At 37.5% G+C, this 448,211-nt stretch carries 450 protein-coding genes, 2 tRNA genes, 1 other RNA gene, 7 pseudogenes, 2 riboswitches and 7 other annotated features (1 of these 469 running past the window's edge); of the genes and pseudogenes, 125 read left to right on the forward strand and 335 right to left on the reverse strand.

The window, feature by feature from the left end:
- From dnaG to gpr, 32 genes are all read right to left on the reverse strand, one after another.
- A protein-coding gene (gene dnaG, locus ACHABU_RS01310) for a DNA primase (RefSeq protein ID WP_435761462.1) crosses the window boundary here: on the reverse strand, window positions 1-98 show its start. The gene continues 1,723 nt to the left of window position 1, outside the view; only the first 98 of its 1,821 coding nucleotides appear in the window; its start codon is at window positions 96-98; its stop codon lies off the left edge, out of view.
- A gap of 458 nt (window positions 99-556) precedes the next feature.
- Window positions 557-1,369, reverse strand: a complete 813-nt coding sequence (locus tag ACHABU_RS01315) for a pyruvate, water dikinase regulatory protein (protein ID WP_435761464.1) — start codon at window positions 1,367-1,369, stop codon at window positions 557-559.
- Between the two features lie 28 nt (window positions 1,370-1,397).
- On the reverse strand, window positions 1,398-2,027 hold the full coding sequence (locus ACHABU_RS01320) for a helix-turn-helix transcriptional regulator (RefSeq protein ID WP_435761466.1): 630 nt from the start codon (window positions 2,025-2,027) through the stop codon (window positions 1,398-1,400).
- An 87-nt stretch (window positions 2,028-2,114) separates the two neighbouring features.
- Entirely contained in the window at window positions 2,115-4,202 is a 2,088-nt protein-coding gene (gene glyS / locus ACHABU_RS01325) for a glycine--tRNA ligase subunit beta (protein ID WP_435761468.1), read from the reverse strand.
- Window positions 4,203-5,081, reverse strand: coding sequence for a glycine--tRNA ligase subunit alpha (gene glyQ, locus ACHABU_RS01330; protein ID WP_435761470.1), 879 nt, complete (start codon window positions 5,079-5,081; stop codon window positions 4,203-4,205). It abuts the gene before it with no gap.
- A gap of 305 nt (window positions 5,082-5,386) precedes the next feature.
- The gene (gene recO, locus ACHABU_RS01335) at window positions 5,387-6,130 is read right to left on the reverse strand and encodes a DNA repair protein RecO (protein WP_435761472.1); all 744 of its coding nucleotides are present in this window, start codon (window positions 6,128-6,130) and stop codon (window positions 5,387-5,389) included.
- Between the two features lie 45 nt (window positions 6,131-6,175).
- Window positions 6,176-6,322 (reverse strand): YqzL family protein, encoded by a 147-nt coding sequence (locus tag ACHABU_RS01340; RefSeq protein WP_435761474.1) that lies wholly within the window; start codon window positions 6,320-6,322, stop codon window positions 6,176-6,178.
- 97 nt (window positions 6,323-6,419) lie between these two features.
- Window positions 6,420-7,328, reverse strand: coding sequence for a GTPase Era (gene era, locus ACHABU_RS01345; RefSeq protein ID WP_435761476.1), 909 nt, complete (start codon window positions 7,326-7,328; stop codon window positions 6,420-6,422).
- 196 nt (window positions 7,329-7,524) lie between these two features.
- The gene (locus ACHABU_RS01350) at window positions 7,525-7,890 is read right to left on the reverse strand and encodes a diacylglycerol kinase family protein (RefSeq protein WP_435761478.1); all 366 of its coding nucleotides are present in this window, start codon (window positions 7,888-7,890) and stop codon (window positions 7,525-7,527) included.
- Entirely contained in the window at window positions 7,880-8,344 is a 465-nt protein-coding gene (gene ybeY, locus ACHABU_RS01355; protein ID WP_435761480.1) for an rRNA maturation RNase YbeY, read from the reverse strand. The genes ACHABU_RS01350 and ybeY overlap by 11 nt, the downstream gene beginning before the upstream one ends.
- On the reverse strand, window positions 8,345-10,477 hold the full coding sequence (locus ACHABU_RS01360; RefSeq protein WP_435761482.1) for an HD family phosphohydrolase: 2,133 nt from the start codon (window positions 10,475-10,477) through the stop codon (window positions 8,345-8,347).
- Between the two features lie 84 nt (window positions 10,478-10,561).
- Complete coding sequence (locus tag ACHABU_RS01365; protein ID WP_435761484.1) at window positions 10,562-11,521, reverse strand: PhoH family protein; 960 nt, start codon at window positions 11,519-11,521, stop codon at window positions 10,562-10,564.
- A 2-nt stretch (window positions 11,522-11,523) separates the two neighbouring features.
- Window positions 11,524-12,744, reverse strand: a complete 1,221-nt coding sequence (gene yqfD / locus ACHABU_RS01370) for a sporulation protein YqfD (RefSeq protein WP_435761486.1) — start codon at window positions 12,742-12,744, stop codon at window positions 11,524-11,526.
- A 22-nt stretch (window positions 12,745-12,766) separates the two neighbouring features.
- Window positions 12,767-13,048 carry a sporulation protein YqfC gene (yqfC, locus tag ACHABU_RS01375; RefSeq protein ID WP_435761488.1) on the reverse strand — a complete coding sequence of 94 codons (282 nt, stop codon included), beginning with the start codon at window positions 13,046-13,048 and terminating at the stop codon, window positions 12,767-12,769.
- A gap of 244 nt (window positions 13,049-13,292) precedes the next feature.
- A complete protein-coding gene (locus ACHABU_RS01380) occupies window positions 13,293-13,796 on the reverse strand; it encodes a hypothetical protein (RefSeq protein ID WP_435761490.1) in 504 nt (167 codons plus the stop codon).
- 30 nt (window positions 13,797-13,826) lie between these two features.
- Window positions 13,827-14,819, reverse strand: a complete 993-nt coding sequence (gene floA / locus ACHABU_RS01385; protein ID WP_435761492.1) for a flotillin-like protein FloA — start codon at window positions 14,817-14,819, stop codon at window positions 13,827-13,829.
- 18 nt (window positions 14,820-14,837) lie between these two features.
- Window positions 14,838-16,184 (reverse strand): NfeD family protein, encoded by a 1,347-nt coding sequence (locus ACHABU_RS01390; protein ID WP_435762330.1) that lies wholly within the window; start codon window positions 16,182-16,184, stop codon window positions 14,838-14,840.
- 213 nt (window positions 16,185-16,397) lie between these two features.
- Window positions 16,398-16,844: a GatB/YqeY domain-containing protein gene (locus ACHABU_RS01395; RefSeq protein ID WP_435761494.1), complete on the reverse strand. Its 447-nt coding sequence runs from the start codon at window positions 16,842-16,844 to the stop codon at window positions 16,398-16,400.
- A 15-nt stretch (window positions 16,845-16,859) separates the two neighbouring features.
- On the reverse strand, window positions 16,860-17,036 hold the full coding sequence (gene rpsU, locus ACHABU_RS01400; RefSeq protein ID WP_089062410.1) for a 30S ribosomal protein S21: 177 nt from the start codon (window positions 17,034-17,036) through the stop codon (window positions 16,860-16,862).
- Window positions 17,037-17,185: 149 nt separating this feature from the next.
- Window positions 17,186-17,857, reverse strand: coding sequence for a deoxyribose-phosphate aldolase (gene deoC, locus ACHABU_RS01405; RefSeq protein ID WP_435761497.1), 672 nt, complete (start codon window positions 17,855-17,857; stop codon window positions 17,186-17,188).
- Between the two features lie 30 nt (window positions 17,858-17,887).
- Window positions 17,888-19,237, reverse strand: a complete 1,350-nt coding sequence (gene mtaB / locus ACHABU_RS01410) for a tRNA (N(6)-L-threonylcarbamoyladenosine(37)-C(2))-methylthiotransferase MtaB (RefSeq protein WP_435761499.1) — start codon at window positions 19,235-19,237, stop codon at window positions 17,888-17,890.
- Window positions 19,225-19,995, reverse strand: coding sequence for a 16S rRNA (uracil(1498)-N(3))-methyltransferase (locus ACHABU_RS01415; RefSeq protein ID WP_435761501.1), 771 nt, complete (start codon window positions 19,993-19,995; stop codon window positions 19,225-19,227). Before ACHABU_RS01415 ends, mtaB begins: the two co-directional genes overlap by 13 nt.
- A 14-nt stretch (window positions 19,996-20,009) precedes the next feature.
- Window positions 20,010-20,969, reverse strand: coding sequence for a 50S ribosomal protein L11 methyltransferase (gene prmA, locus ACHABU_RS01420; RefSeq protein WP_435761503.1), 960 nt, complete (start codon window positions 20,967-20,969; stop codon window positions 20,010-20,012).
- Window positions 20,970-21,029: 60 nt separating this feature from the next.
- A complete protein-coding gene (gene dnaJ / locus ACHABU_RS01425; protein ID WP_435761505.1) occupies window positions 21,030-22,151 on the reverse strand; it encodes a molecular chaperone DnaJ in 1,122 nt (373 codons plus the stop codon).
- A 148-nt stretch (window positions 22,152-22,299) separates the two neighbouring features.
- Entirely contained in the window at window positions 22,300-24,132 is a 1,833-nt protein-coding gene (gene dnaK, locus ACHABU_RS01430) for a molecular chaperone DnaK (protein WP_435761507.1), read from the reverse strand.
- A 32-nt stretch (window positions 24,133-24,164) separates the two neighbouring features.
- The gene (grpE, locus tag ACHABU_RS01435) at window positions 24,165-24,755 is read right to left on the reverse strand and encodes a nucleotide exchange factor GrpE (protein ID WP_435761509.1); all 591 of its coding nucleotides are present in this window, start codon (window positions 24,753-24,755) and stop codon (window positions 24,165-24,167) included.
- A 92-nt stretch (window positions 24,756-24,847) separates the two neighbouring features.
- Window positions 24,848-25,879 carry a heat-inducible transcriptional repressor HrcA gene (hrcA, locus tag ACHABU_RS01440; RefSeq protein WP_435761511.1) on the reverse strand — a complete coding sequence of 344 codons (1,032 nt, stop codon included), beginning with the start codon at window positions 25,877-25,879 and terminating at the stop codon, window positions 24,848-24,850.
- Window positions 25,880-25,969: 90 nt separating this feature from the next.
- A complete protein-coding gene (gene hemW / locus ACHABU_RS01445) occupies window positions 25,970-27,145 on the reverse strand; it encodes a radical SAM family heme chaperone HemW (RefSeq protein ID WP_435761513.1) in 1,176 nt (391 codons plus the stop codon).
- Window positions 27,146-27,229: 84 nt separating this feature from the next.
- Window positions 27,230-29,038, reverse strand: a complete 1,809-nt coding sequence (gene lepA, locus ACHABU_RS01450) for a translation elongation factor 4 (protein ID WP_435761515.1) — start codon at window positions 29,036-29,038, stop codon at window positions 27,230-27,232.
- Window positions 29,039-29,207: 169 nt separating this feature from the next.
- Window positions 29,208-29,504: a hypothetical protein gene (locus ACHABU_RS01455; protein WP_435761517.1), complete on the reverse strand. Its 297-nt coding sequence runs from the start codon at window positions 29,502-29,504 to the stop codon at window positions 29,208-29,210.
- Window positions 29,505-29,518: 14 nt separating this feature from the next.
- Entirely contained in the window at window positions 29,519-30,673 is a 1,155-nt protein-coding gene (spoIIP, locus tag ACHABU_RS01460) for a stage II sporulation protein P (RefSeq protein ID WP_435761519.1), read from the reverse strand.
- A 116-nt stretch (window positions 30,674-30,789) separates the two neighbouring features.
- Window positions 30,790-31,890 (reverse strand): GPR endopeptidase, encoded by a 1,101-nt coding sequence (gene gpr, locus ACHABU_RS01465; RefSeq protein WP_435761521.1) that lies wholly within the window; start codon window positions 31,888-31,890, stop codon window positions 30,790-30,792.
- A gap of 226 nt (window positions 31,891-32,116) precedes the next feature.
- Here gpr and rpsT point away from each other — a divergent pair, with 226 nt between their 5' ends.
- Window positions 32,117-32,377, forward strand: a complete 261-nt coding sequence (gene rpsT / locus ACHABU_RS01470; protein WP_435761523.1) for a 30S ribosomal protein S20 — start codon at window positions 32,117-32,119, stop codon at window positions 32,375-32,377.
- Between the two features lie 49 nt (window positions 32,378-32,426).
- Here rpsT and holA read toward each other — a convergent pair whose 3' ends face one another.
- Complete coding sequence (gene holA, locus ACHABU_RS01475) at window positions 32,427-33,443, reverse strand: DNA polymerase III subunit delta (protein WP_435761525.1); 1,017 nt, start codon at window positions 33,441-33,443, stop codon at window positions 32,427-32,429.
- 321 nt (window positions 33,444-33,764) lie between these two features.
- Between holA and ACHABU_RS01480 the strand changes: the two genes are divergently transcribed.
- Window positions 33,765-33,899, forward strand: coding sequence for a YqzM family protein (locus tag ACHABU_RS01480; RefSeq protein ID WP_435761526.1), 135 nt, complete (start codon window positions 33,765-33,767; stop codon window positions 33,897-33,899).
- A gap of 123 nt (window positions 33,900-34,022) precedes the next feature.
- Here the strand turns inward: ACHABU_RS01480 and ACHABU_RS01485 are convergent, their stop codons facing one another.
- From ACHABU_RS01485 to ACHABU_RS01535, 11 genes are all read right to left on the reverse strand, one after another.
- Window positions 34,023-36,311 (reverse strand): DNA internalization-related competence protein ComEC/Rec2, encoded by a 2,289-nt coding sequence (locus tag ACHABU_RS01485; RefSeq protein ID WP_435761528.1) that lies wholly within the window; start codon window positions 36,309-36,311, stop codon window positions 34,023-34,025.
- A gap of 8 nt (window positions 36,312-36,319) precedes the next feature.
- The gene (locus ACHABU_RS01490) at window positions 36,320-36,910 is read right to left on the reverse strand and encodes a ComE operon protein 2 (RefSeq protein ID WP_435761530.1); all 591 of its coding nucleotides are present in this window, start codon (window positions 36,908-36,910) and stop codon (window positions 36,320-36,322) included.
- An 84-nt stretch (window positions 36,911-36,994) separates the two neighbouring features.
- Window positions 36,995-37,585 (reverse strand): helix-hairpin-helix domain-containing protein, encoded by a 591-nt coding sequence (locus ACHABU_RS01495; protein ID WP_435761532.1) that lies wholly within the window; start codon window positions 37,583-37,585, stop codon window positions 36,995-36,997.
- 120 nt (window positions 37,586-37,705) lie between these two features.
- Window positions 37,706-38,458, reverse strand: coding sequence for a class I SAM-dependent DNA methyltransferase (locus ACHABU_RS01500; RefSeq protein ID WP_435761534.1), 753 nt, complete (start codon window positions 38,456-38,458; stop codon window positions 37,706-37,708).
- Between the two features lie 3 nt (window positions 38,459-38,461).
- Window positions 38,462-38,818 (reverse strand): ribosome silencing factor, encoded by a 357-nt coding sequence (rsfS, locus tag ACHABU_RS01505; protein WP_435761536.1) that lies wholly within the window; start codon window positions 38,816-38,818, stop codon window positions 38,462-38,464.
- Between the two features lie 4 nt (window positions 38,819-38,822).
- Window positions 38,823-39,395, reverse strand: a complete 573-nt coding sequence (gene yqeK / locus ACHABU_RS01510; protein ID WP_435761538.1) for a bis(5'-nucleosyl)-tetraphosphatase (symmetrical) YqeK — start codon at window positions 39,393-39,395, stop codon at window positions 38,823-38,825.
- A complete protein-coding gene (locus ACHABU_RS01515) occupies window positions 39,385-39,951 on the reverse strand; it encodes a nicotinate-nucleotide adenylyltransferase (RefSeq protein WP_435761540.1) in 567 nt (188 codons plus the stop codon). Before ACHABU_RS01515 ends, yqeK begins: the two co-directional genes overlap by 11 nt.
- A gap of 57 nt (window positions 39,952-40,008) precedes the next feature.
- Window positions 40,009-40,302 (reverse strand): ribosome assembly RNA-binding protein YhbY, encoded by a 294-nt coding sequence (yhbY, locus tag ACHABU_RS01520; protein ID WP_435761542.1) that lies wholly within the window; start codon window positions 40,300-40,302, stop codon window positions 40,009-40,011.
- Window position 40,303: 1 nt separating this feature from the next.
- Complete coding sequence (aroE, locus tag ACHABU_RS01525) at window positions 40,304-41,149, reverse strand: shikimate dehydrogenase (protein ID WP_435761544.1); 846 nt, start codon at window positions 41,147-41,149, stop codon at window positions 40,304-40,306.
- A gap of 11 nt (window positions 41,150-41,160) precedes the next feature.
- Window positions 41,161-42,261, reverse strand: coding sequence for a ribosome biogenesis GTPase YqeH (gene yqeH / locus ACHABU_RS01530; RefSeq protein WP_435761546.1), 1,101 nt, complete (start codon window positions 42,259-42,261; stop codon window positions 41,161-41,163).
- A 2-nt stretch (window positions 42,262-42,263) separates the two neighbouring features.
- A complete protein-coding gene (locus ACHABU_RS01535; protein ID WP_435761548.1) occupies window positions 42,264-42,779 on the reverse strand; it encodes a YqeG family HAD IIIA-type phosphatase in 516 nt (171 codons plus the stop codon).
- A 396-nt stretch (window positions 42,780-43,175) separates the two neighbouring features.
- Here ACHABU_RS01535 and ACHABU_RS01540 point away from each other — a divergent pair, with 396 nt between their 5' ends.
- The 9 genes from ACHABU_RS01540 (at window position 43,176) to sigK (ending at window position 51,420) form a co-directional block, all read left to right on the forward strand.
- On the forward strand, window positions 43,176-43,322 hold the full coding sequence (locus ACHABU_RS01540; protein ID WP_379495221.1) for a sporulation histidine kinase inhibitor Sda: 147 nt from the start codon (window positions 43,176-43,178) through the stop codon (window positions 43,320-43,322).
- Between the two features lie 331 nt (window positions 43,323-43,653).
- Entirely contained in the window at window positions 43,654-45,975 is a 2,322-nt protein-coding gene (locus ACHABU_RS01545; RefSeq protein ID WP_435761550.1) for a Na+/H+ antiporter subunit A, read from the forward strand.
- The gene (locus ACHABU_RS01550) at window positions 45,976-46,314 is read left to right on the forward strand and encodes a Na(+)/H(+) antiporter subunit C (RefSeq protein WP_435761552.1); all 339 of its coding nucleotides are present in this window, start codon (window positions 45,976-45,978) and stop codon (window positions 46,312-46,314) included.
- The gene (locus ACHABU_RS01555) at window positions 46,307-47,788 is read left to right on the forward strand and encodes a Na+/H+ antiporter subunit D (protein WP_435761554.1); all 1,482 of its coding nucleotides are present in this window, start codon (window positions 46,307-46,309) and stop codon (window positions 47,786-47,788) included. The genes ACHABU_RS01550 and ACHABU_RS01555 overlap by 8 nt, the downstream gene beginning before the upstream one ends.
- A gap of 6 nt (window positions 47,789-47,794) precedes the next feature.
- On the forward strand, window positions 47,795-48,271 hold the full coding sequence (locus tag ACHABU_RS01560) for a Na+/H+ antiporter subunit E (RefSeq protein WP_435761556.1): 477 nt from the start codon (window positions 47,795-47,797) through the stop codon (window positions 48,269-48,271).
- Window positions 48,268-48,573 carry a monovalent cation/H+ antiporter complex subunit F gene (locus ACHABU_RS01565; RefSeq protein ID WP_435761558.1) on the forward strand — a complete coding sequence of 102 codons (306 nt, stop codon included), beginning with the start codon at window positions 48,268-48,270 and terminating at the stop codon, window positions 48,571-48,573. The genes ACHABU_RS01560 and ACHABU_RS01565 overlap by 4 nt, the downstream gene beginning before the upstream one ends.
- Window positions 48,560-48,952: a monovalent cation/H(+) antiporter subunit G gene (gene mnhG / locus ACHABU_RS01570; protein ID WP_435761560.1), complete on the forward strand. Its 393-nt coding sequence runs from the start codon at window positions 48,560-48,562 to the stop codon at window positions 48,950-48,952. Before ACHABU_RS01565 ends, mnhG begins: the two co-directional genes overlap by 14 nt.
- Window positions 48,953-49,093: 141 nt before the next feature.
- Window positions 49,094-50,572 carry a UDP-N-acetylmuramoyl-L-alanyl-D-glutamate--2,6-diaminopimelate ligase gene (locus ACHABU_RS01575; RefSeq protein ID WP_435762332.1) on the forward strand — a complete coding sequence of 493 codons (1,479 nt, stop codon included), beginning with the start codon at window positions 49,094-49,096 and terminating at the stop codon, window positions 50,570-50,572.
- A 143-nt stretch (window positions 50,573-50,715) separates the two neighbouring features.
- The gene (sigK, locus tag ACHABU_RS01580) at window positions 50,716-51,420 is read left to right on the forward strand and encodes an RNA polymerase sporulation sigma factor SigK (protein WP_435761562.1); all 705 of its coding nucleotides are present in this window, start codon (window positions 50,716-50,718) and stop codon (window positions 51,418-51,420) included.
- 42 nt (window positions 51,421-51,462) lie between these two features.
- Here sigK and mtnN read toward each other — a convergent pair whose 3' ends face one another.
- The 17 genes from mtnN to cymR form a co-directional block, all read right to left on the reverse strand.
- Window positions 51,463-52,149 (reverse strand): 5'-methylthioadenosine/S-adenosylhomocysteine nucleosidase, encoded by a 687-nt coding sequence (gene mtnN, locus ACHABU_RS01585; RefSeq protein WP_435761564.1) that lies wholly within the window; start codon window positions 52,147-52,149, stop codon window positions 51,463-51,465.
- Window positions 52,150-52,183: 34 nt separating this feature from the next.
- Window positions 52,184-52,870, reverse strand: a complete 687-nt coding sequence (locus ACHABU_RS01590; protein WP_435761566.1) for a YrrS family protein — start codon at window positions 52,868-52,870, stop codon at window positions 52,184-52,186.
- A gap of 119 nt (window positions 52,871-52,989) precedes the next feature.
- Entirely contained in the window at window positions 52,990-53,466 is a 477-nt protein-coding gene (gene greA / locus ACHABU_RS01595) for a transcription elongation factor GreA (protein ID WP_435761568.1), read from the reverse strand.
- A 127-nt stretch (window positions 53,467-53,593) separates the two neighbouring features.
- Complete coding sequence (udk, locus tag ACHABU_RS01600) at window positions 53,594-54,229, reverse strand: uridine kinase (RefSeq protein WP_435761570.1); 636 nt, start codon at window positions 54,227-54,229, stop codon at window positions 53,594-53,596.
- Between the two features lie 17 nt (window positions 54,230-54,246).
- Complete coding sequence (locus tag ACHABU_RS01605) at window positions 54,247-54,891, reverse strand: O-methyltransferase (RefSeq protein ID WP_435761572.1); 645 nt, start codon at window positions 54,889-54,891, stop codon at window positions 54,247-54,249.
- A gap of 74 nt (window positions 54,892-54,965) precedes the next feature.
- On the reverse strand, window positions 54,966-56,084 hold the full coding sequence (gene mltG / locus ACHABU_RS01610) for an endolytic transglycosylase MltG (protein WP_435761574.1): 1,119 nt from the start codon (window positions 56,082-56,084) through the stop codon (window positions 54,966-54,968).
- A 194-nt stretch (window positions 56,085-56,278) separates the two neighbouring features.
- Window positions 56,279-56,560, reverse strand: coding sequence for a DUF1292 domain-containing protein (locus tag ACHABU_RS01615; RefSeq protein ID WP_435761576.1), 282 nt, complete (start codon window positions 56,558-56,560; stop codon window positions 56,279-56,281).
- Window positions 56,561-56,572: 12 nt separating this feature from the next.
- The gene (ruvX, locus tag ACHABU_RS01620) at window positions 56,573-56,986 is read right to left on the reverse strand and encodes a Holliday junction resolvase RuvX (protein ID WP_435761578.1); all 414 of its coding nucleotides are present in this window, start codon (window positions 56,984-56,986) and stop codon (window positions 56,573-56,575) included.
- A complete protein-coding gene (locus ACHABU_RS01625) occupies window positions 56,983-57,252 on the reverse strand; it encodes an IreB family regulatory phosphoprotein (RefSeq protein ID WP_379495188.1) in 270 nt (89 codons plus the stop codon). Before ACHABU_RS01625 ends, ruvX begins: the two co-directional genes overlap by 4 nt.
- Window positions 57,253-57,350: 98 nt before the next feature.
- The gene (gene alaS, locus ACHABU_RS01630; protein ID WP_435761581.1) at window positions 57,351-59,990 is read right to left on the reverse strand and encodes an alanine--tRNA ligase; all 2,640 of its coding nucleotides are present in this window, start codon (window positions 59,988-59,990) and stop codon (window positions 57,351-57,353) included.
- 51 nt (window positions 59,991-60,041) lie between these two features.
- Window positions 60,042-60,251 (reverse strand) — a binding site (T-box leader).
- 42 nt (window positions 60,252-60,293) lie between these two features.
- Window positions 60,294-61,361, reverse strand: coding sequence for an AI-2E family transporter (locus ACHABU_RS01635; protein WP_435761583.1), 1,068 nt, complete (start codon window positions 61,359-61,361; stop codon window positions 60,294-60,296).
- Between the two features lie 53 nt (window positions 61,362-61,414).
- A complete protein-coding gene (locus ACHABU_RS01640) occupies window positions 61,415-61,603 on the reverse strand; it encodes a hypothetical protein (protein ID WP_249871009.1) in 189 nt (62 codons plus the stop codon).
- Between the two features lie 65 nt (window positions 61,604-61,668).
- Entirely contained in the window at window positions 61,669-63,990 is a 2,322-nt protein-coding gene (gene recD2 / locus ACHABU_RS01645) for an SF1B family DNA helicase RecD2 (protein WP_435761585.1), read from the reverse strand.
- Window positions 63,991-64,016: 26 nt separating this feature from the next.
- Complete coding sequence (locus tag ACHABU_RS01650; protein ID WP_435761587.1) at window positions 64,017-64,679, reverse strand: tetratricopeptide repeat protein; 663 nt, start codon at window positions 64,677-64,679, stop codon at window positions 64,017-64,019.
- A gap of 15 nt (window positions 64,680-64,694) precedes the next feature.
- Window positions 64,695-65,807: a tRNA 2-thiouridine(34) synthase MnmA gene (gene mnmA / locus ACHABU_RS01655; RefSeq protein ID WP_435761589.1), complete on the reverse strand. Its 1,113-nt coding sequence runs from the start codon at window positions 65,805-65,807 to the stop codon at window positions 64,695-64,697.
- A 15-nt stretch (window positions 65,808-65,822) separates the two neighbouring features.
- A complete protein-coding gene (locus ACHABU_RS01660) occupies window positions 65,823-66,962 on the reverse strand; it encodes a cysteine desulfurase family protein (protein ID WP_435761591.1) in 1,140 nt (379 codons plus the stop codon).
- A gap of 30 nt (window positions 66,963-66,992) precedes the next feature.
- Window positions 66,993-67,412, reverse strand: a complete 420-nt coding sequence (cymR, locus tag ACHABU_RS01665; protein ID WP_435761593.1) for a cysteine metabolism transcriptional regulator CymR — start codon at window positions 67,410-67,412, stop codon at window positions 66,993-66,995.
- Window positions 67,413-67,551: 139 nt separating this feature from the next.
- Between cymR and ACHABU_RS01670 the strand changes: the two genes are divergently transcribed.
- Together ACHABU_RS01670 and ACHABU_RS01675 are read left to right on the forward strand one after the other, a co-directional pair.
- The gene (locus ACHABU_RS01670; RefSeq protein WP_435761595.1) at window positions 67,552-68,829 is read left to right on the forward strand and encodes a replication-associated recombination protein A; all 1,278 of its coding nucleotides are present in this window, start codon (window positions 67,552-67,554) and stop codon (window positions 68,827-68,829) included.
- Window positions 68,830-68,968: 139 nt separating this feature from the next.
- A complete protein-coding gene (locus ACHABU_RS01675; RefSeq protein ID WP_435761597.1) occupies window positions 68,969-69,637 on the forward strand; it encodes an RsfA family transcriptional regulator in 669 nt (222 codons plus the stop codon).
- Window positions 69,638-69,741: 104 nt separating this feature from the next.
- On the opposite strand, the gene ssrS is transcribed toward ACHABU_RS01675, so the two are convergent.
- The 4 genes from ssrS to ACHABU_RS01695 form a co-directional block, all read right to left on the reverse strand.
- A non-coding RNA gene (gene ssrS / locus ACHABU_RS01680) (6S RNA) lies at window positions 69,742-69,937 on the reverse strand.
- A gap of 73 nt (window positions 69,938-70,010) precedes the next feature.
- Window positions 70,011-71,786 carry an aspartate--tRNA ligase gene (aspS, locus tag ACHABU_RS01685; protein ID WP_435761599.1) on the reverse strand — a complete coding sequence of 592 codons (1,776 nt, stop codon included), beginning with the start codon at window positions 71,784-71,786 and terminating at the stop codon, window positions 70,011-70,013.
- Entirely contained in the window at window positions 71,779-73,071 is a 1,293-nt protein-coding gene (gene hisS / locus ACHABU_RS01690; protein ID WP_435761601.1) for a histidine--tRNA ligase, read from the reverse strand. The genes aspS and hisS overlap by 8 nt, the downstream gene beginning before the upstream one ends.
- A gap of 61 nt (window positions 73,072-73,132) precedes the next feature.
- Window positions 73,133-73,352, reverse strand: a binding site (T-box leader).
- 50 nt (window positions 73,353-73,402) lie between these two features.
- Window positions 73,403-73,576, reverse strand: a complete 174-nt coding sequence (locus ACHABU_RS01695) for a hypothetical protein (RefSeq protein WP_435762360.1) — start codon at window positions 73,574-73,576, stop codon at window positions 73,403-73,405.
- A gap of 277 nt (window positions 73,577-73,853) precedes the next feature.
- Here ACHABU_RS01695 and ACHABU_RS01700 point away from each other — a divergent pair, with 277 nt between their 5' ends.
- Window positions 73,854-74,921, forward strand: coding sequence for an N-acetylmuramoyl-L-alanine amidase (locus ACHABU_RS01700; RefSeq protein ID WP_435761603.1), 1,068 nt, complete (start codon window positions 73,854-73,856; stop codon window positions 74,919-74,921).
- A 61-nt stretch (window positions 74,922-74,982) separates the two neighbouring features.
- Here the strand turns inward: ACHABU_RS01700 and dtd are convergent, their stop codons facing one another.
- The 7 genes from dtd to ACHABU_RS01735 all read right to left on the reverse strand — a co-directional run bounded on the left by dtd (window position 74,983) and on the right by ACHABU_RS01735 (window position 83,908).
- Window positions 74,983-75,429, reverse strand: a complete 447-nt coding sequence (gene dtd / locus ACHABU_RS01705; protein WP_435761605.1) for a D-aminoacyl-tRNA deacylase — start codon at window positions 75,427-75,429, stop codon at window positions 74,983-74,985.
- A 116-nt stretch (window positions 75,430-75,545) separates the two neighbouring features.
- Window positions 75,546-77,750: a RelA/SpoT family protein gene (locus ACHABU_RS01710; protein ID WP_435762334.1), complete on the reverse strand. Its 2,205-nt coding sequence runs from the start codon at window positions 77,748-77,750 to the stop codon at window positions 75,546-75,548.
- Window positions 77,751-77,963: 213 nt separating this feature from the next.
- Entirely contained in the window at window positions 77,964-78,476 is a 513-nt protein-coding gene (locus ACHABU_RS01715; RefSeq protein ID WP_379495173.1) for an adenine phosphoribosyltransferase, read from the reverse strand.
- Window positions 78,466-80,784, reverse strand: coding sequence for a single-stranded-DNA-specific exonuclease RecJ (recJ, locus tag ACHABU_RS01720; protein ID WP_435761607.1), 2,319 nt, complete (start codon window positions 80,782-80,784; stop codon window positions 78,466-78,468). Before recJ ends, ACHABU_RS01715 begins: the two co-directional genes overlap by 11 nt.
- A gap of 56 nt (window positions 80,785-80,840) precedes the next feature.
- Window positions 80,841-81,176: a LapA family protein gene (locus ACHABU_RS01725; protein WP_435761609.1), complete on the reverse strand. Its 336-nt coding sequence runs from the start codon at window positions 81,174-81,176 to the stop codon at window positions 80,841-80,843.
- Window positions 81,177-81,299: 123 nt separating this feature from the next.
- Entirely contained in the window at window positions 81,300-83,561 is a 2,262-nt protein-coding gene (secDF, locus tag ACHABU_RS01730) for a protein translocase subunit SecDF (RefSeq protein ID WP_435761611.1), read from the reverse strand.
- Window positions 83,562-83,614: 53 nt separating this feature from the next.
- Entirely contained in the window at window positions 83,615-83,908 is a 294-nt protein-coding gene (locus ACHABU_RS01735; protein WP_435761613.1) for a post-transcriptional regulator, read from the reverse strand.
- A gap of 113 nt (window positions 83,909-84,021) precedes the next feature.
- Between ACHABU_RS01735 and spoVB the strand changes: the two genes are divergently transcribed.
- Complete coding sequence (gene spoVB, locus ACHABU_RS01740; RefSeq protein ID WP_435761615.1) at window positions 84,022-85,572, forward strand: stage V sporulation protein B; 1,551 nt, start codon at window positions 84,022-84,024, stop codon at window positions 85,570-85,572.
- Window positions 85,573-85,599: 27 nt separating this feature from the next.
- Here the strand turns inward: spoVB and ACHABU_RS01745 are convergent, their stop codons facing one another.
- On the reverse strand, window positions 85,600-86,898 hold the full coding sequence (locus ACHABU_RS01745) for an ArsB/NhaD family transporter (protein WP_435761617.1): 1,299 nt from the start codon (window positions 86,896-86,898) through the stop codon (window positions 85,600-85,602).
- 128 nt (window positions 86,899-87,026) lie between these two features.
- Here ACHABU_RS01745 and ACHABU_RS01750 point away from each other — a divergent pair, with 128 nt between their 5' ends.
- Entirely contained in the window at window positions 87,027-87,407 is a 381-nt protein-coding gene (locus ACHABU_RS01750) for a TIGR04086 family membrane protein (RefSeq protein ID WP_435761619.1), read from the forward strand.
- 171 nt (window positions 87,408-87,578) lie between these two features.
- Here the strand turns inward: ACHABU_RS01750 and yajC are convergent, their stop codons facing one another.
- The 26 genes from yajC to ACHABU_RS01880 form a co-directional block, all read right to left on the reverse strand.
- Window positions 87,579-87,839: a preprotein translocase subunit YajC gene (yajC, locus tag ACHABU_RS01755; protein ID WP_435761621.1), complete on the reverse strand. Its 261-nt coding sequence runs from the start codon at window positions 87,837-87,839 to the stop codon at window positions 87,579-87,581.
- A 29-nt stretch (window positions 87,840-87,868) separates the two neighbouring features.
- Entirely contained in the window at window positions 87,869-89,008 is a 1,140-nt protein-coding gene (tgt, locus tag ACHABU_RS01760; protein WP_435761623.1) for a tRNA guanosine(34) transglycosylase Tgt, read from the reverse strand.
- A 15-nt stretch (window positions 89,009-89,023) separates the two neighbouring features.
- Window positions 89,024-90,052, reverse strand: coding sequence for a tRNA preQ1(34) S-adenosylmethionine ribosyltransferase-isomerase QueA (queA, locus tag ACHABU_RS01765; protein WP_435761625.1), 1,029 nt, complete (start codon window positions 90,050-90,052; stop codon window positions 89,024-89,026).
- 24 nt (window positions 90,053-90,076) lie between these two features.
- A complete protein-coding gene (locus tag ACHABU_RS01770) occupies window positions 90,077-90,271 on the reverse strand; it encodes a DUF2905 family protein (protein WP_435761627.1) in 195 nt (64 codons plus the stop codon).
- A gap of 5 nt (window positions 90,272-90,276) precedes the next feature.
- Window positions 90,277-91,278 (reverse strand): Holliday junction branch migration DNA helicase RuvB, encoded by a 1,002-nt coding sequence (gene ruvB, locus ACHABU_RS01775; RefSeq protein ID WP_435761629.1) that lies wholly within the window; start codon window positions 91,276-91,278, stop codon window positions 90,277-90,279.
- A 16-nt stretch (window positions 91,279-91,294) separates the two neighbouring features.
- Window positions 91,295-91,903, reverse strand: coding sequence for a Holliday junction branch migration protein RuvA (gene ruvA, locus ACHABU_RS01780; RefSeq protein ID WP_435761631.1), 609 nt, complete (start codon window positions 91,901-91,903; stop codon window positions 91,295-91,297).
- 88 nt (window positions 91,904-91,991) lie between these two features.
- Window positions 91,992-92,723, reverse strand: coding sequence for a YebC/PmpR family DNA-binding transcriptional regulator (locus ACHABU_RS01785; RefSeq protein ID WP_435761633.1), 732 nt, complete (start codon window positions 92,721-92,723; stop codon window positions 91,992-91,994).
- 87 nt (window positions 92,724-92,810) lie between these two features.
- Window positions 92,811-93,365 carry a YhcN/YlaJ family sporulation lipoprotein gene (locus ACHABU_RS01790; RefSeq protein WP_435761635.1) on the reverse strand — a complete coding sequence of 185 codons (555 nt, stop codon included), beginning with the start codon at window positions 93,363-93,365 and terminating at the stop codon, window positions 92,811-92,813.
- A gap of 68 nt (window positions 93,366-93,433) precedes the next feature.
- Window positions 93,434-94,174 (reverse strand): NAD(+) synthase, encoded by a 741-nt coding sequence (gene nadE / locus ACHABU_RS01795; protein ID WP_435761637.1) that lies wholly within the window; start codon window positions 94,172-94,174, stop codon window positions 93,434-93,436.
- Window positions 94,175-94,319: 145 nt separating this feature from the next.
- Entirely contained in the window at window positions 94,320-95,300 is a 981-nt protein-coding gene (safA, locus tag ACHABU_RS01800; RefSeq protein WP_435761639.1) for a SafA/ExsA family spore coat assembly protein, read from the reverse strand.
- Window positions 95,301-95,544: 244 nt separating this feature from the next.
- Window positions 95,545-96,396, reverse strand: a complete 852-nt coding sequence (gene pheA, locus ACHABU_RS01805; protein WP_435761641.1) for a prephenate dehydratase — start codon at window positions 96,394-96,396, stop codon at window positions 95,545-95,547.
- A gap of 37 nt (window positions 96,397-96,433) precedes the next feature.
- Window positions 96,434-97,714, reverse strand: a complete 1,281-nt coding sequence (gene obgE / locus ACHABU_RS01810) for a GTPase ObgE (protein ID WP_435761643.1) — start codon at window positions 97,712-97,714, stop codon at window positions 96,434-96,436.
- A gap of 13 nt (window positions 97,715-97,727) precedes the next feature.
- Entirely contained in the window at window positions 97,728-98,261 is a 534-nt protein-coding gene (locus ACHABU_RS01815) for a Spo0B domain-containing protein (protein ID WP_435761645.1), read from the reverse strand.
- 216 nt (window positions 98,262-98,477) lie between these two features.
- Window positions 98,478-98,768, reverse strand: a complete 291-nt coding sequence (rpmA, locus tag ACHABU_RS01820) for a 50S ribosomal protein L27 (protein ID WP_379495152.1) — start codon at window positions 98,766-98,768, stop codon at window positions 98,478-98,480.
- Between the two features lie 13 nt (window positions 98,769-98,781).
- A complete protein-coding gene (locus tag ACHABU_RS01825) occupies window positions 98,782-99,111 on the reverse strand; it encodes a ribosomal-processing cysteine protease Prp (RefSeq protein ID WP_435761647.1) in 330 nt (109 codons plus the stop codon).
- Between the two features lie 12 nt (window positions 99,112-99,123).
- The gene (gene rplU / locus ACHABU_RS01830) at window positions 99,124-99,432 is read right to left on the reverse strand and encodes a 50S ribosomal protein L21 (RefSeq protein ID WP_435761649.1); all 309 of its coding nucleotides are present in this window, start codon (window positions 99,430-99,432) and stop codon (window positions 99,124-99,126) included.
- Between the two features lie 13 nt (window positions 99,433-99,445).
- Window positions 99,446-99,516 (reverse strand) — a sequence feature (ribosomal protein L21 leader region).
- 60 nt (window positions 99,517-99,576) lie between these two features.
- Window positions 99,577-100,437 carry a site-2 protease family protein gene (locus ACHABU_RS01835; protein ID WP_435761651.1) on the reverse strand — a complete coding sequence of 287 codons (861 nt, stop codon included), beginning with the start codon at window positions 100,435-100,437 and terminating at the stop codon, window positions 99,577-99,579.
- Window positions 100,424-101,188 (reverse strand): peptidoglycan DD-metalloendopeptidase family protein, encoded by a 765-nt coding sequence (locus tag ACHABU_RS01840; RefSeq protein ID WP_435761653.1) that lies wholly within the window; start codon window positions 101,186-101,188, stop codon window positions 100,424-100,426. Before ACHABU_RS01840 ends, ACHABU_RS01835 begins: the two co-directional genes overlap by 14 nt.
- A 147-nt stretch (window positions 101,189-101,335) precedes the next feature.
- On the reverse strand, window positions 101,336-102,136 hold the full coding sequence (gene minD / locus ACHABU_RS01845; RefSeq protein ID WP_435761655.1) for a septum site-determining protein MinD: 801 nt from the start codon (window positions 102,134-102,136) through the stop codon (window positions 101,336-101,338).
- Entirely contained in the window at window positions 102,129-102,815 is a 687-nt protein-coding gene (gene minC / locus ACHABU_RS01850) for a septum site-determining protein MinC (protein WP_435761657.1), read from the reverse strand. The genes minD and minC overlap by 8 nt, the downstream gene beginning before the upstream one ends.
- A 62-nt stretch (window positions 102,816-102,877) precedes the next feature.
- Window positions 102,878-103,417 (reverse strand): rod shape-determining protein MreD, encoded by a 540-nt coding sequence (gene mreD, locus ACHABU_RS01855; RefSeq protein WP_435761659.1) that lies wholly within the window; start codon window positions 103,415-103,417, stop codon window positions 102,878-102,880.
- Window positions 103,417-104,295: a rod shape-determining protein MreC gene (mreC, locus tag ACHABU_RS01860; RefSeq protein ID WP_435761661.1), complete on the reverse strand. Its 879-nt coding sequence runs from the start codon at window positions 104,293-104,295 to the stop codon at window positions 103,417-103,419. The genes mreD and mreC overlap by 1 nt, the downstream gene beginning before the upstream one ends.
- 19 nt (window positions 104,296-104,314) lie before the next feature.
- Complete coding sequence (locus tag ACHABU_RS01865) at window positions 104,315-105,352, reverse strand: rod shape-determining protein (protein WP_435761663.1); 1,038 nt, start codon at window positions 105,350-105,352, stop codon at window positions 104,315-104,317.
- A gap of 228 nt (window positions 105,353-105,580) precedes the next feature.
- Entirely contained in the window at window positions 105,581-106,270 is a 690-nt protein-coding gene (gene radC, locus ACHABU_RS01870; protein WP_435761665.1) for a RadC family protein, read from the reverse strand.
- A 200-nt stretch (window positions 106,271-106,470) separates the two neighbouring features.
- On the reverse strand, window positions 106,471-107,337 hold the full coding sequence (locus ACHABU_RS01875) for a hypothetical protein (protein ID WP_435761667.1): 867 nt from the start codon (window positions 107,335-107,337) through the stop codon (window positions 106,471-106,473).
- A gap of 121 nt (window positions 107,338-107,458) precedes the next feature.
- Window positions 107,459-108,727 carry a bifunctional folylpolyglutamate synthase/dihydrofolate synthase gene (locus ACHABU_RS01880; protein ID WP_435761669.1) on the reverse strand — a complete coding sequence of 423 codons (1,269 nt, stop codon included), beginning with the start codon at window positions 108,725-108,727 and terminating at the stop codon, window positions 107,459-107,461.
- A 59-nt stretch (window positions 108,728-108,786) separates the two neighbouring features.
- On the opposite strand from ACHABU_RS01880, the gene ACHABU_RS01885 reads away from it, so the two are divergent.
- Together ACHABU_RS01885 and ACHABU_RS01890 are read left to right on the forward strand one after the other, a co-directional pair.
- Complete coding sequence (locus ACHABU_RS01885; RefSeq protein ID WP_435761671.1) at window positions 108,787-109,677, forward strand: ATP-grasp domain-containing protein; 891 nt, start codon at window positions 108,787-108,789, stop codon at window positions 109,675-109,677.
- Window positions 109,674-110,525 carry an ATP-grasp domain-containing protein gene (locus ACHABU_RS01890; RefSeq protein ID WP_435761673.1) on the forward strand — a complete coding sequence of 284 codons (852 nt, stop codon included), beginning with the start codon at window positions 109,674-109,676 and terminating at the stop codon, window positions 110,523-110,525. Before ACHABU_RS01885 ends, ACHABU_RS01890 begins: the two co-directional genes overlap by 4 nt.
- A gap of 54 nt (window positions 110,526-110,579) precedes the next feature.
- Here ACHABU_RS01890 and ACHABU_RS01895 read toward each other — a convergent pair whose 3' ends face one another.
- Window positions 110,580-113,225 carry a valine--tRNA ligase gene (locus ACHABU_RS01895; protein WP_435761675.1) on the reverse strand — a complete coding sequence of 882 codons (2,646 nt, stop codon included), beginning with the start codon at window positions 113,223-113,225 and terminating at the stop codon, window positions 110,580-110,582.
- A 50-nt stretch (window positions 113,226-113,275) separates the two neighbouring features.
- Window positions 113,276-113,503 (reverse strand) — a binding site (T-box leader).
- A 161-nt stretch (window positions 113,504-113,664) separates the two neighbouring features.
- Here ACHABU_RS01895 and ACHABU_RS01900 point away from each other — a divergent pair.
- Window positions 113,665-113,853, forward strand: a complete 189-nt coding sequence (locus ACHABU_RS01900; protein ID WP_435761677.1) for a hypothetical protein — start codon at window positions 113,665-113,667, stop codon at window positions 113,851-113,853.
- On the opposite strand, the gene ysxE is transcribed toward ACHABU_RS01900, so the two are convergent.
- The 8 genes from ysxE to hemA all read right to left on the reverse strand — a co-directional run bounded on the left by ysxE (window position 113,850) and on the right by hemA (window position 122,424).
- Window positions 113,850-114,857 carry a spore coat protein YsxE gene (gene ysxE, locus ACHABU_RS01905; protein ID WP_435761679.1) on the reverse strand — a complete coding sequence of 336 codons (1,008 nt, stop codon included), beginning with the start codon at window positions 114,855-114,857 and terminating at the stop codon, window positions 113,850-113,852. The genes ACHABU_RS01900 and ysxE overlap by 4 nt on opposite strands.
- A 68-nt stretch (window positions 114,858-114,925) precedes the next feature.
- A complete protein-coding gene (gene spoVID / locus ACHABU_RS01910; protein WP_435761681.1) occupies window positions 114,926-116,014 on the reverse strand; it encodes a stage VI sporulation protein D in 1,089 nt (362 codons plus the stop codon).
- Between the two features lie 206 nt (window positions 116,015-116,220).
- A complete protein-coding gene (gene hemL / locus ACHABU_RS01915; RefSeq protein WP_435761683.1) occupies window positions 116,221-117,510 on the reverse strand; it encodes a glutamate-1-semialdehyde 2,1-aminomutase in 1,290 nt (429 codons plus the stop codon).
- Between the two features lie 13 nt (window positions 117,511-117,523).
- The gene (hemB, locus tag ACHABU_RS01920) at window positions 117,524-118,510 is read right to left on the reverse strand and encodes a porphobilinogen synthase (protein ID WP_435761685.1); all 987 of its coding nucleotides are present in this window, start codon (window positions 118,508-118,510) and stop codon (window positions 117,524-117,526) included.
- A 1-nt stretch (window position 118,511) separates the two neighbouring features.
- Window positions 118,512-119,273 (reverse strand): uroporphyrinogen-III synthase, encoded by a 762-nt coding sequence (locus ACHABU_RS01925; RefSeq protein ID WP_435761687.1) that lies wholly within the window; start codon window positions 119,271-119,273, stop codon window positions 118,512-118,514.
- Entirely contained in the window at window positions 119,273-120,202 is a 930-nt protein-coding gene (gene hemC / locus ACHABU_RS01930) for a hydroxymethylbilane synthase (RefSeq protein ID WP_435761689.1), read from the reverse strand. Before hemC ends, ACHABU_RS01925 begins: the two co-directional genes overlap by 1 nt.
- A gap of 11 nt (window positions 120,203-120,213) precedes the next feature.
- Entirely contained in the window at window positions 120,214-121,032 is an 819-nt protein-coding gene (locus ACHABU_RS01935; protein WP_435761691.1) for a cytochrome C assembly family protein, read from the reverse strand.
- A gap of 18 nt (window positions 121,033-121,050) precedes the next feature.
- Window positions 121,051-122,424, reverse strand: a complete 1,374-nt coding sequence (hemA, locus tag ACHABU_RS01940) for a glutamyl-tRNA reductase (RefSeq protein WP_435761693.1) — start codon at window positions 122,422-122,424, stop codon at window positions 121,051-121,053.
- 224 nt (window positions 122,425-122,648) lie between these two features.
- On the opposite strand from hemA, the gene ACHABU_RS01945 reads away from it, so the two are divergent.
- A complete protein-coding gene (locus ACHABU_RS01945; RefSeq protein WP_435761695.1) occupies window positions 122,649-123,128 on the forward strand; it encodes a LiaI-LiaF-like domain-containing protein in 480 nt (159 codons plus the stop codon).
- A gap of 46 nt (window positions 123,129-123,174) precedes the next feature.
- Here ACHABU_RS01945 and yihA read toward each other — a convergent pair whose 3' ends face one another.
- The 13 genes from yihA to ACHABU_RS02010 all read right to left on the reverse strand — a co-directional run bounded on the left by yihA (window position 123,175) and on the right by ACHABU_RS02010 (window position 135,472).
- The gene (yihA, locus tag ACHABU_RS01950; protein WP_435761697.1) at window positions 123,175-123,762 is read right to left on the reverse strand and encodes a ribosome biogenesis GTP-binding protein YihA/YsxC; all 588 of its coding nucleotides are present in this window, start codon (window positions 123,760-123,762) and stop codon (window positions 123,175-123,177) included.
- On the reverse strand, window positions 123,743-126,079 hold the full coding sequence (gene lon / locus ACHABU_RS01955) for an endopeptidase La (RefSeq protein ID WP_435761699.1): 2,337 nt from the start codon (window positions 126,077-126,079) through the stop codon (window positions 123,743-123,745). The genes yihA and lon overlap by 20 nt, the downstream gene beginning before the upstream one ends.
- A gap of 223 nt (window positions 126,080-126,302) precedes the next feature.
- Window positions 126,303-127,580, reverse strand: a complete 1,278-nt coding sequence (clpX, locus tag ACHABU_RS01960) for an ATP-dependent protease ATP-binding subunit ClpX (protein ID WP_435761701.1) — start codon at window positions 127,578-127,580, stop codon at window positions 126,303-126,305.
- A 384-nt stretch (window positions 127,581-127,964) separates the two neighbouring features.
- Window positions 127,965-129,251, reverse strand: coding sequence for a trigger factor (tig, locus tag ACHABU_RS01965; RefSeq protein ID WP_435761703.1), 1,287 nt, complete (start codon window positions 129,249-129,251; stop codon window positions 127,965-127,967).
- 134 nt (window positions 129,252-129,385) lie between these two features.
- Window positions 129,386-130,366 carry a tetratricopeptide repeat protein gene (locus ACHABU_RS01970; protein WP_435761705.1) on the reverse strand — a complete coding sequence of 327 codons (981 nt, stop codon included), beginning with the start codon at window positions 130,364-130,366 and terminating at the stop codon, window positions 129,386-129,388.
- A gap of 201 nt (window positions 130,367-130,567) precedes the next feature.
- A tRNA-Arg gene (locus tag ACHABU_RS01975) sits at window positions 130,568-130,641 on the reverse strand.
- 7 nt (window positions 130,642-130,648) lie between these two features.
- Window positions 130,649-130,722 (reverse strand) — tRNA-Gly (locus tag ACHABU_RS01980).
- A 215-nt stretch (window positions 130,723-130,937) separates the two neighbouring features.
- The gene (locus tag ACHABU_RS01985) at window positions 130,938-131,447 is read right to left on the reverse strand and encodes a metallophosphoesterase family protein (protein WP_435761707.1); all 510 of its coding nucleotides are present in this window, start codon (window positions 131,445-131,447) and stop codon (window positions 130,938-130,940) included.
- A 30-nt stretch (window positions 131,448-131,477) separates the two neighbouring features.
- The gene (locus ACHABU_RS01990) at window positions 131,478-132,071 is read right to left on the reverse strand and encodes an XTP/dITP diphosphatase (protein WP_435761709.1); all 594 of its coding nucleotides are present in this window, start codon (window positions 132,069-132,071) and stop codon (window positions 131,478-131,480) included.
- Between the two features lie 14 nt (window positions 132,072-132,085).
- Entirely contained in the window at window positions 132,086-132,838 is a 753-nt protein-coding gene (gene rph, locus ACHABU_RS01995; RefSeq protein WP_435761711.1) for a ribonuclease PH, read from the reverse strand.
- Window positions 132,839-133,012: 174 nt separating this feature from the next.
- Entirely contained in the window at window positions 133,013-134,080 is a 1,068-nt protein-coding gene (locus ACHABU_RS02000) for a GerMN domain-containing protein (RefSeq protein ID WP_435761713.1), read from the reverse strand.
- A 93-nt stretch (window positions 134,081-134,173) separates the two neighbouring features.
- Window positions 134,174-134,998 carry a glutamate racemase gene (gene racE, locus ACHABU_RS02005; protein WP_435761715.1) on the reverse strand — a complete coding sequence of 275 codons (825 nt, stop codon included), beginning with the start codon at window positions 134,996-134,998 and terminating at the stop codon, window positions 134,174-134,176.
- A 21-nt stretch (window positions 134,999-135,019) separates the two neighbouring features.
- The gene (locus ACHABU_RS02010; RefSeq protein ID WP_435761717.1) at window positions 135,020-135,472 is read right to left on the reverse strand and encodes a MarR family winged helix-turn-helix transcriptional regulator; all 453 of its coding nucleotides are present in this window, start codon (window positions 135,470-135,472) and stop codon (window positions 135,020-135,022) included.
- A gap of 295 nt (window positions 135,473-135,767) precedes the next feature.
- Between ACHABU_RS02010 and ACHABU_RS02015 the strand changes: the two genes are divergently transcribed.
- On the forward strand, window positions 135,768-135,992 hold the full coding sequence (locus ACHABU_RS02015) for a helix-turn-helix domain-containing protein (protein ID WP_010651078.1): 225 nt from the start codon (window positions 135,768-135,770) through the stop codon (window positions 135,990-135,992).
- A gap of 190 nt (window positions 135,993-136,182) precedes the next feature.
- On the opposite strand, the gene ACHABU_RS02020 is transcribed toward ACHABU_RS02015, so the two are convergent.
- The 4 genes from ACHABU_RS02020 to ACHABU_RS02035 all read right to left on the reverse strand — a co-directional run bounded on the left by ACHABU_RS02020 (window position 136,183) and on the right by ACHABU_RS02035 (window position 139,876).
- A complete protein-coding gene (locus tag ACHABU_RS02020; RefSeq protein WP_435761722.1) occupies window positions 136,183-136,623 on the reverse strand; it encodes an acyl-CoA thioesterase in 441 nt (146 codons plus the stop codon).
- Between the two features lie 71 nt (window positions 136,624-136,694).
- Window positions 136,695-137,459 (reverse strand): succinate dehydrogenase iron-sulfur subunit, encoded by a 765-nt coding sequence (gene sdhB, locus ACHABU_RS02025; RefSeq protein WP_435761724.1) that lies wholly within the window; start codon window positions 137,457-137,459, stop codon window positions 136,695-136,697.
- Window positions 137,460-137,476: 17 nt separating this feature from the next.
- Window positions 137,477-139,228: a succinate dehydrogenase flavoprotein subunit gene (gene sdhA / locus ACHABU_RS02030; RefSeq protein ID WP_435761726.1), complete on the reverse strand. Its 1,752-nt coding sequence runs from the start codon at window positions 139,226-139,228 to the stop codon at window positions 137,477-137,479.
- Window positions 139,229-139,255: 27 nt separating this feature from the next.
- Entirely contained in the window at window positions 139,256-139,876 is a 621-nt protein-coding gene (locus ACHABU_RS02035; RefSeq protein ID WP_435761728.1) for a succinate dehydrogenase cytochrome b558 subunit, read from the reverse strand.
- 326 nt (window positions 139,877-140,202) lie between these two features.
- Here ACHABU_RS02035 and ACHABU_RS02040 point away from each other — a divergent pair, with 326 nt between their 5' ends.
- Entirely contained in the window at window positions 140,203-140,643 is a 441-nt protein-coding gene (locus ACHABU_RS02040) for a DUF2507 domain-containing protein (protein WP_435761730.1), read from the forward strand.
- An 87-nt stretch (window positions 140,644-140,730) separates the two neighbouring features.
- Here the strand turns inward: ACHABU_RS02040 and uvrC are convergent, their stop codons facing one another.
- The 12 genes from uvrC to zapA all read right to left on the reverse strand — a co-directional run bounded on the left by uvrC (window position 140,731) and on the right by zapA (window position 153,856).
- On the reverse strand, window positions 140,731-142,509 hold the full coding sequence (gene uvrC / locus ACHABU_RS02045; protein ID WP_435761732.1) for an excinuclease ABC subunit UvrC: 1,779 nt from the start codon (window positions 142,507-142,509) through the stop codon (window positions 140,731-140,733).
- 121 nt (window positions 142,510-142,630) lie between these two features.
- Window positions 142,631-142,945, reverse strand: a complete 315-nt coding sequence (gene trxA, locus ACHABU_RS02050; RefSeq protein WP_435761734.1) for a thioredoxin — start codon at window positions 142,943-142,945, stop codon at window positions 142,631-142,633.
- A 144-nt stretch (window positions 142,946-143,089) separates the two neighbouring features.
- Window positions 143,090-144,061 carry an electron transfer flavoprotein subunit alpha/FixB family protein gene (locus ACHABU_RS02055; protein WP_435761736.1) on the reverse strand — a complete coding sequence of 324 codons (972 nt, stop codon included), beginning with the start codon at window positions 144,059-144,061 and terminating at the stop codon, window positions 143,090-143,092.
- Between the two features lie 27 nt (window positions 144,062-144,088).
- Window positions 144,089-144,862: an electron transfer flavoprotein subunit beta/FixA family protein gene (locus tag ACHABU_RS02060; RefSeq protein WP_435761738.1), complete on the reverse strand. Its 774-nt coding sequence runs from the start codon at window positions 144,860-144,862 to the stop codon at window positions 144,089-144,091.
- Window positions 144,863-144,888: 26 nt separating this feature from the next.
- A complete protein-coding gene (locus ACHABU_RS02065; protein WP_435761740.1) occupies window positions 144,889-145,662 on the reverse strand; it encodes an enoyl-CoA hydratase in 774 nt (257 codons plus the stop codon).
- A 39-nt stretch (window positions 145,663-145,701) separates the two neighbouring features.
- Window positions 145,702-146,289 (reverse strand): TetR/AcrR family transcriptional regulator, encoded by a 588-nt coding sequence (locus ACHABU_RS02070; RefSeq protein ID WP_435761742.1) that lies wholly within the window; start codon window positions 146,287-146,289, stop codon window positions 145,702-145,704.
- Between the two features lie 132 nt (window positions 146,290-146,421).
- On the reverse strand, window positions 146,422-148,122 hold the full coding sequence (locus ACHABU_RS02075) for a long-chain-fatty-acid--CoA ligase (RefSeq protein ID WP_435761744.1): 1,701 nt from the start codon (window positions 148,120-148,122) through the stop codon (window positions 146,422-146,424).
- A 189-nt stretch (window positions 148,123-148,311) separates the two neighbouring features.
- A complete protein-coding gene (locus ACHABU_RS02080; protein ID WP_435761746.1) occupies window positions 148,312-148,719 on the reverse strand; it encodes a DUF350 domain-containing protein in 408 nt (135 codons plus the stop codon).
- A 90-nt stretch (window positions 148,720-148,809) separates the two neighbouring features.
- Window positions 148,810-151,155: an endonuclease MutS2 gene (locus ACHABU_RS02085; protein WP_435761748.1), complete on the reverse strand. Its 2,346-nt coding sequence runs from the start codon at window positions 151,153-151,155 to the stop codon at window positions 148,810-148,812.
- 42 nt (window positions 151,156-151,197) lie between these two features.
- Window positions 151,198-152,916, reverse strand: a complete 1,719-nt coding sequence (gene polX / locus ACHABU_RS02090; protein ID WP_435761750.1) for a DNA polymerase/3'-5' exonuclease PolX — start codon at window positions 152,914-152,916, stop codon at window positions 151,198-151,200.
- A 115-nt stretch (window positions 152,917-153,031) separates the two neighbouring features.
- Window positions 153,032-153,589 (reverse strand): CvpA family protein, encoded by a 558-nt coding sequence (locus ACHABU_RS02095; protein WP_435761752.1) that lies wholly within the window; start codon window positions 153,587-153,589, stop codon window positions 153,032-153,034.
- 3 nt (window positions 153,590-153,592) lie between these two features.
- Window positions 153,593-153,856, reverse strand: a complete 264-nt coding sequence (gene zapA / locus ACHABU_RS02100) for a cell division protein ZapA (protein ID WP_435761754.1) — start codon at window positions 153,854-153,856, stop codon at window positions 153,593-153,595.
- A gap of 213 nt (window positions 153,857-154,069) precedes the next feature.
- Between zapA and ACHABU_RS02105 the strand changes: the two genes are divergently transcribed.
- Window positions 154,070-154,762 (forward strand): uracil-DNA glycosylase, encoded by a 693-nt coding sequence (locus ACHABU_RS02105; protein ID WP_435761756.1) that lies wholly within the window; start codon window positions 154,070-154,072, stop codon window positions 154,760-154,762.
- Between the two features lie 177 nt (window positions 154,763-154,939).
- On the opposite strand, the gene pheT is transcribed toward ACHABU_RS02105, so the two are convergent.
- The 3 genes from pheT to ACHABU_RS02120 all read right to left on the reverse strand — a co-directional run bounded on the left by pheT (window position 154,940) and on the right by ACHABU_RS02120 (window position 159,702).
- Entirely contained in the window at window positions 154,940-157,372 is a 2,433-nt protein-coding gene (gene pheT, locus ACHABU_RS02110; RefSeq protein WP_435761758.1) for a phenylalanine--tRNA ligase subunit beta, read from the reverse strand.
- 26 nt (window positions 157,373-157,398) lie between these two features.
- Entirely contained in the window at window positions 157,399-158,433 is a 1,035-nt protein-coding gene (pheS, locus tag ACHABU_RS02115) for a phenylalanine--tRNA ligase subunit alpha (RefSeq protein WP_435761760.1), read from the reverse strand.
- A gap of 531 nt (window positions 158,434-158,964) precedes the next feature.
- Entirely contained in the window at window positions 158,965-159,702 is a 738-nt protein-coding gene (locus ACHABU_RS02120) for a TrmH family RNA methyltransferase (RefSeq protein WP_435761762.1), read from the reverse strand.
- A 98-nt stretch (window positions 159,703-159,800) separates the two neighbouring features.
- On the opposite strand from ACHABU_RS02120, the gene sspI reads away from it, so the two are divergent.
- The 6 genes from sspI to ACHABU_RS02150 all read left to right on the forward strand — a co-directional run bounded on the left by sspI (window position 159,801) and on the right by ACHABU_RS02150 (window position 165,572).
- Window positions 159,801-160,013 carry a small acid-soluble spore protein SspI gene (gene sspI, locus ACHABU_RS02125; RefSeq protein WP_435761764.1) on the forward strand — a complete coding sequence of 71 codons (213 nt, stop codon included), beginning with the start codon at window positions 159,801-159,803 and terminating at the stop codon, window positions 160,011-160,013.
- A gap of 196 nt (window positions 160,014-160,209) precedes the next feature.
- Entirely contained in the window at window positions 160,210-161,796 is a 1,587-nt protein-coding gene (locus ACHABU_RS02130; protein ID WP_435761766.1) for a hypothetical protein, read from the forward strand.
- A gap of 54 nt (window positions 161,797-161,850) precedes the next feature.
- Window positions 161,851-163,074: an ABC transporter permease gene (locus ACHABU_RS02135; protein ID WP_435761768.1), complete on the forward strand. Its 1,224-nt coding sequence runs from the start codon at window positions 161,851-161,853 to the stop codon at window positions 163,072-163,074.
- Window positions 163,071-164,204 carry an ABC transporter permease gene (locus tag ACHABU_RS02140; protein WP_435761770.1) on the forward strand — a complete coding sequence of 378 codons (1,134 nt, stop codon included), beginning with the start codon at window positions 163,071-163,073 and terminating at the stop codon, window positions 164,202-164,204. Before ACHABU_RS02135 ends, ACHABU_RS02140 begins: the two co-directional genes overlap by 4 nt.
- Window positions 164,197-164,868 (forward strand): ABC transporter ATP-binding protein, encoded by a 672-nt coding sequence (locus tag ACHABU_RS02145; protein WP_435761772.1) that lies wholly within the window; start codon window positions 164,197-164,199, stop codon window positions 164,866-164,868. Before ACHABU_RS02140 ends, ACHABU_RS02145 begins: the two co-directional genes overlap by 8 nt.
- A gap of 62 nt (window positions 164,869-164,930) precedes the next feature.
- The gene (locus ACHABU_RS02150) at window positions 164,931-165,572 is read left to right on the forward strand and encodes a lytic transglycosylase domain-containing protein (RefSeq protein ID WP_435761774.1); all 642 of its coding nucleotides are present in this window, start codon (window positions 164,931-164,933) and stop codon (window positions 165,570-165,572) included.
- A 224-nt stretch (window positions 165,573-165,796) separates the two neighbouring features.
- Here ACHABU_RS02150 and ACHABU_RS02155 read toward each other — a convergent pair whose 3' ends face one another.
- The 3 genes from ACHABU_RS02155 to ACHABU_RS02165 form a co-directional block, all read right to left on the reverse strand.
- Window positions 165,797-166,774, reverse strand: coding sequence for a ring-cleaving dioxygenase (locus ACHABU_RS02155; RefSeq protein ID WP_435761776.1), 978 nt, complete (start codon window positions 166,772-166,774; stop codon window positions 165,797-165,799).
- 166 nt (window positions 166,775-166,940) lie between these two features.
- Window positions 166,941-168,026 carry a M42 family metallopeptidase gene (locus ACHABU_RS02160; RefSeq protein ID WP_435761779.1) on the reverse strand — a complete coding sequence of 362 codons (1,086 nt, stop codon included), beginning with the start codon at window positions 168,024-168,026 and terminating at the stop codon, window positions 166,941-166,943.
- A gap of 65 nt (window positions 168,027-168,091) precedes the next feature.
- A complete protein-coding gene (locus ACHABU_RS02165) occupies window positions 168,092-168,577 on the reverse strand; it encodes a dUTP diphosphatase (protein WP_435761781.1) in 486 nt (161 codons plus the stop codon).
- Window positions 168,578-168,698: 121 nt separating this feature from the next.
- On the opposite strand from ACHABU_RS02165, the gene ACHABU_RS02170 reads away from it, so the two are divergent.
- A complete protein-coding gene (locus ACHABU_RS02170) occupies window positions 168,699-169,091 on the forward strand; it encodes a sigma-w pathway protein ysdB (RefSeq protein ID WP_435761783.1) in 393 nt (130 codons plus the stop codon).
- 21 nt (window positions 169,092-169,112) lie between these two features.
- Here the strand turns inward: ACHABU_RS02170 and ACHABU_RS02175 are convergent, their stop codons facing one another.
- The 20 genes from ACHABU_RS02175 to citZ form a co-directional block, all read right to left on the reverse strand.
- Window positions 169,113-169,712, reverse strand: a complete 600-nt coding sequence (locus ACHABU_RS02175) for a TVP38/TMEM64 family protein (RefSeq protein ID WP_435761785.1) — start codon at window positions 169,710-169,712, stop codon at window positions 169,113-169,115.
- Between the two features lie 89 nt (window positions 169,713-169,801).
- Window positions 169,802-170,080, reverse strand: a complete 279-nt coding sequence (locus tag ACHABU_RS02180) for a DUF1294 domain-containing protein (protein ID WP_435761788.1) — start codon at window positions 170,078-170,080, stop codon at window positions 169,802-169,804.
- Between the two features lie 135 nt (window positions 170,081-170,215).
- Complete coding sequence (gene rplT, locus ACHABU_RS02185) at window positions 170,216-170,572, reverse strand: 50S ribosomal protein L20 (protein WP_435761790.1); 357 nt, start codon at window positions 170,570-170,572, stop codon at window positions 170,216-170,218.
- A gap of 68 nt (window positions 170,573-170,640) precedes the next feature.
- Entirely contained in the window at window positions 170,641-170,835 is a 195-nt protein-coding gene (gene rpmI / locus ACHABU_RS02190; protein WP_435761792.1) for a 50S ribosomal protein L35, read from the reverse strand.
- A 43-nt stretch (window positions 170,836-170,878) separates the two neighbouring features.
- Window positions 170,879-171,385, reverse strand: coding sequence for a translation initiation factor IF-3 (gene infC / locus ACHABU_RS02195; protein ID WP_379495082.1), 507 nt, complete (start codon window positions 171,383-171,385; stop codon window positions 170,879-170,881).
- A gap of 68 nt (window positions 171,386-171,453) precedes the next feature.
- Window positions 171,454-171,579 (reverse strand) — a sequence feature (ribosomal protein L20 leader region).
- 197 nt (window positions 171,580-171,776) lie between these two features.
- Window positions 171,777-173,723 carry a threonine--tRNA ligase gene (gene thrS / locus ACHABU_RS02200; RefSeq protein ID WP_435761795.1) on the reverse strand — a complete coding sequence of 649 codons (1,947 nt, stop codon included), beginning with the start codon at window positions 173,721-173,723 and terminating at the stop codon, window positions 171,777-171,779.
- 60 nt (window positions 173,724-173,783) lie between these two features.
- Window positions 173,784-174,007: a binding site (T-box leader), on the reverse strand.
- A gap of 75 nt (window positions 174,008-174,082) precedes the next feature.
- Window positions 174,083-174,931: a putative sporulation protein YtxC gene (gene ytxC / locus ACHABU_RS02205; RefSeq protein WP_435762336.1), complete on the reverse strand. Its 849-nt coding sequence runs from the start codon at window positions 174,929-174,931 to the stop codon at window positions 174,083-174,085.
- Between the two features lie 282 nt (window positions 174,932-175,213).
- Entirely contained in the window at window positions 175,214-176,140 is a 927-nt protein-coding gene (dnaI, locus tag ACHABU_RS02210; protein ID WP_435761797.1) for a primosomal protein DnaI, read from the reverse strand.
- Between the two features lie 26 nt (window positions 176,141-176,166).
- On the reverse strand, window positions 176,167-177,498 hold the full coding sequence (locus ACHABU_RS02215; RefSeq protein ID WP_435761799.1) for a replication initiation and membrane attachment family protein: 1,332 nt from the start codon (window positions 177,496-177,498) through the stop codon (window positions 176,167-176,169).
- Window positions 177,499-177,529: 31 nt separating this feature from the next.
- The gene (gene nrdR / locus ACHABU_RS02220; protein WP_435762338.1) at window positions 177,530-177,997 is read right to left on the reverse strand and encodes a transcriptional regulator NrdR; all 468 of its coding nucleotides are present in this window, start codon (window positions 177,995-177,997) and stop codon (window positions 177,530-177,532) included.
- A gap of 33 nt (window positions 177,998-178,030) precedes the next feature.
- The gene (locus ACHABU_RS02225; RefSeq protein WP_435761801.1) at window positions 178,031-178,489 is read right to left on the reverse strand and encodes a cytosolic protein; all 459 of its coding nucleotides are present in this window, start codon (window positions 178,487-178,489) and stop codon (window positions 178,031-178,033) included.
- Between the two features lie 78 nt (window positions 178,490-178,567).
- Window positions 178,568-179,599, reverse strand: coding sequence for a glyceraldehyde-3-phosphate dehydrogenase (locus tag ACHABU_RS02230; RefSeq protein ID WP_435761803.1), 1,032 nt, complete (start codon window positions 179,597-179,599; stop codon window positions 178,568-178,570).
- Window positions 179,600-179,793: 194 nt separating this feature from the next.
- A complete protein-coding gene (gene coaE, locus ACHABU_RS02235) occupies window positions 179,794-180,393 on the reverse strand; it encodes a dephospho-CoA kinase (protein ID WP_435761805.1) in 600 nt (199 codons plus the stop codon).
- 15 nt (window positions 180,394-180,408) lie between these two features.
- Window positions 180,409-181,236, reverse strand: a complete 828-nt coding sequence (gene mutM, locus ACHABU_RS02240; protein ID WP_435761807.1) for a DNA-formamidopyrimidine glycosylase — start codon at window positions 181,234-181,236, stop codon at window positions 180,409-180,411.
- 14 nt (window positions 181,237-181,250) lie between these two features.
- Window positions 181,251-183,890: a DNA polymerase I gene (gene polA, locus ACHABU_RS02245; RefSeq protein WP_435761809.1), complete on the reverse strand. Its 2,640-nt coding sequence runs from the start codon at window positions 183,888-183,890 to the stop codon at window positions 181,251-181,253.
- A 148-nt stretch (window positions 183,891-184,038) separates the two neighbouring features.
- Window positions 184,039-185,403 (reverse strand): two-component system histidine kinase PnpS, encoded by a 1,365-nt coding sequence (gene pnpS / locus ACHABU_RS02250; protein ID WP_435761811.1) that lies wholly within the window; start codon window positions 185,401-185,403, stop codon window positions 184,039-184,041.
- Window positions 185,403-186,095: a response regulator transcription factor gene (locus ACHABU_RS02255; protein ID WP_435761813.1), complete on the reverse strand. Its 693-nt coding sequence runs from the start codon at window positions 186,093-186,095 to the stop codon at window positions 185,403-185,405. The genes pnpS and ACHABU_RS02255 overlap by 1 nt, the downstream gene beginning before the upstream one ends.
- 209 nt (window positions 186,096-186,304) lie before the next feature.
- A complete protein-coding gene (mdh, locus tag ACHABU_RS02260; protein ID WP_435761816.1) occupies window positions 186,305-187,243 on the reverse strand; it encodes a malate dehydrogenase in 939 nt (312 codons plus the stop codon).
- 117 nt (window positions 187,244-187,360) lie between these two features.
- A complete protein-coding gene (icd, locus tag ACHABU_RS02265) occupies window positions 187,361-188,674 on the reverse strand; it encodes an NADP-dependent isocitrate dehydrogenase (RefSeq protein ID WP_435762340.1) in 1,314 nt (437 codons plus the stop codon).
- A 31-nt stretch (window positions 188,675-188,705) separates the two neighbouring features.
- Window positions 188,706-189,827 (reverse strand): citrate synthase, encoded by a 1,122-nt coding sequence (gene citZ / locus ACHABU_RS02270; protein ID WP_435761818.1) that lies wholly within the window; start codon window positions 189,825-189,827, stop codon window positions 188,706-188,708.
- 405 nt (window positions 189,828-190,232) lie between these two features.
- On the opposite strand from citZ, the gene ytvI reads away from it, so the two are divergent.
- The gene (gene ytvI, locus ACHABU_RS02275; RefSeq protein ID WP_435761821.1) at window positions 190,233-191,339 is read left to right on the forward strand and encodes a sporulation integral membrane protein YtvI; all 1,107 of its coding nucleotides are present in this window, start codon (window positions 190,233-190,235) and stop codon (window positions 191,337-191,339) included.
- Window positions 191,340-191,344: 5 nt separating this feature from the next.
- On the opposite strand, the gene ACHABU_RS02280 is transcribed toward ytvI, so the two are convergent.
- From ACHABU_RS02280 to dnaE, 8 genes are all read right to left on the reverse strand, one after another.
- Window positions 191,345-191,731 carry an FxsA family protein gene (locus ACHABU_RS02280; RefSeq protein WP_435761823.1) on the reverse strand — a complete coding sequence of 129 codons (387 nt, stop codon included), beginning with the start codon at window positions 191,729-191,731 and terminating at the stop codon, window positions 191,345-191,347.
- A gap of 100 nt (window positions 191,732-191,831) precedes the next feature.
- Window positions 191,832-193,592 carry a pyruvate kinase gene (gene pyk, locus ACHABU_RS02285; protein ID WP_435761826.1) on the reverse strand — a complete coding sequence of 587 codons (1,761 nt, stop codon included), beginning with the start codon at window positions 193,590-193,592 and terminating at the stop codon, window positions 191,832-191,834.
- Between the two features lie 91 nt (window positions 193,593-193,683).
- Complete coding sequence (pfkA, locus tag ACHABU_RS02290) at window positions 193,684-194,643, reverse strand: 6-phosphofructokinase (protein ID WP_435761829.1); 960 nt, start codon at window positions 194,641-194,643, stop codon at window positions 193,684-193,686.
- A 180-nt stretch (window positions 194,644-194,823) separates the two neighbouring features.
- Window positions 194,824-195,780 (reverse strand): acetyl-CoA carboxylase carboxyl transferase subunit alpha, encoded by a 957-nt coding sequence (gene accA, locus ACHABU_RS02295; protein ID WP_435761832.1) that lies wholly within the window; start codon window positions 195,778-195,780, stop codon window positions 194,824-194,826.
- On the reverse strand, window positions 195,777-196,637 hold the full coding sequence (gene accD, locus ACHABU_RS02300) for an acetyl-CoA carboxylase, carboxyltransferase subunit beta (protein ID WP_435761834.1): 861 nt from the start codon (window positions 196,635-196,637) through the stop codon (window positions 195,777-195,779). Before accD ends, accA begins: the two co-directional genes overlap by 4 nt.
- Window positions 196,638-196,773: 136 nt before the next feature.
- Window positions 196,774-197,379 (reverse strand): FadR/GntR family transcriptional regulator, encoded by a 606-nt coding sequence (locus ACHABU_RS02305; RefSeq protein ID WP_435761837.1) that lies wholly within the window; start codon window positions 197,377-197,379, stop codon window positions 196,774-196,776.
- Between the two features lie 75 nt (window positions 197,380-197,454).
- Window positions 197,455-198,690 (reverse strand): NAD(P)-dependent malic enzyme, encoded by a 1,236-nt coding sequence (locus ACHABU_RS02310; protein WP_435761839.1) that lies wholly within the window; start codon window positions 198,688-198,690, stop codon window positions 197,455-197,457.
- A 259-nt stretch (window positions 198,691-198,949) separates the two neighbouring features.
- Window positions 198,950-202,312, reverse strand: a complete 3,363-nt coding sequence (gene dnaE, locus ACHABU_RS02315) for a DNA polymerase III subunit alpha (protein ID WP_435761841.1) — start codon at window positions 202,310-202,312, stop codon at window positions 198,950-198,952.
- Window positions 202,313-202,478: 166 nt separating this feature from the next.
- Between dnaE and ACHABU_RS02320 the strand changes: the two genes are divergently transcribed.
- The 3 genes from ACHABU_RS02320 (at window position 202,479) to ACHABU_RS02330 (ending at window position 203,632) form a co-directional block, all read left to right on the forward strand.
- Window positions 202,479-202,811, forward strand: a complete 333-nt coding sequence (locus ACHABU_RS02320; RefSeq protein ID WP_435761843.1) for a YtrH family sporulation protein — start codon at window positions 202,479-202,481, stop codon at window positions 202,809-202,811.
- The gene (gene ytrI / locus ACHABU_RS02325; protein WP_435761845.1) at window positions 202,811-203,314 is read left to right on the forward strand and encodes a sporulation membrane protein YtrI; all 504 of its coding nucleotides are present in this window, start codon (window positions 202,811-202,813) and stop codon (window positions 203,312-203,314) included. Before ACHABU_RS02320 ends, ytrI begins: the two co-directional genes overlap by 1 nt.
- 120 nt (window positions 203,315-203,434) lie before the next feature.
- Window positions 203,435-203,632: a hypothetical protein gene (locus ACHABU_RS02330; RefSeq protein ID WP_435761847.1), complete on the forward strand. Its 198-nt coding sequence runs from the start codon at window positions 203,435-203,437 to the stop codon at window positions 203,630-203,632.
- A gap of 43 nt (window positions 203,633-203,675) precedes the next feature.
- On the opposite strand, the gene ACHABU_RS02335 is transcribed toward ACHABU_RS02330, so the two are convergent.
- Entirely contained in the window at window positions 203,676-204,623 is a 948-nt protein-coding gene (locus ACHABU_RS02335; RefSeq protein WP_435761848.1) for a DHH family phosphoesterase, read from the reverse strand.
- A gap of 147 nt (window positions 204,624-204,770) precedes the next feature.
- Between ACHABU_RS02335 and ACHABU_RS02340 the strand changes: the two genes are divergently transcribed.
- Window positions 204,771-205,067, forward strand: a complete 297-nt coding sequence (locus tag ACHABU_RS02340; RefSeq protein WP_435761850.1) for a YtpI family protein — start codon at window positions 204,771-204,773, stop codon at window positions 205,065-205,067.
- A 583-nt stretch (window positions 205,068-205,650) separates the two neighbouring features.
- On the opposite strand, the gene ACHABU_RS02345 is transcribed toward ACHABU_RS02340, so the two are convergent.
- The 12 genes from ACHABU_RS02345 to ACHABU_RS02400 form a co-directional block, all read right to left on the reverse strand.
- Window positions 205,651-206,958 carry a DRTGG domain-containing protein gene (locus ACHABU_RS02345; protein ID WP_435761852.1) on the reverse strand — a complete coding sequence of 436 codons (1,308 nt, stop codon included), beginning with the start codon at window positions 206,956-206,958 and terminating at the stop codon, window positions 205,651-205,653.
- Window positions 206,959-207,028: 70 nt separating this feature from the next.
- Complete coding sequence (locus ACHABU_RS02350; RefSeq protein WP_435761854.1) at window positions 207,029-207,256, reverse strand: hypothetical protein; 228 nt, start codon at window positions 207,254-207,256, stop codon at window positions 207,029-207,031.
- A gap of 89 nt (window positions 207,257-207,345) precedes the next feature.
- The gene (locus ACHABU_RS02355; RefSeq protein ID WP_435761856.1) at window positions 207,346-207,882 is read right to left on the reverse strand and encodes a hypothetical protein; all 537 of its coding nucleotides are present in this window, start codon (window positions 207,880-207,882) and stop codon (window positions 207,346-207,348) included.
- Window positions 207,875-208,417: a hypothetical protein gene (locus tag ACHABU_RS02360; protein ID WP_435761857.1), complete on the reverse strand. Its 543-nt coding sequence runs from the start codon at window positions 208,415-208,417 to the stop codon at window positions 207,875-207,877. Before ACHABU_RS02360 ends, ACHABU_RS02355 begins: the two co-directional genes overlap by 8 nt.
- 12 nt (window positions 208,418-208,429) lie before the next feature.
- A complete protein-coding gene (gene pilM / locus ACHABU_RS02365) occupies window positions 208,430-209,335 on the reverse strand; it encodes a type IV pilus biogenesis protein PilM (protein ID WP_435761859.1) in 906 nt (301 codons plus the stop codon).
- A gap of 12 nt (window positions 209,336-209,347) precedes the next feature.
- Complete coding sequence (locus tag ACHABU_RS02370; protein ID WP_435761861.1) at window positions 209,348-210,103, reverse strand: prepilin peptidase; 756 nt, start codon at window positions 210,101-210,103, stop codon at window positions 209,348-209,350.
- A gap of 144 nt (window positions 210,104-210,247) precedes the next feature.
- A complete protein-coding gene (locus tag ACHABU_RS02375) occupies window positions 210,248-210,607 on the reverse strand; it encodes a type II secretion system protein (protein ID WP_435761863.1) in 360 nt (119 codons plus the stop codon).
- A gap of 35 nt (window positions 210,608-210,642) precedes the next feature.
- Window positions 210,643-210,726, reverse strand: a riboswitch (cyclic di-GMP riboswitch).
- Window positions 210,727-210,800: 74 nt separating this feature from the next.
- The gene (locus ACHABU_RS02380; RefSeq protein WP_435761865.1) at window positions 210,801-211,997 is read right to left on the reverse strand and encodes a type II secretion system F family protein; all 1,197 of its coding nucleotides are present in this window, start codon (window positions 211,995-211,997) and stop codon (window positions 210,801-210,803) included.
- Between the two features lie 3 nt (window positions 211,998-212,000).
- The gene (locus ACHABU_RS02385; protein WP_435761867.1) at window positions 212,001-213,041 is read right to left on the reverse strand and encodes a type IV pilus twitching motility protein PilT; all 1,041 of its coding nucleotides are present in this window, start codon (window positions 213,039-213,041) and stop codon (window positions 212,001-212,003) included.
- A gap of 11 nt (window positions 213,042-213,052) precedes the next feature.
- On the reverse strand, window positions 213,053-214,675 hold the full coding sequence (locus ACHABU_RS02390) for a GspE/PulE family protein (protein ID WP_435761869.1): 1,623 nt from the start codon (window positions 214,673-214,675) through the stop codon (window positions 213,053-213,055).
- Window positions 214,672-215,148 (reverse strand): hypothetical protein, encoded by a 477-nt coding sequence (locus ACHABU_RS02395; protein ID WP_435761871.1) that lies wholly within the window; start codon window positions 215,146-215,148, stop codon window positions 214,672-214,674. The genes ACHABU_RS02390 and ACHABU_RS02395 overlap by 4 nt, the downstream gene beginning before the upstream one ends.
- The gene (locus ACHABU_RS02400; RefSeq protein WP_435761873.1) at window positions 215,145-215,564 is read right to left on the reverse strand and encodes a type II secretion system protein; all 420 of its coding nucleotides are present in this window, start codon (window positions 215,562-215,564) and stop codon (window positions 215,145-215,147) included. Before ACHABU_RS02400 ends, ACHABU_RS02395 begins: the two co-directional genes overlap by 4 nt.
- A gap of 61 nt (window positions 215,565-215,625) precedes the next feature.
- Here ACHABU_RS02400 and ACHABU_RS02405 point away from each other — a divergent pair, with 61 nt between their 5' ends.
- Complete coding sequence (locus ACHABU_RS02405; protein WP_435761875.1) at window positions 215,626-216,450, forward strand: prepilin-type N-terminal cleavage/methylation domain-containing protein; 825 nt, start codon at window positions 215,626-215,628, stop codon at window positions 216,448-216,450.
- Window positions 216,451-216,495: 45 nt separating this feature from the next.
- Here ACHABU_RS02405 and ACHABU_RS02410 read toward each other — a convergent pair whose 3' ends face one another.
- The 8 genes from ACHABU_RS02410 to ACHABU_RS02445 form a co-directional block, all read right to left on the reverse strand.
- The gene (locus ACHABU_RS02410; RefSeq protein ID WP_435761877.1) at window positions 216,496-217,176 is read right to left on the reverse strand and encodes a metal-dependent hydrolase; all 681 of its coding nucleotides are present in this window, start codon (window positions 217,174-217,176) and stop codon (window positions 216,496-216,498) included.
- A 117-nt stretch (window positions 217,177-217,293) separates the two neighbouring features.
- Window positions 217,294-218,847 carry a polyamine aminopropyltransferase gene (locus ACHABU_RS02415; RefSeq protein ID WP_435761879.1) on the reverse strand — a complete coding sequence of 518 codons (1,554 nt, stop codon included), beginning with the start codon at window positions 218,845-218,847 and terminating at the stop codon, window positions 217,294-217,296.
- Between the two features lie 75 nt (window positions 218,848-218,922).
- Window positions 218,923-219,318: a DUF350 domain-containing protein gene (locus ACHABU_RS02420; RefSeq protein WP_435761881.1), complete on the reverse strand. Its 396-nt coding sequence runs from the start codon at window positions 219,316-219,318 to the stop codon at window positions 218,923-218,925.
- Window positions 219,319-219,332: 14 nt separating this feature from the next.
- Window positions 219,333-219,998, reverse strand: coding sequence for a DUF4247 domain-containing protein (locus ACHABU_RS02425; RefSeq protein ID WP_435761883.1), 666 nt, complete (start codon window positions 219,996-219,998; stop codon window positions 219,333-219,335).
- A 68-nt stretch (window positions 219,999-220,066) separates the two neighbouring features.
- Window positions 220,067-220,732, reverse strand: coding sequence for a PspA/IM30 family protein (locus ACHABU_RS02430; protein WP_435761885.1), 666 nt, complete (start codon window positions 220,730-220,732; stop codon window positions 220,067-220,069).
- Between the two features lie 31 nt (window positions 220,733-220,763).
- Window positions 220,764-221,276 (reverse strand): DUF4178 domain-containing protein, encoded by a 513-nt coding sequence (locus ACHABU_RS02435; protein WP_435761887.1) that lies wholly within the window; start codon window positions 221,274-221,276, stop codon window positions 220,764-220,766.
- Between the two features lie 475 nt (window positions 221,277-221,751).
- Complete coding sequence (ald, locus tag ACHABU_RS02440; RefSeq protein ID WP_435761889.1) at window positions 221,752-222,870, reverse strand: alanine dehydrogenase; 1,119 nt, start codon at window positions 222,868-222,870, stop codon at window positions 221,752-221,754.
- 153 nt (window positions 222,871-223,023) lie between these two features.
- Window positions 223,024-223,179 (reverse strand): hypothetical protein, encoded by a 156-nt coding sequence (locus ACHABU_RS02445; RefSeq protein ID WP_435762362.1) that lies wholly within the window; start codon window positions 223,177-223,179, stop codon window positions 223,024-223,026.
- Window positions 223,180-223,304: 125 nt separating this feature from the next.
- Between ACHABU_RS02445 and ACHABU_RS02450 the strand changes: the two genes are divergently transcribed.
- Window positions 223,305-223,733, forward strand: coding sequence for a universal stress protein (locus ACHABU_RS02450; protein ID WP_435761891.1), 429 nt, complete (start codon window positions 223,305-223,307; stop codon window positions 223,731-223,733).
- Between the two features lie 45 nt (window positions 223,734-223,778).
- Here ACHABU_RS02450 and ACHABU_RS02455 read toward each other — a convergent pair whose 3' ends face one another.
- From ACHABU_RS02455 to ACHABU_RS02475, 5 genes are all read right to left on the reverse strand, one after another.
- The gene (locus ACHABU_RS02455) at window positions 223,779-224,963 is read right to left on the reverse strand and encodes an acetate kinase (RefSeq protein ID WP_435761893.1); all 1,185 of its coding nucleotides are present in this window, start codon (window positions 224,961-224,963) and stop codon (window positions 223,779-223,781) included.
- Window positions 224,964-224,981: 18 nt separating this feature from the next.
- A complete protein-coding gene (locus ACHABU_RS02460) occupies window positions 224,982-225,965 on the reverse strand; it encodes a class I SAM-dependent methyltransferase (RefSeq protein WP_435761895.1) in 984 nt (327 codons plus the stop codon).
- A gap of 177 nt (window positions 225,966-226,142) precedes the next feature.
- On the reverse strand, window positions 226,143-226,643 hold the full coding sequence (tpx, locus tag ACHABU_RS02465; RefSeq protein ID WP_435761897.1) for a thiol peroxidase: 501 nt from the start codon (window positions 226,641-226,643) through the stop codon (window positions 226,143-226,145).
- 148 nt (window positions 226,644-226,791) lie between these two features.
- Complete coding sequence (ytfJ, locus tag ACHABU_RS02470; RefSeq protein WP_435761899.1) at window positions 226,792-227,247, reverse strand: GerW family sporulation protein; 456 nt, start codon at window positions 227,245-227,247, stop codon at window positions 226,792-226,794.
- A complete protein-coding gene (locus ACHABU_RS02475) occupies window positions 227,225-227,827 on the reverse strand; it encodes a DUF2953 domain-containing protein (protein WP_435761901.1) in 603 nt (200 codons plus the stop codon). Before ACHABU_RS02475 ends, ytfJ begins: the two co-directional genes overlap by 23 nt.
- A gap of 145 nt (window positions 227,828-227,972) precedes the next feature.
- On the opposite strand from ACHABU_RS02475, the gene ACHABU_RS02480 reads away from it, so the two are divergent.
- Window positions 227,973-228,773 carry an NAD kinase gene (locus ACHABU_RS02480; protein WP_435761903.1) on the forward strand — a complete coding sequence of 267 codons (801 nt, stop codon included), beginning with the start codon at window positions 227,973-227,975 and terminating at the stop codon, window positions 228,771-228,773.
- A gap of 232 nt (window positions 228,774-229,005) precedes the next feature.
- Here the strand turns inward: ACHABU_RS02480 and ACHABU_RS02485 are convergent, their stop codons facing one another.
- The 5 genes from ACHABU_RS02485 to refZ form a co-directional block, all read right to left on the reverse strand.
- On the reverse strand, window positions 229,006-229,206 hold the full coding sequence (locus tag ACHABU_RS02485) for a small, acid-soluble spore protein, alpha/beta type (RefSeq protein ID WP_379495026.1): 201 nt from the start codon (window positions 229,204-229,206) through the stop codon (window positions 229,006-229,008).
- Window positions 229,207-229,302: 96 nt separating this feature from the next.
- Window positions 229,303-230,505, reverse strand: coding sequence for a tRNA uracil 4-sulfurtransferase ThiI (gene thiI, locus ACHABU_RS02490; protein WP_435761905.1), 1,203 nt, complete (start codon window positions 230,503-230,505; stop codon window positions 229,303-229,305).
- 6 nt (window positions 230,506-230,511) lie between these two features.
- Entirely contained in the window at window positions 230,512-231,651 is a 1,140-nt protein-coding gene (locus ACHABU_RS02495) for a cysteine desulfurase family protein (protein ID WP_435761907.1), read from the reverse strand.
- Window positions 231,652-231,742: 91 nt separating this feature from the next.
- Window positions 231,743-233,437, reverse strand: coding sequence for a septation ring formation regulator EzrA (gene ezrA, locus ACHABU_RS02500; protein ID WP_435761909.1), 1,695 nt, complete (start codon window positions 233,435-233,437; stop codon window positions 231,743-231,745).
- Window positions 233,438-233,607: 170 nt separating this feature from the next.
- Window positions 233,608-234,276 carry a forespore capture DNA-binding protein RefZ gene (gene refZ / locus ACHABU_RS02505; RefSeq protein ID WP_435761911.1) on the reverse strand — a complete coding sequence of 223 codons (669 nt, stop codon included), beginning with the start codon at window positions 234,274-234,276 and terminating at the stop codon, window positions 233,608-233,610.
- Between the two features lie 127 nt (window positions 234,277-234,403).
- On the opposite strand from refZ, the gene ACHABU_RS02510 reads away from it, so the two are divergent.
- Window positions 234,404-234,886, forward strand: coding sequence for a GAF domain-containing protein (locus tag ACHABU_RS02510; protein WP_435761913.1), 483 nt, complete (start codon window positions 234,404-234,406; stop codon window positions 234,884-234,886).
- Between the two features lie 41 nt (window positions 234,887-234,927).
- Here the strand turns inward: ACHABU_RS02510 and ACHABU_RS02515 are convergent, their stop codons facing one another.
- Window positions 234,928-236,736, reverse strand: coding sequence for a sensor domain-containing diguanylate cyclase (locus ACHABU_RS02515; RefSeq protein ID WP_435761915.1), 1,809 nt, complete (start codon window positions 236,734-236,736; stop codon window positions 234,928-234,930).
- A gap of 403 nt (window positions 236,737-237,139) precedes the next feature.
- On the opposite strand from ACHABU_RS02515, the gene rpsD reads away from it, so the two are divergent.
- On the forward strand, window positions 237,140-237,742 hold the full coding sequence (rpsD, locus tag ACHABU_RS02520; RefSeq protein WP_435761918.1) for a 30S ribosomal protein S4: 603 nt from the start codon (window positions 237,140-237,142) through the stop codon (window positions 237,740-237,742).
- Between the two features lie 204 nt (window positions 237,743-237,946).
- Here rpsD and tyrS read toward each other — a convergent pair whose 3' ends face one another.
- Entirely contained in the window at window positions 237,947-239,218 is a 1,272-nt protein-coding gene (gene tyrS, locus ACHABU_RS02525; RefSeq protein WP_435761920.1) for a tyrosine--tRNA ligase, read from the reverse strand.
- Window positions 239,219-239,273: 55 nt separating this feature from the next.
- Window positions 239,274-239,493: a binding site (T-box leader), on the reverse strand.
- Window positions 239,494-239,608: 115 nt separating this feature from the next.
- Here tyrS and ACHABU_RS02530 point away from each other — a divergent pair.
- The 4 genes from ACHABU_RS02530 to ACHABU_RS02545 all read left to right on the forward strand — a co-directional run bounded on the left by ACHABU_RS02530 (window position 239,609) and on the right by ACHABU_RS02545 (window position 245,289).
- On the forward strand, window positions 239,609-242,635 hold the full coding sequence (locus ACHABU_RS02530; protein ID WP_435761922.1) for a transglycosylase domain-containing protein: 3,027 nt from the start codon (window positions 239,609-239,611) through the stop codon (window positions 242,633-242,635).
- A 194-nt stretch (window positions 242,636-242,829) separates the two neighbouring features.
- A complete protein-coding gene (locus tag ACHABU_RS02535) occupies window positions 242,830-243,483 on the forward strand; it encodes a GNAT family N-acetyltransferase (protein WP_435761924.1) in 654 nt (217 codons plus the stop codon).
- Between the two features lies 1 nt (window position 243,484).
- Entirely contained in the window at window positions 243,485-244,135 is a 651-nt protein-coding gene (locus tag ACHABU_RS02540; RefSeq protein ID WP_435761926.1) for an acetoin utilization AcuB family protein, read from the forward strand.
- Window positions 244,132-245,289, forward strand: coding sequence for an acetoin utilization protein AcuC (locus ACHABU_RS02545; protein WP_435761928.1), 1,158 nt, complete (start codon window positions 244,132-244,134; stop codon window positions 245,287-245,289). Before ACHABU_RS02540 ends, ACHABU_RS02545 begins: the two co-directional genes overlap by 4 nt.
- Window positions 245,290-245,312: 23 nt before the next feature.
- Here ACHABU_RS02545 and motS read toward each other — a convergent pair whose 3' ends face one another.
- The 13 genes from motS to ACHABU_RS02610 form a co-directional block, all read right to left on the reverse strand.
- Window positions 245,313-246,098 carry a flagellar motor protein MotS gene (gene motS, locus ACHABU_RS02550; RefSeq protein WP_435761930.1) on the reverse strand — a complete coding sequence of 262 codons (786 nt, stop codon included), beginning with the start codon at window positions 246,096-246,098 and terminating at the stop codon, window positions 245,313-245,315.
- Entirely contained in the window at window positions 246,088-246,912 is an 825-nt protein-coding gene (gene motP, locus ACHABU_RS02555; protein ID WP_435761932.1) for a flagellar motor protein MotP, read from the reverse strand. The genes motS and motP overlap by 11 nt, the downstream gene beginning before the upstream one ends.
- 132 nt (window positions 246,913-247,044) lie before the next feature.
- Window positions 247,045-248,046, reverse strand: a complete 1,002-nt coding sequence (ccpA, locus tag ACHABU_RS02560) for a catabolite control protein A (protein WP_435761934.1) — start codon at window positions 248,044-248,046, stop codon at window positions 247,045-247,047.
- A 226-nt stretch (window positions 248,047-248,272) separates the two neighbouring features.
- Window positions 248,273-249,346, reverse strand: coding sequence for a bifunctional 3-deoxy-7-phosphoheptulonate synthase/chorismate mutase (locus tag ACHABU_RS02565; protein WP_435761936.1), 1,074 nt, complete (start codon window positions 249,344-249,346; stop codon window positions 248,273-248,275).
- Between the two features lie 650 nt (window positions 249,347-249,996).
- The gene (locus ACHABU_RS02570; RefSeq protein WP_435761938.1) at window positions 249,997-250,578 is read right to left on the reverse strand and encodes a YtxH domain-containing protein; all 582 of its coding nucleotides are present in this window, start codon (window positions 250,576-250,578) and stop codon (window positions 249,997-249,999) included.
- A 27-nt stretch (window positions 250,579-250,605) separates the two neighbouring features.
- Window positions 250,606-251,013 carry a DUF948 domain-containing protein gene (locus tag ACHABU_RS02575; protein ID WP_435761940.1) on the reverse strand — a complete coding sequence of 136 codons (408 nt, stop codon included), beginning with the start codon at window positions 251,011-251,013 and terminating at the stop codon, window positions 250,606-250,608.
- 775 nt (window positions 251,014-251,788) lie between these two features.
- A complete protein-coding gene (gene murC, locus ACHABU_RS02580) occupies window positions 251,789-253,099 on the reverse strand; it encodes a UDP-N-acetylmuramate--L-alanine ligase (RefSeq protein ID WP_435761942.1) in 1,311 nt (436 codons plus the stop codon).
- A 167-nt stretch (window positions 253,100-253,266) separates the two neighbouring features.
- Window positions 253,267-254,382: a nicotinate phosphoribosyltransferase gene (locus ACHABU_RS02585; protein ID WP_435761944.1), complete on the reverse strand. Its 1,116-nt coding sequence runs from the start codon at window positions 254,380-254,382 to the stop codon at window positions 253,267-253,269.
- A gap of 70 nt (window positions 254,383-254,452) precedes the next feature.
- Window positions 254,453-256,915, reverse strand: coding sequence for a DNA translocase FtsK (locus tag ACHABU_RS02590; RefSeq protein WP_435761946.1), 2,463 nt, complete (start codon window positions 256,913-256,915; stop codon window positions 254,453-254,455).
- Window positions 256,916-257,059: 144 nt separating this feature from the next.
- On the reverse strand, window positions 257,060-257,662 hold the full coding sequence (ytpR, locus tag ACHABU_RS02595) for a YtpR family tRNA-binding protein (RefSeq protein ID WP_435761948.1): 603 nt from the start codon (window positions 257,660-257,662) through the stop codon (window positions 257,060-257,062).
- Window positions 257,663-257,675: 13 nt separating this feature from the next.
- Complete coding sequence (locus ACHABU_RS02600) at window positions 257,676-258,485, reverse strand: DUF1444 domain-containing protein (protein ID WP_435761949.1); 810 nt, start codon at window positions 258,483-258,485, stop codon at window positions 257,676-257,678.
- 26 nt (window positions 258,486-258,511) lie between these two features.
- Complete coding sequence (locus ACHABU_RS02605) at window positions 258,512-258,877, reverse strand: thioredoxin family protein (protein WP_435762342.1); 366 nt, start codon at window positions 258,875-258,877, stop codon at window positions 258,512-258,514.
- Window positions 258,878-258,945: 68 nt separating this feature from the next.
- On the reverse strand, window positions 258,946-259,458 hold the full coding sequence (locus ACHABU_RS02610; protein WP_435761951.1) for an LptM family lipoprotein: 513 nt from the start codon (window positions 259,456-259,458) through the stop codon (window positions 258,946-258,948).
- 160 nt (window positions 259,459-259,618) lie between these two features.
- Between ACHABU_RS02610 and ACHABU_RS02615 the strand changes: the two genes are divergently transcribed.
- On the forward strand, window positions 259,619-260,059 hold the full coding sequence (locus ACHABU_RS02615; protein ID WP_435761953.1) for a YtoQ family protein: 441 nt from the start codon (window positions 259,619-259,621) through the stop codon (window positions 260,057-260,059).
- Window positions 260,060-260,106: 47 nt separating this feature from the next.
- Here the strand turns inward: ACHABU_RS02615 and ACHABU_RS02620 are convergent, their stop codons facing one another.
- Window positions 260,107-260,613: a DUF84 family protein gene (locus tag ACHABU_RS02620; protein WP_435762344.1), complete on the reverse strand. Its 507-nt coding sequence runs from the start codon at window positions 260,611-260,613 to the stop codon at window positions 260,107-260,109.
- 49 nt (window positions 260,614-260,662) lie between these two features.
- The gene (locus ACHABU_RS02625) at window positions 260,663-261,727 is read right to left on the reverse strand and encodes a M42 family metallopeptidase (RefSeq protein ID WP_435761955.1); all 1,065 of its coding nucleotides are present in this window, start codon (window positions 261,725-261,727) and stop codon (window positions 260,663-260,665) included.
- 157 nt (window positions 261,728-261,884) lie between these two features.
- Between ACHABU_RS02625 and ACHABU_RS02630 the strand changes: the two genes are divergently transcribed.
- A complete protein-coding gene (locus ACHABU_RS02630) occupies window positions 261,885-262,199 on the forward strand; it encodes a PepSY domain-containing protein (RefSeq protein WP_435761957.1) in 315 nt (104 codons plus the stop codon).
- A 92-nt stretch (window positions 262,200-262,291) separates the two neighbouring features.
- Here ACHABU_RS02630 and ACHABU_RS02635 read toward each other — a convergent pair whose 3' ends face one another.
- Window positions 262,292-263,149, reverse strand: a complete 858-nt coding sequence (locus tag ACHABU_RS02635) for a YtnP family quorum-quenching lactonase (protein ID WP_435761959.1) — start codon at window positions 263,147-263,149, stop codon at window positions 262,292-262,294.
- A gap of 197 nt (window positions 263,150-263,346) precedes the next feature.
- On the opposite strand from ACHABU_RS02635, the gene ACHABU_RS02640 reads away from it, so the two are divergent.
- The 6 genes from ACHABU_RS02640 (at window position 263,347) to ACHABU_RS02665 (ending at window position 267,764) form a co-directional block, all read left to right on the forward strand.
- Window positions 263,347-263,481, forward strand: coding sequence for a BA3454 family stress response protein (locus ACHABU_RS02640; protein ID WP_435761961.1), 135 nt, complete (start codon window positions 263,347-263,349; stop codon window positions 263,479-263,481).
- 404 nt (window positions 263,482-263,885) lie between these two features.
- Window positions 263,886-264,068 (forward strand): hypothetical protein, encoded by a 183-nt coding sequence (locus ACHABU_RS02645; protein ID WP_435761963.1) that lies wholly within the window; start codon window positions 263,886-263,888, stop codon window positions 264,066-264,068.
- A 2-nt stretch (window positions 264,069-264,070) separates the two neighbouring features.
- Entirely contained in the window at window positions 264,071-265,540 is a 1,470-nt protein-coding gene (locus tag ACHABU_RS02650; protein ID WP_435761965.1) for a sodium:solute symporter family protein, read from the forward strand.
- A gap of 121 nt (window positions 265,541-265,661) precedes the next feature.
- Window positions 265,662-266,111 (forward strand): YndM family protein, encoded by a 450-nt coding sequence (locus ACHABU_RS02655; RefSeq protein WP_435761967.1) that lies wholly within the window; start codon window positions 265,662-265,664, stop codon window positions 266,109-266,111.
- 194 nt (window positions 266,112-266,305) lie between these two features.
- Window positions 266,306-266,518, forward strand: a complete 213-nt coding sequence (locus ACHABU_RS02660) for a hypothetical protein (protein ID WP_435761969.1) — start codon at window positions 266,306-266,308, stop codon at window positions 266,516-266,518.
- 112 nt (window positions 266,519-266,630) lie between these two features.
- Complete coding sequence (locus ACHABU_RS02665) at window positions 266,631-267,764, forward strand: zinc-dependent alcohol dehydrogenase (RefSeq protein WP_435761971.1); 1,134 nt, start codon at window positions 266,631-266,633, stop codon at window positions 267,762-267,764.
- 73 nt (window positions 267,765-267,837) lie between these two features.
- Here the strand turns inward: ACHABU_RS02665 and ACHABU_RS02670 are convergent, their stop codons facing one another.
- The 3 genes from ACHABU_RS02670 to ACHABU_RS02680 are packed head-to-tail and all read right to left on the reverse strand — an operon-like array spanning window position 267,838 to window position 269,262.
- Window positions 267,838-268,026 (reverse strand): hypothetical protein, encoded by a 189-nt coding sequence (locus ACHABU_RS02670; protein ID WP_435761973.1) that lies wholly within the window; start codon window positions 268,024-268,026, stop codon window positions 267,838-267,840.
- A gap of 59 nt (window positions 268,027-268,085) precedes the next feature.
- Complete coding sequence (locus ACHABU_RS02675) at window positions 268,086-268,970, reverse strand: manganese catalase family protein (protein WP_435762346.1); 885 nt, start codon at window positions 268,968-268,970, stop codon at window positions 268,086-268,088.
- A 49-nt stretch (window positions 268,971-269,019) separates the two neighbouring features.
- Entirely contained in the window at window positions 269,020-269,262 is a 243-nt protein-coding gene (locus ACHABU_RS02680; RefSeq protein WP_379494988.1) for a DUF2642 domain-containing protein, read from the reverse strand.
- A 369-nt stretch (window positions 269,263-269,631) separates the two neighbouring features.
- On the opposite strand from ACHABU_RS02680, the gene ACHABU_RS02685 reads away from it, so the two are divergent.
- Window positions 269,632-270,021 carry a hypothetical protein gene (locus tag ACHABU_RS02685; protein WP_435761975.1) on the forward strand — a complete coding sequence of 130 codons (390 nt, stop codon included), beginning with the start codon at window positions 269,632-269,634 and terminating at the stop codon, window positions 270,019-270,021.
- 138 nt (window positions 270,022-270,159) lie between these two features.
- On the forward strand, window positions 270,160-270,357 hold the full coding sequence (locus ACHABU_RS02690; RefSeq protein ID WP_435761977.1) for a hypothetical protein: 198 nt from the start codon (window positions 270,160-270,162) through the stop codon (window positions 270,355-270,357).
- A gap of 79 nt (window positions 270,358-270,436) precedes the next feature.
- On the opposite strand, the gene ybaK is transcribed toward ACHABU_RS02690, so the two are convergent.
- Window positions 270,437-270,925, reverse strand: coding sequence for a Cys-tRNA(Pro) deacylase (gene ybaK, locus ACHABU_RS02695; RefSeq protein WP_435761979.1), 489 nt, complete (start codon window positions 270,923-270,925; stop codon window positions 270,437-270,439).
- A 143-nt stretch (window positions 270,926-271,068) separates the two neighbouring features.
- Between ybaK and ACHABU_RS02700 the strand changes: the two genes are divergently transcribed.
- Window positions 271,069-272,535: a potassium/proton antiporter gene (locus ACHABU_RS02700; RefSeq protein WP_435761981.1), complete on the forward strand. Its 1,467-nt coding sequence runs from the start codon at window positions 271,069-271,071 to the stop codon at window positions 272,533-272,535.
- 326 nt (window positions 272,536-272,861) lie between these two features.
- On the opposite strand, the gene ACHABU_RS02705 is transcribed toward ACHABU_RS02700, so the two are convergent.
- Window positions 272,862-273,914, reverse strand: coding sequence for an FUSC family protein (locus ACHABU_RS02705; protein WP_435761983.1), 1,053 nt, complete (start codon window positions 273,912-273,914; stop codon window positions 272,862-272,864).
- A gap of 323 nt (window positions 273,915-274,237) precedes the next feature.
- The gene (locus ACHABU_RS02710; RefSeq protein ID WP_435761985.1) at window positions 274,238-275,629 is read right to left on the reverse strand and encodes an NAD-dependent succinate-semialdehyde dehydrogenase; all 1,392 of its coding nucleotides are present in this window, start codon (window positions 275,627-275,629) and stop codon (window positions 274,238-274,240) included.
- Between the two features lie 205 nt (window positions 275,630-275,834).
- Between ACHABU_RS02710 and ACHABU_RS02715 the strand changes: the two genes are divergently transcribed.
- Entirely contained in the window at window positions 275,835-277,220 is a 1,386-nt protein-coding gene (locus ACHABU_RS02715) for a class II fumarate hydratase (RefSeq protein WP_435761987.1), read from the forward strand.
- A gap of 56 nt (window positions 277,221-277,276) precedes the next feature.
- A complete protein-coding gene (locus tag ACHABU_RS02720; RefSeq protein WP_435762348.1) occupies window positions 277,277-277,660 on the forward strand; it encodes a hypothetical protein in 384 nt (127 codons plus the stop codon).
- A gap of 115 nt (window positions 277,661-277,775) precedes the next feature.
- Here the strand turns inward: ACHABU_RS02720 and ACHABU_RS02725 are convergent, their stop codons facing one another.
- The 5 genes from ACHABU_RS02725 to ACHABU_RS02745 form a co-directional block, all read right to left on the reverse strand.
- On the reverse strand, window positions 277,776-278,954 hold the full coding sequence (locus ACHABU_RS02725) for a hydroxymethylglutaryl-CoA synthase (protein ID WP_435761989.1): 1,179 nt from the start codon (window positions 278,952-278,954) through the stop codon (window positions 277,776-277,778).
- 308 nt (window positions 278,955-279,262) lie between these two features.
- Window positions 279,263-279,919 (reverse strand): ribonuclease H family protein, encoded by a 657-nt coding sequence (locus ACHABU_RS02730; RefSeq protein ID WP_435761991.1) that lies wholly within the window; start codon window positions 279,917-279,919, stop codon window positions 279,263-279,265.
- 102 nt (window positions 279,920-280,021) lie between these two features.
- Window positions 280,022-283,114, reverse strand: a complete 3,093-nt coding sequence (locus tag ACHABU_RS02735; RefSeq protein ID WP_435761993.1) for an AAA family ATPase — start codon at window positions 283,112-283,114, stop codon at window positions 280,022-280,024.
- Window positions 283,115-283,142: 28 nt separating this feature from the next.
- On the reverse strand, window positions 283,143-284,333 hold the full coding sequence (locus ACHABU_RS02740; protein ID WP_435761995.1) for an exonuclease SbcCD subunit D: 1,191 nt from the start codon (window positions 284,331-284,333) through the stop codon (window positions 283,143-283,145).
- A 174-nt stretch (window positions 284,334-284,507) separates the two neighbouring features.
- On the reverse strand, window positions 284,508-285,725 hold the full coding sequence (locus tag ACHABU_RS02745) for an EAL-associated domain-containing protein (protein ID WP_435761997.1): 1,218 nt from the start codon (window positions 285,723-285,725) through the stop codon (window positions 284,508-284,510).
- A 191-nt stretch (window positions 285,726-285,916) separates the two neighbouring features.
- On the opposite strand from ACHABU_RS02745, the gene ACHABU_RS02750 reads away from it, so the two are divergent.
- The 5 genes from ACHABU_RS02750 to qoxD all read left to right on the forward strand — a co-directional run bounded on the left by ACHABU_RS02750 (window position 285,917) and on the right by qoxD (window position 290,393).
- Complete coding sequence (locus ACHABU_RS02750) at window positions 285,917-286,330, forward strand: CHRD domain-containing protein (protein WP_435761999.1); 414 nt, start codon at window positions 285,917-285,919, stop codon at window positions 286,328-286,330.
- Between the two features lie 243 nt (window positions 286,331-286,573).
- Complete coding sequence (qoxA, locus tag ACHABU_RS02755) at window positions 286,574-287,509, forward strand: cytochrome aa3 quinol oxidase subunit II (RefSeq protein WP_435762001.1); 936 nt, start codon at window positions 286,574-286,576, stop codon at window positions 287,507-287,509.
- Between the two features lie 55 nt (window positions 287,510-287,564).
- Complete coding sequence (gene qoxB / locus ACHABU_RS02760; RefSeq protein WP_435762003.1) at window positions 287,565-289,514, forward strand: cytochrome aa3 quinol oxidase subunit I; 1,950 nt, start codon at window positions 287,565-287,567, stop codon at window positions 289,512-289,514.
- Window positions 289,511-290,107 (forward strand): cytochrome aa3 quinol oxidase subunit III, encoded by a 597-nt coding sequence (qoxC, locus tag ACHABU_RS02765; protein ID WP_435762005.1) that lies wholly within the window; start codon window positions 289,511-289,513, stop codon window positions 290,105-290,107. The genes qoxB and qoxC overlap by 4 nt, the downstream gene beginning before the upstream one ends.
- 1 nt (window position 290,108) lies before the next feature.
- Window positions 290,109-290,393: a cytochrome aa3 quinol oxidase subunit IV gene (gene qoxD / locus ACHABU_RS02770; RefSeq protein ID WP_435762007.1), complete on the forward strand. Its 285-nt coding sequence runs from the start codon at window positions 290,109-290,111 to the stop codon at window positions 290,391-290,393.
- A 174-nt stretch (window positions 290,394-290,567) separates the two neighbouring features.
- On the opposite strand, the gene ACHABU_RS02775 is transcribed toward qoxD, so the two are convergent.
- Window positions 290,568-290,801 (reverse strand): hypothetical protein, encoded by a 234-nt coding sequence (locus ACHABU_RS02775; RefSeq protein ID WP_435762009.1) that lies wholly within the window; start codon window positions 290,799-290,801, stop codon window positions 290,568-290,570.
- A gap of 302 nt (window positions 290,802-291,103) precedes the next feature.
- Here ACHABU_RS02775 and ACHABU_RS02780 point away from each other — a divergent pair, with 302 nt between their 5' ends.
- Window positions 291,104-291,226: an aspartyl-phosphate phosphatase Spo0E family protein gene (locus ACHABU_RS02780; RefSeq protein WP_435762350.1), complete on the forward strand. Its 123-nt coding sequence runs from the start codon at window positions 291,104-291,106 to the stop codon at window positions 291,224-291,226.
- Between the two features lie 185 nt (window positions 291,227-291,411).
- Here ACHABU_RS02780 and ACHABU_RS02785 read toward each other — a convergent pair whose 3' ends face one another.
- Both ACHABU_RS02785 and ACHABU_RS02790 read right to left on the reverse strand, forming a co-directional pair.
- The gene (locus tag ACHABU_RS02785; RefSeq protein ID WP_435762011.1) at window positions 291,412-291,585 is read right to left on the reverse strand and encodes a hypothetical protein; all 174 of its coding nucleotides are present in this window, start codon (window positions 291,583-291,585) and stop codon (window positions 291,412-291,414) included.
- A gap of 88 nt (window positions 291,586-291,673) precedes the next feature.
- Window positions 291,674-292,528: a DegV family protein gene (locus ACHABU_RS02790; RefSeq protein ID WP_435762013.1), complete on the reverse strand. Its 855-nt coding sequence runs from the start codon at window positions 292,526-292,528 to the stop codon at window positions 291,674-291,676.
- Between the two features lie 220 nt (window positions 292,529-292,748).
- Between ACHABU_RS02790 and ACHABU_RS02795 the strand changes: the two genes are divergently transcribed.
- Entirely contained in the window at window positions 292,749-293,180 is a 432-nt protein-coding gene (locus ACHABU_RS02795) for a S1 domain-containing RNA-binding protein (protein WP_379494964.1), read from the forward strand.
- 251 nt (window positions 293,181-293,431) lie between these two features.
- On the opposite strand, the gene ACHABU_RS02800 is transcribed toward ACHABU_RS02795, so the two are convergent.
- The 10 genes from ACHABU_RS02800 to ACHABU_RS02845 form a co-directional block, all read right to left on the reverse strand.
- Window positions 293,432-294,199 carry an STAS domain-containing protein gene (locus ACHABU_RS02800; RefSeq protein ID WP_435762015.1) on the reverse strand — a complete coding sequence of 256 codons (768 nt, stop codon included), beginning with the start codon at window positions 294,197-294,199 and terminating at the stop codon, window positions 293,432-293,434.
- A gap of 257 nt (window positions 294,200-294,456) precedes the next feature.
- Window positions 294,457-295,272 carry an STAS domain-containing protein gene (locus ACHABU_RS02805; RefSeq protein WP_435762017.1) on the reverse strand — a complete coding sequence of 272 codons (816 nt, stop codon included), beginning with the start codon at window positions 295,270-295,272 and terminating at the stop codon, window positions 294,457-294,459.
- 216 nt (window positions 295,273-295,488) lie between these two features.
- Window positions 295,489-296,397 (reverse strand): oligopeptide ABC transporter permease, encoded by a 909-nt coding sequence (opp4C, locus tag ACHABU_RS02810; RefSeq protein WP_435762019.1) that lies wholly within the window; start codon window positions 296,395-296,397, stop codon window positions 295,489-295,491.
- 11 nt (window positions 296,398-296,408) lie between these two features.
- Window positions 296,409-297,377: an ABC transporter permease gene (locus ACHABU_RS02815; protein WP_435762021.1), complete on the reverse strand. Its 969-nt coding sequence runs from the start codon at window positions 297,375-297,377 to the stop codon at window positions 296,409-296,411.
- Window positions 297,378-297,466: 89 nt separating this feature from the next.
- Window positions 297,467-299,296 carry a peptide-binding protein gene (locus ACHABU_RS02820; RefSeq protein ID WP_435762023.1) on the reverse strand — a complete coding sequence of 610 codons (1,830 nt, stop codon included), beginning with the start codon at window positions 299,294-299,296 and terminating at the stop codon, window positions 297,467-297,469.
- Window positions 299,297-299,397: 101 nt separating this feature from the next.
- Window positions 299,398-300,405, reverse strand: a complete 1,008-nt coding sequence (locus ACHABU_RS02825; RefSeq protein WP_435762025.1) for an ABC transporter ATP-binding protein — start codon at window positions 300,403-300,405, stop codon at window positions 299,398-299,400.
- On the reverse strand, window positions 300,371-301,390 hold the full coding sequence (locus ACHABU_RS02830; RefSeq protein ID WP_435762027.1) for an ABC transporter ATP-binding protein: 1,020 nt from the start codon (window positions 301,388-301,390) through the stop codon (window positions 300,371-300,373). The genes ACHABU_RS02825 and ACHABU_RS02830 overlap by 35 nt, the downstream gene beginning before the upstream one ends.
- Before the next feature lie 224 nt (window positions 301,391-301,614).
- Window positions 301,615-302,619, reverse strand: coding sequence for an NAD-dependent epimerase (locus ACHABU_RS02835; protein ID WP_435762352.1), 1,005 nt, complete (start codon window positions 302,617-302,619; stop codon window positions 301,615-301,617).
- A 30-nt stretch (window positions 302,620-302,649) separates the two neighbouring features.
- A complete protein-coding gene (locus ACHABU_RS02840) occupies window positions 302,650-303,702 on the reverse strand; it encodes a glucose-1-phosphate thymidylyltransferase (protein ID WP_435762029.1) in 1,053 nt (350 codons plus the stop codon).
- A 27-nt stretch (window positions 303,703-303,729) separates the two neighbouring features.
- Window positions 303,730-305,022, reverse strand: coding sequence for a UDP-glucose dehydrogenase family protein (locus ACHABU_RS02845; RefSeq protein WP_435762031.1), 1,293 nt, complete (start codon window positions 305,020-305,022; stop codon window positions 303,730-303,732).
- A 209-nt stretch (window positions 305,023-305,231) separates the two neighbouring features.
- On the opposite strand from ACHABU_RS02845, the gene ACHABU_RS02850 reads away from it, so the two are divergent.
- Window positions 305,232-306,335, forward strand: a complete 1,104-nt coding sequence (locus tag ACHABU_RS02850) for a CotS family spore coat protein (protein ID WP_435762033.1) — start codon at window positions 305,232-305,234, stop codon at window positions 306,333-306,335.
- On the forward strand, window positions 306,332-307,801 hold the full coding sequence (locus ACHABU_RS02855) for a glycosyltransferase family 4 protein (RefSeq protein WP_435762035.1): 1,470 nt from the start codon (window positions 306,332-306,334) through the stop codon (window positions 307,799-307,801). The genes ACHABU_RS02850 and ACHABU_RS02855 overlap by 4 nt, the downstream gene beginning before the upstream one ends.
- A 154-nt stretch (window positions 307,802-307,955) precedes the next feature.
- Here ACHABU_RS02855 and speB read toward each other — a convergent pair whose 3' ends face one another.
- From speB to ACHABU_RS02890, 7 genes are all read right to left on the reverse strand, one after another.
- Window positions 307,956-308,816 (reverse strand): agmatinase, encoded by an 861-nt coding sequence (gene speB, locus ACHABU_RS02860; protein WP_435762037.1) that lies wholly within the window; start codon window positions 308,814-308,816, stop codon window positions 307,956-307,958.
- Window positions 308,813-309,661: a polyamine aminopropyltransferase gene (speE, locus tag ACHABU_RS02865; RefSeq protein ID WP_435762039.1), complete on the reverse strand. Its 849-nt coding sequence runs from the start codon at window positions 309,659-309,661 to the stop codon at window positions 308,813-308,815. The genes speB and speE overlap by 4 nt, the downstream gene beginning before the upstream one ends.
- Window positions 309,661-310,089 carry an adenosylmethionine decarboxylase gene (gene speD, locus ACHABU_RS02870; protein ID WP_435762354.1) on the reverse strand — a complete coding sequence of 143 codons (429 nt, stop codon included), beginning with the start codon at window positions 310,087-310,089 and terminating at the stop codon, window positions 309,661-309,663. The genes speE and speD overlap by 1 nt, the downstream gene beginning before the upstream one ends.
- 13 nt (window positions 310,090-310,102) lie before the next feature.
- Complete coding sequence (locus ACHABU_RS02875; RefSeq protein ID WP_435762041.1) at window positions 310,103-311,602, reverse strand: aminotransferase class I/II-fold pyridoxal phosphate-dependent enzyme; 1,500 nt, start codon at window positions 311,600-311,602, stop codon at window positions 310,103-310,105.
- Window positions 311,599-311,754, reverse strand: a complete 156-nt coding sequence (locus ACHABU_RS02880) for a hypothetical protein (RefSeq protein WP_435762043.1) — start codon at window positions 311,752-311,754, stop codon at window positions 311,599-311,601. Before ACHABU_RS02880 ends, ACHABU_RS02875 begins: the two co-directional genes overlap by 4 nt.
- Window positions 311,748-312,005, reverse strand: coding sequence for an S-adenosylmethionine synthetase N-terminal domain-containing protein (locus tag ACHABU_RS02885; RefSeq protein WP_435762045.1), 258 nt, complete (start codon window positions 312,003-312,005; stop codon window positions 311,748-311,750). The genes ACHABU_RS02880 and ACHABU_RS02885 overlap by 7 nt, the downstream gene beginning before the upstream one ends.
- A 93-nt stretch (window positions 312,006-312,098) precedes the next feature.
- Window positions 312,099-312,220: riboswitch (SAM riboswitch) on the reverse strand.
- 160 nt (window positions 312,221-312,380) lie between these two features.
- Window positions 312,381-313,835, reverse strand: coding sequence for a potassium/proton antiporter (locus ACHABU_RS02890; protein ID WP_435762047.1), 1,455 nt, complete (start codon window positions 313,833-313,835; stop codon window positions 312,381-312,383).
- Between the two features lie 186 nt (window positions 313,836-314,021).
- On the opposite strand from ACHABU_RS02890, the pseudogene ACHABU_RS02895 reads away from it, so the two are divergent.
- Window positions 314,022-314,132, forward strand: a pseudogene (locus ACHABU_RS02895) (multicopper oxidase domain-containing protein); the annotation flags it as partial.
- A gap of 52 nt (window positions 314,133-314,184) precedes the next feature.
- Here the strand turns inward: ACHABU_RS02895 and ACHABU_RS02900 are convergent.
- Together ACHABU_RS02900 and trhA are read right to left on the reverse strand one after the other, a co-directional pair.
- Window positions 314,185-314,862 (reverse strand): serine/threonine protein kinase, encoded by a 678-nt coding sequence (locus tag ACHABU_RS02900; RefSeq protein WP_435762049.1) that lies wholly within the window; start codon window positions 314,860-314,862, stop codon window positions 314,185-314,187.
- 142 nt (window positions 314,863-315,004) lie between these two features.
- Window positions 315,005-315,646, reverse strand: coding sequence for a PAQR family membrane homeostasis protein TrhA (gene trhA / locus ACHABU_RS02905; RefSeq protein WP_435762051.1), 642 nt, complete (start codon window positions 315,644-315,646; stop codon window positions 315,005-315,007).
- 266 nt (window positions 315,647-315,912) lie between these two features.
- On the opposite strand from trhA, the gene ACHABU_RS02910 reads away from it, so the two are divergent.
- Window positions 315,913-316,386: a DinB family protein gene (locus tag ACHABU_RS02910; RefSeq protein WP_435762053.1), complete on the forward strand. Its 474-nt coding sequence runs from the start codon at window positions 315,913-315,915 to the stop codon at window positions 316,384-316,386.
- Window positions 316,387-316,456: 70 nt separating this feature from the next.
- Here the strand turns inward: ACHABU_RS02910 and ACHABU_RS02915 are convergent, their stop codons facing one another.
- Window positions 316,457-317,368: an AEC family transporter gene (locus tag ACHABU_RS02915; protein WP_435762055.1), complete on the reverse strand. Its 912-nt coding sequence runs from the start codon at window positions 317,366-317,368 to the stop codon at window positions 316,457-316,459.
- Between the two features lie 336 nt (window positions 317,369-317,704).
- Between ACHABU_RS02915 and ACHABU_RS02920 the strand changes: the two genes are divergently transcribed.
- Window positions 317,705-318,208, forward strand: a complete 504-nt coding sequence (locus ACHABU_RS02920; RefSeq protein ID WP_435762056.1) for an Lrp/AsnC family transcriptional regulator — start codon at window positions 317,705-317,707, stop codon at window positions 318,206-318,208.
- Window positions 318,205-319,410, forward strand: coding sequence for an aminotransferase (locus ACHABU_RS02925; RefSeq protein ID WP_435762058.1), 1,206 nt, complete (start codon window positions 318,205-318,207; stop codon window positions 319,408-319,410). The genes ACHABU_RS02920 and ACHABU_RS02925 overlap by 4 nt, the downstream gene beginning before the upstream one ends.
- A gap of 54 nt (window positions 319,411-319,464) precedes the next feature.
- Here the strand turns inward: ACHABU_RS02925 and ACHABU_RS02930 are convergent, their stop codons facing one another.
- Window positions 319,465-320,106 (reverse strand): TVP38/TMEM64 family protein, encoded by a 642-nt coding sequence (locus ACHABU_RS02930; RefSeq protein ID WP_435762060.1) that lies wholly within the window; start codon window positions 320,104-320,106, stop codon window positions 319,465-319,467.
- A 145-nt stretch (window positions 320,107-320,251) separates the two neighbouring features.
- On the reverse strand, window positions 320,252-321,271 hold the full coding sequence (locus tag ACHABU_RS02935) for a multicopper oxidase domain-containing protein (protein ID WP_435762062.1): 1,020 nt from the start codon (window positions 321,269-321,271) through the stop codon (window positions 320,252-320,254).
- 311 nt (window positions 321,272-321,582) lie between these two features.
- Here ACHABU_RS02935 and ACHABU_RS02940 point away from each other — a divergent pair, with 311 nt between their 5' ends.
- From ACHABU_RS02940 to ACHABU_RS02955, 4 genes are all read left to right on the forward strand, one after another.
- Entirely contained in the window at window positions 321,583-322,158 is a 576-nt protein-coding gene (locus ACHABU_RS02940) for a biotin transporter BioY (protein ID WP_435762064.1), read from the forward strand.
- A 291-nt stretch (window positions 322,159-322,449) separates the two neighbouring features.
- Entirely contained in the window at window positions 322,450-323,097 is a 648-nt protein-coding gene (locus ACHABU_RS02945) for a TetR/AcrR family transcriptional regulator (protein ID WP_435762066.1), read from the forward strand.
- On the forward strand, window positions 323,075-323,749 hold the full coding sequence (locus ACHABU_RS02950; RefSeq protein WP_435762068.1) for an MBL fold metallo-hydrolase: 675 nt from the start codon (window positions 323,075-323,077) through the stop codon (window positions 323,747-323,749). Before ACHABU_RS02945 ends, ACHABU_RS02950 begins: the two co-directional genes overlap by 23 nt.
- 53 nt (window positions 323,750-323,802) lie before the next feature.
- Entirely contained in the window at window positions 323,803-324,033 is a 231-nt protein-coding gene (locus tag ACHABU_RS02955) for a YrdB family protein (protein WP_435762356.1), read from the forward strand.
- Window positions 324,034-324,167: 134 nt separating this feature from the next.
- Here ACHABU_RS02955 and ACHABU_RS02960 read toward each other — a convergent pair whose 3' ends face one another.
- Together ACHABU_RS02960 and ACHABU_RS02965 are read right to left on the reverse strand one after the other, a co-directional pair.
- Entirely contained in the window at window positions 324,168-324,422 is a 255-nt protein-coding gene (locus ACHABU_RS02960) for a MerR family transcriptional regulator (RefSeq protein WP_435762070.1), read from the reverse strand.
- Window positions 324,423-324,683: 261 nt separating this feature from the next.
- Window positions 324,684-324,839: a DUF1540 domain-containing protein gene (locus ACHABU_RS02965; protein WP_379494937.1), complete on the reverse strand. Its 156-nt coding sequence runs from the start codon at window positions 324,837-324,839 to the stop codon at window positions 324,684-324,686.
- A gap of 171 nt (window positions 324,840-325,010) precedes the next feature.
- Between ACHABU_RS02965 and ACHABU_RS02970 the strand changes: the two genes are divergently transcribed.
- Entirely contained in the window at window positions 325,011-325,235 is a 225-nt protein-coding gene (locus tag ACHABU_RS02970) for a hypothetical protein (RefSeq protein ID WP_435762072.1), read from the forward strand.
- Between the two features lie 105 nt (window positions 325,236-325,340).
- Here ACHABU_RS02970 and ACHABU_RS02975 read toward each other — a convergent pair whose 3' ends face one another.
- From ACHABU_RS02975 to ACHABU_RS02985, 3 genes are all read right to left on the reverse strand, one after another.
- The gene (locus ACHABU_RS02975) at window positions 325,341-326,216 is read right to left on the reverse strand and encodes a LysM peptidoglycan-binding domain-containing protein (RefSeq protein WP_435762074.1); all 876 of its coding nucleotides are present in this window, start codon (window positions 326,214-326,216) and stop codon (window positions 325,341-325,343) included.
- Window positions 326,217-326,325: 109 nt separating this feature from the next.
- Window positions 326,326-326,550, reverse strand: a complete 225-nt coding sequence (locus ACHABU_RS02980) for a hypothetical protein (RefSeq protein ID WP_435762076.1) — start codon at window positions 326,548-326,550, stop codon at window positions 326,326-326,328.
- Between the two features lie 51 nt (window positions 326,551-326,601).
- Window positions 326,602-327,363, reverse strand: coding sequence for an alpha/beta hydrolase (locus ACHABU_RS02985; protein WP_435762077.1), 762 nt, complete (start codon window positions 327,361-327,363; stop codon window positions 326,602-326,604).
- Window positions 327,364-327,596: 233 nt separating this feature from the next.
- Here ACHABU_RS02985 and ACHABU_RS02990 point away from each other — a divergent pair, with 233 nt between their 5' ends.
- Both ACHABU_RS02990 and ACHABU_RS02995 read left to right on the forward strand, forming a co-directional pair.
- A complete protein-coding gene (locus tag ACHABU_RS02990; protein ID WP_435762079.1) occupies window positions 327,597-328,808 on the forward strand; it encodes an MFS transporter in 1,212 nt (403 codons plus the stop codon).
- 528 nt (window positions 328,809-329,336) lie between these two features.
- Window positions 329,337-329,474: a hypothetical protein gene (locus tag ACHABU_RS02995; RefSeq protein WP_435762081.1), complete on the forward strand. Its 138-nt coding sequence runs from the start codon at window positions 329,337-329,339 to the stop codon at window positions 329,472-329,474.
- A gap of 79 nt (window positions 329,475-329,553) precedes the next feature.
- Here the strand turns inward: ACHABU_RS02995 and ACHABU_RS03000 are convergent, their stop codons facing one another.
- On the reverse strand, window positions 329,554-329,847 hold the full coding sequence (locus tag ACHABU_RS03000; RefSeq protein WP_435762082.1) for a hypothetical protein: 294 nt from the start codon (window positions 329,845-329,847) through the stop codon (window positions 329,554-329,556).
- 106 nt (window positions 329,848-329,953) lie between these two features.
- Window positions 329,954-331,429 (reverse strand): protein adenylyltransferase SelO, encoded by a 1,476-nt coding sequence (locus tag ACHABU_RS03005; protein ID WP_435762084.1) that lies wholly within the window; start codon window positions 331,427-331,429, stop codon window positions 329,954-329,956.
- Window positions 331,430-331,755: 326 nt separating this feature from the next.
- Between ACHABU_RS03005 and ACHABU_RS03010 the strand changes: the two genes are divergently transcribed.
- Both ACHABU_RS03010 and ACHABU_RS03015 read left to right on the forward strand, forming a co-directional pair.
- Complete coding sequence (locus ACHABU_RS03010; RefSeq protein ID WP_435762086.1) at window positions 331,756-332,145, forward strand: RDD family protein; 390 nt, start codon at window positions 331,756-331,758, stop codon at window positions 332,143-332,145.
- Between the two features lie 38 nt (window positions 332,146-332,183).
- Window positions 332,184-332,576, forward strand: coding sequence for a hypothetical protein (locus ACHABU_RS03015; protein WP_435762088.1), 393 nt, complete (start codon window positions 332,184-332,186; stop codon window positions 332,574-332,576).
- A gap of 82 nt (window positions 332,577-332,658) precedes the next feature.
- Here ACHABU_RS03015 and ACHABU_RS03020 read toward each other — a convergent pair whose 3' ends face one another.
- The 4 genes from ACHABU_RS03020 to ACHABU_RS03035 form a co-directional block, all read right to left on the reverse strand.
- Window positions 332,659-333,501, reverse strand: a complete 843-nt coding sequence (locus tag ACHABU_RS03020; RefSeq protein WP_435762090.1) for an aldo/keto reductase — start codon at window positions 333,499-333,501, stop codon at window positions 332,659-332,661.
- Window positions 333,502-333,739: 238 nt separating this feature from the next.
- Window positions 333,740-334,333 carry a class I SAM-dependent methyltransferase gene (locus tag ACHABU_RS03025; RefSeq protein WP_435762092.1) on the reverse strand — a complete coding sequence of 198 codons (594 nt, stop codon included), beginning with the start codon at window positions 334,331-334,333 and terminating at the stop codon, window positions 333,740-333,742.
- Window positions 334,334-334,439: 106 nt separating this feature from the next.
- Window positions 334,440-335,243 carry a SurA N-terminal domain-containing protein gene (locus tag ACHABU_RS03030; RefSeq protein ID WP_435762094.1) on the reverse strand — a complete coding sequence of 268 codons (804 nt, stop codon included), beginning with the start codon at window positions 335,241-335,243 and terminating at the stop codon, window positions 334,440-334,442.
- An 83-nt stretch (window positions 335,244-335,326) separates the two neighbouring features.
- Window positions 335,327-335,881, reverse strand: coding sequence for a maltose acetyltransferase domain-containing protein (locus ACHABU_RS03035; protein ID WP_435762096.1), 555 nt, complete (start codon window positions 335,879-335,881; stop codon window positions 335,327-335,329).
- 155 nt (window positions 335,882-336,036) lie between these two features.
- Between ACHABU_RS03035 and ACHABU_RS03040 the strand changes: the two genes are divergently transcribed.
- Genes ACHABU_RS03040 through ACHABU_RS03050 form a run of 3 tightly spaced genes read left to right on the forward strand, consistent with a single transcriptional unit; the run spans window position 336,037 to window position 337,627 of the window.
- Window positions 336,037-336,393 carry a winged helix-turn-helix transcriptional regulator gene (locus ACHABU_RS03040; RefSeq protein ID WP_435762098.1) on the forward strand — a complete coding sequence of 119 codons (357 nt, stop codon included), beginning with the start codon at window positions 336,037-336,039 and terminating at the stop codon, window positions 336,391-336,393.
- A complete protein-coding gene (locus tag ACHABU_RS03045; protein ID WP_435762100.1) occupies window positions 336,380-337,300 on the forward strand; it encodes a DsbA family protein in 921 nt (306 codons plus the stop codon). The genes ACHABU_RS03040 and ACHABU_RS03045 overlap by 14 nt, the downstream gene beginning before the upstream one ends.
- Before the next feature lie 21 nt (window positions 337,301-337,321).
- Window positions 337,322-337,627: a monooxygenase gene (locus ACHABU_RS03050; protein WP_435762102.1), complete on the forward strand. Its 306-nt coding sequence runs from the start codon at window positions 337,322-337,324 to the stop codon at window positions 337,625-337,627.
- Window positions 337,628-337,891: 264 nt separating this feature from the next.
- Here ACHABU_RS03050 and ACHABU_RS03055 read toward each other — a convergent pair whose 3' ends face one another.
- The 12 genes and pseudogenes from ACHABU_RS03055 to ACHABU_RS03110 all read right to left on the reverse strand — a co-directional run bounded on the left by ACHABU_RS03055 (window position 337,892) and on the right by ACHABU_RS03110 (window position 348,843).
- On the reverse strand, window positions 337,892-339,529 hold the full coding sequence (locus ACHABU_RS03055; RefSeq protein ID WP_435762104.1) for an FAD-dependent oxidoreductase: 1,638 nt from the start codon (window positions 339,527-339,529) through the stop codon (window positions 337,892-337,894).
- A gap of 62 nt (window positions 339,530-339,591) precedes the next feature.
- A complete protein-coding gene (locus ACHABU_RS03060; protein ID WP_435762106.1) occupies window positions 339,592-339,873 on the reverse strand; it encodes a HesB/IscA family protein in 282 nt (93 codons plus the stop codon).
- A 30-nt stretch (window positions 339,874-339,903) separates the two neighbouring features.
- Complete coding sequence (arsA, locus tag ACHABU_RS03065; RefSeq protein WP_435762108.1) at window positions 339,904-341,667, reverse strand: arsenical pump-driving ATPase; 1,764 nt, start codon at window positions 341,665-341,667, stop codon at window positions 339,904-339,906.
- A gap of 15 nt (window positions 341,668-341,682) precedes the next feature.
- Window positions 341,683-342,039: an arsenite efflux transporter metallochaperone ArsD gene (gene arsD, locus ACHABU_RS03070; protein WP_435762110.1), complete on the reverse strand. Its 357-nt coding sequence runs from the start codon at window positions 342,037-342,039 to the stop codon at window positions 341,683-341,685.
- Window positions 342,040-342,069: 30 nt separating this feature from the next.
- Entirely contained in the window at window positions 342,070-342,414 is a 345-nt protein-coding gene (locus tag ACHABU_RS03075) for an ArsR/SmtB family transcription factor (RefSeq protein WP_435762112.1), read from the reverse strand.
- Between the two features lie 117 nt (window positions 342,415-342,531).
- On the reverse strand, window positions 342,532-343,098 hold the full coding sequence (locus tag ACHABU_RS03080) for a DUF6241 domain-containing protein (protein ID WP_435762114.1): 567 nt from the start codon (window positions 343,096-343,098) through the stop codon (window positions 342,532-342,534).
- A 100-nt stretch (window positions 343,099-343,198) separates the two neighbouring features.
- Entirely contained in the window at window positions 343,199-343,867 is a 669-nt protein-coding gene (locus ACHABU_RS03085; RefSeq protein WP_435762116.1) for a DUF6241 domain-containing protein, read from the reverse strand.
- Window positions 343,852-344,445: a sigma-70 family RNA polymerase sigma factor gene (locus ACHABU_RS03090; protein ID WP_435762118.1), complete on the reverse strand. Its 594-nt coding sequence runs from the start codon at window positions 344,443-344,445 to the stop codon at window positions 343,852-343,854. The genes ACHABU_RS03085 and ACHABU_RS03090 overlap by 16 nt, the downstream gene beginning before the upstream one ends.
- 495 nt (window positions 344,446-344,940) lie before the next feature.
- A complete protein-coding gene (locus ACHABU_RS03095; RefSeq protein WP_435762120.1) occupies window positions 344,941-345,828 on the reverse strand; it encodes a glycine betaine ABC transporter substrate-binding protein in 888 nt (295 codons plus the stop codon).
- 1 nt (window position 345,829) lies between these two features.
- Window positions 345,830-346,483, reverse strand: a complete 654-nt coding sequence (locus ACHABU_RS03100; RefSeq protein ID WP_379494912.1) for an ABC transporter permease — start codon at window positions 346,481-346,483, stop codon at window positions 345,830-345,832.
- Window positions 346,476-347,612, reverse strand: a complete 1,137-nt coding sequence (locus tag ACHABU_RS03105; protein ID WP_435762122.1) for a betaine/proline/choline family ABC transporter ATP-binding protein — start codon at window positions 347,610-347,612, stop codon at window positions 346,476-346,478. The genes ACHABU_RS03100 and ACHABU_RS03105 overlap by 8 nt, the downstream gene beginning before the upstream one ends.
- Window positions 347,613-348,011: 399 nt before the next feature.
- Window positions 348,012-348,843: pseudogene (locus tag ACHABU_RS03110) on the reverse strand (manganese catalase family protein).
- 171 nt (window positions 348,844-349,014) lie between these two features.
- Here ACHABU_RS03110 and ACHABU_RS03115 point away from each other — a divergent pair.
- Complete coding sequence (locus tag ACHABU_RS03115; RefSeq protein WP_435762124.1) at window positions 349,015-349,710, forward strand: YetF domain-containing protein; 696 nt, start codon at window positions 349,015-349,017, stop codon at window positions 349,708-349,710.
- A 170-nt stretch (window positions 349,711-349,880) separates the two neighbouring features.
- On the opposite strand, the gene ACHABU_RS03120 is transcribed toward ACHABU_RS03115, so the two are convergent.
- The 5 genes from ACHABU_RS03120 to ACHABU_RS03140 form a co-directional block, all read right to left on the reverse strand.
- Window positions 349,881-351,347 (reverse strand): alkaline phosphatase family protein, encoded by a 1,467-nt coding sequence (locus ACHABU_RS03120; RefSeq protein ID WP_435762126.1) that lies wholly within the window; start codon window positions 351,345-351,347, stop codon window positions 349,881-349,883.
- Between the two features lie 198 nt (window positions 351,348-351,545).
- Window positions 351,546-352,478: an aldo/keto reductase gene (locus ACHABU_RS03125; RefSeq protein WP_435762128.1), complete on the reverse strand. Its 933-nt coding sequence runs from the start codon at window positions 352,476-352,478 to the stop codon at window positions 351,546-351,548.
- 344 nt (window positions 352,479-352,822) lie between these two features.
- Entirely contained in the window at window positions 352,823-354,316 is a 1,494-nt protein-coding gene (locus ACHABU_RS03130) for an MFS transporter (RefSeq protein ID WP_435762130.1), read from the reverse strand.
- A gap of 318 nt (window positions 354,317-354,634) precedes the next feature.
- Window positions 354,635-355,012: an enoyl-CoA hydratase gene (locus ACHABU_RS03135; protein WP_435762132.1), complete on the reverse strand. Its 378-nt coding sequence runs from the start codon at window positions 355,010-355,012 to the stop codon at window positions 354,635-354,637.
- Between the two features lie 178 nt (window positions 355,013-355,190).
- Window positions 355,191-355,625, reverse strand: a complete 435-nt coding sequence (locus ACHABU_RS03140; RefSeq protein WP_435762134.1) for a cell wall hydrolase — start codon at window positions 355,623-355,625, stop codon at window positions 355,191-355,193.
- A gap of 250 nt (window positions 355,626-355,875) precedes the next feature.
- On the opposite strand from ACHABU_RS03140, the gene ACHABU_RS03145 reads away from it, so the two are divergent.
- Both ACHABU_RS03145 and ACHABU_RS03150 read left to right on the forward strand, forming a co-directional pair.
- Entirely contained in the window at window positions 355,876-356,979 is a 1,104-nt protein-coding gene (locus ACHABU_RS03145) for a 5-methyltetrahydropteroyltriglutamate--homocysteine S-methyltransferase (protein WP_435762136.1), read from the forward strand.
- 259 nt (window positions 356,980-357,238) lie between these two features.
- Window positions 357,239-358,087 (forward strand): protein-glutamine gamma-glutamyltransferase, encoded by an 849-nt coding sequence (locus ACHABU_RS03150; RefSeq protein WP_435762138.1) that lies wholly within the window; start codon window positions 357,239-357,241, stop codon window positions 358,085-358,087.
- A 470-nt stretch (window positions 358,088-358,557) separates the two neighbouring features.
- Here the strand turns inward: ACHABU_RS03150 and ACHABU_RS03155 are convergent, their stop codons facing one another.
- The 4 genes from ACHABU_RS03155 to ACHABU_RS03170 are packed head-to-tail and all read right to left on the reverse strand — an operon-like array spanning window position 358,558 to window position 362,041.
- Window positions 358,558-359,430 carry a metal ABC transporter permease gene (locus tag ACHABU_RS03155; protein WP_435762140.1) on the reverse strand — a complete coding sequence of 291 codons (873 nt, stop codon included), beginning with the start codon at window positions 359,428-359,430 and terminating at the stop codon, window positions 358,558-358,560.
- A complete protein-coding gene (locus tag ACHABU_RS03160) occupies window positions 359,427-360,347 on the reverse strand; it encodes a metal ABC transporter permease (RefSeq protein WP_435762142.1) in 921 nt (306 codons plus the stop codon). The genes ACHABU_RS03155 and ACHABU_RS03160 overlap by 4 nt, the downstream gene beginning before the upstream one ends.
- Complete coding sequence (locus tag ACHABU_RS03165) at window positions 360,325-361,086, reverse strand: metal ABC transporter ATP-binding protein (protein WP_435762144.1); 762 nt, start codon at window positions 361,084-361,086, stop codon at window positions 360,325-360,327. Before ACHABU_RS03165 ends, ACHABU_RS03160 begins: the two co-directional genes overlap by 23 nt.
- Before the next feature lies 1 nt (window position 361,087).
- Complete coding sequence (locus ACHABU_RS03170; RefSeq protein WP_435762146.1) at window positions 361,088-362,041, reverse strand: metal ABC transporter solute-binding protein, Zn/Mn family; 954 nt, start codon at window positions 362,039-362,041, stop codon at window positions 361,088-361,090.
- Between the two features lie 342 nt (window positions 362,042-362,383).
- On the opposite strand from ACHABU_RS03170, the pseudogene ACHABU_RS03175 reads away from it, so the two are divergent.
- The 3 genes and pseudogenes from ACHABU_RS03175 to ACHABU_RS03185 form a co-directional block, all read left to right on the forward strand.
- Window positions 362,384-362,902: pseudogene (locus ACHABU_RS03175) on the forward strand (IS4 family transposase); the annotation flags it as partial.
- A gap of 122 nt (window positions 362,903-363,024) precedes the next feature.
- Complete coding sequence (locus ACHABU_RS03180; RefSeq protein ID WP_435762148.1) at window positions 363,025-363,147, forward strand: YjcZ family sporulation protein; 123 nt, start codon at window positions 363,025-363,027, stop codon at window positions 363,145-363,147.
- Between the two features lie 41 nt (window positions 363,148-363,188).
- On the forward strand, window positions 363,189-363,356 hold the full coding sequence (locus ACHABU_RS03185) for a YjcZ family sporulation protein (RefSeq protein WP_435762150.1): 168 nt from the start codon (window positions 363,189-363,191) through the stop codon (window positions 363,354-363,356).
- Between the two features lie 335 nt (window positions 363,357-363,691).
- Here ACHABU_RS03185 and spx read toward each other — a convergent pair whose 3' ends face one another.
- Together spx and ACHABU_RS03195 are read right to left on the reverse strand one after the other, a co-directional pair.
- On the reverse strand, window positions 363,692-364,090 hold the full coding sequence (spx, locus tag ACHABU_RS03190; RefSeq protein ID WP_435762152.1) for a transcriptional regulator Spx: 399 nt from the start codon (window positions 364,088-364,090) through the stop codon (window positions 363,692-363,694).
- A gap of 4 nt (window positions 364,091-364,094) precedes the next feature.
- On the reverse strand, window positions 364,095-364,595 hold the full coding sequence (locus ACHABU_RS03195) for a CarD family transcriptional regulator (RefSeq protein WP_435762154.1): 501 nt from the start codon (window positions 364,593-364,595) through the stop codon (window positions 364,095-364,097).
- Between the two features lie 139 nt (window positions 364,596-364,734).
- On the opposite strand from ACHABU_RS03195, the gene ACHABU_RS03200 reads away from it, so the two are divergent.
- On the forward strand, window positions 364,735-365,166 hold the full coding sequence (locus ACHABU_RS03200) for a MarR family transcriptional regulator (protein WP_435762156.1): 432 nt from the start codon (window positions 364,735-364,737) through the stop codon (window positions 365,164-365,166).
- A 128-nt stretch (window positions 365,167-365,294) separates the two neighbouring features.
- On the opposite strand, the gene codY is transcribed toward ACHABU_RS03200, so the two are convergent.
- The 3 genes from codY to ACHABU_RS03215 all read right to left on the reverse strand — a co-directional run bounded on the left by codY (window position 365,295) and on the right by ACHABU_RS03215 (window position 367,019).
- A complete protein-coding gene (gene codY / locus ACHABU_RS03205) occupies window positions 365,295-366,071 on the reverse strand; it encodes a GTP-sensing pleiotropic transcriptional regulator CodY (protein ID WP_435762158.1) in 777 nt (258 codons plus the stop codon).
- Between the two features lie 399 nt (window positions 366,072-366,470).
- Window positions 366,471-366,833 (reverse strand): VOC family protein, encoded by a 363-nt coding sequence (locus ACHABU_RS03210; protein WP_435762160.1) that lies wholly within the window; start codon window positions 366,831-366,833, stop codon window positions 366,471-366,473.
- 27 nt (window positions 366,834-366,860) lie between these two features.
- Window positions 366,861-367,019: a hypothetical protein gene (locus tag ACHABU_RS03215; RefSeq protein ID WP_435762162.1), complete on the reverse strand. Its 159-nt coding sequence runs from the start codon at window positions 367,017-367,019 to the stop codon at window positions 366,861-366,863.
- A gap of 470 nt (window positions 367,020-367,489) precedes the next feature.
- Here ACHABU_RS03215 and ACHABU_RS03220 point away from each other — a divergent pair, with 470 nt between their 5' ends.
- Window positions 367,490-368,557, forward strand: coding sequence for an alpha/beta fold hydrolase (locus tag ACHABU_RS03220; RefSeq protein WP_435762164.1), 1,068 nt, complete (start codon window positions 367,490-367,492; stop codon window positions 368,555-368,557).
- 244 nt (window positions 368,558-368,801) lie between these two features.
- Here the strand turns inward: ACHABU_RS03220 and ACHABU_RS03225 are convergent, their stop codons facing one another.
- The 4 genes and pseudogenes from ACHABU_RS03225 to ACHABU_RS03240 form a co-directional block, all read right to left on the reverse strand.
- Complete coding sequence (locus ACHABU_RS03225) at window positions 368,802-369,788, reverse strand: acrylyl-CoA reductase family protein (RefSeq protein ID WP_435762166.1); 987 nt, start codon at window positions 369,786-369,788, stop codon at window positions 368,802-368,804.
- A 311-nt stretch (window positions 369,789-370,099) separates the two neighbouring features.
- Window positions 370,100-370,858, reverse strand: coding sequence for a glucose 1-dehydrogenase (locus tag ACHABU_RS03230; RefSeq protein WP_435762168.1), 759 nt, complete (start codon window positions 370,856-370,858; stop codon window positions 370,100-370,102).
- A 368-nt stretch (window positions 370,859-371,226) separates the two neighbouring features.
- Complete coding sequence (locus ACHABU_RS03235; protein WP_435762170.1) at window positions 371,227-371,436, reverse strand: hypothetical protein; 210 nt, start codon at window positions 371,434-371,436, stop codon at window positions 371,227-371,229.
- 182 nt (window positions 371,437-371,618) lie between these two features.
- A pseudogene (locus ACHABU_RS03240) lies at window positions 371,619-371,918 on the reverse strand (hypothetical protein); the annotation flags it as partial.
- A 294-nt stretch (window positions 371,919-372,212) separates the two neighbouring features.
- Between ACHABU_RS03240 and ACHABU_RS03245 the strand changes: the two are divergent.
- From ACHABU_RS03245 to phnE (ACHABU_RS03260), 4 genes are all read left to right on the forward strand, one after another.
- Window positions 372,213-373,325 (forward strand): phosphate/phosphite/phosphonate ABC transporter substrate-binding protein, encoded by a 1,113-nt coding sequence (locus ACHABU_RS03245; protein WP_435762172.1) that lies wholly within the window; start codon window positions 372,213-372,215, stop codon window positions 373,323-373,325.
- Window positions 373,326-373,417: 92 nt separating this feature from the next.
- Window positions 373,418-374,191 carry a phosphonate ABC transporter ATP-binding protein gene (gene phnC / locus ACHABU_RS03250; RefSeq protein WP_435762174.1) on the forward strand — a complete coding sequence of 258 codons (774 nt, stop codon included), beginning with the start codon at window positions 373,418-373,420 and terminating at the stop codon, window positions 374,189-374,191.
- Between the two features lie 5 nt (window positions 374,192-374,196).
- Window positions 374,197-375,012, forward strand: a complete 816-nt coding sequence (gene phnE, locus ACHABU_RS03255; protein ID WP_435762176.1) for a phosphonate ABC transporter, permease protein PhnE — start codon at window positions 374,197-374,199, stop codon at window positions 375,010-375,012.
- Between the two features lie 15 nt (window positions 375,013-375,027).
- On the forward strand, window positions 375,028-375,834 hold the full coding sequence (gene phnE, locus ACHABU_RS03260) for a phosphonate ABC transporter, permease protein PhnE (protein WP_435762178.1): 807 nt from the start codon (window positions 375,028-375,030) through the stop codon (window positions 375,832-375,834).
- 211 nt (window positions 375,835-376,045) lie between these two features.
- On the opposite strand, the gene ACHABU_RS03265 is transcribed toward phnE (ACHABU_RS03260), so the two are convergent.
- Window positions 376,046-376,363, reverse strand: coding sequence for an iron-sulfur cluster biosynthesis family protein (locus ACHABU_RS03265; protein ID WP_435762180.1), 318 nt, complete (start codon window positions 376,361-376,363; stop codon window positions 376,046-376,048).
- Between the two features lie 373 nt (window positions 376,364-376,736).
- Between ACHABU_RS03265 and ACHABU_RS03270 the strand changes: the two genes are divergently transcribed.
- Window positions 376,737-377,867 carry a CAP domain-containing protein gene (locus tag ACHABU_RS03270; protein WP_435762182.1) on the forward strand — a complete coding sequence of 377 codons (1,131 nt, stop codon included), beginning with the start codon at window positions 376,737-376,739 and terminating at the stop codon, window positions 377,865-377,867.
- 185 nt (window positions 377,868-378,052) lie between these two features.
- Entirely contained in the window at window positions 378,053-378,193 is a 141-nt protein-coding gene (locus tag ACHABU_RS03275; RefSeq protein WP_435762184.1) for a hypothetical protein, read from the forward strand.
- A gap of 150 nt (window positions 378,194-378,343) precedes the next feature.
- Here ACHABU_RS03275 and ACHABU_RS03280 read toward each other — a convergent pair whose 3' ends face one another.
- Complete coding sequence (locus ACHABU_RS03280) at window positions 378,344-380,014, reverse strand: ribonuclease J (protein ID WP_435762186.1); 1,671 nt, start codon at window positions 380,012-380,014, stop codon at window positions 378,344-378,346.
- A 271-nt stretch (window positions 380,015-380,285) separates the two neighbouring features.
- On the opposite strand from ACHABU_RS03280, the gene ACHABU_RS03285 reads away from it, so the two are divergent.
- The gene (locus ACHABU_RS03285; protein ID WP_435762188.1) at window positions 380,286-380,624 is read left to right on the forward strand and encodes a hypothetical protein; all 339 of its coding nucleotides are present in this window, start codon (window positions 380,286-380,288) and stop codon (window positions 380,622-380,624) included.
- A gap of 154 nt (window positions 380,625-380,778) precedes the next feature.
- Here the strand turns inward: ACHABU_RS03285 and ACHABU_RS03290 are convergent, their stop codons facing one another.
- The 7 genes and pseudogenes from ACHABU_RS03290 to ACHABU_RS03320 form a co-directional block, all read right to left on the reverse strand.
- Window positions 380,779-380,982 (reverse strand): hypothetical protein, encoded by a 204-nt coding sequence (locus ACHABU_RS03290; RefSeq protein ID WP_435762190.1) that lies wholly within the window; start codon window positions 380,980-380,982, stop codon window positions 380,779-380,781.
- A 104-nt stretch (window positions 380,983-381,086) separates the two neighbouring features.
- Window positions 381,087-381,662 (reverse strand): GNAT family N-acetyltransferase, encoded by a 576-nt coding sequence (locus ACHABU_RS03295; protein ID WP_435762192.1) that lies wholly within the window; start codon window positions 381,660-381,662, stop codon window positions 381,087-381,089.
- An 85-nt stretch (window positions 381,663-381,747) separates the two neighbouring features.
- On the reverse strand, window positions 381,748-382,581 hold the full coding sequence (locus tag ACHABU_RS03300; RefSeq protein ID WP_435762194.1) for a hypothetical protein: 834 nt from the start codon (window positions 382,579-382,581) through the stop codon (window positions 381,748-381,750).
- 167 nt (window positions 382,582-382,748) lie between these two features.
- Window positions 382,749-383,156, reverse strand: a complete 408-nt coding sequence (locus ACHABU_RS03305; RefSeq protein WP_435762196.1) for a hypothetical protein — start codon at window positions 383,154-383,156, stop codon at window positions 382,749-382,751.
- 624 nt (window positions 383,157-383,780) lie between these two features.
- Window positions 383,781-384,488, reverse strand: a complete 708-nt coding sequence (locus tag ACHABU_RS03310) for a DNA alkylation repair protein (RefSeq protein WP_435762198.1) — start codon at window positions 384,486-384,488, stop codon at window positions 383,781-383,783.
- A gap of 63 nt (window positions 384,489-384,551) precedes the next feature.
- Window positions 384,552-385,292, reverse strand: a complete 741-nt coding sequence (gene map / locus ACHABU_RS03315; RefSeq protein ID WP_435762200.1) for a type I methionyl aminopeptidase — start codon at window positions 385,290-385,292, stop codon at window positions 384,552-384,554.
- Window positions 385,293-385,986: 694 nt separating this feature from the next.
- A pseudogene (locus ACHABU_RS03320) lies at window positions 385,987-386,523 on the reverse strand (SulP family inorganic anion transporter); the annotation flags it as partial.
- 179 nt (window positions 386,524-386,702) lie between these two features.
- On the opposite strand from ACHABU_RS03320, the gene ACHABU_RS03325 reads away from it, so the two are divergent.
- The gene (locus tag ACHABU_RS03325) at window positions 386,703-386,885 is read left to right on the forward strand and encodes a helix-turn-helix domain-containing protein (RefSeq protein ID WP_435762202.1); all 183 of its coding nucleotides are present in this window, start codon (window positions 386,703-386,705) and stop codon (window positions 386,883-386,885) included.
- Window positions 386,886-387,102: 217 nt separating this feature from the next.
- Here ACHABU_RS03325 and ACHABU_RS03330 read toward each other — a convergent pair whose 3' ends face one another.
- Window positions 387,103-388,056, reverse strand: a complete 954-nt coding sequence (locus ACHABU_RS03330; protein WP_435762204.1) for a zinc-binding dehydrogenase — start codon at window positions 388,054-388,056, stop codon at window positions 387,103-387,105.
- Window positions 388,057-388,877: 821 nt separating this feature from the next.
- Between ACHABU_RS03330 and ACHABU_RS03335 the strand changes: the two genes are divergently transcribed.
- Window positions 388,878-389,306, forward strand: coding sequence for a HEAT repeat domain-containing protein (locus tag ACHABU_RS03335; protein WP_435762206.1), 429 nt, complete (start codon window positions 388,878-388,880; stop codon window positions 389,304-389,306).
- A gap of 128 nt (window positions 389,307-389,434) precedes the next feature.
- Here the strand turns inward: ACHABU_RS03335 and ACHABU_RS03340 are convergent, their stop codons facing one another.
- Entirely contained in the window at window positions 389,435-390,658 is a 1,224-nt protein-coding gene (locus tag ACHABU_RS03340; protein WP_435762208.1) for a dicarboxylate/amino acid:cation symporter, read from the reverse strand.
- Between the two features lie 433 nt (window positions 390,659-391,091).
- Here ACHABU_RS03340 and ACHABU_RS03345 point away from each other — a divergent pair, with 433 nt between their 5' ends.
- The 3 genes from ACHABU_RS03345 (at window position 391,092) to ACHABU_RS03355 (ending at window position 392,935) form a co-directional block, all read left to right on the forward strand.
- Window positions 391,092-391,295 (forward strand): hypothetical protein, encoded by a 204-nt coding sequence (locus ACHABU_RS03345; RefSeq protein ID WP_435762210.1) that lies wholly within the window; start codon window positions 391,092-391,094, stop codon window positions 391,293-391,295.
- A 323-nt stretch (window positions 391,296-391,618) separates the two neighbouring features.
- On the forward strand, window positions 391,619-392,272 hold the full coding sequence (locus ACHABU_RS03350) for a hypothetical protein (RefSeq protein WP_435762212.1): 654 nt from the start codon (window positions 391,619-391,621) through the stop codon (window positions 392,270-392,272).
- A gap of 369 nt (window positions 392,273-392,641) precedes the next feature.
- Window positions 392,642-392,935 carry a hypothetical protein gene (locus ACHABU_RS03355; protein ID WP_435762214.1) on the forward strand — a complete coding sequence of 98 codons (294 nt, stop codon included), beginning with the start codon at window positions 392,642-392,644 and terminating at the stop codon, window positions 392,933-392,935.
- A gap of 100 nt (window positions 392,936-393,035) precedes the next feature.
- Here ACHABU_RS03355 and ACHABU_RS03360 read toward each other — a convergent pair.
- From ACHABU_RS03360 to ACHABU_RS03370, 3 genes and pseudogenes are all read right to left on the reverse strand, one after another.
- A pseudogene (locus tag ACHABU_RS03360) lies at window positions 393,036-393,128 on the reverse strand (DNA alkylation repair protein); the annotation flags it as partial.
- A gap of 119 nt (window positions 393,129-393,247) precedes the next feature.
- Complete coding sequence (locus tag ACHABU_RS03365) at window positions 393,248-393,991, reverse strand: RQC-minor-1 family DNA-binding protein (protein WP_435762216.1); 744 nt, start codon at window positions 393,989-393,991, stop codon at window positions 393,248-393,250.
- The gene (locus tag ACHABU_RS03370) at window positions 393,972-394,193 is read right to left on the reverse strand and encodes a hypothetical protein (RefSeq protein WP_435762218.1); all 222 of its coding nucleotides are present in this window, start codon (window positions 394,191-394,193) and stop codon (window positions 393,972-393,974) included. The genes ACHABU_RS03365 and ACHABU_RS03370 overlap by 20 nt, the downstream gene beginning before the upstream one ends.
- A gap of 247 nt (window positions 394,194-394,440) precedes the next feature.
- On the opposite strand from ACHABU_RS03370, the gene ACHABU_RS03375 reads away from it, so the two are divergent.
- From ACHABU_RS03375 to ACHABU_RS03385, 3 genes are read left to right on the forward strand one after another with little or no spacing between them, the layout of a single operon-like run.
- Window positions 394,441-395,226 (forward strand): hypothetical protein, encoded by a 786-nt coding sequence (locus ACHABU_RS03375; RefSeq protein ID WP_435762220.1) that lies wholly within the window; start codon window positions 394,441-394,443, stop codon window positions 395,224-395,226.
- Window positions 395,227-395,229: 3 nt separating this feature from the next.
- Window positions 395,230-395,610, forward strand: a complete 381-nt coding sequence (locus ACHABU_RS03380; protein WP_435762222.1) for a GntR family transcriptional regulator — start codon at window positions 395,230-395,232, stop codon at window positions 395,608-395,610.
- Entirely contained in the window at window positions 395,607-396,311 is a 705-nt protein-coding gene (locus ACHABU_RS03385) for an ABC transporter ATP-binding protein (protein WP_435762224.1), read from the forward strand. Before ACHABU_RS03380 ends, ACHABU_RS03385 begins: the two co-directional genes overlap by 4 nt.
- A 137-nt stretch (window positions 396,312-396,448) precedes the next feature.
- Here the strand turns inward: ACHABU_RS03385 and ACHABU_RS03390 are convergent, their stop codons facing one another.
- The gene (locus tag ACHABU_RS03390) at window positions 396,449-397,621 is read right to left on the reverse strand and encodes a glycosyltransferase family 4 protein (protein ID WP_435762226.1); all 1,173 of its coding nucleotides are present in this window, start codon (window positions 397,619-397,621) and stop codon (window positions 396,449-396,451) included.
- 288 nt (window positions 397,622-397,909) lie between these two features.
- On the opposite strand from ACHABU_RS03390, the gene ACHABU_RS03395 reads away from it, so the two are divergent.
- Window positions 397,910-398,236: a nucleoside triphosphate pyrophosphohydrolase gene (locus tag ACHABU_RS03395; protein ID WP_435762228.1), complete on the forward strand. Its 327-nt coding sequence runs from the start codon at window positions 397,910-397,912 to the stop codon at window positions 398,234-398,236.
- 145 nt (window positions 398,237-398,381) lie between these two features.
- On the opposite strand, the gene ACHABU_RS03400 is transcribed toward ACHABU_RS03395, so the two are convergent.
- Window positions 398,382-400,289: a DUF2339 domain-containing protein gene (locus ACHABU_RS03400; protein WP_435762230.1), complete on the reverse strand. Its 1,908-nt coding sequence runs from the start codon at window positions 400,287-400,289 to the stop codon at window positions 398,382-398,384.
- 374 nt (window positions 400,290-400,663) lie between these two features.
- A complete protein-coding gene (locus ACHABU_RS03405) occupies window positions 400,664-401,299 on the reverse strand; it encodes a 2OG-Fe(II) oxygenase (protein ID WP_435762232.1) in 636 nt (211 codons plus the stop codon).
- Between the two features lie 411 nt (window positions 401,300-401,710).
- Here ACHABU_RS03405 and ACHABU_RS03410 point away from each other — a divergent pair, with 411 nt between their 5' ends.
- The gene (locus ACHABU_RS03410; RefSeq protein WP_435762234.1) at window positions 401,711-403,744 is read left to right on the forward strand and encodes a metallophosphoesterase; all 2,034 of its coding nucleotides are present in this window, start codon (window positions 401,711-401,713) and stop codon (window positions 403,742-403,744) included.
- Window positions 403,745-404,313: 569 nt separating this feature from the next.
- Here ACHABU_RS03410 and ACHABU_RS03415 read toward each other — a convergent pair.
- Window positions 404,314-404,463 carry a hypothetical protein gene (locus tag ACHABU_RS03415; protein WP_435762236.1) on the reverse strand — a complete coding sequence of 50 codons (150 nt, stop codon included), beginning with the start codon at window positions 404,461-404,463 and terminating at the stop codon, window positions 404,314-404,316.
- A gap of 350 nt (window positions 404,464-404,813) precedes the next feature.
- On the opposite strand from ACHABU_RS03415, the pseudogene ACHABU_RS03420 reads away from it, so the two are divergent.
- The 4 genes and pseudogenes from ACHABU_RS03420 to ACHABU_RS03435 all read left to right on the forward strand — a co-directional run.
- Window positions 404,814-405,485, forward strand: a pseudogene (locus ACHABU_RS03420) (fructose bisphosphate aldolase); the annotation flags it as partial.
- Window positions 405,486-405,591: 106 nt separating this feature from the next.
- Entirely contained in the window at window positions 405,592-405,804 is a 213-nt protein-coding gene (locus tag ACHABU_RS03425; protein WP_435762238.1) for an alkaline phosphatase PhoX, read from the forward strand.
- A gap of 74 nt (window positions 405,805-405,878) precedes the next feature.
- The gene (locus tag ACHABU_RS03430) at window positions 405,879-406,010 is read left to right on the forward strand and encodes a hypothetical protein (protein WP_435762240.1); all 132 of its coding nucleotides are present in this window, start codon (window positions 405,879-405,881) and stop codon (window positions 406,008-406,010) included.
- Between the two features lie 180 nt (window positions 406,011-406,190).
- Entirely contained in the window at window positions 406,191-406,283 is a 93-nt protein-coding gene (locus ACHABU_RS03435; RefSeq protein ID WP_435762242.1) for a YjcZ family sporulation protein, read from the forward strand.
- 235 nt (window positions 406,284-406,518) lie between these two features.
- Here the strand turns inward: ACHABU_RS03435 and ACHABU_RS03440 are convergent, their stop codons facing one another.
- Window positions 406,519-406,890, reverse strand: coding sequence for a hypothetical protein (locus ACHABU_RS03440; RefSeq protein WP_435762244.1), 372 nt, complete (start codon window positions 406,888-406,890; stop codon window positions 406,519-406,521).
- A gap of 279 nt (window positions 406,891-407,169) precedes the next feature.
- Here ACHABU_RS03440 and ACHABU_RS03445 point away from each other — a divergent pair, with 279 nt between their 5' ends.
- The 3 genes from ACHABU_RS03445 to ACHABU_RS03455 all read left to right on the forward strand — a co-directional run bounded on the left by ACHABU_RS03445 (window position 407,170) and on the right by ACHABU_RS03455 (window position 408,963).
- Entirely contained in the window at window positions 407,170-407,271 is a 102-nt protein-coding gene (locus ACHABU_RS03445) for a YjcZ family sporulation protein (RefSeq protein ID WP_435762246.1), read from the forward strand.
- 472 nt (window positions 407,272-407,743) lie between these two features.
- A complete protein-coding gene (locus ACHABU_RS03450) occupies window positions 407,744-407,923 on the forward strand; it encodes a hypothetical protein (protein ID WP_435762248.1) in 180 nt (59 codons plus the stop codon).
- A gap of 155 nt (window positions 407,924-408,078) precedes the next feature.
- Window positions 408,079-408,963: a fructose bisphosphate aldolase gene (locus tag ACHABU_RS03455; protein WP_435762250.1), complete on the forward strand. Its 885-nt coding sequence runs from the start codon at window positions 408,079-408,081 to the stop codon at window positions 408,961-408,963.
- 82 nt (window positions 408,964-409,045) lie between these two features.
- Here ACHABU_RS03455 and ACHABU_RS03460 read toward each other — a convergent pair whose 3' ends face one another.
- The 6 genes from ACHABU_RS03460 to ACHABU_RS03485 form a co-directional block, all read right to left on the reverse strand.
- Window positions 409,046-409,216, reverse strand: coding sequence for a hypothetical protein (locus tag ACHABU_RS03460; protein ID WP_379494846.1), 171 nt, complete (start codon window positions 409,214-409,216; stop codon window positions 409,046-409,048).
- 202 nt (window positions 409,217-409,418) lie between these two features.
- A complete protein-coding gene (locus tag ACHABU_RS03465) occupies window positions 409,419-409,553 on the reverse strand; it encodes a YvrJ family protein (RefSeq protein ID WP_435762252.1) in 135 nt (44 codons plus the stop codon).
- Between the two features lie 96 nt (window positions 409,554-409,649).
- Window positions 409,650-409,865, reverse strand: a complete 216-nt coding sequence (locus tag ACHABU_RS03470; RefSeq protein WP_435762254.1) for a DUF2922 domain-containing protein — start codon at window positions 409,863-409,865, stop codon at window positions 409,650-409,652.
- 36 nt (window positions 409,866-409,901) lie between these two features.
- Window positions 409,902-410,126 (reverse strand): DUF1659 domain-containing protein, encoded by a 225-nt coding sequence (locus ACHABU_RS03475; protein WP_435762256.1) that lies wholly within the window; start codon window positions 410,124-410,126, stop codon window positions 409,902-409,904.
- A 513-nt stretch (window positions 410,127-410,639) separates the two neighbouring features.
- Window positions 410,640-411,266 (reverse strand): hypothetical protein, encoded by a 627-nt coding sequence (locus tag ACHABU_RS03480; RefSeq protein ID WP_435762258.1) that lies wholly within the window; start codon window positions 411,264-411,266, stop codon window positions 410,640-410,642.
- Between the two features lie 551 nt (window positions 411,267-411,817).
- A complete protein-coding gene (locus ACHABU_RS03485; protein WP_435762260.1) occupies window positions 411,818-412,951 on the reverse strand; it encodes a Shedu immune nuclease family protein in 1,134 nt (377 codons plus the stop codon).
- Between the two features lie 586 nt (window positions 412,952-413,537).
- Here ACHABU_RS03485 and ACHABU_RS03490 point away from each other — a divergent pair.
- Both ACHABU_RS03490 and dcm read left to right on the forward strand, forming a co-directional pair.
- The gene (locus ACHABU_RS03490) at window positions 413,538-413,861 is read left to right on the forward strand and encodes a nucleoside triphosphate pyrophosphohydrolase (RefSeq protein WP_435762262.1); all 324 of its coding nucleotides are present in this window, start codon (window positions 413,538-413,540) and stop codon (window positions 413,859-413,861) included.
- Window positions 413,862-414,314: 453 nt separating this feature from the next.
- Complete coding sequence (gene dcm / locus ACHABU_RS03495) at window positions 414,315-415,571, forward strand: DNA (cytosine-5-)-methyltransferase (protein ID WP_435762264.1); 1,257 nt, start codon at window positions 414,315-414,317, stop codon at window positions 415,569-415,571.
- Window positions 415,572-415,815: 244 nt separating this feature from the next.
- Here the strand turns inward: dcm and ACHABU_RS03500 are convergent, their stop codons facing one another.
- Genes ACHABU_RS03500 through ACHABU_RS03515 form a run of 4 tightly spaced genes read right to left on the reverse strand, consistent with a single transcriptional unit; the run spans window position 415,816 to window position 423,452 of the window.
- On the reverse strand, window positions 415,816-418,368 hold the full coding sequence (locus ACHABU_RS03500; RefSeq protein WP_435762266.1) for an SNF2-related protein: 2,553 nt from the start codon (window positions 418,366-418,368) through the stop codon (window positions 415,816-415,818).
- The gene (locus ACHABU_RS03505; RefSeq protein ID WP_435762268.1) at window positions 418,361-419,572 is read right to left on the reverse strand and encodes a ParB/RepB/Spo0J family partition protein; all 1,212 of its coding nucleotides are present in this window, start codon (window positions 419,570-419,572) and stop codon (window positions 418,361-418,363) included. The genes ACHABU_RS03500 and ACHABU_RS03505 overlap by 8 nt, the downstream gene beginning before the upstream one ends.
- Complete coding sequence (locus tag ACHABU_RS03510) at window positions 419,572-421,971, reverse strand: hypothetical protein (protein ID WP_435762270.1); 2,400 nt, start codon at window positions 421,969-421,971, stop codon at window positions 419,572-419,574. The genes ACHABU_RS03505 and ACHABU_RS03510 overlap by 1 nt, the downstream gene beginning before the upstream one ends.
- Before the next feature lie 20 nt (window positions 421,972-421,991).
- Window positions 421,992-423,452: a MutH/Sau3AI family endonuclease gene (locus ACHABU_RS03515; protein WP_435762272.1), complete on the reverse strand. Its 1,461-nt coding sequence runs from the start codon at window positions 423,450-423,452 to the stop codon at window positions 421,992-421,994.
- A 1,263-nt stretch (window positions 423,453-424,715) separates the two neighbouring features.
- Between ACHABU_RS03515 and ACHABU_RS03520 the strand changes: the two genes are divergently transcribed.
- From ACHABU_RS03520 to ACHABU_RS03535, 4 genes are all read left to right on the forward strand, one after another.
- Window positions 424,716-424,850, forward strand: coding sequence for a hypothetical protein (locus ACHABU_RS03520; RefSeq protein WP_435762274.1), 135 nt, complete (start codon window positions 424,716-424,718; stop codon window positions 424,848-424,850).
- A gap of 29 nt (window positions 424,851-424,879) precedes the next feature.
- Entirely contained in the window at window positions 424,880-426,442 is a 1,563-nt protein-coding gene (locus ACHABU_RS03525; protein WP_435762276.1) for a sodium/proline symporter, read from the forward strand.
- Window positions 426,442-426,936 (forward strand): hypothetical protein, encoded by a 495-nt coding sequence (locus tag ACHABU_RS03530; RefSeq protein WP_435762278.1) that lies wholly within the window; start codon window positions 426,442-426,444, stop codon window positions 426,934-426,936. Before ACHABU_RS03525 ends, ACHABU_RS03530 begins: the two co-directional genes overlap by 1 nt.
- 89 nt (window positions 426,937-427,025) lie before the next feature.
- A complete protein-coding gene (locus ACHABU_RS03535) occupies window positions 427,026-428,534 on the forward strand; it encodes a CoA-acylating methylmalonate-semialdehyde dehydrogenase (RefSeq protein ID WP_435762280.1) in 1,509 nt (502 codons plus the stop codon).
- A 277-nt stretch (window positions 428,535-428,811) separates the two neighbouring features.
- Here ACHABU_RS03535 and ACHABU_RS03540 read toward each other — a convergent pair whose 3' ends face one another.
- Genes ACHABU_RS03540 through ACHABU_RS03550 form a run of 3 tightly spaced genes read right to left on the reverse strand, consistent with a single transcriptional unit; the run spans window position 428,812 to window position 432,831 of the window.
- Window positions 428,812-430,272 carry a CoA-acylating methylmalonate-semialdehyde dehydrogenase gene (locus ACHABU_RS03540; protein ID WP_435762282.1) on the reverse strand — a complete coding sequence of 487 codons (1,461 nt, stop codon included), beginning with the start codon at window positions 430,270-430,272 and terminating at the stop codon, window positions 428,812-428,814.
- Between the two features lie 37 nt (window positions 430,273-430,309).
- Complete coding sequence (gene ald / locus ACHABU_RS03545) at window positions 430,310-431,449, reverse strand: alanine dehydrogenase (RefSeq protein WP_435762284.1); 1,140 nt, start codon at window positions 431,447-431,449, stop codon at window positions 430,310-430,312.
- Window positions 431,450-431,478: 29 nt separating this feature from the next.
- Entirely contained in the window at window positions 431,479-432,831 is a 1,353-nt protein-coding gene (locus tag ACHABU_RS03550; protein WP_435762286.1) for an aspartate aminotransferase family protein, read from the reverse strand.
- Window positions 432,832-433,053: 222 nt separating this feature from the next.
- Here ACHABU_RS03550 and ACHABU_RS03555 point away from each other — a divergent pair, with 222 nt between their 5' ends.
- The 5 genes from ACHABU_RS03555 (at window position 433,054) to ACHABU_RS03575 (ending at window position 439,428) form a co-directional block, all read left to right on the forward strand.
- Complete coding sequence (locus ACHABU_RS03555; protein WP_435762288.1) at window positions 433,054-434,688, forward strand: PucR family transcriptional regulator; 1,635 nt, start codon at window positions 433,054-433,056, stop codon at window positions 434,686-434,688.
- Between the two features lie 313 nt (window positions 434,689-435,001).
- Window positions 435,002-435,220 (forward strand): hypothetical protein, encoded by a 219-nt coding sequence (locus ACHABU_RS03560; protein ID WP_435762290.1) that lies wholly within the window; start codon window positions 435,002-435,004, stop codon window positions 435,218-435,220.
- Window positions 435,220-436,719 (forward strand): sodium:solute symporter family protein, encoded by a 1,500-nt coding sequence (locus tag ACHABU_RS03565; protein WP_435762292.1) that lies wholly within the window; start codon window positions 435,220-435,222, stop codon window positions 436,717-436,719. The genes ACHABU_RS03560 and ACHABU_RS03565 overlap by 1 nt, the downstream gene beginning before the upstream one ends.
- 25 nt (window positions 436,720-436,744) lie before the next feature.
- The gene (locus tag ACHABU_RS03570) at window positions 436,745-438,367 is read left to right on the forward strand and encodes an amidohydrolase (protein ID WP_435762294.1); all 1,623 of its coding nucleotides are present in this window, start codon (window positions 436,745-436,747) and stop codon (window positions 438,365-438,367) included.
- The gene (locus ACHABU_RS03575; protein ID WP_435762296.1) at window positions 438,364-439,428 is read left to right on the forward strand and encodes a C45 family autoproteolytic acyltransferase/hydolase; all 1,065 of its coding nucleotides are present in this window, start codon (window positions 438,364-438,366) and stop codon (window positions 439,426-439,428) included. The genes ACHABU_RS03570 and ACHABU_RS03575 overlap by 4 nt, the downstream gene beginning before the upstream one ends.
- A 589-nt stretch (window positions 439,429-440,017) precedes the next feature.
- Here ACHABU_RS03575 and ACHABU_RS03580 read toward each other — a convergent pair.
- From ACHABU_RS03580 to ACHABU_RS03605, 6 genes are all read right to left on the reverse strand, one after another.
- Window positions 440,018-441,253 (reverse strand): Zn-dependent hydrolase, encoded by a 1,236-nt coding sequence (locus tag ACHABU_RS03580; RefSeq protein ID WP_435762298.1) that lies wholly within the window; start codon window positions 441,251-441,253, stop codon window positions 440,018-440,020.
- Between the two features lie 21 nt (window positions 441,254-441,274).
- On the reverse strand, window positions 441,275-441,496 hold the full coding sequence (locus ACHABU_RS03585; RefSeq protein WP_435762300.1) for a hypothetical protein: 222 nt from the start codon (window positions 441,494-441,496) through the stop codon (window positions 441,275-441,277).
- Window positions 441,497-441,546: 50 nt separating this feature from the next.
- A complete protein-coding gene (locus tag ACHABU_RS03590) occupies window positions 441,547-443,028 on the reverse strand; it encodes an NCS1 family transporter (protein WP_435762302.1) in 1,482 nt (493 codons plus the stop codon).
- Between the two features lie 71 nt (window positions 443,029-443,099).
- Entirely contained in the window at window positions 443,100-444,527 is a 1,428-nt protein-coding gene (gene hydA, locus ACHABU_RS03595) for a dihydropyrimidinase (protein ID WP_435762358.1), read from the reverse strand.
- Window positions 444,528-444,583: 56 nt separating this feature from the next.
- A complete protein-coding gene (gene preA / locus ACHABU_RS03600) occupies window positions 444,584-445,843 on the reverse strand; it encodes an NAD-dependent dihydropyrimidine dehydrogenase subunit PreA (RefSeq protein WP_435762304.1) in 1,260 nt (419 codons plus the stop codon).
- A 26-nt stretch (window positions 445,844-445,869) separates the two neighbouring features.
- Entirely contained in the window at window positions 445,870-447,246 is a 1,377-nt protein-coding gene (locus ACHABU_RS03605) for an NAD(P)-dependent oxidoreductase (RefSeq protein WP_435762306.1), read from the reverse strand.
- Window positions 447,247-448,211 lie beyond the last annotated feature (965 nt).

The raw sequence follows: 448,211 nt of genomic DNA on the forward strand, positions 1-448,211 counted from the left end.
TGTTTTTTTAACTGAACATACTCACCAATAATATCCACAATATTATTGGACTTTCTTATTTCTTCGATAACCTCTTCAGGTATTTGATTATTGGCCATATAATAACCACCATACTATACTAATATTCGTGACTAATTTGAAAAATCCTTCACGTTTCGACAAATTTTTCTCAAATCCCGAAAAAAATCACCCTCTGTACGTTCAGTCATTCTAAGAAGGCTATTGTTACTCCATATTTAGTTACCATTGTACCTCCAGCTGGTGAATTATAAACAAATGAATAAAGAAAGAAGGCATTTAATTGTTGCTATATGGTTTAATTCTACATAAACATGCAAGAATCCTTCTTTATTATGAATGTTTTATTTTTCAGAATAGCCACATATCCTATTTTTTACACATATATGAGGACACAAAAATTTATTATAATACATTTCTTATAATATTTCTAATTAAAGGCCTTGTTTTTCTGCAAAAGAAAACATTCTGCCCATATCAGTGCAGAACGTTTTTAATAATAAGCTTATTAAAGGATATGTTCACTTAGAATAAATTATTATATTTCTTTCTTTTGCATCATTCGCATAATCAGATTCGCGGTCTCTTCAACTGCTTTATTGGAAACATCAATGACCTCACAACCAATTCTATCTATAACCTTATTGAAATAATCAAGTTCCTGGTGAATCCTTTCCATGTTAGCATATGTTGCCTGGTCTCCAAGCCCAAGTGCTTTCAGTCTTTCTTTGCGGATACCATTTAATTTATCAGCCGTAATTCTTAACCCGATGCATTTAGAAGGGTCAACAACCATAAGTTCTTCCGGTGGCTCAACTTCGGGAACAATTGGTACATTGGCTACCTTAATTCGCTTATGTGCTAAGTATTGTGATAAAGGCGTTTTGGAAGTTCGGGAGACGCCAACTAAAATAATATCAGCCCTTGCAATACCACGTGGATCTCTTCCATCATCATATTTGACAGCAAATTCAATTGCTTCAATTTTCTTAAAATAATCCTCGTCCAATTTATGAATTAAACCAGCTTCCAGACGAGGTGTACTGTCGAAAACACGTTCCATGGCATCCATTGTTGGGCCCATGATATCTATCGCTTCTACATTCATCGTTTTTGATTGATCATTTAGGTACCTTCTCAGTTCAGGGTCAACGAGCGTGAAGCCAATCATACCTTTTTTTTCTCTCGCGATCTGAAGAAATTCGTCAATCGTTTCTTTATCTTCAACATATGGTACACGCTGAATCTTGTAATCACCATTAGTGAACTGACTTAATCCTGCTTTCACTACTAATTCGGCAGTTTCACCGACAGAGTCAGACAAGACATATACAATTGGTTGAGTATTCATTAATAAAACTCCTCTCCATCCCTAAAAGTTAAATCTGTTCGTCTGTTGTTAATTCTACCAGCAATTTTGTCATTGTTGTTTTTGTAATTCTACCCACGATTTCCAACCCTACATCCGTATCTTTAACAACCGGTAAGCCGTCGATTTGCTTTGTAATAAGTTTGTATGCAGCATCTATGAGTAAATCTTCTCTTCGGCATACTGTTATATTCGGCATTCGAGTCATTATGATATGAACGGGTACCGAACTTAAATCCTGTTGCCCAATACTTGCACGCAGTAAATCTTTTCTTGAAAGCACCCCAGTCAGACAGGATTTTTCGTCTACTACAAATAATGTCCCAACATCCTCCAGAAACATGGTTGATATGGCATCATAAACAGAGACACTTTCCTTTACCACAATGGGAACCTGCTGAAATTCATGTACCTTATATTTTCTAATTTGTTCCGTTAGTAATTCCGACCCGTTTTTCCCTGTGAAAAAATATCCGACTCGAGGTCTTGCATCCAGAAATCCTGACATTGTCAGGATAGCTAAATCCGGCCTTAGCGTAGCCCGTGTTAAATTTAATTGGTCAGCTATATGTTCACCGGTAATCGGACCGTTTCCTTTAACTATTTCGATAATCTGTTCTTGTCTTTTGGAAAGTTCCACCTTTTCACCACCAATATGTCATACTATTTTCATCAATTAATGTTAATTATATAGCAAAAGGGGAAATTATGTTACTCTAATCATTTTTTAGAATTGTTGTTTCCATTCAACCAGCCTTAAATCTGCAAATTCCTTGATTAACAGGGATATAGCCCGTATTAAAGCAAGACGATTGTTTCGAATTTGTTCATCATCTGCGATCACCATATTATTATCAAAGAACGTATGGATTGGTTCTGCCATTTTAGTTAAAGCAGCAAGAGCACTAGTTGCATCTTTATTCTGATTATAAGTGGAGAAATCATTTTTTATTTGATTATATTGATGAAACAATTCTTTCTCAGATTCTGTTACAAGGTGCTCAGGAACAATTGAATACTGTTTCTCTGCCTTATCAGATAGATTAAGAACACGGACCAAAGCCTCCTGGATCGATTTAAACGCCTCGTCGCTTCGTTTATCTGACAAAAGTTTTGCTTTGGAGATTGTATAATCAAATCTTCCAATTTCATTGTGAAGCACGGAATGAATAACATCCTGTTCCACTTTCCATTCTTTAAGCAGGAAGGAAGCGCGATGCTTGAAAAATTCATTTAGTTCTCCATCTACCTTTTCTTTGCTTTGTTGTTCAATATCTGTTTTTCGATAAATCGAAGTTACAATTTCAAGGATTTCTTCCAAAGAGATTTCCCATTTCCTGTTTTCCATGATGCGTAAGATACCAGTTGCTTGTCTGCGCAAACCATATGGGTCTTGTGAACCTGTTGGTGTTAATCCTACAGAAATGCACCCGACAATCGTATCCATTTTATCTGCAACACTTACAATGGCTCCTATAACTGTCTCCGGTAAATTTCCATTTGCTTGTTTTGGTAAATAATGTTCTCTAACCGCTTGTGCCACAATGGGATCTTCACCAAAATTAGCAGCGTATTTCTCCCCAATAACACCTTGAAGTTCCGTAAATTCGTTTACCATATTTGTCATTAAGTCGAACTTGCTTATTTCAGCAGCTCTTAATGCTTTATTCTTTTCCGTTTCACTTAATCCAATTAAATCAACAATATTTTCTGAAATCGTTGCGATTCGTTTAACTTTGTCACTGATCGTACCTAATTTTTCTTGAAACACAACTCGATTCAATTTTTCTTGGTAAAACGCAATCGATTGTTTCTGATCTTCTTCAAAGAAAAATTCTCCATCAGATAACCTTGCACGCAACACCTTTTCATTACCTCTTGCCACCGTTTCAAGCTTATGATCATTCCCATTTCTGACTCCTATAAAGTATGGCAGTAATTGATCTTTATTTGAAATGACCGGAAAGTAGCGTTGATGCTCTTTCATAGAAGTGATTAATACTTCTGAAGGTAATTTTAGGAACCTTTCTTCAAAGGAACCCATAAAGACAGTTGGGTATTCAACGAGATTTTTAACTTCCGCCAGTAAATCGGCATCCACAGGGATTTGGAAGTTATGTTTTTCTTCCAGTTCTTTGATCCCTTTTAATATTAAATCTTCACGTTCTTTGGAATTAACAACAACATAATTTGCAGCCATCGAAGATTCATAATCGGAAGGTAACTCTAAAGTGATTTCGCCTCCAAGAAAACGATGGCCATGTGTCTTATTACCTGTATGAACACGTGTTATTTCAAATGGAATGATTTCATTACCGTACAATGCTACAAGCCAACGAATTGGGCGTGCGTAGCGAAAAGTTTCTGATGCCCAGCGCATGTTTTTGCCAAATTGAATGGACTCTATAATATTTTTAAAATCTGGTAACAGTTGTAGTACAGGTTTACCCTCGATATGTTTCTTCACAAAGATATACTTCGTTCCTTTTACTTCTTTTGTAAATAAATCTTCTGTTGTCTTACCCTGACCTCTACTGAAACCAATAGCTGCTTTTGACCACTCACCATTTTCATCGTTGGCGATTTTAACCGCTGGACCTTTGGCTTCTTCTTCGATTGTCGTTTGGAATTCAGCCATATCTTTAATCAAAACGGCCAACCGTCTTGGTGTTGAAAATGATTTAATCGAATCATATGAAATTCTTAGGTCCTTCAACCAAGCAGTCGTTTTGTTTAATAGCTGATTTTCTGCATCATCAATAAATCTTGCAGGCAGCTCCTCCAGTCCAATTTCAAATAAAACATCTGTAGCCATTTATTTTTCCTCCTTTTGAAGCATTGGAAAACCTAGTTTCTCTCTTTCAGCAACGTAAGTCTTGGCAATACTTCTTGCCAAGTTCCGGATACGTGAAATATATCCTGTTCGTTCAGTCACTGAAATAACGCCTTTTGCATCAAGCAGATTGAATGTGTGTGAACATTTAAGTACATAGTCATAGGCGGGAAAAACAAGGCCTTTTTCCATTGTAGCTCTAGCTTCCTCTTCATACATGGAAAACAATTGGAAAAGCATGTCTGTATTCGATTCCTCAAATGTATATTTGGAATGTTCAAATTCAGGCTGATAAAATATATCTCTAACGGTAACTCCATTATTCCATTCCAGGTCAAATACGTTTTCTTTATCCTGAATATAAGAAGCAAGACGTTCAATACCATACGTGATTTCAACCGTCACTGGGCTCGCTTCTAATCCACCAATTTGCTGAAAGTAGGTAAATTGTGTAATTTCCATTCCATCCAACCAAACTTCCCAACCAAGACCCGCAGCACCAAGCGTAGGATTTTCCCAGTTATCTTCCACAAAACGAATATCATGTGAAAGCGGATCAATTCCTAATTTTTCTAAAGACTCCAAATATAGTTCCTGTATATTGTCAGGAGATGGTTTCATAATTACCTGGAACTGATGATGTTGATATAGACGATTTGGATTCTTGCCATAACGCCCATCAGCAGGTCTTCTGGAAGGTTCTACGTATGCAACATTCCAAGGCTCTGGTCCAAGACTCCGAAGTAATGTCATTGGTGACATCGTACCTGCTCCTTTTTCCGTATCATATGCCTGCATAAGTATACAATTTTCTTCAGACCAGTGTTTTTGAAGTGTTAAAATCATTTCCTGGATATTCATAAAATGCTCTCCTTCATAACTATTTTTTTAACAAAAATAAAAACCGTCCCTATGTCTATCTACAGATAGACATAGGGACGGTTTTTTACCGCGGTTCCACCCTACTTGCTCTCTTACAGAGCCACTTTATTACCGACTGCTCCCTGAGTTCCTTTCCCAGCATTCCACATATCCGGCTTCCACTATCCCAGACTCGCTTTAAATAGAAGTTTTACTGGTACTTTTCTCGATCCACACAGCTTATTATTTATTATTGAAATATGTAAAAAATGATACTGTATCAATTACATTCTGTCAATATAAAGCTATCTCAATTTATCCAGTTGGTCTAAAAACTTCCTTGATTTTAAATAAAAACCACCATATTGATCGTAATACGTATTCAATACTTGCCTGAGCAATTTTTTATTTTCAGGTTTGACAGATATGGAGCCAACACGTTCCAGTCCGACTGATGCAAAAACATGCAGCAATTTAGCCAATGAATTTGTTAATGAAATTGCCATTTCATCCAAATATCTGCATTTTGTACAAAGCATGCCACCTTCAGAGATTGAAAACGCAAATGGAACGTTCGAATTACCGCAATTGGTGCAACAATCTAGGGTTGGGGCAAATCCACCCTTTTCAAATAATTTCAGCTCATACATAATAATTGGAATATCCGCATCTTCATTTTTGGAAATCCACGTCATTGTTTGCTCGAATTGATCGAAAAGATATGGATCTGTAATTTTGGAATCAAGCAATTTGTCTGTCAGCTCCGTAATATAGGCAGCATAGGACGTTTTTACGATATTCTCCCTCACCGCACGAAAGGAATTGAGGATTTCACCCTGCTGTAATGTACTGAGACCAGTATTTAAATATACAAAAAACTGAGCGTAAATAAATGGCTGCGTTACAGCAGCCATTCTGCTTTTTGTTTTTTTTGCACCTCTTGCAAGTGCTGTGAATTTACCGATTTTCTTACTGAATATCGTTACAATCTTATGTGTTTCACCATAATCTTGTGTTTTTATAACAATTCCATCTATTTTTTCAAGCACAGTTTCACCTTTCTTCCCCATTCGAAGATGAACGCAGATTGACTCTTATAATTTCGTATCCAGTGATGCCATATTTTCAGTTTCAGCCTGTCCATACTCTTGTTTAGGTGCTGCATTTTCCAACTCTTTCATTAATAAATAGGTTTCAATGTTTCCTGTCTGACTAAAGATTTTCCATGTTAGGTCGACCACAAGAAACCCCACCTTTCTTTAATATTGTTTGAAAATGTAACTCACTAATTAGAGTGGCTCTTTAGCTGAATTTAATTAGTATAAAAAATTACCAACTCTAATATTCATCTTTGCGGAAACCGTATTCATGCAATTGACTTTCTCTATTTCGCCAATCTTTTTTTACTTTTATCCAGAGTTCCAAATATACTTTCGAGCCAAGTAATGCCTCGATATCCTTGCGGGCATTTCTGCCAATTTTTTTCAGCATCGTACCCTGTTTACCAATTAGAATCCCTTTTTGACTACTTCTCTCTGTAACGATTATTGCTTGAATTAAAATTTTATCCTCTTCTCTTTCTTCGATGTTTTCAATAACTACTGCAATGGAGTGCGGAATTTCTTCCTTTGTCAAATGTAATACTTTTTCCCTTATCAATTCCGAGATGACAAATCGTTCTGGATGATCTGTAACCTGATCAGCAGGATAATATTGAGGGCCTTCAGGTAAATGGCCTTTTAATACATCGACTAAATGATCCACATTATTGCCTTCGAGTGCTGAAATTGGGAAAATTTCTTCAAAATCACATTTGTCTTTATACTGTTCAATTAATTGGAATACCTCTTCAGGATTGATGAGATCAATTTTATTGATGATTAAATAGACTGGACTGTTCACCTTTTGCAGCAGATCAATGATATACTGATCGCCTCTTCCATAGCCTTCTTTTGCATTAATCATAAACAAAACAACATCCACTTCATTTAACGTATTTTCAGCAATGTTCACCATAAAATCACCTAGGCGGTGCTTCGGCTTATGAATTCCCGGTGTATCGATAAAAACCATCTGTGCATCATCGGTTGTTAATACACCTTGAATTTTATTTCTAGTTGTTTGCGCTTTATCGCTCATAATGGCAATTTTTTGCCCGATAACACGATTCATAAATGTTGACTTGCCAACATTTGGCCTTCCAATAATTGTAATAAATCCTGACTTGAAATTAGTATTTGTATTCATGTTGTTTCCTCCGAGACGTTTTCTTTTATTTTTATATTACTACAAATAATGCATGCTTTCACTAAATCGACAAAACCTTTAAAAAGAATATCTTTTCTTCTAAAGTACCACATAAAACAAAATTAAGACAAAATCAAGGAAATTTTTTAATATTTTCTTTTATTTGTGTATGACAAAAAGCCCTTTATAAAAGGGCTTAAAATATACTATCCATTTTAGGTAAGAAGATAATCAATGCAACGATAAACGCAATGACGGCCGTAATCAGAACGGCCCCTGCCGCAATGTCTTTGATTATTTTAGCAGACGGATGTATTTCCGGCTTCAGATAATCAATCATTTTTTCAATGGCGCTATTCGTTACTTCGGCCATCAGCACCAGACCAATCGTCAGTACGATAATTGCCCATTCGACATTGGAAAGTCGAAAAATAAATCCTGCTATAGTTGTCAATATCGTTGCGACTAAATGGATTCGGAAATTATGCTCGGTTTTAGCGATTTCCTTTATACCATTCCAGGCATAAGGAAATCCAATACTGCTTTTGCGTTTATCTTTCAATTCCAAACTCACCCAGAATTTCTTCTTGTCTTTTGAACATTTTTTCCTCATCTGGCTTATTCATATGATCATAGCCCAATAAATGAAGGAAGCCATGCACAGTAAGAAATGCCAGTTCTCTTTCATACGTATGTTCATATTCAATTGCCTGTTCTTTTGCTTTATCTACAGATATAACAATATCTCCAAGGATCATCGGTATGTCTTCACCGATAATGTCCATTTCTCCATCTACGGATTCCTGCATGGCAAAGGATATAACATCAGTAGGTGTATCTTTTTGTCTATAGTTGCGATTAAGCTCCTGAATTTCCTTGTTAGAAACAAAATTTACAGACATTTCTGCTTCGCTTACGATTCCTTCTTTTTCAGCAGCGAAATTAAGTAATCTTTGTATTAAATCAATGTTATCGGTAGGTACGGAATTCGTATTATCATGAAAATCAATATGCATTCAATTAGCCTCCTTCATTGGATATTGTATTCTTGAGTGAAAAATCCCTTTAAGAGATTCACAAATCGCAGTCTGAATAATATTTATCTCCTTTAATGTTAAAGGACTTTCATCCAATTGTCCATCAGAGACTTTGTCCTTTATAATTGAAGCCACGATTTCTTCAATTTTCTCTTTCGTTGGTTCCTTTAAAGACCGAACAGCAGCTTCTACGGAATCACAAATACAGATAATACCCGCTTCTTTTGTCTGTGGATTCGGTCCCGGATATCTGAAGTCTGACTCCTTCACATTCGCATCATTTTCTTTCTCTTTGTAAAAAAAGAATTGTAATAATGACGTAGCATGATGCTGCTTCGCAATATCGATAATTTCTTTAGGTAATTTATGCTTTTTCAACATTTCTGCTCCATCAAATGGATGGCGGATAATAATCTCCGCACTTTCTTTCGGATCAATAAAATCATGTGGATTTCTTATAGAAACTTGATTTTCGATAAAATAATGCGGCCGAACCGTTTTACCAATATCGTGATAATATGCTCCTACTCTGGCCAACAATCCATTAGCTCCGATTGCTTCACATGCTGTTTCACTTATATTTGCAACCATTACGGAATGATGATATGTTCCTGGAGCTTCCGTCAGAAGCTTTTTCATTAATGGTTGATTTGGATTTGAAAGTTGCAGCAATTTAATATCTGATAAGATACCAAGCACTGTTTCAAAGAAAGGGAGTAACCCAATCGTAAGCACGGTTGCCAAAAATGCTGAAACAAGACCAAAGCTTGAATGAATAAATAGATCGAACCAGGAATACTTTTCAAAAGAGAGAAATAGAAATAGTAATACAGTTAACATATTGACAATGGCAATTCCAATGCCACCTTTTAGAATTGCCAATCGATCTTTCATATTTATTAAGAAAATAATACCCGCCAGTTGTGAAATAAGAAAATAGATCCCCGCCTCCACATTTAATGCGCCAGCAATTTGATTATTAAAGATGACACTTCCCAAGATAGAATACAACGCAGCAAGGACGATTGCCAGTCTCTCGTTAATTAATATTTTAATAAGCAATACGCCCGTTGCAATTGGTGTAACGAAGAAAAGCTGATTGGATTGTGTCGTATATAAGCTGATAATTTTCATTAGCGTAACAACAATAATACTAGTTAGGAATACAGCAATAATTTTCCCGTAATTCCAGTCGTTCTCTTTCATCGTCTGATGCATTTCAAAACCTATTAAACTACAAATTAAGATGATAAGTATTGCAAGCCCTAGTAATGGAAAGATATTTCTCTCTTCATCCATTAAGCCCACGAGTTCAAGCTTTTCATAGATTTCATTCGTGATCGGCTGTCCCTCTCTCACAATAACCTCACCAGCTCGAATCACTACTGGATCAACGCCAGCCGCTGCCTCTTTTCGTGCTTCTGATGTCTTCTCATAGTCAAAGAAAGAGTTCTCTGTGACGGCAAAGTCAATAATCTCTGTCAATGGTTCCTTCATTGATTCACTTAAACTCGAAAATTGAATAATTTGTTTTATATTTGTTTCTGCTGTTTGCAGATTTTCTGTTCGAACGCCATTATTTAGTGTCTCTTTCAAAGATGTTAGAAATAAATCTTCCGCTTCCTCCAGCTCTTCCGGAGAAAACTTCAACAATTGAATAAGTGTGCTATCTCCTACAGAATTAGTGATTTCCTCTGATAAAATGTTTTTTAAATGCGTAACTTTCTCTTGATCCGTTTGCTGTTCAACATCGTCTGAAACCAAATCTGTTTCTGCAGGTTCTTCTTCTGATTTGGTAATAGCATCAAACAATTCTTCTATATAGCTAAGTTGTTCATTGGATACTTCACTGGAAATATCATATCGATCCTGGACAGATTGTACAGTTTCCCGCGTTTTTCGTTCTGTTTCCTTTTCATTTTCGATTGTAATTGGAGAACGAATCGTTGCGCTGGCATTGGTAAAACGGTCGATATCATAGGTTTCTGTATGTACATTGTTGAGTGTTATAAAAAAGAAGAAAACACCTAATAATAAAACTGGTAGCAAAATAAGAATCCATCCATGTTTTTTCTTTATCCATACAATGCTATTTTTTATTCGGTCAATCATTCGCATCACCCCACTGTAATAAACAGAATAAACAGTTATACAGAAATAAGACCCCTCTTACAGGGTCTTACTTTTTAAAGTCTTTTAATTATCCATTTCATATGCTGCAATGATACGTTGAACCAATGGATGTCGTACTACATCTGTTTGATTTAGATGATTAAATGATACTCCCTCAACTTTGTTGAGCAGCTGTTGTGCTACGTTCAATCCCGATTTAACACCTCTGGGAAGATCAACTTGAGTAATATCTCCGGTAATTACCATTTTTGAACCAAACCCGAGTCGTGTTAGAAACATTTTCATTTGTGCTGGTGTGGTATTTTGAGCTTCATCCAAAATGACAAATGCATCATCCAATGTTCTTCCCCGCATATAGGCTAGAGGTGCGATTTCAATCGTTTCTCGTTCAATAAGACGCAATGTATGTTCGACACCGAGAACATCATGTAAGGCATCGTACAATGGGCGTAAATACGGATCCACTTTCTCTTTAAGGTCTCCTGGAAGGAAACCAAGACTCTCCCCTGCTTCTACAGCTGGTCTTGTCAGGATAATTCGTTTCACCATGCCATTTTTCAAAGCATGAACTGCCATGACAACAGCTAGATATGTTTTTCCAGTACCTGCAGGGCCAATTCCAAAGACAAGGTCGTTCGATTTAATTGAACTAATGTAACTTTTTTGACCAAGTGTTTTTACGCGAATGGATTTTCCTTTAACATTTTTCGTTATTTCATCTTCAAAGAGTGCTTCCAACTGTTTAATTTTTCCTTTTTTTGCTAAGTCAACGGCATATACCACGTCTCTTTCAGAAATGGATTGCCCTTTTCGTATAACGTTTAATAACGTAAGAAGTATATCCTGTACAAGTGAAATAGCTTCATCAGTACCAGATACGCTAACTACTTCACCTCTGGTAACTATTGAAACATCCAGTTGTGTTTCAAGCTGTTTTAAATGTTTATCGTTTGTTCCGAATAATGCAAGCGCTTCATTCGTACTAGTTAAATGCAAGTCAATTTCGGTTAGGCTACCTGGCATAATCAATCTCCTTGAACTAATGGTACTTGCTTTACTATATTTTCTTCCACAGAAATATATAGGTTTAATTTAACTTTACCACGCTCTACAGATTCATGCAAAACTTTTTCTGACAATATTTTCGCATCAAGACCCAATTCCTGTTGAAGTTGAATGATTGCTTGTTCAATTCCCACTTCTATTGCTTCTTCTTTTGTTCTCTCCCCTTCAACAATCTCCTTTTCACTCAAAACTGTTTTTATGACGGAGAAAGGCAATTCCCATTTCAAAAAGTTAATTTTATTTTCTGTTACCTCACGATGTATCTCATTAAATGATGGTTCACCAAATCCCCATATTGGTAATTGGAAATCTCCGGTCTTTAGAAAGAATTTACTTTCTTTATCTCCTGTAAGTTGTTGATAATTATATTTAAGTGGAATCGTCAATGAAACCTCATACCAAGTATTTGCTAAAATTTCTCCTTCTGCTGCAATTGGTTCAATCGTTGATTCTTGTTCTTTTTCTTCCGAATCAGTGCTATCTGCAGGCTGCACATCGCCTGACACAAGAATATCTCCAAGTTCCACGTAATCATTTACGCGGACCATTGGTGTTCCTTTTGATACATACATTTTCGTAATAACGCCTTTTTTAGAAGCAACAAGATTTCTTGGTTGCTCGGGGTCTGCCTCTTGTACAATTATTTTTTCTACCCCTTCCAAATAGAAGGTTGTCCCTTTTTGATCCACACCAGCCCATAAAAGCTCAGGAATGTCTTGTATTAGTTTTTGTTGTATTTCGGTAGGGGTATCAAGAGAAAATAGCCATGCTCCCGGATGTACTCCATACGCCGTTAACTGCTTGTCTATTTTTTCTTCAATATCTTTCGGTACACCTTTAATTTTCACTTCCCAAATGATATTCGATAATACGAGAAAAAAGAGAATGCTGATGAGTAAACCAAATACTAATGGTTTCTTTTTCAAAAAACGATTCACTATAAACGGATAACCATTTCTTCGTGTAAATGTAACCTTATATATCGTTTTCCGTCGGATTTGTTTCATTTGTTTTATGTCTGAGAGACTTATGTCCCCCTCACATGATTCTTTATCCCTTTTTTTTACATTCCAGACGGGTACACCTTCACTAGCACATTTCTGAAAAAATAATTCTGGAGCAGTGCCCTTGACTAGAATGGTTACATATCCTGTAAATTTAGATCCTTTGCTAAACTTCATAGCATCCTCCTTTCCAATTGAATCAATCAATTAAAAATTTAACTTCTGCAATCGTACCTTCTAGCATGATTTCTTTAGGTAGCATCATTTTTAGCACGAAAGATGTGCCTATTATTTGGACATAGCCTTTATTTATTTTTAACTTCAATTCATTCTCAGAATAAGTTACCAACCCTTGATGATTCTCTATATAAAAATGAATATGCCCAATAATTGTAATTCTTGGCATCTCGAGAATTACATCAGAAGGAAGAGAGAAATGCTCAATTAATAAGGAACGAAAACGTTGTTGCCATTTGGCCAATGATGATCCCCCCTCACATAGATACTTATGAAGGAAATCGATATATAAGACCTGAATGAACTAATTTTATAAAGGTCTTCGTAATGGGTATTGCCCTTTTAATCATCGTAGCGTAGATATAAATTGCGAAGTAACTTCTATTTTTGGTGGGATGCGCATCTCGTTGTCCGATCTTATAGAAAGCAATCTATAAAAAAAGCCATTCAAGTAAAGGAATTAACCTTTACTTGAATGGCAATTAGGTCTATCTTATTCGATCTTGTAATACAGTCTTGTATGGTTTCTTTGCTCTTGGTGCTCCGAGGACTTCGGACATAATAACTCCGTTAATCAGCCCTTGCGCCCCAAGATTACCTTCAACCTGTTTTCTCATTCTTTCTTTCATTACGGTTGATTCTTTTGTTGGTTCGTTGAGATTACTCCCTTTTGAAGACTGGGCTGTAAGATCTTCGATGGTGTCCGATATAGCACCATACTTACTCGCCAATCTTTCCATTTGCACCTTCTGTTGTTCCTCAATAGATGCGGTTGAGACAGTAGGTTCTTTTGTTCTTTCTTTATAAACATTACGCTCAGCTCTTGGTTGTTCCCTTCTGACAGGTGGAGCATTTGGAATTCTACCAGACTTAGGAGGAACTGGTTTTTTCGTTTCCTTTTTCTTCTCTTCTGTATTATTATTTCTGAAAAAGCCTATAAGCCCTGAAATAATAATAATGACAATAAATAAATTATCAAAAATCCAGTCCATCAGATCCCTCCTCTATCAAAATGACTGTCATTATTTTTGATCGTCTTCTTTGCTGTCTTTACTTAATTTACCAATCGTATCGCGCATATCAGTATCTGCACCAATATTTTGGTAGTTCATATAATCCATTACACCCATTTTACCGGAGCGTAAAGCTTCTGCAAGAGCTAGAGGTACATCTGCCTCAGCTTCAACAACTTTAGCACGCATCTCTTGTACACGAGCAACCATTTCTTGTTCTTGTGCAACTGCCATTGCACGACGTTCTTCTGCTTTTGCCTGTGCAATATTCTTATCTGCTTCTGCTTGGTCCGTTTGCAAAATGGCACCAATGTTTTTACCGATATCAACGTCGGCAATATCAATGGATAATATTTCAAATGCAGTACCTGAGTCTAAACCTTTACTTAATACCGTTTGTGAAATTGAATCCGGATTTTCTAGAACCTTTGCATGCGTTTTGGAACTACCGATTGTACTTACGACACCTTCACCAACACGCGCAATAATCGTTTCTTCACCTGCACCACCGACAAGGCGATCTATATTCGCACGTACAGTGATTCTTGCCAATGCTTTCACTTCAATACCATCCATAGCAATACCTGCGATAAACGGTGTTTCAATAACTTTAGGGTTAACACTCATTTGAACTGCTTCCAATACATCACGGCCAGCTAAATCAATTGCTGCACCCCGTTCAAACGGGAGATCAATATTAGCACGATGAGCAGCAATCAATGCATTGACTACTCTATCCACATTACCACCTGCTAAGTAATGGCTCTCCAATTGATTTGTTTTCACGCTCAACCCAGCTTTATGAGCTTTAATAAGTGGATTAATTACTCTATTTGGTACTACTCGACGTAGTCGCATACCAATGAGTGTGAAAATACTTACTCTTACTCCAGCTGCTAAAGCACTAATCCATAGAGCTACTGGTACAAACGTAAACAATATTGCTAACGCAATTAAGATGACCGCAATGATAATAAGCGGCATAAGGTCTGTTATCGACATTAAAATTCCTCCAATTTATTATTTTTTTATTTCTCTTACAACCACACGAGCTCCTTCTACTTTAACCACTTTAATGATACTGTTTTTCTCAATAAAGCTGCCCTCAGATACAATGTCTATCCGTTCGTTTTCGAATAATCCAATGCCTGAAGGACGTAATGGGGTTACTGTCTCGCCTTCCAGACCAAGAAGTTCTAAACGATTCACAGAGGACACATATCCCAGCTCAGTCTTTGTACTATCTTTAAGAATAATATGGCGGAAAATTCCTTTATCCATACCAATTCTTCTAAAAAGAATGATTGCTGCAACCAACGTAACGAGAAAGGCAATACCAATACTCATAGACATATGTCCTATATCATAACCAGATAAAAATAGGGATCCAATAATTGCTCCTATACCGAGAAATCCCAGTATTCCTCCTGGAACAAATAACTCAGCTACAATTAATATAATACCAAGTAAAAGTAAAACGATCGCTTCCATGCCAGCAAGTCCCGCTACAATATGCCCGTAAAAGAATAATAGTAAGGATACAAGGCCCATGATCCCAGGTACTCCAAATCCAGGTGAGTATAATTCAACGATAAGTCCGAGACTGGCAACCGAGAGGAGAATAGGAATTACAACCGGATTGGTTAAGAACCGAGCTACTTCTTCAGCAATTGTAGATTCTGTTTCAACTATAGAAGCTTCTGATAAGCCTAGTTCAGCTATAAGTTCAACGCGATCATTAACTATCCCATCTGCATATCCGATTTCCAATGCATCAGAAGGCCCTATCGTTAAAAATTTACCCTCTGGTGCATCATATTCGGGAAGATCGATGCTACTGTCTGCCATGGCTGCAGCATATAACGGATCCCTACCTGTTGATTCAGCTGCGCTACGCATCTGCTCCAGCCACGCTGATTGAGCCTTTTCATCTGCGGCAGTACCATCGGAATTAATAACACCACTGGCTCCCATTGTTGCATGAGGGTTAAAGAAGATCGTATCGGAAAATAACGCGATATAAGATCCTGCAGATAGGGCTTCATTTACAATATAAGCTGTGGTTGGTATTTCCAGACTCTGTATCAGACCCCCTATTTGTCCAGCCGAATCAACTCTTCCACCAGGTGTATCGATCTCAAAAATGATGTGATCGGCACCAGCTTCAAGCGCTTCTGTTGTAGTTCGGGATAAAAACGCTTCCAATCCTCGTTCTACTTCTCGTTCTATTGGTATGATATAAACGGTATTTCCAGCACCTTCTCCCGATGCAGTACGCGTACCAAAAGTATCAGAGAACGTAAGAAATGTAAGGAAAATGACTGCAATCATCATTATGTATGTTGTACCCCGTTTACCCGACAAAATTATTCACCTCCCTCAGCTCCGTTACATACTTATACGAAAGAGATATGTAATTGGTTTCATAATTTTTAAAAGGACCCATGTCGTTATAATTCGATAGTATCATAATTACAACAAGAGTGGAACTGAGACCGCCGTTTCATATGAAATATTCAATTTTGATGGTGAAGATAATAAAGGACTCCTGCCGAGGTTGACTGGAGTCCTTTACTTCACTTATTGTAATTTCTGCTGTACTGCTTTTTTTATTTGAGAGCCATCTGCTTTGCCTTTTACTTTAGGCATTACAGCACCCATCACTTTACCCATATCTTTCATAGATGTAGCATTAACTTCCTGAATTGTTGTTACAATGATAGCTGATAGTTCGTCTTCAGATAACTGCTCCGGTAAATACTTTTGTAATATAACCAATTCGTTGTCAAGTTTCTCAACTAAGTCTTCACGTCCAGCAGCTTTAAATTCCTGGAGGGAATCTTTTCTCTGTTTAACTTCTCTGGATAGAATAGTTAATTCTTCGTCATCAGATAGAGTATCTTTACCAAGCTTAATCAATTCATTTTGTATGGAAGCTTTCACCATGCGAATAACGCTCAGGGCTTCTTTATCTTTGTTCTTCATCGCTTGTTTCATATCTTGATTTAGACGATCAAGTAAAGTCATACGCTTGCACCCTCTTTAGAATTTACGCTTTCTAGCAGCTTCAGATTTCTTCTTACGTTTAACACTAGGTTTTTCATAGTGTTCACGCTTGCGATATTCCTGTAGTGTGCCACTTTTTGACACACTGCGTTTAAAGCGACGAAGAGCATCCTCAATGGACTCGTTTTTACGAACGCGAGTTGTATTTGACATGCTAATTTCCCTCCCTCCGAAGCATAAAACAAATTTATACAGGCAAGTATTACCTTCTCATGCCTTGTTAAAGTATAATATATTCCTACATTCAGGTCAACGATTTTTTCATATTTATTGAATCTAATTTATTCTACTGTCAGAAGTGCTTAATAATCGGAGCTGCCTATATTGCCATTTACGATATCGATTCCTGCACTTGCACCGATTCTGGTTGCGCCTGCTTCAATCATAGCTTTTGTTGCTTCCAAATCTCTAACCCCTCCAGAAGCTTTTACACCGATATCTGGACCTACTATTTCACGCATTAACTTCACATCTTCCACAGTCGCACCGCCACCGGAAAATCCAGTCGACGTTTTTACAAAATCAGCACCTGCTTCTTTTGCCAGTTTGCAAGCCCGAATCTTTTCATCCTTATTTAGTAAAGATGTTTCGATTATTACTTTCGTCAAAGCTTTCCCTTTTGCTGCATCTACTACAGCTTGAATATCAGCTTGAACACGTTTATCATTTCCGGATTTAAGTTCACCAACATTAATTACCATGTCTACCTCTGTAGCACCGTCTTCGATAGCCTGTTTCGTTTCAAATACTTTCGTTGGAGTTGAAGTTGCACCTAAGGGAAAACCGATCACCGTACATACTTTTACAGATGTATCTTTCAAGTGCTCAAAGCAATAAGAAACCCAGTGCGGATTTACACAGACAGATGCAAAACGATATTCTTTTGCTTCATTCACAATTTGTGCAATTTTTTCTTTCGTTGTATCCGGTTTTAATTGGGTATGATCAATATACTTCGCCAATTCCTTACTCATAAAAATCTTCCTCTCTATTCAGAGCTAAAATTAATAAACTTTTTCACCAGAATGGGTTGCCTTATCCATAATCCGTACAAAAGTACCACTATTATATGGATATCCAGATTTGGTGATCTTTACACGTACAATTTTACCAATCATGTCTGGTGTTCCTTCAAATTGTACTTTCATATAATTATCCGTGTACCCGACGAGTAACTCAGGATGGCTCTCATCAACAATCCGTTCTTCCGGTATAACTTCGAGTACTTCATTTTCATATTGTGAAGCATATTCCTTCGCTAATTGGTCTGACAATGCAATTAAGCGGTGTACACGCTCATCCTTTATTTCATCTGCTACTTGATTTTCCATTCTGGCTGCGGGGGTTCCGGTTCTGCGGGAGAATGGAAAAACATGCAATTCGGAGTAACCAATTTTTTTTATAAAGTTGTATGTTTCCATGAACTCTTCCTCAGATTCACCAGGAAACCCTACTATAACATCCGAAGTAATTGCAAGACCGGGCAATGCTTGTCTAATCTTATTCACTTTTTCTTTATAAAAGCTTGTAGAGTATTTCCTTCGCATCCGTGCTAACACAGTGTCAGATCCGGCTTGCAGTGGGATATGCAAATGTCTTACGATTTTTTCCGACTGATCAAGAACATCAATAACCTCATCTGTAATCTGACTTGCTTCAATGGATGAAATTCGAATTCGCTCCAACCCTTCTACCTTTTCAAGTTCCCGTAAAAGCATTGCAAAATTAAAATCCTTTAGATCTTCTCCATAACCAGCAGTATGGATTCCGGTAAGAACGAGTTCTTTATATCCAGCCTCCACTAATTTTTGTGCTTGTTTAATTACATTCTCAGGGTCTCTGGAACGAAGCAAGCCACGTGACCAAGGTATAATACAGAATGTGCAGAAATTATTACAACCTTCCTGTATTTTCAACGAGGCACGTGTACGATCCGTGAAGACCGGTACATCCATTTCTTCAAAAATTCGATTTTTCATGATATTGGAAACGCCATTGATTGGTTCTTTTGTCTTTTGATGTTCTTCGATGTAGGTGAAAATATTTTTACGATCCTGTGTTCCTACGACGACATCGACACCCGGAATTTCCATGATTTCTCCTGGGGAAGTTTGTGCATAACAACCGGTAACGCATATGACGGCATCCGGATTTTTTCGGATTGCTCTTCGGATTACTTGTCTGCTTTTTTTATCACCCGAATTAGTCACGGTACATGTATTTATAACATACACATCTGAATGATGGTCAAATTTTACACGCTCATAACCTTCATCCATGAACATACGCCAAATACCTTCTGTCTCATAATGATTAACTTTACAGCCTAATGTATGAAATGCTACTGATGGCATTCATTACACCTCATTTCTTCAAAATGATAGGAAACACTTGCTAACACATATAATGCAGCAGTCTCTGTTCTCAAAATCCTTGGACCAAGGCGGACAGGGGAAAATTCATTCTCCTTAAGAAATTCGGATTCTTTTAGTGAGAATCCCCCCTCTGGCCCAATGCATACCAAAAGACTCTGATTGGGAAAAAGCTTATTTATTAGATTACCAAATGACTGGTGATTGACGACTTTTGCTTCTTCTTCATATGCAAAAACTTTAACATCATAGTTTTTACTTTTATCGATTAAGTCTTTCAACGACATCGATTTCTCTATAACCGGTACTTTGTTTCTGTGACTTTGCTCGCTGGCCTCTTTGACAATTTTCTCAAAACGTTTCATTTTTTTTGCGATTTTTTTATCATCCCACACAGCAACAGACCTTGCAGCCTGAAAAGGTATAAAAGAAGCTGCTCCTAATTCCGTACCTTTTTGCAATATAAGTTCAAATTTATCACCTTTTGGAATTCCTTGAGCGATGGTAACATGTATTGGAAGTTCTACTGTCTCATCTAGCCATTCTTCCACAACAGCACGTACGTTATTTTCAGCAATCTGTGAAATGCGACATAAAGCCGCTTGTCCTTGGTCATTATTGCAAATGATTTGGTCACCAATTGTATTCCTCATTACACGGATAATGTGATGAACATCCTCACCTGTAATAGTCACTTCATTATCGGTAAAATCAGAAGAAGAAATAAAATATCTCTGCAACACATGCACCCACTTTATTTATTAACTTGCGTTGATTCATTTTTTTTGGCAACAATGGATATCCAGTCTTCCATTTCATTTACAGCGACTATTTCAAAGCCCTGCTCTAGCAACTTGTCTTTTACGAGCTGCTTTTTATTTTGAATAATTCCAGAGGTGATAAATAATCCACCATCAACCAGATTATTCCATGCATCATCAACAAATCGTACAATAATTTCAGCCAGAATATTGGATACTATTACATCTGCCTTCATGTTTATATTGTTAAGCAGATTGTTTTGTTTAACAACAATTTGTTGATCTAGTTGATTTACTTTTGCATTTAACTTTGTACTGTCTACAGCTATTTCATCCAGGTCATAAGCGTAAACTTTCTTCGCACCAAGCTTAGATGCAGCTATACTAAGCACTCCAGATCCACAACCGACATCAATAACAACATCCTCTTTTGTTAAATACGCTTCAAGTGCCTGTATACTAAGTACTGTAGTAGGGTGTGTACCCGTACCGAAAGCCATCCCAGGATCCAGTTCGATAATGATTTCATCCGTGGATACAGGTGAGTACTCCTCCCATGTCGGAGTAATTGTTATCTTCTTTGATATTTTTACAGGCTTGTAATACTTTTTCCATGCCGTTGCCCATTCTTCTTCATTAATTTCACTTAATGATACTTGATTTGTTCCCAAATCGATATCATATATCAATAAATTAGTTATTGCCTGTTTGATTTCCTCAACCGTCTCACTTAAAAAGCTGTTTATCGGTAAATATGCTTTAATCCGAACCCCTTCTTCCGGATATTCATTCGGGTCTAAATCATAGATTTCACCAAAAACGTTTTCCCGAACTTTAACCAAGTCTAGCGGATCTTCAATGACAAGACCACTTGCCCCAGTTTCATGCAAAATATTAGAAATCGGTTCAATTGCTTCATTGGTGGTATGAATACTAATTTCTGACCATTTCATTACGAATCACCCATTCCATTGGTAACTTATTATGTAGAGGATATTGCATACACAATATCCTTATTCCCCTTTGAATGCTTTCTTGAACTTCTGGAAGATATTTCCATCTTGCTCATCAGTGGAATCATTTCCGCCAATTTCATTAAATTCTCGCAAGAGATCTTTTTGTCGATCCGTTAACTGTGTTGGTGTCATTATTTTCACTTTAATATGCTGATCACCCTGGCCACGACCACGAACATTCGGCACGCCTTTTCCTCTTATACGGAATGTTTTACCTGTCTGTGTCCCAGCAGGAATTTTAAGTTTTACCTTCCCATGAACGGTAGGAACTTCAACTTCATCTCCAAGAGCAGCTTGTGAAATCGTTAGTGGTAACTCGCAGAAAATATGATCCCCTTCACGAACAAAGAAATCATGCTGGCGAATTTGAATGAGAACAAACAAATCTCCAGAGGGGCCGCCATTTCTACCAGGTTCCCCTTTTGCAGAAACTCTAATTTGTTGCCCTTCGTCTATACCAGCTGGAATATTAATATGGATTTGTTTATTCCTTTTAACTTTTCCTGCACCACCACATGTATTACATTTCTCAGGGATAATTTTACCTGAACCATTACAATGATGACAGACTCTGCGGTTTACAACACGGCCAAATGGTGTGTTTTGCTCCTGGTTTAGCTGTCCAGAACCACTACAATGGGAACATGTTTCCACACTTGTTCCGGGTTTTGCACCAGACCCACTACATGTATCACACGATTCTTCTCTCGGGATATTAATATCGGTTTCTTTACCAAATATTGCTTCCTCGAAATCAAGAACCATCGTGTATTGTAAATCCGCCCCTTGCTGTGGTGCATTCGGATCTCTTGAGCGACCGCCGCCACCGAAAAACATATCGAATATATCGCCGAAACCACCACCGAAGTCTTGTGCACCTCCACCGAAACCTTGACCACCGGCTCCAGCATGGCCAAATTGATCATATTGTGCACGTTTTTGCTCATCACTTAATACTTCATATGCTTCTTTTGCTTCCTTAAATTTATCTTCTGCATCCGCTTCTTTATTTACATCCGGATGATATTTTCTCGCTAATTTCCTATATGACTTTTTTATTTCTTCTTTCGATGCACCTTTATCCACACCAAGGACATCATAATAATCTTGTTTACTCACTTCCATCACTCTCCCGACACGCTATAGCATAGGTTTTATCATATCATCAATTATTCATCAATAGCAACTATGATAGTTACCTTAAAAAAGTCAAAGCCAAGAGAATCCTGACTTTGACTTTTAGGGTATAGCATTTATTTTATTTCAATTATTTCTTATCTTTGTCGTCATCTACTTCAGAGTAGTCTGCATCCACGACGTCTTCAGCGCTACCGTTTTCTTCCTGACCTTCGCCAGCTTCTGCATCTTGTTGCATTTGCTCATACAATTTAACAGACAGTTGCTGTACTTGTTCCTGCAAAGCATCTTTCTTTTCCTTCATTTGTTCTAGATCATTGGCTTCCAAAGCAGCCTTTAGTTCTTCTTTTCCAGCTTCCGCTTTTTGTTTATCCTCTTCGGAAACTTTATCCCCAAGATCTTTAAGTGTTTTATCAGTTGTGAAGATTAGTTGGTCTGCTTCATTGCGTAATTCAACTTCTTCACGGCGTTTTTTGTCATCATCAGCATTTTCTTCGGCATCTTGAACCATTTTTTCTACTTCTTCATCAGATAGTCCTGAAGAAGATTTGATCGTGATGGATTGTTCTTTGTTTGTTCCAAGGTCTTTAGCACGTACGTTTACAATACCGTTAGCATCAATATCAAATGATACTTCAATTTGTGGAACGCCTCTTGGTGCTGGTGGAATATCAGTCAATTGGAAACGGCCAAGCGTTTTATTATCTGAAGCCATTTCACGTTCACCTTGCAACACATGGATATCAACAGCTGTTTGATTATCTGCTGCAGTTGAGAATACTTGTGAATGACTAGTTGGGATTGTTGTGTTACGTTCTATTAGTTTTGTAGATACAGAACCCATTGTTTCAATCCCTAGAGAAAGTGGAGTAACATCGAGTAATACAACGTCTTTTACATCCCCTTGTAATACGCCACCTTGAATTGCAGCACCTAGTGCTACTACTTCATCTGGGTTAACACCTTTGGATGGTTCCTGACCAAGTTCTTTTTTTATAGCTTCTTGAACTGCAGGGATACGCGTTGATCCACCAACAAGGATTACTTTGTTAATATCGCTTTTGGATAATCCAGCATCCTTTAAAGCTTTACGGGTTGGAACCATGGTACGTTCCACCAAATCAGAAGATAATTCATCAAATTTAGCACGGGTCATATTTATTTCCAAATGCAATGGTCCCGCTTCTCCAGCAGTGATAAACGGAAGAGAAATTTGTGTTTGGGAAACACCTGAAAGATCTTTTTTCGCTTTTTCGGCTGCATCTTTCAAACGTTGTGTTGCCATTTTGTCTTTGGAAAGATCAATTCCATTTTCTTTCTTAAACTCCTGAACCATATGATTAATGATTACTTCATCAAAGTCATCGCCACCAAGACGGTTATCACCAGATGTAGATACAACTTCAAACGTACCATCACCAATATCAAGAATCGATACATCGAAAGTACCGCCACCAAGATCATATACAAGAATTGTTTGATCTTGATCGTCTTTTTCAATACCATACGACAATGCTGCTGCAGTAGGTTCATTAATGATACGTTCTACTTCAAGTCCAGCAATTTTCCCAGCATCTTTTGTTGCCTGACGTTCTGCATCATTAAAATAAGCAGGTACAGTGATGACAGCTTTTTCAACCTTTTCACCAATATAATCTTCTGCATACGATTTGATATATTGAAGAATAATTGCAGAAATTTCCTGTGGTGTAAATTCCTTATCATCAATTTTAACTTTGTAATCTGTTCCCATATGACGTTTTATAGATTGAATCGTGTTAGGGTTTGTGATTGCCTGGCGCTTTCCTACTTCCCCAACTTGTCTTTCTCCATTTTTAAATGCAACAACTGATGGAGTTGTACGATTGCCTTCCGGATTAGGGATAACTACCGCTTCCCCACCTTCCATTACTGCCACACATGAGTTTGTTGTTCCTAAGTCAATACCAATAATTTTGCTCATAATTCAATTTCCTCCTTCAACTTCTGTTCCAATTATTTATTTACTTTTACCATGGCCGGACGAACCACTCTATCCTTAAGCATATATCCTCTTTGTAGTTCTTCTACCACCGTATTCGATTCCTTTTCATTGTCTTCAATTTGCATTACAGCATGGTGCAAGTTAGGATCGAATGATTTCCCAACGGTTTCTACAACCTCAACCCCCTGAGATTTTAATGCATCCTGGAGTTGGCGGTATACCATTGTAATACCTTCAAGTAGGCTTGAGTTAGCTTCTGTTACCTCTACCTGTAATGCTCTATCAAAATTATCGATAGCAGGTAGTAGGTCATTGATCAATTCCTGTGATTTATATTTACGGTCTGCTTCTTTCTCTTTTTGCGACCGTTTTTTAAAATTATCAAACTCAGCCTGAAGTCTAATTAATCGATTATAAACTTCATCTTTTTCCTCTTTTAATGCTTGGATTTCTGTATTCAACTCAAGTGTCTCGCTTTGTCCAGTATCTTCTGTTTCGTTTTCAGTTGAATCAATCACTTCTACTACTTCTTCTTCTTCTGTATGAAGATTCTCTTCAACAATTGGATCTTTCTCTTGTTCTTCCACTAGGTGCACCTCCATTATAAAAATTCCATGTAAAACCATATCATGAAAAGGTTTTTAAAGATACTACAATGCTTGACTGTTACGTAATACGTAGACATCCGCACCTCTTAGTCGTTATTTCTGTACCACATATACAGTGCATCCGTCATTTCAGTAGATAAACCTTTTATTAATGAAATAACCTTTTTGTATTCCATTCTAGTAGGACCAAGCAAGGCGATTGTTCCCATGTGGCCTCCCCCTAGATGATATGAAGCGGTAATCAAACTTAAATCTTTGATGGCGTCCACTTCATTTTCATTACCAATTGTAACCTCAATACCATTTTTGCTGTTTTTCAGCATACTGGCTATTTCGTCTTCTTTTTCCATCATTGAAAAGAAGGAACGGATTTTATCAACATCGTTAAATTCAGGCTGTAATAATATATTGGATTTTCCTCCAATGTATAATTTTACTGGATTATCATTTCCAAAAAATGCCTTTAAGTAGTCAAAGGATTTATCAAAGTCATCGATATACATTTTCATAAGATGAGCAATTTCTGTATTCAATACATCCTGCAGTTTAATAATTGGTACTCCATTAAGCCTATCGTTCATTATATTAACCATTTTTTCCAAATCAGAAGTATTAATTTTTTCCGGAATGGTAAAGGAACGATGTTCTACATGTCCTGTATTGGTCACCAGAATGGCTACCGCTGTATGATTGGAGAGCGGGAGAATCTGGATTTGCTTCAATGTTGTTTCAAACATCTCAGGGCCCAGAATAATCGATGTATAATTAGTTAGCTCTGATAATACTTCGGCAGACATTTGCACGATTTGTTCAAATTCAAAAAAGCCATCTTGAACAATATCTTTGATCATACTTACTTCGTTCTGGTTTGTACTCGGTCCAATTAAATGGTCAACATAATAACGATAGCCTTTTTCGGATGGGACTCTCCCAGAAGAAGTATGGGTTTTTTCCAGGAAACCCAATTCCTCCAAGTCTGCCATTTCGTTTCTTATTGTGGCAGCACTATACGGGAGGCTTTCTTTTTTGGACAGTGCCTGTGAACCGATTGGATGTGCAGAATCAACGAAATCATCAATTATGACTTGTAAAATTATAAGTTGCCTTTCTGTTAACATGATGATCACTCCTGTTAGCACTCTAGCTAATTGAGTGCTAATACTATAATTAAATTATCAAATCCATATTTCTTTGTCAAACAGAATGTCTCAAAGCTTAGTTGTTTTCACCAGTTGTTTATAGTTTTTGTCCAGTAGAAACTTTTCAAACACTCTATTTCCGAGAAGTAATCCCCGGTCTGTTAGCTTAATTGTAGTTTCATTCTCCTGGAGCAGACCGGTATGAATCAATTCATCAATCTCTTTCTCATATAACTCTTTTACTTTAAAACCAAACCTGTTTTGGAAATGAACTTTGTCAATTCCTTTAATTTTTCGGAGACCAAGAAACATTTCCTCTTCTATTCTTTCCTTCATGGAGATGTCATCTACCTTCAGTACTGGTCGTCCGTTTTCGAGCGCCTGTTTTACATAAGCTGGAAGTGGGCGAATATTTGTCATTCGCTCCCCCGGTAAATAACCATGAGCACCCGCACCAAATCCATAGTAATAATTATTGCTCCAATAGGTTAGATTATGCTTACTCTCAAAACCAGGCACAGCAAAATTACTAATTTCATATTGTTTAATACCCTTTGATTTCATCGTGGATTGCAGTATTTCGTACATAGTCACTTCGTCTTCTTCTGCAGGCCTATGGAGCTGTCCTTTTTTATGCTTCTGATAAAAAACGGTTTTCGGTTCAATTTGTAAAGCATAGGTGGAGTAATGGGGCAGTCCGAATGATAATGCGTCCTGCAATGACGTTCTGAATTGCTCCACAGACTGATGTGGCAGGGCATAAATCAAATCTAGACTTATATTGGAAAAATGATGTTTTTTTAAAAGATGCACCGTATCATAAACATCTTTTACCCGATGAACTCTACCTAGTTTCTCTAGCATCACATCATCCATAACCTGTACACCGAATGATATGCGGTTGATTCCATAGTGTTTTAATAGACGTGTTTTTTCTTCATCGATGTCTCCTGGATTGACTTCTATGGAAAATTCATCACAGCCTATAATATCAAATTTTTTATTCAGGAAACGAAGCAATGTTTTTAGCTGTTCCATATTTAAAGCTGTAGGTGTACCCCCGCCTATGTAAATAGTTTTCATTTTATGATTTGTACCTGGTAACGATACATTTATCTCTTGAATAAGTGCCTTTAAATACGCAGTTGCTGACTGCTCATTATAGAAGAATTTCACAAAATCACAGTAATGACAAATCTGTCTGCAAAAAGGTATGTGAATATATACCGATCGTATATCGTTCATCCATTTTCAACTCCAATGTAAAATACAAAAAGGAAAAACTATCCAGCAAAGTAGATGCATTCAAGTTCTTCCTTTTCCTCAAGATTAATCGTCACTCATTTCCAATACGGCCATAAACGCTTCCTGTGGCACTTCCACAGATCCAACCATCTTCATCCGTTTCTTACCTTCTTTTTGTTTTTCCAGTAATTTACGTTTTCGTGTAATGTCACCACCATATAGTTTAGCTGTAACATCTTTCCGCACTGCTTTAATGGTGGACCGGGCAACAATCTTATTCCCGATTGCAGCTTGAATTGGCACTTCAAATTGTTGTCTTGGAATAAGCTTCTTCAATTTATCGACAATCTGTTTTCCTCGATTAAAGGCAAAATCTGTATGAACAATAAATGATAATGCATCGATTGTTTCCGTATTTAAAAGAATATCCATTTTAACCAGTTTGGATGGCTGGTATCCGATTAGTTCATAATCAAATGAAGCATACCCTTTTGTCTGTGATTTCAATTGATCAAAGAAATCATAAACGATCTCAGACAATGGTATATGATAAATAACGTTTACGCGAATATCATCAAGATATTGCATATCCACGAAGTGACCGCGTTTCTTTTGAGAGATTTCCATTACTGCACCAACATAATCATTTGGTACCATAATAGTAGCTTCTACAAAAGGTTCACGGATTTCCTGCACAACTTGCGGATCAGGCATTTTGGATGGATTATCTACATTTATTACTTCACCGTTTGTTTGTTCCACTTCAAAGATTACGCTTGGTGCAGTAGTGATTAAGCCAATGTTGAATTCACGCTCAACTCTTTCCTGAATAATCTCCATATGCAATAATCCTAGAAAACCACATCGGAAACCAAATCCCAATGCCTGGGAAGTTTCTGGCTCGTATTGAAGCGAAGAATCGTTTAATTCAAGTCGTTCTAATGCTTCCCGTAAGTCATTATAGTCATCGGCATCTATCGGATATAATCCACAGAACACCATGGGGTTTAATTTACGATACCCTGGCAGTGCTTCATTTGCCTGTCTATTTGCAAGTGTTACCGTATCGCCAACACGAGAATCACCAACATCTTTCATCGATGCGGTAAGATAGCCTACGTCCCCGACGGTCAATTCCCCTTTTGACAATGGTTTCGGTGTGAATACCCCGACATCATTAACTTCAAATTCTTTTCCGGTAGCCATCATTTTTATCTTATCTCCGACCTTTACGGAGCCTTCCTTCACACAAACATATGCAATTACACCACGATAGGTATCATATAAAGAATCGAATATAAGAGCTTTTAACGGGGCTTCCGGATCGCCAGCTGGTTCTGGTACGACCTGTGTGATTCTCTCCAAGATTTCTTCTATTCCAATATTCGCTTTGGCTGAAGCTAAGATAGCATCTTCTCCATCGATTCCGAGAACTTCTTCCAGCTCTTTTTTCACTCGCTCCGGATCAGCACTAGGTAAATCGATTTTATTAATAACCGGTATGATTTCCAACTCGTTTTCCATGGCTAAATATACATTCGCCAAAGTCTGTGCTTCAATTCCCTGCGCTGCATCCACTACTAATATTGCACCCTCACATGCGGCAAGACTTCTGGAAACTTCATATGTAAAATCTACATGTCCGGGAGTATCAATTAAATGAAAGATAAACTCTTCGCCACTATTACTTGTGTATGCCAATTGAACAGCATTCAGTTTAATTGTAATTCCGCGTTCCCGTTCAAGATCCATTCCATCAAGAAGCTGTTCCTTCATTTCTCTTTTTGTAACTGTTTGTGTATTTTCTAAAATTCGATCAGCTAATGTTGATTTTCCGTGATCAATATGCGCTATAATCGAAAAATTACGTACTTTACGTTGTTTTTTCACCATTGCTGCTGTTCACTCCCACAGTCTCTCATCTATACAATCAGATAAAAGGTTCAAAATTTAAGGCGTCAATTACTAGGATTGATTATAGCAATAGCAGCAGTTATATTCAATCAATAAATATTATCATAGCCTTTATTCACGGTTCAACATGACAGTTCAAACGATGTTTTTAAAAGAATAGTTGAGCAATTTGATACATTAGTGTCATTAGAATCTCAAAGAAACCTTTTACTCCTGCTTCCAATACAGATGCTGTTTTTTGCGTGTTTTGAATCGATGAAGTCTCATTCAATCCCGGTTGGCTGCTCACCGGTACAGTTAATTTTTCTGCAACCGGAACGGGATTTTCCTGTATTTTGATTTCTTCATTCACTTCCATCACCGGGGGCGAATCTTGATTCATTCCAAATACGGTTCCTGATAAAAAAAATACTGCCAACAAGAGTAGAATAACAAATAATCGCATCCGTTAATTACCTCCTATGGATTAGCTTGTACAGCTTCTGCGTCCCAATAATATTCGCTGAAAATTTCTGCAAGTGCATCCGCAGAACGATAAAGTTCTTCCATGGTATTATCGACTCCACCAAATTCAATCAGTACGGCGTTCTCAGAAAGGTCCTGATTGAATATCCCATTTGTTTGGGCACCCTGTTTAGGTAACACACCTCGACTTAATCCTGGATACTTTTCATCAATTAAATAATGAAGGTCCGAAGCAAGCTTCAGATTCTTCTCGTGAGCGGAATGCTCAGCTCCAACGACAAACATTACTTTTGCAAAGGATTCCCCGTCTATTACTTTTGTCGTTTTATCTTTAGGAATAGCATCCCGATGGAGGTCAAACACAAATTGAATATCCTTATTAATTGCAAAAGCGTCTTCCACGATATCTCTTGAAGCATCATACGATTTGCCGTAATCCCATCCTTTATCATTCAGTAATTTCCCGATATCCGTATCGTCCACATAGGTACCAATACCTTTTCTCTCCAGTGATTCAGCGAGTCTTTCACTTACCTTTGTAATGTTCATTTCCGAATGATGTGCCAAATTTGGATCTGTTGTATCCGGTAAATATGGAAGAAATGACTCTCGATTATGCGTATTGTAAATAAATACGACATCACGCTCTCCTGTTGTCTGTTGGATATCTTCTAGTGGATCTTCGATTGGCTTTTCTTCATCCATAATTGCCTTGCGGTCTTTTAACACTTCCTCAAGTGGTGGATTCGATTCTATCGGAAGGTTCGTATAGTTTGTTCCTTCACCAGCTATAAGGATTTGGCTGTCATATATTGAAAAACCTGGGAGTTCATTTCCTAATAAGCTTCTAGGATCATTCGGTTTTAAGTTTGTCGCGATTTGGAGCAGAACCCCTGAGATTTCCGGTAATTGACGATCATCAGGAAAAGCTCCATTAAAGGACCTATTTTCCATTCCTAAAAGATTGTAGAATACAAATCCATCAATATCTCTAGTCCATTCCGTTATTAAGTTGGATGAAAAGCGATAAGCAGGTTGGACGGTTGTAAGTAACCCAATAAATAAAAACAAAAGTACAATGCTGAATAAATATAACCCGCCTCTTCTTGATAAAACCTGTACGTTGCTTTTAAGGTGTTTTTTATTCATAAAAATACATGATCCCACCTTTCTGCGTTCAACTCTTGTTTAAAATCTATGAGCCGAGCAGAGAAACTAGAACCATGTAAAGTAAAAAATAGAGCCTTTAATAGAGCTAAATAAAGTTACCTGGAATAGGAAGCAAAATTATTCACATCTACCTTTTCATGCAATGCAGCATTTACTCCATTTGCTATAAGATTTGCCATATCAATCATGAATCCATCCACTTCTTTTGGTGTAACCATCAAATTGTGTCCAATTGGTGTCAGAACTTCTGAAATCAGTTTCCTCTTTTCTTCGTCTGATAGCGATCCAACGATACCAAGAAAGGTTTCCCTTTTTTCTTTATCCGGAAGATCTGATTCGGTAAGCTTTTTATTTCCAAAAGACATTCCAGCTGGAGTTAATGATTTGGATGGTTTATCTTTCTCATTCCATTCCCTTCCAAAATGCTTCAAAATAAAGTCAATCGAATCACTTGCGATCGTTACTGCATCCACAACAGTAGGTACACCAATTGCCAAAACAGGCACCCCCAAAGTTTCCTTACTGATTTCTTTACGCTTATTGCCAACACCGGAACCAGGGTGAATGCCGGTATCTGAAAGTTGTATCGTTTCATTAATTCGTTCAATAGACCTGGATGCAAGTGCGTCTATTGCGATGATAAAATCAGGCTTATACTTTTCAGCGATTCCGAAAATAATATCACTTGTTTCTATACCTGTGACACCCATTACGCCTGGGGTTACTGCAGCAACCTGACGATATCCATCAGCAACGGTTTCCTGCTGTAATTTAAATAAGTGACTAGTAACAAGAACTTTTTCAATTGTCATTGGTCCTAGTGCATCTGGAGTAACATTCCAGTTTCCAAGCCCAACAATTAAACCTGTCCCACCTGCAGGAATATTATTACGCGCTATTAGATCTTCGAGTTCTTTGGCAAGTACCTTGGCAGCGGCTTCTTGTCTGGAGGTATCCTGTTTTTTTACGCCATCGGCATAGATTGTCACGTAAGACCCAGGCTTTTTCCCTATTGCTTCTGCTCCTTCTTCATCAATATCAACATAAGAAATCTTTATGTCATCTTCATTTCTTTCCTTGAAAGTTACTCCTTTTATTTCACTTTTTTTCTTCTCTTTTTTCGTTTCTGTATACATATCACGTGCTTCCACAGCTAGATCTGTTCGAACCTGAAATGCTTTATTTAAGTCTTCCATATGCATGTCTTCCCTTCATTTGGTTATCAATAATAGAATTGACAATTTACCCAAAAACATACTAAATGATCAAATGGATAACAATTCTATTGAAAATTCCGGCTACCTTTGGTAAAATACACTTTGTCCCACCTGAAAGTTGAATTAAAAATAACGGATAACTTTAAGAGGATAATTGAACATTATTAACTATTTAAATAACGTTCATTACTAGGAGGTGAAATACATGGCTAATATTAAATCAGCAATCAAACGTGTTGGTGTAAACGAAAAGAAACGTGTTGCTAACACTGCTCAAAAATCTGAAATGCGTTCACAAATCAAACGTGTTGAGACCCTAGTTGAAACTAATGACGTTGAAAATGCTAAAGTTGCCTTACAAACGACAACAAAGCATATTGACAAAGCAGTTCAAAAAGGTTTGATCCACAAAAACACAGGCGATCGTCAAAAATCCCGTCTTGCTAAGAAAGTAAGTTCTCTATAATAAAAAAAAAAACGATCCAATTTAACTGGGTCGTTTTTTTTATGGATTTTTATGAAGCTTGAATCAGATCATAGAGTAGGAGTTCAAATGCAAGTTCCTTTTCCATTCTCCCCTGTTTCATTACACTGTCAGCATCCGTGAGTTTACTAATAATATCCTCAAGTTTTCGAACAGTGAATTTTTTTTCGCGGCCTAGTGCTATTTTAATAACATATGGATGTCCTCCGATGCTCTTCTGCATCTGAAACTGACTATATCCTTTTTGTTTGAGCAGTTTCACTCGTAAAATGGTGCGAAATTGAAACGCGAGCAAGCCGATCATAGCAATCGGTTCTTCTTTCATCTTTTCCAAATCTTTATAAATAGAAATAGCTTTGTGTAAGTCACGATCGATCACAGCATCCACCAGCCTTAACGATGAACTGTTTGAATGGGATATAAGCTTTTCTGCAATTTCTTTCGTTATAGAACCATTTTCCCCAACATATAATGCAAGTTTCGTCAATTCATTCTCCAATAAGTGAAGGTTGGAAGATAATTCAGTTTCTAATATCTCATATACGTCATGATCAATTGTTATTCGAAGTTGCCCTGCCAGTGTGTCCATCCATTTTTTTAATTCCTGCTCTTTAACTGCATTACATACTGCAACGGTTGCTTGTTTCTTAAGAAGTTTACTTATTTTTTTACGTTCGTCGATTTTGTCATAAGCAGCAATAATTACTAATATAGAATATTCTGCAGGTGCTTCAAGGTATCTTTCTAAAGATACAGTATCATGTTCAAAAGACAGCTTGTCCGGTTTCGCTTTTAAAAATCCTGGATTGTTGGCGATTATTAGTTTCTTGTCGCCAAAGAATGGGTATGTCTCCGCATCTGCAATAACTTCCTGAATAGGTGTTTCCTCTAGATCGTATACAGAGAGATTATCTTCGTCTCCCGAAAGTACCTTTTTCATTAATTCTTTTTTAATATTCTGCAGAAAAAAGGATTCAGAACCGTACGCAAGGTATACTGAATCAATTTGGTTCTTTTTGATATTCTTCATTATTTCAATATAAGACATTCTCTTTTCACTCCAACTATGTATACGTCTAATGGTAAAGGGGAAAGCCGTGAATGGCAAGAAATATTTTGAAGGGGAGAAAATCTTCATGTTGATATGCTCCCCTCCTTCATCTATATAAACGCCTGATACGCAGCTCTAGAAACTGTATATCAAACGATATTTTTACTTGTCTTTAGCTTATGTCGACACAGCAAAAGTATAGATGTTAAGTCTTACTAAAAATGGAGATGAATAATATAATGATGTGGTATAATTTATAAAGTAGATTTTTTAAACAGTTTAATTTATACTAAGGTTAGACATTAGGAGGGGTATATTGTGAACGAATTTGAAAAAGATGTTCAGTATAAAGGTAACGATGTAGTCGATTCCATTAAAGGATTTGCTTTCTCATTTATTTTCTTCTTTTTAATTTTTGCTATTGGTGCCGTTATCAGCGTTATAGGCCAATAGAAGAATCTGAAATCATTTATTTATGGACTCTTCAGTAAAAGGGACTGGCTAATCAGTCTCTTTTTTTAATAGCTATAAATGTTCAAAATGCAACTGCTTTCAACTATCCTTTACATCTGTAGCTTATGGCAAATAGGTGTAAAATGTTCCTCCTTGCGCATTATAAATATATTGAACTGCTCCATTCTTGTCGGTCCGCAAAATCTCTATTTCTTCTTCCATCAGTGATTGAACAACCTCGACTGCAGGATGGCCATAGGAATTATTTTCTCCAACAGAAATAAGCGCAAACTGCGGATTAGTTGCTTGCAAAAATGACTTGTCCGTGGATGTATTACTTCCGTGATGTGCAACTTTTAAAACATCCACAGGTAAATTTGAATATGTTTCTACAATTTGTTTTTCCTCGTTTTTCCCTATATCCCCTGTAAATAACCAGTTTTTGCCACCTAATTGTGTATACAGAACAAGCGAGTTTTCATTTTTTGATAAACGATTATGTGAGGGTGCAATGATATGAAATTCCTGTCCACCCAGTAATAACGTATCATTTCGTTCAACCTGGACGATTTCAGTTAGTGAACTTCTTTTAGTTATTTCGTTTAATGTCACTTCATCAAAATAATTACTCACTATTAATTTCTCCACTTCCATATCTTTCATCAAGTAACGCGCACTACCTATATGATCTATATCTTCATGTGTGAGTATTAATGCATCCAGCTCCTTTATCCCTCTAGAATAAAAGTATGGTTTCAGAATCTGTTTATATACACTTTCTGTTTCTTTCATATCATCAAACGAGAACCTAGCTCCAGCATCAATCATTACTACGCCTTTACGGAATGGTAGTTCAATCAAAAATGCGTCACCTTGGCCAATGTCCAGCATGGTGATCACACCCAACGGTGAAAAATAGGGTTTTGCGGCAATAGCTACAATCAAGAAGCAGTAAAGAATTCCAGATAAAAACGAACTTTTCAATCTTTTACGCTGCAAATCATTCATAAAATTAAAAAATAATACAAAATATAATACTGTAGCAATCAATGGAAATCCGTCCATAAGCAGTGGAAAAGAAAATTTTCCGTCAATAAATTTAATAAAAGATATGACAAATTTGTGAATAAAAGTAAATGTCATGTCAAGCGGATGCAATAGAACACTTGGTAAGAAAGTGAATGGTAATAAGATATACATATAAGGAATTGCAAACACCGTAAAATAGGGGATTATGATTAGGTTGATGATAATGGATAGTGGTTGAAATATGGAGAAATAGGCAAGCTGGATTGGGATAATAGCCATTTGGGATACGAAGCTAATTTGGAGAACTTGCCAGAATGGGGATTTCACTTCGCTGATCCATTGTTTTGAAAGAAGAATTGCGAAAGTAACAATAAAAGATAATTGGAATCCAACATGATAGACAATATAGTTATCAAATAGGATTAAGACTAGAAAAACGATGCTAAGAACATCCGTATAACTAAATTTGAGTTTGTACCTATTCAAAAGAATAAAGATGACTACCATAACAGTTGCTCTCCAAACGGACGGCTCACCTCCAGCAAGTAATGCATAAACCGGCATTAAGAATACCATAAGCCACTGGGCATTTTCCTTTGTCATTACATTCAGTTTAATTAGGAAAAAATAACTTAGTGCAATAATGAGTCCAATATTGGATCCCGAAATAGCGATAATATGTGTTAAGCTCCATCGTTGAAAAATTTCTTCCGTTTCGTCATCTATATTCGAATCTTCCCCTAAGACAATTGCACTTAACCAGGATGCTGTAAAACCCGTTAACCTTTCATCCACGTGGGTTAGTAAATACTCTCGTACTTTATAAAACCGATGAATAAATGACGATCCTTGACACGATATCTCATCTAAAGACTGCATAACAACCTGATGCGTAATCCCTTTTGTCAATAAATAATGACGGTAGTCAAATTGTCCGGGATTCCTGCTTTGTGCTGGCAATTCCGCTGTTCCTTTTAACGTACATTGTGCTCCATGGTTTAAATGATTTACCATTGATTCGTCAATATTCTCATCTGGGAAATAAAGAACAAGTATGTTTGGTTCAGAATTGTTCTCTTTTAGAACGAATTCCAATCGCTCCTCTGTTTTTGTAACGGGTCCTGAAATCTTTCCTTTATAAAGCGTTTCTTCAGCAGGGAAATTATAATCTGTTGTCTCGTGGCTCTCTATCGAGGGTATGTAAAATGAGAAAAAGATAAAAGCGGTTAAGGAAACGATTATCGGCCATTTCCTTAACCGTTCATAAAAATATAAATAGAATATCCATAGTAAAAAAGCGAGAATAATCCAATCATTATTAAAATAAATTTTAATAATGGCTGCTCCGGCTGCTAACGCCGCAATATGCCAATAGCCTTTCAATTTTTCAATCACCTATTTCGAATAGTTTTATTTGTTTTGTTTTTTAAAAGTTTTCCTGCTTCTTTTTTCATATGCTGTACTTCCTGATCATTCTCTGTTATTGATTCCAGCTTAACAATCAGGTTATTAATCAGGGTATTTTTTTCCTGATAATTCGCGTCTACCGCAAGATAATCCAATTTAACTTTCTTTGTTTCTACCCCTGCTTCCTCAAACAGTTGAATGGCATATTCATGGTTATGATAATCCTCTGCATAATAAACCGTACTTATGCCACTTTGAATCAACTGCTTTGTACATTGCAGGCATGGGAAATGGGTCACGTATATATCCGCCTTATCGGTAGGTACTCCGAATTTTGCACATTGTAACAATGCATTTGCTTCTGCATGCACTGTACGAACACAGTGTCCTTCGATGACATAGCAACCTTCATCTGTACAGTGGATACTTCCGGATACACTACCATTATAACCGCCTGCAATAATTCGTTTATCTCGAACGATGGTAGCACCAACCATCAGTCTTGTACATGTACTTCTCAGTGCCAGTAAATGGCTCTGTGCCATGAAATATTGATCCCAGGATATTCTTTCCATCTGTTAAAACTCCTTTTCACGTTGTTACTACTAGTTTACATTTCCTGTCGAAACTTCGTCAATCTTCACTTCGAAACGTATGTACTAAGGAATTTGTATCTCTTCCTTCATATTCTCTAATGTCTTCTCACCAATCCCCGATACTTGAAGTAAATCTTCCAATGACTGAAAATTACCATTTTCCTCTCTGTATTGGATGATTGCCTGAGCTTTTGTAGGGCCAATTCCCGGAAGAGCTTCTATTTCAGCAGGTGTTGCATAATTAATTTTCACTTTCCCATTACCATTGGTTAAAGTTTCTCCAGCAGGCATATTTTCCTCAGTTGTTGGTACAATGATAATCATTTCATCTTGGACCTTTTGTGCAAGGTTAACCTGTGACTGATCTGCATCGGCAGTAAATCCCCCAGCCATTAAAATGACATCATTTATTCTCGAATCCAGTTTTATTTCATATACCCCTGGTTTTAAAACAGCACCTTTCACATCAATTATCGCCATATTACTATCCTGACTTGATTCAGATTTTTGCTCCAATAGGTTTTCTGATGATGTAACAGCATGAAGGTCCGTTGAAATATGCTCACTTTCTTTTTCCCTTGTAAAAATAAGGAATAGAAGAATCACTAACGAAGCAACTATAAAAAAAGAGGATTTTTTCAGGAGCTCGAACAATAGTAGACACCTCCCTCTCAAAATAAGATTCTGGAAATCGAACATAGAAGGTATTACATAATAGTTATTCGACATCATTTATGAAACTCCTGCACATAAGAAAAGATCGGGAAATATGAATTATCCCGATCTTTTTTCAGCTAAAAAGAAAATCCGCTCCGCATTTTCATCTATATAATTTTCTTTTAATGAAAAATCTGCATATACTTTTATATTTTCAAAGCCTGCATTTAATAAAAGTTTTTTATAAAAATCAACAGGGTAGGTTTTCTGATGGTGAAATTCATCAAATCTCATGTACTTCTCATCAACGCGCGAAAAAAATGTCAAGTCATGAAACATCTCACCACGCTCCTCCCCTTCCGTACAGAACCAGATATAGGAAGCATCTTCTGTCACATCTGCAAAAGTTTGATTGATGTATTGTTCTTCGACCTGATATAGAGAATGAACATCAAAGATAAAAAGACCACCAGCTCTTAATGAGTCGGCAATATTTTGAAATGTCTTATTCAAATTTTCAGGAGCGGTAATATAATTAATTACATCACAATAGCTAATTGCAGCATCATATTGACTTAGACCTTCAAGCGTAATTAAATCTTGATGTACCCACTGTATCGAATGATTTTTCATACTTGCTTTATGCTCTGCATACGTCAACATTTCTGTAGAGTAGTCTACTCCAGTCATATGATAGCCGGATTCAGCCAATCTGCTTGTTATCTCACCAGTACCACAACCAAGATCAGCTATTTTGGTAACCGTTTTACCCGAATCTTTAATTAGTTTTTCTGTAAAATTTATCCATTCCCCGTACGGTGCATTCAACATTAATTGATCGTACAGGTATGCCATTTGCTGGTATGCCATTTATTAACCTTCCTGTCCCAATTGCAATGGTACTCGGGCTGCGTCTCCCCATAATCTTTCCAAATTATAGTAGTGACGTTCATCTTTGTGGAAAATATGACAGACGATATCCCCAATATCAACCAATATCCAACGTGCTTGTTCAAAACCTTCAACTCTTCTAACATCTACTTCATTCTCATGCATGGATTCCTGAATGCCCCTTGCGATAGCCTGTACTTGTCGTTCTGTATTACCATGGCAAATTAAAAAATAATCAGCTACAAGTGAAACTTGATTCATATCCAATGCGACTATATCTTCGGCTCTTTTATCATCACAAGCTTCTGCAATTATTTCTACTAATTCTTTATTTTCCATATAATTAAACGCCTCCGTTAATTTGATTTGTTAAGTCATTATATGCATAAAAACTGTCCGGATAGACGGTTGCATTTTTTTTCATGAGATGGCTAATCGTATTTTTGGATGCCATCCAGCACGCTTTCGTTAAATCCTGTTGTGCCATTTCTCTAACTTCTTCGACTCCAGGAAATTTCCTTCCGGGTTCAATATAATCAGCAAGAAAAATTATTTTTTCCAATTTACTCATATTCGCTCTTCCTGTTGTATGGAAATGAATTGCATCCTGTATCTCTGTATCCACGATTCCATGTTCCCATTCAACCAACAGTGAGCCAACAGGTCCGTGCCACAATTCAGAATGGTATCCGAGAAGATCTTTCGGCAAAGATGATTTCTTTATCCAATGTTCCATTTCTCTTAATGGGCGATACTTCGCATAATCATGAAAAACTGCTGCAAGTTCTGCTTTAGAAACGGAACCATTATACACCCCCGCAAGATGTACAGCTGTCTCTGCAACACGAAGCGTGTGCCTGAATCTCGCCTCTGTTAAATGGGGTTTCACTTTTTCAATAGCTAATTCAATTTTCATATAAATTGTTCTCCTTGATATAGGAAATAACTGCATCAGGTACGATATAGTTAACAGATCTTTTGGACCTGAGCCATCTTCTCAACATAGAAGATGAAATATCAATCATTGGAATATCAACTTCCGTTACTGGGTATTTCGTCTTCAGCTGATAACCGGCACGCTTTACACCTATAAAGTTTACGAGTGAGAAAAGTTCGTCCACTTTGTACCAATTTGGTAAATATTCAACCATATCTGCACCAATAATAAAATAAAAATCTTTATCAGGAAACTTCTGTTTTAGAATCTTCATGGTGTCTAAAGTATATGATTTACCTGGACGTTCTATTTCAATTGTATTCACTTTAAAAAAAGAATTGCTGTCTGTCGCCAAACGCAACATATTTATTCGATCAGCTGCATTCGACTTTGCAGCATTTTTATGTGGTGGTGTGTAGGTAGGAATAAACCATACTTCCTGTAATTCCATAACCAGTCTGACCTCTTCCGCAATCAATAAATGACCTAAATGAGGTGGGTCAAACGTTCCACCCAATATTCCAATCCGCTCCATTATAAACCCCTCTTACTAACATTGATGGTTAACCACTGTTTCGATTGATCGTTTCTTTTATGAAGGCAGTTGCAGTTTTTTATTTTCCTTCGATTCCTTATATAACACGATATTACTCCCAATAATCTGTACAATATCCGATTTCGTACCTTCCGATAACTGCTTAGCTACTGTATCTTTGTCTTCCATACAGTTTTGAAGAATACTTACTTTGAGCAGCTCTCTTTTCTCTAAAGCTTCGGATATTTGTTCTACCATATTATCGTTCACACCCGTTTTTCCAACTTGAAAAATAGGCTTTAAATGATGCGCTTCAGATCTTAAGAATCCCTTTTGTTTACCTGTTAACATATTATCTTCCTTCCAATATATCTTTTAATTTTGTATCCATATCACCAATGTTTATTTTCTTATTCGTCCAAATCTCAAAAGCATATTGTCCTTGGTATAGTAGCATTGTATGTCCCTGATGAATCATCGCACCCTTCTTAGCAGAGTCTCTTAGAAATTTTGTGAGAACGGGCTGATAAACGATATCACTGACAATTGTATTTAAATTCATATCGTTTGACGAAATAATTGCATGCTCTTGATTGGGCTTCATCCCAACAGACGTTGTTTGTATAATCAATTCATAACTTGCTACGTTTTTCTCGGCTTCTTCCAATGAGAGTATTTTCGTACGTCTTGGTGAATTAGCACTCTCAATAATTCCCTCTGCACTGGCCTTTGTTCGATTCGCTATATCTATATTTGAAAATTCATACCTATCAAGCGCATAATAAATCGCTCTTGCCGCTCCCCCAGCTCCAATTACTAAGACACGATTCTCTTTATCATTGAAAAGATTCGGATATTTACTTTCCAATGAACGTACGTAACCGACCCCATCTGTATTATAACCAATCCATTTACCATTTTTATAAGCAACGGTATTTACGGCGCCCATTTTCCTTGCAGTGTCATCCAATATATCCAGAAATGGAATAATCGCCTGCTTATAAGGAACTGTAACATTAAAACCGTCAATTTGTTCATTTTTTAGCCGCTTTATATTTTCCTCAAAAGAGTCCTCCGGCTTAATTTCATGTATCTTGTATGTCCCCTGCAAATTAGATCTCTCAAGAAATTGTTCGTGAATCCAAGGAGAAAGGGAATGCGTTATCGGATAACCAATAAGTTTAAAACGATATCCCATAGGAATCCTCCTTATAATATTGAGTTGCGGATGGAGACCGCAACACCTTTTGGACTATGTGCTGTGACTGTTGTATTTTCACCTGATATACTTACCCAGCCTAGACCAGGAAATACAATATCTGTTTTTCCACCATTTAACTTAAATGTACTAGAGACTAGCTTTGGTAAATGTTCCATCGTTTTCTCATTTGGTGGAGAAAGAAGTTCCCCCACATGATTTTCATATAATTCATCAGCCTTATCCAACTTCGTGCGATGTATAGGCAACTCGTTTGAGAAATAGCAAACAAATGACTGCCTTTCCCCTTTTATAAAATCGATACGGGCTAAACCACCGAAATACAACGTCTGCTGGCTATTCAGCTGATATACTCTGGCTTTAATTTCTTTCTTCGGAGTAATAACTTTCAAGTCTTCTTCGGAAATGTAATGAGCCATTTGCTGCTTGTTCACAATTCCTGGAGTATCAATTACTGATGTATCTTCATCCAGTGGTATCTCAATAAAACCTAAAGTAGTACCAGGAAAATAGGAAGTGGTGATCACTTCACCTAATCCAGTCGATTGTTTAATCAATCGATTAATAAAAGTAGACTTTCCTACATTTGTTGTTCCCACGACATATACGTCTTTATTATCTCTGTCGGTTTCAATTTCATGGGTAAGTTCTTCAATTCCAGTTCCCTTCACGGAAGATATCAGGAAAACGTTTTTTACTTTAATGCCAGCTTGTTTTGCCTCAGATCGTAGCCATTGTTCCAATCTGTTACGATTTGTAGACTTAGGTAAAAGATCAAGTTTATTACCGACAAGTATAATCGGATTGTCTCCCGTAATTCTTGGAAGACTTTTAATCAAACTTCCGTTCACATCAAAAATATCAATAACATGTACAACAAGACCGTTTGCTTCCCTTATCGAACTAACCATTTGAAGAAAATCGTCATCCGTAATGGAAACGTCTTGTATCTCATTGTAATGTTTCAGTCGAAAACACCTCTTACACAATATGTTTTCTTTCTCCAGTGATGAAGAAGGTGTAAAACCCGCAGCTTCTGGATTTTCCGTCTGAATACGCACTCCGCAACCTTGGCAATATAAATTTTCCAAATCTATTCCTCCCAGCTTATCTTCCCTTTACGTCTAAAATAGTTCAAAATTCTACGTTCGATTTTTCGGTTAAACTTCGTTATTTTCCCATCTGTCTGAACGATGGGGACAACAAGAATGGTGTACAAATCAGCTAAATTCCCACCCAGCACATCGGTGAGCAATTGATCACCAATAACTACAACTTCCTCCTTCTTTAAACCCATTTCCTTAGCGACCGTTTTAAAAGCCTTACTCAAAGGTTTTCGAGCACTGAAAACAAATGGTGTCCCCAATGGTTCTGTAAAGACTTCCACACGCTCTTGATTATTGTTTGAAATGATCGTCACTTTTATATCATGATCCTTCATTAACTTAAACCATTGGATAACCTCCGGTGTAGCATCTTTAACATCCCAGGCTACGAGAGTATTGTCCAAGTCTGTGATAATCCCTTTAATGCCTCTGTTCTTTAATGTTACCGGTTGTATGTCGAACACACTCTTTACATGTTCGTTTGGCAAAAAATACGTTAACATTTATTACACCTCAATACCTTAAATTCGCATTATTTAATATACAATATCTCATTATAACCTAATCCTATAATAACTTACTACAGTTTTACAGTGAAAACCGTTAGTTGTCTATTTTTAAAACAAATTACATCTATATGTGTAAAAACATATCGAAATTACCGAATAATCAATAAAAATTGAAATAATCGTTCGACAAATTCTATGCTTTTTCGCATTGTGGATAACTTTATTAACATCGTAAAGGGTTTATAAATGGTATTTGCGTCTTAAATAAACATGCTTATACACAAGTTATCTACAAGGTGATGTAGATAACTTGTGTCTTGTCCTACCCATGTAAACATGTTAAGTTATTACTAACTTCAAGACAGAATAATTATTTAGGAGGGCTGTATTATGGAAAATTTATCAGATGAATTATTGCTGGAGTCCTATTATACAGCATGTGAATTAAGCTTAAGCCCTGATTTCATTTCTCTTTTTGAAGAAGAGATTCATAAAAGATCACTATCTCATAAAATTAAACAATCAAAATTTGGTTAAATCTATAAACATTCAATTCCCTCATTTTCATTATACTCCATATGCATGGTATTTGATTTGGAATCTATAAGCTTCGTACCCCCTATCTAATTCGATAGGGGTATTTTGTTTTATCGACCAAATTAATTGTGTTAAACTGTCTTTAAAGTATATTATTACATAGTAAAGAACTGGATTGATTGCTTAGCCACCCGTATTATATCAACGCAGTTCACTAGTTCCATCCAAGTAGTAACTCTTTAAATGAAGATCTACCCCGATCTCAGGATTAAAACCACTCGAAAAACATTTCAAAAAACACTTTTTTTCAGCTTAGGAGGAATACTATCAGATGATTTATGCAATTTTTGCCCCACTTCTTTTGGCAATATTTGTTCCAATGTTAAGTAAAATAAAAGATAGAATACATACTGGTATTTTTGTATTTTTCATTCCGTTTGTTATATTTTTATACTTTGTAAGATACATCGGCAATGACTTTCAACCAGTCAGGGAGACAGTTAACTGGATACCTTCCATGGGGATCAACTTTGATTTCTATCTTGACGGATTAAGTTTACTATTCGTACTGCTCATTAGTGGTATTGGTGCATTAGTAGTACTCTACTCTGTCTTCTATTTAAGTAAATCGGAAAAACTGGGGTCTTTCTACGTTTACTTACTTATGTTTATGGCAGCAATGTTTGGTGTTGTCTTATCCGATAATGTATTCGTACTTTATACATTTTGGGAATTAACATCTATTTCATCTTTCTTACTTATTGGTTTTTGGAATTTTAAAGAACGTTCTAGATACGGCGCACAAAAATCAATGCTTATAACCGTATTTGGCGGATTAAGTATGCTTGGTGGGTTTATCCTCTTAACAATCATTACCGGCACAACGAGTATTCAGGGAATGATTGAACAATTGGATGTCATTTTAAATAGTGAATATTTGTTTCTAATACTTGTGTTCATTTTACTGGGTGCTTTTACAAAATCGGCTCAGTTCCCTTTCCATATTTGGCTACCGGATGCAATGGAAGCACCAACACCAGTCAGTGCTTACCTGCACTCTGCCACAATGGTTAAGGCGGGGATCTATTTAGTAGCTAGATTTTCACCGATATTCTCCACCTACGAATGGTTCTTTATTATTGTAAGCCTAGTAGGAATCATTACATTGTTCTGGGGCTCCTATATGGCTGTAAGACAAACGGACTTAAAAGCAATTTTAGCTTTTTCGACAATCAGTCAGCTTGGTATGATTATGGCCATGCTTGGATTCGGTACAGAAGCTGCTGTATTTGCGGCTATGTTCCATATTTTAAACCATGCAACATTTAAAGGAAGTCTCTTTATGATTACGGGTATCATCGATCATGAAACAGGGACAAGAGATATTCGCAAACTCGGTGGTTTAATGACATTTATGCCGATGACAGCAACGCTTGCATTGTTTGGAACTTTCTCCATGGCAGGTGTACCATTACCATTCCTAAATGGGTTCTATAGTAAAGAATTGTTCTTTGAATCTGCACTTGGTTTGGATAGTGCCAATTTCCTTGGTCAGGTAATTCCTTACATTGCAGTGATTGCAAGTATCTTTACATTTGTTTATTCCATGTATTATTTCTTTGGCGTATTTACTGGGCCAAATCATGTTGAGAAATTACCTAAAAAGCCACATGAAGCACCATTTGGGATGTTGGTCTCTCCTATTATTCTGATCTTGGGAGTAATTTTGATCGGTCTCTTCCCTAATATGGTGAACGCTCCATTTATACAACATGCCGCAGAAGCGGTTAATAGTGGTGTGGAGTATCATGACGTATACTTTTGGCATGGATGGTCAAGTCCAGCCTTTATTATGTCTCTAATTGTTTTAGTTGTAGGTACTGTTCTATTCATTACCCGCAAAAAATGGGCTGGCGTTTATCGTATTCTCCCTGGAAAAAACAGTTTCAATAAAGTGTATGACGCTTTGATTGAAAAAGTTGACACATACTCTGCAGGGATAACTAACTTTTATATGACCGGCTCACTAAGAACGTATATGGTGCTAATCTTGGGGACAATGTTTATTGTTACCACTGCATTTATGCTGATAACAAACGGGTTTTCAATCCGTTTTGATGACGTCGCCGGTATATCTATTTTGGAAGTTTCCGTTGTAATTACAATTATTATTGGTGCAGTGGCAACCCTCTTTACTCGAAATAATCTTGCCGCAATCTTGGTTGTTGGAATTGTTGGGTATGGTATAGCTTTACTGTTTGCTATCTATCGTGCACCGGATATTGCTTTAACACAGCTCGTTGTAGAAACGATTTCGATTGCATTGTTCCTTCTTTGCTTCTATCACTTGCCTAAGATGAAGAAAAGAGAAGAAAGTGTTCGAACCAAAACAACAAATATTATTATTTCAGTCGGTTTTGGTTTGATGATGACTTTGATAGGTATCTCAGCTCATAGTACGAATTTGTTCGATTCAATATCTGATTATTTCCTAGAAACCTCTTACAAACTTGGTGGTGGCGATAATGTAGTTAACGTAATTCTAGTGGACATGCGTGGCTTGGATACATTATTTGAGATTGCAGTGTTAGGGATTGCAGCCCTGGCTATTATTGCCCTCATTAAATTTACAAGTAATAAGGAGGCGAAATAATTGGAAATCATTATTATAATACTTGCTGGTGTATTATTTACTACAGCAATCTATAATTTATTACAAAAACAATTGCTCCGAATAATTATAGGCACGATTTTATTATCACATGGGGCTCATCTATTCATTTTAACGATGGGGAAATTAAAACGCGGTCAGCCACCTGTACTGACCGATGGTGTTTCCGAGTATACCGATCCTTTACCACAGGCTTTAATTCTCACATCAATTGTTATTAGTTTCGGTATTACGGCTCTCTTACTGGTGTTGGCATACCGAACTTCACAGGAAAACAAGACAGATAATATGGAAGAGTTGAGGGGTAATTCAAATGAGTAATTTAGCAGTTTTACCAATAATTATACCTTTAATATCCGCGATAATCCTTATATTTTTCAATACAAAAGTAAAAGTTTCCCGGCTTTTAACAAAGCTTTTTTCTTTAATTGGACTTGGACTTTCCGGATATATTGCCTGGCAGGTTATCGAAAATGGGAGCATTATTCTGGAGACCGGTGACTGGATCGCACCGTACGGTATCATTCTCGTAGTAGATTCACTTGCAGCAGTTCTAGTATTTACAACTAATATAATTTCAGTTGCTGGAGCATTTTATGCGCCGCATGCTGGATTGGGAGAAAAAGAAAATTATTACTTTTACCCATTTTACTTTTTCTTGATTACTGGTGTATCTGGTGCTTTTATAACGGGTGACCTTTTTAACCTTTTTGTATTCTTTGAAGTTCTATTAATGGCTTCCTATGCATTAATTGTACTCGGTGGCGGGAAAGTTCAATTAAGAGAATCCGTCAAATATCTATTGATCAATTTATTTTCCTCTATGCTCTTTGTTACTGCTATTGCTTTCCTTTATGGAGTAGTTGGAACAGTTAATATGGCTCAAATTGCCCAACGTGTACAGGAAGTTGATCAACAAGGTATTTTAACTACCATTGGAATTTTGCTCTTTTTCGTATTTGCGACAAAAGCTGCAGTCTTCCCTCTTTACTACTGGTTGCCAAATTCTTACATTGTGCCTAATCCTCTCGTGTCTGCACTATTTGGTGCTCTATTAACCAAGGTCGGCGTTTATGCGTTAATAAGGGTTTTTACTTTGATATTCGTTCATGATATTGATTTAACACATGACATTTTCGTTTGGGTAGCTGGTCTTTCGATGATTTTTGGGGTTATAGGTGCTCTATCAACGAATAATATTAAATTAATTGTTGCTTATAATATCATTCCAGCTGTTGGTTATATTTTAATGGGAATTGGTATCTTTAATCAGGAAGCATTAAGTGGTTCGATCTATTATCTCATTCAGGACATGATTGTGAAGGCTGCACTATTCCTGCTTATTGGAATCATTGCTTATGTTGCTGGCACATCAGATTTGCGCAAGATGAACGGCTTGATCCATCACTACCCTATCCTTGGATGGCTCTTGTTTATATCGGCCTTCGTTCTAGCTGGTATTCCACCATTCAGTGGATTTATTGGAAAGGTATTATTATTGGAAGGTGCGTTTAGAAATGATCAGATTCTCCTCGCAATTATTGGATTGCTCACAAGTTTGCTTATCCTCTACTCGATCATTAAGATCTTTGTAAGAGGATTTTGGGGGGATAAACAAGCAATGGAAGGAATAGAAAAGAAACCGATTAAAGGGATGATTGCACCTGTTATCTTCCTGTTATCACTTACCGTAATAATCGGTGTGGGAGCAGAATTTTTCTATCCAATTGCAGATTCGATTGCAGCTTATTTGTTAGAACCAGAAATCTATATTGATTCTGTATTAAAGGAGTAATTGACGATGGCATTTCAGATAGTAATTAATTTAATTATTGCAGTTATGTGGATGTTCCTAAGTGAGTCCTATACAATGGCGAGTTTTATTACTGGTTTTCTGTTCGGTGTTCTTCTCTTATTGTTATTGAGGAGATTTCTCCCTGGTGGGTTTTATCTTACTAGGGTATTCAAGGCCATAAAACTGATATTGGTTTTTCTTAAGGAAATGGTGATGTCCAATATCGAAATGATTAAGTATATCTATTCACCCAGACCAATCAGAGAGCCTGGAATCTTCGAGTATCCCCTTGAATTAAAAACCGACTGGGAGATCACAATCTTATCAAGTTTAATATCACTTACACCAGGCACACTATCGATAGCAATTTCTGAAGATAAGTCGAAGTTATATATTCATGCGATGAATATAGAAAATGTAGATGACGAAATCCGCTCGATTAAAGAAAATTTTGAAAAAGGGATTATGGAGGTAACAAGATGACACAATTACTTCAGACAACAGAAAATCTACTTGAACTAACTGTACAGATTGGGTTTACAGGCATCTCGTTATCCTTGATTCTCCTCATGTATGTGATTATTATAGGACCGTATAATGTGGATCGTGCAGTAGCTTTAGATACAATAGGTATTAATTTGATGGCTGTTGCAGCCCTACTTTCTATTTTTCTTGTAACCGATAAGTTGAACGACATTGTATTATTAATTGGTATCCTTGCATTTCTTGGAACCGTCGCAATTGCAAAATATCTGGAAGCAGGTGTTATCATTGACAGAGATTGAAACATTATTTCACATTATTGTTAACATCCTTATAATTATATCGATCTTAATAGGAACTTTTTTCATCGTTTCTGCAGCCATTGGTGTTATTCGCTTTCCCGATATTTATACAAAGCTACATGCATCTACCAAAGCCTCCACTTTAGGAGTTATCGGAATTCTAATAGGTGCATTTTTATTCCTATATATTCAGAATTCAATAATTAGCGGAAAGCTACTATTGGCTATTGTATTCATTCTTCTTACTAATCCGGTGTCTGCCCACATGATTTCAAGAGCGGCTCACTTAAAGGGGATCAAACCGGTATTAAATAATCGGAAAGATGAGTATGCAGAAGCAATGAGTAAATTGGAGGCGTCAGAGTCAACAAAAAGGTGACACTATAAGTCACCTTTTTGTTTGGCTCATACCATAAGAAATAAGATTAAAAATATAAGATATAGGGAAATATGGATAACAATAGTGTGTATAAGCCATTTCGATTATAAAAAGTGTTTAGGATTGTGAGGACGATTAATGATGAATACATATGAATTATTATCCTGTTTAAAAATGAAACAAGTATACGGTGCGCTTCCCGAAAAAATAGATGGTTTGTGTGACGACTCGAGAAAAGCGATTAACAACTCTCTTTTCATATGTATCCGCGGTTATACAGTGGACGGGCATAACTATTATTCAGAAGCAGTAAAAAATGGGGCAACGCTAATTATTGCCGAGGAAAAATTAGATATACAATTAGATCATGTTGCGATGGTTGTTGTTGAGGATACGACAAAAGCATTAGCCTTACTCGCATGTAAATTTTACAACTACCCTTCCAGGCATCTTAATATTTTTGGTGTAACTGGAACAAATGGGAAAACAACCGTTACATCGCTCATCAACCATGTGTTAAAACGATCTGGTCAAAAAACTGCTTTATCTGGTACGAATGGTTCGGAGCTGGATAATGAATATAATAGCAGCCCAAATACGACATGTGATGCATTAACAAACCAACAAATGATGAATAGAGCAAGTGAGCTCGGTATAAAAAATATGGTCATGGAGGTCTCTTCACACGGTTTATCTCAAGGGAGACTTTGGGGAGTGGAATTTGATATTGTCGCCTTTACCAATCTGACCCAGGATCATTTGGATTATCATGACACGATGGAGGATTATGGTTATATTAAAGGAATGCTGTTTTCACAATTAGGCAATGACATGACCAAAGAAAAATATGTGATATTAAACAAAGATGATGCATGGTTTCAAACATACGCTTCTATGGCTCCTGTCGAAGTAATATCTTATGGAATTCACGCTGATGCCCATTTCAAAGCTGAAAATATTAACTCCCATGAGCATGGTAGTGATTTTACGCTCATTGCACCTGATGCAAAAATAGATATGCATATTCATTTATTGGGTGAATTTAATGTCTACAATGCACTTGCTGCAATCGCATCCCTATATGCAAAAGGAGACATTCCTTTAGAGAAAATTGTTGCGTATATTCAAGAAATGAACCCTGTTAGTGGTCGTATGGAGAAAATTGATATTGATTCTCCAATCAGCATATATCTTGACTATGCTCACACGCCTGATGCCATTGAAAATACAATTAAAACGGTATTACCTTTCAAAAAGAAAAAGCTGATTTTTGTTGCTGGAACTGGTGGAAACCGAGATGAATTAAAACGCCCATTAATGGGTGAAAAAGCCTCTGCAGCAGATTTCGTTATTCTTACAGTAAACGATCCACGTTTTGAGGACCCTGCAACAATCCTGTACGATATGGAAAAAGGAATGCGTCACAATAATTACGAAATGATTCCTGATCGTAAAGAAGCTATTCAACATGCGATCGACATTAGTGAACCTGGTGATATATTAATTATCGCCGGTAAAGGACAGGAAGATTATCAGATTATCGAAGACAAAAAATATCCGCATAGCGATATGAAAATTGCTATGGAAAGATGTAGTGCTAAGTATAATTTTAAAGTGTAATAAATATTCGTAAAACCTTTTATAAGATTATTATCATGGACAGACACTAATCAGCCCTAAGCTTCATAAAGATGTTATATAGGCAAAACCCCAAAGTACATCTTTCGTTTGAAGCAGAATACACACCTAGGAGGTGATTGTGTTTGTCCGGGATTCTATCTGTCCTCGCCCTTTTGGTTAAAGAAGCTCTCTTTTTCGTTTCCTATGTAAAAAATCATGCCTTCCCGCAGCCCCTACCCTCTGATGAAGAAGCGAAATACATTCAGGAAATGCAAAATGGCAGTGAAGTAGCCAGAAATAAGTTAATTGAACATAATTTACGACTTGTCGCACATATTGTTAAAAAGTTTGAGAATACTGGGGAAGATATGGAAGATTTAATATCAATAGGAACGATTGGCTTAATAAAAGGTGTTGAAAGTTTCTCTGCTGATAAAGGTACGAAATTGGCTACTTATGCTGCCCGATGCATTGAAAACGAAATACTGATGCATTTAAGAGCTCTTAAAAAGGTTAAAAAAGATGTATCACTCCATGATCCTATTGGGCAAGACAAGGAAGGAAATGAGATTAGCCTGATTGATATTCTCGAAGCTGAAAATGATAATGTAATCGAGTACATTCAATTAAACATGGAAATAGCAAAAATGCAAAAGTATTTTTCTGTTCTCGATAAACGGGAACGTGAGGTCATTGTATATCGTTATGGATTAAATGACTATAATGAAATGACGCAAAGAGAAATAGCCAAAAAACTTAATATATCTAGGAGTTACGTATCACGTATTGAAAAAAGAGCATTAATGAAAGTATTCCATGAGTATTATCGAAAAGAAAGACAGAATTAAAGCAGAAGCGCCTGAATGTAATGTTCAGCGCTTCTGCTTATTTTAGTCTTTAATCATATTCATTATTAATTGTGCAGCATTTTTGGCAGCTTTCTCAAGAAACTGATCAAAGGATATAGCTGACTTTTTACCTGCGATGTCAGATAATGCACGAATAATAACAAATGGCTTCTCATATTGATAGCATACTTGAGCAACTGCGGCAGCCTCCATTTCAGATGCTAGCATGCTTGGAAACTTTTCACGAACAAATGATACTCGTTCAGGATCCTCCATGAATGCGTCACCTGTTGCGATAATCCCTTTTTCATAGTTAATCTCCAGTTTGCTTATAGCAGATACTGCCTTTTCGATTAGCATTTTATCCGCCGTATACATTGCAGGATGACCAGGTATTTGTCCATATGCATAGTCAAAGGCAGTTACATCTACATCATGATGAACGACTTCGGTGGAAATAACTACATCCCCTACTTCCAATTTTTCTGCAAATCCCCCAGCTGATCCAGTATTGATGACATATGCAGGCGAAAAACGCTCATGCATAATCGTTGTTGCCATTGCAGCATTCACTTTACCAATTCCAGATTTCATAAGGACAATATCTTTATTATGAATTTTTCCTTCTACAAAGAGGCAACTAGCAACCTCTTTTTCTTTCCTATCCGTCATATTTTCTAATAACAATGCAATCTCTTCGTCCATTGCACCAATAATTCCGATTGTCATGATGTATCCTCCAGTTTACTATTTCTCGACAATTTTACTTTTTGTCATTTTCAATAAGAATTTCAACTTTGGTTGGTTGCCATCCTTCGTTATCTATCCATGATAGGAAAACACGATAGACCTCTGTTTCCACACTATCGGAAACCGTAGCAATTGCTTTTTGAGCGCCATTGTTTCCAACCCACCATACAACCATGTCATCCTCATTTAAGCCTGCCGCTATCGATGCAGCCTTTTTAATTTCAACTCGATCCTTCGAACCATCGTCAAAATTCAGTGTATGAGGTCCTTCTTGTTCTGTACCAATAGGTTCCCAGTTGCCTGTATAGGCTTCTTCAACATTATCATCGGATGGTTCTGCTGCTTCTGTTTCTGTATTGTCCTCTTCTTCATTTGCTTCATTGTCGTTTTCTTCTTCATCCGCTTCATTGTCTTCCGTTGATTCCTCATCTGTAGTCGCATCGTTATTGGTTGAATCATTTTCTGAATCCTCATTGGACTCCGCTTCATCTTCTTCTGTAATCAGAAAATCAGAGGAATTCCCTTCCTCATCAGTAGTTGAATCGTTTGCCGTTTCGTTATTACCGCCACCGAAAAACCATATACCCAGCAATAATATCAGTAGAAATGCTCCTACTAAAAGGAAAATAGAAATCGCCTTTGTATTCTTTCTACGTTTCTCAAATTTGTTAAAGCGTGAATTGTTTTCTGATTCGCTCACTCTATTCCCTCCTATCATCTATATTATAGTATCATATTATAGGTGATATGCCGATTCATATCCAACGTTATAAGCGCAAAAAAAGCGGGGACTTATCTCCCCACCTTTATTTTTTATAATTAATCAACTTTTACAATTCTTACCTGAATTTCTCCACCAGGAGTTGCAACAGCAACTTCTGTACCAATCTCATGTCCCAATAAGCTTTTCGCCATTGGTGAATCATTGGAAATTTTGCCTTCAAACGGGTCTGCTTCTGCACTTCCTACAATGGTGTAGGTTTCTTCTTCACCATTCGGTAATTCGGTAAATGTAACTGATTTTCCTAATGAAACAATATTTGGATTATCATTATCATTTTCAATAATGACAGCATTTCGGATCATTTTTTCAACTTGTGTGATTCGTTGTTCAACAAAAGCCTGATCATCTTTTGCAGCATCATATTCGGAATTCTCTGAAAGATCTCCAAAGTCACGTGCGACTTTTATACGTTCCACAACTTCTTGCCTTCTTTCAGTCTTTAGGTAATGCAATTCTTTCTCTAATTTTTCTTTCCCCTCTTGCGTCATATAATAACTTTTCTCTACAGCCATTAAAAACACTCCTTCTTTTCACTGTGCAAACAAAAATAAGCTTTAAAGCTTATGCGTTACATATTAAGAATATACTAATCATTACTATGGCAGATTTGCAATAGATTTTCAATATTTTTGACCGAAATTATTTATTTTGACTTCGTGATAAGATGTTCTCAATCTTTGTAGCCATAATGTCGATTGCTACATGATTCTGTCCACCTTCAGGAATAATTATATCTGCATAACGTTTTGTAGGTTCGATAAATTGCAGATGGGAAGGTCTAACGTTATTGATGTACTGATCAATAACTGAATCTAAATTACGTCCTCTCTCTTTAATATCTCTTAAAAGTCTACGAATGATCCTTAGATCTGCGTCCGTATCAACAAATACTTTAATATCCATCAATTCAACAAGTCTTGGGTCTTCAAGAATTAAAATACCTTCTACTATAATAACTTCTTTTGGTTCTACATGTATCACTTCATTTGATCTGGTATGAATTTTATAGTCATAAACAGGTTTTTCGACTGGTTTGTTATCAAGGAGTTGTTGAAGATGATAGATGAGTAAATCATTATCAAATGCCAACGGATGATCATAGTTTGTATTCAACCTTTCTTCAAGTGGAAGATGACTTTGATCTTTGTAATAATAGTCCTGTTCGATAACTAGTATTGTTTTATCTGTGAAACGTTGGCATATAGAGCGAGTTACAGAGGTTTTACCACTGCCGCTTCCTCCTGCTACACCAATAACTACCGGTTTGTCTTTCATAGATGTGTGAAGCTCCTTTATTCGCTTATTTTATAACTGACTGCTACGCCATCTCCTATAGGGATAATGGACGTATTAAAATTCGGATGATTCATCAGCATCTCGTTATAATCTCTTAATTTTTTAACCATTTTCGTATACCTTTTCGGAACATCTTCTGGATCTGCAACGTAACCTCTAAACAATACATTATCCGATAAAATTATTCCATTGTTATTCAACATCGGTTCGGCAAGTTCAAAAAATCGCTGATATTGACCTTTTGCAGCATCAATGAAGATGAAATCAAAGGTATGGCTTTGATTTGAAAGCTCCACAAGCTCTTCCAGTGCATCACCAAGTATTACTTCTATCTGTTTATCTTTCTTTAATTGATAAATATGGTTCATTGCCTGTTCATAACGGCGCTCATCCTTTTCTATCGTAACAATAGACGAACTTGGGTTCGCTTCCAGCATTCTTAATGCAGAATAGCCGATCGCTGCACCTACCTCCAAAATTTTTTCAGGTCTTTTCATATGAATCAATTGCATCACAAAATGAATACCAACTTTGTCCATAATTGGCACATGATCTGCTCGGGCTTGTGATTCCAGCTCATAAACCCATTGTTGTTGAACTGGTAGTGTTTCTGTTAGATAACGCATCAGCTTTTCACTCATTATTTTACCTCTTTATTTAAAGATATCTCTATAAAAACGGGAAATGTGAATAGTAATCCACATTTCCATGTTATTTAATTTAAATATTGATCTCTATTTTGCAAATGCTCGTCATGTGTTTCTGCATAATATATGTTTCCTTCCGAGTCATGAAGAAAATATAAATAGTCAGACTCTGCTGGCTCTAGCACAGCCTTCAACGAATTTTCAGCAAAATTCGATATTGGACCAATAGGAAGTGCCTCAATGTAGTATGTGTTATAAGGTGATTCAATCTCTAAATCATCGTAAGTCACCGTTTCATTGTGTTCACCTAGTGCATATAATACGGTTGGGTCTGTCTGCAACGGCATACCAGCGTCCAATCGATTATAAAAGACACGTGATATTTGCTGGCGCTGCTCCTCACTTGCTGTTTCCCTCTCAACGAGCGAAGCAAAAGTAATTGCTTCGTGCGTGGTGAAATCAATTTGTTCTAGGTCTGCTGCATAGTTGGAGTAGACTTTTTGTGTTTGTGTTAGCATCGCTTCAATAATTGATTCTATACTCGGTTCTTCCTTATAAAAGTCGTATGTAGATGCAAAAAGATAACCTTCTAATGGAGTTCTGATTTCTTGATTCAAGATCGCATCAGATAATAGATCAGGGTAACTTGCAATCAATTTCCCTACATAAGTTTCATCATTCACTTGTTCCAGGAATTCTCCTTTTGTGAACGCAAATGTTTCACTGAAAATATCTGCTATCTGATCAACTGTAAGTCCTTCAGGTATTGTCACAGTATGAATTGGTTCTATGTAAACTCGTCCATTTTTTAATGATTCAATGATTTCATCAAATGTTACTGCAGGTGTGAATGTATATTCTCCAGCTTGGAATTCAGACTCATTATTAAATTTAGTATAGAATCGGAAAATTCTTCCGTCTTTAATAATTCCATTTTCTTCAAGGATGTTAGCTATAGTTGAAGTTGAAGAACCGATAGGAACTTCTACGGTAATCTGCTCATCACTTTCTGAGTTTACTGGTTCAAGTGCTGATTTAACATACAAAAAACCTGATATTCCTCCAATGACCAATATTAGAATTAATGCGATAAGGATAATAGACACAATCTTTCTTACCGTACTGGCTTCCTTACTTCTGGCTACAAGATTGTCCTTAAAACTGCCAGTCTTTTTCTTCTTAGACATCCAGTATCCCCCCCTTCGTCCGCTATATTATACTAAAAAGATAGTTTTAATCCATAATATAGTGGATTATTAGAAAACTTGGCATTGGCAAGCTTTAAGGTGAATGCTTTAGATAGGAAAGTTTTATACTTTCTTATCTGCCAAACAAAAGCTGATGTCGAATTACTGACATCAGCCGCTATAATCTTAGATTCTTACGCTTCGTCTTCTTCGTCTGCCAATGTGTTTAACATTTCCTCAACCAGTTCCCATTCTTCATCCGATTCTATCGGAAAAAGCGTGAAATCCTCGTCTTCCTGTTCTTCGAAACGGAATGCATATACTTCCACTTCTTCTTCTTCTGCCTGTTCAGCTGGTACTACTGCAATGTATGATTGTTCTGTTTCATCAACATCAAAAGTGAACAAAACTTCAAATAGGTGCTCATCACCATTTTCATCAGGTATAATTATTCTTTCCTTTTCTTCCAAAGCCATTCGATCACTCCTCTATTTCTGATTTAAGTACCCTTGCAGTATCATAACCGCAGCTATTTTATCAATTACTTTCTTTCTTTTCTTTCTGCTCATATCTGCCTCAAGCAATACGCGTTCGGCTGCTACGGTAGAAAGACGTTCATCCCATAATTCAGTAGGTATTCCATGAACGTTCTCGATATGTTTGGCATATCTTTGGGATGCTTCTCCACGTTCTCCAATGGTTCCATTCATATTTTTCGGCAGCCCGACAATAGCTTTTCCAATCTCATGCGTTTCTATAATTGATTTTAATTCCTCATCAGCAGAATGAATTTCTAACTCATTCCATTTGATTGTAGTCAATCCTTGGGCGGTCCAGCCAAACGCATCACTGACCGCAACACCGATGGTTTTTGATCCAACATCTAATCCTACTATTTTCATTTATTCTCCTTGTTCTGCTCCAAATAAAATTTAACTAGTTCTTCAATCACTTCGTCTCGTTCTATTTTCCGGATCAAATTTCTGGCATCATTGTATCTCGGAATATACGCGGGGTCACCTGATAATAAATAACCCACAATCTGATTAATTGGATTATATCCTTTTTCCTGTAGTGATTCATGTACAGTCAATAGGATATCTTTAATATCCTGATCAAATGGTTCTTCTGAAAAGTTAAACTTCATCGTTTTATCAATTGAACTCACTGTGACACCTCGTTCCAAGTTTGCCTTCTAAAAATCATTTTAACATGTTTATTGGTATTATTATACTTTTTTATTGCTTTGTTTACAAACAGTTACGGTTATTTTACATTTTCTGTAATATAATTTTTTGCTGATTCAAGTGCTTCTTCTATCTTTGCAGGGTCTTTACCGCCAGCTTGTGCCATATCCGGACGGCCCCCACCACCGCCTCCACAAATTGTGGCAGCTTGTTTAATCAAGTTGCCAGCATGCAATCCTTTTTTATTCAAATCTTTGGATACTCCTGCTGCCAATTGTACTTTTCCATTATTCTCAGCTGCAAGTAAAACAATACCTGTAGTTAATTTTTGCTTCAGACCATCAACCATGTTTAGAAGCTGGTTCATATCTTTAACATTCACTTTCTGAGCCAGTAATGGTATATCCTGTACGTTTTCAACCTGGTCCAAAATAGATGAGGCTTCCAAATTAGATAATTTTGCACTTAATGATTCTGTTTCTTTTTGTAATGCTTTCAGTTCTTGTTGTAATCCCTCAATTCGCTCTGGAACTTGTTCATCACTGGATTTAACTAATTCCGCAGAGGAACTCAAAATAGAAAGCTTGTTATTCAAGAATTCATAGGCATATTTACTCGTAACAGCTTCAATTCTTCTTGTGCCTGCTCCAATGCCACTCTCTGAGACGATTTTAAATAATCCTATCTCGGATGTATTCGTAACGTGACAACCTCCACATAATTCCAGGCTATAGTCTCCTATTTGTACTACACGAACTACATCACCATATTTTTCACCGAATAATGCCATTGCACCCATTTCTTTTGCCTCATCCAAATTCTTATTTGCAATTGCTAATGATACAGATTCCCAAATTTTTTCGTTAACTATTTGTTCTACCTGTTTCAATTCATCACTGGACACTCCACTGAAATGGGAAAAGTCAAAGCGTAACCGTTCGGGTGTTACTAATGAACCAGCTTGATTAACATGTTTTCCTAAAACATCTTTAAGGGCCTGGTGAAGTAAATGTGTAGCCGTATGATTCTTGATAACAGAAGTTCGGAATTGGGAGTCAATAGCAGCCTTCACCGTATCGCCAGTACGTATCTCTCCTTCTTTTATCTGTACTCGATGAATATTTTGTCCTTTTGGAGACTTTTGAACATCCAACACATATGCGGAAGCCTTTTCCGTAAAGATCCAGCCATGATCCGCTACCTGTCCGCCACTTTCAGCATAAAATGGTGTTTTATTTAAAAATAGAAATACGTCATCATCTTGACTAGCAGAATCGATCACTTCTTTTCCACCGATAATGGTTTCCACCGTTGCATCCACAGCCATTTGGTCATATCCAATAAATTCACTTTTGACATTGATTTCACTTAAAATCGTGTCTTGAACCTGCATGGAATCGACTTTTTGCCTTGCACTTCTAGCACGTTCGCGTTGTTTATTCATTTCACGATTGTACCCTTCTTTATCAATGGTAAACCCCTGTTGTTCCACATATTCTGCAGTTAATTCCTTTGGAAATCCATACGTATCATAAAGACGGAATACTTCTTCTCCAGGGATGACGGTATTTCCGGCGACTTTTTCCTGATCCATAATTGCAGTCAAAATTTCCAGACCATCATTTAATGTTTCATGGAAGCGTTCCTCTTCCACTTTAATGATATTTATAATGAATTCGCGTTGTTTGAGTACTTCTGGGTAGAAATCCTTCATAATCTCTCCAACCGTATCCACAAGCTCAAACATAAATGGTTTTTCGATACCGATTTCTTTTGCAAATCGGACGGCTCTTCTCACTAATCTACGTAATACATACCCTCTACCTTCATTGGAAGGGACAGCCCCGTCACCTATTGCAAAGCTGACAGTTCTAATATGATCTGCAATCACTTTAAATGCGGTATCGCTAGATGGATCTTTTCCGTACGTCGTATTCGCTATTTCTTCTGTTTTGCGAATAATCGGCATAAATAAATCTGTTTCAAAATTGGTTGGTACTTCCTGAATAATTGATGTCAGGCGCTCAAGTCCCATCCCGGTATCAATATTTTTCTTTGGAAGTGGGGTATATGTGTCATCCGGATTATGATTAAACTGGGAAAATACAAGATTCCATACTTCCAGATAACGATTGTTTTCCCCACCTGGATATAGTTCTGGATCAGCTGGGTCATTTCCGTATTTTTCTCCGCGGTCGTAGAATATTTCCGTATTTGGTCCACTTGGGCCTTCTCCGATATCCCAGAAGTTTTCTTCCAGTCGAATAATGCGTTCTTTTGGCAATTTAATATCATTTAGCCACATGTCATATGCTTCATCATCTTCTGGATGAACCGTTACGGAAATAAGTTCCTTATCAAAACCAATCCATTTATCACTTGTCAGGAATTCCCATGCCCAGTCAATTGCCTCTTTCTTAAAGTATTCTCCAATTGAGAAGTTCCCAAGCATTTCGAAAAATGTATGATGACGTGCTGTAAAACCGACATTTTCAATATCATTGGTACGAATTGATTTTTGCGCATTTACAATCCGTGGATTCTCGGGTATAACGCGCCCATCAAAATATTTCTTTAATGTTGCTACGCCACTGTTAATCCACAATAATGTAGGATCTTCAATCGGAACAAGTGAGGCACTTGGTTCGACACGATGTCCCTTTTCCATAAAGAAGTCGATAAACATTTGTCTAATTTCTGCTGAACTTAACTGTTTCATCTAAATTCCTCCACATTCTTTAAAAATAAAAAAATCCCCTCTCTGCATTATTGCAGGGACGAGATATGTTCGCGGTACCACCCTAATTATGAATGAAAAAATCATTCATCACTTCATCATGTTAACGGTATGAGACCGACGGGGTTTAACCGTACTCCGGTTTAGCTTTCCATGGTACTGTGTTTGGAATTTCTCTCAGCCCTCGGAAATTCTTCTCTAAAAACCAGTAGATCATGTACTTATAACCATCAATGCGTTTAATTTATTATGTTAGCGATATTATATGAAACTTTAGCAGCATTGTCAATCATATGAACGTAACGCGATTAGTTGACCAATAATTACTTTGGTGATAGTAAGAACTGGAACAGCCAATATCATCCCCCACACTCCAAACAACTGACCACCGAGCAATAGTACAAAGATGATGGCAACGGGATGAATTTTCACACTCTTGCCCATTATATATGGTGACAACAGATTACCTTCAATAATCTGTATCACAAACAAAGCAAGAATAACTAAAAAAACTTTATTTCCAGCTGTCGTATAAGAAATTGTCACCGCTGGTATTGCACCAATGATTGGACCAAAATAGGGTATAATATTCGTTACCCCCATTACAATAGCCAGCAATAAGGCATATTTTATATTTAGCAGTTTAAACATGATTAGTGATGTGAGACCTACAAATAAGCTGATGATTAACTGACCGCGAATATAGCCACCTAAACCTTTATCAATCTCAAACAGCAAATTACTTGCATCATTCCTAAATTTTTTTGGAATAAATGTAATAAAGAAGGTTTTTATTTTCGCATAATCCTTAAGGAAGTAGAAAACAAGTACCGGTATTACCGTAATTATAATGATCATATCTATTATTTTAGCAAAGCCTGCTACAAGTTTAGAAATCAATTGATCCAATGATGTTTCCAAAGAGAGTATTACCTCATCTATTTTATCATGTACGGTCTCAGGTAAAAACGATGTATAGTTATATATCTGGTAAATTAAATTTTCATACATTGCTATAATTTCGGGAAGATTTTCATTTAAATCGCCCAGTTGATGGACAACTAATGGGTATCCCCGATAAAACAAATAGCCTGTTCCACCAAAGAAAATGAGATAGATCAACAGGATAGCCAACCCTCGATGAATATTCATGCGATCCAATTGATCAACTAATGGATGCAACAAATAGGCAATTAAAGCAGAAAGAACAAATGGAATCAACAGTTTACCGAGAAAGGAAAAAAAGGTACCGTAATATGGCATTGTTTTAAAAAATAAATAGGTAAATATAAATAATACGATACCAATGACTAACCAGTATAATACTGTAAAGCGTTTTTTATCCTCGAACATGAAAGACACTCCTCAGCAGATTGGTATTATACTCATTTTTTGCTGGGAGCTCTCTATGGAAGTTGGCGTTCTTCTTTTGTAAACAAATCGTCCAAAGAACTCAGACTTCCGTCAGATTCTATTTGATGAACCATTAGTTCTTTACCGGATACTGTCATTTCAATACAGCACGTCCAGCAAAAATAATCCTGTGTACCTATTTTGCCTATATCTTTTCCATTACAATTCGGACAACGCAGCATAATCAGATCCCCTTTTCGGATAATACGCTACTATGCTTGCCCGATTTATAACTTTATATACATAATTACATAAAATCATAAGGAGAGATCTCTTGTTCATCTGTTTCTTTCATTTCTGTGAGTGGAATCCCTTGAAGTCTTTCTGTTAACTGTTCTTTCAATGAAGTAAATCGTTTATTTGTGTCTTTCATTTGTATTCCTCGTAAAAATGCCTGTTCTTCCCCGCAAATAATCAGGGACTCTTTACTTCTGGTAATTGCTGTATACAGTAAGTTTTTTCGCAGCATACGATTATAGTTTGAGACTACTGGTAAAATGACGATTGGAAATTCACTTCCCTGCGACTTATGAATGGAGATACAATAGGCATGCGTAAAATTCACATAATCCTTCCGTACATATACTACTTCTCTATCTTCAAATGTGATCACAAGCTGCTCTACATTTTCTTTGTTTTCGTCTTCCTTGAAAATGGCTGCAATTTCTCCAATATCGCCATTATAAACGCCATCTTCAGGTTGGTTAACAAGCTGAATCACCTTATCACCTACACGATAAATAACATCATTGAACTTAATTTCTCGTCTTCTTTTTGTCTTTGGGTTGATTAGCTCCTGCAGTTCTTTATTAATCATCGTTATCCCGGCCTGCGTTCTGTACATTGGAGCAAGGACTTGTATATCCCTTGCGTCTAAACCTTTATCCAGTGCCTTTTTATAAATGGACGTTATTACTTGGATTATATGATGTTCGAAACATGCAATAAAGCTGAAATCTTTATCATTCGAAAGTGACCTAGCTGAACATGTATCATTTTTGATCTCATGTGCAAGCTGAATAATTTTGGACCCTTCCTTCTGCCGATAAACCTCGCTCAAACTTACGAGTGGCAGTAAATTACTTTTCAATAAATCTGATAGAACTTGTCCAGGTCCGACAGACGGCAATTGATCTTCATCCCCTACCAACAGAACCTGCATATCATCTGGAATTGCTTTGAAGAGGCTGTTTGCCAACCAGATATCAACCATCGAAAACTCATCAACAATTAAAATTTTTCCTGAAAGCTGTTCCTGTTCATCCTTGCCAAAACCGTTGCTGCCATTCCATCCAAGAAGTCTATGTATTGTTAATGCAGGAAGTCCGGTAGATTCGTTCAATCGTTTTGCTGCACGGCCAGTTGGAGCAGTCAGTATAAATGGATAGTCCGATTTGGATTCGTAATCTTTAGGATCAAGAGAAACCTGATGTATTGCAGCATATGCTTTGAGAATTCCTTTTATAACGGTAGTCTTACCGGTCCCAGGTCCTCCTGTTAATATCATAATCTTAGAATGTAATGATTGATTAATAGCAGAGAATTGCTCCTTACCATAACTTAATACTTCTGCTTCTTCAATTTGTCCAGTTATTTTTAACATTTCTGCCAAAGACGTTTCTTCGTCCATCGGCTTCGTGATAATTCGTTTTAAATTGGAAGCAAAGCCGTCCTCTGCATAGTAAAGAGAGGGGAGATACACGTTACCTTCATAAATAATCAATTTTTTCTCCGTATTTAATTCTTCAAGCCTATCTGTAATAATCGATAGTTCAGCAGGATGAACGGCAAGCAGTCCCATTACCTGATCAACACAGAGGTCCATCGGTAAAAAAACATGTCCTTCCTGAATACTTCTCTGAAGAACATAAATACACCCTGCACCAATTCGATTCGGATGTGTCAATGAAAGTCCATTTTGGCTAGCAATTTCGTCAGCAGTTCGGAATCCAAATCCTTCTATATCAAATACATATTGATATGGATCTTTTTCCAGTATCTCGATTGCTTCCTCTTTATATTTTTGATAGACGTTCTGAGCCATTTTTAATCCTACTCCATAGTTGGATAAATAAACAGCAACATGTTCAAAGCCTTGATTTTCTTTTAAACTTGCTGCCAATCTCTCGGCAGTTTCTTTTTTTAATCCTGGTACATCCTGCAATACGTTTGAGTCGTTTAGTATTTTAGAGATGGCTGTTTCACCTAAGTATCCTACAATACGTTCTGCTGTTTTTTCGCCAATACCATAAAATAAATCACTTGATAGATATGCAACCAAACCATCTTTTGTATCTGGAATAATGGTTTTATAAAATGAAACTTTATATTGCGTACCAAACCGGACATGCCTCTCAAATTCTCCGTAAAAATAGTAGGTTGTCTGTTCATGGAGATTGGAAAAATAGCCTTTCGCAACAATCTCTTTCTCTTTGAAGTCTTCATTTGTCTCCTGTACTTTGATTTTTACAATCGAGAAATGTTCAGCTTCATTTTTAAAAATTGTATTTACTATTTCACCTTTAATATATCCTTGTTCTTCATTTGATTGTTGTTGACCCATTTCCATTTCAAACAACCCCACTATCTATATACCTAGTTTTCGTTTATTATTTGTTCCACATTTTTCTTTCCGTTAGCTGCAAGAACATGCTCTGGCTGTATTCGAAGAGCATCATTGAAATGGCTTAATGCCTCATCGACATTTTCATTAAACAGGGACAGGACACCCAAATTGTAATGGGCGTCACTATGCTCCTGATTCATCACAAGAACGCGTTTAAAAACATTTTCCGCATCTTCCAGGATGTTACTTTGTGCTAGGGATAATCCATATTGAAAGAGAATCTCGTCATCGAACGGATTCATCTCGGTAGCTCGTAATAAATATGGCAGCGCAAATTTAAACTGTTCCTGATTCTGTAAAGTTAAGCCAAGCATAAAGTATACATCACTTTCCTCGAGTCCAAGCTCAATTGCCTGCTGAAAATTCATCTGTGCTTTTTGAAATAAAGATTGCTCAAAGAAAAGGTTTCCTAAACCGTAATAAGCTGTTGCAGCTCCTGCGTCCAATTCAATTGCTTTTTCAAAAAAACGCGCTGCACGATCATTCTCATTTAATTGCACTAAGAGATTGCCAAAATTAATATAGCCTAACGGTTCATCTGGCTGTTCCTCAATGACTTCATTGAACAGTCTGGCTGCTTCCTCAAAATTATGTTCCCTCATATAATTTATTGCCTGTGTATTTTTGTCCATCATCGATCTCCTTACTTAACCTACATAATCAAGTTTACGATTATTCTTTATAATTTCATCAATTGTCCCACCACCAAGACAAACGTCTCCATCATAAAAGACAACCGCTTGGCCAGGGGTTACTGCTCTTTCACTTTCCGCAAATTCAACGAAGACTTTCCCATCGTTTTGAAGATGAACGGTAACATTACTATCTTTTTGACGGTAGCGGAACTTAGCCGTACAGGTAAACGATTCCGTTATCACATCATCATTTATCCAGTTCATATCTGTTGCAATTAATGCATTCGAATACAGTTTATCATTACTATAACCTTGTTCTACATATAGCGTATTATTTTTAAGATTTTTACCTATAACAAACCATGGATCTCCTGCTCCGCCAATGCCAAGTCCTTGGCGTTGGCCTAATGTATAATACATTAAACCATCATGTTTTCCTTTAACCAGCCCATCCATCGTTTGCATGTCACCAGGTTGTGCAGGTAAGTACTCACTTAGAAATTCTTTGAAATTACGTTCCCCAATAAAACAAATTCCAGTTGAATCTTTTTTATCGGCTGTAACCAAATCGTGTTCTTTCGCAATTTTTCGTACTTCCGATTTTGGCATATGTCCTAATGGAAACATCACTTGCTTCAGAACGTCTGAAGATAATTGATTGAGGAAGTACGTTTGGTCTTTATTATCATCTACACCACGTAACATTTCAATGCGGTCATTTACTTCCCTTACTTGAGCGTAATGACCTGTCGCAAGATAATCTGCGCCTAGAGACATCGCGTGGTCAAGAAATGCTTTGAACTTAATTTCTTTATTACACATGACATCCGGATTTGGTGTACGCCCTGCTTTGTATTCCTCAAGAAAATAAGTGAATACTTTATCCCAATATTGTTTTTCAAAGTTCACAGAGTAATAAGGTATATCCAGCTGATTACAGACACGGACAACATCATCAAAATCCTCTGTTGCCGTACATACACCGAACTCGTCTGTGTCATCCCAGTTTTTCATAAAGATACCGACCACATCATAGCCTTGTTCTTTAAGGAGTAAGGCAGCTACTGAAGAATCGACACCACCGCTCATACCCACTACTACTCGAATATCTTTATTGCTTTTCATTATTTTCACGATCCTTTATCTTAATCTTTTTATAATCCTTGAAACTCGTCTCGCTGCCTCTTTAACATTTTCTTCCGTATTATGCATTCCAAAACTGAAACGGATGGAATTTATCGTACATGGATTATCTTTTCCAAACATGGCAGTTAATACATGTGATGGTTCCACACTTCCTGCCGTACAGGCACTCCCACTTGAGGCTGCAATTCCATCTAAATCGAAGTTCGTTAACAATGTTTCTACATTTGTTCCTGGAAAACTTATATTTATAATAGAGGATATTGTCGAATCGATATCACCATTCACTTCAAAATGAATCTCATTTTCCCTCAGTTCATCGATAAAAAGTTCTTTATATATCTGGTACTGTTTTTTTCTTGTTTCCCTGTTTTGCATTGCCAGTTCGACTGCTTTTTGGAATCCTGCTGCTCCTGCAATATTTTCTGTACCTGGGCGACGTTTTCTTTCCTGCTCACCGCCATACTGCAAAGCATTGATTTTTACATTTTCTTTCACATACAAAAATCCAATACCTTTGGGTCCATTAATTTTATGTGAAGACACCGTCAGCATATCGATTCCCAATTCTTTAACATCCATTTCAAGGAGTCCGAACGCTTGAACTGCATCTGTATGAAAATATGCCTGATGTCCTCTGAGAAGATCACCGATTTCCTTGATTGGCTGAATAATTCCAGTTTCATTATTTACATACATAATGGAGACAAGAATTGTTTCATCCGTTAATGCGTTTTTTAAATCTTCAATTGCTATTTTCCCATCCCTATATACTGGGAGATATGTTACTGTAAAGCCTTGTTTTTCTAATGCCTCAGCAGTATGAAGTACAGCATGATGCTCCTGGTTAGTTGTAATTATATGATTACCTTTATGACGGTTAGCCAATGCAGTACCAACAAATGCAAGGTTATCCGCTTCTGTTCCTCCACTGGTAAAGGTAATTTCTTTTTCGTTCGCCTGTATACTCCATGCCATAACACGTCTTGCTTCATCCAAAATCTGCCGTGCTTTTCTACCGAATGAATGGACACTTGATGGATTTCCAAAAACTTCATTATAGACAGGAAGCATTGCTTGAATTACTTCCTCAGCCATTGGAGTAGTTGCAGCGTGATCCAGATAAATTGGTTCCATAGTAATTTCCCTTCCATCTCAAAAAAGATTCTAGATATAAAACATGTATGCATCTTGTAGTTCATCATTATCATGATGAACTAAATCATCCAATGTCGTTTTATCCATTACGCTTTTTACTGCATCTCGAATTTCGATCCATAACGCCTGTTGAGCGGGCTTTTCATCTTCAATACCTTCCACGATGGTAAGTGGCCCTTCCAGAACACGGATAATGTCTCCTGCCGTTATTTCCTTAGGTTCCCTGGATAATTTATATCCCCCATATGCACCGCGAATACTTTTAATTAAACCGGCATTTCGGAGTGGTGATGCTAGTTGCTCCAAATAATGCTCTGATAGGTCATTCTCTTTGGCAATCGACTTTAATGATGTTGGCCCTTCGCCATATTTCTTTGCCAATTCAACCATTATTGTTAATCCATATCTTCCTTTTGTAGAAATTTTCATATATATAAACTCCTCTTAATAATTTCATCGTCCATCATACTATAATAAATGCTATTATAACATGATTAGTATGCTCCTTGCATTTAAGCTGAATCAGGATTAAGCTTTAATGTAATATTATATATAAAGGACGTTGTAAATGAAACAAAAACCTCTTGCATTTCGAATGAGACCAGAACAAGTAGAAGATATTATCGGTCAGGAACATCTGGTCGGTACCGGTAAAATAATTAATCGAATGGTAAACGCCAATAGACTCGCTTCCATGATTCTATTTGGGCCACCAGGAACAGGAAAAACATCGATGGCCTATGCACTTGGAAAAAGTGTCGGCTTGCCTGTTAAAATGTTAAATGCGGTTACAGACAAAAAGAAAGACATGGAGATCGTTGTAGAAGAAGCAAAAATGATGGGACAAGTTGTCTTAATACTAGATGAGGTCCATCGGCTTGATAAAGCTAAACAGGATTTCCTCCTCCCACATCTCGAAAGTAATTTGGTTACATTAATCGGATGTACGACGAGTAATCCGTATCATTCTATTAACCCTGCAATACGTAGTAGATGCCATCTGTTTGAATTACAGGCCTTAACCGATGAAAATATTAAAACTGCAATTACTCGTGCTTTAAACAATGAAGAGCATGGATTTGGGACTAGTAATGTAGTCTTAACAGAGGATGCCCTCAGTCATTTTGCTACTGCAGCGAACGGTGACCTCCGATCTGCTTTAAATGGACTCGAACTGGCCGTTTCCTCCACACCGGAAATTGAAAATAGGCAGGTTTTAATTGATCTAAATACGGCAGAGGAGTGCATGCAAAAAAAAAGCTTTTCTCATGATAAAAATGGCGATGCTCACTATGATGTACTTTCCGCATTTCAAAAATCAATCCGTGGTAGTGATGTGGATGCGGCACTTCACTATTTAGGAAGATTAATTGAGGCGGGGGATCTTGATAGTATTGCCCGTCGAATGATTGTGATCGCCTATGAAGATATCGGTCTTGCAAACCCGCAGGCAGGCCCACGTGCAGTTTCTGCGGTTCAGGCGGCCGAGAGACTTGGGTTTCCAGAAGCACGAATTCCATTATCTGTCGCCATTGTGGAACTTGCATTATCACCTAAATCAAACACTGCCTATAAAGCGCTAGACGGAGCTTTATCTGACATACGAAGTGGTAAAAGCGGGGAGATTCCTGCGCACCTGAAAGATTCCCATTATCAAGGGGCAACAAAGCTTGGTCGGGGAGTCGACTACAAATATCCACATAATTATGATGGGGCTTGGGTGAACCAACAGTATTTGCCTGATTCTATCAAAAACAGAAACTACTACCAACCAAAGAACAGCGCCAAATTCGAACAAGCTCTAAAGCAAGTTTACGATAAAATTCAAAGAGATAAGAAGAAATAACGTATATAACCCTTTCTATAAGGCAATAATAGACATAAAAGTTACAATCTATTGTTGTGCTACTAGTGTGTGTTCCAAATTAAAGAATATTTAATCGGACTTTTGGAACATTCCCTACTATAAAAAGGAGTTGAATATATTGGTAAAAGTTAGACAAGATGCCTGGTCTCACGAGGACGATTTATTACTTGCAGAAACAGTATTGCGTCACATTCGAGAAGGCAGTACCCAATTAAATGCGTTTGATGAAGTCGGCGATAAATTAAACCGAACATCAGCAGCCTGCGGTTTTCGCTGGAATGCAGAAGTAAGAACAAAATATGATAGTGCTATCGATCTCGCAAAAAGACAGCGAAAAGAGAAAAAAAGAGCGATGAGTTCCACGTTCAAGCAAACAAGAGTTCCGACACTTTCACTTCCACCCGTATTTGAGGAAAACAAATCCGAAGTAGAAGAAGAAAATACTTTTGTTATGGTGGAACCACCAACTATAAATCTTGATATGGTTATACAATATTTAAGAGAATTAAAAAAAGACTATCATGCTTCCAATCAATCAAAATCAACGTTGGAGACCATCAAAAAAGAGAATTCCATGTTGCAGTCAAAAGTGAGTGAACTTGAAAAACAACTTTCCAATACGGAAGAACAGTTGGTTTCCATTCAGGAAGATTACCAGACATTTATTCAAATTATGGATCGGGCAAGAAAAATGACCGTACTCAATGATAAAGGAAGTAACACTTCCCCTGCATTCCGAATGGATAAAAACGGTAACCTGGAACAGCTCATCCAAGGTTCCAATTAAAAGAACCAAAGCAGACTTTCTAGGAATGAGTGCTGGATATGGCTGTTCAAGCCAATAAAAAGAGGACCTGTATTTTATACAGGTCCTCTTTTTTGTATGTATACCTTAATCCCGATTGTGCCGTCCTCTTTTAAAGTTTTGATCCCGCTTGAAGCAGGTGGGTGCCCTGTTTTACATGTATTGTGCTTCCATTAATTCCGAAGAATACAAGTATGCACGCACTATAAAAACGAAATCAGGCTCCCAAATATATAGTTGTTCGGTCAAAATACTTTTTATAGACGAACACATCAGGATTAAGCTACAAATATTGATTTGTAAATTAATATTAACACAGGTAAGTATTTATTTCAATATTTACAATGTTAAAACTTTATTTCTTCGTTTCTTGTTTGGATAATGCTATAGACAGCTCATTTAATTGAGCATCGCTTACTTCATTGGGCGCATCAGTCAATAAGTCGGATGCTGAAGCTGTTTTTGGAAATAAGATAGTATCCCGAAGATTTGTTCTACCAGCAAGCAGCATAATAATCCGGTCTAGACCAAGTGCGATTCCACCATGTGGAGGAGCACCATATTCTAATGCATCCAAAAGGAACCCAAATTGCTCTTTCGCTTCTTCTTCACTAAATCCTAATACTTTAAACATATGATCCTGCTGTTCCTTTTGGTAAATACGGATTGATCCTCCACCTAGTTCATAACCATTGAGAACAAGATCATATGCATTTGCCCTGACACTCGCCGGGTCACTCTCTAATCTTTCCATATCTTCCTCAATAGGAGATGTGAACGGATGATGGGCCGCAAAGTATCTGCCAAGTTCTTCGTCGTATTCAAGTAATGGCCAGTCTGTCACCCATAAAAAGTTAAATTTGGATGTATCGATAAGTTCCAACTGTTTCCCTAATTTCAAGCGCAATGCACCCAAACTGTCAGAAACAACGGATGTTTTATCTGCTACAAATAATAACAAATCCCCATCTATCGCATTTGCTTTATTTGATAGATTAGCTTTTTCTTCATCGGTAAGAAATTTAGCGATTGGTCCTTTCAGTTCGTCCCCTTCTACTTTCAGCCAAGCCAGTCCTTTTGCTCCATATATTTTTACATATTCGGTTAATTTGTCAATATCTTTGCGGGAGAAATTAGTCGCTTCCCCTTTTACATTCAACAAGGCAACATTTCCACCAGATTCGATTGCACCTTGGAAAACTTTGAAAGTAGAGTTAACCAGGATATCGGAAACATGTATTAATTCAAGACCAAATCTCGTATCCGGTTTATCCGAGCCAAAGCGTTCCATTGCTTCATCATATGGCATTCTTTGCAATGGCAACTCTATATCCAAATCTTTAACTTCTTTTACAACTTGCTGCATCATATGTTCCGTCATTTCCATAATTTCATCACTGGTTAAAAAGGAAGTCTCAATATCAATCTGAGTGAATTCTGGCTGACGGTCAGCACGAAGATCTTCATCACGGAAACATCTTGCAATTTGATAATATTTTTCAAAACCACTCATCATAATCAACTGTTTAAAAAGTTGTGGTGACTGCGGCAGAGCGTAAAATTCACCAGGATGAACACGGCTTGGAACCAGATAATCCCGGGCCCCTTCAGGTGTGCTCTTTGTCAATATTGGGGTTTCCATTTCCATAAAATCATTATCGTTAAGAAAATTACGAATAGCTTGTGTAGTCCGATGGCGCAATTTAAACGTTTCTTGCAAAGGACTTCTTCTTAAATCAAGGTACCGATACTTCAGTCGGACATCTTCGGATACATCTGTCTCATCTTGAATCGTAAAAGGGGGTGTCTTTGCCTTGTTTAAAATTTTAATAGAAGTAGCGATCACTTCAATCCTTCCAGTTTTCATTATTGGATTTACCGTTGATTCATTTCGTTCAACTACTTCTCCATTAATTTCCACAACATACTCGGAACGGATCTTTTCAGCAATTTCCAGAGCATCTTTTGAATGATCAGGGTTAAATACTACCTGCACTATTCCTGATTTGTCCCGAAGATCAATAAAAATTAATCCACCTAAATCACGTCTTCTTTGGACCCAACCTTTTAATAGTATTGCTTGCCCGATAATTTCTTCCGATAACTTTCCAGCCATTACCCGTTCACTCATGTCCTTTACCTCCCAGAAGCTTTTGCTTTAATGTTTGAACTATATTATCTAACGGTATTTCTATTTGTTCTCCAGATTCCATTTCTTTTACATTAATGGTTTTTTTGTCGATTTCTTCTTCTCCAAGAACGAGCACATATTTCGAACCGAAACGATTAGCAGCCTTAAACTGACCTTTCATTTTACGATCCTGATAATCCTTATCGACTTGTATACCGTTAACGCGGAGTTGATGCACAAGTTTTGTTGCTTCTTTACTCACTTCATCCGATCCCATTGCAACGATGAAACAATCCAAGCTGTCATTCAGTGGTATGGCAATGTTTTCAGCCTCCAAAGCCATGAGTAAACGTTCAAATCCCATCCCGAAGCCAATTCCTGGTGTATCCGGTCCTCCAAGTTCTTCAATTAATCCATTATACCTGCCACCACCAGCGAGTGTTGTGATTGCTCCGAAGCCATCTGCTTCACTCATAATCTCAAAAGCGGTATGATTGTAATAATCCAGTCCTCTCACAAGGGTTGGGTCAACAACGAAATCAATTTCCATCAATGATAAGTATTCTTGAACCTTTTCAAAATATAATTTTGATTCTTCATTTAAAAATTCCAGAATGGATGGGGCTGTTTTCATTGCCGGGTGGTCACGGTCGGTTTTGCAATCCAGCACACGAAGCGGATTCTGAGACAGTCTGTTTTGACAATCATCACAAAGTTCTTCTTTATGTGGATCAAAATGGTTTACAAGTGCTTTTCTGTGATTGCTTCGGCTTTCTTTGTCACCCAGGGAGTTAATCACTAATTTTAATGACTTTAAACCTAATTCTTTGTACGTCGTCATAGCAAGATCAATAACCTCTGCATCCACAGCTGGATCCGCACTGCCAAGTACCTCTACTCCAAACTGATTTAATTGACGCATTCTCCCTTTTTGGGGGCGTTCATAACGAAACATTTGTGCAAAATAATAAAGTTTAACCGGTTGATTCGGTTCCCCAAATAATTTATTTTCCACAAAAGCTCTTGCTACCGATGCAGTTCCTTCTGGTCTAAGTGTCAGGCTTCTGCCACCACGATCATCAAAGGTATACATTTCTTTTTGTACGATATCTGTAGAATCTCCAACACCTCGTTGAAACACTTCGGTATGTTCAAATAAAGGTGTACGAATTTCTTTAAAATGAAATCTGTTGCATATATCTTTAATTTTATTTTCTGCATACTGCCATTTCGCTGCATCTTTAGGCAAAATATCCACTGTACCTCTTGGTGCTTTCATACTCATCTTAAAACCCCCAGTAACTTATATTAAATTAAAATAAAAAACTCCCGTCCCTTATATAAATATAAGGGACGGGAGTTTTTCCCGCGTTGCCACCCTAGTTGATGCCAATATCAGCACCCGCTCTTCACAGTTAACGCCCGCAAAACGTTCATACCTACTCTATTTCGATATAAATCCTCCGGAACGTCTTTCATCAGACCAACAGGGAAAATGTTTTCAGCCAAAGACATTTTCTCTCTATACAGGTGGTTCCTGATTACTTTTTCCTTCATCGGTAAGTTTATTTTAATTAGTTGAATGACTATAATATTAATGTTAACAACCTGCATTGTCAAGAACGATTCAGTTTTTTCTTTAACATTTTAACTTCCTCTATTGAAATTCCAAGTTCACTGGCAATTTCCATGTGTGTACCCCGTCCTTCCAGCTCCACAAAATGATGAAGATCCGTAGAAAAGATATCTTTCTGATCATTGACGTTCATTTGTTTATCATTCATTCTCACTATAGTGCCTCCCCTTTTTATACATATTTCGTTTGAAATGATTCAATTCATGTTGTTTATTGCTTTATAATCCGCGCAGTTAATGGAAAATACGACGGTACTTCAACTAGTTAGATCCGTAAAAAAATAATGGAAACAAGGTTTCTCTAACGCAAACGAAGTCCAATCTTCTAGAAAACCGCCTCTTGAAATTTATAAAGTACTCTTACAGTTTTGCCTTAAAGGAGAAATTTTATTATACTAAAAGATACATATAACAAAATTAGGGAGGAATATTGTGCAAACACATTCGAGAAAACTAATATTCATACTACTAACAGCAATTATCTTCCTCTATTCTGCAAATGCGGAAATTGTATATGCTGATGAAGCTGTCATTGAAGGATCCAATCTAAATATTAGAAGTGGTCCTGGAACTGATTATGATAGTGTTGGTGTGGCTGATACTGGTGAGTCTTACTCCGTTATTCAACAAAAGAATGATTGGGTGGAAATTGAATTACCAGGTGGATCTGGCTGGGTTGCGGAAGAATTTACAACTGTTACTGAGTCATCTGAAGAGGCTGAAGAAACAGAGATAGAGACCGATGTAAGCTCGATTACAATACAACATGAGCATACACAGTTAAGGGAAGGACCTTCTACGGACTATGATATTATTCACTTTGCAGAAAAGGGGATAGAATATGATGTCTTGTCCGCAATTAATGAATGGTATGAAATAGATGCTGCCGGCCAATCAGGTTACATACTAAAAGATCTTGTTAGTGAACCAAAAGAAGCTAGCAATAAAAATGTTTTCAAAAATAAAACGATTATCATTGATGCGGGGCATGGTGGTAGAGACGTAGGTGCAATTGGTGCTACAGATACCTATGAAAAAAGCTTTACATATCTAACTGCACATGAACTCGAGCAAGAACTCCAATATCTTGGTGCCAACGTTCTTCTTACGAGGGAAGAAGACGAATTTATCTCATTATCCAGTCGGTCAACATACTCCAATTTTAACGATACAGACGCATTTATTAGTATCCATTATAATAGCGTACCTGAACTTCCTCATGTCTCTGGTATCGAATCCTTTTATTATGCAGATCAAAATGAGAATCTAGCTAAATATATTCAGCAAGGGATTATTAAAGAAACAGATGAGTCTGAGTCTGACCGTGGAATAGCAAAGGGAGACTTTCAAGTTCTAAGAACAAATTTAAAACCGTCTGTCCTCCTTGAACTTGGTTTTATATCAAATCCGGAGAGAGAGGCATTGCTCCAAACAAACGCCTATCAGAAGAAACTCGTTACTGGTATTGTAGAAGGACTCAGAAAATATTTCAGTGAATAAGCAAATTCAAAAGTCAAAAACAGGGATGTCAATTATGACCATCCCTGTTTTATTTGGCTACCTATTTTTCTTTGCTGTCAATAATTAACGTTACTGGCCCTGTATTTGTAAATGTAACATCCATCATTGCACCAAATTTACCTGTTTCAACATGTATTCCATGTTCTCTGATCAAAGAATTAAAGCTTTCATACTTATTATTAGCTTCATCTGGCTTAGCTGCTTGCATAAAATTTGGACGTCTTCCTTTTCGTGTATCACCGTAAAGGGTAAACTGAGAAATCGACAAAATACTTCCGTTAACATCTTGAAGGGAAAGATTCATCTTTTCGTTTTCGTCTTCAAATACACGTAAATGAATGATTTTATTGACAAGATAATTAATGTCTTCCTGGGTATCTTCATGTGTTACACCAAGAAGAACAACAAAACCTTCCGTTATTTCTCCCACAATCTTTCCTTCGACACGAACACAGGCATCTTTCGCCCTCTGTATTACTGCTTTCATTATCTATTACTCCTTTAGAACTTTATAAAGTAGTCTCTTTTTGTAATGTTTGTATTTTTGAGTTGAGATAAACTACGACGTAGGATATGTGACTTCGGCGACCGCTCTGTAGGTATCTATTGTACGGTACGTGTAACCGTATATACATCTTTGATTTGTTTGATGCGTTCGACAATTTTTCGTAGATGACTGGTATTATGGATCAATATGGTAATCTGGATAATCGCCATTTTATTTCTGTCCGATTTTCCATTTACATGGGTGATATTTGTTTTCATTTCATTGACAGCCTGTAATACTTCATTCAGAAGTCCCCGACGGTCATATCCCGTTATTTGAATATCCACATGATATTGTTTATTTTCTGTATTTCCATCTTCCCACATGACATGCAGGTAACGCTGTTTAGCTTCTTCCGTCTGTACATTGGGACAATCCGAACGGTGAACAGATACACCTCGACCTTTTGTAATATAACCTAAAATCGTATCACCAGGTACGGGATTGCAGCATTTCGCGAGCCGGACAAGTAAATTATCTACACCTTCCACCCTCACACCAAAATCCTTTTTATGTGATCTGCTCGTACTCGTTCGATCTGTTTTCACTTCTTCGATGGTTGTTTGAAGGTCCTGATCCTTTTGTCTCGTTTGACGAAGCTTTTCGGTAAGTCTTGTTGCAATAAGTGCTGCTGTGATTCCTTGATAACCTACTGCAGCATACATATCTTCTTCACTAGTAAAATTAAATTTATCAAAAATCCGTTGCATATTATCGGATACAAGAACTTCTTTCGGATCAATATTTAAGGCACGAATTTCCTTATCCACTGCTTCCTTGCCTTTTACAACATTTTCTTCTCTTCGCTGCTTTTTGAAAAATTGTTTAATTTTACTTTTAGCCTGAGAAGTCTGTGTCATCTTCAACCAGTCCTGGGATGGACCATAGGAATGCTTGGAAGTCATTACTTCAACAATATCACCATTTTCCAGTTCATAATCAAGTGGCTCCATTTTACCGTTGATTTTTGCTCCAATTGTCTTATTTCCAATTTCTGTATGAATTTTATAGGCGAAATCCAGCGGGATCGATCCAGATGGTAATTCAACTACTTCGCCTTTCGGTGTAAAAACATAAACCATATCGGAAAAGAGATCAATTTTTAAGGATTCGATAAACTCCTCCGCGTCATGGGTGTCATTTTGCCAATCAAGAATCTCCCGGAACCATGTTAACTTTTCCTCAAATGATTTCTTCCCAGACTTAACCTGCTTTCCTTCTTTATAAGCCCAATGTGCCGCAATACCATATTCAGCAATTTCATGCATTTCCTTTGTACGTATTTGGACTTCCAGTGGGTCACCCTTTGGTCCAATTACCGTTGTGTGTAGCGATTGATAGAGATTCTGTTTCGGCATTGCAATATAATCCTTAAATCTTCCGGGCATTGGTTTCCAATTTGTATGGATAATTCCAAGAACTGCATAGCAGTCTTTGATACTATTTACGATAATTCTAACGGCCAATAAATCATATATTTCATTAAATTGTTTACCTTGTTTCACCATTTTTTGATAAATGCTGTATAAATGTTTTGGACGTCCTGACATTTCCGCTTCTACATTTACATCTTCTAATTCTTCTGTGAGTTCTTCAATTACTTGTTTAATATAAGATTCACGTTGATCTCTCTTTTGTTTCATCAATTGGACAATGCGATAATATTGTTGAGGATTAAGGTATCTTAAAGCAGTATCTTCTAATTCCCATTTTATAGTAGAGATTCCAAGACGATGTGCCAAAGGAGCGAAAATTTCCAACGTTTCATTTGAAATACGACGCTGCTTTTCAGGGGCAAGATGCTTTAAAGTCCTCATATTATGCAGTCTGTCTGCAAGTTTAATTAGAATGACGCGAATATCCTTTGCCATTGCTACAAACATTTTGCGGTGGTTTTCAGCTTGTTGGGCTTCTTTCGTTTCATATCTGATTTTACCCAATTTTGTAACGCCATCCACCAGCATCGCTACTTCATGATTAAACGCTTCTTCTAATCTTTCCAGCGTTATATCCGTATCTTCAACAACATCATGCAGAAAACCTCCTGCAATCGTTTCTGCATCCATCTCAAGATTTACAAGTATACCTGCGACCTGTACCGGGTGAATAATATAAGGTTCCCCTGATTTTCTGAATTGATCATGGTGTGAATCGTTAGCAAAATCATAGGCAAGCTGAATTAAGTCGATATCTTCACTCGACAAATACCGTTCTGCTTTATTTATAATATCCGTTATTGTTATGTTTTCATCGTTTGCCATGTAATCACCTTTACTAGCTGTCTGCATTATTTACCACATATTCACGGAAATAAATATTACCGTCTATCATCCAGTTTAAGTGGTAGACATATTTTTACAAGCGTCCTAAATATTTTTAATTATATGCTTTTATGATTCAAGTGTCCATTCAAAATTTTTATATAATAATAGGTCTGACGTTATTTACATAGCGCCAGACCTATTATTATATTTTTAATATGTCATTAATGCTAACACATCATAGCCATCCAATTTATCTTTACCGTCAAGATAGCTTAATTCAATTAGAAAAGCACAGCCAACAACAATTCCACCAAGCTCTTCGACAAGCTTTATCGTTGCTTCAATCGTACCACCCGTAGCGAGTAAATCATCTGTTATTAAAACACGTTGCCCTGGCTTAATTGCATCTTTATGGATTGTTAATACGTTAGAACCATATTCAAGACCATAGTCTACCCTAATCACTTCACGTGGCAGCTTTCCCTCTTTTCGAACAGGAGCAAAGCCTACTTCAAGTGCATAGGAAACCGGGCAACCAACGATAAATCCCCTCGCTTCTGGACCGACTACGATATCTATTTCCTTTTCTTTAGCAAATTCAACAATCTCATCAACAGCTGATTTGAACGCCTTTCCGTTATCCATCAGTGGAGTGATATCTTTAAACTGAATTCCCTCTTTAGGCCAATCTTCAACAATTTTAATATATTGCTTATAATCCATTTATTACTTCCTCCTTGGGACTTCCCAAATAATCCATACAACTGGTAAACCATTTTTTCAATTCTTGGTAATTTGAATAGTAAAGTTGCTTTTCAATAGCTGCCTTTTCAAGGCGATCCTGATACAATTTTGAATCTTGGAGATCTTTTTTAATTGGATCCGATTGTACTTCAATGATACCATTTTCTATTTTAACAAACCCGAGTTCAAAAAACACATTTGAAATAAAGATGACTTTATCTTTGCTCCATCCTTTGTGGTTCATAATCTTAGTTAATTCCTGTTTCATATCCATCACTTTACGTTGTCTGCATAGTGCATAAAACCAAACGAATTCTTCTCTTGAAGGAAATGCTGAAAGATATGCACTGTCTTCTAAATGAAAAAAGACGTAAATATTTACTGGTTTTACGTGCTGAATTATTCGCTTTAAAGATTCCAGTTTTACAGGAAGGTCGTATAAATAGAGAGAATTCTTTTCATCTAATATTTCCATTGAAGTATTATAGCTTACCTGCTCAATCTGATCATGGATCCGTTCATCAGAATTACTAATAATTAAATCTTTCCCATTGCCGGCTGGTTTAATCTCCATCTTCCGTTTACCTCGAAAATCAAATAGTTGCCATTCCTCAATTTTCATATCCCGAATAAAAATTTGGGCTTTCCGATTACCATTCCATTCATTAATTCCAAGTTCTCCAGCAATCGTAAGTGGTGTATTTGGCGAAATATAATCATACAGTTCCCCCATCCCAAAGGCAATTCCATCGAGTGAGAAGCCCTCTTTTTTGAATTGAAGTTTAAGATGATTTTTAGCACTGCCAATTTTTCTTGCGTCGGAAGGAATTTCTTTTACCTGAATAATGGGTTTGGGATTTTCCATACCAAATGGAGCCAGTTTATCAATTTCGGATACAAGACCTTCACTTATGTCTTCGAGAGCCAATTCAGCACTAATCGTAATTTCCTGTTTAAAATCTGCTTCAGTCAATTCTTCCTGTATAAATAAATCCAGTTTATTCTGTACAATTTCCAAATTTTCTAGTGGAAATGTCATTCCGGCAGCCTGTGAATGTCCACCGAAATGTGTGAATAGGTCTCTTATTTTCATACAGTTTTGAAATAGGTCAAATGCTGGAATACTTCTTGCTGAGCCTTTCACTACTCCGGTTTCTGGCTTAATCGTCAGGACGATTGCAGGACGATCGTATTTTCGAACTAATTTGGATGCAACAATTCCTAGTACCCCTTCATTCCAACCTTCTTTGGCTGCAATGATAACACCATGTGATTCGGAGGATTGAACAATTAGTTCTGCCTCTTTAACAATATCATTTACTATTTTTTTTCGTTGCTCGTTTATTGCATCAATCTCTTCTGCAATTTCTTGTGCCATTTCAGCATCTTCGGTCAATAGTAACTTTACTGCCAGGTCGGCATCTTGTAACCTTCCAACCGCATTAATTCTTGGTCCAATTAAGAAACCAACGTCTTCCTCGGAAACATTACCTTCTATCTTACAAATACGTTTAAGCGCCTTAATACCTGGGTTATTTGATATAGTCAGTGCATGAAGACCATAAAATGCCAGTATACGGTTCTCATCCACCAATGGTACTAGATCAGCGATTGTTCCGATTGCAGCAAACTCTAGTAAATGTTTTGGGAAATAACCAAGTAAAGCTTGTGCGAATTTAAACGCTACACCTACTCCAGCAAGTTCCTGAAAAGGATAATCAGGTGAACACTTTGGATGCAGAATGGCATAAGCCTCCGGTAATTCTTTCTGTGGCTCATGGTGATCCGTTATAATCAAATCAATACCTAATTGTTTAGCGATGATAGCCTCATGCACAGATGCAATTCCAGTATCAACCGTGATGATTAAGGAATATCCATTTTCGGATGCACGTTTAAATGCAGATTCATTGGGCCCATATCCTTCTGTAAAACGGTTTGGTATATAATAATCACATAATGCTCCAAGTTCATTCAACGCTTTTATAAGAACGGTTGTAGAACTTACACCATCTGCATCATAGTCCCCAAATACAAGAATTTTCTCATTGGAGTCTATTGCTTTATGTACACGTTCTGACGCTTTATCAATTGAATCAATCTGTAGTGGGCTGTGTAAATTCTTTATATCAGGTGATAAAAATTTTCTAGCATCTTCGGTGTTGGTAATCCCTCTTTGCTGTAAAAGTTTTCTTACAGTTGGTGACAAGTCTAATGTATCATCTGTTAATACCTCTGTCTTATTTTCAGTTGTTGTATATTTCCATATTGCCTTACTTTCTAACATAAATTCACCCCTGACTAATCTATTATACAAGAGACTAGCAGGGGTAGCAATCAGAATTATTTAATTGGAGTATCGTTATCTTCTAAATCTACTTTAAGATCCTTCTTTTCACTCTGGATTGGAATACCGTTTTCATCGAGGCTTTGAGATAATGTAACGTTTTCCGCTTTTAGAAGTTTAATCTCTCTTTGTAATCGATAAATTCGCATTGCACCAACAGAAGCCGTTATAATTCCCCCCATGAGTACAGAAAATAGGATTACGAGGATTAATGGTGATTCCTGTGTCAAGAATAAATAATTTACCTCTACGGGATCTACATTGATCACAGCAAAAATTGCAACAATAATTACTAGTATAATCGCTAAAATGACGTATGTTTGTCCTTTCATCGTTAAAGCCCTCCTACAGATCAATTTCAATTTGTTTGTTAGATTACCCTTATTCAGAACAATTCAAGCATGATACTATACAAGCTTTGTTAGCACTCCTAACAAAGCTTGTACTTGTATTTCTTAAACCTGTGGACCTTCCACACGTTTTTTCTTTGTGAAGTCCAAGGGCTTATCTTTAACCGATCTTCCTCGCCATACGAGCCATAGTTGGGAAGCTAATAATAACGAAGAATAGGTTCCCGCAATAATCCCTACTGCCAATGCGATAGCAAAACTTGCAATGGAAGAAGCCCCTAATATTAGAAATGCCAAAATCGCAATTAGAGTAGTGAATGATGTGTTCATCGTTCTTGTAAAGGATTGTATGATACTCGTATTAACAATCTCAGCAAGCTCCTTAAAGGATTTGACACGTTTTTTCTGACGAATATTTTCCCTGATACGATCAAAAATAACAATCGTATTATTTATCGAATACCCTACAATTGTTAAGAGCGCTGCAACAATCGTAATATCAAATTCCAGCTGTGTAATGCTGAAAACGAAAAGAATGATAAATACATCATGCAGTAATGTAATTAAGGCCGTAATTGCAAAGAAAAACTCAAAACGGAAGGTTACATAAATAATCATAAATATGGATGCTATTGCTACTGCATAAATAGCATTTTTAACCAATTCCTGGCCTACAATCGGCGATACCACACTGACACTTGGGTCCTGTCCGTATTTCTCACTAAAATACACCTGTACTTCTTCCACTTCTGCCTCAGAGAGTACATTGTCAAATCTGGTTACCGCAAGTTCATTATCGGCACCGGATAGCACAATTGATTTAGCTTCCAATTCAAGCTCTTCGAATCCCGCTTCCACTTCTTCATTCGTAAGGCTTGTATCGGAAACCACTTCCACACGCGACCCACTAGTGAAATCAATCCCAGGATTAATTTGGAAGACTGTGAGGGCTATACCTCCAAGAATAACCGTTATGATTGTTCCTATGAAATACTTTTTTCGATGCTGAACAAAGTTTACATTGCGATTAAACAATTTTGGTTTTTCTTCTTCTTCTTCTTCTTCTGCTATATCTTTAATTTGCGATTGTTTAATGCCGAACCATGTTTTTCTTTTTGTAAGATAACCACTCTGTACCCACAATCCCAACAGGATTCTTGTGCCAAGAACTGCTGTCAAAAAACTGATGATAATACTGATGATTAGCATTGTCGCAAAGCCTTTAACTGAACTTGTTCCAAAAATAAACAGAACAACCGCTGCGATTAATGTGGTAATATTAGCATCCAAAATGGTTGAAAGGGAACTTTTATTACCTGCTTTAAATGCCGCTTTAACCGATTTCCCTGTACGCAGTTCTTCTTTAATACGTTCGAATGTAATTACGTTTGCATCAACTGCCATACCAACACCCAATATTAGTGCAGCGATTCCAGATAAAGTCAATACACCATTAAGTAGTTCAAACACCAATAAAACAAGATATACATAGAAAGTTAAATTTATAGCTGCTATAAAACCGGAAAAACGATAGAATACGATCATAAACAGCAGTATTAGACCAATACCTACAATGCCTGCAATTAATGTCTCATTTAAAGCTTGCTCTCCAAATTGTGCACCGACGGAGGTAGAGAATATTTCAGTCATATGAACTGGTAGTGAACCAGAGTTAATAATATCTGCAAGTTGCTTTGCAGACTCTACCGTAAAGTTACCTGAAATCATCACGTTTGACGTATGTAATGGTTCACCTACATTAGGTGCAGAAACAAATTTCGGTTCTACCTCCATTGCTTCCTCGACATAGGAGTCGCCTTTCTGAAAATCCATCCAAATTACCAGTTTGTTATCAGGTGGGGTCATTTGGCTAATATCTGTCGTAACTTCCCCAAACTTTGCAGCATCTTTCAGTTGCAGTGTAACAATCGGCGCATTCGTCTGTGGATCAAAATCTTGTGCTGCGCTCCCTTCTACTACATCATTTCCATCAAGGAGTTCACTATCATTTACATCACGAAAAGATAATTGCGCAGATGTGGAGAGTAATTCTCTAGCTTCTGACTGGTTTTCAATACCTGCCAACTGTACACGAATTCTGTCGTCGCCCTCTATATTAATGACTGCCTCACTAATTCCAAGACGATTGACACGGTCATTCAGTGTTTCAACAGTACCTTCCAATAACCCTCTTGTTACTTCCTGATTTTCATCCACAGGTTCAACTTCATAAAGTACCTCGAATCCTCCCTGCAAATCCAACCCAAGATTGATATCTTTTGTAATTCCTATAACCGTTGTTCCTATTATTCCTGCCAAAGCTAACAAAACAAGAAAAAAGGAAACAATTCTTCCTCTCTTTTTCATTGAACATACTTCCTCCTTAAAATTACGAAACATCTATGTACTATGTATACATTTTATTTTTCTTTTTCACCAGTTAAGGCCGCAATAGAAGCAATCAAATTGTCATTCTGATAGGAACTCATTGTTAAATAGCTCAAATATGTACTGGATGCAAGATGTAGTATATCTTGAACAATCTCGTGGAGTAACTTTTCAGGATCCCCTTTCCAAACCTTTTTCACCATGCATGACCATACATCATCTGGTGTTGCCTGGGAGTATCCCATCATTTCCAATTCTTCTGCTTTGCTTTTTAATGCGGGAATGATCATTTGCTTCCACTCACTAACATTCTGTTTAATTTCCATATTATCCCACCAATTCCTGTCATCTACTTTTAGCTTGTCATGCTTTGTACACCTTTGTGCATATATATCATTGTATATGAAATTTAATTATTTGAGAAGGCAGGTCGACAAAAATGACCAAACAAACATTTTTGCAGGGTGCTATGGTTCTAATAATTGCAGGAATGATTACCCGTTTTATGGGTTTTATCAATCGTATCGTTGTAGCGAGGCTCATGGGAGAAGAAGGTGTCGGTCTATATATGATGGCACTTCCGACACTATTTCTTGTGATGACGTTAACACAGCTTGGATTGCCTGTAGCAATATCTAAGCGAGTGGCTGAAGCAGACGCGGTTAATGATCAAGCTAAAATCAAAAAAATTATCATTGTATCATTGATGATAACATTAACTACAAGCATCGTGTTCACCATTCTATTGGCAATTGGTGCACCATATCTAGCTTCTAGCCTTTTAACTGACAGCAGGTCCATGTTACCACTTCTAGCGATCAGTCCGATTATTCCTATTACAGCCGTTTCAGCAGTCATCAGGGGTTACTTTCAAGGCAAGCAGAATATGAAGCCTCAAAGTTATGCCCAAGTGATCGAGCAAATTGTAAGAATAGCCTGCGTCGCTTTTTTTATAAATCTTTTACTTCCGTATGGCGTTGAATATGCTGCTGCAGGTGCTATGTTTAGCGTTATACTAGGTGAATTCATCTCCATGATGTATATGATTTATGTTTTTAAAAGGAAAAAGACATTAAAGCTGAGAAATCGATTTTTTTCCTATTTTAGATCTGGACAAACTGTAGCAAAAGAACTTTTCTCGATTGCATTACCAAGTTTGGGAAGCAGAATGATTGGCTCCATCTCTAATTTTCTAGATCCAATTTTAGTCTTTCAAAGTCTTGCTCTTGCGGGAGTTGCAAGTTCACTTGCTACAAAACAGTACGGGGAACTGACAGGATATGTCATGCCACTGTTGTATCTTCCTACTTTTATTACCCATTCACTAGCAGTTGCACTTGTTCCTTCCATTGCCGAAGCAGAGGCAAATAAAAACAGAAAAATTATCCATTACCGGATACATCAATCGATACGGATATCATTTGCTTCGGGGGCAATATCAACCGTTGTACTCTCACTATTTTCCGTTCAACTGCTCACGTATATGTATGGAACAGGAAATGCAAGTCACTATCTTGTTTTAATGGCACCGTTCTTTTTGTTGCTTTACATTCAGGCACCATTGCAGGCAACCCTTCAAGCACTTGATCTGGCCAGACCTGCTATGTGGAATAGTTTAATTGGGGTCGCACTCAAATCAATCGTTTTACTAGCTCTTGCATCGAACCCAAATTTTGGAATTATAGGAGCAGCTATTGCCATCAGTTCAGGTGTAGTCGTGGTTACCTTGCTACATATGGCCGTTCTTCGAAAAGCAATCGGCTATACCATTCCGTTATTGGATGCTTGTAAGATGATACTCTTGTTATCCCTTTCCTGGGTCGCTGGAAGCTTCCTTAAAAGTATTCTAGAAAGAGCAGAACCGAATCTGTTACTATTTGCTCTCCATCTTATTGTTCTATTACTATTCTATCTCGTTTTACTCTTTGCACTTAAATTTATAACAAAAGAGGAATTACGACAACTCCCCTTTTTCAACAGAAAAAAATGACACTTGGAAATTTCAAGTGGCATTTTTTTATCCTTGTCCCATATAAGGAATCAGATATCGAAAGTAAATATACACGGTTGATACGACTAAAGATATGAGAACAATAGGTATTCCGTATTTCATAAATCGAATGAATGAAATCTTTTGATTGTCCGCTTCTGCCATGCCAGCAACAACAACATTCGCAGAGGCTCCCACCAAAGTCGCATTTCCTCCCAGACAAGCTCCAAGTGCTAATGCCCACCATATTGGATCCAAGTAAACCATTCCATATGTTTCAAATTCCTGTATTACCGGTATCATCGCAGCGACAAATGGGATATTATCGATAAATCCGGAGAACAAGCCTGAAACCCATAGAATAAGCAATGTCGTTTTGACATAGTCTCCTTCTGTTGACACGACAATCATTCTAGCCATTTCATCAATGACTCCTACTTGTTGCAGTCCACCTACAATTGCAAATAAACCAATAAAGAAGAATAACGTCACCCATTCCACTTTGGAAAGGATTTCTTCTGTATCCACTTCGCCCTCCGTTATTAATAAAAGCAATATTGCTCCGCTAAGAGCAATCGTTGTCATTTCAATATGCAAAATGGAGTGCAGCAGGAATCCAATTAAAGTCATCATTAGAACTCCTACAGATTTATATAATAACGATGATCTAGTTAGATTTTCACTGGCGTCTAGAGCTGAAAGTTCTTCCATATTTGACTTGATTTCAGATAAACTTCCCTTGAAAAATAAAAGGCAGAAGACTATCAAAATAGCAAACATAACTATAGCTACAGGTGCTGTATGCTGAATAAAAGAAAGGAACGTAAAATGTTCAACAGCTTGTCCGATCATAATGTTGGGTGGGTCTCCGATTAATGTAGCGGCGCCTCCTATATTCGAGCTAAAAATAATCGTTAATAAATACGGAAATGCGGGAAGTTTCAGCAGTTTTGTTATTTTAAGCATAACCGGTACAAATATTAACACCGTTGTAACGTTATCCAAAAAAGCTGAACCTATTGCTGTAAGTATAGCCGATCCAACTAATAGGTATATTGGATTTCCGCGTACTTTCTGAGCGAAACGAATGGCAATAAAAGTAAATAGTCCTGTTTTTTCTGTAATGGAAATCAATACCATCATTGAAAATAACAATGCAATCGTATTCCAGTCTATATACTGGAAAAACACTTCATGTGTCGAGTAAATCCCTGTCAGTAATAATAGAACACCCCCAGCAAGTGAAGCTATAGCACGATTAATTTTCTCTGTCATAATAAAGAAATAACTGACCACAAATATAATACCCGCAAGAATTACATCCATATTAGCCCTCTTTCACATTAGAAATGATTTCTTTAGATTATATGCAACGGAAATATAAATATTTTCTTCTAAATTAAATTCACTTGAATAATATAAAGATAGGCGGACAAACAATAGGGGGGAACGTGATGCATAGGAGTCAGTTAATTGCATTGTTGTACGGTTGGATTGTAGTCTTCGGTGTCATTCTGATATCCAGTTTTGTTTTAGCTTTAATACTGAATTTCACCGCTTTTGGCGAATCGAATCTTGAATGGGCAACATTAATCATCGGACTGTTGGCATTATTCATAGGTGGAGTTACAGCTGGAATGAAAGGGAAAGCTAAAGGTTGGATGATAGGAGGTTCAATTGGACTTGGATTCTCTCTCATTATCTTTCTAATCCAATATCTTGGTTACCAACAAGGATTTTCAATTGAGCAGTCCCTTTACCATCTTGCCTACTTAGCAGCTGCACTACTTGGGGGTATCATTGGAGTCAATCTGGTAGGAACGACAACAGAGTAATATTCCAAAAATGCAAAAAAAGAAGTTAATGCCTAAGCATTAACTTCTTTTTTTACTATAGTAATTTTTTCCGTAAAGAACCTTTAGCTATTTTTCTATGTATGTACATACATAAAACTAGTATCTCGATAAGCCAAAGAATTATTCCTCAGCCTTTAACACGAATACACATTAAGATTGTTTTACTTCACGGACCGATGAACGGTCGTACGTAAGTTTTGTGCCATCTCCTGTAATTACAACAACTGTAGCTTCATCAAGTGCATGAACCTTAGCGTGCATACCACCGATTGTTACGATGTCATCACCCTTTTGTAGGTTTGTTTGCATTTCTCTTACTTTCTTTTGACGCTTTTGTTGCGGACGGATAAGCAAGAAGTAAAAAATGACGAACATCAAGATGATAGGTAATAATGATACTAACATTTCCATATAGTTTCACCTCTTTCCCAAGTATTATTTTAAAAGTTCTTTGGATTCGGTTTGTTTAAACCATATTGCTCAAAGAATGACTCTCTAAAGTCACCAAGTCGATCTTCTTTTATAGCAGCTCGAACTTGCTCCATTAATTTTAACAGAAAATGAAGGTTATGATAAGTCGTAAGTCTGAATCCGAATGTTTCATTGCATTTTACTAAGTGTCGGATATATGCCCTCGAATAATTTTTGCATACATGGCAGTCACAATTCTCATCTATCGGACTAAAATCTCTAGCGTACTTTGCATTCCTGACAACGAGTCTTCCAACCGATGTCATACAGGTTCCATTACGGGCAATCCTGGTTGGCAATACACAATCAAACATATCGATACCCCGAATGGCTCCATCAATTAATGAATCCGGTGAACCTACCCCCATCAAATAGCGAGGTTTATTTGACGGCATTAATGGTGTGGTTGATTCCAAGACGCGATTCATAACATCTTTCGGTTCTCCAACAGATAGTCCACCAATGGCATAGCCAGGGAAATCGAGGGATACAAGGTCCTTCGCACTTTGTTTTCTCAAATCTTCAAATTCTCCACCCTGGATAATTCCAAATAAACCTTGCACATCTTTCCGTTCATGGGCTTCCAGACATCGTTCAGCCCAACGGGAAGTTCTCTCTACCGATGACTTCATATAATCATATGTTGCAGGATAGGGTGGGCATTCATCAAAGGCCATCATAATATCTGAACCAAGTGTATTTTGTATTTGCATAGCCTTTTCTGGAGATAGAAATAACTTATCACCATTCAAATGATTACGGAAATGGACACCCTCTTCTTTAATCTCTCGCATATCGCTTAAACTGAAAACCTGAAAACCACCAGAGTCCGTTAGAATGGCCCCGTCCCAGTTCATAAACTTATGGAGACCACCAGCTTCCCGGATGATGTCCTCTCCAGGCCGTAACCACAAATGATACGTATTGGATAATATAATTTTTGCATCCATTTCTTGTAATTCTTCCGGACTCATTGTTTTCACTGTAGCCAGAGTTCCTACAGGCATAAATGTCGGTGTATCGAATGAACCATGTGGTGTATGAACTCGTCCAAGTCTTGCACCTGTCTGTTTATCTGTTTTTATTAACTCATATGTTATTGGTGTCATATATTCGTTCCTCTTTTATAAAATTAACATCGCATCTCCAAAACTGAAGAAACGATATTTTTCTTTTACTGCTTCATTATAAGCTTTTAGAATAGTATCTCTATCCACTAATGCACTGACGAGCATAATCAACGTGGATTTTGGTAGATGAAAGTTCGTGATGAGACCATCAATTGCTTTAAATTGATATGGTGGATAGATAAATATATCCGTCCATCCTGTACTTTGCACGAATTTACCTTCGTTATCTCTAGCAATTGTCTCCAAAGTTCTTGTAGATGTAGTTCCAACAGAAATAATTCTGCCTCCATTATTTTTTACTTTAGTTAAGGTTTCTGCCGTCTCCTGTGTCATATGATAAAATTCAGAATGCATTTGATGATCATCTACATTATCAACACTTACAGGTCTAAAGGTTCCCAATCCAACATGTAACGTAATAAAAGAAATGGTTACTCCAAGATTTTTTATCTCCTCTAAAAGTTGGTTGGTAAAATGTAAGCCAGCTGTTGGAGCAGCCGCTGATCCCTCTTCCTTGGCAAAAACAGTTTGGTATCGTTCCTTTTCAGGTAGCTGTTCTTTAATATAAGGTGGTAATGGCATTTCACCGAGCTCATCTAAAACTTCATAAAAAATCCCTTCATATGAAAACTTCAGAATCCGACCACCATGTTCCTTAAATCCTATACAAATCGCTTTTAATTTACCATCTCCGAAAAGGAGTTCGGTGCCCACTTTCACTTTTTTCGCTGGTTTCGTCAGTACTTCCCAAGTATCCTGCTCTTCCTGATGCAATAATAATACTTCTATTTTTGCACCGGTATCGGCTTTTATACCATATAACCGAGCAGGTAGTACGCGGGTGTCATTCAGCACAAGACAATCTCCCTTTTTCAAATAACTTTTTATATCTGAAAAATGCTGGTGATCCATTTCGTTTGTTTGTCTACTCAATACAAGCAGTCTGGATGCTGTCCGATCTTTTAATGGGGTTTGAGCAATAAGCTCTTCTGGTAAATTAAAATCAAAATCCTCAATATTCATGATGATGAATCTCCTATCCGTCTGTTAACGAAAAAATCGTCCAAAAATAAAAAATAGCAATGAAAGTATAATACTGACTATGATGGAAGTTACAATCGGAAAATAAACGGTGAAATTTCCTTTTTTAAATGTAATATCTCCAGGTAATTTCCCAATAAATGTCCATATAAAACCAATAATGATAAACAAAATACCAAGTATGATAAAAAGCTTACCCATATTCATCACTCACCATGCCTTTTTAATCCAAAATGCTGATATGCCTTTGGAGTCACAATCCTTCCTCTCGGCGTTCGTTGGATAAAACCGACTTGCAAAAGGTATGGTTCATAAACATCCTCAATGGTTTGGGATTCCTCCCCTATTGTGGCAGCAATCGTATCCAGGCCAACCGGTCCACCTTGGAATCCATCAATCATTCCTTTTAAAATTTTATGGTCAATATGATCCAGACCTGCATCATCCACCTGGAGCATTTCCAAAGCGATATTTGTTGTTTGGAGGCTGATTTCCGTTTCACCTTTAACTTGTGAAATATCCCGTATCCGCTTTAGTAATCTGTTTGCAATTCTTGGTGTTCCCCTGGACCTGCGTGCAACTTCAATAGCAGCCTCTTTCGTAATGGTTGTATCAAAGATTTCGGCCGTTCGCTCCACAATCGAACATAGATCTTTAACTTCATAGAATTCCAATCTACTTAAGACTCCAAATCTGTCTCGAAGTGGAGCAGTAAGCAGACCTGCTCTTGTAGTTGCACCTACAAGTGTAAACGGTGGTAAATCGATTCTTACCGATCTGGCACTCGGCCCATTTCCAATGACAATATCGAGGAAAAAGTCCTCCATGGCAGGATAGAGTACTTCTTCTACTGATCTTGGCAACCGGTGGACTTCATCAATAAACAAAACATCGCCTGGCTCAAGGGATGACAGGATAGCAGCAAGATCTCCAGCACGTTCGATCACTGGACCGGATGTAGTTCTGAAATTAACGCCCATTTCATTTGCAATAATGGCTGCCAGTGTTGTTTTTCCCAATCCTGGTGGGCCATACAGCAAAACATGATCCAGCGGTTCCTCGCGCATTTTTGCTGCCTGAATAAATATGCTGAGATTGTCTTTCACCGTGTGCTGGCCAATATATTGGTTAAGTTTTGTTGGGCGGAGACTTAGTTCAGTTGTTGTATCATCATCCTGTAATTCACCCGTTACGATACGTTCTTCCATCACCTATCCCCCCTTCCTACTTTCTTACGAGCAATCCCAATGCTTTTCGTATGATTTCATCCGTACTGGAATAATTCTCTTTTTTAAGTACAGGAATAACACTTTTAACTTCTCTATCCGTATAACCAAGTGCTTTTAGCGCCTCCTCGGCCTCCATGTATGCTCCCGAATGATTTCCTTCACTACCTACAGATTCCTGCTCCAATTCTGCATTTACTGAGAATACATTGGTTAATTTCCCTTTGAGGTCAAGGATAATCTGTCTAGCGGTTTTTTTACCTACTCCAGGAAAACCGGTAAGGAATTTATCATCTTCTTGTTCAATTGCCGAGATAAAACCAGCTATATCCACACCAGCAAGAATAGCCAAAGCACCTTTAGGACCGATTCCAGAAACAGAAATTAACTTTGTAAATAAATATTTTTCATCTTCATTTTTAAAACCATATAGTACTTGAAGATCTTCACGTACATAGTGATATGTATTGATCAATATCTCTTTATTTAATAATGATTGAAAGGCAAAGGGGTTTGGGCATATAATTTCAAAGCCAACACCATTGACATCAACTACAACGGAATCATCCTGTATCGTTACAACAAGACCTTTAATATATGCGAACATGTAATCATTCCTTCACTTATTTTAACATAGTTGTGGAAGAAGTAATAAACTTCTATTCCTAATCAGAAATAGAAGTTTATGTGACAGTTTAATTCGTTTCTTCTAAATTATGATGAATATCCTGGACATCTTCGTTTTCTTCCAGTGAATCAATTAAGTTCATCATTTTTTCTTCGTCTTCTTTCGATAACTGATTGTAGTTTTGAGGTATCAGCGTTACTTCTCCATCAGCGATTTCATACCCGTTCTCAGTCAAATGATTAACAACTTCATGATAGTTCTCTGGTTCTGTATAAATTTCATACGCGTCTTCCTGATTCGTAATATCCTCCGCACCTGATTCAAGCGCATCTAACGTAATGGCATCTTCATCGATGGAACCTTCTTCATTGGAGATTACAATATACCCTTTACGATTGAACATAAAAGATACACTACCATTTTCGCCGAGATTTCCGCCATTCTTTTTGAAAGCATGTCGGATGTCGGCGGCTGTTCTATTTTTATTATCTGTCAAAATATTGACGATTACAGCTACACCACCTGGACCATATCCTTCATACGTGATTTCTTCATAGGTTGCTCCATCGAGAGTCCCTGCTGCCTTCTTTATATTGCGTTCGATATTGTCATTAGGCATGTTATCTGCTTTCGCTTTTTCTACAGCCGCTCGTAGGGTAGCATTTATTCCGAGATCTGCCCCACCCTGTTTAGCAGCAATGTAAATATCTTTCGCATGCCTCATAAAGATTTTACCTTTTTTGGCATCCTGTGCATTTTTTCTTTTTTGTATGTTTTTCCACTTAGAATGACCAGCCATTGGACTTTCTCCTCTCTAGAAATTCTTTTCTTACTATATCAAAAAATACAGTTTTGGAAAAGGAAAATCCTTCAGGTTCAATGGCTTTTAGTCATTTATTTGAAATAAATCCTCGATAACGTTCTCCATACCTTCCCCCATATTTTTCGATTGCAATCTTGCGTCAAAGTCTTTCATACGATCCCATTGAATATCATCTGTATAGACAATAATCTCTTTGTCCGTCTGGGGAACAATTTCTCTGACATTTTCTTCAATATCATCTGGTATTTGACGATCAAAGTGCTCACGCAGCATTACCGCAACGATAATTCGGTCATCTGTTGAGGCTACCTGTGCTTGAATGATATCTTTTCGTTTCTTTAGTTCCTCTGTGATACGAATCGATTCCTCATTGGTAAATGCATCCGAATACTTGCTGAAATCAGAAGAATTGACTCCTTTCTGTTCACTCTGCGGATAACCGCCTCGTTGACCAATTGAAGGCTCTTGTACGTTATAGATATCCCTATTCTTATCATCATAATGCATTGGCTGTACGGATTCTTCATTTGATTGTTCAGAAGTATTCTGTTCTTCGCCATTACAGGCTGCAAAAATGAAAATCATCAATACAAATAACATTACATTTTTTATACGCATAAAATAAACCTCCCTTATACATAGTTTGTATAAGGGAGGTTTATTTACACAGTTAAAATTAGGAAAAATCAGCTTCTGTTAAATTGTGGGAGACCTTCACGTTTGTGTGCCGAACGTTTATGCAGATTTTCGATAATTTCCTTATCTTCATCAGAAATTTCATTGCCTTTCAAATAAGTGTCAATTGTGTCATAACTTACTCCCATTTCCGATTCATCGGTTTGGTCCTCCCAAAGATCAGCACTTGGTTTTTTAGTAACGATTTGTTCAGGTACTTCGAGATATTTCGCCATTTCTCTAACTTCTGTTTTTGTATATTCTACTACTGGAAGTATATCCACTCCACCATCACCGTATTTCGTAAAGTATCCTGTATACCATTCTGCAGCATTGTCCGTTCCTACAACCATATAATTATAATTGGTGGCCAATGTATACAATGTACTCATACGAAGTCTTGCTCTTAAGTTTGCTCCCGCTAGACGGTCATTCACTTCATTGAATTCGTCTTTTTCTTTCAAGCCATTTTGAATTTGTTCATACATGACATTATGCGTTTTCGTTAAATCCACTGTCATGGAGTCTACTTTACATTGCTCAATTACGTTTCTAGCATCATCCAAATCTGCATCTGATGTATAGATAGGCATCAAAACACCAAGGGAGTTGTCTGGACATGCCCGTTTAATTAAATTGGCTACTACAGCTGAATCAAGTCCACCACTTACCCCGACAAGCAACCCGTCTACACCTGCTAGTTCCACTTGATTCTGTAACCATTCAACGATTGCATTTACTTCTTTTTCCAACTTTCATCTCTCCTTGATTATAGCAATTTACTTTATATTCTAACATTGTTCTAGCTTTTTTCAAAAAATATAGCTGTGGGGATGTTAAATTTGTTATAGAAACCAAAATAAAGAGACGAATAAGATTCGCCTCAGGTGAAGTACGCTATTCATCTTGTTGATTTTCTTTTTCTTTACGAAGTGCTGAAAAATTCGGGAATGACGGTGGTTTTGGGTAAAAATCTCCATCTTCCGGCATCGTTCCAAATTGTGGTGGATACATCCCGGGAGTTGATTGGTGTGACGGATAAGCATTCGGCATGTTCTCCATGCTCGGTTCCATCTGCTGATTAGGATAGGGAACCAATTGGCTTCCATTACAACCACAGTCAGACATTGGTGCAACTTGTGCTGGCGGTTGAAAAGCTGGTTCCATCTGTCCATCAAAAGGCATTGGAAATTGATGATAGCTACTAGGCTGGCAGCATGGTGGATGAAAATGCCAGCAAACAGGAACCGCATGAGGGAACGGAGGCTGCATTGGCTGGTGATGTATAGGCTGATATACTGGTGGTTGATGTATCGGTTGCATTGGTTGCTGCATTGGTTTTTGCATTGGTTGCTGCACTGGTTTTTGCATTGGTTGCTGCATTGGTTTTTGCATTGGTTGCTGCACTGGTTTTTGCATTGGTTTTTGAATTGGTTTTTGCTGTTTAACTTCTTCCTTTTTAGCTTCCTTTTTTTCCGGTTTTACTTGTGGAGCTTTCATTTGAGGCATCTGAGGGAAATTAATTGTCATATACTGATTAATATCCTGTTCCATGATTGGCATTTGTGGCATTGCAGGAACTGGCATTTCAGGTTTTACAGGCTTCTGAATTTGATAATCATCCTCTTCAATTGCTGCTATTGGCTTAGGGGAAGTGTCCTTGTACGGTTGAACGGCTTCCTTTTTTGTTTCCTTTATCGCAACTGTTTCTTTTTTTACAGCTTTTGTTGAACCAGGTACTTTAATTTTCATTCCCGGCATAATCATATCAGGGCTGGATAATTGTGTGTTCATTCCTTTCAATTCTTCAAAATCAACACCATATTTTTTGGAAATTTCCCACAATGTATCTCCTTTTTGAACAATGTGTATCTTCAAAATGAACCATGCTCCTTTCATTGCATATAAATCTGGGCTAATTACTCTATATCAGCATATGCACCAAAAGAAAAAAAGTTGCCCACCAATTTTTAAAACCTATCCAATTAAATTGGAAGTACAATACAGTTAAGCGTTGGAACTCGACATGGCAGTTGATGTGTGTGAATTAATTGCTGTCATATTTTATACTTACCTCTTAAAAAAAACCGCCCATGGCGATATACGCTGTGGACGGTTTGTCTTAAATTTTTAAATGGTAGACAGGATATGTACCAAGAATAGTCACTTTACATCCCAATGATTCCAATTCAGCCTTTACTCCTGGAAACAATACATCATCATACGGCTGGTCTACATCGATGAGAAAGAAGTAATTTCCCAATCCAGTTTTAGTTGGACGTGATTCTATTTTGGATAAATTCATTTTTCTCCAAGAAAATGCCGATAATATTTGATGCAATGCACCAGCCTGATCACTTGGCAATGTGATTAACAAGGTTGTTTTTGTTACCCGAATCGGATGATTTATCTTTACCAATTCTTCGTTCTTCGATAGAACGAGAAAACGTGTATGATTATTCGGATAGTCATGAATATTTTCTTTTAAAATTCGTAATCCATATTCCTTAGCAGCAAGTTTGTTACCAATTGCTGCTATGGATTCCCTGCTTTCACTTACAAGTTCTGCCGCTTTACCCGTAGATGTAGTGAAAACCATATTGGCTTCAGGTATATGCTGATGTAAAAATTGATGGCACTGTGCGATTGCATGACTATGTGAATGTACTTCCGAAATATCCGATAACTCCCCATCGAAATCAGCTCTTACAAGCAAATGCTGCTGAATTGGAACGATTAATTCTGCAGCAACCGGAAGTCTTACCTGGTGAACAAGATAATCAACTGTCAATTGCACCGTACCTTCAATCGCGTTTTCTACTGGAACAACACCGATTTCGATTTCATTTTTGTCTACAGCATCAATACATTCAGGAATTGTTTTAAAACCCCGTGTAACTTCTTGATTAAACGCAGTATCTACTGCCAATTTTGTAAATGTCCCCTTTGGACCTAGATAACCAATTGTTGTCAAAATTCTTCCTCCCCCAAAAACTTTTTAATTGCCTTATCTATTCTATAAATTCAAATTCATAATCCAATAGACGAATGATATCTCCATCTTTAGCCCCGCGTTCTCTAAGTGCTTTGTCTACACCCATTCCTCGCATTTGACGAGCAAAGCGTTGCGCAGCTTCATCATGTTGGAATTCAGTCATTTTGAATAGCTTTTCTATCTTATTACCGTAGATTACATAGGCGCCGTCTGGATCCCTAGTAACTTTAAACGGAGCTTCTTCTTTTTGATGACGGTATACTACCGTCTCGTCTATATCCTCTATTTCAGTCGTTACTTTCGGAATAGCTTCCAATGAATCAGCTATTGCGAAAAGAATATCCCTTAAACCTTCTTTGGTTAGTGCTGACATTTCATAAACCGGATAGTCCTCACCAATTTGTTCTTTAAATGTTTCTAGGTTTTCTTTTGCTCCCGGCATGTCCATCTTATTAGCTGCAATAATTTGTGGCCGCTTCATTAATTTTTCATCATATTCTTCAAGTTCCTTGTTAATTTTCATGAAATCTTCATACGGGTCTCGGCCCTCCGTACTTGCCATGTCAATGACATGAACAATAACCCTCGTACGTTCTACATGTCGAAGGAATTGATGTCCAAGACCAACACCCTCGGATGCACCCTCAATTAATCCTGGAAGATCAGCCATCACAAAGCTACGATGATCGCTTGTGTCAACAACACCAAGATTAGGAGACAGTGTTGTAAAATGATAATCTGCAATTTTAGGTTTTGCTGCACTTACTACAGATATAAATGTTGATTTACCAACACTTGGAAAACCAACAAGACCTACATCCGCAATCAGCTTCAATTCCACTTTTATATTACGCTCTTGACCTGGTTCGCCGTTCTCTGCCATATCCGGTGCAGGATTATTTGGTGTAGCGAAACGCGTATTTCCGCGGCCACCTCGGCCTCCTTTGGTAATAACTGCCTGCTGCTCATGTACCAATAAATCAGCAATTACTTCCCCAGTATCTTCATCGAATACTGTCGTCCCAGGGGGAACAGCCACTACTAATGGCATTGCATTTTTCCCATGCTGGGTTTTACTCATTCCATTTTCGCCACGCTTCCCTTTGAAATGACGATTATAACGGAAGTCCATAAGTGTATTGAGGCCCTCATCAACTTTAAAAACTACATCTGCACCATTTCCACCGTCTCCACCAGCAGGTCCGCCCATTGGCACATACTTTTCTCTTCTATAAGCAACGAGACCGTTGCCCCCGTCACCAGCTTTTACATAAACACTGACTTGATCTACAAACATTCCATTCACCTCATTATTGACATGGTACCGAAAAACCGATAATTAAACCATCGATTGTCCTATCTATGTCAATTTCTTTATTCACAAATTCATTTTTCATTTCCTCTTTCACATGCCCATCAATCGATGTTTCACCATTTATGAACAAGTCAACTTTCATCAAGCCCCTATTTGGTACTTCTTGCAATTCAAGATTTACTTGATAAAGAACTAGCGGATCAAGTTCCTTGATACAAAATTCCATAATTTCCTGACACTGTTCTAATAATATAGAATCTGATATATGCACATTTTTATACTCTGCATGGATTTTATACGTTAAACGGAAATTTTCAAAGCTACTATTGAATTCAAGAATCCAGAGCATAAAGGCAGGCACATTCAAACTCATTAATTTGCGTTCTTCATTGTAAAAATTCAGAACTTCATAAAGTTTCTCTTCTGCTTTTTCAGTCTTCCCCATACTTAAATAACCTTGAACAATCTGCAACCGATTCATTAAATCGTGGCGATAATGCTGTAAAACATGAATAACTTCCTCACTCATTACGCTCTCACCCCATTATGATGAAAAGTATAGCAGAAAACTACCAAAAGCGGAAGCTCCTTTGTAGCAGCGTTGGAATCGACCGCGCACCACTAGACGTGAGATAGTTCGAGTTTGCTACGTGATGTTGACTTATGTAGGATGTTCCATTCACCAAAAATAAATTCAAAATAAAAACTCCAGCCAACGAATTGGCTGGAGTTTTTATAAGATTAATTATGCTTCTTGTGCAACCGGATATACACTTACTTTTTTACGATCTCTACCATAGCGTTCAAATTTCACAACACCATCAATTTTAGAGAAAAGCGTGTCATCTCCACCGCGGCCAACATTTTCACCCGGATAAATTTTCGTACCGCGTTGGCGATATAAAATAGACCCACCTGTTACAAATTGTCCGTCTGCACGTTTTGAACCAAGACGTTTGGATTCAGAATCACGACCGTTTTTTGTGCTACCTGCACCTTTTTTAGTTGAGAAAAATTGTAAATCAAGACGTATCATGGATTACACCTCCTTATTTATTTTTTATCTTTATAAATTCACTATACTCAAGTTCAATTGATTTTAGTGATATGAGCATACCCTCGAACAAAAGCTGTACTTCTGCCATTATTTCTGGTTGAAGCTGATTCGGCAGTTTTACAGATAAATAACCGCCTTCTCCGCCTTGTTCGATGTCTAGGTTTGTTTCACATAATTCCATTACTGCATTAACTGTTCCAATTGATACAGCCGATACTCCTGCACATACAAGATCATAGCCGTAAGGACCACTATCAGCATGTCCAGATAATTCAAAAGATGTAATTTGATTGTCTGATCGATTTACAGTTACTAGAATCATATTCCAAAACCCTTATGCATTGATTTTTTCAATCACTAATTTTGTGTAAGGCTGACGATGACCTTGCTTACGATGGTAGTTTTTCTTTGCTTTAAATTTGAATACAGTAATTTTCTTCTGACGGCCTTGTTTTTCAACTTTAGCTGTTACAGTCGCGCCATCAACATATGGAGCACCAACTTTAACATCATCTCCGCCGACGAAAAGAACTTTTTCAAAAGTAACAGATTCACTTGTATCTGCTGAAACTTTTTCTACATAAATTTCTTGGCCTTCAACAACTTTAATTTGTTTACCGCCTGTTTCAATAATTGCGTACATACTTGCACCTCCTTAATAGACTCAGACTCGCCATACAGGTACTCCGAAAAGTTTAAGACCTGTTCTGTGCGGTTGTAGCACGGGTGCTACGATGAATAACGTACTAATAATATCATGATTTTTCACTGTTTGTCAAGTTCACGATTATTTATAAAGAAATATGTCACCTATTGTATGATTATAGGCTTTTTCATAAAAGTAACTTTGCAGACAGTCACTCTCATCCACCGATTTACGTTCATTGTCGGGATAGATGATATATATTGGGTGTTTCTTTTCTCTTCTAAATTGCGAAAACACTTCTAAAAAAGAACTTTCCGATGCAACATGTAGTGGTACGACTCCGTTAATTGAAGACTCTCCATCATATCTTCTTAGTAAAAAGCGCATAAATACATAGAAACGCTGTTTCCAATCTGTTCTATTTTCCATGAATAGAAATATCCATATAAAAAAAGAGCTTAATGTAAAAGGAAAAAACAGAAGTTGTATCATTAAGACGATGACAATGGTAATCATCGAAAATAGAATTGTAAAGTGATAGGATTTTTTAAAGGGAAAGTATGCAGAAGTTAGTAAAAGAAGTAATTTCCCTCCATCCAATGGCCAAATGGGAATGAGATTAAACATAAATAGGATCGTATTATAATAAAGAATGAGTTCCAGTATAGACAATGGGAAAATTTGAAATGTTTCAGCCAAAAAGCAAAAGAAGTAAATGATAAGATGCTGAAATGGTCCAGCGATAGTAACAAGTACTTCTTCTTTCATCGGCTTATTCCCATGCTCATCTGTGTCCATAACTCCCCCAAAGACCCAAAGCACAATATTCTTTATTCTCCATTTAAATATTTTCGCAGCTATATAATGGCCAAGTTCATGAAACAGGACGAGAAAAAAAATAATAAATAATTCGAAAAATGTGCCTGTAATAAAGGAAATCACAATGAAAATGTATAGAACCGGATGAATGTGAATACTTGGTACATAATTAGTTAGTTTCATCAACTTGAATCACCTGGACTGGATCAATATAATCATTATCTTTCGTTATGGAGAAATAAACAGTTTCATTTTCAGCGTTAGGAACAAAGCTTCCTATCCGTTGATTTCCTGAGATAAATTGATATAGATGTACATCAATGGTGCTAAGGTTTCCATAATTGGATACTGATCCATCTGCATGCTGAACAGTTACCGTTTTATTCGTCTCTCTGTCATTTCCTGAAAAAATGACTACTCCTTCTCGAATTGCTGATACATTTGCTGTTTCACCAGGACTAATCATGATGCCCGTTCCATTTACCTGAAAGGTCTCTGTAATGTTACCTGTAACAGGAAGGGCTATTTCCTGATTTTGATCCACTTGTGCAGTTGAACTGGGTGATAAGGATAATGGCTGGCCAAATGCTTCTTTATACCATACATTTACTTTTGCAAAGGGGAATTCGTCAGTCAGTACCTGGCTTGTCCATTCTTTAGGCTTTTGTAAGATATCGGATTCCGTTTGCCATACGATTGCAGTACCAAAGAACAGCATGACTGATAATATACCCTTCACAGCGATTCCAGCAGCGCCATTACTTTTCCCATTAGATTCTCCAGTACCTGTGAACACAGGATAATAACCATGTTTTTCCTCGGTTTCTGGAAATGGTGAAAATAATTGTTTGCTACTGCCAGTGCCTGGATTTACTCCACGCTCTTTTTTACGCTGTTCAATCGACTTTCTGATTTTCTTGATATCTTTGTCCATTTTCCTCACATTCCTTCAGTTTCATTTATACATCTATATGTACAAAAGGAATAATGTATGAACAAAAAAGATGTAATGAAATTAGGATTTCATTACATCTTTGACTATATATAGGTACTAAATAAGACATCTATTCTCTTTGGCTATTTACGCACGCATACCAATAAATTTTTTCAATCTCTTTAGTACACCTTTATCATCTTCAAGTGATTGTAATGGAACAGTTTCACCTAGTATCCTTCTGGCAATATTTCGGTAAGCAATAGAAGCTTTTGAGTTTGGACTAAGTGCAATTGGTTCCCCTTTATTTGATGCTTTGATCACTTCATCATCATCAATCACGATTCCAATTAAATCAATGGACAATAATTGAACAATGTCATCTACATCAATCATATCTCCGCTTTTCATCATATGATTTCTGATACGATTGATTACTAATCTAGGAGACTCTTTCATATCTTCCTTCTCAAGCAATCCTACAATTCGGTCAGCATCACGCACACTGGATTTTTCTGGAGTGGTTACTACAATTGCTCTATCCGCACCGGCAATTGCATTCTGGAATCCTTGTTCAATACCGGCGGGACAATCTATAATAATATAATCATATTCCTGTTTTAATTCAGAAACTATTTCTTTCATTCCTGACGTAGTTACCGCTGTTTTATCACTTGTTTGCGCCGCAGGAAGCAAAGATAAATAATCGAATCGTTTATCCTTAATGAGTGCTTGCTTAAGTTTACAGCGCCCTTGGATTACGTCCACGATATCGTATATGATTCTGTTTTCAAGTCCCATTATTACATCAAGGTTTCTTAAACCAATATCTGTATCTATTAAACATACTTTTTTATCCATAAGAGCCAGTGCAGTCCCTATATTTGCTGACGTCGTGGTTTTACCAACACCGCCTTTTCCGGAAGTAATAACAATTGCCTCACCCATTATTCATTCTCCTTTCGAATCCGCTTATTTCCTTACGTTTATGTGAAAGAACTTTTAACGAATCAATAATAATTTTGTCCTGCTCCTCATCGATGATTCCACATTCCATATACACACCATCAGATTCGTAATCAGGTGCACGGCTTATATAATCAGCAATTCGAAGTTGTGTCGGCTTCATATATGAAGCTACTATAAATGAATCAGGATCACCTTCTGCACCCGCATGTGCAATCCCAAATAAATTACCCATGATATAGATATTTCCGGTTGAAACAACTTTACCACCAGGATTGACATCCCCAATTAATAGCAAATCTCCCTTAACTTCCAGAACCTGCCCGGACCGTACAATACGATTTATCGCTTTTATTTCACTATCTTCCTTCCATTTCAAAGCATCTTCTATTCGGATAAGTTCTGATTCAATCGTTTCTATTTTGAAACGATTCTCCATACTAATAATACTTCTTAAATCGTTTTCTTGTTCTTCAGTTAAGTACCTGTTCCCTAATTTAACTTTCACAGATACGATAGGTTCATCTTTTTTTGGTTTGCTCGCCTTAATGATTTCTTCCAGTTCTCTAATTGCATCTTTATATGATGACGAATCCTCAATAAATATACTAAGTCCTTCTCTTGTTCCTTTTATTGTAATTGTCTGTTTCCTGTCCTGCACAGCAAGTTCACCTCATTAAAATTAACCTAACTCGTTTATGTAAGTACACTGTGAAGGATTCCTCACAGTGTCCGGTTTCCAGTTAGTTGTTCTCTTTGCCACCTGGCAAGCCTTTTGGCGGTGAAAGGATATAGAAGTAATATAAATACAAGATTTGACAAAACAGTTGGAATCAACCGGCTGAAGGTATAATCTTCAAAAACCATGTTTGCTAATCCCACCGAAGTATAAATCAAGTATATAAAGAGATCTGCCAAGAGTACACCGACAGCTCCCAATAATACTAATACATAAAAGTTCCCATGTAGAATTTTCTTTAAACCATGGATAATATAAGTGGCTAACCCATAGGAAAACATGTACACACCAAGTACTCCCGTATATACGACATCAATCAGTAGTCCAAAAAGTAATGCATATACAATGGAATGATACGTATGATCCTTATCATAGAAAACTGCCAAGTAAACTAAAAAAGCAAAAACCCAGTGAGGTACGATCATAAGATTACCCATCACAAGGTCAGATGGCAATAGTTCTAATGCTACTCCCTCAAGTATGGTTAAAAGAAAGAGGATGAGAGGAAAAAATAAATGTTTCATCACTCATCTTCCTCCTCATCATTACTTTCTATCGGTTGTGCAAGTGCACGATCAACTACAATCACATTTCGTAAATCATACATGTCAGCAGCAGGATCAATCATCGCAATTCGAGTCAGTCCATATTGATCCGAAACTACCTCCTTGACAGTACCTATGGGCAATCCAGCTGGAAATTCTCCTCCCAGTTCAGAGGAGAAAACCAATTCTCCCTCTTCCAGATCTTTTTCCGATTCTTCGATAATTCGGAAGAGGAGTGAATTTGTTTCCTCATCAAATCCTTCAATCATACCGAAGATATCCTTTTCATCATCTCGTGAAATTGTTGCGGAAATGCGGTTGTACTGATCAAAACCGGTTAACAGCTGTACAGTGGATGTGAATTCAGATGTACTTTGGATTTTACCAACCATTCCTTCTGCAGTAATGACAACCATATTGGATTGGACACCATCCTGCTCTCCTTTATTGATGGTTACTTGTTCCACCCATCGCTCTGGAGACCTAGAGATAACCGTAGCCTGTATTGGATCATAGTCTCTGACAGATTCTGATATACCTAATAAATCCCTTAACTCTTCATTTTCTTCTTCCATATCCTGAACTTCATAAATTAAGCTCTTGTATTGGGATAGTTGTTCTTTCAATAACTGATTCTCATCATATGTGTTTTTGAAATCTTTTATATTTGTTACGATATCTGTGACAAAGGTAACTGGGGTGTGAATCACGTTTTGTGACCATCCAACTGCATCATTAATGAATTTTTCGACAGTTGTTAAATTTTCTCTATCTTTGAATGAATATCCTATTAATGCTACCAAGACGATAAATCCGATTAGTAGAATAAATAGTCTTTTATTACGAAAAAACTGCATAAAAAACACCTACTACTTATTAATTTAAAGAACGAGATGAAACATTAGGACTGGAACGGAAATGTTGGATATAATCCAATGATTTACCTGTTCCTATTGCTACACTTTCCAAAGGATTATCTGCTACAAATACAGGTATTTTCGTCTCATCGCTTATCACTTGATCTAAATTCCTGAGCAATGCTCCCCCACCTGATAATACAATCCCACGATCCATAATATCCGCTGCTAATTCAGGAGGTGTTTTCTCCAAAGTGATTTTTACTGCATTCACAACTGCGTCAACCGTGTCATCCAGGGAAGTGGAAATTTCATTTGCAGTAATTGTAATGGTTTTCGGTAAGCCTGTTAGGAGGTCTCGGCCACGAATATCCATTTCCTCATCTGAATCTGTTTTTCTTGCGGCACCAAGATCCATTTTTATAGACTCCGCAGATCGCTCACCAATCAACAAACTATAATTTTTCCGAATGAAGTTAATAATTGATTCATCCATATTGTCGCCAGCAACCCGAATGGATTCACTGGTTACAACTCCGCCAAGAGAAATAACGGCAACTTCAGTCGTTCCTCCACCAATATCCACAATCATACTTCCTGTCGGTTCCCAGACAGGAAGACCTGATCCAATCGCTGCTGCAAAAGGTTCAGCAATCGGAAACGCATCTTTTGCCCCTGCTTGTTTAGAAGCATCAATCACGGCACGTTCTTCAACCATCGTTATTCCTGATGGCACACAGATCATAACGTTCGGTTTTTTAGCCAAGAAAGAACGTTTTTTCATCGCTTGTTTCATGTAATACTTCATCATGATGGCTGTCGTTTCATAGTCCGCAATGACGCCGTCCTTCATCGGGCGTATAACAGAAATATTCCCGGGAGTTCTTCCAATCATGTTTCTCGCAGAACTACCTACTGCCTCTATTTCGCCAGTTGTAATGTTCTTTGCTACAACAGAAGGTTCCCGTACAACAACACCCTTCCCTTTGACAAAAACAAGTGTATTAGCGGTCCCTAAATCTATTCCTAAATCCTGTGAAAAGTTAAAAATTCCCAATAATATCTCCCTTTCCGATACAATTCGCATTTATATGTAGTTTTACTATATCGATTAATTATATAAGTCGCAAACAATCATCAATTATTGCATCTTAATTAAAATAAGTAAACTATTCTATTGTTTCTCAAATAAGAACAAGCGCCAATTTCTATTAAAACTCGAAAAATGGCGCTCTAATTTCATTCCTTATATAATTATACGAAAAATCTTCTAAAATAGATAGTATTATAAGTATCCTTTTTCTTTTAAAGAAACAAATTTTCGGTCACCAATTATTAAATGATCCAAAAGTTCAATACCAATCATCTTTCCTGATTCAACCAATCTTCTTGTAACATGAATATCTTCCTGGGAAGGTGCGGGATCTCCGGAGGGATGATTATGAGCGACGATAATAGATGCTGCAGATCGCTTCACTGCCTCTCGATAGACTTCTCTGGGGTGGACAATAGAGGCATTTAAGCTACCGATAAATATCGTTTGCCTATGAATAATCTGGTTTTTCGTGTTTAGAAACAATACGACAAAATGTTCCTGCGTTAAATTCCTCATTTCTTCCATGATATAATCTGCACCATCATCCGGGGATTTAATTACATATCTTTCATTCGGTTTGTATTCATTCATACGTTTACCAAGTTCGATAGCCGATAGAATCAACAAACCTTTTGCAGTTCCGATTCCCTTTATGGCAATCAATTCCTCGATTGTGGCTTCTCTCAATAAGTTTAATCCATCAAAATGCATTAACACCCGATTTGCAACCGACATTACCGGCTCATCCTTCGTACCACTTCCAATTAGAATAGCAAGTATTTCCTGATTGGATAAATGAGCTGGTCCCAGCTTTAGTAATCTTTCACGAGGTCGGTCTTCCTTCGGGACATCTTTAATCGTTATTGTTGATAGTGTCAATTCCCATTCTCCTTTCTTTCGTAATACTACTATCATACCTGCTTCTTGAGAGAGCAACAAATTGCTAAAATAGAGTTATGACTCTTATATTAGTATTAACAATTTAAAAATTCCCTAGAGAGAAATGCCTTTTAATAGGTCTTCAGTACAGCAAAATTAAAAAACAGGTAATTTTTAAATTACCTGTTTCTGACCAACACCTATTTTAATAATTGCTCATAGTAATACATCCATTCCAAAAGTTGAAGGTGATCCCCATCTCCACCAGACTCACTGATGGATGATAGGAGTGGAGATAATTTAGTTGTCTCATCAGGTTTTTGTTCTAAAAGCTCTGTCCATTTTTCAGTGGGAAACGTATTCTGTTCAGTCAAGTTGTTTAATGTATCCTGCCACAAACTACGAAATAGTACCATCCAGTTTTCCTTTTCTTCCGTAAGCTCAATTTCCCCATTTATCGTCGTCCATTCCTTCACAAATATATCAACCGAATGATCCAGTTTTAATTCATCAGCGAGAAATTTAGCATCTTCTTTTGTATTCGCAGCACCAGCAATAAGAAAAAACTGATTATCCCGCTCCCAAGTCATCGTTGGTAGCCCTTTAGCAGTATAAATAGCTGCCCATTCTTCAGCATTTACTTTTTCAGAAAAGAGACCAGCCTGCAGAATATGCGCCTGCAATGGTTCAAGGTTTATAGAAGAGGTTGTTGTCGTTTCTTTATTCTCCGTTACTGCGGTAGACGGATTATTATTTAACGTTTGTCCAACCATATCTGCTTCCACATCTACAAATAAGCGTAACATGGCAAATCCGAGGATAGAACCAACGATGATTGCTGATCCGATAGCGAATAAAATAGGTTTAAAATAATGATATTTATTTTTCCTCATTTTACTGCCAGCTTTTTTTGATTTATGAATCCCTGTTATGACAGGGATAGAGTCATCAGAGTCATCTAGGGCAGCCGCGAATTCTTTTTTTGCGGATGAATTGCTTCTATCATTCAGTTTGTACTTCAGTTGTTTCCCGTTTTTCTCTACTAAAATTGCTTTATTTTTGTCCACGATAATCGCCTCCAGTGCCCGGTAATATGTTTAAACTCTAGCACACAGGTATTAAAAAGTAAGACGAATTATGACAAGCCCAGAAAAAATCGTTCTACATATTTCCTGTAATTACCCTAACCTATTTATTCGTTAAAATATAGGTTCGAACAAGGGAAATGAAATTTAAAGAACCCGTAATAAAATAATAACCGGATTGCTTCTTTATTATTTCATCAATTGCCTCGATCCAATTATCATGTATACGTTTATTTACGTCTGACGATGAGGTAAATAATTGCTCGGTTTGGGCAGCACGGGGATGAGGAAAGCTTGTCAATGTCAAGGATGCGAATTTGTTTTCAAGTTGCTTCAGCATCAATTCGAGATCTTTATCTTTAAATGCAGCAAATAAAATATGCTTATTCGTATGAGGGAAATTTTCCTCAACCGTTGATAAAAAAGCAGCCATTCCATCCGGATTATGAGCCCCATCCAATATAATGATAGGCTCCTTGCTAACCACCTCAAATCTCCCAGCCAATCGTGTAGCCGCAATTGCATCCCCTGCTTTTGAAAACGAAATAGAATACCCTTTGTCTGAAAGTAGTTCTAGAGCCATTAAAGCAATCGATGCGTTTTTTGCCTGATGTTCACCGACCATTTTTAGTCTTGTTTCTATTTGTATTTGGGTGCCTTTCCATATAAATTGTTGATGCTTCTCCCTTCTATAAAAGAAATCTTCACCTAACTTGTATACTTCCGTCTTTCTTTTATTTGCTTCTAATTCAATGACCGATTTTGCCTCTCTATCTAGCTCCCCAGTAATGACAGGTGCATTACTTTTAATAATCCCAGCTTTCTGATATGCAATTTCAGCTATCGTTTCCCCTAGGAATCTTGTATGGTCTTTTGCTATATTTGTTATAATGGATATAATTGGCTGAAAACAGTTCGTTGTATCTGCTCTGCCACCCATTCCGGCTTCGATAAGCGCAATATCACCGTTATTTGAAAAATAAAGAAACCCTAAGGCTGTAATGATTTCAAATTCGGTTGGAGCGAGGTTTTCATTATCCATTTGCTTAATACATGGATAAATCTCATTACAAAGGTGAAGAAATTCTTCATCACCTATTTCTGTATCATTTAAATAGATATGACCAGTCAATCCAGTTATGCTTGGTGATATGAAAACCCCAACCTGATAACCATTTGTGTGCAGTGCATTTTTAATATATTGAACCGTCGACCCTTTGCCATTTGTACCTGCAACATGGATTGCCTGAATTTCTTTCTGTGGATCACCTAAGAGCCCTAGTAGTCGCTGGATGCGATCCAATCCAGGCCTAATACCAAGTGATTTTCTAGTATCAAAAAAGGATTCAACTTCCTGAAAGGTTGTAAACATTATTCCACCACTTCCCCAAAATATAAGTAAAGTAAGTATAGCAGAAAGGAACGGAGCCAATGAATAAAAATGGATGGATTATCTATAATGGAAACCTGCCTAGCAATAAATTTCTTGATTATGCAGAAATGATTCAACAGGCGGCTGCAGCAAAAAGTATAGAAACAACGATTTATAAAAACAATGAACTACTTAGCCTGTTGACTAAAGATCAGCTTAATCTACTAGAGCCTTCTAAGAAAGAATTGCCAGATTTCGTCGTATTTGCTGATAAAGACATTTATTTAGCGAGACAGCTCGAATTACTAGGTGTTCGTGTTTTTAATTCAGCTAAAGCGATTGATACGAGTGATGACAAAATAGCAACCTATCAATATTTAGCTGCAAATCAATTGCCGATTCCAAAAACGATTATTGCACCAAAGATTTTTTATAAGGGAAATGTTGATCCATCTCTTTTGCAACAGGTCATCGAAAAACTAGGCCTACCACTGATTATTAAAGAAGCGTATGGCTCTTTTGGTGAACAGGTATATTTGCTTGAGAATATGGAAGAAATTTTAATGAAAATAAAAGAAATTCAAGGGAAACCTTATCTATTTCAAGAGTTTATTCCTTCCAGTTTTGGCATGGATTTACGGCTTCAAGTCGTTGGCGATCGAGTTGTTGCAGCAATGGAAAGAAAAAACACCAATGATTTCCGTGCCAATGTAACTGCCGGAGGGACAATGAATACATATACCCCATCAAAAGCTGAATCAGACCTGGCAATTGCTGCAGTAAAAGCGATCCAAGCTGATTTTGCCGGAGTAGATTTGTTGGTCGGTCCAAACAATTCAAGACTTGTCTGTGAAGTTAATTCAAACGCTCATATACGAAACCTCCTTGATTGTACGGGGATTAACGCTGCTGATTATATTATCGACTATATTATGGAGGTCCTATTATGAAAACCGGATGGCTCATTTACAGTAAAGAAGACGCCGTACAAAACGCATCATTTATTGATTGGTTTATCGAAGAAGCGAACAAACAAACACTAGCCTTAAATTTAATTCTTCGTGAAGAAATGACAATTGGCATCGTGAAGAATCAGCAATGCGTTCAGGTAAGAAATGAATCCGTAGACCTTCCAGATTTTGCAATTGTCAGGAGCATCGAACCACTCTTAAATCTGCATCTGGAAGCTTTGGGAGTATCTGTATTTAATTCTTCAATCGTTTCTAGCATTTGTAATAATAAGGCTTTAACACATCATCATATCAATCAGCTCGGATTACCGATGGTGGATACGATTTACAGTAAAAGAGAAAGTATCCAGGATACACCTCCATTAGCGTATCCGTTTATCGCTAAGGAAGTCAGTGGCAGAGGTGGTAAACAAGTATATTATATTGAAAACGCAATGGATTGGATGAATTGTAAAATGAGCATTCAAACGGATATCATTATACAATCATCGGACGTACAGCTCGGCAAGGATCTTCGTGTTTTTGTTGTCGGCAAGGAGATAGTTGCTGCTGTCCTTCGGGAAAGCTCAACTGACTTTAGGGCCAATTACAAATTAGGGGGGTCTGCACAACTTTACAAGTTAAATGAAGAAGAAGAGAATCTGATTCACCAAATTATAAAGACCTTTGATTTTGGCATGGTTGGTATCGACTTTCTTATCGGTCATGAGGATGAGCTCTTGTTGAATGAAATTGAGGATGTTGTTGGGTCCAGAACATTGAGTGCAGCAGATGATGTTAATATTTTAGAGAAATATATTTCCCATATTAAAAAAAGTTTATTGTAGAAAGGCGGAAATCCTGATTGGGATTTCCGCCTTTCTATTGGTTCTCGTATTATTTTATCCTTTTAATTCATCCAAACGTGCTTTCACTTTAGCCTGCTTGTCGATGTAATCCTGCTCTTTTCGTTTTTCATCATCAACAACAGCTTGTGGTGCTTTGCTAACAAAACCTTGATTAGAAAGCTTCTTCTGAACGCGTTCCACTTCTTTTGTCCACTTGATCAATTCTTTCTCTAAACGTTCCATTTCTTTATCAAAATCAATCATTCCTTCAAGTGGAAGGAAGATTTCTGCGCCGGTTACAACCGCAGACATTGCTTTTTCAGGTACTTTCAATTTTTCTGCTATCGTTAATTCATTCGTGTTACAGAAGCGTTCTAAATACTCCCGATTACCTTCAAGCTCACGAACAATCGTCTCGTTCTCAGCCTGAATCAGCATCTTTATCTGTTTCGACATCGGTGTATCCACCTCTGCACGGCTATTTCGAACCGATTTGATAATAGAAACTAAACGTTTCATTTCCTCTGATGCAGTAACATCATGGAATTCACCGCGTACTTCCGGCCATTTTGCTACTGTAATGGACGTACCAACGTGTGGAAGCTGCTGCCAAATTTCCTCCGTAATAAAAGGCATGTATGGGTGGAGCATACGCATCGTTTGATCGAGTACATAAGCAAGAACGGATCTCGTTGTTTTCTTTTTCGCCTCGTCTTCTCCATATAGCGGAAGTTTTGCCATTTCAATATACCAGTCGCAAAGTTCATCCCAGATGAAATTGTATAAATGACGGCCTGCTTCACCAAATTCATATTTATTTGTATTTTTTGTTACATGTTCAATCGTTTCATTCAAGCGAGTCAGGATCCATTTATCTGCCAAAGAGAGTTCTCCGGTTAAATCAATCTCTTCATATGTGAAGCCTTCCATATTCATCAATGAGAAGCGAGAAGCATTCCACACTTTATTCGCAAAGTTCCATGTAGACTCTACCTTTTCCCAGCTAAATCGCAAATCCTGTCCGGGTGTTGAACCGGTCAGTAGGAAATAACGTAAAGAATCTGCACCATACTTGTCGATTACATCCATTGGATCTACACCGTTCCCAAGTGATTTACTCATTTTCCGTCCTTCAGCATCTCGAATCAGACCGTGCATCAGTACATCTTTAAATGGTTTTTCGCCAGTGAATTCCTTTGACTGGAATATCATACGGGCAACCCAGAAGAAAATGATATCATATCCTGTTACAAGCACGTCCGTTGGGAAATAACGTTTAAAATCTTCTGCTTCCTTATCCGGCCAACCCATTGTAGAGAAGGGCCATAACGCAGATGAGAACCAAGTATCTAGTACATCCTCATCCTGCTCCCAATTTTCAATATCTGCTGGTGCATCCTTACCTACATAGACTTCTTTTGTATCTTTGTGATACCAGGCAGGAATACGATGCCCCCACCATAACTGACGTGATATACACCAGTCACGGATATTGTCCATCCAGTTAAAATACGTTTTCTCAAAGCGTTCCGGCACGAAATTAACTTTATCTTCCCCATGCTGCAAATCAAGTGCAGCTTCTGCCAGGGGATCCATTTTTACAAACCATTGGGTAGAAAGGTACGGTTCGACAACCGCTCCGCTTCGTTCTGAATGTCCTACCTGATGAACACGTTCTTCAATTTCAAAAAGCACATCCATATTTTGTAAATCTTTTACAATTTGCTTCCGGCATTCAAAACGATCGAGTCCATTATATTTTCCAGCATTTTCATTCATCGAACCATCTTCATTCATAACGAGTACACGTTCCAGCTCGTGCCGATTACCTACTTCAAAATCATTCGGATCATGTGCAGGTGTAATTTTAACAGCACCTGAACCGAGTTCCATATCCACATACTCATCTGCAACAATTTCTATTTCACGACCTACAATTGGCAGAATAACCGTCTTACCTACGAAGTGCTTATAACGTTCGTCTTTTGGGTGAACGGCAATTGCAGTATCTCCAAGCATTGTTTCTGGGCGTGTAGTTGCTATTTCAATTGTTTCATCGCTGTCTTTAATTGGATAACGCATGTGATAAAACTTACCGTGGACTTCCTCATAAATAACTTCAATATCGGATAAGGCAGTCTTTGTCTTGGGATCCCAATTAATGATGTACTCGCCGCGGTAGATGAGCCCTTTTTCATATAACTTAACAAATACTTCTTTAACCGCTTCTGAGAGGCCATCATCCAAGGTAAATCGCTCACGGGAATAATCAAGACCAAGTCCTACTTTTTCCCATTGGGAACGAATAAAGTCTGCGTACTCTTCTTTCCATTCCCATGCCGTTTCAAGGAATTTCTCGCGTCCTAATTCATACCGATTCGTACCCTGTTCCTTTAATTTCGCTTCTACTTTGGCCTGTGTTGCAATTCCTGCATGGTCCATACCCGGAAGCCATAATACATCATATCCTTGCATTCGTTTCATACGGGAAATCGTATCCTGCATCGTGGTATCCCATGCATGACCTAAATGTAGCTTCCCGGTTACATTCGGTGGTGGAATAACAATGGAGAACGGTTTTTTATCCGGATCACCGGTTGCTTCAAAGTATTTTCCCTCCAGCCAAAATTGATAACGCCCTTTTTCCACTTCCTCGGGATTGTATTTTGATGGAAGTGATGTTTTTTCTTGATCGCTCATTCGTATACCTCCTATTTTAATTAAACTAAAAAAACCCTTTTCATCCTAAAAAAAAGGACGAAAAGGGTTAGCTTCCGTGGTACCACCTTTGTTTACAAACCATAATTGTTTGTACACTCAAGATTTGATAACGGTCAAATACCGGCTTCTTCTACTCCAATTTCAAAGAAACTGCATCTAGGGCGACCTTCCAGAACAACCTGCCTGGGAAACTCTCAGCTCTTGATTTCCCTCTCTTTAGGCGTTTACTCTGTACTCTTCCCTGTCTTCGCTTTTTCATATCAGTTCAATTGTTCGTATGCCTCTTATTTTAGCGATAAGTGCGGATATCGTCAACTATTAATATTATACATAATGCACATATCAGGTTTGTTTATACATAGTATATTGAAAAAAGGAAGTGTGTGAACACATTATTAAATTAAAGGGGGTGAATGAAGTGGCACGTTATTACCGTTACAAGCTTCCTCCATGGGCGAGACAATGCCTATTTATTCTTGAAAGGATTACATTACCAATCATGATTTTTCAACTGGTACGGACATTATTTATTCCTACAACATTTGATATTCTATTGCTGGGAATTTTAATCGGATTATTTATAGCGTTTTATTTGGAATGGATCTAATGATCAGCATCCTCAAATGATATTGTTTCATATTCTTCTTTCATGTATTTATTCCAATTCAATGCAAAAATAAGTTTTCTGTACTGCTGTTGCAACTCACTGATTTGGATTACCATTGATTTTTTTGACGTATTATTCACGTATTCACGAATCGTTGTCAAATAAGAAGATGGATTAAGTAAGTAAATCGTTAATAACTTTAGTTCCATCTCATTTAGATCATTTTGGTTTTTATATATTTTAAATGCTTCAGTAATCCTATTCTGCGGCTGATCATAATTACCTGTCAAATGGCTGAAATATTTTGCCAAATCCATTACAGGATGATCGTAACGAGCATTTTCCCAATTAATGATATACCTTCCCACTGTGTGGTCTGGTGTAAGATTTCCATGACATAAACAATGATTCCATGTTAAATCTTCATCAGACGGATCAAGAAAATCACGTATGATATCATTATTCATTTTTGACGCATATTCAATATCTCTAAACTGCGTACAAACAAGTAGTTCAAATGGTGACATATATCGGTTACCTTCAAATTGACGAACAATTGAATTCAGTTCTGTTGGGACTTGTGTGCAGTACGTTTGATATGTAAGGAAATTTTGTGTCAGTGTATCTTTGGAAATGCGCTGTGATGTCTTTGTCTTTTCATGCAAGCTGCCTAGATGTTGCATCGTATTTTCAATTTCGTTTTTTAAATTAGCTCGATTGGGAGATTCAGTCCAAGGCGTAAGATAAAAAAAAGATTCATCCACTTCTTTATATAGTTTCCCATCTCTCGTTACATAGACAGGTGCTATTTCCGCTAGTTTTTTTTCGTTCGCAATATGATATACGCTCAGCCAGGCGGTTACATTCTCCTTCGTCAACGTACTCCGTTTCAAGGCATAATCACGTTGACCATCCTTTATACGAACTAATCGTTCTGTTATTTCCTCCATTTCTGTAGGGTATACTCGGTAGGATTGCATGACTTCTTTTATGATTTCCTGCATTTTCTTCACCACCTGTAAAATAATTTACCCCCTGAATTAGAATAAACAAGGGGTAGAATTACACCCTGCTAATTGTTAGCAGGGATATATAATAACTGTCCTTCGTGAACTTCAAAATCAGCCTCCAGATCATTGTGTTTGATCAACTGTAATGGACTAATTGAAAAACGCTGGGCTATCGTTTCAATCGTATCCTGATCCTGAACAATACAAAGTTTCATTTTTGTGAAGCTTTCTTCCTCTGTATTTCTAAAAATGTCAGATAAGTAAGTGGCATCCTCCACTGATAGTTGTTCATAATCATCATCTGTTGATTCTATTGATTTATCTGTTTCAACAGATATCACATCTGTGTGCACCTCCTCTTCTACATTGGATGCCTCTTTTCCCTCCGGTAATTGATTAAAAAACTCTGATAAAGTCTGTGACTTAACCTTCCATCTATCAGGATCTTCATTGGAGGAACGTGTAACTCCCGTCTCACTTAACTCAACAGGGTCTTCCATTGGAATCGCTTCTTCAATAACCTCAGTAGCTTCAACTTCTTCTTCTATCTCTTCCATATCTTCTGTCTCTTCCACATCTTCCTTCTGTTTCCTGATTTCAAATTCAAACGAATTTTCTTCATCATTCACAAATTCTTCCATTACCTCTTCGGTATTTTCTTCTTCTATTACTTCTTCTGTATTTCCTTCTTCTTTTTCCTCCCGGGGTTTCTCTGCATCACTGTTGATCCCGTGGATTTCAATAGATGCATACAGCTTCAATTGGCTGGATTCCGGAATTTCGTAGTCAAAGGATTCAATATTGACCGTAACTTCATCCAGATCAGCAACACGGTATGGTGGAACTGAAATCTCTACTGGAAAACGATGAGAAAACATAGTAACGCCATTTTCTTCTATAACTTTTTCCACATAACGTTTTGCTTGGAAATCTTCAAAATCCATTAATTCATCTTCCGAATCACCAGAATTAATCTTTTCATACTCCCCACGTAATTCAATAATACCTCTTATTGAGATATATTCATCATAGGGCTGGATCGATATCTCGGGTTCTAAAGAAATTCCCTTCATTTCTGCAACTTCCTGTCCCTTTTCAAAAAATAGAGACTCCTGTAGTTCAAAGGTAAATGTCTTGGAATCGCCTGCCAAAAAACCTCCTCCTTTCAACATATATCCATATGCCGATATGTCTTTATAATCTATATGACCTGCAATTGGAGGATATGCATGAAAAAAGCTATTCCTTACTGAGTGCCACCTTATTCGGGTGGCATTTCAATAATGGAATAGCTTTTAGTCGCATTCGCTTATGATGTGACTAGATTCGTCTTTTGGAGGGATGCTTGGATTCGTATTTATTTTTCTATTTTAGAGAATGCTGTCCGAATTGCTTGTATCGTTTTAGCTATGTCTTCATCGGTATGTGCTGTTGAAAGGAATAATCCTTCAAATTGCGACGGCGGAAGAAAGACGCCTTCTTCCATCATGGTCCGATAATATTGTGCAAAGTAATCCAGGTTGGATGTTTTTGCACTTTCAAAGTTGACTACTTCTTCATTTGTAAAGAACACGCCAACCATTGACCCTGCACGATTAATTTGCAATGGAATACTATATTCCGCTGCGGCAGCACGGAATCCATCGACAAGGTGATCTACTTTTTTATTTATTGCTTCGTATGATTCTGGTGTCAAAGCTGATAAGGTTTCAAAGCCAGCAGTCATTGCTAACGGATTACCGGAAAGAGTCCCAGCCTGATAGATTGGTCCCGATGGTGCCACTTGTTCCATAATTTCACGCTTCCCACCATAAGCACCAACCGGAAGTCCACCACCGATAACTTTTCCAAGACACGTTAAATCTGGTGTAATATCAAAATAACCTTGAGCACAGTTATAACCCACTCGGAATCCTGTCATTACTTCGTCAAAAATGAGGAGTGTTCCGTTATCTTCCGTGATTTTTCTTAATTCTTTCAAAAAATCAGGTTGTGGAGGTACGACACCCATATTCCCGCAAACTGGTTCCGTTATAACTGCTGCAATATCTTCACCATAAGTTTCAAAAGCAACTTTTAAACTTGTCAAATCATTATAAGGTACGGTAATGGTATTACTTGCAATTGATTTCGGTACTCCCGGGCTATCCGGTAAGCCAAGTGTAGCCACTCCAGATCCAGCTTTAATTAGTAATGAATCACCGTGTCCATGATAGCTTCCCTCGAATTTTAAGATAAGATCTTTTCCTGTATAACCTCTAGCAAGACGAATCGCACTCATCGTTGCCTCTGTGCCGGAATTAACCATACGAATCATTTCAATCGAAGGTACCCGTTCAATTACAAGCTGAGCAAGTTCGTTTTCCAGTTTGGTAGGTGCTCCAAAGCTTGTACCTTTTTCTACAATTGCTTTAAGTTTTTGTACGACACGATCATCCGAATGACCTAAAATCAGTGGGCCCCAGCTTAATACATAATCAATATATTCGTTACCGTCGATATCATATATTTTTGAACCCTTTCCAGACTCCATGAAAACAGGTGACATTCCAACTGATTTAAATGCTCGTACTGGTGAATTAACCCCTCCTGGCATTAAATCTACCGCTTCTTTATATGCATCTATTGAATTAGTAAAGTTTCTCACTTTTTAGCACCCCTTATTCGTTTTCTTTCAGCCAATTAGCAACATCTTTTGCATAATAGGATATAATCAAATCTGCTCCAGCACGTTTCATGGAGGTGAGTTTTTCCATCACAAGTGCTTTTTCATCAATCCAGCCGTTTTGGGCGGCTGCTTTAACCATGGCATATTCACCACTTACATTATACGCGACTACTGGTACATTAAAGTTGTCACGAACTTCTCTTACGATATCAAGATAAGACATTGCTGGTTTGACGATAAGAAAGTCTGCTCCTTCAGCAACATCTGATTCAGCTTCTCTTAGCGCTTCCAGGCGATTAGCAGGATCCATTTGATAGGTTTTCCGGTCCCCAAACTGTGGGGTGCTATCTGCAGCATCACGGAAAGGGCCGTAAAAAGCTGAAGCATATTTTACAGCATAAGACATAATTGGAATATGGGAAAATCCAGCCTCATCCAGCGCATTACGAATGACAGCGACAAAGCCGTCCATCATATTGGATGGAGCGATAATATCTGCTCCCGCTTCAGCTTGTGATACAGCCGTTTTGGCTAGTAATTTTAATGACTCGTCATTATCTACATCATGGTTATGAATAACGCCACAGTGACCGTGTGAGGTGTATTCACATAGGCATGTATCAGCAACTACGAGTAATTCAGGGAATTCCTTTTTAACTAAACGAGTTGCCTCCTGAATAATACCGTCCTCTGCAAAAGCTCCTGTTCCAATTTCGTCTTTATCTGAGATAACCCCAAAGAATATAACGGATCTGATTCCTATTTCATATACTTCTCTTACCTCATCTAACAAAAGATCAAAGGAAAGTTGATATACACCGGGCATCGAAGGAACTTCATTTTTTACATTTTCTCCTTCAATGACAAACATCGGATAAATAAAATCTTCTGCTCGTAAATGCGTTTCCCGTACCATAGAACGCATGGCTATTGATGAACGTAAACGGCGATGACGCTTAAAATTAGTAAACTCAGACATGTTATCGTTCCTTTCTGTTTATGTATTCACTTATAGTTAAGAGCATTGCTTCTGTTGTAAACTCTTCTGGTGTATGGAGCGTGGAAAATCCAAGCTCTTCTGCTCGTTGTTTCGTAGTCGTACCGATACAAACAACATTCTTCCGAGGAATCGCCTCAGCCAATTCTACAAAGGCCTCTACGGTGGATGGGCTAGTGAAAGTAATAAAATCAATTTCTTCCTCTGATAGGATTTGATTGAGTTTTTCTCTTGCATCATAATTTACAGCTGTCTCATAAACTTCCATGGAATCAAAGGCTAGCTGTTGTTTGGAAAATTCTACCGGAAGAACATCTCTTGAGCGATTGCCACGAATCAATAAGGTTGGTCCTTCCTCGCTAAATCCATTTAGAAATTCCTCTGCCATGATCTCTGCATTATAGATGGAAGGAATAAACGAAGATTGATATCCATACTCATTTAATACTTTCTCCGTTTTATGACCAACAGCCGCAAATTTATGTTGTCTAAGATGATGCACATGGTATTTTTTCGTAAGTCGAAAGAAACAATCAACCCCATTTGCACTCGTGAAAAAAATCCATTTATAGGTTTGGATTTTGGAGAACATTTGTTGATTTTCTTTTGCATCTTTACACGAAATTCGAAGTAATGGTACCTGAACAGGTATACCATCAAGGGCGATAACTTTTTCCGCAAGATCGCTTGCCTGCTTCGCTTCCCTTGTTATAAGAATTTTGCATCCATGCAATGATTGTTCCATTACTTGTCTAGCTCCTCTTTCACCTTATCCACGATTTCCTTAGCACCTTGCTTAATCAGAGAGTCTGCCGCTTCTTTTCCAACTGCTTTCGGATCACTTCCTCGTGCCACTTCCTTTAGGATAGTTTTTCCATCAGGAGTACCGACTAACGCAGTCAGGACAATATCATTCTCTTCAAGGTAAGCATATCCGCCAATTGGTACTTGGCATCCACCTTCTAGTAAATTCAGAAAAGTTCTTTCTGCTGTAACAGTTCGTGTGGTTAAGTCATCATTAATCTTTTCTAAAATCCCACGAATCTCTTCGTCATCTTCACGGCTCTCAATTGCTAAGGCTCCTTGCCCGACAGCTGGAACACATATTTCTGGCTCCAAGTATTCCGTAATTAACGCTTCACTCAACCCAACACGTTTAAGTCCAGACACAGCAAGAATGATCGCATCATAGTCTTCTTCCTGTAATTTGCGAATTCGTGTTTCGATATTGCCGCGGATCCACTTAATTTCTACATCGGGGCGTTCTGCAAGAATTTGTGCAGATCGACGTAAACTGCTCGTTCCCACGATTGCTCCTTTTGGTAAGTCCGCAAGCCTTACGTTATTGTTTGCGATATATGCATCACGGTGATCTTCCCTTATCGGAATGGAAGAAATCATAAGCCCTTGTGGCATCTCGGAAGGCATATCTTTCATACTATGTACAGCAAAGTCAATCTCTTTATCATACATAGCCTGCTCAATCTCTTTTACAAAAAGACCTTTGCCGCCTACTTTTGATAATGTAACATCAAGAATTCGATCACCCTTCGTCACGATTTTCTTTATTTCAAATTCATTTTTAACCCCTGCCTCTTTGAGCTGGTTAATTACCCATTCTGTTTGAGTTAATGCTAAATTACTTTTTCTAGTACCTACAACAATCTTACGCATGTATAATCCTCCTAAAAGTGAAAACTCGATAACGAACTGAATAAAAAGAAATTAATCAGCAAAATTAAAAATGCAATGGTGTTATAAGAGGAGAGAAATTTACCCTCATACCCCTTAACAATCCGTAAAATCAAATAAACAATATACACCATCAGTACAATGATCGAACCAATGGTCTTACTATCAAACCAATAAAATACGGATGAGGAAACATAGGCCCAGACCAAACCTAAAATAATAGCTATTAATAATAATGGTACCCCTATAGATACCGCTTTAAAACTATAGTTATCCAGTTCCCTTAAATCACCTAGGCGCCACATCCATTTTAACCCTTTTTTCTTTTTTAACAAATGATATTGAACCAAATACATCACGGAAAAAAGAAATGCAATCGTGAAAAAACCATAAGATATGATTGCAAGGGTTATATGTGAAACTAGGATTTCGTTTACGAACTGTATTGCTTCATTTGGAAAACGATTAGCAGCACTAGCTGTAACATACATTAATAGAATAAAGAATCCAAATACATTAATAAAAAATACAATAAAACGCACAGGAAACAATTTATTGATAATCAAGGAAAAAATAATAAGTACCCATGAATACAAAAGTAAACTATCCACGACAGTCGCTACCGGGAAGTTTTTTTCAATGAACACTTCAAAAAAGAAAAAGGCCGTTTGAATAATCAAAACCATACTAAGCAACCAGAAAGCAAACCTGTTTGCCTTCCGGTTGTTATGAATAAAATCTATAAAATATCCGATTAAACTGAAGCCATATATAACCAGACTAATTTCGTAGAGCCACTTCATTTCAATCATCATGTTTTCCTTTCTCGATCAAGCTGTAGTGATTTTTTCAATCCAAGGAAAGGAGGACTTATCATCTTTTGACATAGTCTTCATGGTGTCATTTTTTTTTGCCTGTTTTTCAAATTCGGCTTTTACTTCTTCTTCTATACCGAAAATATCAATGAAAAGTTGCAGCGATTCATCCGCCTTTTCATTACCTGCAAGCTCTTTTGCCTGCGTAACAGGCTCTTTCAATATCTGATTGATAATACTTTTTGTATGCTTGTTTAGTACTTTTTTCTCACGAGCGGTCATATCAGGCATCTTTCTTTCAATACTTTTCATTGTTTCTGCTTGGATAGACATTGCTTTTTGACGTAGAGCGGAAATGACTGGAACGACACCGAGCGTTTTCATCCATTCCTTAAATAGGACAATTTCCTCTTCCATCATTAATTCAATTTGCCCAGCAGCTGCTTTTCTTGATTCCAGATTATCGTCGACAATATTTTTCAGATTATCAATATCGTATAGAAAAACATTATCTAAGTTACTGATTTGAGGATCGATATCTCTAGGCACTGCAATATCCACGAGGAATAATGCCTTTCCTTTGCGTTTCTTTTGAACAGGCTCGAGCATGTCCTTTCTGAGAACAACGGAATCCGAACCAGTTGAACTGATAAGGATATCCGCTTCCTGGATAACATGCATAAGATTATCCATGCTTTCTGGAGTTGCTTCAAATTTCTCTGCCAATTCTTCTGCCTTTTTCATTGTTCGATTAATAACAGTAATTTTAGTTGCACCTGAACCTTGAAGATTTTTGGCAGCGAGCTCTCCCATTTTACCTGCACCAAGAATTACGACGTGTTTATTCTGAAGATCACCAAAAATTTTCTTTGCTAATTCTACTGCCGCATAACTGATGGATACTGCATGCTCACCAATTGCCGTTTCTTTATGTGCACGCTTACCGAAAGTAATTGCCTGCTTGAATAGTTCATTAAAAATTGTACCGGTCGTTTTCATTTCCTGAGAAGTCAGGAATGCGTGTTTTACTTGACCAAGTATTTGGGTTTCGCCAAGCACCATCGAGTCTAGGCCTGTAGATACACGGAAAAGGTGTTCCATCGCACCATCGTCTTCTGTAATACGTAAATAGGAGGAAAATTCCTCTTTATCAATATCAAACCAATCCGCTAAAAATTGTTTGATATAAAAACGACCTGTGTGTAATTGATCAACCACTGCGTAGATTTCCGTACGGTTACACGTAGAAACAATCACATTTTCCAGAATGCTTTTCTGACTTTTAAGTTTATTCATTGCTTCATGAAGTGAGTCTTCTGAAAATGTAAGTTTCTCCCTTATTTCTACAGGGGCTGTTTTGTAATTGAATCCGACTTTTAATATATGCACTTTTCTACCCCCAAAATAATTTACGGATAAATTCAATATAAATTCTATAATTAATTACCTAGTTTATAGTATAACACGTATTCGTATACTCATTTTCTCAAAATGTGAACAGAATCTGAAACAATATGTTAGTATAAAATATATAATAATAAGTTCGAATGTACTTTATCATACTGTAATCATGTTATCAAGAAATCGACTCAAATCGGAGGGAATTTCGTAAGGTGAAAAAAACAAATTCTTTACTAGCATATTTATTGATTGGAATTGGTATCTATTTTCTTCTAAGGGAAATGAAAATACCCATTCTCACAAACTTTTATTCTTGGCAGACATTGCTGATCATAATAGGTCTTGCACTGTTAATACATAGTTATACATCAAAAACATATCAGAACTTATTCGTCGGAACCATTGTACTTGGATTAGGTATTCATTTGCATGGTGTACAGCATTATTCCTTTTGGATTGATCATTGGGGCGTCATTTTACTGATCATCGGTTTTGCTTTTATTGTTCGATATGCAAAAACAAAGAAAGGATTGGTACCAGGTCTTCTTCTCATTCTATTGGCCGTGCTGTTCATTTTTTCTATCAATCTACCAGCATACTTTGACTGGATATACAGTATTATTGATTTATTCGAGAGATTTTGGCCCCTTGTTCTTATCATTATTGGTTTATATCTGATGAAAAAGAAATAAAAAATCACCCTATGCCGAGAACTGTTCTCGAATAGGGTGCTTTTTATCAGCTTTTTAGATATTTCGTAATAATTGACCATGACTCTTCTTTTCCTTCTCCTGTTTCAGAGGAGAAAGGAATCACGATATCCTCAGGGGCAACTTGGAATGTTTGCTTTGTCCGCTTTATATGCTGTGCCCTTTTACTTTTAGGAATTTTATCTATTTTCGTCCCTACGATAATTACTTGAAGATCATTATATTTAAGAAAATCATACATTCGTAAATCATCTTTCGTTGGTTCATGACGAAGATCTGTAATAAGAAGAACTGCTTTCAGTGTATCCCTTGTCTGAAAGTATTCCTCCATCATTGGTCCCCATTTTTCTTTTTCCGATTTGGAAACTTTTGCGTACCCATATCCAGGAACGTCAACAAAATAAAAAACATCGTTTATTCGATAGAAATTTAATGTTTGCGTCTTCCCTGGCTTTGAAGATGTACGAGCTAAACTTTTACGGTTGATCAATTTATTAATAAACGAAGATTTCCCCACGTTTGAACGGCCTGCCAATGCAATTTCGGGTAACATGTCCCCAGGGTATTGCTTCTGACTTACCGCACTAATTACTATTTCAGCTTTTGTTACTTTCATTTTTATCCTCCACTAATGCATGCTCTAGAACTTGATCAAGATGGTTCACTGGTATAAATGTCAACTCGTTTCGCACGCTTTCTGGTATATTTTCTATATCTTTTTCATTTTCTTCAGGAATGATCAACGTGGTTAGTCCAGCTCGATGTGCGCTTAATGATTTTTCTTTTAACCCGCCAATCGGCAGCACGCGTCCCCGCAACGTTATCTCACCAGTCATACCTACTTCTTTTTTAATTGCTCTTCCTGATAATGAAGATACAAGTGCTGTAGCTATTGTAATCCCCGCTGATGGACCATCTTTCGGTGTAGCCCCTGCTGGTACATGAATGTGAATATCATACTTCTCATAAAAATTAGATTCAATATTAAATTCGTTCGTTCGAGAACGAACATAGCTGAATGCCGCCTGAGCAGATTCCTGCATAACATCCCCTAATTGCCCCGTTAGTGTCAGTTTCCCTTTACCCGGGTAGTGGCTAACCTCAATAGAGAGTATATCTCCACCGGCAGAAGTATATGCCAATCCTGTGGCTGCTCCCACTTGATCTTCCAGTTCCATGAGTCCATAGCTGTATACCGGTTTGCCAAGTAGATCCTCGATACTCTTCTCTGTAACAACTACTTTCTCTTTATCTTTAGATATTAAGATTTTCGCAGCTTTACGGCATAATTTTGCTAGTTGTCTCTCCAAACTACGTACTCCAGCTTCCCGTGTATAGGTGCGAATTAGCTTCAGTAAAGCACCCTCTCGTATTTGCATCGTTCCCTTGGACAAACCATTTTCTTTTAATTGCTTTGGAAACAGGTGTTGTTTGGCAATATGAAGCTTTTCTACTTCCGTATAACCAGCAATCGAAATAAGTTCCATACGATCTAATAATGGTCCAGGGATACTGTTTACATTGTTGGCGGTTGCAATGAAAAGCACATTGGATAAGTCATAGTTCTCTTCTATAAAATGATCACTAAAGGTACTGTTTTGTTCCGGATCCAAAACTTCTAGCATTGCCGAAGAAGGATCCCCACGGAAATCATTGGACATTTTATCAATTTCATCGAGAAGGAAGACAGGATTAATGGTTCCGGCCTTTTTCATTCCCTGTACAATTCTTCCTGGCATGGCACCTATATAAGTTCTGCGGTGCCCTCTTATCTCAGCTTCATCCCTTACTCCACCAAGTGAAATCCTTACGAAATTGCGATCAATGGATCGTGCAATCGATTTCGCTAAAGATGTTTTCCCCACCCCAGGAGGACCTACAAGACAAAGAATTGGGCCTTTTATCGTGTTTGTAAGCTTCTGAACAGCAAGATATTCTAAAATGCGCTCTTTCACCTTTTCTAAACCATAATGATCTTCATTCAATATTTTTTCAGCACGATTAATTTTGATTGTATCTTGTGTCTTTTTTGTCCACGGTAGTACGATCAGCCAATCGAGATAATTACGGATAACAGAGCTTTCAGCTGATGATTGCGGAACTTTCTCATATCTGCCCAACTCTTTAAGAGCAACCTCCATAATATGTTCTGGCATGTCGGATTCTTCAATATTCTCCCGCAACTGCTCAACTTCGCTAGATTTACCATCTCTTTCACCAAGTTCTTTCTGGATCGCTTTTAATTGTTCACGCAGATAATATTCCTTCTGTGTCTTTTCCATTGAAGTCTTTACACGCTGACCAATTTTATTTTCCAAGTCCAGCACTTTTTTTTCGTTGGAAATGATTTTAATAAGATGTTTAATTCTTTCTGTCACATTAACTAATTCTAAAACCTCTTGTTTGTCTTTTACTTTGAGCGTTAGATGTGAGGAAATAATATCAGCTAACCGACTCGGTTCTTCGATATCTTCCACCGTTTCATACGTTTCTTGGGTGATTTTTCTGGATAGTTTTATGTACTGTTTAAATTGACCAAGTAAAGAACGCATCAATGCTTCTTCTTCATGTTTTTCCCCATGAATATCATCTATTTCTTTAATTTCCACCATGAATTCATCATCAGAATCAATGAATTGTTGAATCTCACCACGATGTAACCCTTCAACAAGGACTCTAATTGTCCCATTTGGCAATTTCAGCATTTGTTTTACGGTTGCCAATGTTCCAATATTATAGATATCCTTTGGTTCCGGGTCATCCAAGCTCACTTTTTTCTGTGCCGCCAAAAATATCTTTTGATCATCCATCATTGCTTTTTCGAGTGCAGCTACGGATTTATCTCTACCTACATCCAAATGAAGAACCATTGACGGAAACACCAGTAGTCCACGCAAAGGGAGGAGGGGAATTTGTATTGTTTCTTTACTCATAATTTGTACCTCCAAATTAGTATGTAATCCAAAATAATTGCTATTATGTATCACTTAAGTTTAAAGATTATATTTCCATTTGTAAAACTATTTCTTTTCTTACGGGTGCTACTTTTCTTCGTTAGTATTACCATTACCGCCTTTTATAAACAAAAAAAGAGACTGACTGCGGGCAATTCTTAATTAAAGAAGAAGTTGCCCCAGTCAGTCTCAAAACTAATGATTATGCACTTTCTTTTGGAAGTGTTTCATTTCCTCTTTTAACCGTTCCATCATGGAAAATCAGTTTAGGACTACCATCTTCCTCTGTAACTGTTTCTTTTGTAATCACACATTTTTTCACGTCTTCTCTAGACGGAAGATCGAACATGACCTCTAGTACGATGCCTTCGATAATAGAACGCAGTCCACGGGCACCTGTTTTACGTTCAATTGCTTTTTTGGCAATTTCAACTAATGCATCCTCTTCAAATTCCAATTCCACATTATCCATTTCGAATAATTTTTGGTATTGTTTTACAAGCGCATTTTTTGGTTTCGTCAAGATTTGAATGAGAGCCTCTTCATCTAATGGAGTCAAGCTACCAATTACAGGGATACGGCCAATAAATTCAGGAATCAAACCGTAACGGAGAAGATCTTCAGGTAATACTTTTGAAAGTAATTGACCCATGTCCAATTCTTCCTGCTTTTCGTTTGAACCAAAACCAATTACCTTTTTACCAAGACGACGTTTGATAACCTGGTCGATTCCGTCAAACGCACCACCAACGATAAATAGAATATTGGTTGTATCAATTTGAATAAATTCCTGGTGTGGATGCTTGCGGCCACCCTGTGGCGGAACACTTGCAACCGTACCTTCAAGAATTTTCAGCAATGCTTGTTGTACACCTTCACCGGATACATCACGGGTAATGGATGGATTTTCCGATTTACGGGCAACCTTATCAATTTCATCAATATAGATTATCCCTTTTTCGGCTTTTTCAACATCATAATCTGCTGATTGAATCAATTTTAGAAGAATATTCTCAACATCTTCACCTACATAACCAGCTTCTGTTAACGATGTTGCATCTGCCATTGCAAAAGGTACATTAGCAATACGGGCTAATGTTTGAGCCAACAACGTTTTACCACTACCTGTTGGTCCAATCATAGCGATGTTACTTTTTGCTATCTCCACGTCATCTGTACTCTTAGTTGAATTAACACGTTTATAGTGGTTATATACCGCTACAGACATATTCTTCTTAGCTTTATCCTGGCCAATCACATAATCATCAAGAATGTCACAGATTTCTTTCGGCTTTGGAATTTCATTCATTTCCATTTCTTCTTCTGTTCCTAATTCTTCCTCGACAATTTCTGTGCAAAGTTCAATACATTCATCACATATATAAACGCCAGGACCGGCTACTAACTTACGTACTTGTTCTTGACTCTTTCCACAAAATGAACATTTCAATTGACCTTTTTCTTCATTAAACTTAAACATAACATCTCACCCCTAAACATACTGATTAATAGCAACATTCAACTTTTATAGTTATCATATCAGATACAAATTAAAAAACAAAACAATATACCTTAACCTATTTCCACCCGTATTAACGATGCAACTGAAATTGGGTGTTGTTTCCATTATGGATAATTAAATCGAAATGTCAACTTTTAACTTTTTATAAGTCTTATAGTTACTATATGAATGGAACAGCAAATTAATTGCATTATTTCTATAAATAATATGAGACTTCAAGATTTTTATCCCACACTTAAGTTGATCAAGATTGGATCTAGCAGTTTATGCGGAAGAAAAAACAAAACAAGATGCGACATAAATCGCACCTTGCAATGTAAATCATCTATGAATACGGATTAATTAGACTGTTTTGCTGTTTTCAGCGAGAAAATCAATTGCAGTTCTCATTTTCAGATCATTTTTAATTGTATCTGTGCTACCACCTAGCATTTGAACAAGCTGGTCAACTTCTGCACCATACATAGACGCCATTTTTTCAAGTTCTGCTTTAACATCCTCTTCAGATGCTTCCAAGTTTTCTGCTGCTACGATAGCTTCTAGAGTAAGATTGGTTTTAACACGTTTTGCTGCATCTTCTCTCATTTGTTCTTTCAAAGCACCCTCGTCTTGACCAGAGAACTGAGAATACATTTCCATCGTCATACCTTGCGCTTGTAGTTGTTGTTCAAATTCACGCATCATTTGCTCGAGTTCTGTATCTACCATCGCGTCTGGAACTTCAACTTGCGTGTTATCGGAAGCTTTTTGAATTAATACTTCACGTTTCTCATTTTCAGCATTTTGTTTTTTCTGTGCTTCCAACTCTTCTTTCTTTTTCTTCTTCAGATCTTCAAGTGACTCAACTTCTTCGTCTACATCTTTAGCAAACTCATCATCAAGTTCAGGAAGTTCTTTTGATTTTAATTCATGGATTTTAACTTTAAATACTGCTTTTTTACCTGCAAGATCTTCCGCATGATAATCTTCAGGGAAAGTAACTTCGATTTCAGTATCTTCTCCTGCTTCTTTACCAATTATTTTTTCTTCAAAACCAGGAATGAATTGACCTGATCCGATTTCCAATGTATGATTTTCACCTTTTCCACCATCAAAAGCTTCGCCATCAAGGAATCCTTCAAAGTCGATTACTGCAGTATCGCCATTCTCCACTTTTCCTTCTTCTTTAACAACAAGTTCTGCATGACGTTCACGTAGTTGTTCGATTTCATTTGTTACATCTTCATCCGTTACTTCTACGGATTGTTCTTCCACTTCAAGGCCTTTGTAATCACCTAAAGTTACTTCTGGTTTCACTTCTACTGTAGCTGTGAAAACAAGATCTTTCCCTTTTTCAATTTGATCAATATCCACTTCTGGTTGAGCAATTGGAAAAATGCCTGTTTCATCAATTGCTTTTGTATAAGCTGCTGGAAGTACAATATCTACAGCATCCTGGTACAAAGATTCAACTCCAAAACGTTTTTCAAACATACCACGCGGAATTTTCCCTTTACGGAAACCAGGGATTTGAACATCCTTGGCAACTTTCTTAAATGCTTGGTCCAATGCCGTGTCAAATTCTTCAGATGTTACTTCAAATGTTAATAAACCTTTATTACCTTCTTGCTTTTCCCATTTTGCTGTCATAAAAATTCCCTCCAAGATCTATTGTTTCGATTCAATTTTAAATTCATGCTTGAATGATATATTATCAAATTTTTGCAACCATCTCATTATAACATAATTTGTTTGCGTTTCAAGCATTTACTGCTTCTGCAAGGCTAGTCCTCAATGATACTCAAGTATAAGGAGTCACACATTCTTATTTCATTCATATAGTGTTGGACTTTCGCATTTGATACCCCACTTTCAGTTGTCTGTATATGTAAATATTGATTTCCTATATTTTTAATTGCTGCTGCAATGTCCACAATATCTTCAGTCGAAGGCATAAATGGATAAATTACATAAACATATCGATAGAGCAGTTGTTCAAGTAACTGGAATAATGTTGGGTTATCCTGTTCGACATCCCGCATCACTAGTAAAATCTGCTTATATATTTCATTTACTTTTATATATGGAATCTCGAATGGTATGACGGTCATACTAGTATTGAATTTATGTATTTCCACTTCATCAGAAATATGCTTATCCTTCATCCAGGCAAGGATTGCTGTTTTTATAACTGGATGAACATGATCATTCGTCAACAACGACAAAACTTGATTCACGGGCTGGGCCTTCATATTTCTAAGTTGATCAACTACACGCCATTGTTCTATATGATTATCCTGATTCACTGCGGCAAACAATTCATCAATGATTGAACTTGATTCTTCGACTATAAAATCCAACTTCATTTTTTCACTCATATCATAGAGCTGTTTAAATTGTTCATGCAATAGTTCAGGTAAATTGTTTTTCTCAAACTCAGCTTCCACCTGCTCCATTAAGAGACTATATTGGCTTGTCTGAAACAAGATGGTTAAATAAATATGTACGTAATGGAAATAATTTTCATCTTTATAGTGAAGAAGATCTTCACAGAGATCCTGTGCTTCTTCATGTTTGCCCAATTCCATTAGGCAAATAAGTTTACCGATAATTATTTCATGGCTGTGTTCATGGTAGCTTATTAGTTGATTCAGTTTTCCCAAAGCTTCTTCATACCTTTTTTCTTGCAGCGCTTTTAAACTTTCTTCTTCAAGCGTTTTCTTTAATCCGGGAAAAAGTACGATTTTTTCAGATTTCGACTCCATTTATTCACCTCTTTCCTAGGAACTATAATATCAAATTCTTTAATATGTATGAATACCCGAAATTAAATAAATTAAACATAGAAACGATATAGGTTGTTCGTGTCGTGGAAATCTGAATCAACTGAATTTATTATTCAATAATATCCTAACTATGAAAAAAAAGAAACCTAGTATGTATTCTTAGGTTTCTCTTTGTTAGAATGTCCCAGGCAGGATTCGAACCTGCGACCCACAGCTTAGAAGGCTGTTGCTCTATCCGACTGAGCTACTGGGACATGTTTTTGGAGCGGGTGAAGGGAATCGAACCCTCATCATCAGCTTGGAAGGCTGAGGTTTTACCACTAAACTACACCCGCATGGTGTATGTAAGGTTATTTAATTATTAAAAACGCTTAGTTTAAATAACAAGGGAATCCAATGTATTTGTTATTTAAAAATTGTCAAACCAAAAAATAGCGGACAAGAATTATTATAGGCATTATACGTATCTTTGTCAACAGCTTTTTAGAAGTTTTATATTAAGTGTTTGTCAGGAACCATTTTTCATCATTCCTGACAAACACCTAAAAGCCTATAATGAGGCATTATATGTGAGATCATCTACTCTTTCACCAGTTACCGTATAGAAGTTTACCGTAATAGAAGCAAGGGTGTCCCATTCCATTATTGCATATGTTTTTTCAGTCCTGTTTCTCGGTTGCCGAATACTCCCCGGATTAATAAAAAGCTGCTTATCCACTTGTTCAACACCTGCGATATGAGTATGACCAAAACATATGACTTGTGCCTTTTCTTCTTCAGCACGGTACGACAATCCCATCAAATTCGATTTTACGTTGTGAAGATGACCATGAGTAATATAAAAAGTGGTCCCATCAAGCTTAATCGTTTGTTCATCTGGATACCTGGTATCAAAATCGCAATTTCCCGCAACTTTATAGAAGCCCTCCAATTCTTGTGCATCCAAATCGAGTTCTGAATCACCACAATGAATCATTGACTTTATTTGATGACGTTCTTTAATAACAGAAACTTCATCCATTAAACCATGACTATCACTTAAAATGAGTACTTTTGACATTTTACCACCTCCAAAAACTTTTTTCCACTCCTATAAATTATGTATCCATTTTTCCAATTGGCTAATCGCATTTTTCCGATGACTGATTTCATTTTTTACTTTTGGTGTTAATTCTGCCATCGTTACATCAAAGTTTTCGGGGATAAAAATCGGATCATAACCAAATCCATTTTCACCTTTTGGTTCAGTAGTAATTTGTCCTTCACAATAACCAGTGCGAAAAACAGTATCTTCACCGGGTATTGCAATGGCTAGAACACATATAAATCTGGCAGATCTTTTTTTCAGAGGAATTTCTTCCAGTTCTTGTAGTACTTTGTCGATATTTGCTTGATCATTTTTAGGCTCTCCTGCATATCTTGCTGAAAATAAACCAGGTCGACCTTCCAACGCATCAATGATCAAACCAGAATCATCGGCAAGCACAGGAGTGTTTAACAATGTTGCAATTTGTTCTGCTTTTAATGCGGCATTCTCTTCAAAAGTGGAACCTGTTTCTTCCACATCTGGAAGTTCCTTATTCAAATCCAATAACGAAACAGCTTCTATCTCATATTTAGAAAAGAACGCTTTAAATTCGTTTGCTTTCCCTTTGTTTTTTGTAGCAATAATTATTTGATTCATTTATATTCTCCTATTTAGACAGGATTTGTTTCTCCAATTCGGTTTGCAAGTTCACCTATCATTTCTTTTTGGGTTTCTATAATCTGTTGTATCCCTTCATCAGCAAGCTTCAACATATTCTGCAGCTGGTTATGAGAAAAAGTTGCTTCCTCTCCAGTTCCCTGAATTTCGACATATTCACCGGCGCCTGTCATTACGATATTCATATCAACAAGAGCCTTGAAATCTTCTTCGTAATTTAAATCCAGAATTTCCGTACCGCCTGGTAAAACACCAACAGAAATAGCTGCAAGGAAATCATTTACAGGCATTTTGGCAATTGATTTTTTCTCTAATAATTTTCCAAAAGCAAGAACAACTGCAACATAGGCACCTGTGATGGAAGCTGTTCTAGTTCCACCATCCGCCTGAATGACATCACAATCGACCCATATGGTTCTTTCACCAATTTTATCTAAATTAACTACGGACCTAAGTGCACGACCAATCAGTCGTTGTATTTCCATTGTTCTTCCACTTACTTTACCCTTTGAAGATTCACGAATATTACGCTGTGCAGTTGCACGGGGTAGCATCGCATATTCTGCTGTAATCCAGCCTTTTCCCTGTCCACGCATAAAAGGTGGAACCCGATCTTCAATACTTGCATTACATATCACTTTTGTATTGCCCATCTCTATTAGGACAGAGCCTTCCGGATGGCTGATATAATTTGTGGTCATTTTTATAGGTCTCAAATTATTAACTTCGCGTTGATCATTTCTCATAAAAAAATTTCCTCCTCATCATACAATTATTAGCTTATCATATTTTTTACAAAAGAAACACGCTGATACATTTTATTTAAAAAGAAGCGGAAGCACATTAAACATCTTCTTAAAAAAAGGATTTCCGATCGTGCTTCCACAATAAAAAGAGGCTGGTATTCTCAGCCTCTTCGTTTATAGTTTTTCTATAGGAATAAAAGCTTGCTTTGTAACTGGTTCGGTATATTCTTCTCCATTTTCATTAACTAGTTGGTCGACGTTTTCCACCTTCACATTAACTGCTTCCACATTTCGTTGTTCTGTTAAAGTTCTTACAATGGTTTCCATTACTTCATCCGATATAATTGATTGGTCGGAATCCTGTAATATACCTTCGTTAAAGACAATATCCAGTACCCCATCATTGAGCTTTGGTTCAGCTGCCAGAATTGTTCCGGGATTAAATACATGAACAACATTGGTATTGAATCCCGGGCCTTCTATAAGGGCCTGGATAATGGAACTGAACTCACTTTCCTCATCAGATTCGATATATTGTGTAACCGGAACATAGTAACGGTTCTTATCATGTTCTGCAGGATAATACATGGTTACTGGTTTACTATCCATGTAGTCCAATGTGTCCGTATCAACGATATTAATCCCGTTTACACGAGAGTATCCATCCGTGATTGGTGCTCCATTAACAGGCATTTCATTTAACTGATGTCCATTTATTCGAAGCTTAATTTTACTTACATTTTCAAACTGTGTAAGTGTGTGTGTCATAGCTTCTAAAATTTTCAGTTCCTCTGTTGCCTCATAATTTTTAAAATCGTCGGAAACATCGACAATCATTGTTCCGTCTTCTTGCAGGTTCAACCCAAGAATTTCAGTACCCTCTGGTAAGACAGCTTGAAACCCATTAGGTAGAATTGGAGTTACAGGTCCACCCTTAACCAGATATTCCATTACCTGTGTCGCTACTTCATTGGAATCTGGAGTAGGCAATTCAAGTGTCTGTGAAGCTACCATCCCATTTGAATCAATTAAAAATAGTTCTCTTGGAACAGTTTCGGATACGAGTTGTTCTTCATCATTCAACTCTTCAACATCAGCTTTCTCTATATTCTCCAAATTATCTACTGCCTCCGCATCTTGAGGCGGATCGATTTCTTCCGATGATTGTTCCCCCTGAAAACAGCCTGATAGTATTACCGTAATACTGACCGTACCAATTAAAAGCATTCCTCGCTTACGCATGTCATTACCCCCTACGATGGTTTGTACTACTATATATACGAGCTATTGAAAAAAATAGACCATCAAAGCAAAAAAATCAGATATCCAATTTTTTTAGGATACCTGATTTTGGCTGATATTTGCATTTTTGATGGTTAGCATTTGGAAATGGGCTTCTTTAAATATACTCTTGGATATTTCAATAAAAATCTCCAAATCTCCTGTCGTATAAAATTGATGCACAGGTGCTAACTCTTCTTTATTTAACAATTGATGAACATCCAGTATCGTGCTTGTTTCTCTGGCAGTTTCTTCACTTGAAGATATAATGGTTACATGATTCCCCATTACTTCCTGAATCGTATCTTTAAGCAGTGGATAATGCGTACATCCCAATATTAATGTATCCATTTCCCTGTCATTTTTTAAGGGTTGCAGTGATTCATTTACTACCTCCATAGCCTGACCACCTGATAATATTCCTTTCTCTACCATTGGAACAAACAAGGGACATGCAAGTGCAGTTACATGAATATCTGTTTTTATTTTCTTCAAAGCATGTGTATAGGCGCTGCTGCTAACTGTGCCTTCCGTACCTATGATGCCAACTTGATTATTCCTTGTGAATTTGATTGCTGCCCTCGCACCAGGTTGTATAACACCGATAACTGGAATGTCCAATTTCTCTTTTAAATCATTTAGTGTAAAAGCAGTAGCAGTATTACAGGCAATGACAAGCATTTTTATATCTTTGGTCAATAAAAAATCGACCATTTCCCAAGTATACTTTTTTACCTCTTCTTTTGTTCGCGGACCATATGGACACCGCGCTGTATCTCCCAGGTAAATAAGTTGTTCTTTCGGTAATTGTCTCATCAGTTCATGAACAACAGTTAAGCCACCAACTCCCGAATCAATAACACCGATAGCTTTATCCAAAATTATGTCTCCTCTGTGTTGTTATTTTTCATTAACGGATTTCATTTCCTCATAGAGAAAATCAAGCAAATAATTTAATGAATCTTTTTCTTCCTCGGAGAATTTATTTAACACTTCCCCAAGGTACTCTTGTCGTTTTTTTATTACTTCACGGATTATCTTTTTCCCTTTACTTAATAAATGGATTCTGACAACCCTTCTGTCGTTTGTGTCACGAACTCTTTCCACGAGCTCATTTTTTTCCATCCGATCCACTAAATCTGTTGTCGTACTGAAGGCAAGGCTGATTTTGCTAGATAACTCTCCAATTGTCAGATCTCCTTCTTCCAATAACCATTGTAATGCAACAAATTGTGGTGAAGTGATAGGATAATTATTCAGAATTTGCCGGCCGTTTTGCTTAATAATACCGGAAATATATCGAAGTCTTTTTTCCACTTTCTTTATCGAATCTAAGGTTGCATCTTTTTCCAAAAGTGTTACCCCCTACATTTTATCTTATCGAATAGTTTAACATAAAGAAAAGCAAACCATATAAATTTAACGTTTACTATTTAATGAACAGTATATTCAACATTAACTTATTTGCCCACAGGTGGAAAAACGCCTCAATATAAGTCACTTCTATAAGTATCATACTAAACCAGATCATAAACATTGGGAACTATTCTTTAAATGTGCGCACTTTTTTTTTACCATTTCATAAGCTATATTGACTAAATAATTTCCCTTCATACTGCAGCTCTATAGAGCAAGGAGGGGGTACCATTTGAAGGACAACGAGTACAAACCGAAGCAATTATTAACCAAACGCGAAAAAGAAGTGTTTGAATTATTAGTGCAGGATAAGACAACAAAAGAAATAGCACAGGAGTTGTTTATTTCCGAAAAAACTGTCCGGAACCATATTTCAAATGCTATGCAAAAACTAGGAGTCAAGGGGCGATCGCAAGCCGTAGTCGAGCTTCTTCGCATGGGGGAATTAAAGCTTTAATAATGTGAAACTTCAGTCAGTGGCGTTTATTCCTCACTGCATATTAGTTAAACAGAATCGGACATTTACTGGCAGTTTTATTCCAACTTACACTTCTAGATTTACTTGGGAGTTTGGAAGTGGGAATTTTATTGCCGGTTTATCCGAAAAAACCGACTTCCTTTATTGGGATTTCGGTTTTATATGTTTCCTATTTGGTTAACAGCTTCTTTTTTTGCCCTGACATTTGTATCGGGCGACCAATTTCAGGATTAATATAAACCACTCTGCTTCGAGCAGTTAATGCTATTTCACCATCTTCTTTTAAACCCATATAATGAATATCAAAGGATGTATTTCCGATGGAAGCAATCTTGACATAAATTTTTAAGGTTTCATTAAAGTATATTTGCTGAAAATAATCGCATTGCTGATCTGCCACAATTATAGCTTCTTCTTTACTTGTATAATCTGGCAAAAAGTCAAGATATTTAATATAGTCAATTCGCGCTTCTTCAAAATAAATAAATGCAGATACATTATTCACGTGCCCATACATATCTGTTTCCGAAAAACGCACCTTTACAGGAATATGAAATTTAAATTCAGATTTCCATTTTTCCAAATTCTCTATGTAATTTACTGTCCTCATTTAAAAATCCTTTCTTTAAAACAATGCCCCTTACCTAGTATGGAAAGGGGCATTGTCTATGAAACTATTGATTATAACGCACTGTCACTTCCAAAGAAGTTTTTGAATGCTTGTATATTTGTAGCGCGGTTCATAGCAGCAATCGATGTCGTTAACGGAATCCCTTTAGGACAAACTTGAACACAGTTCTGTGAGTTTCCACATCCATCAATTCCCCCATCTTCCATTAAACCATTCAAACGATCGCCTTCATTCATTTCACCTGTTGGATGAGCGTTGAATAAACGCGCCTGTGAAATTGCAGCTGGACCAATAAAGTTTGATTTATCATTAACATTCGGACATGCTTCCAAACAAACACCACAAGTCATACATTTAGACAATTCATAAGCCCACTGGCGTTTCTTTTCAGGCATACGAGGTCCAGGACCTAAATCATGTGTTCCATCAATTGGGATCCAAGCTTTAACCTGTTTCAATGCATCAAACATCCGCTCACGATCAATAATTAAATCACGTACTATCGGAAATGTTGACATTGGCTCCAAACGGATTGGCTGTTCTAATTGATCCACTAAAGCCGCACAGGATTGTCTTGCAGTTCCATTAATAACCATGGAACATGCACCACATACTTCTTCTAAACAGTTCATATCCCACATTACCGGAGTTGTTTTTTCCCCTTTGGCATTAACAGGGTTTTGTCTGATTTCCATAAGACCGGATATAACATTCATATTTGTCCGATAAGGAATTTCAAAGGTTTCCTCATAAGGAGCAGATTCCGGGCCGTCTTGTCTAGTTATTATAAAGGTAACTGTACTTTGTTCAGCCATTTTTATTTACTCCCCCTTTAATGTTTTGTTGAGTAATCACGTTTACGAGGTGGAATTAATGAAACATCAATATCCTCGTAACTGAATACAGGTGATTGTGCTAATTTATCAAATTCAGCAAGCGTTGTTTTCAAGAATTCTTCATCATTACGTTCAGGGAATTCGGGTTTGTAATGTGCACCACGACTTTCATTACGATTATAGGCTCCAATTGTAATTACCCGAGCTAGATGAAGCATATTTTTCAATTGACGAGTAAACATTACACCTTGGTTACTCCAACGGGATGTATCGTTAATATTAATATTATCCCAGCGTTCAAGAAGCTCTTTGATTTTTTCATCTGTTTTTAAAAGCTTCGCATTGTCTCGAACTACTGTAACATTATCTGTCATCCATTCTCCGAGTTCTCTATGAATCTGGTAAGCATTTTCAGTTCCTTCCATATTCATAAGATTTTCAAAGTTATTCTTCTCTTCTTTTTCCAGAGATTCAAATAAATCACCCGAAAGATCCTCTGCATGAACATCAAGACCATCAATATAGTTGATCGCCTCCGGTCCTGCTACCATTCCTCCATAGATTGCTGATAATAAGGAATTGGCTCCAAGACGGTTACCACCATGCTGAGAATAATCACATTCGCCAGCAGCAAATATACCAGGGATACTTGTCATTTGATTTTCATCAACCCATAGACCACCCATAGAATAGTGAACCGCCGGGAAGATTTTCATTGGCACTTTACGTGGATCTTCACCAACAAATTTTTCATAGATTTCAATGATTCCACCTAATTTAATATCCAATTCTTTTGAATCTTTATGAGAAAGGTCAAGATAAACCATGTTTTCTCCGTTAATCCCCAATTTTTGGTTTACACAAACATCAAAAATTTCACGTGTTGCAATATCACGAGGAACAAGGTTACCATACGCTGGATATTTCTCTTCCAAGAAATACCATGGTTCTCCATCTTTGTATGTCCAGATACGTCCACCTTCACCACGAGCCGATTCACTCATGAGTCGTAACTTATCATCACCAGGAATAGCAGTTGGATGAATTTGAATAAATTCACCATTTGCATATTTAGCTCCCTGCTGATAAAGCACGCTGGCTGCTGAACCGGTATTTATCATGGAGTTCGTTGATTTACCGAAGATAATCCCCGGACCACCAGTAGCAAATATAGTTGCATCAGAACGGAATGCTTTGACTTCATGTGTCTTAATGTCCTGGGCGACAATTCCTCTACCAACACCCTCTTCATCAATGATTGCTTGAAGAAATTCCCAACCTTCATATTTTGTAACAAGGCCTTCTACTTCAAAGCGACGAACTTGTTCATCTAAAGCATATAGTAATTGCTGACCTGTAGTAGCTCCTGCATATGCTGTACGATGCATTTGGGTTCCACCAAAACGACGGAAATCAAGTAACCCTTCCGGAGTCCGACTAAACATAACCCCCATGCGATCAAACATATGTATAATACCCGGGGCCGCATCACACATCGCCTTCACTTGAGGCTGGTTTGCAAGAAAATCTCCCCCATACACTGTATCATCAAAGTGAAGCCAAGGAGAATCTCCTTCCCCTTTTGTATTTACTGCTCCATTTATACCACCTTGAGCACATACAGAGTGAGAGCGTTTAACAGGAACAATAGAAAACAAATCTACTTTTACGCCTGCTTCGGCTGACTTTATAGTAGCCATTAATCCGGCTAATCCGCCACCGACAACAGCGACTTTACGATTATTCATTTTGTTGGCTCACTCCTTCTCTTTCTACTAAACACCATATGCAAATTGAATTAATGTTCTAACACCTAAGTAACTGACTACTAAAAATACACCGATACAAGCATAAGTGGAGATTTGTTGTGATTTCGGTGATTGTGTAATTCCCCATGTAACCAAAAAGCTCCATAATCCGTTAGCGAAGTGGAATACTGCTGATAGTACACCGATAACGTAGAACCAGAACATAAATGGATTTGTTAAAATACCTTCCATCAAGCTGTAATCGAGTTCTGCATTTCCAAGACCGATTTGAACACGCGTTTCAAATACATGCCATGCCAGGAATACAAGTGTAATAATCCCTGTAATTCGTTGGATTTTAAACATCCAATTGCGGAAAAATCCATATCTGCTCACATTGTTTCTTGCAGTAAAAACAATATATACCCCTAAAATTGCATGAAACAAGATTGGCAGATAAATCACGAATATTTCCAGCAACAGAACAAATGGAAGCCCTGCCATAAAACCTGCCGCTTGATTAAAACTCTCTTCTCCATACACAGCAAAATGATTCACTACTAAATGCTGCACCAAGAAAATACCAATTGGAACAACACCTAAGAATGAATGCAATCTTCTGTAGAAAAACTCACGTTGCTCTGCCATGTTTACCCCCCTTAGCCAAATTCATTGATTATGTGATATGTAGTCTATTAAAAAAAGTAAAGCGCTTTTATAGCAAATAGCGTAACTTTTTAAAATAGCACAAATTCGTAACATATTTATTGTACTTCTTACTATTAAAAGCGTCAAGAAAACTTAGAAAATAATTTATAGATTAATAGAAATATATAGAACTACGTGTTGAGGAAAATGATGAAGAATACTTGATTATTCCTTGATTTATATAGATAATAATAGAAGTTATTAAACTGTTTCCCCTGAGAAGATAAAAATGTATACTGGACTTTTTTATGGAGAGGATGAAAAGGATGTCAAAAAAGCTACAAATATTAGAATTATCACATCTAGAAGAACTCAATACAACGGGGGCGGGTTATGACATCCTGCGTTATGTGAGCTTGCCGGAATTGCTAGGACAAGAGAAGGATACACTTTTCTACTTTATGGGTAAAAACCTAGCAAGAAAATTTGATATTAATACGATGGAAGATATATATATTCTTTTTGATAAGCTTGGTTGGGGAAATCTTGAACTTATCAAACAAAAGAAAAACGCGTACATTTTTAATCTACTATCGGATGCTGTCGCACTGAGACTGAAAGCTCCTTTCGAAACTGACTTCCGTTTAGAGGCTGGATTTTTATCAGAAGCTGTTCAGATGGTTGAAGGAATGGAATGCGAATGTATGGAAGAAGTAAATCAACGAATAAGTGTGATCGAATTTTCGGTCGTATTTACTGACGCTTAAATTTGATTTTAGGATCTTTACGTGTATATGATTTCTTTTTATCCTAAACTAAATAAACAGGCAGAAGTTCATACTTCTACCTGTTTTCTATTCTTCTTTATTTAAATGATGGAGTATATCTTCTGCCGTATTCTTCGGTATTCCAAGTTTCGTAATATCAGATACAGCAGCTTTTCTTATTTCAGTTACCGACTTAAAATGAGTGAGTAAAAGTTTTCTTCTTTTTTCACCGATCCCAGGTATTTTATCCAATTCAGATTGGAATAAGCTTTTACCACGAAGCTGTCGATGAAATGTAATAGCAAATCGATGAACTTCATCCTGAATACGCTGGACAAGGTAGAATTCCTGCGACTGTCTTTCTAGCGGAACAGTTATCGGAGGAACCCCAAACAACAATTCACTTGTTTTATGTTTATCATCTTTAGCCAGACCTGCAAGTGGTATATCGAGTCCAAGTTCGTTTTCCAATACATCTAGCGCAGAAGACATTTGCCCTTTCCCACCATCAACAATGATCAAATCAGGCAATGGAAGTTTCTCTTTCAATACTCGTGAATACCTTCTACGAATAACTTCCCGCATCGTTTCATAGTCATCAGGTCCCTGAACATCTCTGATTTTGTATTTACGATATTCTTTCTTATTCGGTTTTCCATCTTCAAAAACAATCATCGCCGATACAGGGTCTGTACCTTGAATATTGGAATTGTCAAATGCTTCAATGCGGTGTGGTGTTTCAATATTTAATCGTTCTCCCAATTCCTCTACAGCTTGGATTGTACGTTCCTCATTGCGTTCAATAAGTTGAAACTTTTCATTTAATGCAAGCTGCGCGTTTTTCGTTGCCAACTCCACAAGTTCCCTTTTTCTACCTCGGAGTGGTGTATGCACTTGAATGTCAAGCAGTTGTTCCAACAACGCATCATCGGTACCGATTGGAACAAGTATTTGCTTCGGTTTTAAGTGATTTTCATGCAAGTAAAAACGACCGATGAAGCTAATAAATGTTTCTTCATGTTCATCAAAGAAAGGAAAGACAGTAACGTCCCTTTCAATTAATTTTCCCTGACGGATGAAGAATACTTGTATACACATCCAGCCCTTATCATAGTTATAACCAAATATGTCTCTATCTACAAGATCGTTCATCGTCATTTTTTGCTTTTCCATAACTGCATCAATATGCTGAATTTGATCACGCATTTCCATAGCCCGTTCAAAATTTAGTTGTTCACTTGCTTCCAGCATTTTGGACTTCAAATTATTCCTGATTTCTTTATATCCACCATGTAGAAAAGATGATATTTCCTGCACGATCGCCTGATATTCTGGTACAGAAGGAGGATTTTCACTGCAAGCCATGCACTGATTCATATGATAATATAAGCATGGACGTCCAGGTGGATTATTACATTTCTTCAATGGGTACAATCGATCAAGTAACTTTTTTGTTTCCCTGGCGGCAATTACGTTTGGATAAGGACCAAAATACTTGCCTTTATCCTTTTTAACCTTACGGGTGATTAGCAACCGGGGATGTCTTTCCGAAGTGATTTTAAGATACGGATAAGATTTGTCATCTTTAAGCATGACATTATATTTTGGGTCATATTTTTTAATTAAATTCATTTCAAGAATAAGTGCTTCCATCTCTGAAGAAGTAACAACATATTCAAAATCCTCTATCTCCTGAACGAGGCGTTGTGTCTTCCGGTCATTTGCTCCCCTAAAGTAGGAACGAACGCGATTTCTTAGTATCTTGGATTTTCCAACATATATAATTGTACCGTGCCTGTCTTTCATTAAATAACAGCCCGGCTGTGCAGGCAAGATTGCCAACTTGCCCTCAATTTTTTCATTCATAGAATTCAAATCCTTTTAATCTTAGAAAATCCCTTGTCACATTAGTAACAAGGGATTTCATATTTTCTTTAATTTTCTTTATATTATACACGGTTAATATAGATGTTCAAAAAACTTTTAATTATGCATGTTTGTTAATAAGGTCAGTTAACGCCTCTTTCGGCTGAAAACCAATTACTTGATCAACTACATTACCATCTTTGAACAATAGCAAAGTAGGGATACTCATAACACCGAATTTACCAGCTGTTTCCTGATTTTCGTCTACATCCAATTTTACGATCTGAACTTTTTCTTCCATATCTCCATCAATTTCTTCCAATACAGGAGCAATCATCTTACAAGGACCACACCAAGGTGCCCAAAAATCAGCTAATACTAGCCCTTTAGATGTTTCTTCTGTAAAATTCTGGTCAGTTACATGTTTAATAGCCATTATTTTATACCTCCTAAAAATACAATATTATGTGAAGCTTAGTATGAGTATATCATCCGACGTATATACTTCCTAATAGTTTGCTTATGTCCCTTACAAATTGAAGAAAAATGACCTGATGTAAACAATCAGGTCATTTCTAAATTATTTTATTTTCTTGATTTCTTCAATGAGTAGTGGAATGACTTCGAATAAATCACCGACAATTCCATAATCTGCTACATTGAAAATATTTGATTCGGCATCTTTATTGATCGCAACAATTACTTTTGAGTTAGACATACCGGCAAGATGCTGTATAGCTCCGGAAATACCGACTGCAATATAGAGGTCAGGTGTTACTACCTTTCCAGTTTGCCCGATTTGCAAGGCATAATCGCAATACTCCGCATCACAAGCTCCACGTGAAGCTCCAACTGCGCCGCCTAATACTTCGGCCAATTCATACAATGGCTTAAACCCATCAGCACTTTTAACTCCACGACCACCTGCAACGATAACATTGGCTTCAGATAGATCTACACCTTTAGCAGCTTTACGGATTACTTCTTTAACAATCGTCCGAATATCTGCTACATCCACATCTTTTGTATTAACTTCCCCTGTACGAGACTCATCCTTGTCCAGTGGTGGAATATTATTTGGACGAATGGTAACAAGAGTTATACCACTCGTAATAATTTTCTTTTCAAAGGCTTTACCTGAATAGATTGGGCGGATAAAAATAGCCTTTCCTCCATCAGATTCAATATCAACAGCATCAGAAATGAGTCCTGTCTGCAATTTACTTGCAAGCTTAGGAGTTAAGTCCTTTCCTATCGACGTATGGCCCATAACAATTCCTGTCGGAGACTCGTCATTAATAACAGCCATAACAGCCTGACCATATCCTTCAGATGTATACGTTTTCAAATTTGAATGCGACACAGTTGTAACCCTATCCGCACCATATTCGATCATTTCCCTTGCCAAACCATCTAAAGAGCCATCTCCAACAACTACTCCAACGACTTCAGCATCTGAACTAATTTTTTTCGCTGCAGCAACAGCCTCGAAAGAAACGTTTCGTAATTCCCCTTCTCTTACTTCACCAATAACTACTATTTTATCACTCATATCATTGCTCCTTTCCAATATCTGTCTTTACAGTACTTTTTTATCATTTTTAAGTAGAGATACTAGTTCACTTACTTGATCTGCTACATCACCTTCGAGCACCCTTCCAGCTTCTTTTTCTGGTGGTAGGTAAATATCAATTGTTTTTGTTTTTGCTTCGACATCATCTTCTTCCAAGTCCAAATCATCTAATTCCAGCTCATCCAGTGGTTTCTTTTTCGCTTTCATAATACCTGGAAGAGATGGATAACGTGGTTCATTTAATCCTTGTTGACAAGTTACCAGTAATGGGAGACTAGCCTCTATGATTTCTACATCACCTTCAACGTCCTTCTCGATAACTGCACGATCCCCAGCTATTTTCAAACTAGTAATAGTAGTTACATATGGAAATCCTAACAGTTCTGCTACCCTAGGCCCAACCTGACCACTAGCTTCGTCAATAGCTACATTACCTGCAAGAATTAAATCAACTTCTTTATCTTCAAAATAAGCTTGGAGAACTTTAGCTGTTGTAAACTGATCTCCTTCTTCAAGATCTTCTTCAATGTTAATTAACACAGCTTTGTCTGCTCCCATGGCTAATGCAGTTCGAAGTTGTTTCTCAGAGTCTTCATCACCAACCGTTACTACTGTAACTTCTCCGCCATGTGCATCACGTTGAACGATCGCTTCTTCCACCGCATATTCATCATATGGATTAATAATGAATTCAGCACCGTCGTCTTCAATTTTCCCACCGGACACAGATATTTTTTCCTCTGTATCAAATGTCTTTTTTAATAGTACATAAATATTCATCTGGCATCCTCCTAAACTATTAATATCTATTTATCCTGGAAATTTGGTTTACGTTTTTCCAGAAAAGCCTGTACTCCTTCTTTTGCATCTTCAGAACCGAATATTTCACCAAATGCTTTCGCCTCTTCACGAACTCCTTTAGAAAACTGTTCGGTTTTTGCAAATGGAATAAGGTGCATAATCTGATTTATTGCCGGTTTACTTTTAGCAGCAATTTTTTCTGCTAGTTTCATAGTTTCAGCTGTTAGGTCCTCTTCGGGTACTGCTTTGTTTGCCAATCCATATTCAACCGCTTGTGTCCCACTGATTGGTTCACCGCTAAGTATCATTTCATACGCTTTTGCAGTACCTACATATCCTGGTAAGCGCTGCGTTCCTGCGAATCCGGGAATAATTCCAAGACTCATCTCAGGTAAGCCTAGTTTTGTTTTTTCCGTAACAATACGGATATGACAAGCCATCGCTAGTTCTAGCCCGCCACCTAAAGCAGCACCATGTATAGCTGCGATAACTGGAATGGAAAATTTTTCAATACGGTCAAATATTTGTTGGCCTTGTGTGGAAAGGGATTCGTATTCGGAAGCATTCTGTAATACTGTAAATTCTTTAATGTCTGCACCTGCTGAGAAAAACTTTCCTTCACCCTTAAGTACAACTGCTTTAACCATGTTTTCCTCTTCGATTTGATCGAGTTTCTCGTTAATGTCTTTTAAAAGGGACCTTGATAACGCATTTGCAGGTGGACTTTGAATTGTCAAATAGGCTATTTTTGCATTTACTTCATAAGAAACTTTTCCCATCGTATAAGCATCCTCCTTTTTAATTAATTCTGTTATCGATCAATCTGTTCGTGACAAGGCTCCAATCAGTAATGTATGAACCTCTGGCACTTGACTCAGCAAATCGTATTTCTGTTCCTTCATGACCCAATTTGTCACAATCTCATCTAGTGTCCCAAATATCATTTGCCTTACTAATGGAGTATTTAAGTCACTGCGAAAATGATTTTGTTCGATACCTTCTTTCACAATATTGTCTATTACCGTTAGATACGGTTTTAAGACGTTATTAATTTGAAGACGAAGGGAATAATTCGATTGCCTCAATTCCAATTGTGTTACAATCGCCAGGTAATAATCCGCAGAAAGTTGTCCAAAATGCTCCTCGATTAATGTCTGTAATTTCTCTTCTGCATTCTGTTTCTGACTTGTGGATTCAGCAATTTTTTCAATAAACTGACCCATTTTTTCTTCAAATACGGATACAAGCACATCTTCCTTATTTTTAAAATAAAGGTATATCGTGCCATCTGCTACTCCGGCAGCTTTGGCAATCTTGGAAATTTGGGATCCATGATATCCATTTTCTGCAATGACTCTCACTGCTGCTTCTATAATTTGGTTATACTTCGGCTTATTATTTCTCATGTCTTTCTCCTTAGATGCGTCCAATCTTTCCTAACTGAGTGAATGATCATTCATAATTTATATTGTAACTTCAACAGATTATTCTGTCAATGGAAAGCTTGTCCTAATTTAAAGGAAAAAAGAGCACAAGGCTCAAACTGTCTTCGTTACTTCTGTCTGTTTGCTTGTTTCTTCATCAACTAGTCTTCTTCTCAATATTTTACCGACAGCGGTTTTAGGAAGTTCATCCCGGAAGTCATATAATTTCGGCACTTTATATACAGCAAGATGCTTCCTGCAAAACGCATTTAAATCTTCTTCTGATAGTGAATAGCCATTCTTAAGCACAACATAGGCTTTAACGGTTTCCCCACGATAAGGGTCTGGTATACCTGCAACGACCGCTTCCTGAATACCTTCATGCTCATAAAGTACTTCTTCCACTTCACGCGGATAAATATTATACCCTCCTGCAATGATCATATCTTTCTTTCGATCCACTACAAAGAAATATCCATCTTCATTCATGTAGCCCAAGTCTCCAGTAAACAGCCACCCATCTTTTAGTACATTGTCCGTTTCTTCCTGGTTATTCCAATATCCCTGCATAATTTGCGGACCCTTTACTGCAATCTCTCCAACTTCGCCAACATCTGCTTCTTCTCCACCTGCATCCATGTTAAATATTTTACAGTCTGTATCTGGCCATGGTACCCCAATACTTCCATTAATCCGGTTTGACCAAATAAAGTTTGCATGGGTTACTGGAGAAGATTCTGTTAAGCCGTAACCCTCAACAAGTTTTCCACCTGTAATTTTTTCGAATTGTTCCTGTACTTCCAATGGCAATGGAGCAGAACCGCTAAGACATGCTTCAATAGATGATAAATCATATTTTTTTATGTCCGGATGGTTTAGCAAGCCTACATAAATGGTGGGAGCACCAGGAAATAGTGTAGGCTTTTGCTTGTCGATCGTTTTAAGTACGTCAAGGGCATTAAACTTAGGCATCAATATCATTTTGGATCCTAATTTAATTGCGAAATTCATTACTGTCGTCATTCCATACACATGAAAGAATGGTAAAACACCGAGCACGACTCCTTGACTTTTACTCGTCTTATATAGCCATGCTTCACTCATCTGTACATTTGATGTCAAATTAAAGTGAGTCAGCATAACACCTTTCGGGTGACCAGTTGTACCGCCTGTATATTGAAGCAGTGCAAGGTCAACATGAGGATCAATTACCGTCTCCAGATAATCGTCAGAAGACTTCTCCATTAACTGCTTCCAAACATGGGTATCTTCACTTTGCTCGACTTTGACAACCATATTATATTCCTTTTTCTGAATAAATGGATAAATAAGATTCTTTGGAAATGGCAAGTAATCTTTTATTCCAGTAACGATTGTATGCTTAAGAGAAGTTTTAATTCGAACATTCGTTACTCTTGGGAGAAGAATATCCAAACATACAATAACCGACGTATCGGAATCATTTAATTGATACTCCAATTCCCTTTCTGTATACAGAGGATTGGTCTGAACAACAATTGCTCCAGCCATTAGGCTACCGTAATAGCTTATGACTGCTTGCGGGCAATTCGGCAGCATGATTGCTACTTTATCACCTTTTCTAACTCCAAGAGATTGTAAGTAATTTGCCATTTTCTTGGATTCCGTATACAGTTCTCCATAAGAAATTTCTTTCCCTAAGAAATGAAGCGCTTTCTTTTCTTTGTGGCGTTCAGCACTTTCTACCAGATAAGCATATAAAGGCTTCTCGTCATATTCTAAAGATGGCGGTATTTCAGTCGGATAATGATCATGCCATTTACGGGAAAATTCCATTTAACATTCCTCCTTATAGTTATACTATAATCATTATACCGATTAATTTCTATTTTTTGAAATTTTATTTAATTATTTTTGTAAATTTCTTTGTCATATTAAATAAAAGATACCTACTACTAGAAAAATAACTGCGACTACGATTAAGATTTTCGCCAAACGATCCAGTACCATTGCTGGCTTCCCCCTTTATACGATGCTTGCACCTATCACAAATGCCAAACCAATTGAAATCATCATCGAAATGAATCCCACTGCGGTATTTCCTTTCCCAATTTCTTCATCAATTTTGATTGTTGGTGTAAGGAATTCAAAAATCAAATAACCAAATAATAATAAAACAAAGCCAAATAATCCCCACCCCATTGATTGAAGAAGGTTATCATTATGTTCAATGGAATAACGAAATATCGTCGCTAATCCGAAAAGTTTACCACCGGTTGCCATTGCAACAGCGAAATTTCCTTTTTTAATCTCTTCCCAGTTTTTGTAGGATGTGACGAGTTCAAAGATTGCCAGAAAGACGAGCGTACAGAGAACAAATACACTATACCGGGCAGCAGTTACAACAATAATATTCTCCCAAAAGCCTTCCATCACGGTCAATCCTCTCCTGTACTATATGTAGCTTTCGCCCCTCTCAAGGGACGAAAGTGAAATCATTGTTTATCGTAAAAAATAAGGAGGTTATCGAAATTCGATGACGGTAACTCCACTTCCTCCTTCATTTCCTTCACCGGCTCTTGCTGATGCAATATGTGAATGACGCTTCGCATATTCTTGCACACCTTTACGTAAAGCTCCCGTACCTTTTCCGTGTATAATAGACGCTTTAGAATGTCCTGCAAGTAACACATTGTCAATGTATTTTTCAAGTTTTAATAGCGCATCATCATATCTTTCTCCACGCAAATCCAATTCCGAACGAACATGATAATTTGATCCCTTAATTGTGGCTACTGGTTTATGGACGGTTTGTTTCTGTTTTTCAAGTAGTTGAAGGTCATTTCTTTTAACTTTAACTTTCATAATTCCTACTTGTACCATGTATTCTTTATCATTTATTTTCTCCAGTACTTCGCCGTTCTGATTAACTGTTAATAGTTTAATTTCATCACCAGGTTTTAAGTCCTGTTTGTCGGTGGTTTTTTTCTCAACCGATTTTTTCTGCTTTTTGGAGAGGTTCGGTTGAGCATCTTCAAGCATTTTTTTCGCTTCAATCCATTCATGTTCTTTTAAAGTAACATTTGACTTCATTTGGCGGATTTCATTCACAATAAACTCTGCTTCTTCACGTGCTTTCTTTAAAGCCTTCTCCGCTTTTTCTTCTGCTTTTTTGTATAGCTCTTCCCGTTTCTGCTCCAATTGCTTCCATTCTTTTGCAATATCAGCACGCAACTGCTCACTTTCAAGCAAAATTTCGTGGGCTTGTTCATAATCTTTTTCAGCATCAAGCTGGGATTTTTCCAAGGAAGCGATCATTGTTTCCACACTTTTGGAATCAACACCAACAAGTCCTTTAGCCCTTTCGATTACATGATGATCCAACCCAAGCCGCTTGGATATTTCAAAAGCATTGCTTCGGCCTGGAACACCGATCAGTAAACGATACGTAGGTTGTAATGTTTCCACATTAAATTCAACAGATGCGTTAACTACATTCTCCCTATTATAACCATATGCTTTAAGTTCCGGATAGTGGGTCGTGGCAATTACGCGCGCATTCCTGGATACGACTTCATCGAGAATCGACATAGCAAGCGCAGCACCTTCTTGTGGATCTGTACCAGAACCAAGCTCATCAAATAAAACCAATGATTGGTGATCCACTTGTTGAATGATGTCCACGATGTTTGTCATATGGGAAGAAAAGGTACTTAAATTCTGCTCGATCGATTGTTCATCACCAATATCAGCGAAAACATCTTTAAATACAGCCATCTCACAGCCATCTAATGCTGGAATCTGTAATCCAGACTGGGCCATCAATGTACATAAACCGATCATTTTTAAGGTTACCGTTTTCCCACCAGTATTTGGGCCAGTTATGACGATTGACGTGTAGGTTTTTCCAATTTCAACATCATTCGGAACTACCTCATCCATCGGAATTAATGGATGTCTTGCCTGTTGCATTTTAATATAGCCTTGATCATTAATTTTGGGTTTTGCTGCCTTCATTTTCTGTCCTAGTTTCGCACGTGCAAACATAAAGTCAATTTTAGCGAGGACGGTGACATTTGCATATAAATCATGTTCAAAGCTTGCTATATGTTCACTTAGCTCTTTTAATATCCGTTCGATTTCTACTTGTTCTTTACTGACTGCCTCATGTAATTGATTGTTCAGATCAACAACCGCTTTTGGTTCCATAAATAAGGTTTGTCCAGAAGAGGATTGATCATGTACAATTCCACCAATGGAACCTCTATGCTCCTGCTTAACAGGAAGTACGTAGCGGTCATTACGGATGGTTACAATAGCATCTGAAAGCATATTACTGTTGTTTCTCGTATAACTCTCTAGCTTTTCTCGTATTCTATTTTCATAGGTGCGAATCGATGTTCGAATACTGCGGAGTTTGGTAGATGCATTGTCTAAAACATGGCCGTGATCATCGATACAACTTTTTATACTTTGCTCGAGTTCCCGAAGTGGGGTTATTTGCTCCACTAATTCATATAAAATAGGCAGTTCTTCATCTTCCAGATTTTCAATAAATAATTTAACCTGCCTGCCTCCATATATCGTATTAGCTACATCAAGGCATTCTTCCGTTGATAGAATGCCTCCAATCGCACTTCGTTTCAGACTTGCTCGAATATCCGTAATGCCCCCAAGCGGAATCGCTTTGTTAAGACGTACAATATGGGCCGCTTCATCCGTTTCCTGCTGTAATTGAACAACTTCATTCAATTCTGTAGAAGGACTTAACCTGCCTGCCAGATCTTTACCAAGGGATGTGGCTGCGTTGCTATTCAATTGTTCCTTAATTTTTTTGAACTCTAGTACACGGAGAATCCGTTCATTCATGCTATATACTCCTTTAAATGTGTTTCTAAGTCGGAATAATTTTTATTTATTTTGATTAAAAAATTCCAGTAGTTTTTCTTTTGTCCATGTATTCATAACCATATCTTTCTCTACCCAGCCTTTTCTAGCAACCCCAACACCATATTTCATATGATCAAGCATTGGATAGCTGTGTGCGTCGGTATTGATAGCTAAAGTAACCCCTGCCTCCTGAACTTTACGCACCCAGTCAGATGATAGGTCCAACCGATTCGGGTTTGCATTAATTTCCAGAGCAGTATTCGTCTCTTTCGCCTTTTCAATCAGTTTCTCCACATTAACATTATAACCTGGGCGTCTTCCAATCAATCTTCCAGTCGGATGCGCAATTAGGGATACATAAGGGTTCTCCAATGCATTATATAATCGCTTCATAATTTTTTCTTCTGATTGATTGAAGCTGGAGTGAATTGCCCCTATAACATAGTCCATTTCGCGTAGAAACGCATCTGAGAAATCGAGTGTGCCATCAGGCTGAATATCCATTTCCACACCAGCAAATATATGGAAATCATCCATTTTTTCATTCAACTTTGCAATTTCTTCACGCTGTTTCAGTAATCGTGTCTCATCCAATCCATTGGCAACCCGAAGGTATTTAGAGTGATCTGTTACAGCCATATAGGAGTAACCCTTCTCCCGAACACGTTTTACCATCTCATCAAGTGATTGTGCGCCATCACTCCATGTCGTATGCATATGCAGATCACCTTTGATATCCTGTAATTCAATGAAACGCTTCTCTTCTGTAAAAGCCTCGATTTCACCCGTGTTTTCTCTAACTTCAGGAGGAATAAAAGAAAGTCCAAAGTGGCCAAAGAATTCTTCCTCCGTGGCAAATGTCAGAATTTCATTTGTTTCTTCTACCTCAACCCCATACTCACTAATTTTATCCCCTCGGGATTTAGCCAGCTGTCTTAATGCGACATTATGATCCTTGGAGCCGGTAAAATGATGTAATGTAGTTGCGTACTCTTCCATTGTTACGAGTCTGAAATCAACATTAATGTCAAAAGCTTCCTCCAGGGTGACAGATACTTTTGTATCTCCTTTGGCTATAACATCTTTAATATCAGGTATTGCAAGTAAGGCATCTCTTACTGCAGATGGATTGGAAGTTGCGATAATAAAATCAAGATCTTTAATCGTTTCTCGCATTCTTCTTAAACTACCTGCGCGTGAAAAGGAATCTATCTCATCCATTTCCGTCAAATAGGCTTCAATTTTCTCAGCTACGGGAAGCATCATGGCGATGGGAAGACGCTCTGGACGTTTTCCTGCTTCTTCCAGTGCAGCAACAATTTTTTCTGCCGTTTTCTTTCCAAATCCTGCAAGGCTCTCCACCTTACCATCAAGGCATGCTTCCTTCAGCGTGTCGGCATCCACAACATGTAGTTCCTTGTATAGTTTGGACAATTTTTTACCACCAAGACCCGGAAGATTCAATAGTGGGATTAAACCTGGTGGTACTTCCTCTGCCAGTTCTTTTAATGTTTGCGATTCCCCATTTTCCACATATTCTGCAATAACTGTACTTGTACCTTTGCCTATTCCTTTAATTTTTGTAAAATCATCAATTTCTGAAAGTGATCTGTCATCCGTCTCAAGTGCCTGTGCAGCTTTCCTGTACGCAGATATTTTAAAAGGATTTTCCCCTTTCAATTCCAGATATATAGCAATTTGTTCAAGTAATTTAATAACATCTTTTTTATTTACCGCCATCATCTTACCTCGCTTTATCTTTTCGTATCTAATAAAAAACTGATTCATGTTGGATAAATACTATTGTACATGACATACAAGGTATTCCCTACTACGATGAATCAGTCCTTCATAATTATATCTTCATTGATGTATCCCCAGTATAGGAGAACCATAGTTCGAGAATTTTCTCCGAGAAATACGGAGTTTGTTCAATAATATACAGGGCAATCGATGAATGATTAACCGCAGTTTGAATGCCATCCATTGGTGTCAATGCAAGGATATATAACAGGATAAACAATATTAAATATACCTCCAGAAAACCTAAAATGGCACCAAGCAATTTGTTCACCGAGCTTATAATCGGGATGGAGGCAACGAAATCGAGCATGGAAGCAATAATCTGCAATACAAGCTTTACAGCAAAAAAGATAACTGCAAAAGCGATCGCATTATAAAATGCATTTTCAAGCGGCATTGACTCTAGAAAATCGGCCCATGCACCTTCACTTGATAATTCGGGGTAAGGAATCCAGAGTGCGAACCTTGTACCTAACTCATCATAATACATAGCTGCAACGATGAATGCGATAATAAATCCGCCCAAATGGAGTATTTGTAATATAAAGCCCCTCTTTAATCCCATTAAAAATCCAAAAATTAATAGTAGTACTAAAATTAAATCCAACATATGTTACTTATCCTCTTTCTTTTTAACCGACCCCAAAAGAGTTGCATAATCTTCCTTTAGTTTGAGGTAATCATTCATTGTATTTACAGCAGTTAATACCGCCAGTCTCGTTGTATCCAATTGATTATTCACATTATAGATTTCTTTCATTTTTTGATCTACCAGACTCGCAACCAACCTTACATGATTTTCTGATTCTGTTCCAATAATCGTATATGTTTTATTATGTATGTCTACTGTTATGCGATGTTTATCGTTCTGGCTCATGATGATACCTCCTGCCGAAAAAATCTTCACTTAATATTAACATGAAGTTCTTGCAAAAAGAAGTATTTCATTATGATTGTCATTTTGCTATAGTGTCTATATGCAATGAATAAAGATATTTAATGGGACAACAAGCAACTCACAAGATTAAAAGAACTCGGGGATACGTGTAATCGCAAGTATCTACCTGCTTTTTCAGAGGGAGAATAGAACATGAATAAGCAAATATTGCATAACGACTGGGCACAACTATTAAGCGATGAGTTTAACAAGCCCTATTATATCGAATTATGCGAGTTTCTAAAAAAAGAATATGCCACCCATACGATATATCCGGAGATGGATCATATTTTCAATGCGCTCCATCACACTCCGTTTCATCAAGTAAAGGTAGTTATTCTGGGTCAAGATCCATATCATGGTCCAGATCAGGCACATGGCTTCAGTTTTTCAGTAAAACCCGAAGTTAAACTGCCACCATCATTACGGAATATTTTTAAAGAGCTTAAATCTGATTTAGGTTATTCCATTCCTGAACACGGTTATCTAATCAGCTGGGCCAAACAAGGTGTTCTTTTGCTGAATACCGTCCTGACTGTAAGAGCTGGACAGGCACATTCACACAGAGGCAAAGGCTGGGAATATTTCACAGACCAAGTAATCAAATTATTAAATAAGAAAACTGAACCTGTCGTTTATATACTGTGGGGAAGTGCAGCCAAAAAAAAGGTGGCTTTGATTGATACCACAAAGCATTTTATTATCCAGGCACCCCACCCGAGTCCGTTAGCAGCGTATAGAGGATTCTTTGGAAGTAGTCCTTTTTCACAGACAAATAGGTTACTCAGAGAATCGGCATTGGATGAAGTTGACTGGCTCCTTCCGAGCAAAAATAAATATGTTTGATTAAGGTGCTCTATACATGGAGCACCTCTTTCTTTTTATACAGGTTTCCTGAGGCGCAGTGCAATGCTGTAGTTCAGATATGTGAACTTCAGCACCCACCCTATTACATTAAAAAAAGGCTTCCTCATCACTGAGAAAGCCTTTTGTGGCAGCAATCGTTTAAAAAACAGCCATATATTATGATCTTACATACGAATTAAATTTATCATTAACCGATGTAATAATTTTTTGATAGGAGTCTTCTACTTCTTCATCCTTTAATGTTTTTTCCGGATGTTGATAAAGAAGACTGTAGGCAATTGATTTCTTACCTGCTTCGAGATTGGCACCTTGGTACACATCAAAGATATCCACTCGTTTAACCAATGGTGCACCTATTTCTTCAATATGTCCTTTTATATCTCCAGCATGGACGTCTTCATCCAAAATGAAGGCTATGTCTCTTGCAACTGAAGGGTATTTCGGTATTTGTGCATAGGAAGGAATATCTTCGTATGCTGCAAAAACAACTTCAAAATTAACATCAAACACGTACGTTTCTTTTAAATCCAGTTCTTTTGCAACGGTCGGATGCAATTGACCAATAAATCCAATGGTTTGTTCATTCATTTCAATAACCGCACAACGCCCTGGATGCATGTCAGCTACTTTTGCCTTTCGGAATGATACTGGAAGTTCCAGATGCCCAAACAGTCCTTCGATGATCCCTTTTACAACATAGAAATCGACTTCTTTCTTTTCCTCCTGCCAAGGCTGTTCCAACCATTTACCTGTAAGAGCGCCCGATAAACGTAATTTCTCATCCGGCTGTTCTGTTAATGTTTTTTCATTTGAAACAAAAATACTTCCAAGCTCATAGTAACCGAGATTCGCTTGGTTTCTTGCGCTGTTGTATGAAAGGACGTTTAAAATTTCCGGTAAAATGCTTAGGCGGAGATATTTATGTTCTTCACTCATCGGCATCGCCAGAGCAACTGGTGTAATCTTATTTTCACTGATTTCCGGGCTGATGAGTCTCTTTATATCAGTAGGATTCGTTAGCGAATACGTTAATGTCTCCATCAGACCTGTACCTTGGATATAATTTTTAACTTTCCGCTTCAAAGACTGCCTACCTGTTAATGCACCAGCCTGTGCGGCACCCTGTGGCAAAGTAAACGGTAAATTATCATAACCATAGATCCTTGCAACTTCCTCAAGCATATCTTCAAATATAGTAATATCTCCACGACGGGTCGGTACTTGCACAGAGAATTCAGAAAAACCATCCTGTTTATAATCAAACTTTAGTCTGTTCAAAATAGACACCACGTCTGCAGCGCTCATCTCTGTTCCAAGTCGGTTATTAATGTGCTCTGTGTCCATTTCAACCACTTTTTCCGAACGGTCAAGCTCATCAAATTCAACTGCTCCTGCTGCCACTTTAGCACCTGCATATTGCTGCATCAGAAGGCTTGCGCGAATACCAGCTTTCTTCACGCGATTTGGATCGATTCCTTTTTCAAAACGGGTACTTGATTCACTGCGAAGACCTGTTTGTTTTACCGTTCTTCTTACCGATTTGGAATCAAAGTAAGCAGCCTCAAGTAGTACATTCTTCGTTTCAAAATTTACTTCGGTGTTTGCACCACCCATGACACCAGCTAGTGCTACAGGTTCTTTCCCATTTGTGATAACAAGGTTTTTCTCCGTCAATAATCTTTCCTGACCATCTAACGTAACCATCGTTTCACCATTAGCGGCACGTCTAACGAGAACTTTTTCCGAACCGAATTTGTCATAATCAAACGCATGTAGTGGCTGACCGTACTCCAACAACACATAGTTTGTGATATCCACGACATTATTAATAGGTCGAATTCCAGAAGCTATCAGATAATTTCTCATCCATAATGGAGATGGCTTTATTTCAACATCTCTAATAACGAAAGCACCATAATAAGGATTAAGATCTGCCGCTTCTACCTCAACAGATATGTAACTTTCTGCTGCATGATCTTCTGTAATTGTAACTGCTTCGTCAGGAAAATTTACCGGCTGATCCAGAATTGCTCCTACTTCATAAGCAACACCCAGCATACTTAATGCGTCTGCCCGATTAGGCAAAATATCCAGTTCCAGAACAGCATCGTTTAAGTTGAGTAGCTCATCAACATTTTCTCCAACACTTGCATCTTCTGGGAATACGAAAATTCCATCTGCAATATCAGTTGGAACATATTTCTCTTCAATACCCAATTCCTTTAAGGAACAGATCATACCGTTGGATTCAATTCCACGGAGTTTTACTTTTTTAATTTTAAAATTACCTGGTAGAACTGCACCAGGTTTGGCTACAGCAACTTTCTGTCCTTGTGCTATATTCGGTGCGCCACAAATTATTTGTAGCTGTTGATCTCCAACGTCTACTTGACAAAGATTCAGTTTGTCGGCATTTGGATGCTGCTCACAGCTCACCACATATCCAACAACAACATCGGTACTTTTCTCTGCAACATATTCCACACCTTCAACTTCTATACCTGACTTTGTAATTTTAGCGGCCAGTTCTTCTGGTGTCAGGTTTCCTAAATCAACGTAATTTTTTAACCAATTATATGATACTAACAATTGTTATGCCTCCTTTTAAAATCAAATTATGCTTTATGGTATTGTTTCAAGAATCGGATATCATTTGTATAAAACTGACGAATGTCATTCACACCATATTTCAGCATTGCGATTCGTTCTGGTCCCATTCCAAATGCAAACCCACTATAAACTTCAGGGTCATAGCCACCCATTTCGAGTACTTTCGGATGAACCATGCCTCCACCAAGTATTTCAATCCAGCCAGTTCCTTTACATACATTACACCCTGCTCCATTACATACCTTACAGGAAATATCCATCTCGACAGATGGCTCTGTAAATGGGAAGAAGCTTGGACGTAAACGAATTTCGCGTTCTTCACCAAACATTTTTTTGGCGAATATATCCAAAGTACCTTTCAAATCACTCATGCGAACATGTTTATCCACATATAAGCCTTCGATTTGGGTGAATTGATGGGAATGTGTTGCATCGTCCGTATCACGGCGGTACACTTTACCCGGGCAAATCATTTTTACTGGCTTTTCCCCTTTATACTCCCGCATCGTACGTGCTTGTACCGGAGATGTATGGGTTCGCAACAATAATTCGTTTGTAATATAAAAAGTATCCTGCATATCACGTGCCGGATGATCTTTTGGCAGATTCAACGCTTCAAAATTATAGAAATCTGTCTCCACTTCCGGACCTTCTCTTACTTCATAACCCATTCCGATGAACAGATCTTCAATCTCTTCTACAATACTTGTTAAAAGATGCGGTCCACCCACCTTAACCGGACGTCCAGGCAATGTTACGTCAATCGCTTCAGACTCTAATTGTTCTTCCAACAAAACGATCTCCAGTTTTTCATTTTTTTCTTCGAATGCAGCTGTAATTGCTTCTCTTACCTTGTTGGCAATTTCACCAACGACAGGCCGTTCTTCCTTGGAAAGTTTCCCCATTCCACGTAAAACACCTGTCAAAGATCCTTTTTTGCCAAGATATGCGACTTTAATGTCCTGAAGCTCTTTGATATCCTCCGTTTGGGAGATTCTCTCCAAAGCTTCGGCTTGTATAGCTTCCAATTGTTCTTTCATTGTTTATTGCCTCCTTAAATATATTAGAAAAACTTAGCAAATGCCTACCTAAGCCTTATACGAATGCCAGAGCCTGTACTTATGTAGATAGGAAAGTGCTGTGCTTTCCTATCAGCGAAAATAAAAAAAGCCTCCATCCCTGAAAAGGGACGAGGCTATTATTTCGCGGTACCACCCTTGTTGACAGTAAGTGTATGAAAAATGACATACGTATCCTGTCCAACTCAAATCTGATAACGGATTTAAAATCCGGAACACCTTTACTTTCCACGTTCAGCGGCTAGTGAGAATCCAACGTCAAACCACCCCACGTCCTATGTGGCGCAATCCGTACGTCGCTAAACTAGCTTTAAGCTTTGATCTAAAGGTCCAAGTGTCAGCTCCAGAGTGAAATGTAGGTATTCTTACACGATCGAAATGCTTTCAGTCTGAGGCATTTCTTCCCTGAATCGCTTTCTGAATACTTACAGGCTCTTTCTTCGCTTGTATATAATACATACATTATAGTTAAAAAATTTACCGGATGCAACTCTATCTTTTTAAATGGTACATAAGAATACCGGCGGCGATACTGACATTTAATGATTCGGCCTTCCCGTAAATTGGAATCGTCACGATCGTGTTGGCCAGTTTCAGCAATTCCGGATGGACGCCTGCACCCTCATTCCCCATAATAATTGCAACTTTATCTTCCGGCACAGTTTCATTATAATTGGTTGCATTCAAAAGGGCTGTAGCCCAAATGGAGAAACCTTTCCCTTTTAGTATTCCTAGTTCTTGGCGGAGATCAGCCTGATAAATCGGAATATGAAAAATCGATCCCTGCGTTGCCCGAATAACTTTATCATTATACAAATCGACCGTTCCTTCTCCCAAAACAATGCCGTCCATTCCTGCAGCATCTGCAGTCCGAATAATCGTTCCCAGATTGCCTGGATCCTGAATGGAATCAATAATAAGAAGATGATTGCCCTTGCGTTCTTCTTGATTCTTCATTCTCATGACCGCCAGTACACCTTGGGGGGTTGTTGTCTGGGATATATGTTCCATCACATTGACACTTACTCTTTCCATTGGATACTTTTCTGTCCAATCTGGTACGATGATATCTTCCTGTGCGATAATTTCAAGAATTTCCCACTCACTCTTGGACGCTTCTTCCAATAAATGAAACCCTTCCACTACAAAAGTGTTTGTATTCATTCTCTCTTTCCGTTTATGCAGTTTTTTCAAACCTTTTACTTTTTCATTCTTTACTGAACTAATCATCATTTTCATCCTTCATTATTATTTCTATCTGTATCATACATATTTTTACTGTCCTTGGTCAAACTATCGTTAGTTTATAATGAGAAGGAGTGTCCTAAATGGATTTAAATTTAAGAAAAGCTATTTATTCAAACATCGCAACCAATGATCAGGACCAACTGGAAGCAACGATTGTCGATGCTATCCAAAACGGCGAAGAAATGATGCTTCCAGGACTTGGGGTACTTTTCGAATTAATTTGGAATCATTCAGAGGAACAGGAAAAACAAGAAATGATTGATGCTTTGGAACAAGGTGTCAAAAAACTTTAAAATGTTAACCAAGATGGATGGGTGCTATGGCATCTATCCTTTTTTTTAAATAAAAGTGTTCATTATCCTCTTATAACGAACACATATTGACTAGTCCGTTTTTAAGTGATATAAAAAGTTGAAATAGTTTTTAATTATATGTTCAATTGCTTTATAATAAACTTAGTAAGACAAAAGAAATGAAAGGGGTAAATTTGTGGGAGAATCGACGAATGACAATCAGAAAAAAGGGGTTTCCAAAGGAATTATCGCACTTATTGTAGGAGTTATTGTGCTGGCTGGAGGGAGTGCAGCTGCATTCATGATTTTGAATAACTCACCGAAAGCATCGTATTTCCTTGCTGAAAAGAATACAATTGATTATATGGTGGAGCAAATGGAGAACCGTTATGAGCCGGAACTCGACTGGTACGAAAAAACACAAACAGGCAAATCTTCATCTACTGTAGAATTGACTGCAGCTTATAATGATCCTGCTGCAAGTACTGGTGGGTATGGGTTGGATCCATCCATGTTTATCAATAATTCCAGTATTATTCTTGATGCACAGACAGATATGAAAAACAGACAAATTTATACAGATTTGAAGGCAACTATTGGTGGTATGGAAATTGATGATATTCAACTTTATTTAACGGAAGAAAAGTTAATGCTTGGTTTACCATTCCTGGAAGAAGTGATTCAAATGAATGATGAAGATCTTGGCCCACTACTACATGAGGCTGATCCAGATGTGTTCACAGGAGAAGAAAAACTTGGTTTGGAAACAATTTTTGAAAGTACAGAGGGTATTCTTCCAGAAGAAGATATAGAATATCTGGAGAAAGAATATCTGAAGTTTATTTATGACGAATTACCTGAGGATGCGTTTACAAGTAGTGACGAATCCATCGATGTAAACGGTAAATCGATTAATTCGGAAAAGATTGCGTTCAAGCTAAGCGAGGAACAATCAAAAGATTTAATCACAACTGTATTGGATAAGATGGAAAACGATGATAGATTAAAAAAAATCCTCGTAGATCAAATGACTGCACAACAATTTGGCAGCAACATTTATATGGATGAAGACATTGATTTATTGATGACAGATTTTGAAACAGCCGTCGCAGAAGCAAAACAAGGATTGGATGAATTTCAAATCCCAGATGGATTATCATCTACGGTTTGGATCCACGAAGATAAGATTGTCCAACGGGATGTTGCAATGGAATTGGGACCAAATGAAGAAGAGTTAACAGCATTGTCTGTAAAAGGAACGCAATTATTAACAGACAGAAATCAATTCTTCAACTATGACATGACTTTTTCAGATGCTTATAGTGAGGGTTCTATGAATATCTCGGGAGATTTAACTTGGGAAGATAATCAGGCAACCGATTCTATTAGTCTATCTGTGGAAGATATCGTGTTATCCTATGAAGGCTCCGAAACACTTGAAGATGGCAACCGAGATTTTGAACGTACGTTTACACTTCAAGACCCAACCAGTGGTGGCGGAAGTCTACTATGGTCAGGCAATGCAACGTATGACAATGACATCATGAATTCCGAAAATAACGTATCCGTAGAAACACCAGACTTCGGTCAGGATATGTTTTCATTAACGATAGTTACCGATGGAAAAATGATAGATTCGGTGGAAAAAATAAGTGATGAAAATGTGAAAGAAATCGGTGGCATGTCCCCTACTGAAATACAAGAGTATATTGAAATGGATGTAACACCTAAATTCCAACAATGGTTGTTCGGTCTCATGGCCGGAGGTGGAATAGGATTTTAAATTCACAAATATAAATTCAGTAAGCAACTATGTTATAGAAATGAGCGTGCTTCAATGCATTTCATCAAACATCTTTTATTATTTACAAAAAATCATTTGATGCAACTAAGGAGGAAGTGGTTATCACTTCCTCTTCTTTTAATTTTCCCAATTATTTTAGTAGGTCTTGCTGCAACAATTATTATTAGCTTCTTCTCCCCTGTCGACAATGCCCTCATTGAAATTGGTTTAGTCGATCTCGATGGATCCGAAGAAACACAACTGGTTGTTCAACTGATAGAAGAATCCTCACAGTTGGGGTCTTATATAGCTATACATAGTATGTCGGAAAAAGATGCCCTAGCAGCAATCGATCAAGATAAAATTAGTTCCTACATCGTATTCCCAGCCAACTTTACGAACCATTTGTATCAGGGAGAATCCGTGGAAATGCCAATTATCGGCAATCCGAATCAGCCATTAGAGAGCTACATGATCACTGAATTGATGGAAAGTGTGGCACGACATCTTCGCTCTTCACAGGCAAATATTCTAACTATCAATAATTATGCCAAAGACTTTGGATTGGATGATGAAGCTCGTAATGATTTTGTTTTCCAGCAGTTTCAGGATTTTCTGTTTTACACAATTGGGCGTGATCGAGTATTAAGTGAAAAAGAAATATCCAATCAAGCTACCGCTTCCCCTGTTGACTATTTTGTCGTAGGAGGGTGGTTGATCATCATTACCATCTGGATCTTTTCCATCTTTCATCTTCTTACAAAAGAACAATCCGATCGTCTGAGAAACAGGATGCGTTTGTATGGAGTCACTGAACTGCAGCAGTCAATAGCAAAAATAATTGTTACGCTCGTCGTTTCTTTATTTTTTTCAGGTATATCCTTTTATTTTCTAAGTAGTCTTTTTGAAACAGAAGTAATACTACAGGACTTTGTAAGAATTGGAATTGTTACGACCTTTTACAGCAGTTTGTTCCTTCTCTCTCTTGCAATTATGGAGACATTGATTTCATCCCAGAAACTTAGATTACTGGCACAATCACTGTTTACTGTTGCTTCCTTGATTTTAAGTGGGGCTATTATCCCAGTTATCTATTATCCTTTATCGATTCAAGCAGTTATGCCTTATATTTTCTCCTTTGAGTCACTACGGTGGCTGCAGGAAATTTTGTTGAATGATAGGCTATATGCTGACTATACCCCGTTGCTGTTAATGAATGGTGCAGCTACTTTACTATTAATCGCAGTCTCTTCCTGGAAGGAGCGTGTCATTCAATGAAATCCATTTTCGAAACACGTTTGATTCAGTGGAAGAAACAGTGGGTATCCCTTCTTTTCTGGTTAATGATGCCAGTTATTGCAACATTATTAATGATTAACATGACGAGTATGTTTCAGGAAGACAGTAAGATCCCAGTAGGCATTGTCATGGAAGAAAACACACCGATGGCTTTAAATCTTCTTGAGTCGGTGAAAGCTTCTCCTTTAATCAGGGTTTACGAACGAACAGAATTCGAAGTACAGAAGATGATTGAAAGCCATGAATTGGACAGTGCCTTTGTTATCGAGGCTGGATATGAACAGCAAATTATGCAAGGTGAGCGTAACCGGCTTATTACAGGTTATAAATCCGACTTATCTTTTGCCTATACTCCGGTAAGCGAAATGTTGATCTCCTATGTACAACAGGATACAGGGAGAGCTAAAGCGGCCTATACCATTATTGGTCTGGCTGAAAATATAGATGCAAGCACCTCCGTTTCATTAGATGAAATTATGAAGAAAACACGGGAGGTACAAGCACAAGAAAACTTAATTCGTACGGATTTCTCATTTAATAATCACGGTGACACCGACCATAAAGAGGAATTAACCATCTGGAATACATGGGGAGTGTGGGTGATTTTCAGTATTCTTTCTACCTTATTCTTGTCTGATTGGATTATAAAAGAAAAAAATTCTGGGATCGTGCCACGTTTTGCATTTATCCGGTTTTCTTTTAAAAGTTATCTACTACAAAATCTTATCGTTTATTCGATTACCCTATTATTATTCGATTCTGCTGCAGCTTTTGCGTTTCATCATTTTCTCGATGAACCGGTTAGCTTAAAATTAGTAGGAGCGATGATTACGTTTCGAATTCTTTGCAGTACAGGAGCATTTCTACTGGCACTTTTATTCAAAAATACTTATTTCTATTACTCTGTCTCATTTGCTTTCGTATTATTATTAGCAATTACTAGTGGAGCAATACTTCCGGTTGAAGGCCTAACCAATCAGTTCCCTTGGCTAGTCTATATGAATCCAATTCATCCATTTTTACAGCAGGAAATTTGGAATCCCTGGTTGATCATCTTTATGCTACTTATCATTATCTGGTTTGCTAAAGGAGAGAAAATAAATGCTTAATGTACAATCCATTTCAAAATCCTATGGAAAAAAACAAATACTCGATACCCTTTCCTTCTCTATCCAAAGTGGTGAAATTGTAGGTTTAGTTGGAGAAAATGGCGCTGGTAAGTCGACGTTGCTGCAAATTCTTGCCACACTAATCAATCCGACAAAAGGAATAGTACAGCTGAACGACCTTGCCTACGAGAAGGACAAAAAGGAAATACGCAAACAAATCGGTTTTGTACCACAGGACATTGCAATCTGGGAAGAATTTACCGTGGAGGAGAATATGGTCTTTTTTGAAAAACTATCCTGGGAAAATAAAAGCAAACAGCAATTGAAACAGCTCTGCCTCGATATGGAACTCGACAAATGGAAAGAACCCGTTTATACAATGTCTGGTGGGATGAAACGTAAACTGAATCTGGCTATTAGTCTGATTCATAATCCCCATGTCCTGCTTCTGGATGAACCAACCGTCGGCATCGATTTGAAATCAAGAAAAGAAATTGGAAATTACTTAAAGGATTTGGCAACAAATCAAAATAAAATCATTATTTATACTTCCCATGACATGGATGAAATTATTAACCTCTGTGATCAGATCTTATGTATCGGCGATGATCCATTCTATAACAACATCTTGGAAGCGGCCGGTAAACATGTTGTTACATTTTAGTATTGCTTAACCTCGAAAATAGTCGTAGAATATACGGTGTATACAGAAAGGAGAAATGTCAGATGGAAATACGGGATTTACAGCAAATGATACAATATCAGGCAATGTCTATCATGACAGGTAACCCCAATTCCACAGGCTTTTCAGGTTCAACCCAATCGATGGATTCGTCGTTTCAGCAACTATTATTGGAAAAAATGAATGAAGCCCAACGGCTAACAACTATAAATACAGCAAAACAAAGTAGCATCGCCTACATAAATCAATATGACAGTCGACCTTCATCTCCTGCTGTTACAGGAGCTATTGGTGGGAATGTTAATCGAAACACAGATTATCAATCACTTATTTCAGATGCAGCAAACAAATATGGGGTGGATGAGAATCTAATCCATGCGGTTATTAAACAGGAGTCCAATTATAATGCTTCCGCCAAAAGTTCAGCCGGTGCACAAGGATTGATGCAATTAATGCCTGCGACAGCTGCAGGTTTAGGAGTAACAAACCCCTACGATGCTCGCCAGAACATTGAAGGTGGTACCAAATATTTAGGGCAAATGCTGCAACGTTATAATGGCAATATTGAACTTGCGCTAGCAGCTTACAATGCTGGACCAGGAAATGTGCAAAAATACCAAGGTATTCCCCCTTTTGAGGAAACGAGAAATTATGTCTCTAAAGTTATGAATTCCTATCTTACTTAATTAGAAAAATTGGCCTTCTTAATGCTTTAGGACGAATAGCTTAGTTGTACTTATGCAGATACTTTCCTATCTATTAGAAAACTTGGCGTTCGCCAAGCCTTTAGTTGCACTTATGCAAGTAAGAAAGTTTATACTTTCTTACTTGCCAAAAAAGGAAACTCTAATTTAGAAGAGTTTCCTTTTTTGGTTTATTCGTTTTAGGTAAGGAGCTTATCTATTTACTTCTATTCTTTTTCAAAATGAATCGTACTTCTTACCGTATCGATTGGGCGAACTTTCTCTTCAATTTGTTCCCGTTTTGATTCAAGGAATGGTGGCAATGATAATTTCTCACCAAGTGTCTCGTATGGCTCATCCCCCATAAATCCTGGACCTTTTGTTGCAAACTCAAATAAAATCTGTGGCGCAACTTGGCAATAGAGGGATCCAAAGAAGAAGCGATCCACAAAGCCTGAAGTCTGGAATCCAAAGCTATGCATGCGATTCATCCATTCATCTAAATCAGTACGCTCATCCACACATAATGCTGCATGGTGAACCGTGCCATATCCTTGTTGTGCCATTGGAAGTACTGTATTGTGTTCAACAACGATTTGGGCTCCATTTCCACCTTCACCGACTTCAAACAAATGGTAAGAACCTTCGCTCGCTATTTCTTTATATAATAATACTTTTTCCAGTACTTCTTTAAAATAATCAAATTGTGAAATACGAACGAAAATCGGTCCTAACCCTGTGATTGCATATTCTAGTGGGATTGGCCCATCCTGCCAAGGAGTTCCTGACGCAAGTCCTTTATTATTCTCATCTGATATTAGTTGGTATTGCTGATCATCAAAATCTACAAATGACAATGTTTTTGTACCAAACTGTTCCTTAATTCCAGCATGGTTTATTTCGAGTCGATCAAAACGTTTCACCCAGTAATCCAAAGCGGCATCACTTGGTACACGTAAAGATGTTTTTGAAATTTCATTTGTTCCATGAACGCCTTTTGGTATCCCAGGGAAATCGAAAAAAGTCATATCCGTACCTGCGTTCCCCTTGTCATCCGCGTAAAATAGATGATAGGTTTGAATGTCATCCTGATTAACGGTTTTCTTCACTAATCGCATTCCTAAAACAAATGTAAAAAATTCATAGTTCTTTTCAGCACTACTCGTAATCGCAGTTACATGATGCATTCCTTTTAGTCCATTCATTTATGATTCCTCCATTGGCTTGGTAATTTTCATTATTTTTAATTAAGGTATCTTTAATTAATTATAAATATAACATGAATGGTGAGTAACTGTCAAATAGTAAGTAATCGTTCTATAAAAGTAAAATAAGAAAGACCAGCGATCTTTTCTGCTGGTCTAATCCTACTTATGCTAAAACAATTTCCTTTACTGTTTCTGCGTCCATTTTTTTGATCACTTCTACAATTAGTTTTACTGCATTTTCGAAATCATCACGGTGAAGAATTCCTGCATGTGAATGAATATAACGTGTTGCAACAGTAATGGATAATGAAGGCACACCATTGCCAGTTAGGTGAATCGACCCTGAATCAGTTCCACCTCCGGCCATTGATGTAAACTGGTAAGGAATATTATTTTCATCTGCTGTTTTTACAACGAAATCACGTAGTCCTTTATGGGAAACCATTGATGCATCATACAACACGATTTGAGGACCTTTTCCAATCTTACTATCTGCATCCTTGTCAGAGATTCCCGGTGTATCCCCTGCAATTCCTACATCTACACCGAATCCGATGTCAGGTTTAACAGCTTGTGCAGAAGTTTTTGCACCACGTAAGCCGACCTCTTCCTGAATCGTCCCAACTCCATAAACAACATTTGGATGTTCTGCACCTTTTAGTTGTTTAAGCACTTCAATAGCAATGGCAAGGCCAATACGGTTATCCCAGGCCTTTGCAAGTAGTAATTTTTCATTTTTCATTGGAGTAAATTCAAAATATGGTACGACCGAATCACCTGGTTTTACACCAAATTCTTCCACTTCTTCTTTACTTGAAGCACCAATATCAATAAACATATCTTTAATTTCATATGGCTTCTTTCGGGCTTCAGCTGAAAGGACATGTGGTGGTTTAGATCCAATCACACCTGTAACATCACCTTTTTTCCCCATAATTGTTACACGCTGTGCAAGCATTACCTGATTCCACCAGCCGCCAACAGTCTGGAAATAGATAAAACCTTTATCATCAATACGGGTAACCATAAAGCCAATTTCATCCAGGTGACCAGCTACCATGATTTTTGGTCCGTCTTCCTTCCCAGTCTTTTTAGCAATTGAACTGCCAAGGTTATCCATTTTCATTTCATCTGCGTATGGACTAATATATTTCTCGAACACTTCTCTTACTTCTTTTTCATTTCCCGGAATACCTTTTGCATCCGTTAAATCTTTTAGCATCGTTAATGTTTCGTCTAAATTTGTCATATGTAAAAACCTCCTTATTTAAATACTACATTAAGTATAACGCGTATCTTTTAAACAACAAAGTGTTAGTAACCTTGATTCTGCCTTTCATAATTTATCTCATTTTTCTTTATATATGCATGCTGTATATCCTCTTCAGTGAATCCAAGAATTGCAGCCAACTGCAACGCTGTTATAAATAGGTTCACATAATTGGCCTCTGTCGTATCATGTTTAAAAATAACAGCAGCTTCAAATACCGCATTAAATTGTTCTGTTTCAGTATGGGGAATAGTTTCCCATGATATTGTTTCATAGCTGAATCCTTTTTCCAAACCGAGTGAGAGAATGAAATGAATCACATCGACATATTCTTCGAGAATGACAGCTTTTTCATTTCGTGGCTTATGGCTCCAAAATTTGAAACATCTCGTTTCATTGGCGAGCTCCCCCAGTTCAACGAGTAATGCTAAGTATTTCTCTTGAAAAACATCTGTCTTACTTAAATCATGATTATTTTCAATATATGTATCCAACTGTTTTTGCATCGTAAATAATTTATCCCAATTCAATGATTTCCCACCTCTTATTTTCGTTATTATAATTGTATCATGAAATTTTTAAAAAAGTGAAACCTATTCACATTCTATTCCGTATGAATAGCCAATAGGAAAAAACAGGGAGAAGATAGAAATGGTCATCATTTTATTTCGTATACTCATTCTTATTGCTTTGGTTCTCCTCGTCTATACGTGGATCCAATATCTAAGAAAACCGGAAAGAAGACTGCAAATTGCCAAAGAATCCAATGAATTCTTCCTTCTTAATGATAACAATAACGATAAGAAGAACCTGCAGCTTGTATATAAAGGATGCCTATTTGAGGGTGAGAAATACTTAGGAACAACGGAAGAGTCATTTGAAGTAGTTGATATCCATGTCACCGTGCGTGACCCAATCGAACTGCGTGGATTTACAAGAGATGACCTCTATTTCTTAGAAAAAGAAATTTTATTACTTTACCCATACGCTAAAGTCACATGGAAACATCCCATAAATCAGCTGATACTAACCGATATGGAATAAAAGCAGCAAAAAAACACGCATCTATACTTTAATAGATGCGTGTTTTTGCGTTTCCTGTACCGGAAAGAAATCCTGCCATTTAATAATGATTTCTTTTCTTCTTAAAATATAAATGAAAGGCAATAAGGCGATTAGAAAGACGAAGAGATAGAAAGGAGTAAGATTAGAAAGCCATCCACCAATGGATGTATAAATAATTACAAACGGAATATTGGATAATAAAGATGATTTCGTGTACTCTTTAAAGCTTGTAGAAACTTCAATCAAACATAGTGATAAAAGGTGAAAGTGTATAAATGGGACCAACCTAAGCAATGTAACCTGTGAGGTTGTTAATTCTGAATGCTTACCCAGCAATTTCTGCTTTACATGCATGAGGCGATTAAGCGATTGTGGCATCCATCCAATCACCGTATAAAATATTATACTTGATAACGTAATTCCAACAATCGAATAAATGGTGCCTGCCACCGGACCAAAAAGAATACCTCCTGAGATACAGATGAACACGACGGGTAGGAATAATAGTGGTCTCAACAGATGAAAAACGATGAACAGTAGTGGTGAAAATAATCCTCCCATCTCAATGAATGTCATTAAGTAGTTCCCGAAAAACTCCATAATCCACCTCCTTCACATTTACATACAGTAAATCATCTAGTGGCAGGACGATGTCTTCTTGGTACATGTATATGACAGGAGACGAGCCTTTATGACATGAAGAATAAAATATAAGTGATGAGAGCAATATTAATCACTATAAGAATAGGCATACCGATTACAAATGAACGGTGTTTTGTTTTATGTCGAAATAAATTCATTCCAATGTAAGTTCCGATAGCACTGCCTAGAACAGCAAGTCCCCAAAATGTTCGCTCAGGTATCCGGTACTTTTGTTTAATTGCTTTTTGTTTATCAATATACATAAGTATAAAACCTGCCATATTTACTCCAATAAAATACAATATGATAGCATTTAAGTCTTCCATGATACTCTCCTTTTTCACAACCCTAGCGTTAGTTGATACTGATTTTTAAACGTATGCTCCTATTAATTTCGAGAAGAGCGATTTTAAAAAAGGACCAAATCCATGCAACAATCGGATTTGGTCCTTCATTTTAAATTATTTTAGTGCTTCTTTAGCTTGACCAACTATTTGAGTAAATGCTGTTTCGTCATTAATTGCAAGTTCTGACAACATTTTGCGGTTGATGTCGATTCCTGCAAGTTTAAGACCATGCATTAATTTGCTGTAAGAAATATCGTTCAAACGAGCAGCAGCATTAATACGAGCAATCCACAATTTACGGAAATCACGTTTTTTCTGTCTGCGGTCACGATAAGCATACTGACCTGATTTCATTACTTGCTGTTTTGCTACTTTAAATAGCGTACTTTTTGAACCATAATAACCTTTTGCTAATTTAAGGACGCGTTTACGTCTTTTGCGTGTTACTGTTCCACCTTTTACACGTGGCATAATAATTCCCTCCTAGTACAATTCAATACAATTGTAGATCCGAATTTAATCGTTAAATTTTATTTTGCTTATTTAGGTATCATTGCTTTGATGCGTTTGTAGTCTCCAGAAGATACAACTCCGCTTTTACGCAATTTACGTTTCTGCTTTTGAGATTTGTTTGCGAACATATGACTGGTGTAAGCATGAGATCTTTTCAATTTTCCAGATCCCGTTCTTTTAAAACGTTTTGCTGAACCACTATGAGTTTTCATTTTAGGCATACTAATTTCCTCCTTGTACTAATAATTCATCGAGTAAATATTTTTATTGCTTTTCATTGATTGGAGCGACCATCATAAACATGTTACGGCCTTCCATTTTTGGTTTTGTTTCAATCGTCGCAATATCTTTCACTTCGTCAGAGAAGCGATCTAACACTTCACGTCCAAGTTCTTTATGCGTGATTGCACGTCCACGGAAACGAACCGCTGCTTTCACTTTATCCCCTTTTTCAAGGAATTTACGGGCATTCTTCAATTTCGTTTCGAAATCATGATCGCCGATTCCAGGTGTAAAGCGGACTTCTTTTATATTGATGACTTTTTGTTTCTTACGCGCTTCTTTTTCTTTCTTTTGCTGTTCAAATCGGAATTTACCATAGTCCATGATGCGACACACTGGTGGTTTCGCTGTCGGAGCAACCATCACTAAATCCAAGTTGCGTGTTGTTGCAATTTCTAATGCTTCCTGACGTGTTTTAACTCCAAGCTGATCACCATTTGAATCGATAAGTCGTACTTCTCTCGCACGAATTTTCTCATTGACATTCATATCCTTGCTAATAGCCAGCCACCTCCAAATATTTTTGTTACTGATCTATCATTGACAAGCAATTTTTTTGAATTAAAAAAGTGTGGGTACAATATTGCACCCACACATCTCCAATAATTTATAAAAAAGTTGGAACCAGTTAACTGCCATGAAGGCGTCAATCAGGTGAGAAGCGGGTGCTCCTACTTGTCTTTAGATCATTTAATTTTCAACTTTACTAGTATATCATGAGAGTAAATCTATGTCAAATCAAGATTTTTCCTCCATGCATATCTTTCCTATTTGACTACACTAACATATAATCTCATAAATGAAAAGCTAGAGTACTAAATAAAGCAGCGTTCAAAATAATTCATCTATTTAAGAACGCTATATGAATTGATATTGCCTTTTATTTCCGAAGTTGTTTCTCAGCAATTTCTGCAATAATCAATGCTTCAAAATCAACATAAGAGAGTGTTTCTGTTTTCTGCTCCCCATACCGGCGGAAATTAACTGCATCTTCTTCAATTTCCTTATCCCCAAGAACGAGTGCGAATGGAACTTTCTGCGTTTGTGCTTCACGGATTTTGTAACCAATCTTTTCGTCACGCTCATCCATTTCCACACGTATACCTTGGAAGCGGAGTTTTTCCTCGACTTTTTTTGCATAATCCAAATGAACCTGTGGAGATACTGGAATTACTTTTACCTGAACGGGTGAGAGCCATGTCGGAAATGCACCTTTATATTCTTCAATCAAGAAGGCAACAAAACGCTCCATCGTTGACACTACTCCACGGTGGATAACGACTGGACGATGTTCTTTTCCGTCCTCACCGATATAAGTTAAATCAAAACGTTCTGGTAAGTGGAAATCCAATTGAACCGTGGATAGCGTTTCATCTTTACCCAATGCGGTTTTCACCTGTACATCAAGTTTTGGACCGTAGAACGCAGCTTCGCCAATTGCTTCCACATAATCAAGCCCCATATCGTCCATTGTTTCTTTCAACATTGCCTGTGCTTTTTCCCACATCGCATCATTTTCAATATACTTTTCTTTGTCTTCTGGATCACGGTAGGACAAACGGAAATAGTAGTCACCGATACCAAAATCTTCATATACCTTCTTCACAAGTTCCACAACACGAATGAATTCTTGCTTCAATTGGTCCGGACGGGCAAAGATATGTGCATCATTCAGTGTCATTCCACGAACCCGCTGAAGTCCTGCAAGCGCCCCACTCATTTCGTGACGGTGCATTGTACCAAGTTCTGCAATACGTACAGGAAGATTACGGTAGCTCCATAGTTGGTTTTTAAAGACCATCATATGGTGCGGACAGTTCATAGGGCGAAGAACCAAATCTTCATTGTCCATTTTCATGACTGGGAACATATCTTCCTGATAGTGATCCCAATGTCCACTTGTTTTATAAAGTTCCACACTTCCAAGTACAGGAGTGTAAACATGGCTGTAGCCTAAACGTTCTTCCAAATCGACAATATAGCGCTCAATATTGCGTCGGATTGTTGCTCCTTTTGGTAGCCATAGTGGTAGACCCTGACCAACTTTTTGGGAGACAGTAAATAGATCCAGTTCTTTTCCCAACTTACGATGATCACGCTCTTTACGCTCCTGGAGTAATTGTAAATAATCTTCTACCTGTGCCTTTTTCTCAAAAGCAGTACCATAGATCCGTTGCAACTGTTTATTATTGCTATCTCCACGCCAGTATGCTCCAGAGATGCTCAATAGCTTAAAAGCTTTAATTTTGCTTGTAGATGGAACGTGAATACCACGGCAAAGATCAAAGAATTCACCTTGCTCATAAATAGTCACTTGCTCATCTTCAGGAATAGCATCAATTAGTTCCAGCTTCAAATCGTCTCCAATTTCCTGGAATCTTACTTTTGCTTCATTACGTGATACTTCAACCCGTTTGATCTCTAGGTTTTCATCCACAATTCGCTTCATTTCTTTTTCAATTCTCGGCAGATCTTCAAGAGTCAATGATTCTTCCATATCGATGTCATAATAAAAGCCTTCCTCGATAACAGGACCTACGCCAAACTTAACATCTTTATACAGACGTTTGATTGCCTGTGCTAACAAATGGGCAGTAGAGTGACGTACCACTTCTATCCCTTCATCACTTTTATACGTTATGATTTCAATCTTCCCACCATGGTTCAATTCACGTTTTAAGTCAACGAGCTGGCCATCCAATTTTATCGCCAAAGCCTGTTTCCTCAATCCCGGAGAAATCGATGCCGCAACCTCTTCTCCAGTTGTTCCCGCCGGAAAACCCTTTTCAGCTCCGTCAGGGAATATAATTCCAATTTCTTCTGCCATGCTAATCTCTCCTTCAATATAAAACAAATTAAAAAAACGCCCATCCCTCTGCACTTACTGCAAAGGGACGGCGTTTTATACATCGTGGTTCCACCCTAATTCCCGCAAAAATCTTACGGCTTCATTATTCTTTAACGCAGAAGATACGCTGTCAATTACTGTTATTTCACTGACAGAGTTCAAAGGTGGTAATTACTTGTTTGCATATAGGAAGCTTTCAGCCACTGACTTCCCTCTCTTAATTATGCTTTGACAAATAATATTGTCCTTATCATTACTTTTGATTTAAACGATTGACGTTTCTAATAAGTATTTAATGAGTATTATAGACCGTCATATAAGTAAAATCAAGTCCAATGTTAATCATTATTTAAATAATAAGGAAAAGGAAAATTGCTGATTGGTTGAAAATCTACTTTTTCCTGAAAAACATTGATGACCGTTAGTGTTTTCGGTTCTGATGGATCGTCACCATATATTTTTAATTTTTCAGGAGCCATCGCAATTAGCGGAGCAAGATTAAACTCATTATCATGGAGTCCAACAATATATAATGGTTCCTTTTTCATTAATACCCGTAACTCGATAGTGGTCAATCGCTTTCCATTCTCTTTAAAAAAAGCAAATGAATTCCCTTGCAAAATATGGATAACTGGTAATCCTGGTTTCTTTTTTATAACATATGCACGGACCATATCAAGAAACGCCTGATGATCTTCTTCTCTTTTGAATTCGTCAATTGCAAGTCCCACAAAAGAAATTAGCTGATCTTTGAAATGTTTTAAACGAAAATTGACAATCGAGTCAAAGTGGAACTCAAAACTTTCTTTCAAATTTGCAATAAATAAGGTTTTCAGAATTAAATGTTGATCTTTATTACTTCTTAATCGTTTACTTTCTTCGTCTTCTCCGGTAATGATCCAATGCGTTAAGTCATGAATCCGTTCAATTTCCTCATGCTCGCTATAATAATAATAATCCGTAATAATGCGTTTAATCATTGTTCTTAACCGGTGTGTCATAAAAACATCTACCATCGTACCAGCAATCATATCCACCAATTCATTTTTGGGCAGTTTCTCCACAAATTTCAGATGATTGCCCCATTTCTCATCCGTTTTCCAAATTAGCTCAATCTTTTGATGTTTACGAAATAAATGCTCACAAAAACTGATTACTTCTTTATTCGATTCAAAAAATACCTCCACCAATAATTATCACCCTCATCCACGACCAAACTGTTACATTATATGGACAATCTGTATAAAAAATGATTAATCTTCCTAATCTAGCAAGTATTTTCCGTAGTAGTTTTGTTTGGGCGTTATTACTTGCTGTTGTAACTGATGATAGCTGCCTTCTATTTAAACGTATGCAAGTGGTTAAGCGAATAGAGCAATTGTTTTAAAAAATAAAAAAAACCGAGAGATGTGGTACCTATCCCTCAGGCTTTTACAATTATATATTATACGGCACTTACACTTTTGTTTTTACAATCGACGGTTATGTCCTTCGATTTTCACTTCTTTACTGACTTGTTTAATCCGTTCGATGATTCTTCCAGCTTTTACTGTTTCTACTCCACTCTTTGTTGTAGCGAGCTGGACTTCAAGTTGGTCCAAATCATAATTAGACGTAAAAAAGACCGGCAGACGTTCCATCATCCGATATTGAAGAACCGAACCAAGAATTTCATCCCGGAACCATGCAGATTGAAGTTCAGCTCCGATATCATCCAACATCAAGACATCTGCTTTCTTAAAATAATCAATCTTTTCATTAACAGAGTCGTCCTTGAACGAACCTTTAATTTCACGTACAAATTCGGGCATATAAATTAACGTAGATGATATATTGAATTTTTTCAGTTCATTGGCAAGTGCACCTAAAAGGTACGTTTTTCCAACACCAAATTGTCCGTAAAAATAAACACCCTTACGAGGGAGATCTGTTTTAGCCTGATCTAAAAAGTCCAAAAGCTCTGCAATTGCTGTAATCCTCGTCTCATCATTCGCTATATCCGAAAAGCTTGCCTGAAGTATTTCTTTGGGCATATATAGACTTTGAATTAATTTCTGCTTCTCCTGGTCCTTTTCATACATCACTCTACTATGACATTTTTCATAGGACAAACGAATCTCGTCATTCTCCACATGAAGCACTGGTGAATAGCCCGGTATCATATTTTTACATGCTCGATAGGATCCACATTGATCACATTGTTTTACCTGTGTTTTGTACTCATAAAGTTTAATCAGACTTTTATTTATTTCAGCTTGCGTAAGTTGCGGATGCAATGTTAGAAATTCACTAATTTCTGGGTCGTTCAACACTTCTTGTTTTATTTTCACGTAATTTTCTTTGAAATTTTCATTTGTTTTCATCCATGATTTTAATGAAGACTGTATTGGTTTCAATTTAACCATCCTAACACATGATTCGTTTAGTTTCCGTTGGAATATTGTCTGAGTCGGGCAGCAATCTTTTCCTGCTCTTTGGATATATTCATGCTATTGCTTACTTCCGGTTGCTTCGTCTGTTTATGTTTTCTTTCTTTAAACCAATCGGGAACAACTTCTTTGGAATTTTGCTTTTTGCTGTAGCTTGACTTTCGTTTCATATCTTTTTGGAAACGTTCTTGCTCTTTTTTCGCAAACACCATTGCCTCTTTTGCTGTTTTAATATTAGCTCGCGACCAATGACTTGCAATCTTTTCCAAATATGCTTTTGACAGCTTCATATTTGACTGTAAAAGTACATAGTGTATAAGAACATTCATCACCGGCGCCGGTAATCCTTGAGTTGTCATAACTTCGCGAATTGCTTTCATGTCCTGTTCCGATGCATGTTTCCCACTGGATAAATCCTCTAGAAGCTGCTTCGGTGATATTATCTCCAACTCCTGAATAAGCATTTCCTCTTTCGTCGTCGGTACTTCTGCTGGTTCCTTTTTCACAGTCTGAACCATCTCCGTCAGTCTGATTGTCTTATTATTATTTTTCGCCTTAAACAAATCGTGGCAGGCTACTTTAAATTCTTCTGTATCGAGTAGATTTTCATCGTTTAATGCCCATAAAACCGACTTGTCGATTTCATGCGTTTCCAAATCATAAAGCACCATCATTTGATAAATCAGTCTGCGATTTGTGGAAGTAAGTACCTTCCCTGCAGGAATCATACGTTGTTTGAGCATTTGCTCCATCCAGGAGAAATCCATATTTAATTCTTCCGTAGCTGATTCCTGTTTCGGGATTCCTTCCAATGCTTTAGCGGACGGGGTAAACGTCTGAAAAACCTCACTAAAAACAGCCGTTATATTCTCTCCGCGATCCGTAACAGCAGCTTTTAAGTAACGATTTTTTAACATGTTAAATTTTTGATCCCCAATATGGTGAAACAACAATTGGGAAAGCATTGCATCTTTAAAGAATTTATCAGGTGCAAATGGGCTCTGCAGCTCATATGTATACAGATCATTCGACTCCCAGTTCTGTTTAAATGTTTTTAACAAACCGATTCCTTCAAGCTTAAGTCTGGACTGATAGATTTCATCCAACGGGAGATTTAAGTAATTCATCAATGAGTGATGCGTCTGGGGTGAAAAATCCTGTTGGAGTTCCATATCATGCAAAAGGGTCTGGTAAAGTGACACTGCCTGTATCCCTATCAATGGTTGATATAAATGGGTCAGTGACCTGGCGTAGTCTACCGGCAAATATTCTTTTTGATGTACAATATAGCCGTCCACCGGCAAAATTCGTCCTATATAATTCATGTTTATCACACCCTTTTGTACGAAGTAACGATTATTTGCTGTTTTTGTCTGTATTGATAATGTCTTTAAGCTCGTCCAGGAAAACAGTAATGTCTTTAAATTGACGATAAACGGAAGCAAATCGAACATACGATACTTCATCGACCTTGGATAATCTTTCCATCACCAATTCTCCAATATCATTGCTGGATACTTCAGAAGAACCTTGATTTCTTAATGCTTTCTCCACATCCAGTGCTAGAGATTCGATTGTCTCAAGTGCAACCGGTCTTTTTTCACACGCTCTAATCAATCCTCTTGTCAGTTTTTCTCTGGAAAATTCCTGTCTTACTCCATCTTTTTTTACGACAATTAAAGGTACTTCCTCAAACCGCTCAAATGTTGTAAAACGAAAGCCGCATTTCTCACATTCTCTGCGTCTACGAATCGATCGCCCTTCTTCAATAGGACGTGAATCCAGTACTTTCGTATTCTTGTTTTGGCAATTGGAACATCGCATTTTGTTCAACCCCATTCATCCTGGCTTTCATATTTACATATGTTTATCTTTGATCAGTGGTAACTCTCTATTTACCTGTGTATATAATTGGTTGATGAGTTTCGTGCTGTACCCAAAATCAAAGGGCAGTAATGATTCCGTAGTTACTGAAAAATCAATAGCTGTATGATAAGGTCGAACCATAATAACCGTTGCAACAACAAAAACCTTTTTACCTTTCTTACTGACTACACTCATTTCACCATGTTCAGCAGATATAGCTTTTACTTCGAAGTCCGTACTGTTCGAAAAAAAATTTTCCAATGTAGCCAAAGCTTTGTCTTTACTAGTTTTATAATAATGTGTTCGTAGAGAAGTATCCCAATGTTTTTCTCCAGTCTCTGCATGATTGTTAAAATATTTTTTAAGCATTTCACTAAATGACATATTTCGCACCCCAACCTGCATTGTTTCCCATGCATATCTATTACTATTCATTTTAACATGTTTCAAAGAAATCCTCTAGTTGGTAATATTTAAAAACACCTGTTTCGATTTTTTAATCGAAACAGGTGTTCATCTAATCTATGATTATGATATTATTGCTTCATGATGAAACATATAGCTTCCTACGTGTTTTGTTAAATCAAGAACACGTTTGGAATAACCCCATTCATTATCATACCAAGCAATTATTTTTATTTTGTTTCCTTCCATAACCATTGTGGATAATCCATCAATGGTTGCTGAAAAGTCCGTTGTTGTATAATCAATCGATACTAATGGTTCCTCCGAAAAATCAATAATTCCCTTGAGTTCACTTTCAGCAGCAACTTTAAATGCTTGATTGATTTCTTCCACCGTCACGGATTTCTCTACATCCACGACTAAATCAACAAGCGAGACATTTGGAGTTGGAACACGTAATGACATACCATGAAGTTTTCCTTTTAAATGGGGTAAAACTTCACTTAAGGCCTTTGCAGCCCCAGTCGTTGTAGGTATGATGGATTGTGTACAACCACGTGAACGACGTAAATCTTTATGTGGATTATCCAAGTTTTTCTGGTCATTTGTAAATGCGTGTACGGTTGTCATCAGACCATTAATAATAGAGAAATTATCATCCAATACTTTTACAATAGGCGCAAGGCAATTCGTGGTGCAGGAAGCATTAGAAATGACATGATCTTCTTCGTGTATATAGGCTGCTTCATTTACTCCCATTACAATTGTTTTATCTACTTGTTTCCCCGGTGCTGTGATAACAACTTTCTTTGCCCCTGCCTCCAGATGTAACCCCGCACTTTCTTTTGTTTTAAACTTGCCCGTTGCTTCAATAACTACATCAATCTCATATTCTGCCCAAGGAAGTTTTTCCGGTTCTCTCGAGTTCACAATCTTTACTTTTTTTTGATTTACTTCGATTCCATCCTGAAGCGCTTTCACTTCCCCGTCAAAAATACCATGAACACTATCATATTTAATTAGATGTGCAAGTGTTTCAGGAGGGTAGCTTGCATTGATTGCTACGACTTCTAATTGGTTATCCGTAATTGCTTGACGGAACACCATTCGTCCGATTCTTCCAAATCCAGTTATGGCCACACGAGTTTTGTTCATAAGAAACTTATTCCTCCCATATATGTTATACTTTTGTTTACTTTTATATTAATTAGTATAACACATTAGGTTTAAAAAGTGTTTGGCATATATCACAATTTTTCTAAGTTTTTTATAAAATGGACATCCATACAGCTTTTTTATAAAAAAAGAACCGTATAATGGAATTATTCCATTTATCCAGTCCCTCATTTTTATAATACGGTCCAATTTTTTAACAGTTTTTCCAATTGTTCGTAGGAACTTGATTTTGAGCCGTTATTATCGATTACTGCATCAGCCAACTTCACTTTTTCTTTCAGTGGCATCTGAGATTGAATTCGTTGCATGGCCTCTTCCGCTGTAGATTGATCCCGTTCCATCAATCTTTCAAGCTGTACAGACGCATCAACAAATACAACGATGGTTCGATCTACAAAATCGATTAGCTTGCTTTCAAATAATAAAGGGATATCCAGCACGACACATTTCGCTCCAGCTTTAAAATAAGCATCCCTTTGATACAACATTGTTTCGCGTATAGCTGGATGCACGATACTATTTAAAAGTTCTCTTTTGGATTTATCTGCAAAAATGATTGCACCTAATGCTTGCCTATCTAACGTCTTATCAGCTCTTAAAATCGTTTCGCCAAAGGTTTCAACGACTTTCTCATAGGCTTTCTCACCAGGTTGAACAACAGTCCTTGCAATTTTATCCGCATCCACCACGGGAATGTTGAAATCATCAAACATGAGAGATACCGTACTTTTTCCACTAGCAATACTTCCGGTCAAACCGATGCATAGAGACATGAACCTTCACCTCTTTTAGCTTTTTTGACAAGTTGGACATACATGTGTTCCTCGTCCCCCAACTTTCATTTTCGTTATTTCCGTACCACATTTTTTACAAGCCTTTTTATCCTGTCCATATACAAATAATTCCTGCTGAAACATTCCCATATCTCCCTGGCTGTTTACATAGGATCGAATGGTCGTTCCTCCAGCCTTAACCGCTTCTTCAAGAGTAACAATTGCCTGCTCTTGAATGGATTTAACTTCTTTCTTTGTTAATTTACTTGCCCTTTTCAAAGGGTGAACTCCAGCTTTAAACAATGTTTCGTCGACATAAATATTACCAAGTCCTGTAACAATCGTTTGGTCCAAGAGAGCTGCTTTAATAAAACGGTCTGTTTTTTTCAGCTTTTGATAAAAATAGTCAAATGTAAATGTATCATCGAAGGGGTCTGGTCCTAGCTGCTTTAATGGCTTGTTCGCAAATTCCTGGCCTTTCGCATATACGTGCATCGTACCAAATTTCCTTACATCGTTATAACGGAGCTCTTCACCATTTGTAAACGTAAAAATGACATGGGTATGCTTTTTCACTGGTTCAATGGATTGATGGACACTATACTTCCCTTCCATTCGCAGGTGGGAAATCAATACATGGTCATCGAGATAAAACATTAGGAATTTCCCTTTTCTGGAAAGGTCACGAATTGTTTGTCCTTGAAGCAGGACCTTGAAATGCTCTGTATCATCGGGTTCTTTAATAATGTTCGGCCAATAGATATCTACCTTTTCGATTGTTTTATTTAAAACAAATCGTTTTAATGTGTTTTTTATTGTTTCTACTTCCGGTAACTCTGGCATGTGTGAATTTCTCCTTATTTTGCATCGAACCAGCTGCTACCATATTCATAATCCACTTTCAATGGCACATTTAATTCTACGGTATTTTCCATCATTTCTGGTACGATTTCTTTCAAGATTTCTAATTCTTCTTTTGGAGCTTCAAGAATGAGTTCATCGTGAACCTGAAGCAGCATTCTTGCCTGAAGCTTTTCATCTTTCAATTTCCAATGTAAATCAATCATTGCTTTTTTAATGATATCTGCTGCACTACCTTGAATTGGGGTATTCATTGCAGTACGCTCGGCGAAACTTCTGAGATTGAAATTGCGGCTTGTAATTTCCGGCAAGTATCTGCGTCTGTTCATGAGAGTCGTTACATAGCCCTTATGCTTTGCTTCCTGAACGATTTCTTCCATATATTTTTTCACACCTGGATAACTTGTGAAATAGCGTTCAATAAAGTTTTTGGCCTCTTTTCTTGTAATTCCTAGACTTTGGGAAAGTCCATAATCACTAATACCATACACGATTCCAAAGTTTACTGCTTTCGCTTGTCTTCTCATATTGGATGTAACTTCATCTTTTTCCACATGAAAAACATCCATTGCAGTTTGGGTATGGATATCCAAATCATTTTTGAATGCCGCTACGAGTTTTTCATCGTTTGCAATATGTGCAAGTACACGTAATTCGATTTGCGAATAATCGGCAGCAAACATAATCCAGTCCTTTTTAGCCGGTACAAATGCCTGTCTAATCTTTCTTCCTTCTTCCAGCCTGATTGGAATGTTTTGCAGATTAGGTTCAATAGAGCTTAGTCTGCCGGTTTGAGTCAATGCTTGATTAAATCGGGTATGAATTTTGTTTGTATCTTTTTTAACTACTTTTAATAATCCTTCAATATAGGTGGATTGAAGTTTTCCTAGCTGACGATATAGGAGTAGCTTCGGTATTATTTCATGGTCGTTTTGCAGTTGTTCCAGAACATCTGCGGCAGTCGAATAACCAGTTTTTGTTTTCTTAATAACGGGAAGACCTAATTTTTCAAATAAAATAGGACCAAGTTGTTTCGGTGAGTTTAAGTTGAAATTCTCCCCTGCCAACTCATAAACTTCTTTCTCTAACGTATTTAAACGGTCTTTTAAATCTACACCCATTTCTTCCAATTTGCTAATATCAACCTGAACTCCGAGATGCTCCAATTCCCCGAGGATTAAGGCAAGCGGCATTTCTAGTTCTTTCAGTAATCCATACTGCTCATTTTCTCTTAATCGTTCTTCCATTTCATCTTTTAATACATATAATGTAGTTGTCTTTCTGACGACATGTTCAGCAAGTTCTGGAAGATCTGGAACTTTTAATTTTGCTCCTTTCCCGTACACTTCTTCATCGAATAATACATCCTTTTTCCCCATTCGGTTTCCGATGGCGGGTATATCATGATTATTTTCTGCCGGGTTGAGTAAATAAGAAGCCAGAAACATATCAAAGGTGATTCCCTGAATGTGAATGTCGTTCCTTAGAAGAGCAACCATTGTTTTCTTCGCATCGAAAACACGCTTCGTCTTTGAACCGTCTTCTGCCCATGTTTTAAATATATCGGAATTTATTGCGATTTCAGTTGGAATGAAATATGCTCCACTTTCATTGACGATTCCAAATCCGTCAATCGTTGACTGATGGTAATTTTCCCCAATCATTTCAACAACAAGTGATTCATTACCAATAAACATACTTTCGATCACTTCTTCAACAATAGTAAATGAAATATCTTTCATTTCTGTACTTGCTTCTTGTTCCTCTTCCACCCCATCAGATACACGATTGAGCAATGACAGGAATCCAAGATCTTTAAACGCCGTACTGACTTTTGACTGTTCAAAACCGTCATATGTAATATTGTCAACGGAAATTTCAATCGGAGAATCGCGATTGATTGTTACGAGTTCCTTACTCATATAAGCATCTTCTTTATGATTGGTCAGGTTTTCTTTTAATTTCTTTCCGCTCACGTCATCAAGATGATTATATACTTCTTCCAAAGTGTTATATTGCTTAATAAGCTTGGTTGCTGTTTTTTGGCCTACACCCGGCACGCCTGGAATGTTATCCGAACTATCTCCCATCAATGCTTTTAAATCAATGATTTGTTCTGGTGTTATTTCCATTTTTTCAACCATATAATCAGGAGTGTATTTTTCAACATCACTAATTCCTTTTTTTGTCACATGAACCGTAACTTGTTCAGAGACAAGCTGAAGTAAGTCTTTATCCCCGGAAATAACGGTTACTTCCCACTCTTCATTATCACCTTGCTTGGACAATGTGCCGATAATATCATCTGCTTCATATTGGGCAAGTTGATAATGTTTAATATCAAATGCATCAAGCAGCTCCTTTAAAACCGGAAATTGTTCCGAAAGCTCAGATGGTGTCTTCTGCCGTCCACCTTTATACTCCTTGTACGTTGAATGGCGGAAAGTGGTTTTTCCTGCATCAAAAGCTACTAGCATATGGGTGGGTTTCTCTTCTTCTAATATCCGCAATAACATTGTAGTAAAGCCATAAACTGCATTCGTATAAACGCCCTTATCATTATTTAAAAGTGGCAACGCGAAAAACGCGCGATAGATAATACTGTTGCCATCGATTAATACCATTTTTTTTGACATTTAAGTTATCCTCCTGTTTAAACGATTCCTTAACTCATTTTAGCATTCTCTACAAGGAAATGAAAAAATAATGATATGCATTTCCTAAAACAGACTTACGAGCAGGATAAAAGTATACAAAAAAACATCCTCTGTAATAAGAAGATGTTTATTTTGGTAAATAAATATGAATGGTTGTACCTTTATTAATTTCACTTTCCACTTCGATTTTCCCATCATGTACTTCAACAATATGCTTCACGATCGCCAACCCAAGACCGGTACCACCTGTATTCCGGCTCCGTGCTTTGTCCACGCGGTAAAAACGCTCAAAAATTCGAGGTATCGCTTTTTGTTCAATTCCGATTCCAGTGTCTGCCACCTTGATATGGATATAGTCCTCGACATGGCCGAGATAGAATTCCACACTGCCATTTTTAGAAGTATAGAGAATTGCATTGTCCAACAAGTTTATAATTACTTGTTTGATTCGCTCCTTATCAGCTTTCATCGTCAATTCGGAATCAATATCGACAGAAAATTTCAGTCCTTTTTGCTCTGCATTATGTTTTAGAGCAGGTAATACTTCATCAATTAACTCTCCAGCCTTGAACTTATTCAAGACCAAATGAAAATCTTCTCTTTCTAGTCGGGACAAAGATAATAAATCCTCTATTAACAGTTGAAGGCGATGACTTTCATTTTGAATGATGGTCAAGAATTCCTTCGTTGTATCTTGATCATTTATACCGCTTTCCAATAAAGTCTCGGAGAACCCTTTAATTGATGTGATAGGTGTGCGCAGTTCATGGGAAACATTGGCTACAAAGTCCTTACGTGTTTTCTCCAATTTTTTTAATTCCGTTATATCATAGAGAACCAATACTGCACCTTTTAGCATACTTCGTTCATTAAAAATAGGTGCTCCAATTATTTCAAGATGCAATTTATTTAATCCTGATCTATGGGTAAATGATTCTTTAATATTACGTTCATAAAGAAATGTCTTTTGTACCGTATCATGGAATTTTTCTTCTTCAAGGACATCGTAATACAAGTAACCTTTATAATCTTTCTCCGTTTTACCGAACATTGATATGAATTTTCGATTTACGACGTGAATATAACCCTTCTCATCAATTAATACGAGTCCACTTTGCATATTATCAATGATTGTCGATAACTGTTCAGACTGTCTCTGCTCCTGCATGGAAATCTCACTCATATTCCTTGCCAGCGAATTGATTTTCAGGCTAAGCGCTCCAATCTCTTCGCTTGCAGAACTATGAAATCGGACATTGTAATTGCCTTTAACGATTTGGCTAATGGTGTGTGTGGCCTTATGAATCGGTTTTACGTATTTATTAAATAGCAGGGAAAACATTGACAGAAAGATAACCATGTCAATCAATAAGAGAACAATTAAAACAAAAGGGTGGCCTTCTGACTGCCATATAATCAAACCTGTCACAAGTAGACTCAAAATAATAACCAATACATATGGTAATAATGCTTTGGAGAATAAATCTTTCATTAAATCGGCTCCTCCATTTTATAGCCAAGCCCTCTTACCGTTTTAATATAAACAGGTTTTTTTGAATTCGGTTCAATCTTATCTCTCAAATGACTTATATGTACATCAACAATTCGAGTGTCACCAACAAAGTCGTAGTCCCAAACACTGCTTAAAAGCTGATCTCTTGATATAACCTTCCCCTTATTTTTGGCAAGATGGAATAACAACTCAAATTCTTTCCTTGTAAATGAGATCGTATTGGAATTCATCTCTGCCTCATAACGTTCTGGGTAAATCACGAGAGCACCAACTTTCATCAAATTAAAATTTTGCTCTGCAGATTTTTTACTTCTTCGTAAGATTGCTTTTATTCTTGCAATCACTTCTTTCGGACTGAATGGCTTCGTTAAATAATCATCTGCTCCCATTTCCAATCCAAGAACTTTATCAAACTCTTCATCTTTTGCTGTCAGCATTAGTATAGGAGTGTCAATTTTATTCATTCTTAAATGTCTGCAAACTTCCATCCCATCCATCTCCGGAAGCATTAAATCAAGCACAATTAAATCATATTCATTCGTTTCACATTTTTGGACAGCTTCACGTCCATCGTAAGCAACGTCAGTCTGAAAACCTGCATTCTCAATATTATAATTTAATAGAGTTACTATCGGTTTTTCATCATCTACAATTAGAATTTTTTGACTCATATTCAGAACCCCCAACTTCAGCAGCTAATTTTTCTCTCTCTTCTATTAATATCTTAACATTAATATCCAAAAACGTATAATAAATAAAGAAATATTAAAAAAACTTAACATCTAAGTCAGTGTAGTATTTCCGTAAATTCTTGGATTTAGTATAAAAAATCTCCGAATACATGAACTGCATCCGAAGATTTATAAAAATACTATTACAATTAACTTAATAACGATAGTACTTTTTTAACAGAAGCTGCAGATTTATCCAATGCTGCTTTTTCTTCTGCAGTTAAATCCAATTCAATAATTTCTTCAATACCTTTCCCACCTAGGATTGTTGGTACTCCAAGGTAGATATCTTTATAACCGTATTCCCCTTCAAGGAAAGCAATGGAAGGAATCACACGACGCTGATCCTTAAGAATTGCTTCAGCCATTACTGTCAATGAAGCCGCAGGTGCATAATATGCACTACCGTTGCCAAGCAAGCTAACGATTTCTCCCCCACCAGTACGTGTTCGCTGAACAATTTCTTCAAGACGCTCTTTGGAAATCAATGTTTCCAATGGTACACCACCAGCATGAGAATAACGGATTAATGGAACCATGTCATCACCGTGCCCACCAAGAACAAAACCTGTAACGTCTTTTACAGATAGGTTTAATTCTTCAGCAACAAACGTCCGGAATCGAGCAGTATCAAGTACACCTGATTGTCCAATAACGCGTTCTTTTGGTAATCCGGATTCTTTAAATACAGTGTATGTCATTGCATCAACCGGGTTCGTTAAAACGATGATTGTCGTATCCGGTGAATAGTTAACAATATCTTTTGCTACCGCTTTCATAATTTTAGCATTTGTATTTACTAAGTCATCACGGCTCATACCTGGTTTACGTGCAATACCAGCAGTAATGATAACCAGATCAGAGTCTTTTGTATCTTCATAGTTTGAAGTACCAGTAATTTTCGCATCAAAACCTTGCACAGGAGCTGCCTCTGCCATATCAAGCGCTTTTCCTTTTGTTGGGTCTTCCATTTGCGGAATATCTACGAGTACAACGTCACCAAGTTCTTTTTGAGCAAGCATTAGAGCAGTAGTTGCACCAGTAAATCCTGAACCGATTACTGAAATCTTATTTCTTTTCAATCCCATCTTAATTATCCCCTTTTTTGTAAGCTATCAGATCATGATCATCATGATTAAATTAAAAACAAACAGCGTGGTGAGCGACCAATCAATCGGGTGGTCGCCTCCACTACTGTATGCTAATTAACCCATATTTTTAATTAATTCTTGACCAAACTCGGAACATTTAACCTCTGTCGCGCCATCCATCAACCGCGCAAAGTCATATGTGACAACTTTAGATGCAATTGTTTTATCCATTGAAACAGTAATTAGGTCTGCTGCTTCTCTCCAGCCAAGATGCTCAAGCATTAGTACAGCTGAAAGAATTACGGAAGATGGATTCACTTTATCAAGGCCAGCATACTTAGGTGCAGTACCATGAGTAGCTTCGAAAATAGCATGCCCAGTATCGTAGTTAATGTTAGCTCCTGGAGCAATCCCAATTCCGCCTACTTGTGCTGCAAGTGCATCTGAAATGTAATCCCCATTGAGATTCATTGTTGCTACAACATCAAATTCCTTTGGACGGGTTAAAATCTGTTGCAGGAAGATATCAGCAATAGCATCCTTCACAAGGATTTTACCTGAAGCTAATGCTTCGTCCTGTGCTTTATTAGCTACATCTTTGCCATCCGATTCCACGAGGCGGTCATACTCAGCCCATGTAAACACTTTATCACCATATTCTTGTTCAGCAACTTCATAGCCCCATTGTTTAAAAGCACCTTCAGTAAATTTCATGATGTTACCTTTATGTACGAGAGTAACACTATCGCGTCCTTCAGTTAGTGCATATTCTATAGCTGAACGGACCAATCGTTTCGTTCCTTCTTCTGAGACTGGTTTTACGCCAATACCTGAAGTTTCAGGAAAGCGAATATTACTTACACCCATTTCATTTTTAAGGAATTCAATTACTTTCTTTACATCATCGGATCCTTTTTGCCACTCAATCCCCGCATAAATATCCTCTGTATTCTCACGAAAAATAACCATATCCACATCTTCCGGACGTTTTACTGGAGAAGGCACACCTTCAAAATAGCGCACTGGACGCAAGCAAGTATATAAATCAAGTTCCTGACGCAATGCAACGTTTAGGGAACGTATTCCACCACCAATTGGTGTTGTTAATGGACCTTTGATTGCAATTTTATATTCATTAATTTTATCCAATGTGTCTTGAGGAAGCCATTCGCCAGTTTTATCAAATGCTTTTTGACCAGCATAAACTTCCAACCAATCTATTTTCTTTTCTCCGTTATATGCTTTCTCAACGGATGCTTCAATTACTTCTTTAGCAGATGCCCAAATATCTGGACCAGTACCGTCACCTTCAATAAAAGGAATGATTGGATTGTTTGGTACGTTTAAGTTCCCATTTTCTACGATAATTTTTTCTCCCTGTGCCATTAATAATACCCTCCTAAATTTATCTGAACAGAATAGCCGGATTACCAGCTATCCTCAGTTTCATTTTATAAAATTAGCCACGTTTTGCAAGTTCAACATAATCTTGCAACTCTGGGCCCGTATATTCCGCACGTGGACGGATTAAACGATTGTTTTCATATTGTTCCAGAATATGTGCTAACCATCCTGAAGTACGGCTTACTGCGAATATCGGTGTAAATAAGTCATGGTCAATACCCAGGCTGTGATAAACAGATGCACTGTAGAAATCCACATTAGCTGGAAGTCCTTTGTGCTTTTTGATATAATCTTCAATTTTAACAGACATATTATACCATTTTTCCTGACCTGTAAGTTTAGTCAGCTCTTGGGACATTTTTTTCAGGTGTTTCGCACGAGGATCTCCATTTTGGTAGACGCGATGTCCCATCCCCATAATTTTTTCTTTGTTTTCAAATTTCTTTTCAATATAAGGGATTGCATTTTCTTCTTCGCCAATTTCACTTAGCATCTTCATAACGTTTTCGTTTGCTCCACCATGCAAGGGTCCTTTTAGCGCACCAATTGCAGCAGTAATACCAGAATAAATGTCTGAAAGCGTTGCAACACATACTCTTGCTGTGAAAGTAGAAGCATTTAATTCATGATCTGCATGCAGTACTAACGCTTTATTGATTGCTTCTATTTCAATTTCCTCAGCTTCTTTTCCATTAAGCATGTATAAGAAGTTTTCTGCATATCCCAAATCCTTCTTCGGTTTAACTGGGTCTTGACCATTACGGATTCTGGAAAAAGCGGCTACTATCGTTGCGATTTTCGCTTGGATTGAAACAGCTTTCTGTTTATTTACTTCAGTCTCCATTACATCTGCCTTGCTATCATATAACCCAAGTAATGATATTGCAGTACGTAATGCTGCCATTGGATGAACGGTTGATAAATCATAAGAACGCAAATGATCAATGATCGCATCTGGAATTTCCATATGTTCTGCGAGTTCTTTCTTCATCTTTTCCAATTCAGTCGTATTTGGAAGTTTCTGATTCCACAATAAGTACACGACTTCTTCAAAACTCGAATTCTCAGCTAAATCATCGATACGATAACCAACATACGATAGTTGGTCGTCAATGATGGAACTGATAGACGATTGAGTTGCGACAATACCCTCTAGCCCCTTTGCTGATGTTGTCATAGTAACCCTCTCCTTTTTTTATGTTAATTGTGGCACGATAAAAAAACACACACAATTACCTGACAATAATATCGATAGCGTGATGTACGCTCGCTATTCATAATTAAATAGCAGAAGTCATGCAACGCTTCTACTTAAATCTTTTTATACTTTTAAGTAGCTTATTATTGTCTACCCCAAATATTATTATAAAGTAATTTTGGCAGAAAGTGAATTGAAACCGTTTAAATTTCTGATTTTTGCTATAAATAATATGATTTTACAGAGGTTTATGTTGTTATATCTATTTTTTATCTGCTCTAAGTTTTCGTATCTGGAAGTCTATTATTCCTTCGTTCATCATATAAAACTAGTACAGGCCTGCACAGGTTTCTAAATTAAGGCTTTAATTGGAGTGTACTAAGTATGCAAAAATTATTTCTACAGCAATTTATACGATTTCTTATCGTAATCGTTATGTGTATCCTCGTCAGCATGGCATTTATAAATACGTTCCATTATATTTACCCACTGTTGATTGCTGTAATCATTTCCGTCATCATTCACCCATTTGTCCGTTTTCTTGAAAGTATTACAAAGCTACCAAGGTTTCTATCTGTATCGTTTATGATGATTGGTTTGATTCTCTTATTTTTCGGCTTTCTATTATTAATCGTTACCGAGGTTTATCAGGGCTCTTTATTTCTGGCTGATCAGTTACCAAAACATTTTCATTCCTTTGTTTTGTATCTAGAAACGTTTTTTAATAATCATTTATTACCGTTATATAAGGTGGTCATTTCCTTCTTTCATTCGCTTGATCCAAATCAGCAAGTTACAATCAATGAATATATTCGATCATTAACAGATTTCGTTGCATCTTCAGGAACGGAATTACTGAGTAGTACCTTGGCAAAAATTCCCACTATGCTCGCTATCGTACCAGGATCATTAACAACTGCTATCTTTATCTTACTGGCAACGTTTATGATATTAAATGATTTTGAAGATTTAAAGCGGATTTTACAACGAATTATTCCAGTAAAGGCAGGAAAATCGTTACATGAGCTCATTAATCATCTGAAGTTAGCAATTACCGGATTTTTCAAAGCCCAACTGATACTAATCTTTATTTCAGCTTGTCTCATTCTGACTGGCTTATTGATTCTACAGGTTAAACATGCATTAACCATTAGCTTATTCGCTGCTGCAGTCGATTTCATCCCTTATATCGGAACAGGTATCCTATTTATTCCCTGGATTCTATACACCTATTCCGTATCCGATTATTCGATGACCATTGGACTCAGTATTCTATATATGATTGTGATTCTTTCCAGACAAATTCTGGAACCAAAAATACTTTCCGCGAGCATCGGGATTCATCCATTGATTGTACTGATTGGTATGTTCGTTGGTATACAATTATGGGGATTTGCAGGACTTCTGATTGCTCCACTACTTATCGTTTTGGGGAATGCGTTGTATCAGTCAGGATTCTTACAAATAATATGGAATTTCATCAAAGAATAAAAATATCATTTGCGATAAATAATTGTTCCATTTCCCATCATTTTGTTCATCAATTTGCGTATCATGTTCTTCATAGGGGTTCTTGTATATGGAATTACTAAAATGAATCCAACCGTATCTGTAATAAAGCCCGGTGAAAATAAGAATACAGCTCCAATAAAGATGCATATGCCATCCATAATTTCTTCTGTTGGAGGAATTCCCTTACTCATCTGTAACTGGGCTCTTCTCCATGTATCTATGCCTTGTTTCTTTGCAAGGGTTACACCGATAACTCCGGTCAAAACGATTAGAAATACGATCCACCAAGGTCCCGTCATTCCACCGATCCAAATAAAAACACCGATTTCCGAAGCGGGAATAACTAATAAAGCCAATAATAACCAGCGCATCATAAAACATCCTTTCTCAGACTTAATTTTAACATGATTCTCTAAAAATAAAAAATAGAAACCGGCAATATACCGATTTCTATTTATAAGATTATTTTAATTAAAGAACACTCGCATGTCCTTCGTAAATATCACCTTTTGTACCATCAACTGTAATATCCTGACCATTTTCAAGTAATTTGAAAACATTGCTCACTCCAACGATTACTGGGATGCCCAAGCTTAAACCTACGACAGCTGCATGGGAAGTTAAACCGCCCTCTTCCGTAATAATTGCTGCTGCTTTTTCAATCGCAGGCATCATATCACGATCTGTAGCGTGAGTAACAAGAATATCACCATCCTGTACGTTTGATAATGCTTCTTCATTACTCTTAGCAAAAACGACACGACCGTAAGCGCTTCTTCTTCCAATTCCTTGTCCCTTAGCTATAACATCGCCAATTACATGGACTTTTAACAGATTTGTCGTACCACTTTCGCCTACTGGTACACCTGCAGTAATAATTACTCTACTTCCGCGTTTGCATAGGCCTGTATCCAAGCCTTTGTTAATTGCAATGTCAAGCATTTCATCCGTAGAACCTGCTACATCGCCCTGTACCGCATGTACACCCCATACAAGGGAAAGTTGACGATTAACGGCATCAGAGAAAGTAACCGCAAGAATCGTTGCTTTTGGTTTATATTTAGAAATCATTCTAGCAGTGTGGCCGCTTTCCGTTGGTGTGATAATCGTATCCACATTTAGGTTCATTGCAGTATGTGTTACCGATTGACTAATTGCCTCTGTAATTGTCATGTCCACATTTTTAGAACGCTCTTCCAAAATCGATTTATGTTGCAGTGCAGATTCTGTTTTCAATGCAATATTGCTCATTGTTTGGACAGATTCAACTGGATAAACCCCTGCAGCAGTTTCTCCTGAAAGCATAATTGCATCGGTTCCGTCAAAAATCGCATTCGCTACATCGGATGCTTCTGCTCTTGTCGGACGTGGGTTTCTTTGCATAGAATCAAGCATTTGCGTAGCAGTAATAACTGGTTTTCCTGCGTTATTGCATTTTTTAATCAATGCTTTTTGTACGAGTGGAACATCTTCAGCTGGAATTTCCACACCTAGATCACCACGTGCTACCATTAATCCATCACTTACTTCCAGGATACTGTCAATATTGTCGACACCTTCCTGATTCTCAATTTTAGGGATGATGTGGATATGTGTTGCCCCATTGTTTTCAAGTAATTCTTTGATTTCAAGAATATCAGATGCGCGACGTACGAAAGATGCAGCAATAAAATCTACACCCTGTTCAATACCAAAATTAATGTCTGCCGCATCCTTATCTGTAATACCTGGAAGGTTAACAGAAACGTTCGGTACATTTACACCTTTTTTATTTTTTATAACACCGGTGTTCATCGCTTTTGTAGTAATTTCGCCTTTTGCTTGATCAATCTCAGTTACTTCAAGTTCAATTAGCCCGTCATCAAGTAGAATTTTGGACCCTTCATGTACGTCATTGATTAAACCTTCATACGTTACAGAAAATTTCTCTGCAGTACCTTCCACTTCATTCATGGAAACAATAACATCATTTCCTTGTACAAGATCAGCATATCCTTCTTTAAAGTTACCGGTTCTAATTTCCGGTCCTTTCGTATCCAATAAAATAGCGACTGTTTTATTTTTATTTTTTGCTGCTAATCTGATGTTTTTTATACGTGCACCATGCTCCTCAAAGTCACCATGTGAGAAATTAAGTCTGGCAACATTCATACCTGCATCAATTAAATTTTCAAGTATTTCCACCGTTTCTGAAGCTGGTCCAATCGTACAAACAATTTTAGTATTTCTCATGTATTGTTCTTCCTCCTTGATTATCTTAAATATGTTTATAACTATTCTAGCTGAAATTAACTTTAAATCATCGATCTAGTATTCATTGAAGTTAGATGGATAATTCCTTAGAAAGCTGGTACATTTCTTCATTGATTGAATGGTCTTTCGTAAACACTTCATCAAAAGGATGATCAACCAATATATTCTGCTGTATACCAACCATTCTACCACCTTGCTCCTTTATAAGCAGCTCTACAGCTCTTGCACCTAAACGACTCGCAAGCACTCTATCTGTTGCAGATGGTGAACCACCCCGCTGAATATATCCTAGTACGGTAACACGTGTTTCGAGATTGGTTTCTTTTTCAATTCGATCACCATAATCAAAACCGCTTCCAACACCTTCTGCCAATATTATAATGCTATGTTTCTTGCCACGATCATGACCACGTTTCAAACGGTCCACGATTTCTGAAAAATCTTCCTTTTTCTCAGGGATCAATATACTTTCTGCACCTCCAGCGAGTCCTGCCCAAAGTGCAAGGTCCCCGGCATTTCGACCCATAACTTCAATAATATACGTACGTTCATGAGAAGTTGCAGTATCACGGATCTTGTCCACCGCTTGTATAATCGTGTTTAACGAAGTATCAAAACCAATCGTAAAATCGGTTCCAGAGATATCATTATCGATTGTTCCCGGAACTCCGATGCAAGGAAAACCTTTATCGGTTAACTTCTGCGCTCCACGGAAACTTCCATCCCCACCAATCACAATTAAGCCATCAATTCCGAACTTTTTTAGTTGCTCAATTGCCCGTTGCTGTCCTGCTTCTGTTTTAAATTCCTCACTGCGGGCAGAGAATAATATAGTACCGCCGCGTTGAATAATATCTCCTACAGAGCCCAGACCCATTTTTTCTATATTTCCCTCCATTAGACCTTGAAACCCATTTTTAATTCCATAAACTTCCATTTCGTGAAAGATAGCTTTTCTGACTACGGCACGAATGGCTGCATTCATACCTGGTGAATCTCCACCACTAGTAAGTACACCTATTTTGTTCACGTAAACTTCACCTCTAGTCGTAAAATTATAAATCTGCTTTTACTGTACCATACCCTTTAAAGATAAATAAAAACAGAACAAATAGCAATCAATATCTTATATGTAAAGTGATGTTTTATATTAATTCATACATAATAAGAGACTGATACTATAAATTATCAGTCTCAACTACAACAGTTTCTATATTGTTTCGTATTCACCAATCTGTTTATACTTTTCCCATCTATTCTCAAGTAATTCTTCTTTTGTAAATTTACTTAAAGAATTCAAGGAGCTTTGAATTACTTTACCTATATTCTCCGCTTGCTTGTCAATGTCACGATGCGCTCCACCCTTAGGTTCAGGAATGACTTGATCGATAACATTTAATTCCTTTAAATCATAAGCTGTGATCTTCATCGTTTCAGCAGCACGTTTAGCCTGTCCAGAATCTTTCCATAGAAGAGCAGCTGCTCCTTCAGGGGAGATAACCGAATACGTGGAATTTTCAAGCATATGAATCTGGTCCCCGACACCTAATGCCAAAGCACCACCACTACCACCTTCACCAATAACGATACATATGATTGGAACAGTTAGCCCTGCCATTTCCATCAAATTTCTGGCAATGGCTTCACTTTGTCCTCTTTCTTCTGCTGCTTTCCCCGGAAATGCACCCTTTGTATCAATAAAACAAATAATTGGTCGATTAAATTTCTCTGCTTGTTTCATATGACGCAATGCTTTACGATATCCTTCTGGATGCGGCATTCCAAAGTTTCTGCGGATGTTCTCCTTCGTATCTTTCCCACGCTGATGGCCAATTACTGTTACAGGTTTCCCCATATAATAAGCCAGTCCAGCAACAATAGCTTCATCATCGCCATATGTTCGGTCACCATGAAATTCAATGAAATCTTTAAATAGTTTCCCTATATAATCCAACGTTGTCGGTCGCATGGGGTGTCTCGCCATCTGTACTCGATTCCACGGTTTCAAATTACCATAGATTTCGTCCTCGAGAACGGAGAGGCGTTTTTCCAATGTTTGAATTTCCGCAGACAAATCAATTTCACTATTCTCGGTGAAATTTTTCAGTTCAGCGATCTTTTCTTTCAGATTTACGATTGGTTTTTCAAAATCGAGTATGTGCGTCATTTTGTCTCGCCACCATTCTGATGCATTTCAAGAAGCTTAGAGATGATTGATTTCATATCATGTCGGTGGATCACTTTATCTAATTGGCCATGCTTTAACTGAAACTCTGCTGTCTGAAAGTCCTCAGGCAACTTCTCACGAATCGTTTGTTCAATAATTCTTCTTCCGGCAAAACCAATTAGTGCACCTGGCTCAGCGAAATTATAGTCACCAATGGAAGCAAAGCTCGCTGAAACACCGCCAGTAGTTGGGTGAGTCATAACAGAAATCATTAATCCACCCCTGTCACTGAAGCGTTTAATGGCAATGGAGGTTTTTGCCATCTGCATTAAGCTTAGGACACCTTCCTGCATTCTGGCACCACCAGAAGCCGTAAAAATAATAAAAGGTATCGATTCATTTTTTGCATTTTCAATTGCACGCGCAATTTTCTCACCCATTGCAGAACCCATACTCCCCATTCGGAAACTGGAATCCATTACAGCAAAAGCGGTTAAATTACCATTTATCGTACCTTTACCGGTTACGACTCCCTCGTTCAGATTCGTTTTTTTACGATCTTTAGCAATTTTTTGCTCGTAATCAGGGAAACCAAGCGGATTTCCGGATGTGATTCCTTGATCCCATTCCTGAAATGATTCCGAATCAAATAAACTGTTTATTCGATCCCATGCAGTCATCGGATGGTGGTAGCTACAATTCGGACATACATGCAGTGATTTCTTCATTTCTTTACGATAATATATTTTATTACAACTCGCGCATTTTTGCATAAGTCCTTCAGGAACATCCATCTTAGCCTGTTCATTTGGTATGGATGCGTACTTCTTTCGCTTGCCGAAAAAATCTTTAAGCAAGGCTATTCCCCCTTTAATACCTACCTTGTCATGCAAGCATGTACAAATAAATTTAGAACCCTACTCTCATTATAACGATTCCATTTCAAAAAGAGTGTCGAAAACAATCGAGTAAACTCTCAACTGTCAAATTTGTTTAATTAATAAATAATGCTTCGATGGATGGATAATCTCGCTCGGAGTATAAATCTGTCAGCTTTGAGTAGAATGCGTCATCATAGTGTTGTGTACTAACCGTATGTGAAAATTCGTCCATCAAAACCCAAATTTTAGTCATTAATAGATTTTCCGTCTTATCAAATAAATACGTAAAGTAGGTGCTATGTCTTGTATGTGGATCATTTGTGTACATAGCAGCAATTTTGTTTAGCTTCTTAAAATCATTTTCTTCCATTCGACTGAAGGCCAATTTGGCAGCTTCTTTTTCGATAATTTTCTTTGTAACAGACAGGTCATTCTTCATGTTTTCCTGCCTAAGAATAAATGAAGATAACAATTCCACTGTCTGAAAGGTACGATACGTCCTTAAATACGTACCTTCACCATGCCTTGTTTCAATTAGCCCAATAAGTTCCAACGCCCGTAAAGCTTCCCTAACCGATGATCTGCCTGCATTTAATCTTTCTGATATCTCCCTTTCAGATGGAAGCTTGTCTCCAGAATTTAAATGATGCATCTCAATATGTTGTTGTAATTCCTTGATTACTTCCTGATATACCTTTTGTTTGCTTGAAATGGTCACAGCGGGCCTTCACTCCTTTGGAACGGATAGAGGTGTTCAAAAAGGCCTTTACTCTTTTTTAAACACACGCTTTTATCATTTTTCCTTTTGGGTCAGTCTTCTTGTTTTTTCTGCAATTTCTTCCGGATCAATTTTTAGTCTGGCAACACCAGAATCCATTGCCGCCTTAGCAACCCTTGATGCGACTAGAGGAGCAACGCGGGTATCAAATGGGCTTGGAATAACATAATCATCATGAAGCTCGCTTTCATCAATTAAAGAAGCAATTGCTTCTGCAGCTGCTACTTTCATTTCTTCATTAATTCTCGTAGCCCTCACATCCAAAGCTCCCCGGAAAATGCCAGGAAATGCAAGTACGTTATTTACTTGATTGGCAAAGTCCGATCTTCCGGTACCAATAACTCTTGCACCAGCTTCTTTTGCTTCTTCAGGAAGAATTTCAGGATCCGGATTTGCCATGGCAAAAATAATCGCGTCATTATTCATGCTTGCGACCATTTCTTTTGTTAATGCACCACCTACTGAAACACCAATAAATACATCTGCATCTACGAGAACATCTTGTAGGGAACCTTCTGTTTTAGCGTTATTTGTAAATTTTGCAACTATATCTTTAACTTTATTCATTCCATAAGGTCTACCTTCATAAATAGCACCTTTGGAATCACACATGACCATTTCACGAACACCAAAGCTCTGTAGCAATCGAACAATTGCGATACCTGCCGCTCCTGCTCCATTGGCTACCACTTTTATCTCCGAGAAATCTTTTCCAACAAGCTTCAACGCATTTATTAATCCTGCAACGGTTACAATTGCAGTTCCATGCTGATCATCGTGAAAAATTGGGATATTTGTTTCACTCTTTAAACGGTCCTCAATAATAAAGCAATTCGGTGCTGCGATATCTTCAAGATTGACACCACCAAAATTCGGTTCAAGTAGCTTAACTGTTTGCACAATTTGATCCACATCATGGGTAGCAAGACAAATTGGAAATGCATCAACCCCGGCAAATCCTTTGAATAATACAGCTTTTCCTTCCATAACCGGGAGTGCGGCTTCTGGGCCAATATTACCTAGTCCAAGGACAGCTGAACCATCACTGACAACTGCTACCATGTTGCCTTTCATTGTATAATCATATACTGTTTCAGTTCGATCATGAATTTCCTTACACGGTTCTGCTACTCCAGGAGAATAAGCAAGGCTTAAATCCTCTGCATTATTAACTGGTACCTTTGAGTTAATCTCGAGTTTCCCTTGATTTACCTTATGCATATGTAATGCTTCATCTCTTAAGCTTGCCATTAGTATATTCTCTCCCCTTCAAAGTAGAAATGGTCTGTTCGTCATTTTTATGGTTTAGATTACTCATGGTTGCTCAGACATATAGAAGTTAAAAAATTAATAATTGCTTATCATTAGAATAATGGAACTCTTAGTGGTCAGACCACTAATAATAACTACTATATTATAACAGATGATTTATGTCTGTAAAGTAATCTAATCGATTTCGTAATAATCGTAAACACGAATGCGTACAGCTTTCCATCTATAGTCAAACAGCTTAATCTATTTTCTTTAAAACTACATTATCTTTGCCGAAATTATCATTCAATTCTTTCATGCAGCCTGCGTCCGGGTTGACAAAATACTCATTTGCAAGTTGATAGGACTGTTTCCTTTCATCATCATAAATAATAACGGGGGTAGCACCTGGATAATGCTCTGCAATGCTTTTGATTGTTTTTAATGCATTACTGCTTGTACTACTACTCGATTTTATAAATAGCCGTTGTTCCGGCTGATCAGAAAGCTCCTCCTCATTAAATGGCTTAAGGGAGTCAACTACCCATTGAAGTTTGTTGTTTCTGGATTCGACTTTTCCAGAAATGCTAATAATTATTTCCTCTTTAAGAAAAAGACTCGTTTCTCGGAACAAATCAGGGAAAACAACTGCATCCATTTCTGTATGTTCGTCGCCTAATGTAAGAAAAGCCATTCGATCGCCGCGTTTCGTTCGGATTGTCTTCATCGATTGAATAATCGCTGTTGTAGTTAAATTTCGCTTACCAACCAGTTTTCCCGCCTTTTGAAGGGAAAGATGCCCATTCTCCCGCAAACGTTTCCTGAAGTCTTTCAGAGGGTGACTCGATACATACATTCCAATGAGCTCTTTTTCATCAGCTAATTTTTTAACTTGACTGAAGTCTTCGATATCAACGTAATCTGCTTCAAATTCTATCTTGTTCTGGAATAAACTGGATTGTCCGGAAAAGTCACTGAATAATTCTCCTTGCTCCATCGCATGATCAATGGAAGCAAGCAAACTCGCCCGGTTTGGGTGCAATTCATCAAACGTACCTGCAATGATTAAAGTCTCCAATGTCGTTCGATTCACCAATTTTGGTGAAACACGTAGGCAGAAATCAAATAAATTTTTAAAAGGACCTTCCCTTCTCGCGCGGACTATCTCGGAAACAGTCTGATTGCCTACTCCTTTAATTGAAGAAAAACCCATACGGACACTTCTTTTTTCTACGGTGAATTTCCCAAAGCTTCGGTTGATCGATGGTGGCAATAGACCCAGATTCATTCCTTTCAGTTCCTGCACATATGTATTTAGTTTTTCTTGTTGGTTCTTCGTAGAGCTTAATAGTTCGGCAAAAAAACTTGCTGGATAGTGTGTTTTTAAATAAGCAAGCTGATAAGAAATTTTACTGTAGGCTACTGCATGGCTTCTTGGAAAACCATAATTGGAGAATTTAACAATCCAGCTAAAAATCTCTTCTGCCACATGTCTCTCATACCCATTCTTGCTACAACCATTAATGAACGCTTCTCGTTGGTCATCCATGACTTCCTTCTTTTTCTTGCTGACAGCCCTGCGTAGCATATCTGCTTCACCAAGTGTGAATCCTGCAATTTTATTAGCAATTTGCATAATCTGCTCCTGGTAAACGAGTACTCCAAATGTTTTCTCAAGAATTGGTTTTAAATCAGGATGTGGATACGTCACTTGTTCCTTTTTGTGTTTGCGAGCAATGAAGGTAGGTATAAAATCCATCGGACCCGGCCTAAAGAGTGCATTGACTGCTACGATATCTTCAAAGGATGTCGGATTAAGTCTTGTCAATACTTGCTTCATCCCTTGTGATTCCAACTGGAAAACGCCGTTCGTCAGCCCATTTCGTAATAATTCATATGTTTGCTCGTCATGACTTGGAATATTTTCCAAGGATACCTGTTTATCGGCGGTATATTTAATCGACTGTATTATTTTCTCAAGCAAAGTTAAATTTTTTAATCCAAGAAAATCCATCTTTAATAAGCCAAGTGCCTCTAAATCATTCATTGGGAACTGTGTAAGATGTGTATTCGTTGCCCCCAAGGTTAATGGAATGTGTTCGATTAACGGTTGTTCACTAATAACGACACCTGCAGCATGGGTTGATATATGTCTGGGTAATCCTTCCAGCTTAACAGCTACTGCAAATAACGCCTTTAATTTTGAAGTACTTTTCACATAACGATTCAGTTCCTCAGAAGATTTTACGATTTCAGGAATACTTACCTTCGACTGCAGTGGTATTTCTTTTAAAATAAAGCTTGCATCCTGTTGGTCAATATCCATTGTCTTGATTAATTCTCTTATTAGGGAGCGTGCAGCAAATGTGCCAAATGTAATAATTTGTGCAACATGCTCCTCTCCATATTTAGTTCTCACATATTCAATAACTTCGTCACGTCTGGCATCTGAAAAATCGACATCGATATCCGGCATTGTCACTCTTTCCGGATTTAAAAAACGTTCAAACAAAAGATTATATTCGATTGGATCAACATCGGTAATTCCTAGTACATACGCAACGATGGAGCCAGCCGATGAGCCACGACCCGGTCCTACTAGAATTTGATTGGCTTTCGCATAGTCGATAAAATCAGCAACAATCAAAAAGTAATCACTAAAATTCATCGATTGAATGATATGAAGCTCATATGTTAATCGGTCTTTGATTTCTTCTGTGACTATGGCGTATTTCTTTTCAACATTTTCAAAGCATTGTTTAGTCAGATAATCTTTCGCATTTGTCCCTTTTGGAACGGGAAAAGATGGTATGAGACGTTTTTCGAAATCAAATGTTACATGGCATTTATTTTTAATGGAATCCGTTTCAAAAAGAACTTCTGGCCAAAAGGACTGAAAGCTATCCATCATTTCAGCTTCTGAACGAAGATGCCTGTTTTTCAATGTCGGATCTGTAATTTTCATTCCCCACGACTTACCTTTTTTCATCGCCTGTAGACAATCAAAGGCAATATCATCTTTTTCTTCGAGGTAGATGACGTCATTGAGGGCTGTTACAGGTATGCCATACAATTCATGGAAAGCTTTCACGGTCTGGATAAATTCCTTATCGTCTTCCTGTTCCCGATGGTGCACGCCAAGATAAAAATCACCTTCTGAAAATAGTGCTTGCCATTCTTTTATGTACGCGTACGTTTCTTCATGTGATCGATTTAGGAAATAGGTTTCGAGTTTTTCGCTGGTTGATGGAAAGATACCAATTAACTGATTGCTAAGTGAACGTAATTCTTCTCTATGAATACCATTTTTGTCACGAAGCTGAATAGTCGAGCTAATTTTAATTAATTGGTTATACCCCGTATTGTTCTTTGCCAACAGAACACATGGAATGCCTTGCTCCTCTTCATGTTCCCGAACGTAGACGGTCATTCCGATAATTGGTTTGATACCTAAGCTTTCGCATGCACGATAAAAAGGGATGACACCATACAGCACCTCTACATCTGTGAGGGCAAGTGCATCGAATTCCAACTCATGTGCCCTCTCCACTAATTTAGGAATCGTTATCGTGCTGTCCATCAGACTATATCCGCTTTTCACTTGTAAATGTGTGTATGACATACTATCCCACCTTTTTTCTATCAACAAATATATGTTCAACATATCTCTATACTTATTATAACAACGATCTGAGAACATGCATACGGTTTTACCTCGTTTCTTAGCATAACTTGTCCGAGTTTCTCATAGAATGGAAGAAGCATGCCTTAGAAGGAGTGCATAGGAGATGGAAGAACGATTTTTTGCTGTATTTATACATTGTTTTTTTATTGCTCTCGGTGTTATTATCGGTGGATCTTTCATTGGGAGTATGGGAGATTTTGCGACTGGAGATGCACCACTGACTTCCATGGGCCGAATTGCTGACAGACTGCGAATTTGGGCAATTGTTGCAGCAATCGGAGGAACATTTGATGCTATCGCCAATTTTGAAAAAGGGCTCTTTGAGGGTTCAACGATAGATCTCTTAAAACAGGCACTGCTTATCCTCTCTGCAATGGGTGGCGTGAAAGTGGGCATCCTTATTATTGACTGGTTTCTGCAAAAGGAGTTATCCTGATGCATATCCCACCCTATCATAGAAAAACAACGTGGCAGCGTTTTTTCGCGGGAGCATTCTTCGGGGGCTTGATCGCCTATTTTATTCTGATTTATATGTATGGTACCATGTATGAAGAACTTTTGGCAGAAAATATGGAGTTTACATCTCAAATAAGGGACTTGAAAGATCAAAATGAGGCTTTACTCAAAGATAAGGAAGATTTGGATGAAAAATCGCGAGAGCCTCTGACAGTCAGTTCCATCGTCATTACAATTGTTGAAGGCGATCAACTGAAAATGGACCGATTAATTGAACTTCAGCTAGAAGAAATGATTATAGAGGAAATCAATCATCTGGTCGGTGAGGAAGTAGACATAATCAATAAAAGTGATCAGCTACTCTTATCGGCAATTGAAAATAAAGGGTTTACCATTGAAGATGTCACCTATTATTTTGAAGTAAACAAATTAACCATTGCCTCCGAACTGGAAGTAAGCGTCATTCCAAAATTATCAAATTAATATGAACATTTCATGACTCATCATCCACTACAATGGAATTTAGATTTAAATTAGTATATAATTATGGTGAAGAAATGTAATTACTCACTTATATAGCTTAATTGAAGGGAGTCGGTTTCCATGTTACCCATCAATCTAAGAAGAATGCGTGACGAAAAAATCGAGCAACTAAAAAAAGGCAATAATGCCTTTGCAGAAACAGACGAACTTATTCGGTTAATGAAAAGAGCAATAGATAAAGAGTGCTTACATGTTGAGCTTGATAAAACAGATGCAGGCTGCTGGTTTATCCCGATGTCCAACAGTAAAACTAGTTAATAAAAAGTGATGATTTCTTTATTGAAATCATCACTTTTTCTCTTTATACTCCAAATGACTTGCATGCATCATTCAGTTCTTCTGTCATTTCATCTGCTTCTTCCCATGAATAAATGGTTGCACCGGATGCGAGCGGGTGTCCACCACCATTATGTTTGCTAGCTATTTCATTTATAATAGGCCCTTTGGATCGAAGGCGTACACGGATTTGTTCTTCTTCTTCAATGAAAAACACCCATGCTTTAATGCCTTTAACATCACTGATCACATTAACAAGCTGTGCCGATTCATCTGGTGTTACGTCAAACGTATTCAATATTTCTTCCGTAAGTTTTATCGTGCATAGTCCGGATGGCAATAATTTAAATTGTTGCAGGATATAACCACTCATTCTGGAAATTTTATCTTCCACACTGTAGAGTTCTTTATAAAATGCCGGTCGGTTAAAATTATAAGTTACCAGCTCTGCAGCGTATTGAAAGGTCTTCTTTGTTGTGCTCGGATACATGAATCTGCCGGTATCTCCAACAATTCCGGCATACAACAGGCGTGCTGCTTCATCATTCATTTGGAGGCCGTCTTCTTTTCCGGTGTCGTAAAATTCATAAATCATTTCACTTACAGAGCTTGCATTTGTATCGACCCATCTCAGATCACCATACAGATCGAGATTTGGATGATGATCAATCTTGATCAGCTTTTCTCCCAAATAGTATCGTCGATCGTCAATACGGGCTTCATTTGCTGTGTCACAAACAATGACGAGTGCATGTTGATAGACAGAATCTTCAATTTCATCCATTCGGGTAAGAAAAGTCAATGAGGGTTCTTCCTCCCCTACTGCATAAATTTGTTTATCAGGAAAAGAGTGTGCTAGTATTTCCTTCAGACCGGCCTGCGATCCAAGTGCATCCGGATCTGGTCTTGCATGGCGGTGGATAATGATCGTGTCATAAGCTTTAATGGTTTCTAAAATTTGTTTGATTTCCATTGTTTTGCCCCTGTCTTGTTAATATTCTTTGAACATCCTTTTTCTTTCTGGCTATCTATGTAAAAACACGTTACAATTGTAATTGAATTCTACCCGAATAAGTACAGACATCGTACATAAAACTCATAAGAAATTAGGAGAGATCAAATGGTTATATTCCCTATTGTCATTGTTGTTTCTGCAGTACTTTATATTTATTATAAGGTTGCAATTCTTAAAAATAATGATGTACTTACTCAAAAGTATTTTAACGGAAAAGCCCGGGTTTGTCTCGGAACATTCCTTTTATTTTTTGGTGTCAATCAGTATATTTTCTACAAAACACAGCTTGCATTGTTCATTTGTTTTATCATTGCCCTCGTTGGAGCACTCCAATTATACAGAGGTTTTATGGAAGCAAAACATTATCGCAGTGAATGGCGACGTTTGAATCCGAATGAATAGCACATACAAAAGAAATCGGCAACACTGGCCGATTTCTTTTTTTATTTAGGCTGTTTTAATTGGAACTGCGGATACTCGTCCCACCAAAATGATTTGTTGTTTTTTCACAAAATGTATAAACTATGAAGTAACTGCTAGTTATTTGCTTCTTTAAGTAAGTGCTTTTCCCGCCGTCCGGGATCGCTGCGGGCGGATGCGCATCCTTAGAGCACGGCCTCAGCCTCCTCGCGGAAAACCACCGCTGCGGGGGTCTTCGGACACGTGCTGGGACTGCGATTACTCGCCCCACCGAAAACCTTTGTTCCCGTAGGAATCACCGCCCGCCGCTCACCCGGACTGGTGAAGTTTTATAATGCTATTTTAGCTACGCTAGTATAGTAATTATTAGCAACCTTCTAACCAGCTCTGGGAAATACACGGAGACTTCTGCGGGAGGAAAGGCATAGGTGAGACACTGAAATGCATTAGCATGAAGGGGCTCACCAGCCGCCCGCGAAAAGCGCAGTGTATTTCCCAGAGCGGTCGCCGAAGTTCCCTATACAAGTTCGTAGTTTATCTCAACTGCAGATTAAAACAACATCACTTAACGATTAATCAGTTGAGCCATGATTAGTCCTTTGCCTACCAAATTACGCTCATTGTATACTTCCACATCTATTTTTGCGTATAGTCTACCAACATCAAGCAGTTTTGGTTTAATGACCAACTTGCTATCAATCTGTACCGGTTTGCTGAAATAAACGGTCAGGTTTTCAATAGTAATATCCGCTTTTTTTACTTTCATAAGCAATCTGCTGCTGGCCTCTGTAATCAAAGAAGTAAACACACCATTCGATAATGTCCCTAATTGGTTTGTCATCTGGGGAATAACTTTTGATTCAAAGACGGAGTCATCATCTTCACTGGCTTTCAAATTACTCGCGACAATATCATCAATCGTTTCCCCTACTTGCGGTTGACGCTGAATTTGCTGCATAGCCTTTAGCACATCCTGCCTGGAAACCACTCCTTGCAAATGGTATGCCTGGTCAACGACAGGAATCAGTTCAATCCCTTGCCAAACCATGGTATGCCCGACAGATGCGAGAGACGTCTTCGCCTGGACGACTTGCGGTTTCTTACTCATTACACGGTCGATAACTACTGTTCGATCTTTTCCTACAATATCCTTGGAAGAAACCATTCCAACGACACGCAACTTATCATCCACTACTGGAAATCTTGAATGAGATGACTTTTCATTCAGCTCATACCAGTCGGCAATTGTATCTTTTACTTTCAAAAAATGAGATTCTTCAAAGGATGTTGCGATATCGCCCACAAATACGATTTCTTTCTTGATCAGTTGATCGTAAATAGCTCGGTTAATCATGGCCGCTACCGTGAATGTATCATAGCTCGTCGAAATAATTGGCAGTTTTTTTTCATCTGCTAATTTTTTAACATGATCCTCTGTATCAAATCCACCTGTAATCAGTACAGCAGCACCTGCAGTCAGTGCCAGCTCATGTGCCTTAAACCGATTCCCGACAATAAGGAGGGAATCCGCCTGTGTATAACGCATCATGGCATCGAGTTGCATCGCACCGATTACAAATTTGCTTAACGTTTTATATAGCCCATCACGGCCACCTAATACTTGTCCATCAATAATATTTACAATTTCAGCAAATGTGAGTTGCTCAAAGTTTTCTTTTTTCTTTCGCTCGATTCGAATCGTACCAACCCGTTCAATCGTGCTGACTAGCCCTTGGTTCTCGGCCTCTTTTATAGCACGGTATGCTGTCCCATCACTCACATTCAGGTCCTTTGCAATTTGACGAACTGATATTTTATTTCCAACCGTCAACGAAATGATATACTGTATAATTTGCTCGTGCTTGGTTGTCATCTATTTCACCAGCTTTCAACTGTACTATATCACTTAGTAATTATTATTATACAGTTGAAATAGTTCAAACTCAATGAAAATCACGTTGCCTCCTATTATATTCTTCCTGTTCCATTACCGGAGGCCTAGTCATTTGTAAAAGTGTTGCAAAATTGGCACCTACAACAAACAGCAAGAACAAGAGCCAGCCCCCCCAGAACATCAATTCAACATTTGTTGTTGCATATGGAATGACAGGCCAGGCAATGTATAGAAAAAAGCCGGCTAAAAGTAATCGTAAAATGGCATAATGACGCATACGGATCTCCTCCTTTATTTCTAAGTTTATGAGGAAAACAGTGGCATAAGAACCATTTAGACAAAGTAAAAGGATAGCTTCAGTGGAAGCTATCCTGCGTGAAATGCTGTAAAAGTAATGGTTAGGTAAACATCTGTTTTAGCATGTTGAATATTCATTGTATCTATTCTTATTAGACGATTACTGGTTATTACTCCATCTATAAAACTATTTATTGCACCAAGGTTTGTTGCTGTTGCATCCAGTGTATAAATGCTTTCATCTATGATGGGGTTATCTACCTCTTCACCTGTCACTACATTTATTTCTCCACCCGCTCCAATATAGTCAATACTAACATCGGCATGTGCTGCAATTTCCTGTAACTCGGTAAGAACTATATTTACTGATTTACTGTTTGGTACTTTACGAGCAACTTCAGAGAGGTCCGCACTGACATCTGCTTCTTCCTCATTTGTCAGCTTATCCAGTTGTTTTTCATACATGGAAACTTCCTTCGCTAACGAATCCATCTCCGCATTCAACGGTTTAATTACATTTAAATAAGATATTCCGTAGATTACTAGAATCGCTGCAAACAGACCTACAGCAATATATGTATGTATTTTCCCCCAATGTTTAATCATTAACTACGAACTCCTCTACCAGTATTTCGCTGTTTATAATCACTGATAATGTAGCTTCATAAGAATTTTCCATTTTGATGGAACTTGTAAGTTGCGTGTCCTGTACATAGGGTTGCTCTGTGAGAATTGCAATATAATCAGCAACAGCATGAAGTGTTGGAAAAGAAGCATCGATGGTAAGTTGATTTTCTGTCCCATAATCAAATGTAATCAGTTGTTCAGGTTCTGAAAGCAAACCAATTATTTCATGATACACTTCTACTGTGGGAAGCATTTCAGATTCCAGTATAATCAATTCCTGCTCCAGCTGTTCCAGTTGCCTTTGGGTTCCATTTGCTTTTTGTTGTTCCAATAAGACGGATTCGATTTGTATCATTTCACTTTCAAGTGCTTCCAGTTGATTGTCATAACTATTTTTCTGAAAAAGAAGCACCGAAACAGCGAGGACCAGGAGGACGATAAAAATAATTCCAAGCAAGATGTATGCGATATTTTTATTTGGTTCTTTCTCAAGGAAATTAATTTCTATATTCATGATTGCTCCCCCTTACGAATCTTTCTTTAAAGCCAGTCCAAGAACGTCGATATACTTAGCTGTAAGCTCCTCTTCTTCAAAGCGATGGATTGGTATTGTTACCAATTTGGATAGACTGGATTTCACAGATTCAAGGAAAGGGAAATCACCGGAAAGAAGCAGCTGATTAATTTCGGACTCCCCTTTTGTAATTGAATATTGATAAAAATCGATAATCCGATTAATTTCTATAATATATTCACTGATTAACTGCTGTGCAGACTCTTCCTCCAAATCTTTCGTGATACTCATTTTCATATATCTTGAAAAAATAGCTTTATGATTTCGGAATGCTGTTAGCATCAATGCATCTTTATTCCAGTGAATCAATAATACATAATTCTTTTTTTCCTGCTTCGTTAGATAGTAATAACGGTAAACGGATAAAGATGTTAGATCAGCAGCCATCGGTTTTAATCCTGCTTTATCAAACGCTTCTTCAAAAGTGGTGATCTTATCTTTCGGATACGCAAATAATAGAATATCTCTATTTTTCTCATCTGCTTCTAGAAATTCGATTGCAATTGCTGGATTGGAAAATGGTAAATAAAAACTGTTTCCGATTTGTGTTTTTACATAGCCTGCTGTTTCTTCTTTTGTTAACGTTGCCGGGACTTGTAATTGGCGAATAACAATCGTATCATCCGGCATAGCAAAGAATAATTTCTTCCGTTTCCATTTATGCTTATGGACAAGTTCATTTACGACTTCAACAAAAATGACTTTATTTTGAATCATACCGTCCTTGATTGTCCCATCAGGCAATTCCACTTCCCCATGTATGACCATACCGACGACATTATTGTGTTTATGGTAACTGTATCGCAATACCTGATTGGTAATTACCATATTGACTCTTCCATTATTCATAATCCCCATGTTGTCACCCGCTTATATAAGTAGATTAAAGTACCAATTGATGATTGAATCCCCGTAAAAATAAGTAATTAAAGCTGCCAAAACGATATATGGACCGAATGGCACTGGCTGCTTTCTTTCGATTACGTTAAATAGAATTAGCATCATACCTATCACAGACCCAATTACACATGCCAGGAAAAAAGCCACTAAAATCTTTTCGGTTCCGAGAACAATTCCAAGTACACCGAAAAGTTTCATATCGCCTGCCCCCATACCGCCACGGCTTATTAAAATAATAATAAAAATGAGGCCAAAGCCAATAATAGCACCAACGATTGCCGACCACCATGGATTCAAGGGTACCACAAATCGCATCACGATGAAAAATGGTAGGAAGAAAAAAAGCACCTTATTTGGAATCAACATGTAGGTTATGTCTGTTACTAGTATAATCATTAGCATAGAAACTAAAAGTAATACGGTGATCAATTCGAATTGGAATCCAAGCGTGTAATAGCTCCATGCGAATAAAATGCCTGTGAAAAGCTCAATGGTTGGGTATATGTATGAAATGCTTTGTTTGCAATGTCGGCATTTTCCACGTTGGACCAGAAATGAAAATAAAGGGATATTTTCATACCATGTTAATTGTTGCTTGCAATTCGGGCACATTGAACGGTCATTTGCGAAGGGTATATGTTGTGGGATGCGTAGTCCGACGACATTGTAGAACGAGCCGAATATTAGGCCTAGGAGGAAGAATAGGATTGTTAGGGGTGTGGTCATTTTTTTGGACTCCTTAATTCTTAATATACTTGAATAAAACGCCCTGCAATATTAGATGCAAGGCGTATATATTTCATAATATTTTAATTTATTTATGTCCTACATTTTTTAACTCAAATCTACAGAATACTTCTTGTGTTATTATTATGGTTTACCATTACCACTATAAGTAAAAGTATCGCCTGTTTTTGAAACTGTACCTGTGTAAACTTCAGAATCACTATCTCCAGGGATTTCTATGTCTCCATCTAAGAATCCAGCAGTTACTAGATCTCCAACTGACATACCCTCTGTAAACAACTCACTAAGATCAGCCAATTTCGCGGCATTTTCAATTAACTCAACATTTGCTAGTTTTGCATCATTCTCTGATTTAGTAATTATTCCACTAACACTAGGCACCGCAATCGCCAAAATAATCCCCAATATAACAATAACTGCCAAAAGCTCTACCAATGTAAAACCTTTCTCTTTCTTCATCATCTTCTTCATTTTTTGTAACATAACATCTCCGCCTTCCTTAATCTAAGTTTCTATTAATTCCAGTCGGCCGGTTGCACTACTCACTCCAAATTACCCAAGTGCCCAAATATAGGTAATTCATCATCGTATCCTACTAAACTCCTATTACTTTTTCATTATATTATACTTTTTACCATATTTCTACAATTATCTTCACTAAATTTTGAATAAATTACTACATATTCTCAAACATACCAAACATTGGTATAACGATTGCCATTACAATACTACCAACCATCACGGTTAGTATAATAATCATCAATGGCTCGATTAATATTTTGATCCGACTTGAAAGCTGATCAACTTCTTCTTCATAAAAATCGGCAGCTTTAGTAAGCATATGATCCAATGTACCTGTTTTTTCACCAATTTGTATCATTTGTACAATTAATGTTGGGAATGCCCAGTGGTCTTTCATCGGCTTCGTCAGTGAGTCTCCAACTTCCAATGACTTCCTTGCCCGGGTTAGTGCATTCTCTATCACCCTATTTCCAACTACCTTTTCGGTAATTTCCACCGATTGCAAAATAGGTACAGCACTATTGACAAGTGTGCTCAATGTTTGGGTCATCCTAACCAATGCGCCTTTATGAACGAGTACCCCGAGAAAAGGAAATTTCATTTTTATCAGATCCATTCGGTATTTTACTCTATCGTATTGAATCAAATATTTGTATAAAACGACGACGATTGCAATGACGAATAGCAGCATCCACCAGTATTTCCCTGCAAAATCACTTAGGTTGATGACGAACTGGGTATACGTTGGAATTTCCTCACCCATGGAGCTGAACATGCCAACAAACTGCGGTACGATAAAAACAAGCAGAAAAATACTCAAAATAACGGTAATGACTCCTACCACACTTGGATAAAGCAGTGCTGAAATTACCCTTTGTTTGTTCCGGTATTGCTTTTCATAGTAATCTGCCATTTCATTCAGGATTTCATCCAGTTTTCCGCTTACCTCACCGGCATGAATCATATTTACAAGCAGTTCCGGGAAAATCTTCGGATGCCGCTCGCATGCTTTGGATAGAGGCTGACCTTGGTCAAGCTGTTTATCTATATCTGCCAGGGCGTTTTTTAATGCGTAATTGTTGGTCTGCTGCATCATCGTTTTGGTCGCATCGGAAATCGAGATCCCCGCATGTATCAATGTGGAGTATTGTCTGAGAAAAATAACGAAATCTTTATTCTTTACTCTGTTTTGTAAAATAATATCTTTATTCCAAGGCTTTGTTTCCTCTATTTCAAAAATGATTAATCCATCTCTTTCAAGCTGTGAGAGTGCGATGTTTTTCGTATCTGCTTCGATCTTTCCCTTTATCTTCTGACCCGATATTCTCCGCCCACTATATTGAAAATTCATCCTTTAGAAGCTCCCTCCCTGCATAAACGGAGCAGCAGTTTCAAAGTCAATTTCATTTTCATGAATCAATCGTTTCAAATCCATCTCAAGCGTATGCATCCCCTTGTCTCTTGATGTTTGGAGCACATTTTGAATCTGATGCAGCTTTTCATTACGAATCAAATTTTTAACAGCAGACGAATTAATTAATATTTCCGTTGCAACCCGTCGATGCATTTGGTCCTTTGTAATGAGCAACCGTTGAGAAATGACTGCCTGTAAGATGGTTGATAATTGGATTCGTATTTGTCCCTGCTGTTCGGGAGGGAATACATCGATGATGCGCTCAATTGTGGAGACAGCATCGGTTGTATGTAACGTTGCAAAAACCAAATGACCCGTTTCAGCAGCCGTAATGGCTGTAGAAATGGTTTCCAGGTCCCGCATTTCTCCGACCAGAATCACATCTGGATCTTGACGAAGACTTGCCCGCAGTCCATTCACAAAATTATTCGTGTCAAATCCAACTTCACGTTGGTCAATAATTGATTTATTATGCGAATACATGTACTCTATTGGATCCTCCAAAGTAATGATATGTTTTCGCATGGTTTGGTTTATATAATCAATCATGGAAGCCTGGGTCGTGCTCTTTCCACTTCCTGTTGGCCCAGTTACTAGAATCAGCCCTTGTGGATAATGAACCATTTCTTTTGTGATCAACGGCAATTTTAATTGCTCGATGGACGGTATTTCAGCTGGTATAATTCTAACTGCAAAGGATAATTCCCCGCGCTGATAGAAGGTGTTCATCCGGAATCGGGATACACCATGAATCCCGTAGGAAAAATCCAGTTCCCGTTTTACACGGAGGATCTCTAATTGTTCTTCCGTTAAGATTAGACTCACAATCTGTCTTGTATCAGCTGGTACAATTTTTGGAAAATCCTGTTCGACCAAGTTCCCGTTTATCCGGAAGATTGGTGCTTTTCCGACGGTTAAATGTACATCCGACGCCTTTTTTTCATACGCTTCTATTAACCATTTTTCAAATTCTCGCTTCATCTCAATTCACCCTATACATTAATGGATACTTGCATAATTTCATCGATTGTTGTCAATCCTGATTTCACTTTTTCCAAACCATCTTGAATAAGGAAAGCCATCCCTTGTTCTTTCGCATAATTACGAAGATCGCCAGTCGATTTATTGTTCAGCAACATACTTTTCATCCTATCGTCGAGTACGAGGACTTCATGGATTGCAATTCTTCCACGATAACCCGTATGGTGACATACACTACAGCCCCCACCATGGAAAACATGATCTGCTTCTACGCCGTTTTTGGAAAATATCTCTTTTTCCATTTCAGTCATTTCCCGTTCTGTACGACAGTCGCGGCAAATTTTACGTACTAAACGTTGGGCAACAACACCGGATAAAGAAGAAACAACAAGATATGGTTCGATTCCCATGTCGATGAGCCTTGGTATGGATTCCACTGCACTGTTCGTATGCAATGTACTGAATACTAAATGACCAGTTAGCGACGAGCGTATCGCAATTTCTGCCGTATCCTGGTCACGTATTTCTCCTACCATAATTATATTTGGATCCTGTCTTAAAATAGAACGAAGGCCTTCAGCAAAGGTTAAACCGATTTTACTGTTTACTTGTACCTGGTTAATCCCTTCCATCTGATATTCTACTGGATCCTCCACCGTTATAATATTTACATTCTCGGAATTCAACATATTCACAGAAGCATATAGTGTAGATGTTTTCCCGGATCCTGTTGGGCCAGTCAACAGGACAAGTCCGGACGGTTGTTTAATTAGATCACTGTATTTTTTTCGATTTTCTTCTGAAAAACTAAGTTCTGTCAAATCCATCATGGCGTTATTCAAATCAAGAATACGGATGACTACCTTTTCTCCATGAACTGTAGGTAGACAAGAAATTCTTAGATCGACTGGCGTGTTGCCGACTAACGTCTTGATGCGTCCATCCTGTGGCAATCGAGTTTGGGTAATATTCATATCTGCCAATATTTTAATCCTGGCAACGAGCGAATTTTGCATCTGTTTAGGAACCATTTTCTCTGTTTGCAAACGTCCATCAATACGATAGCGGATATGAACATTTGCAACGTGCGGATCAATATGTATATCACTCGCTTTTAATTGAACCCCCGTATTCAGGAGCTGATCTAGCAAACGGATTACCGGTGCCTCTTCTCCTTCATTCGAATCCATCATCATATCTGAATCATTTTTAAAATAGTGCTTATTAATCGCAAATAATATATCGTCTTTTGCAGCGATTACTGGTGAAATCGTAAATCCTGTCCCAATTTCCAAATCATCGATGACAAAATAATCCATCGGGTCATGCATGGCAATTGTCAGTGTGTTATCCTGTATTTTCAATGGCATAATGATATTCTCTTGAGCAGCTTCCTTTGTCACGAAACTGAGCACATTTTCTTCAATTGGATAGCGATATAACGACACATGTGGAATACCCAATTGAAACTCGAGAACTTCAATAAGCTGCTGTTCGGTTATAAAACCATGTTCGAGCAAAGCATCTCCCATTTTTTGATCATCTTTTTTATTTTCAAGTGCTTCCATTATCTGTTCCTCGGAAACAAGACCTGCATCCTGAAGCAAATCTCCTAGACGTTTTCGTTTCATCATTCGGGTTCCTCACTTTCATCTTGTTCAGTTATGTTGATGACGATGGTTCCATTAGAAGTTGCTTCTGCATCAGTAACAGCGCCTACACTTTTAAAATGAATACTTTTCTCATCTTCGTTATAGCCTTCAAAAGTGATTTCATATGTTCTATTTTCATCAACATGAACCGGTTGCTCTACACTACTTAATAAATCATCTATGAATAGTTGTACAACATTAGTAAGTTCATCTTCTTCTGGATTCTCGTTCATTTTCTCCTCTAGAAGATGTTGATTTATTTCAACTAGTCTCTGAAAATAAGTAACACCCATCTCGGCAACAAGCTGGGCATCTATTTGTTTCTCCATTGTAGTTACCTGTTTGGTTGTATTTGTTACTACAGTAAATAAACCCAATATAAACACAAGAAATAAAGTAATTATCATTACCGTGAGTACGAGTGCAGCACCTTTTTCATTTCTATATGTTTTCATTCTAAATCACCTGAAATATAGGTATACGATTCACTAACTAGTTTCCCAGACTCAGTAAGTATATTAATCTTTGTACGATATAAATCCGGTTCTTGCTCTTCGCAAGTATTTAACATTGATTTATAATTAATCCCATTTAACGTATATTCTTTATAAAAGACATCTTCTCCTTGATACGTATCACACTGTTGGACATTATCAAAGAACGCATGTACATCTAAATTTTTAACTTCACTGCTTACTTGAGGCAATAGATTACTAGCGACCAATTCATCATCCGTTGTCTGTGTCCAACTCATTATTTGTGGAAAAAATGGTAATAATGTACCAATTACCATTACTAAAAGCGCAATAGATGCTATAATTTCAATAAGGGTGAACCCCTTGCTGTTCCACATTTTAAATTTATTATACAAAGAAGTTCACTCCTCAAACGTGACTTTTCTACTATTATACCATTTTATGGGATGTGAAAAAATGAAATTTCGACAATTTACAAACACAAAAGGAATGACATTGGTAGAGTTGCTTGCTGCCCTTAGTTTATTTGCGTTGGTAATTGCTCTTTCTTCGACGGTTATTATTCAGATGGTAAGTGGGGAAAGTAATACTAGCAATGATATTTCATTGAAGCAGGAAACAAATTTGTTAATAAATGAGATGAGAACTGATTACCAGAAAAAAATTAAAAATACGAGCAACAATGAAACATTTAATATTTGCTATCAAAATGAATCAATAGAAATTTACGAAATAATAATAAACAATGAGATAGTTACGATTGAAAGTAAATGTACTGCTGAGGAATTTGGAAAAGGAGAAAATTTGGACATTCAATTAATTACCCAAAATAATTCAGAAGAGCTTTTCGAACTTGATACATCCTTCATAACGAATACAAATGATTCTCCAATTCAGATAACGATAGATAATGAAAAAGGGGAGGAAAACCCTGATGAAATCAATTGGACTCCTGTTTCTGAAATTCGTTGTGAATATGAAAATAACACGACATTAAAAAGTTTACATTTTAAACACAACAACAAAAACTGTCTAAAAGAAGATAATTTTACTATTTATACCGTAAAAGGGGATGCAAAGTTTGATGGTACTATTAAATTGCAAGTTAAAACAAAACTAATAATATATGGAACACTATACTTAACCGACAAAAGTAAAATCGTGGTAAACGGGGGCAACAGTCACAATAAAGGAGAGGTCTGTGTGGAAGCTAAAGATGGTATTATTTATCCTCAAGATAAAAATGAAGATAATTACGAAGATATTTTTAGTTGTTCATAATGATTAAATAATTAAACCCGTGAGTTAATTCTCACGGGTTTAATTTTATAACTCCATCGCTTCCCCAATCTCCATCACTCTACCTTCACCAGTCTTTACCTTCTCGGCCCATGCTTTCGGGTCCTGGTCAATCATTGGGAACGTATTATAGTGAACGGGAACAGATACTTTTGCATTAATCCAATCAGCTGCAACAAGCGCATCCTCAGGTCCCATGGTGAAGTTATCGCCAATTGGGATAAAGGCTACTTCAATATCATTCATTTCACCGTACATTTTTAAATCGCTAAATAATGCCGTATCTCCGACATGATAGATGGTTTTTCCTTCCACCGTTAGTAGAATCCCAGCTGGCATTCCACCATAAATCACCGCTCCATTATCTTCTGTATAGGCCGAACCATGAAAAGCTTGTGTGAACTTTACGGTACCGAAATCAAATTCGTGTGCGCCACCGATATGCATGGGATGTGTTACCAATCCTTTGCCTCCCAGGTAAACAGCAAGTTCGTTAGGGGCCACTACCAATGCATTATTTCTTTTTGCAATTTCGAATGTATCACCAACATGATCATTATGTGCGTGCGTCAGTAAGATAACATCAGCTTTCACTGTGTCGGCATCAAGGTCACATGCTTCATTTTCCGAAATAAATGGATCAATTAAAATTGTGTGACTATCTGTAACAACCTTTACAACCGAATGTCCATGATAAGATAATTTCACGCTAACCTCTCCCTTTATAAACTATTTACTCTATCTATTCGACAAAGCATTTATGATTCCTCTACCCTTTTGGAAGATTTTTTAAAAGTAATACAGTTTTTTCATTACCAAAAAAGTTTAATAATTTTGCCAAGCCTTTTCATAAAGTTGAATTAAATGGGGATCAATTAACGTATTTGGTTTCAACTCTAGCTTATTCCCATTTGATTTCTCTATCTGTTGATCTTCATCCTTCCCAAAACTAGCTAGCGCAGGAAGTAAGTCATTTGTTAAAAATCGGGTCGGTACGGTTATGTCAATTTCATCCAAGTCAATTGGATCACGGCTTGCTAGCACAAAGCCCCAATTTCCGAAACTAGGAACGTCTACATGCAAATTCTCTGTAACTAATCCGGTTGATTCTACCGTTTCAGCTATTGTCCAATATACTTCCGTTGCAAATACTGGGCTCGTAGCCTGAACCATGATTGCACCACCAGGCTTAGAATGATTCCTTACTAAAGAATAGAACTCTTTTGTATAGAGCTTGTTTAAACTCTCATTATTCGGATCAGGCAAATCAACAATAATCACATCAAACCAATCATCTGTTTCCTTTAAAAATTCAAAAGCATCGGTGTTTTTCACTTCTACTTTTTCATTTTTCAAGGCACCTTCATTCAATTTCAATAATTCCTTATTTGTATTGGCTAATTCCACAACAGCTGGATCTAAATCAACCAATGTTATTTTCTCAACATCCTCATACTTAAGCACTTCTTTTGCTGCAATTCCATCGCCGCCACCGAGAATCAATACATTTTCATGATTGTCTGCATGCGACATGGTTGGATGAACGAGCACTTCATGATAACGGTACTCGTCCGTTGAACTAAACTGTAACGACCCATCCAAATAAAGCCGCACATCCTCATCTGTATCCTGTGTTAGTATAATCTTCTGATATCTGCTTTCCTCCATATGCATAATTGGATCTTTATACATTTTCTGTTCAAAACTAAATGCAGTCGCTTCTCCGAAAAACAGACCAATGATTAATACAATAAAAATACCTAGACCAATGAGAGCATGAACCATAAAATTGCGGATTTCTTTTCGGAATAACCATAGAACAATCAGAGCTACTGTAACATTTATACATCCGACCAAAAATGCTGATTTCACCATCCCTAACTGTGGACGCAGGAAAAATGCAAACATTAATCCGCCTATTAAACCGCCGGCATAATCGGAAAATAAAACACGCGCCGTACTTCTATTTAACTCTACTCCGATTTCATTTGCTTTGCGAATCAAGATTGGCAATTCAAAACCAGTTAAAGCTCCAACTAAAATGGTGATGGAATACAAGAACAATGCATCTGTTCCGGATGGTGCGAAGGCTGTAATACCAAACATTGTAAAGCTGGAAAAGCCTCCAATAATGGCAACTCCAAATTCAATCCAGACAAAAGCAAGGATTAAATGCTTCATTACCTTTTCACTGAGACTAGCACCAATTCCCATCCCGGTTAAGAATAAGGAAATGGTTAGTGTATACTGTGTAACGCCATCCCCCAATATGTATGAACCCAATGCGCCAAACAAAACTTCAAAAATAATTCCGCATATCGATACTATTCCGGATGACCAATAAATTATATTACTTTTTCTTTTCGCTGCATCATTCATTTTCTACCACTCCGTCTATAAACATGCAAAAAAATAAAGGCGGCCGAGACATAGGCTCAGGCCGCTTCACTCTATTTATGTAATTGATGCACCAATTACAAATGCTAATCCAATCGATACACTCATGGACACAATTGCCACTGCAACATTATTATTTTTTAACTGCTCTTCCACAGAAAATTTTCTTGTAAATAAATCAAATAACAAATAAGCAATCATTTGTAAGACAACCCCAAATGCACCCCATATTAACGTTTCATAAATATAGGAACTGTTATAAATTGCAAATGCAAGTATGATACATATACCGATAATTTTTCCTGAAATCGACAATGCTACTGCCGTATTTCCTTTTTGAACTTCTTCCATATCTTTATATTTTCGCGTTAAATTTTCAAAAATAAACAAACCAATTAAAACGATTACTACTGAAATTAAAAAATAAGCAATTGTTGCTATAAATGGTTCCATTTAATCATCCTCCTTTATTTTCCTGTCCCCGGGCCACCACCACGAAAGGTTGTATTACCACGAGTACCTGTACTTGAAGCGGATTGTTTACCTGTATATCCGCCATAACAACCCCCTGTTTGGCAGGCATTTGTTCTATTACTGCTCCAATTATTTCCAAGTAAACTGTCCAGCATCCGTATGGTAAAGTATGTACTTAAAAAACTAGGTGCATAATTTCTTTTCACAAATGCTTCACTTGCCACCTCGATTAATAATACATCGGCATCATCTACACTTGGTTTTAATGTCACAAAATAATCGGGGTAAATAAAGACTTGCTGGTTATCTACCACTTCACTTGTTTCGTCCGGTTCAGCCACGGAGCTAATTGTCGTTGCAAGCTCTTCAAGATTGAACTCGGTTGTTGCGTAAATTTCGGACGTCGTACCTGAATCATCTGAGACCGTATCCATTAATGGAAAATTAGCTGCTATAAGTGCATTAATCTGTTTGCTTGGACTTTGGTTGATGGATGAAATAATTTCATCTTTTGACGGTTCAGGTGGCATATCGTCTGCTGTAATCGTTATTTCTTGACTCATACCTCTATCTGCACCGTTCGAAAAAGGGGAAGAACATGCGCTTAATACAAGTATAGTAAATAGTAATACAATAAATGCAATCCATTTTTTTTGCAACTGGATCCCCCTCTCAATACATATAAGGAGCAGTGATGACTGCTCCTTATTCTATTTATCATTTCCTATTATTTGCCCATTTTTTCTTTTAATTTAGCTAATTCATCATTTACATCACTATTTCCCAAATCTTCAAATTCATCGTCTAGTGTACGACTGGATTGTGAAAGGTCATCACTTGTCTCTGCTTCTGCTTCAAACTGCATGACTTTTTCTTCCATACGATCGAATCCTTGCTTGGAAGCATCATTTCCAATGGAAGACATGGTGCGATTCATTTTTGTTCTAGTTTTTGCGGATTCTGCACGTGCTTTTAAGGAATCCTTTTTCAAGTTCATTTCCTGGTATTCTTTTTTCATTTCGTCCAATTTTGTACGAAGCATATCTGCATCGCTTTTCGCACGTTCCCATGATTCATTTAAAGCAGTTGCTGTTGTATCATGATCCTTTTTATCTTCCAAAGCACGTCTAGCTAAATCATCATTCCCAGCTTCAATAGCCTGCTCTGCTTGTTTCTGTCTTTTATCAACTAATGCAAGTGCATCATTTGCTTTACGTTTCAACATTTTCTCATTAGCGATTTGTTTTGCGACGGATGCTTCCACATCACGAATATCATCAGCCATATCACGCATATACTGATCCAGTAATTTTACCGGGTCTTCTGCTTTATCTAGCATCGAATTTAATTCTGAGCTCACTACCGTTTTTACACGTCCAAAAAATTTAAACATATTATCTCCTCCTCATAATTTCTTGATTCCTTTAAATAGATCCTGCTAAGATTTTAATCTCATATGCTTCAATTGGATACCCAATACTTGCTTCAACCTCTGTTCCCCACGATTCAAGACTGATAAAATTCTCTTCGCCGTCATCTGCGTATTCAGCGTAATGACTTTCTGTACCATTAACGTTCGCATTTCTGCCTTCCCCTTGAATCCTTGCTGTACCTTTTTCTTCCAGATAGTAGGTCTTATTTTCGTAGGTCACTTGTTTCGGATATGGTGTGGAGACCTGCATTTGAATCTTCTTATAGATGCCGAGCTCAAGCTCATCATCCATTTCAGCTGACAGCCAGACGGTATCATTTCCTTCTAACAGTTGATATCCAAACCATTCATATCCGCCATCCCGATAAGTGATTTTCCCGACCACTTCGAAATCTCTTAGATCATAGGTGATGATATCACCGATCTTTATAGATAAGGCCGTTCGTTCTTTTGGTTCTGGCTTATGTTTATCTTTTTTTGAAAAAATATTAGAAAACAGACCCATGTTTTCACCTCGCATGTCATTCGATTTCTTTGTTCCTTCAGTAATACGTACTCGTTTGGTAAAAGGTTTCATATAAACAAAATATTTCTTAAAAGGTGAAAAAATCTTTTCCTTTGATATCTTTATTATAATATAAATGGAAGTGGTAAACATGAATGAACTCTCATTTGGAGAATTTATTTGCGGAATTGAAAAATAATAACTTGGTTTGAATGTAATAAGCGCACGCTTCCCCAAACCATTGCTTTAGAACACTAGAACACGATCATATCACATTGGAACGATTTCAAGCAATTAAACGAATATTACCGAACACAACTATTTTTGATGCAAATGAAATTCTCTCCAATCTATGAATAGTGAAAAACAAAAAAGAATATCCATTATTAAAACATGCAGCTGCTCTGGCAGATTTTAGAGTGGACCTGTGGGATAGCAAAAGAAGAGCAATGTGTGCTCTTCTTTTTGATAGGACCTATTTTTGCAATAAAACATGTGCATCGTCAAATTCCAAACCATGTGCTTCTGCTACTGCTTGATACGTAACATAGCCATCCAATGTATTAATCCCTTTTAGCAAGGCTTCATTTTCAAGACATGCTCGTTTGTAACCCTTATTGGCAAGCTGCAATGCATAGGGTACGGTAACATTTGTAAGTCCAATTGTAGAAGTACGTGGAACAGCACCAGGCATATTTGCAACAGTATAATGAAGTACGCCATGTTTTGTGAATGTTGGTTGATCATGGGTTGTAATACGATCACTCGTTTCAAAGTTCCCACCTTGATCAATCGCAACATCCACGATGACAGACCCCTCGGACATTAGTTTGACCGTTTCTTCTGTTACAAGTTTAGGCGCCCTCGCACCAGGGATCAGAACAGAACCAACCACAAGATCGGACTCTTGAACAGCCTCCTGGATATTCAATGAATTGGAAATCAAAGTATTTATCGATGTACCGAAAATATCATCTAGTTGACGCAAGCGTTCCGGGTTCAAATCGATAATCGTAACATCTGCACCTAATCCGATAGCTATTTTAGCAGCATTTGTTCCAACTACACCGCCACCAATAATGGTAACTTTCCCTCGTTTAACTCCTGGAATTCCGGAAAGAATAATTCCCTTCCCACCTTTTGGCTTTTCAAGGAATTGTGCACCAATCTGTGTAGCCATTCTCCCAGCAACTTCACTCATAGGAGTCAATAACGGCAAGGTGCGATTTGGAAGCTGAACGGTTTCATAAGCAATTCCAACCACTTTTTTATCAATTAATGCCTTTGTCACTTCCGGTTCATTTGCTAAATGCAAATAGGTGAACAAGATCTGGCCTTCATAGAAGTAATCAAATTCTTCATGCAAGGGCTCTTTTACTTTAATCACCATTTCCTGTGACCATGCTTCTCTTGCACTATTTACAATTACAGCACCTGCAGCAGTATATTGTTCGTCGGTAAAACTGGATCCAACACCCGCTTCTGTTTCCACAAAAACATCATGTCCCGCATTTTTCAATGTGAGTATTCCGGATGGTGCCATTGCAACTCTGTTTTCATTGTTCATGATTTCTTTAGGTATACCTATTCTCATCTCCATACCCCTTTCAGGACCTAAGTATGTATTCCGAATATCTCCAGCATAGTGCTAATACAATTGTATCAGATGGATGTATAATAATCACGATTATTTAAAAAAGGAAGACAGAATGAAAACTATCTTCCTTTGCTACTCCTAGTATGAGGATTAATTTTTACGGTTATTGAAGGTATAGATGTTTTTGTTATTATGCATCTGTTCAACGACACCACTTTGGTAGCTTTCATTTAATTGATTTCGAACGGCATCTACACCTTTATCGTCTTCATAAAATCTGCGCTTCTTACCTTCTTTTTTAGACAACATCATCACCTCCGTACGTGTAGTATGCCCGGTTTTCTGTAACAGTGTTGTAACTAATATTACCAAAAATTGATTGTAGCGCTTTCATAAAGGGTATATACTTATAATGAAAGGGGAGATTTATAATGGAATATAAAAACATTGTTGTGGCGGTGGACGGCTCTGAAGCTGCTGAAAAGGCTTTTCAAAAATCCTTGGACATTGCAAAAAGAAATCATGCACGTCTTATCCTTGCTCACGTAGTGGACTCCCGCACTTTTGCAACAGCAGAAGCGTATGACCGTACATTGTCTGAAAGAGCGGAAGAGTATGCAAAAGAATTACTTGATTCTTATGTGGAGAATGCCAAAACAGCAGGAGTGAACGATCTCGTAAGATGTATTGAATATGGTTCCCCTAAAGTAAAAATAGCAAAAGATATTGCCAGAAATTTTAAAGCAGACTTAATTATTTGTGGAGCTACAGGGATGAATGCCGTCGAACGCTTCCTGATTGGTAGTGTCTCTGAAAGCATCACAAGATATGCATCATGTGACGTACTTGTCGTACGATAAATAAAAAGGCTTTGTCATAAATCCTCATGACATAGCCTTTTCTTCTTATTTACTTAAACGCACCGTGTCTCTTGCAATCATTACTTCTTCGTTTGTTGGAATAATAATAACTTTAACTGGTGAATGCGGGTAATTAATAAATTGCTCTTTACCACGTACTTCGTTTAACTTCGGATCCCAGTATATTCCCATAAATTCAAGTCCAGTTAGAATTTTTTCTCTAATTGTTGTACTGTTCTCTCCAACGCCAGCTGTAAAGATGATGGCGTCTACACCATTCATTTTCGCAGCATAGGAACCAATGTATTTATGAATTCTTCCAGCAAATACATCCAAAGCAAGTTCTGCACGTGGATTCGTATCTGTTTGCTCCTCGATATCACGTAGATCACTGGAAAAACCAGATAATGCAAGCATGCCACTTTCTTTATTTAAAACGTCAATAACTTCATCTGCATTTTTACCAGTTTTGTCCATAATGTACGGAATTAATGCAGGATCAATATTACCGGAACGAGTCCCCATTGTGACCCCAGCAAGTGGTGTGAATCCCATGGATGTGTCAATGGATTCACCATCCTTAATCGCAGTAACACTTGCACCATTACCGATATGACAGGATATTAAGCGCAAATTATTTAGTGGAACACCCATTAAATCGGACGCACGTTCTGACACATATTTATGTGATGTACCATGGAAACCATATTTGCGAATACCGTATTCCTCATAATATTCTCTTGGTAAGCTGTATAAATAAGATGATTCCGGCATCGATTGATGAAAGGCAGTATCGAATACTGCAACCATAGGAATAGTTGGTAAAATCTCTTTAAATGCATGAATACCAGTTAAGTTTGCCGGATTGTGCAATGGTGCTAATTCTGCGGTTTGCTCAATTTTAGCAATCACATCATCTGTAATCAGAACCGAGTCACTGAAATGTTCCCCACCATGAACGACACGGTGTCCAATGGCATCAATTTCATCTAATGATTGAATAACGCCTGTGGAAGTTAAAGATTCCAATAGCATTTTAACAGCAACACCATGATCGGGAATATCTACTACAGTTTTATCCTTGCTCCCATTCGCTTCGACTGCAAAAATAGAATCATTCATTCCGATTCTTTCCACTAGCCCGATTGCAGCAACGACTTCCTCCGGCATTTTAATCAACTGAAATTTTAAAGATGAACTACCTGCATTAATAGCTAATACGTTACTCATTGATGTCAACTCCTATAATTATTTACTGTACGTGTCAAACCACGCATTCATTTTTCCAAGAATGTCTGCCATCGCATTGGAATTTTTAAAAGATGGCATTTGGACAAGCAACGGCTGTTTCGGTGTACTTGTATGTTGGCCTTTCTTTTGCAAAATTAAAATACTCTTGGCATTCTTTTCTGATTTAAAAGCAGTTTCAGGTAAACGGATGATCCCTACAATGTGAGCATACTCCTGAATATAGGCATGCAGCTTATCAGATTGGTCACTGTCAAAAAGAAATTCAGGGACTACAAAAATTAAATATCCTGCTTCTGTTGTGTATTTCAAACTTTGCTCGATTAACAGATGATGGGAGTAGGAGTGACCTGAATCTGCTTTTAATTCAAAATCATTTGCTCGAATATCATCTGGATAATAGCCGACTGGAAGATCAGCTACAATAAGATCTACCGGATCCATCAAAAAGGGACTTAAGCTGTCTTGGTGGAAAAATTCAATTTGTTTTTTCTGCAGATTTGCACTTAATACAGATAACTGGATCAGGGTTTGATCCACCTCACTTGCAAACGCAGTAACTTTCTGTTTAAGCTGAGCAAGAACCGTTGTTAACAAATTCCCGGTCCCACTTACAGGATCAAATACCCTTAGGTTTTCTTTATCCTTTGTCAGTTTATCGGATAGATACCCGACAATAAGGCCAACCGTCTCAGGAGTCATTAAATGCTGTTGTTGTGTGGATCCCTTCATTCCTTTTAAGATAGCAAGCTGAACGGATTTGCGTATTTCATCCGTACTGTAGGAATGAAAATCTATTGTTGTTAACGTGTTTTCTAGTTTATGCGATAAAATATCGTCCATATCCTCAGGAGCACCCTCATAAAAGAGAATTTCCATTGTGATAGTCAAACTATCCAAATATGTTTCATTTCTATGCTGCCTGATTAACTCTGTCGCTTCATCTAACCAGCCGAATAATGTTTCAACACCTGTTTTTTCCATGAAACAATCCTCCATTCGTTCTTTTCACAACTTTTCTATTGTACCAATCCAATTGGTTTATGTAAAAGGAATAAGAAGAAGGATGACTCTTTTTTAAAAGAAATCACTTGGTGAAAGATTGAGCAACCTTTGACTAGGAAAATCTCTCCAAGTAGAGATGGAGAGATTTTCTATCACTTATTCCGCTTCTTTAGCTGCTTTTAATGCTGATTCATAATCTGGGTGGTTTGTTACTTCTGGAAGATATTCAACATATGTTATTTCATTTTTTGAATTAACTACAAAAATGGATCTTGAAAGTAAACGCAATTCCTGCATTAACACACCATAGTTTTTACCGAAATCAGCATCACGATGATCGGAAAGTGTGTCTACTTTTTCAATTCCATTGGCAGCACACCAACGTTTTTGAGCAAATGGTAAATCCATGCTAATCGTTAAAACATGTACATTATCCAATTTGTCTGCTTCTTCGTTAAACCTTCTTGTTTGATCAGAACAAACACCAGTGTCAATAGAAGGTACCACACTAATCAATTTAACTTTTCCATCATAATCACTTAGACGAACCTCTTCTAGTCCATTGGATAGCACGTTAAAATCCGGTGCCTTATCCCCTGCTTTTAATTCGGGCCCAACTAATGTAACTGGTTCTTGTTTGAATGTAACATTTAACATATAAATATATTCCTCCCTTTTCATCGCTACTTTTATTATGGAGGATTACCATTGCTTCTGTCCACCAATAGCAAGCATTCGTAATGAATAAATTTATGTGAAGTGAAGCTTTTCATACCTTTACCCTTCTTGTAGTCTTAAAAAACTTCTATATGTCATATTGGGATGACTTACTTTTTTCTGGTTTTTCTTTTCTATCTTCTTTTTTAGTTAAATCGTTTGAGTCTTTTATAATTTGTTGTACTTTTTCAATCACTTGTGGTGCGAAATCAATCATTTTTTCATATAAATGTGTATTTTGATCAAGATGAACCATTTTGATTCCTTGTTCGCTAACAATCAAGAATGCTACTGGCGTTATGGAGACACCTCCACCACTACCACCACCAAATGGTAATGTGGCATCTGAATCTCCTTGTGATTGATTGGAATTGAATTCACTTCCACCTGCTGCAAAGCCGAATCCTAGTTTGGATACAGGTATAATAAGACTGCCATCCGGTGATTTAACTGGATCACCAATAATCGTATTCACTTCCACCATTTTTTGCAGATTCTCCATGGCTGTTGTCATCAATCCTTCAATTGGATGTTCTTCTGTCATGATTAGCCTCCTCGTGTTGTAATTTTATTGGTTTCCTAATTAACTTTATAAGAGCATGTATAGCTTGCCCAATTCGAATCGATACCATGCAGTCAAAGTCAGTTCGCAAATACCTTTGCTGAAAGTGAGGTTCCACCTGGATATTAGGTTTACACTTTAACTGAACTTTTTCTAAAAAGAAGCCCGTGATTATTCCCTTGATTGTCCATATTCCTCCACTTGCAATTCCTGTGGAAAATGCGTCTCCTGTTCCACCAACTGTTACCCAGCTGTAATGATGCAGGCTAACTTTTTGTAATACTTCTGTGATTCGTTTGTTGGCATCCTTCCATATTTTATAGGAGGTCTTTATTCTCTCCGAAAAAGATTCAAAGTGAATAGCTTCCATTTCGAATTTTTGTTTACTCCATTCCGCTAAATCATACTTCTTCTTAAAACATCTGATTCGTAATATAAAAACGGAGAGCGTTACATGCTGATTATTCTGTTCATATGTATACTGGATGGATACAATGATTTTTGAAAGGACGAACAGAAGTATTAGTATAATAACAACTAATCCGAAGATAAACAGCAGCATATCGCTTTCCCACCTTCCGCAGATAGTTCTTTTTCATCTATTCTGTAGCAACTTAAAGAATTTTAAACGTTTACATTTCTATGAATGGGATAAATGCATTAGAAATGATATGATGAAGAAAAGTGGATAGCTGGAGGGTACATATATGACAAAAAGTAATGAATTGTTCTTTTATTACCATAGAGATGGTGAAACGGATTCGAAAGTGGAGACATTGCATCGTTTAGCGGAAGAGAATGGTTTTCAAATTGTTGATCGTCATGAGGATGCAAGCATCATTGTTAGCATTGGAGGCGACGGTGCATTCCTGCAAGCTGTACGAAAGACCGGATTTCGCCAGGATTGTATTTATACAGGTATTACTCGTGAAGGCCAGTCGGGATTATATTGTGACTTTAATATCGATAATTTTGATGAAATGCTGCACTCCTTGCAACATGATGAAATGGAGGTTCGACGTTTTCCAGTCATTAAAACAAAAATAAATGACGGTACCGTTTTTTATTGTCTAAATGAAGTAACCGTCCGTTCTACGATTGTTAAAACAATTGTTATTGATGTGAAAATTGATGAACAGCATTTTGAAACCTTTCGCGGTGATGGCTTAATAGTAGCGACTCCTACCGGAAGTACTGGCTATACGAAATCTGCTCGTGGTGCAGTTATTGATCCACTTACTGCTTGCTATCAAGTTTCTGAAATTGCTTCTTTGAATAACAATCAATACCGCACACTTGGGTCTTCTTTTATCTTGAATAAAAATAGGCAACTGATACTGGATATCATCCAAGATGGCAACGACTATCCGATAGTTAGCCTTGATAATGAAGCACTGCCGATTCGAAAAGTACAATCCATCGAAGTTTCCATGGATGATACCGTTATTAAAACAGTGAAATTGAAAAATAATACGTATTGGGATCGTGTAAAACGAACGTTTTTATAATCGATTACTATGTCTGCAGCAATCCACATGGTGGAAATCCTAAAAATGAAGATCCTTCTTATGTAAGAGAAGGATCTTCATTTATGCCAATACCCCATCGTCATAATTCCCCATTAACAATTATCAGTGCACTGTTGATAGCATGCCTATTTAGAAAATAATTTCCATGGTAGTAAAAGAGCTATCCTTGATAACAAGGATAGCTCCAGCCATATTTTATTTAATTAGTTATTTACTGAGAACCACCAAACTGTTGTTCAGCCATTGAAACGAGACGCTTCGTAATTTCTCCACCAACAGAACCGTTAGCACGAGAAGTTGTATCAGCACCAAGTTGAACACCAAATTCGGATGCAATTTCAATCTTCATTTGATCTAAAGCTTGTTGTACACCTGGAACTAGCAATTGGTTTGACGAATTGTTATTTGCCATGTTAGTTCACCTCCTTGGTACTTATAGAATGTCACAGTAGGAGGTAATCCATGCAATTTTTTAATTGGTATATGTTGTTAGTTTCTCTATATATTCCTAAAATAAATTTGTAAAATATTCTTCGACTTTTTCCTGATCCGTCACTTTAATTGTTTCAATTCCGTTAATTGCTTCTTCAATCGAAGCAGTAAAATCGTGTGTGGACTCATAGTAATTTACTTTCTCACGCTTCGGTTTCGTTTTTGGAGATTTAGGAACGAAAATCGTACAGCAATCCTCGTATGGTAAGATCGATGTTTCGTACGTTCCAATTTCCTCAGCGATTTGAATAACTTCCTGTTTGTCCATCGTAATTAACGGACGGATAATTGGATAGTTTGTAACTTCATTGATCGTATGCATACTATCCATGGTCTGACTTGCCACTTGGCCAAGATTCTCACCCGTTGCTAAGGATAGAATCGATTCATTTTCACAGACTCGTTCACTGATCCGAAACATCATACGACGCATAATCGTCATCGCATAATCTTCAGGCATTTCGCGAAAGATCTCCTGCTGCAATTTCGTAAATGGTACGACGTGAACTTTAATCGCTTTACCGTATTTTGTCAGTTGTTTCGTCAGATCAAGTACTTTTTGCTTGGCACGCTCACTTGTAAATGGCGGTGAATGGAAATGGATGGCTTCCAATTGCACACCACGTTTCATTGCCAGGAAACCTGCAACCGGACTGTCAATTCCTCCGGACAGGAGTAAAAGGGATTTTCCAGATGTTCCTACTGGTAAACCACCAAGACCCGGAGCAACGCTTGATGTAATATACGTTGCTTCCAATCTGATTTCCACTTTGATTTCCAAGTCAGGTTTGTGGACATCCACTTGGATACCTTCCGTATTTTTGAGCAAATGTCCACCAAGAATTTGATTCAATTCCTGTGAGCGAACAGGGAAGTCTTTTGCTATCCTCTTAACGGATACTTTAAATGTGTTAACTTCTTCATTCTTAGTCAATGCATATAATGCTGCTTCTTTAATTTTTTCCAAATCATTATCCACTTTAATTGCAAGACTAAGGCTATGAATACCAAAAACATTTTGCAACTTCTCCATTACAGGATCTGGCTCATGTCCATTCAATAAAATAAACATTCTTCCTTGTGAGCGTTTCACTTTCGCATTTGGAAACTCTTTAATCTTCTGTTGGATATTTTCCTGTAAACGGATAATGAAGGTCTTAATATTTTTTCCTTTTAAAGCCATTTCCCCATAACGAATTAATATATGATCATATTGCATATTTATCTACTCCAGTGCTTCTTTAAATTGTTTGATTGCTTTTTCCAATGCTTCGGCGAATATTTTCATTTCATCCATTGTGTTATCATAGGACATGCTTACACGTAATGCAGAAGTTGATCTATCACGCCCAAATCCACATGCAGACAATACTTTACTTTCATCTTTTAGTTTGGAAGAACAGGCGGATTTTGTGGAGATAAAAATATCCTGTTCACCGAGCATATGGATAATTACTTCCGGCTTGATTCCCGGTACAGACATATTAATAATATGTGGTGCTGCATGTTCCGGTGTATTAACCTCTACCCCGTCCATCATTTTTAATATACGTACCAAGTAGCTTTGCATGTCATATAAATGTTGCTTATCATTTTGTTCACGTTGTTTAATCATGCGTAATGCCTTCACAAATGCTACCGACCCTGCTAGATTTTCAGTCCCAGATCTTAGTGACTGCTCCTGACTTCCCCCATGAAATAACGGAAATAACTTTGTCCGCTTGTTTACATATAACATTCCCGTGCCTTTTAATCCATGAATTTTATGTCCGGAAAACGTACATAAATCGATTCCACTATCCTTTAATTTCAATGGAAGCTTACCGAGACTTTGAACTGCATCAACATGGAAAAATAATTTTGGGTGTTTCTTCGCGACCTCCCCTATTTCTTTAATGGGTTGGATGGAACCTGTCTCATTATTAACATGCATAATACTGATTAAAACCGTATCCTTACGAATCGCATTTTCTAAATCATTTACTGATACTACACCATTTTGATCGACAGGTAAATAGGTTACTTCGAATCCATGATTTTCCAGACTTTTGCATGCTTCATAAATCGATGGATGCTCAATGTCAGAGGTAATAATATGTTTCCCCCTGCCCTGATGTTCAACCGCAATTCCTTTAATCGCTATATTATTTCCTTCCGTTCCCCCAGAAGTAAAAACGATTTCTTGTGGAAACGTTCCTAGGATTTCAGCTGCCTGCTTTTTAGCTGTTAACAGAAGTTTCTCAGCAGTTCCACCTAATTGATGGATAGACGATGGGTTGGCAAAATAGTTACTGGATACTTGCTGAAAGCTCTCAAGGACGGATGGATCTGGTTTCGTTGTTGCACTGTTATCTAAATAAATCATTCGAATGACTCCTCACTTCATCAACACAAAAATGTAAGGCTGACCTAAGAACCTGGAAATCCGGTTTCTTAATGACAGCCTCCTCATTGACTCATTTATTCATTACGGTTTGGGTTTCTTCAATTCGTTTTAAGGCACCAGCCTCTACCTCTTCTACAGCCTTTGCAGCATGTTCAAGTGAAAGTTCATATTCATACACTCGGAATAATCGCTCTGCTTCTTGTAGCTTAGCTGCAAGAATTGGATTTTGGCTTCGGTACCTATTTGCATATTGAATCACTTGTTCAGTCAAGTATGCTTGATCGAGCATTAAATCCACTTGCTCTGATGTTTGCTCTATTGAACTTTTAGCCTCCGTTAATGCTTGTTGAACATTCGCCATATCCAGTGGATACTTTTCCAATGTCTTAATAACTTGTTCATTTTTAGAAAAAGCTGTTTCAAAACTGGACCAGATAAAACTTGGGACACCAGGAATATTGCTTTTCTTTAAACGTCTGTTCAAATAGGCTAGTTGGTTACGCATTTCTGCAAGTTTTTCTCTTGCTTCCAATTCATCTTTACGTAAGTTTTGAATACTTTTCTTAAATTCCTCATGTTTCAATTGCAGTTCTTCAATTTTTTGAAAGCCCTCTTCTACTTGTTCACGCAATTCGGAATGAGATTTACCATCTTTCTCCATCTCTTCGGAAAGCTCCCTGAGCTGTTCCAGCAATTTGGAGATCGTTTTACCTACGGATAAAAATCTTTCCATGTCGTTATTTTCTACATAATATGCTTTTTTTATTTCTTCTACTTCAAGTTTTGTTGCATCGAATGTAACGATAAGTTCATCTAGCGAATTCTCATATTCAGGTATATGTGCTTCCAAATAATTTCTTGCATGTGCTTCTGTTTCAAGCAGGTCATACATTTCTTTCATTCTATCTTCCATTTCAATTAACAATTGTTCGCCATTCGTCATGTCCCCATTTTCTAATTGTAGAAGAAGTTTCGATAGTTTTCCCTGGTATGTATGAATTTCTTTTTCTAACCCAAGATGATCTACCCGATAACCTTCTTCTTTCATCTCTTTAAGACCAGAAAGCATATTATCGAATTGAGATGGCAAATCATGTTTGCATTTTTTATAAATGGATGGAAATTCGGTAATTTTTTCTTCCATCATTTTAATTTCAGTTTTCATTGTTGTAATCAGGTTATTCGCTTCCATATAATCTCCTGCATCTACCAATTCGTAGTATGTTGATAGTTGATCTTCCATTTCATCCAGAAAACCGTCAAAATACATTTCTGCTTTCCCATACTGATATCGGCTTTGTGAAATCATTTTACGCAATGCTTTGATGGTAGGCGCAAGTTCTCCAGCTTCTTTTCTGCTTGTCTTTTCAGATTCCAGAAGTTCATCAAGCTCCTGCAGTATATTTGCAATACTTTTTTCAATACCCTGCAATGTATCTTCTCCATTATTCAGGATAGACTTCGCTTTGTTTATGCGGAAACGATCGGCAGCTTCTTCTGCATCAAATAGATGCTCTTCTATGTTTGGAAGTTCTTGTGTGATAATATGTTCCCAACGTTCTTTCCAGGTTTCGAATTTCACCTGAGTTTCTCCGGAAAGATTTAACGTTTTAATCTTACTGAGCTGCGTAGCAACATCACGCCCCATGATATCCATTTTCCAGCTCTCCAGGCGATCAACCCTGTCGTAAATTCGCTTTCTTAAAATCAGTCCGATAATAATTAGTACGATGACTGCTAATATTGTTCCGATGATGAAAACCATAAAATGCCTCCCAACCAGTTTCCAAAAAAAGAGGTTTCTCTTAAATTTTCTAATTAATTTGTAAGTTAACTTGTATTTTATATTCTATATGTAATCATGTAAACGTTAATTTTCTAAATACAATACTTATAATACCATGGATCATGCATATTTGGCTAAAAAAATGCAAATTAATCGCCAATCCGCCACGTTTTTTCATCAGCGATTATATTCGACATATTTTTTTCAGCGGAAATTCCCTTTTCTGTAATAAAATTAATCCATTGCTGAATCGTATTCACATATTTTTTCACGAAAATCTGGTGTGAATAATCACCAATGACCTGTTCTTTCCATTCACTATGTAAAATATACGGAGTGATCAGCATACCTTTCAGCTGCATTAATAAATAGTGACGAGTATCCCCTTTCACCTGTCCACCAATCGCATTAAGAAAAGTATGACGTATATAATGATTTTCCTTTGCTAAATAAGTGACAGCCATTTCACGAACAAATACAGAGTCCAGTGAAAGCTCTCGTTGAATAAAACATGTTAATTGATGATTACGCTGTTTATATTGTATAATAGTAAAAATTAACACATTCAATTTTTTCAAAGGAGTAAGGGAGTCAGCTTCTTCTATTGCTTCTTCCAGTGTTTTTAGGTATTCCTCATAGTAATTGGTTACTGCATATTCTAATAGGCCTTGTTTGCCTTTAAAATAATAGCTAATCAAAGATACATTGACAGAGGCTTTTTCAGCAATATCTCTGACAGAAGTGCCATGAAAGCCTTTTTGGAAAAACAATGAGGAAGCAGCATCTATCACTTTTTGCTTGGTTGGGTTCTTTTTCATTGTTATTCATCTCCTTACTACACAGTTACGACAATGAACCTTTAAATTCCTGCAATTTCTTCTCGACAAAAAGTATGATCGTGTCGATTTTTATGCCACATATATAGATATTAAAGGGGGATTTTTCTTGTTTCAATCAACAGTATACACCAGTACAAAAGAAAAGGATTATGAGCTTTTGATTAAACAATTGGATGCATTAACAGATGGTGAGAAGGATGACGTTGCAATTCTGTCCAATGCTTCAGCATTATTAAATCAGTTCCTTCAAGAAGTGAACTGGGTCGGATTTTATATTTGGAAGGAAGATGAACTGGTTCTCGGGCCATTCCAAGGCCTTCCAGCATGCATTCGCATCGCTTCTGGTAAAGGCGTGTGCGGTACTTCTGTAAAGGAACGCACAACACAGCGCATTGCCGATGTTCACCAATTTCCAGGTCATATTGCCTGTGATGCTGCAAGTCAATCAGAAATTGTTGTGCCAATTATTATTCATGATAAAGTGTTTGGTGTTCTCGATATTGACAGCCCAATCAAAAATCGTTTTGATGAAACGGATCAGATTTATCTTGAAAAATTCGTAGATGTATTAGTAAAACATTTGGGCTAGTATTCTTCTAGTATAACAAAACTAGCAGCTATCTTGAGCTGCTAGTTTTTTATTACCTGGTTTTTCCCATTATTCTTTGCTTCATATAGCGCTTTATCTGTACGCAAGAATAGCGTACGCATATCTTGATCACCTTCCATTTCCTTATTCCATGCGGATACACCAGAAGATAACGTAACCGTTGGGTCTGTTGTTAGCTCCACTTGCATACTAATTGCCTCTGCAAGGATATACCCTTCTTCCATTTTCATGTTTGGTGCATATATTGCTATTTCTTCACCGCCCCACCTTGCTGCAATGTTTCCTGGCCCGATATTATTCATCAGTGTGTTTGACACTTGGATAAGTACTTGGTCTCCAACATGATGACCGAAACTGTCATTGATCTTTTTAAAATCATCAATATCAAGTAATATTAATATTCCGCTTTCACCTTCACGCATATGCCTCTCAATTGTTTCTTCCAGATAGTTTCGGGAGTATAACCCTGTCAGATAATCTTTAATTACCGCTTCTTTCAATTTGTCTTTAAGAATTGTATTAGCCATTGCCAAGGCGGAATGCTGAATTATTGCCTGCATTAACTTAAATTGATCAAAACTAAAATGATAGGAATCTCGATGAAGAATCACTGTGAGACCCAATACTTTTCCTGCTTGAACCATGGGAAACGCCATGACAGATGAATAAGGAAGTAGCATCTCTCCATCAGAAAAGTTACCAATAAATAGTGGTTCCTTGTAAGCTTTCGTTTTTTTATATAAATATTCCATGAACAACATACTATCACCGGTATGGAAAAACGCTGAACTTCCCGATAAAATTTCATACTCATCATAAAATTTAATAAAACCGACATCTGCAGCGTGACAAGTTGATCGAATTTGCTCCTTTAACAGGCTTACAATTTCCCTTAGCTCCAAGTTAGAATTTAGTTGATGTGATGTATCATTAATGATCGTTAAGTCCGAAACTTGATGCTTGGAATTTTGGAATAATGTCGCAGCCTCTATCGCTTTTCCAACCATTTGCGCAAATTCAATTAAAAATTGTTTCCCCATCTTCGGAAGTGAAGTATTTAAAGGTACGTTGATTTCCAGTACTCCATAGATACCCTGCTTACCTGTTAATGGTGCATATATATAGGAAGTATTTATCTCCGGCTTACTTTCAAACTGAAGCTCACCAGTCTGAAATGCTTTTGTACTCAGATTTTCCGATTCAATATTAGTGTACTCGATACTCTTGACGGGCAATGATGGAGAAACTTCCGTATCCTGCGATAAGAAAAAAGTATAGCCGATCTCCGAGTAATTTCTTTCCAGGCTGTCGGATATTTCTTTTAAAATGGTGTTCATATCATAAGTCGCAAATATGCGTTTACTAAGTTCAAATAACTCCTGATAGTACCATTTACTTCTTTTCTTCACTCGAAATTTCTGGATCAAATTCAGTAAGCTTTCGGTTTCCTTTTTGACAAATTCGATATGTTCCTCTGAAGGCAGTTTCCTGTTTGTAAATGTAAATACATATAAATATTTCTCCTGATCAACAGTGAAAGGAAAAGTGATTTTAACATCATTCTTTTTATATTTGAATACATCTTCACTAAGGATGAACTTCGGTTCCAGCTTTGAATTCAAATTTGAATCCGCATTTATTCGTTGATATGTATTCTTAAACTCATCATAATAATATGCGTCGGCGCTTGAAGGATTAAGGAATTCCCCCATTTTTTCAAGTAAGATTACAATTATCTCCATTTTATTATAGCTTTTATTAATGATTGTAGAGAGTAATTCAAAATAGGATTGATGGACGATTCCATACAGATTTGGAATTGAAGTCATTCTGATCACCTGGCTTAACTATAAATTTTTTAAAAAATAGTTCAAAAGTTCTATTTCTGTCTTATTATCTCAATTAATATGCAATTTTAGATTAATTCGCATCTTTATTATACAATAACTAGTTATTTATTCCTATAAATAAACGGAAAAAATATGTATTTATTCGTACATGGTTGACATGGCCCTTTTAAAATTATATACTAGCATTTGTGTAAAATAATTAGGTAGCCTATGTGAACCGCCGCTTGAACCCATTTTGTTCCTTCGAGAGGCTTATAGCCCCAAGGTGTATCGTGTAACTCTCTGCTGCTGGAGCGATGGTACATGAAAACAAAATGGACAACGAAACGGACACGCGCGTTTTATTTTATGCAAATAAAACATTTTAAAGGAGAATTACTTTATGTCACGTTATACTGGATCAATATGGAAAAAATCACGTCGTCTTGGTATTTCATTAACTGGAACTGGTAAGGAATTAGATAAACGCCCTTACGCTCCTGGTCAACACGGACCGAACTCGCGCAGAAAAATCTCTGAATACGGCTTGCAAATGCAAGAGAAGCAAAAATTACGCTTCATGTATGGCTTAAACGAACGTCAATTTAAAAACTTATTCGTTAAAGCTGGTAAAATGAAAGGTATTCACGGGGAAAACTTCATGATCTTACTTGAATCTCGTCTAGATAACTTAGTTTACCGTCTTGGTCTTGCTCGTACACGCAGACAATCTCGTCAGCTAGTAAACCACGGTCATATTCTTGTTGATGGCAAACGCGTTGATATTCCATCTTTCGCTGTAGCACCAGGTCAAGTAATTAGCTTACGTGAAAAATCTCAAAAGCTTGATATCGTTAAAGAAGCTATTGAAGCGAACAGCTTTGTACCTGAATATACAACTTTTGATGCTGAGAAACTAGAAGGAACTTACTCTCGTTACCCTGAGCGTTCTGAACTTCCAGCAGAAATTAACGAACAACTTATCGTAGAATTCTACTCACGTTAATAATAGCAGTCAAAAAAACGGTGATATCCAAAATAAATGGATGTCACCGTTTTTTTATTTACAAAGATCTACTTATTTGTTGTCTATTCTATTTTTCCCCTCTTTTTTCTCTCACATTAGTAATCCATGCCTGGTCTTCATCCATCATTTTCTTAGCAGCGTAAATATCAAAAAAACACCAGCCTAGGCTGATGTTTTTTGATGCTAATTGTAACTAACGAGGAAGTATTTTTTCTTCCCGCGGCGAATAATGGTAAAGGTCTCTTCGATCCGATCTGCTGAGGTCAGAACGTAGTCCAATTCCTGTACTCTTTCTCCATTAATATATACGGCACCACTCTTTATGTCTTCCCTTGCCTGTCTCTTCGATGAAGAAATCGATGCATTCACAAGTAAATCAATTAAACCTGTATCTTCCTTTTCCGTCTGGTAAGTCGGTACATCTTTAAATCCTTGCTCAATCTCCGTTACGGATAATTGTTTCAAGTCCCCACTGAATAATGCTTGAGAAATTTTCTCGGCCTGCTTCAATGCTTCTTCACTATGAACCGTTTTCGTCACCTCTTCGGCAAGACGTTTTTGAGCAACACGGTTTTCCGGGTGGTTTGCAATTTCATCTTCTAATTCTGAAATTTCCTCTTTAGAAAGGAATGTAAAGTAGCGGGTAAATTTAATAACGTCACGGTCATCCGTGTTTATCCAAAACTGGTAAAACTCATATGGCGAAGTTTTATCCGCATCTAGCCATATCGCATTGCCTGCTGTTTTGCCAAATTTAGTACCGTCTGCTTTTGTAATCAATGGAACAGTAAGCCCAAATACTTTAACTTCTTCATCCTGATTTTCTCTAGAACGGCGGATAAGCTCCATGCCGGCTGTGATATTCCCCCATTGATCGCTTCCACCAATCTGGACGGTACAGTTTTCCTGTTCATATAGTTTAAGAAAATCGAGAGACTGAAGAATCATATAGCTGAATTCAGTAAAGGTAATTCCTTTTTCAATTCGCGCAGAGACAGATTCTTTTGCGAGCATATAGTTGATGCCAAAATGCTTTCCGGCATCACGTAGAAAATCAATAACTGTCATACTGCCAAGCCAATCATGATTATTACGGGACTGAACCGGGTTATCCTCTGTGTCTAAGTCAACAAGTTTTCCGATTTGATCCTGAATTTTATCTGCATATCCTTTAACGATTTCACTTGTGTTCAAAGAACGCTCACTGGATCTGCCACTTGGATCACCAATCATTCCTGTGCCTCCGCCAACAAGAGCAATCGGTTTATGACCTGCTTGCTGAAAACGTTTTAGCATGGTTAATGGAACTAAGTGGCCGATATGCAAGCTGTCCGCCGTTGGATCAAACCCACAATACAATGTTACCTGATTTTCTTTTAAGTGTTTCTCCAATCCCTCTCTATCCGTTGTTTGATGTATTAATCCGCGGCTTTCTAAATCCTGTAAAATATCCATGTTTACCACTCTCCATCTTAAATTTTGAAATCAAAAAACTCGTCCCTTATCATAGATAAGGGACGAGTTTAACACGCGGTACCACCCTTGTTGCTGGAAAACAGCCACTTGGGATTGATAACGATGTCTCCACCGTTCTTCTGTAATAAATTAGTTTTATCCAAAAGAAATGCTCCGGACTGTAATTCACCTGCAAATGTATACTGGCTTGCACCTACCGCCAGCTCTCTTAAAAAGGGATTTGCAAAGTTACTTCGATCCTTCATAGCAATTAGTTTATTATACATTCTTAGCATATATGTAATGAAATTGCAATATATCTTTTCCAAATATTATACAACATAAAATGTAGTTATGCTATAATTATAAAAGAATTTAGGGGGTTTACGAATGGATTTAAAAGATAAGTTTCAATCCTATATGAATAAGGCAAAGTCTGTCTGGAAAACCGGAAAAGTTCAGCGCTCATCAAGAATTACTTATGATGTCGTGTGGAATGTTATTCTCTTTGTAATTGTAGTTGGCTTTCTCTTATTTGTTTTTGTTGGAGGTGTCGGTGCAGGCTACTTTGCATCACTTGTAAAGGACGAGCCAATCCGAAGTAAAGAAACAATGGCACAAGATATTTATAATTATTCGGAAACGTCTAAACTTTATTTTGCGGATGATGTTTATTTTGGAGATGTAAGATCTGACATTTATCGGGAAGAAACAACATTGGAAGATGTTTCCCCTATTCTTTTGGAAGCAGTGATTGCAACAGAAGACGAGTACTTTACGGAGCATAATGGTGTCGTTCCAAAGGCGATTATGCGTGCAGTAGTTCAGGAAGTTACGAACTCCTCCGTTCAGACAGGTGGTAGTACATTAACCCAACAGTTGATTAAAAATCAGATTCTGACAAATGAAGTATCTTTTGAAAGAAAGGCAAAAGAAATCTTACTCGCATTACGACTCGAGAAGTTTTTTGAAAAAGATGAGATTCTTGAGACCTATTTAAATATTATACCGTATGGTCGTAATTCTTCAGGAAGAAATATTGCTGGGATACAAACTGCATCACAAGGTATTTTTGGAATAGATGCAGATGAAGTCAATTTGGCACAAGCAGCCTATCTTGCTGGCCTACCACAAAGTCCTTCCGCTTATACACCATTTGTAAATACTGGCGGTTTAAAAGATGAAGCAGGTATTCAACCAGGATTAAATCGAATGCAAACTGTATTGAATCGGATGCATGAAATGGAATATATAACAAAAGAAGAACTTGAAAAAGCACTGAATTATGATATTGTTGCAGACTTTAAAGAAGATCAACCTTCACCAAATGAAATATATCCTTATCTGACAGTTGAAATCGAAAAAAGAGCTAAAGATATTATAAAAGATAATTTACTTAAAGAAGACGGATATTCAGATGATGATTTAAAAGACAATGACGAGCTTAGTGAGGAATATGATATCCTCGCTGATCGTGCAATGAGAATGAATGGGTACGAAATTCATTCCACAATTGATAAAGAGATTTATGATGTATTTCAGGAAATAGTCCAGAATTATCAAGATTTCGGTAATAGCAGGACCTTCACAGAAACAAATGCTGAGGGAGAAGCCTATGAAGTTACCGATATCATTCAAACCGGTGGAATGTTAATTGAAAACAGTACCGGAAGAATTATTAGTTTTGTTGGTGGGCGTGGTGATGATGAAAATAATGAATTCAACTACGCAACACAGGCAGAACGTTCTATCGGTAGTACGATTAAACCTTTACTGAATTATGCACCAGCCTTGGAAAAAGGCGTTGTTCAGCCAGGTACTCCTATAGCTGATTATAATAGGTCTTATGTTATTCCAGGACAAGCAAACTGGGAGCCAAAGAATTACGGCGGTGGTTATTATGGTATGGTATCTGCACGTACAGCACTAGCTAAATCTTATAATATTCCTGCTGCAGATACGTACTTGAAAATTATAAATGATGATCCAGCAACTCATTATTTGAAAAAGATGGGTATTACTTCATTAGAACCAGCAGATCATAGTAATCTCTCCCTTTCACTTGGAGCTATGCAAAGAGGTATTACTGTCGAAGAAAACACCAATGCCTTTACTACTTTTGGAAATAACGGCGAATTTGTGGATGGTTATATGATTGAAAAAATAACTACGAATGATGGAGAAGCTGTTTATGTACATGAACCAGAACCTGTTGAAGTATTTTCACCACAAACAACCTACTTAACAATTGATATGATGCGTGGTGTAATTTCAGGTGGGACTGCAGATTATATAAACAGCCAACTAAAACATGGTGGTGTTGACTGGGCAGGTAAATCAGGTACTTCGAATGATTATCATGATGCATGGTTTGTAGCAACGAATCCAAACGTAACATTTGGAACATGGATTGGTTATGATACACCTTATCCAATCAATCATCCTTATCCATTAAGCTACAGTCAACGAAATCTAAAGCTTTGGTCACAATTAATCAATGCAGCAGCAGATATAAGACCAGATCTTGTTGCACCAACCGAGCGATTTGAACGACCAGATGGCATCGTAGAAAAAAGTTATTGTGCAATTTCTGGCATGCTCCCATCCGAGCTATGTAAGAATGCCGGATTGGTGAAAACGGATATATTCAATGCCAAATTTGTACCGACCGAAACAGATGACAGTTTAACGACTGGCAATCAGGTGATCGTGAATGGTAAATCAGTTGTGGCAGGTCCGAATACACCATCTGAATTTACTGAAGGCAATGGTCTCACCTTTAACCCTGAATGGCTTGAAAGAAATGGTTATGATGACCTGGATGACCTCACTAAACTTTACCCGAGAACCGAGACCGATAAGTGGTCAAAAATCGGTATACCAAGAGGGAAAGTTGGCAGCAGTATCTCAGATGACGGCAAAGCTCCAGGCGCTCCAACATCCGTTAGAAAATCAGGTGACAAATTAACGTGGGAAAAACCGGGAAGTAAAGATGTTGTTGGTTATCGCATCTATCGCTCCACTTCCCCTGGAGGAAACTTTAAGCTAATTGGAAGCTCGAAGTCCACTAACTTTGGAGTTGGAAATGGAAATGCCATCTATATCGTAAAAGCGGTTGACTACTTCGGGATGGAATCGAAAGCGTCAAGTGAAGTAATCATCGGTGAAACACCAAAAGATGAAAATGAAACACCAGATAAGAAAGAAGAGAAAAAAGAGAAAAAAGAGGTAGAAACCGTAAATGACGAAGAAGCTTCGACAAGTGAAGAACCTTCAAATGAAGAGGATTCATCAAATGGTGAAGAAAAACCGGCTAATGAACAAGAAAACAGTGAAAATGAAGAAACCGATCCGTCAGAAGATGAGTCGAATGCTCCTGAAAATGAGGATGAGGAAAACGAAGAAGATAATAATTAATTTGCAAAGGGAGCAATTCGCTCCCTTTTTTGTTTTACCTAAAAGCACTTGTTTATTAGCCCAACCCCTATCCCCTACTTCTCTATCTTTCGAATTAAATAATATTTCCAACAACTTTTATAAAACACTCAAAATAAAGCAAAAACTCCTGTATAATGATTAGTGTAAGCGCATTAAAAACAGGTGGTGAACAAATGGAACATGCCAAAACTTATCATTCTTTTTCCTATGAAACAGATCTTGGACCAATTGTTATTGAAGGGCCACTATCTTCAAATGAACTAAAACAACACCATTTTCATGAACAGTTAACCGCGTTCAGACCTGCCCACAAGCAATTCGAAGCGCTTTTGAGTATTGCAGAATTTCCGGAGGGTCGAATCCTTGTTGCGAGAACAGATGATACCATTGTTGGTTATGTCACGTATTTACACCCGGATCCTCTGGAGAGATGGTCTGAATTCAATATGAATGATTTAATCGAGCTTGGTGCAATTGAAATGATACCTGCATACCGCGGAGCAAGAGTGTCATCCAACCTGATCAAGCTATCCATGATGGATGATTATATGGAGAATTATATCGTAATTTCAACAGAATATTATTGGCATTGGGATCTAGAAGGTACAAAACTGAGCATCTGGGACTACCGAAAAGTGATGGAAAAAATGATGGCTGCAGGAGGCTTACTCCCTGCTCCTACAGATGATCCAGAAATCATTTCCCATCCTGCCAATTGTTTAATGGTCCGTATCGGCAAAAATGTACCAGATGAATCGATTCAACAGTTTGATAAACTTCGCTTTTTAGCAAGGCATAATTTTCGAAATATGAGAGAGGGTTTATAAAATGCTGGTAGAAGATATAATGAAAACAGAAGTCATTACACTAAATCCAACAGCAACCATTGCAGAAGCATTGCTATTGCTGCAGAAGAACAAGATTAGGCATCTCCCTATCGTGGATGATGAAAAGCAAGTAATTGGAATCGTATCAGATCGGGATGTAAGAGATGCAAGTCCCTCTATATTTCTTACAGATGCGGACAGTAGTGAATTAAATAATGAGATTCAAACGATTATGAGTCATCCCGTAATCACGATACACCCTATGGATTTTGTCGAGGAGATTGCTGCTATTTTTTACAATAAGGAAATTGCATGCCTTCCTGTTGTTAGTAATAATCGCCTTATAGGTATCATAACGGAAAAAGATATGCTCTATACATTAATTCAATTAACCGGAACCCATGTACAGAGCTCTCTTATTGAAGTGAAAGTTCCCCACCGTCCGGGAATACTTCCTGAGGTTACTGCTATTTTTGGAAAACGAAAAACCAATATCGTATCTGTTCTGATTTATCCTTATCAAAGTGATCCTGATTATAAGATTCTCGTATTCCGTATTCAAACACTGAATCCCATGCCTGTTATTCAGGATTTGCGTGAAGCGGGTTATCAATTGCTGTGGCCAAATAATATTGCGGAGCCAAGGCGATGAGTGGAAGTGCAGGTTTTGTATTCTCTGAAGATTTCCTGAAGTATCGATTTAATGATGAGCATCCATTTAATCAGAAAAGAGTTTTGCTGGCCAAGGAATTATTGGAGACGAACGATACGTTACATGTCCAAGATATTATCCCACCGAGAATGGCTACAGATGAGGAACTTGCGCTTTTCCATGATTATGATTTTATCCATGCTGTTAAGCGCGGCGGTGAGGGTTTATTAAGTGAGGATGAAGGTTATGAATATGGTTTAGGAACCGAGGATACACCCATTTTTGCAAATATGCATGAAGCCAGCAGTTATCTGGTAGGTGGAACGTTAACCGCTGTCGATGAAGTACTGAGCGGAAACAGGGATCATGCCTTAAATCTTGGTGGTGGATTACATCATGGATTTCAGCGAAAAGCAGCAGGATTTTGCATTTATAATGACAGTGCTGTTGCAATTAAATACATTCGTAAAAAATATGATCTAAAAGTATTGTATGTAGACACGGATGCACACCATGGAGACGGTGTGCAATGGGCTTTTTATGACGATCCGAATGTCTGTACCTTCTCCATACATGAAACAGGCAGGTATCTTTTCCCTGGAACTGGTAATGTAAATGAACGCGGTATAAAGCACGGTCATGGTTATTCTTTTAATCTACCAATCGATGCTTTTACCCAGGATGAATCATTTTTACATGTTTATGAAACCGCATTCAAAGAGATTGCTGAATTTTTCAAACCAGATATTATTGTAACCCAGAATGGTGCAGATGCCCATTGTTTTGATCCGCTGACACACCTCTGTGGATCCATGCGTATATTTGATCAAATTCCTCTTGTTGCACATGAAATGGCACATCAATATTGTAATGGCAAGTGGATTGCTACCGGCGGTGGTGGATACGACATGTGGCGCGTTGTACCCCGTGCATGGGCGCAGGTTTGGAATGTAATGAAAACTGGGGAGCCTGCAAAAGGGTCTATTCCTAAAGAATGGATTACAAAATGGCAAATTGATTCACCTGTTGATCTTCCTCTATTTTGGCACGATAACAGTGAAGTACTACCTGACATTCCTAGAAAAGCTGAAATAACGGAGAAAAACGATAAACTATTGCAGAGCCTCCTAAAATATACAAAAACAATTAAATAGATAGAAAAAGTAATAGGAGCTGGTCAATTTTCAGCTCCATCTTCATTGTCAGTTTCCAAGATTACGATTTCCACACGGCGGTTTTGACTCCAGTTTTCCGGGGAATTTGGAACCAGTGGTCTTGTGTCCGCATAACCCACGGTTGAAAACCGGGCTATATCTAAATCATTTTCACTGATTAGATAACGAACGACACTGCTTGCTCTAGCACCGGACAACTCCCAGTTTGAAGGGAAACGATAATTGGAAATTGGCCTTGAATCTGTATGCCCTTCAACTTTAACATGATTCGGGATATCGCTTAACAATGTACCGATACGATCGAGAAATGGTTGACCTTCATCCAAAATATTGGCTTCCCCAGAGTCAAATAAAATACTCTCCTGAAGCACGAGAACGACTCCTCGCTCTGTTCGGTCTGCTGAAATAACATTATTCAGTTCATATTCATCCAAATAATTTTCTACGTTTTGCACTAAATCATTTAGAGAATCTTCTTTTTCCGGTTCATCCTTATCCGTTACGTTATCCATTTGGGTTGGTGTATCAAATTCATTGGTCTCTTCTCCACTCTCCATATGGTCCGTGCTTTCAGTAGGGTTCTCCATCGGAACCGGGGATGGGAAAAAATCAAAGATCATTCGGTTCTGAAACGATTCCGATATGGCATCAAATTTTACATGATCGATTTGCGACATAGAGAAAAGCAAAATGAAAAAAACCAATATTAGTGTCACCATGTCAGAATACGTAACCATCCACTTTGGTGCCCCATTATTTTTTTTACGCTTGATCTCTCTACGTTTCATTTACGCTCTCCCCTACGTAACCTGCAGCATCTTCTTTCTCTTTTCGTTGTTTGGAATCTTTCGGAAGGAATGCACTAAGTTTTTCTTCCAAAATACGTGGATTCTGGCCTGATTGAACACCAATAATCCCTTCGATGATGATCTGCTTTGTAAAAACTTCTTCCTCCGTCTTGGCTTCCAGTTTGGCTGCCATCGGGGTAAATACCAGATTTGCAAGAACCGTTCCATAAAGAGTCGTTAGAAGTGCAACAGCCATACTCGGACCAAGAGTACTAGGATCTGATAGTGTATTCAGCATTAGAACAAGTCCAATTAGTGTACCAATCATTCCCCATGCAGGTGCATATTCTGCCGCTTTTTCGATGAGCATTCTACCTTTATAATGTCGATCCTCCAATGCTGTGATTTCAGCATACAAAATATCTGATATTACTTCCGGTTCAATTCCATCGACAGCAAGCAGAATTCCTTTTTTTATAAAGGGATCTTCCACCTCTTCCAGTTCATTTTCCAGAGCAAGAATTCCCTCTCTTCTAGCACGCTCAGATAATCGAATAAATAAATGGATTAACTCTGAAAGTTGCATGTCATTTTTATGAAATGCTTCTTTCCATATGGCACTCGTTAACTTTAACTGTTCCATTTTAAAAGTGATAAGCATGGAAGCGATTAAGCCACCGATCACAATAAAAATAGAAGGAATATCTGCAAAAGATGCTATTCCCCCCGTACCGCTTTTCGTTAGAATAGCCAACATAATCATAATAAAACCCAAGGTAATACCGACCGGAGTTAATATATCACGTTTTCTCATATTCATTATCTCCCCATAGCTTTACTAAACAAGAAGCGTTCAAAATGTTACCTGCAGCGGAGTAGAGCAGAACCTCCCGATGATCCACTGGTAACTTTTTGAACACTATTTGATTTACTATTTATATCGGCATTAATTATTTAATGTTGAGTTTCTCAACTCAATTCGATGAGGTAAAACCACATTTTTATCTTCTACTTCTTCTTTATTCATATATTTGGTAAGAAGGCGCATGGCAACTGCCCCAATATCATACGTTGGCTGTACGATTGTAGTAAGTGTTGGTCTGACCATTGTAGCCAATCTTGTATTATCAAAGCCAAATACTTCAAGATCATCTGGTACGTTTAAACCCATGTCCTGTGCACCATGAATGACCCCTAAAGCAATTTCATCATAAGTAACAAATACAGCTGTAGGTTTCTCATCCAAAGCCAGTAATTCTTCCACAGCAGTGAGTCCTGTTTGATAAGCGTACACGCCTTTAATAATCAAATCTTCGTTCACTTCAATGTTAGACTCTTTCAATGCACGAATATAGCCATTATATTTAAGTACATTAACACTCGTATTCAATTTGCTCGCTACCAGAGCAGGTTGTTTATGACCATTTTCTATTAAATGCTTCGTTGCTTCGTATGCTGCAAGTTCATAGTCAATATTAACCGTAGGAATCGTATCGGTTGGATCATATGTAGATGCGAGCACGATCGGTACCGAAGATGTTTTAAATTGATGGGTATGTTCATCGGTTATATTCCCACCCATAAACAGAATACCATCCACCTGTTTTTCCAACATGGTGTTAATTAACTGAAGTTCTTTATCTTTATTCTGATCGGAACTACTTAAAATAATGTTATATTTGTACATCGTTGCAATATCTTCTATCCCACGCGCAAGTTCGGAAAAAAAGATATTAGAAATATCAGGGATAATCGCACCAACTGTCGTTGTTTTCTTACTTGCCAATCCTCTGGCAACTGCGTTTGGGCGATAGCCTAATCGTTCAATAGTTGCTAATACCTTTTTGCGTGTTGTTGGTTTAACGTTCGGGTTGCCATTTACAACACGTGAAACGGTAGCCATGGAGACATTTGCCTCTCTTGCTACATCATATATCGTTATGTTCATCTAAGTCTACCTCCTAAAAAAATTACAAATCGACTTCTTTCTCTATATGATACTCTACCATGAAAAAAATTACAAAAAATTGCACCACAAAATTATGCTGTACCATCACAGTCAGACGCTATACAACACTATTATTCATCAAATCTCAACCTTGTACTAATCTTTCTGTTTATTTATTTTAACACAAAAAGAAAGGCTGATCGCTAAAAAGGATCAGCCACTTCTATTATTTTAAACGATTTTCAACATCTTTTATTTCGTTAAAGAATTTATCAAATGTAGGAATATCCATTTGTTGAGCCGAATCAGATAACGCTACAGCTGGATCTGGATGAACTTCTGCCATCACACCATCTGCTCCAATTGCAAGAGCAGCTTTTGCTGTTGGAAGAAGTAAATCACGACGTCCAGTAGAATGCGTTACATCAACCATTACTGGAAGATGTGTTTCCTGTTTCAAGATCGGTACTGCAGAAATATCAAGTGTGTTCCGAGTTGCTGTTTCATACGTTCTGATACCACGTTCACATAAAATGATATTACCATTACCACGTGACATAATATATTCTGCAGCGTTGATGAATTCAGCAATTGTTGCTGACAAACCACGTTTTAATAATACGGGTTTATTTGTATCTCCAGCTGCTTTTAGTAATTCGAAGTTTTGCATGTTTCTTGCACCAATTTGAATAACATCAATATAGTTAATTGCTTCTTCAATATGTGCCGGATTTACGATTTCACTGATGACAGCTAAATCATATTCATCAGCAACGCGTTTTAATATTTGAAGTCCTTCTACACCAAGACCTTGGAAGTCATATGGCGAAGTTCTGGGTTTGAATGCGCCACCGCGAAGCAGTTTCAAGCCTTTACCTTTTATAGACTCAGCTACAGCGGCAACCTGCTCGTAACTTTCGACTGCACACGGACCAAATACATAGCTTGTCGTTCCGTCACCAACTTTTTTGCCTTTCACGTCTACAACCGTATTCTCAGGTTTCTTCTTACGAGACACAAGTAATGCTTTACTGTGATCGTCTTCCTGTAATTCAAGACTAGCTTTAAAAATCTCTTTAAATATATGTTCAAGTGTCGCATTTTGGAATGGCCCGTTATTACTTTCCTTAATTTTATCCAACATTTCTCTTTCACGTACTGGATCAAATCGTTTGATGCTCTGTTTTGTTTTCAATTGCCCAATTTGCTGAACAAGTTCTGCACGGTGATTAATCCGTTCCAGAATTTCCAAATTCACATCATCTAATTGATTTCTAAGCTGTTCCATTTCATTACTCATTTCCTATGCGCCCCCTGTTACAAATTTTAACTATTTTTAATAATTAGTGACAATTATAGCTAAAATTCTTCCATTTGTCACTATTAAGTTTATAAATAAATAGATATGAATTTCAAACCAAACATTCCTGTTAACAGAAAGGGATGCTGAAGCAGGTCTATAGCCTATCATTGCGTAACGGTACACGCTCCGTTACCAACCTCCTACCTGAATAAAAGTGGCGAAATTTGCAGCAATGGTAAAAGATTACTAAATCCGTTAGCATACAATTGGACAACATGCATGTAATTGAACATCCTTTTCCCTATGTTGATGTTAGCTTATCACGTGGAGCTGAATCAAATTTACGAACTCTCCATATGTACTTTATTTATTTGCTAAACAACGTGTGTTGCAGCATTGACAAGGACTGACTGATGGTGGAGCAAAATGCGGCATGTATACTGATACAGGAATCCATGAGGCGGCTAAACAAGGCTCTAGTAGGCGTAGGAGAAAGTACGAGTAGAAATATACCAATACGGCCAGAGGAACGCTTACAGCCTAAGGAATGGGCTATTGTTTGCGATGAGATAACGGAGGTAAGGCTATTATGTTAATTCATCAATTAAAAGACCGCTACATGCTAAAATGAGCGGTCTTTTAATTAATTATTCTTTTTTCGAATTAATTGTATTGGAAGGTTTGCTTTTCACAGCATCTTTTTCTTTTGCCTGCAAGTCTTCCTTATTTGATTGTTTTGCTTGATTATCCACCGTATTTTTTAATTCTTGTGCCTGACTCGTCGCATCTTTCTTCACTTCTTGTGATTTTTGCCCGGCATCTTGTTTAACTTCCTGTATTTTTTGGGAAGCGTCATTTTTTAATTCTTCTGCCTTTTGAGTTGCATTCTTTGTAAATTCTCCTGTTTTTTGAACCACATTATCTTTGAAGTCCTGTGATTGTTGCGTTACTGTTTTAGACAGCTGTGAGGTTGTATCCATTGCCTTTTTTCTTAATTCCGATCCTGTTGTGTATGCTTTATCTTTCCAATCGGTTCCTTTTTCCTGTGCCACATTTTTCAACTCTCCAGCACGGTATTTCACTTGATTTGCGCCTTGATTTATATTGCCTCTTAACTCTCTTCCCGATTTTGGTGCGAATAATAATGCAGCAGATACCCCTACCATTGTTCCTACTAGAGTACCGATAATAAAGTCTTTCGAATTAATATTATTGTTATTCTCTGACATATAATTTCCTCCTATTTATAGTTGATATTATTTATTTTTTTTCTTATTCCAATACTCAAAAATCGATGCTCCCCATTTAACAGCCTGTGCCGCTTTTTCCTGATCTTCTTTGGAATTACGGGAGATAATACTTGAAAGCTGTCTAAGTGTTTGATTGAAGTCATTGACTGTATCTCCAATACCTCTTGCTCCTTCAAATAAACCATCCAATTTTGTGGATTTATGATTAATATCATCCGCTAATCGATTCGTTTTATTGAGTAGCTCCGTCGTCTCTGTAGTTACTCCCTGCATTTGCTTTTCCAGACCTTGCATTGTCCCTGATACATCATTTAGTGTTTGTTTCGTTGCTTTTAATGTGATAATTACATATACTACCAGCACGACGAATGCAAGCGCAGCGATGAGTGCGGCAATATATAACAATATTTCCATTTCTGATTCAGCTCCTTTTGCATGTAATAGTAAGTTAAGTAAGTTCTAATACAGATAAGTCCCTATCGATTCCGAACGAAGCCTACCCTTTTTCAATATTACCCTAAAAAATCGACGATAAACATATGTAAGGTTGAAGTTCGTTACCTACTTATCTCTAGTATAGACTCTTCTCTTAACAATTTCGACAAATATGATATAAATCCTCTTTATTTTATAATTTATTCTTTTACCTAATTATTTTTTAAACTTATTGCTTATGTTACAAAATGTATAAATTGCGACGTAACTGCTGGTTGATTTCCACTACGGACAGTTGCTTTCCGCGGGCACGGCCTCAGCCTCCTCGAGAAAACCACTCTGCGGGGTCTTCGGACACGTGCTGTTCCCGCAGGAGTCAACTGTCCTCCGCTCCAATCAACTGCCTTAATAGAGCGAATTCATTATCTACTCAATAAAGTGATTAGTAACTGTTTGTTGGACACTATACCAGCTCTGGGAAATACACGGAGACTTCTGCGGGAGCAGAGGCATCAGTGAGACAGCGCACCGCCTTAGCGCAAGTTGGCCTCACCAGCCGCCCGCGAACCGTAAGTGTATTTCCCAGAGCGGCCACTGAAGCTACTAATCTTATGTCGCATTTTATCTCAACTCTTCAATGCTTAAGGTACAACTATTTTTACGAATAAATTCTTACTTAAAGATACGTTGCTGTTTGTCTGTGATTTTTGGACATAGAAAGAGAACCATCCAACTAGTCGGATGGTTCTCAAAATTATTTCTTAACAGTAGTATTCAATGTATCCTCATAGGCTTTTTGGAATTTTTGAATATCCCCTGCACCCATGAAAACCAATACACTGTCCTGATATTCCTGCAATACTTCAGCATGGTCTAATTCAAATAAGGAACAATCTGGAATACGTTCCTGCAAATCATTAATGGTCAACTGGCCTGATTCTTCTCTTGCTGACCCAAAAATATCACATAAATAAACAACATCCGCTTCACTTAAACTATCAGCAAATTCTTGTAAGAATGTTTTGGTTCTCGTAAAGGTATGCGGTTGAAAAATAGCCACAATTTGTTTACCCGGATATTTCCTTCTTGCAGAGTCAATCGTAGCTGTAATCTCTTTTGGATGATGCGCATAGTCGTCAATAATTACTTGATTTCCGACCTTCTTTTCAGTAAAACGGCGTTTAACCCCTTTAAATGAATAAAGCTTTTTAATGTACTTTGCATCAATGCCCTCATAATGACAAATTGCGATTACTGCCAGGGCATTTAAAATATTATGATTTCCAAACATTGGAATGGTAAATGTATCATAATACGTATTTCTAACAAAAACGTCAAATTGTGTGCCAGCTTCTGTTTCTTTTACGTTTTGTGCCTGAAAATCATTCGTTGCAGCAAACCCGTAATAAATCACTGGAACCTTCGTATGAATTTTTTGCAATTCTTCATCATCGCCACAGGCAACAATACATTTCTTAACTAAGTCTGCCATCGACTGAAACGCATCGATTACATCGTCGAGACTCGTAAAATAATCAGGATGATCAAAGTCTATATTCGTTATGATCGCATAGTCGGGTTCATAGCTCAGAAAATGGCGGCGATATTCACAAGCTTCAAACACAAAATACTTACTGTCCACATGACCGTTTCCAGTACCATCTCCGATAAGATAGGAAATCGGGAACGACTCATCCAGAACATGTGCGAGCAGTCCTGTAGTAGAAGTCTTTCCATGTGCACCGGTTACAGCAATACTGGTGAATTGTTTTAACCATTCACCCAGGAATTCATGGTATCTGTAAAATGTACAACCTTGGTTTTTCGCTTCTTGAATTTCTATATGCTCATCGGAAAAAGCATTACCTGCAATAACGGTATATTCTTGTTTAATATTACTCTCAGAAAAAGGGAATACTGGTATGTTCTTCTCTTCCAAAACTTCCTGCGTAAAAAACTTCTTCTCTACATCCGACCCCTGAACTTTTTCACCAGAGTCGTGAAGGATTTGTGCCAGTGCACTCATTCCCGTCCCTTTAATACCAATAAAATGGTAAGTTGTCATAAACGAACCTCCAACATGTTCATACAAACGTTAATTTAAAAATTGTATGAAAGGATTTTCACACCGCTTCATTATAGCAAAGATTGACTCTGTTTCAAACACTAATGCGCTTCATCTGAAAATGTTATCAAATTGTAAACTAGCTGTAATTGAATGGTTTTCCTAACTTATTCATTTGGATTAAAGTAGTCAACCTTTTCTAGACGAGGATTAGGTCTGAACCGTCGTCCCTCTTTTGCTTCCGGACTGCCATTGAAAAGGACAAGATCCCCGGTAAATCCAATATTAAGTCGCAATAAACTTCTTCCCACTCCATACATGTCCACCGGTACGCCTGTTCTTTCAAAATCGGTAATCCGATCTTCCGTAAATCCACCTGTCACCATAATTTTCACATGCTGGAAGCCATCTTCATCGAGCGCCTTTCTTAATGCAAACAGCAATTCCGGATTAACACCACGCGGGTCGAAAGTCCCCATTAAATGATGGTTTCTCAGGAAGTATTTATCCACAAGTGTACGGGATGTATCAAGTCGAACCGATTTCAGTTTATCACCGAATTCTCTTGCAACTTTCAGTGAATCTGTAATTACATCATTATTATAATCAACGAGTGCTGCTAATTCATCTTCAGGATATAGTTCGTGATAGGCTTTCGCAGCTGCTACCAAGTCTCCACGAAACATTTGTATTAATGCATGTGGCATCGTCCCCATGCCTTCTTTCCCCCACCATTCATTCATGGCATGGGTAGCTTGGGCAGTGGAACCACCGATAAATGCGGCATAACCGTCTCCGGCCTGTGTCGTATAATGATCATCACGATCACCCATAAAGATAACCGGTTTTTGCTCCCCGGAGGTTCGTGCAGCTTTTACCACATTGTATACATTTGTTGCTACAGATGTTCTTCTTGCAAGAATTCCATCTATTAGACCTTCTAAAAAGCCAAATTGTTGATAGGATCCAGAAATCGTCAATACGGTTTCGTATGGAGTGATTTTATCTCCGTCTTTTAACGAGTTAATTTCCAATGTTTCAGGATTATCGGCAAATGTATGTAGCAATGCAATAGCTTCATCCGTACCACATAATACGGCATTTTCTTTTTGGAAAAATTGCATGGTTACATAATTATTAGGTAATTTCTTTTCTGCGATTTCCTTTGTTTTTAAAAAATATACAGCTGAAAACCAGCCTTCTTTAATACGTTCATCAAATTTAAAGGTTTTATTCGTGAGACGTTTTATTTCACCTGTGAGTTTCTGACTAATCTCTTTCATAGAATGTTTTCTCCTTATCAATTGCCATGGTTTCTCTATCATATATAATTTTTCAGATTCAAACAAATAATTACAATTCATCCAGTTGTGACTGTGTAATGAGCACATCTCTTGCCTTACTTCCATTTTGACCGGAAATATAACCTCTCGCTTCCAAAGAATCAATCAGTCGTGCAGCTCGATTATAACCAATCTTGAAGTGACGCTGCAGCAAGGATGTACTTGCACTATTTTGATTCATGATAAACTGAATGGCTTCCTCCATTAATTCGTCCTCATCTTCATCCATACGAACCTGTTCCAAGAGCTGTTCCTGTTCAAATAAATAGTTCGGTTCTGCAATACTTCTTGCATAACTTGTTACCCGTTCGATTTCTTCATCAGATACGAATGGGCCTTGCAATCTCACGCTTTGTCCGGTTCCATTCTCTACAAATAACATATCCCCTCTTCCAAGGAGCTTATCTGCACCACTTGAGTCGATGATGGTGCGTGAATCAATTTGGGAAGATACGCTGAAGGCAATTCGAGTCGGAATATTCGCCTTAATGAGACCTGTAATTACATCCACAGACGGTCGCTGTGTTGCCAATAGCAGATGGATTCCACAAGCTCTTGCTTTCTGAGCGATTCGACTAATGGAATCCTCGACATCCTGTGGTGACATCATCATTAAATCTGCCAGCTCATCAATAACGATAACAATAAATGGCATCTTCTGATTGCCTCTGCCCTGTTTAATAACTTTTTGGTTATAGCGTTCTATGTCTCGAACCCCTTCTTCCACAAATTTTTCATACCGTTCTTCCATTTCATTGACAGCCCATTTCAAACTTTGCGTTGCGGCTTTCACATCGGTAATCACCGGTGCTACCAAATGAGGAATACCATTATATGGTGCAAGCTCCACCATTTTCGGATCAATCAATAAGAATTTGACATCCTCATGACTCGCCTTGTAAATCAAACTGATTAGTATCGTATTGATACAGACACTTTTCCCTGAACCTGTAGCACCTGCAATCAAACCATGCGGCATCTTTTGTATGTTTGTAATTTTAGGGTATCCTTCTATCGTTAGTCCAAGGGCAATGCTCAAGGGAGATTTGCTTTCTTTGAAGTCATCTGTTTCAAAAATGCCCTGCAAACCTACCATTTCGGATTTTCGGTTTGGAATCTCGATCCCAACTGTATTTTTACCTGGAATCGGTGCTTCAATACGTATATCTCTTGCAGACATATTCAACTTAAGGTCATCAGAAAGGTTTTTAATCTTGCTTACCTTCACTCCCATTTCAGGCTGTACTTCGAATCTAGTAACAGATGGCCCTTGAGTTGCTTTTACGACTTTGGCACGAACATTAAAGTACTTTAACGTCTTTTCCAAGAGTTCTTGTTGTTCACTGACCCAAATCTGATCATCGTTACTTCTCGGAATTGGATCATTCAGCAGATGGTATGGAATTTTATTTTGTTCCTGTGCCGGTTGTTCTATTTGCTGCTTGTTCTTCACAGGTTCTTCCTGTTTCTCTTCCGTTGGCTGTAAGACTTGGGCTTGATGTTGCTCTTGTTTTATTTGTTTTTCTGCATGCGTACGTTCTTGTTCTTGCTGTTGTGTTAGCGCCCGTTGTTGTCTGTCAAAGAGATTTTTCTTATCCCTTGGCGTCATTATCACATTAAATGGTTCCAGCTTATATTCACTGGCTGTCTTTTCATAAGCTTTTTTGTTCTCTCTGGAGCTGATCGGGTTAATCTTTTTCTGACGATCTTCCTTTTTTACAGCGGATTTTTCTTCAACAGATTCGTGTTTCTGTTCTTCCATTGATTCTGCTGTAGCAGCAGTTTCTTGATGATGCAATTCAACTACATTATTCGGATCTTCTTGTTCAGGTTGTATGCTCTCCTGAGTGACAATGCTTTTCTCCGGCTTGTCCTTCAAATGATCACTGGCAACATTCAACGGATGATGCATATCTTCAGTCACATCTGTTTGAACTGGTTGCTTGGTTTCAAGCGAACTCTCCTGTTTCGATTCCTTGCGCTTATAAGCTGGTATATTTTCAATTTCCTTTTTTTTCTTTTCTTTATGAAAGCCATAAATAGGTGATGGTACTTCTGTCAGTTGAAAAGGTACACTTGGATCCTTTTTGTATACTTTTCTGCTCTCTACCAATGTTTCCTTGTATGTTTGCCTCACTGGCGGATTGATTTTTGTTTCTCGAGGTTTTCTCTCAGCCCGTGTCTGCTTCCTTTTCTGATATGCTGGAATATCATCTGTTTTTGTTGATTTTGGTTTATCTTCGGCTTTTTCCCATTTTGGTTTCGGCTCGTCCGGAATAACCGGGAATCGAAAAGAATTACGATCCGGATATTGATACATCATTTTAGCTTTTAACTCTTGATTTCCATTGGTTGTATTGTGGTGGCTATGTGATTCTAATTCAACCACTTCCTCCACCTCTATTTCAACTTCTTTTGTAAATATATTTTTAATTTTCTCTTTCCAATCGTCCCACATTTTTAAATCACTCATTTCTATTTCCTAAAAATCATTTGCTCTCTATTTTAGCAGTTTTTCAATAGATTTGGAAAGTTTCTGGAAAAAGTTAATTAAAAATTTTTATACTTCCTTACATAAAAAAACAACCCCTGCATATGTACAGAGGTTGCTTTCTCATTAAAACACAAATTCTTCGCCCACCGTAAAGGAGTCATCCAGTACATAAATGCCTTTTTCTTTAGGTGCGTTTGGCAGACCGAGTTCCTTTTGCGAACAAATCATACCATTGGATGGTACACCTCTGAGCTCAGAGGCTTTTATTTTCATTCCGCTTGGCATAGTTGCTCCAACCTTGGCAACTACCACTTTTTGGTCTGCATCGATATTAGGCGCTCCACAAACGATTTGCAATGATTCATTGCCAACATCGACGGTACAAACACTTAATTTATCTGCATTTTCATGAGGACCTTTACTTGAAACATATCCTACTACAAACTTCGGACTCAGATCAAAATCAAGGGGGTCGTTCAAATTATTTGCTGCAAAAAGCGCTTTAATTTCTTCCAACAAGCTTTGCGTTACCTTTATTTTTCCTTTTTCCTCAAGATTTAAATTCTTAGATGCTTGAAAAATATTATATCCCAGCAACTCACCATCATTAGTAGTTATCTTTGTAATATCGCCAAATTTTTCATGTGTGATTTCGTACCTGTCTCCATCTTTTATTGGCATGAGTAGTACGTCACCAATACCATCCGGATTATAAAAAACATCCATTCGTTTCATCCTCCTAGTTCTTTTCAGGTCTGTTTTTTGCAAGGATAAAGATCGGTTCCAATTTTTTATCTTCATAAATAAACGGAAGAGAAGTAATCGGAATTCGACCTTCTGCGAAAAACTTCATTGTCATCTGTGCCAAAATATCATAACCCATTTTATTCTGGATGTCAGCAAAAATCAGGACATCCTGATGAGGAACTGCAACCGTCAAGTCTCCTTTGGCATTGGCCTTCATTTCTTCCAAAAAGGCATCATTTAAAATTCTGCTTGCATCATACCCGTCCTGTGTTGCCACAAAATAAAAATCATTATCTGCTACTCGATCATGTTTGAAATCACGTGATAGGGAGCGGACGTTAAATGCAGCTATCTCATCTATCCGTTCTTTTGACCAACCTTCTTTATCAAGAAGTTCCTCATCAACGAGCCGATAGGACTTTCCTAAATCAAGTGCATAAAAAATTCGTGTTTCTGCCGTATGATCCTTATATACCAATGTAGCACCGGATTTGGTTTCAGTTGGGAAGGAAGGAGACCGCATAACCGGATAGATGTTTTTCTCCATACCGGACAGTTGTTGATCTTCATTCATAATTCTTAAAGCTTCTTTCACGTGCTCGATCAACTCATCAATTGCCTCTTCTCCGCGCTGATTGTATTTCACAACCATATTTGGCAATGTAATGGTAATCCCTTGCTTCGAATGCTTCCATTCAATCCGAAATGCATCCTGATCACGGTTAAACGAAGTGACTAAATTTTCATTTGCAAGTCGCTCTTCTAATATTTTTTTTAATTTAAAACTAGTCATTTTAGACATCTAGCTACCTCCTGAGCCATTGAAAATCAAGCAGATAATCCGTTGATAAACTGCTCGATTTCCTCTTTTGTTTTACGATCCTTACTGACAAAACGTCCAGCTTCTTTTCCGCCTGCAAAAGCTAGGAAGCTCGGGATTCCAAAAATATCGTGTTCCTGGCAAACTTCAATAAACTCATCACGGTTTACTTCAACAAATTGATACTCGGGGTGGTCTTCTTCTATTTCTGGTAATACAGGTTCAATAACACGACAGTCCGGACACCATCCTGCAGAAAAAATAAAAATAACGTTCTCATTATTTTTCAATTCATTAAATTGCTCTATCGTTTCTAACGGTTTCATCGTTTCATCAACTTCCTTTCTTTTCTTATCATATCCTTGTTTGGATATGGATTCAATTATCTTGGTTTCTTGTCCCAAAATAAAAAAAGCAGCGCAATAATCTGCACTGCTACTGCTTATTCTTCTAATACCGTTGATTTTGCCATTTTCATAAGTTCTTCTACATCGGCATCCATTTTCCCCTTTGTTGTGAACGTGGTTATTTTCACACCACCGACGCCAATTTGCATTTCATAGCCCTCCCCTTCATCAGGAAGGATGCGGATATAGCCAAAGTTTTCTTCATTGCTAAAGGAATCTAGCAACAAAGCATCTTCTGCATTGGCAGCATTGAAGTTCAGCTCACTTTGAGAGGTTTCGATTGGATTACGAAAGAGAATATACGTCTGATCTCCATTTACCAAAATCAGATTGCTTTCATCGCTGCTTTCCACTTCTAGGTTTTCTGGTATATAAATGGTATCACTACCAAGTTCGTAGTTTGTTTCGATTTGTGATTCATTATGGAAACTATTTTCTGCAGCCTTCTTTGCATCCGCGAGCGCATCTTCTTCTGATTTCAATCCGCATCCAGTCAGTACGAAGATAAGCCCAATCAGTCCGGCCAGTATAAATATAGGATTTCTCACGGCGGTTCCCCCTGTATAGTCCTTTTTTACCACTTTATATCATACTATGAAATGTCAAAAGTTGAAACATGAATCTCAAAAATTTGCGTTCATTTCTTTGCAATATTTATAAAGTTGTTTACTATATGAGGTAGAATCTATTATTTTAGGAGGGGTTTCGATGGAATTAACCGTATATCTTGCAGGTCAGATTCATACTACCTGGCGGGAGGAAGTACAAAAGCAGGCGGAGGAAAAAAATCTCCCTCTAACATTTGTCGCACCTCAAACAAATCACGACCGATCTGACCAGGTTGGTGAGGATATTCTAGGCAAACAACCAGGAGATATATATAAAGATGATGCAGCATCTAGCATCAACAATTTCCGTACACAAGTCCTGATGGAAAAATCAGATGTGGTCATCGCTTTGTTCGGGGAAAAATATAAGCAATGGAACACTGCGATGGATGCGAGTGCTGCCATTACGATGAACAAACCAACAATTATTGTGAGGCCCGAATCGCTTGTCCACCCGCTTAAAGAATTATCCAATAAAGCAAATGTCACCGTTGAAACGATTGATCAAGCACTTGATGTTTTGGCATATATATTTGAATAAGAAAAAAAGAAGGTTGGGATTTATTTGTACCCTGCCTTCTTTTTTCGTTACTGTTTCAAACCATATTCCAGTTGTCCGCGTAAAAGTTTTACGACATGGGAGAACATTTCCTTACGTGACACTAGTTCATTCGTAAAAATCCCAATTGCACCCTCTCTTTTGCGAACTTCCTGTCTTTTGGCATAACCATCCATCAAATCCCCCAGTTCTTTCCCTTCTTTAAGTCCAATCTCAATTTCTTTAGGCAAGACGACTCTTGCTCCACTCGCAGTAAAAACCTTGCCATCCGGTGTTACGAGTGCACCCCAATTACATAGATACAATTGGTTATCGACGTACATGACCCCACCTTCTAATCCTACACCAAACGTGTTCGGTTTTGTTTCCATGCAACGCATTGCTCGGTTGACTGCTCCCTGTTTCGTTTCTTCATCTGAAAACGGCTGTGCACAGACGCCAGACTTTGCGTCCATTGATCTCACTTCAGCAGATGGGAAGATATCGGTAACCGCCTGGATTTTCGTCGGGTTTTTTGATCCGATAATAATATTCAACATAATCACCTCATTAAAACAGCTGCCGGCAATGGCAGCTGCTCGAAAATTAATATTTTATAATTTGATCCAATGTGTTTTGATCGGTCGTTTTAACAAGTTTCACGAGTAATTCTTTTGCTGCTGCATAGTCATCTACATGAATAATGGATGCTGACGTATGGATATATCTGGAGCAAATACCAATGACTGCTGATGGAACACCTTCACCCGAAAGATGTACACTTCCAGCATCCGTACCACCTTGAGAGATAAAATACTGATATGGAATGTCATTTGATTCTGCTGTATCAAGAACGAATTCACGAATTCCTTTATGTGTAATCATCGTACGGTCGAAAATACGAAGCAATGCACCTTTACCCAATTGACCGAATGCCTTTTTATCACCAGAAGCATCATTTGCAGGAGAAGCATCTAGCGCATAGAAAATATCTGGTTTAATCATATTTGCCGCAACTTTGGAACCGCGCAAACCAACCTCTTCCTGTACCGTAGCACCCGAATATAATTGATTCGGTAGTGTTTCATTTTGCAATTCCTTCATTAATTCAATGGAAAGTCCACAACCATATCGATTATCCCATGCTTTCGCGAGGATTTTTTTGTTATTTGCCATTGGTTCAAACGGGGTTACAGGTACAACGCTGTCACCTGGCTTCACACCAATTTTCCCAGCATCTTCCCGGTCATCTGCACCAATATCAATCAGCATATTCTTGATTTCCATTGGTTTGCTGCGTTGCGCATCTGTTAAAAGATGCGGTGGAATCGAACCGATGACACCGATAACTGGACCATTTGCTGTCATCACTTGTACACGTTGTGCAAGCATTACCTGGCTCCACCAACCACCAAGTGTTTGAAAACGAATCATCCCATTATCTGTAATTTGTGTAACCATAAATCCAACTTCATCCATATGTCCTGCAACCATGACACGTGGACCTTTACCATGCTTGACCCCAAATACGCCACCAAGATTATCTTGGATGATTTCATCGGAATACTTTTCCAATTCATTTTTCATAAAAGAGCGTACAGGATGTTCATTGCCTGGTGCACCTTGAAGCTCTGTTAAATTTTTAAAAAGATCAAGCGTATCCTTGTTCATACGATTCCCTCCATTATGTATCTCGATAATACCAGTATAACTGAAAATATCTACTACTTTCCACTTATCAGGCATGTTAGATTTTCCATTTTATTTTTCATCCTGTATACTTACAACTAAGATAAGAACGATTAAACTTTATCAAGGGGTGAACATATTGAGCAAAAGAAGAGTACTCCTTGCCGCTGCAGTTGGGGTTGCTATAGGATATTTGGCAAGAGAGCAAATGAATAACTATCAAAAAATAACACCGGAAAAAGCATTGAACAATGCAAAAGAGATGTTTAAACGTAAAGGACCAATCAGTGGTTCCTGGATTTATATGAAACCGGAAGAAATTGAAAAAAATGGCCTTCTCTACAGTGCCTATCGTGGAGGAATCACGCGCAATATCGATGGCGAAAATAAGCAATATGAATTTTATATCGATGTGGAAACAGGCGGTATCGTCGAAACGAAAGAAGTTGCATAAAATAACGTCACTAGCGACATACGAAACAGTAAAAGAGACTGACCATTTATTTGGCCAGTCTCTTTTAATTGGTTTGGTGATTATTGTTGCTTTTAATTATAAGCATACCTTTTCCTTTTAACCTCATCTGTCTTTTCGCCGGATTCGTTAAATTTAACTGCGCGGAGATAGGCATCATGGTAAAAGGTATACCATGCTTTTTTTCGATAACCGAATTCCATCCATTTTTCTTTGGCATATACAGAACTGATAGGGTAATCATCGTAAGCGAGTACCCATAATTTACTTTGGTGTGCATGTGTTGGCATAATATCTGCCATATGAATAAAAGTCTCTTCTCCATCTTCAAAAAGGATAATCGAATGCCCATCACTATGCCCACTCGTATGAATCATCTTTAAACCCTCTACGACTTCAATTTCCTTTTCATATGTCTCAACCTGGTCAACAATCGGTTTCCAGTTCATTTCCCAATACGAATTCACCGATCTGATATTTGGATTCCTCATCTCATGCCACTCGACTTCAGAAGTATAGATAGTTGCATTTTTAAATACGGTTTCGTATGTATCTTCTGCAACCTTTTTAGTTAATCCACATGCATGATCATAGTGCAAATGTGTCATGAGAATGCCATCTATATCATGAACAGATAAACCAAGCCTCTCCAATGAAGCTTCCAATTTTGATTGTTCGAACACCCCAAAGTTCCGTAATTGTTTTTCTACCAACTTATCATTTCCAATTCCCGAATCGATCAGAAAATTTTTCCCGTCGACTTGCAGAAGTATAGGATCTGTTCGCAGTTCAATCTGATTTTTATCATTATGCGGATATTTTTTCTGCCATAATGCTTTCGGTACCACACCAAACATTGCACCACCATCCAAATGGGTTACTCCACCTTTAAGCCAGGTCAGACTTGCTCTTCCTACCTGCAGTTTCTCCATGTATCCATCCCCCTTTTTGATAAGTGTAGCGAAACACCGAAGATTCTGCAAACACGAACAAAAATCGAATGTTAAGTTTTCATAAAATTACAATTAATGACATGTACAAATTTGTGATTTCATATTATAATTGTAATTAGCTAATTTAATATTTACACTGTTTTAAATTAGCCATCAACTAGACTGGAGGCAAAGAGATGATACAAGTAAATATAACGATCGACTATGACGGCAAGTTTTATACGACAAATGTGATAACAAGTCGGGATACAAGCGACGAAGAAGTAAGGAAGCTTGCCGCTTCGCAAATTGAAAAGCAATGGAAAGACTAGGAGAATGTAGGCATCAGTAATGATACCTGCTTTTTTATTTCCCCTCCAGTTATATTCCACACTTTCCCTAAAACAGGGCTTTACGTATATTTATATCTCTATCCTCTGCAGCTATTATCGTATGTCTGTGTTTTTTTAGTTGATTCCTATCAAGATGTCCTTTAAAAAATAGCTGCACTACTCCTTCCCTTTTGGAAGCTCTGTTTGTTAATTTAAAATTTTCTACATAAATAAATGGTAAAAGTGTTTTCTATTTGCTATGATAAATCTTGAACATTTGGTGAATTGTTAAGGAGCCAATACGCCTGATTGGTTTATTTGTGAATTAATTCACTAAACACATCATGCTCCTACATACAGGAAGACCTCTTTAAGAAGACAAAATGGTAAGGGAGTGATTTATCATGAAAACCAATGAATTAAAATGGGCTTTGTTTCTATTTGTGATTGTTATACTGGCATTTATTCTTCCTTATACCATTTTCACAAACACAGCTAAATGGTATGGAAGCTTTTTAGTATGGACGGTACTTGCACTTATTACAATTGTGATCAATTATTTTTTAACAAGAGATTGGGGTAAATAATTATGACTACTACATTCGTTTGGGGAGCAATTGCAGTTTATGTCATCATTGCTCTGTTTATTGCTTACTTATCCAGAAAAGGCAAACAAAATAATATGGAAAGCTTTTTTCTTGGAGACAGGAAGCTTGGAGGCATTGTATCCGCTCTAAGTTATAGTGCAACTACATATAGCGCATTTATGCTCGTGGGACTAGCTGGGTTAACATATAACGGGGGTGTCGGCGCGCTTGGTTTCGAACTGATTTACTTGATGGGTGTTTCGCTCGTCGCTTTTTTCGGACCGCGTTTTTGGGTCGTTGGCAAAAAATATGGCTACGTGACTCCATCTGAAATGCTCGGTGATCGGTACAATAACAAGAATGTTGCTATTACCGTTGCCATTACCAACTGTCTTTTTCTTATCCCTTATAGTGCTGTTCAGTTATCCGGAGTTGGATATTTGCTGCAGGGTGTAACGAATAACGCAATCCCTTATTCTACTGGGGTGCTTATCGCAACTATTCTTGCATTAATTTTCACCTATATTGCAGGGATACGTTCGGTCGCTTGGACAGATTCTTTACAGTCATTATTTATGATTATCAGTTCTACACTCATTGTTATCGTCCTTATTAATGGACTTGGAGGATTCACTGGTTTTTTTGAGAAAATAGAGACAAGCCAACCGGAACTACTGACAGTTCCCGGGAATGGTTATTTCAGCTTTCTAACATTTCTCGGACTTACAATTCCATGGTTCTTTTTCAGTATCTCCAATCCACAGGTTAGTCAGCGATTATTTATGCCAGCCTCATTGAAAAGTTTAAAAACGATGCTGATGGGCTTTCTTGTCTTTGGTTTCATCTACACTATCGTTGCCGTTGTTTGGGGATTTTCAGCGTCGATTATGTTTCCAGGACTGGATAATCCTGATTTGGCAACACCATTGGTCCTTTCATCTGACCTCGTACCACCATTACTCGGTGTTATAGTCATGGTCGGTATTATGGCTGCTGCCATCTCAACCATTGACTCGATTTTGCTGACTTTATCTTCACTTTTTGCGAAGGATGTCTACAGTAATGTGAAAAAAGGTACGACAGATCAGATGCAACTTCGTGTAGGGAAGTTTGTCATTCCAATTATAGCTATTCTTGCCTATCTTTTTGCAGAAATGGAATTGAACTTGATTGCCGTACTTTCCGTTGCTTCCTCAGCAGGCCTTATTGTAGTCGTACCAGCTATTTTTGGTACTTTTTTCTGGAAGAGAGGAACAGCTGCTGGCGTTCTTTCCAGTGTCATTATTGCTGGGCTTGTCGTGATTATATTGGAATTTTTCCAATTAAAGCCACTAGGACTTGCTTCCGGATTATGGGGAATTTCCATATCCACCATCCTTTTTATCGGGGTCAGCCTGATAACACGTGCACCTGAAGAAAAAGCAAATGAATTTCTATCTTATGTCAATCAAGCATTAAAAAAAGCAAAATGAACGATTTCAAGATCTCTTCTATTAGAAGAGATCTTTTTTTGTTCCCATTTCCTAATGTGAATGGGAACAAAAAATCTGGATAACCTATTAAAATACCACCCAATGGAAAGGAAGAAGATACATGAAACATACTACCCCTTTGCTTATTAAATTCATTATGACGACTGCTGTTCTGTGGATTGTACTCGGATTATTTTTTGGTGTAACATTCGGGGACATCTTAACGACAAGTGTTGTACTAACCGTTCTAGCCTATCTTGGTGATCTGTACATTATGCCACGTATAGGAAATACTGTTGCTACGATTGGTGATTTCGCCTTAGCATGGGTAGTTATATGGTTGATCGGAAGTAATATGTACGGTGAGCCAATTCCCCTAGGTACGGCTGCTCTCATTTCAGCAATTGCTATAGCAGCAGGAGAAATTTTCTACCACCGTTACTTAAAAAATTCAGTTTTTGAAAATGAAAAAGATAGAGAAAGCAAGATTGCCTATTTTCCTAACAGATTCCAAACGGAGTTCAGCACAGAAATCGAAGAAAACGACGGCGTTCCCCCAAAAAAAGATTAGAAAGTATAGCATTCGCAAAGCCTATAGGCGATGGCATTCGTTACACTGATAATGATAAGAAATTAATCTTTTTTGAAGAAAGATGAAATTTTATGAGTATTTTTCAAGATTACGCACAAAATAGGTTGTGTAAAAGCCACTCCTTCACTTGAAGAACGGTTTTGCAAAAATACAAACTACCTGGAGGTATTATCATGGAAAACAATAATAACAACCAACGTAACAACAGAAATCGTAACAACAACAATAATAACGACAACAACAACCAGAACAACAATGTCGATAATGTTGAGTTTGCTAACGAATTTCTAGATAACAACAATGATAACAATGACAACAACCAACGCAATAACAGAAATCGCAATCGCAACAACGACAATAATAATAACAACAATAACAACCGTTAATCATTTAAATAGGCCTGAATCACGGAATCTCGTGACTCAGGCTTTTCATTTGTATATTTTTTCTTTCCAGGAGAATTCTAATAACAAACTTAAACGACCGGGAGGAATTATATTGAGAGCAGTAACCTATCAAGGAAAATATAAAGTGGAAGTTAAAAATGTAGAAGCACCGCGTATCCAGGACCCCCAGGATGTCGTTATTAAGATAACCTCATCAGCCATTTGTGGATCTGACCTTCACTTATACCAAGGTAATTTTCCTCTTCCGATCAATTATGTAATTGGTCATGAACCGATGGGCATCGTTGAAGAAGTTGGCCATGATGTCACGAAATTGAAAAAAGGGGACCGGGTCGTTATTCCATTTACGGTGGCTTGTGGGACTTGTCCTTATTGTAATAATCACCTGGAGAGCCAGTGTGATAATGCCAATCCACACTATGATTCTGGTGGTTATTTTGGCTATTCGGAGAAATTCGGTGACTACCCTGGAGGTCAGGCAGAATATCTTCGTGTTCCATTTGGAAATTATACTCCTTTTCTGATTCCTGAGGATTGTGAATTAGAAGATGAAAAACTTCTCTTTCTATCTGACGTCCTTCCAACTGCATATTGGAGTGTGGAAAATGCAGGAGTTAAGGAAGGCGACACTGTTATTGTCCTTGGATGTGGTCCCGTAGGCTTAATGACACAAAAATTTGCCTGGCAAAAAGGGGCAGAACGTGTAATTGCTGTCGATTATTTTAATTATCGGCTGAATCATGCTAAGAATATAAACCGTACGGAAGTATATGATTTTACGAAATACGATGATATGGGTGAAACATTAAAAGAATTAACAAAAGGTGGAGCGGATGTTGTAATTGATTGTGTTGGAATGGATGGTAAAAAATCCCCACTTGAATTTGTCGAACAAAAACTCAAGCTTCAGGGTGGAACACTTGGTCCAATTCAAATTTCAACGAAAGCAGTAAAAAAAGGCGGCATCGTACAGATTACAGGTGTGTATGGCGGAAACTATAATTTATTTCCATTAGGTGCATTCTTCTCTCGGAATATCACATTAAAAACAGGACAAGCACCAGCACGAACCTATATGAAAGAAATTTACGAGCAAATTAAAAGCAATAAAATTGACCCAACCGATATTATCACACATACACTTTCCTTAGATCAGGCAGAGCACGGTTATGATATCTTTCATGCACGTAAAGATGATTGTGTGAAGGTTATCTTGAAGCCATAATGCGAATTTAAAAAAGAACATTAATAGTCCCAACCGATTATGAAACCGGTTGGGACTCCCATGGTATAATTAATTAATTAAATGTGGTTAACAGCTGCTGATGTAAAAGCTTTGCAACTTCAGCATCTTTGTGGAGTTTATTGCTGATTTCTTGTTTTTCAGAAGTTTGAGCAAGACTTTCCAGCTGATTTGCAATTCGTTCATGCTCTTCAATAATATGTCGCAAATTAGCTATCTCTGTATGTGATAAAAAGTGATTCAAGGCTAATGTTCCTTTCCTGATTGCTCTTTCTATTTTTCTCCGGAGAATTGAAATTTATACTATAATCCAGCCGATTGCTGCAGCCTCTTTGCAATTTCCATAAAATCCTCATGCGAAACGCCTGGTGCATATTCTTCTGGTATATCTTCATAATCTGGAACAGGTTCTCCCTGTGGCGCACCAATCACCACTTCCAACGGTTCACCGCTCTCCGGATGGGTACCCTTCCAAATTTTATCAATATCTCTATAGTCTTTTTCACTGAATGTATAGAGTCTTGTATGCGCACCCTCCGCTTCATATTTACGAGCAGTATCAAAAACTCGATTATCCAGACTAGGTACCGGCAGCATTTTTGTCATATCGACTCCGGTAGCCACTTCAAGTGCCTTTGCATAGGCGACAATATGTGTACCCCCACGAACAAGTAAGTATCCGATCATCTCTCTTGCAGTTGGGTGATCTGTCATTTCATACACGCGCATCTTATGCGTTCTCGCACCAATTTCCAAAAAATAGTTATGAAGTAAATCGACTACGAGATTTCCACTATTAAATACATTATCTCCCGTCCATGCCCTTCCATGAGAATCGCCTGGTTTAGCTGATTGTGCTGTATCAATAAAATGGTACGTACTCCTTTTATCCTTCCCATTTCGCAGTGGTGCAATATTTGGATCCGCCGGGAAAGTGCTTCCCTCCATCATAATATTAATCGTATGTGCAACAAGTTCCACATGCCCAAACTCTTCTGCAGTAATACTCGCAACAAGGTCATAAAATGGCTTCAGCTTTTTCTTATTTTTAAAATTAAACGATTGGTACATATAATTATTGAGGGTCGACATCTCTCCATATCTTCCTCCTAGCAATTCCTGTACTGCTGATGCCGCGTTCGGATCTGCTTCCTTTGGCCGTGGCAGTTCAATCGCAATTCTATCCATTCGTTCGATCACATGACTTCCCTCCAATCATCGTTCATAAAGTAGCTTTTCAATGGCGAAGCACCCAAATTATTTGTGGAATACGAACATAAAAATAATATCCGTTATGCACAACGACTACATGGTCCGGGTACACTTGAGCCAATTCTCCTCGAACGGTATCTTTCATTGTCTGAATGACTACATAGGAACCTGTACATGCTTGAAGCATTTCATATAAATATGGATCCACATGGGTCATCATTTGAGGCATATTTCTGGGAAGATTTCTTTCTTCCTGCTTTTCACTCATTAAAGTACCTCCTTATCGTTTTACTAAATACAAAAAACACCTCCAACTTTAGTTTATTGGAGGTGTAGGTTGTCTCATGACTAGAAGTTTCAAATTCAAAATCTCCTTATAGAACCATTTCTTACATTGAAATGGACCATTTATCTATCTTTAGCCTCTTTTAATTGGAATATAGATAGAAGCTGCATTCTCTGTGGTGAAGCGCTGATTTTTGCGCTTCATGGATGGCTAACGGTTTTTTTTGTTAATAAAGTGAATTATTAATGGCGAAAATAGATACCCATTATTCAACTTTAGGTTCTTTGCTTATACAGCTAATTTTAAAAAGCATAAGATAACCTATACGCCACTGAAAGGGGGCAGTTGAAAATGGTCATTTACAAGAGTTATCGAAAATGTTGTCGTTGCAAATCTAATTGCCATTGTGATCAACGGCATCGTTGTGAGGATAGACATGAGTATAAAGAAGTTCCACGAAGGAAATTATGTCACGATAGTCTAAGTGAATTTATAGAATCAGCAGCAGAAATCGAAAATTCGTTGGCAAATGCGATTAATGCAGAAACTCATTTAATGAAAACACTGGATTTCACCCCTAAAGAAGCGATTCAATTCTCAAAGAAACTGGAAGATTTAATAAAGTTAGCGATTAAAAAAGAAATCATTCTCGGATTTTTATTGGAAGAAACGATGAAAGCCTGTAAAGATCAACCGAAATGTAAAAAATGCGAGTCTCATCATTGCAAATGTCATCATTAATCAATTGCCGTATTTCAAGAGAATTTATAGACTGATTCCTTATTTTTCGATTAATAAAACAGTAATAGTGATACTGGCTCATACAGAGGTCATATAACCAACATATTGTGTTATTAACACGATTAAAGGAGGAAAAAAATGCCACAAAGAAATTTTTTAAATGCCGTAGGAAACATGGAGATGGCTTTGGCCGAAGTTCTAAGTAGCGCTTCTTCACGATCAGCTTCACCCGACGAGTTAAGTAGACTTTTAAAATTAATTATTAAGAAGGAAATTGTTTTAGAATTTTTATTGGAGGAATTTCCATTTAAACACTCTGCTTCAAATGAGGATTAATAACGGTAGTCTCTAGTCGAAATGCCATAAACAAACAAAAAAACTCGTTATTGAGTTTTTTTGGCATTGTCAATTGGCATTAGTTATCTAAAATATCCGCATAAACTGCATTCGTTACTCTAAGTAAATCTGCTGGTGACAACTCGACCTGCATTCCTCTTTTTCCAGCAGATACAACAATACTTTCCATCATTTCGGCTTTTGTAGCCACATAAGTCGGGAAGTTTTTCTTCATCCCAATCGGAGAACAGCCTCCACGAATATATCCGGTAATCGTTTCCAAATCCTTCATACTAAGCATTTCCACTTTTTTGTTGCCGCTCCCCTTTGCTAAAGCTTTCAAATTCAATTCATTTTCAGCAGGAATACAGGCGATCATTACCCCAGTTTTATCCCCAACGGTCACCAATGTTTTATATATCTTCTCAAGTGGCATTCCAACTTTTTTTGCTGCAGTTTTTGCATCCAAATGTTCCTCATTCCATGGATACTCGTGAACATGATAACTGATTTTTTCCTTTTCAAGTTGGCGAACAGCATTTGTTTTTTGTACTTTCTTCTTTTTCATTTCAGGTCCCTCTTGTATTTTTATTCTTTCCTTAGTTTAGCACAAGTTTATTTAGACATGTCTTAAAGTTAGTGTCGTATTAAAAAGTAAAGGGTATAGTAAACTAAATAACCAAAGAACATTCATAAGCATGGAGGGAATGTATGTTACCAGAACTTATCGATTCGAACTTTCTTATACTCATATTTTCACTCATACTTATCCTCAGTATCTTTGGAACTAAATTCACATCAAAGTTAAACACCCCTTCTCTACTGTTTTTCATTGCATTGGGTATACTGCTTGGGAATGATGGGTTAAATATATTTGATTTTTATGATGCGAAAATAGCACAGTTAATCGGCATGATGGCATTGGTTGTTATTTTATTTGATGGCGGGATTAAAACAAATTGGACAACCATTAAACCCGTTGCTATTCCTTCGATTTCTCTGGCTACACTCGGAGTCGCTATTACTTCTTTGGTTTTAGGTATGGTTGCCAAAGTAATATTTGGACTAAGTTGGCCGGAAGCTATACTTATGGGGGCACTCGTTGGTTCTACGGATGCTGCTGCCGTTTTTGCCATGCTTCAAGGCAAGAATATTCACGATCGGTTAGAAGCAACACTGGAAGCGGAATCAGGTGCCAATGATCCGATGGCTGTATTTCTTACGGTAACACTCATTTCCTTCGTACAACTCGAACATCATGGCATTTTCGAATTAATCGGCAGCTTTGTATGGACGATGGGTGGTGGACTATTCATCGGTTTATTGATTGGATGGTTCGGAAGTAAAGCATTGCACCTAGTTACTTTAAATTCCAGCGGGCTTTATCCACTACACGCCCTTGCATTTGCCTTCCTATCATATAGTGGTGCATCTTTAGTTAATGCCAGTGGGCTTTTAGCTGTGTATGCTACAGCAATCTTCATTGGAAATACAGGTTTAAAACAGCGGAATGCCATCCTTCATTTCAATGAAGGATTCAGCTGGATTGCTCAAATTGTGCTTTTTATTACGCTTGGCATTTTTGTAGTACCAAGTGATCTCTTTCAATGGGAAATTATATGGAGGGCATTGCTGCTATCCTTTACCTTAATGTTCGTCGCACGACCGATCGCTGTTTTGCTATCTGTCATAGGCATGAAATTCAATATGCAAGAAAAGTTACTCCTATCCTGGGCTGGACTTCGCGGGGCAGTTCCGATTGTATTAGCTCTCTTTCCAATTATAGCTGGGCTAAGCAATAGTCAATTATATTTCAATGTTATCTTTTTTGTCGTATTGACTTCTACCTTACTTCAAGGTACGACAATGACATGGTTTGCGGAAAAGTTAGAACTGGTCAAACCTGGTAGCAATACACAAATTAACCATATGGAATTATTATCTGTCGGGAAAAATAATCTGGAGATTGTAGAGGTCTATATTGAGGAAAGTTCGAATGTAACCGGTAAAAAAATTAAAAACTTGGGAATGCCGGTAAAAGCAAATATCACCTTAATTTTACGTGACGGTGAAACCGTTTCACCCCACGGTAATATCATCCTGCAAGAAAAAGACCTGCTCTACATACTTGTCCCCGAGAAAGACGTTGAAGTAATTAAGGGGATATTGAAAGAGTAACAGGTCATACAATGGGAAGTAGCAAAATACCTATATCTGCACGACCTATTTTAGTTATCGTTCAAATCGAGCTACTAGTTCATTCATTTCTTCTGCTAGTTTTGTGAGCTGTTCAGAGCTTCCAGCGCTTCTTCCATCGAACTGCTGGATTGCTCAGCAGTTGCTGCAGCTGCTTCTTCAGAAACAAATGCAATCTCTTCAATGGAAGCATTCATTTCCCTGCTGTTAGCTACAATTTCAGATAGGTTCTCACGGGACAGGTTTCATTGTCCAAAACTTTGACCACCAAAAAGGAAGCAAGAGAACCGTCCCCCTGCTTCCAAAGTCTATTGCTTATTATCACGTATTTCTTTTATTCTAACAAATTTTTCCAGTTTATCAAGCTCGTAAAATAGCTCGATAATGCTGTTTGCTATAGGAAAAACATAGGTCCACTTTTCAAAGTCAGATCCTTGCAAAGCCTCGATCAGATTATTGATTGTAATCCGCATCGCATTCTTTGTTTCCTTTTGAAGATCACTGTCCAAGATAAGTCTATCCTCATACATTAAAAGCACATTTTCACTGTACGTATTCATTTCACTTACCAGCTTTTTAACTAAATGTGATTTTCCACTTGAAATAACTTCTATATTATCAAGATTTTTCTCCAGTTGTTGGATCAATGTGTGCTTCTTTCGTAAAACCGTAATCATATGTCTGTAGATGACAATATTCCGTAAAAAGTCAGTTCTCTTGCGAATAAATAGGCTATTTCGCTCATCGGAAATAATCTCATAGTAATCTCTGGCATTGTTTATTATTTTCTCAATTTCTCTATCGTCATTTTTCATTTGTGGGACACTCATCGTTTTATTCGGAATGACTCGTAGCAGGAAATTTGTCTTTTCACTCGCTTTTTTAATCATCCCGTACAAAATTTTCTGATGGTCCGGTGGATAGACGAGAACATTTACAATGAATGCTGAGAAGACACCAATCCCAACAAGTGATAAACGTTCAATAATATAAACAACGTTGACCGTATCATTGTCACTTGCCATCATCATGTTGACAATGGTCAAAACGGTTAAACTGACGGTTTTATTCAATCCTAGTCTAATATTAATGGCAATCGAGATGATGACCACTGCCCCAACAGAGATTGGATTATTACCAACCAAAAGTATGCCGAGTAATGCAAATACAAGACCTACACCATTTGAAATTACAACTTCTTTGATATATTTAAACGAGCGCATAATGGAAGGTTGCATGGCCAAAACCGCAGCCATGGCGGCTACAATTTGCAGCTCCATTCCTATCATACCTGTTATTAATAACGTCAAAGTAACCGCAAGACCAGTTTTCACCATCCGCGGGCCAATATTAAATTCCATTTTTTTCTGCACCTCACTAGCAGTAGTATACCCTTTTAAGCAGTGCCTGTCACTTCCCGAATTTTGTCGAATAATGTTATCTTCGTTTAGGCATAAAAAACCTGTATCGCATATAATAATAATACATTGCAATACAGGTTTTTGTCTCGGTTTTAATAGATACGTATCAATTAAACAAACTTTTTATTCGAATTTTGGTGTTGATGCTCCTGCCTCATCAGCATTTACACTTCGTTTTCCCCACCAAGTCGCTAAAAGCGGTCCTGAAATATTGTGCCACACACTGAAAACCGCACTCCTTCAGATTGACTCAGTCATCTTATTTATATGCCAATTGAAAAATACTTCACTTCCAAATATTCATCCATTCCTTGGTGACCGCCTTCGCGTCCAATACCACTTTCCTTAAAACCTCCGAATGGGGCCTGGGCAGTGGATGGCAATCCATCATTGATACCAACTATACCAAATTCCAGCTTTTCCCCAACACGAATTGCCTTTGAAATATTTTCGGTGAAAAGGTATGCGGCAAGACCATAAGGTGAATTGTTTGCACGTTTAATCACTTCTTCTTCAGAAGTAAACGTGGAAACAGGTGCCAATGGGCCAAATGTTTCTTCATTCATACAAAGCATCTCATCAGAAATATTTGTGAGCACAGTTGGTTCCACAAAAAACCCTTCGCCTTCCTTATAGGAATTCCCACCATACACGATTTCAGCACCATGATCCAGCGCATCCTGAATATGTTTATTGACTTTTTCATAAGCATCTTTATCAATGAGCGGCCCGACATCGACTCCTTTTTCAAGACCGTTTCCTACTTTTAACTCCGCTACTTTCGCTTTGAATTTTTCATTAAAGACATCCACAATAGATTCATGGACATAAATGCGATTACTGCAGACACAGGTTTGTCCTGCGTTACGAAATTTCGATCCAACCGCACCTTCGACCGCTTTATCAAGGTCTGCATCTTCCATAACGATAAGTGGCGCATGACCGCCAAGCTCCAATGAAATTTTCTTAACCGTAGCAGCTGATTTTTCCATCAATAATTTTCCGACCTCTGTTGAGCCAGTAAATGAGATTTTACGAACTCTTGAGTCTTCCATCCACGCATCACTGATTTCGCCGGAACTACCGGGCAAGATGGTGAGGACACCTTGTGGAATTCCAGCTTTTACAGCAAGCTCACCTAACTTTATCGCTGTTAACGGTGTCGCACTTGCAGGCTTCACAACTGCTGTACAGCCCGCTGCTAATGCTGGGGCAACTTTTCGAGTAATCATCGCAGCTGGAAAGTTCCAAGGTGTAATCGCAGCGATCACACCCACGGGTTGCTTATGCACAAGTATTCTTTTATTGCGGGACGAAGAAGGAATCGTTTCACCGTAGACGCGTTTTCCTTCCTCTGCATACCAGGAAATAAAACTATTCGCATAATTAATTTCCCCTTTAGCTTCCTTCAGTGGCTTTCCCTGTTCGATAGTCATCGTTTTTGCAAGGTCTTCCAAATTCTCATGTATTAGCTGATGCCATTTCATCAACAGTTCACTTCGCTCGTAAGCTGTCCGCTCTGACCATTCCGGGAACGCTGCATATGCAGCATCCACCGCATTCCGCGCTTCTTCACTACCAGCACGTGGAACTGACTTTATTTTTTCCCCGTTCACCGGGTTGATAACATCAATGACTGATTGCTTTTCTGACATACATTTACCTCCTCTGGATTTGGAAACTCTATATTTATAATAATCTATTACCTTCTATGAAGTAAGTAAAACATATTCAGGGTGCCTGTCACTCCCCGAATTTGCTCGAATTTTGTCGAGCAGATGATGTTTAATCGTTTCATGAATGGAGACAATAATTAATATGGTTACAAAGAACGATTTTTATATAGCAAGGAGTGTCGGAATGAATTCGTCTAATGAATACCGAAAAGAAAAGGATTCCTTGGGTGAAATTGCGGTTCCAAAACATGCCTATTATGGTGCACAAACCCAACGTGCAGTAAATAATTATCAAATTAGTGGATTGCGTCTGCCACGATCGATCATTAAAGCGCAGGGAATTATTAAAGCTTCAGCCGCGAAGACAAATATGGAATTGGGCTTGTTGCCAAAATCAACTGGGGAAGCCATCATAAAAGCTGCCGAAGAAGTAATCCAAGGCAATTGGGATGATCAGTTTGTCGTTGATGTTTACCAGGCTGGTGCTGGAACTTCTCAAAACATGAATATAAATGAAGTTATTGCTCATCGCGCATCTGAACTATTAGATGGAACATTGGAATCACATCGGGTCCATCCAAATGATCACGTAAACATGACGCAATCAACAAATGACACTTTCCATGCAGCCATCCATCTGGCAGCTGCAGAAATGCTTCATGAACGACTTTTACCATCACTGCTTCAATTGCAAAAAGAGCTGGAAAGAAAATCCATTGAATTGATGCCGATTATGAAATCTGGACGGACGCATTTGCATGATGCAGTACCAATGCGTTTAGGACAAGAATTCGCTGGATATTCAGAAACCATTAAATCAACGTATAAACAAATAGGAGATACAACAGATGCCTTGTTTGAAATTGGTTTAGGTGGAAAAGCAATTGGAACTAGAATGAACTTACCACCCGACTATATTCCAAAAGTGATCAAAGAGGTTTGCAATCGAACTAATCTACCATTTCGGGAACCTGCAAATATGTTCCAATTTATGCAAAATACAAATGCACCAATACGTACCATGCTTGCTTTGAAAGAACTTTCCATTCACTTAATTAAAATTACCAGTGATTTACGCCTCTTAGCATCCGGCCCTAGAACAGGTTTAGCAGAGATATCACTACCCTCTGTCCAACCCGGGTCAACAATTATGCCCGGAAAAGTAAATCCCGCTATTTTAGAAATGACACATATGGTCTGCTGCCAGGTCATCGGTTATGAAACGGCAGTAGCAACAGCAGGCATTGCTGGACAATTAGAAATCAATGTAATGATGCCTGTAATTGCACATACATTGATGGAGTCTCTTGAACTATTGTCCAATGCGATTCCAACTCTTGTAACAAAATGTATTAATGGAATCGAAGGAAATGAAGAAATCTGCAATAATTTCATGCAAGAAAGTCTCGCACTCGTTACGGCCCTGAGTCCAATCATGGGGTATGACCGTGCAGCCCAAATAGGTAAAGAAGCAGATGAGAAAAATGTTAAGATCAAGGATATTCTTCGAGAAAAAGAATTACTCACACCAGAAATTGTCAAAGCATTAAATCCTAAAGGAATGGTATAAATCAGGTGGGTATTTAAATGGTAATCGAAGGACAGAATTTAAAAGTAGGTGGCATAATGGAGAAAAACAATACGATTGACGTCGTCGTAGATCCAACCTTAAAAAAACTAATCGACAAGGAAATAAATGGTTTAACGTTTATTAAAAATTTCCGTTCGTCCACTGCTGAGGAATGGTATGTTTTTCTGCCTGGATTTAAAGATAAGAAAACAGGTGGAGCAGCTGGGAAGACGATCATTCATTACAACCTCTGGGGTAACCGAGATATATTTATCAATACAACAATCATCTTTGATGATCCAAACATGTATGACCCCCAATTGCACCCACTTATTTATGCTTTAGCAGACGAAATAATAAATCGACTTGTCGGCTATGCAGATACGTTGCTTTCCGTCCATGCAGGGGAAAATTCTTACAATGCAGCGTACAAAGCATAAGCGAAAAATATTTCTACATGCTAAAAATTCAGATTGTGAAACTTTATATGGTGTAAGGTAACAATTCTTCACACTAAAAAGACCAGCTGTATCTTTATACAAGCTGGTCTTATACTTAATTGCTATTCAATTTATTAATATACAAACGCATATTATCTTTCATACCAGATAAACAAATCGCCGCGGGATCGCTGTGTATATCCAATTCAACAGTTGAACCATCGACAGGTAATGTTTTATCAAAAATCGCTTCATATTCAGGAACGGTTACTTCTGTTCTTGATTCGAATACTTTCGTATGCCTTTCCACGTGCAAATGTGCACGATAGTTTGGTTGCATTATCCCTGTAAAGAATTCCCCCACAGCTCCTGAACCATAGCTGAACAAACCAATACGAGAGCCATCCTTTAAATCTTCTTTCAGCTCGAGAAGGGATAGCAGGCTCAAGTATAACGAACCAGTGTAGATATTCCCTACGATTCTATTATATAATGTGCTAATCTTGTAATTCGCCAATAATCGCTCCTGATCTTCTTCTGTGCCTTGTTCCAACACTGTCCGTAATGCTTTCAGTCCCATTTTCGTATATGGCAAGTGATAGCAGATTGCTTCAAAGTCAGCAAGTCCAAATCCCGTTTTTTCTTTATATTCTTCCCATACTTTCTGGAAAAATAAAATATATTGTTCATTTGAAAATTTACCGTCAACAAACGCTGTGTCCGAATAGACGGGACGCCAAAAATCCATCACATCATCCGTCAAATACGAACTCTGGTCTTCAAGTGCCATAATTTTCGGGTCTGCACTCATAACCATTGCAACTGCCCCAGCACCTTGTGTGGATTCTCCTGAAGTATTTAAGCCATATCTAGCAATATCAGATGCAAGTACGAGTACCCTACTTTCCGGATTTAAAGCGATATGCCCTTTTGCCATTTGAATCGCTGCAGTTGCTCCGTAACAAGCCTGTTTCAATTCAATTGTACGAGCACGTGGATTCAAGCCGAGCAATCGATGAACATAAACTCCAGCGGACTTCGAGTTATCAATACCTGACTCCGTTCCAAAAATAACAAAATCAATTTTTTCCTTATCGATATCATCCACAATTTCGACCGCTGCGTTTGCTGCTAACGTAACAGGATCCTGAGTAATCGGAGCAATCGCCATCTTTTCCTGCCCGATGCCAATTGTAAATTTTTCTGGTTCTATATTTCTTGCTACCGCTAAATTGTTCATATCTACATATAAATGAGGGGCATAAAACCCGATTTTATCAATTCCAATTTTCAACATTATTCTCCTTATCTACTTATGTACTTATGTATAGTTTAGTTATGCAGAAACGGAATTCCGTAGATATACATAACGTATGAGTTTCGTAATCGTATTCACACATATACCTTCCGCTCAAAATTCAATATCTAAATGATAATATAACCACTGTAAAAAAAGCAACTAAGAGTGCCTCATGGATTTAGAACACAGACCTAAAATTTTGTCGATAGGCATGTGTTTGGTTTAATAGAAAAACTCAGGAATACATGATATACCCTGAGTTTCCTATTTTGTGCAGTATTCGGGCTACAATTTATTCTTATTTATGAAAGTTCAATTTTACTCGTTATTTCCGTACCATTCAAAGCTTGCGAGGCGAGTTGGTCTGCCTCGCGATTCAATTTACGAGAGACTATTTCATACTCCGGTGTAATTCCCAATTTCTCAAATTTGGCTTCGACTCGGTCAATCCACAGAGACAGTTCCGCTTCATAGCAAGGCCATTCTCCATTTAACTGATTAATGACGACCTTTGAATCACCAACAAACGTAACGGGTAAATGGTGGACACCGAGCAAATCCAATTCCTGCAACCCCAGATGCAATGCTGCGTATTCAGCCTCGTTATTCGTATTCAGCTCCTCGACACGTGCATTTCTTCTGATTCGGTAGGATTTATTATTTTGTTCATAATAAATGACACAGCCGAGCCCTGAATTTTTATCTTTCAAATCAAAGCCACCATCAAAATAAACCTTCACATGATGGGGTTCGGTTTGAATCCCCTCCATGAACTTCTTCATTTCCTTCGTCGTCCATGTATTTTCATGACGATCAATAAACATTACCTGCTTAACACGACCGGTTTTAACCAAGTCTTCGGCGATTAAAATCGCATGCGTATCATTCATTTCATCGGAAGTAAATAGCGCTTGCGAACCTTTTGGTGTTTTATATGACAATTCTATTCTAACTTTCACGATCAAATCAGCCCCAACTACAATATAGTCTCTACATAGCATACCCCACCAAGGTGCCTGTCACTCCCCGAATTTTGTCGAAATATGGTAAGTTGCGGTCCATTACTTTACAACAAACTTCGTATTGCTGTAGCCTTCCTTTGTTTTCAGAACTTCCAATGTTGCCGGGAACATCGCTTTTAGTTCCTGTACATGGGAAATAACTCCAATCATACGTCCAGACTGTTGCAGGTCAATTAACGTGTCGATTGCTTTCGTTAAAGATTCTTCATCCAGTGAACCAAATCCTTCATCAATAAACATCGTATCAATTGATATATTGCCTTGGAAGCTTTGAATGACATCGGACATTCCAAGTGCAAGTGATAACGATGCATTAAACTTCTCACCACCAGATAATGTTTTCACGTCACGAGTTTGACCTGTATAGGAATCATACACATCAAGCGCCAAGCCACTTTGTTTTCCATGGGATTCCTGTCTGTCACTTCTCGTTAAATAATATTGTCCATTGGATAAGTCTTTCAAACGGCTGTTTGCTGCTTCAATAATTTGCTCCAAATACTCAATTTGCAAATACCGTTCAAATGAAATTTTCCGGCTGTTTTGCCCTCGCAGAACATCATATAAATCCGAGATCAGCCCAAGTTGCTTTTCACTTTCTCTTACATGCTCATTTGCTTCCATGATATTCGCTTTTAAATCAGCTGCTTCCTGATGATGCTCTTTAGAACGATTTAACTGATTTAAGGCAAGCTCATAATCTTGTTTTAACTGTCCAAGCTTTTGTTCCAGCACGGCTAAATCAATTCTTGTTTTCTCTTTTAATGCATCTTTCAAATCAGCGACTTGCTGTTTGATGGATGCAAGTTGTTGATTAAAATGCTTGATTTCTTCTTTCTGATTTTGGCGATCTGCTGCAGACATTTTTGCCTGTTGGTATGCTTCTTCGGATACAAAGTCCGCCTCAACGAGCACATCTTTAAATTGTTGTACCGAACTTTCCCGTTTGCTTTTCGTTTCCTCGAATTGGCTTTTCGAATGAGCCGTGTTGGAGGCTGCTTTCGTGTGTTCCTCTTTTGTCTTCTGGTACACGGTCTGAATATCTTCCCATGTTTTTTCCAGTTTTAATTTATACGCCTTGGCTTCATGAATACGTTTCTCCAATTCAGCTAAAACCCTTACTTCTTCTGGAATGTGACGCAATCTTTCTTCATAAACAGCCAAATCAGCTTTATATGTCGTCCTTTGATCCTGATTCGTCCGATCGAGCTCGTCCCGCCTTGGCTCCAATTCCTTGATTTCTCCAATAATTTTCCCTGCTGCTTCTTTCAGCTTCTTCAATTCATTCCGTGAAGCTGTTAATTCCTCTACTTCTTTCACTAAATGTTTTCCCGCTTCTACCAGTTGGCGGAATAACGATGGGATCTCGTCCAATTGCACCTTATGTTCTGCAACTTCCTTTTCCTTCTCTGCAAGTTGGGCTAAATTTGCTTTTACTTCTGCAAGTGCAGTTCGGTATAACCCATCCTTCCCATCCAGCTTTTTCTTAAATGCTTCGAGCTGCTCTTTTGTTACGATATCCTCTTCGGTTGTTGCTATATTCGGATGTTCTACACTTCCACAAACGGGACAAGCTTCTCCCTCATGTAAATGATTTGCTAAAACAATTGCTTGATTATTAAGCCAGGCCTTCTCTAGATTCAGATAGGCATCTTTCGTGTTCTTGTATTCCTGCTCTTTGATGGTTACATCTTTAGCAAGGGTTTCCTGCTGATCCTTTAACTCGCTATAGCCTTTTAAAACTCTTGCCTGTTCGCGCATCTCGGTTAACTTCTGCTGTTTATCAGGTAATTCGCTGACAGCTTGATCAAGTTTGTCGATTTGTTCCTTGTATTTTTCAGACTGGATGTTTAATTCATTTAACTTGGATTTTACTTTCTCCAGTTCAGTATGTGTTTGCGCACCTTTACGAGCAAGTTCAGCTAAATACTTTTTTCGTTCATCAATATCTTTTACAACTGGTAAATGTCCTTCGAGTCGATCGAGCGTTTTACCTGCTGTTTCTCGTTGCTCTTTTTTATTTTCTTCCTCTTGATAGCTTAATTGCGCTTTTTCCAGGTTTGCCACGGCAGCTTTCTCCGCTGCCACAGTGTTCGCAAGCTTTTGTTCTTTCAGCTTTTCTTCCTTACGCCACTCATCTGCCTGTTTTTCATAAACTTCAATTGTACTAGCTCGTTCCGCATCTTCCAGTTGTTTTTCTTTTTCCAAAATTTTAGGAACCTGGACTTCCAGCTCTTTGAATAACTTCTCTTTTTGGTCCATTTCGAGAAAACGTTCATTTAATGCCTGTGCCTGATGATAGGCCTTTTGCTCTTTGTCATGAGCGTTATATGCTTCTTTATATCTTTGTTCATCCTTACTAATTTGATTCCGGTAAAATTCTGTTTCTTCTTCAAGACCTGCAACAACCTGTGGGACATTATAATAATCTGCAGCAAGCACACCGGAGAGCAGCGATTCTTCACGAGTTGGTAAAACCGTAGAAATGTTTCCAATATAATGGTCCCTCGCTTGTTTTACTTGATTAAAGTCAGTTTCCACCAGGTTCTTTTTGTTTCGTAACACTTCATTCAATTGCTTATAATTTTCTGTCTTGAAAAGTCTACGCAAAATCGCTTCCTTGTTTTCTGTTTCCGAGGTTAATAGTTTACGAAACTCTCCTTGTGGCAACATGACAATTTGCTTAAACTGATCTTGTGTCAGACCGATAATTGCTTCCATCTTTTTATCAATCTCTGAAACAATTTGTCTGTCAACACTGGGAACTTCTTTACCATCCACTTTCTCGAAAAACTCATACCGTTCTCCCGTTTTAGACTTATTCCCCTTTTTCACATGACCCATTTGACGGAACACACGGTAAATTCGATTGTTTAGCGAAAACTCTAGTTCCACAGCAGTATGGACACTATCATCGGCAAAATCACTGCGAAGCATTTTATTATCTTCCCTGTCTGTCCCACTGGCACTACCGTACAATGCAAAGGCAATCCCATCAAATATCGTCGTTTTCCCTGCGCCCGTATTTCCGGAAATGGCAAACAGATTGGTATCTTCTAGCTCCGTAAAATCAATAACTTCCATATTTTTATACGGTCCAAATGCCGTCATTGTTAATTTGAGTGGTTTCAATGATTATTCTCCTTCCTGCCATGAGGCTTTAGTTTGATAGAACTTCCTTCTTCTTTGTATCCACATTTGTTTCATTTGCTTCTTTTAACAAGTCATCCAGAACTTCTTTGAAAATGGTTTCGGTTTCTTCTGTAGCATCGTCACCTTTAACTTCCTTATAGAAAGATTTAAACAGTTCGAAGTCACTCATTTTGCTCCGATTTATCGTCTCGTGTTGATTCGAAGAAGGTGAAAGCGTGTAATTGGTCCGTTCCACATGCATCGCGTTCGGGTAAACCGACTTGACCTTTTCCATTGGTGAAAGAACCGGTGTCTCATCAAGTAGTTTCACAAAAACATAATCTTCATTAATAGGATGTGTTAATATATCCTCTAAGCTTGACTCTACAGTTCGAATATCACGTCTTGGTTTCAGAAGACGTTTTTCTAAGGAAATTGTCCCTTCTGCATCCATTTCCACAATATGGAATCCCTTTTTATGATGTTCTTCAGAGATGGAATATTTTAAAATAGAACCAGAGTAACGCACTTTTTCATTCTGTACATGATGCGCCTGATGCAAGTGTCCCAATGCCGTATAGTGGAAAGGCATATAATGATGTGCATCGACATATTCTGCTCCGCCGATGGAGAGTGGTCGCTCAGAATCACTCGTATTCTCTTCCTCTTCACCAAAAGGAGTCACAAAAGCATGTCCAACTGCAACGTGTCTGCTATTTGGATCCATGGATTTACTGATATTCTCTACAATTTTTTTCGTTGCATCATTATGGGAACGGATCTCTTCATCATCCAAAACATTGCGCACCATACTTGGATCACAATATGGAATAAGATGAAAATGAACTTCCCCATGCTCATCATGCAAGATTACCGGTTTCATGTCTCCCGTAAAGTTTCCGACAATATGAAAACCGTTATTTCTCATAATGCTGCTCCCAAAGTTTAATCTGCTCGGGCTATCATGGTTACCTGCTACCGCAATAACAGGAGTTTTTAATTTTAATACAATTGTTTCCAAAACCTCATCCAGAAGATGGACGGCCTCGATGGGCGGAACTGCACGGTCATACAAATCACCTGCAATGATAACAGCATCCGGTTGTTCTTCTTCTACCGCTTGAATAAATTGCTGAAGAACATAGCGCTGCTCCTCCGTCATATAGACTCCTTGCACAAGTTTCCCTAAATGCCAATCCGCTGTGTGGAAAAATTTCATAAACTTCTCCCCTTTTTTTAGTTTTATATTTTTATAGTAATCTTTTTTGTTCGTATAGTATTAGTTTATCATGATGAGGATTGTTGTGGGCTTCTTAAAATGTGGATGTTGGTGGAAGCTTTGAAGAGAGACTCCAAAGCTTTCCAAAAACGTTCTAAGTCGGTGTGTTTAAAATTAAAGCAGGCCTTCCTGGTCATACAGATACGCGTACGGAACATCTAGAAAAACATATAATTCATCTGTGATTGGATAAGAGTATGTTCTAATCAGTTCGTCCTTTTCGATATCTGTATATAAATCAGAAAGTAATCCTCTCTTCTCCACGTTCATTCGCATAATATTTTCAAAGAAATAAGGACGCCAGCTCCAGTTTTTATTTCTTCCTTCCTGCAGTAGTTCCCATTCCCCATCTGTATTTTTTTCTGCATTCGAGGACAATTGAATCCCTTCTTCATTACAAATATACACCCGAAAAGCAAGCTCGTTGCAGGCACTTCCAACACTTAGAATGGTATCATCGTACGCGTTATCCGGATTAATTGTCATTAGCGTTGTTTTAAACTTTTGGTTAAGCTGTTCCATTAGTTTTAGTTGCGCTTTGACCTTTCTTCGTTCAAAACTCACGAATTGATGGAAGTTTGTTCGAATGAGTTCCTGACAGCAATCTGCTTCAATGAATGCTGCTTGAGGTTCTTTCAGGTAACGGCCCTGATAATATTGTCCTCCACTCCTCCATGCATAGTTAAACTGATTATACGAGGAGATCCCTTTGAATAATAAAGCAGCTCCTATTTTCCGGGATAGCATGGAAAGGGACTGATGTACATCACGATATAAATGTGGCAATAAATCATCTTTCAAAAATCCCGTATCTACTTTAACGATATTTGGCTGAATGATAGCCAATCTGTCAAGACTTCCATTTGGTTGTTCCATATGGAGGGAAATTCGAATGCCAAGTGTTTTCATGTATTTTATTAAATTACGAAGGGTATCTAGTTGTTCGATTAGGTATGTATCCTTTATTTCAATCACAATCTGATGCAGATCCAAGCCTTTTTCTCCATTGGAATGCAATATGGACAATAATGATTCACCATTGTCTTTAATTAATAGATCAGCGTCATAATAAATAGTCAGATGTATAGGTTGTTCTTCGTTCATCAGTCGATCAATCGCTTGTTGGTGGATATAATTATTCACCTCAAGACGGAATTCATCAGGGATCGACGAGTCATCAAAAAACCAATCCATCCGTTCCATACTGCCACCTTCTTCCTGAAAGAACGCAATCACTTCATAGCCAACAACCATTTGACTATCCGCACTAATGACAGGTTTATAATGGGGAATAACGCGATCCAGATTCAACATAATTTCTAACGGGTCCATACAATCACCTCCACACCCAATTATATCATAAGAGATGTCTGTACCATTCCGAAATACTGTAAAGGAAACGATGTTATAGAGAGTTAGTTCATATAGTCAATAGCCATTTTTTTACGATTTTCCATTTGTAGAGATAGCAATACAAGCAGATTGTCCTCCCAAAAATAAACTATATGAAAAGGAGGATAAACATGTATAACGATTATTTTTTTATTTCCCACTTATCTGGATCACAGGAAGTACCACCTGTTCGCACAGACGCTGATGGTTTGGCATTGTTTCATGTGAGTAACGATCAAAAGAAGATTATCTATCGGTTAGCTGTTCATGATTTAAGGAACATGACAGAAGCACATATCCATTTAGGACAAAGAAATATAAATGGCCCTATCGTCGCTTTTCTATTTGGTCCAATTGATCATGGTAGCAGTACAAATAATAAAATAATAGAAGGAGTCATAACTGCAAAAGATCTTGTAGGCCCATTAATGGGAAAGTCATTATCAAATTTAGTTGATCTTATGAGTGCTGGTAAAACATATGTGAACGTCCATACCACTCCATTTCCTGATGGTGAAATCCGAGGCAAAATCAAGCAACAGTAAAGGAGTGCGAGTCAGGGAGTGCCTGTCACTCCCCGAATTTTGTCGAATGGACAAGCCTCTCTAAAATTCCAATAATTAACACCCCCATTCATAAAATATACAAATCTTCATGAACATTTTGTGAAGGAATTCTCATGATATTGAAATTAATTTTTTTCGATACTATTATGTAAAATGTTATGTTTTTTGAGCATTTCTGTAATTATCACTAAAAAATATAGTTTAAGAGAAAGGGGTATATAGATGAAGTTTAAATGGGCATTATTAACATTTATGATCACTATAGCCACCGTGTTAACAGGTTGTGAACCTTTACTCGTTTTAGATCCTAAAGGGCCACAGGCTGAAACCACAGCCAATGTGATCTGGATTTCGATTATCTCAATGGCAATCATTGTTATCGTCGTCATTACACTTTTAATCATCGTTCTTGTGAAATACAGAGCATCCAAACAGCCGGATGATTATGAGCCTCCTCACATTGAAGGAAATCCAATTGTTGAGGGAATTATCGTTGGAATTCCAATTTTGATTGTTGCCTTCCTATCTGTTGTATCTGTTATGTCGACCTATGAAGTAGAGTCCACACCAGTCGGATACGAAGAACAGGAACCTATGGTCATTTATGCCTCTTCTTCCAACTGGAAATGGCATTTTAGTTATCCAGAACAAGATATCGAAACGGTTAACTACCTATTTATCCCAACCAACCAGGCAGTAGAGTTTAAACTCTATTCCCATGGCACAATTTCGAGCTTCTGGATACCACAACTTGCAGGACAAAAATACGCGATGGCAGATATGGTCAACACATTAAACGTTGTTGCTGAAGTTCCTGGTGATTATATGGGACGTAACGCCAACTTTAATGGAGAAGGTTTTGCAGAAAACACCTTCAATGTAACGGCCATGCCACATGAAGAATTTGATACATGGGTAGAGGAGATCCATGCAACTGCTGATCCTCTTACAGAAGAAGAATTTGAACAATTATTAGAGCCTGGCCATCTGGGGCAAATGACATTTACAGGGACACACTTAGATTTCGCACCTGCTCCTGAAGGTGAAAATAGTGAACATAACCACGGTTCCTCCACTGGTTCTGAAGATGAAAACACAGAACATGAAAAACATAACGACCAATCAAGCAGTGAAGAATCAGAACACAGTAACCACTAATTATTTTCACGATAAACAGACAAACTTCAAGACTCTCGAAAGGAGTTAAATAGATATGGACTTTTTTGATAGATTCGCCGTCCCCCATCCAAGCCCGCTGATTTATGGCGCAATGGTTACGATTGCTCTTGTGACTATCGCAATTATCGCAGGTGTCACTTATTTTAAAAAATGGGGCTACTTATGGAATGAATGGTTAACTACCACAGACCATAAACGAATCGGTATGATGTATATTATTTCTGCACTTCTTATGCTTTTCCGTGGTGGTGCAGATGCGGTCATGATGCGATTGCAAACTTCCGTACCTGAAAATGCGTTTCTGGACGCTCAGCATTATAATGAAGTATTTACCACGCATGGCGTTGTCATGATTTTCTTTATGGCGATGGCATTTGTTATTGGTTTGATGAACTACATTATTCCACTGCAAATTGGTGCAAGAGACGTTGCCTTTCCAAGATTAAATGCATTAAGTTTCTGGTTATACTTCGCAGGCGCAATGCTGTTTAACATTTCCTTTGTTGTCGGCGGTTCACCGGATGCAGGTTGGACCAATTATTACCCACTGGCTGGAACGGACTTCAGTCAATCCGTCGGTGTCAATTACTATAATTGGGCATTACAAATTTCTGGAATCGGTACATTGATGACCGGAATCAACTTTATCGTTACGATTATGAAAATGAGAGCACCTGGAATGACATTGATGAAAATGCCAATGTTCGTATGGTCTGCGCTCATTACTAATATCATTATCGTATTCGCGTTCCCTGTTCTCACAATCGCATTGTTAATGGGAACATTTGACCGCCAGTTCGGTACATTCTTCTTTGCAACGGAAAATGGTGGCATGGATATGATGTGGGCCAACTTATTCTGGATTTGGGGACATCCTGAAGTGTATATCTTGATACTACCGGCATTTGGTATTTATAGTCAGATCATCGCTACCTTCTCCAGTCGTAATCTATATGGTTACAAATCGATGGTGATATCCATGGTACTAATTTCACTTCTTTCCTTCTTAGTATGGGTACACCATTTCTTTACGATGGGTCAGGATGCCATGACCAACAGCATATTCTCCATTACAACGATGGCGATTGCTGTACCAACCGGGATAAAAATATTCAACTGGCTGCTTACAATGTGGAAAGGGAAAATTCGTTTTACGACACCGATGTTGTATTCCATCGCGTTTATTCCCCTATTCACCATTGGCGGCGTTACAGGAGTTATGCTTGCAATCGCAAGTGCCGACTACCAATATCATAATACGATGTTCTTGGTAGCCCACTTCCATAATGTAATTATACCTGGAGTTGTATTTGCGATGATTGCTGGCCTCATTTACTGGTGGCCAAAAATGTTCGGCTTTATGTTGAATGAAAAAATCGGTAAATCCGCATTTTGGTTTATTGTTGTCGGTTTCTGTTTATCTTTCTTCCCAATGTATATTACCGGGTTGGACGGTCAGGCTCGACGCATGTACACGTACTCAGAAGCAACTGGTTTCGGACCATTGAACATGCTTTCTTTCTTTGGAGCAGGTTTATTGGGAATCGGCTTTGTTATTATTGTATACAACATCTATTACAGTTTCAGGCATTCACCAAGAAATATTGGAGACGATCCATGGGATGCGCGTTCACTAGAATGGGCAACACATAACCCAGTACCAGAATATAACTTTGCGGTTGCTCCGGAAGTTGTGTCGTCTGAGGCTTTATGGGATGTCAAGAAACACGGCCATGTTTTATTCAAAGACAAGATTGAAAAAATTCATATGCCAAACAATACCGGATGGCCAATCATTATGTCTGGATTGTTCTTTGTATTTGGATTCTCATTTGTCTTCTTCATATGGCCAGCTGTAATCTTCTCCGGACTAGGAATACTTGGATGCATGGCATATCGCTCATTTGAAAAAGATGATGGACGTTATATTTCAACTGAAGAAATTAAAGAAACAGAAGATAAATTTGGAGGTGCTAACGAATGAAGATAGATTCCACACAGCCTCTTGAATACAGCACCGAACAAAATCGTCTGAATATATTAGGCTTTTGGATTTTCCTCGGGGCTGAGATTATGCTTTTTGCAACATTATTCACTTCCTACTTTATTTATGAAAATCGGATAGGAAGTGGCCCTAGTGGAGCTGAAATCTTTGAAATAACTCCCGTATTAATTGAAACACTATTGCTCTTAACGAGTAGTTTCACAATCGGACTTGCCGTTAACGCAATGAGACTTGGCCGCAAGAAAGCAATGCTTGGGTTCTTAGCCATTACCCTTGTGCTTGGCGCTGCCTTCCTTGGGGTTGAGATTTATGAGTTTATCCATTACTACCACGTTGGAGCAACACTGCAGACGAGTGCCTTTACAGGTATTCTGTTAACGACACTCGGTACACATGGTGCCCACGTTACATTTGGTTTATTCTGGGGTCTTTTCATCTTCCTGCAAATTAAAAAACAGGGACTGACACCTCAAACAGCAAATAAATCATTCATATTTTCATTATACTGGCACTTTCTTGACGTCATGTGGATCTTCATTTTCAGCTTCATTTACCTGAAAGGAATGATGTAACATGAAAGAATTATTTCCAATGAAACAAGTCAATGGCTTTGTATTCTCTTTGCTACTTACGGTCGTAGCACTAAGTGTATACTTTTTAGATATGTCATTTGAATTGGGGTTAATAATCTTACTCGTAACTGCATTCGTACAAGCTGGTGTGCAACTTCTCATATTCATGCATGCCGGTGAAGGCGAAGATAAAAAAGCAATTTATACAAGTCTGTATTACGGAATCTTCATTGCACTGATTACCGTATTCGGATCTTTACTTGTAATGGTGTGGGGTTACCTTTAAAAACCAACGCTTGGATTTCGATCCAAGCGTTTTTTATGATTTGATGGTGCGTGTGATCCGGTCCGTGAGCCTATCGGTAGTGGAAATACTGAAGGTAACAACCACTCGTTATCCCATTAAAAAAATGTCTATCAAATGGATAGACATTTTTTATATCGGGCGCTACTTCAAGATTTACGAAAGTTGTCTCCCCTGCTCTTTCTTGCCTCCAATTGTCTCTTCTGTTGCCACAAGGAAAATCCCCATAATAAATATAAACGTCGCACCCATTACTGTACCAATGCCTACAGCAGCCCACGCAGAGGAACCGTTTACAAAATAATTGTAAAGGAAAAGTGCCATTCCAATTGTTAATAACATTCCACATATATAGGAAGTTGCTTTTAATAATTTGACATTAACATCCATTTCAAACATCCCCTTTCTTTATATTATTCATATTGTTCATAAATTTGTCAAATAAATTATGTCATTTTTGCAAAGTTATCTTTTTTTAGTTGACAAACTGTAATCTAGCTCATAAATCTCTTTGTTGTTGAAAAAGAGGATGTATTTGCTAAATGATATATCTTTTTGTCTACCTTTGTCGAAACTATTTATTTTTCATGTTTTATTTGAGATAATGCAAAGCGTGTTAATTTTAATATAAGGTGAAGGTGAAGATCATGTTGGTAGAAGAAAATAAGATGGATAGGGAATCAGTCGTCTTAATGATAGTAAGAAAGAGAAATGAAATGTTGTCGCTCGCAAAAAGAAATGGTTTATCCTCTAACAAGACAATCGCATGCAGCCAGGAATTAGACACCTTGCTGAATAATTTAATTAAATGTTGATAGGCAAAGCATGGATGCTGTCAAAAAACGATAAATCCACCAATTAAAACAAAAATAAAATTGACAGATGTATAGATGAAGGGCGCAATTCTTATAAAGAATAGCGCCCTTCTATTATAGAATCACACAAAAAAGGTAGGAGTAATTAACTCCTACCAAGTGCTTCATTATTTCAACCCTATGGATTAACTACCCATTTTCCTGCGTGTATTACTCGGTTTTTTGGATTGTTGGCTTTGCATGCGTTTTGTTGTACTATTCGCATTGCCTTTATTTGTGTTATCCGCTTGTGCTTGTTTTTTTCTTTCCAATTGTTGCTGTACAATTTCTCTTGTGCTAAGTTTCTTTTCACCAGACATTGGTTGTCTCCTCGTAATTCGTATTAGACTTCTATTATATTACGATATCAGAAAAGAAGCTATCTTTTTCGAAGATCTATAGACCCGGTTATTTTTTTGGATTCCAGAAAATCGCCAAAGTTCCTTCACCTGCATGTACTGCTAGTGATGAACTGATATCTCCAACGATAATCTCTATCCCAGGGATCGCCTGTTCAATCATTTGCTTCAATTCTTTTGCTCTTTCTATTGCATTACCTTGCATGATGCCTACTTGTGTAACCTCGTTTTCATCGCACGATTGTTTTAATAATGCGACCAGTTTCTTGGTTGCCTTTTTCTCTGATCGGACCCGCTCATAGATCCCAAGTTCCCCACCCGAATTGATTGAAAGAATCGGTTTGATTTGGAGGAGATTACCTAATAAAAATTGTGCGCCTGACATTCTCCCACCTTTATACAACTGTTCCAAACTTCCAAGCAGAATTAAATTTTGTGATCTGGAAATTTCCTTCCGAAGCTCATTGGCAATAATATCCGTATCCACATCCTGCTCTGCTAATTTTATCCCTTTTTCGATAAGCATAGTAATTGCAAAGGAGAGTGATAAGGAATCAATGATTTCTACATCAAAATCTGCTTGATTTTTCCCTGCTGTGGAGCTGGAAATTGTCCCGCTTAATTTGGAAGAAACATGAATTGCTATTGCGTGGTCATAGTCTTCTTTCAGTTTTTCGTACAAATCTTTAAATCTGCCGACAGAAGGCTGTGACGTTTTAGGTACCTCTTTATTTTCTCGAATAATGTCATACAATTGATCTGTTGACAAATCTGCTCCATCTTCGTACTCTTTTCCCTCAGCAATAACAACCATTGGAACAACGTATACATCAGGGTGGGAACGTAATTCTTCCGTTAGATAAACCGTCGTATCTGTCACAAAAGCAATCTTTTTCTTTTCCATGTAATCCACTCCTTTCCATTTCATTTTCTAATGAAGATTATACAGGGAATTTCGAATTATACCAAGTATTAATAACTGGTGCTAAACCGTCGATTTAGTATATTAAACGGTTATAGGATCAATTATTTATATGTAATTCAAATAACCTAAATCCTCCAATTGATATTGTAATCCATCCTTGGTATAATAAGTGTGTTATCAATATTGAGGGGGAAATTTTTTGTCAATCGAAATAGGTAGTAAGGTAAAAGGTAAGGTTACAGGTATCACTAATTTTGGAGCATTTGTAGAATTACCCGGAGGTACCACTGGTCTCGTTCATATCAGTGAAGTAGCTGATAGCTATGTAAAGGATGTAAACGATCATCTTACAGTTGGCGATGAAATTGAAGTAAAAGTAATCAGTGAGAAGGAAGGTAAGACTTCCTTATCCATTAAAAAAGCAATCGACAGACCTGAAGGCTATTCCCAGCGTCCACAACGTCAGGGAAACAGAAATTCCAAAGACTCCCGTCCAAGAGGAAATTTCAAACCAAAGGAAAGTTTTGAAGATAAAATGGCTAGCTTCTTAAAGTCGAGCGAAGAGAATTTATATACCCTCAAACGCAGCACTGAATCAAAACGTGGTGGAAGAGGCGGACGACGCGGATAATTAATAAGGATCAAATAGATAAAGGCAAGCCGGCATGTACAAACGGCTTGCCTTTTTGCTATTTTATAATATCGAAAGTTCTATACTGTACTTGTTCGAAACCAATTCACCAAATAATCGGTTGCATAAACATCATCTGAATAATTAATCAAACCCGTGTTCCCTACTTCATATAAAAAATTGCATAAATTCATTTAAGGCTCCCATGTATTGCTCATAAAGAAACTTAAAAGCTATCGGTTTCTTTAGATTTAGTAGGAAACTTTATTAAACAATTCCTTAATAGCTACTTGGGGGGATTGAATGAATCTTATATTTAGGCGAATGTCCAAATGATGAAGACGCTGTGCCTGTTTAGGATGAATGCCAGTTATAATAACTTCTTTCCCTAAAGTTTGGAGCGATGCAAACAAATTTTTTAATCCAGAAAGACCTTCGTAACCAATTGCTCCTACAGCAGTAAAATCGATTAATAGACTATTCGCTTCACATGAATATGCCATATTTAACGTGTTGACTCTAATTTCGTTGACCTTGTTTTCATCTAAATCTCCAAACAATGGAATAAGTGCCACATCTTGTGTGATTACAATAAAGGGGGCAGATAGTTTTATATTATCTTCTAAGAGCTCATCCATTCTTTCTTTTTCTTTCAAGAGCTCTAATTCCTTCTCCTTTAGTCTACTCTGTAACGTATCTAATTGATTCGTGACTTTTTCCATAGACCGATCTTTCGTTATAATTAGCACTTCTCCATAAAAACCACTGTTCCATTTTACATAAAGGTCTGCTAAAATCAATTCTCCTGATTTTCCCACCATGTCTACTTCCAGATATGTCTTTTTGTTGTCTGGATGAATGGACGCTTTGACTTTAGTACGGCTTTCCACATCAATGATATCAAGCAAAGAATCTGGTTCATGAAATGCTTCTGAAACCTCTGAAGAGCAACCTAATACATCGAGGTTTTTATTTATACTAAACATAGGCAATGGAAACGTACTGTTGATTTGTTCCATTAATATCACTTTCACCTTTCTACATATTCAAGTCAATTATGTAATTCCATTACGATATGTCCATAGGAAAAAATGACACTAAATACATACTAATCTCTTCATTTATAACATGAGGAATTCTAACTAGTCTAACATATAGTTCATGCATGTCGAAGGGATAGTAATCGAAAGACCTCATATATTTATGGAATATGACGTATAACCCTGTACACAAAGCAAGAGCACACGTCGTCATAGTGTTCCCTTGCTTTATCCGATTATATATTCTCTACAGCTTGCTTCACCGTTGCAAAAGATTCAATGTTGGATAAATCAATACCACTATGTATAACTGTCTGTACAATATTTGGACGGAGGCCTGTAATAACGACGTGTATACCCATCAAGCGCAGTGTTCTAACTATTTGACGTATTAAATCTGAAATGTATTCATTAATAGTTAATGATCCCGAAAAATCAGCTATCACATGATCGACTTCTAGTTCAGCAATTTTTGGAATCACGTTTTCCATAATATGTTTTTCATTATCCATCCCAATATATCCGATCAAGGGTACAATAACGATTCCATCTTGAATCGGCACAATTGGTGCAGACAACTTCAAGAGTTCTTTTTCTGTATCTTCCTTTTGTTTATCGGAAAGATGTTTATACCAAAGGAAGGTTTCATTTAAACTAGCATCCAACATTTTATCAATCCGTTTCAAAATGTACGAATGGTCCCGGATAGACAAACCAAGATCTATACTCAACCCAGTTAAAATATCATTAAAAACTTCTTTGGTAGGTGGATAGCGATTAATAATCTCTGATAATCTGCCTCCAGAGGATACTTGCATCTCTGAATTTTTCTTACTCCATTCCAATAGTAATTCTGGAGACTCCTTCTCATCTTCATCAATAAGTGTTTTTCCTAAAAATCTAAATAGATCCTCGTACATTTCTATTGCCTGTTCTTCTTCCCATTTTGGAATATTAAACTTTCCTTTTCGGATTACTCCATTTACTACTTCGGTAGCTAATAGCTTCTTATTTACACTTATGTATTTGGAAAAAATGAATAACGTGCTCATGCGTATTCCCACCTTCTTGTATTCTGCTCGGTCTTATATTGGTTAAGGCCTCAATATAACTAGTTCTACATTTGTTCCCAATTTCCTTTTTAAAAAGACTAATAATTACGATGACCACTTAGTTCTGCATCTTTTACAAAGAGTTTCTTAGCCTTCAACCAATAAAGAATGGCTTGTAATTCCTTGGCTATCTACATGAATTACAAGCACGAAGGTCTATCTCCGATTACTCTTCGGATCAAATGCATCCCGTAAACCATCCCCAATGAAATTAATAGACAGAACCGTTATCAATATTCCTAACCCCGGTGGAATCCATGCTTCGGGATGGTTGCGCAATATTCGTATATTTTGAGCTTCAGAGATCATATTTCCCCATGTAGGTGTCGGCTTTGGAATACCAAATCCAATAAAACTTAGACCGGACTCAATGATAATGTATGATGCCATCATTAATGTCGCATTAACGACAATTGGTCCAATTGCATTTGGGATAAAATGCTTAAAGATGATTCGGAAGTCTGTCGCTCCTATTGCCCTGGCACTTAGAACAAACTCCTGTTCACGTAATGATAAATACGTCCCCCGAATAATACGAGTTAAATTAGGCCACGACGTTAGCGCAATAATCGTCACGAATAAACCGATTGTCACTTTGTCAATAATTGCCATAATTGTCAGTACAAGTACGAGAAATGGCAACATCAGCATGATATCTGTTGCCCGCATAATAATATTGTCGACTTTCCCCCCGTAGTAGCCAGCAAGTGAACCAAGAATAACTCCGATAATCAGCGTAAAGAACATCGCGCTAAAACCGACAATTAAAGACACACGGCCACCGTACAAAAGACGCGCAAAGTTATCTTGGCCCGTTCCATTTGTACCTAGAATATGCTCATTACTTGGCCCCTTCTCAATCAATAACAGGTTGGTTTCTTCTGGATCAATAGTTGTAAATACGGGTGCCATGACACAGATCATAATAATGATGAGTAAAATGAATAAGCTGACAACGGCCATTTTGTTTCTTATAAACCGGTGTAAGCCCAATTGAAGTGGACTTTGGCTTTTATTCTTTCCCCCTGGCTTCTCTCGTACTGCTTCTTCCGGATTTGTATGCATCTATTTTCACCTCAATCGTATCTGATTCTTGGATCGATAATACTATAGAAAATGTCGGCAAGCAGGTTACCTACAAGGATTAATATACCTAGTATCATGGCTATTGCCATAACTACTGGATAATCACGGTTCGTAACAGAGCTTAAAAATAGTGTGCCAATTCCCGGATACTGGAAGACTTGTTCCGTAATAACCGCCCCACTTAACAGTACACCGATTTCAAACCCCATAAGTGTAATAATCGGTATCAGTGCATTACGAAGGGTATGTTTGTAGAGAACATTCCTTTCAGACATTCCTTTGGCCCTTGCCGTACGAATATAATCACTGCCAAGAACATCAAGTACCTCGGAACGCATATAGCGCATATAGGTTGCCGTGCCAGCAAGACCAAGCGTAATACCAGGTAATACCATATGATGCAAACGGTCCATAAATGCACCAATTCCTGTCATTCCAGGTGTCGATAGCGTGCCCTGTGCCGGAAACCAGCCTAATTTAATGGACAAAACATAGATTGCAACCAATCCGAAAAAGAAGTTCGGAATGGCAAGTCCAAGGAAACCAAATCCAGTGGCACCATAATCAAGCAACGAATACGGGCGTCTTGCTGAATAAATACCAATTGGAATTGCTACGAGTATCGTGATTGCTAAAGAAAAAAGTCCTAAATATATTGTGTTGGCAAGTCTGGATTCAATCAACTCCGTTACGGATCGCCCATTAAAAACCATGGAATTACCTAAATCCCCTTGTGCTACCGAACTGATCCAACGAAAATACTGTACAGGAATCGGGTCATTTAAACCATATGCTTCCCGTTGAATTTCATACACTTCCGGATCGATATTGGGATCAGATAGTGAGACTCCTGTTAAAGCATCCCCAGGTGCTAATTGAGCTAGTCCAAAAACAATAATCGTCAATGCGATGAGCATAGGAATGAAAATGAGGATACGGCGAATGATATATTTATACATGATTCTCCCACCTTGACATTAAAATTAGTAGTACAAAAATGAAAGAGCATGCGCCAGCAACGCACGCTCTTTCGAAAAAAAAATTTATGTTATTCCGAAACCCACCATAAATGTGGATCGTTGATAAATCCATATGGCATTGGATGAACGCCATTTAATCTTTCATTAAAACCATATATTTTATTTTGGGCATAAAGGAGTAAGGCTGGTAAATCTTCCGAGAAGACAGACTGCCATTCACTGTATTTTTCTTCACGATAGCTTTGTTCAAATGCTTCTGGAGCCTGCATCGCTTCTTCCATTAATTGGTCTGAATCAGAATTATTCCAACGGGAGAAATTGTAAGCAGCTGAAGACTTCCACAAACCGGATGGATCTGGATCCCCGCTTCCTAAACTCCAGCCAATTAAGTAAAGATCCCAATCGCTGTTGTCGTTTGTTAAGTCTTCCACATATGCTGACATTTCCTTCGGTTGCCTTAAGTCAATCTGAATACCGACTGCTTCCAGAAATTGCGCAAGTATCGGTGCAGAAGCTTCACGTAGTTGGTTACCTGTTGGATAGTTCAGGTTAACGATCCACTCTTCTCCATTCGGTGTTTCTCTAAATCCATCATCATTTGTATCAACATATCCCGCTTCATCCAATAACGAATTTGCCATATCCGGGTCATACCCATAGGCTGTTACCGCATCTTCGTCATAGGCCCAGAACTGTTGTGCAATTGGAGCATTAATTACTGATCCGTGGCCATATAATAAGTTATCCACAATCGCTTGACGGTCAACTGCATACGCCATCGCCTGTCGTACAAGTTGGTCACTCATATCTTCATTTGCTACCCAGTTATCTTGGTTAATTTCTCCGCTCTCCACATCTGCATCTGTTCGATGATTAACTTTATATCCCATAAGCTGGTAACCAAAATCCGTTTGTTCAATAATCTCAATATGTTCAAGCGCTGCTACTGTTTCAAAGTCAGCTGCAGGAACACCGTTTGGATCAGCGATAAAATCTATTTCACCATTTTCAAGTAAGCCGAGCATGACGGACTGATCAACAATGCGCCATACGATCTGATCCAGATATGGCTCTCCCTTCCAATAATCTGCGTTTTTACTTAGCACGTATTGCTCCCTTTCCAGCATCTCTGAGAATGTAAATGGTCCAGTACCAATCACTTCACCTGGATCAAGCGTTCCAGGATGCGATGGAATATCTGCAACCGGAACTTCTCCGAATACATGTTCCGGAATAATCGGGAAAGCGATATCCTTTAGGATCGTTACATTCGGTTCAGCAAACTTAAAGGTTACCGTATACGCATCCTCAGCGACCACACCTTCAAATTCATCTGTTTCCTCACCATTAAATGCATCATAACCTACCAATTTATTTACATATTCTGTACGGACACCACCAGCTTCCACATATCCTGGAGAGGCGATTGCCTTATAGGTATAAACGACATCATCAGCAGTAAATTCCTCGCCATCATGCCACGTGACCCCTTCCTCCAGTGTCAACGTAATTTCTGTGTTATCGTCATTAATCGTCCAATCTTTTGCGAGATTTGGTTCAAACTCAAGATTTTCATTTTGACTCAGAAGACCCTCATGAGTAAACGATAATATATTATCTTCATATGCTTCCTGATAAAAGATTGGATTGAACACCCCAGCAGGAGCAGTATCCATGGCGCCTGTCAGCGTACCACCCTTTTGCGGGCTATCATCTGTAGCATCCTCTTCTACTTCGTCCTCGGTTTCTTCTTCTGTTCCCTCCGATTCTTCCTGAATTGGATCCTCTTCTTTTTCCTCTGGTTCCGCAGTTTCATTGTTGCAGGCTACCATTACGATGCTAAGAAAAAAAAGCAAAATAAGAAGCGCAATTCCATGCTTACGTTTAACCAATTTCATTCCCCCTTTTGATTTTTTTGCGAAATACGACGATCCTACCTTTTGGCTTCGTTCTTCTATACGTTAAGATCACCTCCTAAAATTAGGAATTTATTTACTTATTACGTATATAGGTGGCATGCCACATAATGACCGTTATCTTTTTCAATCAATTCGGGACGTTCTACTGAGCAGCGATCATGAGCTAAAGGACATCGTGTTCGAAATGTACATCCTGATGGCGGGTCAGCAGGGCTTGGTAAGTCACCACTTAATTTTATTTTTGTTGGTCTTGGGGTACTGCTTTGACCGTGATCAATGACAGGTATGGAAGTAAGTAACGCTTGGGTATAGGGGTGATAAGGATTAGAATATAAGGATTTTTTGTCTGTAATTTCAACAATTCGCCCGAGATACATAACAGCTACACGATTACTAATATGTTTAACAACACTCAAATCATGGGCGATAAATAAATAGGTTAATCCTAAGTCATCCTGCAAATCTTTCATCAAATTTAAAACTTGTGCTTGAATCGAGACATCCAGGGCGGAAACAGGTTCATCACAGATAACAAATTTAGGGCGGGTAATTAAAGCTCTTGCTATACTGATCCGCTGCCTTTGTCCTCCCGAAAATTCATGCGGATATTTGAGGCGATCTTCTACACGCAATCCAACTTTCTCGATGATTTCGATTGCCTGTTCCTTTCTTTCTGTTCGGGTAAGGGAGGTTTGGACAAGTAGTGGTTCTTCAATTAGTTCTGCGACACTCATTTTGGAATTCAAAGATGCAAAAGGATCCTGAAAAACGATTTGCATATTACGCCGGTGCGGGCGGATTTCTCTCCGCTTCAGTGCCGAAATGTCCGTTCCATTAAAGTGAATACTCCCTTCCGTTGGGTCCATCAACCGAAGCATAACGCGCCCAAGCGTTGACTTACCAGAACCGGATTCGCCTACGATGCCAAGCGTTTCTCCTTGATGTATATTAAAAGAAACATCATCTACAGCTTTTAGGTGGCCGATCGTTCGCTTTAATATTCCGCCTTTAATTGGGAAGTATTTTTTTACATTTTTCACTTCGAATAGTACATCATTCTGAACTGGTTCCCGTGCTTCCACCGTCATCACTCCCCTCCTCACTCTCGTACAGATAACAACGGACAAAATGGTCTTCTTCTACCTCCGTTAACGAAGGGTTTGACCTTTTACATTTCTCCATCACATACGGACACCGAGTTGAAAAGCGGCAACCCGGTGGGAAATCATACGCAGGAGGCACCGTTCCTTTAATCGTTCCGAGTCGTTCAACATCCTCATCTATATTTGGCAAACTCTCCAGTAAACCTCTTGTATATGGATGCAAGGTTTCCTTTAACAACATGTTGGAAGGGGCTTGCTCCACAATTTGTCCACCATACATCACAAGAACTTGGTCTGCATATTCCGAAACAATCCCGATATCATGCGTAATCAGCAGTATAGCCATCTGGAATCTATCCTTCATTTCCACCATTAAATCTAGAATTTGTGCCTGAATCGTTACATCCAATGCGGTGGTTGGTTCATCAGCAATAAGTAATTTCGGATCACAGGAAATCGCCATGGCAATCATCACGCGCTGTCTCATTCCACCGGATAACTGATGGGGATATTCATGGATAATTTCTTCGGCCCGTGGAATTCCTACCGTTTTTAATAGATGAATAGCTTTCACCTGTGCATCTTTTTTGCTCATCTGTTTATGTTTCTTTAGTATCTCAATAATTTGATTTCCAACTGTATATACTGGATTTAACGAAGTCATTGGTTCCTGGAAAATCATCGCAATATCTTTCCCACGAATTTTAGTCATTTGTTTGGCAGATAGCTTGTGAATTTCCTCCCCTCCCAATAATATTTCGCCTTCTACGATACGACCCGGTTTACTGATGAGTTTCATAACAGAAAGTGCTGTGATACTTTTACCACTACCGGACTCACCGACGATTGCAACTGTTTCACCAGGTAGAACAGAAAATGAAATGCCATCAACGGCCTTTGCTACTTTATTATCACTTAGGTAAAAATATGTCTTTAAATGGTCAACATCCAATACGGGCTCATTTTTCATACGAACACTCCATTCAAAACATTAATTAGACAAATATGACAGGCTACCCAATTCTTTACTATTATATTTACGATTTTTAAATATAGTAGTAAATTGATATATTTGTGCTAATAATTTGTAACAATTCATCATCCTGCTTATGCTATTAGTCTCTTTTCCAAACACAAAAAAGCGCATTCATTTTATTGAAACGCGCTTATCGATAACTCGTTTAACGGATGGAATCATTTATAACCGTAATAATCTTTATACCAATCAATGAATTTACGTATACCTTCTTCAATGGAAGTGCTAGGTTTATAGCCAACGTCTTTAATTAAATCATCTATATCCGCATATGTCTGAAGTACATCCCCACTCTGTAATGGCAGATACTCTTTTTTCGCTTTAACACCGAGTTTGTTTTCAATTGCAGCAATGAAATCCATTAATTTGACCGGAGTGTTGCTCCCTATATTGTAAATATTATATGGTGCATTACGACTGCTGGCATCTGGATTATCACTCCATTTCGAGTTCGGTTTCGGCAAATGATTCATAATCCTTACAATACCTTCCACAATATCATCAATATAGGTAAAATCTCGCTCCATGTTTCCATGATTATATATTTTTATAGGTTTCCCTTCCAGTATCGCTTCGGTGAATTGATATAATGCCATATCCGGGCGTCCCCATGGTCCATATACAGTGAAAAATCGGAGGCCTGTTGTAGGTAATCCATAGAGGTGGCTATACGTGTGAGCCATCAGTTCATTTGCCTTTTTGGTAGCGGCATATAAGCTTACGGGATGGTCGACATTATCATGAACGGAGAATGGTAATTTTGTGTTTGCTCCATAGACAGAACTTGAAGATGCATAGATAAGATGATCAACGTTATGGTAGCGACAAGCTTCAAGTATAGAAATGAAACCGACTATATTCGAATTTATATACGCATGTGGATTTTCTAAACTATAACGTACTCCTGCCTGAGCAGCCAGATCAATCACGATAGAAGGTTGATATTGTTTAAATAACGCATTTATTTGCTCTTGATCTTCCCGTTCCATTTTCACAAAAGTAAAGTTTTCATCTGTTACCCATTTTAAGCGATTTTCCTTTAATTCCACATCATAATAATCATTCATGTTATCGATTCCGATCACTGGGTACCCATGAAGAAGTAAACGTTTTGACAAATGCGCACCTATAAAACCTGCTGCGCCAGTTACTAGAATCATGATTTCACCTCTTAAATTTTTTGGGGCTCTTTTCTATTCCTCTTTCTTCTTCTTAGAATTTGAAAAGTGTAAGGTTGATTCATCACCGAAGACCCCATAAATTGTATTTTTTTTAATTTTTTTTCCGATCAGTTTTGCTCTCTCTCCAAATACACTATCCGTAATTTCATATGGTACATTTTTCAAGCAAGAACCTTGTAGAACGATACTGTTTTTTAGAGTGCATTTTTTTATTGTCACACCTGATTCAATAGATACATATGGGCCAATTATAGAATTGCTAATTTTACAATTTTCTCCAATGATTACAGGTGGAATGATAATCGAATTTCGAGTAATTTCTTCTTCAAAATCATCATACGACTGTGTGGGACTTTTCTTGAGCATCCATTGGTTGGCCTCAAGCCAACGTTCCAACGTTCCCACATCAAATGTAGGTTTATTCGTGTTTGTATAATTGATTGAATAACCATGATTGATCATCCATTGGATAGCATCAGTGATTTCATATTCGCCTCTTGCTGAAGGGGAAATCGCGTGAATAGCCTTAAAAATATTTCCATTAAATATATAAGCACCAATCACAGCCAAATCAGATTTCGGATTTACAGGCTTTTCTACCAGGGTTTTGATTTTTCCATCCTCAATTTCTGCTATTCCATAATCTTTGGGATGTTCTACTTTCGTTACCAACACCGCACCATGGATATCTGCTTTATGAAATGACTCCATTAATAAATCTAACGGTTCTTCTATCAAGTTATCGCCCAATAATAAAACAAAAGAGTCTGATCCGATAAAATCTTCTGCTTTACCAACTGCATGTGCAATCCCTTTTTGTTCGTACTGATAAATATAATGAAACCGTATATCTTTTTTCGTGCTGGACTGGACATGGTTCTTAAATATCTCCTCATCATTTGGTTGAATGACGATGCCTATTTCCCGTATGCCTATATTGTATAAATGATCTATTCCATAATTAATTACGGGCTGATTTGCAACTGGCAATAAGGGTTTAGGCTTTGTATACGTTAAAGGCCTTAATCTAGTTCCTTTTCCTGCGGTTAGGATTAATCCCTTCATTTTTATCATCCTTTCTGTAGACGGTCATTAGGAATAACCAATTCCTGTATATTGAAACTGCAATGCTTTTATTTGATTAGCCTCGAGCATATTCCTACCATCAAAAATAGAAGGCTCATTTACTAGATGACGTACTCTCTCCCAATCTAGTTCTTGATATTGCGGCCAATCCGTACAAATAAGAATTGCATCGGACCCTTCTACAGCATCATAAGGATCGCTATACTGTTTTATCCCTTTCGTTATCCAATCTTTTGATAGATGAACAACCGGATCATGTACAGCAACACTTGCCTTTTCTTTCAGCAATTGGTCTATAATCGGAAAGGATACCGATTCACGTGTATCATCTGTATGGGGCTTGAAAGCCAATCCAAATAAAACTATTCTTTTACCTTCTAACGTATCAAAACTCTTTTTCAGTTTTTCAAAGAAATAGGTGCATTGATTTTTGTTAATCTTTTCCACTTCTTTTAATAGACCAAGTGGACGTTGATAGGCTTCAGCTGTGCCTAAGAGTTCCTTGACATCTTTTGGAAAACAGGAACCACCATAGCCGAGTCCAGCCTCTAAGAAGTGCGGACCGATGCGTTCATCCAATCCCATCCCTTTTGATACATCTTTAATATTAACTCCGAGTGTATCGCAAAGTTTTGCCATTTCGTTTATAAAAGATATTTTTGTTGCCAAGAAAGCATTGGAAGCATATTTTATCGTTTCTGCAGCCATTGCAGTCGTTTGTAAAATCGGACACTTCCAGCTTTGATAAAGTTTATGCATTGTTTCCAGTGCCTCTTCATCATCACTCCCTATTATGATACGGTCTGGATATAGAGCATCTTGCAACGCATTGCCTTCTCTTAAAAACTCCGGATTCATTGCTATATGCACGGGGTTTGGATCTGTACTTTCCTCGTTAATCCATTCCTTCACTTTATTTGTCGTCCCAATTGGTACAGTGCTTTTTACCACAATCGTTTTCTCCATGTTCTTATAACGCCCAATCATTTGAGCAACCTTTTTTACATAAGTTAAATCAGCATTACCATCTTCAAGGGAAGGTGTACCTACTGTAATAAAGAGAATGTCATGATTTTCGATCGCTTCTTTTGCATCTGTTGTAAAGCTTAACCGTTCATGACCAATTTGACTTACTAGCATCTCTTGTAAGCCCGGCTCGTAAAAATAGAGTTCTCCTTTCGTTAACGAGGCTATCTTTTCCTGATTAATGTCTAGGCCTGAAACCTCATGGCCTGCATTTGCGAATACCGCTCCCATTGTCGTACCAACGTAACCCATTCCTATGAATAAAATTTTCATAATATATCTCCCCACTTATTAACAAGTCGTACGATTAATATATTGCTATTTCCAAAATCAGTAACGGCGAATAAGTAGAAAAGCATAAATAAGGCGTACGGTTACTTGATGCACTCTCTTAATGAATTGTCTATTTTCTCTATTTGTAAGTAATCAATCCATACTTTCTACTTTTGCCTGAATACAATACATACTACGGAGGTGAAATAATGGCAGATCAATTAATAAAACCATGGGCAGAAGAGAATGCTTCTGACTCTCTTTATGTTCCAGCGTATATCGAGGATATGGCACAAGAAGTATTGAAGTTTTACGAGTTTAGTGTTCATCATATGGCGGTTATGGCAACGAAGGATAAACAAGGCGGTGCCATTTGGAAAATTGACACCGATCAAGGTCCTTTTAGTTTAAAGTTATTACACCGCAGACCGGCTCACAGCAAATTTAGCCTGGGTGCTCAAGAATATTTAGTAAATGAAAAAAAGGCAAACGTGCCAGCAATTATTAAAACAAAGGAAGGAGAAAACGATGTTGAAATGGGAGGAAAACTTTGGTTTGTAGCAAGGTGGATCGAATCTTTAGAAAAAATTCCTCAGGATTTAGAAGGCACTAAAAAGCTTTGCTATACATTGGGGGAATTTCATAAGCTGTCGAAAGGATACGTTCCTCCAGCAGATGCGGAAGATATCTCCCGACTTCATCGGTGGCCAAGAGCCTATGAGCGCATTGAAAAGAAATTAGACTGGTTTCGGAATATTGCAAGCGTATACAGTGATATGCCAGCAAGCTCCACCATTTTATCGGTGATTGATATGTTTGAAAATCAAGCAAGCCAAGCACGCACTTGCCTCGAGAGTTCACCCTATAAAGAAATCGTTTCTAGAGGAACACAAGACACAGGTCTTGTTCACCAAGACTATGGATGGGGGAATGCCCAATTTGCTGATGATAGAATGTGGATTATTGACTTGGATGGTGTGTCATTCGACATCACGATTCGTGATTTAAGAAAGTTGATTATCGATCGAATGTATTATCTTGAAAAATGGGATATAAATTGGATAAGAGAAATGATTCAAGCTTACGAGCAAGCTAATCCAATTACGGATGAATCATATGAGATGTTACTACTCGATTTATCATTGCCAAATTTGTTTTATAAGAATATAAAAGATATCGTCTACTCTCCCACCATATTTATGACGGAGAAATTAGATCAAGAATTACAGTTAATCATTGAACTCGACAAGCAAAAATGGCCTGTGCTGGAGGAATTAGCAAGAGATCGGAAAGGAGGTAAAACAACACCATGAAAATTTTAATTATTTGTACGGAGAAATTGCCCGTTCCAGCCATTCGTGGTGGAGCCATTCAAACGTATATCGACGGAGCACTCCCTGCTTTAAAGGAAAAACATCAAATAGCAGTCTTGGGAAGGAGTGACGAATCACTTCCTCATGATGAAGTCCAAGATGATATCCGCTACATTCGGGTCGATGGTGGTCTATTGGAAATTTACCGGGAAAATGTCATCCAATTCTTCCAAGTATCTCAGGAAGATTATGACTTGATTCATATTTTCAACCGACCACGTTTAGTAAATGCGGTTCGCGCAATGGCACCTAAGTCTAGAATTGTTTTAAGCATGCATAATGACATGTTTAAACCTGAGAAAATTAATGCAACGGAAGGAGCCTATGCTGTAAAGAACGTCGATAAAATAATTACAATCAGTAATTATATAGGCAAAACGATTAAAAATTTCTATCCTGCAGCCGCTCCTAAACTGCAAACCATCTATTCTGGAGTCGATTTGGATCGTTTCGTACCCTCCTATTCGCAAAAAGCACAAAAAATCAGAACGAAAATGCGTGAAGCACATAACCTTTCTTCAAAAAAGGTTATCTTATACGCCGGTAGACTTTCCCCTAATAAAGGAATCGATGTTCTGATTCGAGCGATTCCTCAATTGGCACAAAAACATGAAGATATTGCTCTGGTAATTATGGGAAGTAAATGGTTCAGCAATAACTCCGTAACCGATTATATTGCCTATGTTCGAGCACTCGCTGAACGACTTCCCATCCCTGTCATTCAAACTGGATTTGTTTCACCGGATAAAATCCATGAATGGTTCGTTGCCTCAGACATTTTTGTTTGTACTTCCCAATGGCAAGAACCACTTGCTCGAGTCCACTATGAAGCCATGGCAGCAGCATTACCGATCATTACTACAGACCGTGGTGGGAATAAAGAAGTCATTGAACCTTATAAGAATGGCATATTGGTAGAAAATCCAAAAGACCCAGGAGAATTTGTTGAACATTTATCTTACCTTCTCTCCAATCCGGAAAAAGGGGAAGAAATGGGCAAATACGGACGCACCCTAGCTGAAAAACACTATAATTGGAAGCGTGTCGTAAATGATATTTCTTCTGTTTGGGATGAAGTAGAGAACATGGAAGGTCACGATTATGACATTCTAGATGTCAATTATTTTAATGAAATGAGCGTGGATCACACAACTAAAACATCTCTTGCGAATCTAGATATTGAAAATGATGAAAGTACCATTCTCAATACTAATTCCAAATCAACGCAAATAAAAGGTCTAGTTATTCTTCACGTACTTCTGCAAAATCAACTCGAGCAAGAGACGAACCATACGTTGATAAGATCCAACAAACTAATTATAAAGACAATAGAAGCAAAACTGCAGCAAGTTAAAAATTACAACAGACATTCAGAAGAAGAAAAACAGGAACAAAGAACGCCATAGGGATAAGGGTACTGTGTCGGCCCCAAGCTAATCGACATCTTTCGTAAAAAATGGGGCTGACCCTAGACTCACGTCCTATTTGGGTAAGTAGAAAAACAAGTCGCAAAAAAAATACACCGAATACACGGTGTATTTTCTTTAAAGACATTAAATTCTATTTTGCTAACGTAAGTAAAAGTTCTCGAATCGTTTTGCAAGCCATCGCTGTTGAAGCACCTGATGAATCGTAGGCCGGTGAAAGTTCTACAACATCAGCTGCTACAATTCGATTCAACGCTTGCATTTGCTGAATTGCCTCCAGCAGTTCTCGATATGTGATTCCACCGGGTTCAGGAGTTCCTGTCCCAGGAAAAATACCAGGGTCAAGAACATCCAAATCAATGGTTACATATACGGGAACATCTTTTAGTTCACGTATTTTCTCTTTTAGCGTATGAAGGGAAAAACGCTCTAAATACGTATGCTCTTTTGCCCATTCGAATTCTTCCTTCAGTCCGGATCGAATCCCGAATTGAAAAATCCGTCCATCTCCCAGAAATTCATGAATCCGGCGAATAACGGATGCGTGGGAAAGCTTTTCTCCTAAATAATCTTCTCGAAGATCTGTATGTGCATCGATATGAATCAAATGCAACTCCGGATATTTTTCATGTGCCGCCTTAATCGTAGGTAAACTAACCAGATGCTCTCCGCCTACCATGAGAAACTTCTTCCCATCCTGCAAGACTTCCTGGCTGTATTCAAGAATCCGATTGATTACTCGACCTGTATTTCCAAAAGGCAATTCCAAATCCCCACCATCGAAAATAGATGTATCTTCCAGGTCTTTATCTAAATACGGGGAATAGGTTTCCAGTCCGTAAGAATCCGGTCTGATACTCTGCATGGCAAAACGAGTCCCTGGACGGAAACTTGTTGTACCGTCAAATGGCACACCAAATAAAACAATTTCCGCTTCTCTGTATGAATTTTCACAACCAATGAAGGTACTTACATTTAATGATTTATTCCTCACCTATTGAGAGCCTCCTTCACGTAATTCGGCAAACCGAACGCCCCAATGTGGAGATTGGTATTATAATATTTCGTTTCAAGTCCGAATTGTTCCCAGGCTTCTACATTTAGATTTTTAAGTGGATCTAGACGCTTTGATGCAAAACCAAATAGCCAATGGCCTGATGGATAGGTTGGCATATGGTATTGATATACATGCGTAATCGGGAAAATATCTTTAATCTTCGTATGTGCTTTTTTCATATTGGCAGCATATTCAGCAAAGTATGGAGATTCGTGCTGGTTAATCAAGATACCATCCGCATTTAATACGCGATAACATTCCTTATAAAATGCCGTCGTAAACAGTCCTTCACCTATAGAGACTGGATCTGTGGAATCGACCAGAATCAGATCTAACGATTGATCCGGCACATTTCGTACATATTCCAAGCCATCTTCAAAGCGCAACTGCATGCGGCTATCTTCTTCAACACCACGGGCAGTCACCGGCAAATATTGTTGACATAATCGAAAAACCCGTTCATCAATTTCTGCCATGACCACTTCTTCTACGTTTGGATATCGCAACACTTCACGTGCGGTTCCACCATCTCCCCCACCAATAATCAAAACCTTTTTGATGTTTGGATTTGTTGCAAATGCAGGGTGTACGATCATGTCATGATAAATAAATTCATCTTTTTCATTTACCATCATCAATCCATCCAACGTGAAAAAGGTGCCAAATTCTTTTCCTTGATAGAAATTAATTTGTTGAAAGGATGATTGTTCACTGTATAATTCCTTATCATAGGCAATGGAGAATTTACAATCGTTACTCCATTGTTCGGTATACCAATCCATTACTTTACACCCTCTAATTCTTCTTCTTTTGGCTTCGCTCTTACTTCTTCAATTTCCTGTTCCGCAAATTGGCGAATTTTATCAACCATACCACGAGGTACTTCAGATGATTCTGTTTTTTTGGCTTGTAGTTTTTCAGATAAGTAGTCAGCTGCTTTCCAAGGATTTACGGAATCGCCGCAAGTATAAACATCTACAGAAGCAAAACCATATTCCGGCCATGTATGAATGGTCAAATGCGATTCTGCAATAATGACGGCACCGGAAACTCCATATGGATTAAAATGATGGAAAACCGATTCAACAATTGTCGCACCAGAATAATCTGCCGCTCCACGCATATGCTTTTCAATTAATGCATTATCTTCAATCACTTTGCTTGGACAACCGTAAAACTCAATTAAAACATGTCTCCCTAATGCCTTTATTTCTAATCCCATTTTACGCATTCTCCTTTATAACTGTTATATGGTTCGTTTCTTTAGCTTCCGTTAACACATTTCCAAATGTCTGACGATAATAATGATATTGCTTGAGAATGTCCCTGGATATCCGTTCCCCTGGAATCACAAGCGGTATCCCCGGTGGATAGATCATTAATGTGTCTGCACATATTCTACCAACAGCATCATCAATGGGAACCGACTCCTGTGCAGCATAGAATGCATCCCTTGGGCTTATAACGAGTTCATTAACCTGATCTGCTGTAACATGTGGCAGCATAATCATGGATCGGTGACCAAGGTTTTTTTCAATATCCTTTAAAGCCAAAACAAGTTTTTCAATCGATTCCCTCGTATCCGATCCAGTAACTACGGCCATGATAACATAGCCTTCAGCGAGTTCCATTTGTATTCCATATTTTTCTTTTAAAAGACGATAGACTTCGAATCCCGTTAAACCTATACCATTCACACGGATAACTAATTTCGTCCAGTCATAAAATTGATCATAATGGGCTTTTACATATGGAGCTTTCAATATTTCATAGCTTGACGTCGACTCAATTTCATTTATCGCTTCTTCTATAATTGGTTTTAACTGACTGTAACGCGCATTTCCATAGAGCGAGAGTTCCCTCCTTGCTACATCCAGCGAACTCATAAGCAAGTAATTTGCACTCGTTGTCTGCAGCATATCCAGTGCTTTTTGAATCTGTTGAGAGGCGATTCTATTATTGTTAAGGAGAAGGATTGAACTTTGTGTTAAGGAGCCACCAGTCTTATGCATGCTTACCGTTACAACATCTGCCCCAGCAGAGATAGGATCGATCATCTCCTCCGACATAAAGCCAAGATGGGCACCGTGCGCACTATCGACAATGACCGTCATATCCCGGTCATGGGCAATCGTGCAAATTGTTGCCAAATCGCTCATCGATCCGAAATAAGTCGGGTAGGTAACCAGTAACGTCCCTGCTTCTGGATGCTCTTCGATGGCTTTTCTTACATTGGAAATCGAAATACCGTGGGAAATTCCAAAGTGGTAATCAACTTCCGGCTGAATAAATACTGGTTTCACTCCACTTAAAATAATCCCATCCATGACGGATTTATGGCAATTTCGGGGTACGAGTAATGTATCTCCCGGCTTACAGGCTGCCATAATCATGGCATGAATGCCAATCGTTGTTCCATTCACGAGAAAGTATGCATGATCGGCGCCGAACGCATCGGCAGCCAATTCTTGTGCTTCTTTAATGACAGATTGGGGATGACTTAATAAATCAAGCTCTTTCATGGAATTAACATCCATCCGCATCGTCGTTTCCCCAAGTGCCATCTTTAACGGATTCATTTGCGCACCCATTTTATGACCTGGTACATCAAATGGGGTTACTTCTTGCTTTGCATAGTGCACTAAAGCTTCAAACAAGGGCATCTTATCCTGATCAACCAATGAAATACTTTTCGTTACACGCTCTTGCAAGTCGTTCATCATGATTGTCCAACTCCTGCAAAATCATAGATTGATAATGCTTGTTTTAGCTCTTCTACTTTATCTATTCTTTCCCACGAGACGTGGTGATTGCTTCTGCCAAAGTGTCCATATACGGCTAATTGTTTATCTTGCAGCTTACGTAAGTTCAACATGTTGATGATACCGTGTACCCTATTTCAATGAATGTATCTCTTGCAATTTTTTCGATATCTATGAAGGCTATAGTGGTAATTTCCCCACCTATAATAACCGTATTTGTCGTGTCAAACACTTCACAGGCTACCCTAGAAAAGGAATCCTGCTCAAGCGCTGCGTCCAGTACTACAGCCGAAATCTGATCTGCGTTTTTATCGGGATGTCTTTCAGATACAGACTCTAAGTTAAATAAAATTTTCTCTGCCAACATTAACCCTCCTAACAAAAAAAATAATTTTAGGCATACAAAAAAGCTCTCCTACAACCTAAGGAAAGCTTCGATTAATATCAGCTGCTTATCCTCTTATTGTTCACAAAATGCAAAATTTTGTGCTCAGGTTGGGCCCCATGATCTGATTGTTTAAAACAGATTGGTTTGCCACCGTATCTTTGACCCCTCGTCTCAACGGCTATTAATAAGATAGACTTTATTCGTGCTGAGAATAATACTAATCGATAATAAATATCATGTCAATTGATTTTTTTGTATGGAATTCCTAGATTCTAACTGTTGCTGAAACCAATTTTCCCACATGACAACGATGTCCTATAATCAGAAGCGATTATAGGACATAACGATCAATTAAACTTCCTGGTGTTTTTGCTTTCCCAATAATGCTATTTTTGCTTTTTTCCTGTTTTCTTTATCACTCAAGACGAACAGCGTGTCCCCTTTTTCAATGATCGACGTACCTGTTGGCGTCAATAATTTTTTATTCCGAGTAATCCCAATGATTAATGTCGCATCGGGTAATTCCAAATCGATTAATGACGTACCAATTGCCGGGGAACGTTTTGGTATGGTTACCTTCATAATTTCCGAGTCCGTATTCCCCAAATTGATTAATTCAATGCTTGCATTTCCATCCTCTTCTTCTTCCGTTAAACCTAGCTTTTCAGCAAGCCAGGATAAAGTGCTTCCTTGAACTAAGGCAGAAATTAATACAACGAAAAATACGGTGTTAAATATCAGATTACTATTTTCCAGACCCGATAAAATCGGATAGGTAGCCAACACAATCGGAACGGCACCTTTTAAACCTGCCCATGAAATAAATAATTTTTGTTTTACATCGTATTTCATAAACAGCATACTGACAAAAACAGCAATCGGACGTGCAACAAACATTAAAATAATGGCAATCAGAATCCCTTCCCAAAATACGGCTGTTAGTTGTTCCGGAAAAACAAGCAGTCCAAGCAAGGTAAACATCACAATTTGCATCATCCAGGCAAAACCTTCATTAAACCTTAAAATAGAAAATCGGTGTGTTAAATCGCTGTTACCAACAAATACGGCCATGACATAAACTGCGAGTAAACCGCTACCTCCAAGGAAATCGGTTAATGCATACGTAAAAACAGCAGATCCCATTGCAAGTACAGGGTATAAGCCGGAAATATCCAGTTTTATATTATTTATAACAACAACAGTGATTTTACCAAGCAGTAGTCCTAACCCAAGGCCAAGACCCATTTGCAAGAAAAAGCCTCCGACTGCAGACCAGATCGACATGTCGGGGATTTGAATCATTTCAATTAACATAACGGTAAGAAATACAGCCATCGGATCATTCGAACCAGACTCCGCCTCCAATGTAGATGTCAGTCGCTTATTAAAGTTTTTATTTCCTAATACCGAAAATACGGCTGCTGCGTCCGTTGATCCAACAATCGCACCTAAAAGAAGTCCCTCCAATAATGAAAAATCCAAAATATACATAGCTGCTACACCAGTTACAATCGTCGTAATGAAGACTCCCAGTGTTGCCAGAGAAGTAGCAGGAACAAGGATTGGCCGCATTCTTCCCCATTTTGTTTGGGTACCACCATCGAATAGAATAATGATTAATGCCAATATACCAATAAATTGGGTTAGCCGAACTTCCTCAAAATATATAAATCTGTTAAGTATCATACCAACAATTAGGAAAAGAATAAGTGAAGGCACTCCTAATCGAGAAGAGAATTTCGTCGTTAATACACCAATGATTAGCATGGCTGAGAGTAAGAATAATAATCCCCCTATGATTTCCATCCAGAACAATCCTTCCATCACATAAACTTATAGCTATCTATCTATTGTAAAAAGGTGAAAAGTGAATCTACTATTTAAATAAATTTTCGAATTTATTCGTTTAACCTGAAACCTTTAAATGATTCTCTATTAAATTTTAACACAAATATCTAGTTTTAACCCTTTTCACTGCCTAGTCTTTACTATAGAATAATTCGTTATTTCTCACCCGGTGACTACGTGTGGCATTGCCATACTCTTGAACATGAAGATTATGATATGATGCGCCCGTTTACCGTTACAGACCCGAAAAAATAACAAAACTGCTGAATTTACAAATTGTAAGTTCAGCAGTTTTGTTATAGCTACATTACTTTTTAAACGTTGTGTGCTTGATAACAAATTGCATAAATTCCTCATACGTCGAAAAATATTTTTGCTGCTGATTATACCATTTACGAATCGTTTCCAATAACCAAAATGGAACCGGTTTGCTATCCATTCGATGATAGTGATCTTCGTATGCCTTTTTTAAATGTTCAAATCGAAAATCATTCCCTGGTTGAATGTATTCAGAAACGTCAATAATCTTTGCTCTCCCGTTTTGCATTAATATATTTTTTAAATGGATATCACGTGGGTTTAGCCCCTGCTCACGTATATATTGTCGTGCATCCTCCACGTCCAGAATTACGCTTTCTGGAATGTGTATTCCTTGTAACAGACAATCAAAAAGTGTCGGTCCTTCTTCAAAACTCAACACAAGATAGTTTTCCGTTGAAGCAAAGCACGTTGAAAAGAATGGTGACTCTCCTAAAGTGTGATAAACTTCTTCTTCAATATTAATTTTAGAAACTTTATCTTCTGCATAGATTTTAAATGCGTAGGACGGAACATAAAGACATTGAAAAACGGCTGCGTCAGTTCCAACGCCTATACATTTTAACCCGTCTGAATCTCCATGTATGGTTACAGGTTGATTGTTTGGATTAGAAGTAATTCTGATTTTGGATAGATATGGAGATGCTGTTTCCCAGTTGTTTTCCATCGTGTTTCCCCTTTTTTAAAATGTATGATGTATTTTATGTATATTTAATTTAATCGTTTCTATACAATTTCTGAAAGAATAAAAGAATACTGCTATGTGCATCATGCAGGTGCACATAGCAGTATTCCTGAATTTCTTCGTACTATGGTAATAAATACAGCAATACACAGAAATAGTGTGTGGTTGTTCCTGCTAGTACAAAGATATGCCAAACCAAATGGTGGTATTTAAACCCCCGCCAAACATAAAAGACAGCGCCGACAGTGTAGCAAAGTCCACCAATGACGAGTAAAACGACGCCATTCGGATGTAAATTTTCAACAATTTGACTCCACCCGAGGGTGATGATCCAACCCATGACGACGTACAGAATAGTTGAGGTAAACAAATATTTTTTTACGAAAAATGCTTTAAAGACAATTCCTCCAATTGCAAGTCCCCAGATTACTCCAAACATTGTCCAGCCAACGGGACCTTGGATGACAATAAACGTAAATGGCGTGTACGTTCCAGCAATAAACAGATAGATCGAGGAATGGTCAAAAATTTCAAATAAATCCTTGGCCTTACCGTGGTTCAATGCATGAACCATTGTCGATGATATATACAAGATAAACATTGTCGCCCCAAAGATTGTAAAGCTGACAATATGCCAAGCTGTACCATGGAGTGACGAAGCAACAATTAATACAACTAACCCAACAAGACTTAAAACCGCTCCAATTCCATGAGTAACTGCATTCGCAATTTCCTCACCCTTGGAGAATACATGTGTTTCTGCCAAACCAATCATCCCTTACGTTGTAATTTTCAACTATAGTACCTTATTATAACAGGAAGTATAAGACGATATGAAATTGAAGTGTCTAATTTATCTAGACCGCTGTTATTACTTGATCACTGTTTTCTCCAACTATCCTAATTCTGCCAACCCTTTTTGTCCATTCCACACGAAAAAAGTTAAGTTAAAAAGAAAATAAACATAAAAGAAGAAGGAAAAAGCTCACTTCTCTAGAATAATAATATATAGAAGGAAAGGAGGAATTTCTTTTGGAACAAACTATTTTTCATCATATGCGTAAAGTTCGAGGAATTACGGAAAAATCAATCAAACGGATACCAGAAGATACTTCTGAGGTTATCCCAAAAGGGTATAACAACAATATAAAATGGAATTTCGGTCATATTGCTTATGTACAGGAAAATCTTGTCTACGGAGTAGTTGGGGAAGAATCCGGTCTGCCAATAGAGTATAAAGAATTATTCAGTCCTGGAACCAAGCCTGCAGATTGGCAGATTGCTCCCCCTTCGCTTTCAGAAATTGCTTCCATTTTGACAGAACAACAATCGAGAGTAGAGGAATTTCTTACAGGCCGTTTGGAGGAAAAACTCACAACTGCCTTCACAAATAGTCGAGGTCTAACCTTCAACACACTCGGAGAAACTTTCCTATTCAGCTTCTACCATGAAGCCATGCACATGGAAACGATTAAAAGCATCTACCGTTTAGCAAAATCAAACTAAAAAAACAGGTGGGACAATGGAAAGTTAAGTTACTCATTGTCCCACCTGTTAATTTAAATCGGAAGCCAAATTAGATGACAAAGTTTGCGATAATCCAGATGAGGATAAAGCTTGTAATAATCGTTATATTGGATACGGTACCGACGAAACGTTTATCATAATTGAACTCGACAGCATATGGCAGTACAGACATGGACGTTGGCAGGATCAGACCAATTAACACGGTGTATTTAAACATATCATCGAACGGCAAGAGGATAAATAATCCAACCCCAACAACGATACCAACGACATATTTTACTGCCATGTATTTAAAAATCAGTTTTATGTATTTCCTATCAAACGTAAAATTCAAATAAATACCAAGCAATAATAGCGATAGTGGCATATTGGCCAATGAAATAATATCTGCAGTTTCAATCATCAGCGTTGGTAGTTTTAAGCCTATTAAATTTAAGATAAGAACGATGATGTAGGTCATCAGTGGAATCGACTTGGTCATCTTAAGGAACATCGTTTTTACATCCAAACGAGCCCCTTCCCCTGCATAATAACTACCAATAAAGTAACATACACCAAATACGATAAAGGAGTTACCTACATCAAACATGCCGAAATGTTGGATACCTTCCCTTCCCCAGATGCCTTCCACTAATGGATAGGCAAAGAGCCCAATATTAAATCCGGGCACCATCATGGAGAGCATACCCAATGCATTCCTTGATTGGTTTCTAAAAATTAAAATTCCTAATACTGCTGAAAACAAACCATAAACAAAGGCGATAAGAATAAGCATAAACAAAGAATACTCGATAGTAATATCATTAAATGTAACGAGGATCAGAGCTGGGAGCGTCAGATTAAAAATAATTCTGGACAAACCTTCCCCATCATCTTCTTTAATAATGTTCGACCGCTTCAGAATATATCCCAATGCAATAATAAAGATAGAATAAAGAAATTGATCATTAAAACCAGACACCACACATTACTCCCAACTACAACTCATCAGATTACTAAATTAATATAACATACAGTGCCTGTCACTTCCCGAAATATGCTGAAGATTGTCGAAAAACGCGCACGGGGCTACTTTAACCACCCTCCTTCTCACATTTAATAGTGATTTCAGGTTTCCTGATAGGAGCATTACTCGTGCTTGATGTTCTTCACTTTTTTAAATTATCGGATCGTGTGTTTACCAATTTGACCATTTGCATAATTTATTGTAGATTATCACTCAAAAGTGTTATAATTTTTAAATTACAGTTGAATAACTAAATTATTGAATTTTGACACTTTTGGAAGGAGGATTCTTATGAAACTAACAAATGAAGAATTGAATATATTAGGCATACTGGAAGAAAATCATAGCCTATCTTCCAAATCCATTGCCATGCAGTTGGCGATGACGGAGGAAAACGTACAAAAGATTGTTAAGAAATTAGAGAATGAAAAGATTATTGTAAGCTATCCAACCCTTATTGACTGGAATAAAATTGAGGGTAAAGAAATGATTGTGGCAATGATTGATGTAAAAGTGACACCGCAACGAAGCGTTGGTTTTAACGAGGTGGCGGAACAGATTTACCGTAATCCGGAAGTTACTTCTCTGTATCTCATGTCTGGTACATATGATTTATCTGTAACTGTCGAAGGAAAAACCATGAAAGAAATTGCATTGTTCGTATCCAAAAAACTGGCTACGATCGAAAACGTGGTCTCTACAACAACTCACTTTATGTTGAAAAAATACAAACATGATGGTGTTATTGTTGAAGGAAATGATGACAAAGACCGTAGAATGGTGATTTCTCCATGAGCCTAAATCATCAAAATTATCTTTCCAAAAAAGCAATGGATTTAGAACCCTCCGGCATTCGAAAATTCTTTGATGTAGCGGCAAGTATGGAAGGTGTTATTTCCTTAGGTGTCGGCGAACCGGATTTTATAACGCCTTGGAATATTCGCGAAGTTGCCATTGAAGCGTTACAGGACGGCTACACGTCATATACAGCCAACGCTGGCTTGCTTGAGCTCCGTCAAGAAATCAGCGCTTATTTGCAACGGAAATTCCACGTAGCGTATCAGGCCGAAAATCAGGTGATCGTAACCGTTGGTGCTAGTCAATCACTGGACTTAGCTTTCCGGGCTATATTGAATCCAGATGATGAAGTACTCATTATTGAACCTGCTTTTGTTTCCTATGCTTCACTCGTTACGATGGCCGGCGGGAAACCGATTCGAATCGCAACAAAGGAAGAAAACGGATTTAAAGTAACACCAGAACAAATCGAAGCATCCATTACCGACAAAACAAAGGCCATTTTACTCTGTTCGCCAAATAATCCCACAGGCACATGCTTAAATAAGGATGAACTCACAGCGATTGCACGCGTTGTTGAAAAACACGATCTCCTTGTTGTTTCGGATGAAATTTATGCAGAGCTTGCCTATGACCAGGAATATACGAGCTTTGCCGCTATTCCTGGAATGTATGAACGAACCATTTTAATCAATGGTTTCTCAAAAGGATTTGCAATGACTGGCTGGCGTTTAGGATTTTTAACGGCACCAAGTGAATTTATCAGTGTAATGATTAAAATTTATCAGTATACAACGATGTGCGCACCATACATGTTGCAGCTCGGTGCGATTGAAGCGTTACGCAATAGCTCAGACCAGGTAGAAAAGATGAAGCAGAATTACTGGAGAAGAAGAAATTTCATCGTCCAATCACTCAATAAGATCGGTTTGGAATGTCATACACCAGGCGGAGCATTTTATGTTTTTCCATCCATTAAGAAAACAGGCCTGACTTCTGAGCAGTTTGCTGAAGGTTTGCTGCATCAGGAGAAAGTAGCAGTCGTGCCAGGAAATGCATTTGGTGCTTCTGGTGAAGGATATATCCGTTGTTCCTACGCTACTTCTATTGACCAGCTTCAGGAAGCAATGAACCGAATCGAGCGATTTATCGTGTCGCTCGAAGTAAAGGAAAGCAATCATTTCAAACAAGCAAAATAAATCAGCTATAAAAATAACAGTCTTCTACGTCAATGACGTGAAGACTGTTATTTCTTATTCTACATCCTGAAATTTTCGTTGCGAAAGTTTATACCAAAAGCGATACAACACCATCATCATAATCACAAATCCAGCATACACGGAAATACCTAGGGTAAAAGAATGGAATGAGCTAAAAAGTTGGTTTCCAAGATATGCAAAAACAATCATTCCTGGAATTTGACCAATCGCAGTTGCGATAAAATAAATCCGAAACTGCATGGTGCTCAGACCAGAGTAAATATTAATCACAGGTGGTGGAACAATTGGAATCAACCTACTGAATAAAACAGCAATAAATCCATGTTGACTAATAATATAATCAAACTTTTTTACCTTTTGATATCTTGCTATATAAGCCTGAAATGGTTCAACAAAAAAATATCGGGCCAGCACGAAAAAAATCACTGCAGCCCCTACTGAACCTATCCAATTTATGGTTGCACCAATCCAGACGCCATACTTTACCCCCATCAATCCAGCAAAAACCGTAAAAGGAATAACCGGAATCACAGCAAAAAAAATAGCAAGAAAAAACATCAATGGTAGCTGCGAAAAATCGCTGTAATCCAGCCAAATTAATAATGGCTTCCGAAACAAAAATGCTAGAAATAAAATAACTCCATACAGGATGACAACAACAATTCCTTTTTTCATACGCATGCTCCCTACCAAATCATGTATCTTTGGTAGTATGACCTATTTATGGAGGGCTATTATCTCCAAGCCTTGAGTCATGTTCATAGACAAAAACAACCCCCACTTCTCTTCCAAGAAAGGGGTTCGTTCTTGTCTGTTCCACTTACTCACCTTCGACAATAATTTTACCAGCTGCTCCTTTTTGAACATGGTTAAATTGGTGGGTAACAAATTTATACTGTCCTTCTTCTTTTAGCGTAAATTCAATAATCGCTCCACCACTTGCCGGCAACCCGACCGTCTGCATTCCTTTATTGTGATTGTATGGGTGACCGTCTATATAGACATCATCTAATATCGTTCCAATCACATGAAAGCTTGAAAATTCATTTGGCCCCATATTAGCAAGATAGAATCGCACTTTTTCTCCTACCTTTGCTTGAAGCGGTTCATCAATTAATGCGCCAACTGTTCCGTCTGTATTTGGTTGATATTCCTTATTAAGGGCTTTGGACGAAAATACGACTTGAGAAGGTTCGTTATTTGTCATATCATTTAAATCATTATATTTGTACCATTCATTTTGAATGATAACAAATTCACGATCAATTTCATCGTCTGTCGGGTAACCATCTGCCGGCTTAACGATGATAACACCGTGCATGCCATTCGCAATATGTGATAATACAGGATCAGTACCACAATGATACATAAATACGCCAGGACTGTTTGCTTGATATACAAATGTTCCTTCTTCATTCGGTGCGACATCTGCAAATCCTGTATCCGGGGCAGTATGGACAGCGTGGAAATCCATACTATGGGGGATTGCCGGATCAAGATTTTCCAATGTATAATGAATCGTGTCACCTTCATTTACGACAATTACTGGACCTGGTGCTTCTCCATTAAATGTCCAGGCTTTATAATTGTAATCTTTATCAATTTCAATATCCGTGATTTGAGCGGTCATTTTAACAGAAACATCGTCTCCATCGCGCTCGATTTCTGGGGCAACGGGCAATTGATTTAAATCTTCATGTGGCGCTATAACAGCGACTTCGTTCTCTTCAGCACTTACGGACTCAATTTCTTCTGCTGTTTCATTACTACAGGCATATAACATAAATGTACTCAAAATCAGACCAGTGGCTAAGCCAAAATAACGTTTACTTATTTGCATGATCCTCACCTCGTTCGTATTTAGATAAGATACATGTCTTATCTTTAGTATCAGTATAGGTCAGAATGCTAACTTTCAATGTGATTTGAATCACTGTTTTTCAACACTTTATGTACAAATTATGTCCATCTAAACCTTGGCACATCAGATATTTCAGTTAAACTCTATTGAAAATACAAAGCCCTACCTTGTAACTAACTGTCAACTTAATAATATTTTAGGTTGACAATCAAAGATAACATAACTTATAATTCAAATAGTAAGAAAAATACATAGAATTTTTAGAAATCAATAGGGAGCTGAGTATTAAAATGAACAAAAAAAGTGAGCGACTTCGAATACTTCTTAAGTGTTCCATTTTTGCTGCAATTACTGCAATTTTAGCACAAATTGAAATCCCATTACCGCTCATACCAATTAGTGGACAAACCTTGGCTGTCGGTATTGCAGCGACTATTCTTGGTAGCCGTCATGGCGCGTTGGCGATGGTTTGTTATGCGGCCATTGGTGCGGTTGGTCTTCCTGTTTTCGCAGGATTCAGTGGAGGTCCGCAAGTTCTAGTGGGACCATCAGGAGGATATATTTTCGGTTTTATTGCTGCAGCATATGTCACTGGTCTCATTCTGGAAAAGACGAAGTTCACCATTCGGATGGCGTTTCTTGCCAATATTGTTGGAATGATTGTCACGCTCTTATTCGGTACCGTTCAATTAAAACTTGTACTGGATTTAGGATGGAATGCAGCCATCGTAGCAGGTGTGTATCCATTTATCGTTGTAGGGTTGATAAAAGCATATTTAGCAAGTTGGATCGGAATAACGGTGAGACAACGATTAATTCAAGCAAAATTAATCACTGGCCCAAAGACAAAGGAAGAAGTTGCTTAATCTAGGATAAGCCGTAGTAACAAAGAAATAATTCTGAGCTATATTATCCATAATTAAAATAGGAACAAACAAAAAAATAACCCCTCATGTGCTCTAACCAGGCCGTGAGGGGTTATTTTTTCTCTGCCTCCCCCTTTTGATTAAACAGGAAGCATGGGGACGGTTCTTTTGCTTCCTGTTTAATCAAAAATCCAAACTAATTTTTATCACCTATTGACAAATAACTAACCACTGATTATATTATAACCAGTGGTTAGTTATTGATTTTTAAGAAATGAGTGAATCGTATCGATGAAAACAAAACGCTCTCAGGAGACAAAGCAAAAAATTCTTATTACTGCGGGGAAACTTTTCGCTGAGAAGGGGTATGATGCCATATCAATTAGAGAAATCGCTAAGAAAGCGGATTGTTCGCATACAACCATCTATCTATACTTCAAGGACAAGGAAGCATTGCTACACGAACTCTCTATGCCTTTTCTGAAAGATTTGAAACAAAATATGCTTCGGACTATAGAAATGGACTCTCTAACATCGGAAGATAAACTAAAAGGAATCTGCAACGAATTTATACATTTTTGTTTATCGAATAAAAGCCTCTACTCTCTTTTTATTAATGTTAAGTCAACTAGAATAGATGAACAGGAACCAGAGCTAGAAATTAATAAATTGCGCCTAGAGATATTCGCGATTATGAAACAGCTACTCCAACAATGTTTGTCATTACCAGATGATGAACAGTTAGTAGCCTTCTCACGTATTTTCTTCTACAACTTATATGGGATTTTAAGCACCTATTCCTATCAACATGAACCTACGGAAACTTTAATGGAAAGGTTAACACCAACGTTTGACCTTACAGTGGAAATTCTTATTTCAGGATTTAAAGAAAAAATAAATCAAGGGGAGAATAGAGATGGAAGCAAAAAAAGTTTCTGACCATATTTGGAGCTTGAAAAGTTGGATTGGAATAACGGTCCACGTATGGGTCGTTACAGATGATGAAGGCATCACACTCGTCGATGCAGGAATGCCACTGATGGCAACAAAAATAATGAAATTTGTGAAACAGCTGGATGCCGGCCCATTAAATCGTATCTTGCTGACACACGGACATATTGATCATGTTGGTGCATTAAACAAGATTATACAAGAAAGGAAAATATCTGTTTATGCGCATCATATTGAAATCCCATTTATGGAAGGTGACCGGCTTTATCCGCGGAGAAAGAAATTTGAAAAGAATGTTAAAAAAGGAATTGTTCAGCCACTCGAAACAGATGAACAAGGAAGGCTGATTTCCGTTTCCAGTCTTACGCCCTACTTTACTCCCGGTCATTCTCCGGGCCATGTTGTCTATTACCACGCAGAGGATCAAGTGCTATTAGCAGGAGATCTTTTCACCTCTAGAAAAGGAAAACTGCACAAACCGATGGCACTGTTTACCGGAAATATGAAAGAAGCTGTCAAAAGCAGCACCATCGTGGAAGAACTAAAGCCGAAGCAACTGGAAGTTTGTCATGGAAACACCGTTTACAAACCTGCAGAACAATTAGAAGCTTACATTCGTAAAATGACTAAGAAAGCATGAGAACCGTCCCTATGCTTCCTATATATAGAGAGGTGCTGAGTTTGATGTTTTTTATGGAAATTATATTATATACTTCCTTGTTTTTATTGGAAATAGCAGCCCTAATAGCATTTTCCTACTGGGGGTTCCATGTGGATAAAGGCATTTTTATTAAAGTTTTATTAGGGATAAGTACACCCATCCTCATCGCATTTGTCTGGGGGCTCTTCTTAGCTCCTAAAGCAACCTACCCTATAACAGAGACCCCTTACGAACGATACTTCAAATCGGAGTATTCAGCTTAGCATCAGCTGCATTGTACGTTTCTGGTAAAAGTATACTTGGAATTTCTTTCATGGGAGCCATGTTGATAAACAAACTTATGCTATTATTATTGGATTTGTAGTCAGGAAGCATAGGGACGGTTCTCTTGCTTCCTTTACAGATTCTCTGTCAAGACAAATGTAGTGTTTGCTAACATATTTTCTATTTTTATTTTTTCCAGCTTTTGTTCTGTATATATTTTTATAAATTTTAATACATCAATTGCTTCCAATTCAAAATAGGTGACATCATTGATTTTTGCTTTTGGAATATAGATTTCATATTCATCGATCCATTTTTTCACTGTATGTCGCGGAACGTCAATGATCTGGCTTAACCCATACAAACTGATTAAATACAATGTTTTCACCACACTCTCATTTATAATCAATGATTTTAGAAATTTTGCATTTATTTTGCATTTCTCTCATACCTGCATTTTAAAAGTAAATCGTGGAATAGATATGAAACAAATATGGGAAAAGAGAGTAATTTTGTGAAATGGTTTCATTTGGCCACCCCACTAAAAGATTTAAACTCTTTGGAGAGAGGCTTTAAATAATGCTAATTTATGTATAAGATCGTATTAAATATAAGAAGGGCAACCACCATTATGGTTCCCCCTTAAAACTTAAATTTTCGGTATAAATGTTTTGCAGTCTGTTTCTTCACTATTGGATGCTTGTTTACCCTTATGACTTACTACATAAATTGCTTTCGCATGACATTTGTTACCTGGTCCCCAATACGTACAATTATTAACTTCACAAAGAACATCTTGTGCCATGAGTCACACCTCCTCATTCGTTTATCATGTACAAATGGAGTGTGATTGATACTTTAGATTAGCTTGCATTTCATGATTACTTCCAAATAATTTTATAATAAATACTAATATCTTTTGAAAAAATGTAAAAGCTATATTTGTATGTAAAATTATCTTAAGGGAGAGATATGAATGCCTCAACAAATTGATGTAAATCAATTAAGCCAAGCCAAAGCAAATGTTGCATTAACACAGGAATTGTTAACCCAAGCGATTGAAAAGTCGACATCTGATCAAGCATTGGCTCAAGAAGCGATAAAACAAGCTACTGCTGAAATTGCGCAAGCACAAACATCAGTAAGCCAAGTTCAAAGCGCGCTACAGACGCAACAAGCATCTCCATACGAATCTGAATAAAAAAATGCTTATCCTCATGCGATATGAGGATAAGCATTTTTTACATATTTGAATAGAAACTGTTTTGTTACAAGGAAGCAGGAGAACCGTCCCCATGCTTCCTAATTACTCTATAACGGTAATGTTAACCATCTTTCTGCCCCAGCTGTAGGCTTCGGATTTGGTTGGTAGATGGACATCTATTTTATTTCCCTTAATCGCACCACCGGTATCACCGGCCACGGCATATCCATAGCCTTCAACATAAACTTGCGTGCCTAGCGGGATAACATTGGGATCAACGGCAATCACTTTTGCATATCGGTCGTTATTCAGATTTATTCCAGTTGCGGTAATACCGGAGCAACCATTACATCCTGCAGTATATGCTGTTGACTCAACAGCAAACGTTCTACCGTTAACTTGTTGTTCCGTTTTAGTTTCTGCTACCTGTTCTTTCGGTTCAGCCTTTTCTTCTGCTTGCTGTGCATGTATCTCAGCTGTCTCTACTTCCGGCTCACTTACTTCTTCACTGCTAGCCGTTGTTATTTTAACCTTTTCTTTTTCAAGGTCCTCAGATTCGATATTTGCTGTTTGCCCCGAAGATTCTTCTTCTACCTTTTCAGCTTCTGCGGCTTCATTCACGATCAATTTCTGACCCGTGATAATTAGGTCAGAAGAAAGATTATTCCACGCTTTCAGTTCCTCCACCGATACGTCATCACCATGTGCACTACGAATATGGATCAAGGTATCTCCTTCTTGAACAATATAAAACTCTGTTGTCGCTTCTTTTTCTTCCAGCTTCAATACTTGTTTCGGATGAATCAAAGAAGATTTCAGTTCATTTATTTCCATTAACGTTTCCACAGTTGTAGTATTTTCATTTGCTATTTTCCAAAGACTATCTCCCTTATGTACTTCATATTCAGCTGCTGACACCGACGTCACAGCAATACTTACCATGATCAACCCTATAAATGCGGCTACTAACTTTTTCATTTGTAGTCCCCCTTTTATTATTGACAAGTCTTATCGTAACACGCAAAATCCTATCTGTGGTTACAGCTTGTTTAAGAGAAGATTACAAATTATCACACTATATTAAAAATTAAATATATTTTAAGGAATTGGTTCTATCTACTTTACCTATTGCATAGAATATATTGGAGATCTCATGCCCTTGACCGATTTCGCGTATGCAAGAACCGTCCCCGTGCTTTCTACTCTCGCAATACCAGCCTGTTACTACTGTCCTCCCAACAATGATACAGACGGTTAGGAAAATCTCAGCTTTGTTGATACTTCCAAAGTGATTTACATGTTCTATGTTCATTATCTAGACCTTTTAGGTTAAAGCTTTAAAGGTACATACAAACATAAATAATTAATACGGCACTTTCAACCCAACCAGATGTTGAACAAAATCGTGACAACCTTTTGCAATTTGCTCTTTGTCATTGTCCAGAGATGCTACATGATAGGAATTTTCCAAGATGATCCTTTGTTTTATTTCGGATCCTACATGATTCAAAATATAATCTGTGTTTTCAGGTGGCACAACATGGTCCACCGTTGATTTAATGCCAAGAACGGGACAATTAATTTCTGGAAGTATTCGAGGTGTCTGTTCCATTAATTCTTGCAGTTGATGGATCGCACTGATTGGGATTTTAGAATACGTTATTTCATGAACATCTTCTGCTTTAATATCTGGTACCCCTTCATCGATAAACCTCGGTTCTGTTTTTTCTCTCAAATACGCATAGGAAGGAAGTGTTAGTGCTGGATTAACTAAAATAACGCCCTCTACATCCTTGTATTTTTGAGCAAGCCAAAGTGCCAATGTTCCACCCATGGATTGCCCCATAACCAAAATAGTTGTACAGTGTTGTTTTAATTCATGGTATCCTCTCTCCAATGACTCAAACCATTCGTTATAATCGCATCTCTCCAGATCATAATAATGCGTTCCATGGCCTTCTAACCTTGGAGCAAGAACAGAGTATCCGTTATTTGCAAGCTTTTCACCGATATATTGTACACTTTGCGGGGTCCCCATAAAACCATGGGAAATAAGAATCCCCGTTTGTCCCCGCTTCCTATAAAACTGTTCTGCACCTGAGATTACTGGATATTTATTTAGCATTAAAGTTTCACTCCCTATATGTTTTATCCATTCAATTATTTATTAATAATATTAATCATACCAGTTTACTCATGATTAATAAACAACAAATTTCAAGAAGCAAGAGAACCGTCCCCGTGCTTCCTAAAATATTCAAATTCATATATTAAGCAGAATTCCATCTGTTCAGGTAAAATAGAGCATAGGTGTTTGTTTTTGCCCTATTATTTAGTTTGCAATTGGAGGAACAGAGATTGAGTAAACCAAAGCTATGGACTAAGGATTTTGTTATTATTTCTTCTGCGAACTTTTTTGTGGGCTTGAGTTTTTATTTGTTAATGACGACGCTGGCCGTGTATGCTATTGAAGAATTTAATGCTTCCCAAAGTAAAGCAGGACTCGCGGCGAGCATCTTTATTATTGGTGCTGTATTTTCGAGGCTCTTTGCAGGGAAATACATAGAAGTAGTTGGGCGAAGAAAGTTATTATATGGTAGTTTGCTATTATTCTTGATTGCTACAATCCTATACTTCCCTGTTTCGAATTTAAATCTATTATTACTCGTTCGTTTTATCCATGGAGCGGCTTTCGGAAGCGCGAGCACAGCAATGTCAGCTGCTGCGATGGACATGATCCCAATGGAGCGTAAAGGTGAAGGAACAAGTTATTATATGTTGAGTGCTTCCGCAGCAACAGCTATCGGTCCATTCCTTGGATTATTTATTACGCAGCATACAGATTTCAGTATGATATTTGTCGTTTGTACGGTATTTTCCATCATTACAATTCTCATTACGTTATTTACAAAGATACCTAAAGCAGAAATTACAGCGGATCAACTACAAGCGATGAAGTCCGGATTTAAGTTAAAAGATTTCTTTGAAAAGAAGGCCCTGCCAATTTCAATTATGATGGTGTTAATGGGTATTGCTTATTCAGGAATTGTTTCCTTTATTAATTCCTATGCCATTGATATTCAATTGGAAGATGCAGCAAGTGTCTTCTTTATTGTCTATGCTGTATTCTTGATTATCTCCAGGCCAATCGCTGGTCGATTGCAGGATATAAAAGGAGATAATATTATTATTTATCCAGCCCTGGTCCTGTTTACATTGAGTTTATTTCTGCTCAGTCAGGCACAAAGCGGATTCATTCTTCTCTTGTCTGGTGCATTGCTTGCGCTTGGATTTGGAACAATGATGTCCAGTGCACAGGCTATTGCTGTAAAAGAATCACCAAAACATCGTGTAGGCCTGGCAGCATCCACCTTTTACATATGTATGGATAGTGGCATGGGAATTGGACCATTCCTCATTGGCTTTATCGTACCACTTGTGGGATATCGGGGAATGTACTTAACAATGGCTGTCATTGTATTTCTATCCATTTTCCTCTACTATTTTCTGCATGGGAAAAAGGCTACAGCGAGAAAACGTGGTATATTGGATGATGTTCCGAATACATGATCATTTTTAAATAGGATGACAGTATTTTCGATAGTCAAACAATATTGACTAATATCTGTGGTTAGAATGATTAATAGATAATAATATTGCTCTTTTTCTTAGCAATATTTGAGGAGATAATCGCCTCTTTATCCGTTACGATGAGAAAGAGGTAATTTATTTCTCGTATAAGAAATTTTGCAATCAAAAGAATACGCTATTACTTACTTGCCGGGGTTTCCCGTTTTGGGGATGTACTGAGTGGGATGGCAATCGCTGAGACACTGCCCTGGAGGTGTGGTCGCGGATTAGCTACCAAAAATAAAATGCTGATCTATCTGGATTTTGCCCGTGTACTTCTTATTTTGTCCATCATCTTTTTTCTATTACGTTGATATTAATCGTCAGTTTTCTTATACAGAGTTTCAGTTTCTTTTCCAATCAGGAAGCACGGGGACGGTTCTTCTGCTTCCATTTAGGAAGCAAGAGAACCGTCCCCGTGCTTTCATCTTTTAACTTCAATCAGCCATATAATAAAAGAGATAACCTATGAACATAAAAATAAAAAAGCTGAAGAACATTGCTATGTTTGCTAGGATTAACCAAGTTTTCTTTGCAAAGAATGCAAACAGTATACCAATCGGGGCAATGAGAAAAGATACCAACCAAAATGGAGCTGGTATTTGAAAAATAATATTCGGAACCCAAACGGTTATACTAATAAGTAAGCAGATGATCGATACCTTTTTATAGTTTTTCAACTTCTTCATACCGAACCCTTCTTCCTTACTACTCTATAAATACCGATGGCAATTAAAACCAAGCCGAGCAGAAAAAGGAGTGGTAACAAGATCCCAAAAAGTGCTATACCTGCAAAACCATCACCTTCATAATATGCGTATAAATATGAAATAATCCAGGATAACAAAGGTGCTATAGGTACGATGGTCGCAATTCCCCAAACAACATATGTCCATTCTCTCTTTAGTTGCTTACTTAGTATATAAGCCAGTATAACTATCAAGATTAACACAAACATAGGAACACCGATTTTTAGCATCGTTTAACCTCCCTCTATGTAAGGTAGGAAGCATAGGGACGGTTCTTTTGCTTCCTAAAGGCGTGATGATGTGATGGAAGCAAGAGAACCGTCCCCGTGCTTCCAGTCATGTACCGCAATATGTTTGGTATGGTTGGGTTGATTTTGCTGGTGGTTTCGAGTAATCAGCTTGTTCGGGTGAGTGTGCGTATGGATTTGAAAGAACATGAAGAAGTTGCTCCACCACACGATAGTCTCCCTGTTTTACTGCGGCTTCCAATGCAGCTTCTACCCGGTGATTCCGAGGAATTACTGCAGGATTACTGTTTCGCATCATCTCATTGGAGGCCGCCTTCGATTCTTTCTGCCTTCCCAGTCTCGCCTGCCACAACTCATGCCATTGCACAAATTCTGCAGTACCGAACAGGACAAAATCCTCCGGTGTGTCAAATGTTAACGCAAGGAAGGTATTCGTATAATCCGCACGATGCGTTTGCATCATTTGGAGCAGGTCATCAATCAATGACGCATCCTCTGTTTCCTCATTAAATAACCCCAGTTTTGCTCGCATTCCCTCAAGCCACTTGGAACGATACAGATCCGGAAATTCTGAAATTGCATTTTGAGCCAGTTCAAGAGCCTGCTCCTTATTTTCATGCAACAATGGCAATAGCGTTTCAGCAAAGCGTGTGAGGTTCCAGCCAGCAATCCCCGGCTGATTTCCATAGGAATAGCGGCCTTGAACATCAATGGAACTAAAGACTGTTTTAGGGTCATAAATATCCATAAAGGCGCACGGACCATAATCAATCGTTTCTCCACTAATCGCCATGTTGTCGGTATTCATTACCCCATGGATAAAACCTACTAATTGCCATTGTGCAATCAACTTAGCCTGACGCTTAATCACTTCCTGTAGCAGAGAGAGATAGCGGTTCGGAACATGCTCCATTTCCGGAAAATGCCGTTGCAATGCATAATCAGCGAGAACCCGAAGATCCGCTTTCGTGCCCCAGTTTGCCGCATATTCAAAAGTGCCGACGCGCAGGTGACTGTCAGCCACACGTGTCATAATTGCACCAGGCAATTCCGTTTCGCGCTTGATTGCCTCTCCCGTCGTAACCACTGCCAGGCTGCGCGTAGTTGGAATACCAAGCGCATGCATTGCCTCACTGATAATATACTCGCGAAGCATCGGTCCGAGTGCAGCGCGTCCATCGCCCCCGCGTGAGTACGGTGTTCTGCCTGATCCTTTGAGCTGAATATCAACCCGCTCATCGTACGGAGTAATTTGCTCTCCGAACAGCATCGCCCTACCATCTCCTAACATGGTGAAATTTCCGAATTGATGTCCTGCATAAGCTTGAGCAAGTGGCAAAGAACCTTCAGGAGTCCGATTACCAGCAAGAATTGCAATCCCATCATCGCTGATCAGCTCCTGGACATTCAACCCAAGCGATGTTGCCAACTGATTATTGAAAATGACTAATCTCGATGCATGTACAGGGTTAGGAGTTAGGCTCTTAAAAAATAATTCCGGTAAACGAGCATAACTATTGTCCAAGTTCCATCCTGTTTTAGTGATTTCTTCTCCGTTCGACATCCTATCTCCTTCTTTACTTCTAATTTTTTTGTTCTCTATAAAAATTCATCCTACTTAGTTTCCACTACCATTAAAATATTATCCAAGGGTAGCATGCTTCCTATCACGCATGTTTTCATGTTCTTCATACATACATTACATACGAACCAGAAGCAATATAGTTTCAACTAAAAAGAATACTAATAATACCCAAATGTATCCCCTTCATCTAAATACAATGTACGAGGAAGCAGGAGAACCGTCCCCGTGCTTCCTAAATTGATTGAAACTTATTTCCGTTGTTGTTCGTAGTATTATAGATAGACAAAAGCTGGAGGAGGATTTTAATGAAAGCTATTACGAAAAAACGTACAGGGGGATTTCTGCTAGACATGGCGATATCAAGTGCAGTGACTGCTGGTGTTGAGTATTTTCTAAGAAAAAAGGTAAAAAATGAAATGGTTCATATTTTGATTACGCCGACCATCGTATTATGGACACTAGAATACACCCAGTTACGTAAGACTGGTCAAACGATTGGTTACAAAAAGATCGGACTTGTTCTTGAAAATGAAGATGGTTCAGACCTAACATCGCGCCAAATCATGAAACGCATGGCTTATCGGGATACCTTAAGCACGCTGGATTACTTGAAAAACCATAAAGAATTCGAGAAACAAGATGGATCGATTCTTCCTCATGACCGATTCTCAGGTACAATAGTGAGAGAAATATAAAAAGTTTGCATAATGAATAGACAAAGGAGGATCTAGTTGTGGAGAAAGTCTGGAGTATACGTTTAATACGATTTGCAACTATTTTTGGATTCATTGGTACATTCATAGGTTCACAGATGTCAGGTAGCATGGATTATTCACTTCGACCAATTCATGCGCATATATTATTGGTCGGTTGGTTATCCGTTTTTGCATGGGGGATCTTTTACAAAGTCTATAAAGTCCGGTACAAAAAACTTGTTAGCCTTCACAGTTACCTCGCAATGACAGGAGCTTTCGGGTTAACTTTCGGAATGTGGATGTACAGTATAAATCCTTTTAATATGAATCAAACCCTAGCCATGGTCCTTTTCATTATTGGTGGCTCCCTATTATTATTAGCATTTTTGTTATTTATGATAATATCATTTTTAGTAGAAAAAGAAGATTGAGAAGCACGGGGACGACGTTCTCCTGCTTCCATCATCCTCTTAAAAACGGAAGCAAAAGAACCGTCCCCGTGCTTCCTAATACTTAAAATTCTTCGTAAATAGCTGGATCTTGATCTTTCTGTCTGCCGTTTGGGAGAGTTAGTGTTGCAATCTCACTCATATCTGTTTCACTTAAAGAAAAATCAAAAATTGATATATTATCAAGTTGTCGTTCAGGTGATGAAGATTTAGGAATTGGAATTGATCCAAGTTGATGATGCCAACGTAAAATAACTTGTGAAACGGTCTTGTTATGATGTTCTGCAATATTTCGCAGTGTTTCATTTTCTAAAACATGATTTACTCGAGCTAATGGACTCCAGGATTGGGTCTGCACATTATTCTCTTCATGCCACTTTCTTTGTTCTTCCTGGTTGAAAAACGGATGTAATTCTATTTGGTTAATACTTGGCATCACACCCGTTTCCTTTTCTAAACGCTGCAAATGTTCAGGTAAGAAATTACAAACTCCAATCGAACGGATCAATCCCCATTTTTTAGCATCAATTAATGCCTGCCATGCTTCTACATAATCATTTTGTTTCGGATTTGGCCAATGAATTAGATATAAATCATAATAATCCAAATTTGCACGATATAAAGATTCTTGAATAGTAGTGACCGCTTTATCGTACGCTTGATAACGACCAGGTAATTTGGATGTAATTCTTAATTCTTCCCTTGGAACCGTACTGCGACGAACAGCTTCACCTACAGTTCCTTCATTTTCATAATTATAAGCGGAATCAATTAGTCGATAACCTGCGTCAATTGCACTATTTATCGCAGTAGCACCCTCATTTCCATTAAGTTTATATGTACCAAGACCGACAACCGGCAATGTAACACCATCATTAAGCGTAATTTCTGGAACGGATATTCCCATAACAAAACACTCCTTTCAATTATACTTTAAGATTAACACCTATATGAATCAAAATCCAAATATTTGTGGTACCTATTCTTTTTAAGGTGAACTGTAGCCAATTGCTTGATGTAATTCTTAAATAATATCCATCTGGAACGACAATTCGGAAATTCTCCAGCCGGTATGTAAATTCTAAAACATTCCTTCTACTAATGTGGTTGAAGGAATTCGTTTCCAGGAATACAAACCAGCAAGATTATTTTTCATTCGACGCTTCAATAGCGAGAAAAATGTTTTTATAATGCTTTTCCACCTTTATCACTTCAAAGCCATTTTGTTGAATAAGTTCAAGTGTGTTACGGTTTAAATGACAGCCATCACATAGCCGCTTCCATAATGGTGCCAACCAATCCTGTAGAGGACCGAGCAACGGACTGTCGGTCCTGACGTGTTCTAAAAATAAAATAGGGACTCCTGGTTTACATACACGGCGGATTTCTTTTAGCGCCCGGTTCGGATCAGGTATAGTACATAGCACCAAAGTTCCGACTGCAGCATCAAAGCTATTATCTTCAAATGGTAACCATTCACCTGAAGCATTCACCAGTTCAATTGGTACCGTGGCCTCTTTCACTCTAGTAAATGACTGTTCCATCATCGCAGCATCTGGTTCGACGGCAACAACCTTTTCCGCTTGTTTATAATAACGAAAATTAGCCCCTGTCCCTGATCCAATCTCCAATAGAATCCCCATCTGCTGTGAAACAAGGTGCTTGCGAATATTTCCTATCCGGCTTTTTTCGAGCGGTTTCATGAAGGAGTCATACATTTTCGAAAACCAATAGCTCATCCGTCATCATCCTTTAAAATATGATAGGAAGCATGGGGACGGTTCTTTTGCTTCCATTTACATACTAAAAAACCAGGTCAATCGTATTGAACCTGGTTATTAGCTATTATAAGTAGTTCGTGACGTCTGCATCTTCACGAAGTTTTTCAACTAACGTTTGATATGCTTCCGCTTCTTGTTGACCCTTTACTTGTTGTTCAAGTTGTGGCTTCATATCTTCAAAAGATGGTACTTCTGCATCTTCACCATTCATTTCCTCTTGCTGCGCTTTGAACTGATCATAAATTACCTCTAGCTCTTCGTCAGTTGTCTCCATTTCACCAGCTTCATTAGCGATAAGCTTTTCGACTTTTACTTGCAAGTCTAGCTGAGACATGACTTCCTCTTCATCCATTCCTTGTTCGTTTAATGCAGTCAAAAACTCATCCTTTGACTCAAGTCCATTTTGTTTTGCTAATTCATCTAATGTTTGATCGATATCTTCTTGTGTAGCTTCAATATTAGTCCTGTCTGCCTCCTGCTTCAGTAGTTCAAGACCTATCATACTTTCTGCTAATCGTTTTTTTAATTGATTCTGGTCAACTTCTTCTCCAGTCATCTGAGATTGCATGGCGGCTTGCTGAAATTGCCCAGTGTAATTCGTTTCAAATTCTTCTCTCGGTATTTCTACTCCATTTACTTCTGCAACAACATCAGGAACCCCTTCTAAGTCAGGCTCAGGCATTTGCGGCTGTTCTGTTCCTTCCTCACCTTCCGGAACTTCTTCACTATCACTGTTAGACTCTTCCTCTTGTGTTTCTGCATTCTCATTATTATCTTTAGCTGTTTCATCCTCATCACTGCATGCAACGACTACTACAGCAAGTACAGCAATAGATAAACTTAATAACCATTTTTTAATCAAAATCATTCCCCTCTCTTATTTTGCTTGCAATTCTAACATAAATTTACTTATTGTACATCCATTTGTATGACCACGCTTCCTCTCAACTCTTATATTTTCTTTATGATTCGTGCAGGATTTCCACCAACGACTACTTGATCGGGCACATTTTTAGTTACAACTGAACCAGAAGCAATGACCACATCATTTCCTATAGTAACTCCTGGATTAATAATCGACCTTCCGCCAATCCAGACATGATGACCAATCGTTACTGGCTTACCAAATTCAACTCCCGATATTCGTTCGGAAGCGTTTAGTGGATGGGTTGCTGTATAGATATGTACCCCTGGAGCAATAAAACAGTTATTTCCGATTCGAATGTTACAGACATCTAGAAATACGCAGTCAAAATTCGCATAGAAATTCTCTCCAACATAAATATTTTTGCCATAATCACATCGAAACGTTGGTTCTATGTAAAGATTATTTCCAGTTGATCCGAACAGTTCCTTTAATAGTTCGTTCCTTTTGTTCTCTTCTGTTTCCAATGTTTGATTATATAATCTCGTAAGTTTTCTAGCGTTTTTTCTCTCTTCTAGTAATTGGGGATCAGCAGCATCATAAAGCTCACCATCTAACATTTTTTCCTTTTCTGTTTTCAATAAATAATTTCCCCTTATAATTAGCATGATATTAAGTAATTATAACATACAGACATCATTCTTATCCAAGCCAAACCCAATTTCAAAACTTAGTATAATTTTTATACTTGATATATTATTTATACTTGATATAATGATAAAAAGAGGTGGTACAAATGAAGGTTTGCCCTTATATTGAAGCTTCCTTTCAAATAATAGGAAAAAAGTGGAATGGCCAACTCATCCATTATTTATCCTTATGTAATAATTATACGGTTCATTTTTCGGATATAAAACGTGATTTGTCCGGAATTACGTCCAGAGCACTCTCCCTTAAGCTGACGGAACTTGTAGAGAATAAATTAGTCGATAAAATAGTAGAAATTGGTTCCCCTGTTATCATTTCATATCGATTAACAGAAAAAGGCATAGCACTGGCGGATAGTCTTAAACCAATTCAGGATTGGGCTAGAGTCTATATGGATGTAGATATATCAATGGAAAGCGAGGAAAAAGAAAATGACGAACAATAATATGATTTGTGACACAGAAACAGGAGTATGCGGTGTAGCTAGTGGCGAAGATATGGAAGTAATTGATTTGAATCAACCGGAGAAAAAGATTGATCTATATTATGTGACAGACCCTATTTGCTCGCATTGCTGGGCATTGGAACCCGTTCTTCGTCGATTTGTCCATCAATATGGCAATTATTTCAACTTTCATACGGTGATGGGGGGATTATTGGAGAAATGGGGGGATGGTTTTGCCGATACAGCGAACGGAATTTCAGGACCAGCAGATGTTGCTGGGCACTGGAGAGAAGTTGGGGAACAAACGCGTATGCCAATTGATGGAACCCTTTGGTATGACAATCCGGTTCATTCATCCTATCCCCCATCACGCGTATATAAAGTTATTCAAAAGCAAAATCAAGCGTTAGCTTCTGTATTTTTACGACGCGTGAGAGAAGCGGTTTTCGCGTTTAATCAAAATATTGCAGAGAAATCCATTTTAATTGAAACCGTAAATGATCTTGGACTTGATGGTGAGGCAATTGTAAAAGAAGCAGAACTACCGAGCGCCCAGCAATTATTGAACGAAGATTTCAAGCTTGCTGCAAACTTAGGCGCTAGAGGATTTCCAACCATTGTAATGGTAAACAAGGAGAATAAGGGTGTAAAAATTGTTGGCGGTCGCCCATTTGAGTCCTATGTTACTGGGCTAAAACAAGTTCAGGATGTGGATGAGCTCGAACCATCTCAACAACCAACACTTTCAAGTTTGCTTGAAAAGGAAAAACTATTATTCTCAAAAGAGATTGAAATTATGTACGATGTTGAAGAAACAACTATCCGCGCATTTGTTGAAAAAGAGCTTTCATCAAATGATTATCAAGCAAAAGAAATTCTAGGCGAAACCTATTTTCTGAAAAAATAATTCAACAAAAGGAGAATTCAAATGGCGTATGTTTTACAGGTTGATTTTACGATGGATGGACCATTCGGGGATGAAATGGCAAATGCATTTGCCGATTTAGCAGAAAGCATCAACAAGGAAGAAGGATTCCTATGGAAAATTTGGACAGAAAGCCCCGAAACAAACGAGGCTGGTGGAATTTATATATTTGAAACGAAAGAAACAGCTGGAAAATATATGGAGATGCATACAAAACGATTGGCAGGATTCGGAATAACTAATGTGAACGCAAAAATATTTGCTATTAATTCAAAACTGACAGCGATCACGAATGGTCCTGTAAAATAAAAAAACGGTAACCTCCTTCTTATCAACGGGGTTACCGTTTTATCATTTCCTAGCGTTTTAGGTACTTATACGGAAACATTCCGATCCATCTGCAGTGACTTTTATAAGTTAATCAATTGTTTTTGTATACTTGGAAACCCTTCTATTTCGGGAATGTCTTTGATCGTCGGAAAGAAGCACGGGGACGGTTCTCCTGCTTCCATACATATGTAAAAGGAAGCACGAGAACCGTCCCCGTGCTTCCTTTTATTCAGACATTAACAGTTATTTACGAAAGCTTTGATAATTTTTATTTCCACCTGACAGGTTAAACACTTCTTTAAATCCCATATTTCTTAAAACATTCTGAGCTGCGTTACCAGATACTCCGCTGTTGCAGTATGTAACAGTAGGTAAGTCAGGGTCTAAATTTTTAGCCTCGGAACGTAATGCTGCCAATGGAATATTGATTGCTCCCGTTACATTAGAAGCTTCGTATTGTTTGGTCGCTCTCGTATCGATAATTTGTAACTGTTCCCCATTGTCGATACGGTCGATTAGTTCATGCGGCGTTATCAGTTTGTTTTTCTTATCGATAGCATTTTGCAAAGCCATTCCCGTGTACATAACAGGATCTTTCGTTGTACTGAAGGGAGGTGCATATGCTAGATCCAAATGGAACAGATCTTCAGCTTTTGCTTTAAAAGACATAGCGGTTACGAAAACGTCAATTCGCTTATCAACACCATCTTCACCAATAATTTGAACACCTAGAATCTGGCTCGTTTTTCTATCAGCTATCGCCTTAATAACGAGTTCTTTCCCTCCCAAATAATCTGCTCTCGACGGTTTAATATTGTGAAGTACTTCCACATCATAGCCGGCTTTGATTGCTTCTTTTTCACTTAATCCAGTGTAACCAACAGCAAGGTCAAATACCCTTAAAATTCCAGTACCAAGAACCCCTCGATGTTCCAAATCTCCACCTGTAATTACATCTCCAGCAATACGACCCATTTTGTTGGCAGTAGAACCTAACGGGCGATAAATGGGCTCTCCAGTAATTACAGAGAAGCTTTCCGCAACATCGCCAACTGCATATACTTCTGGAAGATTCGTTTGCATTTTGTTGTTCACTTTAATAGCACCAGATTTTCCGAATTCCACACCGATTTCTTCTGCCAGTTTTGTATTTGGACGGACGCCGGTTGCTAAGATGACCATCTCCGAATCAATGACCATCCCGTTTTTCGTTTCTACAGCATTTTCCGAAATAGCACGGACTTCTTCATTTAAGTGCAATGTCACACCATGGCTGGTTACGTGCTGCTCTACTCTGGATGCCATATCTTTGTCCAAATGGGGCATCATTTGGTTACTTCTTTGAATTAATGTAACTTTTAAACCCTTATTTGTCAGTTGTTCTGCCAGTTCAAGTCCAATAAATCCAGCACCAATAATCGTTACTTTTTTCGGTTTATTTGCTGTCATATAAGCGTCTATGGCGACTGTGTTTTGAATGGTGCGTACATGGAAGACATGGTCCTGATCCGTCCCCGTAATATTTGGTGTGGTAGGCGTTGCTCCGGTTGCAAATACTAATGTATCGTAGTCGTCTTCCATTGTTTCATTAGTATCTAGGTTTTTAACGGTTACTTTTTTACGCTTATCGTTGATTGCCGATACCTCATGGCGTGTAAAAATATCCACATTATAACGCTTTTTAAACCAAGCTGCACTTCGAGGTGTTAATGATTCTAATTCATCTACTTCTCCACCCAAAAAGTAAGGAATCCCACATATCGAATAGGAGATATCGTAGTCCGCATTATATAAAGTTATTTCCGCCTGTTCATCATTTCTGCGGGCTTTTGCAGCAACAGAAGTACCTGCAGCAACTGAGCCGATAATGATTATTTTCATGATAATAATTCCTCCAAAGGATAATTTGTTGTTTCGCCGTTTTTAATTGTTACACAAAAAAACTAACAGCTTTGATTCATTCCTAATAACACAAACTGTGAACCCTCAGAAGTTTCATCATTGTCTAATGTTAATCCCTCTAGCGTTTCTTTTATATCCTGATCGACTGCTACTTTTATTCCATTTACCTCTTCAACTATGTCATTTTCTTCCGGTCCATCCAATGATATTCCTAGTTGTGGTCCACAGCATCCATCTCCCATGGAATAAAAGCGAATACTCTCTCCGCCCTTTTTTTCAAAAATGGTTTGCAAGTTCAATTTTGCCTTTTCAGTGATATTCATTTTAAAGCCCCCTCTAATTTAATGAAACGTTTATATGTATGCTTTGGTAGTTAACCCGATTTTAACTTCTGATGTCCATGGGATAAGAGCTGTTTGTTCAGCCAGACTCTCTTCTATCTTTTTAATCCATTGTTTTTCACTGGATGACCTTGCTTTTAGGATTGGATCGTTTGTTCCTGTCGCATACAAACTACGATTGATGACCCACCACTTTGGAACAATCTGCGCACGCTTAAGATCTTCCTGCAAACGAGTGGATTCAAATACAGGTGTTTCTTCTGCCAATGTTACAATGACTACTCCTGTTTCTTCAGGATTACGAAGTCGAGGTAATAATTCCTTTACATTTTCAGGTATATTACCTGTCGAGCGATTCATTTCCTTATGATATGCTTCTGAGGAATCGAGCAACAATAGTGTATGACCAGTTGGTGCTGTGTCAATAACAACTATCTCATTTTCAGACCTTGACACAACATCAGCAAAGGCACGGAAAACCGCAATTTCTTCGGTACACGGTGATTCAAGGTCCTCTTTTAAGTAAGATAATTCTCCCTCAGACAGTTCACCAGCTGCAGTAATGATTTCCTTCTTGTATGTTTCAACTTCGGTTTCTGGATTAATGCTGCTAATCGATAAATTTTCGTCTATAGCACTATTTTTAAAAATGTAATCCAGATGTGATGCAGGGTCTGTCGTCGTCAAATGAACTTTATGCCCTCTTTCCGAGAGGCCGACTGCAATGGCTGAAGCGACGGATGTTTTTCCGACACCACCTTTTCCCATTGTAAAAATAACACGTGTATTTCTGGAGGAAAAGTCATCAATCACATCATTTAACTCAGACAGTTGATTAAGTTCAATTTCATTCGATATACCTTCTTTTTTAATATATGGATGGTCGCTTACGAGTTGACGCAGGCTATCGACACCTGTTAATGAATACGAAATATAAGGCAATGATAAAGTTTCCATTTGCTGCAATGACTCTGGTATTTGTTTTAATGAAGCTTGCTGACTTTCATAAAACGCTTTGGATACTGCATCCGTTGGCACATGTGATTGAAGCAGACCGTTGATGATCATCATTTGGTTTTGAATCCCGATATCCCGCAATTCCATAGAAGCACGATTTGCCTCCACTAACGTTGATTCCTCGGGTCTCGCGACTAAAATGAGCGTTGTTTTCTCATAATCAGAGAGAGCTTGAACCGCTTTTTGATACAAATCCTTTTTGTCTCCAAGCCCTGAAAGTGGACCTAAACAAGAAGCACCGTGTGTGCTTTCTTCTAAATAACCATTCCAAGCCGTTGGCAGCGATAATAATCGAAGCGTATGACCAGTTGGTGCCGTATCAAATAATACATGGTCATATTGAGTTAATATATGATCATCAGCAAGTAAATGAGAGAACTCATCAAATGCAGCAATTTCTACCGTACAAGCGCCTGATAGCTGTTCTTCCATTTGATTAACAACAGATTCCGGAAGTTTGTCTCGATACGGACCTACCGTTTTCTCCCGATAAGCGCTTGCTGCTTCTTCAGGATCAATATTACTTGCAAAAAGATTTTTCACATTCGGCACTTCAATCGGGTCACCAGTCAGTTCGATGCCAAACACATCCTGCAAATTGGATGCTGGATCCGTACTAACTAAGAGTACTTTTTTCCCTTGATCTGCCAGAGACACAGCAGTGGCACAAGCTACGGATGTTTTCCCAACCCCGCCTTTTCCAGTAAAGAATAAAACTGGTGTTTGAACATTCTTTATTGGATCATATAGTTGGTACATAATCTTCCTCCTTCGTTAATCAAGTTTTATGGAAACACGTACACGGGGTTTTTCGGTAAGCTCCTCCACTTTCACTTCAGTCCAATCCGCAAATTCTTCATTCGTAGGATATGCTCCTGCTTTAGCAACCTTTTGATTTAAAAGCGTTATAGGAAGCGCATCGACACCTTTTTCCTGGAGCACCTGATTAATGGTTTCGTTCTCTGCAAAGGCTGCAGGATTATTTGCCAAGTTATAGCGTTTAATATCCACACCCTGTTTCTCAAGCGAATACACAGCTGAGGCAACACGAGTCAAGTCCGGATCAACACTTGGTCCGCAAACTCCTGTAGAACAGCACATTGCCGGATCATAAATCGCAACTTTTTTCATATTTAAATCCCCCATAAGAATGATTTATTGTTAACAACACGTAATACGCGTACCTTGTTCTTCTAATTCTTTTAATTTATGGTCTTGATTCGGTAATTGCCTTAGAATCTGCTGAATAAATGGGTAGTCCCCATGTTCCTGATTTACCGAATAAAAAATCCATTGACCTTTTCTTTCCTCATTAACTAAACCAATAGCTCTCAATTTACGAAGGTGCTGACTAATCGCAGGTTGACTCATCTGAAAAATCTCTACAAATTCACAAACACAACAAGCCTGACTATCCAGAATTTTCATCATGCTTAAACGTGTTTTATCCCCTAACATTTTCAGTAACATCGACGCCTTCTCTATATCCGTTGCTGTTTGCAACATAGAATTCACCTCCACCTATCTTAATATCATTATATAACGATTTACTTATATACTCAAACAAAAAGTTCTTAAAACACACGGAGAAAGCACGGGGACGGTTCTCGTGCTTCCTTTTTCTTACTTTCTACTTTCAATAAAGGCTTGTTCTTCTTCTTTGCTTAATATGCCTGTTGCTTTGCCGATGGTTCCATCCTGTAAACTCCAGACCGTGTTATGATCTTGAACTACGCTGGAAAAATCACCATTCGCCCATCTTTCTAAAATATCTCTGTAGGTATCTCCATTCGGATAATCACCATTATTTACAGCTTCTAATAACCAATTAATACGCTCATCTGTAATTTCATAAAATCCCCATTTTTCACTTGCTTCTACCTTCTGATGGGACATATTATGTATATAACCTTGGATGTGGTCCTCTTTTATATCATTGACAACTATAGCCTGCCCGAATGGATTCATATCTGCTGAAACTTCTTCCGTTTCTTCCTCTTCCTCAGAGTTTCCTTCTTCGGCCTCCCCGTTCATTACAGCATCAAAGTTTACCTCTTTCGTTTCTTCTGTAGACGGATCCTCTTCTTCTGCTTTTTCTGCTGCTTCAAATAATGTCGTTCCTACCATATACAAGAAAACCCCTAATGCGATAACTACCGCAGTTCCCAAAATCCACAATGCCTTCTTCATAATGTTATTCCTCCCAATTATCGTCTTATAGGAAGCACGGGGACGGTTCTTCTGCTTCCATTTGTCCGAAATGGAAGCAAGAGAACCGTCCCCATGCTTCCTAGTTGTTGTATATTTCGCTTACTTCTTGTGTGTTGTTGATATATTCTTGTTCTTCTTCTGGGCTTAGTATTCCAGTTGCTTCGTCTTTGGTTCCACCCAATATTCCGTGTACGATGTTATGATCTTGATCTACTTCTGAAAAATCCCCTGATGCCCACCTTTCCAGAATATCCCGGTAAGTTTCCTCATGACCATAGTCTCTCTTTTCTAGCCCTTCTATTAACCAGCTAATCCGCTCATCTGTTATTTCATAGAATCCCCACTTATTCTCAGCAATTACTTTTTGATGGGACATCCAGTGAATATATTGTAGATAGTCCGACTCCTTTAGATTTTCATGAGAAATAAAGTTTCCAAATGGATTTCGTTCCCTAACGCTCTTTTTTTCTTCCACTACTTCATCCACTTCTTTGATTTCATCGTTTTCTTCTATTTGACTTGTCTGTTCCTGATTAAAATCTGATATGGTAATCGAAATAAGTAGGAAAATTGCTCCAACAACGACAAATCCTGTCATAAGTTTCGGAAATATTTGATATGCCTTTGTCTTTCGACTTTGCTCTGTAGTTTTAATCTTTATTAGGATTTCCTGCTTATCTTTATCCGTAAATGACACTGGAATTTGATTTTCTAGATCTTGACTTTTTTTCTTCAAATGTCCATCCATAAATTATCCACCCCTTCTTTCAGCAAAAGGACTTTCAACTTTTCACGGGCTCGTTTCAATCTTGTACGTATAGACACTTCTTTCATATGTAATGAATTGCTTATTTCCTTTACCGATAACTCTTTAAAATAATATAGGATAATAACTTCTCGATATTTGATTGGCAATTTCAATACCTGATTCAGTATGAGATTGGATTCGTTCTTCTTTATAATCAATTCCTCCGGCGTATCTTCTACTTTGCCCTGGTTAACCTGTTGCAACATTTTATCTTTTAATCGCTTATTCCGTGATTGCCAACTTCTTAGGTAGTCTTTACATTTATTGATAGCGATGGAGTAAATCCATGCTTTCAAAGATGATTTTCTTTGGAATGTATCCAACTTCTTATAAATGATCACAAAGACTTCCTGCGTAATATCATCTGTTTCTGCAACGCTATTAACATAGGTGTATATTAATCTTTTTATTTCATTACCATAAATATCCATGATAATATTAATTGCTTCGTTCGGATTTAATTGTAAAATCTCTGTATCACTTCTACCGTATGGCGTAGAATTTATCGAGTTGACCAATCTACTTCCCCCTTCTATAGATGACATCACTAGTTAGACGTAGTGAATATAAAAAATGATTCAAAAATCTACAAAGTTTTAGGATTCTGGACCTAGATCCGGTTCTTTTGCTTCCACACAGAAAAAGACCTGCAGCCAGTGTTTTCATGCCATAAAGCGCTGAGGACAGGTACTAAGCTCCACTTCATCATTCCTAGCATCAATAACTATCTTGCTACAACATTATTCTATTGAACTAGTTTATCATCTTTCTAATTTTTACTCCGGCTAATCTGCTCCACTCATTTTTGATGGAGTGATGTTTAAAAATATATGGAATAAGAGGTATGTTGTTTGCTTATGATTCGGGTATTGGGAGGGAAATCTGGAGAATAAAATACGAAGGAACCACCACATCAAGTAGTCGTTTAAATTCTAGTCACTAGCCATGCCAGATTTTAAACGATACAAGCATTTTTCCCAAAAAAAAAAAGAAAGCATGGAGATGCTTTCTTTCTACTCAATTAGCTCAGCTTCTTGTAAAAATTCTTTCGCCACGAAATCAACCATCATGCCTTCGTTATCCACTTTAGCATTCATCGCTTGCATGGTTTGTTCATCAATTTTACCTTCTAGCAGTTGTAGTACTTCTTCTAATTCTGGATATTTTTCAAGTGTTTCTTCCAATACTAGAGGAAGCGCGTGATAAGGTGGAAAGTAGGATTTATCATCTTCAAGCACTCTTAAATCATATATCTGTAATTGCCCATCCGTTGTGTAGGAATTGATTACATCCACTTCATCATTATCTATGGCACGATACATCATCCCATGATCCATTCCTTTGACGTCTTTAAACTCCAAATCATATTCTTCTTCAAAGCCTGGCAAACCGTCCGGGCGATCAATAAACTCGAAAACAGCTCCAAGTGTATATTGGTCGGATACTTCGGCAAAATCACTAAACGTTTCTACCCCTAGTCGCTCTGCTTCCGCTTCGTCAAATGCAAGTGTGTACGTATTATTAAAGCCAAATGTACCAAATGCAACAATCCCATCCTCGGCCACCAGTTCCTTCGTTTTCGCTAACGTTTCTTCCGCAGTCCCGGGAGTTTCACCATAATACGTGATTACAATCGTACCTGTATAATCAGGTATTATCTGAATACTACCATTCATCATTGCATTCCACACAACATTAGATCCACCAAGATTTTCCCGATATATGACATCTATATCTGTTTTTTCTTCAATTAATTGACCCATAATATTTGATAATATGATACTTTCCGTATTATTTCTTGAACCAACAGTGACCGCATCTTCTGTCTTTAAAATGCATCCTGCTAGCGGAAGAATCGTAATAAAAATAATAACCATTAATAGTAATTTTATCTTATTCATGCTATTTCAACCCTTCTGGTGTAGACCAACGTTCAATCTTATTGAAGGAAAACTCAAGTAAAATCGCTAAGATAGCAGCTGGTATTGCTCCTAAGAATATTAAGCCATCAATCCCTCGGGTAATACCTAAGAATATAAAGTCTCCAAGGCCACCAGCACCAATAAAGGCTGCCAATGTAGCATTCCCCACGTTGATAACAGCTGCTGTACGGATTCCAGCCATTATAATTGGGATGGACAAAGGGAGCTCCACTTTAAATAAGATCATCTTGCTCGTCATCCCCATTCCCTTAGCCGCTTCCAAGGTTGCCCTATCTACATCCTTAATACCTGTATACGTGTTCCGAACAATCGGTAAAAGGGAATATAAAAATAAGGCTGCAATCCCTGTCTTGACACCAATTCCAAAAACAGGTATTAAAAAGCCAAGTACTGCTAGACTGGGAATGGTTTGCATAATACCTGTCCCACCTAATACGAACGGTACGAGCGATGGAACGCGTGTTATAAGAATACCTAAGAAAACACCTAATATAATTGCCATTAACATAGAAAAAAACACGAGTTGGATATGGACAAATGTCGCCTCAAGAACTTCTTGCCAACGCATTTGTGTTTGTTGGACAATTTGTTCCCATAAATTTAAATTATTCATTCACTTCCTCCTCCATTTCTGTCCATTGACTAGATAATGCGGAAAGCAATGTTCCACGAGTCACTAATCCGATTAGTTTTTCGCCCTCATCTACTACCGGAATTATCCCCCGTGAAGCTGTCTGCATCAAAAGAATGGCATCCTTGGCACTTTTTGAGCTATCAAGTAATATCTTAGCAGGAAGCATAATCTCTTCAATTGTTTTAATATCGTCCATTTTCTTCACCAAATCATATGCAGATACAATTCCTAGCATTTTATCCTTCTCGTCAACAATAATTAACAGCATTTTTCTGTGCTTGCGCATCATTGCAAGGGATTTTTCAGGAGATCTATTTGGAAGAGAAGTTAAGACTGAATCCGTCATTACATCTACAACGGACATTAGATCAGGATTTTGGATAATTCGATGCTTACCAATAAACTCTTCGACAAAACCATATGCTGGTTCGTGTAATAATTTTTCCGGGGTATCGAGTTGAAGTAAAGCACCATCTTTCATTATGGCAATTCGATCACCAAGCTTTAACGCCTCATCCATATCATGCGTTACAAAAACAATTGTCTTCTTCAATTTTTGCTGCAAAGAAATTAACTCTCCTTGTAATTGCTCCCGTGTGATGGGATCAAGTGCACCAAATGGTTCATCCATCAAGATAACACTAGGATTGGATGCTAATGCCCTTGCCACACCGACACGCTGTTGTTGTCCACCTGATAATTCTTTAGGATAACGGTTGCTGAATACCTTTGGATCAAGTCCTACCAGTTCCATAAGTTCTTTCACTCGTTCTTTGATATCCTGTTCCTTCCAGCCCTTAAGTTGTGGAACAATCGCAATATTTTTTTCAATCGTATAATGTGGAAATAAGCCAATTTGTTGAATGACATACCCGATATTACGTCGTAACTCTGCTGCATTTAGTTTCGTAACATCTTTTCCATTTATAGAAATCGTGCCCGATGTGTGGGGAATCATTCTATTAATCATTTTCATAGTCGTTGATTTTCCGGATCCACTTGGTCCAATAAGAACAACAAGCTCTCCTTCAGGAATTTCAAAACTGACGGAATCTACTGCTTTAAAACCATCCTTGTAAATTTTGCTTACATTTTCAAATTTTAACATATGTACCTCCTATAGTTTTTTTCTCATAAAAAAAATTTCCCTAAGCACTAGTGTGCGCAGGGAAACCTTTTTTATTAGAAAAGGCTTATGTGGAAAAAATAACTCTGTTTTCAGTATACATCCCAATAGTAATTGGTACAAAGCCCATAAACAGCGAAATACCTCAATATTCCTCACTATTTGCGCAAATAGTGAATATCAAGATGATTTAAGTAATTGATACTCTCTAAGCCTCTTATATCCTCTTGCTCACTGCCATTTATCCAAAACTTGTTTCCTAAAAGTCATTTTTAAGAAAATTTTGGAGAAGAATGTAAAAAAGTGGCATCTTTTCTTAACACAATAGCAAAAAATACTAAAAAAGATGCTTCCTGAATACTATCCGAAGACATCTATAACTTATTGTTTAAATTTGATGGGTGGAGTTCCGTGAATATATCCCGGCGCCGGTTGGAGTGCTGGTTTTTTCCCTAATGCTTTTGGCTCACTTACATATTTAAATTCTCCCTGTCCATCCATGCTCTTTCCGTTTGCCCATCGACCTTCACTGCTCTCTTCACCTAATGAATAGTTCATAAACGAATAGGATACTTCCTGTTTTTCATATTTTTGATTAAACGTAGAAGGTACAATCGGTTTTTGCCTCTGTTCTAATTCCTCGATTGCTGCCATCCACTGATTTTGGTGCATTGTATCGCGGGCAATTAGCCAGGAAAGCATGTCCCTTACACCTTTATCATCCGTCATTTCATAGAGTCTCACTACCTGAAGACGACCCTGTGACTCTGCATTTAAATTTGCTCGGAAATCGGCAAGCAAGTTTCCACTTGCAATAGTATATCGTGCATTAAACGGATAGCCTGCACTATCTGTAGGCGTTGCTCCTAATCCTGAAACGATAGTATGCTGGGGATTCATCCCACCCATTACAGCTCCAATAACCGGATCTTTTGCAGCTTGCTCTTGTTCCTCAATCGGGGCATGATCAAGTAATTGTGCAATCATTGTAGCAAGCATCTCTACATGGGCAATCTCTTCCGTACCAATATCTAAAAGCATATCGCGATATTTTTCTTCACCACGACAATTCCATCCTTGGAAAAGGTACTGCATCATAACGGTTATTTCGCCGAACTTGCCCTCCTAAAACTTCCTGTAGCTTTTTAGCGTAAACTGGGTCGGGCCGATCCGGTTTTGCATTATATTGCAATTCTTTCACATGATAAAACATGATTCCACACTCCTTTTAGTTTTTAAATTAACCTACAACCAACAATTTATACTTTCCATCATATGTAGGATACAACAGTAGATTGTACTAACCACTGACTATTTGGTGTATCAAAAATAAAAATCCCGGAACAATAATCTTTATTAGTTGAAACATAAAAGGGGTTTGAATATGACAATAATGGAATTAGTTCTCAGACTTGCAATAGCTTATGTAACCTTGATTATCCTAACAAGGCTTATGGGTAGAAAAGAGATTTCGCAAATGACCTTTTTTAATTTTGTGTCAGGGATTTCTATAGGTACCATTGGTGCATCCCTTGCAATAGATTCTACGTTAAGTATTCGCAACGGGATTATTTCCTTAATCATTTGGAGCGCATTTACGATTATCCTTGGAATTCTGGACATAAAATTCCCAAATGTTCGCTACACTGTCGAAGGACAACCAAGAATTCTAATTAAAAAGGGAAAAATTATGGAGAGCGAGCTTCGGAAGGTACGTTTGGATGTAGACGCATTAAATGCGCTGTTACGAAAAAAATATGTATTTTCACTTTCAGATGTAGACTATGCAATTTTTGAAACCGATGGCACGCTTTCCGTAATGAAAAAGGAAGTCAATCAACCGTTGAATAAAGGTGATATGAATATTCAACCAACTAAGCCCGTTTTTTCTCTTTATACGGCTGTTATTTCAGATGGGAAAATTAAAAAAGATAATTTAAAAAAGTTAAACCTTGAACAACAATGGGTCATTCAACAATTGCAAGCAGCTGGCATTCCATCTATTTCGGATGTCTTCTATGCTGAAGTGCAAAAAGACGGTACTTTATATATTGATAAGAAAAAAGATATTCTACGTTAAAATAGTTTTCTATATAAAATCCACCTCACTATTTTAACGTAGATCTTTTAAAAAACGATTAGTTGAGTTACCTGTTTGGAAATTCCTTCAGATCAATCGTTACTTTTAAATTTTCGATTATTGGTACAAGATCCATGATAGAAAATCCAGCTGAATACTTAAGTTAACTTTTATGGAATCAACTTGAGTATATACGCTTTCAAATCCACAACACGTCTAAATATCGGTTTCTCGGTAGTTCCTGAAATGATGAGCGGTACAAGTGATTCTTGTTTGTGTAATGAACCGTGTGCTGCACCAGCAAGATGGAATGGTGTAGATTGTGCTTTAAATTCACAACCTGGTTTCGCATTAACGACAATGTAACGTCCTGAATGGGAATGCAATACGCTATGTAACCGAACGAACGCATCAGGATAATCACCATAAGACAATTCTTTTTCCTTTGTCAGATTCAAATCCAAAAGCTGATAATCCCCCTCCATACTCCATGTTTGATGATACACATCCGTATATTCTCCCCCTGGATGAAATTGCAATGAACCTTCTCTCATACCAGATTCGACGTGAATGGAATCTTCGTCCTTCCAGGCTATGATATCGATTCGTTGATCATTTTTGAGCACTTCGGCAATAGTAGACAGTGGAAGTTGTTGATCCAGTACATAAATATAAGCCATTCGCTGGTTTACACATAGGACAAGCTGATCTTTTACGGATACAGGCCGTTCGATGCGCGAAATACGATATTTTTTCAATTGTTTGCGTAAATCAATGATAAAGTCACGGTACCTGCTACCTGTTGGAGATTGACCATTATCTCCCATAACAAGCCATATATTTCGATTGAGTGCTTCCTCCCAACTTGGGTACAGGTTCAATGTTTTTTGAATCTCCCTATCAATCTTGGCGATCCCTTTAATATCCATTGGTCCTTTAAAATGAATACGGGCGTCCATATCCTGAAATATACAGAAAGTAAACCCTGGAAGCTTTCGCTTACGAATTAAATACCTAAGCTCCCGGGCGGTATATTTATAATTTCCGGCAGCTATTTGAGTTGCGACACCCCATGACCTTAGTTTGGAAAAAGTACCTAAGGAGAAAATAGTTGTTGCATCCGTTGTCCATTTACCGTCTTTAAATCGGGTTAATGTACTAAATAACCGCGGTACACGTAATCGTTGTGGTGTGTTCCCGCGATAAACAAAGGAATTAATGGACGCAGAAGGTATCCCTCTGTCAGCTAATTCCTCATAGATCGTAGTAACTTCACTGCTCATATGTTCATTATTCAGTCGGTAGAGCATGTTATGGACAGACCGCCGCATCCCTAGCCTGAACGTCTCCCGGAAACCCGTTCCGTAGTTAATAATCTCTTTTCGGGAATCATCGAACCAGTTTAGACCTGGAATATGATGTTTGTCAGCATATGTACCTGTCAAGAGACTACTGTCGATGGTGACGGACATTGTCGGAAACGAAGTCACCATGTTTGGGATATAACTGCCATTTTCCATTAAAAATTTTAAAGCAGGAGCACGTCCGGTTTGGATAGCTACCTCCAGCGGTTCGGCCATCAATGAATCGATATTCAGCAGAATTACAGGTTTAAACGAAGTTACGTTTTTCTTCATATAATTTTCATCCTCACTATCATAAAGGGTGCCTGTCACTCCCCGAAATATGTTGAAATTTGTCGATGGATATGTAAGTGACAAGTATTAAAAAAGTGGAACAATATAGAGTATCTCTATATTGTTCCACCTTCTTTTAATTATATGACGCATTTTTCAACAAAATAGGACTAAATTTAGGGAGTGACAGGCACTAAATTATTGAAAAATACGATCAATTTTTGCAATCTCGTTCTCTGTTAATTGAACGTCTAATGTTTTCAAATTGTTAAGTACTTGATCTGCACGTTTAGCACCAGGAATCACAGTATCTATCGAATCACGTGTTAAATACCAAGCTAAGACAATATGTGCTACTTCAGCCTGCTTCACATTAGCAATTTCACGAAGTTGTTCCACTTTTTCAAGGTTCTTTTCAAATTCTTCGCCTTGTAGGTGCGGCATGTTGGCACGTAAATCATTAAATTTCATATCTTTATTGTATTTCCCTGCCAATAATCCGGATGCAAGCGGGAAGAATGGAATAAATGAAATATTTTGTTCAGCAGTATATGGAAGTAATGCTTTTTCAGCTGTACGTTGGATTAAATTATATTCTCCTTGATAGACATCAACATATCCATCTCTGTTTGCTTCTTTTAATTGATCCAGTGAAAAGTTGGATAAACCGATTGCTCTGATTTTCCCTTGATCTTTTAACTCTTTTAAAGCTCCAACTGCTTCATATCCTGGTGTAACTCCATCTGGATAATGAATATAATATAAATCGATATAGTCGGTTTGCATCCGTTTTAAGCTATTTTCTACTTCTTGTTTCAGGAAGGCTGGCGTATTATCATTTTGCATTTCCCCGCCGACAAATTTCACTGATCCCTTTGTTGCAAGAATAAGTTCCTCTCTTTTTCCTGTTTCTTTAATTGCTTCACCTACTAATTCTTCAGATCTACCAGGACCATACAGATATGCTGTATCGATAAAATTCACACCATTTTCAACCGCTGTACGAACAAGCTCTTTGCCCGCTTCTTCGTCCAAATTAGGATAAAGATTATGTCCCCCAACCGCATTCGTTCCAAGTCCAATTGGGTTAATATATATTCCTGATTTTCCAAGCTGTGTTTGTTTTGTCATTCCACTTCTCCTCATTTCTAATTTTAATTGAATTTATACTTATTACTGTAACAATATAAGTACTTGTTCTCTAACAAGAGACAGGTTAAACATATGATATAAAACTTCATAGTTACTCATAAAGTTCACCCCGTCTATGAAATTATCTTAAACCACTTCTTAATTGGATACAACAACTCTACATTTTGTTTCATTATTTGAAACTATAGTGATGCTTTTTACAGAAAGTTGATTAAATTATCTCTAAATAAAAAATCGCCTGCTTATTATGCAGGCGACTTTTGTGTTGAATAATTAAATTAGGTTATGCTTTAATCGCTTTCTTAAAATTGGTGATTTCCAGTTCAATCACACTTTTTTTGCAGCAGCTTTTTCTCTTTTGCTGTAGTAATTTGTTCTCTTACCCTTGTAATTTCTGTTTGAATTTCTACCATTTTCTTATCATCAAGACCATAGAATTTCATAGCGAGAAGTGAAATAATCCAACCGAGAATCGGAATACCGAATATTAGAATCAAGGTCGCGATAAGTAATGGAGTTGTTAAATCTTCTCCCAATTGTGGGAACTCATCCTTGTAACCAATCATTGCCACAACAATCCCAACAAGTGCAGGCGCCATTGCAGACATTACTTTATCGATAAAGGAAAAAATAGTTCCCATCATACCTGGTACAAATCTGCCTGTACGATATGTTTCATAATCAGCTACGTCAGCAATCATCGGAATAACGATTGCAGGTGTTAACGTCTCCACTCCACGAAGCAAGCAATAGAGAACGATAAATAGTATCGTAGCAAACCCAATATTTTCAAGTGAGATTGCACTTGGATCAACGAGCAAGAAGAGTGCCATTAGAATGGCCGCTGTGATTAACCCTACCCATGTAGCTTTTACTAATGCATTCTTTAAGCTTGTTTTCGAAGCTAACCGAACACCTAATATAGTAATTAACAGACTTGGTACAATTGTAATCATTGAAAAAGTACCGCTAAGTGCATAGTCCCCTAATACAATCCCGAAAAACATGATATAGACTGCTGGCTGTCTAAGCACCATGGTTGCAACTTTATCTGTGGAAGCAGCGATAACTAACATTTGTAACGGTCTGTTTCCTTTCAGAATCGGCCAGTAATCACGGAATCTTGTTTCTACATTTTCACCAGCAAGTCCGAAGTATTCCTTCCTATCTCTACCCTTAATTGCAAACACTGCCAAAATTGTAAATAATCCAGATAAAATGATGGCAAACGTATTCAATTCCGTAAATAGAGCCATCGTGAAATCACCATGTTTAGCTACTAGATAATTGGCTACGAAAACTTGTCCACCGGTAAATACGACAATATTGTACGCTGCATCGAATGCACTGAACAGTGGACGTTGTTTTGGATCATTCGTTAGTACCGTTTGTGCTGCTTTCGTACATGCCGTTTGAAATGTATAACCGATAATGTAAAAGGCATAAACCAAAATGAAGAACGGTAATTGCCATATTTCAGGTAATAAATGCGTAACATTATACATAATTAGAACGGAGCTAGCCAAAATAACATTCCCAATCACCATCATTGGCCGGAACTTACCAAATTTGGATTCCGTTTTATCAATAACAAAACCAATAATTGGGTCAGTGATAGCATCAAGTACCCGACTAAGCCCGATAACTGCACTAACTACTACAACAGTTAGTCCGGCAATACCGGTCGCATAATAGGCTACGAATCCGATAATGAATAAATACATGTTTGTAGCTGTATTATTTAAAGCAAATAAGCCAATCTGCCATATCTTAGCAGAATTATATTTATTATTTTGTTCAACTGTAGTGCTTGACATGGTTGTTTTCCCCCTTAAGTCTTTTCAAGAATCCCTTCTTATAGGTATTAAAAATTTCTACCCAAATTCCCCTTTACTAAATCGCTTACATTTTGTACTTTTAACAATAAGGTTGTTATTAAATACCCTTTCCCCAAGTTTATTTTGTTTGGTAAACAAACTATTGATACAGGAAATTATAGCTGAAAGCGTTTTATTAATCAAGTGTTTTTTTATACTATTCGAATTACCATTTACCCAATTTGAGGTACATTCGTAATCCAACCATTATGAAGCTTCCAGCAACTGTGGAGAAACAGTATCCAAAATCGATATAAGTTATACGATTACTCCCGCAAAGTTTCCTTTCAATACTTGTTTCTCATTCTGATTTGTGCATACAAAAGATGCCAAAATAGATATTCTATTATTATCTTGCTTTTCATACTTCTCAATCGTTACTTTACAAATAATTGTATCTCCTGTAAAAACTGGTCTCAAAAACTCAAAATTCATCGTACGGGCCAGTACATTGTTATCTCCACCAATTTTTGTTGGCAATGTAGCAGTCAATAACCCTTGAATGACAAGTCTTCCCTTTTCATCTGGGGTTATATGATGAATCCCTTCATCACCTGAAATCTCTATAAATAATTCAACATCCCTTCCTGTAAAAGTCCGTTCAAATGTAATGATATCTCCTACTTTTAATGGCATATAAATCCCTCCAAAATTATTATATCTTATTATCTATTTGAAAACATTTGCTTTTCAATTATCCAATTTAAAATTTGAAATGTCCATCTAATTTATTAATAAGACCTGGTTAAATAACAAAAAAACACCCCCAAGACCTTCGTCTTAAGGATGAGATTAAAGAGCGAACATGTCATCATCAATAAACACTATCACATGTTCCAGGCAATGGTTCATAAAAACAGTGTTGTTTATATTGGCCAGTAAAAGGTTGGTCATACCATGTTGGAGGACACGGACCGTATGGATTAAAGTACCAAAGAGCATACTTCGCTGGATGATTTCTCCAATAATCTAAATTCTGCCTAGCTAATCTTCTCTCAGCTTCCCTTGGTCTTTGATAAAATACATTGCCTTTTTGAACAGCCTCAAAAGAGAAATTCCCTCCTTGTACTTGAAAAATGACATCTTCAATTGTTCTTATATCATTAAAGTCAGTACAATCAGCTATAGCACGGTTAACAATTACATTGCCAACATAGAGCATACCTTGTTTTCCTTCGCCTTCAGCTTCTGCTCGCATCATCCTTGCCATTAAGTCAACGTCTGCACTTCGGTAAGCTACTCTTGCCATTTTTTCACCTCCAAACTATACTATGAAAAAAACCTACATTAATGACCTATAAAATAAGAATCTTCCTAACTATTTTCGCTATTCATTATTACACTACGATTCATCAGATATTTGGTTCCATTTTTCAGCAATGATAACCTTCATCATAGTTTAAAACTATATCAGGATATAGATTTTAAGTGTTACTCTATAAACTTTCTCTCATGCTACACTTACGTTAAATATTAAGAAGAAGAAAGAAGGAATGAAAATGACAAAAACGATTATTAAAGCACCTTTTAGAGCAGATCATGTCGGAAGCTTGCTTCGCCCTCCATCCATTCATGATGCCAGAAAGAAATTTGTGGAAGGCTCCATTTCTTCTGAACAACTACATGCCGTGGAAACGGAAGAAATCAAACGAATCGTAGACAAACAAATTGAAGCTGGACTACAAGCAGTAACAGACGGCGAGTTCCGCCGCAGATTTTGGCACACCGATTTCATGGAATACTTAAATGGTGTGGAAGGTTATATTCCTGACCACGGATATAAATTTGAAGGTGTAGAAACCGAAGCGTATGATGTGCGTATCACTGGTAAAGTTTCCTTCAACCCAGATCATCCGCATTTAAAAGATTTTATTGAATTTAAAGAAATTGTTGGTGATCGTGCTGTAGCAAAAATGACACTTCCAAGCCCTAATCAATTTTTCAACTCTGGTATCCGAAACGAAGAAATTTATCCAACGATTGAGGAATTCTCGCAAGACATTATTCAAGCCTATCGCGATGCAATACAAGCATTCTATGATGCAGGTTGCCGTTATATTCAGCTAGATGATGTGTATATTGCGGGACTTTGTGCACCGAAGCTTCCATTTGCGGAAAGTGATTTGGAAAGAGAAAAATTGATCAATCTAGCATTACAAGTAGCCAATGGTGTATTGGAAGATAAACCAGAGGATTTAATTATTACAACGCACCTTTGTCGTGGAAACTATCAATCAGCTCATGCCTTTGAAGGTCCATATGATCGAATCGCTCCTAGTTTCTTTGCCAAAGAAAAAGTAGACGGTTTCTTCTTAGAATACGATGACGACCGTTCCGGAGATTTCAAACCGCTTGAACATGTACCAGCCGGAGGACCACAAGTCGTATTAGGTGTATTCACATCTAAAAACGGCGAATTAGAAGATAAAGAAGCGATTATTGCCCGTGTTAAAGAAGCTTCCAATTATGTACCATTGGAACAGATTTGTATCAGCCCGCAGTGTGGTTTTGCATCAACACACCACGGCAACAAACTAACAGAAGAACAGCAATGGTCAAAATTGAAATTTATTGTCGATGTATCCAAAGAAATTTGGGGATAAAAAAAGAGATCGATGCATTCTTATAGGAATGCATCGATCTTTTTTTGCATGATTTTATTGACTAATCAAGATAATCTTATAAATACATCATTAATCCAACACATTTAAATGCTGGGTGAATAAACTAAGCAATAATATTAGAAAACGTGGCATTCGCCAAGCCTTTAGGCGAATTGCCTTAGTTGCACTTATGCAGAAAGAAATGTGGATATACTTTCTTTACTGCCAAAAAATACGTAATCTTGGAATGAGGTATTGTATGATACAAGTATCAGGAATTGCTTTTCAACAAAGTAACCTATGGCCTCCTGGAAGTATTGAAAGAGTCATCATTCAACGGATGAATCAAGACCCAATTGTTTATTCCTATTCATCCATCGAAGAGCTTGGTTTCGAACTGACGTTACGGAAAAACATCATTGCAAGTGCAAGAGCCATGAATAATGGTCAGGCACAGTTTGAAGTATTTCGAACATCTTATTGTAATTCCGAGTACTGGCGTTTAACGAGTGCTGGTGGATTTCATTTAAAGGATGGAGTCTTACCGTCTGCTGCAATCCAGGACATTTTCACGAATAGTTCCCTATATGGGTTTGAATGTGCAGTAGCAAAAGTAATAATTTTTTACCATGCTGTTTTAAATAGCATGGATGAAGATTTATTTAATCAGTTATTTCAAAATCTTTATTTGTACAGCTGGCATTTCGATCCAGATCTCGGAATTCATACCGTTGATAGTTACCATTACTTGCCTGGAGACGTTGTCTATTTTAATAATCCGGATGTGAATCCAGATACGTCCTGGTGGAGAGGTGAAAATGCGGTTGATCTAGGTGATGGAACATTTTTTGGACATGGCTTGGGCATAAGGAACGCTGAACAAATGATTCAAGCACTGAATGAAATGAGAAAGCCCGGTAGCAATCGCTCCGCCTATCTGTCAAACATTATCGCAAGGCCGTCATTTAAAAACCTCGCAAATCTTTCTATGTACTCACGAAGCTTAACTTCTTATAAAATCCAACACCCCGCCATTCACCATCATGAAAGTTCCATTTCATGTGATCATTATCTCTTTTTTTTACATCAGTTCTATAATCCACATTAACAAATAAAGAAGATGGAAAAATGGCTTGGAGAAATTCTTATCAAGAATTAAATTCAAAAAGGGTAGGTAATTTAAAGGACATACATATTAATCATATAAAATATGTTGTGTCTTTTCTACTTCAAGTAAAATCAGTTAACAGCTTTTTCTTTTTTCGCCAACAGTAACTAGTATCCTGCTTTCCGCTTTTTTAAAATTGTTCGGTATATCAAAGGACATATTTTCTTCCGGTAATAGATGTTCTTATCATTTTTCTAACAAATGAGTTAGGTCTTACTAATGAACTGTTAATAATCGTATACGGCCATGATTAAGGAAGATAACCGACCAAACGTGGAATGTGCCCGTTTCGTAAAAACAAATTTTGTATTAAAAAAGCTTCTACCCTGGTTTGGGTGGAAGCTTCTTTGGGGTTTGGAGGGGATGATGCCGCGAATTAGGCATGGTCACGCGCTAAATTTCTTACACAATCAAGCTCCCTCCACTGTACGCACGCGCTTCGAAATCAAGCCATGCTTCGGTGAAAATATAAAGCTAATCATAAATACGATTCCTGTTGCGAAGGCCATGGATCCGGATATCGATGTATCAATCCAGGCTGCAACATAGTATCCTGCCACGGCAGAAATAACACCAAATGAACCGCTTAATACGAGCATCACTGCGAGCTTATCTGTCCAGAGGTATGCTGAGGCGGCTGGTGTAATTAGCATTGCAACAACCATGATTGCTCCTACAGCATCAAACGAGGCAACGGTTGTAACGGAAACGAGTCCCATAAATACATAATGCATAAATAGAACTGGAATCCCTAAACTTGCTGCTAATGCTGGGTCAAAGGAAGTGATTTTCCATTCTTTATAAAAGGCAATAATAAAGAAGAGCACGATAGCTAGAACGAATAACAGCAAAGCCGTCGCTACTGGAATCTCACCGATTATCGGTAATGTCATCATTTGGAAAGGAATAAAAGTAATTTCACCCATCAACGCATGCTGTACATCTAAGTGTGCATTACCGACTGAAGTTGAAATTAAGATGACCCCTATTGCGAATAAGGTTGTAAATACAATCCCCATTGCTGCATCATGTTGCACATCTAAAGCATGTAAGCCTTGCACCAGAAAAGTCGTTAAAATCCCAGCCAATATTCCTCCAATTAACATCGCTGTTCCGCTTACTTCGCCGGTAATGATAAATGCAACGACAATCCCTAATAAAACGGTATGACTAATCGCATCAGCCATCATCGCTGTTTTCCGTAAAATAAGGAAGACACCTATAATACCACAGGAAAGACCAACTAAAGACGCTGTTAAAATAATCCATGCTGTATAGGTCACGTTCTTCCCTCCTTCTGCTTCAACACGTTTCCACTATGAAGTTGTGTTCTTTGATGCATCTTAAATTGGATATATTGGATAAATATCCCTTTTTCTTTACCAAAAATAAGTGAAATTACAAAAATAGCCGCACCGACTACAACGATGAATGGACCTGTTGGTAATCCACTTCCCATCGCACTAATTAATGTCCCTGTAGCACCAGCTACTCCACCGAATACAGCGGATAAAACGAGCATTACTCGAAACGATTCTGTCCAATAACGTGCACTAACAGCTGGAATAATTAATAATGCTGCCATTAAAATAACCCCGACAGCTTGAATTCCAATCACGATTGTTGTGACAAGAACAGCAGTATATAACGTATTCATCCCTTTAATCGATAAGCCGATTCCTTTTGCAAATTCTGGATCAAATAAATAGAGCTTCCATTCTTTAAAGCCAACAAAGGCAATGAACAGAACAATTAACGCAAGAACTAACATCGTAATAACATCAGACCGAACCATTGCTGCTGCCTGGCCATAGATAAAACTATCTAGTCCACTTTGATTACCACCAGCAGAACGATTCGCTATCGTTAAGAGCATAATCCCGAGACCATAAAATACAGCTAACACCATACCCATCGCGGAATCCTCGGAAATTCTGCTTGAGCTTGTAATCCATTGGATGAAAAATGCACCGATTAACGCACTAATTGCTGCGCCAATAATAAGAACGAGCAGATTTTTTTCACCAATGATAAGGAAGGCAATGACAACACCGGGTAGTGCCGCATGGGAAAGTGCATCACTCATTAAGTTTTGCCGTTTCCAATAAGCCATACTACCGATTGTGCCTGCAGCAATCCCGAGTATCATCGTACTTAAGATTACCCATCCCGTATTACTATTCCATAGAATCGACAGCATGTTGACGCTCCTCCCCCATCCAGCGCATATTTCCTCCGTAGGTTTCAGCGATATTGTCTCTCGTAAATGTTTGTTCCGTTTTTCCATGTTGGATAATTGTACGATTCAGTAATAGTACATGATCAAAATAATTCGCTACGGTTTGTAAATCATGATGAACAACCATCACTGTTTTCCCTACTGCATTTAGTTCCTTTAAAATGGTCATAATCGCGTGCTCTGTAGCGGCATCAACCCCAGCCAATGGTTCATCCATGAAATAAAGGTCAGCATCTTGCACTAACGCTCGAGCTAAAAACACACGCTGTTGTTGCCCACCGGAAAGCTGACTAATTTGCCGATTTGCAAAGTCTGCCATTCCCATTTTATCTAATGCATCATATGCCTTTTCTTTATGCGAGCGATTCGGCCGTTTCAACCAGCCGATTTGCCCGTATAAACCCATTGTTACCACATCCAGCGCATCTGTTGGGAAATCCCAGTCCACAGATCCGCGCTGTGGCACATAACCTATTCGCTTCTTTGCTTTACTAAATGGAAGGCCGAAGAATTTCACCGAACCTGTTAATGCTGGATGCAAATCTAAAATTATTTTTAATAGCGTTGATTTACCCGCTCCATTCGGTCCGACAATTCCTGTTAATGAACCCTTTTCCACTTCTAAATTAATATCATGGAGCACCGTATTCTTCCGATAAGATGCGGATAAATTTTCCGCCTGTAATATTGGAGTTTCCATATTATTCAACTCCTCCAGCCAACGCGTCATAAATGGTGTTGATATTATGACGGTACATCCCTAAATAGGTTCCTTCTTCACTATCAGTTGCTCCCATCGCATCGGAAAATAACTCTCCACCTAATTCAACATCGACACCATCATTCTGTGCACCTTCTAAAACTGCATCGATGGAACTTGAATTGATACTACTTTCCACAAAAATAGCTGGCACCTGATGTTCTTTTATAATCTCAATAGTTTCATTAATATCGGAAATTCCAACTTCATCTTCCGTACTTAAGCCTTGTAGACCAATTACTTCCATGTCGTGCATTCTACCGAAATATCCAAATGCATCATGTGCTGTAACGAGTACGCGACTACTTTCCGGAATATCCGCTAACTTCTTCGCTTCTTCCTTTAATTCCGCTAACTCCTCAAAATACACTTGTTTATTTTCTTCAAAATAATCCTCGTCGTCTGGCGAATAAGCTTTTAATTCTTCAACAGCTGCTTCCAATGACTCTTCCCATAATTCGAGATCAAACCAGATATGCGGATCAATCGCGCCATCCTCATCTTCTAATAAAACGTCTTCGGAATGGATATCTCCAATTGCAAGAACGGGTTTCGAATCACCAATTGAATCAAATACTTTTACCATATTTACTTCTAAATTCAAGCCACTATAAAAAATAACTTCCGCTTCATCTACCTTCGCGATATCACTCTGTGTCGGACTGTATAAATGGGGGTCAACGGACGGCCCCATGAGGCTTTCCACTTCTACACGATCGCCACCAATAACCGATAGCGGCTCACCAATTTGCGCAATTGTTGTTAGGATTTTTATTTTGTCATCTTTGGAGTCACTTGTTCCCCCTGTTGATTCTGCATCCGAATTACATGCAGCAAAAAGAATAACCATACCCATTAATGCTGATAGCCACACCTTTTTAGCAAAACCTTTCATTTTGCATCCTCCCTTTAATGTTTCCTTAGGTAAACTTCTATTTATTAGTATCAACTTACTTCTATTATTAGTCGATGTCAAGTGTTTTTGTTACAACTTAATATTTTTCCTTATGGAAACATTTAGAGTGAGTTGAGTGGCGCCGATTTATCAATTGGTGGGATGCATATTGATGTAGTCCTTGTTAATTTTATTTAGAGAAATAGAAACAAGGGCTGGAATATTTTTGTTGAGGCGTCAACAAAAGAGCGATACCTATCATTATAAATTAGTGAAGGTACAACTCTTATTTAATATTTTTACCCGAGTAAATGCTTATTACAATGAACCATCCATTCATTTTTAAAACAACTTTATCGTCTAGCGCCACATAAGAAAACAAAAGTATCTTTCGTTCCATTCATACAACAATGGCAAACGGAGTGCCAATAAAAGTTGTATTCGTTCGAAATCGCAATAAAAGATGTGAATGATTAGCTATATTAGGTACAAACTGTGCGTTAACAGAAACAGAAATCATTCGAAACTATGGGAGGTGCTGGAACATTGAAGTCTTTTTCAAGGCGACAAAATCTCTATTGAAATTACAAAAGGAATTTCAGTAGATCTTATGATTTACTGATCAGTCACACACGACACAGATGACCGCACACTTGGCGGGATGTTTTATGAACTTTGTGACGAAATAAATGAACTTGATTGGGTTGTAACATTACAACAACTAATCGAGCTTCTTGAAGATGCCTTGAATAAAACGAACAAGAAATTCAAAAAGTTAATCAAAAGTCAACTACAGTATTGGTTTGCGGGATTACCTAGTTATATCAAGGTGTACCTGCCTAGTTGAGCTGCGAAAGTTGAGTTAATTGTAAGTTACTTTTATTATTAAATCGGTGTTTTGCAGCTAACCAATAAGATTAGCTTGTCAGAGCCCTGTCACAATCTCACGTCCATCATATGTTAATTAATGGAGGTGATATGGAATGGGCGAAGCAGCTGGAGCAGGCTATGGTTACGGTGGAGGTTTTGCATTTGTAGTTGTGTTATTTATCCTCCTCATTATCGTCGGAGCATCTTTCGGTGGATATGGTGGATACGGTTATTAAAATTTGATAACAAATAAAACGATACGTTAGGAGAGATATATATGGGATACGAGAATGTACCATTCGGCGGATATGGATGCGGTGGACCTGTTGCCGGTGCTGGATATGGCGGACCTGTTGGTGGGGCCGGTTACGGTGCTGGTGGATTCGCGTTAATTGTAGTATTGTTTATCCTTCTAATTATTGTAGGTGCAGTTTGGTTTAAATAACCACACTGTAAAATACGATTAAATAGGAATATAAAAGGCTGCTTCGAGTTTCTTCCACTCGACAGCCTTTTATATTGGAAAATTAAGCTTCTGTTTCCTTTTTCACTTATCTAGAATCAGTATTTCTTATAAACAAGGATACCTTTATTTTTCACCATAAAACAACCGTATCAATGAACATAAGTTAAAATTTTACACAAAACTGTCTAATTGCTGGGCCAATCTCACGTGCGCTAAATACGTGAAACCATCTGCAGTACAACCAGAATTAGACGCATAAAAACAAGCAAGCTCCTTATTGGTAGATTGCTTGTTTTACGCAGAAATAGTAAAACTTAAGAAACACTCACTTTTTGTGCTTCATGTAATTGGAGTGTTCGGACTGATTTAGGTAAAAATCTACGAATCTGAGACGAATTATATCCAACCATTAAACGCTTTCCATCATGAATGATAGGTCTTTTTAAAATACCGGGATTCTCCTGAATAAAGTTGTATAAATCTTTTATTTGCCATTGATCCAAATCAGTAATATACCTATGAAATTCTTTAGAACGCGTTGATATAATCTCTTCTGTTCCATTATCCGTCAATCGAAATATTTCTTTAATTTCCGATAACGTTAATGACTCCGAGAATATATTACGTTCGACAAAGGGAATATCATTTTCCTGTAACCAAATCTTTGCCTTTCTACAGGATGTACAAGCCTGTTTGACATAAAGTGTTAACATTCCATTACTCCTTACTCCGGATTATACTGGTAACCCTTTCAGATATTTCTTCATATGAAGTATCCAATGCTACAGCTAATTCCTTAAACATAATATTTTGTGTGTTGGTCAAAAGACGCAAGTCCTGATCATACAGTTTTCGCTTACTTTTTTTAATCTGCTCACTCTTCAACATGAGCGTATTTACTACTTTAGAAATCTCTTTTCGATCCCCAGTATGTACCAGACGATTATATTCTTTATATCGCTGTCTTGGCTCCTCAATCCATTTGATACCCGGCTGTTGGAACGATTGGAGAATCTTCTCCGCTTCTTCTCTAGCAATTACCGTTATCATGACTACTTTTCCATTTTCAACAGGGGTGTTTATGGTTAATCTAGGATCTGCCTGCGGATGCAGCACATAGTACATCCTCGTAACATCGTGATAGGTTTTTTCACATATATCATCAACCTCACATAAGCCATGTACCGAATAGATAATTACATCTCCAACCTTAAACATTCGTTTCATCCCCCAAATTTATAATAGTCAACCTAGTTTACAATAATAGCTTACTCCAATTTCGCTTTATTGTCAATTAAGTTGACAATAGGCAAAGTGTTTTGTATAGTAAGTATCGAAGAAATGGAGAGGGGTGAATATGGTGGATTTTGAATTAAAAAACCTGGATTTAATTGATGTTTTGAGTGAGCGCCATCTTCAACTTCGGAAAATAACGGAGAGCCTATGGAATGATAGCAGTGATATTTATTTATCCAATTCCGAATGGTTCATTATGGCAAGGATTTATAAAAAACAGCCCACCATTGCGTACGTTTCAAAACATGTGGATATCTCGAGACAAGCAACCCATAAATTCATAATAAGTTTGGAGTCCAAAGGGTTAGTTAAAGTTAGTAATGTAAAAAATAACAAAAAAAATAAATGCATTCAGTTAACCGAATTAGGTGAAGCATGCTATGAAAAAAATGAAGCACTAAAGGCAAATCTGGAGAGGGAAATTGCTGATACTATTGGTAGTGAACAAATAGAACAACTTAAATTAATTCTGAAATCGGATTGGGGAATCTAGTTTCGATCTGTTCCCTGTATTGTTAGAAAAAGGGCAAGCCCTCCATTTGTTCTTGCAATAAAAATAAAAAAACACCCGCAAATGATAAACAGTTGCAGGTGTTTCTATTATTCCAGGGGGAATTCCCCTTATAGTTTAGCTTTTTCCAACTCAACTAGGAAGTTATCGTTCAATACTTTAATAAAGGTTCCTTTCATACCAAGCGAACGTGATTCGAGGACGCCTGCACTTTCCAATTTTCTCAAGGCATTCACAATAACGGAGCGGGTGATACCGGCACGGTCAGCCACTTTGGACGCAACGATTAATCCTTCCACCCCATCCAGCTCTTCAAATATTTGATCAACTGCTTCCATTTCACTGTAAGACAGAGAACTGATGGCCTGCTTCACGATAGCCTGACTGCGAGCTTCGGCTTCAATTTCATCCGTTTTACCGCGTAATATTTCCATACCGACAACGGTTGCCCCATATTCAGACAAAACCAAATCATCTGGACTGAATTCTTTACCCAGTCGTGAAAGGCTTAGCGTGGCCAATCTTCTACCACCACCGATTATAGGAACGATGGTTGTTAACCCAGTTTTATATAATTCTTTGCTTTCTTCAGGAAATGCTGTAAATTCGCTATTAACATCTAAGTTTTCAGCCGTCTCATGTACAGTTGATAAATGATTTGTATAGTCTTCAGGCAATTGACGTTCCTCTAGCATTTGGATCATCCGGTCATTTTCAAATCTATCGTGCAACCCGTATCCTAAAATTTTTCCTTTTCTGCTGATAACTAAAACATTTGCTTCGATCACTTCGGAAAGAGTTCCCGCCATTTCCATAAAGTTTACTTGATTTCCTCCTGCGTTTTGAATATTCGCATTGATTTTTCTCGACTTTGTTAATAAATTCACTTAAATACCTCCAAATGGTCATTTGTTATCATAATATCCTATTTACCTTTTATCTAATACACTTGAGACTCCGGCGAGGAAATTATCGCATTATTTTGTTACATGATGTCTATAGCCTTCCCCTTTCCATATGCACAGAAACCCAAGTATTTAGTTTTATAGACAAATTTCTACCTTAAATAGTAAATATTAATATAATTATCAACAAAAAACAATGTTAAGCTTCTTTTATTCAACAAATTGTAGAATTCAAGTATTTTCTAAGGTGGTTGACAACAGATGAAGGGAGCATCTCCTTCTCAAGGAAAAGCTCCCTTCATCTCTAAGGTGCCTGTCACTCCCCGAATTTTGTTGAAACATGTCGAATTCGGAATTGTCGTAGAGATTTATAGTGTGTATTTAAATTTCCTTTATGATTTCCACCCGATTACCAAAAGGGTCTCTAAACTCAAAACGTTCGAAATTTGGGATTGGAACCGATTCTTTAATTTTAATATCATTTTGCTCCAAAATTCCCCTCCAATAAGAGACATCATCTACGCGATAGGCTAGGTGTGCTTTTGTTTTTGTTCGATCAAAACCATCTTCGGTTCCGATATGTACATCGATGTCGCCAACCTTTAACCAAAATCCGCCCATTGCTTTTAGGGACTCCGGTTTTTCAATTTCAGTTAATCCCAATACCCCACAATAAAAGTTTCTTCCTTCTTCTTCCGCGTTCTTTGGAATAGTAATCTGAGCGTGATGCAAGCCAAGAATCATAAAATTGTCCCCCTTAAATAATCCACCTTATCGTTTAAGACGATAACTGATTAAAATATCTTTCAGTTCAAATCCTGCTTTCATATAAACGTGATTTGCCTTGCTGTTTGAATAATCTACGGATAATCTGATTTCGTTAATTTGTGGGAATGAAAACATATCTGTCAGTACTTCTTTTAATAACACTGTGCCTATACTTTATTTTGAACACTTTTAAAATATTCTCCGTACTGAGCCGATTAATAATTGTTTTCGCATTGTAGTAAGTGTTTGGAAAAGTTTCGTTATGCAATTTTTCAAATGCTTTAAAATTATCACCTTGCTTAAACGATACACTTTTTTTCTCATTCACGCTATTGAAGTTTTGTTTCTGAACTTCTAGGATAAGGTGTTCCCCCCCCGTCCAAATCTAAAATCAACGGAAACTCTTATACTCTATTAATTCTAGCAATATGATTTCCCTTTCTCTAGGGATTCAGCCTTCTTCGACGATGAATCTGCTCATAATGATCTCTTTTCCATACTTCTATCATCCTAGTCATCTGTTCCCTAATCTTTATTTATTGACTTTTCTAAAAAATAAAATTAATCTATGATTAGAGTACATATATCTTTCAGTCACCAATTTCAACAAAATTTGAAAGGGGTTACAACAAATGTATAAAAATGACTTTTACACAAAGGAGATTCACGGCAATTACGAAATTTATGATGTGGGTGATTTTGATTTAGAAGATGGCGGGAAAATACTTGATTGTAAATTAGCATACAAAACTTTTGGAGAGCTAAATGAAGCGAAAGATAATGTAATTGTTATACCTACCTGGTTTGCTGGGACAAGCAACGATTACGAAAGTTATATTGGAGAAGAAAGAGCACTAAACCCAACAAAGTACTTTATTATTGTCATTAATCAAATTGGGAATGGACTTTCCAGTTCGCCACACAATAGTCCCAAACCAATTTCCATGAGCAATTTTCCGAAAGTAAGAATCGGTGATGATGTTCGTGCGCAACATCAACTGATCACTGAGAAATATGGAATTAAAGAAATAGCGCTTGTAGTAGGGGGTTCTATGGGAGCTCAGCAAACGTATGAATGGGCAGTTAGATATCCTGATATGGTAAAACGTGCAGCACCAATTGCCGGAACCGCTAAAAATACGACGCATGATTTTCTATTTACGAAAACGTTAATGGACGCTATCACCTCAGATCCCGGTTGGAATAACGGGAACTATAACTCCAACACAGAAGTGGCTGAAGGTTTAAAAAGACATGCAGATATTTGGTCAGTGATGGGATTGAGCACCGAATTTTATCAACAGGAAAAATGGACACTTTTCGGCGTTGATTCTGCAGAGGAATTTGTATCCGGATTTCTCGAGCCCTTTTTCCAAGGTATGGACCCGAACGCTTTACTAACGATGGCCTGGAAATGGCAGCGTGGAGATGTCAGTAGGATGACAAACGGGAATCTGGAAGAGGCACTTGGAAGAATTAAAGCAAAAGTGTTTGTGATGCCCATCGATGAAGACATGTTTTTCCCGCCAAGAGACTGTAAAGTAGAACAAAACCTAATTCCGAATAGTGAAATAAAGGTCATCCATAGCATTGCCGGACATTTTGGATTATTTGGCGGTGAAGGCACTTACTATCATGATCAAATCGATAAATACCTTAATGAATTATTGGCCATCGCAGTTGCGAATGAAGTTTTTTAAAAATGAAATAGCATAATTGGTCTTTCCCAAGGGATATTTCGATGGTAACCCCATTCTTTTCGATCAACATAGATAGTATATAGATAGTCTCGTGCTATGTAAGGATGTCAGTCCCCACCTTAACACAGGGGACTGACATCCTTTTTCCCATTTAAAACTCTTCATAAACAATTATAACTGGATCGTTAAGTCTGTCATCAGCGCGTTAACTCAGAAAAATATCCATCCTTTATATCAAGCAAAATCAAAGTTTAACCAAAGTCCTCCCTCGAACTTTACCTTCTAAAATATCACTAAGTATTTCTGGAAGATCTGTTAATGAAACTTCATTTACCATCTCATTATTTAATGCGGTTGGTTTCAAATCATCACTGAGACGATTCCATGCTTCTAATCGTTTATCCATCGGGTACATCACCGAATCAATTCCAAGCCAGTTAATACTTCTGGAGATAAACGGAATCACCGTTGTTGCTACTTCTACCCCACCGGCTAATCCACATGTTGCAACAGATCCACCGTATTTTAAAGTCGTAAGGATATATTCTAGTGTTTTTCCACCAACAGGATCCACTGCAGCAGCCCATTTTTTCTCGCGTGCCGGTTGCGCATCTGGAGCTACGATTTCATTGCGATGGATAACTTCTTTCGCTCCTAACTGTTTTAAATAAGCTTCTTGATCTGATTTACCTGTACTTGCTACAACTTCATAGCCTCTATCAGCCAACATATTGACTGCAATACTGCCTACTCCACCTGTAGCACCCGCTACTAAAACAGGACCATCCTCTGGTTTTAATCCAGCATCTTCAAGCTTCTCAACAGATAATGCGGCTGTTAATCCTGCTGTTCCAAGGATCATAGCTTCTTTTAATGATAATCCTTTAGGAAGTGGAACAACCCACGCAGCAGGTACACGCGCGACTTCACTAAATCCGCCAGAATGTCCTGTCCCTAGCTTATAACTGGTGACAATTACTTCATCACCCGCTTTATAACGTGTATCCGTTGATTCAATGACTGTACCTGACAAATCGATTCCAGGTATTAAAGGATAGGATTCTACCAACTGATTCTGAATGCCCACCAAACCATCCTTATAATTCACACTTGAATACGCAACTCGAATGGTTACTTCTCCTTCTGGCAAATCATTCACGGTTAATTGTTTTACATCCAAACATGTTTGATCATCTTTTTTATCCAGTACTAACGCTTGAAATGTATCCATTTTTATCCCATCTCCTTTAAGTATGATTACTAATATCGTATCACATTCATCTTGGAAGACAGTAATGGACTGCTTGTTTAAAAATACGCGTCTAAAAAATAAAAAAAGCACCAAATTCTTTTCCTATAGGTTTCCGTTTGAAGTACAAAGTGGTTTAATGAAACGATAAAAGGCATACAAAGGTATGCCTTTTTTGCTATAATAAGTTATATCGCTTTTAGGGCTATTTGCTACTACAATATTTTAAGGTTTCTATCTATGACAATAGTTATTGTACGGCAAAAATCTGTTACCAATAGAATATTATATATTTATTGCGCTATTGTACCTCCATCAACAACTATTTCAGCGCCTGTGACGAATCGTGCTTCATCTGAAGCTAAGAACAAAGCAGTGTATGCAACATCTTCTGGGTCCCCAATAAAACCTAAAGGAACAGTAGTTTTCATAAATTCGAGTGTTTCTTTAGTTATGGCACTATCAACCATTGGTGTTTGGATAATTCCAGGGTGTATGGAATTCACCCGAATATTATTTGGTGCTAAATTGATAGCAACTGCTTTCGTTAATGCGCGTGTAGCTCCTTTTGAGGACTGATAAGCAAATCCTCCCTGTCTTCCAACAATCGCTGCGATTGAAGAAATATTAATGATTGAACCAGAACCTAATTTTTTCAATTCAGGAGTAACTGCTTTGATACCTAAGAAATTTCCAATAGTATTAACTCTTAATACTTTTTCCCATTCGCTTACTTCTGATTCTTCTAGAGAAGCTTCAGCATTACCTGCTATGCCTGCGTTGTTTACTAAGATATTTACTTGTCCAAAACTTCTAATAGTTTCAGAAACAACGTTTTTCCACTCATCTTCATTTCCTACATCGTGTTTTAAACCAATTACTTTATCCCCGAACTCTACATTAATTTCTTTCACAGTTTTTCTTAATAATTCATCTTGCATATCTGTAGCAACAACGTTTGCCCCTTCTTTTGCAAACAAACGTGCTTCAGCAGCACCTTGTCCACCAGCAGCACCAGTAATAATTGCAACTTTCCCTGTTAATCTCCCCATAAAAATAACCCTTTTCCCATTTAAATTATAGCGCTTACAATTTTCATTTCATCGCTACTAAAATACTTATTCAACATATTTGCTAAGTATGTCCAAATTGGTAAATACGTTTTCAATGTTGAATCATTTGTAAGTAGTTTTTTAAAAATACTGATAAATATTTAGGATATGGGATAAAGATAATATAGTTGGTTTCTTCTATGGAATAGTAAATTTCATTCAAACCTAAGTTAGTTCTCTTGGATGTTCGCAATTAATTTGAATCTCTTAAAAAGCTCTTTAGTATATAGAATTATTGAAATAATTTACCATAATAAAACTCGCCTATTCTCAGACGAGTTTTGCAATCTGTTTATTCACTATAAGTTTTATCTTGACGCTTTTGGCGGTTGGCATTCGTCACATTTACGTTGGTTTTTGTTTTTAAATTTTGTAAATGATTTTTCGAAATCTGTCCCGCACGAACATTTAAATCGTAACTTTTGTGAATAGCCTTGATATTCCGTAGATAACAATTTACTTTCTGAATTTTTTTCAACAAATTCATTAATTTTACCGATTGTCCATCGTTTATTCATTCGCTTACACCTCCATATTTTATCACTAAGCGGAGGCTTTCTTGGCATCCGTTCAATTAGAAAAAATATTGTAATTATCCTAAGTGCTTCATTATACCATGCGCTTGTTCACAAGCAAACAGATCATTAGTTACAAACCTTACTGGATTGTTTTAAAAAGCAATTACGTTGGGGTTACCCTTTTAAAAAGCTTCCTTTTTAATTGTTTGTTGAGAAAGCTGATCACACTCATGAAAAGCAAAGTGCTTGCACCCGAAGCATTTTTTCGCATCCATTTGTAACATGGCGTGATTAATCGCTTCGCCTGTATGATCAAAAAAGTTACTTCCAACAAGATGTCCTGGTACTTTTGGAAATAATTTAGGTGTGATCAAAATAGCAATAAGACAAATCAATGCAGTCATCACACTATATAAACGAAACGTATCCATATGTAAAACAATCTCTCTCATGTTTGCAATAAAACGCTCATGTTTCTTAATATCATGACTCGCAATTTCAAGTTTGCTGGTTTTCTTACTTTATCGGCGGTCATATCGATTAACCAGAAAGGATTGTGCCATAATATCAAATCTAACCTTATTCCGATAAGGGCCCAGAACCAGGTTATATGTAATATTTTATCCAAAAGGTATGTTTCCTATTAATTCTATTTTCCTATTTTAAGTCAACATATAAGTATTAAGAATTATTTAACCTAAATTAATATTCTATCAATATTTCCTATTTATAATAAAAAATAGATTCTAAAATATACTTGCGAGAGGAAGATGAAGTTGAAGAAATTATTATATGTACTAATGATTGTAATGCTTTTTGCTGTTTTAGCGGCATGTGGAGATACAGAGAATCCTACTGAAGATTCAGCTACTGATGGTAATGAAGCAGCAGCAAATGAAACAGATGAAAGCAACTCCTCTAGTGAAGTTGCTGAAGAGGAAACTGAGACACAGTCTATTGACAAACTCTCAATCGGCTTCGTTCCATCTAGGGATCCAGAAGAAATCATTACAGCAACAGAACCTCTGAAAGATTTATTGACTGAAGAATTGACTACTTTAGGTTATGATATCGGCGAAGTAGATATCACAGTTGGTACAAATTATGAAGCGGTTGGAGAAGCACTTTCTGCAGGAACTACAGATATTGGGCTAATACCTGGTGGTACATATGTATTATATGACGATGGTGCTGAAGTTATTTTAACATCAACTCGTGCAGGCTTAACTAATGATTCCGATAATGCAAAAGATTGGAATGATAATAAGCCAACTGAAGACTCGGATGAACAAGTAACCTATTACCGTGCACTAATGATTGCAGGACCATCTGCAAAAGGTCAGGAGCTTGCGGAAAAAGTAAATAACGGAGAAGAATTAACTTTTGATGATGTGAATAGTGCTTCATGGGCTGTTATGTCCTCATCATCTCCAGCAGGATATATTTATCCAGCCTTATGGTTAGGTGATAATTTTGATAAAACAATCACTGATCTTGAAAATGTGGTACAAACAGATTCTTATGGAAGTGCATTTGCTCGTTTAGCTGCAGAACAAACGGATATCATGGTAACCTACGCAGATGCGAGACGTGACAATGTAGACTCTTGGGAAGGTGATTTTGGTCGTGAGGCATCTATCTGGGATGAAACCAATGTCATCGGAGTTACTCCTGGAATCTATAATGACACAATAAGTGTTAGTAAAAATTCAGAAACTATGGATGAAGATTTAAAAGCAGCAATTCAACAGGCATTTATCAATATCGCTCAAACAGATGAAGGGCAAGAAGTAATTTCCATTTATAATCATGAAGGATACCAAGAAGCTACGTCATCAGATTATGATGACGAACGAAAAGCACAAGAAATCGTACAAAGCCTAAACTAATCTAAACATTTTATGTTCCCTTTATGAATAATAATTTTGAAAAATGAGGACATCTTTCTGGTGTTCTCATTTTTCAAGGATGGAGATTTTACATGATAGAATTTATTAATGTTGAAAAAATATATCCAAATAATGTTAAAGCATTGCAAAACATAAATCTAAAAATTGAAAAAGGTGAATTCGTTGCAATCATTGGCCTATCCGGAGCGGGTAAATCTACATTAATTCGCTGTATTAACAGAATGCATGATATTTCCAGTGGAAAATTAATTGTGGATGATATAGAAGTAGGTTCATTAAGAGGAAATGAAATTCGAAAGTTTCGCAAGCGAATCGGAATGATTTTTCAATCTTATAATTTAGTTACCCGTACATCTGTCTTGAAAAATGTACTCGTATCACTTGTCCCAGAGCTTCCTTTATGGAGGAAAATCACAGGATTATTTGCTAAAGAACACAAGATTAAAGCATTAACTGCATTAGATCAAGTTGGAATACTAGACAAAGCCTATGTTCGCGTTGATCAATTATCTGGTGGGCAACAGCAGCGTGTCGCACTTGCCCGAACATTAGCACAAAACCCAGACATTATTTTAGCAGATGAACCGATTGCTTCTCTTGATCCTGTCACATCGAAACTAGTAATGGATGATTTTAAGAAAATCAATCAAGAAATGGAGATTTCAGTCATCATGAATATCCACCATGTTGAGATTGCTTTAGAATATGCTGAACGTATTATTGGTGTTAGAGAAGGACAAATTGTTTACGATGGAAAAGTGGAAGAAGTGACACAAGAGGTGCTTGATTATATTTATAACGGTAATTTTGAAAAAGTAAAGGAAAGTAAGGAAGGAAGGAGATAGTACTTATGTATGATAAAATTTTCCCTCCAAAAATGCTTTCCCTGCCAAATGGAAAAATTATACATGAGAAAAAATCGCGCACACCATTCATATTATTAGCTGTCTTAATTGCTCTCATCTTCTCTATTCAATTTACGGATTTTGATATAAAAGTACTCGTTTTGCGTTGGCAGGAATTTTTTGTAATTGTTGGACAAATGATTCCACCGAAATGGGAATACTTACCCCACCTTTGGAAGCCACTCATGGATACAATTAAGATGTCATTACTTGGTTCAATCATCGGTTCAATTATTGCAATTCCCACTGCTTATTTAGCATCCTCTAACGTAATAAAGAGCAAATGGATAGTTATTACAACAAAATTTTTTCTTAGTATTTTGCGGACAGTCCCAACATTAGTTTCCGCACTCATTGCGACCTTTATCTTTGGTTTGGGCACGCTTGCTGGAACTGTAGCTATCTTACTATTCACGCTCGCATATGTTGGAAAATTACTATATGAACAAATTGAAAACGCTGATATGGGTGCATTTGAAGCAATGGAATCCATTGGCATGACCAGGATGCAAGCTTTTCGATATGCAATTTTCCCACAGATACTACCTAATTACTTGTCCACTTCGATGTTTTGCTTTGAAGGAAATGTACGGTATGCTGCCATTTTAGGTTATGTAGGGGCAGGTGGGATCGGATTATTATTAAATGAAGGGCTTGGTTGGCGTGATTATGCTAGTGTTGGCATGATTCTTTTAATGCTTGCTATAACCGTATTATTAATCGAAACCGTAAGTGAGCACTTTAGAAAAAAGTTAATTTAAAGGGGTACGGATCGTATGGATTTAGTAGAAAAAAAACTCTATGCTTCACCCAAAAATAATCGTTATCTATTAACCGTTACAGCTATTATCTTGATTTTATTTAGCTGGTCTATATCTGCCGTTAATTTGCAAAATATGGATGAAAGCGGCTGGTTAATTGCATCGAATATTATTAAAGGAATTGTGAATCCTGATTTAGAGTTACTATTTAATTTCACTTCTCAAGGTGTGATGTATTTACTGGTGGAAACGATCGCAATTGCTTTTTTAGGAACAATAATTGGGTCTTTTTTGGCAATTCCACTTGCCTTTTTATCTGCGTCAAATGTGGTACCAAAGCCAGTAGCTCTTTTAACTAGATGGTTTTTAATCATTATTCGCACTGTACCAGCACTTGTTTATGGATTAATGTTTATTCGCGTAACAGGTCCAGGGCCATTTGCCGGTGTATTAACAATCGCGTTAGTATCAATTGGGATGCTAGCCAAGTTGTATGTGGACACAATTGAAGATTTAGATATTAGTATTTTAGAGTCAATGACATCGATTGGTTGTAACACCTTTGAAAAAATTCGATATGGTATTATCCCACAATTATTTTCGGTATTTTTATCAATTATGATTTATCGTTTTGATATGAATTTACGAGAAGCCTCCGTGTTGGGCTTAGTTGGAGCAGGCGGAATTGGTGCACCACTTATTTTTGCCATGAATGCTTACCGTTGGACAGAAGTGGGATCCATTCTTATTGGATTAGTAGTATTGATTTTAATCGTGGAGTTATTTTCGAATCGCGTTCGGTCAAAATTAGTGAAAGGTTAAAAACGAGCAGATATCTCTCCCCCATCACTTCATGGCTGGTCTAAATTCCGTATCATATAAGGTACCAACCCCCGAAAGTTAGAGTAGAAAACTAACTTTTGGGGGTAACCACCAAACTGCTCGGTTTTCCGGTTAAAATCTTATGAAAATGAACTTTAATAGTAAGGAAGGGCATACCTTTCATAGATCTGTCTTTAATATAGAAATGGTCTTACCTTTTATGATTATTCAGCTGAAAGTTATACCCCAATGTTTCCGCTTTAGATGAAATTTTAAATCCCATCCCATTTTTAAAATCTAAAATGATTTCATCCGGTAAAGACGCTACCGACCCTTTTGGCACAAAGAAGTTAATCCCCTTTTCTATAAGTACGAAATCATTTTCCTTCGCATTTTCAACAGATAATTCGATGTCCGTTGCAATGGAACACGTACCTACAAACTCAGCCAGAATTCGTATTCCTTCATCTTCTTGGAATGTAACTTGGGATAATTCTTCTACTGCTTTATCGCGGATGTCTATTTTCATCATTTTTCCCCTTTCTTGTTTCAATTGGTCTTGAATACTTTCTGCACTTGACGATAGAATAGGCCTTTATACTTGATGTCCAGCATCCCTGCAACACCTAAGAGTATAGAGATCATAAGAATGAAGAACGTTTTATTTTCCATTTACTTTAACCTCCCATTTCTGTTTTCTGCTCACAAAATGGTATCGATGTAATCATACTTTCATTATACACAATTGCATTGCGGCCAGAAACCATATGAAATTCTACTTTCAAAAAGAAACCCACATATTACGAAAGTTTTAAAATACTACTAACCTCCCTCATATTTGTTCATACTGATGATAATTGCTACAATAGATAAATTAGAAGTACGATACAGGGTGTGAACAGATGCCAAAATTAAGAAATATCATCGTATTATTGTTAATAGCAGGAGGTCTTTGGCATTTTTATGGAGAGGATTTCCAGGATTCCGGTTTTACGGGGGTTTATGAGGAAATTCGAACAGATGTCAATGAAATAAGACAACATCCAACTGTGATTGCTGTGTTAAATACAATAAATCAAGAGATTCAATCATTTATTGCTACGTTAACGGAGGATAAAAAGGATACCGAACAGCCAGCACAACCTGATCCTGAAAAACCCTCTTTAGAGACTCCAGAGGATCAATCGTTTTCAATCCACAATGCTGAAATTGGCGATGAACGTTCCGAGTTGGAACAACATGCAGGTGATCCAATGCGCTCCTCCATGAATGAATATGGAGTTGAGTGGATGACCTATCATGATAATTATCACAACTTTTTCATGGCGGCTTACAATGAGCAGGATAAAGTTACCGGCTTATACACCAATCAAGACTTACTATCCTCTACCGATGGAATTACCTATGACAGTACGAGGGAGTCTGTTTTATCTGTACTAGGTGAACCACTTCAATCAATACGTAAAGGGTTCATCAATATCCAAATTCAAGCCAATGAAGAATATGATACATTTCTTATCGATAACAATTATGTAACTATTTTTTATGACAAGCATGAGAACAGTACGGTGACAGCGATTCAGATAATTAGTGGCGAACTCGAAAATCAAAAAAACGCATACTATCCCGAGCCTAGTGAAGCGTTAAACGAGGGATTGGAATATCAATTATTCGATTTAACAAATGCCGTAAGAGTGAATCACGGACTTTCCGTGTTGGACTGGAACGAGCCATTACGAGAAACAGCTCAGGACCACAGCTCAGATATGGCTGAAAACAACTATTTCAGTCACACAAATCTGGAAGGGCAATCCCCATTTGACCGAATGGCAGAAGATGATATTGTCTTTCGAACTGCGGGAGAAAATCTCGCTGCGGGTCAGCCAAGTAGTATTTTTGCCCATGAAGGCTTAATGAACTCGCTCGGTCATAGAGAAAACATATTGAAAGATGGTTATGAAACACTTGCTGTTGGTGTTTCGTTCGATTCAGATTCAAGACCATATTATACGGAGAATTTTTTGACGGAGTAGTTGGGAGTTACTTCAAAAAACCGAACAGTGCTTATTACTGTTCGGTCACTTACCTTTGCAATTCTTTTCATTGTTATATTCCTGTTCCTAAAATTCTAAAAATAACTATTGACAGAAAACGATAACTGTTATATATTATAATAAATTATATAACAACTGTTATATAACATAAAGGAGGAGAAATGATGGAAAATATGTGTTTGACAGCATATCGTGGTTACTTGTCTATTTGTGAAAGATATGGAATGGAATCTGTTAACTTTTATCATTTTATACAGGAATTGACGGAAGACCAGATCAGCGAGTACAGTAAATTGGCTGTTTAAGAGAAAAGGAAGTGTAAAAAACGGAAACTCCATTAGATTTAGAGGCAGAAATCGACGTCAAATAGAAACCCCACTTTTTTATAATCATAAATAGGTGGGGTTTTTGAGTGGATTTAATTTTTTTCAAATGGACAAGGGCCCTTTCCCCATTTAAATTTCAATAAATATCGGAACAATCATTGGCTTTTTCTTCGTTTGAGAATAAGCATATTGCCGTATCGCTTTTTTGATTTGTTTTTTCATTCCATTTCTATTATATTTATTTGCTTCATGTAGCTCGTTAACCGTTTTTAAGGTGATTCGATTAATATCTTTTCGAAGTTCCGCGAAATCACGATCCAAAAAACCACGAGAAATCGTCTCCGGTTCAGAAATAATTTTCCCATCAGCTTTATTCAACGTTAAAATAATCATGAGCATTCCATCCTCTGACAGCTGTTTGCGGTCCCGCAACACAAATTCCCCGACATTACCGACATCTCCACCATCTACGTACGTATTGCCCGCGGCTATTTTCCGGGTTTGACGGGCAATGGAATCTTCAATATCAACGACATCCCCATTATTCATAATAAAAGTGTTTCCTTGCTCAACGCCAACCGATTCAGCGAGCATTCGATGATGATGCAGCATCCTGTATTCTCCGTGAATAGGAATTAAATAGGTTGGTTTCATTAATGTAAGCATCAGTTTGATATCTTCTTGATAACCATGACCAGAAACATGCATTCCCGACGAACTCCCAGATCCATAAATCACTTTTGCCTCAAGCGCAAATAAGTTGTCGACAATACTCGTGACATTTTTCTCATTCCCAGGTATTGGACCTGCAGCAAAGATAACCGTATCTCCAGATAAAATGTCGACACCACGGAAATCTCCTGTGGACAGGCGAGAAAGAGCAGCCATTTGTTCTCCTTGACTCCCCGTGCATAAAATAGCAACCTTTTCGGGATCCATTTTATTGATTTCATGGGGTTCAATTAATATTCCATCTGGAACTGTTAAATAACCACGCTCCATAGCAACCGCTACGACATTAACCATACTTCTTCCCAACAACGCAAGTTTACGACCCATTTTTTGCGCTGCATCCACGACCTGTTGCACACGGCTAATATTGGAAGCAAAGGTAGATATAATAATTTTGCGTTCGGCTTTCATGAACGCTGCGTCTAGATGTTCCCCTACCATTTGTTCGGATGGGGTCCAACCCGGACGTTCCGCATTAGTACTCTCGGATAATAGAAGCAAGACCCCTTCTTTGCCAATTTCGGCCATTTTAAGAATGTCCGAATGCTCATTATTCGCAGGGGTTAAATCGAATTTAAAATCCCCTGTATGTACAACATTACCCTGTGGTGTGCGTAAGACCATTCCCAAGCAATCCGGAATACTATGGTTCACTTTGAAAAAGTTTACAGTCATTTCTCCAATGGTTAAATTTGAGTTTGAGTTAATTTCAATAAGTTCGCTCTCTCTTAGAAGTTTATGCTCTTTCAATTTTAATTCAATTAATCCTAGAGTGAAGCGCGTGGCATAAACAGGTACATTCAACGTTTTTAAGAAGAACGGGATTCCCCCGATATGATCTTCATGACCATGTGTGACAATTAGTGCCCTGACTTTATCCTTATTTTCTACGAAGTAAGCATAATCCGGAATAATCAAATCGACTCCTAATAAACTTTCATCTGCAAATTTATTTCCACAGTCGATAATCACGATATCATTTGAATATTCAATTGCATACATATTTTTCCCGATTTCATGTAAGCCACCTAAGGCGAAGATAGATAGGATGTTCTCGCTTGTACTCATTTTTTTGTCCTCCCACTTTAAATTTTAATCGTAGTATGCCCTTTTGGTTTCCATTTATTAGTAGGGTAACACGGGTAAAAAATCAGGTTTTCTGTCCCCAATCAACTTCAGCATGCATTAGAACCATTACCATTTTTGAAGCATTCGGGGACTGCCTTTCGATACTACTCCCCTTCTTTATCGATTGATATGAGAGAGAATATTTTCCCCCTTTCAAAAAAATCAATTAGCATTTATAATATCTGTAGATGAATAGGAGGAGGTGAACAGCATGGAACAAGATACAGTACTAAAAGAAATTTTAAATGCACTAAACCTGGATAAAAAAATGGATACGTTGAAAACAGAACTTATTTCCAAGTTTGATGGTTTGGAAAACCGTTTTGATGGTTTGGAAAACCGTTTTGGTGGTTTAGAAAGCTGTACAGACGGATTAGAAAAGCGTGTAGAGGAAGGCTTTGCACGGGATCAACAATTTGACCATTTAGGGAAAAAGGTCGATGGCATTCGCGTCGAATTGAATGAAACACAGGAAACAGTGGATTTTTCAGCAACTAAAATTATTGAGCACGAGAAAAAGCTTCGCCACATTAACATGCAGCAAAACTAATTAACCACACGCTGTATGAACTCCCATTTGAGATAAATCTGCCTTCGTTTTTCCCACATCAAAGATACTTTCATTCGATCCAGGAAAAGCGCAGGCTTTTAATTTACAAGTAAAAAATCGTATATTCCTTACTAACAAGGAACCTGTCTCGATACTAACCTTTTTCTCTTGCATCAATAATGATGGTATTCGTTTCAACCAATTCTCGAACTTGTGAAACTTTCACTTCTTTATATCTTCCGTATAATTGATTGAGTGTCACTAATGCTGCATGATTGAGCATTGGAGAATAGGTTAGTTCTAAATCTTTCAACTTTGTGAAAAAGATTTCTATTGTTGTTTTGACTTGTTCGATCACTCATCCGCTCTATGAGTGCCCTTTCTCTTGTTGTTTTACCTCGTTCGGTCACTCATCTGCTCTATGAGTAACGTTTCCCTTGTTGTTTTATCATTTTCGGTCATTCATCGGCTATATGAGAAACATTTATCAAAGTCTTGCTTCAACAAAGAATACATATACAAATCATCAAATTTACCACATGTAAACTCATAATTCCTTAATAATCCTTCTCTGATAAAACCCAACTTTTCTACTAACTTTTGTGACGATAGATTAGGAGGCTCTATTAATGCTTCTATCCGCCTGAAATTCATATGTTCATATCCGTAACTTATTATAGCTTTAACTGCTTCTGCAGCTATGCCTTTCCCCCACTGCTCTTTACTCAATTCAAAGCCTATTTCTGTTCGAAAATGCTGAGAAACATTGTTATGGAAACCGCAACTGCCAATAACAACTGCTTCCTCTTTTAAAGTAATTCCCCATCTAATACCTGTTTTACTTTTTTGAATTGACTGATACCATGAAATCTCATCCAACGCATCGTTTATTGATTTAAAAGGTTCTAATCCATAATACTTCATTACTTCTTCATCAGACAGATAATTCAAAACGCTGTTCGCATCCTCTTTTGTAATTTTTCTTAATACTAATCTTTTAGTCTCAAGTACGGGAAAAGCATCAGAATCTATGGTCATATTTATCTCTCCTCCTTTTAGGTTACTTTATTAGTATCCTGTCATTTTCCAACCGTTACTTTAATATTTTTATTTCTTTCAAGAATTAAAGTTCGATTTTCATATCTGTTCCGTCATATTCTAAAATTTCTACTCTATCCGTCATTTGTATATTTTGTGATGAACCGTTAACCGTTTGTTCAAAACTACTATGTAATTCTTTTCCGATCAACACTCCTGTGTCATCCACCGTTAAAATCAGTTTTATGCTTTTATAGGTTATGGTCTCATTAGAAGATAAAGAATTTTCTAAAGAACTTATTACGTTAGGGTCAGCATCTTCTTGTTTCGCCTTATCCAACTGTTCATTTATTTCAGCAATATTGTTCTGCTTTAGGGATGATAGGTAAGAGTCATTGTAAGCAATCTCGTAAATCGTTAAATCATTTTCCTCTTTTTTCTCTATCTTTTCAATATCATCCGCATTGAGTTCTAGATTCATCACTGATTGCAGGTAATCAGGGTATCCCGTTGCATCTTCATTAATTATTCGCCATTGGGGTTCTTCTGTTAATACCTCATTATCGCTACCAATAAATTGATCATCCCCGTTTATTCTACCAAAACGCTGGTATTGCTTTTTATCTTTTTGAATAATCTCGTTGAGCGTTTTATCATTCCCATCTCCTAACACCAGCTCTGTATGCCAATTAATATAATCAACTTGATCAACAAAAACACCCTCTGTTTCTTGTGTTTGTTTTTCATTCTCGTTTTCTACAACATTAACATAAGAAAATTTCCCGTTTCCAAGCTGAGTAGCTTTATCACTTGCATCTTGAATGGAGGATATATGTTCACTAACATCATTATTCGAACAAGCGGTCAAGATAAAGAAAAAGACAATAAAAATAATTAAAAACACTTTCTTGGTTTTCATAGAACTCCTCCTAATAATTAACATTTCTAAACGCTTACACTTATTAATACGGTTAAAAAGGTGAGAAGTTTCACTAGTTAAACAATCCTGTCAGTTCAGCTAAAAAAAAATAGCCGTATTGACGATATCCCTATTGTATTAACCTGTCCCTACTTGAATAACAATTTCTATTTCATTCTTTCCAGGATTAAATAGTCCTTTGATTTTAATATCGCTATATCGTGTATTTCTGCATACTCAATTAAATGATCATATGCTTTTTGCGGTTCGAGCACAGCTAACCTAATATTGATCCCTTTATTTACTTTTATAATTGCAGCTTTTTTAGCCCATCCAACTCGTATAAATTTCACTTGATTTATTTGATCAGGATAAATTTCCCTTTTGATAATAGATTTATTGAATAATAATAGTTGATATACTAAATAATCAGGGTGGATTGTAAATTTAAACCAAAAAGAAGCTAATAGTATAACTAATAATAAAATAGATGAAAATAGAGATAAAGTGCCTCCATAATAATCTGCTAATACATTCCATAAGGTTACGCTTAAGAAAAAAACAAAAATCGACATTCTTTGTGATCTTACATTATATGCGATTTATCTCACATCCCCTCAAAATATTTTTACTCAATTATTGTTATTGTTCATCACAGTAAATGAATGACTGCTTTGGACCTCCACCGTTTATGTTAATTGCAATTTGCACATATTTTCTAAGTTAGACAGTCTGCCATACCCACAAAATTGAGAAACGATCATACATAGCAACGAACCCGTTTGTCCAAAAAGAATTCACTTATTTTTGTATAAATTCAAACCTAATCTAAAAAGTAATACTAAAAAAGTTAATGCAATTAAAATACCAATTGTATTCCAATCTATTTCTCCATTACGAATTAAACTCACAATTATTACCCCTACAAATACCCCAGCAATACCAGAAAGGAACGTCTTCAATTATCTCAACTCCCATCCTTCTTTTCTGCCAGATAACTCAGAAGCCTTTTATTCAACATTACCATAATATTCCTAACATTATTAGAAAAAAAAGATAGTCAACAAACATTTTTACAGTATTCTTCACCGTATTTCTTTTTCAACATATTTCTCCCAGTTGAACCTACCGATTACCAAAAACCTGACAAAAAAGAGTGTCAACCCTCCTTGGATTAACACTCTGATGCGAAGCTTATTTTAACACCTTACATATTTGCGTTTGAAACCTAACTTCCCTTTATCCATTTGTTTTTGAATACTTTCATGAGCGTTTAAGATACTGCTTTTTTTCTTTTCTCGTTTGACTTCTACTATACCTACTTCCGTTGCGGTCTCCATTGCCTTTTCATTTAGTGGTGAATAGGAAATCCCAACGGTGTATAGAAAATTATTCATCGCAGATTTCGTTCGTTCTGGCGAATCATGAATCGTATTTTTTATTGTTTCGAGCATATTGGAAATCTTGCTTTCAGAAAATTCATTGTCTGGGCGATTCCCTAAAAGCCAACAGTAACAACTCCAGCCCGCTGACATTCTTAGCTCCTCACCGCTGAGGATCCATTTATCGGCTACTTCCCCGGCAATATCTGACTCTGATAATGTTACTGCTACCACATAATCGGACAGCATATAAAAATATGCGCCATCCATCCAAGCGTCAAAATCCGACTCTGTCATGGCTTTTGGGTCTGCAATAATGCCTGCAAAGTACATTGCATCATAGTTGCCTGTAGCATAAAGCTCTTCAGCTAAACGTTGATTTGTTTTTATTTTCTTTGCGATTGGTTTCATAACACCTGTAGCCACGCCAAAAAGCGGCTCATGTGCACCATTGGATATGTACATTTTTTTCATTCTTTCCTTGCCCAACTCTTCAAGCTCCCGCATCACTGTTTCGAAATCCATCGTTTTGTACTTCCTTCCTTCATATAATACGCAGTTTATTCCAAACCTAAAGTATTAATGCTCTTACAATGTAGTAATAATCGGTCCTTCTTTCGTAAGAATAATCGTATGTTCGTATTGAGCCACAAAACTTTCATCGGTTAGGTAGGTCCATCCATCTTCGGATTGGAAAACTTCCTCTTCAAGTGTCGAGATAAAAGGCTCAAAGGCAATGACCATACCATCTATTAAAATTTCGTCATCCCAGCGAGAGAAGTAATTGAAAATATGATCTGGTGCTTCATGAATCGAGCGCCCAACACCGTGTCCAGTAAGATTTTTTATGACAGTTAAGCCATGCTGTTTCGCTACATTGTGTACAGCTTTTCCGAGGGCACTTTTTTTCGAACCTGGTTTTGCCTTCTCAAGTCCAGCGTCGAATGCTTCTTTAACAACGTCACATATTTTCTGCAAAATGACCTCTCCGTTACCAACAACAAAGGAAATTCCAGTATCTGCAAAATACCCGTTTTTAGAACCTGAAACATCAATATTTACAAGGTTCCCTTCTTGAATCGCCCGTTCCCTCGGAATCCCATGCGCTACTTCTTCATTTATGCTAATGCACGTATACCCAGGAAAATCGTATTCTCCTTTTGGTGCAGATTGTGCTCCTGCTTTTTCAAAAATCTCCGCAGCAATTTCATCGAGTTCTTTTGTCGTAATTCCAGGTTTCGTTCGTTGGACTAATTCATCTCGAATTGCTCCACAAATTTTACCAATTTCTTTTAATCCATTAAAATCCTCTTCCGTCTTTGCAATCATATTGGATCCTCACCTTTTAAAGTATGTATTTTATGATTATGATTCCAATTAGATTCTAGCATAAATGGAACGCCTTTTCTTCAACAAAATGACCAGTTTCCAGAATAGCATATATTCAAAACATTTCTTGAAAAGAAGACAATACTTTTGATGATCGTCTTGATCAACTCTTCCACCAGTTTAAGTACGACATTGTACAATCTCTCTTGTTTTGTGCTTTTATGAGTAAGGTAAGTATTATCTATTGGATTTCAACTTATTTTTTTAATGAGTACATTTAAATTCTATAGGTCTTTTTACTTCTAAAAAGAGCAATTATGAAATTGATTCACCTTATCGGATTTTATAATAAAAAAACGCTAAAGGTCTTTCGTTAAGAGATTGCAGTTATTATGAAGATGAAACGCGGCGTAAAGAGAATGGAATAAATCATGTGCGAAGTTATCTAGAGAAGGTTCATGTATAAAATAAACGAGTCTAATTAGATAAGTCAGTTTTCTAAGGTCCTCCATTTCCGAATCATTCACTAGTTACCCAGTAACATAACTAAGATATTAAAAAAATGTCTTAGGTGAATTATACAATGACGACTGAATAACTGTTTTATTTATAGCGTATTTAACAATTACTGATCGAACTGTATCAGTAAACCACCTCGGAGCAAGAGGTGAAACATATATCTCATCAATTAAAATTGGGCTGTTAAAATCATAATTGCAAGCGCATTTACAAATCCAACCATGACCGAACGCGGGACAAATTTCATCATTTTTGCCAGTTTAAATACGCCAAATAATATTTGGATAATACCTGTCAATATGGTTGCAGCTAGTAAATACTGCAATCCATGGTCTGCAATTAAATTGACCATCAGAAGTGCCATTGCACCTGTTGCTCCGGAAATCATTCCCGGTCGACCACCGACAAAAGCAATCACTACTGCAATACAGAATGAAGCGTAAAGGCCAACCATCGGATCAAAACCAGCGATAATCGAGAAGGCAATCGCCTCCGGTATCAGGGCAAATGCTACAACAATTCCCGCTAATACATCTCCTTTAACATTTCCAAACCAATCTTGCTTTAAATCTTGTACTTTCAATTTAGCACCTCTTTTATATTTTATTTTTACAGTAACTTTTGACTCTCACAAAAGTTAAGTTCCGGTTTCAACAAATTGAATCATATCACAGATATTTACAATCACAAAACCGCAAGTAAGCGCGAACATTTCAGTTATTCTCGTTTATTCTCCATTTTTATTCAATTATATGTTGACTTTAACAATAGATATAAAACAGTATATTTGAGTATAACTAGTTATAACTGAGCGTGAACTGGTATAAATCCATAAAAATATTTATATTTTGTGATATGATAATGATAGCTAATAGTTTGGAGGCATCTTTTATGACACATGAAATTATGACCGTCTCACAAGTTGCAGAATATCTGCAATTAAGTGAAATGACAACATATAAATTAGTACAAGAAGGAAAACTGCCCAGTTTTAAAATCGGAAGGCACTGGAGAGTGAAAAAGGAAGATTTAAATGAGTTCATCGAAAAACTAAAAAAAGGAGAGCGAATCTAAACAAACAAAAGACCCTAAATCTATAATCGATGTAGGGTCTTGTTTGCTCAGGTATGTGTTTCGGAAATCTGGGATTTTTTAATTGGGGAAACCAGTGAGCAATTGTTCGTGGTAAGGATGATAAGGAAAGAGTTTTATAGAAAAGCAAAGCTTCACTATTTAAAAAACCTAAGAAGCAGGGATTTAAAAACTACTTCTTAGGTTTGATTTTAAGTACTTATTTTTCCATATTAGCTACTAATCTACCAGTTACTTTATTATCTTCCAGCAACTGAATACCTTCAGGAATTTCATCAAAAGTAATTTCAGTTATTTTAGGATTTACCTTGCCGCTAGCAAACAATTCATAGATATCTTCAATATCTTGTTTCGTACCGCCGTTACTTCCAACAAGTGTTGCTTGTTTTGTTATCAATGAAGTAACATTTAGAGTTGTTTCTAGTTTACCCATACCAACAAGGACTACTTTACCTTGGAAACGAATAGCTTCTAAGGCTTCCCTAGTTGTTACATCAAATCCTGCAAAATCGATAATTACTTCAGGTTCAAATTGTTCAATTTCTTTTGCATCTTCATAGACTCCTGCTGCGCCTAGATCTTCAGCTAATTTACGAGCATTTGGATTTTTGTCAATTGCATAAACAGTAGCTCCTTTTGCAACAGCAGCTTCTAAAGCAATTTGACCTAATCCACCAATACCAATCATACCAACTGTCATACCTTCTTTTACTCCACCTTTAGTAAAAGTTGCATGATAGGAAGTCATACCTGCATCGGTACCAGCAGCTGCTAGGGCAAATGAAACGCCTTCAGGAATCTTGACTAAGTCTTCAGCTGGTGCTAAAACTTTTGTACCGAAGCCACCGTCATACGCATAACCTGGAGCCGTTTTACTTGGGCCAGTAGGGCAGACGGCTACTTTGTCACCAACTTGATAGTCTGTTACACCTTCACCAACTTCACTAATTACACCAGCAACTTCATGGCCCATAATAATAGGCAGTTCACCAAGTAATGCTTTCCAACCTGGATCTCTTAAAACACCAACATCAGAGTGACAGAGCCCTGCCACCTTCAGATCGATTACAACTTTACCAGCTTCAGCCTTCGGATTTTCTTTTTCCACCAATTCTAACGGTTCATTTGTTTCAACAAATTGCCAACCTTTCATGATGATTCCTCCTTTTAAATGGATACATCTAGTATAGACCAAATATAAAGTATTCCCAAATGATTCTCTTCAATTTAGACATATAACACCTTTTCTATTTATCTTCAAAATTTGTGTAACTGCATTATTGATTAAATACCCCGTTTAAGTGCAATATTTATAAAGTTATCTTACCATATATTAGAATTTTTATTTAAAAATAGCCTTGTCATTTAAGGATAAAATCGATCCTAAATTAGACGGATTTTTGTTTGTCATAAATAGTCAATTTTAATGTCATTTGAGTACTATTTTTTGAAAATGCACCTCAAAGCGGAACCCTTTACTAAATAACGAGTAGCTTCTTCGATAGAGGTAACTGGCACCAAAAGTAAAGTCATGAGAATATTTACTCTTTATAAAAATAAACTGCAACCATCATGGCCCCAGTTAAGAAGAAGCATATTGTTTATTCTCTTTTCTTATTGAAAACTTACAGGTTTTACAGGTCACCATTTTTTAATAGACGGTTCGCAATATTTTTGATCCCTTTTTTGTCCTGCAACAAAAAATAACTGAAAGGTGTGAGCAAACGGAACGAGTAAGTATGCCTCCATCCCGGCTTACTTACTCAACTTAACTATTCCGCATCCTAACTTTCAATAATTAACTTAAAAAAATTGCACATACTTATGATATGGTTCTCTTAATGTAGGTAAATTCTATGTAACTCCACATATCCATACCAATGATTCATCGCTTTTTTCACTCAGACAACGTATAATAAGAAAAGCAGAAAAGGAATTCATTTTTCCACTAGTAAAAAAAAGAGGTGTAATTACTTGAAAAAGTTTGAAACAGAATTACCTGAGCAGTACGATTCATTAAAAAAACAGGCCAATTATACGTCTAGCTGGCGAGAGAGATTAGACGCAGTCGAAACATTATCGGCTTATCAACATGACAAAATTATAGATTTATTAAAAAACCGTATGCAGCATGATACTGTCTACAAGGTGCAAATAGCAGCTTACGAAGCACTTGCGGCGTTTGGTGAGGAAGTAGAAAAGCCATCACCTTCACGATTTGATATTATCAAAAACACAGATAAAATTTTCTTACGGGTGAAAAAGAGCCTACCGAAGGACCACACTGTGTCAGACTTTGCGGATAAGCTAAAACGTATGCGATTAGATGTCTATGATGCGTATGAAGGCGACAAAGGGGACCAATTTATGAGCTGGTTAGAGGAACGTTGGTCAAAACTGTAATCATTAATATGGCGATTCATGAAAAAAAGTCACTCTCTTCGAATGTGGAAGGAGTGGCTTTTTTTATCTTTGACTAAGGGTCACCAATGTCAAATGAGTGCCCTTTCTCATGTTATTTTTCCTTTCATTCAGCCTGTCTTTATATTCTTACGTTTTTCATTTTCAGAAATGATATAGGCACAAGTTGCATCTCCTGTAATATTGAGGGACGTTCGCAGCATATCTAATAAACGATCAATACCAATGATTAATGCAATCCCTTCAACTGGCAGGCCTATCTGCGTCAGAACCATGGCAAGCATAATCAATCCAACACCAGGAACACCGGCGGTTCCGATACTGGCCAAGGTAGCAGTTATAATAATCATAATGATATCACTGAATTCCAAAGGTATCGCATACACTTGGGAAATGAATACCGCAGCCGTTGCTTGCATAATCGCTGTTCCGTCCATATTGATGGTAGCACCCAATGGCTGTACGAAACTGCTAATATTTTTATTAACACCTAGGTTTTCCTGTGCTGTTTTCATGGAAATTGGCAATGTTGCACTTGAACTGGCCGTACTGAACGCAACGGACATTGCCGGGAAAAATCCTTTATAGAAATGAAGCGGATTTTCTCTTCCAAGCAGCCAGATTGCCAGACTATACGTAATCCCTGCATGAACAAACAATCCTAAAACAACGGTTCCCATATATGCACCCATCGATCCGACCGCATCTAACCCTGCTCCTCCAATTGCGGATGCAATCAAAGCAAATGCGCCATATGGGGCTGTTTTCATAATAAAATTTACGACTAACATAAGGATTTCATTTGCTTGCTCGAATAAACGATAAATCCCTTTTGTCTTATCCCCTAAGAAGGCGAGTGCAACCCCAATAAAAATAGCAAATGCAATAATCTGCAGCATGGACCCTGTAGCCATAGAAGATAGCGGGTTTGTTGGAATAATATTAACAATCGTCTCCATAATCGGAGGAGCTTCACTCGCTTCATAATTAGCGGTGTTTACATCAAATACTCCCTCCGCACCTGGTTTTATCGCATAAGCTAACGCAAGACTAATACAGAGGGCAAATGCTGTTGTAATCAAAAAAAACGATATGGTCTGAATCCCGATTTTACCAAGCTTTGCCGGTTCACCCAGACCAGCAGACCCAAGAACGATAGATACAAATACGATTGGGACAACTACCATCATAATCAAATTAATGAATATTTGTCCGATTGGATACAGTACATAGTTATCAATAGGAGAAAAAATATTTTCCGGTACAAAGGTTAACGCTAAACCAACAATCACACCAAGACCAAGGGCGATTAATATCTTTTTGGTTAAACTCATTTAGCTACCACCTTTCTTAAAAATGATGAAAATAGCTTCATTCATTTGACAGCAACCGGTATACCTCTGAATTGATTCCCACCCCAAAATGAAATCCCTTCTATTGCCAACCAAAGTTCTTTACCCAACTACAATCGCATAAACCCCCTCCTTTTTTAAAAGCAAATTTTCAATAACTACCTGACTCACACTCATTGAAAGCGATTACATTTATTTTTATAATCATCCTATTGCTAAAACTTCGCATATAGAACTATTTAAATGAATCTTCACAAACGCAGTGTCTGCCCATCACTTTGTTAAGGTAAAGAGATAAATTCATATTCAAACTTCCATACACTCCTTTTAATTACATATCCTTGTAGTAGAATAGAGGTAGAAGCCCACAAATTCAACGCACCTATTTAGTTAAGGGGAATGTAGGAGGAATCTCATGAAATTCGGTATGCGAAAACCAAGCTTGAAGAAGAGAATCTCTGCAAGAACGAGTATCAAACGCCAAGTCGTCCATCGAGCAGGGTTAAAGATGCCAAAAGGCAAAGGATGGATCCGTAACCCAAAGAAATATGCCTATAATAAGGTTTACAACAAAACATCATTTGATCTATTCAAATTGATTAAGAAGTTATTTAAGTGATGAATAATGCCATTCTATCAACTGCTGTTAGATCGAATGGCATTATTATTTTTGAGTTATTTATTTTTCTATAACAGTGCCTGTCCCCCACTTCTTTACTGTTTTAAAGCTATGGGAGACAGTCACTTGAATATTAAGGATAACTATTTACAGACTGAGATTCCCCTAACAACGACAATCGTTTCCTCCGTATGTTAGTCATAAAGGTTGAAAACAATTTTCATAAGTAGAAATACATATATTTGTACACCCATTACTATATAATCGGTATTACACGGTCAAGTTCTGCTGATCTGTGTAATTATAATAAGGGGTTGTTAGTTTTGAACGTTTACAGAAAGAAAAGCCTGTGTCTTATCGTACTCTTAATTCTACTTTTATTGTTGGCCGCATGTGGCGACAATGACACTGTTAATACGGAAAATCAAGAAAGCAGTTCTGCATCCGAGAAAGAAAGTGATGAATCACTGGACGTTGATAAAGGGTTGTTAAACGTTGAAGTGACCCTCCCTCCTAGTTTCTTTGAATCGGAAGAAAAAGATATAGAGACGATTATTGAAGAAGCTGAAGCGGAAGAAGGAATAAAGGAAGTCACCCAAAATAGTGATGGTACCCTGACATACAAAATGTCCAAGTCCAAACATAAAGAGATGATGGAAGATATGGAGTCAGATATCAATAGCACCATAGATGAAATGGAAACTAGTGAAGATTATGTCTCCATACAGGATGTTAAAGCAAATAAATCATTTTCAGAATTCACCATAGTAGTGGACCGCGAAGGATACGAAAACAGTTTTGACGGGTTTGCCTCTTTAGCATTAGGAATGAGCGGCATGCTATATCAGTTATTCGATGGCAAATCACCAGATGAATATAATGTTACAATTACTTTGGAAGATGCAGCGACCGGTGAAGTATTTGATACAGTTGATTATCCCGAAGCTCTTGAAGAAGCAGAGGAAACTACAGAATAAATATAATTGCCTGTTCCTGTTGGAATGGGCTTTTTGTATAACTAAATGGCAAGCAAAACATTGAAAACCGAACAGTGATTGGCACTATTCGGTAAGCGTTAATCAAACATGTTTATAAGCAATTCGAAAACAAGATATGTACATTAGCCCCTGGCACCATAGAGCGGTGTTTAATTTCAAATTTTATTTTCACAAAAAAGTATTTTTATTTATTCCCTTTTGCTTCAAAACCTAATGTCCTTATATTTTAATGTCTATTTCACTAACATACAATATTTCCCATCGTTAAAACCCAATTTTACGTTGTCCACGTATCCTTTCCAAACAGTCTATTATCATTTATACTATTGGTACAAGGAGGTGAAACGCATGGAACAAGAAACGATTCTAAAAGAAATTTTAAACGCACTAAAATTACATGGTGAGCATATGGATAAAAGATTTGACGAAATGGATAAAAAATTTGATAAAAGATTGGACGATTTGAATTCTAAGATGGATGAAGGGTTTACAAAAGTTAATCAAAGGTTCGACCGCTTAGAAAAGAAGGTCGAGGGCAACCGTGTAGAATTAACTGAAACGCAAGAAACCACCGATTTTATATTAAGTAAAACGGCACAACATGAGAAAAAACTTCGCCAACTTTCTGATCAACATCAGTAAAGTACCTCACACTTATTCTAAAACACAACTCCATACGATAATCAAACCGAACAGTTCCTGGCACTGTTCGGTTTTTCCTGTCATCATCTAAAAACTGATTTCATTTTCCTTTATCCATTTGTTGAATACTGTCATGAGCGTTTAGGAAACTACTTTTTTTCTTTTCTCGTTTGACTTCTACTATACCTACTTCCATTGGGTCTCCATTTTTCTTGATATTTTAATGTCTATTTCACTAATATATCTGCATACTCTTTCCTATTAACTCTGCTGGATTAGCAAGATAGACTTTTGGTTTTAAATGTTAGCTCTTTAATAAAACTCTCCAAACTTCCATCGACCTCGACAATCCTCACATCTTTTAGGAAAATCAAAACCTTCCTGTTTATAAAACTGTTGCTCACCAACCGTGAACGTAAACCGATTGCCGCATTCCCAGCATTTAAGAAGCACATCCTGTGGTGCAGAACCCAATAACGCTTCTTGGATTTCTGTTTCTCTTTTTTGCATGGCAATATGATCAATTTCTTGATTGGATTCGATGACTTCTATGCTTGAGCGGATTGCTGCCCTTACCTTTTTATAATCAATCTTTTCCCACGCTTTAAGATAAGGAATGTATTTTCGATCTTTAGTCTCTTTTACTTTTTCTATGAACAAAAGTATCATATTTCGGTTACGGTCTTTTAAATATTCCATATCTGGTAAAGGTCTATTCTCTTCTATCCACGCATCCCATTGCGCTAAAAATTCACCTGAACGCTGATCAGACTCGATTTTCCAACCACGTTCCGTAAAAATTATCAGTGGTAGCTTCCCAAAGTATTCAATGGCTAAAAAGTCATAATCAATCATCCAATCTACTTTTTCTACAATATCAGCTATTTTTTCTGATTTGTAGTAACCGTAGACAGGACATTTATCCAATTCTAATGCCAGAACTTTTTTATCGCGCGAACCTTTTAGAATTTTAGCCAGAAGGGTGCGACCACCTTGCCCAATGATTTCATCAGCAGCTCTTAAAATAGCTAACTTTTCATCTACTGTTAATTCCATTTTCAATTACCTTTCCGAACTTTTCTTCATATAAATCCCTAACCCATATTTTAACAGGTGCTTTCCACTGCTGATTGGGAGCTGGTATATTTTTAATTAAGCTTTTCGGTTTCAACCCTAGTTCTTTTGCCATTTGTATATCTGCTTGATTCAAGCGGCAACGTTTTTTAGCTTCTGCCCAATCGGACTTATTTTTTACCATTTGTTTCAGCCCTTTCAATAATTATCAGTTCTAGGATACTACTTTTTAATTGAAGGAAAAAGTAGTATGCATTGATATTATCCTGATTCGTTTAGATAAGTTGAATATTATTCGTACAGATCTAATCAGATCCACATTTTATGACTTGTTTATTTGTTTTGTCAAAGAGAAATAGTTATTGACAAAACATTATGTATTAGTGCACTATTTAGATAGTACACTAATACAGTTTTTAGGAGGATGATCGATGAATGCTTGGTTGTATTTAACGAAGAAGGAATTTCGGCTCGGTTTACCAGCTTTTCTTATTGCGTTAATTTTATTTTCGGGAATTATAGCTGGAGGGGTTATTGCTAGTAATCAATTTGGATTTGAAGGAGAGTTTATGACAATAGCACTTTCGATTGTTGTAGGTCTTCACACATTTTTTCTTACTTTTTACTTATATTATAGTTTGAATGCAGAAAAAATGCGATTGCATTTATGGCTACATACACCGATGTCTATAGCAGGACTACTCACTTCTAAACTTTTTACAGGAATCGTATTTATGCTTTCAACCTTTATCATTTCAATCATCCTGGCTATGCAAAGTTTCAAGCATACATTCAGCCTATTAAATCAGGATAGTCTCCTTAATAGTGTAGGAGTCACTTCACTTATAATATTAATTACGGCATTGTTTATTGGCTCCGCGTTCCTGTTGTTTTGGTCTGTTTACCTTACTTTCAGTCAAAAATTTAATAATTTTATTAGCTTTTTGCTTACGATTGTTCTATTTTTTGTTAGTGCTTGGGCCTATAGCAACTTCCTGAATATATCCTTTGTCCAAACGCTGACGAACTGGGGAGACATTCAAGTAGGAGATATTTTTGTCGGACTTGAAATGAGTTATATTGAGGAATCATTTGAGGTCCAGACGATGAAGGATACAACAGTGTTCTATATTGGTCATTTTGTAAGAGATATATTTTTTGCAATCATCATGTTTATTGCTGCTTGCTGGATCATCGAGCGAAAAGTTGAGGTGTAATTGATGGCACATATATTCCAATCTTCGCAGCCTATTTATCAACAGCTGGCTGAACGGATGAAAAGGCAAATCATACGTGGAGAGTTATCTCCTGGTGATAAGCTTCCTTCTGTTCGGGAAACCGGGATTGAGGTAAGTGTGAATCCGAACACGGTGCAGCGGACATATCGGGAATTGGAAAGCATGCACATTGTTGAAACAAGACGTGGGCAAGGCACATTTGTTACAAAGGATGAATTAGCCCTTGATTCTATACGTGAAAAAATGAAAGCAAAAATGATTACAGATTTTGTTCGGGGAATGCAGGAGATGGGTTATTCAGACGAGGAGACACAGAGCGGATTAATGAATTATTTAAAAGAGAAGGGAGAGGCAAATGCATGATTACGCTAAAGGATGTAACAAAAAGATATGGGAGTAAAAGAGCATTAGATCAAGTGAATTTGGAATTAACACCTGGAAAATTGATTGGTCTTGTTGGAGAAAATGGTAGTGGAAAATCAACAACCCTTAAGCTGATTGCAGGGCTTAATCATCCTACAAAAGGGGAAATTAAGGTAAATGGGAATAAAGTAAACCGAAGAATTGCTCACTCGGTTTCTTATTTGTCAGAGCTTGATGAATATTACAGGTTTTTTAATGTCAGACAATCCATCGCATTTTATGCAAGTCAATTTGAGGATTTTGATCAGGAAAAAGCCTATGAAATTTTGAAATTCATGAAGCTCAACCCAAATGACAAACTGAAACATCTATCAAAAGGAAATCGTGGTCGGTTAAAAATGGTGCTCTCCTTGTCGCGAAATGTACCAGTTATCTTGATGGACGAACCACTATCTGGTCTTGATCCAATGGTCCGTAATTCCATTGTAAAAGGACTGATTTCCTTTATTGACCTAGAAAAGCAACTTGTGCTGATTACAACACATGAAATCCGAGAATTGGAAAATGTCCTGGATGAAGTGATTGTAATTAAAGATGGTTCTCTTATCGGTCACCATAATGTGGAGCAGCTGCGTGAGGAAAAGCATACGAACATTGTTGACTGGATGACGGATATATATGAAAAAAGCAATCGCCATTAGGTGATTGCTTTTTCTGTTAGGCTTGAAAAACGGTACCTCTCCCCCACTGCTTTTACAGTATTAAAGCGATGGGAGCCTGGCACTTGAATCCTATTGCGGTTGCATGGGCTTACCTCTACTTTTCGTTTATTTCTCCTTTACCGAGGAAGTAGTTCTTTCTCTTTCACGCTGTACTGTTGAATTGCATTTCGATAAATCTTCTCGACCTTTTTTACGAAAACAGCCGAAGAATAATTAGAAATGACATCTAATCTTGCATTTTGGCTGAGAAGATCCCTGTGCTTTCGTAATGATTCCAATCCTTTCACAAATTCTTCGTATGAAGAAAACTGCCATCCATTAACCCCATCCACAATCACGTTTTCCAAACAAGCGTCCTTTCGGCAAAGTGCAGGAATCCCATTTGCCATTGCTTCTAAATACGTTAATCCTTGGGTTTCACTATTGGAAGCACTAACAAAGACATCTCCTAATTGGTAATATGCAGATATTTCTTCTGGAAGAACCATTCCTATGAAAATCACTTTATCCGAAAGTCCTAATTCACAAACGTAGTTTTCTAGAAAACTACGATGTGGGCCATCCCCAACAATCAACAAGGTAAAATTGCCCGTTCGTAATGTTGACAGAAAACGGAATATCTCTTCCAGGTTTTTTTCCTTGGCTAATCTTCCAACAGATATAAGCACTCTGTGATTACGAGGGATACCAATCCTGTCTCGCAGTTGTTGTTTCTTAGTATTTTCTACTTCTTTTACATATAATTCCAAATTAATTCCAGTAGGTACAACTTGGATCTTTTGATTAACACCATAATCTTCTAACAAATACCGCACTTTGTCCGTAGGGGCAATCACACACGCGGTATGCTTTAGGATGGTTTTAGTAAACCGTGCCGCCATTGCCTTTCCCCATTTTTTATTCGGTGAGAAATAATGCGTATAATCCTCGTATATGGTGTGATACGTATGTACGATTGGAATATGAAGTTTTTTGGCCATATGCCTAGCCATTTGAAAGGTACTGAATTCACTTTGTGAATGGATAATGTCCGGCTCCCATTCAACTAAATTCTTGAGATATACATTTTCAGTTTTTAATGCTACTCTTGCACCCGGATAGACTTTACCAATTCCTAAAGAACCTATATAGGTTACACCATCCTTCTTAAACGAACGTAACTTTCCTGATAATGTCAGTATTCGTACCTCATGTCCAAGATTAATTAATTCTTGATGTAAATTAACAACAGAAGTTACTACACCATTAATTACTGGAGAATAGCATTCTGTTGTAATTAGAATCTTCATTCTGTTCCTCCCTTTTACGGAAAAGTTTGAATTTAATTTATTATACTAAAAATTAATTAAGTTTTCCTTAAGATAAGATTAAAATAAGTTTACAATTTGTAAAATTTACTAATATTTTATCTTATTCTTAATGCCATGAATAGCACCTGTTCTTATTCTATTACCAGACAACCACCTTTTGATAATCTATCATGTAAAAGTGATAGGAGGAACAATCTCTTCCTCTATCAATGTTTATCTCAAAAGCAAAAGTGAAACAGTAAACTATCAACTAAAAGGAGTGTTCCTATGCCAACCTATAATAAACTCGTACGTGACCGCATCCCGCAAATCATTGAAAATTCCGGTAAAGCTTGTAAGACGGATACACTTAATCATGACCGTTATATTTTGGAGCTGAAGAAAAAGGTAATGGAAGAAGTAGAAGAATACCAACAGGCAGCAACCAAAGAAGATGCACTGGAAGAGCTGGCTGATCTATTAGAATTAATCAATACGCTAGTGAAAGATGTTCATGACTCATCCATGGAAGAATTAGACAAAATTCGATCTGATAAGGCTAAGAAACATGGCGGATATGAGGAGAAAGTCTTTCTTATTGAGGTTGAAGATTAGGTGATTATTTGGTAAAAGAGATTCCGCTGTAATTAATGGAATCTCTTTTATTATTATCTAAGAATTAAACAGTAACCAAAGTATTTGGCCATAGAAACATTCCCGAAAGTATAACCCCTACATTGAGTGGGCTAAGTGAACTAAATTAATCCTCTTTCTCTGTTCCGGTATCTTTGATATAAAACAAGCGAGATAAAACGATACCCAATAAACCAATACCCATAAATAATCCAGCACGGACAATGAGGTCGAGGAAGGCCAGGTCGATAAATACAAGCTTAACAAGTGTCAGGAAAAGTAGACCAATCCCCATAAGGCGGACAGATTTCTTCTGATAGACAAATCCTGCAATCAAACAGCCTGTTGCATAGAGAGCCCAGCCAATCGATATGGACATCACTTCAAAACTCACTGATTGATTTACAGTCAGTGCTGTAATAAGTTTTGTAATAAAGGTCAAATGAATCGTTACGTTTAGTACTACCACTGCCATATGAAAGTAGCGATTGATTTCTGTCCGTACCAAACGGTACAAAATATATAAAGAAATAATCACCCCAATCCATAATAAGGTTTCCAAACTGATTGCCTGATAGAGGATTGGTATTTTCATTAAAAACAGGACATGCGTAGCAAGCAGGACACCTGTCAGTATTTGCTGTACATCATTTTCCACAAACGGTTTTAAGAGAATATGCATGGCATAAAGCGTTCCAATCAATAAAAGCATGTTGAATAAATCCCAACTCCATAGGTCATACAGCGGATCCGCAACAACCATGAATGCGGTTAAAAAATAAATGATCAGTCCGATAAACCTTTGTGCGAAAACATGGAAATAGTACCCTATATACGTGGCAAATAGACCTACAACCAAATACATGGAAAAAATCATATCCGGATTATTCAAGCCTTCAAAAATGATACAAGACAGACCAATCGTTGACAGGACAATGGACAGCGGAAATAATTCTTCCCTTTTCCGCAGATGGGAATAATAGGCAACGGTGCCATATCGAATGGTGACAACAACCAGATAGAGCAGATAATACAGATCCTGATCGATGGCAGCAAAACCGCCTTTTGTCCATAGCAATGTCGCTACAAAACTAGTAAACAGAACAGGAAATGTCCCTCGATTATTTATCTTTTTAAAATAGAGGGTGCCAAAGATCAATTCATGCTGCAGCATCATACCGACTGCCATCCAGACGAAAACAATCGAATCATATTGGAAAGCAGACACGGACAATGTTAGAAAGACAAAATGAAGCAGTACTGCAGCAATATAGAAAAGCTTTTTATATTGCATGCGAACGGCGAAAATTAATAATGCAATATAGAAAAGCAGTTCATAGCCAATCACAAGGAAAATCTCATTTGTATCTGTCTCTCCCTGGACGAGAAATGGAATCAAATAGCCAAATACCGTCATCATGATCCCAATCGCCTCTGATTTATGGCGGTGGGCTAAATAAATTCCCATGGCAACCCAGAGAACATTTAGGAAAAAGGCTAACCCGGCTGGAATCATACCATATAAAATGTGCATCGCAAACGTTGACAACAGAAGAATCGCAACAGAACCGGATACAAGCACCTTTCCTAATGCATGATGATTGCGCTTGATTTGTTTCTCGCCGATGTATAAAAATAAAATTGCAGCAAGAAAACCAATAATAACCCGATTCGTCTCATTTAATATTCCTGCATCGACCGCTACTTTAAATCCCCAAATAACTCCTAATAATAGAATGAAAATAAAAATTCTTGGCAGCCAGACCCTACCAATCAGATTTTCCCAATCAACCGGCTCCTTTCTATGATCCATTGCAGTTTTCATCGGTATTTCAAAAGGTTTGGGCGGTTCGGTGGTTCCTGGCTTTACGATTGGTTGTTTATATTCAGTTGTATGGAGCGTATCCTCTGTTCTTGGCTCTGGCTTCGGCTTGATTGGTTCTTTCTCAGCCAAACGTTGCTCTTGCAGTAACTGAACATCCCTCTCAAGCTGCCTGATTCTCTGCTCTAGCTTCATAACTTTTTCATCTTCCATGGGCTACCTCCCTGACAGTTCCTGTCCCCACTGTCAAATTATGAAATTCCATTCACTAATATACAAGATTTTTCATCAGTAAAAACTCTACTGATTCGAACAGTTGGAAAATAAGTTTGGTTAGAGATTCGATTGGTTAGAAAAAAGTTGATAGAATTATAGTGGAGTTAACTGAAACCCAGGAAACGGCGGATTTCATGTTAAGTAAAATCCCCTTTACCAAATTACACTAATTCTATAGTACTTCTTTTTCTTTTATCGTACAATCGCTTATGAAGTAGTTGTTGATGGTGGTATAACCATGGGTTAAGATTGTGCATTTTAAAAAGAGGCTTGATTAATCAAGTCTCTTTTTCTATTCATTTAAGTCTTGATTATCTCACTCTTTGTTTTCTCATCCATTGTGTGGCTACCCATTTTTCTCCTGCGATGACGGGTGATCCAGCGTGTAAGGTTTGTTCATTCAGGCGTTGATCGGTATAGAAGTATTCAAAGTACACCGCCATCCCTCTCTTCGGTGAAACGGAAAACCCGAGTTCCGGAAAAAGGGTTTCTCCTCCTTGATCGACATCGTTCAAGTACATGATCAACGTGCTGATTCGGTTATTTTTGGAAGCTTTGCTTGCAGCTGAAAAATAATCATAATGAGCTTTGTACTCCTGTCCGGGCGTATAGTTCAGAATTTGAAGCCCTTCTGCGTGTTCGACAGGGATATTCATGATGCTTGCTACCCGTTTTTCAATGGGCTTCAAAATGTCATGTTCTTCATCAAAAAACATACCGCTGCTTGTTCGAAGGTCATTTACTTCCCGGACATCTCCGATTTTTGAACGATGCATGTTATCTTTTGATAATCGGATGAGTTCCTCGCACTCTTCGTCACTTAAAACATTCTCTAAAACTACCACGAGCGGTTCTTCCAGACGGGTAACGATATGAATCTCTCTATCCTCTGTTTGAAATCGATTTCCGACATGATGAAAAATGGTTTGTTCCTTTACCTTTGTCAACGGACATCGACTCCTTCAATAATTTAAATTCCAGAACAGGGCTTTGTATCCAGATGTGCCGTTCCTATATTATTATACTGCAATTTTCCGTTTTTTTAGTAAATTAAGGTGCATTTCGAAAGATTTATTCTTTTTCCAAAATACGCTTCTCTTAATTCTTCCCTACTTACATAATCCGGAAAATGGAGATTTGGGATATCGTGATTCATCCCAGCCTTTACTTTTTGTGAATCAAGATGAAATTTCAGAGGGGTGGGGGATCACCTCATTTCACGTCCCTGCTTCTCTAGATGATGGGACAATGTGTGATGTGACCCCTTGAATTCACGTAAACTTTACACCGATTTATTATTACTATAATACTTAGTTGATAGAATCAAGATAGAATATACAAGAATGGGAGAGATATGAATGAAGAATGTATTTCCACAAAGGGTCGTTATTTCAGCGCTTTCTCTATTAATCGCTGTTGGTAGTCCAATAGCGCCAGTTGGGGCGGTTGCTATGGAAGATGCTGAACAAGAAAAGGAGAGTGTAGGAACCACTTTGCGTGAAGCAGAAACTGGATTCCGCGTATTGCCATATTTACAATCTCCAACAAGTACGTCGATGACGATTAACTGGGTATCAGAATTGGATGAACCTAGTACGATTACTGTAAAAGGTCCTGGAATTGATACGGTCAAGACTTATATGTCAGATCCTTCTTACATGGATTTGATGGAATACACAGACAAGGAATTAGAACAAGAATTAATCTATGATTCTGGTAATGGCATCTTCGAATCGATTCCACAGGGCTCCTGGTTAGAAGCGAATTCCAACTATAAACATTCTGTAGACATTGATGAACTAGAACCGAATTCGACCTATCATTATACAGTAAAACAAGGAACTGAAAGCCATTCTTCCTCCTTTAAAACATATCCAGAAAGCGAAGAGTGGGATGAATTAACTTTAATTGCTTTTTCCGATACGGAAACAGAGCCATATGGAGCTCTAGAACATCGTGAATGGGAATTACATACTACAAACCCGTATGTGGAAGGTTCAGAGGAACGTCCAGGAATGGACTCTCTTTTTAATCAAAAACATGGAAATAAAACACGAAATGGGATGCCTTTAGTTCGTTACCCTCTTGATCAACAAACGGCATTAAATGAAAACTTAGCTCATATTCAAGCGGCTAATCCGGATGCACTTCTTATTGCTGGTGACTTGGCACAAGGTTCAGGATATCAACCTGCTTGGGATGAGTTTTGGCGCCACTTTGCAGGTGATTTTACAAATCTTGCATCAAGCACGCCGTTATTACCTGCTTTAGGAAACTGGGAAACGTACGCATCGATTAATGGTGGGTATGGAAATGATGAAGATCGTTCACCAGCAGTCATTTCCCGTAATAAGTACCATGAATATTTTGATACTCCAGGTGATGCGAACAATCCACAGTATAAAGATTCCTATTATCGAACAGATATTGGACCGGTCACGTTATTAACATTGGATTCAACGAATGGTATACCTGACGAATCAACGAAAACAGAGACATACACAGGTAAAATCTATGGTGAAGATGACTCTATATTAGACGAATCCGTATGGGCAGAACAAGGTGTGGACGGGGATCCATACATGACAACAGATACACAAGGTGAATTTACAGCTGAATCATATAATAACGCTTATACAGAAGTATTCGAAGGGACAACCCCTGACGATTCAGATCTGCCAAACTTCAACCCAGGCACCGAGCAATACAAATGGGCAGAAGAACAATTAAAAGATGCCCGTGAAGAAGGACAAATTATTTTAGTGCAGTTCCATCATGCCCCTTATTCTAGTGGTGTTCATGGGGCCCCACCAAATCATGAGCTTGCGGACAATCAATCTGGTGTCGCAATGAGAGTCTATACACCGTTATTCGAAGCGTACGAGGTAGCTGTTGTGATTTCTGGACATGATGAAATGTTCGAACGTAGCTGGGTCGATCTAAATGATGATGGAAGCGGCTTTCATTCCTATGATGTGGGTGTAGCGGCTGATGGATTACGCGGCGAAAAAATGATTGAAGATGAAAACGGCAATTTTGTGCCACAAAATTATAATACGTACACTGAATGGGCCGCAACCCGAGATGAACCAGAATTATGGACCACGAATGAAAATGGGGTCAAACATTTAATTGACGGCGGGTTGCATTATGGTCATTTACAAATGGACTTTGAAGAAACTGCATGGGGAGCAGAATTAACATTATCACCCGTATATATCTTCCCTATCCTGGACGATAACTACGACTTAATTCACACGGAACGTCGTGTTTATGATGATGTTCAGAAAATCAGTTTTAATAAGAACGGAAAAGTGATACAAAAAGGGAAATCAGATGCATGCGAAAATGCAGAAGAGAAACCAGGGAAACGCGTTGGAGCTTGTAAGTAGGCACTGAGGAAGTTAAGGAAAAGAAGAGAATATCTTTTTAAACAGCATAGATATTAATCTATGCTGTTTTTTTGCGCTATGGTGCCTGTCCCCCACTGCTTTACAGTGTTAAAGCGATGGGGGACAGGCACTTGGATTTTTAGATTGCAATTTTATACGTGCTTCCTTACGACGAAATGGGTTGTTGATGGCTTAATATCCAAAATTAACAGCTCCCCTTCGATAACTTTATAATTACTATATTATATCATTTTTAAATATGTACACAATTGAAAAAGGGGTCTATCCTCATAGTCAAGTGGTAAAATAAAAAGCTAAGAAAAGGTGGATTTCCTATTCCTAACTAGCATGATAGCCACGTGGATAGTCCCCAAATAATTTATCTAAAATCCGAATTCAAAGAACTAAATGTAATCTAATAACGTTAAAAGGTAAAATATGTTGAATTTATGTTGGGAATTTGTCTTTTATCCTATAATCTAACCCATATGAGTGAACCAATAAGTAAAAATCCCTACATATTGCTAGCAACTTACCTAGCAATAAAAACCGGGTTGATAGGATACAAATCAGCTTTTATTGTTAAACAAGTAATTCATGATCCCCTCAAAAAAAGCAACATTATCTGTAACAACAAAAACTGGCAAAAGCATAATTGCTAAAATCACCGACACATTAGCTATAATAAACTTTACAAAGCCATTTGCAATTGTTTTCAATGGTCATTCCCCTTTCAAAACTGAAAAAACTTCTCTCATTCTTCTGCTAATGTTTCTGATCATTTCAATATCCATAACTTCAATTTGGCAAGGACCAATTCTTGAAGAAATGCAAACTGTTTTATACGTATTGCCACAGTAATACAAATACTATTAAATAAAACATCCCCAAATAAAATAGGATAACACCATTATACATGACCTGTTCTAATTTGTATATTTCGAATTATCAGATTTATGATAAAAATGTTCACAATTAGAAAAAGATAATGTGGACTTCAATCGTTTGGGGGCTTACTATTAGCAAATGAAAAAGTGCCCAGATCAAAGTATCTAAGCGCCTTAACTATATACTCAACAATTCAACGATGGATCGCCAAATTGAGGGAATGTACACAGGCGATTATTTGGCTGAGAAGAAAGGGATTGTACCATTTTTAAAAGTGGATAAAGGTCTTGCTGAGGAAAAAGATGGCGTGCAGCTGATGAAACCAATCACAAACCTCGACAAGACATTAACGCGTGCGAATGAACGTCATATTTTTGGTACGAAAATGCGCTCCGTTATTAAAGAAGCCAACCCGGAAAGCATCAAGGCAGTCGTTGACCAGCAATTTGAAATCGGAAAACAAATTATTGCTGCTGGTTTGGTCCCAATTATTGAACCAGAAGTTGATATTAACAGCCCAGAAAAGGAAAAATGCGAAGAAATTCTAAAAGCGGAGATCCTTCGTCATCTCGATAACTTGAATAATGATGAGCATGTGATGTTAAAATTAACAATTCCTACAAAGAAGAATTTGTATAAGGAGTTAATCGAACATTCGATGGTAGTTCGTGTCGTGGCACTTTCTGGCGGGTATTCCACAGACGTGGCAAATGAAAAACTAAAAGCAAATGATGGCCTCATCGCCAGCTTCTCTAGGGCGTTAAGCCAGGATCTCAATGTCAACCAAACCAATGAAACGTTTAATGCAGCACTGGAAAAAGCTGTGAAATCAATTTATGAGGCCTCTGTTTAGAATAGAGACATAGATTATAAGGTGCCTGTGCCCCACTACATTAAAGTGCTAAAGCAGTGGGGGACAGGCACCAGATTACTTGCTATAAATACATTGGAGCTTTTCTATGAATCAACGAATTCGAATGATTTGGAATCAGCGGACAACATTACCATTACGCCATGGGGGAGATTTATGGATTGCCGAAGATGGCAATGGCACTGACAGGATTATAGGAATCACACCGGAAGGAGATTCATACGTTTTCGCCGAAAATATGCTGAATAACTCTGAGTGGCTGGACCGACCTTTTCTCCTGATGGCCAAACTTTTTTCGTAAATATCCAATCGCCAGGTTTAACCCTTGCCATTTGGGGTCCTTTCGCACATAGAAATTCTGGAAACCAGCGTAGAATGGGACATGCAGCACCACCGAAAAATTATGAACCTAAAATTTCAGACAATCTTGCAGCCTTTGCTGAAATCCAAGGAATGTCAAACCTCGAAGTCGCAGCATACCAACGCCACGGTATCCCAATTATCTAAAAATAAGCACTAGAAGAAGCATGGGGACGGTTCTCATGCTTCTTTTTTATTTAGAAACGGATGTGATATTATAAATTTCCACGAAAAGCTTGATATGGTAGTCCCTTTCATTTTCGTTTAACTTGAATATATTAATACTGAGTAAGCTTACTTCAATTTATTTTGAGGAGTGTGAAAAGTATGTCTAACAGCACGAACAATTATGGTAGTGGATTTGCATTGATTGTTGTATTGTTTATCCTATTGATTATTATTGGAGCATCATGGCACTAAAATAAAAGTTAAAAAAAAGAAGAAGCTGGATTGCAATTCAGCTTCTTCTTTTTTGTATCCGTTATTGCAAAAACAAGAAAACTTTTTGAATTTCATTTAAACAAGCTATACCAAACTGTACGAAAAGCGAAGATTATATTACGGAGGATTGCTTATGGTGTCTGTTATATACAAATGGATTAGACTTAAACTGAATCACCGTTTATTAAACAATATTGGGGGGCGAGAGATTTTATCACTTGTCTCTACTCGATTGAACCTCATCTTCTTCATTATTATCGATATATAAACTTGAAATAAATATAGCAATTTTTGAAAGTTTCTCCACATCCAAATCAAGATTTTCCAAAAAATTAAAAGGTGATTTGGGTGGTCTAGACGTTGGTTGATCTTTCCTGATTTCTAATAAAATTTCATTCAATAATTGTTCTTGCTGTTCTATTTTCTCGTATAACTGTTCCGATGATTTATTCCCATCCGTTTGTTGATTAGACATTTTCCTTCTCCTCTTTTCTAATAAAATTTCATTCAATAATCGTTCTTGCTGTTGTATTTTCTCGTATAACTGTTTTGTCGATCTATCCTTATCCGATTGTTGATTAGACATTTTATCTCTCCCTTATTTTTAATAAACTGCCATTAAAAGACAATCTAAAATATGTTATGTTTACCGTTTGTTCGATGTATAGACAAACATTTAAACCTTCTTAAGAAATTGCTTTTATGCGTAAAAGAGGCTGCAAATGTTGGTCCTGAAAATAAAGTTTAAATATATTATAGATTTCCACGAAAAGCTTAATACGGTTGCCGCTATCATTTTCGTTTTACATGAATATATTAATACTGAGTAAGCTTACTTCAATCTATTTTGAGGAGTGTGAAAAGTATGTCTGACGGTTATGGAAAAGGAAATAAAGGATCTGGATTTGCATTGATTGTTGTATTGTTTATCCTATTGATTATTATTGGAGCATCATACGTCTACTAAAATAGAAGTTGACGTTAAGAAGAAGCTGAATTGTAATTCAGCTTCTTCTTTTACTTCCATTTTCATTAGCATTTTCTTACTAATTATCATCTGATTAACGCCGTCATTTTTTGATGACTTCGCGCATTTACTATTCAGGAACATGCCCAAAAAAGCGGGGTAAATAGCCGCCCGCCTTTCCAACTCTACCTATTTAAAAAGCTTGATCAACGCTCGGCACCACTTGCTTCCTCTTTTTCTGCCTGAAATATAATCCCCCATCTTCTCGAGCAATGCAGAGGTAGCTTTTGACATGATCCAGATTCACTACTTATTAATCCCATCTACTCTCTCCAGCAGCCACTCCGTAACATCCTTTTTATTTTAAATACCAATTAAATGTTTCGTTGGATATGTTTTATACTTAACGGTAGCACCTTTTTGTTTTAAAAATTGATAATTAATCCGAGAATTGGAAAATGTCCTGGATGAAGTGATTGCAATTAAAGATGGTTCTGTTGTCGGTCACCATAATGTGGAACAGCTGCGTGAGGGAAAGCATACGAACATTGTTGACTGGATGACGGATATATGCATACCTCTTTGGATTTCAATGACTTTATCTTTTGTAAGTTCAACAGACTCTACGACAAATTTCACTTCCATACCTTAATTATACTCCAACTTTTGGGACGCACCACAATTTCTTGTCCGTCTGCATTTCCTATCCCTTTATTACAATTCAAGGCATATAACTATAACATTATTCCAATTATTGTTACAATTTGATTATGAAGGCACAACGATTACAGTAGAGGAGTGGAAATGATGAAGCAAAATCAATTTGAAAAGATCAAAAACGGAAAAGGGTTTATCGCAGCACTGGATCAAAGTGGTGGTAGCACACCAAAGGCACTTGCTGCTTACGGTATTACAGATGAAGCGTTCTCCAATGAAGATGAAATGTTTGATTTGGTTCACGAAATGCGGACACGGATAATTACCTCGCCTGCATTTGATTCCAACCACATCCTGGGAGCCATTTTATTTGAACAAACGATGGATCGCCAAATTGAGGGAATGTACACAGGCGATTATTTGGCTGAGAAGAAAGGTATTGTACCTTTTTTAAAAGTGGATAAAGGTCTTGCTGAGGAAAAAGATGGCGTGCAGCTGATGAAACCAATCACAAACTTAGACAAAACATTGACGCGTGCGAATGAACGGCATATTTTTGGTACGAAAATGCGCTCCGTTATTAAAGAAGCCAACCCGGAAAGCATCAAGGCAGTCGTTGACCAGCAATTTGAAATCGGAAAACAAATTATTGCTGCTGGTTTGGTTCCAATTATTGAACCAGAAGTTGATATTAACAGCCCTGAAAAGGAAAAATGCGAGGAAATTCTAAAAGCGGAGATTCTTCGTCATCTCGATAACTTGAATAATGATGAGTATGTGATGTTAAAATTAACAATTCCTACAAAGAAGAATTTGTATAAGGAGTTAATCCATCATTCGATGGTAGTTCGTGTCGTAGCACTTTCTGGCGGGTATTCCACAGACGTGGCAAATGAAAAACTAAAAACAAATGATGGTCTCATCGCCAGCTTCTCTAGAGCGTTAAGCCAGGATCTCAATGTCAACCAAACCAATGAAACGTTTAATGCAACACTGGAAAAAGCTGTGAAATCAATTTATGAGGCATCTGTTTAGAATAGAGACATAGATTATAAGGTGCTTGTCCCCCACTACATTAGTGCTCAAGCAGTGGGGGACAGACACCAGATTTCTATAGTTATATTTCTCGATTATCAGCTCTAGCTTTTTTCGCTTTATTTTTATGTGCTTGATTTGCCTTTGCACTACCACTACCAATTTCTTTTGAGAACTCAGAATCTCGTTTGCTGGAATCAAAACCCTGCTTATTCTTTTGTTGTGGATCATTTTTCTTTGTTCTTTTTGCCATGTGATTTCACTCCTCATTTTCTTTAGTATGAGAAGAGGAAATGAAAATATACGCAGAACCCTTTTCAGTTAAAAGCATATGCGTTCACACTTGTAACTGTTTTTGCAAAGCAACAGGGACAGTGTACCTTGGACTACAATAAGATGGTCAGATTGGAACAGTGAACTGACCCCTTTGGCCCGCTTGAATCTCCTTTTTCCTATCATTTCATTTTTCCTGGCAACGCATGAATCGATTCAATCAATTGATTCAGCTTTTCCTCGACACGGTGGAGCAGATAAAATGTAACCGCGATTGGAAAGCCTACCTCAGTCATGAATGGTATCCAGGTTTCCATGTGAATTCCCTCCTTATCAAAACATGACTAGAGGCAAAGCCACTAGTCATGTTTTTTATAATAAAGCTCCATTATCCCTGAAGCCTTCTAATTTAATTAACCTAATTCAATATCTTCCACAATACGCTCAACCAAACGAGCGCTCTTCTTCTCAATAAGATCGCCGCCAGTGGATGTAAATGCATTCTGTGCAATGATCTCATCCATCGCTGCATGTACAGATGCTACATTGACAGGTTCAATAGGCTTGTCCAGTGAATACGTAACAATTTTGCCGTCTTGATTCGTAAATTTCATTTCTAATTTTTTCATGGTTAGCCCTCCTTTCTATTTAATAGACTCAAATTACTACGCCTCTCGAATATCTGCTGTGTCCTTACGATTAATGTTGTAAAGGGCACGCTCCTGTAGGTCTACTAAAGCTGTTGAAATTGCGTAAAGCTGATCTGCGGTTGCACTGGTTTTTACGTTGTTGAAACTTTTGGACTTGAAGATTGGTGAACCTGATTCAGAATCAATCCCATCTTGAAGTACCAACTGCAACGTTGATTTTGTTATATCTGCTACTGCCATGTTTCTCACCTCCCTTTCACAATTACAATCGAAATGAAATCAGATGAGGGGGTGTGAAGTGGAGAAATTTTTTAAATTTTATTGTTATATTTAGGGAAGATATGTGCCTGTTTCCCACAGCTTTACAGTACTAAAGCGGCGGGGTCACATCAGGCACTTGAATGCAAAATAAAACAGCATTAGAGAGCAATCCCTAATACTGTTTTAAAAAATACCTCATATTTATTTCCCTTTAACCATACTTGACATCACTTACAATCTCAGACAACAATCCTTTCAAATCCGTTATCGTATTCTGTATACTATCCAAACGAACTGTATGAACTTCGATGTACTTTTCCGGCTATGGTTCCCCACTACTTTACTATGTTAAAGCGATGGGGGGCAGGCACTTGAATTCATAAGATGGTCAGATTGGAACAGTGAACCTGTCCCCCTTTGGCTCGCTTATGGTAACTTTATAACTATACACTATCAGTTAAGTTGTACATTTTATAGTACAGCCTATAATACTCAGATGGGCTTCATTTCGTCTTCATACTCTTCTGCAAAACACATAAACCAATATCCCAATTGGTCGGTCTTAGCAATTGCTTCTCTGCATTCTCTTTTGCCGGATGAATCAAAATACCAAGCTTCAATTCTTTCAATTTCGTCACTAGCATCATAATACCTATATATCATTAATACATTTGACTTTTGGATTAAATTCTTATGTAGAACATATTCATTCAAAACAGGTATCCGTTCCATTGATTCAACATACTGAATGCCGATGACATTGTGAGGAAAGTATCCATCTTCCGTTTCTGAAAACAGCTTTTCAATTGTCTCTACATCCTTCCTCCACAAGCTCTCCCTCTCCAGATGTAATGCAAGGTACTGATAATTTACTTTATCCTCCCTTTGATCCCACTTCCACCAGGATAAATCCATCGGCCGCGATCTTCCTTTTAAACGATCGAATTTAGAATCCTCTATAAAGGCATGAAACCCAAGATATTCACCAAGAGTTGCAAAATAGTCAACTTCTCTTTTCGTTAACATAGATCGATTATGCTCACTAGACAAGTTCATTCTTCTGTAGTTTCGTACATATCCTTCAAAGTACTGCATTAAATCTAGATACTTTTTTCCCAAGATACTTGTCTCCTTCTCTTCTAGATGTTTACTATATTATCTTTTAATAATATTCTAACAAATAAACGATAATGTTGTATTAACAAACCGATTCGCAATCAATATAACTGTCTCTCATTAATACAATTGAAATGACCACCGCAAAAGTGGCATAATTATAAAAAATCTTTTACTCTGATTACAGCCAATGAAATGTACCACTCGAGACATGTTTTTTACCACCGGGTGACATAGATTGTACCAGTGAGTGACAAAGCCTGTACCACTTCATATGTTTTGTATAATTAATGAGCACGCCTAGTGGTGTGACATTGCTTATACAGGAGTGTTTTATATAATTAATTACCGAAAGATATTAGAACTACACGCTGTGGGGGATCAGTTCGAGGGGCATTATCGCAAGTACGGGGAACACTCATCAAAATATTTTGTGCATTACTAGCCAGTGGCTCTCTCCCCCGCACTTATTTTTAAATGGATTTAGATTTATATCAATGAATGGGATAGTGATAAAAATGGCATAGAAAAAAGGAGGTTAACTTCCTTTAAACTTACTTTGATAATAAATCTATTAAGTGTTCAATTTTCATAAACAATTCATCAAAAGTAATAACTATGACATTTTTTAATTCTTTTCTATAAAGTTCAAATGAATGTTTTAGGGCAGGATTATCCAATGTATCAAATCTTCCCGAGATTACTACACAGCTTGGATTTATTACATCAAAATCAAAGGGTTTCTGACTTTTGATGTTGTTAACTATTATTTGTGCATATTCACTTTGGAGAGATCCTTTGTATGTCAGCACCTGACTAACTGCACCAGCCAAATCCTTGTGTACAGAATGTACCCCTGCTCTATATTCAGTTGTATTTAACAAGGTAGTGGAAGGGGTTTTAATTTCTATTAAAACTGCATCTTTTGAAAATGGATTAGTGTACAGAAAGTCCACAACTTTACCTTTATCATTATTTGTGGTTTTCCCTCCAACATAAGCCTCATTATCAATAAGTACTGTTGGGTTAGAGAATATTTGACTTAAAATCCAAGTATTTTCTTTAAGTAAGTCCTGCCAAAACTTTTCAGAGCTATTGTTTTTATTTACTTCCCAAACAGATAGTATTTTTTTTAGATTTGCAATACCAACTAAAGAATTTAATTGATCTAAATCTTTTTCCTCTAACTCGAGAAATTTACCCACTATTTTTTCGGAGTTATCAGTATTTACAACCCACTCCAATGTTTGCTCCAATAGCTCCCCTTTATTATCACTTAATAATTGAGTGAATAGCTCATTATTCCCTTCAAACAAGTCAATTACCTTTTCAAGATCATTATTTTCCTTGAAGAAAGTGTAGCTTCCAAACTTTACTCCATATTCTTCATGAATTTTGTAATATTTTTTAATTTCAGTAAAGAGAGTGAGCATTTCTTCTGAGCCAATTGCAAGTTTAATCCACTCATCAGCTTTTAGTTTATTTAATTCTAATTCCTTGTGGTCCTCCCACTGGTCCTTACCTTTTTTCCTTTGAAAAATAAAACTCCCCTTTACAGCTGCATCAGAATTATTTTCGTTATTGACTATCTCCGGTCTAAACACAAGTTTTGTTGTAGTTGTTTGTCTGAGAATGATATCCTCTCCTGTCCCAGAATTTATTGAAGTTGTTTCTATTGAAATGGTCATCTTATTTCCCCCTTTTTATATTGCTACTATTGATAAATTATACCATTAATAGATGAAATTTGATGAAAAATTCCGAAATCTATTAAGGGATTATCTACAATACATGGAGGGAATATGACCTATCAGAGAAGGACTTTAATTCAGTTGTAAATTTATTAACAAAGCAATGGAGTGAATTAAAAGAGCTTTATATAAAGACAGCCATTGGACACGACAATTCCGATGGCTATTTATTATTGTGGGCTTTACTAGTCAGTGGCTCAAAACTTCGCACAGCCGGCTTATTCCGTTCGCAATACTTCAATGCTGACTAACTAATTGTGTAGAAGGAATCCCCACGGTTAAGTAAAATTAATCTGTAGAGTCCTTTTCGTTCAATGGTACACTCGTTGGCAATGAGTGGTACAATCCGTGGCAATCGCTGGTAAAAACTATGGCAGCAGTGGTACATTCCACACCCCCAATTCAATTCTAAATTCGATTGTTATAGAAAGAATTATATTTATATCACAATAATTCCAGCCGCATGTTTGCCCCACCTCCTACTTTTCTATAAAATAAAACTAACAACCAAAGGAGTGCTAATATGCCAACTTATAATAAGCTTGTTCGTGACCGTATTCCGGAAATTATTAAAAAGTCAGGTAAAGACCTACAAACAGAAACCCTTAATCAAGATCGTTATATTCTGGAACTAAAGAAAAAATTAAATGAAGAAGTAGAAGAATATCAAACAGCAGCAACGAAAGAAGATGCTTTGGAAGAACTAGCAGATGTATTGGAATTAATGTACGCCCTCACGAATGTTCATGGATATTCTATAGAAGAAGTGGAAAAAATCAGAGCTGAAAAAGCTGAAAAGCGAGGAGGCTTTGACGAAAAAATCTTTCTAATAGAGGTTAAAGACTAATGGCTGACATATCGCTGCATCTAATCTGCATAAACAATTAATAAAGGACATACAAAACTCTCTACCATCTATATTATGACTTCATTCATAAATCCATATTTCCAAAGCTCCGCGCTTATCCTTATCCTCAAGTTGGGAAACACCCTTTATGGGAGACATGATTCTACCTCAGGTTTCTTCTGGAAATCAGTTCGTCACATTTCCACCTTAGGATGAAGCTACCTAGTATAATTCCCATAACTTACAAACTAGCAATTCTATGATAATATCAATATATGAATTTCTAACCGACATTAGTAAAAAAACATTAACTTTGATATAATCTAACCTTGCCATAGAATTTAAATTGTAATTTGGATACCCAAATAAAAAGTTGAATTTCTTGAAATTTGATCTTCATCTTTTGGTCAACATGAGTTATAATGGTTAAAAAGGCGAAAGGGTGTTCGTATAATGACAAATCAAAATTTACGTGTCATAGAATTATTCGCTGGCGTCGGTGGTTTCAGACTTGGCTTTGAACAGGCTGACAAGGATTTTTTCGAAGTAGCTTGGACAAACCAATGGGAGCCAGGTAAAAAAGTACAATTTGCTTTTGACTGCTATGCGAGAAACTTTAAAGATGGAATTCATGTAAATAAAGATATAGCCACAGTGTCAGAAGAAGAATTTCAGGAATTGGCTCCTGATCTTGTCTGTGGAGGTTTCCCCTGCCAAGATTATTCTGTCGCCAGATCGCTTTCCGGCGAGAGAGGGATTCAGGGAAAGAAAGGCGTACTTTTCTGGGAAATCAGGAGGGTTCTTGAGAATACACATCCAAAGTACGTTTTGCTTGAAAATGTTGATAGGTTGCTAAAATCTCCTTCTTCTCAGAGAGGTAGAGATTTTGCAGTCATGTTGGCTACATTCAGGGACCTTAATTACAGTGTAGAATGGCGTGTAATTAACGCCGCTGACTATGGTTTTTCCCAAAGAAGAAGGAGAGTCTTCATCTTTGCATACAAGAATGATCTTTCTTTTGAACAAAGTCAACGATCACTTACTAAAGGTGAAATAGTTTTCAAAGATGGTTTCTTTGCCAAACCTTTCCCAGTAAAAGAGGAACCTTATAAAAACAGATTGGATTCAGTAGAATTGCCAATGGACATTGTGGATATTTCAGACAACTTTTCCTTTAACTTCCATACTGCAGGAATTATGCAAAAGGGTGAAATACTTACTGCTCATGTCGATCCGGTCTATCATAAACCGATACCACTTAAGGATATTCTTCTTGATGAAGAACTTATAGATGAAAAATTCTATCTTTCAGAGCAAGCCGAAGAAAAGTTTGCCTATCTGAGAGGTCCGAAAAAAATCGAAAGAACTTCCGCCACTGGTCATAAGTATTTCTTCTCAGAAGGTGGTATGTCCCCTACCGATGACTTGGATAAGCCTGGAAGAACTATGCTGACAAGTGAAGGAACTACCAACCGCAGTTCTCATATTGTCAAGGTAAATGGCCGTAAAAGATATCTCACACCGATTGAATGTGAGAGATTAAACGGCTTTCCTGATAATTGGACTTCCGGAATGATTGATCGAAACAGATACTTCTGCATGGGCAATGCATTGGTAGTCGGATTGATTGAAATAATAGGCAAACGTATCGAAGAAATAGAAAAAATAGACCAATCCACTGAAGTCCAATTAAAATTATCTTTCAACTGATACCTAGGTATCAGTTTTTTTATGGTAAAATTTATCATAAACTATAATTAACATGGAATAAAAAGTAAATGAGCCTATTCTTCACCGCATAATAATCAGAACGTAGAGACAGACTAAAAATTAGTAAGTATCAAAAAGAATTGTATGCTCTAATGAAGTCTCGTTTTAATTTAATTTAAAACCATAATTATCAACCGACTATTGGATAATTTAACAAATTAGTTGGGGCTTAATCCATAACCATCTACAACTGAAACATCTTGTATATTTCATCCAAGTCATCAGATGGATCTGGTATTAATACATCTCCTTCTATTGCTTCTAACATACGTTCTTCTTTTTCCTTTAACCGTATGTAAATCTTTTCATCAATAGTGTTACGTTGATATTCGTTTTCGTTTTCGAGCATGAAATAATAGTATTGAGTGTATTGACCATCTGGTAAACCTAGTCGATGTATCCGGTCTCTTGATTGAAGCATATGTGTAAGATTGAAAGAGTACTCAAGATAGATTGCATCATGACAATTTTTATGAAGTGATACCGATTCTGCTAAAGTATGAGGATTTGTAACAAGTACTTCAATTTCATCTCGTTTAAAAGCCTCAATAATACTATCGCGTTCATTCTGAGGGGTACTACCATAGATAACTGCCACTTTAATACCTTTAGCACTAAGCTCACGGTACACTTTATCAATTGTGTTAACAAACATACACCAAATAATTGATTGTTTATTTTCGCGGTACAAATTTTCGACTAATCCTAACGCTTTATGGAATTTAGATGACTCTGTTACTCTGCTAATGATATTCATCTCTTCTTTGCTAAATATGGCTGTATCGCTTTGCAACTCATTATCCAAGTCTTCTAAATAATCTTCTCCATACATTTCAATAAAATCTATAGATTTTAATAACAGCTCTGGATTAGTAGATGCCTGGATTAAACGGATGTATAAATGGAATGGTGAATTACCATATTTACGATATAACAAGTCTATAATTTCCTGTTCTTCATAAGTCATCGTGCATTTAATAATCATATCCTCATTTACTGCTGGTACTTCAAGCTGTTTCTTATTCGTACGCCAAAAGAAGGGATTTAGTTTCTCATTAATCGCTTTCACTTCCGTAGGGCCTGGATTCTTTAATTCATTTAGCTGAAAGTTAAAAAACATATTATATTCTTCCATATACAAGATATTTAAGAAATTGTATATATCTTGATAAGTATTAGGAATCGGGGTTCCTGTTAATACAAATTTATATATTGGCTTTTCTGAGATACGTTTCGCAACCTGTGCCCGAACACTTTGTACTCCTTTTATCTTATGAACTTCATCAAATACAAGTATCGTCCTACCATCAATAATATCTAACAAAGCAGACTCATATTTTCCCAGTGATTCATAATTAATGAGGATTAAGTTCTTACTTCCCCCATTTAGACGTAACTGTACTTCAGCAGACTCTTCCTCATGAATATCGAGAACATGGATATCTTTCTTATCACCGAAATTTTCCTTGAATTCAAGCTTCCAAGAGAGGAATGCATTTTTAGGGCCTATCATAACAATTTTATCTACCTTATTTATTTCCGGTGCATTTAGATAAGCAAAAGCACCATAGACCATTGATGTTTTCCCTGCCCCAGGCACAGAAAAGTTAGCCGCTTTTTGCATTTGAATCATGTAGAATGCACTCCACATTTGTTGCTCTCTTAACGTTCGTTCCAACTCATTTGAAACAACTGCTTGAAATTTTTTATAGTCAGTGATAACACCTGGGTCCCTATTTTTAATTAATAATCCGTATTTAGACCGTTCTTCAATCCAATAAGAATGTTGGTCAATAAAATCGATTAGTCTATTACTTACTACAAAAGTAAATTTTTTCTTAGTGGAGTACTTTTCAAGTGTCTTTATAACCTTTTGCATATCTACGTAGGTTAAATCAGAACGAAAATTAGGATAACCACCCTCATAGTACCGTTTTAATTTTCGTGCTAAGGTGAAGTCATCGGGATTGATTTGATAAGAGTCTAAATTATCTTGAAGGACTAATTGATTATCCTCTATAGTTAAAATCAGAGCATCCTCTACAAGCATTTCGGTATCCACAATAATTCTCCCCTTATCATACTCCATAATTTTTTTCTTTACGACTTCATTAATTTCTTTAATAAAGATATTTTTATCCTGCATCTTATCGTTCCACAGTAAATTAAACTCACTTTGTGCTTTTTCTAACTTTTGCATATCAAACCCTGATGCCAACCAAGATGTAGTTATATCAAATCCTTCATAATTATGCATTATTGCAGCATAGGTTTCATTATTAGACCCTGTAAAATAGATAACATTTCCATCCTTATCAGTGCATAAACCAAATTTTGAATGGAACAATCCATTTTTTTTGAATCCAATTTTTATGTCAACAATCCCCTTTGCGATAAGATGGGCAAGATTGAAGAAGTTAATATTCTCATCAGGTGACAAATCCTCATCTAATTTCTGCAGCAATTCATTTTTAATTTCGCTTCTAAGTGAATAGCCTTGTTTAATTAAATCAAAATCCTCTTCACTGATATCCTGGGATATAATTAAACGAAAATGGCCCCCATTCTTAGCTAATCCGCTAAGACCCTTGGCATATGAAGAAAGAGCTCTAGAGCTGAAATAACCACTTACACGATCATATCTGATGGAATTAGACAATACAGGATTATAGAAAGCTTTTACGGTATCACCATCTGTAGTGTAATAACTTGGTCTTATTGCTAATTCCTTAAACATCAAGCTTTTCCCCTAACAAAGTTACTGTTGATTGGATTTTCTCCAGAAGTTCCTTGAAATCCTCTTTATTGTTATCCCCCATTCTGGATACCGCAGATGTATCAATAGTGTCCAATGCTTGAAATGAACGCTCCAATAAATCAACAGGCTTATTTCGTGCTGCATCGATTCGATTTGCTTCAATCTTTTTTTCAATTATTTGATTACTCTCTTTTTTCAATTCCTCCTTAGCACTAATTTTTTTGTTAATCGTAGATATATCGACGACATCTTCTTCCTGTAATGTATCATATACTTCTTCGATAACGTCTTCATATTCATCAAGGAAGTCTTCAGCATTTTTTGTATTAATGATTTCTCTACCAATTTCACGAATACGCCTTGTTAAGTCACCTTTATTTGAGGTTAGAAGAGAAGCAAAGAGTGCATTTTTCACATCCTCTTGTTGATCCTCACTATTACGTTTAAGTATAACCATCACTTCTTGTAAAGGACCATCGAGATTCAAATCACGAGCAATATAGTACTTTCCTTTTGCATTGATAAACTCCAGAAACTCTACCATTAGAATAGCCTTGTCCCTTAATTTCTCAACTTCTTTATCCCTTCTATTGGTATTATGAGCATATTCCTTTACTGTGAAAGTTCCCGTTTCAACAATATCTCTATACACGTCCACTAAGTTATCGATAGGATTATAATCGACTGGTCTCTCCTCTCCATGTTGTAAATTTAACTCTAAACTTTTAATATCTCTTGGGGTGATTCCTTTTTCAGTATCTAGAATAACAGCTTCAAAGTAATAATCTTTTCCTTCCTCTTCATGCAACTCACGGAGACAAGTAAAGCGACGATTGCCATCGATTATCCGCCCGTTTTGCAAGACTACACCCGGTAAGCGTTGCCCAAATGCTTTAATATTTTTCTTTGTGTTATTAAATGCTTTACTGTTTGACTCCACAATAAATTCATGGACAATACTATTGTACTTTTCTTTATCGTCCATATTTAGTGGACCTTTCTCATCCAAATATTTACTAATGTATGTTGCGATACGTCCATTTTGATCATTATAAAATAGAAATTCTAGTGGTATCTGATAAACCTTATAGTTTTCTGTTTTTCCTTTAATAGTTAACTTTCTGGTTCCCGAAGTCTCTGATATTTTCTTTTTAATTAACCCCAATAAATTAATCTCTTCCATTATTCATATACCTCCTCAAAAAAATCCTCTTTGTCAATATAAAATTTGTATAATTCTTCAGAATAGAAAACATCCTTTTGTCTAAGCGTATATATAACCTTGGACATGTCTAACATGATATCATATACATCTTTAATATCATCAATTAAGTCCTCCAATTTAACAATACGCCTTTCTGACACGTAATCAAAAAGAAATTCTTTTAACGATAAAATATGATCAGTTCTTTTAAAAATATAACCAGTAGAAGTCTGAATAGCTCTAAATTCTTCAAACGCCCATATTAAACGCTCATAAAAAATATCAGAAAATCCTAATTCATCTAATAGGTTTTCAAAACCTTCCTCCCTGATTGAGAGTAGTGTAAAGTATTTATTTTCATCCTCATCGATAAACTCCAACAACGAGCGCTTATAATCCATTATATTGTCTATCGTTATGCCTGCTTCAGAAAGCTTCTTATATGTAATATAAACATCCTTTTCCACTTTAAAAATTTCAAAGCTTTTTTCTAAATTATAGACTACAGAACCAAAAGATTGTGTTCGGTATACTGGAAGGTGTTCATTGATAAAGTAATCCTTGGACAAAATCATGCTGCGAAAATAATCATCAACACTATTATACCTTTCACTTAAAACAAAATTACTTCTGATTTGATACCCCACTTTTAAAAGAGTCATATTATTAATAAACTTTTCACCAAATCCATCGCCTATAGACCTGCCTATTTTCTTTACTTCTTCCATTGGATATATAGGTTTTACTAATCTATTTTTCAAGTACTTATATTCTTCAGTTGATAACTCCACGTAGTCAGTTTTAATAATATCATCGTGAAGGTACTCATTTAAATAACCAATTATATAACTACTTAACGAATCTTTTCGCAAACCATATATTTCATCAATACTTTCTAAAAATTCCTTTAAAGGTATAGGAGAATATTTTATAAATAGCTTTATTAGAAAATCCTTCTTACTTATATTTCCAACCGTAAATTCTGGCATTCTCTTATAATAGATATTATCTACCTTTATCAAACGCCGGTACAAATTATGTAATTCATATTCAGTACGAATATCAATTTCCTCCATTAACTCTGGTGATTCTCTGAAAAGTTTCTTCATACTATAAACACCTGAGTCAAGTTCCAAAAGCCCTGTCAGTTCATCCATTAATCCATTTGTAATTACATCAAAATCATAGTAACGATAAGTATTTCCCTTTCCCTTAATACTAGTTTGACAACGATCACTTATTCCACGTATGGAGGATTCCTCAGAAATATAGGATTGGGGTAGATTGTTCTTAATTATATATTCATTGAATTTCTCGATTATCTCTGCATCCGTAACAGCATCTAGAGCATATTTAAAAACTACTTCTTCAAAGATGCTCATTTTAGAGATTTCCTTAATTTCACCCTTTTTGCTAATAAAGCAACTATAGTATCGTAAAATAATCCTACGCTGCACTTCCGTATAATTCGGGTTAAAAACATCTTCCAGAATCGATTGATTTCCTTTTTTAAACTTTGTATTCAAATAGTTATAGACTTCTATTGGCTCTTCAAACATCTTATTAAATAAGTCTTGAGAAATATCAAATTTCTCAAAGACTGCCCGATATCGTAAATCCTCTACAAAAACTGGCATTCTTTTAATAACTCTTTGTTCAATATTTCTTATTCCCTGACGAGAATACAGAAAGTCCTTGGCCAGTTCGGATAGGGATTGACCTTGTAAACGCTTGACGAAGATTTCCTTATCTTTAAAATCATTCCCTAAATAATCCATTAACCTTGGATGGTTCCTTTTTACAATTTGAGAATCATATACTATAAAATTTATAGTATGTAACTCTTCTAATATTGAATGTAAATCATTTTTATTTATTTTAATGTGATTCTGAGATAACCTTTCTTCTATTTTATCAACAGAAATCGTTTCATCTAGCTGCAAATTAGATAAAATATTTAATGATGATTCCTTTAAATTCCTCCGTGATACTCTTCCCTTAGTTGTTTCAATCTTTTCAAACGCCGTAATTATTTTTTTATAGATACTTTTACGGTTACCACCCATCATCTGATTGAGTTTTTCTATAGTCAGTTTGTCTAAATCACAATAACTTATATTAAAATCTACTAAACTATTGATAATTGAGCTTGAAAGTCCCTCATGTGCTAGTTGATAGAGATTGTCTTTCTGCTCTTCATTTTTTATATATGGGAGCGTTTCAGTTATTTTTTTAACTAAAGCAGGTTTATGAACTAATAAATCGTTAATTTTTTCTGTTTTTTCTTCAAAGTCTTTTATAGTAAGGCCAGCTTTCACTAGTTTTTTGACCAGGTTTAATGATATTCCATAAATGGTCAGGACATATAGACTATACACGCAGCATTCACCTTTTCAACTTATTTATAAATTTCTGTAAAGTAACCTTCCTTATCTTCAAATAATTTAAGAAGATCTTCTGAGTAAAAGTATGTTGTATTTTTCATCATTCGTATTGCATAATCATAATTAATGACTAATTTACACATTTCCTTTGCTCTTTTAATAAGACTATCCACGGTAATAGATTTATCATTCCCCATTAAATAAGCTGTTAAATCACTTATTGTCACTTCTTTTTTCGATTTGACAAATACAACTTTGTTAGCCAATTTGACATATTTTAATCGTCCTGGACGCATAAGTATACTCTCATAAAATATATCGTCAAACCCATACTCCTCAAGTTCATGACTGAATTGAGTTTCTTCTAGAGAACGTAGAGTAAAGAACTGTCCATTTTTTACAAATCTCTCTACATGTTCTTTATAGCTAATAAGATTCTGTTTTTTTACCCCGCCTTCAAGAAGGCTGTTGTTAGTAATATAAAGTTCGTCTTCAATTTGTAATATCTTGAAGTCGTTCTCATAATTATCAATTTTACGTTTTACATAGGTAGTTTCAAATACGGGATTTTTCGGAACTCGAAAATAAGCGTCTCTAAAAATGACATCATTAATGTATTGATCAAGACTTTTAAGATGGTTCGAAATCACAAAACGGTTATCCAGTCTGAAGTCGAGTGCAGAAACTAAATTATGAGTAACATCAAGTTGTGAAAAACCTGGAATTATTTGTTTTGTTTTTTCGATAAATTCCTCTACAGGATATACCTGATTATCTAATTTATTACGTAATAAATTTAATTTATGAGCAGGGAAAGTTGATTTGCTTTCAGTTTGTTTTGCTTTACTCCACTTAACATCAGGTATATCTTGAAGGATAGTTGCAATATAGCTATTATTTAACCAATATGCCTGCTTTGTAATCATCTGCCCATCCGGTAACTCTACTTTATCATTACCATCTTTTCCTTTGGGTCGAATATGGGCTACATTGTTATCCATTTTTTTTGGAAGATTGTTTGTCATTGATATTTTATTGCCTACCTTCTTTTCCTTAAGCTCTACACCCTTCGAAAGAATTTCCCTAGTATTCTTCCAAAGTTTTTTAACATCAGCATCCAATGTTTCCTGTGGCATTTTCCAAATCTTAATTCCCTTAAATATTAGGGTACGTTCTTCTTTGATTTGTACATATTGAAAGACCACAAATAAGAAAACAGTTTCTGTAAATTTTTTTCTTATCTTGCTGTCTTTCCACTCCTCTTCAACCATCTCAATAAAATTAACTTGCTCAAAAGACATAGACTCTCTTGGTTTTCCATTTGATTCTAAACGTATTGTTTTAAGAGATAATTGATTTGGCAAGACTAGATTTGATAGTTGCTTTTTATTCAAATTTTTGTAATCTAACATTCTGTTGACAATAGTTACAATTGATGATTTTCCAGTAACCAGTTCGGGATTTACGCTAACCATATTGGATATGTCTTCGAACGAAAGACCAGTAAACTCATCAAATTTTTTTAATATATCGTTTTAAATTTTCTTTTATCATATGACAAAATGATCACCCTATTTCTATAACACACAAATAAACATCATTGTTGTTAAATTAGTTTTCTCTGAGTTTCAGCTATTAGACTACATCAAAAAATCTTTGTTCACTAAGGATATTTCTACTAGTTTAACTTTTATAAACTTTATTTTCGTAATATTATTTTGTATCTATGATATCAAATAATATTGTTAAGTACTATAGTGGTATGCTACAAAATTGTGTTTTTAACTACCTAGTTACGGAAAAATTCAATTTTATTGTGAATAATTTCTTTTTTATCTTCTCATTAACTCCCTCTTTATTAGATAACTTATTGCCAAAAAAATAACCAAACTCTAGATTTTAACTCTTACTTTCTCGAAGTATAGTACTATAACTAAAGCATCCTTATTTGGATGCTTTTCTAATAGTATTTTCGGATGTTTTCTTTGATGAGAAAGCCTTTAAGGTTGTAGTAGGATTTTATATTAAAACAATCTGCTAAAACTTACTAAACATGACGCTCAATTGTATCGGAATTTTAGAACAGCTACTACCAAATGCGCAATATTAACAAACGGTATTATTTATCGCTTATATACAGATCTTAAAAAAGTGCCTGTCCCCCATTGCTAGGACAGGCACTTTTTCCTTATTGCTTTAAAGTATTAAAGCGGGTTCGGCACTTTTCTTTCTTTCTTATTAGTATCAAAAAAGAAGTGTCTGTCCCCCGTTGCTTTACAGTATTAAAGCAACGGGGGGACAGATTCAGTGATGTATGATGTTTTCTCTCGTTGCAATTCCCTTCAAAAGCACCCCCAGAATGATATGGCAATATAGTTACTTTCGTTGTTTTTGTGTTAGATGTGAAACTACTTTCTCCAGTAGTCGTTATCTTTCAAATCAATTCCAGTTCCATAACAATAGAAATCTTGGTATCTTCATATCTATTTGTATTATATTACATTACTGATTTTGGCTATTTCATCCCTATCTTCTAAGAAACGAATACTAATATCTTAGAATAATTATGCTATTCAATATGTAACTAAATTTCAGGAATAATCTTACATTTAGTAAAGTGTAAACGCTTACTAAAATTAGTATATTATCCTAAAGGATAGTAAGAAATTGAGAAGAGAACTATATCATATTCTTCAACTTTAGAATCTTACAATCCCATTAAATTAGGAGGTGATCCAATGTTTAACCTTCCAGCAGAAACTTTTTGGCTTTTTATTCCGTGGCCATTTATTTGGATGGCTATTGGTTTGTTTATGTATTTTAAATTAAAAAAGGAAGACCGTTATGAAGAGGAAATAGAAAATAACAAGTAAAAGATTAATTTGAATGAGGAGTTGACCGTATGAACATTGAAGGAATAATCTTTATTATTTACTTACTGATTTTATTAGCAATAGGTTTATCTTTTTCATTAAAAGCAAGTAATTCCGTAGATGATTACCTTCTTGGGGGTAGAAGTTTAGGACCTGCTGTTACAGCATTAACGATGCAAAGTACATCTATGAGTGGATATATGTTTATGGGCGGTCCTGCTCTCGCATATCAACAAGGTTGGTATGCGATATGGTATGCAATTGGGGATGCTGGTGGCTCAATTATTAACTTATCGGTACTCGGGAAAAGAATGAGAAGGATGTCAGAACTACTAGGTGCCCTTTCCCCTATTGAATATCTTGAAAAAAGATACGAAAGTACTGCAATAAAAGTCGTTGCATCTTTGATTACAGTTGTATTCTTATCAGCATATGTGTTTGCTCAATTTATTGCAGCTGGAAAAGCTTTAGAAAGCTTGATGGGCTTTTCTTATGAATGGTCATTGATATTTGGTGTAGGGGTAATCATTATCTACACGGTAACAGGTGGATATCTAGCGGTTGTATGGACTGACTTTGTCCAAGGAATTATTATGGTCCTTGGTATATTAGGAATTACAATTATGGCTTTCATAAAAATTGGAGGACTTTCTGGTTTAAATGAGCAATTAGCTGCAATTGATCCTACTTATTTAAGTATCTGGGGGAAAGACTTAGCGTATTACGGTCAGTGGGGAATGGTACTCGGAGCAGTATTAATTTATGCGATTACGTATATGGGATTGCCACATGTTGTGGTTCGTCATATGTCTATGAAAAGTACAAAAACAGTTAAAAGTGCCATTCTTATTTCTACTTTCTGGAATCAGCTATTTGTATTCTCTCCATATATTCTTGGTTTTGTCGCTATTATCATGCTACCAAATTTGGCAGACCCTGAAATGGTTATACCAACACTTGCTTACACATTTTTTCCTGGGATATTTGCAGCAATTTTATTATCCGCAATAATGGCGGCTATTATGTCCACTTCGGATTCCATTTTGATGCAAAGTGGGACAATCTTATCAAGAGATATTTATCAACGATTTATTAATAAAAACGCAAGTCAAACGCAAATGATTCGAGTCTCAAGACTATGCGTACTGGCTGTTGGAGTGATAGGAATTATTGTAGCGATATATCAACCACCTTCCGTATTTGCCCTAGTCATATTTGCTACCGGGGTTCTTGGAAACAGTTTTATGGTCCCATATGTTGCTTCAGTCTATTCGAAGACCGCTAATAAAGTTGGTATTTTAAGCTCCATTATTGCCGGTGCATCAACAAATATTATTTGGACGTTAGCTGCACTTGATGTAATAACTGCTATCCATCCGTTTTTAGCAGGATTAATTGCATCTATTATAGCTATGTTAATTGGTAATAGATTTGGTACACCTCCTTCACCGGAAACATTAGCCATTTTTGAAGAGTCAAAAGGTCCACGAAATATTCCGAGAACGATTGAAAAAAATATTTCTCGTGATCTAGGGCCTGAAGCGAAAAATATATCAAAAGTCTTCCAAGATAAATTAGGGGTTATAAAATAATGAAAATTAATACATTGGAAATGTCCATTAGCGAAAAAGAAGTAATCTATTCACTGGGAAAAATGCAGTCTAATATATCCTACTCCATTAATAATATTGTATTTTATCCATATTTCTTCTTTGAATATTCTTTTGCTAGAAAAAATCCGATATCTCCACTGAAAGGAACGGTTGGTTGCACAATTGATGGTCTAAGTGGTGTAACAGCATTGGCAGATAAGCGTCCTGATTTTACTACTATTGATATTTTAAAAAAGGAGCTACTTCCATTAGAGTTACAAGAAGATAATGCACAGAAAATTGCTATTGAATTTTTGTTTCATACTATATCAAGGAAAATAAAAGTTTTGTCGTCACCAAAACTAGAGTTAAAAAGCAGTCAACTATTTTATCGCTCCTATTGGGTTGTTAATGGACATCAACAAGGAAATAAAAATTTCTCATTAATTGTCGATTCCATATCAGGGAAATATCATCCTTTAACCACATCTTAAAACAAAATGAATAAAAACTATTTTTTTAAGTAGTCGATACTTTTTATACAGTCTATATTTACACTTAAAATACAGGAGGAATGTTGTAAATGGAGTCAGTAATTTTTAAAACAGTATCCCATTATATTAATGGTCAAAAAGTAGCCGGAAATAGTGGTAAGTTCGGATTTGTTTACAGTCCATCTACAGGTCAGAAATTAGCCAAAGTTTCATATGCATCACCAGAAGAAGTCGATCAATCCATAGCGTTAGCAAAAGAAGCAGGAGCTAAGTGGGCAAGTACATCCATTGGTAAAAGAGTAAATATTCTTTTCAAATTCCGTCAGTTATTAGTAGAGAATACAGATAAATTGGCAAATTTAATTGGTAAAGAAAACGGAAAAACAATTTCAGATGCGAAAGGTGAGATAAGTAGAGGAATTGAATCAGTTGACTTGGCAATTGGGGCACCACATATTCTTAAAGGAGAACATTCAGTTAATGTTGGTGGGAAAATCAATGCTTATTCCATGAAGCAGCCACTTGGAGTTGTCACTTGTATTTCACCATTCAATTTCCCTGTAATGGTGCCGATTGCAATGAGTACCATGGCAGTAGCTGTTGGTAATGCAATGATATTAAAACCTTCCGAAAAGGTTCCCTACTCTGCTCTCTTAATATCTGAACTGTGGCAGGAAGCTGGATTACCTGATGGCGTATGGAATGTATTAAATGGTGACAAAGATACGGTGAATTCTATTATTACCCATAAAGATATAGAAGCAATCAGCTTCGTAGGTTCCACAAAAGTAGCAGAAATAATATATGAAACTGGAACGAAACATCACAAGAGAGTGAATGCTTTTGGTGGTGGTAAAAATCACATGGTTATTCTGCCTGATGCCAATATGGATCAAGCAGTGGATTCATTTTTAGGGGCAGCATACGGGTCTGCTTCCCAACGTTGCATGGCTATTTCAGTTGCAATGACAGTTGGTCAAAAGACAACCGAGTTATTCACTGAAAAACTTAAATTAAAAGTAGAAAACCTCCACCCAGGTTCATATGACGATGAAAGTGCAGACTTCGGCGCTGTTATAAGTGCCGAAGCAAAACAAAGCATTTTAAATGCTATTGATCAAGCAGTTGAGGAAGGTGCGAATATTGTAGTGGATGGAAGATATCCTGATGTTGACAATAAAGATGGTTTCTATCTGGGTGCAACATTACTAGACCATGTTACGCCTGATATGACAATTTATAAAGAAGAAATATTCGGTCCTGCACGTGCAATCGTTTCGGTCGATAGAATTGAAGAAGCAATTCAATTAATTAATGATCATCAATTTGGTAATGGTGTAACTATTTTCACGAACAGTGGACGTGATGCTCGAAAATTCATCGAAGAAATTGAAGTAGGAATGGTTGGTGTGAATGTTCCAATCCCTATTCCAGTTGGCTACCACAATTTTGGTGGGTGGAAAGATTCCAGATTTGGTGAAGGTCAAATGTTTGGGCCAGATACTGCGAGATTCTTTACAAAAACAAAAACCGTATCCGAGAGATGGTTTGATCAAGACGACTCTGATGAAGTAAATTTTAATTTCCCCAGTAGCTAAAGTTAAAGTGACCGTTAGATTGGCTGATCCAGAAGATACGATTTCTATCATTGAAAGGTAGGAATGTGGTTATTTATCACACTCCCACCTTTCAATTTTATTTATAACAGTTAAAGTGACTCTTATAAATTAAAGGCCAGTTCTTCTATGTAGAAATCACATAAGAGAACTGGCGCAAAGAATATACGATATAGCAATCATATATTTAAAGCTTACTTTATTTGTTCAACTACAGAACCCTATCATAAGGACTCCAATTCATAAAGCAAATTAAATGCTATACCCACTTTGTTGTAATTACTTTTTTACGTGTATAAAATTGTAATCCATCTTTCCCATTTGCATGCAAGTCACCATAGAAGGAATCTTTCCATCCTGAGAATGGGAAGAAGGCCATTGGTGCTGGTACTCCGATATTAACCCCTAACATGCCTGCATCAATTGTTTCGCGAAATTTCCGCACGCTACCACCATCTTTTGTGAAGATACATGCGCCATTAGCGAATTGAGATTGGTTCGTTAAATCGATTCCTTCTTCAAGTCCTTTTACTCGAGATATGGATAATACTGGTGCGAAAATCTCATCCTGCCAAATTTTCATTTCTGAAGTTACATTATCAAAGATGGTAGGTCCTACAAAATAACCTTCCTGTTGGGCAGCTTCGTCTTGACGACCATCACGGACAAGCGTAGCCCCCTCTTTTTCTCCAGTTTTAATATAGCTTAGGGTACGCTCTTTATGGTTATCACGGATTACTGGACCAAGGAAAACTCCTTCATCTAACCCATCGCCAATTTGAATATTATTTGCTTTCTCTGTTAGTAATTCGATAAACTCATCCGCAATGGAATCTTCTACCGCTACGACGGAAGCTGCCATACAACGTTCTCCCGCAGATCCAAATGCTGCATTCATTATTTGGGTTGTCGCATTATCTAAATTCGCATCACTTAAAACGATGGAATGGTTTTTTGCGCCTGCAAGTGCTTGTACACGTTTCAGGTTATCTGTACCACGTTTGTAAACATACTCAGCGACAGGCTGAGAACCAACAAAGGAAATAGCTGCTGTTTGTTTATGATCCAATAAACCATTAACCACATCATGCGCACCATGAACAATATTGAATACTCCTGCCGGAAGACCCGCTTCTTCAAATAACTCTGCCAAACGATTCGCAAGTAACGGCGTGCGCTCCGATGGTTTCATAACAAATGTATTTCCTGTAGCAATTGCCATTGGAAACATCCAGCAAGGTACCATCATTGGAAAGTTAAATGGTGTTATTCCGGCAATAACTCCGATTGGGTAACGATATACTCCGGATTCCAGTTCTGTAGCAATTGATGGAAGTGATTCACCCATCATTAACGTTGGAGCACCCGCAGCAAATTCTACGTTTTCAATTCCACGCTGAACTTCTCCATAGGCTTCGGCTAAATTTTTCCCATTTTCTATCGTTATCAATCTAGCTAGTTCTTCATGATTGTTCACTAATAGTTGTTGGTATTTAAATAGAATACGAGCACGTTTAGGTACCGGTACTTCTTTCCATGTTTGGAATGCTTCTGCAGCAACCTGAATGGCATGATCAGTATCCTCCAACGTTGAAACCGGGACGTGGGCAATTACTTTTCCTGTCGCTGGATTAAAAACTTCCTGCGTTTTATCTGTATTTGCCTCGATCCATTTACCGCCTACATAGTTCTTAATTGTTTTTACTGTTGTTTGTGTCAATTGAAAAACCTCCTGGTAATTAATTTATATCTATTATTTACTGTTGAAGTACCTTTTCCTTCATATCAAACAATTCGTTAGCCTCTTGAAATAATAAGTCATGTGCCTCAGCAACAGATTTATACGTTATTTTCCCATTCATCGTATTAATTCCTTTGTAAATTCCCTCATCCTCGTTGCTTGCTTTCTTCAATCCTTTGTTTGCTATCTTCAATGCATAAGGCAATGTTACATTTGTTAATCCAAGGGAAGAGGTCTTGGGAACTGCGCCTGGCATGTTTGCAACTGCATAATGAACAACACCATGTTTTTCATATGTTGGATCTGCATGTGTAGTGATTCTATCTGTAGTTTCAAAGATTCCTCCTTGATCTATAGCTACATCCACAATAACAGATCTTTCCTTCATAGACTGAACCATTTCTTTGGTTACAAGCTTCGGTGCTTTCGTACCAGGAATTAATACTGCACCAATTACAAGATCCGCTTGAGCCACAGATTCTGCAATATTGTATGGATTGGACATAATCGTATTAACCTGATTTCCAAATAAATGATCGAGCTCTCTTAACCGAATTGGACTAAGATCAAGTATACTTACATCTGCCCCTAAACCAAGAGCAATCTTAGCAGCATTAGTTCCAACTACTCCACCACCAATAATCGTTACTCTACCTCGACTTACACCGGGTATTCCACTCAATAGAATCCCCTTTCCTCCTTTTGGCTTTTCCAAGAATTGTGCACCAATCTGCGGAGCAATTCTTCCTGCAACTTCGCTCATAGGGGCTAATAGCGGAAGAGAGCCATCCTTCCCTTGAACCGTTTCATAAGCGATACTAGTAACTTTTGATTCTAAGAGTGCTTTTGTTAATTCGGGTTCTGCAGCTAAATGTAGATACGTAAATAATATTAAATCTTCACGGAAATATCGATATTCCTCGGGTAACGGTTCCTTTACTTTCATCACCATTTCCTGTTTCCAAATATCTTCTACCGCTTTAACAATAGTTGCTCCTGAAGTTTGATATTCTTTATCAGAAAAACTAGAGCCATGACCCGCTTTACTTTCTATATACACTTTATGACCTGCATTAACAAGTGCATCTACACCTGAAGGAGAGATTGCCACTCGGTTCTCATTATTCTTTATTTCTTTAGGTATACCAATTTTCATTATTTCTCCTCCTAATCGATTCCTCTATCCTAGTTCTCATTAAAAACTTTTCTTAAAACCGCAATAATAAAATCGATATCATCATCCGTTGATGATAACGGAGGACTTAGAGTCAATATATTATTATGCCCAGCAACGGTATCTCCATTTTTTCCAATAATAAGTCCATTGTCTTTACAATCAGCAATAATTTTACCTACACGTTCTGACAATCCTGGTTCTTTCGTTGACTTATCCTCTACGATTTCTATTCCTATAATCAACCCTACTCCACGTAAATCACCAACACGGGGATGGTTTCGTAATTCATCCAATCCATTTAAAAGCCTATCCCCTAATTCTGCTGATCGATTAAACAGGTCTTCGCTTTCCATAATTTCAATATTCTTTAATGCTAGTGCACACGCTGCTGGGCTACCTCCAAATGTATTTACATGGCGAAAATGACTATTTTCCTCACTGCTTTTAAATGCTTCGTATAGGTCTTTTCGAACAGCAGTTACAGATAATGGAAGATAAGCGCTCGTTAGACCTTTTGCCATAGTAATAATATCCGGTTTAACATTGAAATGCTTATGTCCAAATGATTTCCCTGTTCTACCAAATCCACAAATTACTTCATCCATAATGAACAAAACACCATGTCGTTTACAGATTTCTTGGACCTTTTCTACGTATACAGGATGTGGGATTAATACCCCTCCACCTGTAATTAATGGTTCCATAATCACCGCAGCAATGGTTTCCTTTTGTTCCCAAATAATCGTTTCTTCTATTTCCCTTGCTCTTAGAATATTGTAGTCTTCGGTTGATATCCCATCTGGCTTCCGGTAATTATCAGGAGGAGCAACATGTAAAAAGCCAGCGGCAAGTGGTTCGTATTTATACTTCCTCAATGCCTGACCGGTTGCAGCTAATGCTCCCGCGGAACTTCCATGGTAAGCTCTATATCTTGAAATAATCTTATAACGATTGGCACCTCCGTTTTGTTGATGATATTGACGTGCCATTTTAAATGCAACTTCATTTGCATCAGAACCACTGTTGGAATAAAAAATCATATAATCATCGTCTAGCATTTCATTTAGTTTTTCAGCTAACAGTATGGCAGGTTCATGACTTTGAGTCATCGGTGCATATGCCATCTTTTTCAATTGCTCATATGCAGCCTGCGCTAATTCTTCTCTGCCATATCCTACATTTACACACCAAAGACCTGACATACCATCTAGATATCGATTCCCATTATGATCAGTAATCCATGAACCATTCCCCTCTTTTACAACCATCGGAGGGTTCTTTTCATTATACGGTGAAATATGATGCCAAACATGTTTCCTATCCTTTTCAACGAGTGACAACTTTTTTTCTAATTTTTCCATCTAAACATATCTCCCTTCAAATTGAAATCTACTTAACTAAATGTCTACTTAGTCTTGAAGAAATAAAGTGTTATGTTTGTTCTAAATAATTATTCTAATTAGATTTGACACAATCTTTTATATATTACATAATTATTTTATTACAATTGTCTGCTGAAATCATTTTACATAATGTCAAATGATTCTAAATCTACTTTTACGATATGGAGGGATATAAAAATTATGAATCAATGGAAAGTAACAATTAAAGATGTACTCTCCAGGGAGATATTTAAAAGTTCTAAACTTGTTGCTGGAGAAGGCGGCTTAAATCGTGAAATTAAATGGACTCATATCCTGGAAATGAAAGAGTTTGAGTCCTTTGTAAACGGTGAAGAACTGATTCTCACTACTGGCACTCATATTCAGTTAGATTCAACAGATTCAATACCTTTAATTGAAAAATTAATAAAGAAAAATGTATCAGGAATATGCATAGAACTAGGCACCAACGTAAACAAAATTGATCCTGAGGTAATTCAATTTGTAAATAAACAGGACTTTCCAATTATTGTATTTGAACAAATTGTTAAGTTTGTCGATATCACCCAAGACCTTCACACACTTATTATTAACCATCACCATCAAATGCTAATTAAACTTAATACCATTTCAATAAAATTTAATGAACATTCCTTATCACCGAATGGCATAATCAAAATATTAAAGGATTTGTACCTTTTCTTTAACTGTGAGGTATTGCTTATTACCGATGAGACCAAGACTTTCTACTATCCCCCTAATCTAAAAAAGCGTAACAAATACATTCATTCACTGATTGAAGAACCGATTACATTAAAACCATACAAGCATTACTTACTTGAAGATGAACAATACACAGTTTTTCCTATTAAGGGTCTTGGTCATTCTTGGGGGAATTTATGTTTACAAGTAGGGCACATTAATTTGGATGAATTTGCTTTCTCCATTATCGACCGTGCATCTTTAGCAATAGCTCAAATAATGCTTCGTGATAGAACAATTGAGGAGCGAAAACAAAATCAGGAAGAGGAGATCGTTCAAAATCTGTTATATGGGAAGCATCATTCAGCAGAAATAAATAAAGTATTACCCACACCCGCACACAATTTATACTACAGATTATTTCTTATAGAAACCACAAATTCTAGTGACATTAATAGAAATGAGACAGATTGGGAGGAAGTAAAATTACAGCGGTCTATTATTGTTAAATCTATATTTAAAAAACAAGGTTTTTTTCCTCTCCTATTAGTTACTAAAGATCATATTGCTGCTATTGCTTCCTTTTATATGAGCAAAGAAACAAAAAAAGATACTGAGAGATTTATGCATGTACTACGAGACTTAAAAAACCTACAGGATAAGAATATCTTAAACTATGAAAAATGCGATTTTGGTATTAGTAGTCTAGAGAATGATTTTACATTTATGGTCAAAAGTTATAAGGAGGCCAAAAATGTGCTATTAATTCAAAAGTCGAATATATCAAATGTATTATTTTATGAACAAATTGGTGTGTATCGTATTCTTATAGATCTTTTTAATAACGGAGATCTAGATGCCTATGTACATGATTATTTAGGTGCGATATTAGATTACGATAAGAGAACTAAGAGCGAATTACTTGAAACATTATCTACCTATTTAAATTGTATGGGGTCAAAAAAAGAAACTGCCGAACGTCTATTTATCGTACGTCAAACACTTTATCATCGCCTAGAAAAAATAGAGGAGTTATTAGGAGAAAACTTTAGAGAACCATCCAACCGACAAGCTTTGGAATTAGCTATAAGTGCGTTAAACCTACTAAGAAAAATTCCAGCTAAAACATATTAGCACTCCTATAAGAGTGATTAGAATCCTGTTATACAAACTCTAAATTTAAGTAAGTATCTGTATTGACAATTCACTTAAATCAGTCAGGCTAATTACAAGTTAATAAATTTAACTTGTAATTATCAAAGTAACAAAAAGTAAAATTTGGCAATTACAGATTTTACTTTTTGGTAAATGTAAGTGTTTACACAAAGAAATACAATATAAATATTCTTTCATTTCAAAATTTATTCCAAAGGGGGAATATATGCACATCTTTCTGTGGAACTAATCTATGTTATGAAAATTTTATAAAAACCAAGGAGGTTCCTAAATGAAGGCTACATTCAAACGCCCAAAAACAAAAAAAGGCTGGCTGAGTTTTAGTTCAATTGTAATTGTTATTTTACTAGGTAGTTGGCCAGTTATTCACCTATTTAATAAAGAAGTTATCATATTCGGTTTCCCTCTTCTCATGTTATGGTCTATGATACTGATCTTTTTAACAACCTTCATTATGATAGTAATAAATAAGGTTGGGGGTGTTGACTGATGTATGAATATATTCCTTTCTTCATTACTATTTCATATATATTTGTAGCTGTTATTCTTGGATATTTTGCTGGAAAAGGAAAAAACATGGATAACGTAGAAGAATGGGGCGTCGGCAGTCGAAGCATGGGTCCCATAATGATGTATCTTTTAATTGGAGCCGGAGGGGTTAGTGCATACACCTTCATGGGGTCTCCAGGATGGGCATATTCTAAAGGAGCTCCTGCTTTATATGTTGTGGTTTATTTAACATATATGGCAATAATCGCATGGTACTTTGGTCCGAAAGTATGGGAACTAGGAAAGAAATACAAGCACGTTACCCAATCCGCTGCTATTACAGACCGCTATGAGAGTAAAGCTTTGGGAGGTTTAGCTGCTATAGTTACCTCTATAGGCATACTAGCATACGCAATAATTCAAACCACAGGGGCAGCCTATATATTAAATGTAATGAGTTACGGATTAATACCGATATGGGTTGGAGTGTTTCTGTCTCTGGGAGCAATATCTATCTATCTGTACAAAAGTGGCCTAAAAGCTATCGGTTTAACTAACGCTTTCCAAGGTGCACTAATGATGTTCGTTTCAATATTTGTTGGAATCTGGGCAACGAAGCAATTTACTGGTGGTTATTCAATTGCACCAATTTTTGAACGTATCAAGGAGGACGTTCCTGAGTTTTTCACTCTTCCAGGTGCACTAGGTGATATGAATATCACTTTTTGGACAACTTCAATCTTAATATCTTTCTTTTCTATATGGCAAACACACTGGATTCAGTGGATGGGAGCAAGTACAAAGCAATCGATTAGACGATCTGCAACACTACTACCCACATTTTATCTTGTCCTCATACCAATGATTATTGTTGGGTTTATCGGTATCTTTATGTATCCTAATATCGGAAATCCAGATCATGTAGCAATTCAATTAGCTGTTGATACTATGCCGGTTGTTGTAGCGGGGTTACTAGGTGCAGGAACACTTGCAGCAGCAATGTCTTCTAGTGAACCATGTATTCACGCAACAGCATTAACTTACAGCAAAGACGTGTTACAACCACTTCTAAATTGGAATGAGGAAACAACCGGTAAATGGACTAGACGATTAATATTTCCAATTATGGCTTTTATAATTGCACCAATTTCAATTCTACAACCCGGAAGTCTTGTATACATCCTTTTAATTGGATATGGATTTATAGCACAGGCATTCCCATCGATTGTTGGTATATTCTTATGGCCAAGGGCAACTAAACACGGTGCTTTTTGGGGATTAGTTGGTGGATTTATCGTAACCGTATTTTTCTCTTTCGTAATTCCACATCCATTAAGTATTCATGCTGGTATTTGGGGATTAGTTGTAAATGCCATCGTATTTACTAGTGTTTCACTTATGACGCAACCTGCGTCTAAGGAGACGATCGAACGCTTCTTCCCTGAAATGATGGAAGAACTTTATGAAGATGAGGTTAATACTTCATTGCAAGCTAAATAACCAAAATATAAGAGGTGATAAATTTATGGATAAACAATACCTTTTCATTAATGGTGAAATTATAACAGTGGATAAAAAGGATCAAATAGTAGAAGCTGTTGCCATAAAAGGAAATAAAATTGTAGCAACGGGGAATAATGACGAAATATTAAACTTGAAAAATTCAAAAAGTGAAACCATAGATTTAGATGGTAAGACTCTAATACCCGGTTTCATTGACTCACATTTGCATATCTCTATGTACGGTACAAATTGCATTGCCATTTCCTGTAAAGATAAAAGTATAAATTCAATAGATGACTTATTAAAGAAGATCAAAGAACTAGCTAAACGTACACCAAAGAGTCAATGGATTAGAGCATGGGGATATAACGAAAACACGATAGTGGACCAACGATTTCCTACTAGAGAAGAACTCGATGCTATCACAACTGATCATCCCGTTATGATTACTAGAACATGCGGTCATATATCAACTGTGAATAGTAATGCACTTCAAATCGGTAATATAGATAGAAATACGGTGGATCCTGATGGTGGAAAAATCGATCGAGATACTCAAGGGGATCCCACTGGACTGCTACTTGAAAATGCACATATGAAAATGTTTTCTATTGCATCTTTTTCAGATGAAGAGTTATCAAATGCGCATAAAATTGCTTCTGAACATTTTGCACAAAAAGGAATTACTTCCATTCACGACGCCACAGGCTATGGGCTAAGTAACTTGAACGCTTTACAAACCGATTCAAAAAACGGTCTAATAAAGCAGAGAGTCTACGCTATGGTTGGCGCTCTAAATGATGCTCAAAGTATTGTGAAACATATGGTGAATGCTGGCATATTTACTGGACTGGGAGATGATAAGTTTAGAATTGGGCCAGTTAAACTATTCCTTGATGGTAGCAGTAGCGGACCAACTATTTGGACACGAGATCCTTATACAAGTGATGAAGAAAATTGTGGAATTCATTACTTTTCTCAAGAAGAAGTAGATGAATTGTTTATCCCTGCTCACGAAAAAGGGTGGCAAATTACCGCTCATGCCCAGGGAGACGCAGCAATTGACATGCTGTTAAATACGATTGAAAAAGCAAATCAGCTTTATCCGAGAGAAAACACAAGACATCGGATTGAACACGCAGGTATTGCTGCACCTGATTTGATTCAGCGAATGAAAGAGCAAAATGTAATACCTATACCTAACCCAGCTTTTCTTTATGAATATGGAGATAGTTATGTTGATAACTATGGAGAAAGAGCAGAATGTATGTATCCGATGGGGGATTACCTTAATGCTGGTATACCTGCTGCTATAGCTTCTGATTGTCCAGTAACAGACTATTCTCCTATGCGCGGGATACATGCTGCAATCACTCGAAAATCTAACTCAGGACAAGTTATCGGCGAAAATAAAAGAGTTTCTTTGCTTGAGGCAATTCGTATGTATACCTTAAACGGTGCTTATGCTTCTTTTGAAGAAGATTCAAAAGGAAGTATAGAACCAGGTAAGTTTGCAGATTTAGTCTTACTCGATCGATCTATTATAAAATCAGATATAGATGTTTTACCGGATGTACAAGTGGAATGGACGATGATTGATGGTAATATCATCTATTCAAATACCAAGGAAGAGATTCACCTATGAATAGATTCCTGCAAAATGAGGATGCAATTGTTACACTGTCGGGATCATCTTATGAGATAGGCTTCAAACACGGTAGTATTGCGAAAGAGAAAGTACAGCATAGTTTACAAACGTACGAAAAGATGTTTAAAGAAACAGCAGGAATTTCTTGGAAAGAAGCTTGTAATAAAGCGTTAAAACATGTTCAAGCTATTGAGAAATATAACTCTAATTATATTAATGAAATGGAAGGCTTAGCTGTTGGTGCTAGTGTTAAATTTGAAGACATATTAGCACTGAATGCCAGAAGTGAAATTACTTTAATAAACTCACCTGATGGTTGCACTTCGTTTGCGCTAACAAAACCAGTAACTTCAAAAACATGGTTAGCTCAAAATTGGGACTGGAAAGGTGCTCAAGCAGATTCCCTAATTCACCTCGAGATTAAACAAAGCGATTTACCAACGTTCCAAATGGTAACGGAGGCTGGAATCATCGGAAAAATTGGCTGTAATAGTGCAGGGATTGGTGTATGTCTGAATGCATTAGTAACGAATACTTGGAAACCAAATGTCCCTATACACTTAGGATTAAGAGCAATCTTAGAATCAAAATCATTTACAGAAGCTATCTCTAAAGTAGACAAAGACCAAATGGCTTCTTCTGCTCATTTTTTAATAGCGTCTGGATCTGAGGAACTATTAAGCATGGAGGTATCCCCTGTGCAAACAGGCAAAATAGAAGCAAAGAATGGTATACTCACCCATACTAATCACCTGTGCTCCACAAAAATGAAAAAGATTATTGAGGAGAATACAACACCTGATTCGTATAGCCGCTTAAACACCATAGATAAAGCAGTTCAGACTTTAAGTAAAAAGGACATACAAATACAAAGCAAAGAATTATTTGATATTCTCTCAAATCATAATAATTATCCAAATTCAATTTGCCGACATCCAACTGATGATGAAGAATCAATTCTTCAAGAGATGGAAACTGTCTTCAGTATCGTTATGAATCTAACAGATAAAAAATTATCCTGGATTAAAGGGAAGCCCTGCGAGCATATTAATTCATGACAAAAAGAAGAAGCCATAGCACAGAAATGTTATGGCTTCTTTTGCCATTTGCCAATTCTAAAGTCGTTTTGTTGTTATTACTTTATTTACGCTGATAGAACTGCAATCCGTTTTTTCCATTCGCTTATAAAATCATCATAGTAGAATCATTCCATCCAGCGAAAGGGAAGTAGGTACATTCATCGAATAAAGTGCCAGTCCCCACCACTTTATAACTTTAAAGCGATTCGCTTCCCCGTTTTAGTGATGATATTGGCGAGTCATTTTAAAAGCCACTTTATTAGGATTGAAACCGCTATTGGAATAAAGAATCATGTAATTATCGACAAGCATTCCGTTTATTTTTTCCAAAGCATGAGGGCTTGCCTGTGACTTTGTGTCATCTTTTTAATTTGTTCGTATGCAACCTGTGCCAATCCTTTTGCGGCGGTAGCCAAACATTGACAAAACAAAGTCCTTACATCCCGTCAAAATATCTGTTACCCTGGTCTGTAATCATTATAAAGACGAAAGCCAATTGCAATACAGTCAATTTTCCTGCATGGATGAAAATAAAGGGCATGGATGTCATCGGACATCCATACTCTTGCTAATTTGTCGTTAAATCCAGGACTGTCTGCAAAACAACATTTACCCCTTTTTCACAATCTTCCCAGGAAGTCAATTCATCTTCTGCATGACTCTTCCCGTTGACACTAGGAACAAAGATCATGGCGGCCGGAAGATACGTCGCAATAAACTGTGCATCATGCCCTGCACCGCTTGGCATCCGTTTAAACGAGTAGTCCAATGCATTGCTAGCGTTTTCGAGTAACTCTACAAGCTGATCACTAAACCAGACGGTATCACGGTCCCACAGTTTTACAGCAGTTACATCACATTTTTCTCTTCCATCCGACTCGGTCAACCCCTGAATAATAGCTTCCACCTGGCGAATTACAGCTGCTTCCTTGTGACGTGCTTCGATGGTAAATACGACTTTATTTGGAATGACTGTATGAATGTTTGGACTTATATTCATCCTTCCAATAGTATAAACCAAATCACTATCCAGTTTGCCCATTTTTTGCCGAACTTCATTTATTAGGTTAATCGCTGCAAATAGAGCATCTTTGCGCATCGCCATCGGTGTCGTACCGGCATGGTCGGAATCCCCGGTTACTTCAACCTCATAACAGCACATCCCTACCACACATTCAACGACCCCTATGTCGATGGAGTTACTCTCAAGGACAGGTCCCTGTTCAATATGGAGTTCGATAAAAGCAGTCGCATCTGTTAGGCGATGTTGTTTATCGCCTTCATAACCACTTGCTTTTAATGCCTCCGCAAATGACACACCGTTTTCATCTTTACTTTTTAGCATTTGACCTTTATCAAATCGTCCCGACATGACACCGGAAGCCATCATCGACGGTTCAAACCTGGCACCTTCTTCATTGGTGATATTGGCTACGACAATCGGTATGTTTGGTTTAATCTGATTATCGACCATTGTTCGTATTACCTCCAGACCAGTCAAAACACCAAGGACACCATCAAACCGTCCGCCTTTCTTGACGGAATCCAGATGGGAACCAATCACTACTGGAGGTTGATCATTATTTTCCCCTTCAAGTGTTGCATACATGCTGCCCATGTCATCCCACGTAACCTTCATCCCAAGTGCTTCACATAGAGATCGAAAATGATTTCTAGCTTGTATATCGACATCCGAAAGCGCCAGTCTCGTAACACCGTTATTCTCTGTTTTTCCAAATTCAGCAAACTCCTCAATCGTTTGCTTTAACCGTGCTCCATTTATAAGAACTTTTTGCTTCTCCATGATTTCTTCCTCCGATCATATCTATTGCTTCTGCAACTGTTTTTTAATTAATAAGGTAGTTACATATTTTCTGCTGTCTGGATTTGTTAAAAGAATAGATCGCTTAACGGCAAATTCCCCTTGTTTCTCAAATTCCACAACATCACCCTCAAGCGTTCCTGTAATTTTTTTAATCCTATAGTTATCTTTCAATAAAGCATCGATTTCTTGTTTCTCTTCTATAAATTCCTGATAGTTGGACATTTCGTTTCTCCTTCCATCAATGAATGTTTCCTAAAATATATGATGCTACATTATTTTACAACTTCCATTGGTTTTTCCTCATTTATATTCTCATCAATGGTCCAATCACGCCCGACGGTAATTCCAAGATATTCTTCATCACTAGGATTAATAATTTCTGCCTGTGGAAATTTATTAAAATACCAATATTTAGATAAAAAATAGTAAACAATTGCTGCAACAACAAAACCGACGATAAAGGAATAGGTCATAAAAAGGGTAGCGATTAGTCCGCCAATTGCCCAGGAAATAAAGCCTACGACATTAACCCCTCCATTAAAGCGATATTGGCCATCAGCTTTGTATAAATCCGGAACATTTACCCGTCGTTTCCGCAGCAAGTAATAATCTGCAAAAAGGATGCCACAGACCGACGATAATACGGCACCAATAATTAACAGCACTTGTGTCAGAACTTCGTACACGCTCCACGGCTGAATAACCGTTCCGACAATACCGGCAACAAAAACAGCAATCGCATGAGAAACCCTTGGTCCTAGGACATTCGAAAACACGGCAGCTGCAGGCAGTACATTTGCGGCAGTATTCGTTGACCACTGTGTCAAAACTACCATAAGCAGTAGCATCGCAAGCATCCATCCAGAGGAGGTCTCCTGCAATGCTGTAACCGGATTCGATGTTCCTGCAACAACAAAAGCCGCAGCCCCTATGACTATCATAAATGCTTCCGTTAACGGCAGGGCGATAAGACTTCCTACAACCGTTGTCTTATTGCGTTTAAACCAATTCCGTTCAAATTTTGGTGCCTTAAAATGCCTGGAAATAGTAGGAATATCACATCCAAGTGTTGCCCAATATCCCATATTTGCAAAAATAACAACCATAAAAGCAGTCACAGCTGCGCTTCCTGTTACTGGACTTGCCACCCATGACCATACATTATTACCTTGTGCCGCAATCTCTGCCGATAAGGTTTGATAGATTAACAGAGAAAAAATAATGATAAGTGGTGCTGCCAGATCAGCAAACCGCTCAATCCATTTGATACCAGAGGCTGCGTTAACCAATTGGAAAATAGCAAATAGGATATAACATAGAAGCCAGTTATCAAAGCCTGTGAACATTGTGTTCAGGATTGCATTTATTGCAGTTGCACCAAAATACGTATTGATTCCAAACCAAAATGAAGCAGTAACAGCCCTCGTAATAGACGGAATGTGGGTACCAACCGTTCCAAATGGCGCCCTCATATAAACAGGAAAAGCTAACCCATGCTCGATACCGATATCACCAATAATAGAAATAAATCCCCCAATGGCGATACATCCAATCAATGTTGCCCCCACTACCCATGGTAGCGAAATACCCTGTATCCCCATGGCACCAATATCAAATGTTGCCAAAAGAATCGCCATACCGACCCACATTGCGAAAAAACCCATTGTACCGATTGATTTTTCCTTATGATGAATAGGAAGCAAATCCTTCGACTTCAAATAGGAATCTTTATTAACTTTCTCTTGCAAACCCATCAACCACCCCTCAAGTAGATTGTAAAAGAAATCCAAACTTTGACTAACCGCAGTATCGGGATATATGGAGCTTATCTATTTGCTGTTGCTTCTTCCCGCTTTACAATTGTCCTATCATTAAATTTTGCGCGTTTTAAAAATTTCCCTGTACCGGGATTTCCAACAAATTTCTTATCTTTAACAACGAATTCGCCTCGTGATAATACCGACACAGGCTGACCGGTTATTTTCATTCCTTCCAGTGCATTGTAATCCACTGCCATATGATGTGTACTCACCGAAATGGTACGTTCGACATTCGGATCAAAGAGAACAATATCCGCGTCACTTCCAGGTGCTATCGTCCCTTTTTGCGGGAATAGACCAAAGAGCTTTGCTGCCTGTGTTGAAATCATATCAACGAATTGGTTAATGGAAATACGTCCTTTTTTAACTCCTTCCGAAAATAGAACACTGAAGCGATCTTCCACAAACGGCCCCCCATTTGGGATCTTCGTAAAATCATCCCTGCCCAAATCCTTTTGTCCATCAAAATCGAAGGAACAATGATCAGATCCAACGGTTTGTAATTGTCCGCTTTTCAGAGCGTTCCACAATACTTCCTGGTTGGACTTATCCCGAAGCGGCGGTGACCAGACATACTTGGCACCTTCAAAGTCTGGCTTCTCCATGTGGGACTGATCAAGCACCAAATACTGTGGACAGGTCTCACCAAATACGCGAAATCCTTTACTGCGGGCCTCCGCTATTTGCTCCACTGCTTCTTTGCATGTAACATGGACAACATATAGTTGTGAATCCGCCAGTGCAGTCAGTTTAGCTGCACGGCCTGTAGCTTCCCCCTCCAGCTCTGGTGGGCGTGTCAATGCATGATAAATCGGTTCCGTGTTTCCCTGTTTCAAGGCCTCCTTTGTCAAATATTCAATAACATCCCCGTTTTCTGCATGGACCATAACCAATCCACCATGTTCCCTGGCGGTGGTCAGCGTCTGAAAGAGTGTCTCATCATCTGCTTGCAGCACATTTTTATAAGCCATAAAAACTTTAAAAGAAGTTACACCCTCTTCTTCAATGACAACAGGTATTTCCTCCAATACTTCTTCATTTGCTTCGACAATCTGTAAATGAAACCCATAATCAATCACAGCTCTGCCATCGGATTTCGAATGCCACGTTTCAAGTGCGCTCCGGAGCGATTTGCCTTTTTCTGTTAGACAAAAATCAATAATGGTTGTTGTTCCACCATGTGCTGCAGCTATGGTACCGCTTTCAAAATCATCCTTTGTGACTGTTCCGCCAAATGGCATCTCCATATGTGTATGCGGATCAATTCCTCCAGGAAAGACATACTGGCCGGTTGCATCAATCACTTCTGCATAAACATCGCTAAGGTCCTTTCCAATCGCTTTCACTTTGTCTTCTTCAATCAAAATATCGGCCTTGTACGTATCCGTTGCGGTAACAATGGTTCCATTTTTAATAATCTTCTTGGTTGAAATCCTCCTCTTATGGAATGAATGCTTGTAAGATTAGATTACTGTTTCTTGTTTTGCTTTTAAAGCATCTTAATTGCTGATTCACGCTTATTCCATGACATTGGCGGTTCTGTTGGAGTAAGGTCAATCATGTCAATAGCCCCATCCACTGGACAAACAATCGAGCAAAGATTACATCCGACACAATCATCTTCCCTTACCTTCAGATAGTTATTGCCATTCTCATCTTTTAACATATCAATACATTGATGGGATGTATCTTCACATGCAATATGACACTTATTGCAATTAATGCAAATATCGTTATTTATACGGGCGACAACCTTATGATTTAGATCCAGATTACTCCAGTCTGTGTATTTCTCAACTGAAGCGCCGATAATCTCACTGACAGAAGCAATTCCTTTTTCATCCAGATAATTGGATAATCCTTCTGTCAAATCATCAATAATTCGGAATCCATGATGCATCGCTGCCGTACAAATTTGGACACCACCTGCCCCCATCAGCATAAACTCAACCGTATCCTGCCAGGTGGAAACCCCGCCAATTCCTGAAATCGGGATATTGAACCCAGGATCTCTTGCACAATCGCCGACCATATTTAACGCAATCGGCTTTACCGCGGGACCACAGTAACCACCATGGGCACCCTTTCCATTTACGTTGGGAATTGTATTCCATGTATCCAGATCTACACCAATTAAACTGTTGATTGTGTTAATCATGCTTACCGCATCTGCTCCACCCTGTAATGCTGCTTTAGCTGTAACTCTGATATCGGTAATATTTGGGGTCAACTTAGTGATGACAGGTACAATAGCTACTTCCTTGGCATACATGGTCGTCATTTCGACTAAATCAGGATGCTGACCAACAGCTGATCCCATCCCGCGTTCAGACATACCATGAGGGCATCCGAGATTTAACTCAATCCCATCAACTCCAACATCCTGTACCTTCTTCACTAACTCGTGCCATTTCTCCCGTTCGGGTTCAACCATCAGGGAAGCAATGATAACCTGGTCTGGATACAGCTTCTTTGTTTCGTAAATCTCCTTTAGATTAACCTCCAATGGACGATCCGAAATTAATTCAATGTTATTAAAACCAGCAACCCGCTGACCATTAAAGTGATGTGCACCGAAACGTGAAGTTACATTCAAAATGGGTTCCCCGAGCGTTTTCCATACGGCGCCTCCCCATCCTGCTTCAAATGCCCGCTGTACTTGATAGCCCGTATTGGTTGGTGGTGCAGAGGCCAGCCAGTATGGATTGGGTGATTTGATGCCAGCAAAATTAATACTTATATCAGCCATGTTCATCCTCCTGTCCTTGATTCAATTTATAAGGCAATTTCATTTACTGATTCGTTAAAGCGCTCGTGGATGGATAATGCGGTTTCCTTTCCTTGCTGGGCAGCAGATACGACCATTGCTTCACCAACACCCTTGCCAAAAATCACATCGCCGCAAGCATATACTTTTGGATTTGAAGTGATGGATGATTCCGGATCGACTTTTACAACTCCTCCGTCATGTTCCAAACCAAAACTGTCAATAATCTCTGTATGCCTCGTTTGCCCAATTGCTTTCACAACAATATCAACATCCATTATGAATTCAGAGCCGGCAATTTCAACTGGTCTCCGGCGTCCATCTTTTCCTGGATCACGCAGCTCCATTTTCACACATTCCATCTGCTTCACATGGCCCAATTCGTCGCTGATTAATCGTTTCGGGGTGGTCAGCCATCTAAATTCAACACCATCCTGCTTGGCAAATTCATATTCAAAATCATATGCAGTCATTTCCGCTTCTGTCCTGCGATATAAAATCTTAACATTTTCCGCGCCTAACCTTATGGATGTTGTGGCACCATCAATTGCAGTATTTCCTGCCCCGATTACAGCAACGCGTTTGCCAAGAAATCCTTCATTATAATGCCCTTCTTTTGTTCGCTCAACGAGATCAATAGCATCGTAAATCCCTGCCAGTTCCTCCCCAGCAATTCCAAGCATTGGCACCTTTGACATGCCAATTGCTAGCACGACAGCATCATAGTTTTCAACCAATTCGTCTGCAAAAATGTCTTTCCCCAATTCCGTATTGGTGCGAATTTCAACACCAAGCTTTTCCACCTGTCCCACTTCCCAAAGCGAAATCTCCTTTGGAAGACGGAACGGAACAATCCCAAACGTATCTAACCCTCCCGCCTCGTTCTTCTTATCGAAAATTGTTACTTCATAACCCAAACGGGCCAATTCCCTTGCTGTCGATAATCCAGCAGGTCCACTTCCAACGATGGCAACCCGTTTTCCATTCTCTTTACCAGCCTTAAACAAAACTTGTTCGTTTTTAATAGCCCAATCGGTTGCATATCGCTGCAGATCGCCAATCGGGATTGCTTTTGTCGAGTGGTTCAGTACACAGGCACCTTCGCAGAGCTCCTCTGTCGGACACACCCTTGCACAACTGGCACCTACTGGGTTGGATTCCATGATCGTTGTGGCAGATCCCTTCATATTTCCAGATGCAATCTTTTTAATAAAGCTTGGAATATCAATACCTGTTGGACAAGCTGTAATGCAAGGCGCATCATAGCAATATAGGCACCGATTTGCTTCATCCAATGCTTCCTGTTTATTAAAGCTTGGTTTCGCTTCCTCGAAATTTTGCTTCAGTACATCATCAGCTATTAAGTTTTTTAATAAATTACCCAATAATAAACCCCCTTTAGATATTAGTGGCTAAACAAATGAAAAAAGGAAGAGGAAATCATTCCTTTCAAAACGGATAAAGTATTCCATGGAATTTGTACCTATTAATTTGTGTTAACGAATCGTCCCGGAAAGGATTGTTATGATAAATAGGCTATGAAGCATTCCATCTCTGGTAAGCGATGCAGTATTTATTCTCGGAAAAAATCAATTGGTTAAAGAAGGTATTTACATGTAGAGAGCTGTGGTTATTGCCCCATGTTGGATTCTAATCAAGAAATGTTTCGTAGTAACAACTATATAAGCAAGTACGTATCTTATGACTATTATAATCTTTGCAATATTTTATACATTGGACAAAATGTAAAAGTATTAAAGATTATTTTAATCGAATTGTAAAGGGTAAATCCGCCAAGACTGTAAACAGCAGTGATATCCTACATTTAGATGGGATATACCTTAAAAGAATAATCCGAAATCATCCTATTTCAAACTTGGCTTATCGCCAAGCCTGGCTAAAATTTAAAAAAGAAAACTTTGGAAATCCTTGAATTGGATATTAATTTGTTTTAAGGTAACTTTAGGATTCCTTATTTTTTAATGCTTCTGACTCTTTTACTACTGTCTTTCCTTCTAGGACTATAATAACTGTTCCCTACTACTTTAATGTGATAAAGCTTTGAGGGGTCAGTCCCATTAGCCTTGTATCAATGGAACCATAGTCCAATTGATTTCAGTTTTAAAATTAAAAAACGGGAACCCGGTATATAGACCTTGTTCCCATTTTTTCACATTAAATTATCAAAAAAATAAGCGTTACTTCTTCTTCTGTGGCTTGATAATGGCTATATTTCCTTCAAACTCCGTCTCCTTTTTTCTTCGGTAGAGGGACTTTCTGTCGCCCTTGTGATGTTTTGCTTTTCTCTCGATGTAGTGCCTCCATAAATTCGAAGGCCAATGTGCCTGTC

This window comes from Oceanobacillus sp. CF4.6 (genome assembly GCF_051262635.1).
In the GTDB taxonomy this organism is placed as follows: domain Bacteria; phylum Bacillota; class Bacilli; order Bacillales; family Amphibacillaceae; genus Oceanobacillus.

Excerpts from the sequence above, each read along its gene's own strand:
- ACHABU_RS02060 (WP_435761738.1), bottom strand. The coding sequence starts at position 144,862 with ATGAATATTTATGTACTATTAAAAAAGACATTTGATACAGAGGAAAAA.
- ACHABU_RS01395 (WP_435761494.1), bottom strand. The coding sequence starts at position 16,844 with ATGACTTTACTTGATCGTCTAAATCAAGATATGAAACAAGCGATGAAG.
- ACHABU_RS03210 (WP_435762160.1), bottom strand. The coding sequence starts at position 366,833 with ATGATTCTTGGCTTGCATCACGCTCAGATTACTATTCCAAAGAACGCG.
- ACHABU_RS02070 (WP_435761742.1), bottom strand. The coding sequence starts at position 146,289 with ATGAGAAATAATAAGCCGAAGTATAACCAAATTATAGAAGCAGCAGTG.
- ACHABU_RS02890 (WP_435762047.1), bottom strand. The coding sequence starts at position 313,835 with ATGGAAATCATAGGGGGATTATTATTCTTACTCTCAGCCATGCTAATC.
- polX (WP_435761750.1), bottom strand. The coding sequence starts at position 152,916 with ATGGCGGTAAATAAAAAAGATGTTATTAAATTACTTGAACAAATTGCT.
- ruvA (WP_435761631.1), bottom strand. The coding sequence starts at position 91,903 with ATGTTCGCATATATTAAAGGTCTTGTTGTAACGATACAGGATGATTCC.
- ACHABU_RS02690 (WP_435761977.1), top strand. The coding sequence starts at position 270,160 with ATGCCACAAAGAAATTTTTTAAATGCCGTAGGAAACATGGAGATGGCT.
- ACHABU_RS03265 (WP_435762180.1), bottom strand. The coding sequence starts at position 376,363 with ATGAAAATAGACATCCGCGATAAAGCAGTAGAAGAATTATCCCAAGTT.
- zapA (WP_435761754.1), bottom strand. The coding sequence starts at position 153,856 with ATGAGCCAGAACGATAAACATCGCATAACAGTAGACATACATAATAAA.
- thrS (WP_435761795.1), bottom strand. The coding sequence starts at position 173,723 with ATGGCAGAAGAAATTGGAATTATATTCCCTGACGGAGCTGAAAAGGGT.
- ACHABU_RS02150 (WP_435761774.1), top strand. The coding sequence starts at position 164,931 with ATGGAAATACGGGATTTACAGCAAATGATACAATATCAGGCAATGTCT.
- ACHABU_RS03310 (WP_435762198.1), bottom strand. The coding sequence starts at position 384,488 with ATGGATTTCGAAACAGTGATGCGGGAGCTTGAAGAGTTGGGCAAGGAA.
- ACHABU_RS03305 (WP_435762196.1), bottom strand. The coding sequence starts at position 383,156 with ATGTCGATTTTTGTTTTTTTCTTAAGCGTAACCTTATGGAATGTATTA.
- ACHABU_RS02635 (WP_435761959.1), bottom strand. The coding sequence starts at position 263,149 with ATGGAGAAACTGCAGGTAGGAAGAGCAAGTCTGACCTGGCTTAAAGGT.
- ccpA (WP_435761934.1), bottom strand. The coding sequence starts at position 248,046 with ATGAACATAACGATATATGATGTAGCAAGAGAGGCAAATGTCTCCATG.
- ACHABU_RS03040 (WP_435762098.1), top strand. The coding sequence starts at position 336,037 with ATGAAGGTTTGCCCTTATATTGAAGCTTCCTTTCAAATAATAGGAAAA.
- ACHABU_RS03200 (WP_435762156.1), top strand. The coding sequence starts at position 364,735 with ATGGTGGATTTTGAATTAAAAAACCTGGATTTAATTGATGTTTTGAGT.
- ACHABU_RS01315 (WP_435761464.1), bottom strand. The coding sequence starts at position 1,369 with ATGAATACTCAACCAATTGTATATGTCTTGTCTGACTCTGTCGGTGAA.
- ACHABU_RS03095 (WP_435762120.1), bottom strand. The coding sequence starts at position 345,828 with ATGAATAAGATAAAATTACTATTAATGGTTATTATTTTTATTACGATT.
- ACHABU_RS02480 (WP_435761903.1), top strand. The coding sequence starts at position 227,973 with ATGACAAAAAGTAATGAATTGTTCTTTTATTACCATAGAGATGGTGAA.
- ACHABU_RS02255 (WP_435761813.1), bottom strand. The coding sequence starts at position 186,095 with ATGAGTCAAAAAATTCTAATTGTAGATGATGAAAAACCGATAGTAACT.
- motP (WP_435761932.1), bottom strand. The coding sequence starts at position 246,912 with ATGAGAAAACGTGATATATTAACTCCGGTCGGTATTACCTTGGGTTTT.
- lepA (WP_435761515.1), bottom strand. The coding sequence starts at position 29,038 with ATGGTGAAAAAACAACGTAAAGTACGTAATTTTTCGATTATAGCGCAT.
- cymR (WP_435761593.1), bottom strand. The coding sequence starts at position 67,412 with ATGAAAATTTCTACAAAAGGAAGATATGGATTAACAATAATGGTTGAA.
- ytvI (WP_435761821.1), top strand. The coding sequence starts at position 190,233 with ATGCAAAAATTATTTCTACAGCAATTTATACGATTTCTTATCGTAATC.
- gpr (WP_435761521.1), bottom strand. The coding sequence starts at position 31,890 with ATGGAAGACTTAAATAAAGCATTTCAGGTTCGAACAGATCTAGCTGTG.
- ACHABU_RS02095 (WP_435761752.1), bottom strand. The coding sequence starts at position 153,589 with ATGTTGGATTTAATTTTAGTACTACTATTAATTTTTGGATTTTTAATG.
- ACHABU_RS02320 (WP_435761843.1), top strand. The coding sequence starts at position 202,479 with ATGGAAGAACGATTTTTTGCTGTATTTATACATTGTTTTTTTATTGCT.
- ACHABU_RS01555 (WP_435761554.1), top strand. The coding sequence starts at position 46,307 with ATGAGTAATTTAGCAGTTTTACCAATAATTATACCTTTAATATCCGCG.
- ACHABU_RS03560 (WP_435762290.1), top strand. The coding sequence starts at position 435,002 with ATGAAGGCTACATTCAAACGCCCAAAAACAAAAAAAGGCTGGCTGAGT.
- tig (WP_435761703.1), bottom strand. The coding sequence starts at position 129,251 with ATGACAGCAAAATGGGAAAAGCAAGAAGGTAATAAAGGTTTATTAACA.
- ACHABU_RS03525 (WP_435762276.1), top strand. The coding sequence starts at position 424,880 with ATGAACATTGAAGGAATAATCTTTATTATTTACTTACTGATTTTATTA.
- ACHABU_RS02720 (WP_435762348.1), top strand. The coding sequence starts at position 277,277 with ATGGAGAAAAACAATACGATTGACGTCGTCGTAGATCCAACCTTAAAA.
- ACHABU_RS02600 (WP_435761949.1), bottom strand. The coding sequence starts at position 258,485 with ATGTCTAAAATGACTAGTTTTAAATTAAAAAAAATATTAGAAGAGCGA.
- ACHABU_RS03000 (WP_435762082.1), bottom strand. The coding sequence starts at position 329,847 with ATGCTAAAAATCGGTGTTCCTATGTTTGTGTTAATCTTGATAGTTATA.
- ACHABU_RS03080 (WP_435762114.1), bottom strand. The coding sequence starts at position 343,098 with ATGAAGAAGGCATTGTGGATTTTGGGAACTGCGGTAGTTATCGCATTA.
- mutM (WP_435761807.1), bottom strand. The coding sequence starts at position 181,236 with ATGCCAGAGTTACCGGAAGTAGAAACAATAAAAAACACATTAAAACGA.
- arsA (WP_435762108.1), bottom strand. The coding sequence starts at position 341,667 with ATGTACCAACTATATGATCCAATAAAGAATGTTCAAACACCAGTTTTA.
- ACHABU_RS02435 (WP_435761887.1), bottom strand. The coding sequence starts at position 221,276 with ATGGGTCTGTTTTCTAATATTTTTTCAAAAAAAGATAAACATAAGCCA.
- sdhB (WP_435761724.1), bottom strand. The coding sequence starts at position 137,459 with ATGGCTGAACAAAGTACAGTTACCTTTATAATAACTAGACAAGACGGC.
- ACHABU_RS02625 (WP_435761955.1), bottom strand. The coding sequence starts at position 261,727 with ATGAACAAGGATACGCTTGATCTTTTTAAAAATTTAACAGAGCTTCAA.
- tpx (WP_435761897.1), bottom strand. The coding sequence starts at position 226,643 with ATGTTAAATGTTACATTCAAACAAGAACCAGTTACATTAGTTGGGCCC.
- ACHABU_RS02685 (WP_435761975.1), top strand. The coding sequence starts at position 269,632 with ATGGTCATTTACAAGAGTTATCGAAAATGTTGTCGTTGCAAATCTAAT.
- refZ (WP_435761911.1), bottom strand. The coding sequence starts at position 234,276 with ATGAAAAAGAACCCAACCAAGCAAAAAGTGATAGATGCTGCTTCCTCA.
- ytrI (WP_435761845.1), top strand. The coding sequence starts at position 202,811 with ATGCATATCCCACCCTATCATAGAAAAACAACGTGGCAGCGTTTTTTC.
- recJ (WP_435761607.1), bottom strand. The coding sequence starts at position 80,784 with ATGTTAGAAAGTAAGGCAATATGGAAATATACAACAACTGAAAATAAG.
- ACHABU_RS02345 (WP_435761852.1), bottom strand. The coding sequence starts at position 206,958 with ATGACAACCAAGCACGAGCAAATTATACAGTATATCATTTCGTTGACG.
- speE (WP_435762039.1), bottom strand. The coding sequence starts at position 309,661 with ATGGATTGGTATACCGAACAATGGAGTAACGATTGTAAATTCTCCATT.
- ACHABU_RS03125 (WP_435762128.1), bottom strand. The coding sequence starts at position 352,478 with ATGACAAAACAAACACAGCTTGGAAAATCAGGAATATATATTAACCCA.
- ald (WP_435762284.1), bottom strand. The coding sequence starts at position 431,449 with ATGAAAATTGGTATACCTAAAGAAATAAAGAATAATGAGAACCGAGTG.
- ACHABU_RS03300 (WP_435762194.1), bottom strand. The coding sequence starts at position 382,581 with ATGAAAACCAAGAAAGTGTTTTTAATTATTTTTATTGTCTTTTTCTTT.
- ACHABU_RS01750 (WP_435761619.1), top strand. The coding sequence starts at position 87,027 with ATGCATAGGAGTCAGTTAATTGCATTGTTGTACGGTTGGATTGTAGTC.
- ACHABU_RS01380 (WP_435761490.1), bottom strand. The coding sequence starts at position 13,796 with ATGGACTGGATTTTTGATAATTTATTTATTGTCATTATTATTATTTCA.
- tyrS (WP_435761920.1), bottom strand. The coding sequence starts at position 239,218 with ATGGATATTTTACAGGATTTAGAAAGCCGCGGATTAATACATCAAACA.
- pnpS (WP_435761811.1), bottom strand. The coding sequence starts at position 185,403 with ATGAAAGATTTATTCTCCAAAGCATTATTACCATATGTATTGGTTATT.
- grpE (WP_435761509.1), bottom strand. The coding sequence starts at position 24,755 with ATGGAGGTGCACCTAGTGGAAGAACAAGAGAAAGATCCAATTGTTGAA.
- ACHABU_RS02450 (WP_435761891.1), top strand. The coding sequence starts at position 223,305 with ATGGAATATAAAAACATTGTTGTGGCGGTGGACGGCTCTGAAGCTGCT.
- ACHABU_RS02590 (WP_435761946.1), bottom strand. The coding sequence starts at position 256,915 with ATGAGTGATTTAAAAATGTGGGACGATTGGAAAGAGAAAATTAAAAAT.
- ACHABU_RS02515 (WP_435761915.1), bottom strand. The coding sequence starts at position 236,736 with ATGACTTCAATTCCAAATCTGTATGGAATCGTCCATCAATCCTATTTT.
- ACHABU_RS03005 (WP_435762084.1), bottom strand. The coding sequence starts at position 331,429 with ATGTCGAACGGAGAAGAAATCACTAAAACAGGATGGAACTTGGACAAT.
- ACHABU_RS01840 (WP_435761653.1), bottom strand. The coding sequence starts at position 101,188 with ATGGACAAAGATATCAAGAAAATCAGAAAGTCGATTGAACAGCGTAAA.
- sspI (WP_435761764.1), top strand. The coding sequence starts at position 159,801 with ATGGATTTAAATTTAAGAAAAGCTATTTATTCAAACATCGCAACCAAT.
- obgE (WP_435761643.1), bottom strand. The coding sequence starts at position 97,714 with ATGTTTGTAGATCAAGTCAGTGTTTATGTAAAAGCTGGTGACGGGGGC.
- ACHABU_RS03075 (WP_435762112.1), bottom strand. The coding sequence starts at position 342,414 with ATGTTGCAAACAGCAACGGATATAGAGAAGGCGTCGATGTTACTGAAA.
- arsD (WP_435762110.1), bottom strand. The coding sequence starts at position 342,039 with ATGAAAAAAGTTGCGATTTATGATCCGGCAATGTGCTGTTCTACAGGA.
- ACHABU_RS03395 (WP_435762228.1), top strand. The coding sequence starts at position 397,910 with ATGCCAACCTATAATAAACTCGTACGTGACCGCATCCCGCAAATCATT.
- ACHABU_RS01615 (WP_435761576.1), bottom strand. The coding sequence starts at position 56,560 with ATGGCTTTGGAAGAAAAGGAAAGAATAATTATACCTGATGAAAATGGT.
- ACHABU_RS02710 (WP_435761985.1), bottom strand. The coding sequence starts at position 275,629 with ATGTCAGAAAAGCAATCAGTCATTGATGTTATCAACCCGGTGAACGGG.
- qoxC (WP_435762005.1), top strand. The coding sequence starts at position 289,511 with ATGAAGATAGATTCCACACAGCCTCTTGAATACAGCACCGAACAAAAT.
- ytpR (WP_435761948.1), bottom strand. The coding sequence starts at position 257,662 with ATGGATGTTTTTTATAATCCGGATGGTATTGGTGACGTACTACTCATG.
- ACHABU_RS02215 (WP_435761799.1), bottom strand. The coding sequence starts at position 177,498 with ATGAATTATATAGGACGAATTTTGCCGGTGGACGGCTATATTGTACAT.
- ACHABU_RS02715 (WP_435761987.1), top strand. The coding sequence starts at position 275,835 with ATGAATTCGTCTAATGAATACCGAAAAGAAAAGGATTCCTTGGGTGAA.
- ACHABU_RS02455 (WP_435761893.1), bottom strand. The coding sequence starts at position 224,963 with ATGAGTAACGTATTAGCTATTAATGCAGGTAGTTCATCTTTAAAATTT.
- ACHABU_RS02230 (WP_435761803.1), bottom strand. The coding sequence starts at position 179,599 with ATGAACAAAACTCGTGTGGCCATAACTGGATTTGGAAGAATCGGACGA.
- ACHABU_RS02745 (WP_435761997.1), bottom strand. The coding sequence starts at position 285,725 with ATGGACCCGTTAGAAATTATGTTGAATCTGGATCGCGTTATTCCCCAT.
- ACHABU_RS02650 (WP_435761965.1), top strand. The coding sequence starts at position 264,071 with ATGACTACTACATTCGTTTGGGGAGCAATTGCAGTTTATGTCATCATT.
- motS (WP_435761930.1), bottom strand. The coding sequence starts at position 246,098 with ATGAAACGTAGAGAGATCAAGCGTAAAAAAAATAATGGGGCACCAAAG.
- ACHABU_RS02585 (WP_435761944.1), bottom strand. The coding sequence starts at position 254,382 with ATGAAAGAGATTAGTCAGAAACTCACAGGTGAAATAAAACGTCTCACG.
- tgt (WP_435761623.1), bottom strand. The coding sequence starts at position 89,008 with ATGACACCAATAACATATGAGTTAATAAAAACAGATAAACAGACAGGT.
- ACHABU_RS02330 (WP_435761847.1), top strand. The coding sequence starts at position 203,435 with ATGTTACCCATCAATCTAAGAAGAATGCGTGACGAAAAAATCGAGCAA.
- clpX (WP_435761701.1), bottom strand. The coding sequence starts at position 127,580 with ATGTTTAAGTTTAATGAAGAAAAAGGTCAATTGAAATGTTCATTTTGT.
- polA (WP_435761809.1), bottom strand. The coding sequence starts at position 183,890 with ATGTCAAAAAAAATGGTATTAATCGATGGCAACAGTATTATCTATCGC.
- ACHABU_RS03140 (WP_435762134.1), bottom strand. The coding sequence starts at position 355,625 with ATGGCAAGAGTAGCTTACCGAAGTGCAGACGTTGACTTAATGGCAAGG.
- ACHABU_RS02705 (WP_435761983.1), bottom strand. The coding sequence starts at position 273,914 with ATGGAATTTAATATTGGCCCGCGGATGGTGAAAACTGGTCTTGCGGTT.
- ACHABU_RS03590 (WP_435762302.1), bottom strand. The coding sequence starts at position 443,028 with ATGGGTTTGCAAGAGAAAGTTAATAAAGATTCCTATTTGAAGTCGAAG.
- ACHABU_RS01970 (WP_435761705.1), bottom strand. The coding sequence starts at position 130,366 with ATGGAGTCGAAATCTGAAAAAATCGTACTTTTTCCCGGATTAAAGAAA.
- ybeY (WP_435761480.1), bottom strand. The coding sequence starts at position 8,344 with ATGCATATTGATTTTCATGATAATACGAATTCCGTACCTACCGATAAC.
- ACHABU_RS03045 (WP_435762100.1), top strand. The coding sequence starts at position 336,380 with ATGACGAACAATAATATGATTTGTGACACAGAAACAGGAGTATGCGGT.
- ACHABU_RS03270 (WP_435762182.1), top strand. The coding sequence starts at position 376,737 with ATGCCAAAATTAAGAAATATCATCGTATTATTGTTAATAGCAGGAGGT.
- ACHABU_RS01990 (WP_435761709.1), bottom strand. The coding sequence starts at position 132,071 with ATGAATCAAATAATTATTGCTACAAAAAACAAAGGGAAAGCAAACGAA.
- ACHABU_RS03160 (WP_435762142.1), bottom strand. The coding sequence starts at position 360,347 with ATGCTGTCGATTCTATGGAATAGTAATACGGGATGGGTAATCTTAAGT.
- ACHABU_RS02645 (WP_435761963.1), top strand. The coding sequence starts at position 263,886 with ATGAAAACCAATGAATTAAAATGGGCTTTGTTTCTATTTGTGATTGTT.
- dtd (WP_435761605.1), bottom strand. The coding sequence starts at position 75,429 with ATGAAAGCAGTAATACAGAGGGCGAAAGATGCCTGTGTTCGTGTCGAA.
- ACHABU_RS02970 (WP_435762072.1), top strand. The coding sequence starts at position 325,011 with ATGCCTCAACAAATTGATGTAAATCAATTAAGCCAAGCCAAAGCAAAT.
- ACHABU_RS03230 (WP_435762168.1), bottom strand. The coding sequence starts at position 370,858 with ATGGGGAGATTAACAGGGAAAGTTGCAATTATTACTGGTGCTGCTGGT.
- ACHABU_RS01925 (WP_435761687.1), bottom strand. The coding sequence starts at position 119,273 with ATGGAACAATCATTGCATGGATGCAAAATTCTTATAACAAGGGAAGCG.
- ACHABU_RS02535 (WP_435761924.1), top strand. The coding sequence starts at position 242,830 with ATGGAACATGCCAAAACTTATCATTCTTTTTCCTATGAAACAGATCTT.
- hrcA (WP_435761511.1), bottom strand. The coding sequence starts at position 25,879 with ATGTTAACAGAAAGGCAACTTATAATTTTACAAGTCATAATTGATGAT.
- ACHABU_RS02850 (WP_435762033.1), top strand. The coding sequence starts at position 305,232 with ATGGCAGATCAATTAATAAAACCATGGGCAGAAGAGAATGCTTCTGAC.
- accA (WP_435761832.1), bottom strand. The coding sequence starts at position 195,780 with ATGACGCACATACTCGATTTTGAAAAACCAATCGTAAATCTGAAAGAA.
- mdh (WP_435761816.1), bottom strand. The coding sequence starts at position 187,243 with ATGGGATTGAAAAGAAATAAGATTTCAGTAATCGGTTCAGGATTTACT.
- ACHABU_RS03185 (WP_435762150.1), top strand. The coding sequence starts at position 363,189 with ATGGGATACGAGAATGTACCATTCGGCGGATATGGATGCGGTGGACCT.
- ACHABU_RS02945 (WP_435762066.1), top strand. The coding sequence starts at position 322,450 with ATGAAAACAAAACGCTCTCAGGAGACAAAGCAAAAAATTCTTATTACT.
- ACHABU_RS03390 (WP_435762226.1), bottom strand. The coding sequence starts at position 397,621 with ATGAAGATTCTAATTACAACAGAATGCTATTCTCCAGTAATTAATGGT.
- ACHABU_RS02145 (WP_435761772.1), top strand. The coding sequence starts at position 164,197 with ATGCTTAATGTACAATCCATTTCAAAATCCTATGGAAAAAAACAAATA.
- ACHABU_RS03325 (WP_435762202.1), top strand. The coding sequence starts at position 386,703 with ATGACACATGAAATTATGACCGTCTCACAAGTTGCAGAATATCTGCAA.
- ACHABU_RS02955 (WP_435762356.1), top strand. The coding sequence starts at position 323,803 with ATGGAAATTATATTATATACTTCCTTGTTTTTATTGGAAATAGCAGCC.
- phnE (WP_435762176.1), top strand. The coding sequence starts at position 374,197 with ATGTATGATAAAATTTTCCCTCCAAAAATGCTTTCCCTGCCAAATGGA.
- ACHABU_RS02375 (WP_435761863.1), bottom strand. The coding sequence starts at position 210,607 with ATGTTACAAAAAATGAAGAAGATGATGAAGAAAGAGAAAGGTTTTACA.
- mreC (WP_435761661.1), bottom strand. The coding sequence starts at position 104,295 with ATGCAGTTTTTTCGTAATAAAAGACTATTTATTCTACTAATCGGATTT.
- citZ (WP_435761818.1), bottom strand. The coding sequence starts at position 189,827 with ATGACAACATCAGCAAAGGGGCTAGAGGGTATTGTCGCAACTCAATCG.
- ACHABU_RS03365 (WP_435762216.1), bottom strand. The coding sequence starts at position 393,991 with ATGGAATTAACAGTAGATGAAAAGTTAGCTATTTTAAGAGCTGCTGAT.
- ACHABU_RS02155 (WP_435761776.1), bottom strand. The coding sequence starts at position 166,774 with ATGAATGGACTAAAAGGAATGCATCATGTAACTGCGATTACGAGTAGT.
- ezrA (WP_435761909.1), bottom strand. The coding sequence starts at position 233,437 with ATGGTTTTCATCATCGGAACAATATTAGCAGTCATCGTACTAATTATT.
- ACHABU_RS02065 (WP_435761740.1), bottom strand. The coding sequence starts at position 145,662 with ATGGGAAAAGTTTCTTATGAAGTAAATGCAAAAATAGCCTATTTGACA.
- coaE (WP_435761805.1), bottom strand. The coding sequence starts at position 180,393 with ATGTCTCTATGCATCGGTTTGACCGGAAGTATTGCTAGTGGAAAAAGT.
- ACHABU_RS02495 (WP_435761907.1), bottom strand. The coding sequence starts at position 231,651 with ATGATTTATTTAGATAACAGTGCAACAACGAAACCAGATCCATCCGTC.
- ACHABU_RS03490 (WP_435762262.1), top strand. The coding sequence starts at position 413,538 with ATGCCAACTTATAATAAGCTTGTTCGTGACCGTATTCCGGAAATTATT.
- ACHABU_RS01660 (WP_435761591.1), bottom strand. The coding sequence starts at position 66,962 with ATGGAACCAATTTATCTGGATCACGCTGCAACTACTCCAATGGCTGAG.
- ACHABU_RS03055 (WP_435762104.1), bottom strand. The coding sequence starts at position 339,529 with ATGAAAATAATCATTATCGGCTCAGTTGCTGCAGGTACTTCTGTTGCT.
- ACHABU_RS03485 (WP_435762260.1), bottom strand. The coding sequence starts at position 412,951 with ATGACCATTTCAATAGAAACAACTTCAATAAATTCTGGGACAGGAGAG.
- spoVB (WP_435761615.1), top strand. The coding sequence starts at position 84,022 with ATGACCAAACAAACATTTTTGCAGGGTGCTATGGTTCTAATAATTGCA.
- ACHABU_RS03145 (WP_435762136.1), top strand. The coding sequence starts at position 355,876 with ATGACAAAAACGATTATTAAAGCACCTTTTAGAGCAGATCATGTCGGA.
- ACHABU_RS03375 (WP_435762220.1), top strand. The coding sequence starts at position 394,441 with ATGAATGCTTGGTTGTATTTAACGAAGAAGGAATTTCGGCTCGGTTTA.
- ACHABU_RS02700 (WP_435761981.1), top strand. The coding sequence starts at position 271,069 with ATGTTACCAGAACTTATCGATTCGAACTTTCTTATACTCATATTTTCA.
- ACHABU_RS02385 (WP_435761867.1), bottom strand. The coding sequence starts at position 213,041 with ATGAAGCGAGAATTTGAAAAATGGTTAATAGAAGCGTATGAAAAAAAG.
- ACHABU_RS02920 (WP_435762056.1), top strand. The coding sequence starts at position 317,705 with ATGAAACTAACAAATGAAGAATTGAATATATTAGGCATACTGGAAGAA.
- ACHABU_RS02615 (WP_435761953.1), top strand. The coding sequence starts at position 259,619 with ATGGAATTAACCGTATATCTTGCAGGTCAGATTCATACTACCTGGCGG.
- spx (WP_435762152.1), bottom strand. The coding sequence starts at position 364,090 with ATGTTAACACTTTATGTCAAACAGGCTTGTACATCCTGTAGAAAGGCA.
- ACHABU_RS03455 (WP_435762250.1), top strand. The coding sequence starts at position 408,079 with ATGAAGCAAAATCAATTTGAAAAGATCAAAAACGGAAAAGGGTTTATC.
- ACHABU_RS02395 (WP_435761871.1), bottom strand. The coding sequence starts at position 215,148 with ATGAAAACATATAGAAATGAAAAAGGTGCTGCACTCGTACTCACGGTA.
- ACHABU_RS02085 (WP_435761748.1), bottom strand. The coding sequence starts at position 151,155 with ATGAATGAACGGATTCTCCGTGTACTAGAGTTCAAAAAAATTAAGGAA.
- ACHABU_RS02985 (WP_435762077.1), bottom strand. The coding sequence starts at position 327,363 with ATGCTAAATAAATATCCAGTAATCTCAGGTGCAGAACAGTTTTATAGG.
- glyS (WP_435761468.1), bottom strand. The coding sequence starts at position 4,202 with ATGGCTACAGATGTTTTATTTGAAATTGGACTGGAGGAGCTGCCTGCA.
- ACHABU_RS01540 (WP_379495221.1), top strand. The coding sequence starts at position 43,176 with ATGGAAAATTTATCAGATGAATTATTGCTGGAGTCCTATTATACAGCA.
- ACHABU_RS02360 (WP_435761857.1), bottom strand. The coding sequence starts at position 208,417 with ATGAATATAGAAATTAATTTCCTTGAGAAAGAACCAAATAAAAATATC.
- ACHABU_RS02485 (WP_379495026.1), bottom strand. The coding sequence starts at position 229,206 with ATGGCAAATAACAATTCGTCAAACCAATTGCTAGTTCCAGGTGTACAA.
- ACHABU_RS03060 (WP_435762106.1), bottom strand. The coding sequence starts at position 339,873 with ATGAATATCACTGAAAAGGCAAAATTGAACTTGCAAACCATTTTTGAA.
- ACHABU_RS03330 (WP_435762204.1), bottom strand. The coding sequence starts at position 388,056 with ATGAAAGGTTGGCAATTTGTTGAAACAAATGAACCGTTAGAATTGGTG.
- ACHABU_RS02775 (WP_435762009.1), bottom strand. The coding sequence starts at position 290,801 with ATGGATGTTAATGTCAAATTATTAAAAGCAACTTCCTATATATGTGGA.
- ACHABU_RS02475 (WP_435761901.1), bottom strand. The coding sequence starts at position 227,827 with ATGCTGCTGTTTATCTTCGGATTAGTTGTTATTATACTAATACTTCTG.
- ACHABU_RS03515 (WP_435762272.1), bottom strand. The coding sequence starts at position 423,452 with ATGGTTAGCGTAAATCCCGAACTGGTTACTGGAAAATCATCAATTGTA.
- ACHABU_RS03195 (WP_435762154.1), bottom strand. The coding sequence starts at position 364,595 with ATGTTTAAGGTTGGAGATGTAATTATCTATTCGGTACATGGCTTATGT.
- ACHABU_RS01635 (WP_435761583.1), bottom strand. The coding sequence starts at position 61,361 with ATGTTCGAGGATAAAAAACGCTTTACAGTATTATACTGGTTAGTCATT.
- dnaE (WP_435761841.1), bottom strand. The coding sequence starts at position 202,312 with ATGTCATACACACATTTACAAGTGAAAAGCGGATATAGTCTGATGGAC.
- ACHABU_RS01735 (WP_435761613.1), bottom strand. The coding sequence starts at position 83,908 with ATGGAAATTAAACAGAATGTTAGTGAGTGGAAGCAAATGATCATTCCC.
- ACHABU_RS01745 (WP_435761617.1), bottom strand. The coding sequence starts at position 86,898 with ATGGATGTAATTCTTGCGGGTATTATATTTGTGGTCAGTTATTTCTTT.
- dcm (WP_435762264.1), top strand. The coding sequence starts at position 414,315 with ATGACAAATCAAAATTTACGTGTCATAGAATTATTCGCTGGCGTCGGT.
- ACHABU_RS03235 (WP_435762170.1), bottom strand. The coding sequence starts at position 371,436 with ATGAATAAACGATGGACAATCGGTAAAATTAATGAATTTGTTGAAAAA.
- ACHABU_RS02640 (WP_435761961.1), top strand. The coding sequence starts at position 263,347 with ATGATACAAGTAAATATAACGATCGACTATGACGGCAAGTTTTATACG.
- pyk (WP_435761826.1), bottom strand. The coding sequence starts at position 193,592 with ATGAGAAATACTAAAATTGTTTGTACGATTGGACCAGCTTCAGAAACG.
- ACHABU_RS03470 (WP_435762254.1), bottom strand. The coding sequence starts at position 409,865 with ATGAAAAAATTAGAAATGAAATTTACGAATCAAGACGGCAAAATTGTT.
- map (WP_435762200.1), bottom strand. The coding sequence starts at position 385,292 with ATGATTGCAAAGACGGAAGAGGATTTTAATGGATTAAAAGAAATTGGT.
- ACHABU_RS03220 (WP_435762164.1), top strand. The coding sequence starts at position 367,490 with ATGTATAAAAATGACTTTTACACAAAGGAGATTCACGGCAATTACGAA.
- ACHABU_RS02310 (WP_435761839.1), bottom strand. The coding sequence starts at position 198,690 with ATGGCAAGCTTAAGAGATGAAGCATTACATATGCATAAGGTAAATCAA.
- yhbY (WP_435761542.1), bottom strand. The coding sequence starts at position 40,302 with ATGTTAACAGGTAAACAAAAGGGATTCTTAAGATCTGAAGCGCATCAT.
- ACHABU_RS01500 (WP_435761534.1), bottom strand. The coding sequence starts at position 38,458 with ATGGCATACCAGCAAATGGCATACCTGTACGATCAATTAATGTTGAAT.
- ACHABU_RS02995 (WP_435762081.1), top strand. The coding sequence starts at position 329,337 with ATGAACATAAAAATAAAAAAGCTGAAGAACATTGCTATGTTTGCTAGG.
- ACHABU_RS01985 (WP_435761707.1), bottom strand. The coding sequence starts at position 131,447 with ATGTCAAAAGTACTCATTTTAAGTGATAGTCATGGTTTAATGGATGAA.
- ACHABU_RS02135 (WP_435761768.1), top strand. The coding sequence starts at position 161,851 with ATGCATTTCATCAAACATCTTTTATTATTTACAAAAAATCATTTGATG.
- ACHABU_RS02900 (WP_435762049.1), bottom strand. The coding sequence starts at position 314,862 with ATGGAAAACAACTGGGAAACAGCATCTCCATATCTATCCAAAATCAGA.
- ACHABU_RS02935 (WP_435762062.1), bottom strand. The coding sequence starts at position 321,271 with ATGCAAATAAGTAAACGTTATTTTGGCTTAGCCACTGGTCTGATTTTG.
- ACHABU_RS03575 (WP_435762296.1), top strand. The coding sequence starts at position 438,364 with ATGAATAGATTCCTGCAAAATGAGGATGCAATTGTTACACTGTCGGGA.
- rpsD (WP_435761918.1), top strand. The coding sequence starts at position 237,140 with ATGTCACGTTATACTGGATCAATATGGAAAAAATCACGTCGTCTTGGT.
- ACHABU_RS03445 (WP_435762246.1), top strand. The coding sequence starts at position 407,170 with ATGTCTGACGGTTATGGAAAAGGAAATAAAGGATCTGGATTTGCATTG.
- ACHABU_RS03535 (WP_435762280.1), top strand. The coding sequence starts at position 427,026 with ATGGAGTCAGTAATTTTTAAAACAGTATCCCATTATATTAATGGTCAA.
- rpmA (WP_379495152.1), bottom strand. The coding sequence starts at position 98,768 with ATGATACGTCTTGATTTACAATTTTTCTCAACTAAAAAAGGTGCAGGT.
- ACHABU_RS03370 (WP_435762218.1), bottom strand. The coding sequence starts at position 394,193 with ATGGTAAAAAATAAGTCCGATTGGGCAGAAGCTAAAAAACGTTGCCGC.
- ACHABU_RS02075 (WP_435761744.1), bottom strand. The coding sequence starts at position 148,122 with ATGGAATTTTCCCGTAAATGGCATGATCATTATCCGACTGAAATACCG.
- era (WP_435761476.1), bottom strand. The coding sequence starts at position 7,328 with ATGAATACAAATACTAATTTCAAGTCAGGATTTATTACAATTATTGGA.
- ACHABU_RS02335 (WP_435761848.1), bottom strand. The coding sequence starts at position 204,623 with ATGGAAATCAAACAAATTTTAGAAACCATTAAAGCTTATGACACGATC.
- ACHABU_RS02660 (WP_435761969.1), top strand. The coding sequence starts at position 266,306 with ATGGAAAACAATAATAACAACCAACGTAACAACAGAAATCGTAACAAC.
- ACHABU_RS02680 (WP_379494988.1), bottom strand. The coding sequence starts at position 269,262 with ATGAGTGAAAAGCAGGAAGAAAGAAATCTTCCCAGAAATATGCCTCAA.
- secDF (WP_435761611.1), bottom strand. The coding sequence starts at position 83,561 with ATGAAAAAGAGAGGAAGAATTGTTTCCTTTTTTCTTGTTTTGTTAGCT.
- ACHABU_RS02830 (WP_435762027.1), bottom strand. The coding sequence starts at position 301,390 with ATGAAAAATGAGCCCGTATTGGATGTTGACCATTTAAAGACATATTTT.
- rpmI (WP_435761792.1), bottom strand. The coding sequence starts at position 170,835 with ATGCCTAAAATGAAAACTCATAGTGGTTCAGCAAAACGTTTTAAAAGA.
- ACHABU_RS02575 (WP_435761940.1), bottom strand. The coding sequence starts at position 251,013 with ATGGAAATATTGTTATATATTGCCGCACTCATCGCTGCGCTTGCATTC.
- ACHABU_RS03585 (WP_435762300.1), bottom strand. The coding sequence starts at position 441,496 with ATGTCCAACTATCAGGAATTTATAGAAGAGAAACAAGAAATCGATGCT.
- ACHABU_RS03580 (WP_435762298.1), bottom strand. The coding sequence starts at position 441,253 with ATGGAGAAGCAAAAAGTTCTTATAAATGGAGCACGGTTAAAGCAAACG.
- ACHABU_RS01515 (WP_435761540.1), bottom strand. The coding sequence starts at position 39,951 with ATGGAGCGGATTGGAATATTGGGTGGAACGTTTGACCCACCTCATTTA.
- ysxE (WP_435761679.1), bottom strand. The coding sequence starts at position 114,857 with ATGCAGGAAATCATAAAAGAAGTCATGCAATCCTACCGAGTATACCCT.
- aspS (WP_435761599.1), bottom strand. The coding sequence starts at position 71,786 with ATGAGTGAACGGGTAATGGCTGGAAAGTTATCGGAAGAAATTATCGGG.
- ACHABU_RS03225 (WP_435762166.1), bottom strand. The coding sequence starts at position 369,788 with ATGGATACATTTCAAGCGTTAGTACTGGATAAAAAAGATGATCAAACA.
- ACHABU_RS02180 (WP_435761788.1), bottom strand. The coding sequence starts at position 170,080 with ATGGAAGACTTAAATGCTATCATATTGTATTTTATTGGAGTAAATATG.
- ybaK (WP_435761979.1), bottom strand. The coding sequence starts at position 270,925 with ATGAAAAAGAAGAAAGTACAAAAAACAAATGCTGTTCGCCAACTTGAA.
- ACHABU_RS01365 (WP_435761484.1), bottom strand. The coding sequence starts at position 11,521 with ATGCCAGGTAGCCTAACCGAAATTGACTTGCATTTAACTAGTACGAAT.
- ACHABU_RS03025 (WP_435762092.1), bottom strand. The coding sequence starts at position 334,333 with ATGAGCTATTGGTTTTCGAAAATGTATGACTCCTTCATGAAACCGCTC.
- ACHABU_RS02875 (WP_435762041.1), bottom strand. The coding sequence starts at position 311,602 with ATGATGAACGACTTGCAAGAGCGTGTAACGAAAAGTATTTCATTGGTT.
- ACHABU_RS02405 (WP_435761875.1), top strand. The coding sequence starts at position 215,626 with ATGAAATTTCGACAATTTACAAACACAAAAGGAATGACATTGGTAGAG.
- ACHABU_RS02930 (WP_435762060.1), bottom strand. The coding sequence starts at position 320,106 with ATGAAAAAAGGAATTGTTGTTGTCATCCTGTATGGAGTTATTTTATTT.
- ACHABU_RS03550 (WP_435762286.1), bottom strand. The coding sequence starts at position 432,831 with ATGGAAAAATTAGAAAAAAAGTTGTCACTCGTTGAAAAGGATAGGAAA.
- hisS (WP_435761601.1), bottom strand. The coding sequence starts at position 73,071 with ATGAGTATGAAAGCACCAAGAGGTACAGTGGATATTTTGCCTAAAGAT.
- ACHABU_RS02790 (WP_435762013.1), bottom strand. The coding sequence starts at position 292,528 with ATGGAAAAGAAAAAGATTGCTTTTGTGACAGATACGACGGTTTATCTA.
- ald (WP_435761889.1), bottom strand. The coding sequence starts at position 222,870 with ATGAGAATAGGTATACCTAAAGAAATCATGAACAATGAAAACAGAGTT.
- ACHABU_RS02160 (WP_435761779.1), bottom strand. The coding sequence starts at position 168,026 with ATGACAAATTTAGACGAAACATTAACGATGCTAAAAGATTTAACGGAT.
- ACHABU_RS03400 (WP_435762230.1), bottom strand. The coding sequence starts at position 400,289 with ATGGAAGATGAAAAAGTTATGAAGCTAGAGCAGAGAATCAGGCAGCTT.
- infC (WP_379495082.1), bottom strand. The coding sequence starts at position 171,385 with ATGAATGTCAATGAGAAAATTCGTGCGAGAGAAGTACGACTTATCGAT.
- aroE (WP_435761544.1), bottom strand. The coding sequence starts at position 41,149 with ATGGGATATCGTTTTAAACTTATTGGTTATCCGATAACGCATTCCCTT.
- ACHABU_RS01535 (WP_435761548.1), bottom strand. The coding sequence starts at position 42,779 with ATGTTAACGTATTTTTTGCCAAACGAACATGTAAAGAGTGTGTTCGAC.
- greA (WP_435761568.1), bottom strand. The coding sequence starts at position 53,466 with ATGGCTGTAGAGAAAAGTTATTATATGACGCAAGAGGGGAAAGAAAAA.
- ACHABU_RS01725 (WP_435761609.1), bottom strand. The coding sequence starts at position 81,176 with ATGAAAGGACAAACATACGTCATTTTAGCGATTATACTAGTAATTATT.
- ACHABU_RS03520 (WP_435762274.1), top strand. The coding sequence starts at position 424,716 with ATGTTTAACCTTCCAGCAGAAACTTTTTGGCTTTTTATTCCGTGGCCA.
- ACHABU_RS02750 (WP_435761999.1), top strand. The coding sequence starts at position 285,917 with ATGTATAACGATTATTTTTTTATTTCCCACTTATCTGGATCACAGGAA.
- ACHABU_RS02140 (WP_435761770.1), top strand. The coding sequence starts at position 163,071 with ATGAAATCCATTTTCGAAACACGTTTGATTCAGTGGAAGAAACAGTGG.
- ACHABU_RS02975 (WP_435762074.1), bottom strand. The coding sequence starts at position 326,216 with ATGAAAAAGTTAGTAGCCGCATTTATAGGGTTGATCATGGTAAGTATT.
- queA (WP_435761625.1), bottom strand. The coding sequence starts at position 90,052 with ATGAATATTGAGGATTTTGATTTTAATTTACCAGAAGAGCTTATTGCT.
- minD (WP_435761655.1), bottom strand. The coding sequence starts at position 102,136 with ATGGGTGAGGCAATTGTTATTACTTCCGGAAAAGGCGGTGTTGGTAAA.
- ACHABU_RS02825 (WP_435762025.1), bottom strand. The coding sequence starts at position 300,405 with ATGACGGTGGAAGCACGGGAACCAGTTCAGAATGATGTACTATTCGAA.
- rpsT (WP_435761523.1), top strand. The coding sequence starts at position 32,117 with ATGGCTAATATTAAATCAGCAATCAAACGTGTTGGTGTAAACGAAAAG.
- ACHABU_RS02105 (WP_435761756.1), top strand. The coding sequence starts at position 154,070 with ATGAATAAGCAAATATTGCATAACGACTGGGCACAACTATTAAGCGAT.
- ACHABU_RS03505 (WP_435762268.1), bottom strand. The coding sequence starts at position 419,572 with ATGGAAGAGATTAATTTATTGGGGTTAATTAAAAAGAAAATATCAGAG.
- ACHABU_RS03170 (WP_435762146.1), bottom strand. The coding sequence starts at position 362,041 with ATGAAAGGTTTTGCTAAAAAGGTGTGGCTATCAGCATTAATGGGTATG.
- yihA (WP_435761697.1), bottom strand. The coding sequence starts at position 123,762 with ATGAAAGTAACAAAAGCTGAAATAGTAATTAGTGCGGTAAGTCAGAAG.
- ACHABU_RS02570 (WP_435761938.1), bottom strand. The coding sequence starts at position 250,578 with ATGTCAGAGAATAACAATAATATTAATTCGAAAGACTTTATTATCGGT.
- pheS (WP_435761760.1), bottom strand. The coding sequence starts at position 158,433 with ATGAAAGAACAATTGGAAGCTATACAAGCCGAAGCTTTGGAGAGAATC.
- ruvX (WP_435761578.1), bottom strand. The coding sequence starts at position 56,986 with ATGAAAATAGTAGGATTAGATGTTGGATCAAAAACCATCGGTGTTGCG.
- ACHABU_RS02940 (WP_435762064.1), top strand. The coding sequence starts at position 321,583 with ATGAACAAAAAAAGTGAGCGACTTCGAATACTTCTTAAGTGTTCCATT.
- ACHABU_RS03275 (WP_435762184.1), top strand. The coding sequence starts at position 378,053 with ATGGAAAATATGTGTTTGACAGCATATCGTGGTTACTTGTCTATTTGT.
- ACHABU_RS01710 (WP_435762334.1), bottom strand. The coding sequence starts at position 77,750 with ATGGCAAACGATGAAAACATAACAATAACGGATATTATAAATAAAGCA.
- ACHABU_RS03530 (WP_435762278.1), top strand. The coding sequence starts at position 426,442 with ATGAAAATTAATACATTGGAAATGTCCATTAGCGAAAAAGAAGTAATC.
- ACHABU_RS03285 (WP_435762188.1), top strand. The coding sequence starts at position 380,286 with ATGGAACAAGATACAGTACTAAAAGAAATTTTAAATGCACTAAACCTG.
- ACHABU_RS02740 (WP_435761995.1), bottom strand. The coding sequence starts at position 284,333 with ATGAAATTTTTCCACACAGCGGATTGGCATTTAGGGAAACTTGTGCAA.
- mtaB (WP_435761499.1), bottom strand. The coding sequence starts at position 19,237 with ATGCCATCAGTAGCATTTCATACATTAGGCTGTAAAGTTAATCATTAT.
- hemW (WP_435761513.1), bottom strand. The coding sequence starts at position 27,145 with ATGAACGATATACGATCGGTATATATTCACATACCTTTTTGCAGACAG.
- ACHABU_RS02540 (WP_435761926.1), top strand. The coding sequence starts at position 243,485 with ATGCTGGTAGAAGATATAATGAAAACAGAAGTCATTACACTAAATCCA.
- opp4C (WP_435762019.1), bottom strand. The coding sequence starts at position 296,397 with ATGCATACAAATCCGGAAGAAGCAGTACGAGAGAAGCCAGGGGGAAAG.
- ACHABU_RS03150 (WP_435762138.1), top strand. The coding sequence starts at position 357,239 with ATGATACAAGTATCAGGAATTGCTTTTCAACAAAGTAACCTATGGCCT.
- ACHABU_RS03295 (WP_435762192.1), bottom strand. The coding sequence starts at position 381,662 with ATGACCATAGATTCTGATGCTTTTCCCGTACTTGAGACTAAAAGATTA.
- ACHABU_RS03165 (WP_435762144.1), bottom strand. The coding sequence starts at position 361,086 with ATGGAAACTCCAATATTACAGGCGGAAAATTTATCCGCATCTTATCGG.
- ACHABU_RS03030 (WP_435762094.1), bottom strand. The coding sequence starts at position 335,243 with ATGATTTTGATTAAAAAATGGTTATTAAGTTTATCTATTGCTGTACTT.
- uvrC (WP_435761732.1), bottom strand. The coding sequence starts at position 142,509 with ATGAATGAAAAAATTGAGGGCAAGTTGGCAATCTTGCCTGCACAGCCG.
- ACHABU_RS03380 (WP_435762222.1), top strand. The coding sequence starts at position 395,230 with ATGGCACATATATTCCAATCTTCGCAGCCTATTTATCAACAGCTGGCT.
- ACHABU_RS01565 (WP_435761558.1), top strand. The coding sequence starts at position 48,268 with ATGACACAATTACTTCAGACAACAGAAAATCTACTTGAACTAACTGTA.
- ACHABU_RS03340 (WP_435762208.1), bottom strand. The coding sequence starts at position 390,658 with ATGAGTTTAACCAAAAAGATATTAATCGCCCTTGGTCTTGGTGTGATT.
- ACHABU_RS02430 (WP_435761885.1), bottom strand. The coding sequence starts at position 220,732 with ATGTTTAAATTTTTTGGACGTGTAAAAACGGTAGTGAGCTCAGAATTA.
- ACHABU_RS02380 (WP_435761865.1), bottom strand. The coding sequence starts at position 211,997 with ATGAATTTTCAATATAGTGGGCGGAGAATATCGGGTCAGAAGATAAAG.
- ACHABU_RS03475 (WP_435762256.1), bottom strand. The coding sequence starts at position 410,126 with ATGGCAGTAGCAGATATAACAAAATCAACGTTGCAGTTGGTACTTCAA.
- rplU (WP_435761649.1), bottom strand. The coding sequence starts at position 99,432 with ATGTACGCAATTATTGAAACAGGCGGTAAACAAATTAAAGTTGTTGAA.
- ACHABU_RS01605 (WP_435761572.1), bottom strand. The coding sequence starts at position 54,891 with ATGAGTGAAAAGCTGATGCGTTATCTAACAGAAACACTACCAGTTCAA.
- ACHABU_RS02530 (WP_435761922.1), top strand. The coding sequence starts at position 239,609 with ATGGATTTAAAAGATAAGTTTCAATCCTATATGAATAAGGCAAAGTCT.
- ACHABU_RS02350 (WP_435761854.1), bottom strand. The coding sequence starts at position 207,256 with ATGCGTCATTATGCCATTTTACGATTACTTTTAGCCGGCTTTTTTCTA.
- ACHABU_RS02040 (WP_435761730.1), top strand. The coding sequence starts at position 140,203 with ATGTCAAAAAAGCTACAAATATTAGAATTATCACATCTAGAAGAACTC.
- thiI (WP_435761905.1), bottom strand. The coding sequence starts at position 230,505 with ATGCAATATGATCATATATTAATTCGTTATGGGGAAATGGCTTTAAAA.
- qoxD (WP_435762007.1), top strand. The coding sequence starts at position 290,109 with ATGAAAGAATTATTTCCAATGAAACAAGTCAATGGCTTTGTATTCTCT.
- ACHABU_RS03430 (WP_435762240.1), top strand. The coding sequence starts at position 405,879 with ATGGGACATGCAGCACCACCGAAAAATTATGAACCTAAAATTTCAGAC.
- ACHABU_RS03465 (WP_435762252.1), bottom strand. The coding sequence starts at position 409,553 with ATGGAAACCTGGATACCATTCATGACTGAGGTAGGCTTTCCAATCGCG.
- deoC (WP_435761497.1), bottom strand. The coding sequence starts at position 17,857 with ATGAGTAAGGAATTGGCGAAGTATATTGATCATACCCAATTAAAACCG.
- ACHABU_RS02420 (WP_435761881.1), bottom strand. The coding sequence starts at position 219,318 with ATGGAACCATTTATAGCAACAATTGCTTATTTTTTAATTTCAGTAGTA.
- ACHABU_RS03010 (WP_435762086.1), top strand. The coding sequence starts at position 331,756 with ATGAAAGCTATTACGAAAAAACGTACAGGGGGATTTCTGCTAGACATG.
- glyQ (WP_435761470.1), bottom strand. The coding sequence starts at position 5,081 with ATGAATATCCAGGAAATGATTTTAACACTTCAAAAACACTGGTCTGAA.
- ACHABU_RS03020 (WP_435762090.1), bottom strand. The coding sequence starts at position 333,501 with ATGGGAATATCCGTTCCAGAAATTACGCTTAATGATGGTGTTACATTG.
- ACHABU_RS03135 (WP_435762132.1), bottom strand. The coding sequence starts at position 355,012 with ATGCCATTAAAAGTAGGAGATATCATTACATTTGAACGGACTTTTACA.
- mreD (WP_435761659.1), bottom strand. The coding sequence starts at position 103,417 with ATGAAACATTTATTTTTTCCTCTCATCCTCTTTCTTTTAACCATACTT.
- ACHABU_RS01650 (WP_435761587.1), bottom strand. The coding sequence starts at position 64,679 with ATGGACAAAAATACACAGGCAATAAATTATATGAGGGAACATAATTTT.
- ACHABU_RS02675 (WP_435762346.1), bottom strand. The coding sequence starts at position 268,970 with ATGGATAGAATTGCGATTGAACTGCCACGGCCAAAGGAAGCAGATCCG.
- ACHABU_RS02805 (WP_435762017.1), bottom strand. The coding sequence starts at position 295,272 with ATGAGCACGTTATTCATTTTTTCCAAATACATAAGTGTAAATAAGAAG.
- yqeK (WP_435761538.1), bottom strand. The coding sequence starts at position 39,395 with ATGAAAATTGAATTAGCTATTGAAAAAGTGAAACCCCATTTAACAGAG.
- ACHABU_RS02415 (WP_435761879.1), bottom strand. The coding sequence starts at position 218,847 with ATGAATGATGCAGCGAAAAGAAAAAGTAATATAATTTATTGGTCATCC.
- mnmA (WP_435761589.1), bottom strand. The coding sequence starts at position 65,807 with ATGAAAAGCAATAAAGATATTCGAGTAGTAGTGGGTATGAGCGGTGGT.
- ACHABU_RS01790 (WP_435761635.1), bottom strand. The coding sequence starts at position 93,365 with ATGCGTATAAAAAATGTAATGTTATTTGTATTGATGATTTTCATTTTT.
- nrdR (WP_435762338.1), bottom strand. The coding sequence starts at position 177,997 with ATGCGATGTTCCAATTGCCAAAACAAGAATACGAAAGTACTGGATTCA.
- spoIIP (WP_435761519.1), bottom strand. The coding sequence starts at position 30,673 with ATGAATAAAAAACACCTTAAAAGCAACGTACAGGTTTTATCAAGAAGA.
- ACHABU_RS02390 (WP_435761869.1), bottom strand. The coding sequence starts at position 214,675 with ATGATGAAACGAAAACGTCTAGGAGATTTGCTTCAGGATGCAGGTCTT.
- ACHABU_RS01895 (WP_435761675.1), bottom strand. The coding sequence starts at position 113,225 with ATGAGCGATCAAGAAAAAACATCACTTCCATCAAAATACAATCCCGAG.
- ACHABU_RS02280 (WP_435761823.1), bottom strand. The coding sequence starts at position 191,731 with ATGCGCTGGTTATTATTGGCTTTATTAGTTATTCCCGCTTCGGAAATC.
- ACHABU_RS02020 (WP_435761722.1), bottom strand. The coding sequence starts at position 136,623 with ATGAGGACAGTAAATTACATAGAGAATTTGGAAAAATGGAAATCTGAA.
- ACHABU_RS03435 (WP_435762242.1), top strand. The coding sequence starts at position 406,191 with ATGTCTAACAGCACGAACAATTATGGTAGTGGATTTGCATTGATTGTT.
- yqfD (WP_435761486.1), bottom strand. The coding sequence starts at position 12,744 with ATGAAGTTTAGCAAAGGATCTAAATTTACAGGATATGTAACCATTCTA.
- ACHABU_RS03565 (WP_435762292.1), top strand. The coding sequence starts at position 435,220 with ATGTATGAATATATTCCTTTCTTCATTACTATTTCATATATATTTGTA.
- ruvB (WP_435761629.1), bottom strand. The coding sequence starts at position 91,278 with ATGGAAGAACGTATCGTAACGGGTGAATTACAGGATGATGATACAACA.
- sdhA (WP_435761726.1), bottom strand. The coding sequence starts at position 139,228 with ATGAATAATCGTAAAGTCGCTGTTGTCGGTGGCGGATTAGCCGGATTA.
- ACHABU_RS01490 (WP_435761530.1), bottom strand. The coding sequence starts at position 36,910 with ATGGAAAGAATATCCTGGGATCAATATTTCATGGCACAGAGCCATTTA.
- ACHABU_RS01770 (WP_435761627.1), bottom strand. The coding sequence starts at position 90,271 with ATGGGTAAGCTTTTTATCATACTTGGTATTTTGTTTATCATTATTGGT.
- ACHABU_RS03100 (WP_379494912.1), bottom strand. The coding sequence starts at position 346,483 with ATGAATAATTTAAATTTATGGGAACAAATTGTCCAACAAACACAAATG.
- pilM (WP_435761859.1), bottom strand. The coding sequence starts at position 209,335 with ATGGGGATTATGAATAATGGAAGAGTCAATATGGTAATTACCAATCAG.
- ACHABU_RS01880 (WP_435761669.1), bottom strand. The coding sequence starts at position 108,727 with ATGTTTACAACCTTTCAGGAAGTTGAATCCTTTTTTGATACTAGAAAA.
- ACHABU_RS01825 (WP_435761647.1), bottom strand. The coding sequence starts at position 99,111 with ATGATTCTAGTAACTGTAAATCGATCAGACAATCAAATTACATCTTTT.
- qoxA (WP_435762001.1), top strand. The coding sequence starts at position 286,574 with ATGAAGTTTAAATGGGCATTATTAACATTTATGATCACTATAGCCACC.
- ACHABU_RS02925 (WP_435762058.1), top strand. The coding sequence starts at position 318,205 with ATGAGCCTAAATCATCAAAATTATCTTTCCAAAAAAGCAATGGATTTA.
- ACHABU_RS03050 (WP_435762102.1), top strand. The coding sequence starts at position 337,322 with ATGGCGTATGTTTTACAGGTTGATTTTACGATGGATGGACCATTCGGG.
- mtnN (WP_435761564.1), bottom strand. The coding sequence starts at position 52,149 with ATGACAATCGGAATTATTGGTGCAATGGACGAAGAGATTGCATTGTTA.
- floA (WP_435761492.1), bottom strand. The coding sequence starts at position 14,819 with ATGTCGATAACAGACCTTATGCCGCTTATTATCATTGCGGTCATCTTA.
- ACHABU_RS02000 (WP_435761713.1), bottom strand. The coding sequence starts at position 134,080 with ATGCGTAAGCGAGGAATGCTTTTAATTGGTACGGTCAGTATTACGGTA.
- ACHABU_RS02965 (WP_379494937.1), bottom strand. The coding sequence starts at position 324,839 with ATGGCACAAGATGTTCTTTGTGAAGTTAATAATTGTACGTATTGGGGA.
- dnaK (WP_435761507.1), bottom strand. The coding sequence starts at position 24,132 with ATGAGCAAAATTATTGGTATTGACTTAGGAACAACAAACTCATGTGTG.
- ACHABU_RS01815 (WP_435761645.1), bottom strand. The coding sequence starts at position 98,261 with ATGAGTGAGGAAGTTATTCATGTTTTACAGCATTATCGCCACGATTTA.
- ACHABU_RS02055 (WP_435761736.1), bottom strand. The coding sequence starts at position 144,061 with ATGAGTGATAAAATAGTAGTTATTGGTGAAGTAAGAGAAGGGGAATTA.
- ACHABU_RS03085 (WP_435762116.1), bottom strand. The coding sequence starts at position 343,867 with ATGGATGGACATTTGAAGAAAAAAAGTCAAGATCTAGAAAATCAAATT.
- ACHABU_RS02840 (WP_435762029.1), bottom strand. The coding sequence starts at position 303,702 with ATGAAGGGATTAATCCTAACCGCAGGAAAAGGAACTAGATTAAGGCCT.
- ACHABU_RS02855 (WP_435762035.1), top strand. The coding sequence starts at position 306,332 with ATGAAAATTTTAATTATTTGTACGGAGAAATTGCCCGTTCCAGCCATT.
- holA (WP_435761525.1), bottom strand. The coding sequence starts at position 33,443 with ATGTCTTATATTGAAATAATGAAGAATATCAAAAAGAACCAAATTGAT.
- ACHABU_RS01715 (WP_379495173.1), bottom strand. The coding sequence starts at position 78,476 with ATGGATTATAAGCAATATATTAAAATTGTTGAAGATTGGCCTAAAGAG.
- lon (WP_435761699.1), bottom strand. The coding sequence starts at position 126,079 with ATGAGTAAAGAAACAATACAAATTCCCCTCCTCCCTTTGCGTGGACTA.
- ACHABU_RS01935 (WP_435761691.1), bottom strand. The coding sequence starts at position 121,032 with ATGATTGAAATGAAGTGGCTCTACGAAATTAGTCTGGTTATATATGGC.
- ACHABU_RS02815 (WP_435762021.1), bottom strand. The coding sequence starts at position 297,377 with ATGTATAAATATATCATTCGCCGTATCCTCATTTTCATTCCTATGCTC.
- ACHABU_RS02845 (WP_435762031.1), bottom strand. The coding sequence starts at position 305,022 with ATGAAAATTTTATTCATAGGAATGGGTTACGTTGGTACGACAATGGGA.
- phnE (WP_435762178.1), top strand. The coding sequence starts at position 375,028 with ATGGATTTAGTAGAAAAAAAACTCTATGCTTCACCCAAAAATAATCGT.
- ACHABU_RS01575 (WP_435762332.1), top strand. The coding sequence starts at position 49,094 with ATGAATACATATGAATTATTATCCTGTTTAAAAATGAAACAAGTATAC.
- ACHABU_RS02800 (WP_435762015.1), bottom strand. The coding sequence starts at position 294,199 with ATGGAACAAATCAACAGTACGTTTCCATTGCCTATGTTTAGTATAAAT.
- ACHABU_RS01545 (WP_435761550.1), top strand. The coding sequence starts at position 43,654 with ATGATTTATGCAATTTTTGCCCCACTTCTTTTGGCAATATTTGTTCCA.
- recD2 (WP_435761585.1), bottom strand. The coding sequence starts at position 63,990 with ATGGAAATGGGTCAACAACAATCAAATGAAGAACAAGGATATATTAAA.
- ACHABU_RS02175 (WP_435761785.1), bottom strand. The coding sequence starts at position 169,712 with ATGGAGTTTTTCGGGAACTACTTAATGACATTCATTGAGATGGGAGGA.
- ACHABU_RS02355 (WP_435761856.1), bottom strand. The coding sequence starts at position 207,882 with ATGATTAAACATTGGGGGAAAATACATACATATATTGCTGTAGGTCTG.
- alaS (WP_435761581.1), bottom strand. The coding sequence starts at position 59,990 with ATGAAACAGTTAAGTTCAGCAGAAATTAGACAAATGTTTATCGACTTC.
- hemC (WP_435761689.1), bottom strand. The coding sequence starts at position 120,202 with ATGCGTAAGATTGTTGTAGGTACTAGAAAAAGTAATTTAGCATTAACT.
- prmA (WP_435761503.1), bottom strand. The coding sequence starts at position 20,969 with ATGAAATGGTCAGAAATTAGTATTCATACCACCAATGAAGCAATTGAA.
- ytfJ (WP_435761899.1), bottom strand. The coding sequence starts at position 227,247 with ATGACAGAAGAACATCCAATTGAAGGATTGATGACAACAGCCATGGAG.
- ACHABU_RS03385 (WP_435762224.1), top strand. The coding sequence starts at position 395,607 with ATGATTACGCTAAAGGATGTAACAAAAAGATATGGGAGTAAAAGAGCA.
- ACHABU_RS02340 (WP_435761850.1), top strand. The coding sequence starts at position 204,771 with ATGGTTATATTCCCTATTGTCATTGTTGTTTCTGCAGTACTTTATATT.
- udk (WP_435761570.1), bottom strand. The coding sequence starts at position 54,229 with ATGAAAGACAAACCGGTAGTTATTGGTGTAGCAGGAGGAAGCGGCAGT.
- trxA (WP_435761734.1), bottom strand. The coding sequence starts at position 142,945 with ATGGCTATTAAACATGTAACTGACCAGAATTTTACAGAAGAAACATCT.
- ACHABU_RS02980 (WP_435762076.1), bottom strand. The coding sequence starts at position 326,550 with ATGAACATAGAACATGTAAATCACTTTGGAAGTATCAACAAAGCTGAG.
- ACHABU_RS03180 (WP_435762148.1), top strand. The coding sequence starts at position 363,025 with ATGGGCGAAGCAGCTGGAGCAGGCTATGGTTACGGTGGAGGTTTTGCA.
- ACHABU_RS03130 (WP_435762130.1), bottom strand. The coding sequence starts at position 354,316 with ATGTCAAGCACTACAGTTGAACAAAATAATAAATATAATTCTGCTAAG.
- ACHABU_RS01455 (WP_435761517.1), bottom strand. The coding sequence starts at position 29,504 with ATGCGATTATTTGTTATTCTACTCTTGTTGGCAGTATTTTTTTTATCA.
- ACHABU_RS01560 (WP_435761556.1), top strand. The coding sequence starts at position 47,795 with ATGGCATTTCAGATAGTAATTAATTTAATTATTGCAGTTATGTGGATG.
- ACHABU_RS03500 (WP_435762266.1), bottom strand. The coding sequence starts at position 418,368 with ATGTTTAAGGAATTAGCAATAAGACCAAGTTATTACACTACAGATGGT.
- rpsU (WP_089062410.1), bottom strand. The coding sequence starts at position 17,036 with ATGTCAAATACAACTCGCGTTCGTAAAAACGAGTCCATTGAGGATGCT.
- ACHABU_RS02545 (WP_435761928.1), top strand. The coding sequence starts at position 244,132 with ATGAGTGGAAGTGCAGGTTTTGTATTCTCTGAAGATTTCCTGAAGTAT.
- hemB (WP_435761685.1), bottom strand. The coding sequence starts at position 118,510 with ATGTCTGAGTTTACTAATTTTAAGCGTCATCGCCGTTTACGTTCATCA.
- ACHABU_RS02035 (WP_435761728.1), bottom strand. The coding sequence starts at position 139,876 with ATGGCAGAGCAACGTGAGTTTTTCTACAGAAGATTGCATTCATTCTTA.
- ACHABU_RS02120 (WP_435761762.1), bottom strand. The coding sequence starts at position 159,702 with ATGATTAGTTCAGTAAAGAATGAAAAAGTAAAAGGTTTGAAAAAACTG.
- ACHABU_RS02170 (WP_435761783.1), top strand. The coding sequence starts at position 168,699 with ATGGTCATCATTTTATTTCGTATACTCATTCTTATTGCTTTGGTTCTC.
- ACHABU_RS02820 (WP_435762023.1), bottom strand. The coding sequence starts at position 299,296 with ATGAAATTGGTTAAACGTAAGCATGGAATTGCGCTTCTTATTTTGCTT.
- ACHABU_RS03120 (WP_435762126.1), bottom strand. The coding sequence starts at position 351,347 with ATGAAGAAAAACGTAACTTCGTTTAAACCTGTAATTCTGCTGAATATC.
- ACHABU_RS03280 (WP_435762186.1), bottom strand. The coding sequence starts at position 380,014 with ATGAGTACAAGCGAGAACATCCTATCTATCTTCGCCTTAGGTGGCTTA.
- ACHABU_RS02655 (WP_435761967.1), top strand. The coding sequence starts at position 265,662 with ATGAAACATACTACCCCTTTGCTTATTAAATTCATTATGACGACTGCT.
- murC (WP_435761942.1), bottom strand. The coding sequence starts at position 253,099 with ATGACAACTTACCATTTTATTGGTATTAAAGGGACGGGAATGAGTGCA.
- ACHABU_RS02950 (WP_435762068.1), top strand. The coding sequence starts at position 323,075 with ATGGAAGCAAAAAAAGTTTCTGACCATATTTGGAGCTTGAAAAGTTGG.
- ACHABU_RS03460 (WP_379494846.1), bottom strand. The coding sequence starts at position 409,216 with ATGGCAAAAAGAACAAAGAAAAATGATCCACAACAAAAGAATAAGCAG.
- ACHABU_RS03440 (WP_435762244.1), bottom strand. The coding sequence starts at position 406,890 with ATGTCTAATCAACAATCGGATAAGGATAGATCGACAAAACAGTTATAC.
- ACHABU_RS01360 (WP_435761482.1), bottom strand. The coding sequence starts at position 10,477 with ATGATTGACCGAATAAAAAATAGCATTGTATGGATAAAGAAAAAACAT.
- ACHABU_RS03105 (WP_435762122.1), bottom strand. The coding sequence starts at position 347,612 with ATGTTAAAATTTGAAAATGTAAGCAAAATTTACAAGGATGGTTTTAAA.
- ACHABU_RS03555 (WP_435762288.1), top strand. The coding sequence starts at position 433,054 with ATGAATCAATGGAAAGTAACAATTAAAGATGTACTCTCCAGGGAGATA.
- ACHABU_RS02080 (WP_435761746.1), bottom strand. The coding sequence starts at position 148,719 with ATGGAAGGCTTTTGGGAGAATATTATTGTTGTAACTGCTGCCCGGTAT.
- ACHABU_RS01890 (WP_435761673.1), top strand. The coding sequence starts at position 109,674 with ATGAAAACCGGATGGCTCATTTACAGTAAAGAAGACGCCGTACAAAAC.
- ACHABU_RS02780 (WP_435762350.1), top strand. The coding sequence starts at position 291,104 with ATGATAGTAAGAAAGAGAAATGAAATGTTGTCGCTCGCAAAAAGAAAT.
- ACHABU_RS01885 (WP_435761671.1), top strand. The coding sequence starts at position 108,787 with ATGAATAAAAATGGATGGATTATCTATAATGGAAACCTGCCTAGCAAT.
- ACHABU_RS01785 (WP_435761633.1), bottom strand. The coding sequence starts at position 92,723 with ATGGCTGGTCATTCTAAGTGGAAAAACATACAAAAAAGAAAAAATGCA.
- ACHABU_RS02370 (WP_435761861.1), bottom strand. The coding sequence starts at position 210,103 with ATGACCACACCCCTAACAATCCTATTCTTCCTCCTAGGCCTAATATTC.
- ACHABU_RS03115 (WP_435762124.1), top strand. The coding sequence starts at position 349,015 with ATGACAATAATGGAATTAGTTCTCAGACTTGCAATAGCTTATGTAACC.
- ACHABU_RS01835 (WP_435761651.1), bottom strand. The coding sequence starts at position 100,437 with ATGAAACTAACTAATTATGTACCAAGTATTCACATTCATCCGGTTCTA.
- ACHABU_RS02785 (WP_435762011.1), bottom strand. The coding sequence starts at position 291,585 with ATGTCTGGTGAAAAGAAACTTAGCACAAGAGAAATTGTACAGCAACAA.
- ACHABU_RS03570 (WP_435762294.1), top strand. The coding sequence starts at position 436,745 with ATGGATAAACAATACCTTTTCATTAATGGTGAAATTATAACAGTGGAT.
- preA (WP_435762304.1), bottom strand. The coding sequence starts at position 445,843 with ATGGCTGATATAAGTATTAATTTTGCTGGCATCAAATCACCCAATCCA.
- ACHABU_RS02460 (WP_435761895.1), bottom strand. The coding sequence starts at position 225,965 with ATGGAAAAAACAGGTGTTGAAACATTATTCGGCTGGTTAGATGAAGCG.
- ACHABU_RS03355 (WP_435762214.1), top strand. The coding sequence starts at position 392,642 with ATGGAACAAGAAACGATTCTAAAAGAAATTTTAAACGCACTAAAATTA.
- ACHABU_RS03410 (WP_435762234.1), top strand. The coding sequence starts at position 401,711 with ATGAAGAATGTATTTCCACAAAGGGTCGTTATTTCAGCGCTTTCTCTA.
- rph (WP_435761711.1), bottom strand. The coding sequence starts at position 132,838 with ATGAGAAATGATCAACGCGAAGTTAATAATTTGAGACCTATAAAAATG.
- phnC (WP_435762174.1), top strand. The coding sequence starts at position 373,418 with ATGATAGAATTTATTAATGTTGAAAAAATATATCCAAATAATGTTAAA.
- ACHABU_RS03425 (WP_435762238.1), top strand. The coding sequence starts at position 405,592 with ATGAATCAACGAATTCGAATGATTTGGAATCAGCGGACAACATTACCA.
- ACHABU_RS02565 (WP_435761936.1), bottom strand. The coding sequence starts at position 249,346 with ATGAGTAATGAAATGGAACAGCTTAGAAATCAATTAGATGATGTGAAT.
- yajC (WP_435761621.1), bottom strand. The coding sequence starts at position 87,839 with ATGGAAATGTTAGTATCATTATTACCTATCATCTTGATGTTCGTCATT.
- ACHABU_RS03345 (WP_435762210.1), top strand. The coding sequence starts at position 391,092 with ATGAAATTCGGTATGCGAAAACCAAGCTTGAAGAAGAGAATCTCTGCA.
- mltG (WP_435761574.1), bottom strand. The coding sequence starts at position 56,084 with ATGTCTAAGAAGAAAAAGACTGGCAGTTTTAAGGACAATCTTGTAGCC.
- rplT (WP_435761790.1), bottom strand. The coding sequence starts at position 170,572 with ATGCCACGTGTAAAAGGTGGAACAGTAACACGCAAAAGACGTAAACGC.
- ACHABU_RS02880 (WP_435762043.1), bottom strand. The coding sequence starts at position 311,754 with ATGTTGAACTTACGTAAGCTGCAAGATAAACAATTAGCCGTATATGGA.
- qoxB (WP_435762003.1), top strand. The coding sequence starts at position 287,565 with ATGGACTTTTTTGATAGATTCGCCGTCCCCCATCCAAGCCCGCTGATT.
- ACHABU_RS01640 (WP_249871009.1), bottom strand. The coding sequence starts at position 61,603 with ATGCTGCGTTGTCCGAATTGTAATGGAAAAGATATAGGCAAAATAGGT.
- rsfS (WP_435761536.1), bottom strand. The coding sequence starts at position 38,818 with ATGGAAAATAAAGAATTAGTAGAAATAATTGCAGAAGCTTGTGATGAT.
- ACHABU_RS01670 (WP_435761595.1), top strand. The coding sequence starts at position 67,552 with ATGAAACAAAAACCTCTTGCATTTCGAATGAGACCAGAACAAGTAGAA.